The organism is Streptomyces sp. CNT360, from assembly GCF_000424785.1.
Genome location: NZ_AUKO01000003.1, coordinates 169,520 through 630,892, shown reverse-complemented (window position 1 = coordinate 630,892; position 461,373 = coordinate 169,520). Strand labels below are relative to the sequence as shown.

Sequence of the window (461,373 nt, the reverse complement as noted above, 5' to 3'; positions counted from 1 at the left end):
AGGTGCTGCTGCTGGAGGCGGACCTGCGCACGCCCTCCCTCATCGAGCGGCTCCAGCAGGCGGACGGGGTCCAGCCCGGGTGGGCCCGCGCCCCGGGGTACGGCACCATCGGCTGGCCCGCGGGGCACCGCATCCCCATCGACGCGGGGGAGTCGGGCGTCTTCGACCTGGTGCCAGGCCACCGGGTCAGCAAGGTTCCGCGCGCGCTCACCTCCGCAGCCGTCACCCAGCTGATCGGCCACGCCGACGAGAGCGACGCGGTGCTGATCGTGCTCGCCCCGGCGGTGCTCTCCTACGCGGACGCCATCGCGCTGATCGACCGCGTCGACTGCGTCTTGCTGGTCTGCGACCCGCGCGAGGTGCGGCGCGACGACCTGGCCCGGGTCCGCGAACTGGTCGCCGGTGCGGGCGGGTCCGTCCTGGGCGCGCTCCTCCACGCGGAGGGGGCCGGGACCTCCGACGCGCGCGGAGGTGCGGTGCCGCCACCCGCGCCGCCGCCCCCGCGCAGGGCGTACGCGGGCCCTGCCGCACGCGAGTTCACCCGGGAGGGCGTGGCCCTGCGCGTGACGGACCGGTGACGGCCGTGGCCGTCGCCTGGGCGGGACCCGGCGGGAGCAGGCCCCGCGGCAGCGGGTGAGCCCGCGGCCCGGTCCGGCGCGGAACGCGTCGGACGCCCGAACATCCGGTACCCGCACCGCCGTCGCGTGCGCCGTAGCCGACCAGGGGGTGGCGGCACTCACCAACGTCGCCGTGCTCGTGGTCGCGGCCCGCCAGTCGACGGTGGCAGCCTTCGCCACGTTCTCCCTCGTCTACACCGTCTTCACCGTCGTGCTCGGCCTGACCTCCGCGTACGTGGGGCAGGCACTGGTGCTGGAGAAGGGCGGATCGGCGGCGGTCGCCCGGGCGTGCCGCTCGGCCGTGGCCTTCACCGCGGCGGCCTCGGCGACGGTGGGGCTGCCCGCGGCCGCCGTGCTGGGCGCGGTGGACGCCGGCGCGACGGCGACCGCGCTGGCGGCCCTCGCGCTCGTGCTGCCGCTCGTGCTGATCCACGAGACGACCCGCTACGCCTTCTCGGTGCTGCGCCACCCCCACCACGCGCTCGGCGTGGACGCGGTCCGCGCCGCCGGGGTGCTCACGGCGCTGGCCCTCCAGCCGCACGGCGCCGGTGCCCACCGGCTGCTGCTCGTCTGGGGCCTGGCCACGCTGCCCGCCCTCGCCCTGGCCCTCCGGCTGCTGCACAGGCACACCCGGGGCGCCGGCCAGGAGCCGGCCCGCTACCTGCGCCGGGGGCACCTCGGGCGCAGGTTCGCCGTGGAGTTCGGGGTCGGCAACGCGGGTACCCAGCTCGCCGTCGTCGGGCTCGGCCTGCTGGCCGACCCCCTCGCGGTGGGCGCGCTGCGCGGCGCCACCACCCTCTACGGCCCCATGAACGTGCTGTTCAACGCCGTCACCGGGTTCGGGCCGCCGCTGCTCACCCGGGCCGGTGGTGAACGCCGCGCGGCCCGCGCGGCGTTCACCGGCGGGGGAGTGCTGGCGGCGGTCGCGGCCGCGTGGACGACCGTGCTGGTCGTGCTGCCCGACGCGTGGGGCCGCGCCCTGCTGGGCGGCACCTGGCGGGCCGCCGCGCACCTGCTGCCCGCCACCGGGAGCCAGTACGCGGCGATGGCGCTGGGCACCTGCGGGCTGCTGGCCCTGCGGGTGCTGCGCCCGCGCACCACGCTGCCGATCCAGCTCGTCTTCTCCCTCGCCTCCGTCGGCTGCATGCTGGGCGGGTACGCGCTGGGCGGGGTGCTGGGCGCCGCCTGGGGGCTGTGCGCGGGCTCGGCGGCGAAGGGCGCGGCGAGCTGGCTGCGGACGGCAGGGGTGCTGTGGACGGCCCGGCCGCGGGCGGAGGCGGCCGAGACGGTCAGCGGTCCGGGCCGGGCCGCCGCCGACGGTCCGGGCGCACCGTCGTGACCAGCAGCACGCACAGCGCGGCGATCGCCACCCGCCCCATGCCCTGGAGCAGCGACCCGCGCAGCAGGATGAAGCTGTAGCCGGCGACGAGCGGCACCACGACGGCCGCGACACTGCCGGGGCCCGCCCGGCTGCCGGGCGGGCCCGCCGCTGCCGTACGAGCGCTCTCCTCGCCGGTCCGCCGCGCGTACCGCCGGTCCGCCCGCGAGGCGCCGTACCCCACGGCGGCGAAGCCGAGTGCCATGCCGAACGGGCCGAAGTCCAGCCAGAGTTCCGCCCACAGGGGGGAGGACAGGTTCGGGTACGGCATGCCCATCCAGGTGCCGACGCGGGTGCCCGGGTCGTGCGGTTTGCCCGTCCACACCGAGCGCGGTACGAAGAACAGCGCCGTGCCCGCGAGTTGCCGCCCGTAGCTGTGGCCGGCGCCCGCCTCGACGTAGGTGACCGTGTTGGCGAACATGCCCACCTGGTCGTAGTCCTTCGTCGTCAGCGGCTCCAACAGCGAGTCGGTCGCGGGCCGGGGCCGGTCGGTGCCCTCCTCGTAGCGGAACCGGTCCGCGAAGGGGAAGACGACCAGCGCGACCGCCACCCCGGTGGCCAGCGCGGCCCGGTACATCACCGGGCTGCGCGGGAACGCGGTGAACAGCAGCGAGAACAGTACGGTCAGGAACCAGTAACGCGGGTTGGCCACCGGGTTGTTGACGACCACGTTGAGCGCCAGCATCGCCAGCCACGCCACCGGCACCGGCGGACGGCGGCGCGCCGCGGGCGAGACCACCAGCCAGCGGGTGAGGAAGAGCAGCGCCAGCAGGGCCGGTACGGTGCCGAAGCCGCGCAGCAGTGCCGAGCCCGCCTGCGAGGCCGCCTCGGCGCCCGCGCCGCTGCCCAGCCCCTCGCTGACCTCCTGTCTGCTGGTGAAGAAGGCGGCCGGGCCCCCGAGTTCGACGACGAGCAGCCCGCTGCCGGCCAGCGCCAGCCCGCACAGCGCGTGCAGCCGCCGCGCCGACACCCGCGCGGCGGGGCTGCGGCGCTCCTGCATGCGGCTGCGCAGCGGGGGCCGGTGGCGGGCCAGCAGCGCGCCCACGTCGAAGGCGACGATGCCCGCCAGGACGAGCGCCGAGGCCGAAGCGGTGTCGGCGCGCGGGCCGACCACCGGTGTGGGGGTGCTCTCCAGCACGGTCTGAGCCAGCGGTGCGATGCCCATCGCGATGTAGACGAACAGCCAGAAGGCGCCCTGGATGAGGCGGCGGTGCGCCGTGAGCACCATGGCGGCCAGCCGGGTACCGGCGTACGAGCAGGTCGCCGTCTGGAGCCAGTAGGCCGCGTCGTGCGCGCCGGGGCCCGGCCGGGTGGCGACCGCGGCAGGCAGCACCGCCACGAGCGCGGCCACCAGCGGAATCGCCAGCGCCCGGGACAGGACGGCACGGGGCGCCACCGCGCCCGCCGCGTCCTGCCTCAGTACGTCCGCCACCAGACCCCCCACCGGAAAAGGGAAAAGGGGGGACCAAAGCCCGCAAAGCGGTTACTGTCTCCCTCGACGCCCAGGGAGGGGACACCAGTGAAGGCGCTGCATGTGGTGACGTTGCACACGCCCACCCACGATTTCGGAGGACCCACACGGGTCGCCCTCAACCTGTGCCGCGGACTGCGCTCGAAGGGAGAGCAGGCCGCCCTGGTCGCGCTGGGGGACGGCTTCGCCGGGGCGCTGCCACGCACCGTGGACGGGGTGCCGGCCCGCCTGTTCCCGGCCCGGCACGTGCTGCCCCGCTTCGAGGTCAGCGGCATCACCTCGGCCGGTCTGCTCACCGCCGCCCCCCGCCTCCTCGCCTCCGCGGACGTGGTGCACGTCCACCTGATGCGCGACCTGGTCACCCTCCCCGTGGCGATGATGGCGGCCCGGATGGGCCGTCCGCTGGTGCTCCAGACGCACGGCATGATCGACCCCACCGACAAGCCGGTGGCCAAAGCAGTGGACGTGCTGGGGCTGAGGTGGGTGCTGCGCCGGGCGGACGCGGTACTCCATCTGACGCCGACCGAGCGGGAGTTGACCGAGGCGGTGGTGGCACCCGCGCCGATGGGCCCGGCATTCCGGCTGGTCAACGGGGTGGCGCCGCAGCCGATGCGCGAGCCGCGGCCCGCCGGGCGGCCCCCGACGGTGCTGTACTGCGCGCGGGTGCAGGAGGGCAAGCGCCCGCAGGACTTCGTGGCGGCGATGCCGACGGTGCTGGCCGCGCACCCCGACGCCCGCTTCGTCCTCGCCGGGCCCGACACGGGCGCACTGGCACACGGCATGCTCGCGCTCGCCCGCTCCCTGGGCGTCGGCCACGCCCTGGAGTACGTCGGCGCCCTGGAGCACCCCCAGGTCATGGAGCGGCTGCGGGCCGCCGACGTGTACGTCCTGCCCTCCGTCAAGGACGCCTTCTCCGTCTCGGTGCTGGAGGCGCTGTCGGTGGGGCTGCCCGTCGTCGTCACCCGCACCAGCGGGCTCGCGCCGGACGTGGCGGCCGCCGGTGCGGGACGGCTGGTCGACAGCGCGCCCGACGGGCCGGACAGCCGCGCCAACGGCGCCCGGGTGGGGCGTGCCGTGCTGGATCTGCTGGACCCCGTGGCAGGCGCGGCAGCCTCACAGGCGGCGTGGCGGCTGGCGCGGGAACGCTTCACCCTCGACGCGGTGGTGGAGACCCTGCGCGGGGTGTACGCCGCGACGTGCGAGCGGGTCAGTGCCCTCCCCTCCCGCTCGCGCCGTCCCGGCTGTCGCGGGACGGCGCCGACTCCCGTGCCTTGAGCCCGATCTGCCACCGGTAGAAGCTCAACGCGAGCGCGTGGTCGAGCCCGGCACGGCCGTCCAGGAAGCCCCGCCGGTAGAGGTAGGCGTAGGCGAAGGAGACCAGCGGCTTGAGCGGCGCCCGGTGGAAGAGCTGCCCCTGCCGGGTCTTGGCCCGGCGGATCTGCTCGCGGACCTGGGGGTGCTGCTCCAGCCACGCCTCCCAGTCCGAGTAGCGGTTGTGCCGCTCGAACCAGGTGCGCACCGGGTCCAGGTCCCGGTGTTCGAGGGGACCTGCGAGGCGGACCACCGGGTCGGCCAGCGGCTGGTAGTGGCCCTCCTGCTCGCCCATGCCGGGGGCCTTGAGGTCGTCGGGTTCGGGGAAGCGGCAGCGGGTGCGGTCCAGCAGCACCCGTTTGACGACGGTGTACCCGTGCCGCAGCCGCCGCCCCGCGAACCAGTACCCCAGCGGGACATCGAAGGCGGCGGGCCGCACCGTGCGGCCGGGCGGCGGGGAGAAGATGTGCCGTATCTCGGCGAGCAGCGCGGGGCTGGGGCTCTCGTCCCCGTCGAGGAAGAGCACCCAGTCCGTCTCGGGGTGGACGTGCTCCAGGCACCACTGCTTCTTCTTGGGGTAGGCGCCGTCCCAGGTGTAGGGCACCACCTCCGCGCCCTCGGCCTCGGCGAGGGCGCGGGTGCCGTCGGCGCTGTCCGAGTCGACCACCACGACGTGCGCGAAGTGGCCGATCACGGACCGCACGGTCCCGGTGATGTTCTCGGCCTCGTCCTTGGTGGGTATCACGACGACGATGGGCAACTTCTCCACGAGGGGTCCTCCCTTCACCGGGTCACTTCTTGCCCGCCGCCTTCAGCAGCGGGGCGAACTCCGGGCACAGATGCGCGATCGCGGGCCCGGCCTGGTCGATCTCGCCCGCCTTCAGGGCACTGACCGCGTCCTTCTGGCTGACCTCGGCCGTCGAACGGATCCGCGCGCAGGCGGTCTCGCCGGCCTCCAGGACCGCGGCGGGTTCCATGCCCTCCGGCACCCGGCGCACCAGGTAGTCCTTCTCCTTCTTGGTGAAGGAGCCGGTCGCGGGCTTCAGCCGGGCCCGCGGCACCGTGGGCGGCCGGGAGCCCGCGCTGGGGTCCCCTTCGTCGAACTCGCCGTTCCCGGTGTCCTTCCTGTCCCCGCGCGCGTTGGGGGCGCTTGCTCCGGCGTGGGGCGGGCGGGCGTGGTCGGCGCCCTTGCCGTCCCCGTGGGAGGCGCCGCCGCCACCGCATCCGGCCGTCAGCGCCAGGGCGGCCGCCACCAGGGCGGCCGCCGGGGCACCGGCCGTGCGCCGGGCGCTCACGGCTTCCGGTAGGTCAGCGTGAGCTTGGGACCGGTGCCCCCGGACTCGCGGGCCCACAGCCACAGGCTGTCGGTGCCCGGACTGGTGAGCGCCAGGTCGAGGCTGCCGCCCGCCGCGTCGCCGACCGTGTCGGCGTCCAGGGTGACGTCGTAGTCGGTGCGGGTGCTCGCCGCGCTCTTCAGGGTGCCCAGCGGCGTCTTGCCGAGGGACGGCCGCTCGGCGTAGGTCACCTCCTTCTCCGACCAGGCGCCGGTGACCGGGCGGACGTCCACCGCATCGGCGGTGGCCGCGTTCGGGTCGCTGCTGGTGGTGAGGGTCAGCGTGGCCTCCTCCAGCGCCATTCCGCGGGGCGCGGACGGCACGTCGAAGCGCACATAGCTCTCGTACGGCGACGAGCCGCGCACCGCGAGCTGCTGGTGCGTGCCGTACGTGGCGTGCTGGGCCGAGCCGTTGACGTACGCGTCGGCCGTCGCCTCCCGCTCCACGGTCGTCTCCGTCGCCGTGCCCGGCGTCGTCACCGTGGCGGCCTCGGAGCGGGCGCTGGTGTTGGCGTCGTCCGCGTCGCTGGCGGTGATCCGGTAGGAGTAGTCGGTGCCGGGCTTGGCGGTGGTGTCGGTGAAGCTGACCGTGGGCCGGTCCCAGAACGTGGAGTTGGCACGCACGGTGCCCACCGGCTTCTCGGCGCCGTTGCGGTGGACGCGGTAGGTCAGTGTCCGGTCGTCCAGGTCGGTGCTGGCCGGCCAGCTCACCCGCACGCCCTTGGTGGTGTTGGCGGCCTTCACCCCGTCGGGCACGGTCGGCGCCCGCGTGTCGGCGCCGTTGGAGAAGCGCACCAGCCCCTGCTGCGGCTTGTTGCCGTCACTGGTGATGCGGGAGAACGCCCCGCCCACCCACATGTAGTCCGTGCCGCCGCCGGAGGAGACGACCATGGCCCGCGGCCCCACCTGCTCCACGTTCAGCGGTCCGTCGTCGGTGTCCGGGAACCAGGACAGCAGCGGCGTCGGGTCGTCCACCGACTCGGCCAGCAGGTGCTGACGCTCGTGCAGCTCGGGGAACTGGCCCATGCTCGCGCAGTTGTGCGCGTGCGAACTGCTGTAGAGGACGCCCTGGTAGACGGCCAGGTCCTGGGTGGCGCCCAGGCAGGTGTCGCGCCAGCGCTGCTCGAAGTCGTCCAGGTCCAGGGCGATGCGGCCGTCGAAGACACCGGTGCCGGTGCCCTCGTTGCCGGTGTAGATGCCGGTCTCGTCCACGTACAGGCCCTTGACCACGCTGTTGCGCGGCACGAAGCGGTCCGGGTAGCCCTTCCTGAGCGCCCCGGAGGTCGCGTCCACGACGGCCAGCGCGTGCGAGTCCGCGTCGCGTACCCGCTCGAAGTCGCCGCCGAGCACCACGCTCTTCCCGTCCGGGGTGACCTCCACGGCCCGGCCCGTCTTGTCCGCGTCCGCCTTCCACGCCTTCAGCTCGCCGTCGGTGCCGACCGCCGCGAACTTGGCGCGCTTCTCGCCCTCCACCGTGGTGAAGTCGCCACCCAGGTAGACGGTGTCGTCGGTGGCGGCCAGCGCGTGCACGGGTGCCGAGACGCTCAGGCTGAAACCGGTCCTGACCTTGCAGGACGGGATGTCGATCGCGGCGACGCGGCTGACGTGGGTGCCGTTGACGGCGGCGAAGTTGCCGCCCGCGTACAGCGTCTTGCCGTCGGGGGAGACCGTCAGCGCCCGCACCGTGGCCGTGCCTGTGCCCACCGTGAAGTCGAGGGCGCAGTCGGTCGGCTTGCCGGTCGCCGCGTCGAACGCCGCGAAGTTGACGGCCTTGCGTTCGCTCGTGCCGGGCTCGGCGCCCGGCGGGCGGATCGCCGAGAAGGTGCCTCCGGCGAAGACGGTGCCGTGCGACTGGGCCATCGCCCACACGACGCCGTTGGTCTGCCACGTCGGTAAGTCGTCCGCCGTCATCGCCACCGGCTCGGTCAGCGCCGCCGCCCGGTGTGCGCCCTGCCCGGTGAGGGCGGGCAGCACCGCCGCGGCGGCCGCCGTCGCGAGCACGGCCGCGCCCACCGCCACCTTGTGCCGGGTCCTGAGAATTCCGGTTGCTCTCACTGTGCTCTCCACATGCTCGGTGCGCACCGATCGCTGTGCCGGTGCGGATTGCTGTGTGCCGTCGCGGTCCCGGCCCCGGGCGCTCACCGGCGGTCGACGCGCACCGCCTCGCCCGACAACTCGGCCTCCAGCGCCCAGATGTCGGCCTCGACCATGATGCGTGCCAGTTCGGCCCACATCACGCGCGGTTTCCAGCCGAGCTGCTCCTCGGCCCTGGCGGCGTCACCGATCAGCGCGTCCACCTCGCTGGGCCGCTCGTAGGCGGGGTCGAAGCGCACGTGCCGGTGCCAGTCGAGCCCCCCGGCGCGGAACGCCTCCTCCAGGAAGGCCCGCACGGTGGTGGCGCTCCCGGTCGCCACGACGTAGTCGGACGGTGCGTCGGCCTGGAGCATCAGCCACATGGCCTCGACGTACTCGGGCGCGTAGCCCCAGTCCCGCACCGCGTCCAGGTTGCCGAGGTACAGGTGTCTCTGTAATCCGGCGCGGATCCGGGCGACGGCCCGGGTGATCTTGCGGGTCACGAACGTCTCGCCCCGGCGCGGGGACTCGTGGTTGAACAGGATGCCGTTGACGGCGTACAGCCCGTACGCCTCGCGGTAGTTGACCGTCGACCAGTAGCTGAAGACCTTCGCGCAGCCGTAGGGGCTGCGCGGGTGGAAGGGCGTGACCTCGTTCTGCGGGGGAGGGGCGGCGCCGAACATCTCCGAGGAGGAGGCCTGGTAGATGCGGGTGTCGATGCCGCTGGCCCGGATCGCCTCCAGCAGCCGCAGCGTCCCCATGCCGGTGACGTCGCCGGTGTAGAGGGGCGAGTCGAAGGAGACGCGGACGTGGGACTGGGCGCCCAGGTTGTAGACCTCGTCGGGGCGCAGGTCGCGCAGCAGGTTGACGAGGGCGACCCCGTCACCGAGGTCCGCGTGGTGCAGGACGAGGGAGCGGCCCTCGTCGTGCGGGTCCTCGTAGAGATGGTCGATGCGGCCGGTGTTGAAGGACGAGGACCGGCGGACCAGGCCGTGCACCGTGTAGCCCTTCTCCAGCAGCAGCTCGGTCAGATACGAGCCGTCCTGGCCGGTGATGCCGGTGATCAGTGCAGACTTGGCCATGCGATGCCGCCCCGAGTCGTGGTGGTGGAAGGGAAGCCGGCCGCGCTCCCGGCCGCCCCCCGAGGCGACGGTTCCACGCCCCGAGGGAGTTCGGTGCTCTTTACCGGAGATCTGCCCATAGGGGTACGGCAACTGGAACAATCCGGCACCATGACGCCGACGCCACCGCCGCACACCCCTGCCGGGCCCCCGTCCGCCGGGCCGGCACCCGCCGGCACCGCCTCGCTGCTGCCGCCCCGCGCCCGGGTGGCCGTCGCCGGGCACCGCGGCCTGGTCGGCTCCGCTCTCGTCCGGGAGCTGACCGCCGAGGGGTACGAGGTGCTCACCCGCGACCGCGCCGACCTCGACCTGCGCGACGGGCCCCGCACCGCACGCTGGCTGCGTGACGTACGCCCCGACGCGCTGGTGCTGGCGGCCGCCAAGGTCGGCGGCATCATGGCCAACACGACACAGCCCGTGCCGTTCCTGGAGGACAACCTGCGCATCCAGCTCAGCGTCCTCACCGGCGCCCACGCCGCGGGCGTACCCCGGCTGCTGTTCCTGGGGTCCTCCTGCATCTACCCCAAGCACGCCGCTCAGCCGATCACCGAGGACGCCCTGCTCACCGGCGCCCTGGAGCCGACCAACGAACCGTACGCGCTGGCCAAGATCGCGGGCATCGCCCAGGTACGCGCCTACCGCGAGCAGTACGGCGCCGCCTGGATCTGCGCCATGCCGACCAACCTCTACGGCCCCGGCGACAACTTCGACCTGGAGACCTCCCATGTGCTGCCCGCCCTCCTCCGCCGCTTCCACGAGGCGGAACGGGACGGGGCCGAGGAGGTCGTGCTGTGGGGCAGCGGCACCCCGCGCCGGGAGTTCCTGCACGTCGACGACCTGGCGCGGGCCTGTCTCCTGCTGCTGCGCGCGTACGACGGGGCCGCACCGGTCAACGTCGGCTGCGGCGAGGACCTGACCGTCGCCGCGCTCGCGGAAACGGTACGCGACGTCGTCGGCTACGGCGGGCGCATCACCTGGGACACCGGCCGCCCGGACGGCACCCCGCGCAAACTGCTGGACGTCGGCACGCTGTTCGGCCTCGGCTTCCGGCCGCGCGTCCCGCTGCGGGAGGGCATCCGCGCGACGTACGCATGGTGGCTGGCGTCGGGCGCGGGGGCGGGTGCGACGTGCTCCGGGGCAGGCGTCCCCGAGCGGGGAGCCGGACGGGCGGCGGGTGCGTAACGTTCTGCCCGGTCGGGGGTCCATTCAGTATGCGCCCCTTCCGTCCACCACGGCCCGCACCGTGCGGGCCAGCAGATCCAGGTCCGTCGTCAGCGACCAGTTGTCCGCGTACCGCAGATCCAGCGCCAGGCTCTCGTCCCACGACAGGTCGGAGCGCCCGCTCACCTGCCACGGTCCGGTCAGCCCGGGTTTCACGGTCAGCCGCCGCAGCGCCGTCCTCCCGTAGGCCGCCACCTCCTCGGGCAGCGGCGGCCGCGGGCCCACCAGCGACATCTGACCGCGGAGCACGTTCACCAACTGCGGCAGCTCGTCCAGCGAGGTGCGCCGCAGCCAACGGCCGAGGCGGGTGATGCGCGGATCGGCCCGCAGCTTGAACAGGGGGCCGTCCCCCTCGTTGGCGGCGGCAAGCTGCGGCCGCAGCCGTTCGGCGTCCGCCGTCATGGAGCGGAACTTCCACATGGTGAACGGGGCGCCGCGGTGTCCGATCCGGGTCTGCCGGTACAGCGCGGGCCCCGGGGAGTCGAACCGCACCGCCAGAGCCACCAGGCCGAACACGGGTGCCAGCAGGAGGAGTCCGAGCGCGGCGCCCACCCGGTCGAGCACGGCCTTGAGGGCGAGCTGCGGGCCGCGGCGTACCGGTGCTTCGACGTGCAGCAGATGGAGCCCGGCGGCCGTGGAGGGCCGCACCCGGCGCTGCGCCACCTCGGCCAGCCCGGAGGCGATCACCAGCGGCAGCCCGGCATCCTGGACCGCCCACGTCAGCGTCCGCAGCCGCTCGCCGCACAGCAGCGTGCCGGGCACCACGAGCACCGTCTCGGCGCGGTGCAGTCGCGCCGCCGCGAGGACGGCGCCGCCGTCGGCGCCGCCGTCCGGACCGCCGGCGCCCGGACCGGCCTCCAACTGCCCGGCCTCGGGCACCCCGCTGCGGGGCGCCGCCCCGCCGACGGGTACGGCGCCGATGACGACGTACGGATGGTCCGTGCGGCCGGCGAGCTGCTCCACCACGCGGTCCACGGCCCCGCCCTCGCCGACCACCAGCGCCCGTCGTACGGCGTGCGCCTGCCTGCGCTGGGCCGTCAGGTGGCGGTGCGTCACCGACCGGCAGAACGCGGTGAGCAGCGGCGCGGGCGTCAGTGCCAGCAGCGCCACCGGCGGCGGCGAACTCTCGCCCGTCACCACACGGACGACGGCGAGCACCCCCACCAGCGTGAGCCAGTCGTGGACCGTCGCCAGCAGCCCCCGTGTCTCGCCCAGCCACCGCTGTCCGTACCGCTGATGCGCGGCCAGCACTCCGCACCAGACCAGACAGACGGTCACGCCGGCGACGGCGGTGTGCGGCTGCCCCGCCTGGCGGAAGAGCAGCACCACGGGCAGCCCGGCTCCCACGGCGTCGGTGGCCAGCGCCACGGGCCGGTACCAGCCGGACTTTACGCGGGTGCCCCCTCCGTCTCCGGGCGTGTGACCGGATGCGTCACCGGGTACGCGCGGTGCCGTGGCTGCCACGGCGTCCCACCGCGCCGGAGCGGCCCCGGCCGCTCTGCCGGACTCCGGCTCGGCCGGCCCCTCCGCCTCGGACACAGACACAGAGTCGCGCCGCATGAACCCCCCAGGTACACGGAAACCCCACACAGCGCACAGAACCACCATGTCCGTGGAAACGCGCCGACAATCACCCGACCCTAAGTCATATGAGTACGCTGCGTGGCCATATGCTCACCAAATCGCCAGAAGTGCGGAGACTGCGGTGGGGGTTGTCGCACGCTGCGCGTATATTCCGGGTGATTCGCCGGAGTGATCCCCACCGGTCGTCGCAGCCGTGTGCGGTGCCGTGGGCCCGGTCCCACGCTCGCGGGCTCGTGCCCGGCGCTCGTGCGGGCTTGACCTTGACGCTGACGGCAGGGTTCGACGATGCGGTCCCATGAACGAGAACACCGCCGCCGCGCCCCGTACCGTCGTCGTCACCGGGGCCGGCACCGGCATCGGCCGCGCCACCGCCCGCGCCTTCGCCGCCCGGGGCGCCCACGTCGTCGCCGTCGGGCGACGGGCACAGCCGCTGCACGAGACGGCCGACGTACCCGGCCCCGGCACCATCACCCCGCATCCCGCCGACATCACAGGCCCCGAGACGCCCGGCTCCGTCGTGGCGGCGGCGCTGGAGGCCACCGGACGGCTCGACGTCCTGGTCAACAACGCGGGCATCGTCAGCGGCGAGAGCCTGGGCCACTACACCCCCCCGAGGATCGACGCCCAACTCGCCACCAACCTCACCGCACCCGTCCTGCTGACCCAGGCCGCGCTGCCCGCCCTGCGCAAGGCCCCGGCGTCCGGCGTGATCGTCAACGTCAGCACCGCCGTCGGGCAGCGCGCCTGGCCAGGCAACTCCCTCTACGCCGCGTCCAAGAGCGCCCTCGATCTGCTCGCCCGCAGCTGGGCGGTGGATCTGGCGCCGCACGGCATCCGCGTCGTGGCCGTGGCACCCGGCGCGATCGACACCCCCATCGGCGAGCACCGGGGGCTCACCGCTGAGCAGCAGGCGGCCGTCCGGGAGTGGCAGCTCGCCCACACCCCGTTGGGCCGTGTGGGCCGACCGGAGGAGGTGGCCGCGGCCATCGTCCACCTCGCCGCCCCGGGGGCCGCGTTCGTCACCGGCGTCGTACTCCCCGTGGACGGCGGCGCGGCGGTGGCGTGACGCACGTGATACCTCTGTCCTCCGCAGGGCAGCAACGGAAGGGAGCCGCACCGTGCGGATCGGTGAACTGGCGCGGCGTACGGGTACCACGGCGCGGGCGCTGCGCCACTACGAGCAGGCGGGCCTGCTCAGTTCGCAGCGCGCTTCCAACGGGTACCGCGTCTACGAGCCGGCCGCCGAGGTGCGCGTCCGCAACATCCGCCACCTCCTCGACGCCGGGCTCACCCTGGAGGACGTCGGCTTCTTCGCCGCCTGCCTGGACGGCGACGTCGGCTCCGCCCCGCCCTCCGCCCAGGGTCTGCGTATCGCCGAGGAACGGCTCGCCGTCCTGGAGGCCCGCATCGCCGCCCAGACCGAGGCCCGCGACCGCCTGCGCACCGCACTGCGGAACGCCGCGGGGACATCGCGGGGTACGGGGTCTGCGCGGAGCACAGGGACCCCGCGGAGCACAGGGACCCCGCGGAGCACCGGGGCTGCGCGGAGCACGGGGACCCCGCGGAGCACGGGGACCCCGCGGAGCACGGGGACTCAGCGGGGCGCGGTGGCGGTGTGGCCGGTGGTCTGCGAGGGGTAGCGCGAGCGGGCCCTGGCACCGTCCACGGGCGTGTCCCGCCACAGCCCGCCGGCAGCACGCCGAGGGGGCCCGGCGCGCTGCCGGGCCCCCTCGGTCGCCCCCCGAAGACCGCCCACCGCCACCGGCGGGGCGGCCCCGACTCACCCCTTCACGCAGATGACCTGCTTCAGCTTGGCGACGACCTCCACCAGGTCGCGCTGCTGATCGATGACGCGCTCGATCGGCTTGTAGGCGCCGGGGATCTCGTCCACGACCCCCGCGTCCTTGCGGCACTCCACCCCCTTCGTCTGGTCCGCCAGATCCCGCGCGGAGTAGCGCTGCTTGGCGGCGGTCCGGCTCATGCGCCGACCCGCGCCGTGCGAGGCGGAGTTGAAGGAGGCGGCGTTGCCCAGCCCCTTGACGATGTAGGAGCCGGTGCCCATCGAACCCGGGATGATCCCGTACTCGCCCCCGCCCGCGCGGATCGCGCCCTTGCGGGTCACCAGCAGGTCCATCCCGTCGTAGCGTTCCTCGGCCACGTAGTTGTGGTGGCAGGAGATCGTCTCGTCGAAGACGGGCTTGGCCTTCTTCAGCTCCTTGCGCACCACGGCCTTGAGCAGCCCCATCATCAGCGCACGGTTGTACTTGGCGTACTCCTGCGCCCAGAACAGGTCGTGCCGGTAGGCGGCCATCTGCGGGGTGTCCGCGACGAAGACCGCCAGGTCCCGGTCGACCAGGCCCTGGTTGTGCGGCAGCTTCTGCGCCTGGCCGATGTGGAAGTCCGCGAGCTCCTTGCCGATGTTGCGGGACCCGGAGTGCAGCATCAGCCACACCTGGTCCTCGGTGTCCAAGCACACCTCGATGAAGTGGTTGCCCCCGCCGAGGGTTCCCATCTGCTTGGTGGCGCGCTCCTGCCGGAACCGTACGGACTCCGCGACGCCGCCGAAGCGCGCCCAGAAGTCGTCCCAGCCCGCGGTCGGCAGCCCGTGGACGTCACCCGGCTCCACCGGCTCGTCGTGCATCCCCCGCCCCACCGGCACGGCCTGCTCGATCCGCGAGCGGAGCCGTGTCAGGTCGCCGGGCAGGTCGTTCGCGGTCAGGGAGGTACGCACGGCCGACATCCCGCATCCGATGTCCACGCCCACCGCCGCCGGACAGACGGCACCGTGCATCGCGATGACGGAGCCGACGGTGGCGCCCTTGCCGTAGTGCACGTCCGGCATCACGGCCAGCCCCTTGATCCAGGGCAGGGTCGCCACGTTCTGGAGCTGGCGCAGCGCCGCGTCCTCCACGGTCGACGGATCCGCCCACATCCGGATCGGTACCCGCGCCCCGGGCATCTCGACGTGACTCATGGTGGTCCAACTCCCCCGGAAAAACTGTCGTCTGACGCTCGGCACGGTGTCGCTGCGAACGAGCGCACACACCGGCGAGCACAGCGGGCGCCGCCCTGCTCGTGCCGCGCTCCGCCCCCTCATTGTGCGTTGCGGTGCGCCCGCGGCGGCAAAGGGTTTTCCCGGCAGCGCGGTGCGCGTACGACGGACCGGGGCCCCGGCGCGGTGGCTGCGGAACCGTTGCACCGCGCGGGGTGTCTCCCTAAGTTGAGACGGATCTTGTCGGTGTTCCGGGAGCAACGGGGGAGACAGCAGTGGCATTCGAGGAGTGGGAACAGGCCAAGGCCAACGCCGCGGGTGACGGCGCCCACCTGCGGCTGGCCGGGTACCCGGCGGCGGACCACCCGGGCCCGCACGACGGCAAGACGCAACTGGTGGTCCACGACGACGAACTGGGCCGTCTCGGCAACATGGCCTACGAGCTGCGGCACCAGCTCGGCATCGACGGCAAGCACGCCCGCAAGGCCTCGTACGAGGCAGCCGGTTCGCTGGCGCACGACGGCTTCGACATGGGCACCGCGCTCAGCGAGGTCTGCGACTCCTGGGACACCAAGCTCAAGACGCTCTCCGACGCCTGCGGTCAGATCTCCAACCACCTCGACTACTCGCGTGCGGCGCACGCCGAGGACGAGGACCACATCAAGAGCCAGATGTCGTCGATCGCGGCGATCGACGCGTACCTGAAGACCGACAAGCGGGGGTGACGGATGGGCGACGTCGAGATGCCGACGGTGCAGGAACTGCGGGACCTGCGGATGGGCAAACTGAACACCGCGATCACCGACTGGACCGAGACGGTCGAACGGCTCCACACCCTCGCCACCGGCGGCGGCAAGGGCGGCGGCGGCAAAGGGGGCGGCGGGGGCGGGAAAGGCGCCGGAGTGACCGCCACCGGGCTGGCCAAGGCCGCGGCCGGTGCCGAGTGGAGCGGCAAGAACGCGATGGTCACCCAGGCGTTCGTCTCCAAGACCGCCACCCAGTTCACCGAGATGCACGCCGAGGCCCAGGACATCCTCGGCATCCTCAAGAGCGCCCGCAAGGCCTTCAAGCAGCATCAGGAGGACCTGGAGGCCGTCGTCCTCGACGTGGCCAAGGACAACATCTACGTCAACGACAACGGCACGGTGAAGGGCGAGGTGCCCTCCGGTGCCGCCGCGGGCGACGCGGAGATCAAGCCCCCCACCGAAGCCGAGCTCGCCGCGGCCCGCAAGCGTGTCAAGCGGGTGCTGTGGGAGGCCGGGGAGAGCAACCGCATCGCCGCCCGCGAGCTGCGCGCCATCGCCAAGCGCAAGCACGACTTCTCCGGCGCCGCCGCCGACACCCTCGAAAAGGCCGACCGGCGCCAGGGCAAGGCCGACGCCGAGCGCTGGGTCAAGCGCTTCAAGGACGACGATGTCAAGGTGTGGGAGCTCGGCGAGAAGGAGCTGGCGAAGTTCAACGAGACGCTCCGCGACCAGCGGGACAACCCCGCCTTCACCGAGAACTTCGCCACCGGCATGGGCGCCGAGGGCACGCTCCAGTTCTGGCGCGACCTGGCCGACCCCGGCCACGGTGCCACTCCCAAGGGCGCTCGCGCCGAGCTGCTCGACCACATCCAGGGCAACCTGAGCATGAGCCTGGCCAACGCCAGCCGGGTGGACAGTCCGGCCATGGCCCAGTGGGAGAACGACGTCATCCACGCCGGCACCAAGCAGTTCGGTCACGAGGGGCTCCCGCCCGGGGCGAACCGGTACGGCTTCCAGGTCATGAGCACCCTGATGGGCAAGGGCAAGTTCGACGACGGCTTCCTGCGCAAGTACGGCGACGCCGTCTACGAGTTCGAGCGCGGCAAGCGGGACGCCGCCGGAGCGTGGGGCCTGATGGGCCAGGGCGTCGACCTCGATCCCGGCGACAAGTCGACCGGTGCCGACCCGATGACCGGCTACCTCAAGGCGCTCAGCCACAACCCCGACGAGGCGACGCACGTCTTCAACGACCCGGAGAAGGCCGACTACTTCCTCAAGGACAAGGACCACGGTGGCCGCGTCTGGTTCGACGAGGAGAGGCCCGACAGCAACGGCGCCGACGACGGCGTCACGCTGCCCTCCCGCGATGCCCTCGGCGCAGCCCTGTTCGCCGCGGGCAGCGGCATGGACCCGGACGACCCGGCGGCCGAGTACGTCAAGCACACCCAGGCGCACAACGACGTGCTGGACGGTGCCCTGGAGCGGCTGGCCGGCCAGAAGGACGACATGCCGGCCGAGGTCCGCGACGACATGGCCAAACTCCTGGGCAACCACGGCAAGGACGCCCACATGACCATGGGCGGTTCGCCGGACGAGGAGCAGGTCCTCAACCGCAAGGACCTTCTGGAGGTCTCCAAGCAGATCTCCCGCGACCCGCAGAGCTACCAGATACTCAACGAGTCCATGAACGCGGCCATACTTCAGGACATCCACACGCCGGAACCGGTCGACCCCGACACCCGCAAGCGCCATCCCGAGGACGATCTGGATCGCGCGGGCCGCACGGTGGGCTTCCTGGAGGAGGCCCGGTACCAGGCGATCGGCGACAAGAAGGCCGAGGACCTCAAGGCGGCGGGATGGGGCCCCAAGGGCACCGGCGGTTACCTGGCCACCGCGACCGCGACGTCCTTCCTGCCCATGGGGAGCGGTCATGTGGCCAATGCGGCATTCGGCCTGAGCAAGCACTTCGTCGAGGACGAGAACGCCCGTATCGAGCAAGGAGCGATGGAGGAGAACCAGGCGGTTTCCGAGGGGCAGCGCAACCGGTTGGTCGCACTCAAGAACGAGTGGATGGACGTCTACTCCGAGCACGCGGCGAACAACGACGGCTACTCGGGTAGGCACGGAGCGTGGAACGTGATCGACAACGCGGCGAACAACGGCAAGGACAACGCGAGGGACGAGTGGGGGAAGCAGTGAGTACGGGTCGCGGTCGGGGGGCGGTGACGTTGCTCGCCCTGGTGCCTGTCGCCTTCCTCATGACCGGCTGCGGCGGCAAGGACTACGCCGTGCCGGACCGGATCTGCGGCGTGTCCATGTCCGGGGACGTGGTCGAGCCGCTGCTGCCGGACGGTGACGACATCCAGCAGGAGCGGGACCGCCAGCCGTTCAAGGACCGTCACTTCGTGAAGTGTCACGTCACCGTGGACGGCAAGCCGGCACTGGCGGTGTCCGCCACGGAGGCGCGGGGGCTGCCCGGCCTGAAGCTGGGGAAGGACAACCCGGAGTGGAACGACGGGCTGAAGGAGGTCAAGGACCCGCCCTTCTCGGGCTGGGCCACGGTCAGCGACAACAAGGTCAGGGCCTTCACCAGGTGTGAGCACGGCGTCGCCGACTCGCTCGCGTTCGAGTTGATCTTCCAGACGGACAATCCGGAGGACCTGCAGGACCGCCGTAAGGCGGGTGTGCGCTTCATCAAGGAGTTCGTGCCCGGCGAGAAGAAGAAGGAGGGCTGCACCGCGAAGTGAGCGGTGCGGCCCTCCGGGGTGGGGGGAGTGGGTCAGGCGCTGAGGCGGAAGTGGGTGCCCAGGTCGCGCAGGACAGCGATGTTCAGCGCGAAGGCGCGCCTGCACTCGTCGACGATGCGCTGCTTCTCCAACTCGTCGCAGGGCAGCGCGTCCAGCAGTGCGCGGTATGCACGCTTGAAGGCGGCCGGGTTGGAGATGGCGTCGAAGACGTAGAAGCGGACGCCGTCGCCCTTGCGGGCGAAGCCCCACCTCTTCTCCGCGGTGTCGCGGATGACCTGCCCGCCGGAGAGGTCACCGAGGTAGCGGGTGTAGTGGTGGGCGACGTAGCCGCCGGGCCACGCGTGGGCGACCTGCGCGATGCGGTCGGCGTAGGCGGCGGTGGTCGGCAGCGGGGTCACCGTCTCGCGCCAGTCGGGGTCGGCGGCGTGCAGATGGGAGAGGTCGGCTTCCAGCGCGGGCATCCGCAGGAGTCCGCCGTGGAGGAAGGGGCCGGCCACCGGGTCGTCGGCGAGGGCGTCGGCGGCGTCCTCCAGCGCGCGGTAGACGAACCAGAGCTGCTCGGTGTACCGGGTGTAGGCCGCCACGCCGAGCCGCCCGTCGAGCATCTCGCTCATGAAGGCGGAGTTGGCCTCGGCGTGCTGGGCCTGGGTGGCGGTGCGCAGGCGTGCGGAGAAGGCCGTCGGGGACGGGGCGGGCGAGGCGGCGAAGGGCACGGCTGGCTCCCGGGTGGACGACGGTGGCGTACAGGTCCGACAGGGAGTGATCCTGCTACTTAGGCTTACCTAAGTCAAGCAGTTGCCGACGCCCTGTCGGAAAACCCGTACCCCGCCGAGGCCCTACGGAAGCGTCAGGATCTCCACTCCGGTTTCCGTCACGACCAGGGTGTGCTCGAACTGCGCGGTGCGTTTGCGGTCCTTGGTGACGACCGTCCAGCCGTCCTCCCACATGTCCCACTCGTGGGTGCCCAGCGTCAGCATCGGCTCGATGGTGAAGGTCATGCCCGGGCGCATGACCGTCGTCGCGCGGGGGTCGTCGTAGTGCGGGACGATCAGCCCGGAGTGGAAGGAGGTGTTGATGCCGTGACCGGTGAAGTCGCGGACGACGCCGTAGCCGAACCGCTTGGCGTACGACTCGATGACGCGGCCGATGACGTTGAGCTGCCGGCCCGGCTTGACGGCCTTGATGGCGCGGCTCAGCGACTCACGGGTGCGCTCCACCAGCAGCCGCGACTCCTCGTCCACCTCCCCGCACAGGTAGGTGGCGTTGTTGTCGCCGTGGACGCCGCCGATGTACGCCGTGACGTCCAGGTTCACGATGTCGCCGTCGCGCAGCACGGTGGAGTCGGGGATGCCGTGGCAGATCACCTCGTTGACGGAGGTGCACAGCGACTTGGGGAAGGAACGGTAGCCCAGCGTGGAGGGGTAGGCACCGTGGTCGGTCATGTACTGGTGCGCCACCTCGTCCAGCTTGTCGGTGGTGACGCCGGGGGCGATGTGCCGGGCGGCCTCCTCCATGGCGCGGGCGGCGATCCGGCCGGCGACGCGCATCTTCTCCAGCGTCTCGGCGTCCTGCACCTCGGGCCCCTCGTAGGGGGTGGGCGCGGGCTTGCCGACGTACTCGGGGCGGGGGATCGACGCGGGCACGCTGCGGGGCGGAGAGAGGGTGCCGGGTTCGAGGAGTGACTGGCCAGACATGTCCGCGAGTCTAATCGGGCCTGTCCACCCGGTCGGGGCCCTCTCGTGCGCGAGGATGGAGTCATGGCTCTGTTCAAGAGGAAGACGGTCGGCAGGCCCGGCGAGTGGTTCTTCAACGTGGAGACCGGCACGGTCGAGGAGGGTCCCCAGTCGCCGGGCAAGAACCGGATGGGTCCCTACGCCAGCCGTGCGGAGGCCGAGCAGGCGCTGGAGCGGGCGCGGGAGCGCACCTCGGAGTGGGAGAGCGACCCGCGCTGGCGTGACCGGGGCCCGGACGCGGGCGCCGGTCCGGGCGGCGGCTGATCCCCGGGCTCCGGGCCTCAGCCGCCGCCCGGGGTGCCGGGCGACGGCTGATCCCCGGGATGCGGACCGTCGGGCACCTCATGCCGTGTCCGGTCCGAGCACCGGCGTCTCCCCTTCCCGGGCAACCTTTTCCTCCGGGGCCGTCCCCCGTTCCTCCGGATCGGTCTCCAAGGGTGCCTCCCGGGCCGTCCGTACGGCGCGGGCGTGGGCGCTGGTGCGGGCGTCGTAGGCCAGCAGCTTCGGCAGCGCGGCGGCGAGCAGCGCCACGCCGGCCACGCAGGCCAGCCCGCCCGACCACACCGAGGTCCGTACGGAGGTGAGGGAGGCCACGGCGCCCGAGCGGACCTGGCCCAGTTGCGGCCCGGCGGAGAAGGAGAGCAGTTCGATCTTGGCGAGCCTGCCGCGCAGCTCGTCGGGAACGCTCTGGTTCCACATGGTGGTGCGGAAGAGTCCGCTGACCATGTCGAAGGCGCCGGAGAGCGTCAGGAACAGCAGCACCAGCCACACGTTCCGCACCAGTCCCGCCACTGTCATGGCGGCGCCCCAGCCCGCTGCGGCCAGCGCCACCGCGAGCCCGTGCCGGTGGACCCGTGCCGCCCATCTGCTGGTCGCGCCGACCAGCAGCGAGCCGAACGGCAGCGCCGCGTACATCAACCCGAGCGCCCATGCGGCGTCCAACTGGTCGGCCAGGAAGGGGAAGAGCGCGAGGGGGAAGGCGAACAGCATCGCGACGACATCCACCAGGTAGGTCCCCAGCAGTTCCTTGCGGCTCCACGCGTAGCGGGCGCCCTCCCCGATGCCGCGCAGCGAGGGTGCGACGGCGTCGTGCCCGGGCGGCGCGGGCGCCAGCCGGAGTCCCAGCACGAACGAGAGGGCGAAGGTGGCCAGGTCGAGCGCGTACGCCGGTTGCAGGCCCGCGGTGGCGATCAGGAGGCCGGCGAGCGCGGGCCCGGCCACCCCGCCGAGCTGCCGGCGCAGCGAGTTGAGCGCGGCGGCGGCGCTCAACTGGGAGTGGGCGACGATCCGCGGTACGAGCGCGTCCAGGGCAGGCCGCTGGAGGCCGGTCAGCGCGCTGGACAGCGCGGCCGCCGCGTACAGCGGCCACACCATCGGATGCGGCAGCAGGCTGTTGGGCAGCAGGCCGAGGGTGACCAGTCCGAGCGCCGCCTCACTGGTGAGGATCAGCGTGCGCTTGTCGAGGGCGTCGGCGAGCGCGCCGCCGTACAGTCCGAACACGAGCAGCGGCACCAGCTCGACCGCGCCCAGCGCACCCACCGCCGGCGCGGAGTCCGTCAGCTCCTTGAGCTGGAGCGGCAGGGCGACGAACGTGAGGAAGCTGCCGAAGCTCGTGACGAGGCCCGCTGTCCACAGTGTGCGGAAGTCTCGTGACGAGCGCCACGGGGTCAGGTCCGGAAGCACGGGGCGGCATCCTTCTCGCCGCGGCCCGGGGCGGCAACTGCTTTTCGCCGAGTTGCGAGGCCGGTCGGCTCGTCAACTCATCGCCCAACTTGTCGTGTCAAGAGGCGTGATGGTTCGGTATGGGTGATTTGGGCCGGTTTCTGGGACCTTCGTGGCCGGAATCACACGGGCCCCTCGCGCCGCACGCCGTCATCCGTGGAAAGAGCGCCAAATCCCCGGCGGCCAGGGCCCCTTCGGGAAAAAGTCCCGGCGCGGCGATTTCACGCTGAGAAAATGATCCACAGCGCAGCGTCGAAGAATTCGTTGATCAAATACTAGGCTTTTTAGTAATTCCCCTTCCTCGCCTTGTCCCGAACGAATTCGCTGTGTTTCCGTGTCCTCGCTTCCGACACCCACGGCCGTCGGGAGATCCACTACCGGGACGCCGAATCCTGCCGCCCGGGCCAGTGGAATGCAGACCAGACACCGACCATTCGGCAGGAGCGGGGGACCCAGGTAAGTGCCGTGCCGCACATCGCGGTCCGGCTCGGGGTGAAGCCGTATCACCACGCCGTTCAGCGCGGGGATATGGCCGGGCAACTCCAGCCCGAACCCGACAGCTCACCTCGTAGGCGTCAGGAGAGGATTCCCCCATGTTCCGTGACCTTCAGGGCCGCGCGCGTAATCCGTTCAATTCCCGTCGCCTTTCCCGTATTTCTCTGGTGATCGCAGCCGGCGGTGCCGGAATCGCCGCTCCGCTGCTCACCGCGGGCAGCGCGCACGCTGCCCCGGCCCCCGCCGCGGCGCACGCGAAGGCGCCTGCCGCTGTCCACCAGGAGAAGCAGGAGAAGAGCGAGCGGAAGGCCGACGACTCGAAGTCGTACACCGTCGAGAGCGGCGACACCCTGTACCGCATCGCCACCGACCACGATGTCGACGGCGGCTGGAAGGCCGTCTACCACGCCAACCGGAAGGCCGTCGGCGGCGACGCGAACCTGATCCTGCCGGGTCAGAAGCTGACCCTGCCCTCCGGCTCCGCCGAGGCGCCCGAGGGCGCCAAGGAGGACCAGGGGAACCAGGGGGGCCAGGGCGAGAAGCCGCAGGAAGCCGGCCAGACCTCCGTCGAGCGCTCCGGTGGAGTGCAGACCACCCAGTCGGACAACCTGGACGGCTGGATCAACGAGGCGCTGGGTGTGATGAAGGAGCACGGCATCCCCGGCAGCTACGAGGGCATCCACCGCAACATCATGCGGGAGTCCGGTGGTGACCCGGACATCTCCAACGACTGGGACGTCAACGCCCAGAACGGCACGCCCTCGATCGGTCTGCTCCAGGTCATCCAGCCGACCTTCGACTCCTTCCACGTCGCGGGTACCGCGAACGACCTGCGCGACCCGGTCGCCAACATCGTGGCCGCCTGCAACTACGCGGCCGACCAGTACGGCTCCATCGACAACGTCAACGGCCCGTACTGATCCTTGAAGCCCCGGCTGCCCGCCACCTTCCCCCCGGGGGTGGCGGGCAGCCGGCGTGTGCGGGGCCCGGCGCTCATTCCTCGGCGCCCACCGCCTCGGCCGCCGGCGGATCGAACCGCACCTGTATCCGCCGTCCCTCCCCGGCCTCCGGCCCCCAGTCGAGCGTGACGACGTCCTCCGCGACCCGGACCTCGGGGGCCGGGGCACGGGATGCGCCGTCGCCCAGCGAGGCGAGGGCCACGCACAGCTGAGCGTCACCCCCGTGCACCTCGCCCACCTTGCCCGCCTTGCCCACCTGACCCACCTGGCCCACCAGCGCCGGCACCCGCACCCAGCGCGTGCACGCCGTGCCGTACGGGGCCCGCAGCGGCTCCACCTTTGTGAGGGCGTGCGCCGGTTCCAGCACCGAGCCCGTCGCCTCGTCGGCCGCCCAGCCCGTCAGCCGCACCGTCGTACCGGGCGGGGCGCCCAGCACCCGGTGCACCCGCACCTCCCAGGCGCCGCGTACCACGGTGACGCTCTCCACCCGCAGTCCGGGCGGGCGCGGTACGCCCGCGGGGAAGACGGGGCTGTGCCAGGAGGCCGCCCAGCCCCAGCCGCCGTCGGGCGCCGATCCGGCACCGAGCGGGTGGATGCGCCGTCGGGTGCTCCACGCTCCCGGCCGGGAGGGCAGCCGCAGAGCCAGGTGGTTGTCGGGCGGGTTGCCGCGAGCGGTCGGCCCGGTACGGGTGGAGTACGCGAACCGCGCGTACAGCGGGTCCTCGTCCTCGTGCGCCTCGCCCTGGTGCGCGTGGACGCCGTCGCTGCCGTGGTTGTGCAGCCGCACGAGCCCGTCTTTACCGGTCGTCTGCAGGAGGAAGCCCGGTGCGGCCACCGCCAGGGCGCGGTCGGGGCCCTCGCTCGGTGCGGCCTCCTCCGGTGCGGTCCACAGCGGATCGCCGGGCGGTACGAGCAGCGCGAGGAGACCTTTCGACGCCCAGTACGGGGAGGCCGGTCCCGAGTAGCGCTGGACCGTGGGCTCGTGCGGGCCGTACCAGCCGCGGGTGAGCAGGCCGTCCGCATCGAGCGCGCCCCGGTCCAGGAAGTGGCGCAGCGTGCCGCTCAGCAGGCGGCGGGAGACCCCGGGGGACAGCGGCGTGTGCCCGGTCAGTGCGCCGAGACCGACGGCGGCACCCGCGGCGAAGCGGTACGTCAGGGAGCGGCCGAAGTGGAGCGGGGCTCCGTCGCCGCCGAACGACAGCGCGAAGCTCGAAAGATGTGCGTGCAGCCGCGGCCCGTACCGCGCCGTCAGTGCGGTGTCCTGGGCGAGCCGGGCGTGCAGCAGCGGGTAGAGGTGCAGGGCCCAGCCGTTGTAGTGGTCGAAGGCGCGCCCGTCCCCGTCCGCGTACCAGCCCTCGCCCCGCCACCAGCTCTCCAGCAGCCTCAGCCCGCGCTCGATCGCCGCCGCCGTCTCCGCGTCACCGCGCCCGGCGGCCTGGAGGAACCCGGCCACCGAGAGCGGGAAGAGGTACCAGTTGTTGGGCGCCGGGGTGTGCCGCAGGGCGCCGCGCAGCCAGGCCTCGGCCCGGTCCTGGTCCGCAGGCGCCAGCAGGTCCCACAGCCACGGCTTGGTCAGCCGCAGCGCCAGCGCCACCGAGGCCGCCTCCACCATCGGCTGCCCGGCGACCGTGTGGTCCAGGATCTGCGGCCACGACTCGGCGTCGTCGCGGCCCGGGGTACGGGTGCCGGCCCGCAGCCCGTCCGCGTACCGCTCCATCAGGTGCTCCGGGTCCGCGCCCTCGGCGCCCGCGACACGGAACGCGGCGGCCAGGAACGTGCGGGCGTACCCCTCCAGACCGTCCGAGCGCGGTCCGGAGACCGAGGGCCGCCCCGGCAGGTCCAGCAGCGCGCCCCGCGGGGTGGCCCACCGCCAGGCGGCCCGCAGCAGAAGGTCGGCCACCGCTTCCCAGTGGGTGCGGGTGTACCCGGTGTACGGGCTCAGCGTGCGGTCCTCCGCGGGCAACCGCAGCAACTCCGCCCCGTGCGGCCCCGTCACGCCAGCAGCTCCTTCCGCTCGGGCGGTACCGCGTGCGCGAAGCCCTCGCCCGCCGCCCAGCGGTGCACCTCGGAGACGGTCAGCTCGGCCAGCCGGTCCAGCTCGTTGCCCTGCGAGCCCGCCAGGTGCGGGGTGAGCAGCACGTTGTCGCAGTCCCACAGCGGATGGCCGGCGGGCAGCACCTCGGGCTCGGTGACGTCCAGCACCGCACCGAGGCGCCCCGCCAGCGCCTCGTCGGTCAGGGCCTGCTGATCGACGACCGCGCCCCGCGCCGTGTTGACGAGGGTGGCTCCGTCCCGCAGCAGGCCCAGCAGTTCGCGGCTCACCAGGCCCCGGGTCTCCGGCAGCAGGGGCGTGTGCACGCTCACCACGTCGGACGCGGCGAACAGCTCGGGCAGCTCCGTCCAGGCCGCGCCCAGCGCGGCGGCCTCCGCCTCGGTGACGTACGGGTCGTGCAGCAGCACCCGCAGGTCGTAGGGGCGCAGCAGCTCGATGACGCGGCGCCCGATGAGGGAGGCGCTCAGGATGCCGACGGTGCGCCGGTGGTTTCCCAGCGTCGGGTCGGGGAAGAGCCACTCCTCGCGCGTCCGCTGCTTGCGGTAGGCGCGGGCGGTGGGCAGGACACGCTTGTTCGCCAGCAGGATCATGGCCAGCGTGTACTCGGCCACCGGTGCCGCGTTGGCCGCCGCGGCCGAGGAGACCTCGATGCCGCGGTCCCAGCACTCCTCGGTGAGGTGGCCCTTGACGCTGCCCGCCGTGTGGGCGACGGCGCGCAGCCGCGGGGCGTGGGCGAGGACCGCGCCGTCCAGGGGAGGGCAGCCCCAGCCGGTGATCAGGAGCTCCGTCGTCGCGAGAGTTCGCCTGGCCGCCGCCGTGGTGAAGTCCGTCAGGAGGGCCGGTGCCAGGTCGACGGCCTCGGCGAGGCGGCGCCTGGCGGCGGGTTTGAGGACGGCGTCCGCCGCCTTCTTGTCCATGGCGAGGGCGGCTTGAGGTGTGGGCTCGGGCATGGGGCTCCTGGCGTCGGATCGGTGGGTGCTGCGGTGCGGGCGCTCCGCTCGTCTCACGTCAGCCTGCCCGCCTCATTTCACGCTGCCCGCCGTCAGGCCGGACTTCCAGTAGCGCTGAAGGAGGACGAACGCCGCGATCAGCGGCAGCACCGCCAGGAGGGAGCCGGAGATGACGACGGGGTAGTAGTCCGGGGTCACCACGGCCGAGCTGTTCCAGATGTAGAGCCCGAGGCTGACCGGGAACAGCTTCTGGTCGGAGAGCATCACCATGGGCAGGAAGAAGTTGTTCCAGATCGCGGTGAGCTGGAAGAGGAAGACGGTCACCAGCCCCGGCCCGAGCATCCGCAGGGCCACCCGGAAGTAGGAGGCCAGCTCTCCCGCGCCGTCCACCCGGGCGGCCTCCAGCACCTCGTCGGGTACGTACGCCTGGCTGAAGATCCGTCCCAGGTACACGCCGAAGGGGTTGAACAGGACGGGGACGAACACCGACCAGAAGGTGTTGACCATCCCCACCTTCGACGCCATCAGGTAGAGCGGGAGCGCCAGCACGGCGGGCGGCACCATCACGCCGGCCAGCACCAGGGAGAACAGCTTCTCCTTTCCGCGGAAGCGGTACTTGTCGAAGGCGTAGCCGCAGGCGGTGCTCACCATCGTCCCCACGGCGGCACCCACCACCGCGTACAGCAGGCTGTTGACGTACCAGCGGCCGTAGATGCCGTCCTCCATGGCGAAGAGCGCCGAGAGGTTGTCGGCGAGGGAGAAGTCGCCCAGCGAGAGCAGGTCGCTGCGGAAGAGCGCGTCGCGGTTCTTGGTGGCGGCCAGCAGCAGCCACAGCACGGGCAGCAGCGTGTAGAGGACGGACAGCCACACGACGGTGTTGACCGCGGCCCGGCCCAGCAGCCGTGGCCGGGCCGGCGCCGAGGGGGCGTTCGCGTGCGGGCCGCGCGGTGCGCGCCGCGTACGGGGCGGGCGCAGGGACGCCAGGACGCTCATCGGGAACCCTCCTCGACCGGGTCGCCCGCGCGGCCCGTACGGTTGCTCCACCGGCTCAGCCCGTAGGACAGGGCGACGGTGACGGCGAGCAGCACCACCGAAGCGGCGGCGGCCAGGCCGTAGTTGTTGCGCGTGAAGGCGGCGTCGTAGATGTACATGTTCGGCGTGTAGCGGCCGCCGACCACCGGGGTGGCCCTGCTGAGCAGCATCGGCTCGGTGAACAGCTGGAGCGACCAGATGAGCGTGAACATCACGACCATCACGCCGGCGCTGCGCACCAGCGGCACCTTGATGCGCAGCGCCGTGCGGACCGGTCCCGCGCCGTCCACCAGTGCCGCCTCGGTCAGCTCGCGCGGCACGGCCTGCAGCGCGGCGTAGAAGATGACGACGTTGTAGCCGAGGTTGCTCCACAGCGCGATGTTCACGATGGACGGCAGCACGGTGTCCACGCCGAGCAGGTCGACGTGGACGTCCGCCGCGCCGAGTGCCTCGACGACGGGGCTGAGCCCCGGCGTGTACAGGTACAGCCAGATGACGGCCGCGATGATGCCGGGCACCGCGTGCGGCAGGAACAGCGACAACTGCGCGGTACGCCGCAGCCTGGCCGCGCCCGAGTCGAGCAGCAGGGCCAGCACGAGCGCCAGCAGCACCATCAGCGGGATGTAGACGAGGCAGTACAGGGCCGTGGTGCCCAGGCCCGCCAGGAAGGTGGGGTCGCTCAGTACCGCGAGGTAGTTGCGCAGCCCGGCGAAGACGGTGCGCTCGGGACCGAAGCCGAGGCCGGGCTGGTCGTCGCTGAAGAAGCTCAGATAGACGACGCCGCCCACCGGGACGAGGAAGACCAGCACCAGCAGCACGAAGAACGGTGTCATCAGCGCTGCACAGGCCCCCAGCGCGCGCCGCCGTGCCGTGCCCCGCCCCCGCGCGCCGGTACGGGAGGACGGCGCCGGGTTCGGCTGTGTCGCCTGCAAAGGTGTCGCCCCCGCCGGGCCCGGGGCCGGGGCGGCGGGGCGCGTGCCGCCCGCGACCAGGTCGTCGGCCTGCCCTGCCGGTGTCGGCGAGGTGCTCATCGCGATCCCTCCCGCGCGGACAGGCCCAGGGACGTCAGGTCCGGCATCGTCGAGCGCTGCCCCTCCTGCAGGGCGCCGAGAACGGTGCCGTGCCCGTCACCGGCGCGGGCCAGCCCGGTCTGCACGGTCTCCAGGGTGGCCGTCATCCGCGGCCCCCAGGTCCAGCGCGGCGAGATGTGGGCGGCCTCGCGCCGGAAGAGGGTGTAGATGTCCTGGCCGGCGAAGAAGTCGGTGTCCATCGCCTTGCGGGCCACGGGCACCAGGCCGGTGGCGGCCGGGTACTGGCTGCTGATCCCGCTGGAGAGCCGCGCCTTGAGCGCGGCGGCGCTGGAGACCTGCCACTCGATGAAGTCCATGGCCTCCTTCGGGTGCGTGCTGTCCTTGGTGACGGCGAACGTGGAGCCGCCGAGCACGCCCGTGCTCGGACGGCCGGGGTCCCACCGGGGGAGCGGGGCGACACCCCATTTCCCCTTCTGGCCGGGCTGGGCCGCCATCATGCCGCCCGCGTCCCAGGCGGCGGTCACCTTGCCGAAGACCTTGCTCTGGCCGACCTGCGCGGTCCCGGCCTGGGTGTCGACAGGGTTGAGGAACACCAGGTCCTGGTCGATCAGCTTCTGCCAGTACGCCGCCACCTTGCGGGTCGGCCGGTCCGTCATGGAGACGGTCCAGGTCCTGTGGCGGGTGTCGAACCAGCGCCCGCCCGCCTGCCAGGCGAGCCCGGCCAGATGGTGGCCGCCGTCGGTGGGGAAGGTGGCGATCCGCGCACCGGGAGCGGCGCGCTGGACCTTGCGGGCCGCTTCCTCGAACTGGGCCCAGGTGCGGGGCACCTCGATGTCGTACTTGCCGAACAGGTCCCGGCGGTAGAGGAAGACCATCGGCTCCACGTCCGAGGGCACGCTGAACGTGCGGCCTTCGAACGTGGTCAGGGCCAGCGCCTGGGGCAGCAGCTTCTTGCGCAACCGCTCGCTGACCAGAGGCGTGAGGTCGCGGGCCACGCCGTCGATGGCGAACCCGGGCACCTGCGGGTACTCGATCGTCGCCACGTCGGGCGCGTTGCCCGCGCGGGCGGCGTTGCTCAGCTTCGCGTATCCGCCCTGCTGGCCGGAGGGCACCTGTTCGAAGTCGACGTGGATGCGGTCCTGGCTCTTGTTGTAGGCGTCCACGACCTCCTGGCTGCCGCGCAGCGCCGACCAGAACGTGAGGTGGACCGGCCCGTCGCCGCGTGCCGCCACGGCCGTGGCGCCGGAGCCGCCGGAGCAGGCGGCGGTCAGCAGCAGCGGCAGCGCGGCGCACACGGCCAGCGCGGCACGGGCGATGCGGAGGGTCCGGGCGGGGCGAGTGGTACGGGTGGTGCGGGAGCTTGCGGAGAGCCGGTCGGAGCGTCGGCCAAGCACGGTGGGTGCCTCCTTCGCGGGAGGAGGGGGAACACCGGCATCCTGATCGCTCGAACGAATGAGGTCAATGGATCGATCAGGAGAAACTGAAACAGTCAAACGATCGAGTGGAGAGGGGAGTTGGCCCCCCGACCGGGTGCGCCGGGCGGGGTCAGCCCGCCGGCGCCTCCACCGCCGAGCCCCGCACCTTCAACCGGGGCAGCAGCTCGATCCGGCGCACCGCCTCGGGCGCCGCCGTGCGCGGCCGCTCCAGCCTGCGCAACAGCAACTCCGCCGCTGCCCGGCCGATCTCCTCCTTCGGCGGCGCGACCGCCGTCAGAGGCGGACTGCCCAACGCCGCCACCACGTCGTCGTAGGCCACCACCGAACAGTCCTCGGGCACCCGCACGCCGCCCTCGCGCAACTGCTGCACCAGCATCAGCGCGTCCACGTCCGCGTGCAGCACCGCCGCGGTCGCCCGGTGTGCGCGCAGCACGGCCCGCAGATCCACCAGGGAGGCCGCCTCGCCGTCCAGCCCCGGCTGCCGCGTCGGGTCGGGCGCCGACCCCGCGGCCGACCCCGCCGTCAGCACGACCGCCCACTCCTCCACCTCCGGCCGCCCGGCGGCGATCTGCGCGAACGCGGCCCGCAGCGACCGCGCCGTGGGGCTGTCGTCGCGGGCCGCCAGCACGATGCGCCGGTGCCCGAGCGAGATCAGGTGGTCGAGCGCGAGATGGGCGCCGTACCCGTGGTCGCTGCACACCGAGTCGTGCGCGTGCAGCGGGGAGCCCGGCCCCGGACGGCGCTCCATCAGCACGGCAGGCACGGACAGTTCGGCCAGCCACCCCTCGTCCAGCGTGGCCGCCTCCGCGGTGCGCCAGCGCGGTGCGACCAGCAGCCCGCGGGCCCCCTGCCGCACCGCCTGCTCGGCCATCGACCGCTCGGCGCCGGGGTGGTGCCGCGCGATGTGCAGGGCCATCCGGACCCCGGCCGCCTCCAGTGCCGCGCGGGCGCCGCGTACCGCCTCGAACAGGTAGGCGTGGTGCTCCGGGACGATCAGCCCCACGGCCGGTGCGTCGGCGTCCACCACCGGCTCCGCGCCCCCTTCCGGTACCGGGGAGGGGGACCGTGCCACCCCGTGGCCGCGCTTCAACAGGCCCCGGCGGGCCAGCTCCTCGACGTCGCGCCGCAGGGTGACCACGGAGACGTCCAACTCCTGCGCCAGCGCGGTGACCCGTACCTCGCCCCGTGCCCGTACCGCATCGAGTACCCGCTCCCGCCTGGCGGCGGCCCCCTCCCGCACGGCGCATCCTTTCGTTTGACCGTTTCTGGCTACGATACGGTCAACGCTGGCGCCGTACCAGCTCGGCGAACGGTCCCGCCGCCTCGGCGAGCAGCGCCCCGGGCGGACCCTCCTGCACCACGCGGCCCTCGGACATCACCAGCACCCGGTCGGCGTCCATCACCGTGGAGAGCCGGTGGGCGATCACCACCCGGGTGGCCCGCAGCGCGCGGGTGGACTCGGTCACCACCCGCTGGGTCTCGTTGTCCAGCGCGCTGGTCGCCTCGTCGAAGAAGAGGATCCGCGGGCGCCGCACCAGCGCCTGCGCGATCATCAGGCGCTGCCGCTGGCCGCCGGAGACGGTGCCGCCACCGTCGGACAGGACGGTGTGCAAGCCCATCGGCATCGCCTTGATGTCGTCGGCCACCCCGGCCATCCGGGCCGCCTCCCACACCTCCTCCAGCGGGAAGGTCTCCGCACCGCAGATGCACTCCAGCACCGACCCGGCGTGCGGCTGGGCGTGCTGGAGCACGACCCCGCACTGGCGGCGCACCGCCGCCCGGTCCAGCGCCGCCAGGTCCTGCCTGTCGTAGCGCACCTCGCCCGAGGTGGGCTGCTCGAAGCCGATCAGCAGCCGCAGCAGCGTCGACTTGCCGCAGCCGCTGGCGCCGACGATCGCCACGAACTCCCCGGGCCGCACCGAGAAGGAGACCCCGTCCAGCACCAGCGGCCCGTCCTCGGTGTAGCGGAAGGACACCTGGCGGGCCTCCAGCGCGCCGGTGAGGGTGCCGGGCCGCACACTGCCGCCGCCGACCTCCGGCAGCTCTTGGAGCACCGGCTCCAACTGCTCGTACATCGGCAGCGTGGCGGCGGCCGAGACCAGGGAGTTGGTCAACTGGGTGACCGAGGTGAGCATCATCGTCATGGCGGTGGTGAAGGTGAGGAACCCGCTCGGCGACAGCGCACCACGGGCCGGGCCCGCCAGCAGCACGAACAGCAGCAGCATCGCCAGCGGCAGGTACACCGCGTTGACGACGGTGCTCAGATTGCGGACCCGGCCCACCCGGCGCTGGAGCTCACGGCTGCGCGCGAAGCGGGTGGCCCAGGCCGCGTACGCGAACGACTCGGCCGCCGCCACCCGCAGCTTCGGCAGCCCGCGCAGCGTCTGGAACGCCTGGTTGTTGAGCTTGTTGTTCAGCCGCACCAACTGCCGCTGCCACCGCAGCTGCCACGCTCCCAGCGCCGCGAACACCGCCGCGACGAGTGCCAGCACGCCCAGCGCGGCCAGCGCCAGCGGCACGCTGTAGACCAGCAGCAGCACCAGGTTGACGCCCGCCACCGTGCCCGACTGCACCACCACCGAGCTGATCCCCGACAGCACCCGGCGGATGGCGCTGACCCCCAGCGCCGCGCTGGCCAGCTCCCCGGTGGAGCGCTCCGCGAAGAACCGGGTCGGCAGTCTCAGCAGCCGGTCCCACACGGCGGGCTGCAGCGTCGCCTCGATCCGCCCCTCCAGCCGCAGCAGCGCCGTGTTCTGCACCAGCATGAACGCCGCGGCCACGGCGCTGGTGCCCACGATCGCCGCCGCGGCCTGCGCGATGAGCCCCTTCTCCGCGTGCGGCACGTACACACCGAGCACCTGACCGGTCGCCACCGGTACCAGCGCGCCCAGACCCACGGCCACCAGGCCGCACAGGATCAGGGCGAGCAGGTCGCCGCGGGCGCCGTGCAGCGCGAAGCCCAGCAGACTGCGGGCGGACAGCGGCTGTTCGGGCAGCGGGCGGTAGAGCATCACGGCGCGCGGTGCCAGCGTGGCAGCGCTGTCCTTGCCGATCCGCCACCGGCTGCCGCTGCCCGGCTGCACCGCCTCGTACCGGCCGCGCCGCCACAGCAGCGCCACCGGGGCGCCGCTGGCCGCCCGGTACCCGATCAGCGGGCCGGCGTTCTCCTTCCACCAGGCGCCCGTCAGCTTCACCGGGCGGGTGCGCACCCCGGAGGCCTGGGCGAGCTGATCGACCGGGTCGGTCCGCTCGTCGGGCCGCAGGCCGTCGGCGGCCGGGTCCGCGCCGATCCCCGCGGCCTCGGCGACGGCCCGGTAGACGGCGACCGCGGCATCGTCTCCACCGGCCGCCCCACCGGCCCCGCCACGCCGGGCCCCGTCCGCGGAGCCCCGCGAGGGGGCGCTGCCCAGCGACGCGAGAAGCGCCTGGTCGGCCTCCTCGCCCGCGGCCTCACCCGCCTCGATACCGGCGGCCGCGCGGTCCTGGTGGACGCGCTCCAGCTGCTCGATCCACCGGTCGAGCGTGAACAGCAGCCGGGCCAGCTGGTCGACCATGTGCTGCCAGGTCGGCCCGTCGATCAGGAAGGCGGACGCGTCGGGTCCGTAGCGCACGCTGCCGGGCGCCAGCGGCATCCACAGGATGTCCTCGTCGGTGCCCGGTCCGCCGACAGGCGCGGTCCCGGCCGGATCCTCGTGCCCGGCGGGCCCGGGTGCGTGTCCGGGCGCCCCGTCCAGCGGCGCCTCGGACAGCACCCGCAGGCCCCGCCCGACACCACGGGCGAACGCGTCCTCCAGTGGGCCGAGCACCTGCTGTCCGGTCCAGGGGCCCCAGGCGGCGGCCCACTGGTCGGCGTACCCGTCGTGGACGAGCTCCTGCAGCGGTATCCGGCGCAGCACCCCGCCGCGCACCGGCCGCCCGACCAGGGTGTGCCGCGGCCCATGCACCGGGCCGAGCAGCAGCGCGCCCGCCTCCACCCGGCCCAGGAAGTGCCAGTGTCCCGACTGCTGGACGTCCACCGCGAACACGTCGGTCGCACCCTCGGCCACCAGCCACAGCACGTGCGGCCCCTCCAGCGCCATGGCGCTTCCGGGCGTGTGCGTCACGGGCTCGCCGAGCCCGCCGAAGTGGGCGAGCACCACGTCGGCACCCGCGGCACCGGCCGCTCCCCGGGCCGCCGGACCGGCCGCGGTGTCGGTCGGTCGTGCGTATGTCACCTGGGCACCTCGGATGTCCTTCGGCTCTCAGTGTTCCTTGACGAGTTCCGCGTACGGGCCCTGGGCGGCCAGCAACTCCTCGTGGCGGCCGCGCTCCACGACGGCACCCCGCTCCAGGACCACGATCTCGTCGCTGTCCCGCACGGTGCTCAGCCGGTGGGCGATCAGCACGCAGGCGCAGCCGCGACGGCGCAGATTGTCGATGATGACGGCCTCCGTCTCGGCGTCCAGGGCGCTGGTCACCTCGTCGAGCACCAGCACGCTGGGGCGGCGCACCAGGGCGCGGGCGATCTCCAGGCGCTGCCGCTGGCCTCCGGAGAAGTTGCGGCCGTCCTGTTCGACCCGGCTGTGGATGCCGCCGGGCCGCCGCGTGACGTCCTCGTACAGCACCGCGTCCCGCAGCGCCGCCTCGACCGCCTCGTCGGGGATCGAGGGGTCCCACAGCGCCACGTTGTCGCGCACGGTGCCCTCGAAGAGGAACACGTCCTGGTCGACGAAGGAGACCGAGGCCGCCAGCGACCCTCGCGGCAGGTCCTCCAGCCGCTGCCCGTCGATGCGGATGACGCCCTCCCACGGTGCGTACAGCCCCGCCAGCAGCCGCGAGACGGTGGACTTGCCGCTGCCGGAGCCGCCCACCAGGGCGAGCTGCCGGCCCGGCCCGACTGCCAGCGACAAGCCCGTCAGCAGCGGTTTGTCCAGCGGGTTGTAGCCGAAGGTGACGTTGTCGAGCGTCACGTGCCCGGCCAGCCGCCGGGTGTCGGCGGCCGGTTCACGACGTGTGTGGAGGGGGTCGGCCGGGAAGGTCTCGACATCCTTGAGCCGGGCCACGTCGGCGGCGAAGTCCTGGATCCGGCCCGCCACCGCGTTCAGCCGGGTGAGGGGCGCGGTGAAGCTGGTGACCAGCGACTGGAACGCCACCAGCAGCCCCGCCGTGAGGGCGCCGTCCACCGCGCGCATGCCGCCGAGCAGCAGGATGACCGCGCTGTTGAGGGCGGCCAGGGTGGGCGCCACGACGGCCAGCGCGGCGCTGGGCACCCCCAGCCGCTGCTGCACGTCCAAGGTGGTGGCGTGCTGACCGGCCCAGCGGCGGAAGTGGCCGGCCTCCCCGCCGGTCGCCTTCATCGTCTCGATGAGCTGGAGGCCGCTGTAGGAGGTGTTGGTGAGCTTGGCGCGGTCGGCGCGCAGCTTCTGCGTGCCCGTCGCGCGCAGCCGGATCACCACCCGCATGGCGACCACGTTCAGCAGGGCCATGCCCACCCCGACCAGCGTCAGTTGCGGGTCGTACGTCCACAGCAGCACCGCGTACGCGACGACGACCACCGCGTCCACGCCCGCCGCCGCCAGGTCCCGGGCCAGCGTCTCGGCCACCGTGTCGTTGGACTGGAGGCGCTGCACCAGGTCGGCGGGGCTGCGCTGGGCGAAGAACGTCACCGGCAGCCGCAGCAGGTGGCGCAGGAAGCGGGCGCTGCTCAGCGTCGAGGAGATCAGCCGGGCGCGCAGCAGATTGCTCTGCTGGAGCGCCGTGAGCACCGCCGTGAGCACCACGGCCGCGCCCATCGTCGCGAACAGCACGCGCAGCAGCGTCTCCTGCGCCCCGAAGACGAAGGTGTCGATGTAGGTGCGGCTCAGCGCCGGTACCGCAGCCCCGACGACCACGAGCAGGAAGCTGGCCACCAGCGCCGCCAGCATCGCGCCCGTGGTGCCGCGCAGCCGCGCCGGTACGGCACCGGCCACGCCCGGCTTGCGGCCGCCCTTCGTGAACTCCTCGCCCGGCGCGAAGGTGAGCACCACCCCCGTGAACGAGGTGTCGAACTCCTCCATCGGCACGAACCGGCGGCCGCGAGCCGGATCGTTGACGTACACGCCGCGCCGGCCGAACCGCCGGCCCGTCCCGTCGAAGACGACGTAGTGGTTGAACTCCCAGAACAGGATCGCCGGCGCCTGCACCCGGGCCAGCGCGTCGGGTTCCATCTGCATGCCCCGGGCCGTCAGCCCGTACCCGCGCGCCGCCTTCAGCAGGCTGCTGGCCCGCGAGCCGTCCCGCGAGACCCCGCAGGCGATCCGTAGCTCCTCCAGCGGCACATGGCGCCCGTAGTGGCCCAGCACCATGGCCAGCGCCGCCGCACCGCACTCGACGGCCTCCATCTGGAGCACCGTGGGGGTGCGCACGCTCCGGCGTGCCGGCTGCCGGGGGGCGGGGCCGGCCCGGTGCCGCCGGTCGGGCGGCGTGGCGGCTCGCCGCGTCACGGCAGCAGCCAGTCGACGGGCCGCTGCTCGGCGAGGTGGACGGCGCCGCTGACGGAGGTGCTCGTCTCCAGCGGGAACGGCGGTCCGCCCGCGCGGGACCAGGCGTACCCCGACCTGGTGGCCGACGACCGGTGCAGCCGCACCTGGACGGCGAGCGGCTCGCCGTGCCGGGTGAGGCGCGCGGCCGTCTCCTCGTCCCCGAGGAAGCCGCCGATCTGCTGCCGTGAGCGGGGGGAGCGTCCCACGGCTGCGACGGTGCCGCCCACCGTGCCGAACCTGTCCGCCGGGACCGAGCCGACGGTCAGCTCCACCCGGGCACCGGCCGTGACGCCGGCGGCCTTGTCCGGGGGCAGGTAGAGGAGGGCGACGAGCGGGTCGCGGTCGCTCTTGATCCGTTCCACCCGCGCCACGTCGGCCCCGGTGGTCACCACCGAGCCGATCTCCGCGTCCAGCGCGGTGACCCGTCCCCGCGCCACCGCGCGCACCTGGCGTACCCCGTGGTCCGAGCGCACGCTCACCACGGGCGTGCCGTCCTCGACCGTCTCGCCCTCCTTCGTGTGAACGGCCGTCACCTGTCCCGCATAGGGGCTCTGCAGCAGGAAGCTGCCCTCCGCATGCGTGAGCACGCCGGGCGCGGTCAGCTTGGCGGACACCGTGCCCGTGACGGCCCAGACGCCGCCCGCCGCCACGACGACGAGCGTGACGAGCAGAACGAGCAGTCCCTGTGGGCGCGCGAAACGCACCGGAACGTCGAGCTCTTCCGGCGACTGCACCTTCGCGAGCGCCTTTTGCCGGAACTCCACGTCACATTTCCTTCACTGTTTTTCCGCGGTTGTCCAGCGGTTGTCCACCGGTGCGGCGACAACGGCGCAAGACGGTGACACATAAGCCCCGGAACGGAGTCCGGGGCTTATGGTCCGCACCCGCGCTACCGGAATAGTGAGCGGTTCCGGTAGCGCGTGGGGAAAGGTGTCAGGCGATGACACCTTTTTCGCCTTTCTCACCTTTCCCCTGGTTTCGTTGCTGTCCTTGCCGGGCGGGCCGCCCGGTCGTTCAGGACTGGGCGCCGAGCTGCACGCCGACGGCGGGCAGGCCGTCCGTGCCGACGCCGCCCACGGTGTTGCCGACCAGGCCCTCGACGCCGTTCAGCGTCGCGCCGGCCTCGTTCGCAACCTCGTTGACGATGCCGCCGGAGACGGCGTCCAGCTCGGTGTCGGTAAGCTCGGCGGTCTCGATGTGGTGACGCATGAATGCGTTTCCCTTCATTGCTTCCGGATTATGAGGGGGAATCACCCCAGGCGGCGTGAAAAGCCGATCGGGGCGCTCATCAGTCGAGCCGGAACACGCCTGGAAAACCGGGCACATTGCACAACCGGTACGAGCGCTTCCGCCCGACTGCCCGAAGAGCAGAACACGCCACCGCGGCTGCCCGCCACTTGAGGGCCGAGCCGTCTCAACATCTCCACATGGTGCACTCCATGTCGAAAACCCGGCACACCCCTTTCGCTTTCTCCCGCACCGGTTTCCCGGCGCCCGGACGGGCTGGAGCGTGCCCTCCGGCCGGGCGCGGCCCCTTCCCCGGACGCGGTCCTGCCTCCGGACGTGGCCTCTTCCCTGGGTGCGGTCCTGCCTCCGGACGCGGCCTCTTTCCCGGGCGCGGTCCTGCCCCCCCCGGACGCGGTCCCTTCCCCGGACCGGTCCCCGGTTCGCCGCGGTTACTCTCGCCCTATGCGTTCAGCCCAGCGGAGCACCGCCCAGCCACGTGCCGGACGGCGGCGCGCCGGCCAGCAGATCACCACCCGCAACGCGCGCTTCCAGCAGTGGCAGGCGCTGCTGGCCAACCGCACCAAGCGGCAGCGCAGCGGGGAGTTCCTCGTCCAGGGCGTCCGCCCCCTCACGCTCGCGGTCGAGCACGGCTGGCCGGTCACCACCCTGCTGTACGCGGCGGAGCGCCGCCTGTCCGACTGGGCGCGCTCCCTGCTCGACGCCGAGGACGTGCCCGGCGAACGCATCGCCATGGCCCCCGAGTTGCTGGGGGAGCTGAGCGAACGCGAGGACGAGACCGCCGAACTGGTCGCCGTGGTGCGGATGCCCGACGACGACCTGGCCCGGATCCCGGTGGGCCCCGGCTTCCTCGGTGTCCTGTTCGACCGGCCCACCAGCCCCGGCAACCTGGGCACCCTGCTGCGCTCCGCCGACGCGTTCGGCGCCGACGGACTGATCGTCACCGGCCACGCCGCCGACGTCTACGACCCGAAGTCGGTCCGCGCCTCCACCGGCTCCCTCTTCTCCCTGCCCGCCGTCCGTGTGCCCTCCCCGCGGGACGTCGACGTCTGGCTGACCCGTCACGGCATCACCGTGGTGGGCACCGACGAACACGGCGAGGCCCTCCTCTTCGACACCGACCTGACGGGCCCCACCCTTCTGCTGGTCGGCAACGAGACCACCGGACTGAGCACCGCCTGGCGCGACCGCTGCCACCGCACCGTCCGCATCCCCATGCACGGCGCCGCCAGCTCCCTGAACGCCGCCAACGCCGCCACCGCCGTCCTCTACGAGGCAGCCCGCCAACGACACCGCCACCCGGGGGCCGGAACCAGGCCGGTGCCGACTGTTGACGCACCGTGATGACGCCGCAGTAAGGTGCCCTATGTCATCGAGAGTGTCTGCGTGATCACAGTGTGCTGCGGAACATGGCGCGCTGACAAGGCACGCTGACCGCAGGGGGGAAGGCATGTCCTTCGAGGAAGACTGGGCTCGCGCGAGCGAAGCCGCACAGTTACGACTCGCCTCGGCGCACGGACCCGACCAGAAGGGAGCAGGTGCTCCCGACCTGTCGGTGAAGCCTACGGAAAAAGCGAGTGCTGCAGAATTCATCAGAGAAGATCTCGGCCCCGCAGCGCTCTCCGAGGGCGACAAGGCGACGGTGGCCTCCACGAGCGTCTTCGGCAGCAGCAACACGGACCCGGGCGCGCTCCGCGGCTGGGACACCCGGAAGGGACTCGACTTCTGCCTGGAGCGGTGGGGCGAGAGTTGGAAGAAGGTCGCGGACCGGCTCCGCGGTGAGATGAACGCCATCCACGGCACGAAGGCCGCCTTCGAAGTCTCGGAGCACGATCGGGTCCGCAGTCTCAACAGGGCTCTCGAGCCGGTCCACGGTAGCGGGCTCAACGACCTGTGAAGGCTGGTGCGTCATGGAGCTGACCTACCACGACGTCATCACCGCCGACCTGTCCGCTCTGACGGAGACTGCCAAGAACTGGCGTATTCTGCGGGACCGTTGCGACGTATTTCTCGACGCATACCGGGGGAACGTTCGAAAGAAGCTGACCGGGTGGGCCGGGGAGTCCGCGGAAGCGTTCTGGAAATCTTCGAAGACCACGCTCCACGAGTTCGCTGCGGCGAAGAAGCAGGCGGCGAAGATCGCAGACCTTCTGGACGATTGCCACGGGCGACTCACCGAAGCCCGGGATCAGCTGAAGAAGGTACGCGACCAGGCCGTCCACGAGGGTGGCATGAAAGTCGACGAGTACGGAAAGTGCAACCTCGACACGAGCAAGATGACGGCTGAGGAAGCACAGAGCGCTCTTCGGGACCCCGGCCGTATGGATGAGGAAGCACGCTGGAACCGGCGCATTCAAGCCGCGGTGCGGCACGTCGATGACGTCGACTACGAGAACATGCTCGCTCTGAAAGCCGCCGCCACCGATCAGGATGGCAAGGGAGAATCCGGCGGTTTCAACAGCCAGGCCGTAGGAGACGTGGAAAAGTACGCCGGACGACGGGCTGCTCATCTCGTCGAGCGTCTCGACTCCTTGAAGAAGCGCGGCGGATTGGACCCGCGGGAACTGCACGAACTTCAGATCCTCCTTCGAGCGGACGCCGACGACAAGCAGTTCAGCCGCACCATGCTCAACTCTCTTGGTCCTGACGGGCTTGTCGACGGTACGAACCAGTTGAATGCCTTGGCTTACCGTGTGGACAAGGACAACCAGCACTTGTACCTGGGGCTGGAGAAGTCGCTGGCTACCTCACTGGCGACGGCTACCGATGTTCCGGTCTTCCGAGACGGAAACGGAAACAAGATCGCACTGAACTCTCCCGAATACGGCAAGAGGTACACGGGGTGGCTGCACAGCAAGGACGGGAAGTTCTACTCCGGCTGGCGTAAGGATATGCGCGAGGCGGGTTCCAAGGAGTGGACATACAGGTTGCGGGAGGCCGCCGGCGTCGGTGACAGTTCTTATCAAGGTCGCGGTTATCAAAGCCTCGTCACTCTGATGCGACATGGTGACGGATATGCCCCTCAGATGCTGTACGACCTGGGAGACGATATTCGAGCGGCCGAGGAAAAGGATCCCGACATCTGGGACCAAGAAGGCTTCGGGAAGAAGGGGTCCGGAAGCGGTAACCTCCCCGACATGAGGAGTGACTCCTTCGAGAACGACCCTTACGACGGCCTCCTCCGGATCATGTCCAAAGATCCGCACGTTGCTGCCGGATATCTGGACCCCGCTTCCGATGCGGACCCGACAGACGGCAAGGTCGAGAAGAACGACCGCATGGAGTATCTGGTCAAGGACCGAGACTGGAAGATAGTCGACACCAACGTCTACGACTCAGGTGACCGGCTCGACAAGGACGCACGCGTAGGGTTCGAAGCAGCCCTGAAGGCAGGAGCTACGGGGCGACTTCCCGATGCGGTTGTCACGAGTGAAGTACCGAAGCACTCGGCGGCCAACGCCGGTGTCATGGAAGAAGCGGTACGCGTGTTCGGCGGACCTCCAGGCAAGGGCGAGCTCTCTCCCATGGCCAAAGGGGAGGACTTCCACGGCTTCCGGCGCACTCTCGCCGAGATGATCGCCGACTATCCCGGTGACGTCCAGCGGGAGACATACGGCGACAACAAGCTTCCGGTCAGGGGGCATGCGGCCAACTTCGATACAGGGGCTCTTCATGAGTACCTGAACCAGGTAGGTCGGGATCCCTATGGATACGGAGTGGTGAAGACGTCTCAAGAGACGTACACCCTTGAGCACCTGCATGATGTGATCAACAACATGCCACGGGAGGCGGACCCCAGCGATGCGCGTGGCGCTGTCGGTGATGCGGTCGCCGCCGGTGCCTATGTCAACGGAGCGCTCAGCGAGGCAAAGGCTGATGCGCTCTACGACGAAGAGGTCGCAAAGGCCAGCGATTTCAACCAGAGGGCCGATGAAGCGAACAAATGGGTGAACCGCTTCGTCGGGCTGGGCACGGGAACGATCAGTGGTACCGGGATGCCGGGTGGCGATGCTTTTGTGACCACCCCCGTGGGGTGGGCGCAGGAGGATGTCAACACCGCGATCATGGAGCAGATCAAAAAGGACCTTCCAAAGGAGGCGGCTGAGGCCGAGAGTGCAGGCAGGTATGTATTCACGGAGACTCAGGGCAGAGTGCGGGACTTCTACCGAGACTGGGCTGAAAGTTTAGGCCGGGAAAACGGTTTGAGCCAAGAGGTCATCGACGAGATGGCTGCCGGCGCGCGGATGGATGCTGTCAGGAGTTTCCAGGACGGGGCAGGCGTCTCACGTCCCCACGCCAGTGGCGTGCCGGCGGGGTAGGAGGTTGACGTGTCGAGGGGCGTCAGTAGCCGTAGTCGGTGCATCAGTATCGCAATAATGCTGGGCTTACTGCTTGTGTCATGCAGTGATGGGCCGGAAAGAGAGTACTCGATACCGACATCTCTCTGCGGGCTGACCGTCCCGAAGGAAAATTACGCGATACTGTTCGGGGCCGGGAGTCAGGTGAAGAGAGAGGACGAGCGGGAAAAATTGGGGAGCTCAAGGATCGCCCTGCAAGGCTGCACCTACTTCGTCGACGGTGAACCTACCGTGAGCGTCTCGGGGGATTGGGCGAAGAGGGGCGATCGAGTCGAGCCTTCCACGCCCTCCGAGGTCATCGAGACGCACGCGGGTGGGCGAGCGGCGAAGAAGTTCCCGGGAAGCTATGAGGTAGCTACCTGGTCGGCGGGCGCGGTAGGTGCGTTGGACTGCCCGAAACGCGAGGGCGGTGCAGACAGTTCCTTCACCAGGTATCTCCTCGACATCTACGCCAACGCGACCCCGCTCAACGACGAACCCGACCGTGCGCACGAGACGTTCGGCAAGCTCGCTCAAGACGTGATGGCCGTGGTGGCGAAGAAGTTGCCGTGTGAGCCGCGGTGAGGCCGACGGTGCCCTCCTGCGGCCGGTCCAGTGCACCGCCGTGAAGGTGATCACCTTCACGGCGGTGGGCGGGGGTGCGGGGGAGGGGCAGGTGGCAGGATGCGAGGCATGACTGACGTCGCATCTGACAGCACCGCCGCCGGCAACACCGCTCCGAGGAAGGACCCGTGGGAGCTGCCCGACGTGTCCGGGATGACCGTCGGGGTGCTCGGCGGGACGGGGGACCAGGGGCGGGGGCTGGCCTACCGGCTGGCCCGGGGCGGGATGTCCGTGCTTGTCGGCTCGCGGGCGGCGGAGCGGGCGCAGCAGGCGGCGGAGGAGATCGGACACGGTGTCGAGGGCGTGGACAACGCCGAGTGCGCGCGCCGCAGCGACATCGTGATCGTCGCCGTTCCGTGGGAGGGGCACGCCAAGACGATCGAGGCGCTGCGTGCGGAGTTGCACGGCAAGCTCGTGGTGGACTGCGTCAACCCGCTGGGCTTCGACAAGAAGGGCGCCTACGCGCTGGTGCCGGAGGAGGGGAGCGCTGCCGAGCAGGCCGCGGCGCTGCTGCCCGACTCGCGGGTCACCGCCGCCTTCCACCACCTGTCCGCGGTGCTGCTCTCCGACCCGCAGGTCGAGGAGATCGAGACGGACGTGATGGTGCTGGGGGAGAAGCGCGCCGACTGCGAGATCGTGCAGGCGCTGGCCGGACGCATCCCCGGCATGCGTGGCGTGTTCGCGGGGCGGCTGCGCAACGCCCACCAGGTGGAGTCGCTGGTGGCCAACCTGATCTGCGTCAACCGCCGCTACAAGGCGCACGCCGGTGTCCGCCTGACCGACATCTGACCGGCATCGGGGGGGGGGGGGGGGACGGCGGGAACAGGTTCGAGTACGGGTGCGCGGGGACGGGCGGGTGGGTGAGCGCAGGATTCCCGGGGGCGGGCTGACGGTCGCGGCCGTGGTGGCGGCCGTGCTCGCCGTCTTCTCCGGGTACGGCGGCCACGGCGACGCCGCCGGGGGCGGGCGCGAGGCCCGGGCGAGGAGCGACGGGCGCGGCGCGGTCGGCGCCGGAGGCGCGCAGGGGGCCCGCACCGCGCGCGCCGAGCTGAGCCTGGAGACCCTCCGCAAGGCCGCCGCCGCACCGACCGGCACGCGCACCTCGGAGGCTCCCGGCACGCGGTCCGGCGCCTCGGATCAGGAGAGTCCCGACCGCACGGGCGGCTCCCCCGCACGCAGCGCTCCGCCCACGCACAGCGACCCGCCCGCACGGAGCGGCTCCCGCTCGCAGGGCGGCGCCGCCGCGCAGGCCGCTTGCCCCCTCCCGTACGACCTGCCCGCCGCGCTGCGGGCGGCCGGTGCGGGCGGGCGCCGTGTTCAGCGGGTCACCGTGGACGCGGAACTGCCGGAAGAGCCGGAAGAGCCGGAAGAGGGGACCGGCGGTGCGGGCGGACCGGGCGGGGCCGACACGCCGCTGGCCCGGGCCGACGGTGCGCTTCTCGACTGCGGCTACCGCATCCGGGGCTCCGGTACCGGCGTCCAGCGCATCCGCGTGTTCACCGTCGGCGTCGCACAGGGTGACGCCGTCACCGTGCTGCTGCCGCAGATCCAGCACGACGCCCGGATGGGCGCCTCCGCGCTGCGCCGGTACGCGAGCGGGGCCCGCAAGTCCGCGCCCGGCAGCGCGCCGCTCCTGGCACCCGGCGGGAGCGTGGCCACCGTGCGGCTGCCCGCGCACGGGGACGGGGATCTCGCTCTCGTCGTCACCGTGGGCGAGGGCGGTGCGCGGCTGTCCGGCCGCCAGGTCGGCGCCGTGACGCGCGAGCTGGCCGAGCAGGTATCGGTTCCGTAGCCGGTGGGCACCCGGGCGCGGCCGGACATGCGGCCCGCTCGTAGCCCGCCGATGATGGGGGGGAGCGGTGACCGGCCACAGGGGCGCGCGCACGTCGCCAGGAGGCAACCGAATGGGACAGGACCCGGCGGCCGCCGGACGGACGGGGGCAGGCAACCGGCAGGAGGGGCCCGGGGCACGCGGGGAACATGGGGAGCGTGGGGCCCACGGGGAGAACCCCGACTACACGCCCGACCCACGCCGCTGGAAGGCCCTGTCGGTGTGCCTCCTCGTCGGCTTCATGTCCCTGCTGGACGTCTCCATCGTGAACGTCGCGCTCCCCGCCATCGAGCAGGGGCTGGGCGCATCGGAGTCCGCGCTCTCCTGGGTGGTCTCGGGCTACGCCCTCACCTTCGGACTGGTCCTGGTGCCCTCCGGGCGCGTCGGTGACGCGCTGGGCCGCCGCACCGCCTTCCTCGGCGGGCTGACGCTGTTCACCGTCGCCTCCATGGCCTGCGGGCTCGCGCAGGGCGCCGGGTGGCTGGTCGTCGCCCGCCTGGTGCAGGGCGTCGGCGGCGGACTGCTGATGCCGCAGATCTCCGGCATGATCCAGCAGTTGTTCCGCGGGGCGGAGCGCGGCAGGGCGTTCGGGATGCTCGGGTCCACCATCGGTGTGTCCACGGCCGCCGGCCCGCTGCTGGGCGGGCTGCTCATCCAGGCCTTCGGCGCCGACGAGGGGTGGCGCTGGGTCTTCTTCGTGAACCTGCCCATCGGAGTGGTCGCCTTCCTGCTCGCCCTGCGGCTGGTGCCCCGCGCGTGTGCGGAGCGCGACACCGAGCACCGCGAGAGCCTCGATCCGGTGGGCGTGCTCGTGCTGGGTGCGGGGGTGCTCGCCGTCATGCTGCCGCTGGTCCAGGAGAGGCAGTGGCAGGGTCAGGCCAAGTGGCTGCTGGAGCCGCTCGGCGCCCTGCTGGTCGCGGCCTTCGTGTGGTGGGAGCGGGCCTATCAGCGGCGCGGCAGGGCGCCGCTGGTGGACCTGCGGCTCTTCCGTGAGCGCTCCTACTCGCTGGGCGCGCTGCTGGGGCTGCTCTACTTCGCCGGGTTCACGACGATCTTCTTCATCTTCACCCTCTTCCTGCAGAACGGGATGCGGTACAGCGCCCTGCAGGCGGGCCTGACGCTGACGCCCTTCGCCGTCGGTTCGGCGATCTCCGCCGCCGTCGGAGGCCGCTACATCACCCGCGTCGGGCGGCCCCTGATCGCCGCCGGCCTGGGGTTCGTCGTCGTCGGGCTGGCGGGTGCGGGCTGGGCCGTGCACGAGGTGCAGGACAGCGCGGTCGGCTGGGCGCTGGTCGCGCCGATGCTGTGCGCCGGGTTCGGGTCCGGGCTGGTGATCTCGCCCAACCAGACTCTCGCCCTCCAGTCGGTCCCCGTCGCCCAGGGCGGGGCCGCGGGCGGTGTGATCCAGACCGGCCAGCGGATCGGCTCCGCGGCGGGGATCGCCGCCGTCGGTGCCGTCTTCTTCGCCGGGCTGGCGAGCAGCCACGACTGGGCGACCGCCCTTGACCGCGGGCTGCTGGCGGCGCTGGGCTTCGTCGCGGCGGCGTTGGTGGTGGCCCTGGCGGACGTGGCGTACGGGCGTCGGACCGCCCGGCGGCGGCCCAGCAGTCAGGGGTGAGGGACAATGACGGGTGCACCCCCTCTCGCATTGGAGCCGGAACCGTGTCAGCCCCCGCCAGCCGAGCCCCCAGGGGACTCGCCCTCTACGCGACCGTCATCTGCGTCCTGGCCGTCGTCGCGGCCGTGGTCTCCTTCGCGCACGGAAGCTGGCTCGGCGTCGTGTGGGTCCTGCTGGCCGGTCTGACCTCCAACATGGCCTGGTACTACCACCGGCGCCGCCGCGCGTGAGGTGACCGCGGTCCTCTCCGTGGCCGCCCCCGTGCTCTACGGCAGCAGTACGTTCTGGGGCTCCCCCTGCCAGAAGCGGAAGTACTCCTGGCCCAGGTAGGTCTCCAACTCGGAGACGCCGAGCCACCGCAGGATGGCTTCGATGATGTCCCAGAAGACGGTGTTGACCTGCGGGATCCACAGACAGCCGAAGACGATCAGCAGCCCGAACGGCGCGAAGGGCTCCGCCTGCCGCCGGGCCCGCGGCGAGAGCCACGGCTCGATCACGCCGTACCCGTCCAGACCGGGCACCGGCAGGAGGTTCAGCAGCGCGGCCGTCACCTGGAGCAGTGCCAGGAAGGCGAGGGCGCAGCGGAAGGCGATGGGCACGTCGTGCATGCCGTGCAGCCAGAACGGTGCGGTCAGCACGGCGGCGAACAGCACGTTGGTGAGCGGCCCCGACGCCGAGATGAGGCTGTGCTTCCAGCGCCCCGGGATCCGCCCCCGCTCGATGTAGACGGCTCCGCCCGGGAGCCCGATGCCGCCGAGGATCACGAAGACGACGGGCAGCACGATGCTCAGCAGGGCGTGCGTGTAACGCAGCGGGTTGAGCGTCAGATAGCCCTTCGCCCCGACGGAGACGTCCCCGGCGCCGAGCGCGGACCGTGCGTGTGCGTACTCGTGCAGGCACAGCGAGACGATCCATCCGGCGACGACGAAGAAGAAGACGGCGACGCCCGTCACGTCCGCCCAGCCGTACCAGACGGCCCAGCCGGAAACCGCCATGATCGCGACGATTCCGAGGAAGACCGGGCTGATCCGGTGGTGGTCCGGGTGCGAGGATGCGCTGGTCATGGGCCATGACGGTACCGGCAGCGGACGCGGCCCGCGAACCCCGCGTACGACGGGGCGCGCGGGCCGCGCCCCGTCGTCCCTGGCCGGGGGCCACCCCCGCGGTCCCACCCCGGTGGGCGGCGCCCTCCTGTACGGGAACCCCCGGCGTACCGGGGCTCCTGTTCGTACTCGTGCGCTCCCTCCCTCCCGCGAGGGAGACCAGGGCGACGCGCGAGATGAGCAGCAGCGCGGCGGAGGCCATACCGAGGACCGGCACCAGGAGGGAGAAGGGGGCGACGGCCGAGGCGTCGTACCGGCGCAGCAGGACGCCCCAGGCGCCGAAGCCGAAGAGGGCGGCGGCCCAGGCCACGAAGGCGAGGGCGGATGGCCCCGCCCCGTCGAGCGAGCGCAGGGCGGCCAGGTCGGCGGCGGACCCTCGAAGCAGCAGCGAGAGCACGATCAGCGGCAGCGGCGGGACGAGGCGCTGATGCTCGTCCGCACGGCCGCCGAGATGCTCGGCCCCGCCGAGCGGGCCGAGGTGATGCTGGGGGAGCGCGAGGGGTGCCCCGCGGGCAGGCTGCGGCTGGCGGCCTTCCCCGGCGGGGCACGGGCGCTGATGCCCGGTGTCCTGGCCTGGCTCGCTGCCGACGATCCGGACCTCGACCTGCGGATGACGGAGATCGACCCGCACCTGTCGGTCGGCCTGGACGCCCGCGGCGGATTCGATCTGGCGCTCGCCCACGGCTGGGACGTGGCGCCGACCCCCGCCCCCCCTGCGTTCCGTGTCGCCCTGCGCTTCGTGTCGCCTTGCGTTCCGCGTCGCTCTGCGCTTCGTGTCGCCCCGCGTTCCGCGTCGCCCCGCGTTCCGCGTCGCCCCGCGCGCCCTGCGGGAGGCGACGGGCAGCCAGACGCTGCCGTCACCCACCACGGGGGACCGTGAGGGGTGTCGGCTCCCCGCAGGGGTGACCGCGGGCGCATGAACCGGGTACGGGCCCTCTGGGCGGTGCACCGTCTGCCCCGACACGGGCGCGGGGCCCGCGCAGTGGTCTGCGCTCGGGCACCTGCCCTGTAGCGCGCCGAGCACGGCGCGGCAGGTCGGGCAGGAGTCATCCGCGACGACCGCGCAGGTGTCACCGCGACGATGGAGCGCCGCCCGTCTCCGAGACACCCCACCGGGCGTGCGCACCGGCCCCGGGGCGATACCGGTTCGGGCCACAGGGCGTTGTCCCGCCGACACCGGCACCGACACCGACGTGGGGCTTGATGACCCGCCCGCGGCGGGCGGCACCGTGCGGGAGTCGCGTCAGCGGGAGCGGGCCCGGCGCGTCCGGGAGCGGTTGGCCTTGCGGACGGCGTCCAGCAGTTCGCTCTTCGACATCCTGGACCGGCCCTCCACGCCGAGGCGTTGGGCCACGTCGTACAGATGCTGCTTGGGCGCCCCCTCGTCGACGCCCTCGCCGCTGCGTCCGCCGCGCCCGCGGGGACGGGCGGACTGCGGGTCGGAGGGCCCCTTGCGTCCTCCCTCCTTCCGCTCCCAGTGGTCACCGACCTTCTCGTGCGTGTGCTTCAGCGCGCCGTACGCCGTCTGGTGGGCGCGGCGGCCCTCGCCGTACTCCTTGACGGCCGAGTCGTGCGCCTCGGACCAGGTGCGCCGGGCGCTGACCGGGGAACGCCGGAGCGTCGACGGCAGTTCCTCACGAGCGGGCATCTGGAACACCTCCACCGGTGTACGCCTTGCCGCGGGCCGGTGGCCCGTGTGCTTCCCGGGGCCGAGTGCCCCGGCGTCATGTCATGAAACATCCCGAATGTGCAGGCCGGGCCGTCGGGCGTGTGCCCCGCCCCGGGCGGTTGCCACCGGCGACCCTGGGCCGCCGTACACCCGGTGGCAGTATGTGGGAGTGCGTTACTTCTACCGCCTTCTGGGCGCCACGCAGGTTCTCCGCGGGGACGGCACGGCCGTGCCGGTGGGCGGAGCGCGGCTGCGTGCCCTGCTGACCGCGCTCGCCCTGGCGGGAGGCGGCACCGTACGCACCGGTGAACTGGCCGCCGCCGTGTGGACCGAGGGCGAGGGCGTGCCCGCCGACGAGACCGCTGCCGTCCAGGCGCTGGTCGGGCGGCTGCGCAGGTCACTGGGGCGGGACGCGGTCGACTCCGTGCAGGGCGGCTACCGGCTGGCCGCGGCCCGCGACGACATCGACCTCTTCCGCTTCGAGCGCCTGGCCGGCGAGGGAGCCGCGGCGCTCGCGGACGGCGATCCGGCCAAGGCCGCGGAGCTGCTCGACGACGCCCTCGCGCTGTACCGCGGGCCCGCGCTGGCCGACCTGCCCGACGGGGGCGGGGGCGCGGCCGTGCGTGCGGCGGACCGTGAGGTGGCTGCCCGGCGGGACCGCGCGCGGGCCGCACTCGCCCTCGGCCAGGCCGAGACCGTGCTGCCAGGGGTACGCGAACTTGCTGCCGAGCACCCCTTCGACGAGCCCCTCCAGGCCCTGCTGCTGCGGGTCCTGCGCGCCACGGGCCGCACCGCGGAGGCGCTGGCGGCGTACGAGACCGTCCGCGCCCTGCTCGCCGACCGGCTCGGCGTCGACCCCGGTGCCGAACTCCGCGCCCTGCACGCCGAACTGCTCGCCGCCGACCCCCCGGACCCGCCCACCCTCCCGCACGCGGCCGCGGCCCCGGCCTCCGCCCACCCTCCGGGCACCACCCGGGAAGGCGATGCGGCTCCCGCCCGCCGGGCGGGGGCCGCATCGCGCAGCGTGGGCAATCTGCGGGCCCGCCTCACCTCCTTCGTCGGCCGGGAGGAGGAGATCCGCAGCATCGGTCAGGAGCTCGACGGCGCACGGCTGGTGACGCTGACCGGGCCCGGCGGTGCGGGGAAGACGCGGCTGTCGCTGGAGGCCGCCGCCCGGGCGGACGCCGGAGGGCGGGACGCGGAGTGGGTGGACGGCGTATGGGTGGCCGAACTGGCCGCCGTGCGGGGCAGGACGGGGGCGGGCGAGATCGCCGAGGCCGTCCTGACGTCCCTGGGGGGCCGTGGAACCGTGCTGACCGGTTCCACGGCGGAGGGGCTGCACGCGGCCACCGACCGTACCGCCGCCGACCCTCTCGCCCAGCTCGCCGAGCACTGCGCGGCCCGCCGCATGCTGCTGGTCCTGGACAACTGCGAGCACGTCATCGACGCGGCCGCGCAGACGGTCGAGACGCTCCTGGTGGAGTGCCCCGGGGTCACCGTGCTGGCGACCAGCCGGGAACCGCTGGGTGTGCCTGGGGAGTCGGTGCGCCCCGTCGAACCGCTGCCCGACCCGGTCGCGCTCAGGCTGCTGGCCGACCGCGGCGCTGCTGCGCGTCCCGGCTTCCGTACGGAGGAGGACCCGGAGGCGTGCGCGGAGATCTGCCGCCGGCTCGACGGGCTGCCGCTGGCGATCGAGTTGGCCGCGGCCCGGCTGCGGTCGCTCACCCCCGGCCAGCTCGCCCGCCGGCTCGACCACCGCTTCCGCCTGCTGACCAGCGGCAGCCGCACGGTGCTGCCCCGGCAGCAGACCCTGCGCGCGGTCGTCGACTGGTCGTGGGAGCTGCTGACGGAACCCGAACGCGCCGTGCTGCGGCGCCTGTCGGTGTTCGCGGGCGGCTGCGAGCTGGAACAGGCCGAGGAGGTGTGCGCCCGGGACGGCGAGCCCGTGGGGGAGCCGTACCCCGCCGGAGCGTCTGTCGGCGGCGGAAGGGCACCGACGGAAGCGTTTGGGGCCGGGGACGACGTGGCCGCCGTGTTGAGTTCCCTTGTCGACAAGTCGCTGATAGTGGCCGAGCCCGGTGCCGGCAAGGACGCCGGGATGCGCTACCGGCTGCTGGAGACCGTCGCCGAGTACGCCGGCGAGAAACTGGCCGCCGTGCCGGGCGAGCGGCAGCGCGCCGAGCGGCGTCACCTGGTCGCCTACCGCGAACTGGCCCGCACCGCAGACCCGTTGCTGCGCGGGCCACGGCAGGTGGTCTGGCTCGACCGGCTGGAGGGCGAGCACGACAACATCCGGACGGCACTGCGCCGGGCCGTCGCCGCCGGTGACGAGCACGAGGTGCTGTGCCTGGTCCTGTCCATGGGCTGGTTCTGGCAGTTGCGGGGCCACCGCAGCGACGCCCGTACCTGGTCGGACGCGGCGCTGGAGCTGGGCCCCGACCCGTTCGCCGACCCGCTGCGGCCGGTGCCGCCGCTGTACGAGTCGTGCACGCAGGCGCCGCCGCCGATGCGCGAGGAGGTGCTGTGGGAGGCCAGGCGGGGGGTGCGGCTGATGGCACTGGCGGGCGCCGAGAACGACGTCGAGAACCTGCTGAGTCCGCAGCGCCAGGCCGAGCTGCGCAACGTCACGCGGGCCTACACCCCCGGGATGCCCCAGGTCTGCCGTGTCCCCGGGTGCATGTGGCTGTTCGCGTGGGTGATGCGCGGGCAGTTCGACGGGCTCCAGGAGCTGACCGACGCCCACGTCCAGGGCTGCCGCGAGCTGGGGTACGAGTGGGAGCTGGCCTTCGCGCTCCAGCTCCGCTCCAAGCTCACCAACGACCGCCCCGCCGCCTGGGACCAGTCCGGGGAGGACGCGGACGAGAGCCTGGAGATCTTCCGCAGGGTCGGCGACGCGTGGGGCGAGGCCGAGGCGCTCTCCGGCCGGGCGGAGGCACTGACCGCGCGGGGTGAGTACGCGCAGGCGGCGGCCGACTGTCGGCTGGCCATCGAGCGCGCCGAACAGCTCGGCGCGCACAGCCAGGTGCCGCAGTTCACGTCGCGGCTCGGTGCGGTCCTGGTGGAGCTGGAGGACCCGCATGCGGTGGCCGAGGGGGACCGGCTGCTGCGCCAGGCCTACGAGGAGTCGGAGCACACGGGGGGCGACGGCCCGAACTTCGCGGCCGTCCAACTGGCCATCCATCTCGGCCGCAGCGGCGATCCGGCGGCGGGCCGGGAGCTGCTGAAGCCGCTGGAGGCGGAGTTCGCAGACAAGGTGCCGCAGATGTTCGCCGGCATGGTGCAGGGCCTCGTGGCCTGGACGTACGTGCTGGAGGGCCGTTTCCAGGAGGCTCTGGAGAAGGTGCGGACGTCCATCGGCAGGACCCGGGACGTGATGACGGACGCCATCGCCCCGCAGCTGACGCTCAGCCAGCTGCTGACCGGCGCCCGGGCGCTGGCGGTGCTCGATCGCGCGCAGGCGGCGGGCGCACTCGTGGGTACCTACGACACCCACGTCGAGCTGCCCGAGGGGCATCTGCTGCCGTCGGTCGAACGCGAGTCGCGGGAGGCCGCCGAGCAGGCGGTGCGGCAGGTGCTGTCCGAGGAGGACTACGCCCGCGCGTACGCCCGGGGCGGCAGCCTCACTCTCGACGAGGCCACCGCCCTGGTGCAGGACGCCTGACGCGGCTGCCGCCGTGACCAGGCACGCACCCTCACACCTTCTTGCGGAACTTGGCGATGGCGAACGGCGCCGTGACCAGCGTCAGGCCGATCGACCAGACGAGCGTCCACAGCACGGGCGAGGCCACCCCGCCCTGGCCGAGCATCAGCCCGCGAGCGGCATCCGCGAGGTGGGTCAGCGGATTGACCTTCGTGAAGGCCTCAAGCCAGCCCGGCATGGTGTCCGTCGACACGAAGATCGACGAGCCGAACTGCATCGGCATGAGCACCAGGAACGACAGCCCCTGGACGGCCTGCGCGGTCTCCATCGACAGTCCCAGCAGGATGAAGATCCACAGCAGGGATGCGCCGAACAGTGCGGTGAGCGCGACGGCGCCCAGCAGGCCGAGCCAGTGCCCGCCCGCGTCGAAACCGCACAGGAAGCCGACGATCAGCAGCACCCCCACGGCCACCAGCAGGCGGCCGATCTCGACCACGCACTTGGCTATCAGCACGGAGGAGCGGGCGATGGGCATGGACCGGAAGCGGTCCATCACGCCCTTGCGGAAGTCCTCGTTGATGCCGGTGCCCACCGCCATCGCGATGGACATGCCCATCATCCCCATCATGCCCGGGATCAGGTACTGCACGTAGGCGTGGCGGCTGTTGCCGCCGCCTCCGCCGATCGCCCCGCCGAAGACGTAGACGAACAGCAGCGTGAAGACGATGGGCATCAGCAGGGCGTCCATCATGGACTCGGGGTCCTGCTTGATCTGCAGGGCGTTGCGGCGCACCAGTGCGCCGATGTGCCGCAGGTTGGCCCGCAGCCCGATGCGGCCCTCGCGGGCTCCGGGCTGCTGCTCGGGTGCCGGGCCGGAGCCCGTGGGGTCCACGGACGGTCCGGGCCCGGTCCGTGGCGAGGTGACGGTGGTGGTGCTCACGCTGCGGCCTCCTCGGGCGTCGTCGCCTCGTCCTGGTGGGTGGCGGTGCGGCCCGTCAGGGCCAGGAACACCTCGTCCAGGCTGGGCAGGTGGGTGGAGATGTCGGCGATCGCGAAGCCGCGCTCGCCCAGCAGCCCGACCACGGCGGTCAGCTGCTCGTCGCTGACGAGGGGCAGGTGCAGCACGCCCGCGCCGGGGTGGGCGCTCGCCCCGCCGACGCCGTCGAGGCCCGCCTGGGCGAGCGCGCCGGCCATCCGCGCCAGCTCGCCCGGGTCGGCCGGACGGATCTGCAGGGTGCGGCCGCCCACCTTCGCCTTCAGCTCGGGCACCCGGCCCTCGGCGATGACCCGGCCGCGGTCGATGACGGTCAGCTCGCGGGCGAGCTGCTCGGCCTCCTCCATGTACTGCGTCGTGAGCAGGACCGTGTTGCCCTCCGCCACGATGTTCTGCACCTCGGCCCACACCTCGTTGCGGGTGCGCGGGTCCAGCCCGGTGGTCGGCTCGTCCAGATACAGCACCTTGGGGCGGCCGATCATCGAGGCCGCCAGGTCGAGCCTGCGCCGCATCCCCCCGCTGTACTTGGCGGCGGGGCGGCGGGCCGCCTCCGTGAGGGAGAACCGCTCCAGCAGCTCGTCCGCGCGCCGGCGTGCCCGGGCGCGGGGCAGGTCGAGCAGGCGCCCGATCATGTACAGGTTCTCCCGGCCGGACAGCTTCTCGTCGACCGAGGCGTACTGCCCGGTCAGGCCGATCGTGCGGCGCAGACTGCGGGGCTGGCGCACCACGTCGAAGCCGGCGACCGTCGCCGTGCCCGCGTCGGGCAGCAGGAGGGTCGACAGGATCCGCACGAGCGTCGTCTTGCCCGCGCCGTTGGGCCCGAGCACGCCCATCACGGTGCCCTCGCGCACGTCGAGGTCGATGCCGTCGACGGCCTTCGTCTCCCCGAAGCGTTTGACCAGTCCGCGGACCTCGACCGCGTTCGTCCTCTTCTTCTGCGTCATGCCCTCAACGTGCCACCCCCCACCGACAGGCCACCGACAACCTGGCGACAGGCCACCGACAGCCGTGGCCCGCCCTCCGCGGGCAGCCGGAGGGCGGGCAGGGCGGGTGCGGCTCTCCCGTACCGCCGCGGGTCACTCGAAGGAGTGCTCCGGGGCGGGGAAGGTGCCCGCGACGACGTCCTCCGCGTAGGCCCGGGCGGCGTCGGTGAGGGCGCCGCGCAGGTCGGCGTACTGCTTCACGAAGCGGGGCAGCTTGCCGGGGGTGAGCCCGGCCATGTCGGTCCACACCAGTACCTGGGCGTCGCAGTCGCCGCCGGCACCGATGCCGACGGTCGGTACGTGCAGCGTCCTGGTGACCTCCGCGGCGAGCGGCGCGGGCACCATTTCCAGCACGACGGCGAAGGCTCCCGCGTCCTGGACGGCCTTCGCGTCGCGCAGGAGCTGGTCGGCGGCTTCCTCGCCGCGCCCCTGGACGCGGTAGCCCATGGCGTGCACGGACTGCGGGGTCAGCCCTATGTGCGCCATGACGGGGATGCCGGACCGTACGAGAAGGCCGATCTGCTCGGCGGACCGCTCGCCGCCCTCCAGTTTCACGGCTCCGGCCCCGGCGTCCTTGACCAGCCGTGTGGCGCTGCGCAGCGCCTGCACCTCGCCCTCCTGGTACGAGCCGAAGGGGAGGTCGGCGACGACGAGGGCACGGCCGGTGCCGCGGACGACGGCGGCCGTCAGCGTCGCCATCTGGTCGAGGGTGACGGGCACGGTCGACTCGTAGCCGAGGTGGCAGTTGCCGGCCGAGTCGCCGACCAGCAGGACGGGGATGCCGGCCTCGTCGAGGACGGAGGCGGTCATCGCGTCGTAGGCGGTGAGCATGGGCCACCTCTCGCCTCGCTCCTTGGCGAGTGCGAGGTCGCGCACGGTCACACGGCGGTTGCGGGTTCCCCCATAGAGCGTCTGTGGCATGGCTCGGGCTCCAAATTGTCGTCTCGAAGCGCCCTGACGGCGTCTCCGGATCTCGGTCCATGCTGGCACGCACCTCCGGGGCCCCGGTAGGGGGCGGGGCGGCGTGCGGAGCGCCCGCGGGCGAGCGCGGAGCGTGCGGGTTGTGTCACAGTCGGGAAACCGGTCCCTACCTGCCGGAACCCGGCGCCCCGTCCCCCTCGTCCTCTCAGCGGATTCCCCGACTCCGCCGAGCCGGACTGCGGTGCGGTGCAGCGGACTTCGGGGCGGGTGGGAAACCGCAGCGTTCACCTGGACAAGAACCGGTATCGCTTATCGTTCATCGGGCACCAGCACAGGCAAGTGAGGACGGCGGATGGCGCGCGTGCACACGTCGGAGGCCACGTACAGCGACGACGGCGGCTCCAGGGCGGGGTTCTTCTCCCGGTCCGGGCGGTCCGGCGGCCGTAGGGGCCGCATGCTCTCCGGCTGGTCCGGGCCCGCGAAGTGGCGGCGCGGGTGGGTGCTGGCGGCGCTCGCCATCCTTCTCGCGCTCGCCTTCTCCCTGCACTCCGAGGTCCCCAACTCCCTCGGCAACCTCGGCTCCTTGTGGGAGACGTTCCTGCCCTGGGGCGGGCTGGGGATCGTGCTGCTCCTCCTCCTGGGCGTGCTGCGCCGCTCGGCCACCTCGCTGATCGCGCTGTTGCTGCCCGTGTCGCTGTGGCTGAACCTGTTCGGCGGGGTCTTCAGCGACAAGACCAGCGACGCCGGGGGGGACCTGACGGTCGTCACCCACAATGTCAACGCGGGCAACCCCGACCCCTCGGGCACGGCGGCGAAGCTGGCCCGCTCGGGCGCCGATGTGATCGCGCTGGAGGAGGTCTCCCAGTCGCAGGCGGCCGCCTACCGTACGGGTCTGGACAAGTCGCACCCCCACCACAAGCTGACGGGCACGGTCGGCATCTGGAGCAGGTACCCCCTCACCGGCGTCCGGCCCGTGGACATCAAGATGGGCTGGCCCCGGGCGATGCGGGCCACGGTCGAGACGCCCAAGGGCGAGGTGGCCGTCTATGCGGCGCACCTGCCGTCGGTGCGCGTGCAGTCCGGTGAGGGCTTCACGGCCGGGCAGCGGGACGGGAGCGCGGCGGCGCTGGGCAGGGCCATCTCGCACGACCCGGCGGGCAAGGTGATCCTCCTCGGTGATCTGAACGGCACGATGAACGACCGGGCGCTGTCTCCCATCACCGCGCAGATGCGCTCCGCGCAGGGCGCGGCGGGCAGCGGGTTCGGGTTCAGCTGGCCGGCCTCGTTCCCGATGGCGCGGATCGACCAGATCATGGTCAAGGGCGCCGATCCGGTCTCGGCGTGGGCCCTGTCCCCGACGGGCAGCGATCACCTGCCGATCGCGGCCAAGATCAATATCACGGAGTGAGGCCGCCCCGTCGCGCTCCGCGAGGAACCTCGCGGGGTGACGGGGCCTTCGCCTGTCTGTAACGCCGCGTTTTGCGCCGTGGAACATCTGGCTGCGAGACTTTGTTCTCCGGCAGAACAATCACGTCATGCCCGGCGGCAGCGCCGCCGCCGATCCGTTCCGTTTCCGCGAAACGCTCCGCGAAAGGTTCCTTCCGCATGCCTCTGGCTCTGCTCGCACTCGCCGTGGGCGCCTTCGGGATCGGCACCACCGAGTTCGTGATGATGGGCCTGCTGCCGAACGTCGCCCACGATCTCGGCACGTCCGTACCGACCGCGGGGTACCTGGTCTCCGCGTACGCGCTCGGCGTCGTCCTCGGGGCCCCGCTGCTCACCGCCGTCGGCGCCCGTGTGCCGCGCAAGACGATGCTGCTGTTGCTGATGGGCCTGTTCACCGTCGGCAACCTCGCCTCGGCCCTCGCGCCCGGGTTCGGCACCCTGCTCGCGGGGCGCGTACTGGCCGGTCTGCCGCACGGCGCCTTCTTCGGCGTCGGCGCTGTCGTCGCCGCGCGCCTGGTACGGGAGGGCCGCGCGGCCCGCGCCGTCGCCACGATGTTCCTGGGGCTGACCGTCGCCAACATCGTCGGTGTGCCCGGCGGCACCGCGCTCGGCCAGCAGCTCGGCTGGCGCGCCACCTTCGTGGTCGTCACCCTCATCGGCCTGCTCGCGATGGTCTCCCTCGCGCTGCTGGTGCCGCGCCTGCCCCTGGAGCACCAGGGCGGCGTCAAGCACGAGCTGCGCGCCCTGGGCAACCGGCAGGTGGTGCTCGGGCTGCTGACCGCCGTCTTCGGCTTCGGCGGCGTCTTCGCCGTCTACAGCTATCTGGCCTCGATGATGACCGAGGTCACAGGGCTGGCCGAGTCCTCGGTGACCTGGGTGCTGGCCCTCTTCGGGATCGGCATGACACTGGGCACGCTGGTCGCGGGCCCGCTGACCGACCGTGCCCCGCGCCGCACCCTGTACACGGCGCTGGGCCTGCTGGCCGTGATCATGGTGGTCTTCCACTTCGCGGCGCCCGTCAAGTGGGCCGCACTGCTCCTGGTGGGGCTGCTGGGTGCCGTCGGCTTCCTGATCACCACACCGGTGCAGATGCTGGTGATGCGGGCCGCCTCCGACGCGCCGACGCTCGCCTCGGCCTCCAACCACTCCGCGTTCAACATGGCCAACGCCGGGGGCGCCTGGCTCGGTGGCGTCGTCATCGCCGCCGGCTGGGGCTGGATGTCCCCGACCCTGGTCGGCGCGGTCCTCGCCCTGGCGGGCCTGGCCATCGCCGTCACGGCCGGGGTGACCGCGCGCGGCGACTCCCGGGTGGTGGCCCACTCGGGCGAGCTCGCGCTGGAGGAGGCCCGCTCCGCCCGGTAGCGGAACCCGGCCACGACAGTTCCCCGCACCCCTGTGGGGCGCGGGGAACTGCGCGCTGCGGTCACGGCGCACCCTCGGCCGGCGGGGCCGGGCAAGGCATCCAGCCGGGAGGGGCGGCCGGGTGCTTCAGCCCTCCCGCCACTTGTTGGTGATCGGCAGGCGGCGGTCCTTGCCGAAGCCCTTGGGCGAGATCTTGGTGCCCGGCGGGTACTGGCGCCGCTTGTACTCCGCGCGGTCGGTCATCCGCAGCACGCGGCGGACGGTCTCGGCGTCGAAGCCCGCCGCGACGATGTCCGCGGCCCCCTCGTCGCCGTCCACGTACCGCTTCAGGACGCGGTCGAGGATGTCGTAGTCGGGCAGCGAGTCCGTGTCGACCTGGCCGGGGGCCAGCTCGGCGCTCGGCGGCTTGCTGATGGAGCGCTCGGGGATGGGCGGGGTGTGGCCGCGCTCCCGCGCCGCACGGTTGCGCCACTTCGCGAGGCGGAAGATGTTCGTCTTGTAGACGTCCTTGATGGGGCCGTAGGCGCCCACCGAGTCCCCGTACAGCGTCGAGTAGCCGACCGCGAGCTCCGACTTGTTGCCCGGCGCCAGCACGATGTGGCCCTCCTGGTTGGACAGCGCCATCAGCAGGGTGCCCCGCAGCCGCGACTGGAGGTTCTCCTCGGCGACGCCGGTCAGCTCCAGGGAGCCCATGTACGCGGCGAACATCGGCTCGATCTCGACCGTGCGGTAGTTCAGGCCGGTGCGCTCGGCCAGCTCGGCGGCGTCCTCCTTGGAGTGGTCCGAGGAGTAGCGCGAGGGCATCGAGACGCCGTACACGTTGGCGGCGCCGACCGCGTCGCAGGCGATCGCCGCGGTCAGCGCGGAGTCGATGCCGCCGGACAGGCCGATCAGCACGGACCGGAAGCCGTTCTTGGCCGCGTAGGCGCGCAGTCCCACGACGAGGGCGGTGTAGATCTCCTCGTCGTCCTCCAGGCGTGGCGCCTCGCTGCCGGTGACCTCCGGCTCGTAGGCAGGCAGCGGGTCGGCGCTCAGCACGCGGTGCTCGACGCGCAGCCCGTCGTCCACCACACCCGCGGGCGGGGTGGCGGTCGCTGCGGGCAGCTCCAGGTCGAGGACGACGCAGCCCTGCTCGAACTGGGGGGCCCGCGCGAGCACGCGGCCCTCCGCGTCGACCACGATCGAGTCACCGTCGAAGACCAGCTCGTCCTGGCCGCCGATCTCGGCGAGGTAGGCCGTGGTGCAGCCCGCCTCCTGGGCGCGCTTGCGGACCAGTTCCAGGCGGGTGTCGTCCTTGTCGCGCTCGTACGGCGAGGCGTTGACGGACAGCAGCAGCCCGGCGCCCACGCTGCGCGCCGCGGGCACCCGGCCGCCCTCCTGCCACAGGTCCTCGCAGATGGCCAGGGCGACGTCGACGCCGTGCACGCGGATGACGGGCAGGGTGTCGCCCGGCACGAAGTAGCGGAACTCGTCGAAGACCCCGTAGTTGGGCAGATGGTGCTTGGCGAAGGTGAGCTGGACCTCGCCGCGGTGCAGGACGGCCGCCGCGTTCTGCGGGGCGCCGGCCGGCTGCCCGTAGCGGGGCTGCGCCTGCTCGCAGCGGTCGAGGTAGCCGACGACGACGGGTACCTCGCCCAGCCCCTCGTCGGCCAGGCGCCGCGCCAGGTCCCGCACTGCGGTGCGGGACGCCTCGACGAACGACCGGCGCAGCGCCAGGTCCTCGACCGGGTAGCCGGTGAGCATCATCTCGGGGAAGGCGATCAGGTGGGCGCCCTGCTCGACGGAGTGCCGGGTCCACTGGAGGACGGCTGCGGCGTTGCCCTCCAGATCGCCGACGGTGGAGTCGATCTGATTCAGCGCGAGACGTAGTTGAGCCACGCCGCCGAGTGTAATCGTCGGCCTGACGTTTACGGGCGGGCCCCGCACCGCTGCCTGCGGTCCGGGGCCCGCCCAACGGGTCACTTACGGTAGCCGAGCACGGTCATCATGCCCGCTTCCCCGTGGTAGACGTTGTGGCAGTGGACCATCCACAGGCCCGGGTTGTCGGCGTCGAAGTCCGCCTCCAGCGTCTTTCCTGGCAGCACGACCGCCGTGTCCTTGCGCGGGCCGCCGCCGGGCAGGGCGAACGTGTGGCCGTGCAGGTGCATGGGGTGCCACATGTCGGTGGCGTTGACGAAACGCAGCCTGACGCGCTCACCCTCGGCGACCGGGTAGCGCGGCTGGGGCGTGTACTTCTTGCCGTTGACGGCCCAGTCGTACTTCGCCATGGACCCCGTCAGCTTCAGCGTGACCGTACGATCCGGCTTCCGGGCCGCCAGGCGGTGCGACTCCGGTGCCTTCAACTTCTCCGCCGTCAGCAGCTTGCCGTCCAGCTCCCGGGGGCGGGCCGTGGCCGAGGGGGCGGAGCCCCCGCCGGTGCGCAACAGGGCGCGGGCGCTCGCGTCCTTGCCCTCGGCCAGGGCCGTGAGCGGGAAGACCCCGTCCCTGGCGGTGACGAGCACGTCGTAGCGCTCGCCCATCCCCAGCAGCAGCGCGTCGGCGGTGGCGTGCTCGACCGGGTAGCCGTCGGTGTGGGTGAGCGTCATCCGGTGCCCGCCCAGCGCCACACGGAAGGCGGTGTCGCCGCCCGCGTTGACGAAGCGGATCCGGATGCGGTCGCCGGGCCTCGCCCGGAAGCTGTCCGGGGCGTGCGGGGTGCGGCCGTTGACGAGGTGGTGCGGGTACTTCACATCCCCCGCGTCGCCGCCCAGCAGCTCGCTGGTGGCCCCCATCAGCATCCGCGAGGGCCCTTTCCTCTTCGCGGGCCGTGCCCCGCCCATGCCGTGCATACCGTGGCCGCCGCCCTCGCTCTTGCCGTGGTCCATGCCGTGGTCCATGCCCTGGGAGAGCTCGGCCAGGACGGCGTCCGGCGTGGAGCCCTCGATGCCGTCGACCCAGTCGTCGAGGACGACCACCCACTCCTTGTCGTACTCCAGCGGCTCCTTCGGGTCCTGGACGATCAGTGGCGCGTACAGGCCGCGGTCCTGCTGGACGCCCGAGTGCGGATGGAACCAGTACGTGCCCGGGTGGGGCACCGCGAAGCGGTAGGTGAACTCGGCGCCCGGCTTGATCTCCCGCTGGGTGAGCGCGGGCACGCCGTCCATGTCGTTGCGCAGGGCGAGTCCGTGCCAGTGCAGGGAGGTCGCCTGCGGGAGGTGGTTGGCGAGGGTCAGCGCGAGGGTGTCTCCCGCGGTGACCCGCACCTCCTTGCCGGGCGCCCGGTCGCCGTACGCCCAGGAGGGGGCGGTGGTGCCGTCGCCCAGGTCCAGGCGGGTGCGCACCGCGGTGAGCCGCACCTTCTCGGTGCGGCCCGTGCTGTTCTTGAGCCGCTCGGCCTCCGCGGCGCGGACCTCGGGGCCGTCGGGCTCCACATAGCTGCCGCCGGGTCCGCCGTGGCTCTTGTCGTGGGTGCTGTCCGCTTCGGAACAGGCCGCCAGCAGGCCGCCGGTGGCGAGGGCCGCGCCGGTGCCGAGCACGGTGCGGCGGGTGGGGAGGGAACGCATGGGTGTACCTCACTGTGGTGTCTCCTGATGCCGTACCGGGGCACGCACGCGCTCCCGCCACGGCGGAACGGGGACAACTGAGGCGCGGAGACCTGCGGCTTCCCTCCGGATCGCCTTCCGGCTTCCGGACCGACTGCCGGGCGGGGTGTGCGTGCGGGCCCTGTCAGGTCCGCAGGATCGACAACTGCGCGAGGCGCAACGCTGTCCGGGGTGGCGGCAGGGGCCACAGCGACCGCAGCAGCCGGGCACGGTCCGCGGCGGCGCGGGGCGCCGTACGGGTACGCAGCACCCGCAGTACCAGGGCGCCCAGCAGGGCGGCGGCGGTCCACACGCCCAGGACGGCCAGACACATGGACGTCGGGTCCATGCCCGTGCCGTGTCCGTGGTGGGAGCTGTGCCGCGCGTCGTGGTGGGGGCCGTGGACCTGGGCGCCCGGCGACGGGACCGGCGCGGCAACCGCACTCGCTCCCGTTCCGTGCGTGGCCGGGCCCCCGATCGAGTGCGCTGCGGGGGCCCTGTGTGCGGCCCCCGGACCGGCGGAGGCGGGCATGGGGTGCCCGGCCGCTGCCCGCTCGGGCGGCGTCGGGTGGCCGAGCGTGTGCATGGTGACGAGGCCCAGCAGCAGTGCGGCGAGCAGCAGGGCACGGGCGCACCAGGTGGTGCGGTCCCGGCGCGGGCGCTGCTTCGTCGGCATGGACCCACCCTAGTGGTATGCCCGGGAGGGGTATGCGAAGGGTGGGAGTGGTCCGGTTTTCGCAGGGTTCCTGTGTGTGTGGCGAGGGGCTGGCGGGGTTCGGTCATTGACGTGAACTCGCCACCGCGCTGAGGATGCCCAGCATGTTGGAGGCCCTGGATCTCGACCCCGTCCAGCAGCAGGTCTACGAGGCGCTGGTGGACGGTGCCGTGACCGTCGGCGAGTTGCGCGCCGCCGCGGGGCTCAGTGCCGCCCGCGTCCGCGCGGCGCTCACCTCGCTGGAGAAGCTCAACCTGGTGGGACGGTTCGCGGCGGACCGGGCGCAGGGGGAGGCGCGCTACCTTCCGGTGGCGCCCGAGATCGCCTTCGAGTCGCTGCTGCTGGCCCGCGAGGAGGAGATCCACCGTACGCGCCGTCACATCCAGCACCTGGCGGCGCGGTTCCGGGCCAACGCGGTGGGCCGCGACCCCCTGGACCTGGTGGAGATCGTCACCGGGAGGGTGGCCGTCATCCGCCAGGTCGACCAGTTGCAGCGCAGCGCCCGCAGCCAGATACGGGGCATCGACCGGCCGCCGTACGCCAACAGCGATCCGGACCGCCTCGACCCGAAGACCGGCATGATGCCGGTGCAGGCGCAGATGCTGCGCCGCGGGGTCGGCTACCGGGTCATCTACGACACGGACGGGCTGGCCGCCTCGCACCGGTTCGACGGCGACATCGGCGCGGCCGCCCAACTGGGGGAGGACGCCCGGGTGATGGCGGATACGCCGACGAAGATGCTGATCGCCGACGACCGCATCGCGCTGATCCCGCTGCGCGCCGCCCCGCACGAGCTGGCCAGCAGCGTCGTCGTCCACCCCTCCGGGCTGCTGGAGGTGCTGTGCGAGTTCTTCGAGGTGCTGTGGGGGAGGGCGCTGCCCATCTCGGAGTACCTCTCCGGCCGCCGGCCGGGCAGCCCCGACGGGCCCAGCCACCAGGAGGCCAGGCTGCTGGCGCTGCTGACGACGGGCATGACGGACCAGGTGATGGCACGTCAACTGGGGGTCAGCTACCGCACGTTCCAGCGGCGGCTGCACGGGCTGATGGAACGCCTGGGCGCGACCACCCGTTTCCAGCTCGGCATGCGGGCGGCGAGCCTGGGCTGGGTCTCGCAGACGCCTGCGGGTCCCGGGTCAAGGGAGCCGTGACCGATCCGCGAAGAATGCGGCGGCGTACGGCAATTGAGTGTTCGAGGGGTCGCACGGACCACTCTTGTCCTGCCCGCGACGAACGACCTAGCGTGCCGAACGCGCACCCCACAGGCGCACCCCCCACACGAGGAGGAACCCTCCCCATGGCAGTGACGCGCAACAAGGTTGCTCTCGGCATATCGGCGGCGGTCGCGGCCGCCGCCATCGGTACCGTCACGGCGCTCCCCGCCAGCGCGGCCCCGGAGGCGCACGCCACCGGTACGGTCGTGGGCGCCCAGTCGGCCCATGCCGTCAAGGGCAGCTACATCGTCACGATGAAGAAGTCCGCGGTCAGCACCAAGTCCGAGGCGGCGCAGGGCAAGACGGTCATCGCCGACCACGGCGGCTCGGTCCGCAAGACCTTCACCAAGGCCCTCAACGGCTACTCGGCGAAGATGTCCGCGAGCGAGGCCAAGGAGCTGGCGGCCGACCCGGCCGTCGACAAGGTCTTCGCCAACCAGAAGCACAGCATCAGCGCCGAGCAGGCCGACCCGCCCTCGTGGGGTCTGGACCGCATCGACACCCCTGAGCTGAAGCTCGACAAGAAGTACACCTACCCGGACAGCGCCGGTGAGGGCGTGAACGCCTACATCATCGACACGGGCGTGCGCACCACGCACAAGGACTTCGGGGACCGTGCCAAGAGCGGCTACGACGCGGTCGACGGCGACGACGACGCCACCGACGGCAACGGCCACGGCACCCACGTCGCCAGCACGGTCGCGGGCGAGGCCCACGGCGTCGCCAAGAAGGCGAACGTGGTCGCCGTCCGCGTGCTGGACGAGAACGGCTCGGGCACCACCGAGCAGGTCGTCGACGGCATCGACTGGGTGACCAAGAACGCCAAGGCGCCCTCCGTCGCCAACATGTCCCTGGGCGGCGGGGTCGACGAGGCCCTCGACACGGCGGTCAAGAACTCCATCAAGGCGGGTGTCACCTTCGCCGTGGCCGCCGGCAACGAGTCCTCGGACGCGGGAGACAGCTCGCCCGCCCGCGTGCCGGAGGCCGTGACCGTCGGCGCGACCGACAACAAGGACGCCCAGGCCGACTTCTCCAACTACGGCAAGTCCGTCGACCTGTACGCCCCCGGTGTCGACATCACCGGCGCCTGGAACACCGGTGACGACGCCACCGACACCATCTCCGGCACCTCCATGGCCTCCCCGCACGTGGCGGGCGCCGCGGCCGTCTACCTCGCCGGCCACAAGGACGCCAAGCCCGACGCGGTCTCCAAGGCGCTGACGGACGGTGCCAGCAAGGACGTCGTCGGCAACCCGGGCGAGGGCTCGCCCAACCTGCTGCTGAACATCGTCGAGTGACGAGATGAACGCCGTCGTCTGACGGTGTTCGCGCGGTATCCCCCCACCTTCCGCGGCCCGGTGTGCCCCACACACACCGGGCCGTGGTCGTGCGCGGACGGCGCCCACCGCCCCCGGCACCGCGCCGGGAGCGCCCCGTAGCCGGGTCGAATCCGGGGGTGGTCGCTCCCGTCGGCGGTGGCGTGCTCGTCGAGACGGCGGGCCGGCGCGCGCACCAGGTCGCGCAGTGCGACGGGTCGTTCGATGACGAACGGGCGGTCCACGGCGGCGAGTACAGCCGGGCTCCACCCCAGCCGCTCGGCGTTCAGCCGGACCTCGACCCACCAGGCCCCGGCGCCGTCCTCCCGGGCGCCATCGTCCGCCTCTTCTGGCGCTGCGGAGGCCGCGGACCCGGCCTTGGCCGGGAACGGGACCGAGGTGGCGAGCCCGGCGGGCAGATGGCGGCGGAGGTGCGCGACGTCGGCGCGGATGCGCAGGACCACCTCGTGGGCCCAGGGCGTGCGCGCGATGCCGTCCAGCACGGTGGCCACCGGGTCGAGACCCGCCGCGATCTCGAACGAGCCGGACTGCACGGACAGGGCGGTGATCCGGTCCAGCCGGAAGGTGCGTACCTCGCCGTCCCCGGCGGCCCCGTCCGCGGCGGTCGGATACCAGCGCCCGGAATGCGCCACGAGGCCGTAAGGCGGCACCGTGCGGTCGCTGACGCGGCACCTGCGGTCGCCGTAGGTGAGTGCCACGGGGTGCTGGTGGCGCGCGGCTGCGACGAGTGCGAGCAGCACGTCCGCTTCCGGAGGGGCGGCCGCGGGAGGCGGTCCGGTGAAACCGACGGCCTCCAGCAGCGCCTCCAGCCGCTGGGCCAGGCGGCCCGGCAGAACGCGGCGCAGTTTCGCCGCGGCGCTCTCACCCGCCGCCACGTCCCTGGCGGACAGCCCGGTCCTGCGGCCCGCCAGGAGACCCAGCAGAACAGCGAGGGACTCCTCCCTCGGCGAACATCAGCGGCGGCAGCCGGTAGCCGGGCGCGAGCCGGTAGCCGCCGTGGCGGCCGCGCACCGGTGCTGCGGCGGAAGAAGCGCTGAGGCCGTGGAGGCCCGGGGCCTCACTCGAACGTGGGCTCTCCCGCCCGGGTCGGAACGGCGTCCAGTGCGGCGAGTGTCGCCTCATCGAGGGTGAGCGCGCCCGCGGCGACGTTCGCCTCCAGGTGTGCGGCGTCGGCCGTCCCGGGAATGAGCAGCACGTTCGGCGCGTGGTGGAGGAGCCAGGCCAGCCCGATCTGCGAGGGGGTGGCGCCCAGGGACTCCGCAGCGGCGCGGACAGCGGGCTCGTCGGTCGCCTTGGGCATGCCGGGGAACGCGCTGCCGAGCGGGAAGTACGGCACCCAGGCGATGTTCTCGTCGAGGCAGACCCTGAGCATCTCCTCGTCGCCGCGGGACACGAGGCTGTAGCTGTTCTGCACGCACACGGGGCCGACCGGGAGCGCCCGGCGCAACTCGTCGGGGCCGACGTTGCTGACCCCGAGCTTGTCGATCTTGCCCTCGTCGCGCAGGGCGGTCAGCACGGCGAGCTGGTCGTCGATGTCGACGAGCTGCTCGCCCTCGGCGCGCAGCCCCGGACCGGTCTCTGCGCGGCGCAGGTTGACCACGGGAAGCTGCTCCAGGCGGAGGGCGGCGAGGTTGGCCTCCACCTCGGCCCGCAGCTCCTCGGGCCGCTGCGCCAGCCGCAGCGGGAAGCGGCCGCCGGGGTCGGAGGTGGCGCCGACCTTGGTGACGACGAGGACGCCGTCCTCGGGGCGGATCGCCTCGCGGACGAGGTCGTTGACGAAGCCGTCGCCGTAGAACTGGGCGGTGTCGACGTGGTCCACGCCGAGCTCGACCGCGCGGCGCAGGATCGCCAGAGCCGAGGCGCGGTCGCCATGCAGGCGTTCGAGCTGCATGGCGCCGTAGCCGACGCGGGAGACGGTACGGCCGGCGAGTCGGCCCGGCCCTCCCGCGCGGGGGGCGCCGGTGGCCGTGGTGTCGGGAGAAGGGGTGGAGGAGGCCGTCATGGGGTCCCGTTCTCGTGAGACGATGGGATAAGCGGAGGATCCTCCGCTCTGTCGACTGTAGCATTACCGGAGGGCCCTCCGTTTTGACCACGTCCGAGCCGCCGCCCCGCGGTGCCGCCGACCCGCCCGGCCCCGGCCGCCCCGCCCGCGCCGACGCGCGGCGGAACCGCGAAAAGCTCCTCACCGCGGCGCGCACCGCGTTCGCCGCCGCCGAGGGTGCCGTCCCGCTCGAAGCCGTCGCCCGCGAGGCCGGCGTCGGCATCGGCACGCTCTACCGACACTTCCCGACCCGCGAAGCGCTCGTCGAAGCGGTCTACGCCGCCGAGCTGGACGAGGTCGTCACCGCCGTCCCCGCCCTGCTCGCCGAGCTGCCGCCCGAGGCTGCACTGCGCGCCTGGCTCGACCGCTACGCGGGGTTCGTGGCGGCCAAACGCGGCCTGCTCGACACCCTGCGGGCGGGCTGGGCCTCGGGCAGCATCGCCACCCCCGACACGCGGGGGCGCCTCACCGCCGCCGTCGCCACCGTCCTGGAGGCCGGGGCGCGGACGGGCTCCCTGCGCGGTGACGTCGACCCGGACGACGTCCTCACCCTGCTGCTCGGCCTCTTCCACTCCACCGCCGCCACCGGCGGCGCCCCGCGCCGGATCGGCCCCCTGCTCGACCTCATCGTCGACGCGCTCCGCCCCCGCCCCGGCGGCTGAGCCTGTGGCCGTCCGGCCCGGGACGCGGCGCAGTTGGTCGCCGTAGCGGTACACGACGATGGGCGGGTCCCCCTCGTCCAGCATGAGGCGGTGGATGAACGGGGCAGGCCCCGTCACCTGGATGATCGTCCCCGTCTTCCCGGTCTTCCTGTCCTGGGCGACCTCACCCACGGCCCACACCTCACAGCCCCCGCAGGTGCCGGCGCCCCTCGGCGGGTGCCTCCGGCGCGTGGTTGCGGCGCAGGTGTGCGCCGAAGAGGGCTTCGAGGCCCGCCCGGGGCCGCGGGTCGCCCGCCGCGCGGTTGATCATCGTGCGGTACCACGCGCAGTCCTCGCAGGGGCGTGCCGCGCCCCCGCCTTCCGGTTGCTCCATCGTTCCCACCCGGTGGTCGAGTTGGTGACTCCCTGTGGTGAGGACAACACGTAGAGGGCTACGATGAAGCGGTATGAGCACCTTTCCTCATGGAGGGGCGGCCGAACGTGCGTACTACTGACGGAAGTTGGTGCAGGTCCTCATGGGTGGGGTAGGCAAGCGGCCAACAGGTATGAGTATCCCGCCAAGTCTCGGGGAGGACGTCCGCCGGGTGAGGCGGGCTCGCGGTATCTCCCAGACCGCATTCGCCACGGCCACCGGCTACACCCAGAGCTATGTGAGCAGGGTCGAGTCGGGGGAGTTCATGCCTTCGGTGAAGTTCGCCGAGGCGTGTGACCGCACGTTCGGCACGGGTGACTTGTTCGTCCGGCAACTCCGCCGCGTGGTCGAAGGGGAGTACCCGGCGTGGTTCGCCCCGTACATCGACGCGGAGCGCGCCGCGACTGCGGTCCGAGACTTCTCCACCATTTTCATCATGGGCCTGTTGCAGACCGAGGCATACGCGCGGGTATCGCTGAGCGGCGGGCGCCCCAATGTGTCGCCGCGAGACATCGACGCGAAGGTGGCCAGTCGCATGCGGCGCCGGGAGATCCTTGAGAGGCCCGATCCGCCCGGCGTGTGGGTGGTGTTGAGCGAAGCGTGCCTACGGGCCTCAGTCGGGTCGGCCCGAGTGATGGCGGAACAGATGAAGCACCTCGCAGAGCAGGCGCGACGGCACAAGACGCTCACGGTGCAGGTGTTGCCATACTCGGCGACAGAGGCTGGTATCGGTACTCCGTACGTCCTGCTGGACATCCCCGGCAGCAGGCCGTGTGTCTTCGTCGAGGGTCCCCAGGGTGGGCAGCCGTACGACGGCCCTGAAACTGTCGCCAGTTCCGCCCGCCTTTACGATCACATCCGGGCTAGTTCGTTGAGTCCGCGTGAATCAGTGGCCTTCATCAGCGCCGTAAAGGACGAGCATGAGCGAAACGCAGTGGACCAAGAGCAGCTACAGCGACCAGCAAGGAGGCAACTGCGTCGAGTGGGCCCCGGGGCTCGTGTCCGACGTGAGGGTCGTCCCGGTGCGGGACAGTAAGGACACCGGCCTGGCCGCGTTGGCGTTTTCGCCTGCCGCGTGGGCAGCCTTCGTGGAGGACGTGAAGCGCGACGCGTGCTGACTTCTGTACGCCGATGGCGGGGAGGCTCCATGAGCGCAACCTGGGTCAGGTCCACCTACAGCGACAGCCAAGGAGGCCAGTGCGTCGAGTGGGTCCCGGGGCTTCTGTCCGGCGACGGGACCGTCCCCGTGCGTGACAGCAAGGACATCAGCCGGGTGCCGTTGGCATTCTCGCCGTCTGCCTGGACAGCCTTCGTTGAGGGCGTTAAGCGCGACAAGCGCTGAATCCCGCCCCCCGGGTGACGAGGAGGGCACTGTGACCGCGACGTGGACCAAGTCCAGCTACAGCGACAAACAAGGCGGCAACTGCGTCGAGTGGGCCCCGGGTCTCATGTCAGGCGGGGCCGACATCCCGGTTCGTGACAGCAAGGACACCAGCCGGGCGCCGCTCACGTTCTCGGTCGCCGCGTGGACCGCGTTCGTCGACGGGGTGAAGCGGGCCGTCCGCTGAGCCACAGCGGCCCCGGAGGCACCAGCCTCCGGGGCCGCCGCACGGTCACCCGCCCCGGGCCGGGGTGCCCCGGGCCCGGGCCGTTCAGTCCTCCTCCACCCGCAGCGCCGCGAGCTGCTGTGCGAAGGGGACGACCTCCTCCGCCTCGGGGCCGGGCTCCTGCGTCGCCCGGGGAGCGACCAGTCCCGCCAGTTCACCGCCCGCTCGGGCGACCCGGCGGGGCAGCGAGGGGGTGAGTCCGTCGTCGGCGGCGGCCCAGTCGTCGGTCGCCGCGTAGACGGCGGTCGGCACCGTCACCGCGCGCAGGTAGGAGAAGAGCGGCCGCATGGCGTGCTCCAGCACCAGGGAGTGGCGCGGGGTGCCGCCCGTCGCCCCGAGCAGGACGGGCTTGCCCGTGAGCGCGTCGTTGTCGAGCACGTCGAAGAACGACTTGAACAGGCCGCTGTAGGACGCGGAGAAGACGGGCGTGACGGCGATCAGCCCGTCCGCCTCCGTCACCCGCTCGCTCGCCTCCCGCAGCGCCGCGCCGGCGAAGCCGGTGGTGAAGTTGTGGGCGATCTCGGTGGCCACGTCCCGCAGTTCGACCGTCGTAATCTCCACCTCCCGCTCCTGGTCCTCCAGGGCGACGCGGGCCGCCTCGGCCAGCCGGTCGGCCAGCAGCCGGGTGGAGGACGGTTCGCCCAGCCCGGCCGAGACGACGGCCAGTTTCACGGGCCTCATACGGCGGCTCCCTCCTGCTCGGCGTCGCGTGCGGCGACGCGGGCGGCGTGGGTGGGGGCGTCCGCCGTGCCCGCGGGGCGCCCGGCGGCCATCTCCTTGCGCAGCACCGGCACGACCTCCTCGCCCAGCATGTCCAACTGCTCCAGCACGGTCTTCAGCGGCAGCCCCGCGTGGTCCATCAGGAACAACTGCCGCTGGTAGTCGCCGAAGGACTCGCGGAAGGTCAGCGTCTTGTCGATGACCTCCTGCGGGCTGCCGACGGTCAGCGGCGTCTGGTCGGTGAACTCCTCCAGGCTGGGGCCGTGTCCGTAGACGGGTGCGTTGTCGAAGTAGGGCCGGAACTCCCTCACCGCGTCCTGCGAGTTCCTCCGCATGAAGACCTGCCCGCCGAGGCCGACGTACGCCTGCTCACGCGTGCCGTGCCCGTAGTGCTCGAAGCGGTCACGGTAGAGGGTGATCAGACGCTTGAAGTGGTCCTTGGGCCAGAAGATGTTGTTGGCGAAGAAGCCGTCACCGTAGTAGGCCGCCTGCTCGGCGATCTCCGGGCTGCGGATGGAGCCGTGCCACACGAACGGCGGGACACCGTCCAGCGGGCGCGGGGTGGAGGTGAAGCCCTGGAGGGGCGTACGGAAGCGGCCCTGCCAGTCGACGACGTCCTCCGTCCACAGGCGGCGCAGCAGCGCGTAGTTCTCGATGGCCAGCGGGATGCCCTGGCGGATGTCCTGGCCGAACCACGGGTAGACCGGCCCGGTGTTGCCGCGGCCCATCATCACGTCGACCCGGCCCTCGGCGACGTGCTGGAGCATCGCGAAGTCCTCCGCGATCTTCACCGGGTCGTTGGTGGTGATCAGCGTCGTGGAGGTGGACAGGATCAGCCGCTCGGTGCGGGCGGCGATCCAGCCGAGCATCGTCGTCGGGGAGGACGGGACGAACGGCGGGTTGTGGTGCTCGCCGGTGGCGAAGACGTCGAGCCCGACCTCCTCCGCCTTCTGCGCGAGGGTGAGCATCGCCGTGATCCGCTCGTGCTCGGTCGGCGTCCTCCCGGTCGTCGGGTCGGGGGTCACGTCGCCGACGGTGAAGATCCCGAACTGGATGGGGGTGGTGGCCGTCATGGTGCTCGCCGTCCTCGTGCGCTCGTCGATGAAGTAGTTGACCGTTGAACTACATCCTCGTCAATGCTCTCGGACCAGTGTGCATTCCCCGCGCCGGAGGGGCCTCGCTGACCAGTGACAACGCGCTGGCCAGCGGGCGTCGCGCGGTCAGGCGGCCGTCCCCGGGGCCAGCATGCGGGCCGGGTTGTCGTGGGTCAGGCGGGCGATCGACGCGCGATCCAGCCCCCGGTCGGCCAGCATCTCGCCGAACACGGTGGGCACGAAGGTGAACCCGTTGCCACCGTGCTGGGTCCACATCTGCTTCAGAAACAGATCGTGGCTGAGCAGAAGCTGCCCCGCGTGCCCGCGCCGGGCGAGCCGCGCGACCGCCTCGGCCGTCTGGGGCGCCGACGGGGCGGCCCCTTCCCCGGGGAAGGCGACCTCCATGCCGATCATGTCGAACTCCAGCCACACCCCGCGTGCCGCCACCGCATCCTGGTAGGCGGCGTCGTGCCCGGAGGGATCCATATGGGCCAGCACGACCCGGCCGGGTGCCACCCCGACCTCGTCCAGCACCAGGTCGAGCACCTCGTGCGCCCGGCGCTGCCAGCCCGGCAGGTGCAGCATCAGCGGGATGTGCGGCCGGTCCAGCTGAGCCAGCGCGGCCGCCCGCACCGAGGCGCGCTCCGCCTCGGTGAACGCGGGGGAGACCCCGATCTCCCCGATGATGCCGGGCCGTACCGCGTGCGGGCCGATGCCGTGGTCCAGCTCCGCGACGATCCGCGCCGCCTGCTCCTCGACCGCGGCGCCGATCCGCTCGCCCTCGAACCGCTCCAGATAGGCCCCGCACCCCATCACGACATGGACGCCACTGCGCTCGGCCGCCTGCCGCAACAGCTCCGGACTCCGTCCGATCGCCGCACTGGAGGTGACATCGACCAGGGTCCCGCCGCCGCAGTCACGGAAGGTGTCGATCTCCCGCACCACGTCGGCCAGCGGCTTGGCGGCGACGTTGTCGCGGTTGCAGTACGGGTCGTGCCGCAGCGCCCAGGCCACCGAGGCGCTCACCGGCCGCTCGGGCAGTTCCTCGGTGAAGCCGTAGGAGGGCGGATTCCGCACCCCGGACAGGTCGTTGAACAGGTGCTCGTGCGGCAGGACGAGCCCGAGCCGGTCGGCGGGGACCGGCCCCAGGACCGTCTGGACGGCCGGCCCGTACGGGGTCTGCGAGGCTGTGCCCGCGGAAGTGGTCATGACTGCTCCGCACCGTTCGTCTCGCGCGGGCCACGGGAGGGGATCATCGCGATCCCCGCGGCGACGAGCGCCAGCACCGTACCGCCGATGGTCACCAGGTGGATTCCCTCCCCCAGGGACGGGCTGATGGCACCGAGGATCAGGGAGCCCAGGAGCTGGCCCGCCACCGAGGAGAGTCCGAGGAGGAGCAGCCCGAGACCGCGCACGAGCAGCGCCATGAAGGCGATCGACAGCAGCCCGAGGGCGCCGCCGGTGTACATCCACCAGGTCTCCGGCAGCGCGAAGTGGCCGGATCCTGTCCCCAGCCGGATCAGGTAGCCGATCAGCAGCACCGTGAAGCCGACGAGGAAGTTGAAGCCGATCGAGACCAGCACGGAGCCGCTGGAGCGGGCGACGGCCGCGTTGCCCGCGGGCTGCCAGCCGGCCAGCAGCCCGGCGGCGAACGGCAGCACGGCCATGACGACCGCGCCGGGCACGTGCAGGGCGGGGGAGATGGCCAGGGTGGTGGCGGCCACGGCGAGCACGGCGCCCAGCAGCCGGGGCGCCGAGACGGGCTGCTTGACCTCGGAGGTGACACCGAAACGGTCGCAGATCACGCCGGAGATGACCATGCCGCAGATCAGGGAGATCTGGAAGACGGCCACCCCGAGAGCGCCGACGGCGATCCCCTCGGACAGCACCACGGCGCCGCCGCACAGGCCCGCCAGGTAGTTCCACCAGCCGATCTGACCGCTGCGGATCAGCCGGGGCAGGGCCAGGGCCTGGCGGCGGGTGGTGGGCCGGGCGAAGACGAGGACGGCCATCAGGATCAGACCGCTGCCGAAGGAGATGACGGCGGCGCCGTTGCCGTCGTCGATCTCCTTGCCGAGGGCGCCGTTGACGGTGGACTGGAGCGGGCTGAGGGTGCCCGCCAGCACGGTCGCGACCACGAGGAGCGCGGTGGTCGCGCTGCGGGGCGTGCGCTGCCGGGGTTCGGGGGCCACGGCGGGGGCCGGGGCCGGGGGAGTCAGGTGGGTCATCGTGTCGCCGCCCTTTCGCGCTGCGTTCTGGAAGGGGACCCGGGGATGTCGGACCGGACCGGCCGGAAGCTGGGGCGACCCGCCGGATGGTGGTGACGGCGCTCGCTCAGGGGGCCGCGCCGAGCAGGGCGGCGCTGCCGGGCGGCGCGTCCGCCGATGCGGTGCGGAAGCTCTCCCCGGCCGCGGTGGTGGCCCCGGCCGGGCCGGTGCGGGCCGGGGTGCCGGTGCGGGCTGCGAGGTGGACGGCCCGCCGGGCGCCGCGGGGCAGGACCGCGCTGCCGTCGGCCTCCGGGGCGACGAGGTCCCCTTCCGGGACCAGCGTACGGCTCCGCCGGGCAGTGACCGCCGACGCCGCGACCGCCTCTCCGCCGTCGGGTGCGCTCGCCTCTCCGTTACGGAGCGTGCTCGTCGCTGCGTTACGGGGCGGCCGTGCGCTGCTCAGCCGCGCCCTCTTGAGGCTGCCCACCACCGCGCTCCCTGGAGGTGCCACGGGGGGTCACTCCGCGCTTCCCGCGAGCCAGCTGACGGCCTGGTGGAACAGCCGCCGGTAGCCCGCCCACTCGACGAACTCGGTGGGGGCCCAGTGCGGGGAGATGTCGGAGGCGAAGGCGAGCGTGCGCCCCGCGCCCTCGTCCCGTACGGCCAGCAGCGGGCGGGACTCGACGGTGGCCAGCACCTGCGCGTCCGGCTTGGCGGTCAGCTTCTGGTAGCCGAGCAGGAGGGGCCAGGTGGTGTCGAGCCCGGCGGTGACGGGGTGGGCCTCGCCGGACAGCTCGCCGGTGACCCCTTCAGGGCACTCCACGCGGTCGTCGTAGGGGAGGATCGAGACGGGCAGCACCGCCTCGACGGGGGTGTCGTGGTAGTTGGCCTTGGCCTGGAAGCCCTGGAAGCTCAGGTAGCCCCCGGCCATCGCCAGCCCGCCGCCCCGGCCCACCCACTCGGCGAGCAGCTTGAGGCGGTTGGGGAAGGGGCGCCCCTGCGCGAACACCTGCGGAGGCAGCAGCAGGGAGTTGGCGCCGATGTCGGAGAGGATCACGACGTCGTAGGCGGCGAGCTTCTCCAGCGTCTCGGGGAAGTCGGTCGCCACCGCGTGCGAGGGCAGGTGCGTGACCTGGTGCCCCTCGGCCTCCAGCGCCTCGATGAGCGGGGTGGCGCCGATTTCGAGCTGGGCGTGGGGAAAGGCGTCGTAGCCCTTGAAGTCGGTCGAGGCATTGATCCAGGACTCGCCTGCGAGGAGGACGCTGGCCATGCTTGTCTCCTAGGTGTTGCGCAAAATTTGTGCCGTATTGCTCGTTGTTGCGCAACGTTAAGACTGCCGTTGTGCAGAGTCAATGGGTGTAGGAAGAAAGACACTCGGTACACTCTGGAGTCACATGCGCACACCGGCGAAGAGGAGGAGAGCGTGACCCTGGCCCGTGTTGCGCAACACGCGCACGTCTCGGCGTCCACGGTGTCCCGGTATCTGCGCGGGCAACTGAAGGTGAACCCCGAGACCGCCGGACGCATCGACGCCGCGGTCCGCGACCTGGGATACGAGGCACCGCCCGCCGCGGCCCCGGCGCCCGCACAGGCCCCCGCCCCCGCCGAGAGCCCCGTCATCGCGCTGATCGTGCCCGACCTCGTCAACCCGTTCTTCGCCGAGCTGGCCGAGGAGATCGCCGCCACGGCCGCCGCCGGCGGGATCTCGCTCGTCGTCGGGGTCACCGGCCGGCAGTCCCGCCGCGAGGCCGGACTGAGCGAACTCGTCGCACGCACCGACGCGGTGGACGGCATGATCTACGTCGGCATCCACCGCCGGAACCCCCGGCTCGTCAAGGCCATCAGCGGCGGACTGCCCGTCGTCGTCCTGGACGAGGAGATCGCCGACACCTCGCAGGCCGACGCCATCTCCGTGGACAACTACGGCGGCGCCTACCAGGCCACCGCCTACCTCGCCCAGCTCGGACACCGCCGCATCGCGCACGTCGCGGGCCCGCCGGAGCTGTCCACCAGCCGCGACCGGCTGCGCGGCTTCCGCGACGCGATGGCGCACGCGGACCTGCCCGTGGACGAGTCCCTCGTCCTGCACGGCCCCTACACCGAGCAGTTCGGCGCCAGCACCTTCCCGTACCTGACCGGAGCCGCGGAACCGCCCACCGCCGTCTTCGCGGGCAGCGACATCGTCGCCGTCGGCATGCTCTCGGCCGCCGAACTGCACGGGCTGCGCATCCCCGAGGACCTGTCCGTCGTCGGCTGCGACGGAATCCGCGTCGGCGAGTGGCTGCGGCCCAAGCTCACCACCCTCCAGCAGCCCGTCGCCGACCTCGCCCGCTCCGCGCTCGACCTCGTCCAGGCCAGGGTCGAGAACCGGGCCGGGGAGCGCGTCACCCGCGTCTTCCCGCTGCACCTGGTCATCCGCGGCTCGGCCACGGCGCCCGGCGCCTGACGGCCGCCCCGCCGCGGCACCCGCCCCCGTACCGACAAGGGAGCCCCGCATGCCCGACATCCGGCCGTCCCACCCGTCCCCTCCCGTGGCCGCACCCTCCGCCGACCCGCCCCGTGACCCGCTCGCACTCGCCCGGCGCCTGATCACCCTGGACACCCGGGGCGGCAACGAGAAGCCCGCCGCGACCCTGCTCGCCACACTGCTGGACGACGCGGGCTTCGCCGTGCGCCTCGACGAACCGGATCCTGGCCGGGCCAACCTCGTCGCCCGGTACGGAGCGGGCACCCCGCTCACCCTGACCGGGCACCTGGACACGGTGCCCGCCGACCCCGCCGGCTGGTCCTTCGACCCGCTCAGCGGCCAGGTGCACGGCGACCGGCTGCGGGGCCGGGGCAGCAGCGACATGAAGGCCGGGGTCGCCGCCCTCGTCTGCGCCGCCCTCGACCACGTGGCCGAGGGCGGAACAGCGCAGGAGGCCGGGAGCGCCCGGGGCGCCGCGCTCCAGCTCGTGTTCACCTTCGGTGAGGAGACCGGCTGCGAGGGGGCACGGCACCTGACAGACCTGGCGCCCAGCCCCGCGTTGCTGGTGGCCGAACCCACCGGCAACCGGCTCGTCCTCGGGCACAAGGGCGCCTTGTGGCTGCGGCTCACCGCGCAGGGGCGCAGCGCCCACGGCTCCCGGCCGGAACTCGGCGAGAACGCGCTGGTGGCGCTCGCCGCCACCGCGGCCCGTCTGCACACGCACGACGCCTGGCCCGTCAGCCCCACGCACGGCCCGGTCACCGTCAACCCCGGCGCCTTCCGCGCCGGAGTGCAGCCCAACCTCGTGCCCGACCACGCGGAACTCGACCTCGACATCCGCACCGTCCCCGGCTTCGGCACCGAGGACGCGCTCGCGAAGGTCGGCGCGCTCGCCGCACCCGGCACCCGCATCGAACGTCTCCTCGACCTGCCCAGCATCGCCACCGACCCGGCCGGCCCGCTCGTCGGACGGCTCGCCGCCGCGCTGCACGCCACGGCCGCAGAAGCGTCCGGTGCCGACGGTCAGGACCCGCGTATGCCGGCGGCGGACTACGCCACCTACTTCACCGACGCGTCCGTGCTCGCCGGAAAGCTCGGCTCACCGGCGGTACTCCTGCACGGTCCTGGCGACCCCGAACAGGCACACACCACCGACGAGACCTGCTCGGTGGACAAGCTCCACGCGGCGACCGACGCCTACCGCCGACTGCTCGCCACCTGGCGCGCGGACCCCGCCGCCTGACCCTCTCCGGCGCGAGGACGGCCCGGACGCGACGCGGCGGCGGCCCGGGACGCCGGTGTCTGGTGCAATGGGCGTGGGACACCGTCAACACATGCGCAACCCGCGGGAAACCGTCCGGCGGGACGCTGGGTGTCACCGACGCAACCTCGGCCACACGGACCGGGGAGGCTGACCGGACCAGCGAGGATGGGTGATTGCCGATGGACAAGCAGCAGGAGTTCGTGCTCCGCACGCTGGAGGAGCGGGACATCCGGTTCGTCCGCCTCTGGTTCACCGACGTCCTGGGCTTCCTGAAATCGGTCGCGGTCGCGCCCGCCGAGCTTGAGCAGGCGTTCGACGAGGGGATGGGCTTCGACGGCTCGGCCATCGAGGGCTTCGCCCGCGTGTACGAGTCCGACATGATCGCCAAGCCCGACCCCGGCACCTTCCAGATACTGCCCTGGCGCGCCGAGGCCCCCGGCACCGCCCGCATGTTCTGCGACATCCTCATGCCGGACGGCTCCCCCTCCTACGCCGACCCGCGCTACGTCCTCAAGCGGGCCCTCGCCAAGGCCTCCGACCTCGGCTTCACCTTCTACACACACCCCGAGATCGAGTTCTACCTGCTCAAGGAGAAGCCCGTCGACGGCACCCGGCCCGTGCCCGCCGACTCCTCCGGCTACTTCGACCACACCCCCCAGGCCGTCGGCATGGACTTCCGCCGCCAGGCCATCACCATGCTGGAGTCCATGGGCATCTCCGTGGAGTTCTCCCACCACGAGGGCGCCCCCGGACAGCAGGAGATCGACCTGCGCTACGCCGACGCGCTGTCCACGGCCGACAACATCATGACGTTCCGCCTGGTCATGAAGCAGGTCGCACTGGAGCAGGGCGTCCAGGCCACCTTCATGCCCAAGCCCTTCTCCGAGCACCCCGGCTCCGGCATGCACACCCACCTGTCGCTGTTCGAGGGCGACCGCAACGCCTTCTACGAGTCCGGCTCCGAATACCAGCTCTCCAAGGTCGGCCGCTCCTTCATCGCCGGGCTCCTCCACCACGCGGGGGAGATCTCCGCCGTCACCAACCAGTGGGTCAACTCCTACAAGCGGATCTGGGGCGGGGCGAACCGCACCGCGGGTGAGGGCGGGGAATCGCCCTCCTACATCTGCTGGGGCCACAACAACCGCTCCGCGCTGGTGCGGGTGCCCATGTACAAGCCCGGCAAGACGGGGTCGACCCGCGTCGAGATGCGGTCGCTGGACTCCGGGGCCAACCCCTACCTCGCCTACGCGGTGCTGCTCGCCGCCGGGCTCAAGGGGATCGAGGAGGGGTACGAGCTCCCTGCGGGGGCCGACGACGACGTGTGGGCGCTGTCCGATGCGGAGCGCAGGGCGATGGGGATCGAGCCGTTGCCGCAGAACCTCGGTGAGGCGATCAGTCTCATGGAGCGGTCCGAGCTGGTCGCTCAGACCTTGGGGGAGCACGTGTTCGACTTCTTCCTGCGGAACAAGAAGCAGGAGTGGGAGGAGTACCGGAGCGAGGTCACCGCTTTCGAGCTCCGCAAATCGTTGCCGGTACTGTGAGCTCCCACCCTGCGAGCCCTCCAACGGCTGGAGCCTCGGCTTCTGTGGTCCCCGTTCTTGGGACTCCGGTCCCGGGCCCCCTTCCGCAATGCATACAGCCATTGACAAGGAGTCCGCTCTCACCAGGGCCGGGTCCCTGGACCGTCCGGCCCTTCCGCGCGGGTCGGAACGCCGATACATGGCCGCGCGAAAGCCGCCGGACGTACCGGGGTGGTCTGCCCCCAGGGCGTTCCCGCGAAGTGAACGAGCTGTGGCTCTTGCGGAAGGGGGCTCCTAGGGGTGGGGGCCCCGGACGGAGTCTGGGGGAGGAGCCGCCCCAACGCCCGTCCGGCGAGGACAAGGGGGTTCGGGGGCGCAGCCCCGAGAATGGGGTAGCAGGGGCTGAGGCATCAGCCTTGGGTGTGTGAGGGGCCGACAAGGGCCGAGGCATCACGCAATGGTGAGGACGACAAGGAGTGAGCGTGACACAAGGGGGCCGTCGGCATACGCCCTACACCCGATTGCTGCGCCGCGGCTTCATCGACCCGGAGGCCGCAACCCGCCTCCTGGACAGCCCCCAGTTGTCCAGAGTCCGCGACGACGCCCTCTTCCTCGACGCCCTGGGCGCCACCGCCGACCCGGACCTGGCCCTCCTGGGCCTCCTCCGCCTCGTCGAGTCCCTCGCATCCCACGAGGCGGACCCCCAGGTCCTCCTCGACACGCTGCTGTCCGCCAAACCCCTGCGCGACCGCCTCCTGGGCGTCCTCGGCGCCTCGGACGCCCTCGCCGACCACCTGGCAAGCCACCCCAGGGACTGGGAGGCGCTCGCCACCTACGAGAGTGCCGACCTTCACCCGGGGGTGGAGGAGTTCGAGGCGGCCCTGCGCGGCGTGGAGGACCCCGACGCGCTGCGTGTCGGCTACCGCAGGGCCCTGCTGTCGATCGCCGCCCGCGACGTGTGCGGCTCCAGCGACGTGGCGCAGACCGCGGCGGAGCTCGCCGGCCTGGCCACCGCGACGCTCCGCCGGGCCCTCGCACTGGCCGAGGAGGCCGCCCCACAGGACGCGGCCGCCTGCCGACTGGCCGTCGTCGGCATGGGCAAGGCGGGCGGCAACGAGCTGAACTACGTCTCCGACGTGGACGTCATCTTCGTGGCGGAGCCGGTGTACGCCACCGCGGAGGGCGCCCCGGAGGACGAGGCGGAGGCTCTCAGGGCGGCCACCCGGCTGGCCTCGCACATGATGCGGATCTGCTCGGACACCACAGCCGAGGGCACGATCTGGCCGGTGGACGCCAACCTGCGCCCCGAGGGCCGCAACGGCCCCCTCGTGCGCACGCTCAGCAGCCATCTGGCGTACTACCAGCGCTGGGCGAAGACCTGGGAGTTCCAGGCCCTGCTCAAGGCCCGTCCGATGGCGGGCGACGCGCTGCTCGGCTACGAGTACGTGGACGCCGTCACGCCCCTGGTGTGGCAGGCCGCGGAGCGGGACAACTTCGTCACCGACGTGCAGCAGATGCGCCGCCGCGTGGTGGCCAGCATCCCGGCCGCGCAGGTGGACCGGGAGCTGAAGCTGGGCCCGGGAGGGCTGCGGGACGTGGAGTTCGCCGTGCAGCTGCTCCAGTTGGTGCACGGCCGCAGCGACACGACGCTGCGCAGCCCCACCACCCTGGAGGCGCTCGACGCGCTGGCCGCGGGCGGCTACGTGGGGCGCCAGGACGCGGCGGCGCTGGACGCGGCCTACCGCTTCCTGCGCACCATGGAACACCGCATCCAGCTCCACCAGATGCGCCGTACCCATCTGATGCCCGAGTCGGAGGCCGACCAGCGGCGGCTGGGCCGTTCCCTGGGGTACCGCAGCGAGCCCGTCGCCGAGCTGCACAAGGCCTGGCGGCGGCACGCCTCGGCGGTGCGGCGGCTGCATGAGAAGCTGTTCTACCGCCCACTGCTGGACGCCGTGGCGCAGCTGGAGGCCGGCCAGGAGCGGCTGTCGGCGCGGGCCGCGCAGCAGCGGCTGGAGGCGCTCGGGTACGCCGACCCCGCCTCGGCGCTGCGCCACCTGGAGGCGCTGGCCTCGGGGGTCAGCCGCAAGGCCGCGATCCAGCGCACCCTGCTGCCGGTGCTGCTGGGCTGGTTCGCGGACTCCGCCGACCCGGACGCGGGCCTCCTCGGTTTCCGCAAGGTGTCCGACGCGCTGGGCAAGTCGCCGTGGTACCTGCGGCTGCTGCGCGACGAGGGCGCCGCCGCCGAGAACCTGGCCCGCGTCCTGTCGGCGGGCCGCTTCGCGCCCGACCTGCTGCTGCGGGCGCCGGAGGCCGTGGCGCTGCTCGGTGACGAGAACGGGCTGCGGCCGCGCTCCGCCGGTGCCCTCACCCAGGAGACGCTGGCCGCCGTGGGCCGCGCGGACGGCGCCGAGGCAGCCGTCGCGGCGGCGCGGGGCGTCCGCCGCCGGGAGCTGTTCCGTACCGCCGCCGGGGACCTGATCGGGGCGTACGGCACCGAGGGTGTGGCCCAGCAGGAGCCCGGCGCGGCCCTAGACCGGGTCGGCGACGCCCTCACCGACCTCAACGCGGCCACCCTGGCGGGCGCTTTGCGCGCGGCGGTGCGCGAGCAGTGGGGCGAGGAGCTGCCGGCCCGTTTCGCCGTCATCGGCGTCGGCCGCTTCGGCGGCCACGAGATGGGCTACGGCTCGGACGCCGACGTGCTGTTCGTGCACGAGCCGCGCGAAGGGGTGAGCGAGCACGAGGCCGGCAAGGCGGCCTTCGCCGTCGCCACCGAGATGCGGCGGCTCCTCCAGCTGCCCACCACCGACCCGCCGCTGGTGATGGACGCCGACCTGCGCCCCGAGGGCAGGTCCGGCGCCCTGGCCCGCTCGCTGAGCTCGTACGCCGCCTACTACGAACGCTGGTCGGTGGTGTGGGAGAGCCAGGCCCTGCTGCGGGCCGAGTTCATCGCCGGCGACGAGAACCTGGGGAGGCGGTTCACGGAGCTGATCGACCCGCTGCGGTATCCGGCCGGCGGACCCGGTGACGACGCCGTACGGGAGATCCGCCGGCTCAAGGCCCGGATGGAGAGCGAGCGGCTGCCCCGCGGCGCCGACCCGACGACCCACGCCAAGCTGGGGCGGGGCGGGTTGACGGACGTCGAGTGGACGGTGCAGCTCACCCAGCTGCGGCACGGCGCCGAGATCCCCGGGCTGCGCACCACGCGGACGCGCGCAGCCCTCGCCGCCGCCCGCGAGGCCGGGCTCATCGGTGCGGACGACGCCGACGTGCTGGACGAGGCATGGGTGCTGGCCTCCCGGGTGCGCAACGCCGTCATGCTGGTGCGCGGCCGGCCCGGGGACACCTTCCCCTCCGAGTCGCGCGAGCTGGCCGCGGTGGGCCGGTACCTGGGCTACGAGCCCGGCCACGTGGGGGAGATGCTGGACGACTACCGCAGGGTGACGCGGCGGGCCCGCGCCGTCGTCGACCGCCTCTTCTACGACGCGGAGTAGCCGCGGAGCAGCCGCCCCCGGCTCCCGTCAGGCCGGGGCGGCGGCCAGGCGTGGCAGCCGGTAGGAGACGCGGCCGTACCACGTGCAGGAGACGAGGAATCCGAGGCCCAGGCACAGCAGTCCGCCCACCGCGTCGAGCCAGAAGTGGTTGGCGGTGCTCACGATGACCAGCAGCGTCGTCGCCGGGTAGAGCGCCCCGAGCACCTTGGCCCACAGGGGCCGGGCCAGCATGGCGACGGTGATGCCGCACCAGACGGACCACCCTATGTGCATGGAGGGCATGGCCGCGTACTGGTTGGACATCTGGGCCAGGTTGCCGGACGCCATGGAGCCCCAGGTCTGGTGCACCTGCACGGTGTCGATGAAGTGCCCGCCGCCCATCAGCCGCGGGGGCGCCAGGGGGAAGAGGTAGTAGCCGAGGAGGGCGGTGCCGGTGGTGACGAACAGCACCAGCCGCGTCGCGGCGTACCGCCCCGGATGGGCGCGGTAGAGCCAGACGAGCACGCCGATGGTCACCACGAAGTGCAACGTGGCGTAGTAGTAGTTCATCGACACGATCAGCCACGTCACCCCGCCTATGGCGTGGTTGACGGACGACTCGACGGCGATGCCGAGCGCGTGCTCGGTGCGCCAGACCCAGTCCGCGTTCCGCAGCGCCTCGGTGCGCTGCTCGGGCACGGCGTTGCGGATCAGGGAGTAGACCCAGTAGCTGACCGCGATGAGCGCGATCTCGAACCACAGCCGGGGATGCCGGGCGGAACGCCACTTCGCCAGGGCGCCTCTGCCGGGGCGGGCGTCCTCGCTCGCGCCGGCGCGCGCAGGGGTGCGTTCCGCCTCGGCCGCGGTGGTCTCGTGCCGGGTGTCGTCTTCGGTCCTCGTGGTCGGTACCCCCATGAGGCGACAGTCTGCCAGACAGGGGCCCTGGGCCGATCATCCTGCGGTCGGGTTCCGGCAGGCAGGCGTCGTCCCCGCGGGGGAGACCGGAGGACGGCGGCACCCAGGGGCGGTACCTAGGGGCGGGGGCGGGACGCGGTCGAGCCGCGTACCACCAGCTCGGGCAGGAAGACGAACTCGCTGTGCGGCGCGGGTGTCCCCGCGATCTCCTCCAGCAGGGTGCGCACGGCCGCCTGCCCCATCGCGGTCACCGGCTGCCGGATCGTCGTCAGCGGCGGGTCGGTGAAGGCGATGAGAGGGGAGTCGTCGAAGCCGATGACCGAGACGTCCTCGGGGACGGCGTGGCCGTGCTGCCGGGCCGCGCGGATCGCGCCGAGCGCCATCATGTCGCTGGCGCACACCACGGCGGTGCACTCGCGTGCCAGCAGCTCCGCCGCCGCGGCCTGACCGCCTTCCAGGGTGTAGAGGGAGTGCTGGATCAGCGCGGCCGGGTCCGCGTCGAGGTGCTCGCGGACCGCCTGGCTGAAGCCCTCGACCTTGCGCTGGACGGGGACGAAGCGCTCCGGCCCGAGGGCGAGGCCGATGCGCCGGTGGCCGAGCGAGACCAGGTGGCTGACCGCCAGCCGCATCGCGGCCCGGTCGTCGGGGGAGACGAACGGTGCCCGTACCCGCGCGGAGAACCCGTTGACGAGGACGAACGGCACGCCCCGGCCGCGCAGCCGCTCGTACCGCCCGGTGTCGGCGGTGGTGTCGGCGTGCAGCCCGGAGACGAAGATGATCCCGGACACCCCCCGGTCCACCAGCATCTCCGTCAGCTCGTCCTCCGTGGAGCCGCCGGGCGTCTGGGTGGCCAGCACCGGGGTGTAGCCCTGCCGGGTGAGACCCTGCGCGATGACCTGTGCGAAAGCCGGAAATATCGGGTTCTCCAGCTCGGGCGTGATCAGCCCCACCAGGCCCTCGCTGCGGCGGCGCAGCTTGACGGGGCGCTCGTAGCCGAGCACGTCGAGCGCGGCCAGGACGGATTCGCGGGTGGCCGCCGCGACGCCCGGTTTGCCGTTGAGCACCCGGCTGACCGTGGCTTCGCTGACCCCCGCCTGCGCTGCGATGTCAGCTAGCCGTGCGGTCACAGGACCGGACCTTACCGGGAGTGCCTCACGCTGCCCACCAGGTGCAGGAATTCGCCGGCATCCGCACCTGCCCCGGGCCCGCCCCGGCCTCCATCGAGTCCCGCGACTCCTCGGGAACCGAGCACAGCAGCAGTTGGCCGGGCGCGGCCGTCTCCACCGGCTCCGCGCGGGTGTTGAGGACGCACACCAGTCCGGGCCGGGCCAGCGCGAGCACCCCGTCGGGGGCGGCCAGCCACTCCATCGCGGTGTCCCCGAGGCCGGGCAGCAGACGGCGCAGCCGCAGCGCGGTGCGGTAGAGCTCCAGCGTGGAGAGCGGATCGCCGGTCTGCGCCCGCACGCTCAGCGCCCGCCACTCGTCCGGCTGCGGCAGCCAACTGCCGCCGGGCCCGAAACCGAAGGAGGGGCCTTCGGTGCTCCACGGCATCGGCACCCGGCAGCCGTCCCGCATGCCTTCCTGCCCGTCGGTGACCGCGCCTGGGACGTTGCGCGAGAAGGCCGGATCCTGGCGCACCTCGTCCGGCAGGTTCCGCACCTCCGGCAGGCCCAGTTCCTCGCCCTGGTAGAGGTAGGCGGAGCCGGGGAGGGCGAGCATCAGCAGCGCGGCGGCGCGCGCCTGCGCCAGCGAGCCCAGCCGGCTGCGGTGGCGTACGACGTCGTGGTTGGAGAGCACCCAGGTCGTCGGGGCGCCCACGGTGGTGGACGCCGCCATCGACTCCTCGATCACCCTGCGCAGTTCCCCCGCGTCCCACCCGGCCTGCAGGAAGTGGAAGTTGAAGGCCTGATGGCACTCGTCCGGCCGTACGTACCGGGCCAGGCGCTCCGCGGTCGGTGCCCAGGCCTCGGCGACGCAGATCCGGTCCGGACCGTAGGACTCCAGCAGGCGCCGCCAGGCGCGGTGGATCTCGTGGACGCCGTCCTGGTCGAAGAACGGCAGCACCCGTGTGCCGATCATGCGGGCCTGCTCGCCCGTGCCGATGCCGGGCAGCCCCTCGGCCTTGACCATGCCGTGTGCCACGTCGATACGGAAACCGTCCACCCCCATGTCCAGCCAGAAGCGCAGCACGGAGTCCAACTCCTCGTGGACGCGCGGATTGCGCCAGTCGAGGTCCGGCTGCTCGGGCGCGAACAGGTGGAGGTACCACAGCCCCGCCTCGCCGGGCACCGGGCTCCAGGCGGGGCCGCCGAAGACGGACTCCCAGTCGTTGGGCGGCTGTTCACCGGCCTCGCCGCTGCCCGGTACGAAGTGGTAGCAGGCCCGGGCCTCGGCGTCTCCCGCCAGCGCCCGGCGGAACCAGGGGTGCTGCTCGGAGGTGTGGTTGGGCACCACGTCGAGCAGGACGCGCAGGCCGAGCGCGTGGGCCTCGGACACCAGCATCCGGGCGTCGTCCAGGGTGCCGAAGCGCGGGTCGACCGCACGGTAGTCCGCCACGTCGTAGCCGCCGTCCGCCTGCGGCGAGGAGTAGAACGGCGTCAGCCACACCGCGTCCACACCCAGCCGCGCCAGGTACGGCAACCGCTGCCGCACGCCCGGCAGATCGCCCACTCCGTCACCGTCGCTGTCGGCGAACGAACGGACGTAGATCTGGTAGATGACGGCGTCGCGCCACCAGCCCTGGGGGCGGGTGTGGGGGCGGTGCGCGTGCGCCGGGCCGGAGTCGACAGCGTGCTGGGTCACAGTTCTTCCCGTTCAGGCGTGCGGCGAGCCGGTGTCAAGGGTGACAACGCGGGCGGTGCCCAGGGGTTACGTGAACCGCAGGCTCCCCTTCGCCTTGCAGAAATATTTCGCAAGGTCTTTCGCCGTCCTCGCGCCACTGTTACGTTCCTCCGCAGCCGAGCGCCGCTCACGGCGCACGCGTCGACCTTGCGGAGGGATCTGACATGCGGCGTGGCACGGGCGTCACCGCGCTGATAGCGGGATTGGCTCTTGCGGCAACAGCTTGCGGCGGGGATCCGGACGGTGACAGCTCCTCCAGCGGCAGGATCGAGGGCACCGTCACCTTCTGGGACACCTCCAACGAGGGCGAGAAGGCCGCCTACAAGAAGATCGCCGAGGACTTCGAGAAGCAGCACCCGAAGGTGGACGTCAAGTACGTGCACGTCAACTTCGGTGACGCCAACCAGAAGTTCAAGAACGCCGCCGGCGGCAACTCCGGTGCCCCCGACGTGATGCGGACCGAGGTCGCCTGGGTCGCGGACTTCGCCCACCTCGGCTACCTCGCCCCGTTGGACGGCACCCCGGCACTGCGGAACAGGTCCGACTACCTCAAGACCGCTTTCGGCTCCACCAGGTTCGAGGGCAGAACCTACGCCGTCCCGCAGGTCACCGACACCCTCGGCCTCTTCTGCAACAAGCGTCTGCTGAAGAAGGCCGGCGTCCAGGTGCCCACCTCCTTCGCGGAGCTGAAGAAGAATGCCAAGAAGATCAAGAAGAGGACGGGGGCCACCGCGCTCTACCTACGGGGCGACGACCCCTACTGGTTCTTGCCCTACCTCTACGGCGAGGGCGGCGACCTGCTCGACCCCGCCCGCAAAAAGGTCACCGTCGACGACGAACCCGGCGTCCGCGCCTTCGCCGCCATGAAGGACCTCGTCGACTCCGGCGCGGCGGTCACCGACTCCAGCGACGGCCAGGAGAACGGCATGAAGGCCTTCCAGGACGGCAAGGCCGCCATGATCGTCGACGGCCCCTGGGACATCGCCCTGGCCCGCCAGGGCAAGGAGTTCGACGGCCCCCGGCGCAAGAATCTCGGCGTCGCCCCCGTTCCCGCCGGCAGCAAGGCCCAGGGCTCGCCTCAGGGCGGCTGGAACCTCTCCGTCTACGCGGGCAGCAAACACCTCCGCGCCGCCCAGGAGTTCGCCGCCTACATGAGCAGCCCCCAGGTCCAGTCCCGCACCACCAAGGAGCTGTCGCTCCTGCCGACCCGCAAGTCCGTGTACGCCCAACCGGCTGTCCGCGACAACGAGATGGTCACCTTCTTCCGCCCCGCCGTCGACAAAGCGGTGCAACGCCCCTGGATCGCCGAAGGCAACTCCCTCTTCGAACCGATCCGCATAGGCGTCGACGGCGTCCTCACCGGCCACAAATCCCCCCGGACCGCCGCCCACAACACCGGCAACGCATTCCGCAAGCTCCTCAAGAACTACAACTGACCAGCCACGCCTTCCTGCGCTCTCACAGCCGCGCGAGAGCCACCGGACGTGCCGAGACCCTGATCCTTCAGGGCGTTCCCGCGAACTGAACGAGCCGTGGCTCTTGCGGAAGGGGGCCCCGGAGGTGGGGCCCCGAACGAAGTCCGGAGGAGGAGCCCCCGGCGAAGTGAGGGCCTACAGGGACGGAGCCTCAGCATGGAGAAGCAAAGGTCCACAGAATGAAACGCCTCGTCGCCCTGTCGGCAAGACACTGGTACGCCTGGGCCATGGTCACCCCGGTGACCCTGGTCATCGCCGTCATCATCGGCTACCCCCTCACCCGAGGCATCTACCTCTCCCTCACCGACGCCGACGAGGCCAACGTCGCCCGCACCATCGGCGTCAACCACATCCCGGCCACCTACCACTTCACCGGCCTCGCCACCTACCGCGCCATTCTCACCGACAGCGTCTTCTGGGACCGCCTCGGCTGGACCACGGTCTGGACCACCGCCTGCGTCGGCCTCACCTTCGCCCTGGGCCTGACCCTGGCCGTGATGCTCAACCGCCAGGTGCGCGGCCGCACGTTCTACCGGGTGGCGATGATCGTCCCCTGGGGCATCCCCGCCTTCGTGTCCGTCTTCGCCTGGAAGATGCTCTTCAACGAGAAGAACGGCCTTTTCAACAAGGTCCTGACCGGCGGCGGCATCGACGCCGTGCCCTGGCTCGGCGACCCCACCTGGGCGAAGGCCGCCGTCGTCGCGGTGAACGTATGGCTGGGCGTCCCCTTCATGATCGTCGCGATGCTGGGGGCGCTCCAGGGGATACCCGGCGAGCTGTACGAGGCGGCCCAGATGGACGGCGCGGGCCCCTGGCAGCGGTTCCGCGCCATCACCCTGCCGGGAGTCCGCGCGGTCAGCAGCACGGTGGTCCTGCTCAGCACCATCTGGACGTTCAACATGTTCCCCGTGATCTTCCTGCTCACCAAGGGCGGGCCGGAGGACTCCACGGAGATCCTGGTGACGTACGCCTTCCGGCTGTCGTTCGTCAACAGCCCCCGCGACTTCGCCACCTCGGCAGCGTGGGGCGTACTCATCCTGCTGCTGCTCTCGCTGTTCACAGTGGTCTACCGGCGGGCGCTGCGCCGCCAGGGGGAGGCATGGTGACGTCCTCGACGCGTACCCCGATCAGCAAGCTGGAACGCACCCCGAACCGTCAGGCGGAACACACCCCGGACCGGCGGACGAAACGCACCCGTACCCGAGAAGGGGAACGCACCCGGCGACGGACACCCCTCGCCTCCGCCGGCCTGCACACCGGCCTCGTCCTGGGAACCCTCTGCGCCCTGTTCCCTCCGCTGTGGCTGCTGGTCACCTCCTTCAAGCCGACGACCGCCGCCTTCTCCACCTCGCTCGTCGAGCACTTCACCGTCGCCAACTACCGCCACGTCGTGGCCGACACCGCCTTCCTGACGTGGCTGGGCAACTCGCTGACCGTGGTCGTCGGCACGACCGTCGTGGGGGTGCTCATCGCAGCCGGCACGGGGTACGCCCTCAGCAGGTTCCGGTTCCCGGGGATGCGTCCGCTGATGTGGACCCTGCTCCTCACGCAGATGTTCCCGATGGCCGTGCTGATCGTGCCGCTGTACAACACGCTGGCCGGGCTGGGCCTGCTCAACCAGCCGCTCGGCCTGATCCTCACGTATCTGACCGTGGCCGTGCCGTTCTGCGCCTGGATGATGAAGGGCTTCTTCGACACGATCCCCGTCGACATCGACGAGTCGGGGCGGGTGGACGGGCTCTCCCCGCTGGGCACCTTCTGGCGGCTGATCCTGCCGCTGGCCAGGCCCGGACTCGCCGTCACCGGCTTCTACACCTTCGTGACCGCGTGGGCGGAGGTCGCCTACGCCACCGCGTTCATGACCGGTGAGGAGAACCTGACGCTGGCCGGCGGACTCCAGACGTTCGTCAACCGGTACGGCTCCGACTGGGGCTCGCTGACCGCCGCCGCCGTGATCGTCGCCGTCCCGGCCGGGCTGGTTTTCGGCTTCGCGCAGCGCCACCTGGTGTCCGGCCTGACAGCCGGCGCGACGAAAGCCTGAGCCGCCCTCCCCGCCGCCGCAACGCCCCTCCCGCCGTCGCGGCGGAGCAACGATTGGGATCGCATGAACCAGCACGACAGCGTGCCCGCCGCCGAGCCGGCGTCCGTCCACGAGACCGCCACCCGACCCGCCCGGTGGTGGCGGGACGCGGTGATCTACCAGGTGTACCCGCGCTCCTTCGCCGACGGCGACGGCGACGGCATGGGCGACCTGAAGGGCATCCGGGCACGCCTGCCGCACCTCGCAGGGCTGGGCGTGGACGCCGTGTGGCTGAGCCCCTTCTACGCCTCGCCGCAGGCGGACGCCGGGTACGACGTGGCCGACTACCGGGCGATCGACCCGATGTTCGGGACACTGTCCGATGCGGAGGAGCTCATCCGGGACGCCCACGCCCTCGGCCTGCGCGTCATCATCGATGTCGTCCCCAACCACTCCTCCGACCAGCACACCTGGTTCCGGCGGGCGCTGGCCGGCGACCGGGCCGCACGCGCGCGCTACCACTTCGCACCCGGCAAGGGACGGCGCGGCGAGCAGCCGCCCAACGACTGGGAGTCCGTCTTCGGCGGGCCCGCCTGGAGCCCGGTGCCCGGCGAGGACGGACTGTGGTACCTGCACCTGTTCGCCCCCGAACAGCCCGACTTCAACTGGGACAGCCCCGCCGTGCGCGACGAGTTCCGTTCCGTGCTGCGCTTCTGGCTGGACAAGGGCGTCGACGGCTTCCGCATCGATGTGGCACACGGCCTGGTCAAGGCCGCGGGGCTGCCCGACATGGGCAGCAGTGGCCAACTGCGCCTGCTGGGTACGGCCGAGCTGCCCTTCTTCGACCAGGACGGTGTCCACGAGATCTACCGCTCGTGGCGCGCCGTGCTGGACGAGTACCCCGGCGAGCGCGTCGGCGTCGCCGAGGCGTGGACGCCCACCGCCGCGCGCACGGCGCTGTACGTACGCGAGGACGAACTGCACCAGGCCTTCAACTTCCACTACCTCGACACGGGTTGGGACGCGGCAGCGCTGCGCACCGTCATCGACGCCTCCCTCTCCTCGCTCGGCGCCGTCGGCGCACCGGCTACCTGGGTGCTCTCCAACCACGACGTCGTACGCCACCGCACCCGGTTGGGCGGCGGCCACGCGCGGGGGCGGGCCGCCTCGCTGCTGATGCTGGCGCTGCCCGGCTCCGCGTACGTCTACCAAGGTGAGGAACTGGGGCTGCCCGAGGTCACCGAACTGCCTGACGAAGCGCGCCAGGACCCGTCGTTCTTCCGCGCCCACGGGCAGGACGGGCTGCGCGACGGCTGCCGCGTCCCCCTCCCGTGGGGCGAGGAGGAGACCGCCGGAGGCGGCAGCAGCTACGGCTTCGGCAGCGGCGGGAGCTGGCTGCCGCAGCCGCCCGGCTGGGGCGCACTGTCGGTGGCCGCACAGTCCGGCGACCCCTCCTCCACGCTGGAGCTGTACCGCACCGCACTGCGGTTGCGCCGTGAGAGGCCCGAACTGGGCGACGGTGCGCCGCTGGAGTGGCTGCCCGCACCCGAGGGTGTGCTGGCCTTCCGGCGCGGCGCGTTCGTGTGCGCGGCCAACACCCGCGCCGAGCCCGCCCGGCTCGACCTCCCCACCGGGCACCTCCTGCTGGCCAGCGGCCCGCTGCCGGACCCGGCACTGGGGGCGCCCGCCCCGGCGTCGGCAGGCGGCGCACCGGCGCCCGGTACGGCGGTGCTGCCCGGCGACACCACCGCCTGGTGGGTCCGCGGATGAGCACGCCGCCGCCCATCGTCCGCCGGCTGCCGCGTGACGGCCGTCGCCGCCGTACTCGCGCCACCGGCACCGAGGGCGGGCCGGGGTCAGGGGCGGCTCTCCGGCTCGTCCGCGGGGAGGAGCCCCGCCTCGTGGGCGAGGATCGCGGCCTGGACGCGGTTCCGCATGCCGAGGCGGGCGAGTATCTGGCTGACGTACGCCTTCACGGTGCCCTCGACCACGTGCAGCCGGGAGGCGATGTCGGCGTTCGACAGGCCCGCGCCGACCAGTCCCAGCACCTCGCGCTCGCGCGGGGTCAGGGCCGCGGCGCGCTCCCGCGCGTCCGTACGGCGGCGCAGCCTGCCCGTGTCCAGGTGCGCGATGACACGGCGCGCCACGGTGGGGGAGAGGTACGCCCCGCCCTCGTGGACGGCCCGGACGCCTGCCAGCAGGTCCTGCGGGTCACCGGACTTGAGGACGAACCCGGCGACGCCGGAACCGAGCGCGGTGGCGATGTACTCGTCCTCGCCGAAGGTGGTCAGCATCATCACCGCGCTCGACGGGCAGGTACGGCGCACCTCCGCGGCGGCGCTCAACCCGTCCAGCCTCGGCATCCGGATGTCGAGCAGGCACACGTCGGGCAGATGCCGCTGTGCCAGGTCGACGGCTTCGCGGCCGTCGCCCGCCTCGGCGACCACCTCCAGATCCACGGCCGACGTCAGGACGGCCCGTACCCCGGCCCGGATCATGGCCTCGTCGTCCGCCAGCAGCACCCGGATCATCGCCACCGTCCCCCGCTCTCTCCCCTGTGCGGGCCACGCCAGCGGGTCAGGGCGGCCCGGCGGTCCGCGGGCGCCCGTCGGGCGGCGCGTCCTGCTTGCTGTCCACCCGCGTCAGGGGGCCGTCCACGTGCAGCAGGGAGCCGTCCGGACGCCGTCCGGACAGCCGAGCCGAGTGCTCACGGCCCGGCACGCGAGCCGTCAGGGTGCGGCCCGCCTGGTCGGTGGGCCCGTACGCCAGGTCCGCCCCGCGCGCCCGCAGGCGGGTGACGTCCGCGTCGGCCGCCGCCAGCACGAACCAGTGCCCCTGCGGGGACCTCCACCGCAGCCCGGCGAGCACCTGCGGGGCGCGCGGGCCGCACGCCGGGCTGTCCCGGGTGCGGGAGGCGACGGTACTGCCGCGTCCGGGAGCACCCGGTGGCCGCCGGAAGAGGACCGTCACCCGGGCGCCGGTGCCGCGCCACGTCTCGGCCCTGGTGCACACCCACGCGGCCTCCCCGCCCCCTTCGGGAAGCTGCTGGCGGGCGAACTCCCAGGAGTTGACGGACTGCACCCCGGTGTCCAGCACCGCCGGGAGCCGGCAGACCGTGCGGGCCAGCCGACGGCGGGCCGCGGTGTCCGTGGCCGGCTCCTGCCGCCTGCCGTCGGTCAGTTGGGCCACGGTCGGCTCGCCCAGGTCCGCGTAGAGCCGCACCTCTTCGGCGACGCCCCCGCGGCCGGCCAGCGCCAGCCCCGGCCAGTCCCGGCAGTGCCGCGGCTGGGTGACGGGCAGCGTCACCGGCTCGGTGACCCCCGCCGCGTCCCGGGACAGCGGACGGCCCTCGCGGTCGCCAGGGTCGCGGAGGTCCACCTCGGCGGCCTCGGCGATCCACGGCGCCGTCAGGTAGCGCACCTGGTTCTCCCCGCGGGCGACGGCCAGCGCACCGAACGCCCCGGGCTTCCCGCCCGCGGCCCGTGCCAGTTCCAGCGACACCCCGTTCCGCGCCGCGCGTGAGCCGTCACCGGGGTGCAGGGGCTCGGTGTAGCGGGCCACCCGCAGCCCGTCGTAGAGCACCACCACCGCCGTACCGTCCAGCCGGTCCGCGTACAGCAGGTGGGGCGGTCCCGGCGGGGGGCCGTCGGGGGTTCCGGGGGTCGTGGTGACCCGTACGTCGGTGCGCGGCCTGGCCCAGGTGACCAGGGCCCGGCGCAGCAACGATTCGTCGCCGGTCAGGGAACCGCGGGCCGGCCACGCCTCCAGGTCCGGCCGCGAGGCGTGCCGCCAGGCGTCCGGGTCCACGCGGATCAAGGTGTCCGGGTCGAGGGCGCGTTCGGTGTCCGTACCGCGCAGCAGCGGGGCGTGGGTGGCCGCGTCCGGCCCCCAGGTGTCGCCCGGCATGCCGAGCAGCCCGCAGCAGGCCAGCGCCGCACCCAGCGCGGCGGCCGCTGCCCGGCGGCGCCGCCGCCTGCGCACCACCGTGCGGGCATGCGGGGCCGCCTCGCACACCGCACACGCGGGGGCGGGCGGTGACCCGTCTCCCGCACCCGACGGGGGCGCGGTCTGCTGCGGGGTGCGGGCGGCGGGCTGCGTGCGGGGTTCCGCCTGCCGGCCGAGGACGGGCCCGGCCCCCTCCGCCCGGGTGACGGTCTCGGCCGCGGCCAGCGCCGCCTCCGGGTCCCGTACCCGGGCGGCGCCCAGCAGGTGGCGGATGTCCGGATCGGCCAGCCCTTCCAGATGCCGGAGCGCGTACGCCGCGCGGGCGGGGGCGTCGGCCCGCGCGGGGGAGCCCGGCCGGCGCGGCCACCACCGCCGCTCCAGCGCCGCCCGCACCACGCGCAACCTCAGCCATACGTACGCCGGGTCCTCGTCCCGCATCCCCGTCAGCGGCAGCCGCGCGGTGGAGGTGCACCGGCGCGGCAACGCGGCCCGCGTCACCTCGTGCGCCACCCGCGCCCGGCCCGGCCCTGCGCCCAACAGCCCGTACGCGAGCCGCACCAGCCGCGGGTAGTGCCGTAGCAGGGCGCTCTCAGCCTGCTCGACATCCAGCGTCGCGGGCCGTCCACTCACAACCCCTGAACGAGACATCGCACCGCGGGGTCACCGCACACCACCGACCCGAGTGGCGCCGGCCCGCGCGGGTCCGGGATCTCAACCGGCCGGGGTGGCCGGGACCTCCAGGGTCACCATGGTGGGGCCGCCGGCCGGGCTGCTGACGGCGAGCACGCCGTCGAACTGGGCGAGCCGCCGCTGCACGCCCGCCAGTCCGGAGCCCGCCTCCGGTGCGGCGCCGCCCTTGCCGTCGTCGGTGACGGTGACCCGGATGGCGCCGTCGCCGGGCGCGTCCCCGGCGTACAGCACGTCCAGCCAGACGTGCGCGGCGTCGGCGTGCTTGGCGGTGTTGGTCAGCACCTCGCTGACCGCGAAGTAGACCGCCGTCTCGACGGGTTCACCGAAGCGGCCCGGCAACTCGATGTCGGCCTCCACCGGCACCGGCATCCGCAGCGAGAGCGCCCGCAGCGCGTCCGGCAGACCGCGTTCGGCGAGGACGGGCGGATGGATGCCCCGTACCAGGTCGCGCAGTTCCGTGAGCGCCTCGGCGCTGTTCTGCCGGGCCTGGGCGATCATCTCCTTGGCCTTGGCGGGGTCCCGTTCGACCAGGGCTTCGATGGTGCCCAGACTCATGCCCATGGCGACGAGCCGGGCCTGGGCACCGTCGTGCAGGTCGCGTTCGATGCGGCGCAGCTCGGCCGCCGAGGAGTCCACCGCGTCGTGCCGGGTCTCGTACAGCTCCTCGACCCGCTGGGCGAGCAGCATCTCGCGGGTGGGCTCCAGCATCCGCGCGGTGAGCTGGTGGTTGAGCGGCAGCAGCGGGGGCAGCAGGGCGGTGACGAACCCGGCGGTCATGTCGGCGGGCAGCCAGGCGATGTCCCGCCACGTGGCCGGGTCCTTCAGCAGGTGGACGCACTGTTCCACCTGGCCGACGATGCCGTTGCCCCGCTTCCGCGGCCGGGGCCGATACGGCTCGGGCACCTCGTAGCCGCCCCAGCGGCGGGCGAGCTGCCGCCGCTGGTTCGCATACCGGCGCAGCGCGTGCTGGACGGGCGGGAAGGCGACGGCTCCCACACCGATCGGCAGCAGCGCGACGGAGACGACGGACAGCACGAACAGCAGGATGGACACCGGGAGGGTGACGACCGCGAGCGCGGGCCCCCGCACCAGCGCCAGCATCAGCTCGTGCGTCTGCACCGCGGCCCGCGGTCGCTCCTCGGTCACGTCCTGTCCCCTCCCCGTCCCGCACCCCCGCCGGACGGGCTGCTAGCTGTCCTTGGACTTCCTTGCGGTGCTCTTCCCGTCCGTCCAGTCCGCGAACTCGACCAGCCCGCGGGCCGTGCCGCCGCCGTTGGTGGCCGTCATGAACACCCCGGCGTCCTGTCTGCCTGACGCGCCGGGCACCTCGACGGTTGAGACGGTACGCCAGCTCCTGCCGTCGTCGGTGGACAGCTCCCCCGTGAAGGAGCTGCCGGACCGGGACAGCCGCAGCGTGACGGGGGCCGCCACACCGGTGACCTGCCGGTAGGTGTCGAGGGTGCCGTCGCCGTCGCTGTCGTAGGAGAGCACGACGCCGCTGGCCGGGGTGGCGGCCAGGTTGAGGAAGCCGCCGGAGGCCGCATCCGAGAGGTGGTTGCGGACGACGAGACCGGCCCGCGCCCACGGCCCGGTGTGCTCCTGGGTGACGACCTTCAAGGTCACCGTCCCGCCGTCCTCCAGCGCCCCGGGACGGTACAGGGCCCCGAACTCGGCGGTGCCCTTCCACAGGTCCGCGCCGGCGCCGTCGATCGCCCACCGTCCGTTCAGGTGCCCGAAAACGGCGTCGTTCGTGGTGACGGTGCGCACGTCGTGGGGCAGCGGCCCGGCGCGGTAGACGCGACCCGCCTGGCTGGTGGTCACCCGCTCCTGCCCCGCCGGGCCGGAGAGCACCTCCACCTTGAAGTCCTGCCCGTCGAGCGGGCGGGTCAGCGCCCGGGCCGTCTGCGTGGGTACCCGCCAGTGGACGGTGGCCCGGCCGCCGGGCTCGACCGCCCGGTGCGAGGTCGGGTCCTGCGCCTCGGCGCCGTCCAGGCCGTGCAGGGCCAGATCGACGGCGCCGGTGGAGGAGAGCCCGTTCTCGTTGCGGTACTCCGCGCGCACCGTGCCGGTCCTGCCCGGCGGGACGGCGCGCGGTTCGGCGATCACCTTCAGGGACGCCTGGTACGGCGCCTTGGCGAGGACGTCACGCACGCGGACCGCGGTGGTGTACGGGTCGGTGGCGGCCCGCGTCGGGTAGTCGTTCGTCTGCCGCGTCCAGGGCTCCTCCTGCGCGTACCAGTCGAACTCCTTCGGGGCGCGGTTCTGCTCCAGCGCGTCCTGCAGATCGTCGAGGAAGGCCTTCCACTGGGGCAGGTGGAAGTCGCGGATGAGGCCGTGCCAGTCGCGGTTGGCGTAGTTGGCCAGGTGGCCGCCGTCGGCCGTGGGGCGGTCCGCCCAGGTGGTGACCAGTACCCGGGCCGTACGCTCCAGGTCGGTGCGCTCCTGCGCGGAGCTGCCCGAGGCGCGGGCCGCGGTCAGCCACGGGCCCAGCAGGAACGCGGGGTGTCCGCCGGACATGTCGTCGGACAGCTCCATCAGCTTCAGCCACAGCGCGGCCAGCTTCTTGAAGGTGGCCGCGTCCTTCTTCTGGTAGGCGTCCTCCAACTGCGGGATCAGCGTCCAGGAGCGGTTGGCCAGCACCTGGCGGCCCACGTCGGTCAGGTCGTAGCGGTAGGCGTCGCTGCCGCGCAGCTTCTCCGCCACGCCCAGCAGCCCCTCGAACGCGCCGTCGAAGGCGGGCAGGTCGAACGCGGGCGTGTGGGTGGCGTAGTAGGCGCCCGAGCGGGCCGAGAGGCTGGGCCGGGCGGCGAAGACGCTGTCGTGCGGGCGCCCGTCGGTGCTGCTGATCCGGTACGCCGTCTCGCGCAGCGCCGTCATCGCCGCGGTCGCCTTGTCGTCCGCACCGCCGTAGCGCAGCTTCGCGTAGTCGGTGAACCAGGTGCCGCGGTCCACCGCCTTCTCGCGCCACGCCAGCTCGCTGAACAGCTCCAGCGCCGCCGCGTCCCGCCCCGCGGCCTCCGGCATGTAGCAGACCCCGGACAGCTTGCTGCCCGCCTTGTCCCGCCAGGCGGTGAAGCGTTCGGTCCACATGTGGGTCTTGGCGCCGATGGTGGTGCGGCCGCCGAAGTTGTCGATGCAGCCGAACGCGTACGGCACCCCGCCCCAGTCCTTCTCCCGGTCGGTGACCTTGTCCAGGTCCGAGAGGCCGTCGACGATGAGCATCTTGTCCTTGGCGGCGAGCCCCTCCAGCAGGTCCTTGCGCGGGTTCTCCTGCCAGCCGAGAATCACCCAGGTGGCGCCGGGCCGCGCGGTGTGCAGGGCCTTCTCCACGGCGCGCGCCGCCTCCGGCACGGGCACGTTCCCCGGGTCGCCGCCCTCGTGCAGCAGGTCCATCTTGAAGTGGTCCGCCGCGCCGAACAGTTCCTCCTGGTGGCGGTAGAAGGCGGCGGCCACCTTGGCGAAGAGGGCGGTACGCGGGTCCAGCCACGGCGGCCGGTCCAGCCCGCTCCACTTGCCCTGCGGGACGGTGCGGGCCTCCTTGTTGCGCTTGGCGAAGTCGGCGGGAACGGTGCCGAAGTAGCCGGGCAGCACCGGCTTCATGCCCAGCTCGCGCATCCGTGCCACGATCCGCTTGCCCAGGTCGGTGCGGGCGGCCAGCAGCTCGGTGCTGACGGGCCCGCCGTACCCGGCCATGTTCTGCAGCAGCCACCACGGCTGGTGAGTGGGCGCCGGGATCCAGGCGCGGGCGTCGGCGTCGCTGTAGCCGAAGTCCTTCAGCGTGCGGTGGTAGACGGCCTCCTGCCCCGCGGTGACCAGCACCTCGTTGAAGCCGTGCAGGGCCAGTACGTCCAAGAAGTGCTCCCAGTCGCTCCAGTCGGCGTAGGGGGCGGTGTAGCCGTCGTGGGTGTCGTTGAGGGCGAACCGGTTGCTGACGGTGGCCTTCTGCGCGTGCTGGGCGCGCGGCGCGGGCAGTGTCTTCGGCAGCTCCAGGTTGCTGCCCGACCAGGAGATGTGGGCGTCGCAGCTGTACTTGAGGTACCAGTGCAGGCCCGTGAGCATGGCCACCGGGCCGGTGCCTGCGACCTTGATCTGCCCCGCGGAGCCGGTCACCTCGAACCGCTCGGCCCCGGTGATCTCCTGGAAGGTGACCTGCCCCGCGTGCCGGGGCAGCAGCCGCTGGAGCGCCTGCCGGGCCGTGTCGGAGGCCGGGGCCGCGGGGGCTGCCGGGGCGGGTGCGCCCTGCCGTCCTGCCGTCCTGTCCGCCGCCATGGCGGGGATGTACCCGCCTGACAGGGCCAGACCCGCGCCGAGCGCTCCCGTCGTGCCGAGCACGGCGCGTCTGTCGAGGGAGGTGCGGGCGCGGGCCTTCGGTACCGGCACGGGCCGACCGGAGTGGTTGTCGTATCTTCCGTGTGCGTCGCTGCCGTGCTCGTCGTCGATCGGCTCGTGCATGGGGTGCCTCCACCTGACGGATGTCCTGCCGGATGTCCTGACGGATCTGCCGTATGTGACCAAAGACACGTACGGGGAGGCACGGTAACGAAGCGGTCAGCCTCGGTCGAGGTAGGCGAGCACGGCGAGTACACGCCGGTTGTCGTCGTCGGAGGGCGGCAGGCCCAGCTTTCCGAAGATGTTGGAGGTGTGCTTGGCGACCGCCCGCTCGGTGACGAAGAGCTGTGCCGCGATGGCCGCGTTCGACCTGCCCTGTGCCATCAGCTCCATCACCTCCTTCTCCCGGGCCGTCAGGTTCCCCATCGGCGCGTCCTGCGAGCGCCGCGTCAGCAACTGCTGGATGACCTGCGGGTCCATCGCCGTGCCGCCCGCCGAGACCCGCCGCACCGCGTCGATGAACTGATCGGCGTCGAAGACCCGGTCCTTGAGCAGATAGCCGACCCCGCCGTTCCCGTCGGCCAGCAGTTCGCTCGCGTACAGCTGCTCCACGTGCTGCGAGAGCACCAGCACCGGCAGCCCCGGTCGCTTGCGGCGCGCCTCCAGCGCGCACTGGAGCCCCTCGTCGGTGAACGACGGCGGCAGCCGTACGTCGACCACGGCCACGTCCGGCTCCACCTCCAGCAGCGCCCGGCTCAGCTCCGGGCCGTTGTCGACCGCCGCCGCGATCTCGAAGTCGAACGCTTCCAGCATGCGGACCAGCCCGTCGCGGAGCAGGAAGAGGTCCTCGGCGATCACGACACGCACGAAAAAGGCTCCAAATTCGTCGGGCGGCCGGGGCGGTGCGCGGTGCGGCCCCGTCGGCCGGTGGGGCCGCAGGCCGGCAGGCCGGCGGCGCCCGTGGGCCGGTACGGGCTATGAATCTACCGGCCCCGCGGCCCGCATGGCGGCGGCAACGGCATCCAGCCGCCCTGTCCCGTGCGCGACGGCGAGCCCGTCCATGGCGTCCCGCACGTGGACGAGCTCGCCCGCCCGCACGCGCAGCGTCAGGACACCGGGAAAGCGGAACGGGCGGCCCTCGGGCGCGATCGTCCCGGCCACCGTCTGTTCGACCACGAGCACCTCGGGGTCCGCGCTCGGGTGCACGACGAGGTCGCGGATCTCCTCGGGCCGCGCCGCACTGTCGTCCCACGCCGCGTGGTGGTTCGCCCGCACGGCCTCCCGCCCGGTCAGGCGGGCGGGCATCCCCGGGAAGGTGAACGGGAACTCGTGCACGGCGTCGGCCGCGTACAGGCCGGCCAGGGCGTCGGCGTCCCTGTCGAGCATCGCCCGGTGGTAGAGCGCCAGCACCTCGCGGGGGCCGCGGGCCCCGGCCCTGCCGTCCCGGTGCTGGATCAGGTCCCAGCGGTTGCCGTACGGGTCGCGGAAGACGGCCACCGTGCCGTACGGCTCCTCGCGGCGCGGCTCCTCGAAGGGGACCCCGGCGGCGGTGAGCCGGGCGTGCTCGGCGGCGAAGTCGTCGGTCCGCAGGAAGAAACCCACCCGCCCACCGGTCTGGTCCCCGACCCGCTCCCGCTGGGCACCGTTCGCCGCCCTGGCGAGCAGCAGTCCGGTGCCGCCCGCCGTGGGCTCGACGGCCACCCAGCGCTTCCGGGCGTCGAGCGGGGTGTCCGCGCGGGTACGGAAGCCGAGCACTCCGGTGCAGAAGGCGAGGGCGTCGTCGTAGTCGTCGACGACGAGGGTGACCGGACCGAGGGCGTTCATGCGCTGCTGCCTCACGAAAGGGGGCTCCCACCCCGACGGGGCGGGAGCCCGGTCGGACGGAGTGGTGGATCAGCCGGCGGTGTCGCGTATCCAGTCGCCGTGCTCGGCGACGCTCGGGTAGATGTCCGGGGTCGAGGCGCAGTCGCCGACGGACCGGCTGGTGACACCGGCCAACTGCCGGCGCCCCTGCACCTCGACGAGGGCGGGGGCACCGGAGTCGCCTCCGCACGTCCCGGTGTCACCGCCCGGGTTGTCGGTGCAGAAGTCGCCGTCGTGGATGCCCCAGGCGTCCCCGTCCGTCTCGTTCGAGGCGCACTCGGGTGCGTCCTTGGACAGCACCGGCAGGTCCACCTCGCGGTGTTCGACCGGCAGTTGAGAGGGGTCGTTGCCCGTCGGCTTCGTGTAGCCCCAGCCGGTGGCCCGGACGGTGTCCCCGTCCGACGGTGTCTTCGAGGCGAGCGGCGCCGGCTTCTTGGAGACCTTGGAGGCGAGCTGGATCAGGGCGAGGTCGTCGGCGCTGCCGCGGTCCTCGGACCATGTGTAGCCCGGGTGCACGAGGAACTTCTTCACCTTGGCGACCTCGCCGCCCTTGGTGCGGTCCAGCGAGCCGACCCGCACGTGGTACTGCGTCGGGTCGTTGACCTTGCTCCCGGTGACGCAGTGCGCCGCCGTCAGGACCCGGTCCGCGGCGATCAGGGTGCCCCCGCAGTAGTGGCCGTCCGGGTCGTCGTCGCGCTGCTTCTGCAGGGAGACGATGAAGGAGTAGTCGGTGGTCGACTCGTGACCACCGATGATCTTCGTCTGGTGCCCGTCGCCCGCGGAGATGCCCGTGGCCCGGGCCGTGCAGGCGGCCGTGCCCGCCGCGGCGATCCCCAGGGAGAGCGCCGGGACGAACGCGGTACGCGCGGCCCTGGCCACCGTCCTGCGGGGCTTCGGGCGCTGCTTGCTGGCTGGGATGAGCGTGTCCTTTCCCATGTGGTCCGCTCTCGTCCCGCCGCCGGGGAAAGGGCCGCGGGTGTGTGCTCTCGAAGGTCCGGCCGGCGGCACCGACCTCCCGCCGGAACCGGCACACGGCGGTCGCCGGGTGCCTGCGTCACCGTCGAGGAGCCGCCGGGCCCGGGCAGCCGCCGCTGCCCGGACGCCGGCGACGTGCTGTGCCGGCCCTCGCCGCGCGGCGCTCAGGCGCGCGCGTGCGGGGCTGCGGCATGCGGGGCGTGTGATGCCGGGCGCGCCCGGCGCTCCGGACAGGGTGTCCGGAGCGCGGCAGGCGGGCCCCCTGGTGCCGGGCGGCCGGTCGGTGGGACGGGAACCGGTGCGCTGCGGCACGCGGCCGCGGCGACGAGGGGCGGTTTTCGGGCAGCATCGGCCCGACCCGCCTCACCAGATGACACAAAACTCTCCCCGTTGTCTGTGGCCCACCCATCACACACTGCCCAAGTGCCCCGTGTCCAGGCGCTTCTGCTGCCGTAAGGAATCGGCATCGCGAGCCGTGCCCACGGGGGCAGGCCCGGCACGGGCGCGGCTCGGGTAAGGTGCGGCAACCGGCGCGAGAGGTCGCCCGGACGACGCGGAGACAGGGAGGTGAGACGCATTTCCGCCGTGACAGGCAAGGCGCTCTCGCCCCACCCCGGGCGGCTCCTCACCCGGTGAGGGGCCACAGTGGTGGCAGCGGGAGCGCTCCGGACCGGAAAGGGCTCCCATGAACCACCCGCACTCCACCCCCGACCACCCCCACACCGCTTCCCCCCGCCCGGACACCGCTCCCGGCCGGCCCCTCGCGGGGACCGATCTGGTGGCGCGGCTGCGCGCCGCAGGATGCGTCTTCGCCGAGGAGGAGGCCCGCCTGCTGGGCGAGACCGCACGCGATGCGGCCGAGCTGGCGGCCATGACGGCCCGCCGCACCGCCGGGCACCCCCTCGAACACGTACTGGGCTGGGCCGAGTTCGCCGGCCTGCGGATCGCCGTCGGACCGGGCGTCTTCGTACCCCGGCGCCGCACCGAGTTCCTCGTACGCCGCGCCGTCGACGCCGTCCGCGACCGGCCGGCACCCCTCGTGGTCGATCTGTGCTGCGGCACCGGAGCGGTGGGAGCCGCCCTCCTCGCCGCGCTGGGCGGGCGGGCCGAACTCCACGCGGCGGACCTCGACCCCGCCGCCGTCCGGTGCGCCCGCCGCAACCTCACCCGGACCGGCGCCCACGTGTACGAGGGCGACCTGTTCGCGGCGCTCCCCGTAGCGCTGCGCGGGCGGGTGGATGTCCTGGCGGCGAACGTCCCCTACGTACCCACCGGCGACCTGGCGCTCCTCCCGCCCGAAGCCCGCGACCACGAGCCCCGCCCCGCCCTGGACGGCGGACCCGACGGGCTCGGCCTCCTGCGACGCGTCGCCGCCGAGGCCCGCTCCTGGCTCGCCCCGCGCGGAACACTCCTCACCGAGACCAGCGCCCGGCAGTCCGAGCCGGCCGCCGCGATCCTGGCGTCATCCGGCCTCACCGCCACCGTCGCGACCGACGAGGACCTGGGCGCCACCGTCGTCTCGGCGCGCCGGCCGTGACCCGCACGGGCGGGGGCGGCGCCGTCACGGGGCCTGTCGGGCACGGCCCGGCAGCAGCTCCTGGGCCTGGTGCAGCACCCCCGTGACCGTCTCCCCGAACGGGGCCCCGCAGGGGTGGGGCACGCCCGTGCGGACCGACTCCAGCAGGGCGTCGACCGCCCGCCCGAACGAGACGGCCGGCTGCTCGTCGCGGAGCGGCAGGACGGCCACGCCGTCGGCGCCACGCACCTCGGCGGTGACCCCCGCGGCGGCGGGGGCCACCGAGTGGCTGAGCGTGCACGTGCTGGAGGCCCCGGAGGCATGGCGCAGCACCAGGTGCACCGTGTCACCCACCCCGCCGGGCGTCGCCGTGACCGTCTCGACGGGGCCGAGCAGCGGCAGCAGGACGGACAGCGCATGCGGCCCGACGTCCCACAGGGCGCCCTTCTCCCGCCGCCACGGCGAGGCGGTGTAGGGCGAGTCGGCGCCGCCGAAGACGGGGGAGAGCCAGTCGGCCCGCCCGACCTGCCAGCCGCCGTCACCGGGCCCGGGATGCGGGGCGTCCTCGCCCCGCACCCGCTCGGCCAGCCACTCACCCGTGGTCGCGCAGAAGTGCAGCGTGAAGAAGACGACGCAGCCGACACCGCTGTGCTGCACCGCCTCGGTCACCCGGCGGGCCGCATCGGGGGTGGTGGCGACTGGCTTGTCGAGCAGCAGGTGGCAATGGGCGTCGGCGGCGCGTACGGCCAGCGGCGCCTGTACGTCGGGCGGCAGGGCGACGGCCACGGCGTCGCAGTCGGCGAACAGGGCGTCGACGTCCGCGTAGGGCGTGGTGCCGAGCTGCTGGGCGAGGGCACCGGTGGGTTCCGGGCGGCGCCCCCACACGCCGACCAGCTCCACGCCGGGGTGCGCGGCCAGAGCCGGTCCGTGGGTGCGGCCCGCCCAGGGCCCGGTGCCGAGGAGTCCGAACTTCATGTCCCGCAGCGTAGGAGAGCACGGGCACCGCAGGGGAGCGGGGCGGCGGTGTGCCCGGCACGTGCGGGGACCGCACCGGGCTGTGCCGGGTCCGTACGGGGGATCACCGCGTTGCCCCATCAGTGCTGATTATCGCCCCGGACGTGGGCACCGACGGTGCGTCCCGTGGCTGCCGCGGCCGCCCCGCGTCATCGTGACGCCCGGTCAGGACCGAGCGAGGGAGACGGGCGCCATGGCGGAGCTGTTCATCGACGGGGAGTGGCGGCAGGCCGCGGCCGGCGGCCGGCGGGAGGTGGTCAACCCGTTCGACGCTTCGGTGATCACCACGGTCGACGAGGCGGACGAGTCCGACGTCGACCTGGCGGTGCGGGCCGCCAAGCGGGCCTTCGAGCGGGCGGACTGGGCCGGCGCCCCCACCCGGGACCGCGCCGATGTGCTGCACCGCGTCCACGACCTGCTGCTGCGCGACCAGGAGGAGATCGCCCGTACCGAGACCCTCGACACCGGCAAGACACTCGCCGAGGCCCGCATCGACATCGAGGACGTCGCGAACGCCTTCCGCTACTTCGCGGAGCTGGCCGGCAAGGACGGCGGCCGGGTCGTGGACGTGGGGCCCGACGTGCTCAGCCGCGTCGTGTACCAGCCGGTCGGCGTGTGCGCGCTGATCGCGCCGTGGAACTACCCCCTGCTCCAGGCGTCCTGGAAGGTGGCACCGGCGTTGGCCGCGGGCAACACCTTCGTCCTCAAGCCGAGCGAGACGACGCCGCTGTCGACGGTGGCGATGGTCCGCCTCATCGCCGAGGCGGGCGCCCCGCCCGGGGTGGCCAACCTGGTGCTGGGCTCCGGGGCGGGCGTCGGCGCCGCCATGACGGCGCACCCGGAGGTCGACATGGTCTCCTTCACCGGCGGGCTGGCCACCGGGCGCCGGATCATGGAGAGCGTGGCGCCCGGGGTGAAGAACCTGGCGCTGGAGCTGGGCGGCAAGAACCCCAACGTGGTCTTCGCGGACGCCGACTTCGACGCGGCCCTCGACTACGCCCTGGACGCCGCGTTCCTGCACTCCGGGCAGGTGTGCTCGGCAGGGTCGCGGCTGATCGTGCAGGACAGCCTCCACGACCGGTTCGTGGCGGAGCTCGGCGCCCGGGCGAGCGCCATCCGGCTGGGCAACGGGCTGGAGCCGATGACCGAGTCCGGGCCGCTCAGCTCCGCGGAGCACCGCGAGAAGGTGGAGCGCTACCTGGAGATCGCCCGCGAGGAGGGCGCCCGGCTCGTGACGGGCGGCCGCCGCCCGGACGACCCCGCACTGGCGGACGGCTTCTTCCTGCTGCCGACCGTCTTCGCCGACTGCGACCGCTCGATGCGCGTCGTCCAGGAGGAGGTGTTCGGTCCCGTCGTCACCGTCGAGCGGTTCCGCACCGAGGACGAGGCCGTCGAACTGGCCAACGACACCCGCTACGGGCTGGCCGGCGGCGTGTGGACCAGCGACGCGAGCCGCGCCCAGCGGGTGGCGAACCGGCTGCGGCACGGCACGGTCTGGATCAACGACTTCCACCCGTACGTGCCGCAGGCCGAATGGGGCGGCTTCGGCCGCTCCGGCATCGGCCGCGAGCTGGGGCCCACCGGGCTGCGCGAGTACCAGGAGGCCAAGCACGTCTACCAGAACCTGAAACCGGCCCCCTCCGGCTGGTTCAAGGGCTGAGCGGCGAAGGCCGAGGAGAACCGCATGAGCGAGAGCGGATACGACTACGTCATCGTCGGCGGCGGCACCGCGGGGTGCGTGCTGGCGGACCGGCTGACCGAGGACCCCGACTGCCGGGTGTGCGTGATCGAGGGCGGGCCCAGCGACGTGGGCGACGAGAACGTGCTGCAACTGCGCAACTGGATCAACCTGCTGGAGACCGACTACGACTACCGCTACACCACGACCGAACAGCCCCGCGGCAACTCGCACATCGTCCACTCCCGGGCCCGCGTCCTGGGCGGCTGCTCCTCGCACAACACCCTCATCAGCTTCCTGCCCTTCCCCGAGGACCTGGACGAGTGGGTGGCCAAGGGCTGCGCGGGCTGGGACCCGGTCACGATCCTGCCCTACCGGCACCGGCTGAAGAACACCATCGTGCCCGTGGGCGAGGCCGACCGGAACCCGATCGCCCGCGACTTCGTCACCGCCGCCGCAGAGGCCCTGCACGTGCCCGTCGTCGAGGACTTCAACCGCGCCCCCTTCCCCGACGGCGCCGGCTTCTTCTCCCTCGCCTACGACCCGGCCACGGGCAGGCGCTCCTCCGCCTCGGTGGCCTACCTCCACCCCGTCATGGACCGCCCCAACCTGACGCTGCAACTCGAAACCTGGGCGTACAGGCTGGAGCGGGACGCGGCCGGGCGGCTCACCCGGGTCGCCGTACGGTACGCCGACGGCACCACAGGGACGATCACGGCCGACCGTGAACTGCTGCTGTGCGCCGGAGCGGTGGACACCCCGCGGCTGCTGCTGCTGTCCGGCGTCGGCCCCGCCGACGAGCTGCGCGCGCTGGGCATCGAGCCGCTGGCCGACCTGCCGGGCGTGGGGGAGAACCTGCTCGACCACCCCGAGACGGTGATCGTGTGGGAGACGAAGGAGCCGCTGCCGCCCAACTCCGCGATGGACTCCGACGCCGGGCTGTTCGTCCGCCGGGACACCGCCCAGCCCCGGCCCGACCTGATGTGGCACTTCTACCAGGTGCCGTTCACCGTCAACACCGCCCGCCTCGGCCACCCCACGCCCCCGCACGGCGTGTGCATGACCCCGAACGTGCCGCGCGCCCGCTCCACCGGCAGGATGTGGCTGCACAGCGCCGACCCCGCCAAGCACCCCGCCCTCGACTTCCGCTACTTCACCGACCCCGAGGGGCACGACGAGGCCACCCTCGTCGACGGGCTCCGCATGGCCCGCGAGGTGGCGAACACGACGCCCCTGCGCGACTGGCTGGCCCGCGAGACCGCGCCCGGCCTCGACCTCGTCACCGACGAGGAGCTGTCGGAGTACGGGCGGCGCGCCGCGCACACCGTCTACCATCCGGCGGGCACCTGCCGGATGGGCGCCGCCGACGACCCGGCGGCCGTGGTCGACCCGGAACTGCGGCTGCGCGGCCAGGAAGGCGTCCGCATCGTCGACGCCTCCGTCTTCCCGACGATGCCCACCGTCAACCCGATGGTGACCGTCCTGCTCGCCGCCGAGCGCGCCGCCGACCTGCTCACCGGGCGCCCGGGCCCGCTGCCGGACGGGACCGAACGCTGATGGCGGGCACCGCCGCCGTCCCCGGCGCCGGGGACGGCGGCCGGCACGGGGGGCACAGGGGACGGGTGGGGCACGGGGAGCACGGGGGCCACGGGGAACACGGCACGGAGTTCCGCAAGGACATGGGGCCGTGGGCCAACTTCGCCCTCGGCTTCACCTACCTCTCACCCGTGGTGAGCACCTACACCCTCTTCGGCTCCGCGCTGGCCGACGGCGGGCCGCCGATGATCTGGGCGTTCCTGCTCGCGGGCTGCGGCCAGTTCCTGGTCGCCCTCGTCTTCGGGGAGATCGTCGCGCAGTTCCCCATCGCGGGCGGCGTCTACCCGTGGGCGCGCCGGCTGTGGGGCATGCGCTGGGCCTGGATGACCGGCTGGGTCTACATGTGGGCGCTGCTGGTGACCATCACCAGCGTGGCGTACGGCGCCGGCCCCTACGTCGCCATCCTCTTCGGCTTCGACTCCACCGTGCACACCACGGTCGTCTGCACCGTCCTGTTGATCGTCGTCGCCGCCCTCATCAACTTCGCCGGGACCCGGGCCCTCTCGCTCGCCGCCGTCATCGGCTTCAGCGCCGAACTGGTCGGCGCCCTCATCGTCGGCATCTACCTGCTGTCGACCCACCGCATGCACGGCGTCGGCGTCGTCCTCGACACCTACGACACCCAGGGCGACGGCTCCTACGTACCGGTCTTCCTGGCCGCCGCCATCATCGGCTTCTACCAGTACTACGGCTTCGAGGCGTGCGGCGACACCGCCGAGGAGGTCGCCCACCCCGGCAAGGTCATCCCCAAGGCGATGCGCCGCACCATCTATGTGGGCGGCGCCGCGGCCACCTTCACCTGCGGCTCGCTGCTGCTGTCGGTCACCGACTACAACGCGGTGATCTCCGGCAAGGACACCGACCCGGTGGTCAACCTGCTCTTCGACGCGCTCGGCGAGGTCGGGGCGCGGCTGGTGATGGCCGTCGTCCTCATCTCCTTCCTCTCCTGCACCGTCAGCCTCCAGGCCGCCGCCGGGCGCCTCATCTACTCCTACGCCCGCGACCGCATGATCGTCGGCCACCGGCTGCTGCGCCGCTTCTCCCACAAGCGGGCCGTCCCCGAGGTGGCGCTGCTGGTGGCCGCCGTCGTCCCCGCCCTGATCGCCTTCGGCTCGCTGATCTCCGCCGACGCCCTCACCAAGATCGTCTCGTTCGCGATCCTGGGCATCTACGGAGCCTTCCAGATGGTCGTCCTCGCCGCGCTGCGGGCCCGCCTCAAGGGCTGGCAGGCCACCGGCGAGTTCACGCTCGGCCGCTGGGGAGTGCTGGTCAACAGCGCGGCCCTGGCCTACGGCATCTTCGCCATCGTCAACATCTGCTGGGCCCGCACCCCCGAGGAACCCTGGTACTCCAACTACATCGTGCTGCTGTGCGGCGGCATCGTGCTGGGCACCGGAGCGCTGTACATGTTCACCACCCACCACTACGGACGCGGTGACGCCCCCTCCGGCGATGCGGTACCCGCGAGGGCCGGCGCGGCACACGGCACGCGCTGACCGCGCGGCAGCGGTGCGCGCCGACCCCCCCGTCAGCCGGCGCGCACCGCCTCACCGCGGTGGCGCCCCGCCCCGCCGCCGGGCACGCGGGGCGCCACCGTGGCGCCTCACCCCACGCGCTGCGGGGCGGAGGCGTCGCCCGGGGCCGGGGGAGCGGCCGCCGTCGGCGTCGCGGTGCCGTGTCCTTCCAGGCCCCCCGCATCCACCAGTCCCTCCGCATCCTCCGCACCGCCGTGGTCCACACGCGGCAGCCATCCCAGCCACCGCGGCAGGTACCAGTTCCGCTCGCCCAGCAGCATCATCACCGCGGGCAGCAGGACCATGCGCACCAGCGTGGCGTCCAGCAGCACGGCGACCGCCAGCCCCACGCCCATCTGCTTCATGTCCTGCATGGACAGCGTCGCGAACACGGCGAAGACGGCGATCATGATGACGGCCGCACCCGTCACTGCCGGGGCCGTGGCCCGCACGCCCTCACGGATGGCCTCCCGGGTGCCGGCGCCCCGGTCCCTGGCCTCACGGATCCGGGAGACCACGAAGACGTGGTAGTCCATCGACAGGCCGAACAGCACCACCAGCACGAACAGCGGCATCCACGACTCGATGGCCCCCACGGCCTCGGTGCCGAACAGGCCGTCCCCCCAGCCGTGCTGGAAGACCGCCGTCATCACCCCGTACGCGGCGCCGACCGAGAGCAGGTTCAGCACGATCGAGGCCAGCGCGACGGGCAGCGAGCGGAAGCAGACGAGCATCAGCAGGAAGGTGACGGCCGTGATGAAGACGAACACCGGCACGATGCCGTCCCCGAGCTGGTCGTTGAAGTCCGTGGAGTCGGCTAGCTCCCCGGTGACGTACACCTGGCCGTGCGCGGCGACCGGCTCCAGCAGGTCGGGCACGAGCTGTTCGCGCAGGGTGTGCAGGGCGGCGAGCGAGGCGTCGTCGGTCCCGTTCCCGGCCAGTGGTACGTCGACGACGGCCACCTCGGAGCCCGCGTGCACCTGTGTCCGCACGCCCTTGCCGAAGTGGGTGCCGTCCTGGCGCAGGGCGGCACGGAAGTGTGCCAGCGCGTCCCGGGTGGTCCCGGAGCGCACGTCCTCGGCCTTGAGGACGACACGCGCCGGGGAGGGACCGCCGGGGAAGGTCTCACTGATCCTCTCGGCGCTGACCCGCAGTTCGGCGTCCTGCGCCATCTGCTTCTCCAGGGGCAGCTGCTCGGTCTTCATGCCGAGCGCGGGCGCCGCCAGCGCGAGCATCACCACGGCGGCGGCGACGGCGAACAGCCCGGGTGCCGCCAGCACGGGGCGCAGCAGGGTCCCACTGATCCGCCCGCCGGCTCCGCGGCGGGCGGCAGCAGCCCGCCGGCCGGCGCGGCCGTTGCGCCTGCCCAGCGGGCGCAGCCTGCCCTTCTCCACCCGGTCGCCCAGCCACGACAGCAGGGCGGGCAGGATCGTCACAGAGCCGAGCATCGCGATGAACACCACCAGGATCGTGGCCACCGCGAACCCCTTGAACAGCAGCAGCCCCGACAGGAACATCCCCGCCATCGCCACCATCACCGTCAGGCCCGAGACCAGGACGGCGCGTCCGCTGGTGGCGGCGGCGATCCGCAAAGCGGTCTCGGCGTCCCGCCCCGCGGCCCGCTCGTCGCGCTCCCTGCGCAGGTAGAACAGGCAGTAGTCGACGCCGACGGCGAGCCCCATCAGCAGCATCACCGAGTTGGTCTGCTCGTCGATGTGCAACTGGCTGGAGGCCAGCGCGAGGATGCCGTTCGCAGCCAGGAACGCGGTGACGGCGAGCGCGACCGGCAGCAGCGCAGCCACCAGCGCACCGAACGCCACCAGCAGGATGCCCAGGGCCAGCGGCACGGCCGTCCACTCGGCCTTGGCGAAGTCGTCACCGAGGATCTCGTCCAGCCACTTGCCTGCGCTGGCCTCGCCGTACTGGTGGATCTCGACGCCCTCGTCGCGGTGCGCGACGCGCACCTTCTCGACCGCGTCCAGGACCTCGGTGACCGGCTTCACGTCCGTCGAGTCCGCATCGCCCCGCATGTGGAAGCCGATCAGCGCGGCCCTGCCGTCCTCGGAAGGCAGCGGATCCTGAACGTCCTTCACCCGGCCGGTGCCCTCGACCGCCCGTACGACGTCCGCCGCGGCCGTCCGCCAGCCGCCCTTCCCACGGCCGGTGACCATCACCGACTCGGCAGGCGGCTCCTCGACCCCGGCGTCCTGGAGGATCGCGGTCGCGCGTGCGGAGTCCCTGACGGACATCTCGGCGCCGGTGGGTTCGGTCAGTCCGGCCATTCCACCGAGCGTCGCGGTGAGCACCACGAACAGCAGCCAGCCGATCACCGCCGTCTTCCGGTGCCGCGTGCTCCATCCGCCGAGCCGCGCGGCAGGGCCCGGGCGCCGCCCGCGGGAGGGGCGTGCCCGGTGGGGCGCGGAGGGCGTGGAGGGCGGGGAGGGCGGGGAAGCGGGCGCAGGAGGGAGGCTGCCGGTGGGCGGTGCTCCGGTGGGCGGGCCGGTCGGTGAGCCGGTCGTCGGTCTGGTCACAAGGTCCCCGTTCCTGGTCTCGGACGTACCTGGGTCGAGCGGGAACGACGCTAGAAGCGGCGGCCCGGGCCACCCAGCCGCCGAACCCCCCTGACCGGGGAGGCAAAAGGAGAACCGGAAGGTGGGGCTAGGTCCACCCCCAGGACGGGCGTTCGGACGAGTGCGCAGCAGGGGCCGTCGCGCGCAGACTTGTCACCGTGTCCGGAAGGCGGGCACCCAGCAGCGCCGGGGACACGGAGCCGGGCGGGCGGTGGCCGAGGAGAAGAGGACGGGCATGGCACGGCAGGACGGTACGGAGCGGGTGGGGGCGCCGGAGCCCGCCGGAAGGCGGCGGGGCCGTACGGCGTCCGCACTGCTCGCCACCGCGCGTGGTTTGTCGCTGATGTTCCTCTCCCTCGGTCTCTCCCTCACCCTGTTCGTCGTGACGCTGCTGTCGGTCGTCCTGCTGCTGCTGGGCCTCGGCTTCTTCACCACCCCCTGGGTCCTGCACGCCGTACGGATCCACGCCAACCAGCGCCGCGCCCTGGCCGCCGACTGGGCGGGGCTGCGCATCCTGGACCCCTACCGGCCGCTGCCGCCCGGGCCCGGAGGCATCACCGGGCACGTGGCGCGCACGGTGGAGATGCTCAAGGATCCGGCCACCTGGCGGGACTTCACCTGGCTGATCTGCGACGCCGTGGCGGGCTTCGTGCTCGCCCTGCTGCCGGTGGCGCTGATCGGCTGGGGCCTGGAGGGCTGGGTGCTGCCGGCCGGCCTGTGGCACGCGGTCGCCGGCGGCTACTGGTACGGCTTCATCCACATCGAGACCTTCGGCGACGCGGTCGGTGCCGCAGCACTCGGCACCCTCGCGCTGCTGATCGCCCGCTACGCCAACCCGTACCTGATCACGGCCCACTTCCAGCTCGCCCGCGCCCTGCTCGCCCCCACCCACGGCGCCCAGCTCGCCCAGCGCGTCGAGCGGCTGTACGAGACCCGGCACGACGCCGTCGACACCTCGGCCGCCGAGCTGCGCCGCATCGAACGCGACCTGCACGACGGCGCCCAGGCCCGCCTGGTGTCCATGGGCATGAGCCTCGGAGCCGTCGAAGCCCTCGTCGAACACGACCCCGCCAAGGCCAAGCACCTCCTGGCCCAGGCCCGCCAGACGTCCGCCGAGGCGCTGACCGAACTGCGCGACCTGGTCCGCGGCATCCACCCGCCCGTCCTGGCCGAACGGGGCCTGGGCGACGCCACCAAGGCCCTCGCCCTGCGCATGCAGGTGCCCGTCGAGGTCGACATCGAGCTGCCCGGACGTTTCGCCGAACCGGTCGAGTCCGCCGCCTACTTCGCGGTGAGCGAGATCCTCACCAACGCGGTCAAGCACGCGGACGCCGACCACATCTGGATCGATGTGCACCACAGCGACGCCGACGGCGGCATGCTGCGCATCGCCGTCACCGACGACGGGCGGGGCGGCGCCGACCTCACCCGCGGCTCCGGCATCGCGGGCATCGAACGCCGCCTGGGCCAGTTCGACGGCGTCCTGGCCCTCAGCAGTCCGGTGGGCGGCCCCACCATGGTCACCATGGAGATCCCCTGCCGGCCCCTGACCCACAGGTGAACCGGCGGGGACGGTTCACACCAGCGCCGAGACCTTGTCCCGGTACTGCCGCACCGCAGCCGCGTCCCGGTACGGCTCCAGCCGCCGCTCGAAGTCCCGTACGTACTCGTGCGCCCGCACCGAGCGCATCTCCGCCGCCTGGTGGGCCGCCTCCGCCGCGAGCTGGCAGGCCTGCTCGATCTCGCCCAGCCCCAGCCGCGCCGTGGCCAGCACCACCCGGCAGAAGAGCCGGCTGCGGGCGAACCCGGCTCCCCGCAACTGCAAGGAGCGCTCGGCGTGCTGGGCGGCGGCCCGGTACTGCTGGAGGTCCCGGTGGCAGTGGCCGGACTCGTCGGCCAACTGCGCGTCGTCGAAGAACCGCGCCCAGCCGGGCACGTCCTCGCCCGGCCGCGCGACCTCCAGGGCACGCTCGGCGCGGGCCAGCGACGCGGTGCAGGCCCGCACCTCGCCCAGCACCCCGTGCCCCCGCGCCTCCGCCGCGTGCAGCAGTGCCTGGACGGCGGGCGGCACCGAGGTGCCCACCCCCTGCTGGGCGACCCGCGCGAGCTGCACCGCCTCCCGGCCGTGCCCCAGGTAGACGGCCTGCCGGCTCATCGTCACCAGCACGTACGCCCCGAAAGCACGGTCACCGGCGGCCTGGGTCAGCCGCAGCGCCTGCACGAAGTAGCGCTGGGCCAGCCCGTGCGCGGCGATGTCGTAGGACGTCCAGCCCGCCAGCCGGGTCAGGTCGGCGGCGGCCGCGAACAGCCGTCTGCCGAGCTGCTCGCCGTAGACGCCGCGCAGCATCGGCTCCGCCTCGTGCTCCAGATACCGCACCAGGGCCTGCCGCGCGTGGCCGCCGCCGTAGGCGTGGTCCAGGGCGCGGAAGAGCTCGCACACCGAACGCAGCGCCGCCACGTCGCCGCCCGAGACCCGCTGCCCCGGGCCACGCTCGACCCGGTCCAGCCGGGCGGCGGTCAGGGCGGGGGGCCGCGTCGCCAGCCCGGTGCCGCCGGCCCGCGACTGGGCGGGCAGCCGCAGGCCGCCGCCGTGCACCGCGCCGACCACGGGCCCGCGCCCGGCACCCGCACCGGGGGGCACACCGCGTCCCGGCCCCGCCCCCGGCCCGCGGGCGGGACCCGTGCCGGCCCCGGGAGGCCCCGCACCGGCCGAGCCGGCGGGGAGGGCATGGCCGGGGACGCTTCCGCCGGGCCCGGGATGCGGCGCTCCGTCCGGTTCGGGGCCGCGGGCCACCCGCTCGTCGGCCCGGCCGATCAGCCAGTCCCGGCTCGGCACCACGAGCCCGGCCGGGGTGAAGGCGATCTTGCGGAGTTCGGCGTGGCTGCCCGAGTCCTTGCGCCACAGCCCGCTGACGATGTCCACCGCCTCGGCGGGTGTCGCGGCGAACTCCAGCCCGGCGTAGACGGGCGCGCAGGCGTCCAGGCCCAGGTCCTGCGCCGTCAGCCGCCGCCCCAGCCGCCGGGTGAAGACCTCGGCGATCAGGGCAGGCGTCGTCCCCCTCGGCTGTTGACCGCGCAGCCAGCGGGTGACCGATGTCTTGTCGTAACGCAGGTCGAGACCGTGTTCGAGGCCGAGCTGGTCGACGCGCCTGGCCAGGCCCGCGTTGGAGAAGCCCGCCTCCGCGATCAGTGCGGCGAGCTGGCGGTTCGGGATGCGCTGCTGGGATGGCTGGGTGGCGTCGGTGACCGACTCCCCAGGTCGTTCCATCGTCATCGGCTTCACGGTCTCCTGCCCTCACGGCTTGTGTCAGACGCCGGGGCGCCCTGCTGGAACGGCGCGAATGTAACGGTCCCTCGTACATCGTTCGCCGCCTTCGTCACGTATTCATCCGTACGTGTGAGTAGGTGACCACCTGCGAGGACGGGCGAGGACGGCCGTAGAGTGGCGGTGGGCGCGAGCGCGGAGCGGCGCGCCGCCGCGGGCGGCGGAATCCGCCACCGCGGGCGGCGAGCGGGCATTCCGCGGGCTGACGAAGGAGAGAGGCATGGGAGAACCCCGGCTGGAGGGCCCGGCGGACGGCGAACTGCGCTTCGTCCACCTGGGCTTCGGCGGCAACGCCGTCGACTACATGGACGCCTGGCAGGAACAGAAGCGGGTGCATGCCGCGCGGTTCGCCGACGAGATCCCCGACACCTGTCTGATGCTGGAGCACCCCCCCGTCTACACCGCCGGGCGGCGCACCGAGGACAGCGAGCGGCCGCTCGACGGCACCCCCGTCGTCGACGTCGACCGCGGCGGCAAGATCACCTGGCACGGCCCCGGCCAGCTCGTCGGCTACCCGATCCTGAAGCTGCCCCGCCCCGTGGACGTCGTCGCACACGTGCGCCGCCTGGAGGAGGCCATGATCCGTGTGTGTGCCGAGCTCGGCGTCGAGACCACCCGCGTCGAGGGGCGCAGCGGGGTGTGGGTGCTGGGTGACGACATCGCCAGGGCCGACCGTCCCGGCGCCGGGACGGCCTCCGGTGGGGGCCTCTCCCTCGACTTCGACCCGCGGCTCGGCCAGGCGGACCCGGAGGGGTACGACCCACGCCTGATGGGGCCCGAGTACGCGCCCTCCAACGCCGGCCAGCGCCGCGAGGACCGCAAGATGGCGCAGATCGGCATCCGGGTCGCCAAGGGCGTGACCATGCACGGCTTCTCGTTCAACTGCAACCCGGACACGACCGGTTTCGACCAGATCATCCCCTGCGGCATCCGGGACGCGGGCGTCACCTCGCTCTCGCAGGAGGTGGGCAGGAATGTTCCCGTCTCCGAGGTGCTTCCCCTGATGGAGAAGCACCTGCGCGAGGTACTGGAGTCCTCGGCGCCCCTGCCCCGCGCGGTCTGATCCTCCCGTCACGGACCGGAGCCTTGCGGGGTCCCGGCCCGTTCGGAAGCCCACGACCGCAGGCGTAGCCTGTTACCCGCCGCTGAATCGAAAGTACGTAGGGAGCCGGACGTGTCCGCTGTCGCACCCGACGGTCGCAAGATGCTCCGCCTGGAGGTCCGCAACAGCCAGACCCCCATCGAGCGCAAGCCCGAGTGGATCAAGACCCGGGCGAAAATGGGCCCCGAGTACAACGCCCTCCAGAACCTGGTCAAGAGCGAGGGCCTGCACACGGTCTGCCAGGAGGCGGGCTGTCCCAACATCTTCGAGTGCTGGGAGGACCGCGAGGCGACCTTCCTCATCGGCGGCGAGCAGTGCACCCGCCGCTGCGACTTCTGCCAGATCGACACCGGCAAGCCCGCCGAGCTCGACCGCGACGAGCCCCGCCGCGTCGCCGAGTCCGTGCGCACGATGGAGCTGCGGTACGCCACCATCACCGGCGTCGCCCGCGACGACCTCGACGACGGCGGCGCCTGGCTCTACGCCGAGACCGTGCGCCAGATCCACGACCTGATGCCCGGCACCGGCGTCGAGCTGCTGATCCCCGACTTCAACGCCGAGCCCGACCAGCTCGCCGAGGTCTTCTCCTCCCGGCCCGAGGTGCTGGCCCACAACGTCGAGACGGTGCCCCGGATCTTCAAGCGGATCCGCCCCGGCTTCCGCTACGAGCGCTCGCTGGAGGTCCTCACCCGCGCCCGCGAGGACGGCCTCGTGGTCAAGTCCAACCTGATCCTCGGCCTCGGCGAGACCCGCGAGGAGATCAGCGAGGCCCTGCGCGACCTGCACGAGGCCGGCTGCGAACTGATCACCATCACCCAGTACCTGCGCCCCACCCCCCGCCACCACCCCGTCGAGCGCTGGGTCAAGCCGCAGGAGTTCGTCGAGCTCAAGGACGAGGCCGACGAGATCGGCTACGCCGGCGTCATGTCGGGCCCGTTGGTGCGCTCCTCGTACCGCGCCGGGCGCCTCTACCAGCAGGCGATCGAGGCCCGCCGGGCGGACGAGTCCTCCGCGGCCTGACCCGGCGCCTGCCCGAGGGTCCGCGGGGTGGTGGCCGCTCCCCGGAGGAGCGCGGCGGCTCGGCTCCCGCGGCGCGGGACCGAAGGGGCGGCTGAGGTTCGTGCGACGGGAGCGGTGAGGCACGGGAAGCCGCAACGTGACCTTCGCCGCACAGCGTTGTCCGGGCTTTGACCCGCCGGTCATCGGCTGGTAACACCGATGCGTGACGCTGGAACCACGCAGCGCGCACAGTCCGACGGAACCGGTCCGAACGGCAGCGCTCCGGACGGTACCGACCCGGTCGGGCACTGCTCCGAACGGCACCGCTCCGGACGGCACTGCTCCCGAGGGGAACAGCCCGAACGGGAGGCGGCCCGACGGGGACGGCTCGGACGGGACTGCCGGGCGCGCGCGACTTCTCGACGCTGGATGACTGACGGAGGGCACAGTGCGGACCACTCAGTGGGCACTGGAAGGTCTGGAACACATCCTTTTCGGCCGCGGCCACCAGGTGGCGCGCCGCAACGCGTGGACGGCGGTTCTGGAGGACCGCCGCCGGGCCCGCGCCCGGCACGAGGCGGAGGCCCTGCTGAACCGGGCCCCCGTGCCCGGACCGGCGCGCGGGGCCTCCGTACCCGTGCCCACATCGGCGTCCCCCGGCTCCCGGCGCTGACCTCACCACTCCCCGGAGAGCCGACCTCGCCGGTCTCCCGGCCCGGCCCCACCGCGTAAACTTCACCGCATGGCGAGGAAGGACAACACCGAGAACCCTGGGCGGCTCAAACAGATCGCTCAGACGTACAAGATGACCCGGCGCGTGGACCGGAAGATCGGTTGGATCCTGGCCGGCGTGGGGCTCGTCACCTTCGGTGTACTCCTCGCGATCGGCTTCCTGATCGGTCACCCGGTCTACGCGGGCATCGTGGGCGTGCTCCTGGGCCTGCTCGCGTGCGCGATCGTCTTCGGACGCCGCGCCGAGCGGGCCGCGTTCGGGCAGATGGAGGGCCAGCCGGGGGCCGCGGCCGCCGTCCTGGAGAACATCGGCCGCGGCTGGCAGGTCACCCCTGCCGTGGCGATGAACCGCAACCAGGACATCGTGCACCGCGCAGTCGGCAAGGCCGGCATCGTCCTGGTCGGCGAGGGCAACCCGAACCGGCTGCGGGGCCTGCTGGCCTCCGAGAAGAAGAAGATGAACCGCGTCGTCGGCGACGTCCCGGTCCACACGATGGTCGTCGGCGAGGGCGAGGACCAGGTCGAGCTGAAGAAGCTCCGCGTCAAGATGATGAAGCTGCCGCGGACGCTGCAGGGGCAGCAGGTCACCCAGATCAACGACCGGCTCCGCGCGCTGGGCGATCTCATGAGCAACATGCCGATCCCCAAGGGCCCGATGCCCAAGGGGATGAAACTGCCGAAGGGCCCGCAGGGCCGCTGATCCGACCGCCTGCCGGACAACCCCCTGGGGCCGGAGAAGCCCCCTCGGAGGGCGGGGCCGCACACGAACGCGGCCCCGCCCTCCGTCGTCTCGTCGTGGACCTCCCGGCCCGCCGTACGGGCTGCGCCTGCGCCGTCGACGGCATCGGGACGGCGGTTTCGGGGGGCGGCAGCCTGCAACGGCGTACCCGGCGTACCCGGCGTACCCGGCGTACCCGGCGTACCCGGCGTACCCGGCGTACCCGGCGTACCCGGCGTACCCGGCGTACCCGGCGTACCCGGTGGGTACCCGGCGATGTCTGGTGTCTCAGTCGCGTAGGCGCCCGTTACCCACCGGTCGCCCGCCTGCTTGTCGATGGCCCGCCGGGTCGTCCGCCCGCCGGTTCAGTCGTGTACCTGGACGGACCCCGAGAGCCGGTCGTGAAGACCTCGGCTGTCGCGGTCCCAGATGAGCGCGGGAACGGCGAGACCGAGCAGGACCGTGCGCACCACGGTGCGCCACACCGGCAGCTTCCCGAGCCCGTCGAGAGCCACGACGCGCAGCCCCAGCAGCCGCTTGCCCGGCGTGCAGCCGACCGTACCGACCGTCAGCACGCTCATGACGACGAAGACGACCAGCGCCCAGTTGTTGGTGCCCGCCAGCTCGCGGTCCGCCAGCAGCGCGAAGGCGATCAGCGCGGAGAGCGCCCAGTCGATGAAGAGGGCACCGATCCGGCGTCCGACCGGCGCGATGGAACCCGGCCCCTCCGCGGGCAGTCCGAGCCGTTTGCCGCGGTGACCGAAATCGGCCCCCATGTCCTGAGCCGCGGCGCGCGGTCCTGACAGCCACGACCCGATTGCGTCCCTGTTGTCCACCCGACAACGGTATCGCGCAGGTTTCCGGCCGTCGGCGGCCGGGCGTCTGCGCTTACCTGAGAGTGGGCGTCTCCGCCCTGCCGCGGCCGGACGCTCCGGTCGCCGACGGCCGGGCCGCACCGCTGAACGTGACGGCCGGACTCCGCATGGTGAGGGGTCGAGGGGGCTACCCGGCGATTAACATCGGCGAAACAGATGAGTCATGCTGGAGAAATGGCCCCTGCCTAGGGTCGGTGCCAGGCGCTCGGCCACCGTGCCGTACCGCCGGAGCCGGAGCAAGCCCGTCCCGACGCGGCGGGACTAGGAGGATGGATGTTCCAGAACGCCGACGAGGCCAAGAAGTACATCGCGGACAACGACATCAAGTTCATCGATGTCCGGTTCTGCGACCTGCCCGGCGTCATGCAGCACTTCGCCGTGCCGGCCGAGACCTTCGACCCGTCCGAGAGCCTGATGTTCGACGGCTCGTCGATCCGCGGTTTCCAGGCGATCCACGAGTCCGACATGGCGCTGGTCCCGGACCTGTCCACCGCGCGTCTCGACCCGTTCCGCTCCGAGAAGCACCTCAACATCAACTTCTTCATCCACGATCCGATCACCGGCGAGCAGTACAGCCGTGACCCCCGGAACGTGGCGAAGAAGGCCGAGGCCTACCTCGCCTCCTCCGGCATCGCCGACACCGCCTTCTTCGGCCCCGAGGCCGAGTTCTACGTCTTCGACGACGTCCGCTTCGAGACCAAGGCGAACGCCGGCTACTACCACATCGACTCCGAGGCGGGCGCCTGGAACACCGGCGCCGTCGAGACCGGCGGCAACCGCGGCTACAAGGTCCGCTACAAGGGCGGCTACTTCCCGGCCCCGCCGGTCGACCACTTCGCCGACCTGCGCGCCGAGATCTCCCTGGAACTGACCAGGGCGGGCCTGCAGGTCGAGCGCCAGCACCACGAGGTGGGCACCGCGGGCCAGGCGGAGATCAACTACAAGTTCAACACGCTGCTGGCCGCGGCCGACGACCTGATGCTGTTCAAGTACATCGTCAAGAACACGGCCTGGCGCAACGGCAAGACCGCCACCTTCATGCCCAAGCCGATCTTCGGCGACAACGGTTCCGGCATGCACGTCCACCAGTCCCTGTGGACCGGCGGCGAGCCCCTCTTCTACGACGAGCAGGGCTACGCGGGCCTCTCGGACACCGCCCGCTACTACATCGGCGGCATCCTGCGCCACGCCCCCTCCCTGTTGGCCTTCACCAACCCGACGGTGAACTCCTACCACCGCCTGGTCCCCGGCTTCGAGGCCCCGGTCAACCTGGTCTACTCGCAGCGCAACCGCTCCGCGGCGATGCGGATCCCGATCACGGGCTCCAACCCGAAGGCCAAGCGCGTCGAGTTCCGCGCCCCCGACCCGTCCTCCAACCCGTACCTGGCCTTCTCGGCCCTCCTCCTCGCGGGCCTGGACGGCATCAAGAACAAGATCGAGCCGGCCGAGCCGATCGACAAGGACCTCTACGAACTCGCCCCGGACGAGCACGCGGACGTCCCCCAGGTCCCCACCTCCCTCCCGGCCGTCCTCGACGCCCTGGAAGCCGACAACGAATACCTCCAGGCCGGCGGCGTCTTCACCTCCGACCTCATCGAGACCTGGATCGACTACAAGCGCACCAACGAAATCGCCCCCATGCAACTGCGCCCCCACCCGCACGAGTTCGAGCTGTACTTCGACATTTAAAGTGCGGGCCGGGCCTATCTGGGCCGGAGCCTAGGAAACCTGCCGTGACCAGCGGAAACAGTCTTCGCTGCTTCCCATCGCTCCCGGCTCGTTCCCACCCTCGTGCGCACCGGCTGTACACCGAGACCCCGAATCGCTGATGCTGCGTCGGCTCTGCCGGCGAGGGCCGCCGTCCCGACTCCTGGGACGGCGGCCCTCGTTGCTCTTGCGCCGGGCCCGCCCGGCTGTGCGGGGCGAGCAGAACGGGTGGCGCAGAGAAGGCACTCGGTCCCGGCAGGCGGCCCCAAGCGCTGGAGCGGTGCGGCCTTTCGCCGCGTCCAGTTGCAGGGTGCGCGGGCTCAGCGGGCCGGGCATGTGGAGAGCGAGGGACGTGCCGGGTGATGACACGGGCCAGAGTTATCCACGCTGTTCGTCTGTCTCGTACAGCCTCCAAGCCGGCCATCGAACGGCTTCGACCTCACCGTCCGCACTGCCCAGCTCCCGCGCCTGCATGGCCCGGTAGGACTGCTCGGGAGCCTTTCCTTCAGTGGTGAGGCGTAGGCTTCCGTGCCGGTCGGCGGCGAAGGCTCGGCAGTATTTCAGCCCCTGCCAGTGCTCAGCCAGTCCTCTGCCTCGTCCCTGCCGGGCCAGGGTCGTAGCGCGCGCGAACGTGGCGAGCAGATCCCACGGAGTTGTCTGCAGAGGGCTATGCTCAGCTCGGGGTAATTGACGCAGGTCCGGCTTGCGGGGACCGTGGCCCTCGTTCGCGGTCTTCTTCTTTGCTCGCTCGCGGTCGACGGCAGCGGCTGCCTTCTCCACTCCGGCGAAGAGCTCGGGCGATGAGTTCACCTGCACAGTCAGAAGGTCACCGAGTCGCCTGATCACGTCGAAGGCTGTGGAGTCCATGCCACGGGACGGTAAGAACCGCGGATATCGACGACAAGAATACGTTTCCGGCCATGGCGGCGCGGAGGCGCATCTCGAAGCCGCGTGGCGATCTGTGTGGCCCGGCGAGGTGACAACTCCCTCGCCCTAGACGACCGGCTGCCCCGCCGTGGCCGGGCAAGAGTTTGGCGGGGGTCAGTCGGTGCGATCTGCCCGTGCCAGGTGGGCTGTGTGCCCTTCACCAGCCCAATGCGCTCTTGAGGCGGACCACACCGGCGAAGCCGTCCGCGGCGGACCACTGGATCGTCCTGGACGACGGCCAGTTCGTCGGCCGGGGCACCCGTGACGAGGCCGCCCCTCGGTGACGTCCCCACACCCACCGCTGCCCCGATCGCGGGGTAGCGAGGTACTACAGTGCTCCTGCTCTGTACATCACATCATGTCGCGCGGTGGGTAGCTCGGGTGGAGCATAGCCTCGTATGCGTGATGTGTACGACTTGGGGGGTTTCGTGTACGAGATGGTCAAGGGCTCGAATGTCGCTCTGTCGACCCTGAGCGCGCACCTGGATTCGGTGATCGTCGGCTTGAGGTGGGTCAGCCCGACCGGGGACGGCGACGCAGACGTGTCGGTCCTGTTGGTGGACGCGGACGGCAAGGTGCGCCGGGACAGTGATTTCTACTTCTACAACAACCCGGTGGCCGCGGACGGGAGTGTGCGGCTCCTCGGCAAGACGCCGACGGAGAACGGTGACGAGGACCGGATCAGCTTCGATCTGACTGCCGTCCCACCGGAGGTCGACCGGATCGTGGTGGCGGCGAGCCGGTACGGCGGGACCGGCTTGGGGGACCTGGAGGAGCTGAAGGTCACGCTGGCCGACGGGGGAGGGGAGTGCCTCCTCGGATTCGCCGTCGACGACGCCGCCGCGGTCAGCGCGATCATCTTCGGTGAGCTGTACCGGCGCGGAGAGGAGTGGAAGTTCCGCGCTGTCGGTCAGGGGTACGAGTCCGGACTGGCCGGCCTGGCCGCGGACTTCGGTGTCGACGTCGAGGACGACGCGGGTGCGGACGAGGCGCTGGACGACGCGGACTCCGGCGACGAAGCCCACGTTTCGGCGGCGACTCCGGCGGTGGAGTCGGTCCCGACGACGCCGGTCCCCGTCCCGGCTCCCCGGCTCCCCGACGACGTTCCGAGGACGGTCGGCGCCGCGGGGGCGAACGGCGCCCCGGGGGCGGACGACGTACCGAGGGCGCGGGCCGCACGGCCTCGTACTGCGAAGAAGCGCGTCACCATGCCCAAGGTGGTCAGGAAGACGCTGGCGGAGAACGAGTCCTGGGCCGGGGCCAGGCTCGTTCCGGTCTCCGCGCTCAAGAGCGATCGGGACCGGGAGGTGCGTGCCACCTCGGTGCTGCTGTCGGTCATGGCACAGGTGCCGGAGTTCGGCAGGAGACTCCTGGCGGGGTTCGGGGCGCCTGCGGGCCGGATGGAGACGTTCACAGAGGTCACGCTCCCGCATGGTGACACCCCGCGGCGCCCTGACGGCGTGATACGCGTCGAGCGGGCCGGCAAGTTGTGGACGGCACTGGTCGAGACGAAGACCAACGGAAGTGCTCTCCGTGCCGAGCAGGTGCAGGCGTACATGGACATCGCCGCACGGCGCGGGTACGAGGCTGTGATCACGCTGTCCAACGACGTCGCGTTGGAGGGCAGCCCGCTCGTCGACGTCAAGATCGACGGTCGACGGAAACACAAGGTGGCACTCTGGCACCTGTCGTGGGCGGAGGTCGCCTACCAGGCACAGGTGCTGATCCGGCACGAGGGCGTCGGGGACAGAACGCACGCCTGGCTGCTCCAGGAACTGCTCCACTATCTCCAGCACGAGAACTCGGGCTGCCACGGCTTTCAGAACATGGGGCCCGGCTGGGTGCCCGTGCGCAACGGGATCAACGACGAAACGCTGTGCAACGGCGATCCTCGCGCCCTGGACGTGGTCGAGAGCTGGGAACGGCTCGTGCGTCAGCTCTGCCTCAGCCTCGGTGGCGAACTCGGGCAGAAGGTGTTGCCCGTCCGGCGCGCCAAGCGGGGAGCGGATCCGAAGGCGCGCCGGAACCGTATGGCCGAACAGCTCTGCCTGGAAGGGAGGTTGCAGGCCGAGCTGCGTATCGAGGGCGCGCCCGGGATCCTGGCGATCGGCGCCGACCTGCGTACCGGCAAGCTCCGCACCTCCATCGAGATCCCGGCACCGGCGAAGGGGTATCCCCTGAGCTGGGCGAAACGCCTCGTCCGTCGGCTGTCCGAGGCGCCCGCGGACCTCCATGTGGAAACCTTGGTCGAGGGAGTGAACGGGGGACCGAGAGGCACACTGGAGCGGTTGCGCCCGGAGCCGGCGGACATGCTGCCGAAGAATGCCGACGCGGCCATCACCGGTTTCCGTCTCTCCCTCTTCAAAGGCATGGGAAGCGGTCGCGGGAACGCCGAGTCCGGCTTCATCCGCAGCGTCGACGACGCCGTCCACCGCTTCTACACGACGGTGGTGGTCCACCTGGACCGGCCGCCGTTGCGGAGAGCGCCGGCGAAGGAAGCTGCCGGCGCTCGATGAGGCTGCCCCGGGCGGGTGCACGGCGCGATGCTGCACGTGTCACTGCCCGAGGCCCACGGGGCTGAAAGGGGCGCCGTTTCATCGCCGGGAGATGCCGTCCGGGGAGGGTTGGTCGGCTGTCATGCGTGCTGTCTTCCCGGGCAGCGGGCCCACGTTCAGCTCGGCGGCGGCCTTGCCGACCACCTGCCGGGCGTGCCGCAGACCGATCCGGACCATGGTGTCGTGCAGCTCCGCCAGGTCGGCGGCGGGTCCGGGCGCGGTTCCGGCCCGGGCGGGCGCGCGACTTGACGGCGGCGAGCCGGGACAGCGCCGTGCCCCGCAGCTCGTCCATCCGGGAGAACCCGCCGAGTGCCTGGGCGCAGGTGTCCCGGGCCTCGGCGTACCGGCCGGCGCGGCAGTGAACGTTGCCGCGCCTCTTGTGGTTGCAGGCCAGGGCGCTCGACCAGTGCATGCGACGTCAGTCGACTTCGGTCTCGGACAGCAGCGTCAGGACCTGCTCGGTGTCGCCGTCGCGCACGGACAACACGTCGGCGATGCCGTGCAGTGCCCAGCCCCGCCCTCGCCGGTCGTCGGCCGCTTCGGCGGTGCGGGCGGCCTCGTCGAAGAGGGCCCGAGCGGTGCCGTACGAGCGGTGTTGCGGTGCGTCTGCGCATCCCCTCCGGCGCCCACACCGTGTGCCGTGCCTCTCCGCGGCTGCGGGCCTCGGCGGGGAGCGCGGCGCGTGGAGTGCGCCGACGGCTCCGTAGTCGCCCCGGGCCCGGTCGGTCTCCGCCGGTCCGGGGAGAGCGCGCGTAGCCGCGGGCCATCAAGTCGTCACCGTAGTCGCCCGGTTCGGCCGCGTGGTCCGGTAGCCGGTAGACCAGGAACGGGCAGCGCGCCGTGACCGCCCGTTCGTACCTCGACGAAAGCCCCGGCGCCTGGACGAGGGACCCCCGCGGACGGCGAAGGGCCGCGGCGACGCGCGGCCCCGCTCCGATGTGCGCCGGATCAGATGTTGCCGGAGTAGACCCAGGCCATCTGGCTCATGTAGTCGCCGTAGTACCAGTGGTGGCCGGACTTGCTGGTGCCGCGGCAGTACACGTAGAAGGGGTCGCCCTTGGACAGCTTGTTCCGCTGCGAGTAGGAGGTACCCGGACCGCTGCGGATCACGGTGTGGTTCTTCGTGATGTGGTCCTGGTGGTTCTTGACGTTGTGATTGCAGGCGGAGCTGCCGACGGCTGCCGCGTCGGTCGCCGTCACCAGTGTGCCGCTGAGGGCCAGCGCGGCGGCGGACGCCGCCACGGCAAGCGTCCGCCGGAGGCGGGAGTTGCGCATATCGATCCCCGAGTTTGTTGTGGTCGATGAAACCTCCGCATGCTTGCAGCGCGTACGGGGGTGGTCAACCGGGACGCGGGCGAGCTGCACGCCGCCCCGGCCCCGCGCCTCAGCATGAGTTCCTCAGCCCCCTCAGCCCCCTCAGCCCCACCAGCCGTGCGCGGTCGCGGGCAGCCGGGCGCGTGCGGCTGCGCGGTGCCTGGTGCTCGTACGGATACCGGCTTCCGGTCGGAGGCCCGGCGGTCGGAGGCCCGGCCGGGAGGGCGGGTGCCTGTGCGGATGCGGGCGTGCAGCGGGCGGGTGGGTGCGCGGACGCATCGGCCCGGCTGGGCGGTTGGTGCGGAAGGCCGAGTACCACCTGCCTGCCAGGCGCCGCAGCAGTCGCTTGTCCGGGCCGGCCACCGGGTCAATTTGATCGATCAAACATGCGGCGGGTTAGCATATGAGCACCCTCTAGCTCGAAAGTGAAGACCTGTGACTGTCAACGAGGACGCGTTCACCAACTGGAAGCACCGCGAGGAGATCGCGGAGTCGATGATCCCCATCATCGGAAAGCTGCACCGCGAGCGGGACGTCACCGTGCTGCTGCACAGCCGCTCCCTGGTGAACAAGTCGGTGATCAGCATCCTCAAGACCCACCGGTTCGCCCGGCAGATCGCGGGCGCGGAGCTCTCGGTCACCGAGACGCTGCCGTTCCTGCAGGCGCTCACCACGCTGGACCTGGGGCCGTCCCAGATCGACCTCGGCATGCTCGCCGCCACCTACCGTTCCGACGACCGCGGGCTGTCGGTCGATGAGTTCACCGCGGAGGCCGTCGCCGGGGCCACGGGGGAGAACAAGATCGACCGGGGTGCTTCGCGGGACGTCGTCCTCTACGGTTTCGGCCGCATCGGACGGCTGATCGCCCGCCTGCTGATCGAGAAGGCCGGTTCCGGCAACGGTCTGCGGCTGCGTGCCGTCGTCGTCCGCAAGGGCGCCGGGCAGGACCTCGTCAAGCGGGCCTCACTGCTGCGTCGGGACTCCATCCACGGCCAGTTCCAGGGCACCATCACGGTCGACGAGGACGCGGGTACGATCGTCGCCAACGGCAACGCGATCAAGGTGATCTACTCCGACGACCCGACGACGGTGGACTACACGGAGTACGGCATCAAGGACGCCGTTTTGATCGACAACACCGGCAGGTGGCGGGACCGTGAGGGGCTCTCCAAGCACCTGCGTCCCGGTATCGACAAGGTCGTCCTGACCGCTCCGGGCAAGGGCGACGTCCCCAACATCGTGCACGGCGTCAACCACGACGACCTCAAGCCTGACGAGCAGATCATCTCGTGCGCGTCCTGCACCACCAACGCGATCGTCCCGCCGCTCAAGGCGATGGCGGACGAGTTCGGGGTGCTGCGCGGCCACGTGGAGACCGTCCACTCGTTCACCAACGACCAGAACCTGCTGGACAATTACCACAAGTCGGACCGGCGTGGCCGCTCCGCACCGCTCAACATGGTCATCACCGAGACGGGCGCCGCCTCGGCCGTGGCCAAGGCGCTGCCCGACCTCGGGGCGAAGATCACCGGCAGTTCGATCCGCGTGCCCGTGCCGGACGTCTCGATCGCCATCCTCAACCTGCAGCTCGCCCGCGAGACCGACCGCAAGGAAGTCCTCGACCACCTGCGCGAGGTGTCGCTGACCTCGCCGCTCAAGCGGCAGATCGACTTCACCAGCGCCCCCGACGCGGTCTCCAACGACTTCATCGGCTCGCGCCACGCCTCCATCGTCGACGCCGGCGCCACGAAGGCCGACGGCGACAACGCCATCCTCTACCTGTGGTACGACAACGAGTTCGGCTACTCCTGCCAGGTCGTCCGCGTCGTCCAGTACGTCTCCGGTGCCGAGTACCCGACGTATCCGGTCCCGGTGGAGCCGGTGACCGACCCGGCGAACTGACCGGGTCCGCACGCCGACGCGCGGGATCCCGCCTCGTGCGCGGGAGGGCCACCGCGAACGGTCCGGCTCCCGTCTCCTCCGGACTCGCGGTCTCGGTGGCGGCGGCACCGGTCGCGGCGCCGACCGTGGCGGGCGAGCCGTGCCGGTGCCGACGCCGCCCGGCCACCCGGTTCTTCGGTGGCCTTTCCATACTGAGGTCCGTGGGTTCGTCCGCGGCTCCGCGTTCGGCGCTTCGTCGGCCTCAACCGTCTGGCGGCGGGTGGTCGGGGAGGCGCAGCGGTCGGCACGGGAAGAGGACGCCGCCCCGCGGCGGACATCGCGGGGATCGTCGGTGCATGTGAGGTTTCCCCATCCGACGGGGAGGCACCCCTCACAGCCGAGGCCCCCGAGCGGGACGGGCGGGAGTTGCACCTGACGCCGCCTGCCCGTGCGGGCAGCGTCAGGGCGGGCCTCCGCTTCACCACCTCCAGGAGGAAGAGCGAGGGCGAGCGTCTCGGTGCACTGGCCAAACGACTCGGTCTCCAGGGCGTCGTCCGCAGAGCCAGGCGGCTCGGAGGCGCACGGGAAGTCGGGGCCTTGACGCCGCTTCCGGCGGAAGGTGGGCGATGACGGGGCATGGACGGCGCCGCCTGGAGGACGGACCCGTCCGTCACGTTCGAGTCCGCCAGGGAAGGCGTGGCGGGCCTCACCTCGTTCGGTGCGCTGGTCGAAGGGCTGATGGAACTCAGCTGTGACATGCGAGGGCCCGCCAAGGACATCGCGTCCGCGATGAAGCAGTTGGGGCAGGCGGTGGGCCGGGTCGAGCGTTGGGAGGAGCGGGCCCGGGCCCTGATGTAGTGGCACGGCCGGGCCCGGGGGTGGTGCAGCCCGCGGTCCCGGCCGTCTGTCGGCTGTATCCGTTCGAGGGCGCGGGGCAGTTCCCCGGTCGCGTGCACGGCGGGGCCCGGGCAGGGGTACGGATCCGTCAGCCGCACGCCGCGTGCGGCCTCTGGAGGGGGAGGGCGGACATGCTGTCCGACGAGGTGTGGCGAGATGTGACGGCGCAGGGACGGGTTCAGCGCTACCGCGCACGTGAGCGGATGCTTCGGCAGGGGGAGCCCGGGGCATGCTTGCTCGCGCTGACCGACGGTCTGACCAAGGTCGTGCGCCGGGAGAACGACGGGGCCACCACCTGGCTGGCGTTCCGGGGGCCGGGTGAGCTGCTGGGCGAGATGTCGGTTTTCGACGGCACCGTGCGCACCGCGGACGTGTACGCGCTGACGCCGTGCACCACGGTGAAACTGGAAGCCGGCCGATTCCGCCGCTACGTCGAACAACGCGGCCTGGTCATGCCGTTGATGCAGCAGACGTTGCAGCGGATGCGGGAGTCGGACCAGCACCGTGCCGAGCTGCTGACTCTTCCGGTGATCGTCCGGCTGGCCCGCTCGCTGTTCCGGCTGGCGGAGCTGGGAGACCGCAGCAGACCGGCCACGCAGCTCAGGCTCACCGGACTGACCCAGGAGGAGATCGCCCAGGCCATCGGCGTCACCCGCAACTGCGCACTGCGCGGACTGCGTGAATTACGGAGGGCGGGCGTGTTGGAGACCGCGCGCCGAGTAGTCGTGATCACCGACCCGGAGGCGCTCCGGGACTGGGCGGCCTTCGATCAGTATTCAGTGATGTGAGGTGAGCCACCGGCGGAGTGCACCGCGGTGTGCATTCCGGTCGTGCGCCCTCGGAGAAGCTCGATGCAGTCGCCTCGCGGCGCACCACATCGGACGCCTCCGACCGAGGGAGTTCTCATGCCCGCATCCATGCCGCAGCCCCACTCCGAAAGCCGCGCACTGCCGCCCTACCGAGGCCTCTTCGCGGTCGACGCGAAGGACTTCACGGGGCTGCCCGCGGTACAGCACGGCCCCGTGAGCCAGTTGATCCCCGAACTCGTCGATCACGCGCTCGGACAGGCGGGGCTCGCCGAGTTGAGGGAGGGCAAGAGGTTCCCCGCCAACACGGGGGACGGCATCGTGTTCGGCTTCGATCCCGAGAAGTTGCCCTTCCTCATCTGGCCTCTCCTGCCGGTGCTCGACGAGGTGTTGGCCACGTACAACCAGCAGACCGTCGGGCCGCGCATCCGGCTGCGGGCGAGTGTGCACGTCGGACCGCTGCCGGATGCCGGCGACCCGGGGGACGGGAACGGCACGCCGCGCAACGACACGCACCGGCTGCTGGACTCCCGGCCGGTCAAGGCGGTCCTCGCCGCCGCCAGCCCGGAGACCACCCACCTGGCCGCGGTGCTCTCCAGCAGGGTCTGGGAGGACGTGGTGCTGGCCGGTTACACCGGCTTGCACCCCGATCGCTGTATCGAGGTACCGGCCACGGTGGAAGGCAAGAACTTCACGCAACAGGCGTGGCTCTTCGTGCCGACGCCCTCCGGCAACCTGCTGGAGTCCGGCATTCTCCCGGCGGCCCGGCCCGCTGAAACCGCTGAGGCCGCACCTCGGGACAGCGGAAGCCCCGGCGACGGCGCGCGCTACAGCGGCAACACCCAGCACGTCACCGAGGGCGCTGCCCTCATGGGGGACGTCGGCGGCGACTTCACCTACACCGGAGGCGCCAGCTACCGTGCGGCCAACCAGCACTGGGGTGAGGGAGACAACGTCTCGGGTGACAAGCACACCGGCGGCAAGGGCCGGGCATGAGTACCGAACAGGGCACCGTGCACCGGGGGTTCGCAGAACCACACCTGCGCACCGAGGCGCCGGTGCCTGGCCTGTCGCCCGGTGCCTCGTACGACAGCAACCGGCAGCGGGTGGGCCGCGGAGTCGCGGTCATGAGCGTCGGCGGAGATCTCAACGTCTTCCCAGGATCCGACCCGTCCGACGAGGCGGTGACAGAGCGCGTCCTGCCGCCCCGGTTCCGGGAGGGGCCCTACCCCGCCCAGGAGATCGCCAAGAAGCTCCGCGGTTTCGTCGCACCACCGGTGTTCGGCAGGTGCCTGAAGATCCTGAAAGGCACGGGCCAGGACGGAGGAAGTGTGCTGCTGCTGCGCGGTGGCGGGGGCGACGGAGCCACCACAACGGCCCTCGCGCTGCTGCGGCACCGGCACGGCGAGGACGGCGTGACCGGGTTGGACACGGACGAAGATCCGGCCAACTGGACGCCGATGGCTGCACGTGGGTACCTGCTACGGAATCTTTCGCAGACCGCGGCCGACAAACTGACCGAGGTGTCCCTCACCTCGCTCGCCGGCCGTCTTGCGGCAAGCAGGTCCTGCCTCGTCGTCACGGTGGGCGACGACGTCGAACTGGCCAGGGACACGGGCCCGTGGCAGGTGGAGCACGAACCGCCGCTCGCCCGCGAGGTCGCGCAGGAGCACCTGCTGGCAGCGGCGCGTGCGGGAAATCTGACCGCGGCGGAGCGGGACCAGGCACTGGGACAGTTGCGCACACCCGCCGTTCGGGCACACCTGGACACCGGTCTGCTGCCCCCGGCCGCCGCCGATGTGGCGGAGGCGCTGCGGGAGGCCGTGGTCTCGGGCAGGCAGGTGGACGACGTGCTCGGCAGTCTGCGGCACGGTGACGACAAGTCCGCGGATGACGCCCTGCGCGAAGCGCGTCACAGCGCCGACAGCCTCGCTCTGCTCGCGGCCGTCTCCCTGCTGGAGCGGCAGGACCGCACCGTCGTGGCGCTGTTCGCCACCAGGGTACGTAGTCTGCTCACCGAGCGGACCGGGCAGGAGGAGGAGCACAAGAGGGACCTGCTCGGTACCTCGTTCGAGCAGCGGCTGAAGCGCATCGGAGCCGGCACGTTGCCGCCCCGTTTCGTCTCCGCGCCCTGGCGCCGTTACCGGATGCAGCCCGTGGCCTTCCACAGCAGGCACCGGGCGACCGCGGTGCTCAGGCGGCTGTGCCTGGAGTACGAGGGTTTCACCGATGTGCTGGGGCAGGGTCTGCACGCTCTGCCGTATCACTCGGGTGTCGACCTGGCCGCCGGAGCAGCACTGGGCCGGGTACTCACGCACGCGACCGGGCCCGGTGCCCTGCGCCCACTGTGGACGTTCGCTCAGGCCGAGCAGCGCTGGAAGCGGCGTCTGGCAGCGTATGCGATCGGCGAGGTCGGCCAGCACGTCGAACTGGCCGGAGCCACGCACGATCACCTGCGCCAGTGGAGCAGGCAGCGCGACGTCAACATCAAGTGCACTGTCGCCGAAGTGTGCGCGGGCAGTTACGGACTCGCCCGGCCCACCGCGTCGCTCACGCTGCTGGACAACGTGCTCTCGGGAGAGGGCGACGGCGCGCAGTTGGAGCCCCGTCTGCGCAACGCGGTCACCTTCGCTCTCGGCGTGCTGCTCACCGAGGACGCCAACGTGCCGTCGGTTCTGGACCGACTGGTCGGCTGGCTGGAGATGCCGGTCGGGAGCCTGGGACACGCGTACGCCGTGCAAGCGGTGGAGGCACTGTGCCGGGAGTCCTTCCCGGGGCCGCGCCAAACAGGTGTGCGCCGGATCGGCCTGGCCCAGGTGCTGGGCGAGCACTCTTCGCAAGCCATGGCCCTGGTGGCGCTCGGCCTCGACGACCCCGGGACCCATGCGGCGATGGCAGAGGGACTGTCGGCCGTCGAGCGTGACCCCGTGCAGCGGCGCCGCGCCTCCTTCGAGTCCTTTCTCCGCGCGTTGCCTGCCGTCGCGAACGGCAACCGGGGCATCACACGCTTTCTCCTCACCCGCTACCGGCACAGCACACTGCCGACGCCAGAAGGGACGCTTTCATGAGCGCGTCGCTGTTCGAGACGACGTCGTCTCCGCTCCTCGGCCTGATGCGCGCACGTTGGTTCCCCAGGGAGGACCGTGTGCTGGTGTTCCTCGCGGAGGACCGCCCGGACTGTGTCGAGCCCACTCGTGGCGACGACACGTGGGGGTACCCGCGTCCCTCGTGGAGCGAGGTGCGCGAGGGGGGCTTCTCCCATGTCTGCTGGGTCTCGCTCACCGAGCGGGTGTGCTGGGTGGATCTGCACCAGCCGGCCGGCGCGGCCGCGTGGTCGCCGTTCTCCCGCCGTGTCGGGTGGCGTGTCTGCGACCCGGTCGCCGTCGTACGCAACCGTGTCGTCGAAGCCGGCGTGCCCCGCCTCGTCGCCACTCATGTGCGCGACCACGTTCCCGACCCCGGACCGCGCCATCTGCACAAGCAGCCTCCGCCGCCCTGCGGCACCGTGCCGGTGAGCGCGCACGGTGCCGGACAGATGCTGCCGGAGGGAATCGGCTACGTGTTCCTGGAAGCCTCACCCGGGGAGGAAACCGGTCCGGTCGGCGCCGGTGCCCCGGAGCCACCTGCGGCCTGGGGCGAGGCGCACCGGGAGATGTACCACTTCTACCGGGAGGTGGTCGCGGGCGGACCGGCGGGGCTGGCGGCGCTGTGGCTGCTGCACCAGCCGGAACAGGCCCGGGAGGTCCTCGACTGGACGGTCGGCCATCCACAGCTCCTGAGCGGAGCGGGGGAGGGCCCGGCGCCTGGCGGGATGCCCGACGAGGACAGCTGGGAGACGACGCTGGCGCGGACACTCCGGGGGCTGAGCGGGGAGGAGCGCGGCTTCCTCGGTGTCCGGATCGCTGAGGTGCTGAGCAGCATGGGAGTGCCGCAGGGGGACGAGGTGCTGGAGAGGATCGGGGCGGCCACGGCGCCGGGCCGCTGAGCGGACCGGCGTGCCGTTGCGGTGTCCGGGGTGCACCGTCTGCACGGAGTGAACAACCGGACGCAGCCGGTGGGCGGGGGTGGCGGGCGGCATGCGGGGCCGTTGGGTGCCCGCGGGCCGGGGCGCTGTCCTGTCGGCGGGGAGAAGGAGATATCTTGATATCGAGACGATGTAAACGCGAGACGCGCAGACGCGAAGCGGAGTAGCGGTGACTGACTCGACCATCATCTATACGCACACTGACGAGGCCCCGGCCCTGGCGACCTATTCCTTCCTGCCCGTGGTCGAGGCCTACGCCTCGACGGCCGGCGTCGCCGTCGAGACCCGCGACATCTCCCTGGCCGGCCGGATCATCGCGAGTTTCCCCGAGCGCCTGGCGGAGAACCAGCGCGTCGAGGACGCCCTCGCGCGGCTGGGTGAGCTGGCCAGGACGCCCGAGGCCAACATCATCAAGCTGCCGAACATCTCGGCGTCCATCCCGCAGCTCAAGGCGGCCGTCGCCGAGCTCCAGGAGCAGGGCTACGCGCTGCCGGACTACCCGGACGACCCGAAGACCGACGAGGAACGCGAGATCCGCGCCCGGTACGACAAGGTCAAGGGCAGCGCCGTCAACCCGGTGCTGCGCGAGGGCAACTCCGACCGCCGTGCCCCGGCCTCCGTCAAGAACTACGCGAAGGCACACCCGCACCGCATGGGCGAGTGGAAGGCCACCTCGAAGACGAACGTCGCCCACATGGACGGCGACGACTTCCGCGCCACCGAGAAGTCCGTGGTGCTGGCCGAGGACGGCGACCTGCGCATCGAGCTGGTCGGCGACGACGGCTCGACGACGGTGCTGCGCGAGTCGGTACCGGTCAAGGCCGGCGAGGTCGTGGACGCCTCCGTGCTGCGCGTCGCCGCTCTGCGGGAGTTCCTCACGGCGCAGGTCGCGCGGGCCAAGGCCGAGAACGTGCTGTTCTCGGTGCACCTGAAGGCGACGATGATGAAGGTCTCCGACCCGATCATCTTCGGCCACGTGGTGCGGTCCTTCTTCCCGCAGACGTTCGCCTCCTACGGCGACAAGCTGGCCGCCGCAGGGCTGAGCCCGAACGACGGTCTCGGCGGCATCTTCAAGGGCCTGGAGTCGCTGCCGGAGGGCGAGGCGATCAGGACGTCCTTCGACGCCGAGCTGGCCCAGGGCCCGGACCTGGCGATGGTCGACTCGCACCGGGGCATCACCAACCTGCACGTGCCCAGCGACGTCATCGTGGACGCCTCCATGCCCGCGATGATCCGCTCCTCGGGCCACATGTGGAACAAGGACGACCAGGAGCAGGACGCCCTCGCCGTCATCCCCGACAGCAGCTACGCGGGCATCTACCAGGCCGTCATCGACGACTGCAAGGCCAACGGTGCCTTCGACCCGGCCACCATGGGCTCGGTCCCCAACGTCGGCCTGATGGCGCAGAAGGCCGAGGAGTACGGCAGCCACGACAAGACGTTCGAAATCCCGGTGACCGGCACCGTCCGCGTGCACAACGGGGACGGCGAACTGGTGCTGGAGCAGGCCGTCGGCGAGGGCGACATCTTCCGGATGTGCCAGACCAAGGACGTGCCGATCCAGGACTGGGTGAAGCTGGCCGTCACCCGCGCCCGCGCCACCGGCGACCCGGCGGTCTTCTGGCTGGACGAGACCCGCGCCCACGACAAGAACCTCATCGCGAAGGTCCGCGAGTACCTGCCGCTGCACGACACCGAGGGTCTGCGGATCGAGATCATGTCTCCGGCGGAGGCGATGACGTTCTCCCTGGAGCGCATCCGCCGCGGTGAGAACACGATCTCCGTCACCGGCAACGTGCTGCGCGACTACCTGACCGACCTGTTCCCGATCCTGGAGCTGGGCACCAGCGCCAAGATGCTGTCGGTCGTGCCGCTGATCAACGGCGGCGGGCTCTTCGAGACGGGCGCCGGCGGCTCGGCGCCCAAGCACGTGCAGCAGCTCGTCAACGAGAACTACCTGCGCTGGGACAGCCTGGGCGAGTTCCTGGCGCTGGCCGTCAGCTTCGAGCACCTGGCGCAGAAGACGGGCAACGCGCGCGCCCAGATCCTCGCGGACACCCTCGACCGGGCCACGGGCACGTTCCTGAACGAGAACAAGTCCCCGACCCGGCGCGTGGGCGGCATCGACAACCGCGGCAGCCACTTCTATCTGGCCCTGTACTGGGCGCAGGAGCTGGCCGGGCAGACCGAGGACGCGCAGCTCGCCGAGGCGTTCGCCGAGCTGGCCAAGACGCTGACGGAGCAGGAGCAGACGATCGTCGACGAGCTGGCGGCCGTCCAGGGCTCGCCCGCCGACATCGGCGGCTACTACCGGCCCTCCACCGAGAAGGTGTCGGCGGTGATGCGCCCCTCGAAGACCTTCAACGAGGCGCTCGCCACGCTGGGCTGACGCCGAGCACGGAGCACACCGTGCGAGGGGCCCCGGGAACGGACACCGTTCCCGGGGCCCCTGCCCGTCCCGTGCCTTCGCGCCTCTTCCCCTCCCGCCGGGCTCACGTCCTGCGCCAGCGCGCCACCGCGAAGGAGAAGAGCCCGAACAGTGCCAGCCCCACCGCGACGGCGACCAGCAGCCACGGGCCCGCAGGGGTGCGGGTCAAGGAGCGCAGGGTGTCGTCCATGCCCTTGGCCGCCTTCGGCTCGTACGCGAGCGCGGCCCGCACCAGGAAGCCGCCGGCCGCGGCGAACACCAGGCCGCGGGCCACGCCGCCACCGACACCCGTCGCATCGACGAACCGGCGCTGGCGGCGGGACATCTCGCCCGTCTTCAACTGGGTGTGGTAGGTACGCAACAGCGCCCGTACGGCCATGACGACCCCGGCGACGACGACGCCCGCGCCCACCGTGCCCACCAGCCACTGCCCGGCGGGCAGGCCGAGTGCCCTGGCCGTCACGTCCTGCGACTGCTTGTCGGAGGCGCCGCTTCCGCTGCCCTTGTCACCGTCGGCGAACGCCAGTACCGAGTACGCGACGAACCCGTAGAAGACGCCCCGGGCCGCCGACAGCAGCCGCTTGCGCGCCGTGTGTCCGTCCGGCTCGGTGACGCCCCACACCGCTTCCGCCAACCGCCACAGCGCCATTCCGGCCAGCGCCAGCCCCAGCGCCCACAGCACGAGCGAGCCGAACGGCTTGCCCGCCACCTCCCGCAGCGCACCGCCCCGGTCCGCCTGGCCGCCTCCGCCCTTCTCGCCGGTACCGTCCGCCACGGCGACCTGGAGCGCCAGCAGTCCGACGAGCAGGTAGATGACACCCCGCCCGACGAACCCGGCCCGCGCCGCCCCACCCAGTACGGGCCGCGCAGTGGCCCTGGCCCGCACCACGGCGGCCTTACGGCCGCGTCTTCCACCCCCGGGAACCGATATGTCCACGGCGCCCTCCTCCTCCCGCTCCGGAGAGGAGGAGGGTGCCCCGGCCGGACCGGGATACACGCGATCAGCGGGCAGATGTCCTGTTCATGTCGGATTGCATATGGTGCCCTGGGAAATGGTGACCGGGGCGGCGACTGCGGCGGGGGCGACTGCGGCGAGGACGGCGACCGACAGGAGGGCGGTGACGAGGGTCGCCGCGGCGGAGTGCTTCACGTGCCAACTTTCGTTCGTGCAAGGTAAGTTGTCGTGCTCAGATCGAGCTCGGACAGCTTAGGGAACAGACGGACGATGATCAATTGTGCGGGCTGTTCACTGCGAACGCCCGCGCAGGTCACGGCGCCTGTGGTATCAGACCTCTCCCGGGCGTTCCGCGGCCCGTCGGGCCCTGCCCAGCAGTTCCTCGATCCTGGTCACCTCGTCCGCGGTACGGCTCCGCCTGGCCGAGGCGAGGGCGGCCAGCAGGTGGTCCACGGCCAACGAGGCCCGGCCACGGGAGAGTTCCACCTCGCCGGTGAGCCGCAGCGCCTGTGCCTCCTCGTCGACGGCGCCGATCTCCCGGGCGAGTGCCACCGACCGGCGGGCGTGTTCGAGAGCCGCGTCCCGGTTGCCGGCCGCGAAGTGGGCACGGCCGAGCCCGCCCAGCGCGGCGGCCTCGTTCTTCCTGTCGCCGAGGGCGCGGAAGGCGCGGAAGGCGAAGCCGTACTTGTCGGCGCTCTCTTCCGGCTCTCCCAGGCCGATCAGGATTTCTGCGATGTTCGCCTGCGTGATGGCGACGTCGGCCCGGCTGCCGGTGCGCTCGGCGATGTGCAGCGCTTCCTGGTAGGCCTGGCGTGCGGCGTCGGTGTCACCGTTGCTCCGGTACAGATCCCCGAGGTTGTTGAGCGTTTTACCGAAGTTTCTGGTGTCACCGACGGCACGGAAGCCGACCAGCGCTTCCTGGAAGTTGCGGAGCGCGGCGTCGTGTTCGCCGAGGTAGAGCTGGGTGATCCCGATGTTGTTGCGGCACCTGGCCTCCGTCAACGGGTCCCCGAGGGGAGCGCACAGCCGCAGGGACTCGGTGTGGAAACGCAGCGCGATCCGGTGCTCGCCCATGTGCCAGTGGAGGACTCCGAGGACACGCAGCGCCTCGCTCACGGTGGCGGCGTCGTCCTCCTGCCGGGCCAGTTCCAGCGCCGCGCGCCCTGCTTCCTCGGCCGCTACGTAACCCGCGGTGCGGGAGAGGGCCGCGCTCAGATCCAGCAGCGACCGGCACAGCGCGTGCCGGTTCCCGGCGCTCTCCCAGTGCTGGGCCGCGTGCTGGTGCATCGGTACCGCCTCCGCCCAGTGGGCCTCGGCGTCCAGATACCCGGCCAGGCCGTCGGCGAGCAGTGCGGCACGCTCGGGCATGCCGTGGGTGCGGGCGTGCTGGTGGGTGGCCAGCAGATTGTCCAGTTCGAGGGTGAACCAACGGCGGGCGCCTTCGGGCGTGTCCGTGCCGGCAGGCGGTGGCGGGACCTCGGGCCCGGAGGCGCTCTCCACCGTGCCGGGGGACGGCGCGCGCGTTGCCGCGTCCTCGGTGGCGGGAGGCGCCTGCGGCGGGTACGGACCAGGCGCGGGCCGCAGGAGTGCGGCGCAGTGCGCCGCGGTGTGGACGTAGAAGTCGGCCAGCCGCCGGACGGCCCGGCCGTGCGTGTCACCGTCGTCCTCGCCGTGGTGTCGTTCCGGGACGTCCTCCAGCGGCGTCGCGCACAGTGTGCGGGCGTACTCGCCGAGCAGGTCGTGGTAGCGGAAGCGGTGCGGTGTCGGCTCCTGCACGAGATGGCCCGTCAGCAGGCTCTCCAGTATGCGTTCGGTCTCCGCCAGCGGGCGCCCGAGCAGCACGGCGGCCGCGTGCGGGCCGAAGTCGGGGCCGGTGTGCAGGCTGAGACGGCAGAAGGCGGACCGTTGCTCGGGCGGGAGCGTCTGGTACGACATGGCGAACGCGCCGGCGATCTCCCGGTAACCGTCGCGTATCTCGACGAGTCTGAGCGGAGCGTGCTCCAGGCGCGCGCTCAGTTCCCGCAACGTCCAGGAGGGGTGGGCGGCGAGTCGGCCGGCGGTGAGCTCGATGGCGAGCGGCAGGTATCCGCACTGCTGCACGATCCCGGCCAGCTCCTCCCGCTCGGCGGCTTCGCCGGTCAGGTCGCCGCGCTCCGGGGCGCCGGCGCGCGTCAGCGTCCGGAAGAGGTCGACGGCATCCTCCTCCGGCAGCACGTCGAGGGGGAGCGAGCGGGCCACGGCTGCCAGCCCCACCATCCTGGAGCGGCTGGTGATCAGGGTCAGCGACGGTGGGGCGTCCGGCAGCAGCGGGCGGACCTGTTCCGGTCCTGCGGCGTCGTCCAGGACCACCAGCGTGCGGTTCTCCGTCAGATGCTGCCGCCACATGGCCGAGCGCGCGTCGAGGTCTGTCGGTACCTGTTCGGCCGCGACGCCGGCCAGGCGCAGCAGGGCCCCCAGGGCTGTCTGCGCACTCATCGGGCGGCCGGACGCGGTGTGGGCCCGGAGATTGAGGTAGAGGCGTCCTCCGGGGAAGAGCTCCCGCAGTTCGTGGGCGGCGTGGAGGGCCAGGCAGGTCTTTCCGACCCCGGCCATGCCGGAGAGGGACTCGACCACGATGGCCGGGCTGCGCTGCGGATCCGAGAGCGCGGCGGAGCGCAGCCTGTGCATCTCCCTGTGGCGTCCCACCAGGGGGACGTGACGCGGCAGGTTGTCGGTCGCGGCCGTGGTCGCGGACTGCGGGGTGTCGTCCTTGACTCCGGGACGGGCCAGTTCGGCGACCGGTGCCCGGCCCAGTATCCGCTGATGCAGCCCGGCGAGCTCCTCGCCGATGTCGGCCCCGTGTTCTTCGCGGAGGACCTGGCGGCTGCGCCGGTAGGCGCTCAACGCGTCGGTGTGCCGGCCACTGCCGTAACAGGCGATCATGAACTGGCCGACAAGGGTCTCGTCCGTGGGGTGCTGTTCGACGAGCGCGGCCGCCTCGCTCGCGACCTTCGCGTACCGCCCCAGGCGCAGTTCCACGGCGAAGCGGAAGGTGGTGCAGCCGCGGTGCTGGGCCTCCATCGCCGTGCGCCGGGAGGCGGCCCAGGCGCCGGGCAGGCCCGCCAGCGGTGTGCCCCGCCACAGGGCTTCCGCTTCGTGGAGCCGGGCCAGGGCGGCGGAGTCGTCCCCGCTTCCCGCGAGTTGGTCGGCTCGGGAGACGAGGCGGTGGAACAGGTGCCAGTCGATCAGATCGGGGTCGGCCTCCAGGACGTAGGTGTGGGCGCGCTGGACGATCGCCAGGTGTGCCTGCGGCCCGAGGGAGCGCAGGGTCCGGCGAAGGCGGGAGATGTAGACGTGCACGTTCTCGCGCGGGTTCCGTGGTGGATAGTCCTCCCACAGCCGGTGCACGAGAGCGTCCAGGGAGACCGGGCGCCCGAGGTCGGCCGCCAAGGAGGCCAGCACGAGGCGTGCCTTGTCGGAGCGGAGGCGGGGCGGCTGTTCCTGACCGGACAGCTCGACCGGGCCGAGCAGGTGGATCATCACCAGCGTTTCCTCTCGCCGGCCCCATGGGGGGCAGTGAGCATGACACCACCAAATGCGCCGGCACCAGTGCGTACCGAACTGTTGGCCTGATCGGTGTGACGGGGCGCACCGGGTGGCCGGCGCTCCGCCCCTCGTCCTGTGCCGTCCGAGGTGGGGCGTTGTCACCGAGGCGCGGCGCTCAGTAGGTTCGGGCCGGTGAAGTTTGGCCGAACGGATGCGAGGGGCGCCGAGCATGCTCACCTTGACTGCGGTCGCCGAGAACCCGCGTGTCCTGACCCGGCGCCTGGACCTGGCTGACGGTCCCGGCCTCGTCCTCCGCCCGCTCGTGCATGCCGACGCGGATCGTCTGGCCGCCTTCCTCGAAGGGCTGTCCGCCGCATCGAGGCGCCTGAGCACCTTCGAGGGGTACGACCTCGCGTGCGCCCGGGAGCTGTGCGAGGCGATCGCCCGTCACGACAAGCTCCGGCTGGTGCTCGACGAGGTGCCGTCCAAAAAGATCGTCGGACTGCTGGAGATCAGCCTCCAGCTTCACCCCTCCGACATCGCCCGCTATCGCGAGGCGGGTATCCGTCTTCAGCCGACGGACTGCCGTTTCGGCCCGACCCTGGCCGACGACTACCAGGGCAGGGGCGTGGGGACGCAGGTCTTCCCTCTCGTCGTGGACGTCGCACGGCGCTTCGGCAAGAAGAGGATCATCCTGTGGGGCGGTGTGCGCGCCGACAATCCGCGCGCCATCCGCTACTACGAGAAGCACGGCTTCCGGACCGTCGGCTCCTTCACCGACGCCGACGGCGCGCGGGCCCTCGACATGCTCCTCGACCTCCCTGCGCCACGGGGCCGGTGACGGGTTCAGGTCCCGGTGGCACGCATGCGACACCCACGGCGGGAGGCGCCCTTCCCGGGCGGGACGCCGGGCGCCCGTCCGGCGCTCGCTTCACGAACGCCGCCGCCCTGCTGCCCGGCGACGGTGGGCCTTCTGGCGGCAGGCCGGTCCGCAGTAGCGCGCCGGCCGGCCGGTGGTGGCGGGCTCCAGGGGACGGTCGCAGACGACGCAGCGGTCCGTTTCGTTACGGGGGGACTCCGCGGACCCTATTTCGTTACGGGTTTCGTTCCGCGGGGCCGGGGTGACGGGAAGCGTCTTCGTGTCCGGGCGGGCACGCAGGCCGTCGCACAGCACCGACGTCAGCAGCCCGGGAACAGCGCCCGCCGGAGCGGGCCCGGCCGTGCCACGCTGCTGCTCCATCGCCGCGCACCCGACCAGCAGGGCCCGCACGTCGTCGGCCGTGACGTCCGCCCGCACGGCGCCTGCCTGCTGTGCGCGGCTCAGCAGCACCCCCAACGCCTCGGTGAACCCCCGCCGCTCCGCCGCCGACTCCGCCCCCTCGGGTGCTCCGTGGAGGAACGCGTCGCACAACGCACGGTTGACGGCGGCCACTTCCACCACGCGGGCCAGAAAGGCGAAGAAGGCGGGGCCCGGGTCCGGTGAGGCCGCCAGCTCCCGTGCCTCGGCCGCCTGGTCCGCGGCGCTCTGTGCGACGACCGCGGCGAACAGGTCCCGCTTGGAGGGGAAGTGGCGGTAGACGGTGCCCGCGCCGACGCCCGCCCGGCGCGCGATCTCCCCCAGCGGCACCGCCATTCCCTCGTCCGCGAACGCCTCCCGTGCCGCCGTGAGGACCCGCGCCCGGTTCCTCACCGCGTCCGCGCGGACCGCGTGCGCGGTCGCCTCTTCCGGCGTACCCGCCGCCTCCGCCATCGGGTGCACCCTCCTCGTCTCGGTCCGGCCGATGCCCCGCCCTGCCGGCGCGGGTCCGCTTCCCGGTTGACAACCGGGTCGCGGGTTCCGCTAAGTTAACCGGGCTGATCATCCCGTTTCGTGTTTCCGAGTGTATCCGGAAGGGACCTCGTCATGCCCACGTTCCCGCCCCGCACCGTTCTCGTCACCGGCGCCACCGGACAACAGGGGGGCGCCACCGCCGCGCGTCTCCTCGCCGACGGCTGGCGTGTCCGCGCCCTCACCCGCAACGTCTCCGGCCCCTCGGCCCGCGCCCTCGCCGAGGCCGGCGCCGACCTCGTGACGGGCGACCTCGACGACCCGGCCTCGCTCCGCGCGGCGGCCGACGGTGTGGACGGCGTCTTCAGTGTGCAGCCCACTCCCGGCATGCCGGAGGTCTCCGCCGACTACACCGCCGAGGACGAGATACGCCGGGGCCGCAACGTCGCCGACGCGGCTGCCGATGCCGGAGCCGGCCACCTCGTCTTCGCCTCCGCCTTCGGCGCCGACCACCCCGACCAGCCCCTCGCCACTCTCGCCGCCAAGCGCCGCATCGAGGAACACATCGAAGAACTCGGCATCTCGGCCACCTTCCTGCGCCCCGCCTCCTTCATGGAAAACCTCCTCCACCCGCTCTGGGGCCTGCGCGACGGCGCCCTGGTGACCCCCTACCTGCCCGAGACCCGCCAGCAGTTCATCGCCCTGGAGGACATCGCCGCCTTCGCCGCCTTCGCCTTCACCGACCCCGACCAGTGGCGCGGCCGGGCCCTCGACCTCGCCGGAGACACCCTCACCCCTGTCGAGACGGCCTCCGCCCTCAGCCGCGCCGTCGGCCGCGACATCCCCTACGTCCCCGTCCCGCTCGAAGCGGTCCGCGCCCACAGCGAGGAGGCCGCGCGCGGCATCGAGTCCCTCAACGAGGGCCGCTACGCACTCGTCGACACCGGCGCACTCCGCGAGCTCCACCCCGGGCTGCTCACCTTCGGCGGCTGGCTCGACCGGACCGGCGCCGCACGCGTCCGAGCCCTCCTGTCCTGACCGTGCGGCGCCCGACCCGTCACCGGGAGACCACCGGCCACCGGGAAGGGCGCCGCCCGCCACTGGAGCGCGTCGGCCGACCGGCAGAAGGCTCAGGACCGCCGGAAGTCACCACCGCCGTAACCCCCCGAACTGTTGGCCTAATCCCGCATGCCGTGCGGCTCGTCGAGCAAGCGACCGGCGGGTAAAGGCATACCAGGACCGGTACGGTACGGGCCATGTCCTATGCCATTGGCATATGCAGGGCGCCTAGCGGGGGAGCGGTGGATGGGTACGGGGAACGACGGGACGCCGCGGCGGAACGTCATCGACGGCCAGGCGGTGCTGAGCGGACTGACCGTGCAGGCGGACCAGGTGCACGGCGGGGTCCACGCCCACCTGCCCGCCGCCACCCGGCCCGTGCCTCGTCAACTGCCGCCGGTCTCCCGCCTGTTCACGGACCGCGAGGCCGACATCGAGGCGATGGAGGAGTTACGTTCCCGGTACGCCGACGCCGGACCCGGGCTGGTCGTGGTCACCGGTCCCGCCGGGGTGGGCAAGACGACGCTGGCGGCGCGCTGGCTGGGACACCTGACGGGCGCGTACCCGGACGGCCAGTTCTACGCCGACCTGAGAGGGCACACCGCGGCGAGTGCCGCCTCACCGGCGGAGGTCCTGGACCAGTTCCTCCGCGCACTCGGAGCGCCCACCACCGCGGGACTGGCGGAGAAGACCGCGATGTGGCGGTCGGTGACGGCGGACCTGCGGGTGGCCGTTCTGCTGGACAACGCCTTCACCGCAGCCCAGGTGCGACCCCTGCTGCCCAGCGGCCCCGGAAGTCTGACCGCCGTCACCTGCCGGCACCGGCTGACCGGACTGGGAACGGACGGCGCCGACTTCCACGAGCTGGGCCTGCTCCCGCGCGCGGCCGCCACCGAACTGCTCCGACGCGGTATCGGGCAGGAACGTGTCAGCAGGGACACCGCGGCAGCAGCACGTGTCGTGAAGCTGTGCGCCGGCCTGCCGCTGGCCCTCTGCCTCGTCTCCGCCCGCCTGGCGGCCCGGCCCGCCCAATCGGTCGGAGCCCTCGCGGAAGCACTGGCGGGCGACAGGGGACGCCTTGCCGCTCTGGAGGTGGAGGGGGAACGGGCGGTGCGCGGAGTGCTGGACGAGTCCTGTGCGGCGCTGAGCGCGTCCAGCGCCGCGCTCTACCGATGCCTCGGAGTGCTGCCCGTGCTCGCCTTCGACGCACAGGTGGCCGCCGCGGCCGGTCACCTTCCGAAGGCCGAGGCGGCGGTCCGGCTGGAGGCGCTGGTGGAGGCCAACCTGCTGGAGGACCGCGGTGGCGGGGGCTACCGCTTCCACGACCTGGTGCGTCTGCACGCGTACGAGCGTGCGTGCGAGAGGGACGAGCCGGCCGTGCGGGAGGCGGCCGTCCGCCGTGTCTTCGACGCCCGGCTGGCGACGGTCGCGGCGGCCGAACGCCTGCTGGCCCCGGCCCGTCGGCCGCTGGCGCGCGGCCGGGCGGTCCCCGGGGAACTGACCGTCGACTTCGAGGACCCGCCCGCCGCGCTGGCCTGGCTGGAGACGTGGCGGCTCGATCTGATGCGGCTGGTGCACGAGGCAGCGGACCGGGGCTGGCACGACGCCGCTTGGCAGCTGGTGGACGCCATGTGGCCGCTGTTCCTGCGGCTGCGCCACCACGACGACTGGATCGAGGCGCACCGCATCGGACTGGCCGCGGCCCGCCGGGCGGGAGACGCGGTCGCCGAACGCCAGATGCTCACCTCCGGAGCCGCCGGGCTGAGCAGCGCGGGACAGCTGGAGGAGGCGGCGGAGTGGTACCGGCTCGCACGGGACGCGGCCCACGCGTCCGGTGCCCGACGGCCGTACGGCCAGGCCCTGTTGGGTCTGGGCGCCTGCATGTACGAGGCGGGGCGCGGCGGCGAGGGCGTGCCGTATCTGCGGGAGGCCATCGAGGTGTGGGAGGACATCGGGTATCTGCGGGGCGCGGCCCTCGCCCGGATCGTCCTCGGCGAGATCGCGCTGGCACAGGGCGACGCCGCTACCGCGGTGGCACGGTTCGCCACCGCGCACGCGACGCTGGTCACCGTCGACGACCCCCACGACGAGGCCCGGGCGCTCGCCTTCCTCGGCTTCGCCCACGCCGGGGCCGGCGAGCCGGGGCGTGGTGTGGCCGAACTGCACCAGGCACTCGCCGTCTTCACGGCGGCCGGTTCGGCCCACTGGAGGGGACGCACGCTGGAGATGCTCGGCCTCGTCGCCGAGGCCGAGGGGGACACCGGGACCGCCGGCCGCCGTTACGAGGAGGCGGCCGGCATCTGGCGAGCCATCAGCCCGCGCGACGCGGAGCGGGCACACCGCCGGCTGAGCGCGGTCCGTGGCGAGCCGGGCGGGCCGGAGGCTGCCGGCCCGGGCGGCAGTGCCACGGAACGGGAGCCGTCCTGACGACCTGCGCGCCGCCCCGCGGGCCCTGCCGGCCGGGTGGACACGCGGCGTCCCACACCGTGGTCCAGCCGTACAGACAGAAGGCGAGCAGGGGCCCGTTCACCTCCGGGGCGCCGTGCGACGGCTCTCCGACGCCGAACGACAGCGTCCCCTCCCGTGAGAGGCCGGCCCACCATCCGGCGCGGGTCGTGGGCACGGCGGCGAACGCGCAACCGGGATACCGCGCCAGGAGGCGGCTCAGCAGCCCGGCGGCAGCGGTCCAGGGCCTGGGCCGGTGACCGTGGAGCACGTCCGCGCAGTCCAGCAGCGCGGTGCGGGGGCAGGCGTCCATGTCGAGGGCGAGATACCGCTCCTCGCGCACCCTTGTGCAGCTCTGCCCCCTGTGGTGCCCGCCCACCGGCACCACGCGGGCGGTGACGAAGGCGTCGGGTGCCGTACGCGCCGACACCAGCACGGTATGCAGGACGGGAGCACTGCCGGGGGTGGGCTCGTTGCGCACGAGCAGGGTCGCGCCCTGCTCAGGGCGGTGTCCGGACGTGCCCGTCGCGGTGCGGCCCCTCATGCGGGGGTCTCCGTTCCCTCGCCCGAGGTCTCGCCGAGCAGCGGCCCGGGGAGCGGGAGCGGGCGCGTCTCGGCGGGGTACGCCGGCTGCCCGAGCCCCAGGTGCCGGTACATCAAAGCCCGCATGTTGCGGCTGAAGCGGCCCGGCTGCGAGGTGATGCGGCGGGTGATCGGCGCGTAGTCCTCGGCCCTGTACTCCTCGGTGGCGTAGGCGAGTTGCTCCACCAAGGGGCGGGAGGGGGTGAGGGCGGGGGCCACGCGGGCCAGGGCGGCGGCCGGGGAGCGCGGGTTGATCTCCTCCTCCGGGGTCGCGGCCAGCAGCACCGGCGCCCCCGTCAACGTCGCGTACAGCGTGGCGGATCCGTGGTCCCCGATGATCCAGTCCGCACTCAGCACGAAGGGCCGCCAGTCCGCGTGCGGCGGGACGAGCCGGACGCCTGCCGCGCGGCCCGCGGCGAGCCAGGAGCGCACCTGCCACGGCCCGTGCCCCGACCAGACGTTCGTGTGGATGAGTACGGCGATGTGGATACCGGCCCGGTGCGCCTGCTCCGCGAGCCACGGCAGCAGCGCCTCGAACCGGGTGAAGAACGAGCGCGGCCCCCACGTGGTCGTCAGCGCCAGCAGCCGACGGCCCTCCCCGAGGCCGAGCGCCGCCCGGTAGCGGCCGCGGGCAGGCAGGCTGGCCACCATGCGGTCGCGCACCGGGTCACCGGCCACGACCGCCCGTGACGCCGCGGCGGGGAACGTACGGGCCAGTTCCCGCGCGTCCGCGTGGTGGGCGAGAACGACAGCGGCGGGGAGCCGTCCCCGGCCGGGAGCCAGATCGCTGCGCCGCAGTCCAGGGACCTGCGTTCCGGCAGCCCCCACCATCCGCTTGAGGAAGTTCGCACCGTGCGGGACGGTGATCACCGGGGCGCGCACCTCCTCCATGCCGCGCGGCCCGGCGGCCAGGGCGAGGTCGAAACGCATGCGCACCGCCTTGTGCCACGGCACGACGGCGCTGCCCAGGCTGCGGAGGAACTCCTTCACCCCGTCCCGAAAGGCGTGGGGCGGTGCCGTGAACAGCACCTGGACGCGGAAGTCGCCGCCCAGGAGCGGAAAGATGTCGAGCAGCCGCCGTCCGTAGACAACGGTGTGCACGACGACCAGCACGGTCTTGCGGTCCGTCATGGTGAGCCACTGGCGGACCGCACCGCCGTGGTCCTGCGGTGCCCCGGCGGGGCCGTCCAGGTCCGGGTCGGCTCCTGCGCGTCCCCGTCCGGACGATTCTTCGAAGGCAGTCAAAGTGGGATACCCCCGTCTCCGCGACGATTCTGCTTGCTTCGCGAAGAAGGGGCTGCCCGACCTGACTGGCGAAAAGCTTGCACGTTCCTTGCACCGGCCTTGCCACGTCGGCAAGGGGCGTGCCGGACCCGCCCGCGTCGAGGAACCGCGCGCGCCCACCGTAAGCGCAGGTGCAATTGCAGTCTGCCATGGAGTGGTTCGGGCAGCAGTGGCTTTCCGCTTCCTTTACCTCGGCGCGGGGCGGGCCGCGCTCCGCTCCGGAAGGAGGGAGGGGCTCAGCAGGCGCAGGAGATGCCGCCCGCCGGGGCCGTCAGCGGGTCGGCGGGGCGGCGGGCCGGGCCGTCGGCGCCCTCGACGGGGAAGCCCTCGCGTATCCAGTACTCGATGCCGCCGAGCATCTCCCTTACCTGGTGGCCGAGTCGGGCCAGGGCGAGGGCGGCGCGGGTGGCGCCGTTGCAGCCGGGGCCCCAGCAGTAGGTGACGACGGGGACGGCGGGGTCGAGCAGGGAGGCGGCGCGGGACGGGATCTCGGCGGTCGGCAGGTGGAGCGCGCCGGGGATGCGGGCCTGGTGCCAGCCTTCCGGGGCCCGCGAGTCGATCAGGACGAAGCCGGGTTCACCGGACTCCAGCGCCGCATGGACGTCGGAGACGTCGGTCTGGAAGGCGAGCCGCGCGGTGAAGAAGGCGACGGCGTCCGTGGCGCCCGTGAACAGGGAGGATGCTGTGGTCATGGCGTCAACGCTAGGGTCACCGCTTGCCGGTGGGAACCGACGATCCACGGCGTTCGCCTACCTGTGCAGGGATTTCCGTGGTAGTTCTCGGGAATGACCGAGGATTCCTTCGACGAGACCGACATACGCATCCTCCGTGCGCTCCAGGAAGACGGCAGAGCCAGTTACGCGCGGCTCGCCCGCACCGTCTCCCTGTCCGCGAGCGCCGTGACCGAGCGGGTGCGACGGCTGGAGGAGAGCGGGGTGATCGCCGGGTACTCCGCCGTCGTCGACCCCGCACGACTGGGCTACTCGGTACTGGCGTTCGTCCGGCTGCGCTATCCGAACGGCAACTACCGACCCTTCCACGACCTGTTGGACACGACCCCGGAGATCACCGAGGCGCACCATGTGACCGGTGACGACTGTTTCGTGCTGAAGGTGCTGGCCCGCTCCATGCGCCACCTGGAGGCGACCACCGGCCGTATCGCCGCGCTCGGGTCGGTCACCACCAGCGTCGTCTACTCCAGCCCGCTGGCGAGCCGCCCGCCGACGGCACCCGGCGGGACGGACGACTGGGCGCCGGGCGGCCGGGAGCGCACATGACCCTGGGGGCCCGGCGGATGAGGCCCCGTCAGCAGTCGCAGCAGTCGCACCCGTTACAGCAATCGCAGCAGTCGCAGTTGTCGCAGCAGCCCTTGCGCTTCTTGCGGGACCACGGGCCCTCGTACTCCGAGGCGCAGCAGAGCCGGCAGGTGCAGCACAGGCCGACGAAGGCGGCGCAGCCTGCGAGGAAACCGCGCGGTGGCTTGCGACCGGGGCGCCCTCCCGGGTCACCCGCGCCGCTGGAGCCGTCCGGACCGCTGCCCCACCCGTCGCCGCCGCCCCACCCGCCGCCGCCCCACCCGTCACCCCCGCAGCCGGGCGGGACCTCGCCACCGCCGCCCGCGTACGGGTGCTGCCGACCGTTGAGACCCTGCGGCGCCTGCCCGTAGGGGGCCTGGCCGTGGGGCGGTCGAGCGTAGGGGTCCGGCCCGTAGGGGGCCCCGCCGTACGGGTTCCGGCCGTACGGGTCCTGCGGGTGAGGGGGCGGCCCGGAGGGGTTCGGCCCGTAGGGGCCGGGGGGCGGGGCGCCCTGCTGGTGCGCGCCCGAGGCCGGTCCGGTGTGGGCGCAGCGGGTGGTGCCGAACGCCCGGTCCACCGCCCGCGGCAGCTCGTGCACCAGCAGCACATGGGCCAGCTCGGCGTCGGCGAAGTCCACGTCGCGCAGCGCCAGTCGGATGCCGTGCAGCGCGTCGTCGCACAGCCGCCGCGCCTCGGGCAGGTCCGCTCCGGTGGCGGTCAGGGGGTTCCAGGCGCCCTCCGCGGCGTCCTGCTCGCGGTCCTCGACGGCGTCCAGCAGGTGGGCGAGACGCCCGAACAGGCGCCCGGCCTCGGCGAGCGGCGCGGCGTTGTGCGGCTTGTCCGCCAGCGTCGCGGTGTGGGCGAACGCCGCCGCGGTGGCCGTCTCGGTCGGCTCGGTCACCGTCGTCAGCGGGGTACCGGCCCCCGCGGCGCGCTCCACGGCGGTCTGCCGGTCCACGGCGTCCACCAGGACCGCCGTGTCGAAGCCCAGCGTCGTGCCGGTCCGGGCACCGGCCCGGTCCCAGGTGGCAGCGAGGCGGCGGGCCGCGGCGGCCACGGGGCGGCGCCGCAGCACCCCGTTCCGGTCGGCGATGTGGTCGCGTACCTTCGCCGAGGCCAGGACCAGCGAGACCGAGGCGGCCAGCCGTGCCCCCTCGCCCCGTGCGACGGAGGCCGTGCGCATCCCGCGCAGCGGGCAGGGGCCCGCGGTGCGGCGTGCCGTGTGGGCGTGGCCGGTCTGCGCGTCGGTGAGGACGGAGACGAGCAGCCCGTCGTAGTTGGTCACCACCCGGGCGAGCTGGCCGTGGTCGCTCCGCAGCGCGAGGCACAGCCCGCACAGGTGCGCCATCCACTCGGCCCTGAGCCCTTCGGACAGGCGGTGCTGACATGGCCTGACTATTCCGAACACGTGGATCCCCCGTCGCCGGCGCCACCGGAGCCCGTGGGCGTCGCCGGAGTCCGCCGGTACTGAACGTATGTCTGCCGCACCGCCGGACAGGGCGGCGATCGTGATCGTACCCAGCCGCCCGGCGGCGCCGTCCAGTCCGCTCCCGCCGTCACCGGCCGTGCGGCGCCCACGCCCTGTGCAGCCGGGACCTTCACCGCCGCCCCGTACGCACGGGTCGGCAGGGCGGGTGCAGGAGGGTCACGGAAAACTCCGCGACCCGCGTGCACCCGCCCTGCTACGGTCCCTCGCATGCAGCGCGCCCTTTGCCGTGCCGGTGCCCCCGCGGGCGCCCGCATCGCCCTGACGACGACGCCGGAGCAGGCCCCGGCGCGCTGAGTGACGTTCTCAACCGAGCCCCGGGCCGAGCACCCGGGGCTTCGTCGTGCGGACGGACACGTACGGACACGGCACCGGGGACCCGGCCCACGGAACCCCAAGGAGCCTCCATGGCCACCGCCCGGCACGACCACCGCCGCCTCGGCCGCGAACTGGCCCTCTTCGGCACCGACCCGCTCATCGGCGCGGGACTGCCGTACTGGCTGCCCGACGGGGCGGCCCTGCGGCACGCGGTGGAGGAGTACGTCAGGGAGGCGGAGCGGCGGGCCGGGTACCGGCACGTGTACTCGCCCGTGCTCGGCAAACGCGAACTGTACGAACAGTCCGGCCACTGGGAGCACTACGCCGGCGACATGTTCCCGCCGATGGTGCTGGGCGACGGCGAGCAGCTGGTGCTGCGGCCCAGCCTGTGCCCGCACCACGCCGTCGTCTACCGCTCCCGCGCCCACAGCTACCGTGAGCTGCCGCTGCGGATGGCGGAGCTCGGCGGCATGTACCGCGCCGAACTGTCCGGGGTGCTGGGCGGCCTCACCCGGGTGCGGGCGATCCAGCTCAACGACGCCCACATCTTCTGCACCCTCGACCAGGTGGCCGGTGAGGCGTCCGCCGCGCTGGAGATGATCCGCGCCGCCTACCGGGCGCTGGGCATCGAGGCCGCCCGCTACCGGCTCTCCCTCCCCGGCCCCGGCGGCAAGTACGTGAGGGCGCCGGAGAAGTGGCGGCGGGCCACCGCGCTGCTGACCGACGTCCTGGAGCGGTCCGGGGTGCCGTACGAATCCGCCGAGGGCGAGGCCGCCTTCTACGGGCCGAAGATCGACGTGCAGGTCACCGACGCGGCGGGCCGGGAGGCGACCCTCTCCACCGTCCAGGTCGACCTCCACCAGCCCGAGCGGTTCGGCCTGCACTACGTCGGCGCGGACGGCGCCAGGCACCGTCCGGTCATGGTGCACCGTGCCGTCATCGGCAGCGTCGAGCGGGCCGTCGCCCAGCTTGTCGAGGTGCACGGCGGCGCTTTCCCGGCCTGGCTGGCGCCCCTCCAAGTCGTCGGCCTGCCGGTGTCACAGGCGCAGGTCCCCCAGGCCGAGGCGTTCGTGCGGCGCTGCCTCGAAGGCGGCCTGCGCGCCGAGCTGGCAGGCCCGGCCGACGGCAGCCTGGGCGCCCGCATCCGGGCGGCACGCCTGGTGCCGTACCAGGCGGTGCTCGGGTCCCGGGAGGTCGCCGACGGCACCGTCGCCCTACGGCTGCGCGACGGCCGCCGCCCCGCGCCGCTGCCGGGCGGGGAGGCTCTGGCGCGCATCGCCGCCCTGGTCGGTGCCCACAGCACCGCGCTGTGGGACCGGCCCGGGGCGGCGGAGTCCGCGGGAGGGGACCGGTGACGGCGACGTGGGGTCTTCCCATCGAGGGGGGCTTCGAGGCCGGGGCCGCCGAGCATGTGACGGCGCAGCCGCCGGGACACTTCCACGGCATCCGGCGGGAGGCGCCGCCGTCGTCGCCCACGGCGGAGCGCTACGCGGACGGAGTACCGGCGAAGCCCGCACGGCCGGGGCGTACCGCTCTGCCGTGAGAGCGGTCAGCGGGCTGCGTAGGCCCGGAGCCGCTCCGCGCGGGGTGTCAGGCAGCAGCTCGCGCAGCGGACCGCCTCGGCGCTGGTGTAGTAGAGGCAGCAGGTGCGGCGGAGGTAGTGGAGGCGCCGGGTGCCGTCGGCACGGGTGACCTCGGCCAGCTCGCCGAGGCGGGCGAGTCCGGGGAAGGGGCGGGTGAAGTCCGACCAGAGGGCGGCGAGTTCGGCGGCCGGCCGGGCGGTCGCCGAACTCAGCGCCGTCGCGCAGCCGTGCGCCACGCCGCCGTACGCCTGCCGCAGCCCGGCCCGGGTGGCCCGGTGCAGCGTCCGGGCGAACGGCAGCAGATGGCTGTGCAGCACCGCCTCGTGGAGCGCGGGCAAGGTGGCGGCCCGCTCCCCGGCCGGGGCCGCGAGCAGCCGCGGCTCGCGCAGCCGCACGCCCGCGATGCCGTGGGTTCCGGGCCGTACCAGCACGTTGTGCGGCCGTACGTCCCACACGCTGCCGTCCCGCACCCAGGCCAGCATCGCCGCGGCCGTCACGCGGCCCGCGTAGACGGCGACGAGGGTGAGGGCGGCCGCGTGGGGGGTGCGGTGGCCGCTGCCGCGCGCCTCGGCGTCCAGCAGCAGCCGCGTCGCGTCGCTGCCCGGCTCCAGCAGCCGGTCGGCGGGCAGCCACGTTCCCGCCCGGACCTCGGCCGCGGGCGGCTCTCCCGGCAGCATGTGGTAGCGCGGGCCGTAGGCGGAGGCCAGGTCGGTCAGGGTGGTCAGCGCCGTCAACGCGTCGACGGTACCGGCTCGTGGACGCGGGCCGGCCCGGTCGCCGGTTCGGGCGGCGGCTCGGAGGCGGGCCCGGTGGGGGTGGTCATCGGGGGGCGCCCTTCCGGCCGGGTGGCAGGTAGACGACGGTGGGCGCGCCGGTTGCGGGGTGGACGCTCACCTCGGCCCGTACCCCGTAGACGTCGGCCAGCATCGGCGCCGTGAGCACGTCGTGCGGGGTGCCCGCCGCCACCACGCGTCCGCCCTGGAGCACGCAGAGGCGGTCGCAGAAGTAGCCGGCGAGGTTGAGGTCGTGCAGGGCGAGCAGGCCGGTGGCGGGCAGCCCTCGCACCAGGGCGAGCAGCTCCCACTGGTAGCGCACGTCCAGGTGGTTGGTCGGTTCGTCCAGCACGAGCAGGGCGGGGTCCTGGACCAGCGCGCGGGCCACCAGGACACGCTGGCGCTCTCCGCCGGACAGCTCGTCGAAGGGCCGGTCGGCCAGTTCGGCGGCGCCGGTACGTTCCAGCGCGGCCCCTACCCGGTCGGCGTCGTGCGCGGTCTCGCCCTCCCAGAACCGCTTGTGCGGGGCGCGGCCCATCGCCGCCACCTGCCGCGCGGTGAGCCCGAAACCGCCGCCCGCGTCCTGCGGTACGGCCGCCACCCGGCGGGCCCGCGCCTTGGCGCCCAGCGCCGCCGTGTCGTCGCCGTCGAGCAGGATGCGGCCGTGGTCGGGGTGCAGGACGCCGTAGACGCAGCGCAGCAGGGTCGTCTTGCCGCTGCCGTTGGGCCCCACGACGCCGACGGTCTCGCCGGGCCGGGCCTCCAGTGCGACGCCGTCGAGCAGGAGGCTGCCCGAGCCGGCCCGGTAGGAGACGTCCTCCACCCGCAGCGCGCAGGCGTCGCTCATCCCGCCACCGCCCCCGCCCCGTCGCGGTAAGAGCGCCGCAGCAGCCACAGGAAGAAGGGGCCGCCGGTCAGCGCCGTCAGTACGCCGACGGGTATCTCCTGCGGGGCGGCCAGGGTGCGGGCCGCCAGGTCGGCCAGGACCAGGAAGGCGGCCCCGCCCAGTGCGGCGACCGGCAGCAGCACCCGGTGAGCGGCGCCGACGACCATGCGGGCGGCGTGCGGCACCATCAGGCCGACGAACCCGATGGAGCCGCTCACCGTCACCAGCACCGCCGTCACCAGCGAGGCCAGCACGAACGTGGCGGCGCGGAAGCGGCCGACGGCCAGGCCGAGCACGGTGGCGCCCTCCTCACCGGCCAGCAGCAGGTCCAGCGGCCGGGCCAGCGACAGCAGCAGCACCAGCCCGGCCCCCAGGACCAGCGCGGGCAGCAGCAGGCTGGACCAGCGGGCCTGGCCGAGCCCGCCCAGGGTCCAGAACAGGACGGCCCGCATGTGTTCGCTCTCCGAAGAGGTCACCAGCACCAGGCTCGTCAGCGCGGAGAGCACGTACTGCACGGCCACCCCGGCCAGTACCAGCCGTCCGGTGGTCATCGTCCCGCCGCGCCGGGCCATCGTGTAGACGACGAGCAGCGCCACCATCGCCCCGGCGAACGCGCCCAGCGACATCGAGGCGGCGCCGATCCCGAGGACGACGACCAGTGCGGCGCCCGTCGAGGCGCCCGAGGAGATGCCCAGCAGGTACGGGTCGGCCACCGGGTTGCGCACCAGCGCCTGCAGCACCGTGCCGACCAGCGCAAGTCCGGCGCCCACGACGGCGGCCAGCAGTACCCGCGGCAGCCGCACCTCCCAGACGATGGTGGTGAGGGGCCCCGGCCCCGACCGGCCGGTCACCGCCCCGAGCACCTCGCCGACGGGAATCCGGGCGGAGCCCAGTGCCAGCCCGGCGACGGCGCCGGCCAGCAGCACGGCGGTCAGCGCCGCGCACACCAGCGTGCCGCGCAGCGCGGCGGTGCGCGGCGCGGGCCTACTCACCCCTGTGCTCCGGGTGCAGTTGCCGCGCCAGGTCGTCCACCGCGTCCGGCACGCGCGGGCCCAGCACCGCCGAGGAGAGCGGCAGCACCGCGAACCGGCGGTGCTTGACCGCCGGGACGTCCGCGAGCGCCGGATCGCGCAGCAGCCGCTTCTTCTTCTGGGCGACCGTCGTCCCGCCGTAGTCGTAGACCACCACGGCCTCGGGCCTGCGCTGGACGACCTTCTCCCAGGAGACGTCCGCGAACGGCTTGTCGACGTCCGCGAAGACGTTGCGGGCGCCCGCCCGGCGCAGGATCTCGTTGCCGATACCGGCGCCGCCCGCCGTGAACGCCGAGCTCTCGCCGCTGTCGTAGACGAAGACGGGGGTCCTGGCCGTGCCCTTGAGGCGCCGCGCGGTGGCGGCCAGCCGCCGGTCCTGCTTCTCGATGAGCTCCTCGCCGCGCTGCGGCACCCCGAAGGTGCGGGCCACCTGGCGGATCTCCTTGTGGAGGGTTGCGACGTCGGCGTGCTTGGTGCAGGACTCCAGGTCGAGGCGGGTGGGTACGCCGCTGTCCGCCAGCGCCGCCCGGTCGCGGCCCTCCGTCTTGTCGAAGGCGCTGGCGTAACCGCCGTAGACGAAGTCGGGGTTCGCGGCCAGCAGCCCCTCCTTGGAGGGGTACCGCTTCGCCAGCACCTCGACGCTTCGGTACGCCTTCGCGTAGCGGGGGAGGATTTCGTCGTCGAGGTAGGCGGTGCCGGCCATCCGGTCCTGGAGGCCGAGCGCCAGCATGATCTCGGTGACGTGCTGGTTCATGGTCACGGCCCGCTTCGGCGGCGCCGTGATCCGCGTGGTCACCCCGCAGTTGGTGACGGTGTAGGGGAACCCCGCGGGGGAGTCGCCGTGGGCACCGTCGCGGCTGTGGCCGCCGCTCTGGCAGGCCGCCACGGGTATCAGCAGCAGCGCGGCGAGCAGTGCGTGTGCGGCGCGCCCCGCCCTGCCCGTACCGGGCCGGCTCATGGCGGTCCCACGGCGCTTTGGGCGCATGGCCAGTGTCCTTCTCCGTCGTGAGGCCCAGTCGCGGAGCCCGGCGTACCGCCGCGTCCGGTCGTCCGGAACGCGGGTGCCAGCAGGTCTTCGGGCTCGGGACTGCCGGAGTGTGCGCCTTCCCGGGGACCGTGCCCCAGTGGCCTCGTGCACACCCCAGTCCCACACCGCTGCGCGTCAGCTCCGGATTCGCACCGGATTCCCTGACCCGTTCAAGGGTTTGACTGGCGGCTGCAACGTACCACGTGGGGCACGGAGCGGAGAAAGGGGGAGAAGTGACAAAAGGGACCCCGGGGCTTTACCCGGCCCCGGGGTCCTAGGTGCCGTTCGTTCGCACGTCCGTAGCGGTTCAGAGGCGGATCGTTCGGCGATGTCCTCGCGTGGAGCCACTCCACCACGGCCGCACGTGGAACGGCCGGCCGGACTCGAACCGGCGTCTCGAGGTCGTCACCGCCCCGGTTGCCGGACGATGAACGGCGATGCTGAGCGTGGAGCGAGAGGTTGAGACTGACCGGCGGCCTGCTTTCGGGCAGGCGCACCGGGGGTTCACACATCAGCTTCTGCTTCAGCTTTGCGCTCCTGGCGCACCCCGTGCGAAGGCCGTCGAAGCCCTCACCCGGGGGGTCTGTGACTGTTTCAGTTGTACGGGCGGGCGGCAGCCCGCCGGGGTCCGCTCGCGCTCGGGCGAACGCAGGTGAACCCCGGCGAACTCAAGCGAACAGGTAGCCGAAGACGGCGTCACCGACGCGCTGGTCGGTCACCTGTGTCCCGTTGGCCTCCTCGCGGGCGAACTTCACCGCCGCGGAGAGCTTGTCCAGCCGCTCCAGCAGCTCGTTGACCCGCCGCGCGGGCAGGGCGCCGGAGTACTTGACCGTCGTCCAGTAGCCGATGGGTACGTCCTCGTAGTAGACCTCGACCTGCGCCGGGTGCTTCTCGGTGGCCTCCGCCTTCACATGGTTGCGCGGCACCTTCTTGGTGCGGACCGTGCGCACCTGCTCGGTCTTCCACCAGTCCGTGGACGGGTCACGCTCCCAGGCCTCCGCGCCGTCCAGCACCGGCAGCCTGCGCAGGAACGAGCCCAGTTCACCGAGCTGCTTCTCCAGGAACAGCAGGTAGGAGACCGGCACCTCGGCCAGCACCGTGCGGCCGTCGACGACGATGTCCGCACGGGCCGTCAGGTTCGCCCAGTCCTTCGTCGCCGTCACATCGAACAGCCGGGAGAGGATCTTCGCTGTTTCCTTCAGCACATCCTCGGCCTTGACCTGAACCCGGGTCGACTCCGGCGGAAGCTGCTCGCCCTCTTCGTCCTTGGGCTGGTACGTACGCGAGATACCGGCCAGCATCTGCGGCTTTCCCAGCCCGTGCTGCGCCTGTGCCAGGTCCTGGGCCACCTTGGACCGGACGCCCTTCTCGACCGCGATGATCTGATTCAGCTTCGCCACGACCGCGAACCTAGCAGTCCGGCAGTGGCGCGCTCCAGGGAATTTGTTCGACAGTTTCGTCACGGGCGGGCCCGACCGGCGTCCCACGTCCGGGTGAAAAAGGATGGTCATCGCTCCGCCCCGGGTAGGCCAAGTCCGCCACTTGAAGGACGAGTTGGGGGACCGGACGTTGTCGCAACCCTTCGAACTGCCCGATTTCTACGTGCCGTACCCGGCGCGCCTCAACCCGCACGTCGAGGCGGCGCGGACCCATTCGCGCGCGTGGGCGCGGGAGCAGGGCATGCTGGAGGGCTCGGGGATCTGGGACACCGCGGACCTGGACGCGCACGACTACGCGCTGCTGTGCGCCTACACGCACCCCGACGCGAGCGCCGACGACCTGGCGCTGGTCACCGACTGGTACGTGTGGGTCTTCTTCTTCGACGACCACTTCCTGGAGATGTTCAAGCGGACCCAGGACCGCCCCGGCGGCAAGGCCTACCTGGACCGGTTGCCGCTGTTCATGCCGCTGGACGACGCCACCGGCACGCCCGAGCCGGTCAACCCCGTCGAGGCGGGCCTGGCCGACCTGTGGGCCCGCACCGTGCCGTCCATGTCGCGGGAGTGGCGCGCCCGGTTCGCGGTCAGCACCGAGAATCTGCTCAACCAGTCGCTGTGGGAGCTGTCCAACATCGACATCGGCCGGGTCCCGAACCCGGTGGAGTACATCGAGATGCGCCGCAAGGTCGGCGGGGCGCCCTGGTCGGCCGGGCTCGTGGAGTTCGCCGCGCACGCCGAGGTGCCCGCAGCCGTCGCCGGCTCCCGCCCGCTGTGCGTGCTGCGCGACACCTTCTCCGACGCGGTCCACCTGCGCAACGACCTCTTCTCCTACGAGCGTGAGATCGGCGAGGAGGGCGAACTGTCCAACGGCGTGCTCGTTCTGGAGACGTTCCTGGAGTGCACCACGCAGGAGTCCGCGGAGGCCGTCAACGACCTTCTGACCTCACGCCTCCACCAGTTCGAGCACACCGCGCTGACGGAACTGCCCGCCCTGTGCGCCGAGAAGGGCCTGGACCTGGCGGCGCAGGCCGACATCACCGCCTACGTCAAGGGGCTCCAGGACTGGCAGTCGGGCGGCCACGAGTGGCACATGCGCTCCAGCCGCTACATGAACCGCGGAGGCACGGCCGCCTCCGCCCCCGCCCGGTTGCCGTTCACCCCCGAGGGGCTGGGCACCTCCGCGGTGGACGTCCTCGGCAGCGTCGCCCGGACCGCCCCGCAGCGTGCCCGCTCCTTCTCCCACCTCCCGCACGAGCGCACCGGCCCCTCCGTACTGCCGGACTTCGAGATGCCTTTCACGGCGAAGCTCAGCCCCCACTTGGACGGCGCCAGGGAGCGTGTCGTCACCTGGGCCCACGCCACGGGCCTGCTGGAGCTGCAGCCGGACGTGCCCGGCGGGCGGGTGTGGGACGAGGAACTGATCCGCGACTACGACCTCCCGCTGTGCGCCGCCGGCATCCACCCCGACGCCGGCCCCGAGGAACTCGACCTGTCCTCCGCATGGCTGGCCTGGGGCACCTGGGGCGACGACTACTACCCGCTGCGCTTCGGCCGTCCCCGCGATCTGGCGGGCGCCCGCGCGTGCACCGAGCGGCTGTCGCTGTTCATGCCCCTGGGGGGCGAGCCGGTGCCGCCTCCGGCCGGGGCGCTGGAGCTGTCGCTGGCCGATCTGTGGGAGCGGACCGCGGGCCCGATGACCGTAGCCAAGCGCCGCCGCTTCCGCACGGCCATCGAGAGCATGGCGCAGAGCTGGCTGTGGGAGCTCGACAACCAGGCGGCCAACCGCATCCCCGACCCGGTCGACTACGTCGAGATGCGGCGCCGGACCTTCGGCTCCGACCTCACGATGAGCCTGTGCCGACTGGCCCACCCCGACACCGTCCCGGAGGAGATCTACCGCAGCGGTCCCCTGCAGTCGCTGGAGAACGCCGCCGCCGACTACGCCTGCCTGCTCAACGACGTCTTCTCCTACCAGAAGGAGATCGAGTTCGAGGGGGAGATCCACAACGGGGTGCTCGTGGTGCGCAACTTCTTCGACTGCGACTACCCGGCGGCGCTGCGCATCGTGAACGACCTGATGACCTCCCGCATGCGGCAGTTCCAGCACGTGGCCGCGCACGAGTTCCCCGTGCTCTACGAGGACTTCGCCCTGGACGAGGCCGGGCGCGCCGCACTGGACGGATACGTGCGGGAACTGGAGAACTGGATGTCGGGCATCCTCGTATGGCACCGCGGCTGCCGCCGCTACACCGAGGCCGACCTGCTGCGGCACCACGCACCGGACCGGCAGTTCGGCGGCCCCACCGGACTGGGCACCTCCGCGGCCCGCCTCGCCCTCCGGTAGCCGCCTGGCAGGGGCGGTGGCCGAAGGCCCCGCCGCGCGAGGGGTGCGGCGTGCGAGGGCTGAGGGCCGCCGCGCCGTGCTCGCGGCCCGGACCGTACGAGGGCTCCGCGCCCCTGCGGGCTACGTCGTCGTGGTGGTCTCCGGCGTGTCCGCGGAGCCATCCGTGCCTGCGGCGTCCGCAGCCGCGTCCGCGGGCGGCGCCTCCGCCGAACTCGCCACCCGCGTACCGGGCCCGGGGCCGGAGCGGGAGACGGCGACGCCGGTCGGACACAACAGGCCGCCCGCGAGGGTCAGTCGGCCGGGGACCTCGTCCAGGAGGAGCCAGGACACCAGCACGACGAGAACCGGGACGACGTACGTCGTGGCGCCCTCCTGCCCGCGGTGGTCCGGGAGAGGGTGAAGGCCCAGGTGCTGAACGCCAGGGCGGTCGGGAAGAGGCCCAGGTAGAGCACGTTCAGGGACCTCGGCAGCGGCGCCTCGCCCACCGCCGGGACCAACTGGCCGCTGAACGGCAGGCACGCGGCGAAGCCGATCAGGCAGCCGAAGGCGGTGACCTGGAGCGGCGAGGCGTGCCGCAGCGCGGGCTACTGGCTCACCACGCCGATGGCGTAGGTGGCGGCGGCCAGCAGGCACAGCGCCACCCCCGGTGGAGAGGAGCCGCCGCCCTGGGAGACGGACAGGCCGACGACGGCGGCGCCCGCGAAGGAGACCGCGAGGTCGGCCATCAGCCGGGAGGGGAAGCCCTCCTTGAGCAGCCACCCGCCCAGCAGCGCCACCAGGAGGGGGCCGACGTCGACGACCAGGGCACCCGTCCCGGCATCGACCCGCTGCTCCCCCCGGTTGAGCGCCACCGTGCAGCCGTGTAGCCGCCGGACCAGAGAACTCCCGAGACGGCGATGCCGGGCCAGGCGGCCTTGGGCGGCAGCCCCTCCCGCCGGATCAGCAGCGCCGCGCACAGCCCGAGGACTCCCGCACCGAGCCGCCCCATGGCCAGGGCGCCGGGCGGGTAGTGTTCCCCCGCGCTCCGCACGGAGACGAACGCCGAGGCCCACAGCACCACCGTGACAGCCGCCGCAGCCAGCGCCGCGGCCTCGGTCCCCGGCTTTCTGCCCTCATCCGCCGGCTCTCTCTGTGCCTCGCCCGGTCCTGCCCCGGCCCCGCGAAGGGACGCGTGTGACAGGGCGCCGTAAGGCGCCTTTGCTGCTGACGGCCAGCGGTCTTCCGACGACGCGTTCGGTCCCCGCCCGGACGGGGACCGAACGCCGCGCCGTTACGGCAGCAGTGAGCGGATCAGACGGCAGGTGACCGGCGACGGCGGGTGCACGCCGATGCGGGCGGCCGTCGCGTGGATGGCGTGGTCACAGGCCTGCTCGGCGGTGTACACGCCCGTGTCGAGCAGGGCTGTGGCGATGCGCATCGCCTTGAGTTGCCGGTTGTGCGCCTCGTACCACGCGCGCGGACGGCCGGCCGGCAGCGGCTTCTTCGGCAGGACGGGCAGCGTGGACATGGCCGGCAGGTGCGGCTGCTGGTGCCGCGCGCGGGCAGCGGGACGGGTGTGTGAGCGTGCGGTACGGGCACGGACAGCGGTCATCGACGGCTCCTCCCCAACGGCGGTGCGCTTCGGTGGATCTGCTTCGATTCTACCCGCCCCCACTGACAGAACTCGCTGGTCACTGTGGAGGTCTGGATCTGTGTTCGATTATGCGGCGACCTCTGCCAGGGGCCCGCGGACCGGCGCGGGCGGCAGTCCGAAGTCCCGCAGGATCTGCTGCGTGGCCCGCTCCGCGGAGCAGACCGCCCCCCGCGCCGAGCTGGTGTCCCGGTGCTCCCCGCACACGTACAGCCCCGACAGCACCCGTACCGGCCGGCGCGGGTCGTGCGGCGCCGGCATCGCCGGGACCGCGTCGGGATCGTGGTACGCCGTCAGCAGTTCCCAGCGGTCCGTGGAGGTGCCGTGCACCGCGCCCAGTTGGGCCCGCGACGCCTTGTCCAGCGCCGCCGGCGGCTCCGCCGCCCGCTCGCCCAGCACCACCGACGTCACCAGTGCACGGCCCGGCTCGGCGCGTGCGGGGTCCACGGCCGAGGCCACCCAGGTGTGGCTGACGGGGCCGCGCTCGGTACCGTACCGTCCGGCGCACACGGTGAAGGACGGCGCCGCCGGGTCCGCGGCGGCGGGCGGCAGGTGTTCGTCCACGGCGTGGTGCAGCACCGTCACCGGATGGAAGTCCGGCACCCGCAGCCCCGGAAGGAGCTGCGCCGCGGCGCGGGCACCCGTGGCCACCAGCGCCGCGCCGCACGCGTACGTGCCGTGCTCCGCGGTGTGTACGGCGTGCGTGCTCACCGACGTGACGCGCACCCCCGTGCGGACCGTGCCCGGCGGCAGTCCGTCCGCCAGCGCTTCGCAGACGGTGCCCTGCCCGCCCGCCGGTACGCCCAGGCCACTGCGGGCGAAGCCGCGCAGCGTCAGGTCGGCGACCCGGCTGGAGGTCGTCAGCTCCGGGTCCGACAGCAGCGCCGTGAGCAGGGGACGCACCAGCGACTCTGCCGTACGCGACGGCAGCCCGCGCACCGACAGGGCCTGTACGGCGGGCAGTTCGGGCCGTGTCAGCAGGGCCTGCGGCGGCACCGCGGCGAACCGCGCCAGCGCGCCGCGCAGGCGCGCCAGCCCGAACGCGTCGGACATGTCGGCGCGGCTGCGCGCGCCGGTGAGCGCACGCGCCGTGGACAGTGCGCCCCGCGTGCCCCTTGCGCCCTTCGTGCGCCGGTCGGCACAGGGGAACCGGCTGCCCGTACCGGCCGCCCCCTCCCGGACATCGAACGGCGCGGTCCAGCCCGGACCGCCGGGGCCGTTGTCGCGGCCCGCACGGTCGCTGTCGGCGTGGTTGCTGTCCGCGCGGTCGGCGGCACGCGGCGCGGTGCGGGCCGCGACACGGTGCGTGCGGCCCTCCTCGCAGTGCAGCAGCGCGCCCGGCGCGAACGGGCGCAGCGTCAGCGTGTCCAGCGCGGGCAGGTGGGCCAGGGCCTCCCCGTCGCGGTCGAGGCCGAGGATTCCGGGCGCCCGGTCGAGGCGGAACCCGTCCACCTCCTCCGTCCGCAACTGTCCGCCCACCCGGGGCGCCGCCTCCAGGACGGCGACGCGCAGCCCCGCGTCGGTCAGCCGGTGCGCCGCAGCCAGCCCGGCCAGGCCGGCGCCCACGACCACGACGTCGACGGTCTGTTCCGGTCCGACGGCATCCGCTCCCTCGCCACCACCCGTGCCTGCGCGGTTCGTCTGTGCGCTGCTGATCGGCACTGTTCCTCCCGACGTCGACGGCGTGCGGGTCCGGTTGCTCATTCCCTGATGCCCCGGCGTGCGCCGCTCATACCCGTGTTCGATGGTTGGTGTGTGACCGGCGTGCGCGGTACGTCGCGCGGGGGGCGCCCAGAGGCATACCCGACGGCGCTCCGTTACGGGAGCCGGTGGTCAACGTCCCTCGGCCGCCCAGCCGTTGAGGCCGCCGACAGGAGGTGGCCCGGCGCCGTCCACGGCCGTCCGGCCAAGGTCCTTGACCATCGACCGACCGAACTGATGCGCTGCTTGTCGCCGCGCCGGGCACGCCCGCGTGGTGCCATGGGCGTCGGCCGGCCGCGGCAGCCCGCCGCCCGGCAGCGAGAAACAGGAGCCGCAGATGAGCGACGAGCACCCTGCCGACTTCGCCGGCAAGGTCGGCCCCGCGCGCGAGCCCACCGCCGCCGGGGTGTGGAACTACTGGCTCGGGGGCAAGGACCACTGGCTGGTGGAACAGACCGCCGGGGACGCCGTGCGGCGCGCCTACCCGCAGATCGGCGCCTACGCCCGCAACTCCCGCGCCTTCCTGCTGCGGGCCGTGCGCCGGGCGGCCACCGCGTACGGGATCTCCCAGTTCCTCGACGTGGGCGCCGGGCTGCCGGCCGAGCACAACACCCACGAGGTGGCGCAGCACCACGCGCCCGGCGCCCGCACGGTCTACCTCGACATCGATCCGCGCGTCGTACGCCACCAGGACGCGCTGACCGGTTCGGGTCGCGGCCTGGTGGCCTGCGCCGAGGCCGACATGCGCGACACCGAGGCGGTGCTGGCGGCGGCGGGGGAGCACCTGGACCTGTCCCGGCCCGTCGGGGTGATCTTCAGCGACTGCCTGGGGCACGTCCACGACTTCGACGAGGCGCTGGGCATCGTGCACCGGCTGTGCGCACGCATGCCCTCCGACAGCGTGCTGCTGCTCTCGCACTCCACCTCCAGCAGCGACAGCCAGTACCCCCGCGTCCGCTACACCGCGCGCTCTCCCGAACAGATCGCGCGCTTCTTCGAGGGGACCGAACTGCTGGAGCCGGGCCTGGTGTCCGTCCAGGACTGGTGGCCCGACGCCGATACGCCCCGCGACGACGAGCTGCACGAGTCGACGTACGCGGCCGCGGCCCGTATCCCCTGAAAGCCCCCTACAGCGCGGCCCGTACGGCGTCCGTGACGTCGGGGAAGGCGAAGGAGAACCCGGCGTCCAGCAGCCGCCGGGGCAGCACACGCTGGCTGGAGAGCACGTCCGAGGCGAACTCCCCGAGGACGGCGCGCAGGACGGGCGCGGGCACCGTGAAAGGGGTGGGGCGGTGCAGCACGCGCCCCATGACGGCGGTCACCTCGCGGTTGGTGGCCGGCTCGGGGGCCGTCAGGTTCACCGGGCCTGCCAACTCCGGGCTCTCCAGCAGGAACCGCAGCGCCGCCACGTGGTCGTGCAGGGCGATGTGGCTCCAGTACTGGCGGCCGTCGCCCAGCTTGCCGCCGAGGCCCGCGCGGAAGAGGGGGAAGAGCCGTCCCCATGCGCCGCCGCCGCGGGCCACCACCAGCCCCGTGCGGGCGAAGACGGTGCGGAGGCCCGCGTCCCTCGCGGGCCGGGCCGCTGCCTCCCACTCCTGGCACAGGTCGGCGAGGAAGCCTTCGCCGAGGCCGGCCGTCTCGTCGACGGCGCGGTCCCCGGTGTCGCCGTAGTAGCCGACGGCGGTGCCGATCAGCAGGGTGTGGGGCGGGCTCTCCAGGGCGGCGAGACCGCTCGCGAGGGTCCTGGTGCCCAGCACCCTGCTGTCGCGCAGCTCGCGCTTGTACCGTGCGGTCCAGCGGTGGTCGGCGACCCCGGCCCCCGCGAGGTGGACGACGGCCTCGCAGCCGAGGAGCCCCGCGGTGTCGAGCCGGCCGCCCTTCGGGTCCCAGGTGACCTCGTCGGCGGCCGCGGCGGGCCGCCGCACGAGCCGCAGCACCTCGTGCCCCTCGGCGCGCAGGGAGCGGGTGAGTGCCGTGCCGATGAGACCGGTCGAGCCGGTGACCGCGATGCGCATGCGCCCATCCTGACGCATCCGCCGCACCGCGGCCCGGCGGCCGGACCCCGCCTGTCCCGACGACGGTGAACGCCGTCCGCGTGGGCCGGGGGCCGTCGTCGGGCACCGGGCACCAGGGTCCGGGCCCGGGTCACTCCGCGCGGAAGCGGGCCCACACCCTCGGCAGGCGTTCGGCCAGCGCGGTCGGGTTCTCCAGGTCGAGGGGGACGCCGTCGGGATCGGCCGGGGCCTCGGGCAGCCCGAGGTCGGGCAGGACGGTGCCGGTCAACTGCTCGTACGCCTCGTCGGCCGCGAAGCCCAGTTCCTCACCGTCGCCGTCCAGCTCCTCGTCGAATTCGCCCAGCAGGTCGGCGAGCGTGTCCGCGTCGTGTGCCGCCCCCTCGAAGACCTCCCGGCCCTGGCCGATCAGCCAGCAGCGGAACGCGTCGAACACGTCGTCGCTCGCCCCGTCCAGCAGGATCCAGGCGGCGGCCCACAGGTCCCACTGGCAGGCGCGGTTGTAGCGCGACTCGAAGTGGCGGGCGAAGTAGGTCACGGCCTCGGGGTCGAGCTGCGTGAGCCGCTCGACGATCAGGTCCGCCTGCTCCTCGGGGTCGCCGTCGGCCTCCTGGCGTGTGGAGTCGATCAGCTCCCAGAACTCCGTCTCGTCCATCACGCCCTCAGCATCCAACCTGTACGCCCCGCGCGCACCCGGACTGCTCCAGATGCGGCTGTCTCGTTATCCGCCGAGGTGCCGTCTGCGATACCCGTCACGCCTTGTCCGGTATCGCTGTCAGCGTGGGCGCCCTGCACACGGTACGGCGCTCCCGGACGGAACGGGCGCCCTGTACGTACGGCACCGCATCCGCAGCAAGAAGGAAAAGGAGGAACACGTGCACGAGACGAGCGAGGGCCCCGGCCCGCTGGCCGGCAAGGTCGCCCTGGTGGCGGGGGCGACCCGGGGAGCGGGGCGGGCCATGGCCGTGGAGCTGTGCCGCGCCGGGGCCACCGTCTACGCGACCGGACGGACCACCCGCGCGCGGGTCAGCGAGGTGGGCCGGGCGGGCGAGACCATCGAGGGGACCGCCGGGCTGGCGACCGAGGCGGGCCGCGAGGGCGGTGGGAGCGCCACCGGTGTCGCCGTCGACCACCTGGAGCCCGCACAGGTACGCGACCTGGTGGCCCGCATCGACGAGGAGCAGGGCAGGCTCGACATTCTCGTCAACGACCTGTGGGGCGGCGACCACCTCGTCGGCTTCGGCAGGAAACTGTGGGAGCACGACCTGGCCGCCGGGCTCCGCACCCTGCGGCTCGGCATCGACAGCCACCTGGTCACCAGCGCCTGCGCCCTTCCGCTGCTGATCCGGCGACCGGGCGGGCTGCTCATCGAGGTGACCGACGGCACCGAGGAGTTCAACCGGCGCTACCGGGAGCCCCTCTTCTACGACCTGGCCAAGGCGGCGCCGCTGAGGATGGCCCGCGCGCTGGCCGAGGAGACCGAGGAGTACGGCACCACCGTCGTGTGCCTCACTCCGGGCTGGCTGCGCTCCGAGGCGATGCTGGACACCTACTTCGGGGTGACCGAGGAGACCTGGCGTGACGGCTGCGCCACCGACCCGCACTTCGCCATCTCCGAGACCCCCGTCTTCACCGGCCGCGCCGTGGCGGCCCTCGCCGCCGATCCGCACGTGGCGCGCTGGAACGGGCAGTCCCTCTCCAGCGGCGGCCTGGCCCGGGTCTACGGTTTCACCGATGTGGACGGCTCCGCTCCCGACGCCTGGCGCTACCTCGTCGAGGTGCAGTCCGCGGGCAAGGCGGCGGACGTGACCGGCTACCGCTGACCGGCGTCGGTCCCGTCCGCGTAGAGCGCCGCCGTCCGCCGTGCCGCCTGCGCGAACCGGGCGCGCAGCGACAGCGGTGCCAGCAGCTCGCACTCCGGGCCGAGCGTGAGGAGCTGGCTGTAGCCGACCTCCTCGCTCTCCACCCGCAGCGTGACCGTCGTCCCTCCCTCGGCGTCCCGCACCCCGGCGGCCAGCGCCTCGTCGGCGGCGGCCCGGTCGGTGACGTACCGCAGCCGCCGGGCACCCGCCTCGGTGAGCCGCAGCGTCACCTCCAGGCGGAGCAGGGACCGTGCGAACGCCGCCGCCGTGTCCGCCCAGAACGCGGCCAGGTCGAAGGAGGTGTCGCGCTCGAACCGCTCGTCCCGTACGGCGACCTCGGTGAACCGGTCGACGCGGTACACCCTTCGGTGGCCCTCGCCCGGTGCGGGCCCCTCGGCGTCCCGCACCGGGTGCCCCGGGTCGGCCCGCACCCGGGCCACCAGATACCACTGGCCCGCCTTCAGCACCAGACCGTAGGGCTCCAGCTCCCGCTCCACCTCACCGCCGCCCCGCTCCTCCCTGCGGCGGTAGCGGACGGCGGCCCGCCGGTCCGACCAGACGGCGTCGGCCAGCGCCGGGAGCAGCGGGGGAGTCCCGGGCGCCTGCCACCAGCCGGGCGCGTCCAGGTGGAAGCGCTGCGCCGTCCCCTCGTGGACGTCCCGCAGCGCGGGGTCGAGGGCTGCCGAGACCTTCAGCCGCGCCGCCGAGGCGGCGTCGTCCAGTCCCAGGTCCCGCAGCGCCGAGGGCACCCCCGACAGGAACAGGGCCTCCGCCTCGCTGCGGCCCATCCCGGTCAGCCGCGTCCGGTACCCGCCCACCAGCCGGTACCCGCCCGCGCGGCCCCGGTCCGCGTACACCGGCACGCCCGCCTCGGACAGGGCGAGCACATCCCGGGAGACCGTACGCTCGGAGACCTCCAGCTCCGCGGCGAGTTCCCCGGCGGTCATCTCTCGCCGCGCCTGGAGCAGCAGCACCATCCTGATCAGCCGTGCCGCCCGCATCCCGCACACCCTCCCGGCCGGCGGTCGTCACCCGGCCTTCCCTCGTACCGTACGGGCCGCCCCCGTGCCCGCCGGAGCGCGAGAGCGCCGGGCGGGCCCGCATCGGCCCGCCCGGCGCTCCGGCTGCTCCGGGCCCCGGGGCCCGCCCCGGGGACGGAAGAGGTTACGCCAGCCCGTACTTCTCCGCGGCCCTGCGGACGTCCTCGGCCTTGACCTCGCCGCGGCGGGCGAGCCGGGTCAGGGCGGCGACGACCACCGACTGCGGGTCCACCCCGAAGTGGCGGCGGGCCGCGTCGCGGGTGTCGGACAGCCCGAACCCGTCGGTGCCCAGCGAGGACCAGTCCTGCTCCACCCACTGGCTGATCTGGTCGGGCACGGCGCGCATCCAGTCGCTGACGGCGAGCACCGGACCCGGCGCGCCCTCCAGCGTCCGCGTCACGTACGGGACCCGCTCCTCGCCGTGCAGGATCGCCGCGTCGCACTCCAGCGCTTCCCGGCGCAGCTCGCTCCAGGACGGCGCCGACCACACGTCGGCGGCCACACCCCACTCCTCGGCCAGGATCCGCTGGGCCTCGACGGTCCAGTGGATCGCCGTGCCGGAGGCCAGCAACTGGATCCGGGGCGCGTCGGACGGCGCCGGCGCGGTGCCCTCCACGGCGGAGGCGTCGCGGAACTTGTACAGGCCCTTGACGATCTGCTCCTCGGTGACGCCCTCCGGTACGGCGGGCTGCACCTTCGGCTCGTTGTAGACCGTCAGGTAGTAGAAGACGTCCTCCTGCTCGTCGGCCTCCGGCCCGTACATCCGGCGCAGACCGTCCTTGACGACGACGGCGACCTCGTAGGCGAACGCCGGGTCGTAGATCATCGCGGCCGGGTTGGTGGAGGCCAGCAGCGGCGAGTGGCCGTCGGCGTGCTGGAGGCCCTCACCGGTCATCGTGGTGCGGCCGGCCGTCGCGCCGATCACGAAACCGCGGCCGAGCTGGTCGGCGAGCGCCCAGAACTGGTCGCCGGTGCGCTGGAAGCCGAACATCGAGTAGAAGATGTAAAACGGGATCATCGGCTCGCCGTGCGTCGCGTACGACGTGGCGGCGGCGGTGAAGTCGGCCAGCGAGCCGGCCTCGGTGATGCCCTCGTTCAGGATCTGGCCGCTGACCGCCTCCTTGTAGTACAGGAGCTGGTCGCGGTCGACCGGGTCGTAGGTCTGGCCCTTGGGCGAGTACAGGCCCGCGGACGGGAACAGCGACTCCATTCCGAAGGTGCGGGCCTCGTCGGGGACGATCGGGACCCAGCGCCTGCCGGTCTCCTTCTCCCGCATCAGGTCCTTGACCAGCCGGACGAACGCCATCGTGGTGGCGATCTCCTGGGAGCCGGAGCCCTTCTTCAGCGCCTCGAACGGCTTGTCGGCCGGCGCGGGCAGACCCACAGGACGCACCGTGCGCGCCGGGGCCAGACCGTCCAGCGCCCGGCGCCGCTCGTGCAGGTAGGCGACCTCCGGGGAGTCCTGGCCCGGGTGGCTGTAGGGCACCAGCTCCGCGGCGTCGATGGCCGCGTCCTCGATGGGAAGCTCCAGCAGGTCCCGCATGCCGCGGAACTCGTCCTTGGTGAGCTTCTTCATCTGGTGGTTGGCGTTGCGGGACTCGAAGCCCGGGCCCAGCGACCAGCCCTTGACCGTCTGCGCCAGGATCACCGTCGGCGCACCCTTGTGCTCGACGGCCGCCCGGTAGGCCGCGAAGACCTTGCGGGGCTCGTGGCCGCCGCGGGAGCGGTGGAAACACTCGATGATCTGCTCGTCCGTGAGCTGCGCGGCGATCTGCCCCAGCGCCTCGGAGGCGCCGAAGAAGTGCTCCCTGATGTAGGCCGCGTCGCGGGTGGCGTACGTCTGGAACTGGGCGTCCGGCACCTCGCGCAGCCGGCGGGCCAGCGCCCCCTGCGTGTCCAGTCGGAAGAGCTGGTCCCAGGCCGAACCCCACAGCACCTTGACGACGTTCCAGCCGGCGCCGCGGAACTGGGCCTCCAGCTCCTGCACGATCTTGAAGTTGGGGCGGACCGGGCCGTCGAGCCGCTGCAGGTTGCAGTTGATGACGAAGGTGAGGTTGTCCAGCCCCTCGCGGGACGCCAGCGCGAGGGCCGCCGTGGACTCCGGCTCGTCCATCTCGCCGTCACCCAGGAAGGCCCACACGTGCGAGGCGGAGGTGTCCTTGATGCCGCGGTGCTCCAGGTAGCGGTTGAACCGCGCCTGGTAGATCGCCGAGATCGGGCCCAGGCCCATGGAGACGGTCGGGAACTCCCACAGCCACGGCAGGCGCCGCGGGTGCGGGTAGGAGGGCAGCCCCTCGCCCGCGGCCTCACGGCGGAAGTGGTCCAGGTGCTCCTCGGTCAGCCGGCCGTCGAGGAAGGCGCGGGCGTAGACGCCGGGGGAGGCGTGGCCCTGGACGTAGATCTGGTCGCCGCTCCCGTCACCGTCCTTGCCCTTGAAGAAGTACTGGAAGCCGATCTCGTACAGCCAGGCCGCGGAGGCGAAGGTGGCGATGTGCCCCCCGAGCCCGTCCTTGCTGCCGCGGGTGACCATCGCGGCGGCGTTCCACCGGTTCCAGGCGGTGATCCGCTGGTCCAGCGCCTCGTCGCCCGGGTAGGCCGGCTCGGCGTCGGTCGGGATCGTGTTGACGTACGGGCTCTCCAACAGCTCCGGCACGTCCAGGCCGGTGCCGTGGGCGTGCTCGACGGTGCGCTGCACCAGGTACGAGGCGCGGTCCGCGCCGGCGTGCTCGGTCACCGCGTCCAGGGACTCGCGCCATTCGGCGGTCTCCTGCGGGTCCTGGTCCGGGAGCTGGTCGAGCTCGCTCGGAGTGTTGTGTACGGCGTCGGGCATGGTGGCCACCTTCCGGACGTGTAGGCCCCTCCAAACGGGGTCGGGAGGGCGGTTGAGCGGGTGGGTGCGACAACCCTGGGGGCAGGACAGGGGGCACCCAATGGAGGGACTCTACGCCCGTGATCGATGATCGATCAAAGGATCCGAGGGTAAAAACCGCCCGCGACCCGAAATTGGCATTCCGTGCCCCGAAAAAAGGCACCGAATGCCAGGCCCCCGAGCCCTACGCCGGCCCCCCCACGCACCCGCACCCGGCCACCGGCACCCTCCCACAACGGCGGGCTCCCGACCCCCCCGGGAGCGAGGCGCCCGAAGGGGCGCGGGGAACTGCGCGCCCAGCCCCCATGCACCCGCACCGGGCCACCGGCACCCTCCCGCAACGGCGGGCTCCTGACCCCCCGGGAGCGAGGCGCCCGAAGGGGCGCGGGGAACTGCGCGCCCAGCCCCCACGCACCCGCACCGGGCCACGCACCACCCCGCAACGGCGGACTCCCTGCCCCCGGGACCGCGGCGCCCGGAGGGGCGCGCCCAGCCCCCACGCACCCGCACCCGGCCACCGGCACCCTCCCGCAACGGCGGACTCCCTGCCCCCGGGCCGAGGCCCCCGGAGGGGCGCGCCGAGCCCCCACGTACCCGCACTCGGCCACCGGCACCCTCCCGCAACGGCTGACTCCAAGGGCCGAGGGGCCGAACAGCTCACCCGCAGCGGAACTCACCCGCGGGGTGCCGGAGCACACCCCAGCACGTGCTCCTTCACCAGCGGACCGATGCCCGCATCGCACCGCTCGATCGCGGCGAGGACCGCCTCGTGCTCCTCGGCATACGACTGCTGCACCGTGCCCAGCCAGCGGATCGACAGCGCCGTCCACACCTCGATACCCAGCCCCTCCCAGGTGTGCAGCAGCACACTGTTGCCCGCCGCCCGCACCAGCTCCCGGTGGAAGGCCACCGTGTGCCGCACCTGTGCCTCCCCGTCCCCGCACCGGTCCGCCTCGTACAGCGCCGCCACGTGCGGGCGCAGCGCGGAGACGTCCCCCGCCAGGCGGGGCACCGCCAACTCCGCGGCGATCTGCTCCAGACCGGCGCGCACCGGATAGATCTCCTCCAGGTCCGCCGGCGACAGCTCCCGCACCCGGGCGCCCTTGTTCTGCGCCGACTCGATGAGCCGCAACGCCTCCAGCTCGCGCAGCGCCTCCCGCACCGGCGTCTGGCTGACCTCCAGCTCCACCGCGATCCGCCGCTCCACGATCCGCTCGCCCGGCTTCCAGCGCCCGCTGACGATCCCCTCGACGATGTGCTCCCGGATCTGCTCACGCAGCGACTGCACGACCGGCGGCGTCATAAAGATGCTCCTCGCAACGAGGGGGTGGGGCCCCTAGACGATACGGGGTAGGACGGCACGCGGTGCCACTGCGGTCCGTGAGGTCCTGGTCACCCATTTATCGGCAGAGGACGCGCAGGCGTCCCGTCCTCGCATGACGGCTTCGCAGGCTGAGCACACCGATGCCCCCGCCACGCGTGGCGGGGGCATCGGTGTCAGGTGAACGCAGGGGCTCTTACAGACCCAGTTCGCCTTCGAACTCGCCGGCTTCGAGGCGCGCCTTGACGTCGGCCAGGTAGCGGGCGGCGTCGGCACCGTCGACGAGCTGGTGGTCGTAGGAGAGGGTCAGGTAGACCATGTCGCGGATGGCGATGGTCTCGCCCAGCTCCGGGTGGTCGATGACCATCGGGCGACGGACCGTCGCCCCGATGCCCAGCTCTGCGACCTGCGGGTAGTTCACGATGATGGTGTCGAAGAGCGCACCCCGCGACCCGGTGTTGCTGATCGTGAACGTGCCGCCGGACATGTCGTCCGGGCCCAGGCCGCCCTCGCGGACCTTCTTGGCCAGCTCGGCGGTCTTGCGGGCGATGCCCGCCAGGTTGAGGTTGCCGGCCTCCTTGATGACCGGAACCATCAGCCCCTTCTCGGAGTCCACCGCGATGCCGATGTTCTCGACGTCGTGGTAGGTGATGGTGCCGTCGTCGTTGAGGCGTGCGTTGACGGCCGGGTGGGCCTTGAGCGCCTCGGCGGCCGCCTGCACGAAGAACGGCATCGGGGAGAGCTTGACGCCTTCCCGGGCGGCGAAGGACTCCTTCGCCGCTCCCCGCAGCTTCATGATGCGGGTGACGTCGACCTCGACGACCGTGGAGAGCTGCGCCTGGTTGTGCAGCGCCTTCATCATGTTGTCGGCGATGACCTTGCGGATGCGCGGCATCTTCACGGTCTGGCCGCGCAGCGGGGACGCCTCCAGCCGGGGCGACTTCGGTGCGGCCGAGGCCGCCGCCGGTGCCGCCGGGGCCTGGGCCTGCTGTGCCTGCTGTGCCTTCTGCGCGTCGGCCGCCTCGATGACGTCCTGCTTGCGGATGCGGCCGCCGACGCCGGTGCCGCGCACCGCGGAGAGGTCCACGCCCTGCTCGGCCGCCAGCTTGCGCACCAGCGGCGTCACGTAGGCGCCGTCGTTGTCCGGCGCGGGCGCCGGGGCCGGGGCGGCCGGGGCCTGCGCCGGGGCGGCGGGCTGAGCAGGCGCCGGCTGGGCCTCGGCAGGCTCCGGAGGCGTCTGCGGGGCCGCGGGCTGCGCCGGGGCTGCGGGGGCCTGCGGGGCTTCCTGCGCCGGCTGGGCCGGTGCCGACTCGGCGGGCTTGCCCGGGGCCGACGGCGCCGGAGCGGCGGCGGGAGCGGCACCGGCCGCACCGATGACGGCCAGCTTGGCGCCGACCTCCGCCGTCTCGTCCTCGCCGACGGTGATCTCCAGCAGGGTGCCGGAGGTCGGGGCGGGGATCTCGGTGTCGACCTTGTCGGTGGAGACTTCGAGCAGCGGCTCGTCGGCCTCGACCTCGTCACCGACCTGCTTGAGCCAGCGGGTGACGGTGCCCTCGGTGACGGACTCGCCCAGCGCGGGCAGCGTCACGTCGGTGCCCTCGGCGGAGCCGGAGGAGCTGCCGGAGGAGGGGGCCGCGGCGGGCTCGGGCTGGGCCGGAGCCTGGGCGGGCTCCTCCTGGGCCGGGGCGGGGGCCTCGGCCTGCGCGGGCTCGGCAGCGGGCTGCTCGGCGGCAGCGGGGGCGCCGGAGCCGTCGTCGATGACGGCCAGCTCGGCGCCGACCTCCACCGTCTCGTCCTCGGCGACCTTGATGGAGGACAGGGTGCCGGAGGCCGGGGCGGGGATCTCGGTGTCGACCTTGTCGGTGGAGACTTCGAGCAGCGGCTCGTCGGCCTCGATGTGCTCACCCTCGGCCTTCAGCCAGCGGGTGACGGTGCCCTCGGTCACGCTCTCGCCGAGCGCCGGCAGGGTTACGGAAACCGCCATGGTTTCGGTTGCTCCTTACGAACTGTGCGGATGGGTCGCGCCCTGAGTGACTGCTCGGCGGTCAGTCGTGGGAGTGCAGCGGCTTGCCGGCCAGCGCCAGGTGCGCCTCGCCGAGCGCCTCGGTCTGCGTCGGGTGGGCGTGGATGAGCTGCGCCACCTCGGCAGGCAGCGCCTCCCAGTTGTAGATGAGCTGGGCCTCGGCCACCTGCTCACCCATGCGGTCACCGACCATGTGGACGCCGACCACGGCGCCGTCGCGGACCTGGACGAGCTTGACCTCACCGGACGTCTTGAGGATCTTGCTCTTGCCGTTGCCCGCGAGGTTGTACTTGAGGGTGACGACCTTGTCCGCGCCGTACCGCTCCTTGGCCTGCTCCTCGGTGAGGCCCACGGAGGCCACCTCCGGGTTGCAGTAGGTCACCCGCGGGACACCGGCGTAGTCGACCGGCACCGGGTTGAGACCGGCCAGCCGCTCCGCGACCATGATGCCCTCGGCGAAGCCGACGTGCGCGAGCTGGAGCGTCGGGATGAGGTCACCGACGGCGGAGACGGTGGGCACGCTGGTGCGGCAGTACTCGTCGACCGTGACGAAGCCGCGGTCCATGGCGACCCCGGCCTCCTCGTAGCCCAGGCCCTCGGAGACCGGGCCGCGGCCGATGGCGACCAGCAGCACCTCGGCCTCGAACTCCTTGCCGTCGGCCAGTGTGACCTTGACGCCGTCGTTCGTGTACTCGGCCTTGTCGAAGAAGGTGCCGAGGCTGAACTTGATGCCGCGCTTGCGGAAGGCGCGCTCCAGCAGCTTGGAGCTGTTCTCGTCCTCGATGGGCACCAGGTGCTTGAGGCCCTCGACGACGGTGACGTCCGCGCCGAAGGACTTCCACACCGAGGCGAACTCGACGCCGATGACGCCGCCGCCCAGGATGATCGCGGACTTCGGCACCCGGTCCATGACCAGCGCGTCGTCGGAGCTGATGACGCGGTCGTGGTCGATGGTCAGACCGGGGAGGGTCTTGGGCACCGAGCCGGTCGCCAGCAGGATGTGGCGGCCCTCGTAGCGCCGGCCGTTCACGTCCACGGACGTGGGCGAGGACAGCTTGCCCTCGCCCTCCACGTACGTCACCTTGCGGGACGCGACGAGTCCCTGGAGGCCCTTGTAGAGGCCCGAGATCACGCCGTCCTTGTACTTGTGGACGCCGGCCATGTCGATGCCCTCGTACGAGGTCTTGACACCGAACTCGGCGCTCTCGCGGGACTGGTCCGCCACCTCGCCGGCGTGCAGCAGTGCCTTGGTGGGGATGCAGCCGCGGTGCAGGCAGGTGCCGCCGAGCTTGTCCTTCTCGATCAGGGCGACATCCAGACCGAGCTGAGCGGCGCGAAGGGCAGCGGCATAACCGCCGCTACCGCCTCCGAGGATCACTAGGTCGAAAACGGTGCTGGCGTCGTTCGCCACGTCACGTCCTCCATGCATGGGTACGCCGTAGCCGGTCTCCTGTGACCGGGCGGCTTCAGGTTCGGCCGCTTTGTCTGCTCGGCCCTGTCGAGGCTTCTGTCAAGCCGTGCGGGGCCCTGTCCTGCCGGTCACCCATCTTCGCACTTGTTGACGGAAACCGGGACGCGGGGCCGGTACCCGAGCGTAGGGCCCCGCGCGCCGGGGGCGAGCGGGGCCCGTTCTGCGTACTTCATCCGTTTTGTCCGTGCGTGCCGGCGGCCTCAGCCGAGGTCGCCGTCGGCCGCGCGCTCGGCCAGCCTGACCAGCGTGCGCACCGCCGACCCCGTGCCGCCCTTGGGGGTGTAGCCGAACGGCGCCGACTCGTTGAACGCCGGGCCCGCGATGTCCAGGTGTGCCCAGGGGGTCCCGTCGGGGACGAACTCCTTCAGGAAGACACCGGCCAGCAGCCCGCCGCCCATGCGGTCACCCACGTTGGCGAGGTCGGCGACCGGCGAGTCGATGCCCCTGCGCAGGTGGGCGGGCATCGGCATCGGCCAGGCGTCCTCACCCGCCTCGCCGGCGGTCTCGTGCACGGCCGTGCGGAACGCGTCGTCGTTGGCCATGATTCCGAACGTACGGGCACCCAGCGCCACCACCATCGCGCCGGTCAGCGTCGCCACGTCCACGATCGCGTCCGGCTTCTCCTCGCCGGCCCGCGTCAGCGCGTCCGCCAGCACCAGCCGGCCCTCCGCGTCGGTGTTGAGGACCTCCACCGTCTTGCCGCTGTACATGGTCAGCACGTCACCCGGACGAGTGGCCGAGCCCGAGGGCATGTTCTCGGCCAGCGCCAGCCAGCCGGTCACATTCGCCCGCAGCCCCAGCCGCGCCGCCGCCACCACCGTCGAGAAGACGGCCGCGGCACCGCTCATGTCGCACTTCATCGTCTCGTTGTGACCGGCCGGCTTCAGCGAGATGCCGCCCGAGTCGTAGGTGATGCCCTTGCCGACCAGCGCCAGCGACGTCTTCGCCTTCGGGTGCGACCACGCCACCCGGACCAGCCGCGGCGGCTGCGCCGACCCGTTGCCGACCCCCAGGATGCCGCCGTAGCCGCCCTTGGCCAGCGCCTTCTCGTCCAGCACCTCCAGGCTGAGGCCGTACTCCTTGGCCGCCGCGCGGGCCTCGGCGGCGAACCCCTTGGGGTCCAGACCGTTGGCCGGGATGTTGATCAGGTCCCGCGCGCGGTGCACCTCCTGCGCGACCACAGCGGCACGCTCGACGGCCGCCTTGTGCGCCTTGTCGCGCGGCTTGGCGCCCAGCAGCGCCACCTCCGCCGGCGGGGCGCTGCGGGCCTCCTTCTTCTTCTGCTCGTCCTTGCCCTTGTAGGCGGTGAAGGAGTACGCGCCCAGCAGCGCACCCTCCCCGACCGCCCCGACCGCCTCCGCGTCAGCGACCGGCAGTGCGAAAGCGGCCTTCCTGGTACCCGCCAGGGCGCGCGCCGCCGCACCCGCCGCGCGGCGCAGCACCTCGGTGTCGTACGGCTCGCTCCTGTCCGCCGCCGCACCGAGGCCGACAGCCACCACCAGCGGGGCCTTCACCCCGCTCGCCGGCGCCGGGAGCTTGGTGATCTCGCCCTCGCTGCCGCTCGCGCCGAGCGTCTCCAGCGTCGCGGCGAGCTTGCCGCCGTACGCCTTGTCCACGGCCTCCGCACCGGGAGCCAGGACGAGCGGCGCCTTCTTGTCGGCCTTGTCGGCCTTGTCGGCCTTTCCGGCCTTGTCGGCCTTGCCGTGGGAATCGCTTGTGGCGACTCCGACGACGACGGCGTCCGCGCGCAGTGTCGCCGCGGACGAGGAGCTGAGAGTCAGTGCAGACACGTGGGAAAGACCTTCTTCCTTGACAGGGCGCGGAGCGCGAAGGCGTCTCCGGCTCAGGACGCTTCGGGCATCGTATGCCCGTTTCCTGCCCGCTCACCGGGCGCCGCCACATCCGTGCGGACCGTGCGGCGGGCGGCCGTTCACCAGCCCGCCACCATTAGCGCGCAGGTCGCGGCCACTTCGGCCAGCGCACCGAAGACGTCCCCCGTCACACCGCCGAACCGCCGCACGCAGTGCCGCAGCAGCAACTCCGCGGCTCCCAGGCCCAGTACGGCACCGACCGCGAACGAGGCGAGGTGCCCCGCGAGACCCGCTGCGACGGACACCGCCACCACCAGCGCGGCCACCCCCCACGCCGTGCCCCGCGGGACCGTTCCGGCCACCACGGCGCCCAAACCCTCGGGGCGGGCGGCCGGCACCCCCTCCCGGGCGGCGAGGGTCAGCGCTCCCCGGCCCACCAGCGCCGAGACCGCCACGGCGGCGGTGCCGAGCGCCCACCCCTGCCCGTACAACTGCGCCACGGCGGCGGCCTGTCCGAGCAGGACGAGGACGAGCGTCACCACCCCGAACGGGCCGATGTCCGACTTCTTCATGACCCGCAGCGCCTCGTCGGCGGGCTTGGCGCTGCCCAGTCCGTCGGCGACGTCGGCGAGACCGTCCAGATGCAGGGCGCGGGTCAGCACGGCGGGGACCGCCACGGTGGCGACGGCGGCCACCGCTGCGGAGGCGCCGCACAGCAGGAGTGCGGCGCCGACCGCGGCGGCGGCGAGGCCCACCACGAGCCCCGCCAGCGGCGCGTACGTCATGCCCAGCCGGGCGGCGGACCTGTCCCAGCGGGGCACCTCGACGGGGAGGACCGTCAAGGTGCCGAGTGCGAAACGTATGCCGTCGGCGGGCGTGGCGGAGCGGTCCATGACCAGCACGTTACCCGCGCAGAACGGGCGCCACCCGTGGCCCGGCGGACCACCGGCCCCGGGGCAGGCGCCGCCCGGGGCGGGGCGCCTGCGGGGTCAGGTGGCGTCGAAGGTGTTGTCGTCCTGGGGGACGTCCCCGGAGGCGGGGTCCTGGAGGGGGAGCTCCGCTGCCAAGGCTGCCGCTGCCCTCACCAGCGGCAGCGCCAGCAGGGCGCCGGTGCCGCCGCCGAGGGCGACCCCCTGTTCCAGCAGGGGCTCCGCGGCGAGCCGGTCGAGCGCCTTGGTCTGGGCGGGCTCGCTCCCCGCGTGCCCGGCGAGCCACCAGTCGGGCGCGCGGAAGGCCACCCGCTGTCCGACCAGCGCGCAGGCGGCGGAGACGACACCGTCGAGGACGACGGGGGTGTGCCGCACCGCGGACTGGAGAAGGAAGCCGGTCATGGCCGTCAGGTCGGCGCCGCCGACGGTGGCGAGCAGGGCGAGCTGGTCGCCCAGCACGGGCCGTGCCCTGCGCAGCCCGTCCCGGATGGCCGCGCACTTGCGCATCCAGGTCAGGTCGTCGATGCGGCCGCCGCCGCGGCCCGTCACGACGGACGCGTCGGTGCCGCACAGCGCGGCGATCAGGGTGCCGGCCGCGGTGGTGCCGCCGACGCTGAGGTCGCCGAGGACGACCAGATCGGTGCCCGCGTCGGCCTCCTCGTCGGCGAGGGCCGCACCGGCCCGGAACGCCTCCTCCGCCTCCTGCTCGGTGAGCGTGTCCTCGATGTCGAGGCGGCCGCCGGAGCGGCGGACCCGGTGCCGGGTGACCTCGGCGGGCAGGTCGCCCGGGTCGCAGTCCAGCGCCATGTCGACGATGCGCACCGGCACTTCGAAGCGGCGGGCGAGCACGGCCGCGGGGGAGGCGCCGGCCAGCGTCTCGCGCACCAGCTCGTGCGCGGTTCCGGCCTTGCGCGCGGAGACGCCGAGTTCGGCGACGCCGTGGTCGCCGGCGAAGATCACCAGTCGTGGGTTGGCCACCGGCCGTACGGGGACCTGGTTCTGCGCGGAGCTGAGCCATTCCCCCACATCGTCGAGGCGTCCGAGCGCCTGCGGGGGCAGTCCGGTGCGCGTCCGGCGTTCCTCGGCCTCTCGCCGCAGCGCGCCGTGCGGCCGCTCGATGAGGTCGGAGAAGTCGTCAAGGTCCAGGCTGCTGCGCTCGCTCATGGTGGGGGAGCGTACGTGAGTGACCCGCGCGCTTCACCCCTGGCTTCGGCTGCGTCCCGCACGTCGCGGGCGTCCCGTACGTCGGGGCACCCGCGGTTCACGGGGCGCCCCGTGCGGCGGGACCACCCCGGCCCGGGGCCGGCCGCGGCCGACTCCGTACCGCTCACCGCAGGGGCAGGGCGACGCCCGCCACGGTCAGCACCACGTGCTCGCACTCGTCGGCGAACCGCGCGTTCAGGCGGCCGAGTTCGTCGCGGAAGCGGCGCCCCGCCGGGGTGGCGGGCACCACCCCGGAGCCGACCTCGTTGCTGACCGCCACGATCCGCCGGGGCGTGGCCCGTACCGCGGCGACCAGCGCGGCCACCCGCTCGGCGAGCGCGGTGGCACCGCCGCGGGCCCACAGGGTGTCGTCCCAGGCCTCGATCTCGTCCATCGTGCGGGTCAGCCACAGCGACAGGCAGTCGATCAGCAGCGGCGGCCCGTCGCTCTCCAGCAGCGGGACGAGGTCGCAGGTCTCCTCGGTGCGCCAGGAGGCGGGCCGCCGCTCGCGGTGCTCGGCGACCCGGGCGCCCCAGTCGGGGTCGTCGGCGCGGGTGCCGCCGGTGGCGACGTAGACCACGCCGGGGAAGGCCGCGAGGCGCTGTTCGGCCTCCACCGACTTGCCGGACCGGGCACCGCCCAGCACCAGGGTGCGGCGCGGGATCTCGGGCACGTCCAGCGTGCTGTCGTACGCGCCGACGGCCAGCGTCGTACCGTCCGGTACGGCCCGCGCCCCCACCGCCGCCACCCGCCGGTGCAGCTCGGGACCGGGCGGTACGCCGTGCCCGATGTGGACGGCCAGGACGTCGGTGGCCGCACCGACGGTGCCGCTCTCCCGCAGCCTGGCCAGCGCGTCGGGCCGGCCCAGCACGTCCAGCAGCACCATGTCGCACGGCCCGCCGTGCTCGCCCCGGCCGCTCGGTTCGCCCGTACCGGGCCCGCCGGGGCCGGCCGGTGCGGCGCCCGGCGGCAGGTAGAGCACCTGCCGCCCGTCCGGCCCCGTCACCAGGTAGCCGGTGCCGGGCGCGTCCAGCGCCAGGGCCCGCACCCGGTGCCCGCTGATCAAAGCCAGCTCCTGGCGCTCGGGCACCCGCACGGGCGAGGGCAGCCCGGCGGGCACCTCCAGCGCGGGCCCGTCGTGCGGGTGGGAGAGCAGCACCTGCCGTACGCCGCTGAGCGTCTGTCCGGCGCGGGCGGCCGCGAAGGCGGGCCCCGGGGTGAGGTCGAGCAGCAGCGTGCCGTCCACCAGCAGCGAGGTCGCGGCGCGGGCCCGGGTGCCGGTCGCGGCGGCGCAGCGCGCGCAGGGGCAGCCGGGCCGGGGGAGGCCGACGGAGGAGCCGGTGCCGAGCAGAGTCAGTTCCACCCTCCGATCGTCTCCCGGCCTGCCGCCGGACGCGCACGGGGGACTACGCTTCCGGGAGCAACTGCCGATCTGACGGAGGCATCGATGGCGTGGACGTGGCGGTTCGAGAAGGCGGACGGCGCGCAGACGGAACCGGCGGTCGAGCCCGAGGAGTTCCCCACCCAGTCGGATGCCGAGTCGTGGATCGGCGAGGTGTGGCGGGAGCTGCTGGAGGGCGGCACCGATCAGGTGACCCTCCAGGAGGACGGCAGCACGGTGTACGGCCCGATGAGCCTGCACGCCGCCGTGGGCGAGGAGAGCGAGCCCGCCGCCCCGGACGCCGACGGAGAGTGACGGGCCGCCGACCTTACGCAACCGCCCGGGGCCGGGCGTGCCCCCTCAACTCCGGTGCCACCTTCGCTCCTTGGCGCGCGCCCGTCCGGCGAACCACTACCCTCGGTGCCCATGGACGTACGTGGTGCGGTGTACGTGGCCCTGCGGGGCCCGGCCGATAAGAGGGAGCAGACACTGGACTCGCTGAAGAAGGCGGGGATCTTCGCCGAGCGGTCGGTACGCGGCCCCGAGGTCATCGAGGCCTTCTTCTACGGCGGCGACGAGCGCCCCAGCCCCCGCTTCATGGACGCCTGCGCGTCCCACGTGGGCAAGGCGCTCATCGGGACGGACTTCGCGGTGGAGGAGACCGGCACCATCTCCAGCCAGGCCGCTGCCCGCCGGCTCGCCTACAACCGGCGTACGGGGGAGTGGCTGGGCGCCTTCATCGACACCGACGCCCCTGCCGAGGCCCGCGCCGAGACCCTGGCGCACCTGGCCCATGAGCAGGGCATCGACCTGGCCGACATAGAGCTCCGCGACCCGCCGGAGACCCAGCTGCCGACGGCCTAGCGCCCTCACAGCCGAAGGGGTACGCGCTCAGGGCGCGTACCCCTTCTCGAACGGCCTCAGCCGCGTACCCCGAACAGGTGCAGCGACGCGGCCACGCCTCGGTACGGGTCCGTCCGGCAGGCGCGTTCCTCCACGTCCAGAGCCTGGGCCGGTGTCTCGCCGGTCTCCGGGAACAGCCCGCCCGCGGTGAAGACACCCACCCCGTACCAGCTTTCCCTCGGCACCCCGATCCGGGCGAGGAACGAGGTCAGCACGGGAAGCTGCAGGACGCGGTCGCCCTCGGCCGGCTCCGCCGTCAGCGCCGCCCTGGCGGCCCGCCAGTCCCCCGTCAGCCCCGGCCGCATCGCGCGGGCCGTCACGTTCGGGATCACCAGCGACAGCAGGCCGCCGCCGTCCAGCACCCGGGCGAGCCCGGCCAGCGTGCTGTCCGGGTCCTTCGCACCGTCGAGCACGTCGTGGCAGAGCACCACGTCGAAGGTGCCGGGCAGGAAGTGCGCCCCCGTGTCCTGGCCGCTGCCGGCCAGCGCACGGGTCCGCGCCCGTATCCCCTCCGGCTCCGCCGCCAGCGCCGCGGTGAAGGCCGCGAGCCGCTCGGGGTCGGGCTCCAGCCCCGTCACCTGGTGTCCGCCGCGGGCCAGCCGCAGCGCCTGCGCGCCGTCACCCAGCCCGACGTCCAGCACCCGCAGCCGGCGCCCCACCTCGAAGTGCGTCGCGATCCGCTCCTCGAGCTGCCGGGCGACCAGCTCCTGCCGGATCAGGGCTTCTCGCCGCGTGCGACCTGCGGCTTCGGCAGGCGCATCCGGCGCATCTGGAGGGTCCGCATCAGCGCGTAGGCGATGGCGCCCCGGTGGTTGTCGTCCGGGTAGCGCTCGCGGATCTTCTTCTTCAGCCGCATGGAGATGCCGATCGAGTCGATGACGATCAGCAGGATCACCAGGAGCCACAGGAAGAGCGAGATGTTCTTCAGCTGCAACGAGGGCAGCATCTGGAGGACCAGGATGATCACGGCCAGCGGCAGGAAGAACTCCGCCACGCTGAAGCGCGCGTCCACGAAGTCGCGGGCCAGCCGCCGCACCCGGCCCCGGTCCCGGGCGGGCAGATAGCGCTCGTCACCCCCGGCGAGGGCCTCACGCTGCTTGGCCATGTCGGCCCTGCGGGCCTCGCGCTGGCGCTTGGCGGCGTCCTTGCGGTTCACCGGCCCTGAGGACATGCTGCGGCGCGGCCCGCGCGCCTCGTTGCGCTTGGGAGTGGGGCGGCCCTTGGGTGCCTGCGGGTCGCGGGGCTGAGGGGGCTCGGCGTGACCCGTCTGGGGTTTCACGGCCTGCCCGTCTTTCGAACGGCTACGGAACACACCTCAAGAGTACGGTGTGGGTGGGAGTGGGCCCCAGCCCCTGGGGTGAGGCAGCGGCAGCAGCGGCCTCACCACCGAGAAACGCCTACTCCCTGCGCCGGAGGCAAGACGCTGCTGATCGTCCTCACGGAGGAGCACATCGGCGCCCGAACGGTGCGGTAATGGAAGAGGGCCCCGTACTCTGGGGTCCAGTAGATGTGCCGAGGGCTTGAGTCCGTTACGAAGGGGGCGCGCGAGGCCCATGAGCGGTGTCATGAAGCGTATGGGGATGATCTTCCGCGCGAAGGCCAACAAGGCCCTGGACCGGGCCGAGGACCCGCGCGAGACGCTCGATTACTCGTACCAGAAGCAGTTGGAACTGCTGCAGAAGGTGCGCAGGGGCGTCGCCGATGTCGCGACCTCCCGCAAGCGCCTCGAGTTGCAGATGACCCAGTTGCAGGGGCAGTCCTCGAAGCTGGAGGAGCAGGGCAAGAAGGCCCTCGCCCTCGGCCGTGAGGACCTGGCCAGGGAGGCGCTGTCCCGCAAGGCGGCCCTTCAGCAGCAGGTCACCGACCTGGAGGGGCAGCACCAGACCCTCCAGGGCGAGGAGGAGAAGCTGACGCTGGCCGCGCAGCGCCTCCAGGCGAAGGTGGACGCGTTCCGCACCAAGAAGGAGACGATCAAGGCCACCTACACGGCAGCCCAGGCCCAGACCCGGATCGGGGAGGCCTTCTCCGGCATCTCCGAGGAGATGGGCGACGTCGGCATGGCCATCCAGCGGGCCGAGGACAAGACGGCCCAGCTCCAGGCCCGCTCCGGCGCCATCGACGAGCTGCTGGCCTCCGGGGCCCTGGACGACCCGTCCGGCACGGCCAAGGACGACATCACCGCCGAGCTCGACCGCCTCTCGGGCGGCAGCGACGTGGAGCTGGAGCTCCAGCGGATGAAGGCCGAGCTCTCGGGCGGCAGCGGTGACGAACGGCAGGCCATCGAGGGTGGTCAGGGCCAGGACCGGTCGCAGGGGGGACAGGCGAGCAACGCCCAGCAGCAGGACACGCCCCGGTTCCACAAGGAGTGAGCCGGGCGTGAGCGGCATCCCCCGCAGCCCGAGGAGGAGAGCGACATGATCGTGCGGATCATGGGCGAAGGCCAGGTCAAGCTGGACGACAGCCACATCGTCCAGCTCAACAAGCTGGACGACGAGCTGTTGAAGGAGATGGAAACCGGCGACGAGGCGGGCTTCCGCCGCACTCTCGGCGCCCTCCTGGACGCCGTGCGCAGGCTGGGCAGCCCGCTGCCGGACGACGCTCTGGAGCCCTCCGAGCTGATCCTGCCCGCGCCGGAGGCGAGCCTGGAGGAGGTGCGGGAGATGCTGGGCGACGACGGACTCATCCCCGGCTGACTCCGCCGCCCTTCCCCTTCCCGCACCGCCTCGCCGCCGCACACCGCTGACTCTGCCCTCGTTCCCACCGCCCCTACGAAGAACTCCGGAGGAGCACCGACGCTCCGGACGGACAGACCGGGAGAGCCGGGCCACGGTGTCTGCTGTGTCACTGCGCGAGATCCGCGAGCGCCTGCGCGCACACCCCTACGCGGTCGACGCCCTCGTCGCCGCGGGCGCGTGCGTCTGCATTTTGCTGGGCTCTGTCATCGAGCCGCACGGCCCGGACGGGCGGCCCAGCTTCGCCGAACGTGACATCACGGTGCCGACGGCGCTGCTGGCCGTGCTCAGCTGCACGGTGCTGGCACTGCGCCGCCGCGCTCCGGTGCCGGTGCTGCTGCTCACCGGGCTGATCTCCGTCGTGGCCCTGATCGCCGGCAACCCCGGATCGGACGCCGGATCCGACCGGCAGGCCTCGCTCGTGATGGCCCCGGTCATCGCCCTGTACACGGTCAGCAACACCACCGACCGCCGTACGAGCTGGCGGGCGGGCGCCCTCACCGTCGGGGCACTCACCGCTGCGGCGATGATCTTCGGGGCCCGGCCCTGGTACGCGCAGGAGAACCTCGGGATCTTCGCCTGGACGGCGCTGGCCGCCGCCGTCGGAGAAGCCGTCCGCAACCGGCGGGCCTTCGTCGCCGCCATCCGGGAGCGCGCCGAGCGCGCCGAGCGCACCCGCGAGGAGGAGGCCCGCCGCCGCGTGGCGGAGGAGCGCATGCGCATCGCCCGGGAGCTGCACGACGTGGTCGCCCACCACATCGCACTCGTGAACGTCCAGGCCGGGGTCGCCTCGCACGTCATGGACCTGCGGCCCGACCAGGCCAAGCAGGCCCTCGCCCACGTACGGGACGCCAGCCGGCACGCGCTGGCGGAGCTCCAGACCACCGTCGGGCTGCTGCGCCAGTCCGGGGAGAGCACCGCCCCGACCGAGCCGGCACCCGGCCTGGAGGTGCTGGAGGACCTGGTGGACGGCTTCCGGCACGCGGGGCTGTCCGTCTCCCTCACGGCACCGGCGCTCGGCCAGGGCGCCGCCCCGCTGTCCTCGGCGGTGGATCTGACGGCCTACCGGGTCGTCCAGGAGGCGCTCACCAACGTGCACAAGCATGCGGGCGGCGGCGCCCGTGCGCAGGTGCGCATCCGGCGGGACGGGGATGCGCTGGACATCGCCGTCACCGACGACGGCGGCCCCCGGGACGGCACCTTGGAGGACGGCGCGCCCGGAGACGCCGGCACCGCGGATGCTGCCCCCGAGGGGGAGAGCGGCGGGCACGGCCTGGTCGGGATGCGGGAGCGGGCTGCCGCGCTCGGCGGCACATGCGAGACCGGGCCGCTGCCCGACGGCGGCTTCCGGGTCCACGTACGGTTGCCGCTCAGGACGCCGGTGCCCCGCAAGGAGACCCCCGCATGATCCGAGTCGTACTCGCCGACGACCAGGCCCTGTTGCGCAGTGCCTTCCGGGTGCTGGTCGACTCCGAGCCCGACATGGAGGTCGTCGGCGAGGCGGCCGACGGGGACGAGGCGGTGGCCGTGGTCCGCGAACAGGGCGCCGACGTGGTGCTGATGGACATCCGGATGCCCGGCACCGACGGGCTGGCCGCCACCCGCGCTCTCAGCACCGACCCGGATCTGACCGATGTGCACGTCGTCATCCTCACCACCTTCGAGGTGGACGAGTACGTCGTCGGGGCGCTGCGCGCCGGTGCCTGCGGATTCCTCGGCAAGGGGGCCGAGCCGGGGGAACTGCTGGCCGCCATCCGCACGGCAGCCGCCGGCGAGGCCCTGCTGTCGCCCGTGGCGACCAAAGGGCTGATCGCGAAGTTCCTCGCCCAGAGCGCCGCCCCGCACGCGGACGACCGCACCGGGGAGGACGGTGAGCCGGCGCGGCTGGCGGCGCTGACCGCACGCGAACGCGAGGTGCTGTCCCGGGTGGCGGCCGGGCTGTCCAACGACGAGATAGCCGCCCGCCTCGACGTCAGCCCGCTCACCATCAAGACCCACGTCAACCGCACCATGGCCAAGCTGGGGGCCCGCGACCGCGCCCAACTGGTCGTGGCGGCCTACGAGACGGGGCTGGTGCGGCCCTGCGGTGGAGAAGGAGGCCGCTGACGTACTCCGGGCGGAGTACGCGGGCGGCGGCAGAAGGGGACCTGCGGGGGACACCTGGGCGCCGAACGTGGGTGAAGGTATAGGCGGTACAGGTGTCTGCCGGCAGGGCGGCAGCACCAGCTCCACCCCTTCCCGAGAGAGAGACCCGGCAACCATGTCCTGGCTGTCCCGCCTCAGCCTCGTCCAACGTGGGCTGATAGGTCTGATGGCGCTCGTCGCCGTCGTCTTCGGCGCCATCGCCGTTCCGCAGCTCAAACAGCAGCTGCTGCCCTCCATCGACCTGCCCATGGTCTCGGTCATCGCGCCGTACCAGGGCGCATCTCCCGACGTGGTGGAGCAACAGGTCGTCGAACCCCTGGAGGAGAACATCCAGGGCGTCGACGGTGTCACCGGCGTCAACTCCACCGCCAGCGAGGGCTCCGCCGTCGTCATGGCGCAGTTCGACTACGGCGACGGCTCCGAGCAGACCGTCGCCGACGTGCAGCAGGCCGTCAACCGGGCCCGGTCCGAGCTGCCCGACGGCGTCGACCCGCAGGTCGTCTCCGGCGGCACCGACGACATCCCGACCGTGGTGCTCGCCGCCTCCGCCGAGGGCAGGGACCAGCAGGCCCTCGCCGACGCGCTGGACACCTCCGTGGTGCCGGTGCTCAAGGACATCGACGGCGTCAGCCAGGTCACCGTCGACGGGGTGCAGGACCTCCAGGTCGCCGTCACCCCGGACACCAGGAAGCTGGCCGCGGCCGGGCTGAGCCCCGCCGACCTGTCCAAGGCCCTCCAGGCGGGCGGTGCCTCGCTGCCCGCGGGCTCCTTCGACGAGGGCGGCAAGAGCAGAACCGTCCAGGTCGGTGACGGCTTCACCTCCCTCAAGGAGATCAAGGACCTGGCCGTCCCGGGCAAGGGCGGGCGGGGGCCGGTCACCGTCGGCGACGTCGCCACCGTCCAGGAGAGCCCCGAGAAGGCCACCTCGCTGACCCGCACCAACGGTCAGCGCAGCCTCTCCGTCTCCGTCACCATGAACAACGACGGCAGCGCAGTGGACATCTCCGACGCCGTCAAGGACAAGCTGCCGCAGCTTCGCGACGACCTCGGCAAGGGCGCCGAACTGACCGTCGTGTCCGACCAGGGCCCGCAGGTCTCCGACTCGATCAGCTCGCTGACCACCGAGGGCATGCTCGGCCTGGTCTTCGCCGTCGTCGTCATCCTCGTCTTCCTGCTGTCGCTGCGCTCCACGCTGGTCACCGCGGTCTCCATCCCGCTGTCGGTGGTGCTGACGCTGATCGTGCTGTGGACGCAGGACCTGTCGCTCAACATGCTGACGCTGGGCGCCCTGACCATCGCCATCGGCCGCGTGGTGGACGACTCCATCGTCGTCCTGGAGAACATCAAACGGCACCTGGCGTACGGCAAGGAACGCACCACCGCCATCCTCGACGCCGTCCAGGAGGTCGCCGGGGCGATCACCTCCTCCACGCTGACGACCGTGGCGGTCTTCCTGCCGATGGCGTTCGTCGGCGGCATGGTCGGCGCCCTCTTCGGCGGCTTCTCCCTCACCATCACCGTCGCGTTGCTCGCCTCGCTGCTGGTGTCGCTGACGGTCGTGCCCGTCCTGTCCTACTGGTTCCTGCGGGCCCCCAAGGCGCTGCGCGGGCTCGACCCGGCCGAACAGCGCCGCAAGTCGGAGGAGAAGGAGTCGCACAGCCCGCTGCAGAAGCTGTACGTGCCGGTCCTCCGCTTCGCCACGCGCCGCCGGCTCACCAGCCTGCTGATCGCCGTCGTCGTCCTCGTCGCCACCTTCGGCATGGCCCCGCTCCTGAAGACCAACTTCTTCGACCAGGGCGAGACCCAGCAGCTCTCCATCAAGCAGGAGCTGCCGCCCGGCAGCAGCCTGGACGCCGCCGACACCCAGGCCAAGAGGGTCGAGAAGGTGCTCTCCGGCGTCGACGGCGTCGAGGACTACCAGGTCACCGTCGGCTCCGCGGGGCTGATGGCCGCCTTCGGCGGCGGCACCGGCGCCAACCAGGCCTCCTACCAGGTCAAGCTGAAGGAGTCCGCGGACAGCGCGAAGGTCGAGAAGGCCGTCCACGACGGGCTCGACAAGCTCGGCCCCGCCATCGGGGACACCACCGTCGGGGCCGACGACGGCTTCGGCGGCCAGGACCTGAGCGTCGTCGTCAAGGCCGGCGACCAGGACGTGCTCAAGAAGGCCTCCGAGCAGGTGCGCGCCAAGGTCGCGAAGCTGGACGACGTCACCGACGTCCAGTCCGACCTCGCCCAGTCCGTACCCCGCATCTCCGTCAAGGCCAAACCGGCCGCCGCGAAGTACGGGCTGAACGACGCCGCGCTCGGGCAGGCCGTCACCCAGGCCGTGACCGGCACCAAGTCCGGCACCGCCGTGCTCGACGACACCGAACGCGACGTGGTGGTCCGCTCCCCGCAGCCCGCCGAGACCGTCGCCCAGCTCAAGAAGCTGCCGCTCGGCAAGGCCACCCTCGGGCAGGTCGCCGACGTCCGCACCGTCGACGGGCCCGTCCAGATGACCCGCATCGACGGTGCCCGCGCTGCGACGATCACGGCCAAGCCGACCGGGGAGAACACCGGCGCGGTCGGCACCGCGCTCCAGTCCGAGATCGACTCCCTGGACCTGCCCAAGGGCGCGACCGCGGAGATCGGCGGGCTCTCCCAGGACCAGGACGAGGCCTTCACCTCGCTCGGGCTGGCCATGCTGGCGGCCATCGCCGTGGTCTTCCTGCTGCTGGTGGCGACCTTCCGGTCGCTGATCCAGCCGCTGATCCTGCTGGTGTCCATCCCGTTCGCCGCCACCGGGGCCCTCGGCCTGCTGGTGCTGACCGGTACCCCGATGGGGGTCCCGGCGATGATCGGCATGCTGATGCTGATCGGGATCGTCGTCACCAACGCCATCGTGCTGATCGATCTGATCAACCAGTACCGGCGGCAGGGGTACGGCGTCATCGACGCCGTCGTCGAGGGGGGCCGGCACCGGTTGCGGCCCATCCTGATGACGGCCCTCGCCACCATCTGTGCGCTGACGCCGATGGCGCTCGCCGTCACCGGTGACGGCGGGTTCATCTCGCAGCCGTTGGCCGTGGTGGTGATCGGTGGGCTGATCACCTCCACCCTCCTCACCCTTCTGCTGGTGCCCACCCTGTACGCCATGGTGGAGCTCCGTAAGGAACGGCGTGCTGCGAAGAAGGCCGCCAAGCGAGGCGGTCCGCCGGGCGGTGGGGAGTCCCCTGCGAGCCGCGAGTCCCCACTCGTGGAGACCTCCGCCTCCTCCTGACCGCTTCCCGTCCACCACGGTGCCCCTGTCATGACTCCCACTCATGGCGGGGGCGCCCGCGCTTTTGCTTCCCCTTGTCCACTGCTCGGGGCCCCGGCCCCGATGACCTCTCATTCTCGGGGCTCCGCCCCAACCCCTTCGTCCCCGCCGGACGGGCGTCGGCGCGGCTCCTCCCCAACGGCTGCAAGGGGCTAGAGGAAGGCGCCGGAGGGGATGTAGGGGGCCGGGGGGCGCATACCCCGGAAACAGACGAAGGCCTCGGAGCGGAGCTCCAGACCGGCTCGGAGCCCCACGTCGACAGCCCACTGCTGCTCCGCGGTGACGTCGTGCACCTCCACGACAACCCCCTCGTCCACCCCGAGCAACGCCGCGCTCAGCACCCGCGTGGCCAGCCGCCGCGACGTCGCACCGAGCAAGGCGACCTTGCCGTCGTCACCGATGTAGCAGTACCCGCTCCCGGCCAGGTCGTCCGCGACGACAAGCCGATGGTGCCGCATCAGATACGCGTGGTCGGGCCCGTGCGCCCCACCTCGCAGCCGCCGGTCGACGGAGTCGAGCATGTCCTGGTCCCGCGACGACCCTGCCACGGCCGCACCGTCGAGCGCCCCCAACCTGTCGCGGTCGACGACCCCGCGCATCCGGACCGTGGGGTGCAGCTCGAACCCGGCCTGCCGGTAGACCCGCGCGGCGGCGGGGTGCCGCGAACAGCAGATGATTCCGCGCAGGCACCCGCGCCCGTACTCCAGCGCGCGCTGGAGCAGGGCACGTCCCACGCCCTTGCCCTGGGTTCCGGGCAGGACGACGAGCAGGGCGAGCCCCCAGGTGCCCTCGCGGATGTGGGACTGTGCCGCTCCGACGGCCTGCCCGGCCTCGTCCTCGGCGATCCAGCTTCCCGCGGGGTCGTGCCGCGCGATGTGCCGGATCTTCTCGCGGCTCCGGCCCGCCCGCGCGGCCGACGGCGACGGCCCGGGGGTGTCTCCCTTCAGCGCGTGGGAGGCCCCGAACGCCGCCTCGCTCAGCTTCCGTACGGTTTCTGCGTCTTCTTCGGTGTCCCGGACGGGTCGCAGCAGCATGCGCCGCAGGCTACCGGTGTGCTCCTAGGGGAGCGCCAGCATCCGTTCCAGCGCCAGCTTGGCGTACTTCTCGGTCCGGGCGTCGACCTGGATGCGGTTGACGACGGTCCCCTCAACCAGGGATTCGAGGGCCCACACGAGGTGGGGGAGGTCGATGCGGTTCATGGTGGAGCAGAAGCAGACGGTGCGGTCGAGGAAGACGATCTCCTTGCCGCCCGCCGAGGCGGCGCCGAAGCGGTCGGCCAGCCGCCGCACGAGGTTGAGTTCGGTGCCGACCGCCCACCTGGAACCGGCCGGAGCCTCCTCCAGGGCCCGGATGATGTGCTCGGTGGAGCCCACCTGGTCGGCCGCGGCGACGACCTCGTGCCGGCACTCGGGGTGGACGAGCACGTTGACGCCGGGTATGCGCGCGCGGACGTCCTCGACGGAGTCGAGCGAGAAGCGGCCGTGCACGGAGCAGTGGCCGCGCCACAGGATCATCTTCGCGTCGCGGAGCTGCCCGGGGGGCAGGCCGCCGCCCGGCTTGTGCGGGTTGTAGACGACGCAGTCGTCCAGGGACATGCCCATGTCGCGGACGGCGGTGTTGCGGCCGAGGTGCTGATCGGGCAGGAACAGCACCTTCTCGCCCTGCTGGAACGCCCAGTCCAGGGCGCGCCGGGCGTTGGAGGAGGTGCAGATGGTGCCGCCGTGCCGGCCGGTGAAGGCCTTGATGTCGGCGGAGGAGTTCATGTAGGCGACGGGCACCGTCGCCGCGGCGACACCGGCCTCGGTCAGGACGTCCCAGCATTCGGCGACCTGCTCGGCGGTGGCCATGTCGGCCATGGAGCAGCCGGCGGCCAGGTCGGGCAGCACGACCTGCTGGGCGTCGGAGGTGAGGATGTCGGCGGACTCGGCCATGAAGTGCACGCCGCAGAAGACGATGTACTCCGCCTCGGGGCGGGCCGCGGCCTCCCGGGCCAGCTTGAAGGAGTCGCCGGTGACGTCGGCGAACTCGATCACCTCGTCGCGCTGGTAGTGGTGTCCGAGGACGAAGACGCGGTCGCCGAGCTTCTCCTTCGCGGCGCGTGCCCGGGCCACCAGGTCCGGGTCGGAGGGGGCGGGGAGGTCGCCGGGGCATTCGACCCCGCGTTCGCTCCTGGGGTCGGCCTCGCGGCCGAGCAGCAGCAGCGCGAGCGCGCTCGGCTGCACGTCCAGCGGCTGGGTGGCACTCACAGGACCAGCCCTTTCTGTCGGCTCTGTCGGTGTTCTGATCGTCCTGGGCCACCCGACAGCCGGGACGAACCGGCTTTTCGTCTAAGTGACGTTATCTATCATAGCGGCTTCACGTCACTTTGACGATGCCGATCGCGTCGATGTGACGCATTCCCGATCGCTTCGGCGGTGTGCGAGCATGAAGTGACCACTCCTGGAATGAATCCGGGATGCCGTCGGTTGAGCCGACGGTAAGAGAGCAGTCCGTACAACCCGGGAGAGAAGCAGATGTCCGTTTCGGACGAGACCGCTGTAAGCGAGGGCATCATCCTGTCCGACGCCGCCGCCGCGAAGGTCAAGAGCCTGCTGGAGCAGGAGGGCCGCGACGACCTGGCGTTGCGCGTCGCCGTCCAGCCGGGTGGCTGCTCGGGCCTGCGGTACCAGCTCTTCTTCGACGAGCGTTCGCTCGACGGCGACGTGGTCAAGGACTTCGGTGGCGTCAAGGTCGTCACCGACCGGATGAGCGCCCCCTACCTCGGTGGCGCCTCCATCGACTTCGTCGACACCATCGAGAAGCAGGGCTTCACGATCGACAACCCGAACGCCACCGGCTCCTGCGCCTGCGGCGACTCCTTCAACTGATCCGGGCGGCCGCACCCGGCGTGCGGCGCCTCCGGGCATGACAAGGGCGGCGGACTCCCCCCACCAGGAGTCCGCCGCCCTTGTCGGTTCCGGACGGCTTCCGCTCCACCGGCAGCCGGCGGCCGGCCGCCGGTGGTGCTCTGCGGACTAGCCGGACGTGCTAGCCGGACGTGTGCTCCGCCGACCGGTCGGACGCCTTGTGCGGCAGCTTCTCGCCGTCCCGGGCGTCCACGACCGTACGGTCACCGAGCTTCTTGTCGAGCTTCACCTCGACGGTCTGCCGCTTGGCGATCTTCACGCAGACGTTCTTGCCCTTCTTCTTCTCGGCGTCGAGCTTGACCTTCACCGAGGAGCCGGACTCGTCGGCCGTCGCCTTGTAGGTGTGGCACACCCCGCCCCAGAAGCGGAGCTTGAGCGTGCGCCCGTCCTCCGCGTACGACTCGATCGCCTGGGCGGAACCCGTGCCGTGCCCCGCGCCGGTGTCGCCCTTGCCGTGTTCCTTGCCCTGGCCCTCGCCGGGCTTCGAGGGCTGGTGCCCGGAGGTCTTCGCGGGCTTCAGATAGCGGGGGTCCACCGCGGGGTGGGTGACCTCCATGTCGCCGCCGTGGCCCGGCCGCTGCACCTCGTACAGCCACGCCGGGACGAGCAGCGGCTCCCCGTGCGAGCGCTCCAGCGACAGGCCGAAGGTGGCGTCACCGACACCGGCCGGCTCGTCCTTCCCCCCGCTCGTGGTGGTGCGGGAGCCGCCGCGCGACTGGCTGGCCTTGTTCAGCTGGTCCAGCGTCGCGGTGGCACTCATCACCGGGTACGCCTCGCCCTTGCGGGTCTGGTTGAAGCTGCCCTGCGCCCGGGTGACCGCGCCCTTGCCGTCCACCACGAAGGTGCTGTCCCAGCCGTGTGTGGGCAGCCCGTCGACCTTGGGGGAGGCGGTCACCGTGCGGGTCCCGCCGACGGGCGAGGTGGCCTTCAGGCCGGCGTCCTTCATGCCGAGTGCGCGCAGGGCGGGACGTACGGCGTCCTTCGCCTTCTTCTCGGAGAGCGGCTTGCCGTCCGGATCGGGCTGCGCCTCGGGGGAGGCGTCGGCGTCCAGCGGCACGGTGGTGCCGTTCTGGTACGTCCAGGCGCCGCCGTCCTTGCCGCGCTCGGCGGTGAGCCTGGGGCCCTTGTCCCGGTCGCTGCCGCCCGCCCGCCAGCGGCCGTCGTCGGCGGTGACGGTGCCCTTGATCTCCAGCGCCTCGGCCAGCTTCGTCGCCTGCGCCTTGCTCACCTCGTGGCCGGTGCGGCGGACGGCGGCCGAGTCGGGGCCACCCGGCAGCTTGCCCTCGGCGCGGTAGCCGTGCGGGCCCATGGGCTCGCCGGGTGCGATGCCCTTGTCGTCGTGTGCGGAGGCGGCGGTGCCGTCCAGTGCCAGCTTGGGCGGGTTGCCGCCGGCTGCCGCGCCGTCCGAGTCGTCCGTGCTGTCGGAAAAGGCGGTGGACGCCCAGTACGCACCGCCCCCGCCGGCCAGCAGGACCGCGGCGGCCACGGAGACGACTGCGGCCTGCCGTCGCCTGCTCCGGCGTGCCGGCCGGTCCTCGGTCCTGGGGGACTGGTCTGTACTCACCGAAAACTCCTTTGACTCCGCGTCCCTGAGACTCCGCTCAGGCCGTTCCCCCTCATGCGGGGGACGTGAGTGGGACGGGACGGGGGAGCGGACGGTTCCCCGCCGACGGGCCCGCTGCACGCTCGACGTACCGGCGAAGGGTCCGAAAGGATGTGCTATGAGGTGATTGTGTCCTGTTCGACTCGGCGGGTCCAGCGGGTAGCGTTGCTGGCGCCTTTCCTCCGTGCGCTGGGCGTACGGAGGTACCCGATGTCTCTCAGGAGCAGAATTCGTCGTGCGTATCGCAGTCTGCGGCTCCATCGCAAACGACCACCTGATGACCTTCCCGGGGCGCTTCTCCGACCAACTGGTCGCCGACCAGTTGCACACGGTCTCGCTCTCCTTCCTCGTCGACCGACTGGAGATCCGCCGGGGCGGTGTCGGCGCCAACATCGCCTTCGGCATGGGCCAGCTGGGGGCCCGGCCGGTCCTTGTCGGCGCCGCGGGGGAGGACTTCGAGGAGTACCGCGCCTGGCTGGAACGCCACGGCGTGGACACCGAGTCCGTCCGCATCTCCGAGGTGGCCCACACGGCGCGCTTCGTGTGCACCACCGACCAGGACAACAACCAGATCGGCTCGTTCTACACCGGCGCCATGAGCGAGGCCCGGCACATCGAACTGAAGCACGTGGCCGACCGGGTGGGCCGCCTCGACCTCGCCCTGATCGGAGCCGACGATCCCGAGGGCATGATCCGGCACACCGAGGAGTGCCGCACCCGGGGCATCCCCTTCGCCGCCGACTACTCGCAGCAGATCGCCCGCATGGACGGCGAGGGCATCCGGCAGCTGACCGAGGGCGCCACCTACCTGTTCTCGAACGAGTACGAGAAGGAGCTCATCGAGACCAAGACCGGCTGGAGCGACGAGGAGGTCCTCCAGAAGGTCGGCACCCGCGTGACCACGCTCGGGAAGAGGGGCGCCCGCATCGACCGGGCCGGCCAGGACCCCGTCGTCGTCGGCGTCGCGGAGGAACGGGAGAAGGCCGACCCCACCGGCGTCGGCGACGCCTTCCGCGCGGGCTTCCTGTCCGGCCTGAGCTGGGGCGTCGGCCTGGAGCGCGCCGCGCAGGTCGGATGCATGCTGGCCACGCTCGTGGTGGAGACGGTCGGCACGCAGGAGTACGAGCTGCAGCGCGCCCACTTCATGGAGCGCTTCACCAAGGCCTACGGCCACGACGCCGCCACCGAGGTCCAGGCCCACCTGGTCTGACGGCCGGCACCACCCGGTCAGGACGCCACCGTGCCGCAAGGACCGGCACCACCGGGGCCGAGGCCCCGGGCGACGGCCCCCGTCAGGAGGAGGGGGCCGTCCGCCGTACCCGGAAGGTGTCGCCCTCGCCGCCCTCGTAGGCGTGCCCGGTCATCTCGCACCATGCGGGGATGTCCAGGCGGGCGGCCGCGTCGTCGGCGAGCACCCGTACCACGCCGCCCACCGGCACCCCGCCGATGACCTTCGCGAGCTCGATCACGGGCAGCGGGCACAGCTTGCCCCGCGCATCGACGGTGACCTCCCCCGCGGAGTCCGCGGCCAGGGCGGGATCCTCGTGTGGGGGCCCTCCCGCGAGCCGGCCGCGCACCTGCGCCACGACGCCGGGCAGCACCTCCAGGAACCGCTCCACCTCCTCCTCGCCCGTGCCCGGCGGCAGCGAGACGCGTACGTTGCCCTCCGAGAGCACCCCCATGGCCCGCAGCACGTGGCTCGGCGTCAGGGTGCCGGAGCTGCACGAGGAGCCGGAGGAGACGGAGAACCCGGCGGTGTCGAGCGCGTGCAGCAGCGCTTCCCCGTCCACGTACAGGCAGGAGAACGTCACCAGGTGCGGCAGCCGCAGGTGCGGGTCGCCGACGATCTCCACCTCGGGCACCAGCGCGGGCACCCGGGCCCTGATCCGGTCGACGAGGGCCCGCAGCCGGACGGCCTCGGCCTCCGCCGCGGCGTGCACGGCCCGCAGCGAGGCAGCCGCGGCGACGACGGCGGGGATGTTCTCGAAGCCGGGGGCGCGTCCGGCCTCGCGCGGATCGGCCGGCCCCGCCGGCGCGAACCGCACGCCCTTCCGCACGACCAGCAGGCCGACCCCCGCGGGCCCGCCCCACTTGTGCGCGCTCCCCGTCAGCAGCGACCAGTCGCCCGGCACCGGCCCCCAGGGCAGGGACTGTGCGGCGTCCACCAGCAGGGGCACGCCCGAGCCCGCGCACAGGGCGGCGGCCTGAGCCACCGGCTGGACGGTGCCCACCTCGTGGTTGGCGGACTGCAGGCAGGCCAGCGCACACTCCGCGCCGAGCGCCTCCCCCCACTCCTGTGCGTCCACCTGTCCCGTACGCTCCACGCCGACCTGGCGCACGGTGCCGCCGGTCCGCTCGTGGGCCTCGGCTGCGTGCAGGACGGCGGAGTGCTCGACGGCGGAGACGACCAACTCGCGGCCCACCCGCCGCCGCCCGGCGAGTGCGCCCGCGATCCCGGAGTGCAGCGCCTGGGTGCCGGAAGCGGTGAAGTGCAGCTCGTCGGGGCGGCATCCGACCGCCTCGGCGGCGCTCTGCCGCGCCGCGTCCAGCAGGAGCCGCGCACGCCGCCCCTCGCGGTGCAGCCGCGCCGGATCGGCCCAGCCCTCCTCCAGCGACGCCAGCAACGCCTGCCGGGCGACGGGGTGCAGCGGGAGCGAGGAGGCGGCATCGAAGAAGGACACATCCGCACGCTACCGTCACCGCCTCCGGCCGGTTCACCGCGCGAACCGCCCCGTCGCCGCGCGGCGTACGCGGTGCGGAAAGCTTGCCGAAAGCACCCGGAAGGTCACGGCGTTCCCCCGCGTTCCCCCGCCCGCGGCACCGTCCGCAGGGCCGTCCGGGGGACCGTCCCAGGGGCTGTCCGCGCGGGTGCTCCGCGGGGCGGCGAACCGTCAGTTCCGCAGTGCTCAGGCGGTGTCCCACCCCATCGGGGTGGTACGCGGCGCGTTACGCCCCCTCCCCGCGCGGGCCCAAATGGCGTCGGCTAGGGTTTGGTCCGCATAAACATCCAAACCCCTGCCCGCGCTGGGCCGGCGCCCGACCACGTAAGAGGGCCGCGCCCGACCGCGACGCGGGCGAGACTCTCGGGAAGGCGCTACGTGAGTCCCAACGGCTCCGACCTCCCCCACGGCCGCAGGGCGGCCGCGGGTGGCACCCCCACATCGCGGCGCCCGATGCGGCGGAAGCTGCTGCAGGCGCTGACCGCGGGCTTGGTCCTGGCGACCGCGACCGGTTGCACATCCAAAGACTTCCCCCGCCTCGGAATGCCCACCCCGGTCACCGAGGAGGGGCCGCGGGTGCTCTCCCTGTGGCAGGGCTCCTGGGCGGCCGCGCTCGCCGTGGGCGTGCTGGTGTGGGGTCTGATCATCTGGAGCGTCGTCTTCCACCGGCGCTCGCGTTCCAAGGTGGAGATCCCCGCCCAGACGCGGTACAACATGCCCATCGAGGCGCTGTACACCGTGGTCCCCATCATCATCGTCGCGGTGCTCTTCTACTTCACCGCGCGGGACGAGACAAAGCTGATGGCGACCTCGAAGAAGCCCGACCACGTCGTCAACGTCGTGGGATACCAGTGGAGCTGGGGCTTCAACTACGTCGAGGACGTGGACGGCGACCCCAAGACGGACGTCACCACCAAGGACAGCCTCCACAAGGAGCTCAGCGCCATCCCGGACCGGATGACCAAGGGCTTCCCCAAGGGCGCCGAAGGTGTCTACGAGGCCGGCACCCCGGGGGAGCGCAACCCGCAGAACGACAACCCGGGCCCGACCCTGTGGCTGCCCAAGGGCGAGAAGGTCCAGTTCATCCTGACCTCCCGTGACGTCATCCACGACTTCTGGGTCCTGCCGTTCCTGATGAAGCAGGACGTCATCCCGGGCCATGTCAACCGCTTCGAGGTGACCCCCAAGAAGGAGGGCACCTACCGGGGCAAGTGCGCCGAGCTGTGCGGCGTCGACCACTCCCGGATGCTCTTCAACGTGAAGATCGTCTCCCCGGAGCGCTACCAGAAGCACCTGGAGGATCTGGCGAAGAAGGGCCAGACCGGCTACATCCCGGCGGGCACCGCCACCACGGGCGGCGCCAAGAATGCGGAGACGAATAACCCGTGAGCATCCTCAACGAACCCCAGGGTGCCGCTGCCGCGACGGCCGAGGCGGCATCGCCGACGCGCCGTAAGCGACCCGGCAACGTCGTGGTCTCGTGGCTGACGACCACGGACCACAAGACGATCGGCAGCCTCTACCTGATCACGTCGTTCGTCTTCTTCATCATCGGCGGCGTCATGGCGCTGCTCATGCGCGCCGAGCTCGCCCGGCCGGGCATGCAGGTCCTGTCGAACGAACAGTTCAACCAGGCGTTCACCATGCATGGCACTGTCATGCTGCTGATGTTCGCCACCCCGCTGTTCAGCGGTTTCGCCAACTGGATCATGCCGCTCCAGATCGGCTCGCCCGATGTGGCCTTCCCGCGGCTGAACATGTTCGCCTACTGGCTCTACCTGTTCGGCTCGGTCATCGCCGTGGGCGGCTTCCTCACCCCGCAGGGCGCCGCCGACTTCGGCTGGTTCGCCTACTCGCCGCTGTCCGACGCGGTCCGCTCGCCGGGCGTCGGCGCCGACATGTGGATCATGGGTCTGGCGCTGTCGGGCTTCGGCACGATCCTCGGCTCGGTCAACTTCATCACCACGATCATCTGCATGCGCGCACCCGGCATGACGATGTTCCGCATGCCGATCTTCACCTGGAACGTGCTGCTGACCGGTCTGCTGGTGCTGCTGGCCTTCCCGGTGCTGGCCGCCGCGCTGTTCGCCCTGGAGGCGGACCGAAAATTCGGGGCACATGTGTTCGATGCCGCGAACGGCGGAGCACTGCTCTGGCAACACCTGTTCTGGTTCTTCGGCCATCCAGAGGTGTACATCATCGCGCTGCCGTTCTTCGGCATCGTCTCCGAGGTCATCCCGGTCTTCAGCCGCAAGCCGATGTTCGGCTACATCGGCCTGATCGGCGCCACCATCGCCATCGCGGGCCTGTCCGTGACGGTCTGGGCGCACCACATGTACGTGACGGGCGGCGTCCTTCTGCCGTTCTTCTCCTTCATGACCTTCCTGATCGCGGTACCCACCGGCGTGAAGTTCTTCAACTGGATCGGCACCATGTGGAAGGGCTCGCTGTCCTTCGAGACGCCGATGCTGTGGACGATCGGCTTCCTGATCACCTTCACCTTCGGCGGTCTGACCGGCGTCATCCTCGCCTCGCCGCCGATGGACTTCCACGTCTCGGACTCGTACTTCGTCGTCGCGCACTTCCACTACGTCGTCTTCGGCACCGTGGTCTTCGCGATGTTCGCCGGGTTCCACTTCTGGTGGCCGAAGTTCACCGGCAAGATGCTGGACGAGCGGCTCGGCAAGATCACCTTCTGGACGCTGTTCATCGGCTTCCACGGCACCTTCCTCGTGCAGCACTGGCTGGGCGCCGAGGGCATGCCGCGCCGGTACGCCGACTACCTGAACGCCGACGGGTTCACCGCGCTGAACACCATCTCCACCATCAGCTCGTTCCTGCTGGGCATGTCGATGCTGCCGTTCTTCTACAACGTGTGGAAGACGCACAAGTACGGCAAGAAGATCGAGGTCGACGACCCGTGGGGCTACGGCCGCTCGCTCGAATGGGCGACGAGCTGCCCGCCTCCGCGGCACAACTTCCTCACCCTGCCCCGCATCCGTTCCGAATCCCCGGCGTTCGACCTGCACCACCCGGAGATCGCCGCTCTCGACGAGCTGGAGAACGTCGACCGGGACGAGAAGGCGCTCGCCGGCAGCAAGGAGGCCGGGAAGTGAAGATCCAGGGCAAGCTGTTCCTGTGGCTGGCGGTCTTCCTGCTGGCGGTCGCCATCACCTACGGGCTCTGGTCGAAGGAGCCGGTGGGCACCGTCGCCCTCTTCCTGGCCTTCGGCCTGTCGATCATGGTCGGCTACTACCTGGCGTTCACCGCGCGCCGGGTGGACACCGGAGCGCAGGACCGTCCGGATGCCGATGTCGCGGACGACGCCGGCGAGGTGGGCTTCTTCAGCCCGTGGAGCTGGCAGCCGCTGGCGCTCGGGCTCGGCGGAGCCTTCGCCTTCCTGGGCGTGGCCCTCGGCTGGTGGCTGGTGTACTTCTCCGCGCCGCTGCTGCTGATCGGCCTCTTCGGCTGGGTGTTCGAGTACTACCACGGGCAGAACCGCACCCAGTGAGGGCCGGCCGCCACCCCGTGGCGGCCCCACCCGCACGCCGCACCCGCACCACGGCGACAACCGAACAGCAACCGAACAGCAAGGATCGGCCCCCCGACACTCCGGGGGGCCGACCCGTTCGTACGCATCCAGCGCGCCCGAATTGACGATTATTCATATTTTGGCCCTATGAGTCACAGGCCGCGTACTGCGATATCCCGAGGGGTCCTGACCCCCGCAACACTGACCCGAACCAAGCGCCGGACGGTCAAGAGCTGCGTCCTGCTGCTGGCCCCCCTCTCCATAGGACTCGCTGCCTGTGGCACCGGGGACAGCAGCGACGACCCGCTCGCCTCCGCTCCCTACGACGCCACCGACTCCGTCTCCGTCAGCGCCGCCGCGGACAGCAGCGATGTCGACCCGGCCAAGCCGCTGAAGGTCACCGCCGAGAACGGCGACACCCTCACCGACGTCTTCGCCACCGACGCCTCGGGGCGGGTGGTGGCGGGCGAGCTGTCCGCCGACGGCAAGGAATGGCACAGCACCGGCTCGCTGGCGGCCGGCGCCCGCTACACCGTCCAGGTCGGCACGGAGAACCAGGACGGCGCCCCCGGACGGCGCTCGCTCCGCTTCGCCACCAAGGGCGCCTCCGCCAAGCGCCTCGACGTGAAGCTGGGGCCGGACAGCGGCAACTACGGCGTCGGTATGCCACTGACGGCCGAGCTGAGCCAGCCCGTGAAGAACCCCGCGCAGCGCGAGCTGGTCGAGCGCGCGCTCAAGGTCGACTCGCAGCCCCATGTGGAGGGCGCCTGGCACTGGGTGGACAGCAAGGAGCTCCATTACCGCCCCAGCTCCTACTGGCCTGCGCACGCCAGCATCACGCTCAGCTCTTCACTCAAAGGGCTGAAGGTGCGCGACGGCCTCTACGGGGGAGCGGCGAAGTCCGTCCGGATCAACACCGGCGACAGCATCGTCGCGGTCGCGGACGCCGACTCGCTGGAGATGACGGTCACCAAGAACGGCCGGAAGATCCGCACCATACCCATCACCACCGGCAAGTCGGGCTACGAGACCCGCAACGGCGTCAAGGTGATCCTCACCAAGGAGCCGTTCGTCCGGATGACCAGCGCCAGCATCGGGGCCGGTGACTTCTACGACCTCGGTGTCCACTGGGCCACCCGGCTCACCGACAGCGGGGAGTACGTCCACGGCGCCCCCTGGTCGGTCGGCTCGCAGGGCGTCTCCAACACCAGCCACGGCTGCACCGGCATGAGCAGCGCCAACGCCAAGTGGTTCTTCGAGACCGTGCACCGGGGCGACGTCGTGCGGCACATCAACACCGCAGGCGACACCATGGCGCCCTTCGGCAACGGCATCGGCGACTGGAACATGAGCTGGAAGAAGTGGCAGGCCGGCAGCGCCGTGCACAACGACAGACACGAGGGCAGCGGCCAGGCGGACGCGGCACCGCTGCGCCCCCAGGTGTGACCCGCCACAGGGCGGCGGCCACCGGGCGCCGCCCGTGGCCGCACGACACCGCGCCCGCCTCCCCGGCAGGGGAGGCGGGCGCGAGGGGTGCTGTGGGACTCTCTCGCGGCCCCGCGGCTCAGGCCTGGGCCAGTGCCGCCCCGGTGTCCGCGCGTCCGCGCAACAGGCCCGCCAGCGACTCGGCCAGCGCCACCGGGTCCACCGGATGCGAGACGGTGGCCTCGGCCCGGCTCCAGGTCGCCAGCCAGGCGTCCTGCGGCCGTCCGATCAGCAGCAGCACGGGCGGGCAGTCGTAGATCTCGTCCTTGATCTGGCGGCACACGCCCATACCGCCGGCCGGTGCCGTCTCCCCGTCCAGCACGCAGGCGTCCACCTGCCGCTCCTCCAGGGCCTCCAGGAGGGCGGGCAGGGTCGCGCACTCCAGGTAGCGGACCTCCGGCGCATCGGGCGCGGGCCTGCGGCCTGCCGCGAGCCGCACCTGTTCGCGGGTGATGGCGTTGTCGCTGTAGACCAGCACCGTGGCGGTCGGCTGCATTGTTCCTCCGCGTCGCTGTTCGTCCGGGTCGTACGCCCGGGTCGTGCGTCCGTATCGGGTGCACCGCTGGGCTCGGATGCTACTCCCTCCGACGCACCGTCAACACCGGTCGGCACAGCTCGATACCGGTCCGTACGAGGGGCGCGCCGCTCCCGTCGTCGCTGGGCAGGGCGGGCACGGGCGCCGCTGACACACCGAACGGGACCCCCGAAGTGAGGCCGGGATAAGCGACCGACATAATGTCGGTCGTGGCGACAGCAACAGCAGTAGAAACCGGGCACGCGCACCCATCGGTCAACCGGCCGAACCTCACCAGCGTCGGGACCATCATCTGGCTGAGTTCCGAGCTGATGTTCTTCGCGGCCCTCTTCGCGATGTACTTCACCCTCCGGTCGGTGACCGGCGCCGATTACTGGAAGGAACACGCTTCCGAGCTGAACCTTCCGTTCTCGGCGACGAACACCACGATCCTGGTGCTCTCCTCGCTCACCTGTCAGCTCGGCGTGTTCGCTGCCGAGCGCGGTGACGTCAAGAAGCTCCGGGCGTGGTTCATCGTCACCTTCATCATGGGTGCGATCTTTATCGGCGGCCAGGTCTTCGAGTACACGGAGCTGGTCAAGGAGGGCACCTCGCTCTCCTCGAGTCCGTACGGATCCGTGTTCTACCTGACCACCGGCTTCCACGGGATGCACGTGACGGGCGGCCTCATCGCCTTCCTGTTCGTCCTGGGGCGCACGTACGCGGCCAGGCGGTTCACACACCACCAGGCCACCGCCGCCATCGTCGTGTCCTACTACTGGCACTTCGTCGATGTTGTCTGGATCGGCCTCTTCGCCACGATCTACCTGATCCGGTGACCGTGTGGGCGCGGCACCGCTGCGCGCCGTACCGCCCAGGCGGCTCACGGTCATGACGGACCAGATGCAGTACGGACAGACACGCATCGACGAGAAGATCCTGACACCGGGGTAATCCGTGAAAAAGCTCTCCGCACGACGGCGCCATCCGCTGGCGGCGCTCGTCGTCCTACTCTTCGCGCTGGCGGCCACCGGGGGGCTGTACACCGCGTTCGCTCCCGCGGGTGAGGCCAAGGCCGACAAGCCGGAGTCGAGTAAGTCCCTCGCCATCCAGGAGGGCAAGAAGCTCTTCGCCACCGGTTGCGCAAGCTGCCACGGAACGGGCGGTCAGGGGACCAGCGACGGTCCCAGCCTGGTCGGTGTCGGGGCCGCGGCGGTGGACTTCCAGGTCGGCACCGGCCGCATGCCGGCCCAGCAGCCCGGCGCCCAGGTGCCGAAGAAGAAGAACATCTACAGCCAGGACGAGATCAACCAGCTCGCCGCGTACGTCGCCTCGCTGGGGTCGGGCCCGAGCCAGCCCACCAAGGACGCGTACGACCCGTCCGGTGCCGATGTCGCCAAGGGCGGGGATCTCTTCCGTACGAACTGCTCGCAGTGCCACAACTTCACCGGTGAGGGCGGTGCCCTCACCCACGGCAAGTTCGCGCCCGACCTCGGGGACGTCGATCCCAAGCACATCTACGAGGCCATGCAGACCGGGCCGCAGAACATGCCGTCCTTCACCGACGGCGCGCTTCCCGAGAAGGACAAGCGCGACATCGTCGCCTACGTGAAGGAGGTCAACAGCGACAAGTCCGAGAGCCCGGGTGGGTTCAAGCTCGGTGGCTTCGGCCCCGTCAGCGAGGGCCTGTTCGCCTGGATCTTCGGCCTCGGCGTGCTGGTGGCGGTCGCCGCCTGGGTCGCCGCTCGGACTGCAAAGGCCAAGAAGTCATGAGTAGCGAGACTGGACCGGACAAGAACGAGAACGTGTCAGACGAGAACCTGCCGGAAGAGCAGGACCACGGTCACGGCGCGGTGGCCCGCAAGGACGACCCGTTCGCCGACCCGGGCCTGCCGCCCCACGAGCACCGCATCCAGGACATCGACGAGCAGGCGGCCAAGCGCTCCGAGCGCACCGTCGCCTTCCTCTTCACCCTGTCGATGCTGGCCACGGTCGGCTTCATCGCCTCGTTCGTGGCCTTCCCGATCGACAAGATCATCTACGTCTGGCCGCTCGGGCACGTCGGTGCGCTGAACCTGTCGCTCGGTCTCACCCTGGGCGTGGCCCTCTTCTGCATCGGCGCGGGCGCGGTCCACTGGGCCCGCACCCTGATGTCCGACGAGGAGATGGTCGACGAGCGGCACGCCATCGCGGCGGAGCCCGAGGTGCGCGAGAAGGTCATCTCGGACTTCAAGCAGGGCGCCAAGGAGTCGGCCCTCGGCCGGCGGAAGCTGATCCGCAACACGATGTTCGGCGCGGTGGCCCTGGTGCCGCTCTCCGGCGTCGTCCTGCTGCGCGACCTGGGCCCGATGCCCGGGGACAAGCTGCGGCACACCGTGTGGTCCAAGGGCAAGCTGCTCGTCAACGAGAACACCGACGAGCCGCTGCGTCCGGAGGACATCGCCGTCGGTTCGCTCACCTTCGCCCGTCCGGAGGGCCTGGACCACGACGACGAGGACTTCCAGACCCAGATCGCCAAGGCGGCCCTGATGCTCGTCCGGCTGGAGCCGAACGACATCAAGGACAAGCGGGAACTGGACTGGTCGCACGAGGGGATCGTCGCGTTCTCGAAGATCTGCACGCACGTGGGCTGCCCGGTCAGCCTCTACGAGCAGCAGACCCACCACGTCCTGTGCCCGTGCCACCAGTCGACGTTCGACCTGGCCGACGGTGCGCGCGTGCTCTTCGGGCCCGCCGGCCACGCGCTGCCGCAGCTCAACATCAGCGTCAACAAGGACGGCTACCTCGAAGCGCAGGGCGACTTCGATGAGCCCGTCGGTCCGGCCTTCTGGGAGCGCGGATGAGTACTGCAACCGAGGCCCGGGGCAGCGCCGCTGCCGAGGGCAAGAAGAAGGCACCCGCGGGGGAGCGGGTCGCCGACTGGGCCGACGGGCGGCTGGGGATCTACAGCCTCGCCAAGGCCAACATGCGCAAGATCTTCCCGGACCACTGGTCCTTCATGCTGGGTGAGGTCGCGCTCTACAGCTTCATCATCATCATCCTCACGGGTGTGTACCTGACGCTGTTCTTCCACCCGTCGATGACCGAGGTGGAGTACCACGGCCCCTACACCCCGATGAACGGTGTCCGGATGTCGGAGGCGTTCGCCTCGACGCTGGACATCAGCTTCGACGTCCGCGGCGGTCTGCTCGTGCGGCAGATCCACCACTGGGCGGCGCTGATCTTCCTCGGTGCGATGTTCGTGCACATGATGCGCGTCTTCTTCACCGGGGCGTTCCGCAAGCCGCGCGAGGTCAACTGGGTCTTCGGGTTCCTGCTCTTCGTCCTGGGCATGTTCACCGGCTTCACCGGCTACTCGCTCCCGGACGACCTGCTGTCCGGCACCGGTGTCCGCTTCATGGAGGGCGCCATCCTGTCCGTGCCGATCGTCGGCACGTACCTGGCGATGTTCCTGTTCGGCGGGGAGTTCCCGGGGGACGACTTCGTCGCGCGGTTCTACTCGATCCACATCCTGCTGCTGCCGGGCATCATGCTCGGGCTGCTGGTGGCGCACCTGATCCTGGTCTTCTACCACAAGCACACGCAGTTCGCGGGGCCCGGCCGCAAGAACACCAACGTGGTCGGCATGCCGCTGCTGCCGGTGTACATGGCCAAGGCGGGTGGCTTCTTCTTCCTGGTCTTCGGCGTCATCGCGGCCGTCGCGGCGCTGTTCACCATCAACCCGATCTGGGCGCTGGGCCCCTACCGGGCCGACCAGGTGTCCACCAACGCGCAGCCCGACTGGTACATGGGCTTCTCCGAGGGCCTGATCCGTGTGATGCCGGGCTGGGAGATCAACCTGTGGGGGCACACGCTGGTGCTCGGCGTGGCCATCCCGCTGGTGGTCGTCTTCCCGCTGGTGCTCGTCGTGATCGCGATGTACCCGTTCATCGAGTCCTGGGTCACCAAGGACAAGCGGGAGCACCACATCGCGGACCGGCCGCGCAACGCGCCGTCCCGCACCGGGTTCGGTGCCGCGTGGATCACCTGGTACTTCGTGCTCCTCGTCGGTGGCGGCAACGACCTGTGGGCGACGCACTTCAACCTGTCGATCAACGCGATCACCTGGTTCGTGCGGGTGGCGTTCTTCGTCCTGCCGGTCCTGGTGTTCTTCGTGACGCGGCGCATCTGTCTGGGGCTGCAGCGCAAGGACCGCGAGACGGTGCTGCACGGAAGGGAGACGGGCACCATCAAGCGTCTTCCGCACGGCGAGTTCGTGGAGGTCCACGAGCCGCTGTCCCAGGAGGCACTGCACTCGCTCACCGCGCACGACCAGTACCAGCCGGTGGAACTCGGCCCGGCCACCGACGAGAACGGCGTCCGGCGCAAGATCACCCGTGGCCAGAAGCTGCGGGCCCGCCTCTCGAAGGGCTACTTCGGCGAGTCCGGGCAGATCCCCAAGCCCACGCAGGAGGAGTACCGGGAGATCGAAAGCAGCCACGGTCACCACTGACCGGGCCGGGCGCGGCGGGTGACCGCGCGGAGGTGTCCGCCACAGCGGAAGGGGTTCACGGGTGCGTCCCGTGGGCCCCTTCCGCGTGTGTGCGGCCGGATAAGGTGGCCGGACACCATTGCGTCGGTCTATAGCCAGGATGTGGTTCCCATGAGCGCTGCTGTCCCCGCCGGAGGCGACACCGTGGCGGCGCGCACCTGGCCCGACGTGCTGAGCGCGCTGCTGGCCGGGCAGGACCTGAGCGAGGACGCCACGGCCTGGGCGATGGACCGCATCATGCGCGGCGAGGCCACCGACGCGCAGATCGCGGGGTTCGCCGTCGCGCTGCGGGCCAAGGGCGAGACGGTCGCGGAGATCTCGGGACTGGTCCGGGCCATGTACGCGCACGCGCGCACCATCGAGGTGCCGGGCCCCACCGTCGACATCGTCGGTACCGGAGGGGACCGCGCCAAGACGGTGAACATCTCCACCATGTCGGCGATCGTCGTGGCCGGGGCCGGGGTGCAGGTCGTCAAGCACGGCAACCGCGCCTCCTCCAGCGCCAGCGGGGCCTCCGACGTGCTGGAGAAGCTCGGTGTCGACCTGGAGCTGAGCCCCGAGAGAGTGGTGGAGGTGGCTGCGGAGGCGGGCATCACCTTCTGCTTCGCGATCCGTTTCCACCCCGCGCTGCGGCACGTGGGCACCGCCCGCAAGGAGCTGGGGGTCGCCACCCCGTTCAACTTCCTGGGCCCGCTGACCAATCCGGCCCGGGTGCGGGCGCAGGCCACCGGCGTGGCCGACGCGCGGATGGCCCCCATCATCGCCGGTGTGCTGGCCGCGCGCGGCTCCTCCGCGCTGGTCTTCCGCGGGGACGACGGGCTGGACGAGCTGACCACCACCGCCACGTCCACCGTGTGGACGGTGCGGGACGGCACGGTCCGCGAGGAGAGCTTCGACCCCCGCGAGGTCGGCATCGAGCTGGTCCCCGTCGAGGCGCTGCGGGGGGCGGATGCCGCCTACAACGCGGATGTGGCCCGCCGGCTGCTGGAGGGCGAGCAGGGCCCCGTACGGGATGCGGTGCTGCTGAACTCCGCGGCGGCCTTCACCGCGCTCGCGCCCACCGACGCGCCGCTGGTGGAGCAGATCGCCGCCGGGATGCGTCGGGCCGCCGAGTCCATCGACTCGGGTTCCGCCAGGGCGGCGCTGGAGCGGTGGGTGGAGGCCAGCCACCGCCGGTGAGGTCCCGCCGCCGCACCCGTCCTCCAGGCGGCGGGTGCGGCGCCGTCCGTGCGTGCGGTGCCGCCGTCCGGGTCGGCTGCCCCGGGGCGGCTCGATCGCACCGGGTGCCTCACTGCTGTGCGGCGGCCTCCAACCCGGCGATCTCCAGCTTCTTCATCCCGAGCATGGCCCGGGTGACGGCTTCGGCCTGCTGCGGGCTGCCCGAGCTGAGCAGCTCGAACAGCTTGCGGGGCACGATCTGCCAGGACAGCCCGTACTTGTCCTTGAGCCAGCCGCACTGGACCTCCTGGCCGCCGTGTGCGGTCAGCTTCTCCCAAAGCGTGTCCACCTCTTCCTGCGTGTCGCAGTCCACCTGGAGCGAGATCGCCTCCGTGAAGGAGAACTCCGGGCCGCCGTTGAGCGCCACGAACTCCACTCCGGCCAGCTCGAAGGCGACGGTCATCACCGTGCCCGGGGTCCCGGGGCCCGTCTCGGAGTAGCGGGTGACCTGAAGGACCCGGGAGCCGGGGAAGAGGGAGACGTAGAACTGCGCCGCCTCCTCGGCCTCCGTGTCGTACCAGAGGAACGTCCTGATCTTCTGCGGCTGTGGCATGGTCCCGGCCTCCTGGTGTGGGGATACGGCGTGGTACGGCGCCTCTTCAGTAGAGACCGCCTCCGCCCGCCGCGCTCATCGCTCGCCCGGGGAGTCCTGCTGCTCCACCCCACCGGCCCTCGCCGCCGGCGGCCCGGCCGCTCGGTGCCGGAGGGCGCCTGCCTTCCCGAGGCGCCGGGGCGATGTGCGGCCGGTGACGGCGTGGCCGTAGCCTCGTGGCTCCCCGGAGCGGAGGAGATGATGTGAGCGCAGGCTGGATCACCCGGTGGGAACCCGAGGAGCCCAGCTTCTGGGCCCGGGAGGGGCGCCGTGTGGCACGGCGGAATCTGTGGCTGTCGGTGTTCGCCGAGCACATCGGGTTCGCGGTGTGGAGCCTGTGGTCGGTGCTGGTGCTCTTCCTCACGCCGCAGGAAGGTTTCGCGTTGTCGCCGGACGACAAGTTCCTGCTGGTCTCGGTCGTTTCGCTGGTGGGCGCCGCGCTACGGCTGCCCTACGGGTTCGCGGTCACCCGGTACGGCGGCCGGACCTGGACGGTGTGCTCGGCGCTGGCGCTGCTGGTGCCGGTGGTGTCGGCGGCCGTGCTGGTGCGCGACCCCGGCACCCCGCTGTGGGCGCTGCTGGTGTGTGCGGCCGTCTCGGGGCTGGGCGGCGGCAACTTCGCCTCGTCCATGGTCAACATCAACCGGTTCTTCCCCGAGCGGGAGAAGGGCTGGGCGCTCGGCCTCAACGCGGGGGGCGGGAACCTCGGCGTCGCCACGGTGCAGTTGCTCGGGCTGCTGGTGCTGGCGACCGCCGGGGCCACGCGTGCGCAGGTGCTGCCGCTGCTGTTCGTCCCGGCGCTGCTGCTGGCTGCCGCGCTGGCCCACCGGTACATGGACAACCTCGCCACGGAGCGCACCGACCACGGTGCCTACCGTGCGGCGGTGCGCGACCGGCACTGCTGGACCGTCTCGCTGCTGTACGTCGGCACGTTCGGCTCCTTCATCGGCTTCGGGTTCGCCTTCGGACTGGTGCTGCAGAACGACTTCGACAAGAGCCCGGTGCAGGCTGCCGCGCTCACCTTCCTCGGCCCGCTGCTGGGATCGCTCACCCGTCCGCTCGGCGGGCGGCTGGCCGACCGGTACGGCGGGGCACGTGTCACCGCGTGGACGTTCCTGGCCCTCGCGGTGGGTACCGGCGGGGCGTTGGCGGCCTCGGCGGGCGGGTCGTACGCGCTGTTCGTCGCCGACTTCGTCGTGCTGTTCGTGCTGACCGGCGTGGGCAACGGGTCCACCTACAAGATGATTCCCGCGATCTACGCGGCCCGCGCGGCCGACGCGGTCGAGTCGGGCAGCGATCCGGGGGAGGAGCGGGCGCGCAGCCGCCGGATGTCCGGGGCCGTCATCGCCGTCTCCGGCGCCGTGGGTGCACTGGGCGGTGTCGCCATCAACCTGGCCTTCCGCGAGTCGTACCGGACAGCGGGCGACGCCCGCCCCGCCCTGGTGGCCTTCCTCGCCTTCTACGGACTGTGTCTCGCGGTGACCTGGGCGGCGTACGTGCGGCGCCCCACCGGGAGGCGTACCGCACCCGGCGACGGTGCCCCGCCCCTCGCCGAACCGGTCGCCTACGAACCGGCCTCCGAGGTGGGGGAGGTACCGCGGTGAGCGCGGGGACCGGTACCGCCACCCACTGTCCTTACTGTGCGCTCCAGTGCGCCATGACCCTCACCCCGAGCGGCCCCTCCGGCGAGCTGTCCGTCTCCCCGCGTGACTTCCCCACCAACCGGGGCGGTCTGTGCCAGAAGGGCTGGACGTCGGCGGCCCTGCTGACCTCGCCCGAGCGGCTGACCCGTCCGCTGGTGCGGGACGGCAAGGGCGCCCCGCTGCGGGAGACCTCCTGGGAGGAGGCGCTGAGCCTGGTGGCGCGGCGGTTCGCCGAGCTGCGCGCCGCCCGGGGCCCGGACGCGGTGGCCGTCTTCGGCAGCGGCGGGCTGACCAACGAGAAGGCGTACGCGCTCGGCAAGTTCGCCCGCGTCGCGCTGGGCACCTCGCAGATCGACTACAACGGCAGGTTCTGCATGTCCTCGGCCGCCGCGGCCGGCAGCCGGGCCTTCGGCCTCGACCGGGGGCTGCCCTTCCCCGTCACCGACCTGGACGCCTCCGAGACCGTGCTGCTCGCCGGCGCCAACCCCGCAGAGACCATGCCCCCACTCATGGGACACCTCGACCCCGGCCGCCTGATCGTCGTCGACCCGCGGCGGACGGCCACCGCCGAGGCTGCGCTCGCCGCCGGGGGTCTCCACCTGCAACCCACGCCGGGCACCGACCTGGCACTCGCCCTGGGAGTGCTGCACGCCGCGCTGGTGGACGGCCACCTCGACACCGCCCAGCGCGTCGCCTACCGGCGTGAGCGCACCGCCGGCTGGGAGGACGTACGGCGCAGTGCCGCGCGCTGGTGGCCGGAGCGCACCGAGCGGCTGACCGGCGTGCCCGCCGCGGACCTGCACCGTGCGGCAGCGCTGCTGGCCGGCGCCCGCCGCGCCCATGTCCTCACCGGCCGCGGCGTGGAACAGCACAGCACCGGCGTCGACACCGTCACCGCCTGGATCGACCTGGCCCTCGCGCTCGGACTGCCCGGCACCCCCGGATCCGGGTACGGCTGCCTGACCGGCCAGGGCAACGGCCAGGGAGGGCGCGAGATGGGCCAGAAGGCGGACCAACTGCCCGGCTACCGACGCCTCGACGACCCGGCGGCCCGCGCCCGTCTGGCCCGGGTGTGGGGCGTACCGGCCGACACGCTGCCCGGGCCCGGGCGCAGCGCGTGGGAGCTCCTGGACGCGCTCGGCACTCCGGACGGTCCGGCGGCGCTGCTGGTGATGGGCGCCAACCCCGCCGTCTCCGCGCCCCGCTCCCGCCGCGTGGCCGCCCGCCTGGGCGCACTGGACCTGCTGGTGGTCGCCGACTTCGTCCGCTCCGAGACGGCCGAACTGGCCGACGTCGTCCTCCCGGTGACCATGTGGGCCGAGGAGGACGGGACCCTCACCAACCTGGAGGGCCGCGTCCTGCGCCGCCGCGCCGCCCAGCCCCCGCCCCGCGGAGTCCGCACCGACCTCGACGTGCTGCGTGAACTCGCCGGGCGGCTGGGGCGCCCCGCGGCGGAGTTCCCCGCCGACCCCGGCGTGGTCTTCGCAGAGCTGCGCCGCGCCACGGACGGCGGCCCCGCGGACTACTCCGGCGTCGACCCGGAGACGCTGGAGGCAGGGGAGGGGGTGTACTGGCCGGCACCGCGGACCGGCCGCGAGCCCGCCGGCGGCAGTCCCCGCACGGCCCCGGCGGGCTCCGGGACGCCCCGGCTCTTCCTCGACCGGTTCGCCCACCCCGACGGGCGGGCCCGGTTCCTGCCCGTCGAGCATCGGGGCGCCGCCGAACTTCCGGACGAGGCTTACCCGTTGTACGCGACGACCGGGCGGCTGCTCCAGCACTACCAGTCCGGCGCCCAGACCCGGCGGACACCTGAGCTGGCGGCGGCCGTGCCCGGCCCGTACGTCGAGGTGCACCCCGACACCGCGCACCGGGCCGGGCTCGACGACGGGGCCCACGCCCGTGTCGTCTCCCGGCGGGGGGCCGTCGTCGCCCAGGTGCGCCATGCGTCCGGCATGCGGACCGACACCGTGTTCCTGCCGTTCCACTTCCCCGGGGAGGGAGCGGCGAACGCGCTGACCAACCCCGCGCTGGATCCGATCAGCCGGATGCCGGAGTTCAAGGTGTGCGCCGTACGGCTGGAGCGGGCCGGGGACGGGTCCGCGCGTGCGGGCGACACCGGGTGGGAGGAGACCGCGTGAGCCGCCGGGACACGCATGTCGTCGTGGTCGGCAACGGGATGGTCGGGGCACGGCTGCGGGAGGAGATCCTGCGCCGCGACCCGGAGGGCCGACGCGTGCGGCTGACCGTGCTGGGTGCCGAACGGACCGGCGGCTACAACCGGGTGCTGCTGCCGCGGCTGCTCGCCGGGTCTCTGACCGGGACGGATCTCGCCCCGGACGCCTCGGCCGACCGGACTGGTGAGACGGGCACCGTCGTCACCGAGGTCGACCGCGCCGCCCGCACCGTCACCACCGCAGACGGCCGGCAACTCGCCTACGACAAGCTGGTGCTGGCCACCGGAGCCCGGGCCGTCGTGCCCCCGCTTCCGGGCCTGCACGGCAGGAGCGGCGCCCTCGCCCCGGGGGTCTGCACCCTGCGCACCCTCGCAGACGCGCGCCGGTTGCAGCGGCTGGCCGACCGTGCCCGGACCCGCGAGGGGCAGATCGTCGTGCTGGGCGGCGGGGTCCTGGGCCTGGAAGCCGCACGGGCCCTCGTCGCACGCGGTGTCGAGGTGACGGTCGTCCACCCCGAGCCGTACCCGATGGGCCGCCAGCTCGATCCGTCCGGTGGGCGGACGCTCAGCCGCGCGGTGCACCGCGTCGGTGTCGCGCTCCGGCTGGAAACCGCGGCGGTGCGCTGGGAGCCGGGGGAGGGGCTGCACCTGTCCGACGGAAGCCTGCTGAAGGCGGACGGGCTGCTGCTGTGCACGGGAGCCCGCCCCGAGACCGCGCTGGCCCGTGCGTGCGGGCTGGCGGCCGGCCCGGGCGGCATCGCCGTCGACGAGACCCTCACCACCGCCGACCCCGGTGTCCACGCGCTGGGTGACTGTGCCGACGCCGCCCCCGGCCTGCTCCAGCCCGGCTGGGAGCAGGCGGCCGTCCTCGCCGCCCGGCTCACCGGCGACGACCCGCACGCCCGCTACCTGGGCAGCCCGCGCGTGACCCGGTTGAAGGCTGCCGGTATCGAACTGACCTGCCTGGGCGACCCGTTCGTGGAGGACGGACTCGTACCGGGGCAGGCGGCCCAGGACGGCGGCCCCGAAGTCCTCCGGCTGGAGGACCCGGCACGCGAGCGCTACGCCAAGCTGGTGCTGCACGGCGACCGGGTGACCGGCGCCATCCTGCTCGGCTTCCCCGATGCCGCCGCCGGACTCGTCCAGCTGTACGACAGGGGCGCACCCGCCCCCTCCGACCGGCTGGCTCTCCTGCTGAGCCGCGCACTGCCGCCCGAAGTCGGGGACAGCCCCGAAGCCCTGTCCGAGCAGGCACTGGTGTGCCGCTGCAACAGCGTCACCAAGGCCGCGCTGCGCACCGCCTGGCACGGGGGCGCCCGCTGCGCGCCCGACCTGGCCGCCGCCACCCGCGCCACCACCGGCTGCGGGAGTTGCCGCACCGCGGTGGAGAAGCTCGCCGCCTGGCTCGCCGAGGTCGGCCCGGCCACCGGGCGGTCTCCCTCCGGTGTGCCGTCGAGGTGAGTCCGCCGCCGAGAGCCGACCGCGCCGCACGTCGCAGGAGGGGTCCACAGAGGACTGCCGACCGGCCGGGTGCGCAGCCGTCCCGCGATGATGGGACCATCGCGGTCCGTCCCTCCGTACAGCCCCCGTGAAAGGAGACGCCGTGCCGGCAACCCCACCGTCGCCGGAGCGCACCGGCCCGGCGGCGGTGCCGCCGCTGGCCGGGTTCACCGTCGCGGTGACGGCCGCCCGCCGTGCCGAGGAACTGGGTGCCCTGCTCCAGCGGCGCGGCGCCGACGTCGTCCACGCCCCCGCGCTGCGCATCGTCCCCCTCGCCGACGACGAGGAACTCCGCGCCGCCACCCGGCAGGTGCTCGCCCACCCGCCCGACGTCGTCGTCGCCACCACCGGCATCGGCTTCCGCCGCTGGCTGGAGGCGGCCGGGAGTCAGGGCGACGGCGAGGCCCTCCGCCGGGTGCTCGCCGCCGGGGAGCTGCTCGCCCGTGGGCCCAAGGCCTGCGGAGCGATCCGCGCCGCCGGGCTGCGCGAGGTCTTCTCGCCCGCCTCCGAGTCGTCGGACGCCATCCTCGAACACCTGCTGGCACGCAGCGACGTGGCCGGGCTCCGGATCGCCGTCCAGCTCCACGGGGAGCCCCTGCGCGACTTCCTGGCCACGCTGCGGGGCGCGGGCGCCGAGGTCGTCCCGGTGCCCGTCTACCGGTCGACAGGCCCGCTCGACCCCGCGCCCCTCGACCGGCTGATCGCCCGGCTGGCCGACGGGAGGGCGGGCGGCGTCGACGCGGTCACCTTCACCAGCGCACCGGCCGTCACCGGGCTGTACTCCCGCGCCGAGGAGCACGGCACCGGCGACGCGCTGACCCGCGCGCTGCGGGAGAGGGTGCACGCCGCCTGCGTCGGGCCGACCACCGCCGCGCCGCTGCTCGCCCGGGGCGTCCCCGCCTACTGGCCCGACCGCTTCCGTACCGTCGCCCTCGTCCGGCAGGTGTCCGAGCGGCTGCCCGGCGCGGCCCCGCAGTTCACCGCCGCCGGGCACACCGTTCAGGTGCGGGGCAGTGCCGCCGTCGTGGACGGCGCGCTGCGGCCCGTCGGGCCCGGCCCCGTGGCCGTGCTGCGTGAGCTCGCCCGGCACCCCGGGCAGGTCCTGGCCGGTGCCGACCTGCTGCCTGCGCTGCCGGGCAGGGGCGCCGACGAGCACGCCGTCGAGGATGCCGTCGCCGAACTGGGTAGCGCCCTGGGCACGCCCGGCATCGTCCGGACGGTCACCGGGCGCGGTTACCGCCTCGCCCCCGGAACCGTCGGCTGACCGCTGTCCCACGGGGCAGCGTCCGCATGATGGACGCACCCGTGCGCGCCGCGAACGGGCTGTGGCATACTCCCTCGCAGGTCACGAGCGACAGCGACAAAGGCCCCGGCCCGCTGTCCGGCAACCCTCCGTCCGTGGCGGGGTGCCCCGGGTGATGACCAGGCCGTAGGACAGCAAGGTCTGCGGCAAGCGCGGATCCCTCTCCGCCAGGGGTCCTGGTCTTCGAGGGAGTCTTCCGTGAGCAAGCGAATGCGCTAGGGCCGTACCTCCAGGCCCCGCCCTTCCCGCCCTTCCCTTTCCTTCCCCTGGTGTGCCGCGCCCGTCCGGCGCCGCCAGGTGTCACCTCCGCCCATGGGAGCTCCGCCATGCCGTTCGACGCCACCTTTGCACCGTTTTCCTATGATTCCTGTGATTCCTCTGGTTCCTCTGTTTTCCCTGGCTCTTCTGGTTCCTCCCGTTCCGTGGACGGTCAGCCGCAGGAGGGGGCCGGCGCGCCCCTGCCCGTCCTCGGCCGTGACGTCCGTGTCCCCCTGGTCACCGGCGGCGAGGTGACCTACGCGGCGCTCGACTACGCGGCCAGTGCCCCCGCGCTGCAACGGGTGTGGGACGAGGTGGCCGCGTACGCGCCGTACTACGGCAGTGTCCACCGGGGCGCCGGGTACCTCTCACAGCTCTCGACGGAGCTGTTCGAGCGCAGCCGGCAAACGGTCGCCGAGTTCGTCGGCTGCCGGGAGGGCGACCAGGTCGTCTTCACCCGGGCCACGACCGACTCCCTCAACCTGCTCGCGTCCGTACTCCCCGCCGGCACGCGGGTGTTCGTCTTCGAGACCGAGCACCACGCCTCCCTCCTCCCGTGGCGCGACCACGAGGTGACCTACCTGGACGCGCCGCGCTCGCCCGAAGCGGCCGTCGCCACCCTGGAGGCGGCGCTGCACGGGGCGCCCGCAGGGCCCAAGCTGGTGTGCGTGACCGGGGCGTCCAACGTGACCGGCGAGGTCTGGCCCGTCCGCGAACTGGCCCGGTCCGCGCACCGGCACGGCGCCCGGCTCGTGCTCGACGCCGCACAGCTGGCCCCGCACCGCCCGGTCAGCCTGGCCGAACTGGAGGCGGACTGGGTGGCGTTCTCCGGACACAAGCTGTACGCGCCCTTCGGCGCCGGGGTGCTGGCGGGTCGCGCGGACTGGCTCCAGGGCGCGGAACCGTACCTGGCGGGCGGCGGTGCGAGCCGCAGTGTCGCGCGCGGCGCGGACGGCGGCGTGGAGGTGGAGTGGCACACCACCGCCGCCCGCCACGAGGCCGGTTCGCCGAACGTCATCGGCGCCTACGCCCTCGCCTCGGCCTGCCGCGCCCTGTCCGAGGCCGGGTTCGACCAGGTGGTCGCCCGCGAGGAGGAGTTGCTGGGCCGCCTGCGCGCGGGGCTGGCCGAGGTCCCGGAAGTGACGGTCCTCTCCCTCTTCGGTGACGGCGCCGACCAGGTCGGGGTGGTCTCCTTCGTGGTGGAGGGCTGGAACAGCTCGCACTTCGCGGCCGCGCTGTCCGCGGAGTACGGCATCGGTGTCCGCGACGGGCTCTTCTGTGCGCACCCGCTGCTGCGGACCCTGCTCGGCCAGGAGGGCGACACCCCCGGTGAGTGCGGGGCGCCGGAGGCCGCGCCGGGAGAGCAGCGCTCGCTCAACGCGGTGCGGGTCAGCTTCGGGGCGGGGACCCCGGACGAGCACGTGGAGCGGTTCGTGACCGCCGTCCGCCGCCTGGTGCGGGACGGTGCCCGCTGGAACTACCGTACGCAGGACGGCCGTTGCGTCCCGGAGCCGTCCGGCGACCGGGCCGCGGAGCGCGCCGGACACTGAGCGGCGGGCCGGGACGGGCAGGAGTGCCGACAAGCGGTCCGGCGGAGCTGTCGTCTTGTGGTCATCGGCCGGCACCGCGCGCCGCGCCGAGGCGCTCCAGCCCCCACGCCGCCAGCGCGGCGGCGGCAAGCCCCGTGCCCAGCAGGCAGACCCCGCTCCAGCCCGCGCACGCCCACACCACGGTGGTCAGCGCGGATCCGGAGGCGCCGCCGACGAAGAAAGCGGTCATGAACACCGAGTTGAGCCGGTTGCGGGCGTCGGGACGCAGCCGGTACAGCACCGTCTGACTGCTGTTGAGCACGGCCTGCTGCCCGGCGTTCAGCACGACGATGCCCAGGCCCAGCCAGAGCAGGGAGCGCTCGCCGCCCAGCATCGCCAGCCACCCGACGCCGAGCGCCAGGATGCCGGACGCCGTCACGTGCTGGGCCCAGCCGCGGTCGTTGAGCTTCCCCGCGAAGGTCGTGGTGGCCACGCCGATCACGCCGAGGAGTCCCACCAGCCCGATCCTTCCCTCCGACCAGTGGTAGGGCGGGCCCGCCAGCAGGAAGGTCACGGCGGTGATCGTTCCGCTGTACGAGGCGAAGGAGAGTGCGCTGATCACCGAGCGCTTCCGCAGGAGAGGGACCTCACGCAGCAGCGCGAGGGAGGAGCGCAGCAGGGCCGGGTAGGACAGGCGGGCCGGCGAGGCGACGCGGGGCAGGAAGCGGTGCAGGGCCACGGCCATCACGGCGACGGGGACCGCGCTGACCCAGTACACCGTGCGCCACCCGCCGAGCGTGGCCAGTGCGCCCGAGACGGTCCGGGCGAGCAGCCCGCCCAGCAGGATGCCGGACATCACCGTGGCGACCGCCTGTCCCCGCCGCTCGTCCGGGACGAGGGCGGAGGCGTAGCCGACGACGACCTGCGCGCCGACCGCCGTCAGCGCCACCGCGACCGTACCGGTCAGCAGCAGGGCCCCGTTGGGCGCGGCGGCCGTCAGCGCGAGGAACAGCGCGGTCGCGCCGAGCAGGCCGACCGCCAGCTTGCGCCGGTCGAGCACGTCGCCGAGCGGGACGATCAGCAGCAGGCCCAGCGCGTAACCGGCCTGCGAGGCCGTCACGATGAAGCCCGCGAGGGTGGCACCGACGTGCAGATCGCGGGTGATCAGGTCCAGGAGCGGCTGGGCGAAGTAGTTGCCTGCGCAGGACAGTCCGGTGGCGACGGCCATCAGGACCAGCAGCCCCCGGCGCGGAGCCGGCGGTGGGGCGACGCTACGCGGTGCGGCGGGGGAGGGAGCGGCTGCGGGGACGGCCCGCGGTGCGGTGTCGGTCATGCCGGTCAGCCTGCGGGCGCCGCCGTCGATGAGTCCAACACATCCTTGTCATACGAGCGATCGCGCAACGAGATGGCTCGGCTCTACAGTCGCGTACATGGAACTCCAGCAGCTCCGCTACGTCGTGGCCGTCGCCGAGTCCGGCGGCTTCACCCGGGCCGCCGAACGGTGCCATGTCGTCCAGTCCGCGCTCAGCCACCAGATCGCCAAGCTGGAGAGGGAGTTGGGCACCAGGCTGTTCGACCGCACCAGCAGACGCGTGGAGCTCACCCCCGCGGGCGAGGCCTTCCTGCCCGCCGCCCGCCAGTCGCTGGAGGCCGCCGAACGCGCCGCGGCCGAGGTCGCCGCCGCCACCGGCGAGATCCGCGGCACCCTCGCCCTCGGCGCGATCAGCACCATCGCCTCCGTCGACCTGCCGAGGATGATGAGCGACTACCACGTGCGCTACCCGCAGGTTCGTATCCTCCTCACGACGAGCCGCAGCGAACTGCTGGCCGAACAGGTGCGGCGCGGCACGCTCGACCTCGCCTTCCTCGGGGTGACCCCGGGGTTCCGCACCCAGGACGTGTGTTCGCGCGTCCTGGTGCGGGACCGGCACGTCGTCGTGGTCGCCCCCGGCCACCCGCTGGAACGGGAGGGCGCCGCGGGACCCTTGGAGCTCGCCCGCCTCGCCGAGGAGGTCTTCGTCGACTTCGCCGCCGGCAGCCACGCGCGGGCGCAGACCGAGGAGACCTTCGCCGCGGCCGGACTCCGGCGCGACGTCGCCTTCGAGGTCTCCCACTGGGAGTTCCTGGCCGCCCTGGTGCGCACCGGCATGGCCGTCGCCATGCTCCCCTCGGCCTTCGTCTCCCAGCTCTCCGGCCTCCGCGTCCTGCCTGTCCGCGACGGCCCGCAGCGTGAGGAACGCCTGGTCTGGAGCGCCACCCGGCTCACCCCGGCCGGCGCCGCGTTCCTGCGGGAGCTGGGGGAGGACCCGACGCCCCCCGGCCACCACCCGGGGCCGCTGTCCCCGCACGCAGGTGCGCCTCAACCGCCGCCCAGCACCCGCCGCAGATAGGCGTCGAGACCGGGAGCCACCCACCTACGCGAGTCGCTCTCGTGCTCCCACACGAACACGTCCTCGTCCCGCTGCGGCTGTCGCACGAACGCGAACCGGTCACCGCCGCCGTCGTCGCCGAAGAGGAGCAGCGGTGTGAAGGGCATGCAGAGCGCGGCGAAGTCGGGGCAGGCGCGGAAGGAGGCGTTGTCGGCGGCGATCCGTGCGGCGTCCCACACCACGTCGGTGCCGTCCTCGTCCTGAACCCCGTCGCACTCCCGCAACAGGTCCCGCAGCGGCGCCGGCAGCGGCTGCCCGAGCGCGCGTGCGCTCCCGGCGAGGGACTCCTCGGTGGCCGGCGCCGCCACCCGCGCCTCCGGACGGAGCCGGCGGATCTCCGCACGCCACCGGGAAGGCGGGGAGAGGTCGGGTGCCCGGGACGGGGACACGTCAGGCACCCGGATGGAACTCGTGCACGACCTCGATCAGCCCGACGAGGTGCGCGTTGAACTCCGCCAGTTCCTCGGCCGGTACCCACAGCTCCAGGATCGTCCTCCCGCCCGCCTGCTGGACGGGATACCGGGCGAGGAAGGCGCTCTCGACCTCGAAGCGGGTCACGTACCCGGCCCCGTCGTGCTTGACGTTCCAGTCGCGGGCGATGCGGACGGCGTAGTCCTCGTCGAGCACGGGGTAGAAGATCGGCTGCTCCGGCAGCCGCGGCGGCCAGGCCCGCCACCCCGACTCCTTCACCAGCTCCAGCTCTTTCGGCCCGGTGGGCCGCCACAGGGTGGTCGTCGCGCTCGTCGCGCCGCTCTCCGCCGTACTCATCCCGGCACGCTACCGGCAAGCCGGAAGCCGCGTGCGGGCGCCGGGTGCCGGACGCCTGTGCCTGCGGACCTACGAGTCCAGGCCGATGGCGAAGGCCGTCTCCAGGTCGTGCTGGGAGTAGGTGCGGAAGGCGATGTGGGTCTCGGTGGACTGGACGCCGGGGACCTTGCTGATCCGGCCGGGGATGATGTCGGCGAGGTCGTCGTGGTCGGCGACGCGGACCATGGCGATCAGGTCGTGGGCACCGGTGACGGAGTAGACCTCGCTGACGCCGTCGATGGCGGCGATCTGCTCGGCGATCTCGGGGATGCGCTCGGTGCTCGTCCGGATGAGGACGATCGAAGTGATCACGTCTGGGTCTCTCCCTCGCGTACCGGGGTTGGCCCGGTCACTCTAGCCCGGCGGTATCCCAGCCACGCGAGGAGGAAGCCCAGGGTGAAACCGACGACGTGGGCCAGGTACGCGATGCCCGGACCGTCGCCGTCCTGGCGGGCCGCCAGCCACTGGAGGGTCAGCCAGAACAGCAGCACCACCCAGGCGGGGAAGCGCAGCGGCAGGAAGAAGAGGAACGGGAAGACACTGGTGACCTTGGCGCGCGGGTGGAGATAGAGGAAGGCACCCAGCACGGCGGAGATCGCCCCCGAGGCGCCGACCAGCGTCTCGGGCGAGTCCGGGTGCGCCATCGCGTAGCAGAACATCGCGGCGTAGCCGGTGCCCAGGTAGAAGAGCGTGAAGCGGGCCGCCCCCATCCGCTGCTCGACCGCGCCGCCGAAGACGAACAGGAAGAGCAGGTTCCCCAGCAGGTGGAGCCAGTTGCCGTGCAGGAACAGCGCGGTCAGCGGAGTCAGCAGCGGGCGCCCGAAGCCGCCGTCCAGCAGTGTGCGGGGCACCACGCCCCACCGGTCGAGCCAGGCCGCCCTCACCTCCTCCAGGGTCCGCCCCGTACCGTAGGAGGGGAGGAGCCCGCAGGCCGGGCCGAGTACGAAGACGAGGCAGCAGCAGCCGATCAGGGCGTACGTCGCCGGCGGGCGTGCTCTCCCGCCGCGGCGCCGGGGCGCGGCGGCGGCGCGATCGGTGCCGTCCATGACGGGATCATGACGGCTGCGTTGCGGGGCATGCTCCTCGACACACGCACAGGCACGCGGACGGCCCCCAGGCCGTAGGGTTGGCCGCACGTGACCCCGACCTCAAGAAGCGAGGACTCGACACGATGGCGGTCCCCACGCCCACGGCAGACACCCGCTGGCGCTGCACCCTGTGCGGCAACCTGACCCGGTTCGATGTGACCCGGTCCAGCAAGGTGGTGGAGTACGTCCATCTGGACCTGGCCGGAGCGCCGACGGTGGAGGAGCGTGAGGTCCTCAGTGAGAACATCGAGTCCGTGCGGTGCAGGTGGTGCAACGCCGCGGACCAGATCGAACTGGTGGACCGGCCCAGCACTGAGGTATAGGGGCTCGGACAGACACAGGAGCTCTGCGGAACAGGGCTTGAGACGGCAGGTGTGACCGGTGGCGGAACGGACGGGCGGCGAGCCTCGGCAGCCGGAGAACGCTGTCGGCCCGGGGCCCCACCACGGGGGTCCGGCGCCGACAGCGGCCGGCGGGCAGCCACCTGCCGCGAACGGCCCCTCGCACGGTGCCGCACCCGACCACGGATCCGCCTCCGACAGGCCGGCGCCCGACGAGAGCCGCACCCCGGGCGAGACGGCCCGTGACGGCGGGGCCGCCGCGGATGGCGCGGTATCCGACGCCGGGGCCGCCACGGGCGTCACCGAGTCCCGGGGCGGGAGCGCTTCAGGTGATGCGGAGCCCGCTGCCGGGGGTCTCCCAGGCGACGCGGGGCCCCGCGGTGGAGACGCCGCGGGGGGCGCGGCGTCCGACGGCGCGGTGCCAGGGGACGGGAGAACCGGCGAGGTGACGCCCGACGCGGCGGAGCCCGCGGACGGAGTCTCCGGCCGGGCGCCGTCCGGGGGCGGGGAGGCCCAGGACGGGGAGTCCGAGGGACTGGAGCGGCCGTTGCCGGAGAAGGTGCGCCGGCGCGTCGTCGTCTTCACCGACGACGCGCTGGGCGGACTGACCGTCGCCGAACTGCCGCCCCCGCTGCGGCAGTACGCCCGGTTCACCCCGCAGCGCCGGGCGAAGTTCGGCGGCAACGCCATGGCGGCCGCGCTGGAGACGGACGCCGTCTTCCGGCAGCGCATCGCCGCCAGGCTCCGCGAGCGGCTGCCCGAGTTGGCGGGCGCGCTGGAGGAAGGGGCACCGCCCCCGGCCGCCGACCCGGTCGACGTGGCAGCGGCCGGCTACATCCTGCGGCCGCCCGGCTGGGCGAAACTCGTCGCCGCGGCGGGCGAGGAGGCCCAGCGGGCACAGGCCGAACGGGCCGGCGAGGAGACCCAGCGCGAGCTGGTCTCCCTGCGCGAGGAACTGTCCCAGGCCCGGAGCGCGCTGCGCGACGAGGCGGAGCGCGGCCGCCGCGAGACGGAGGCGCTCCGCAAGGAACTGGACGGCGCCCACCGCCGGCTCCGCAGCGCCCAGGCCGACGTGCGCCGCGGGGAGGCCGCCGTGCGCAAGCTCCAGGCGGAGCTGGAGGCGGCGCGGTCCTCCGCGAGCGCGGACAAGACCGCCTCGGACAGCGAGGTACGGCGGCTCAAGGCGCGGCTCGCGGAGACGGAGTCCGCACTGGAGGCCGGGCGCCGGGCGGCGCGCGAGGGCCGCAGCGTCGAGGACATGCGGGTCAGGCTGCTGCTGGACACGGTGCTCGACGCCGCGCAGGGCCTCCGTCGCGAGCTGGCGCTGCCGCCGTCCGAGACCCGCCCCGCCGACACCGTCGACGCGGTGGAGCCGGGCCGGATGTCGCCCAAGGACGTGGCGGCCAGGGCGCTGTCGGCGACGGACCCGGCGCTGCTGGACCAACTGCTGGCGCTGCCCCAGGCACACCTGGTGGTGGACGGCTACAACGTCACCAAGTCCGGCTATCCCGCGATGCCGCTGGACAAGCAGCGGCTGCGGCTGCTGGGCGGGTTGGCCGGGCTGGCGGCCCAGTCGAACGCGGAGGTCACCTGCGTGTTCGACGGCGCGGAGCTCGCGGCCCCGGTGCTGCTGGCGCCGCCGCGCGGGGTCAGGGTGCTCTTCTCGAAGCCGGGCCAGACCGCGGACGAGCTGATCCGCCGTCTGGTGCGGGCCGAACCACCGGGACGCCCGGTGGTGGTGGTCTCCAGCGACCGCGAGGTGGCGGACGGTTGTGCCGCGGCCGGCGCCCGCCCCGTCGCGGCGACCCTTCTCCTCAAACGGCTCGCCCGGACCTAGCGCCGGAAGGGCCGGAAGTCCCGGAAGGGGAGCCGGGGGCGGGCGCCCGAACAGGTCCGCGGTGAGGGCCGGTTCGGGCCGGGATGGGTGAGGGGGGGTGCACCCTGTCACGTGTGCGCAGCGTGAGGTACCGCTCGCCGAGAGTGGATCCCGGGTAAAGAATGCGGTCGCGAGTCGCCTTTTTTCTGGAGGGATTTGCTCCGATCACTACGCGTGGCTAATCTCTGGCTCGAACCTCCGCTCGGGTGATCACCTATCCGGGGTGACAGCGGGGGACCGCCTCGTTCCGCCCACGCTCGGACGGCCGCCTCGGTGCGCGCCGCCCCGACGACGGCGGAGCCGGAGATGACCGACCGGCAGGCGGCTGAGAGGAAGAAGGAGCTCGCCCACGTGGCGTCCCACCGTCGTCCCAAGCAGCCCAGCCGCGCACGCGTCAGTGTCTTCACCATGACCGCTGCCGCGGCCGTCGCCCTCACCTCCCAGGCGGCCCACGCCGACCCGCAGACCTCCAAGAAGAGCGTCAAGGAGAAGGTCGACAAGCTCTACGAGGACGCCGAGGCGGCCACCGAGAAGTACAACGGCGCCAAGGAGAAGCAGTCCAAGCTCTCCACGGAGGTCGAGAACCTCCAGGACAGCGTCGCGCGCGGCCAGGGCGACCTCAACAAGATGCGGGACCAGCTCGGTTCGGTGGCCACCGCGCAGTACCGTACGGGCGGGATCGACCCCTCGGTGCAGCTCTTCCTCTCGTCCGACCCGGACACGTACCTGGACAAGGCCTCGGCCATGGACCAGTTGAGCACCAAGCAGACCAGTGCGCTCAAGAAGATCCAGGCCAAGCAGCGCAGCCTCGCGCAGCAGCGCAAGGAGGCGTCCGGCAAGCTGAAGGACCTCTCCTCCACCCGTACGGCGCTCGGCAAGAAGAAGAAGGAGATCCAGGGCAAGCTCTCCGAGGCCCAGACGCTCCTCAACTCGCTGACCGCCAAGGAGAAGGCGAAGCTGGCCGAGAAGCAGCAGCGCGCCAACCGCGCCGCGGGTGAGCGCGCCGACCTCGGCGACGCGAAGCCCGGTTCGGGGCGTGCGGCCGCCGCGCTGGCCGCCGCCAAGGGCAAGATCGGCAGCCCGTACGTGTGGGGTGCCACAGGGCCGAGCTCCTTCGACTGCTCGGGGCTGACCTCCTGGGCCTACCAGCAGGCGGGTGTCTCGATCCCCCGCACCTCGGAGGCGCAGGCGAACGCGGGCACCCGGATCTCCAGCCAGGGCGCGCTCAAGCCGGGCGATCTGGTTCTCTTCTACGGCGACCTGCACCACATCGGTCTCTACGCCGGCAACGGACAGGTGCTGCACGCGCCCAAGCCGGGCGCGTCGGTACGGTTCGAGGCGATGGGCAACATGCCCTTCCAGTTCGGTGTCCGGGTGGGCTGACGCCCGGCCGATCAACAGCCAGTGCGATGACCGCTAAACGTCCCTCGTCCGGGTGAAGCCCTACGGCCCCTCGTGACCCGGGTACCTGCCCGGTGACCTGCGTGATCGGCGGGTGTCACGCCCCGGGGCAGGGCTGACGGACGGTGATCGGTCCTTTGCTGCCTGTGAGGGCGCGGCTACATTCTGCGGGCGCATGTCGCCTAGCGGAAGGAACGCGTCCTCCAGTGGCTTCCCACCGGTCCCCTCGCCGTACCTCGCTGCCCGCGCAGGGCTGGACCGCGCGGGTCACCGTGCTGTCCGCCGCCGCGGGCGCGGCAGTCGCGCTCACCTCCGCCCCGCCCGTCGGTGCCGAGCCCGGCGGCGGCCAGCCGTCCGTCAAGAGCGTCAACTCCCGCATCGACGACCTCTACGAGCAGGCGGAGGTCGCCACGGAGAAGTACAACGGGGTCGCAGAGCGGGCCGACACCCTCCGCAAGCAGGTCTCCGACGCGCAGGACGCCGTCGCCCGGGGCCAGGAGAAGGTCAACCGCCTGCGCGACTCGCTCGGCGGGCTGGCCGGCGCCCAGTACCGCTCCGGGGGCATCGACCCCACGCTGACGCTGATGTTCACCGAGGACCCCGAGCGCTACCTCGACAAGGCCGCCACCCTCGACCGCATCGGCAACCGCCAGACGCTCCGGCTGCACCACCTCAAGTCGGCCCAGCGCAGCCTCAAGCAGCAGCGCACCGAGGCGGCCGGCAAGGTCGAACAGCTCACCGGGCTCCAGGAGTCGCTGGGGCGGCAGAAGAAGAGCGTCCAGAAGAAGCTCGCCGCCGCCAAGCGGCTCCTTGGCGAGCTCACCGCCCAGCAGCGGGCCGAGCGGGACCGCGCCTCCCGCGGCGGCCAGGACGGACGGAGCGGCTCCCACGGACAGCCCGGCGGCGGCAAGCCCTCCTCGGGGCGGGCGGCTGCGGCCGTCGCCGCCGCGCAGTCCGCCGTCGGCCGCCCCTACGTCTGGGGTGCGGCCGGGCCGAGCGCGTTCGACTGCTCCGGGCTGACGCAGTGGGCCTACAAACAGGCGGGCACCTCGATCCCGCGCACCTCGCAGGCGCAGCGGTCGGCGGGCCGGCAGGTGCCGCTCAGCCAGGCGCGCCCCGGCGACCTGGTCGTCTACCGGGACGACGCCAGCCATGTGGCGATGTACATGGGCAACGGCCGGGTGGTGCACGCACCGCACCCGGGCGCCCCGGTGCGCTACGACCCCGTCGGCATGATGCCGGTCTCGTCCGTCACCCGCCCCTGACCCCCGGTTCGGATCGCGGCTCAAGGTCCGCGCCGGACCGCTCGGTGACGCCACCCGTACCCTCGATGGAGTGAACGACAGGCGACGGGAACCCCGCCCCGGGAGGCCCCTGGGCGGGGGCGCCCGCTACGGGGCGGTCCCGTACCGGAGGCGCCGGCGCCGCAGCCCGCGAGGGCTCGCCCTGTTGCTCGCGCTCTGTGCCTGCGCCTGGCCCCTGTCCGCCTGCGACGCCGGGGACGACGGCAACGACCGTGCCCCCTTCCAGGCGGCCCTCGACCGGCAGGCCGCCGCGCTCCGCCACGGCGACCGGCAGGCCTACCTGGCGGGCCTCGACCCGCGCGCCGACCGCTACCGCGACCGGCAGCGCCAGGTCTTCGACAACCTGCGCAGGCTGCCGCTGGGCGCGTTCGGCTACCGGGTGGTGTCCGTGACGCGCCACGGCGACGAGGCGCGGGTCGACGCCCGGCTGCGGTACCGCCTCACGGGCTACGACCGCGTCGCTACCACGGACCCGGAGCGGCTGCGCTTCGTGAGGCGGAACGGCGACTGGCGGCCGGCGGGCGAGGTCTCCGGCAGCGCCACCCAACTGTGGGAGCAGGGCGCGCTGACCGTCGTGCGGGGCGAGCACAGCCTGGTGCTGGGTGTCGGCCGCGAACGGGAGGGACTACGGGAGCTGGCTCGCGCCGCCGACCGCGCGGTGCCCGCCGTCGCCCGGCAGTGGCCCGACGGCTGGTCCCGCAGGACGGTGCTGGAGGCGCCGTCCTCGGTGGGGGCGATGGCCCGGCTGCTCAGGTCATCCGCCTCGTCCTACGACGGGATCGCCGCCGTCACCACGGGCGAGGGCGGCAGCGAGGGGCGCGAGCACACCGCGCCCGCGGACCGCATCGTCGTCAATCCGCGTGCCTACGGGGTGCTCAGCGAGCAGGGGCGGCAGGTGGTCCTCACCCACGAGACCACCCATGTGGCCACCCGGCGGCAGACCACCCCCGCGACACCGATGTGGCTGTCCGAGGGCATCGCCGACTGGGAGGGTTACCGCGCCGCGAAGCTGCCGTCCCGCCAGGCGGCGCCCGAGCTCGCCCGCGCGGTGGCCGGCGGACACGCGGGCCGCGGCGCGGGCTCGCCGCTGGGAGCGCTGCCCGACGACCGCGACTTCCGCTTCGACAACGACCCCACCCGGCTCGCCCTTGCCTACGAGGGCGGGTGGCTGGCCTGCCGGATGGTGGCCGGGACGTGGGGCGCGGACAAGCTGGTCGAGCTGTACGCGCGTGCGGGCCGCGCGCACGACGGCCGGCGGCCCGACACGGACGCGGCCCTGCGCTCCGTCCTCGGCGTCAGCCGGGCCGAGTTCACCGACCGGTGGCGGGACTATGCGACCGCCCAGCTCGCGAACCGGCCTCCCGCGCACTGAACGGCGCGATCCCGTGCGGGGCACGGCCGTGCGGGGCCGCCTCGTGCGGAGCACCTTCGTACCGGATGCCCTGGTGCGGGGCGCCTTCGGAGGGGATGCCTGCGTGCGGAGCGCCTTCGTCCTGAGCCGCCTCGGCCCCGGCGGCCGCAGGCCGGGCGTCCTGGTGCGGGGGGCGCATGGCGGGCACGGTGCTGTCCTGGCCGGTTCCCCCGGGCGGCGCTTCGGTCACCGTCGACCGCCACAACTGCACGCACGCGATCACCGCCGCGGCGACCAGCAGGGCGTTGCGGGCGGCCAGCGCCACGCTGCCCCAGCCACCGCCGGTAACGACGTCGGTGAACCGGACGGGGAACTCCACCTGCGTCAGGCCGGTCGCCACCAGCACCAGCCAGGAGGGCAGTGCCCGGCGGCCCGCGCGCAGGGTGAGGCAGACGGCGGCCAGCCCGACGAGCCAGATCAGGTACTGCGGGGAGAGCACCCGGCTGGTGACGACGAACACCAGCACGGCCGCCAGCGCCGCGTCCGCCATGGTGCCCGGCGACCAGGTGCGCGCCCGCAGCCGCCACAGCAGCAGCCAGCCGAAGCAGGCCCCGGTCGCCACCATGGCCGCGTCGGTCACCAGCCACACCCCGGACCCGACGAACTCCATCGAGCCGTACCGCAGCACGATCTGACCGTCCCACCCGAAGAAGTACCGGGCCGCGTGCAGCGCCAGGGAGCCGACCGACTCGACCTCGGTGCCCCGGCCGCGCTGCCCGGTGAGGAAGTCCAGCGAGCCCGGCATGGTGGCGGCGAACCCGGCCGCGAGCAGCAGTGCCGTGGCCGGCGCGGTGAGCCACGCGGCGCGGGTGGCCCGGCCGCGCGGGGCGCCGAGCAGCAGCAGCGCAGGCCACACCTTCACCATGGCACCCAGCCCGGCCAGCATCCCGGCCCAGCGGGGGCGGCGGGCGGCGGCGAGCAGCGCGGCCACGGCCAGTGCGGTCACCATCAGGTCGTAGCGCGCGTAGGCCGTGGGCCCCAGCAGCGGTACTCCGGCCACCCACGCCCACACCCCGGCGCGCCGCCGCCCGCCCCTCGTGCCGGGCTGCGGACGGGCGCGGGAGCCGCGTCGCCGTACGGCGTACAGCAGCATCCCGAGGACGGCCGCGTCGGCCACGCAGGCCAGCACGAAGAACGCGGAGGCGTAGCTCAGTCCACCGGCTGCCGGACCGGTCAGCAGCCCGGGGGCGAGGATGACGAGGGCGGCACCGGGCGGGTACTGCCACGCCACGTCACCGGACGGGAACGCCCCGGCGGACAGATGCGCGTACCAGCCGTGGTAGATCGCCGACACGTCGGTCGTGATGTCCATGCCGCCGGGCACGGTGAAGACCTTGAAGACGTACAGCAGCAGTACCGCACGCGTGCCCGCCCAGACCAGCGAAGGCGCCACCACGCCACCCCGTCGCGTCCTCGCCTCGCTGCGCATCGTGCCCTTTCCCTCACCGTGCCCGGCCGCCGGGCCCCTTCCCAGCCGCCGGTCCTGCGCCTGCCGTGTCCGCACTGGTGCGCGGTACTGTCAGCGGCGATGCACAAGACCCTGATCGTCACCAACGACTTCCCGCCCCGCCCGGGCGGCATCCAGGCGTTCCTGCACAGCATGGCGCTGCGCCTCGACCCGGAGCGGGTCGTCGTCTACGCCTCGACCTGGAAGCGGAGCCGGGAGGGCGTGGCGGCCACCGCGGCGTTCGACGCGGAGCAGCCGTTCACCGTGGTGCGGGACCGCACGACGATGCTGCTGCCCACTCCGCGCGTCACCAAGCGTGCCGTCTCGCTGCTCCAAGAGCACGGATGCCGTTCCGTCTGGTTCGGCGCCGCGGCGCCGCTCGGGCTGACGGCCCCGGCCCTGCGCCGGGCCGGGGCGGAGCGGATCGTGGCGACGACACACGGGCACGAGGCCGGCTGGGCGCAACTGCCCGCGGCGCGTGGCCTGCTGCGGCGCATCGGGGAGGAGACCGACACCCTCACCTACCTCGGCGAGTACACCCGCAGCCGGATCGCGGCCGCCCTCACCCCGCGGGCGGCCGCCCGGATGGTGCAGTTGCCGCCCGGGGTGGACGAGAAGACCTTCCACCCCGACTCGGGCGGTGCGTCCGTCCGGGCCCGGCTCGGGCTGAGCGACCGCCCCGTGGTCGTGTGCGTCTCACGGCTGGTGCCGCGCAAGGGGCAGGACACCCTCATCGAGGCCATGCCCCGGGTGCTGGCCGCCGTCCCCGACGCCGTGCTGCTCGTCGTCGGCGGCGGCCCCTACCGCGCGGACCTGGAGAAGCTCGCCGCAGCCCGCGGCCTCACCGGCGCCGTCCGCTTCACCGGCCCCGTCGCCTGGGAGGAACTGCCCGCCCACTACGGGGCCGGTGACGTGTTCGCCATGCCCTGCCGCACCCGGCGCGGCGGCCTGGACGTCGAGGGCCTCGGCATCGTCTACCTGGAGGCCTCCGCCACCGGCCTGCCCGTGCTGGCCGGGGACTCCGGCGGGGCGCCCGACGCGGTGCTCGACGGCGAGACCGGCTGGGTCGTCCCCGGCGCAGCCCCCCAGGAGACCGCCGACCGGCTGGTCACGCTGCTGCGCGACCCCGAGCTGCGCGCCCGCATGGGAGAGCGCGGACGGCAGTGGGTCGAGGAGCGGTGGCGCTGGGACCTGCTCGCCCAGCACCTACGCGACCTGCTCTGACTCCCCACTCCCGGCCCGCACCGCCGAACACGGCCCCCCACCTGCGGCGGGCGCCGTCGGTCCGCGATCCTGGTCCGCCGCGGGTGTCACGGGGTCGAGTACGGCCGGTTGCAGGGCCGTCAGCTCCGCCGGGTCCGCGACGACGTCGTAGGCCGCGATCCGTCCGCCCTCGACGCGGAAGGTGAGGGCCAGGCGCAGCCTGCCGCCCGGGGCCACCACCGCGCCCACGGCGCCGCCCACCAGTGCGGTCTGCGCGTACCGTGCGCGTCCGCCCCACAGCAGCGTGCCGCCTGCCACGGCGTCCGCGCCGCGCACCAGGGCCGCCGCCCCCTCGGGCAGCGCGGCGGGATCGGCGCGCCGCACCACGTCGGGCGCCAGCACGCGCAGCAGCTCCGCCAGGTCGCCGCTGCGGGCCGCGGCCAGGAACGCCTCCACCGCTTCGCGCTGCTGAGCCAGCTCCGCGGCCGGCAGCCGGGGCGTGCCCCGCACCCGGGCGCGGGCCCGGCTGGCGAGCTTCTTGGCGGCCACCGTGTTCCGTCCGACCAGGGGCGCGATCTCCTCGAAGGGGACGGCGAACAGGTCGTGCAGCACGAAGGCGACCCGCTCCTCGGGCCCCAGCGTCTCCAGCACGACGAGCAGCGCCCTGCCGACCGACTCGGCCCGCAGCGCCTCCTCCTCGGGCCCCTCCGCCTCCGCGTCCCGCGCGGTTTCGGGGATCTGCCGCCCCGCCGGGTCCTCGGGCCGCGCAGCCCGCGCCCGCAGCATGTCCAGGCAGACCCGGGACAGCACCGTCCGCAGCCAGGCGGTCAGGTTCTCGACGGCACCGGCGTCGGTGCGGCTCAGCTTCAGCCACGTCTCCTGCACGGCGTCCTCGGCCTCGCCGGGCGAGCCCAGCATCCGGTAGGCCACGGCCCGCAGAGGGCCCCGGCGCTCCTCGAAGCGGGCGGCCAGTTGGTCCAGCGCGTCCATCGGTCACCTTTCTCCCGCGCGGTCCGTCACCCCTCTCGACGTCCCGCACACCGGAGAAGTGACAAGGAGAGACCAGCCATGACCGAGCCGGCAGCCTTCCCCACCCTGCTGCACGTGGACTCCAGCGTGAGTGCGGCCCGCGATTCCGTCACCCGGCAGCTCACCGGCCGGTTCGCCGCCGTGTGGCGCGAGCGGCTGGGGGAGCGCGGACACCGCCACCGCGATCTGGCGGCCGACCCGGTGCCGCAGGTGACGGCGGCCTACGCCCGGTTGGGGTACCGGGCCGAGCGGCACGGCACCGTTCCGCCGGCCCGGGTCGCCGCGCTGTGCGAGGACGCCGAGGAGGAGCGCGAGTGGGACCGTACCCGGCCGCTCGTGGAGGAGGTGCTGGCGGCCGGAGTGCTGCTGCTGGGCGTGCCCATGTACAACCTGACGGTGCCCGCGACGCTGAAGGCGTGGATCGACCGGATCAACTTCCCCGGCGCCCTCACCGACCCCGCGACCGGCGCCGCTGCGCTGCGGGAAAAGCAGGTCGTGCTCGTCACCGCGCACGGCGGCGGTTACGGTCCCGGATCGCCGAAGGAGGGTCTCGACTTCCTCACCCCGTACCTGCGCGGCTACCTCACCGACCGCGGCCTGCCCGAGGACCGGCTGCACGTGGTCACCGCCGAGCTGACGCGGGCCGGGGACCTCCCGCAGCCGGCCCCCCTGCGGCCGCTGTCCTCCGCTTCGGCGGCGCAGGCACGGGCGGCGGTCGGCGCACTGGCGGACCGGCTGACCGCCGGGGCGGCGCCCTACCCGGCGTAGATGGCCTCGATCTCGTCGGCGAAGTCCTTGGCCACCACGCCCCGCTTCAGCTTCAGGGACGGGGTGACGTGCCCCGACTCCTCGGTGAACTGCTCGCGCAGCACCCGGAACCTGCGGACCGACTCGGCCTTGGAGACGGCCTTGTTGCCCTCGTCCACGGCGGTCTGGAGCTCGGCCAGCAGCTCGGGGTCGGTGAGCAGCTCCTCGTGCCCGAGCTGCTGCTTGCCGTGCTCGGCGGCCCAGCGGGGCAGGAACTCCTCGTCCACGGTCAGCAGCGCGCCGACGAAGGGGCGTCCGTCACCGACGACCATGCACTCGGCGACGAGCGCGTGGCCGCGGATGCGGTCCTCGATGACGGCGGGGGCGACGTTCTTGCCGCCCGCGGTCACCAGGATCTCCTTCTTCCGCCCGGTGATGGACAGATAGCCGTCCACATCCAGGGTGCCCAGGTCGCCGGTGTGGAACCAGCCGTCGGTCAGAGCCTCCTTGCTGGCCTGCGCGTTGTTCCAGTAGCCGGTGAACAGGTGCTCGCCGTGCAGCAGCACCTCCCCGTCGTCGGCGATGCGGATGACGGAGCCGGGCAGCGGCTGACCCACGGTGCCGACCTTGGGGCGGTCGTAGGGGTTGAAGGCGGTGGCCGCGCAGGACTCGGTCAGCCCGTAGCCCTCCAGCACGGTGAAGCCGACACCGCGGAAGAAGTGGCCGAGCCGCTCGCCCAGCGGGGCGCCGCCGGAGATGGCGTGGGTGGCGCGGCCGCCGAGGACGGCACGCAGCCGGCTGTAGACCAGCTTGTCGAAGACCTTGCGCTGCAACCGGAGTGCGAGGGAGGGGCCGGCCGGGTCGTCGAGGGCACGGCTGTAGGCGCCGGCGACCTCGGCCGCCTTGTCGAAGATCTTTCCCTTGCCCCCGGCGACGGCCTGGGCCCGCGCGGAGTTGAAGACCTTCTCGAAGACGCGGGGCACGCCCAGCACCATCGTGGGGCGGAAGGCGCCGAGTTCGTCGGTGAGGGTCGTCAGGTCGGAGACGTGGCCGAGCTTGATCGGTGCCATCACCGCGGCGACCTGCACCAGTCGGCCGAAGACGTGCGCGACCGGCAGGAACAGCAGCACCGAGCCCTCGCCGGGCTGGAACATCGGGCGCAGCCGCTCGACGACGTTGCCGCACTCGGCGAAGAAACTGCGGTGGGTGAGCACGCAGCCCTTGGGGCGCCCGGTGGTGCCGGAGGTGTAGACGATGGTGGCCGGGGAGTCGGCGTCGGCGACGGAACCGCGCTCCTCCACCGTCTCGTCGGCGACCGAGGCGCCGAGCGCGGCCAGCCGGCCGACGGCGCCCTCCTCCTCGCCCGGCGCTGGCTCGATCTGCCACACCTCGCGCAGCGCGGGCAGCCGGTCGCGCACGGACTCGACGGCCGCCGTGTGGGCCTCGGTCTCCACCAGGCAGGCCACGGCCCCGGAGTCGCCGAGGATCCAGGAGATCTGCTCGGGGGAGCTGGTCTCGTAGACGGGAACGGTGACGCCGCCCGCGCTCCAGACGGCGAAGTCCAGCAGCGTCCACTCGTAGCGGGTGCGCGACATCAGGCCGACCCGGTCGCCGGGCTCCACGCCCGCGGCGATCAGCCCCTTGGCGGCCCGGTGCACCTCGGTCAGGAAGTCGGCGGCGGTCAGGTCCTCCCAGCGGCCGTCCCGCTTGCGCCCGATGACGGGCAGGTCGGGGTGGCGAGCCGCGTTCCGGCGGATGAGGTCCGTCAGGTTCCCCTCGGCGGGAACTTCGTAGAGGGCCGGAAGGCTGTACTCGCGCAAGACTGCTGCTCCTCGTCGGCGCGCCAACTCGCGAGGCCGCGGGCTCGGCCTCCATTGGCTCGGCTTCCGGTACCCCGGCGGTTGCGCCGCGTTCCCGGAAGAATGACGGCCCGGACGTTACCCATCGGTACGGGGGCAGGGGTAGAGGGTGACGCGGAGATGTCTTGTGCGTCACAGGTGAAGTTGGCCGGATTTACGGACATGCAGCCTAGTCGAGGCGTTCGGGGACAGGGAAGCCGCGAGGGCGGAGAAGGGGAGAGGGCCCCAAGAGCGGGCGTACGGCGCTTTTCGGCCACGAGGCGGTGCGGACGCCGGTGCGCCGGCGCCCAGGGCCGCACCCTCGCCGGGGGCGGGACCGCGACCTAGGGTGGCGGCATGCGAGTCCACGTAGTCAGCGACGTACACGGCAACAGCGAGGACCTCGCGAAGGCGGGCGAGGGCGCGGACGCGCTGGTCTGCCTGGGAGACCTGATCCTCTTCCTCGACTACGCCGACCACTCGCGCGGCATCTTCCCCGACCTGTTCGGCGTCGAGAACGCGGATCGCATCGTCGCCCTGCGCACCGAGCGACGCTTCGAGGAGGCCCGCGCCCTCTCCCGCGACCTGTGGCAGGGCCTGGACCGCGACGCCACCATGGAGGCGGCCGTCCGCAAGCAGTACGCCGAACTGTTCGCGGCCTTCCCCACCCCTACGTACGCCACTTACGGAAACGTCGACGTGCCGCCCTTGTGGCCGGAGTACGCGGGCGGGGGCGTCCACGTCCTCGACGGGGAGACGGCCCTCATCGGCGGGTGGCGCTTCGGCTTCGTCGGCGGCGGACTGCGCACCCCCATGGCCACCCCGTACGAGATCGACGACGAGACGTACGCGGCGAAGATCGCGGCGCTCGGCGAGGTCGACGTCCTGTGCACCCACATTCCGCCCGAGGTGCCCGACCTGTGCTACGACGTCGTCGCCCGCCGCTTCGAGCGCGGCAGCCCCCAGCTCCTGGAGGCCCTGCACACGCTGCGCCCCCGCTACCACCTCTTCGGCCACGTCCACCAGCCGCTGTCCTCGCGGATGCGCATCGGGGCGACCGAGTGCGTCAACGTCGGCCACTTCAACGCGACCGGCACCCCCTGGGTGCTCGACTGGTGAGGCGGAGCCGGAACAGGCGGCGGCCGGGCCCCCGGTGACCCGCGCGGCGCCGGGTCCCCGGGGCGCGCGGTAGCCTTCCACAGCAGACGCTCCCCGCGCCACGGCGCGGCAGGCGGGACACGGGTACTTCGGAGGGCCATGGCGATGGCGGAACACACCAGCTCGAGCATCACCGTTGACGCGGCCCCCGCGGCCGTGATGGATGTGATCTCCGACTTCCCCCGCTATCCGGAATGGACCGGCGAGGTGAAGGAGGCCGAGGTCCTCGGCCGGGACGGGCAGGGCCGCGCCGAGCAGGTGCGCCTGCTGCTGGACGCCGGAGCCATCAAGGACGAGCACACCCTCGCTTACGAGTGGATCGGTGCCGACGAGGTCCGCTGGTCCCTGGTCAGGTCCCAGATGCTCCGCTCGCTCGACGGCGTCTACCGCCTCGCACCGCTGGCCGGCGGCGCGCGCACCGAGGTCACCTACCAGCTCACCGTCGACGTCAAGATCCCCATGCTGGGCATGATCAAGCGGAAGGCCGAGAAGGTCATCATCGACCGCGCGCTGGCCGGGCTGAAGAAGCGGGTGGAGTCGGGCGGCGCCCAGGCCCCGTCCGAGGGGACCGACGACGGGTCCGGCAGCACCGGAGCCGGGGCGCCGAAGGACGGCAACTGACCGCCGACCGCCCGCAGACCGTCCTGGTCACCGGTGCGGGCGGCACGGGACGCACCACGGTCGCCGCCGCCACGGCCTGTGCCGCCGCAGCGCAAGGGCACCGCACCCTGCTGCTGAGCGCCGAGCCGGCGCGCCGCCTCGCCGCGCTGCTGGGCACCGGCACCGCGGACGGAGGCCCGGGAACCGGCGGGACCGGGACCACGGGCGGCACCGGAGGCACCGGCGAGGGGGCGGCGCCCGCACCCGACCCGGCAGCGCCCTTCGCCCCCGTGGCCGGGGCCCCCGGGCTGTGGCTGGGACACATCGACCCCGGCGCGGAGTTCCGCAGGCAGGCCGTCGCCCTGCAACAGCGCGGCAGCACCGTGCTGGACCTGCTCGGCGCGGTGCCGCTGGACGAGGACGAGCTGACCGAACTCCCCGGTGCGGGCACCTTCGCGCTGCTGCGCACCCTGCACACCGCGCACCGCACCGACACGCTGCCCGCCGGGGCCGAGGACGGCTGGGACATCGTCGTCGCCGACCTGCCGCCCACCCCCGAAGGGCTCAACCTGCTCGCGCTGCCCGAGCAGTTGCGCCGCTACCTGCGCCGACTGCTGCCCGCCGAACGGCAGACGGCCCGCGCGCTGCGGCCCGTGCTGGCCCAGCTCGCCGGCGCCCCCATGCCCGCGCAGTGGCTGTACGAGACCTCCCGGCGCTGGTCGGACGAGCTCGCCGCGGTCCAGGAGATCGTCGAATCCCCGGCCACGGTCGTCCGGCTGGTCACCGAGCCGGGGCCGCTGGCGGCCGAGTCGCTGCGCACCGCGGGGGCCGGACTGCGGTTGCACGGGCTCGTCCTGGAGTCCGTCGTCGCCAACCGGCTGCTGCCGACCGGCTCTTCGGACGCGTGGCTGGCCGGGCTGGCCGGTCGGCAGCAGATTGCGCTCAAGGCGCTGCGTGAGACGTGCGCCGCCGAGTCCGTGCCGCTGTGCGAACTGCCGCACCTGGGCCGGGACCCGTGCGGCCCCGAGGACCTGACGCAGCTTGCCGCCGCCGCGCGCACCGCCCACGCCGCCGGTCCGCCCGACGACGGCGCCCCGGGCGAGGGCCTGGAGCCGGCCGGGAGGGAGGAGGCCGGAGCGGACACCGCCGTCGCCTACGGCTGGATCGAGGACCGGACCGCCGCCGACGGCAGGCTCGTCTGGCACCTGCCGCTGCCCGGCGCCGCCCGCGACGAGCTCGAACTGGTACGCCGCGGCGACGAGCTGACCGTCGGCGTCGGCCCCTACCGACGTGTTCTCGCCCTCCCCTCGGCGCTGCGCCGCTGCCGGGTCACCGGCGCGGGCCTCACCGGCGGGGTGCTCGGCGTCCGCTTCACCCCCGACCCGGCGCTGTGGCCGCAGCAGGACCGCCCGTCGGGGCCTCCCGGCTGACCCGGCCAGGGCACCCCCGTTCGGGTACCGTCGAACGTGTAAAGGCCAGCGACACCTTCGCCCACCCTTCGCCCGTAGGAGCCCGCCATGAGCGATGACGCCGAGCGCCACGACGCCCCGGACCGCGACGCCTGGGCCGCCGCGTGCGAGGAGGACCTCAAGGCCGAGCAGGCCCGCCACCGTGCGCAGTACGGGCCGCCGCCCACCAGCGCGGCCGAGGAGCTGCGCAAGCTGGCCGACGCCGTCACCGAGAAGGTCGCCGAGATCGGCAAGCCCTTCGTGGGGGCCGCCGGGTCCGCGGCCGCCCAGGGAATGGCCCGGCAACTGTTCGCGCAGGCCAAGGCGACGCTGGAGCCCGTCGTCGAGCGCAACCCGAAGCTGTTCGACCACCTCGCCGCCGCGGGCGGTGAGCTGCTGGAGGCCTACCGCTCCGTCGTTGCGGAGTCCGAGCGCCGCTGGAGCGCCCCGCGGGACGCCAACGCCGCCGACCCGGCCGCCGGCGCGGAGCGGGTCGAGCGGATCGACGCCGAGGAGGCGGCCGACCTGTCCAGCGCGGCCGACCGGGACGGCCGGGTCGTCGACGAGCAGCGCATCGCCCTCGACAAGGACGAGACCACCCTCGACAAGGACGCCGCCTCCGGCACCGCGGGGACCCCCGACGACGAGCAGCCCGGAGCGCACCCCGGGGACGGCGCCGGGCCGGACGACGGCCAGGCACCGCACGGCGACCGCTGACCCCTCGACAGGCCGCACGGTGCCCTGCGCACAAGGGCCCTCCGGTACGGTTTACGGCGGCGGGGATCAGATCGGACGACCGAGGGACACATGGGACTCACAATCGGGGTCGACATCGGCGGTACCAAGATCGCGGCCGGCGTTGTCGACGAGGAAGGCACGATCCTTGAGACCAGCAAGGTGCCCACGCCCGACACCCCCGAAGCCGTGATCGACGCCATCGCGGACGCCGTACGGCAGGCCAGCGCGGAGTACCGGGTGGAGGCCGTCGGCATCGGCGCCCCCGGGTACGTGGACGACAAGCGCGCCACCGTGCTGTTCACCCCCAACCTGAGCTGGCGGCACGAGCCGCTCAAGGACAAGGTCGAACAGCGCATCGACCTGCCCGTGGTGATCGAGAACGACGCCAACGCCGCCGCCTGGGGCGAGTACAAGTTCGGCGTGGGCACCGGGCACGAGGACGTCGTCTGCATCACCATCGGCACCGGCCTGGGCGGCGGCACCATCATCGGCGGCAGGCTGCACCGCGGCCGGTACGGCGTGGCCTCGGAGTTCGGCCACATCCGGATGGTGCCCGACGGCCTGCTGTGCGGCTGCGGCAACCAGGGCTGCTGGGAGCAGTACGCCTCCGGGCGAGCCCTGCTCCGCTACGCCCAGCAGCGCGCCACCGCCACCCCCGACAACGCTGCCGTCCTGCTCGGCCTCGGCGACGGCACCACCGAGGGCATCCAGGGCCGGCACATCAGCGAGGCGGCCCGCCAGGGGGACCCGGTGGCCGTCGACTCCTTCCGGGAGCTCGCGCGCTGGGCCGGCGCGGGCCTCGCCGACCTCGCCTCCCTCTTCGACCCGGGCGCCTTCATCGTCGGCGGAGGTGTCTCCGACGAGGGCGAGCTGGTGCTCGACCCGATCCGCAAGTCCTACCGCCGCTGGCTGGTCGGCAGCCGCTGGCGGCCGCACGCCGAGGTGCTGGCCGCCCAACTCGGCAACAAGGCGGGCCTGGTGGGCGTCGCGGACCTCGCCCGCCAGGGCTGAGGAGACCGGCCGCAGATGGCGGAGGGAACGCGGAACCCGGCCGTGCCGCAGGCGTCGGCGGCCGGGTTGCCGTCCTCGCACACGGAGCCGGACGGCTCGGTGGTCGTCCGGCTGCTCAGCTACAACATCCGGTCGCTGCGGGACGACCGGGAGGCCCTCGTGCGGGTGGTGCGGGCCTGCGCCCCCGACATCGTCTGCGTCCAGGAGGCGCCGCGCTTCTTCCGGTGGCGCAAGTACGCGGCCTGGCTGGCGCACCGCACCGACCTCACCTATGTGACGGGCGGTGCGACCGCGGCGGGGCCGATGATCCTCGCCTCGCTGCGGGCCCACGTCGAACACACCGAGGACGTGCTGCTGCCCCGCACGCCGGGGCTGCACCAGCGTGGCCTGGCCATCGCACGGCTGCGCTTTCGGCCCGCCCCCGGCCACGCCCCGGAGGCGGCCCCCGTCCGGCTCGGCGTCGTCAGCTTCCATCTCGGCCTCCAGGCCGCCGAGCGCCGGGAGCAGGCCCGTACGCTGCGGGAGCGCGTTGCCGCGCTGGGCGAGGACACCTGCGGGGCGGTCGCCGCCGGTGACGTCAACGAGCGTGCGGGCGGCCGCACTTTCCACCTGCTCGGGCAGGGGCTGCGCGACGCGTGGGACGTGGCGCCGTGGGGCGGCGAGCACACCTCCACACCCCGCGACCCGGTCCAGCGCATCGACGCCGTGTTCGCGACCGAGGGCGTCGAGATCCTCGGCGCCGGCGTCCCCGCCGGGCTGCCCGGTGTGGCCGCCGGTGACCTGGTGGCCGCCACCGATCACCTGCCGGTGCTGGCAGCCCTGCGGATCCCGGCACGGGGCTGAGCCCGCCCGGCCGGGCGGGCCCTGACGGGCGTACCCGCGTACCCGCAGGCGTGCCTGTGCGGTGTGCGGGGGCACGCACCAGGGGCTTCTGCACCACGGCTACACCACGGCGCCGCGCCCCGGGTCGTCCCCGTCCTCGTCGTCACGGCCGTCGCGCAGCCGGGTCAGCAAGGTGGCGAAGCCGCCGAGGAAGCCGCCCACGCCCAGCGTCACGATCCACCACGTCAGGTCGATCTGGAGGAGGATGCTGCCGAGCAGCAGCAGCGGACCGCCCACCGCGGCCAGCCAGGCGAACTTGGTGGCCGTGTCCGTCTCGGGAAGCGGCGGCGGCTCGGGCGGCACGAAGTGGTCCTCGTCCTCGTCCTCGGCGGCCTCCCAGTCGCGTGGGCCCGTCCCCGCGGCGTAGACGGTGAAGCTGCGCGTTGGCGGCTCCGCGTCCGGCGCGGCGGGCCGGGGCCTGGTGAGGGTGTCGCTCTCGTCGGTGCCGGACTCGGGCGCCGGGGCCGGGCCCGCACCGTGCTCCGGTTCCCCCTCCGGCTCCGGGTCGGTGGGCTCGTCCCCGTACGCGGCGACGATCGCCGCCCAGGCGGCCTCTTCCTCGGGCGGGAGGGAGGAGCCGTCCTTGCGCGGCTCCTGGGGCTCCTGCGGCTCCTGGGGCTCGCCCTCCTCCGGCTCACGCCCCGGCACGGGCCCCCGCTCCCCGCTCCGCCGGGACGGACGCCGTGGGGGCGAGCCGGTCGATGAAGCCTCGCGTGTCGGCGAAGACGAACTCCGCGTCGTGGTCGAGCGTGGCGACGTGGAAGCTGTGCTCCAGCACGGCCTCGGTCACGTCGGTGGAGGAGACGCGGGCCAGGACCAGCGCCGAGTCGGAGGGCGGCACCACGTGGTCCGTGCGGCTGTGCAGGAGCAGCAGCGGCTGGGTGACCCGCGGCAGATCGTGCTGGACGACGCGGTGGAACGCGCGCAGGGAGTAGGCGGCGCGTGTCGGCACCCGGCGGTAGCCCAGTTCGTGCCGGCCCGGCTTGGCGATGTCGTCGGTGATGCCGGGCACCGACCGCAGCAGGAACCGGCCGGCCGGCACCGCGTACCCCTGCACCCGGGGGAAGGTCACCGACGGGTTGACGACGACGACTCCGCGCACCGCTTCCCCGTGCTCCGCGGCCAGCCGCAGGGCCAGGGCGCCGCCCATGGACAGCCCGCACACGAACACCGTCTCGCAGCGGTCGCGCAGCAGCCGCAGTTCGCGGTCCACCGTCGCGTACCAGTCCTCCCAGCCGGTCATCGCCAGGTCCTCCCAGCGGGTGCCGTGGCCGGGCAGCAGCGGCAGCGAGACGGTCAGACCGCTGTCCGCCAGGTCCTCGGCCCAGGGGCGCAAGGACTGCGGCGACCCGGTGAAGCCGTGACAGAGCAGCACGCCGGTCGAGGATCCGTCGCGACGGTACGGCTCGGCTCCGGGGAGGATGGGCGGCACGGTGGGGCCTCCAGAGGCTCAGCGGGACGCGGAGGGCGTGCTGCCACCCTAATTCGTCACCGGGGACGACGGCAGTGTCCGAAGCGGCCACGGACCCGCCGGGCCGGAGGCGCTCCGGGGCTGCCGCGCGGACGCACACGCCGCGACCGCGGCGGGATAGGGTCGGTGAGGTCCCACGAAGGAGGTCGAGGTTGTTCTACGGGGCGATGAAGCTGTCGGTGGGCAGCGCGCTGAAGCTCACCTTCCGGCCCTGGGTGGAGGGTCTGGAGAACGTGCCTGCCGAGGGTCCTGCGATCCTGGCGAGCAACCACCTCTCCTTCTCCGACTCCTTCTTCCTGCCGGCCGTCCTCGACCGCAAGGTCACCTTCATCGCGAAGGCCGAGTACTTCACCTCGCCCGGCCTCAAGGGGAAGCTGACCGCGGCCTTCTTCAAGGGCGTCGGCCAGCTTCCGGTGGACCGCTCCGGGGTGCGGGGCGCGGGAGAGGCCGCCATCCGCAGCGGGCTGGAAGTGCTGGAGCGCGGCGAGCTGTTCGGCATCTACCCGGAGGGCACCCGCTCGCCGGACGGCCGCCTCTACCGGGGCAAGCCCGGCGGTCTGGCCCGGGTCGCGCTGCGCTCGGGCGCGCCCGTGATCCCGGTCGCGATGATCGACACCGAGAAGATCCAGCCGCCCGGTCAGGCCGTGCCCAAGCTGATGCGCCCCGGCATCCGGATCGGCACCCCGCTCGACTTCAGCCGCTACCACGGCATGGACCAGGACCGGTTCATCCAACGTGCCGTCACCGACGAGGTCATGTACGCCATCCTGAAGCTGTCCGGACAGGAGTACGTGGACATCTACGCGACGGCCGCCAAACGCCGGATCGCCGAGGCCGCCAAGGCGGCGAAGGCCGCACGGGAGGCCGAGAAGGGCGCGCGGGACGGCGAGAAAGCCGCGGGAAAGCCGGACGGCGACGGCGGTACGGGGGACGACGGCGGCACGGGAAACGACGGCAGTACCGGTGACAGGGCCGCCTGACCCGCGGTGACCGGGCTCCGGGGGACCGCCCGGCAGGGCGGCGAGGGGGGGAACATGTCCGTGCAGACGATGTCCGTCGAACAGCCGCTGTGGCGGGCCCTGAGCGGCTACCGCATCCTGGGCGCCGTCTACGCCGTCGGCGTCTTCGCCTTCAGCTACCGCGAGTACAGCATCCCGGTGCCCGGTCTGCTCTACCTGCTGGCGCTCGTGTGCTGGACGTTCGCCACGCTCCGCAACGTCAGCGCGGCCCAGCGGTGCACGCTGCGCTTCCTCGTCACCGACCTCGCCCTCGGCCTCGCCGGCATCCTGCTGTCCCCGGTGGTGGACGGCCACGGCCAGGTGGGCCCGACCCTGCCGTCCATCTGGGTCGCCGGGCCGGTCCTCGCCTTCGCGCTCAAGGGCGGCTGGCGCTGGGCCGCGGTCGTCTCGGTGCTCGTGGGCGCGGCCAACATCGTCGAGCGCGGCATGATCACCCGTACCACCTTCCACAACGTGCTGCTCGTCTGCGTCGCGAGCGTGGCCATCGGCTACGTCGTCGAGGTGGCCCGGGCCAGCGAACGCACCCTGGCGCGGGCCCTCCAGATCGAGGCGGCGACCCGGGAGCGCGAGCGGCTGGCCCGGGACATCCACGACAGCGTGCTGCAGGTACTGGCCATGGTGCAGCGCCGCGGCACCGCGCTCGGCGGTGAGGCGGCCGAACTCGGCCGGATGGCAGGCGAACAGGAGGTCGCCCTGCGCGCCCTGGTCGCCAGCGGCGTGGTCCCCCGCACGCCCCCGGAACCGCCGGCGTCTGCGGACCCCTCGCCGACGGGCGGCCCGAGCCCGGACGCCGGGCAGGAGCCGGGCCAGGGCCCGGCTTTCCGCTCCGATCCGGACCTCAGCTCGCATCCGACGCCCGGCCGGTCACCGGACGCCGATCGGGGTGCACCGCCGGACGCGGAGCCGGCCCGACCCCCCCAGTCGTCCTCGGACTCGCCCTCTTCCACGGGGCCGTGGACGGACGGGACGGTCCCGGGGGGTGCGACCGCTGACGGGGCGACGGCGGCAGCCGTCGCCGCTCCGGAGGCCCGTGACCCGGCGCCCTCCGGCACACGGGAAGACCCTCCGCGGACCGGCGCCGCACCCGAGGAGGGCGGTTCCGCGACCGACGGGGCCGTCCCCGGCGGTGCTGTCGGGTCCTCCCGGCGGCGTGCCCGGCCCGGGGAGCGCCGGGGCGCCCGTGCCGCGGGGCGGCGGGGGGACCGCGCGCGGCCGTCCGCCGAGGAAGCCGCGCCCTGCGATGTGCGGGCGCTGCTCTCGGCGTACGCGACCTCGCACGTCTCGTTCGCCGAGCCGGGGGCGCCGGTGCTGTTGGAGGCGCGGGCGGCCACCGAGCTGACCGCCGCCGTCGGTGCGGCGTTGGACAATGTGCGCAGGCACGCGGGGGACGGGTCGGGCCGGCGCCCCCAGGCCTGGATCCTGTTGGAGGACGAGCCGGAGGCGGTGGTGGTGACCGTGCGGGACGACGGTCCCGGCATCCCGCCCGGGCGACTGGCGGCCGCGGAGGCCGAGGGCCGGATGGGGGTCTCGCTGTCCATCCGGGGCCGGCTGCGCGAACTGGGCGGCACGGCCGAGCTGGTGTCGGTGCCCGGACAGGGCACGGAAGTGGAGATGAGGGTGCCCAGGTATGACGACTGACGACGGGGCGGGGCCGGTGCGGGTGATGGTCGTCGACGACCACCCGATGTGGCGGGAGGCCGTGGCGCGGGATCTGGCGGAGGCCGGGTTCGAGGTCGTCGCCACGGCGGGCGATGCCGAGCAGGCGGTCCGGCGTGCGCGGGCCACCTCGCCCGACGTACTGGTGCTGGATCTGAACCTGCCGGACAAGCCGGGCGTCGAGGTCTGCCGCGAGCTGGTGGGCCCGGCCTCGAAGCTGCGGGTGCTGGTGCTCTCGGCGAGCGGGGAGCACGCGGACGTGCTGGAGGCCGTCAAGTCGGGGGCGACCGGCTATCTGGTCAAGTCGGCCGGTCCCGAGGAGCTGTTGGAGGCGGTGCGCCGCACGGCGCTGGGCGATCCGGTCTTCACGCCGGGGCTGGCCGGGCTGGTGCTGGGGGAGTACCGGCGGCTGGCGTCCGATCCGCAGCCGGCCGCCGCGGACGGTCCCGACGTGCCCAAGCTGACCGAGCGCGAGACGGAGGTGCTGCGGCTGGTCGCCAAGGGGCTCAGCTACAAGCAGATCGCCGAACGGCTCGTCATCTCGCACCGCACGGTGCAGAACCACGTCCAGAACACGCTCGGCAAGCTGCAACTGCACAACCGGGTCGAGCTGGTGCGGTACGCGATCGAGCGCGGCCTGGACGACTGACCGCCGGGCAGCTCCTGGTCCAGGCTCCGGCCAGGTCCCCCGGCGCGGCGCGACGGGCCGCACGCCTGTCCTTCGTACGGGTGACAGCCCGTCGGCCGCGAGCCCGCACGGCCCGCGCAATCCCGCGAAAACCCGCGAAAACCGCCGTTCGCCGCATCCCGTGTGACGTGGATCACCGCTAGCGTGACGGGTGTTGCACGTTGCGCACAGCCGTGTGCGCAGCGCAGCCCCAGGCGGGGTCCATGCGGAGAAGGGAGATCCCATGCGGGTCGGAGTGCTCACCGGTGGCGGCGACTGCCCCGGTCTCAACGCGGTCATGCGTGCCGTCGTCCGTAAGGGAGTCCAGCGATACGGCTACGACTTCACCGGCTTCCGCGACGGCTGGCGCGGCCCCCTCGAAGGGGAGACGGTGCGGCTCGACATCCCCGCGGTGCGCGGCATGCTGCCCCGCGGCGGCACCATCCTCGGCTCCTCGCGCACCAACCCCCTCAAGGAGGCGGACGGAGTCCGCCGCATCAAGGAGAACCTCGCCAAGTACGAGGTCGACGCCCTCGTCGCGATCGGCGGCGAGGACACGCTCGGTGTCGCGGCCCGGCTCACCGACGAGTACGGCATCCGCTGCGTCGGGGTCCCCAAGACGATCGACAACGATCTGTCGGCCACGGACTACACGTTCGGCTTCAACACGGCCGTCACCGTCGCCACCGAGGCCATCGACCGGCTGCACACCACCGCCGAGTCCCACATGCGGGTGCTGGTCGTGGAGGTGATGGGCCGGCACGCCGGCTGGATCGCCCTGCACTCGGGTCTCGCGGGCGGCGCCAACTGCATCCTCATTCCCGAGCAGCGGTTCGACGTCGAGGAGGTCTGCGGTTGGGTGACCTCCCGCTTCCAGGCCAGCTACGCGCCGATCGTCGTCGTCGCCGAGGGAGCGATGCCCAAGGACGGCCAGATGGTGCTCAAGGACGACACCACCGACTCCTTCGGGCACGTACGGCTCTCCGGCGTCGGCGAGTGGCTGGCCAAGGAGATCGAGTCCCGCACGGGGAAGGAGGCCCGCACCACGGTCCTCGGCCACGTCCAGCGCGGCGGCACCCCCACCGCCTACGACCGCTGGCTGGCCACCCGCTTCGGGCTGCACGCCATCGACGCCGTACGGCACGAGGCGTGGGGCAGCATGGTCGCCCTGCGCGGCACGGACATCGTCCGGGTGCCGCTGACGAAGGCCACGGAGAAGCTGAAGACGGTCGACCCGGCGCTCTACGAGGAGGCGGGGGTCTTCTTCGGCTGAGGTCACGCCGCTGAGGAGAGGCCCGCTGATGAGAAGCTGAGGGCTGCCATGAACGCACCTTCGGCCGAAGCCCTCTCCGCGCTGCTCCTCGCCGCCACCCTCGTCTGGGCGGTGGTCCGCCCACCCCGCTGGCCGGAGGCCGTCGTCGCGGTCCCGGCGGCGGTGGTGGTGACCGCGACAGGTGCGGTCGGCCTCGACCACGTCAGGGACGAGGCCGCCCGGCTGGGGCCCGTCATCGCCTTCCTGGCGGCGGTCCTGGTGCTGTCCGAACTCTGCGCGGACGAGGGACTCTTCCACGCCTGCGGGACGTGGATGGCCCGCATGGCGGCCCGTGCGGACCCCCGCGACCGTCCGCGGCGCCTGCTGCTGGCGGTCTTCGTGACCGCCTCCCTCACCACGGCGGTGCTGAGCCTCGACACCACGGTGGTTCTGCTCACTCCGGTCGTCTTCGCGACGGCGGCCCGCCTCGGCGTCCGCGCGAGACCGCACGTCTACGCCTGCACCCATCTGTCGAACAGCGCCTCCCTGCTGCTGCCCGTCTCGAACCTGACGAACCTGCTCGCACTCGCCGCCACGGGGCTGACCTTCGCCCGGTTCGCGGGGCTGATGGTGCTGCCGTGGCTGGTGGCGATCGCGGTCGAGTACGCCGTCTTCCGCCGGTTCTTCGCGGCCGACCTGGTGAGCCGGGACGGCGACGGGGGACGTGGTCCGGATGAGGAGAACGGTGCCTCCGGTGCCTCCGGTGCCTCCGGCGGGCCCGAGCGGCCCGAGGTCCCGCTCTTCCCGCTCGTCACCGTGGCATGCACCCTCGCGGGCTTCCTCCTCACCTCCGCCTTCGGGGTCGAACCCGCCTGGGCCGCGGCGGCGGGAGCGCTCGTCCTCGGCGTCCGGGCGCTGCGCCGGGGGCACGCCACGCCGCGCCGCCTCGTCAGGGCCGCCGGGGTGCCGTTCCTGGCGTTCGTGCTGGCGCTGGCCGTCGTCGTCCGCGCGGTGGTCGACAACGGGCTCGCAGACTGGCTGGGCCACCTGGTGCCGGACGGTGCCGGGCTGCCCCAACTGCTGGCCGTCGCCGGGCTGGCGGCCCTGCTCGCGAACGTCATCAACAACCTGCCGGCCGTGCTGGTGCTGCTGCCGTTGACCGCGCCCGGCGGCGCCGGACCGGTGCTGGCCGTGCTGCTCGGCGTCAACATCGGCCCCAACCTGAGCTACGCCGGTTCGCTGGCCACTCTGCTGTGGCGGCAGACCCTGCACCAGCACGCGCACCCGGTGAGGCTGCGCGAGTTCACCCGCCTCGGCGCCCTCACGGTGGTGCCCGCCCTGGCGCTGTCGGTGCTCGCCCTGTGGGGCTCCCTCCGGGTACTGGGCTGACCCCCGCCCCTGTCCCGACCCCCGCCCTCACTCGTGGAGCCGGGCAGCCGCTCCCGTGTCCGTCGGCTGGTGGAGGAGGGCCGTGAGCAGCCGGGCGACCACGCCGGGCCCGTCCAGCGTCAGCACCGACTCGGGGTGGAACTGCACCCCCGCGAAGCCGGGCCCGCGCAGGGCGTGGACCTCGCCGCTCGCGCTGTCGCGGCTCACCTCGATGCCGTGCAGGGCGAGTTCGGCGGCGGCCTCCTCGTCGCAGCGGGCGGTGTAGGAGTTGTAGAAGCCGACCGTCTCGTCCCGCCCGAACAGGTCGACCGTCTCCTGGGCGCCCTGGTGGGGTCGCTCCTTGCGGACGAGGTCCAGGCCGAGTGCGGCGGCGAGCAGCTCGTGCCCGAGGCAGACGCCGAACAGCGGTTGCCGCCGGGCGCGCACCAGATCGGTGACCAGGCCGCGCAGCAGCGCCATCTTCGGGTCGGCTCTCCCGCGCGGGTCGCCCGGCCCGGGGCCCAGCACCACGGGGCCCGCGTGGCCGAGCGCGGCCGCGTGCAGCCCTGGCTCGTCGAAGTGCCGCACCCGCACGCCGTACCCCGTCGCGCGCAGCAGATGGGCCAGCATCGAGGTGAAGGTGTCCTCACCGTCCACGACCAGCACCTCGGCCGCGTTCCCTGACACCGGCGGGGCGACCCGCATCCGCAGCCAGAACGGGGCGAGACCGGCGCGGCGTTCCTCCAGGGCGGCCTGGACGCGGGGGTCGTCGGCCAGCTTGGGGAGCGGTCCGCGGGCGGCGCGGGCGGAGGCCTCCACCGCACCCAGCGCCGTCAGCACGCCGGCCGCCTTGGCATGGGTCTCGGCGACCTCGCTCGCCGGGTCCGAGGCGCGCACCAGGGTCGCCCCCACCGAGACGCGCAACCGCCCGGTGCGCGCGTCGATGTCGGCGGTACGGATGAGAATGGGGGAGTCCAGGGTGGGGGCGCCGCCGCCGTCGCGCCCGATCAGCGCCAGGGCCCCCGCGTAGTAGCCCCGCCCGGTCGGCTCGTACCGCTCGATGACGCGGCAGGCGTTCTGCACGGGGGAGCCGGTGACCGTCGCCGCGAACATCGTCTCGCGCAGCACCTCGCGGACATCCAGGGTGCTGCGGCCGCGCAGTTCGTACTCGGTGTGTGCCAGGTGCGCCATCTCCTTCAGCCGCGGGCCGACGACGACCCCTCCCTCGTCGCCGACGGTGCACATCATCTTCAGCTCCTCGTCGACCACCATGGACAGCTCCTCGCTCTCCTTGCGGTCGGCCAGGAACTCCAGCAGCCCCGCGGCGTCCGGGCCCTGTGTGGGGTAGCGGTAGGTGCCGCTGATGGGGTTCATCACGACCGTCCCGCCGCGCATCCGTACGTGTACCTCGGGGCTGGCGCCGACCAGGACCCTTCCCCGCCCGCGGACTCCGCCGCGCTCCGCTCCGGTGGGAGGTGCCCCCGCCCGGGTGTGCACGACGTATGTCCAGTAGGCGCCCTGCTCACCGCGGAGCAGTTGTGCGAAGAGGGCCAGCGCGTCGGCGCGTGAGAAGCCGGGCAGGGTGGCCTCGTAGTCGCGGCGGACGACGAAGTTGGCGCCCTCGCCGGTGGCGATCTCGTCGGTGACGATCCGGCGGACGATCTGCTCGTACGCGGCGTCCCCCACGTCGAATGCGCCCCCCTCGACCCGCACCCGGTGTCCCGGCAGCGCGGCGAGGATGTCGGCCAGCGGCAGCGTGTGCTGCTCGTCGGGCAGCAGGACCGACAGCGGTGTGCCGTCGTCCCGTACGTCGAAGCCGCGCTCCCTGATCTGCCGGAACGGTACGAGCGCCAGCGCACCGGCCTCGCCCTGTCCGGTGACGGGGATGTCGGCGAGCCGCTCCACCTCCCGCACGGGGCCGGTCAGTACCTCGACGACGTCGCCGTCCCGTCCTGGCGTGCGGCGCCGCAACAGGGCGAAGGGCGGGGCGTCGTCACTGGTCAGACGGGCGATGAGGGCGGTGGGCGAGGGGCTGGTGACGGAGTGCATGCGGGTCCCTTCTCCATGGACGGGGACGGCCGCTGACACAACAAAGGCCGCCCCTGGGGCGGCCTGTCGCGGTGTCGGGTGCGCTGAGTGTGCTCAGTGCGTACGCGCGTCGTGGCGGGCCGCCGTGCGGGCGGGCCACCACCAGTTCATGGTCGAGTGCGCGTGCATGAGGGACACCCTAGCCCACGCCTCGCCTTCGTCCGGGTGCCGCCGCCACCGAGGAGCGAGATCGCGGTCTCGTATGCCGGGCAGCGGGACGGGTACCGCGCGGGACCCCGTAATCTTGGCTGCGTGACTGTGAACGCCAACCCCGACGCCGGTGCCCGCACCTGGCGAGACCTGCCCGCAGCACAGCAGCCCGACTGGCCGGACCACCAGGCTCTGCGCGACGCCCTCGCCGAGCTCGAGTCCTATCCGCCGCTCGTCTTCGCCGGCGAGTGCGACCAGTTGCGGGAGCGGCTGGGGGCGGTCGCGCGCGGCGAGGCGTTCCTGCTTCAGGGCGGCGACTGCGCGGAGGCGTTCGACCAGGTCAGCGCGGAGCACATCCGCAACAAGCTCAAGACGCTCCTGCAGATGGGAGCCGTCCTCACCTACGCGGGTGCCGTTCCCGTGGTGAAGGTCGGGCGGATCGCGGGCCAGTACAGCAAGCCCCGCTCCAAGCCGACCGAGACCCGCGACGGGGTCACCCTGCCCACCTACCGCGGCGACTCGGTCAACGGCTTCGAGTTCACCGAGGAGGCCCGCAGGCCCGACCCGGAGCGGCTCAAGCGGATGTACCACGCCTCCTCGGCGACGCTGAACCTGGTACGGGCCTTCACCACCGGCGGCTACGCCGACCTGCGCCAGGTGCACGCCTGGAACCAGGACTTCGTCAAGACCTCGCCCTCCGGGCAGCGCTACGAGGCGCTGGCACGGGAGATCGACCAGGCGCTGAAGTTCATGCGGGCCTGCGGCACCGACCCGGAGGAGCTGCGCACCGTCGAGTTCTTCTCCTCGCACGAGGCACTGCTGCTCGACTACGAGTCGGCGCTCACCCGCGTCGACTCGCGCAGCGGCAACCTTTACGACACCTCCGGCCACATGGTCTGGATCGGTGAGCGCACCCGCCAGTTGGACGGCGCGCACGTCGAGTTCGCCTCCCGGGTGCGCAACCCGCTCGGGGTGAAGCTCGGTCCGACGACCACCTCCGAGGAGGCGCTCGCCCTGATCGAGCGGCTCGACCCGGACCGCGAGCCGGGACGGCTGACCTTCATCACGCGGATGGGGGCCGACAAGATCCGCGACCGGCTGCCGGAACTGGTGGAGAAGGTCACGGCCTCCGGAGCACCGGTCGCCTGGGTGTGCGACCCGATGCACGGCAACACCTTCGAGGCGGCCAGCGGTCACAAGACCCGCCGCTTCGACGACGTGCTGGACGAGGTCAAGGGCTTCTTCGAGGTCCACAAGGGCCTGGGCACCCACCCCGGCGGCATCCACATGGAGCTGACCGGCGACGACGTCACCGAGTGCGTGGGCGGCGGCGACGAGATCTTCGTCGACGACCTCCACCAGCGCTACGAGACGGCCTGCGACCCGCGGCTGAACCGCAGCCAGTCCCTCGACCTGGCGTTTCTGGTGGCGGAGATGTACCGCGACCAGTGAGCCCGGTGTGTGCTCGGGGCCTGCGTCACGGAGTGTGACGCGGGCCCCGAGCGCGTATGTGGACACCTTCAGGCGGGTAAGGTTAGGTTAACCTCAGAAAGGCTGACCGGACCGGCGTTGGAGGTGACCCGCGTGTACGTCTGCTCGTGCTTCGGCATCACCGAGGAGCAGGTGCGTGAGCACGCGTCGGCCGGGGCGTGCACCCCGCGCCAGATCGCCTCCGCGAGCAAGGCGGGCACGGACTGCGGGTCCTGCGTTCGCCGGATCCAGGGCATCCTCGGCCGCGGAGCCTGCCCCCGCAGGAGCGCGCTGGAGCGCGGCGAGCCGGCGCTGGTGCCCGAGGCCCCGTCGGTGCCGGCCGGTGCCGGCGCCGCGGCCGAGCCGGTGCAGCCACCCGCCCCGGCGGCCCTGCCGAGTGCCGTGCCCGTGCCGGAGCCGGTGCCCGCCGTCGCCCAGGCGGCCGCCTGACCGCTGCCGGCCCGCGCGCGACGAACCGGCCGCTACGCAGGGATCACCTGCGGTCTCAGGTCTCGTCCGGGGACTTCTGCTCGATCTGCTGCGCGATGTAGAGCGGTTCGCCGAGCTTCTCGACCAGCTCCAGCTGGGTGTCGAGGTAGTCGATGTGGTGCTCCTCGTCGGCGAGGATGTCCTCGAAGATGTTGGCCGAGGTGACGTCTCCCTTGGACCGCATCACATCGATGCCGCGGCGCAGCCGGTCGATCGCCTCCACCTCGACCTGCCGGTCGGCCCTGAACATCTCGGTGACCGTCTGCCCGACCCGCACATGGAAGAGCCGCTGGTAGTTCGGCAGACCTTCGAGGAAGAGGATGCGGTCGGTGAGCCGTTCCGCGTGCCGCATCTCGTCGAACGACTCGGAGCGGGTGTACTCGGCGAGCTTCGTCCAGCCGTTGTGGTCCTGCATCTTGGCGTGCAGGAAGTACTGGTTGATCGCCGTCAGCTCGGCGGTCAGCTGCTCGTTCAGGAACTCGATGACCTCGGGGTCGCCCTGCATGGTGGCGGGCTCCTTCCAGGGTGGACGCGTGAGCGGGTCGATCGCGCGCGCAACGGCGGCGCGCAATCGCGCATCCTGTCACCACCCACCGGATCGGTCCAGTAAGTGCAGGCTTACCGAATTTGCCCCGGTTTGCGAGTGGAAGGGGGTGTCCAGGTGATCCTCGCGCACCGCCTCGGGGGGTGGTCAAGACCACGACCCGAGGTCTGTCACCATGGAGGCATGGGTGAGCCGCCGAGCCATGAGGGGGAGCAGCAGGGGCTTCCGCCCGGTCAGCGGCTCCAGCGCGGATGGCCGGTCACCCACTACGGACCCGTCCCCAAGTTCAAGCCCGAACGCTGGGAGTTCCGGGTCTTCGGGGCCACCGCGGACGGCGACAAGCACTGCTGGGGCCACGAGCAGTTCACCGCACTGCCCTACGAGACCGTCGTCGCCGACCTGCACTGCGTCGCGAAATTCAGCATGCTGGGCGCCGAGTGGGGCGGCATCCGCGCCCGTACGGTACTCGATCTCGCGCCGCCCGCGCCCGGCGTCACCCATGTGATGGTCTGGGCCGAGTACGGGTTCAGCTCGAATCTTCGGCTCGCGGACTTCGCATCCGAGAACGCCGTCTTCGCCACTCATCGGGCGGGCGAGCTGCTGACCGCCGAGCACGGTTTCCCCGTCCGGCTGGTCATTCCGCACCTGTACGCGTGGAAAGGCCCCAAGTGGGTGCGCGGCATCGAGTACATGACGGCGGACCGGCGCGGTTTCTGGGAAGAGCGCGGCTACCACAACATCGGTGACCCCTGGCGGGAGCAGCGCTACTCCTACCAGGAGGAGCCGGGGGACGGGCCGGAGCTGTAGGCCCGCGGGGCGGGCAGCCCGCCCGTCGGCGCCCCGCAGCCGGTCAGTGGTACCGGTGGGCCACCGCGTGGCCCTTGCCCCTGCCGATCAGCCAGTGGTTGACCGGGGTGGTGATCAGGAAAGCGATCACGAAGGACAGCGCGAGGGAGCCCCAGAACAGCCACTGCGAGAGCGTGGCGTCCAGGGCGCCCGGCACCAGCAGCACCACGCCGTTGTCGACCAGCTCCATCACCAGGATCGAGACGGTGTCCGCGGCCAGCGCGACCTTGAAGGCCGACCGGAGGTCCAGGCCGGCCCGCACCACCGCGGACATCGTCAGGCTGTAACCGAAGACGAACGCCAGCGCGATCGCCAGCGCCATGGTGGGGGCGTTGTGCCAGGCCAGGGCGGTGCCGACGGCCATGCCGACGATCTCACCGAGTGCGCACCCCGTCAGGCAGTGCAGAGTGGCCCGTGCGGCGGTGGTCCAGCGGCCCGGGGAGTGCGCGGGGTCGTGTCCTGACATGGTCGCCACCTCGCCGTCGGCCGGGCGGTACGTCTCGTGCATACAGCACAGCGCACGATATACCCCTTGTACTCCCTGTACTCTCTATACCCCCGCCCCGTACTACGCGATGTGCGGTCACGCGTCCCGGAGCTTCTTCAGCTGCGCCACGTCCGCCGCGTGCTCGGTGCCCTTCTTGTCGCTGGGGGTCTCCACCACCAGCGGAACACCGTCCGTCAGCGGATGCGCCAGCAGCCTTGCGAAGGGTTCGAGCCCGATGTGTCCGGCACCGATGCCCGCGTGCCGGTCCTTGTGCGCGCCGGCCACGTCCTTGGAGTCGTTCGCGTGGATCAGCTTCAGCCGGCCCTGGCCCGTTGCCGCCACCAGCTCCGTCAGGGTCGCGTCCACCCCGCCCGGCGCCGTCAGATCGTGCCCCGCGGCGAAGATGTGGCAGGTGTCCAGGCAGACGCCGAGCCGGGGATGGTGCTCCAGCGCCTCGAAGTACGCCGCCAGCTCGTGTGCCTGCGAGCAGAGCGAGGCGCCCTGGCCGGCAGTCGGCTCCAGCAGCAGGTCGGGGTACCTCTGGCCGGAGTCCGCCGAGGAACCGTCCTCGCTCGCCAGCTCGTCCAGCAGCGGCATCATCAACTCCCGCGCCTGCGCCAGCGCCACGGCCCGCTCCCGTCCGCCGGTCGCCGCGCCGGTGTGCACCACGACGCCCCGAGCGCCGATCGCCCGTCCGCGCCGCAGGGAATGCCGCAGCGAGAACACCGACTTACGGGCCGTCTCCTCGGTGTGCGAACCGAAATTGATCAGGTAAGGGGCGTGGACGAAGGCGGGAAGTTCGTACCGGGCGCACGCGGCACGGAATGCGGCGTCCTGTTCCGGATTTCCCTCCGGAGTCGCCCAGCCGCGGGGATTCGCCACGAACACCTGAAGTGCCTCGGCCTCGATGGTGGTGGCATAAGGAATACCAGTGGCAGCCAGGCCCCCGGCGACGGGGACATGGCTGCCAATGGGGTTGCGCGTGCGCGGTGTTTCGATCGTGGTCACACCACTCAGTATGCCGAGTTCACGTTGTCCATCGAACCGTAGCGGTCCGCCGCGTAGTTGCAGGCGGCCACGATGTTCGCCACCGGGTCGTACTGGTCCCGGGGGGTGCCGGCGACGTGGTACGCGTCGAACGTCGGCTTGATCACCTGGAGCAGGCCCTTGGACGGCACACCGTTCTGGGCGTTGACGTCCCAGCCGTTGATGGCACGCGGGTCACCGCCGGACTCGCGGATGATGTTGCGGTGGATGCCCTCGTAGGAGCCGGGGATGTCGTGCTTGGCCATGATGGACCTGGCCTCACGGATCCAGCCGTCCAGGTTGTTGGGGTACGAGGGCTTGGCGGCACGCTGCTTCGAGCGGTTCGCCGCCTCCTTGCCGGCGCGCTCCTTCTTCGCCTGCGCCTCGGCCCGCTTGTGCGCCGCGGCCTGGTGGGAGCGCTGCCTGGCGTCCTTGCGTATCGCGTCGGCCGCCTCGTCGGTGGTGGTGAAGCTCTTGGCCGTGGTGCTGGCGTCCTTGACGCTCGCCGCCTTCGTCGCGCCCCGCGGGACGTCGATCAGGGTGTGCTGCGCGGCGGCGATGTCCTTGCCCTGCTCGGGCAGGACCGAGGAGTGGGAGCTGAACGCCACGTTCTCGGCGTTCACCTTCTTGGCCGCCGTGGCCTGGCTCGCGTCACCGTGCGCGGCGGTCCCGGGGAGCACCGTCAGGGACAGGGCGGCGACACCCGCGGCGCCGATGCCGGCGGCCGAGATCTTCTTCGCGCGGGGGGTGAGGTTGCCGGGACTGAGGCTGGAGATGCTGGGCATGAGAAGGAGCGGACCTTTCATCGCTAGGCGTCGTCGCAGAGGCGGGAGAGCCGGGGAAACGCGCCGAGTTCTGTTTCGGCGCCGTGCGACAGCCGCAATTGTTAGAGGGCCCGAAACGGGAAATCAACGATGTGACGTACTACCGGAATTCGTTGATGGTGCCCTGCGATGCAAAGGTTTTCTTCACCATTCCAGGTCGGCCGGGGATTCCTTTTTCCTGCCCCGATTCGTAGGTGACGTGCGTCCTATGGGCCGGCTCACATCGGGGCGTGCTTCGCATCACGGGCGGTAAGCACGCATGCGCTGCGTGGCATTACTTTTCAGGTGTGAAAAGTAATGGCGGTCATGTCGGACTCGCCCGCGAATGCGGCCGGAGCGCAAGGGTCCGCGCACGCGCGACGGCCCCCGGCGATGCCGGGGGCCGTCGATACGGTGGCGCCAACAGCGCAGGCGCCGCTCAGCGCAGCCAGATGGTGACCTCGGAGCCCCGCGGAGCCTTCTGCCCCGCGTCCGGGGACTGATTGAAGACGGTGTCGCCGAAGAAGACGCGGCGCACCGTCACCTCGAAGCCCGCCTGCTCCAGCTTCGCCTTCGCCTCGTCCTCGCTGCTGCCCTCCACGTCCGGCACCTCCACCATGTCCGGACCCTTGGAGACCGTCAGCGTCACCGTGTCGCCCTTCGCCAGGGGGGAGCCGTCGGTGGGGGACTGGCGGGCGATGGTCCCCTTCTCGTGCTCGGAGTGGACGCGCTCGTCGGCGATCTTCACCTTCAGCCCGGCGTCCTTCAGCTCCTCCTCCGCGTCGCCGCGTGCGTCACCCACCACGTCGGGCACCTCGATGGGTGCCCCCTTGGACACGGTGAGCCCGACCGCGGCACCCGGCCTCCGCTTGTCGCCCGGCTTCGGATCGGTGGAGACCACCGAACCCTGCGCCGTCTCCTCGTCGAACCGCCGCTTGATCAGCCCCGTCTCCAGCTCCGCGTCCTTCAGCTTGCGGCGGGCATCGCTCAGCGGGGTGCCCTTGAGGTCCGGCACCTGCACCACGTCGGGCCCCCGCGAGACCGTCAGCGTGACCGAACCCGACTTGCGGACCCGGTCACCCGGTTCCGGGTCGGTCGCGATGACGCGGCCCCGCTTCACCCGCCGGCTGTAGTCCCGCTCCACCGTGACGTCGAGCCCGGCGTCCGACAGGGCCTTGGTCGCCTCCGACTGCGTCTGGTCCAGCACCGCGGGGGTCCGGGTGAACTGGCCCGAGTTGATGTACCAGACCCCTGTCCCCACCAGCAGCACCAGCAGCACGCCCAGCGCCACCAGTACCCAGCGCGGTTGCAGCGCCCGGTTCCGGCGGCCGCCCGGAGCGCCGCCCTCCCCTTCCGGCGGCCCTGGGGGCGGGCCGGCCGTGGGCCCCGGCGGGACCGGAGGGGCGGCCGACAGCACGGCCGTATGCTCCAGCGGGTCCTCCTCCGCCGGCTCGGTGGCCGCCGGGCGCGGGATCACCGACGTCTCGGCCTCCGAGGGGCCGACCGGCGCGGCGAGCGCCACACCCTGCGAGACCTCCTCCGCAGGCGCCACCGCGACGAGCTGCTCGCCGCCGTCCTTGGCCTGCGGCGGCACCGCGTCCAGCTCCTCGTCGGACAGTCCCGCCCGGGAGGCGCGGACCTCCGCCAGCAGCGCCACCGCGTCCGCCGGGCGGTCCTCGGGGTTGCGTGCCGTCGCCCGCGCGACCAGCTTGTCCAGCGCCGCCGCCATCCCCGGCACCGCCGCCGACGGAAGTGGCATGTCCCGGTTCAGGTGCTGGTAGAGCACCTGCGCGGGAGAGGCCCCCGAGTGCGGCTTGGAGCCCGTCAGCATCTCGTAGAGCATCACACCGCACGCGTACAGGTCGGTGCGCGGCGTCGCCGTACCGTCCTCGATCTGCTCCGGCGCCAGGTACGAGACGGTGCCCAGGATCGAGTCCGTCGTCGCGGACGTCTGGCTGTCCACCGCCCGCACCAGGCCGAAGTCGGCGACCTTCACCCGGCCGTCGTCCCCTATCAGGACGTTCTCCGGCTTCACGTCCCGGTGCACCAGGCCCGCCCGGTGCGCGGCGCCCAGCGCCGCCAGGACCGGCTCCGCGATGTCGAGCGCGGCACGCGGGGGCAGCGCCCCCATGTCCCGCAGAACGTCACGGAGCGTGCAGCCCTCGACGTACTCCATCGCCAGGTACACGTACGTGCCGTCCGTGCCCTGGTCGAACACCCCCACCACGTTGGTGTGCGCCAGCCGGGCGGCCGACTTCGCCTCCCTGATGAAGCGGGTGACGAACGTGTCGTCCGCGGAGAGGGAGGTGTGCATCACCTTCAGGGCCAGCACGCGGTCGAGGCGGGTGTCCACGGCGCGGTACACCGTCGCCATACCGCCGACGGCAACTCGGGCGTCGATGCGGTACCGGCCATCGAGAACCTGACCGACCAGGGGGTCCTTGAGGGTGGTGTCCATTGCGCAGAGTGTACGAGGCCGCTGCACCGCCCATCCCCTGTGGTTACGGCTTCGCCCCGTACTGCGGCCGAACGGTGACACGGCTCCCGCGACCGGAGCCTCCGCCCCCTGCGACCCCCTCCCCACGGCTCTCTCCACAGCGGGGCGTACCGGCCCCCTCACCCCCTTCACGACCCGCGGGCGGCGCCCCGGCATTTCGCACCTTCTGCCTGTTCAGGGCGGTGAAGAGCAACCGTAGCGGCGTCTTCCGCAAGCGAACCGACACCGGTGTTGATCTCGCCGTCCGGGCCCGACCAGCATGCGGGGATCCACGCCGAGCGAGCCGCGCCCAACCGGCTGCGCCTGCTCCGGTCCAACAGCACGACGGGGGTCACCGTGAGTTCCGAGAACTCCGCTGGACGCATCGATACCGACCGGGCGGGCGCCGGTGGCCTAAGCGGTGACGCACAGGGCGAAGGCCGAGCGGCAGGCCGAGGCGGCACCGCCTCGCCGGGTCCGCTGCACACACGGGTGGTTCCGCTCCCGCAGGAGCGGAACGCCGCTCAGGGCGCTCCGGGTCTGCTCCGGGACGGGGCCGCCCGTCCCGGTGCCCGGTTCTGCTCCGTGGTGCTGCGGCTCTCCCGCGGCTTCGACGAGGCGGCACGGGGGGAATCGTGGGTTTGAGTTTCCACGACGTGATGACAGCCGACCTGTCGCAACTGGCGGACGTCTCCGACGCCTGGCGGACGATGGGCGACCGTTTCGGCGAGCTGAAAGGCCACTACGAGAAGCACGTCAAAGGCGCTCTGGCCAACGGCAATTGGCTGGGCATGTCCTTTCACGCGCACCAGCAGCACGCCGAGAACTCGGCATTCGAGTTCGGTGCGGCCAAGAAGGAAGCGCACGCCCTGGCCGAGCTGCTCGACCAGGCCCATACGGAAATGCGCCGCCTGCAGAAGGCGGTGCAGGACCTGGTCGCGGACGCCGAAGAGCAGGACTACAAGGTCGACAGCTCAGGCAAGGTCTCCTACGTCGGTTTCGACGAGCTCCCCGAGCAGGAGAAGCGAGCCCTCGCACACGATCCGGCCCATCCCGGTCTGCTGCGCGACGCCGAGGACAAGGCGCACGGGTGGGCCAAGAAGATCGACGACGCGGTGCGGGCCGTGGACGAGGCGGACCAGTCCGTCAGGCGGGCGTTGCTGCGCGCGACGACCGACACGAGTCTGGACGGGACCGGCTACGGCGGCTTCAACGCCCATCCCGAGACCGACCTGGAAAAGGCCGGGCGGCCGGAACCCGTCCACCACAGGTGGCACGGATGGACCGCACACGGCAAGGCCGTCGCGAACGGGCCGAAGCTCGGCGAATCCACCACGGGCGTCCGTTACGGCAAGCAAGGCATGCACAAGAAGTACTTCGACCTGGCTCACGCGACGGCACAGGGATCGGTGACCAAGGATTCGACGACGCTGTCCGGCATCGCCGACGCCTCCGTGGGTGCCAGGGGCACCAGCAGTTGGCGTTTGTCCAACGAAGGCGTGAACGGCAGCATGGAAGCGTCCGCGGGAATACGTGCGCTGACCGAAGGAAGAGCCGAAGCCGGGCACTTCGCCACGTACGGCCGGGCGGACGCATTCGCCGGTGCCTCGGCCGAGGGCAAGGTGAAAGCCGGTAAGAACGGTGCCTCCGCCGGCGTGGAGGCCTTCGCCGGAGCGAAAGCAAGTGCGGCCGGCGGTGTGGAGGCCGGTGGCATCGGTGCCGGTGCGAAGGGCGAAGGCTGGGCCGGAGCCGGTGTGCAGGCCAAAGCAGGTGTCGAGAGGCAGGGCGGCAAGTTCGTCCTCACGGCGAAGGCCGGTGCGGCTCTGGGGCTCGGGGCGGAAGGGAGCTTCGAATTCACCGTCGACCCGAAGAAGGTGGAGGACACCGCGCACGACGCTGCCCAGACGTTGAGCCACGGGGTCGATACGGCCAAGCGCGTCGCCGCACCGCTCAAGGACGGCGTCAGCCACCTGTGGTGAGGTGCTGCGACTGGAATGCGCCCGGAAAGGAGAACCCGAAGGATGCCCACGACCCTTCCGGTCCCGCTCGAATTCGAACTCCCGGCGGGCTGGCAACCGGCTCCGCCGGACCGGGCCGGGGCCCCCGACGTGGCCTTCGTCGCCCTGTTCCACCAGCCGGACCCGGCATCCGGGTTCGACGCGAACATCACTGTGGACGGCGCCTACCGTCCGGACGCGGCGACGCTGGAAGAGATCGCCGACGAGTCGGTGCGGCGTATGCAGGAGATCGCCGAGGGGGTGGCGGTGACCGACCGCAATGAGATGGGCTCCGCCCAGGCGCCCGGCCTGACCCAGAAACTGTCCTTCCGCGCGGTGACCGAGGGACACCGTCGCGAACTGGTGCAGAGCCAGGTGTACCTGGCCGTCCGGGACCTCGACGACCCCGCACGGCGTGCAGTCGTCAGGCTGGCCCTGACCGCGGCAGCGGCCCAGCACGACGCCGTCCTCGGTGACTTCCAGCAGTTCGTACGCACGGTCCGCCCGGCGACGGGGACGGCGTGACCCGCACCGCTGCCGCCCCCGCCCCGGACAGGTGACGGGGACGCCGCCGGCCCGGGACCAGGGTCACCGCAGCTGAGCCCTCAGTCGACGAAGGCGGGGCGTTCGGGATCCAGCGAGGGGACTCCCGCCACGGGGGAGGACGCCTCGGCGAAGTGGCGCCGCGGAATGCGCCCCGCACGGAAGGCAAGGCGCCCCGCCTCGACAGCGTGCCGCATCCCCTCCGCCATCACAGCGGGCTCCTGGGCCCGTGTCACGGCGGAGGCCAGCATCACCGCGGAGCATCCCAGCTCCATGGCGAGAGCCGCATCGGACGCGGTACCGGCGCCGGCGTCCAGCACCACCGGTACGCCGGCCCGCTCGGTGATGAGCGAGAAGTTGTGCGGGTTGCGAATGCCGAGCCCGGACCCGATGGGGGAGCCGAGCGGCATGACGGCGGCGCACCCGACGTCCTCCAGCTTCCGCGCGAGCACGGGGTCGTCGTTGGTGTAGGGCAGCACGGTGAACCCGTCGTCCACCAGGGTCTCCGCGGCGTCGAGCAGCTCGACGGGGTCCGGCAGCAGGGTGCGTTCGTCGGCGATGACCTCCAGCTTCACCCAGCTCGTCCCCAGCGCTTCGCGCGCCAGCCGCGCGGTGAGCACGGCCTCTCCGGCGGTGTAGCACCCGGCGGTGTTGGGCAGCACCCGGATCCCGTGCTTGTCGAGCACGGACAGCACGGACCCGCTCACGGACGGGTCGAGGCGCCGCATGGCGACGGTCGTCAGCTCGGTGCCGGAGGCGAGCAGGGACCGCTCCAGCACGTCGAGGCTGGGGGCGCCGCCGGTGCCCATGACCAGCCGCGAGGTGAAGGTGGTGTCGCCTATGGTCAGCGGATCGTCGGCCATCGCCTGCTCAGCCTCCCTGGACTGCGGTGAGTACTTCGACGCGGTCCCCCTCGGCGAGCGGGGTGGCGGCCCAGCGGCTGCGGGGGACGACGTCCTCGTTGAGCGCCGCGGCCACCCCGGAGGGAGCGGTGGTGAGGGTGGTCACCAGTTGGTCGAGGGCGAGCCCCTCCGCGACCCGGCGCGGCTCGCCGTTGACGGAGACGGTCACCTCACGGGTGGCGGAGTCGGTGGAAGAGGCGGCGGAGTCGGTGGGAGAACTCATGCGGTCTGCTCCTCGGCGGGTTCGGGGACGGGGGGCGCGGCGAAGCGGTCCGGCGTGAAGGGCCGGGCAGGCTGCGGCAGGGTGCCGCCGGCCAGCAGCTCGGCCATCACCTCGCCGGTGACGGGCGTGAGCAGCACCCCGTTGCGGTGGTGGCCGGTGGCCAGGTGGAGTCCGGGCACGGCGGTGGGGCCGAGCAGGGGCGCGTTGTCGGGGGAGCCGGGCCGCAGCCCGGCGCGGGTCTCGACCAGCGGCAGCTCCGTGACGCCGGGCACCAGTTCGTGCGCGTCGCGCAGCAGCTCGTACACCCCGCCGGCGGTGACCGTGGTGTCCCAGCCGAGCTCCTCGCTGGTGGCGCCGACGACGAGTTCGCCGTTCTCCCGGGGCACCAGGTAGAGGGCCCCGCCGCGGACGACGGCGCGCACGGTCCGGGACAGGAACGCGCCCAGCCCCCCGACGGCGGGCGGCATCCGCAGCCGGAGCACCTGCCCCTTGACGGGCCGTACCGGCACGGGGACCTCCTCGGGCACCCCCGCGAGCCGGCCGCTGCGGGAACCGAGCGCCAGCACGGTCTGCCCGGCGGTGTGCTCCTCGCCGTCGTCGGTGACGGCGCCCACCGCCCGGCCCCCCGCGACCACGAGCCGGACCGCGGTGGCCCGGTGGAGGACGACACCCGCGCGCTCGCAGGCCCGCAGCAGGGCCGCGGTCAGGCGGCGCGGGTCGATCTGGTGGTCGCCGTCGACGCGTACGCCGCCCCGCACGGAAGGCGCGAGCATCGGTTCGAGCCGGCGGCACTCGCGCCCTGTCAGCCACTGGGACGTCAGCCCGCACCGCTGCTGGAGGGCGTGCAGCTCGCGCAGGTGGGAGCGGTCGTCGGCGTCCAGCGCGACGGCGAGGGTGCCGCAGGCCCGGTAGCCGACGTCCAGCCCGGAGGCGTCCTCCAGCTCGGCGACGAACGCCGGGTAGCGGTCGACGGAGGCGAGGTTGAGGTCGAGGAGCGTCTCCTCGCCGTAGTGCAGCTCGGTGACGGCGGCGAGCATGCCGGCCGCGACCCGCGCCGCACCGCCGCCCGGACCGGGGTCGAGCACGGTGACGCGCAGCCCGCGCGCCGCCGCGCGCCAGGCGGTCACCAGACCGATGAGGCCGCCGCCGAGGACGAGGACGTCGGGGTGGCCCGAGTGCGTGTCGCGCATGGGGGTGTTGCTGCTCCCTTCGCCGGAATGACCCGGATCAGGTTCGGACGGTCGGAGGCCGCAGCAGCCTCCCTCTCAGCCCGGTGCGTCCGGGCTCCCGCGTGTGCTGGCGTACCTCACCAGCCTACTGCGGTGCCCGCACGGGAGTAAGGGCCGCCCGCCGGCCGGGAATCCGCCCCCGGCGTGGCCCGTGGCCGGCGGCCACCCGTTGCCGTGGCTCGGTCCGGCGCCCGGTCGCAGGTCCCGCCCTGCGACCGAGGGCGGCCCGGCGCACGCGGCATACAGTGAGCCCGTGAGTGACAGCCGAGAGCAGCAGCGGGTCGTGATCGTGGGCGCGGGGATGGCGGGCGTACAGACCGCCGTGCACCTGCGCGAACAGGGCTGGCCCGGTCCGGTACGGCTGATCGGGGCCGAGCCGCACGCCCCGTACGACCGGCCGCCGCTGTCGAAGGCCGTGCTGCTGGGCACGGGCGAGGAGGCGGAGGTGCCGCTCTTCGACGTCGACTTCGCGGGGCTGGACGTCGAACTGGAACTGGGCCGGACCGTCACCGGTCTGGACGCCGCCGCGCAGTTGCTCGTCACCGACGCGGGCCCGGTCCACTACGACCGGCTCGTCCTGGCGACCGGCGCCGCACCGGTCGCGCTGCCCGGCAGCGAGGGCGTGCCCGGGGTGCACCTGCTGCGCACCCTGGACGACGCCCGGCGGCTGCGCCCGGTCCTCGCCGAGCGGGGCCGGATCGTGGTGGTGGGCGCGGGCTGGATCGGTGCGGAGTTCGCCACGGCGGCACGGGAGCGCGGCTGCGAGGTCACCGTCGTGGAGGCCGCCGGTACGCCGCTGCCCGGCGCTCTGCCCGCCGAGGTCTCGGAGCCGATGCGGGCCTGGTACGCGGAGTCCGGGGTGACGCTGCGCACGGGTGCGGCCGTCTCGGGGGTGGAGCGTGGCGCGGTGCTGCTGGCCGACGGTGAGCGGCTGACGGCCGACGCGGTCCTCGTCGGCATCGGTGCCCGCCCGGCCACCGGCTGGCTGCGCGGTTCGGGCATCGAGACCGGACCCGACGGTGCGGTGGCCGCCGACGCCCGGCTGCGGACCTCCCTGCCCGGCGTCTACGCCGTGGGGGACTGCGCCTCCTTCCCGTCGGCCCGCTACGGCGAGCGGCTGCTGGTCCACCACTGGGACAACGCGCTCCAGGGACCGCGCACGGTCGCCGCCAACCTGCTGGCCGAGAGGCACGCCGACAGTGCGGCCGACACCGTCGACTACGACCCGGTGCCCTACTTCTGGTCGGAACAGTTCGGCCGTTTCGTGCAGTACGCCGGCCACCACGGGGAGGGCGACGAGTTGGTGTGGCGCGGCGACCCGGACGGCGCCGCGTGGAGCGTGTGCTGGCTGCGCGGGGAGCGGATCGCGGCGCTGCTGGCGGTCGGCCGTCCGCGCGATCTCGCCCAGGGACGCAAGCTGATCCAGCAGGGCACGGCCGTGGATCCTGCCGTGGTGGCCGACGCGGCCGTCGCCCTGAAGAAGGCGGCGCGGTAGTGACCGTCACTCCTGGATGGCAGGCTGGGAACCGTGACCGAGATTGACGCAAAGATCGATGCGCTCGTGCCCGCCTGGCTCACCCTGCCCGAGGTGGCCGAGAAGCTCGATGTCGAAGTGACCCGGGTGAGGCAGTTCGTGAAGGAGGGCCAGCTCCTCGCGGTCCGGCGGGAGGCCGAGTCGGGGAACAGGGTGCTTCAGGTGCCCGCCGCCTTCGTCGGCGAGGGCCGGATCGTGAAGGGCCTGTCCGGCACGATCACGCTGCTCAAGGACGACGGGTTCAGCGACGAGGAGATGCTGGAGTGGCTGTTCACCGAGGACGAGTCGCTGCCCGGCTCCCCGGTGACGGCCCTGCGCGAGAACCGGGGCACGGAGGTCAAGCGCCGCGCCCAGGCCCTGGCCGTATGACCGCCTGACCCGGGGCCCGGCCCGATCCGGCCCGGTCCGGTTCGGCAGTGGAGCCCGCCCGGCCCGGTCCGCTCCGGAGGCGTTCGGTTCGACCGGATCGTCCGTGCGGGGCCCGGTCCGGTCCGGCGGGGTCCCGGCCCGGGCCCGCAGCCCGGAAAAGCCGGGCCCCGCACGCACACTCGTGGCGCCCCGTACGCCACGCACCGCACCATCGGGTGAGCGCACGCATACACGATGCGTGCGCACGTACCACCGCACATCCACCGGGTGCGCGGGCCGGTCGTGGCCCGCGCACCCCCTCCTGGGGGAAAGAGAACCGCCATGTCCCGCACCACGCCCGCCGCCGCGCAGCGGCTCCGCGCGCGGCTCGCCGACGCCCGGCTGTACCTGTGCACCGACGCCCGCAAGGAGCAGGGCGACCTGCCCGAGTTCCTGGACGCGGTGCTGGCCGGCGGCGTCGACATCGTCCAGCTCCGCGACAAGGACATGGAGGCCGCCGAGGAACTGGACCACCTCGCCGTCTTCGCCGAGGCCGCCCGCCGGCACGGCAAGCTGCTGGCCGTCAACGACCGTGCGGACGTGGCCCACGCCGCCGGCTCCGACGTGCTGCACCTGGGCCAGGGCGATCTGCCGGTGCCCGCGGCCCGGGCACTGCTCGGCGACGAGGTGCTGATCGGCCGCTCCACGCACGCCGCCGCCGAGGCCGACGCCGCCCTCGCGGAGCCCGGCGTCGACTACTTCTGCACCGGCCCGTGCTGGCCGACGCCCACGAAGCCGGGCCGTCCCGCACCGGGGCTGGATCTGGTCCGTCACACCGCGTCCCGTACGGCGGCCGATCCGGCGGCGCGGCCGTGGTTCGCGATCGGCGGAATCGACGCCGGGAACCTCGACCAGGTGCTGGAGGCGGGGGCCCGCAGGGTCGTCGTCGTGCGTGCGCTCACCCGGGCGGACGATCCGCACGCGGCGGCGGCCGCCTTCGCACGCCGACTGCGGGAAGGGGCCGGAAGCGACGTTCCGGACCCGGTGCGATAACACGGAGTGGTGTCGGTGTCCACAGCGTGGACATCGGCCATCCGGTAATCGGACAGAACCGCCTTTACCGTCTCTTCGCCGGGCCGCTTCGCAGGCCAGGCCGTTAGCCTGCATGCATGGCCATCGGTATCTCAGCTCCCAGGACAGACCGTCCGCCGACCGTGGGTGAGAAGCTCGCCGGCGGAGAGCAGTCCTTCTCCTTCGAGTTCTTCGCGCCGAAGACAGCGAAGGGCGAACGGACGCTGTGGGACGCGCTGCGCCGGATCGAGGCGGTCTCCCCGACCTTCGTCTCGGTCACCTACGGCGCCGGCGGCTCCTCGCGCGAGGGCACCGTCCGCAACACCGAACGTATCGCCAACGAGACCACGCTGACCCCCGTCGCCCACCTCACCGCGGTGAACCACTCGCGGGCCGAACTGCGCAACGTGATCGGGCAGTACGCCGACGCCGGCATCCGCAACGTGCTGGCGCTGCGCGGCGACCCGCCCGGCGACCCGCTGGGGGAGTGGGTCAAGCACCCGGAGGGGATCAGCTACGCCGCCGAACTCGTCGAGCTGATCAAGGAGTCCGGTGACTTCTGCGTCGGCGTCGCCGCGTTCCCCGAGATGCACCCGCGCTCCCGCGACTGGGACACGGACATCAAGCACTTCGTGAACAAGTGCAAGGCCGGGGCCGACTACGCGATCACGCAGATGTTCTTCCGGGCCGAGGACTACCTGCGGCTGCGCGACCGGGCGGTCGCGGCCGGCTGCCCGACGCCGATCATCCCCGAGATCATGCCCGTCACCAACGTCAAGCAGATCGAGCGGTTCGCGCAGTTGAGCAACGCCACCCTGCCCGACGGGATGGTGGAGCGCATCCGGGCGGTCGAGGACGATCCGGCGGCGGTACGCTCTGTCGGAATCGAGTACGCCACAGACTTGTGTGCGAGGCTGATGGCCGAGGGCGTCCCGGGGCTGCACTTCATCACGCTCAACCACTCCACGGCGACGCTGGAAATCCACCGGAATCTGGGCCTTCGCGAGAGGTCCTGAGACTGCGTACGGGCCGCGGGCGCGGCCGGGGAGCGGGAAGAGGGGCGTAGATGGGCTGGACGGTCCTCTATATCGCGTTCGGCGTGGTGGCGCTGTGGCTGCTGGGCGAGGTCCTGTTCCAGTACAAGGCTCCGCTGCGCTGGCGGGCGCTGGCCTTCGGCGGCTTCCTCGGCGTCGTGGTCGGGACCGCCGTGCTGCCCTCCGTCATCGTGATCGGCCTGGGCATCGCGGCCTTCGCCGTCGGCCAGACCTTCGTCACGCTCTCCGTCCGCAGCGGGTTCACCCAGGGCTGGTCCCTCGGCGGCGGCCCCGGCTCCAGCCGGCGCCGCCGCGGCCCGGACGCCGCCGCCTCGACGCCCTCCCTGGAGGTCTCGGACATGGAGGCGCACAGCCCCGGCGCCTCTCCGCTGCCCGATTCCGGGGGCCCGAGCACCGCGCCGATCCCGGTCGCGGTCCCCGAACCGGTCGACGACTACGGGCAGGCGGGGTACGGCCACACCCCCGCAGGGCAGGACGGCACCACCGGCTACGAGGAGTACGCGAGCCACGAGGGCTACCCGGGCCACGAGGGTTACCCGGGCCACGAGGACTACGCGGGGCACGGAGGTCTCCCCGGGTATGCCGAGGAGACCCGGTACGGGGACCACGCCGGGTACGACGTCCCGGTCGGGTACGACGGCCACGCCGGGTACGGCGGCTACGAGGAGGAGCCCTCGGTCTTCGGGCAGGCGCCCGGCGAGGCACCGGCGTACGCCTACGGCGGGCAGACCGACCAGCCGTACCCGGGCTGGGGCGAGTACGCGGGCTCCGACGGGTACGGGGCCACCGGCTGGGAAGGCGCGGACCACACGGGCGGCACCGGATATCCGGCCCAGCCCGAACCCGCCCCTTACCTGCAGCAGCACAGCTACCAGGACACGAGCGACCCGTACGGGGACTACGGCTACGGCTACCCGGCCGCGCCGCAACCCGAGCAGCAGCCCTACTTCCCGGACGTGCCCCAGACGCCGCCCGACGGCGCCTGGGTCCCCCAGCAGCGGGACGGCAACCCGCCGCTCCCCGCCGAGGCCCCCGCCCCCTACGGCAACGACTACGGCGGGTACGGCGGGTATGGCGGGTATGGCGGGTACGGCGAATACGGCGAATACGGCGAAAACGAGGACGCGGACCGCTACGACCCCTACCAGCAGGGCCCGCAGGGCTACTACGGCGGTGGCCGGCACTGACGCGCTGAGGACGCCGCACGGCGCCCTGCTGGCGTGCCGGTGATCAGACCGAGCCGCGCCAGTCCGGATCCTGGACCAGGCCCGCCGCCATCGCCCCCGTCATCCCGGCGGCGGGCAGCCCGCCGCCCGGGTGGGACCAGCCGCCCACCGTGAACAGCCCTGCCGCCGCCTGCTGGTTGGCGGGATGCAGGAAGGCGCCGCCCGCACCCGGCAGCGCGGGCGCGGGCACCCGGCCGCCCGGCGCACCGGTCTCCGCCTCGTTGTCTGCCGGGGTCCGCACCTCGTGCCACAGCAGCCGCTCACCCAGTCCCAGCCCCGCCTCGTCGGCCGCCGCCAGCAGCTCCTCGGCGAGCCGCTCCGCCTCCGGACGCCCGGGCAGCGAACCCGGCGGTACCGGAAGGCTGAGGACCGCCGTCTCGTGTGCGTCGTCCGGCCGCAGCGCGGGATCGTCCGGGCGCAGCACGGTCAGCGGCCTGCCGGGTGCCTGGGCGCGGTGCACCAGCGTGCGGTGCGGGGTCCCCTCGGGGCGGGCGCCGCGCAGGGCCAGCAGCACCGTCAGCCGTGCCGTGCCCGCTCCCGTGTCCTGCGGCCCGCCCGGCGCCGCGGGGCCGCCGCCCGCGACGACCAGGTCCGCGTCGACGGCGGTGCCGTCGGCCAGCTCCAGCCCGGCCGCCCGGCCGTCCTTCTCCCGTACGGCGGCGACCCCGGAGCCGAAGCAGAACCTCACGCCCCGCTCGCGGCACCTGTCGTGCAGCGCGTCGGCCAGGGCGCGCATGCCGCCGCCGCGCACGTACCAGGTGCCGAACGCGTCCTCGACATAGGCCAGTACGGCGGCGGACGCCGGAGCCTTCGCCGGGTCGAGGCCGTACGCCCACGCCGCGGCGCACAGCATCGCGGCGAGCCGTGGATCGTGCAGCTCGTCCTCGGCCACCTCGGCGAGGGTGGGGCCGGACGCGCCGCCCCGGCGCGCGAGGAGGGGCAGGCGCAGCAGGCGCCGCCTGCCGGGCACGGGGTAGGCGCCGTCCCGTTCCAGGAGGTGCCGCGAGGCGGGCTCCTCGCGCAGCGGTTCCTCCAGCAGCGGGCGCCGCACCGTCTCCCACGCCTGACGCGCCCGGGTCAGCATGTCCGCCCAGCGCGCGCCCGCGCCCGCGCCCAGCGCGTCGTCCAGCGCGGCGATCACCTTGCCCCGCGAGGCGTTCGGCAGCGCAGCGGCGCTGCCGTCGGCGAAGACGTGCCGCGCGGTGACCGGTACCCGCACCAGGTCGACCCGGTCCTCCAGCGGCTCGCGGCCGGTCTTGACGAACAGGTCCCGGTAGACGGCCGGCAGGTGCAGCAGCCCGGGACCGGTGTCGAAGGCGAACCCGCCGCGGGCGTACCGCCGCACGGCGCCGCCGTGGGTGTCGCCCCGCTCGTACACCGTCACCTGGTGCCCGGCGACGGCCAGCCGTGCCGCCGCCGCCATCGCGCCCATCCCCGCGCCGACCACCGCGATCCGTCCCATGACCAGCGACTCTACCGTCCGCGGGGGCCCGTACTCAGGGCTGGGTACGGGTACTCAGGCGCGGTTCTGAGTAGCAGCGCCGATGGGGCCGCGGTGGCGCCGGCGGCAGAGTGAGGGCCACGGGAGGGCGGGGGTACCGGACCGCTGACACGGGGCCGCGGAACGGCGCAGTCGCCCTCCCCGAAGCGCCCCGCGCGGGTGGCGGGCACTCACGAGCGGTGGGCGTGCCCGGCGTGCCCGGCGTGCCCGGTGATGCGGCCCTGGAGCAGCAGGGAGAGCGCCCCGTGGACGTCCTCCAGCGACCGCTCGGGCTGGAACGCCTTCCAGTCGAGCGCGGCGACCAGCACCATGCCCACCAGCGCGGCGGCGGTGAGCGGGATGTCGATCTCCTCGCTGAGCTCGCCCTCGGCGACCCCGGCCCGCAGCACTTCTTCCACCACGGCGACGGCCTTGCGCCGCACCATCAGCAGGGTCTCGTTCCAGGCGCGCCCGGTGCGCCACAGCTCGGCGACGTAGAGCTGGGTGAAGGCGGGGTAGTGGTCGATGAACACCAGCCCCGCGCGGACCATCGCGTCGAGCGCGTCCACCCGGCTGCCGCCCCGCCCGGCGGTCTCCTCGGCCGCCTGCCGCAGATCGGCGGTCAGCAGCTCCACCCCGTGCCGCAGCAGCTCCTCGAACAGCTCGGTCTTGCTGGCGAAGTTGTAGTAGACCGTGCCCTTGGCGACCCCGGCCCGTTCGGCGATCTCCTCCACGGTGGTGGAGGAGAACCCCTGCTCGGCGATGAGGGTCACCGCCGCCTGGAAGAGCTTGTCCCGGGTGGCGTTGCGGCTGCGTGGGCTGGTGGTACGGGCACTCGTCATGCGGTCATTCTCCTCCGCGGCCCGCCCGCGCCCCGTCCGCCCGGCGCCCGGGTACCGCCTCACAGCGAGATCTCCGGGCGGAGCCGGTCCAGCGTCCACACCTGCTTGCGGCGCGCGGTGAAGGCCGTCCACGCGAGCGCGCCCACCGCGAACGCGAGCAGCACCAGGCACGCTCGCCACACCGGCCACAGCTGCCCGCCGGTGATCAGATGGCGGAGCCCGTCCACCACATAACTCATCGGCAGGAAGGGGTGGAGCGCGTTGAAGAAGCCGGGGCTGGTCTGGATCGGGTACGTACCGCCCGCGGAGGTCAGCTGGAGCATCAGCATCGCCAGGACGAGGATGCGCCCCGCGGGCCCGAAGCGGGCGTTGAGGAACTGGACGATCGCGGTGAAGCAGGCCGCCACCAGCAGCAGGAAGCCCACCGTGGCCGCACCGCGCGCCATCTGGAGCCCCAGCGCCCAGTGCAGGACGCTCATCAGGGCGGCCACCTGCGCCACACCGATCGCGGCCACCGGCAGCCAGCCTGCCAGCGCGATGCGCCAGCCGGGCGCCCCGGCCGCCAGCGCGCGCTTGTTGAGCGGCTGGAGCAGCATGTACGCGACCATCGCGCCGACCCACAGGGACAGCGGAATGAAGTACGGCGCGAAACCGGTGCCGTAGTTGGGCGCCGCGTGCGCCTTGTGCGAGGCCAGGTCGACCGGGTCGGCCATGACGCCGGTCCGCGCGTCGCGTTCCTTCTTGTCCAGGTCCGGTATCTGCTTGACGCCGTCGTGCAGCCCTCCGGCCAGCTTCCCGGAGCCGTCCGCCAGCTTGAACAGGCCCCCGTCGAGGGTGGCGGCCCCGTCGGACAGCTTGCCGAGTCCGGTGTCGAGCGCGGCGGCCCCGTTCTTGGCGGTACCGAGCCCCGTCTGGAGCGTGTGCGCCCCCGAAGAGACCGCGTGGGCGCCCTTGTTGAGCTTGTTGATCTGCCGTACGGCCGCGTTCACGTCCTGCTTGAGGTGCGGGGCGCGGTCGGCCAGGGCGGTGGCGGCCTTGTCGAGGTCGTCGAGGTGGTCGCCGAGCGCGTTGAGATTCTTCTCGTTCTTGACGTACCCGTCGACCTTCGCGGCGACCACGGCGGACCGCTCGGCTGCGTCGACGGCCTTCTTCAACTGCGGGCAGGAGTCCGCGGTGAGGTCGCTGCCGCCGCCGTGCCCGGCCCCCTGGGAGGGGCTCGGCGACGGATCGGCCGACCGGCCGGCGGACGGCTCGCGCGACGGGCCGTCGGCGGATCCACCGCCGGGCCCGTGGGTGGTCGGGGTGCCGCCGCCGGAGGGGGTGGGCGTGGTCGGTGTCGCCGGGACACCGGTGCCCTTGCCGCACCGGTTCTCGTACAGCGTCGAGAGGGCGTCGGCCGCCTCGCGCGAGTCGGTCCTGGCGCGCTGGGCCGCCCCGGGCAGCTTGCCGAGGTTCTTCTTGAGGGTCTTGCTCGTCTGGGCGACCCCGCGGGCGGCCTTGCCGATGTCGCCGCTGTGCTCGTCCAGGAACGGCCGTACCGTACCGGCGGCTCCGTTCACCTTGTCGGCCAGCTTCTGGGTGCCCCCGGCGACCTGGCCCGCGCCCGAGGCGAGCGTGCCGGCGCCCTCGTGCAGCGTGGCGGTGCCGCTCTTGAGGCTGCCGCTGCCGCTCTCGGCGTCCCCGAGCCCGCCCTTGAGCCTGCCCGCGCCCTTCTTCGCCTTGCCGATGCCGTCGCCGAGGTCGTCCGCACCCTCGGCCGCCTCGGCGGTCTTGCCGTGCAGCGTGGAGAACGAGACGTAGATCTTGTCGTAGAAGCCGCGCGAGACCTTGCTGGAGGCGCCGGCCCGCACCTCGGAGAAGACGGTGCGGGAGATCTGCCCGACGATGTAGTTGTTCGCGTCGTCCGTGCGGACCTTGAGCGCGCCCGTCTCGGGGGAGTCGCCTGAGCTGGAGGAGACCCGCTTGCTGAAGTCCTCCGGCACGGTCAGCGAGAGGTAGTACCGCCCGTCCTCGACGCCCTTGCGCGCGTCCTCGGCGCTGGTCTCGTGCCAGTCGAACGAGTCGCTGTCGTGCAGGCCCGCGACGATGTCGTCGCCCGCGGTGATCTTCTCACCCTTGGCGGTGGCACCCTGGTCCTCGTTCACCAGCGCGACCGGGATCTTGTCCAGGCGGTCGTAGGGGTCCCAGAAGGACCACAGGTACAGCGCGCCGTACAGCAGCGGCAGCAGCAGCATCGCGGCCATCGCCGCGCGCGGCAGCCGTCCCCTGCCGAACCGCTTCAGCTCAAGCGCGGCCAGCCTCGGCGATCGCATCCGCCGCCCCCTCCTTGTCCGTGTCCGTCTCCTGGCCGGCCGCTTCGCCGCCGCTTTCCTGCGCGGGGACGTCCCCGCCGTTCCCGGCCTCGTCCTCGTCGTCCCCGTCGTCCCCGTCGTCCCCGCCGTCTCCGGCCTCGTCGCGGGACTCGCCGCCGTCGCCGGGGCCGTCCGCGTCGGTCCGCCGTCTTCGGCCGGCGGTACGGGCCCGCTGCGCCGCCGCCCCGCGCGGGGTACGGGTGCGGACCACCACGGCGCCCTCGCCCGGCGGTTCGCTGCACACCGCGAGGACCGTGATCCCCGTGTCCGCCACCGCGCGCAGCAGCGCCCACGCCGCCTCGCGTTCGCTCCCGGACAGCTTGAGGTCCACGTCGTCGACGGCCAGCAGCCTCGGCCCGCCCAGCAGGGCGAGCGCCACCGACAGCCTCAGCTCCTCCAGTCGCTCCAGGTCCCGTACGGCCGTACGGCCGCCTTTGGGCAGCGCGTCCAGGTCGAGGCCCGCGGTGGCCAGCGCCTGGGCGAGCTCCGCCCGGCTCGCGGCGGCGCGCTCCCGGCGCCGTTGCAGCAGCGCGCGCAGCGGGCTGCCGAACCGGCGCCGCAGCAGGACGCGTTCGCGCAGCTGCTCGGTGACGGTCAGCGCCGGGTCCAGATCGTTCACGCCGGGCACCGGGCCGAGCGCGCTGATCCGCCGAACGGCCGCCATCCGCCGCGGCAGCGGGTGCCCCGCCACCTCGGCGTGCCCGCGCCCTGCTTTCATCCGGCCGGTGAGAGCGAGCAGCAGACAGGTGCGCCCCGAACCGGACGGGCCCGTCACGGCGATCAGCGATCCCGCCCCGGCGGTGCAGCCGACCCCGTCGAAGACGGGGCCGCGCGGTCCGTCGAGCCCGAAGTCGGCCGCCGAGACGGCGGCTCCCCGCACCTGTGCCACGGCACCCTCCCGCTGTCCGCCGCGACTCCCGGCGCGGCATCCACTCTTTGAACTGACCGGTCAGTTCAAGTATGCCGCAGTCGGTGCCCGGCGGGCCGGCCGGCCCCTGTGCCTCCTCGTCTGTGCGGTGTTTGCGCAGGTCAGCGCGGATTGTCAGTGGCATGCGCCACGATGTGCACATACGACCGGTTCCGTGAACCGGCTTCGACCGACGGGAGGTTGATTCACGTGATGCGACCTTCTCGGGGAGCACGCCCCGTGCCCCCGCAGCCGACCACGCCCTCCACCCGACACCGCGCCCCGGCCGACCGCCCCGGGTCCGCCGACGACATCCACCCGGTGCTCCGCCGGTCCACCGCCCCGCCCGCCGCACTGGACCTGCTCGCCCAGGCGCAGCACGGGCTCGACGAGGCGGCCGTGCTGGAGACCGCCAACGAGCGCTACGCCACCGCGCACCTCGCCGCGCTGCGCACGGCCGCCGCGGTGCTCGCCGTGCGCGGCCGCCCCGAGCTGGAGACTGCCCGTGCGCGGGGTCCGGGGCGCCGCCCGCGGCGCCCCGCGATCCGCAGCGCCTGGGAGGTGCTGCCCGAGGTCGCGCCGGAACTGGCCGAGTGGAGCGCCCTGTTCGCCTCCGGCGCCGCACGGCGCGCCCGGGCGGAGGCGGGGATCGCCGGTGCGGCCGACTGGGACGACGCCGACGAGCTCGTCCACCACGCGGGCATGTTCCTGCGTCTGGTCGAACGCATGCTCGTTTCGCAGCCCGCGCTGCCCCAGCCGCGCATCGCGCCCGCTGACGAGCAACTCGACCGCCCCCGCCGTGCCGGCTGAGGATCCGCCCCGCCCGGGGCCCGCCGGAGGAAGGGCAGGAGGGCGAGGCAATAGGGTGGGGTCCGCCCGTCACTGAGCCGAGGAGCAACCCCATGTCCCGCCCGAGCGCAACCCTCCGTACAGCCGTGGTCTGGGACGTGTTGCAAGGTGCCCTGGACCAGCGCGCCACGCTGTCGGACCGCGCCGAGCTGGACGTGCTCGACACCGGCGGCGGCACCGGCAACTTCGCGGTGCCCGTCGCCCGCCTCGGACACCGGGTCACCGTCGTCGACCCGAGCCCCAACGCGCTGTTCGCCCTGGAGCGCCGCGCCGCGGAGGCCGGCGTCGCCGAGCGGGTACGCGGAGTGCAGGGCGACGTCGGCGGACTCTTCGACGTCGCCGAGCGCGGCGGCTACGACGTCGTGCTCTGCCACGGTGTCCTGGAGTACGTGGACGACCCGGCCGAGGGCCTGCGCAACACCGTCGCCGCCCTGCGGCCCGCGGGCGGCACCCTCAGCGTGCTGGCGTCGGGCCTCGGCGGCGCCGTCCTGGCCCGCGCGCTGGCCGGGCACTTCACGGAGGCCCGGCACGCCCTCACCTCGCCCGGCGGCCGCTGGGGCGAGAGCGACCCGATGCCGCGCCGCTTCACCCCCGAACAGCTCTCGGCGCTGGTCACCAGCACCGGGCTGGAGGTCATCTCCGCACACGGGGTGCGCGTCTTCGCCGATCTGGTGCCCGGTGCCCTGGTGGACACCGAGCCGGACGCGCTGGAGGCGCTCGCCAGGCTGGAGGCCACGGCGGCGGAGCTGCCCGACTTCCAGTCGGTCGCCAGCCAGCTCCACGTCCTGGCCGAGGTCCCGCCGCGGCCGACGCCGGGCGCCCCGCGCTGAGCATCCCGGTGAGGCCCCCGTAGCGCCCTGCCGCCCCACCGCGGGGCGGCCCGCACTCGCTGCCGCCGGAACCGGTGGGGCGGATGCCCGCAGAGCAGGGAGGGCTCCTTCTTCGAGCACCCGATCCGCGGCTACCCGCCGTATGATCGGGGTACACCGTTCGGCATGGCGGAAAGGTGGCGCGGGAATGTACGGAACACACCCGGGGCACCCCGATCCGTCATGTCGGGTGTGGTGGGAGGAATTGGCGTAGGGGCGGGTTTCACGGGGGCGATTCCCTGCCTATCCTTGAAGAGCCGCATCCGGTCGCCCCCGCGACCGACGAGTAGGAGGACTCCGTGCCGCTCTCTGAGCACGAGCAGCGGATGCTCGAGCAGATGGAGCGAGCGCTGTACGCCGAAGATCCCAAGTTCGCGACAGCGCTCGAGGGAAGTGAGCTGCGCCGGTACACCCGCAAGCGGGTCTACCAGGCCGTGGCCGGCTTTCTGGTGGGTATCGCGCTCCTCATGGCCGGAATGGTCGCCCAGCAGATCTGGATCAGCGTCGTCGGCTTCCTCGTCATGCTCGGTTGTGCCGTTCTCGCCGTCACCAGTTGGCGGAAGGCTCCCAAGCAGGGGGAGGCCCAGAGCGGGGGACAGTCCGCGCAGGGGTCCGCGCGCGGGCAGCAGCCACGGAGCCGCAAGTCGGTGATGAACCGCATCGAGGAGCGCTGGCAGCGCCGCCGCGACGAGGGGCAGCACTGAGCGCCGGGCAGGTCCTCCGCCCGGTCGCACCGCTGCACAGCTCGCATACCTGTGGGCGGTGACGCAAGCCCTCGCTCCCTCTTCGCCGGTTCACCCGCTCCCGGGCCCTGCGGGGCCCGTCCCTGTCGAGTCCTCCTGCACGTCACGTCGGCTGCGGCCGAGCACCGACCCGCCCGGACGTCCCGGGCTCAGCGGCCGAGCGGCGTACCGACCGGGTGGTACGTGATGCGAGCAGCGATCGGCAGGGCTGAGCCATGGTCAGGGGAGGACCCGAAGCCAGGGCAGGAGGCCAGAAGCGAGGCGGAGGCAGGGGCACAAGCCGCGGGGGAGCAAGCAGGACCAGGGACAGGCTCAGGCCGGAGGCGGAGCGCCCGCAGCCCGCGGGTCCGCAGGGAGGCGGCACGGTCGCGGACCGCCGACAGCAGGCGGGCCGTGGACGGCGGCAGCAGCAGCGCGCGGATCCGCAGGGTGCGCGGGGCGGCGGTGCGGAGGCCGGCGCGAACGGTGCGGACCTCCTCGGCCAGCCCCGGGGTCCCGCGGGGCGCCGGCGCGTACAGCACCTGCTCCACCGCGGTCGCCACCCGGTGTGCCGCCTCGGCCTCGGCGGGCTGCAGCCGCCCGATCCGGGACAGCCGCGCGGCGGTGTTCCGCGGGGTCACCGCGTCCTGCGGGACGACACCGTAGTCCCAGCCGGTGTCGATCATCTCCCGCCAGGCGTCCAGGACGCCGGCCGTCACGGCGGCGGGGTCGCCCGTCGGCCGGGGTCGCAACCGTCGGCTGCGTCTGCGTACGCGCAGCAGCATCGGCACCGCCAGCAGCGCCGGCACCACCAGAGCCGCGGCACCGATTCCCGCGACGGTGCCCGCGGGCGCGCCTCCGTGCGGGGTGCCGTGGTCCGACGGGGGCGCGGCCAGGCCGCATTCGGGGTCGGCCTGCTTCTCGTGCGCGGTGCAGCGGTCCGGTTGCGAGGGGTTGGTCGAGGGCTGATCCTCGCCGTTCCGGTCCGGAAGCTGTTCGCTGGGGTTCTGGTCGACGTCAGGGTTGTCGGGCTGCGCGTAGGACGGGGTGGTGCCGCGGGTCGGGGTCGGCTCGAAACGGGTCCAGCCCACGCCCTCGAAGTACAGCTCGGGCCAGGCGTGGGCGTCCTGGAGGCCGACCTCCATCTTTCCGTCGCCCCGCGCCGTACCGGGGGTGAAGCCGACGGCGACCCGCGCGGGGATGCCGAGAGTGCGGGCCATGGACGCCATCGCGAAGGAGAAGTGGATGCAGAAGCCCTCCTTCTGCTCCAGGAAGTTGGCGATGGCCGCGCTGCCGCTTCCGGCCCGTACCTCCGTGTCGTACGAGAAGCCGCCGTCTTCCGCGAACCAGTCCTGGAGCTCGACCGCCCGGTCGTAGTCGTCCTCCGCGCCGCGGGTGACCTTGAGCGCGGTCCTGTGCACCACGTCGGGCAGCGAGTCGGGGACGGCGGTGTACTCGCGCCGCAGGGCGGCCGGCGGCTCGGGCGCGTCACGGAGCTGCTCGGCCGTCGGCCGTACCTGGAGGCTGTCGACCTGGTAGCGCAGGTTGCGGGTGGTCTGCCCGTCGTAGCCGACCAGGGTGCGTCCCTCGGGCTCGAAGCGCCACTTGCCCGGGACCCGTGTCCGGTCGGCGGGGAACGGCATGGGCAGCCAGTCCTGCGCATACCACTTGCTCGCCTTGACAGCGGTCCGGACCTTCTGGGTACGCACACCCTGGGAGAGGCCCCGCGGGGTGGGCATGTGCTCGGGCACCTCGCCGATGCGCCGCTCGGAGGGCTTCCACGCGGAGCCGTCGAACTTGTCCAGAGCGACGATCCGCATGTACAGGTCCTGCGTCTGTTCGCTGTTGGTCGAGTAGACCAGCGCCGTGCGGTTCTGCGGCTGGTTGAGGCTGTCCTGGAGAGCGACCAGCGGGTTGACGGCGGAGACGGTGCCGTTGCCCTCGCTGCCCGTTGTGCCGCCGCCGTCGCGTGCCGCCTCCAGCAGGCCGCCGCTGAGCGAAGGCAGCGCGGCGGGAACCACGAGGGAGAGCCCCAGCGCCAGCACGCCGATCCTGCGCCCCGTCCGTACCGGGGCCACCGGCCCGCCGGGGCGCTGCGGGGAGGAACCGGGCCGTGACCGGTCCGCGAACAGGCGGCCCCACTGCGACAGCCGCTCCCGCCCTTCCGCGAGGAGAAGCAGCAGGTATCCGGCGGCGGCGGCCAGGAACCACAGCCAGCGGGCGCCGCCCTGGGAGAGCCCGGCGGCCACCGAGTACAGCGCCAGCAGAGGCAGCCCGGCGGGGGCCGCGCTGCGGTAGGTGACCGCCACCATGTCCACGCACAGCCCGACGACGAGGACGCCGCCGACCAGCATCAGCCGGATACCGTCCGTCACCGGTGCGGGGATCGCGTACTGGCCCACGTCCTGGGTGCCTTGCGTGAGCAGCTCCGCGAACCGCACGAAGACCTGCGGCGTCGGCAGGAAGCCGCCCAGCGCGGAGGAGCGGGCGCACAGCGCGGTGAGCAGCACCAGGGAGACGACGCACTGCACCAGTACGGTCACCGGCCCGGCCAGCGGCACCCGGCGGGTCGCGGCGCCCACCCCGCTCTGGACGGCGACCAGGAGCGCGGCCTGGAGCAGCCACGTCGCCGGGTCCACCAGCGGCAGCAGCGCGCAGGCCGCGGCCAGGGTCGCCACCGCGGCACAGACCGCCAACCGGCCCCGTCCGCTCATCGTTTCCGCCCCCTCAACTGTCGCCTCGCCCGCACGGCCGCTCCGTGGCCCGCGCCGTCGCCGCATCGCCGGGCCGGGTGGTGCGGCCGGCTGCTCCCGCCCCGCCCGTCACGCCGGCCCCTCCCCGCTCACGTTCCCGCTCACGCCGTGCGGACGGCCCGCCTCCTGCCACAGCGCCGCAAGCTCCGTACCCGGACCGCCCCTCAGGGCCGTCCAGCCCGCCTCGTGCAGCACCTGCAGGGGGACAGCCGTCCCCGCCGTGGAGTGGGGGCCGGGCGGGGCCACTCCGGGGGCCGGGCCGTCGGCCTGGTCGGGCGGGCTCGACAGGAACGCGACGGCCCGGCCGCTGCGCTGCCGCAACCTGCCCACTGTGACGGCTGCCTCCTCGTCCAGGGCGCCGAGGAACGCGACCAGCAGCCCTTCGCCGCCCGCCGTACCGCCGCCGGTGCCGCGCAGCACGTCGTAGGCGCCGGAGAGGCCGCTTTCCTCGGAGTGCGTGACCACCGCCAGGGTGTCCAGGAGCAGCCCCGCCGTGTCGGAGGCGTCGGAGAGGAATCCGCCGCTGTCCGGACCCGGTGCCACCGCGCCGGTGTCGGTCAGCAGCCGCACCGACCAGCCGCGCTCCAGCATGTGCACGCACAGCGAGGCGGCGCCGGCCACCGCCCACTCGAACGGGGAGTCGGGCCCGGCGCCCGCGAAGGCGGCGCGGCGGGTGTCCAGCAGCACCGTGCAGCGGGCCTGCTGCGGCTGCTCCTCGCGGCGCACCATCAACTCCCCGTAGCGCGCCGTGGAGCGCCAGTGCACGCGCCGCAGGTCGTCGCCGCGCCGGTAACCGCGCGGGATCACGTCGTCGTCGCCCGCCAGCGCGAGGGAACGCTGCCGCCCCTCGCCGTAGCCGCCGCTGCCGCCCGTGAGCTTCACCGGCGGCAGCGCCGCCACCGGCGGCACGACCGTGAGGGTGTCGAACGTGCTGAAGGAGCGCGTCAGTTCGCACATCCCGAACGGGTCGGTCAGCCGCAGTTGGAGCGGCCCCAGCGGGTAGCGCCCCCGCATGTCCGAGCGCACCCGGTAGGAGACCTCGCGCCGCCCGCCCGGCTCCACCCGGTCCAGCACGAAACGGGGCCGCGGGCCGAGCACGTAGGGGACCCGGTCCTGGAGCATCAGCACACCGGTGGGCAGCCGGGAGACGTTGTCGACACGCAGGTGCACCCGCGTCTCCGTGCGGGCCGCCACCCGCGAGGGCGAGAGCCTGCGGTACCCGGCGACGCGGTAGCGGGTGCGGTGCAGCACCAGGACGCACACCAGCGGCAGCACCGCCAGCAGGACCCCGACCCGCAGCAGTTCCTCCTGCCCCAGCGCGTACGCGCACAGGGCGGCCGCCAGACCCGCCGCCAGGAACGACCGGCCGCGCGTCGTCAGCCCCGCCAACGCCTTCCGCAACGCCCCCCGCTGCTCCTCCCGCTGCTCGCTCCGGCCGCCCGGGTCCGGGCCCGTAGAGCCGTACCGGTCGGCCCGGTCGCTGCCCGCGCCACCGTAGCCGCCCGCCCCGTCGTGGGGGCCCGCGCCCTCCTGCCGTCCGGTGCCGCCCGGTGCCGCCCCGGCGCCCGGGCCCGGAGGTGGCGGACCGGGGGAGGAGGCGGGTGGCCGGTGGCCCATCAGTAGCCCCGGGGCGGGGCCTGGTTGCCGGCCTGCGGGCGTCCGGGCTGCGGTCGTTCGAAGCCTCCGGTGGCCATCCCCGGTGCGGCCCCCGCGCCGCCCGAGGGCCCGAGCCCGGGGCCGGGGCCGGTGGCCGGCACCGGTACCCGCTGCACGATCTCGGCCACCACCTGCTCCGCGGTACGCCGGTTCAACTGCGCCTGTGCGGTGGGCAGCAGGCGGTGCGCCAGCACCGGTACGGCCAGCGCCTGCACGTCGTCGGGGAGCGCGAACTCGCGTGCGGCCAGCGCGGCCGCCGCCTTCGAGGCCCGCAGCAGATGCAGCGTGGCGCGCGGTGAGGCGCCCAGCCGCAGGTCCGGATGGGAGCGGGTGGCGGACACCAGCTCGACCGCGTACCGGCGTACCGCGTCCGAGACGTGCACCCCGCGCACCGTCTCGATCAGCTTGACGATGTCGTGCGCGTGCGCGACGGGCTGCAGATCCTCCAGCGGCGAGGCGCTGCCGTGCACGTCGAGCATCTCCAGCTCGGCGGACGGGCTGGGGTAGCCGATGGAGACACGCGCCATGAACCGGTCGCGCTGCGCCTCGGGCAGCGGGTAGGTGCCCTCCATCTCCACCGGGTTCTGGGTGGCGACGACCATGAACGGCTCGGGCAGTTCGTAGGTCTGCCCGTCTATGGTGACCTGCCGCTCCTCCATCGACTCCAGCAGCGCCGACTGCGTCTTGGGAGAGGCCCGGTTGATCTCGTCGCCGATGACGAACTGGGCGAAGACGGCGCCGGGCTTGAACTCGAAGTCCCGGCGCTGCTGGTCGTAGACGCTGACGCCGGTGATGTCGGAGGGCAGCAGATCGGGCGTGAACTGGATGCGGCGCACCGAGCAGTCCACGGACCGGGCCAGCGCCTTGGCGAGCATGGTCTTGCCGACGCCCGGCACGTCCTCGATCAGCAGGTGCCCCTCGGCCAGCAGCACCGTCAGCGAGAGCCGGACGATCTCGGGTTTCCCCTCGATCACCGACTCGACACAGCGGCGTACCTCCCCCGCTGTGGCGCTCAGATCGCTCAGGTTCGCCCGCTCGTCATAGGTCGTCACCGGCCCTCCTCGGCCCCGTCCCCGCTCGTACCACCCGCCGCGCACGCCTCACGCGTCCGCTCCATCGGGCCCTGCCTCGTGCGCTGTTGCTCTCATTCTTCACGGCGACCAGGCCTTCCGTCACTCTTCCGGGGCAACCGTGCGGGCGGCCCGCGGATCCCGGGGCCGCACCAGGCGCCCGGGCAGCGCCCCCGGGGACCTGGGCAGGCCGCCCGCGGCGCGGGCCCGTCAGGCCGGGGCGACCTCGCGCAGCGACCCGGTGGTCACGTCGAAGACGAACCCGCGCACGTCGTCCCGGTGCGGCAGGAACGGCGAGGTACGCACGCGCTCGATCGACTGGCGCACGTCCTGGTCCAGGTCCTTGAAGGACTCGACGGCCCAGGAGGGGCGCTGCCCCACTTCCTGTTCCAGCTCGTGCCGGAAGTCCTCGGTCAGCCCGAGCAGGCCGCAACCGGTGTGGTGGATGAGCACCACGGAGCGGGTGCCCAGCGCCCGCTGGCTGATGGTGAGGGAGCGGATGGTGTCGTCGGTGACGACGCCGCCGGCGTTGCGGATGGTGTGGCAGTCGCCCAGCCGCAGGCCGAGCGCGGCGTGCAGGTCCAGCCGCGCGTCCATGCAGGCGACGACTGCGACCCGGCGCACCGGACGCGCGTCCATGCCGGGATCGGTGAACCCCTTCGCATACGCCTGGTTCGCTGCGACGAGCTCGTCGGTCGTGGAGAGGGCGGGCTCGGACTGCGGGGCTGATATCGACATGTGTACGACGGTAGCCCGCCCCGGCCCAGGCGGCCTGCCCGGACCCGGTGAAGGGGGAGCGAGGCACCCGGTTGTGAGGTAGTACACAGCCGGGCCGGCCTCACCCGTCCGGCGGGAGGACGTCCGCAGATCGTGTGTCAGCCGCTGTCGGGACGCGCCTGGTCCCGTAGTTGACCGCGGGAACGAGTGGACTAAAGTGACGCGAAGTGGGAGGCAAGAACGCTCCCCGAAGGACCCCGAATCCCCTCGCGTGCGCGGGCGCGCACGTGCGGCTCGGCCTCCTCCCGCTCCCGGCCTCCGGCGCCCGACGGCGCGGGCGGCCACTCCCCTTCGAGCGGGCGGGGACCAAGGAGCATGTGCACGGTGCCCGCCAGATCTGAGAGGGCACAGTGACCACCAACGAGCGGCCCGCGGGCGAACTGCACGATCCCGTGATGCTCCGGCGCACGCTGGATCTGCTCGCACCCGCGCTGGCCGAACCCGGTGCGACCGTCGTCGACTGCACCCTGGGCCTCGGCGGCCACAGCGAGGCCCTGCTGGCCACCTTCCCCTCCGCCCGGCTGATCGGCCTGGACCGGGACACCGCCGCGCTCGAACTGGCGGGCGAGCGTCTGGCTCCCTACGCCGACCGGGCGACGCTGGTGCACGCCGTCTACGACGAGCTGCCCGCCGTGCTGGAGCGGCTCGACGTCCCCCGCGTCCAGGGCGTCCTCTTCGACCTGGGCGTCTCCTCCCTCCAGCTCGACGAGGCCGACCGGGGCTTCGCCTACGCGCAGGACGCGCCGCTGGACATGCGGATGGACCAGACGAAGGGACTGAGCGCCGCCGAGGTCCTCAACACCTACGCGCCGGGCGACCTGGTGCGGATCCTGCGCGCGTACGGGGAGGAGAAGCAGGCCCGGCGCATCGTGGAGGCCGTCGTACGGGAGCGCGAGAAGCAACCGTTCACGCGCAGCGGCCGGCTGGTCGAGGTGATCCGCGAGTCCCTGCCGCAGGCGGCCAAGCGCACCGGCGGCAACCCGGCCAAGCGCACCTTCCAGGCGCTGCGCATCGAGGTGAACGGGGAGCTGGCCGTGCTGGAGCGGGCGCTGCCCGCGGCGCTGGAGGCGGTCTCGGTCGGCGGCCGGATGGTCGTGCTGGCCTACCACTCGCTGGAGGACCGGCTGGTCAAACAGCTGTTCGCCACCGGTTCGCGCAACTCCGCGCCGCCCGGACTGCCGGTGGTGCCCGAGCAGTACCAGCCGCGGCTGAGTCCGCTGACCCGCGGCGCCGAACAGCCCACCGACGAGGAGATCGCCCGGAACCGCCGGGCCGCCCCCGCCAGACTGCGGGCCGTCCAGCGCATCAGGGAGGCCGCATGACCGCACAGCAACGCCTCGCACGCCTGGCCCACCTTGTGCCCGCGGGCCACGCACGCGCGGCCCGCGCCCCGTTCGTACTGCTCGTCGTCCTGCTGCTGGGCGGCGGACTGCTCGCCCTGCTGCTGCTGAACGCCTCCCTCAACAACGGTTCCTTCGAGCTGACCAAGCTGGAGAAGGAGACCGAGGAGCTGACGGACCAGCAGCAGGGCCTCCAGCAGGAGGTGGACGGCTACTCGGCCCCCGACCGGCTGGAGGAGCGCGCCCGCGAGCTGGGCCTCGTCCCCGGCGGCAACCCGGTCTTCCTCCGGCCCGACGGCTCCGTGCTCGGCACCCCCGGCACCGGTGAGGGCCCCACAACAGGTCCCGGCAGCGGGCAGGTGGACCCGTGAGCCCGCGCGACCGGGGCGGCGACGGCGACCGCGAGCAGGCCCCCGGCGCCCGGCGCACCCCGCGCCGGGTCCCCCGCCCGGCCCGCCCGTACCCCGCCCGCACCTCCGGCTCCGCCGCCGGTGCGGGCGCCGGCGGCACCGGCAGGAAGAGCGCGGGCGCCGCAGGGAGCGCGGGTACCGGCAAGGGCGCCGGCTCCGCGAGGGGGACAGGTTCCGCCAGAGGTGCGAGTTCCGCGAGGGGTGCGCGGCCGGCGCCGCAGCGGCGTGCCGCGCGCACCGGCGGTGCCCGGCCGCCGCAGGGCGGCGGTGCCCGGCCGCCGCAGGGCGGCGGTGCCCGGCCGCCGCAGGGCGGCGGGTCGCGGCTGCTGCGGCTGGCGAACCCGCGTCCGCGCCTGCGGCTGGTGGCGGTCGCGCTGACGCTCGTCATGCTGGCCTTCACCGCGCGGCTGCTCCAGGTGCAGGCGGTGGACGCCGGAGCGTACGCCCAGAAGGCGGCCGTGAACCGCTACATCACCGTTCCCCTGGCGGCCGAGCGCGGCACCATCTCGGCGCGGAACGGGGCCTCGCTGGCGACCACGGTGGACGCCTACGACATCACCGCGGACCCCTACCTGTTCTCGCCGAAACAGACGAAGACCGACGACGCGCCCGAGCAGGCCGCCGAGATCCTGGCACCCTTGCTGGACAAGGAGCCCGCCGAGCTGGCGAAAAAGCTCTCCAAGCCGGACACCCGCTACGTGCTGCTGGCCCGTCAGCAGTCCCCGCAGACCTGGCGGAAGATCAAGAAGCTGAAGCAGCAGCTCGCCGCCGAGGAGGCGCGGGCCGCCAAGGGGAAGCAGCCGAACGTACTGGCCGGTGTCTACCAGGAGAAGCACGCCAAGCGCGTCTACCCCAACAAGGAGCTGGCCGCCGGCGTCCTCGGCTTCGTCAACGCGGAGGGCAAGGGCGGCGCAGGCGTCGAGGCGATGCTCGACCGCAGACTCGCCGGCGACAACGGCAAGGTCACCTACGCCCAGTCGGGTGGCCACCAGGTCCCCACCGCGGGCGTCCGCGAGCAGGAGCCCCGCCCGGGGTCCGACGTGGAGCTCACCCTGGACCGGGACATCCAGTGGGCGGCCCAGGAGGCGATCCGCGACCAGGTGGCCGACTCGCACGCGGACAGCGGCTACGTCATCGTCCAGGACACCCGGACGGGCCAGCTTTTGGGCATGGCCGGCGCGCCGGTGTTCGACCCGAACGACATCGGCAGCGCCCGGGTGGACTCCTTCGGCAACCCCGCCCTGCAGGACGCGTACGAGCCCGGGTCCACCAGCAAGGTGATGTCGATGGCCGCCGTGCTGGAGGAGGGCAAGGCCACCCCGGGTACCGCGGTCACCGTCCCCAACCGGCTCAAGCGCGCCGACCGCTCCTTCGCCGACGACGTCGACCACCCCACCTGGCACCTGACCCTCAACGGCGTCCTGGCCAAGTCCAGCAACATCGGCACCATCCTGGCCACCGAACAGCTCGGCAGGAGCCGCAAGCAGGCCAACAAGGTCCTCTACGACTACCTGCGCAAGTTCGGCATCGGCCGCCCCACCGGGCTCGGCTTCCCCGGCGAGACCGACGGCCTGCTGGAGAAGCCGCAGAACTGGAGCGCCTCCCAGCAGTACACGATCCCCTTCGGCCAGGGCCTGTCCCTCAACGCCGTGCAGGCAGCGTCCATCTACTCGACCATCGCCAACGGCGGGAAGCGGACCGAACCGACCCTGGTCCGCGGCACGACGGGCTCCGACGGGCGCTACCGGCCCGCCGGGAAGCCGAAGACGCGCCGGGTCGTCAGCGAGAAGACCGCACGCACGCTCTCCAGGATGCTGGAGTCCGTCGTCTCCGACATGGAGGGCACCGGCACCACGGCCAAGATCCCCGGCTACCGCGTCGCGGGGAAGACCGGTACGGCCAACCGGGTGGATCCCAAGACCGGCCGCTACCACGGCTACACCTCCTCCTTCGCCGGGTTCGCCCCCGCCGACAAGCCCCGCATCACCGTCTACTGCGCCGTCCAGAACCCGAAGAAGGGCAGCTACTTCGGCAGCGACGTGTGCGGTCCCGTCTACAAGAAGGTCATGAAGTTCTCCCTCAAGAGCCTCCAGATCCCGCCGACCGGGGCCAAAGCCGCGCGCCTGCCCGTGTCCGCGAAGAAGGACGGGGACGGCTGAGCCATGCGCCACGTGACAACGATCACTGAGAGCGGGTGCAACCCCCAGGCGGACCCGGCTCCGCCGCGCCCCTCGCTTCGCGGCACGGCCGCCGCGCCCGGTACGCTCACCGCCGTGCCACAAGCTGATCAGACCTCCCCCGAGTCCTACCCCGGGCCGCCCCGCCCCGCGCGGGTCACGCCCGTGCCGCTCGCGGAGCTGGCCCGACTGCTGGACGCCGCCGACGGTTCCGCCGCCCTGGTGACCGGCGCGACGAGCGCGGACGCGTCCGCCACCGGCATCACCCACGACTCGCGCGCCGTGCGTCCCGGTGACGTCTACGCCGCGCTGCCCGGCGCCCGGCTGCACGGCGCCGACTTCGTGGAGCAGGCCCAGCGCCTGGGTGCCGTCGCCGTGCTCACCGACCCGAGCGGCACCGAGCGCGCCGAGGCCACCGGGCTCCCGGTGCTGACCGTGCCGGACCCACGGGGCCGGATGGGAGGGCTGGCGGCCACCATCTACGGCACGCCCGGCGAGGACCTCCTCCAGATCGGCATCACCGGCACCTCCGGCAAGACGACCACGGCCTACCTGGTGGACGGGGGGCTGCGGAAAGCCGTCGAGAAGGGCGATCCAGGGCTGTCGCGCGCGACGGGTGCGGCGAACGGCGGGCTGACGGGCCTGATCGGCACCGTCGAGTCACGGATCGGCGACGAGCGCCTCAAGTCCGAGCGCACCACTCCGGAGGCCACCGACCTGCAGGCGCTGTTCGCAGTGATGCGCGAGCGCGGCGTGGACGCGGTGGCGATGGAGGTCTCCAGCCACGCGCTGGTGCTCGGCCGGGTGGACGGCTGCGTGTTCGATGTGGCGGTGTTCAACAATCTCAGCCGTGAACACCTCGACTTCCACCCCGACATGGAGGACTACTTCCAGGCCAAGCGGCAGCTGTTCACCCCGGAGCGTTCGCGGGCCGCGGTGGTCAACTTCGACGACGAGTACGGCTTCCGGCTGCTGACCGAGCTGACGGCGGAGGGCCGCCCGGTCACCTCCTTCTCCGCCGAGGGCCACCCCGACGCCGACTGGCGGGCCGAGGACGTGGTGGTCGGCCCGTTCGGCTCGACGTTCACGGCGGTGGGACCTGCCGGGGAGAAGGTGCCGGCCGGCGCCCCGCTCGCCGGCCCGTTCAACGTCTCCAACGCACTCGCCGCGCTGACCGCGCTGGTCACCGCCGGGGTCGACCCGGCCACGGCAGCCGAGGGCATCGGTGCGGTGCCGGGCGTTCCCGGTCGGCTCCAGCGGGTGGACGCGGACCAGGACTACCTGGCCATCGTCGACTACGCCCACAAGCCGGACGCCGTCGAGTCCGTGCTCTACGCCGTCCGCAAGGTCACCGACGGGGCCGTGCACGCGGTCCTCGGCTGCGGTGGCGACCGCGACCCGCACAAGCGCCCCGCCATGGGCGCGGCCCTCGCACGGCTGTCCGACACGGCCGTGCTCACCTCCGACAACCCCCGCTCCGAGGACCCGCTGGCGATCCTCGCCGCCATGCTCGGCGGCGCCGCAGAGGTGCCCGCCCACGAGCGCGGAACCGTGCTGCTGGAGGAGGACCGGGCCGCCGCCATCCGTGCCGCCGTCGCCCGTGCCGAGCCCGGTGACACCGTCCTCGTCCTGGGCAAGGGCCACGAGCAGGGCCAGAACATCGCCGGCGTGGTACGGCCCTTCGACGACGTGGAGGTGCTGGCCCAGGCCGTCCGCGAGCGGGCCGCCGAGCGCGTCGTGGCCGCTCCCCGCGCCACCGGCTCCGCCATCGACCGCCACGAGAACGAACCGTCCCCATCCCCCGAGACCCACCGGACAGACGACCAGAACCGATGATCCCCCTCTCCCTCGCTCAGATCGCCGCCCTCACCGGCGGACGGCAGCACGACATAACGGACCCGGAGGCGCGGATCACCGGGCCCGTGGTGATCGACTCCCGTCAGGTGGGCCCCGGCGCGCTGTTCGCGGCGTTCGCCGGCGAGCGTGCCGACGGGCACGACTTCGCCGCGCCGGCCGTCGACGCCGGTGCCGTCGCCGCGCTCACCACCCGCCCCGTCGGCGCTCCCGCGATCGTCGTCGACGACGTCACCCGCGCGCTGGGTGCCCTGGCCCGGCACACCGTCCGCGCCCTCGGCACCCAGGTCGTGGCGCTGACCGGCTCCAGCGGCAAGACCAGCACCAAGGACCTGATCGCCCAGCTGCTGACGCGGCTGGGCCCGACGGTGTGGCCGGAGGGCTCGCAGAACAACGAGATCGGGCTGCCCCTGACGGCCCTGCGCGCCGACGAGTCCACCCGGCACCTGGTGCTGGAGATGGGCGCCCGCGGCATCGGCCACATCCGCTACCTCACCGAGCTGACCCCGCCGCGCATCGGCGTCGTCCTCAACGTCGGCACCGCGCACCTGGGCGAGTTCGGCGGCCGCGAGCAGATCGCGCAGGCCAAGGGCGAGCTGGTGGAGAACCTGCCCGCCGCCGACGAGGGGGGCGTGGCGGTGCTCAACGCCGACGACCCGTACGTGCGTGCGATGGCGGCGCGCACCGAGGCCCGGCTGCTGTTCTTCGGCGAGTCGGCAGAAGCGGACGTACGGGCCGAAAACGTGCGGCTGAGCGAGCGCGGTACCCCTGCTTTCACTCTTCACACACCTACCGGGTGCGGTGACGTGACCATGCGCCTGTACGGTGAGCACCACGTGTCGAACGCGCTTGCCGCGGCGGCCGTCGCCCACCAACTGGGCATGCCCGCCGGGGACATCGCAGATGCGCTCTGCTCGGCGAGCACGCTCTCCCGGTGGCGGATGGAGGTCACCGAACGCGCCGACGGCGTCACGGTCGTCAACGACGCCTACAACGCCAACCCCGACTCCATGCGGGCCGCGCTCCGTGCGCTCACCGCCATGGGCCAGGCGGCGAAGGGCCGGGGGGGCCGGACCTGGGCGGTGCTGGGCGAGATGGCCGAACTCGGTGACGACGCGCTCGCCGAGCACGACGCGATCGGACGGCTCGCCGTCCGGCTCAACGTCAGCAAGCTCGTGGCAGTCGGAGGCCGGGAGGCCGCCTGGCTCGACATGGGTGCCAAGAACGAGGGTTCGTGGGGTGAGGAGTCGGTGCACGTGTCCGGCACTGAGGCGGCCGTCGACCTGTTGCGTGAAGAACTGCGCGCGGGGGATGTCGTACTGGTGAAGGCCTCCCGGTCGGTGGGTCTGGAGAAGGTGGCGGCAGCCCTCCTGGAGGGCGAGGCCGGTCCGGCGCACGAGGCCGGAGGCGCCGCCCGATGAGGCAGATCCTTATCTCCGGGGTCATCGGACTCTTCCTGTCCCTGGTCGGAACCCCGCTGCTGATCAAGCTGCTCGCCTCGCGCGGCTACGGCCAGTTCATCCGCGACGACGGCCCGCAGAACCACCACAGCAAGCGCGGTACCCCCACCATGGGCGGCATCGCCTTCATCCTGGCGACGCTGCTCGCCTACGTGCTGACGAAGCTGGTCACCGGCGAACCGCCGTCCTTCTCGGGCGTGCTGGTGCTCTTCCTGTTCGCGGGCATGGGCCTGGTCGGCTTCCTCGACGACTACATCAAGATCGTCAAGCAGCGCAGCCTCGGCCTGCGGGCCAAGGCCAAGATGGCCGGACAGCTCATCGTCGGCGTGGCCTTCGCCCTGCTGGCGCTCAGCTTCGAGGACGCCCGCCAGCTCACCCCCGCCTCCACCAAGCTCTCCTTCACCCAGGACTTCGGCTGGGCCCTGCCGCCCGTGCTGTTCGTGGTGTGGGCGCTGTTCATGATCCTGGCGATGTCCAACGGCGTGAACCTCACCGACGGCCTCGACGGCCTGGCCACCGGTGCCTCGGTGATGGTCTTCGGTGCCTACGTGTTCATCTGCGTGTGGGAGTACCAGGAGTCCTGCGCCAACCGCGCCACCGCGGGGGCGAGCTGCTACGAGGTCAGAGACCCGCTCGACCTGGCGATCGTCGCGGCGGCGCTGATGGGCGCCTGCTTCGGCTTCCTGTGGTGGAACACCTCACCGGCCAAGATCTTCATGGGTGACACCGGTTCCCTCGCCCTGGGCGGTGCACTGGCCGGCCTGGCCATCTGCTCGCGCACCGAGCTGCTGCTGGCCGTCCTCGGCGGTCTCTTCGTGCTCATCACCATGTCCGTCGTCATCCAGGTCGGCTCCTTCCGGCTGACCGGGAAGCGCGTGTTCAAGATGGCGCCGCTCCAGCACCACTTCGAGCTCAAGGGGTGGTCCGAGGTCCTTGTGGTGGTCCGGTTCTGGATCATCCAGGGCATGTGCGCCATCGTCGGCGTCGGCATCTTCTACGCGGGCTGGGCGGCGACCAAGTGACCTGGGGGAGCGGCGGTGAGCAGGTGCCCTCGCCCGGCACCTCCCCGAGTGCCCACCCGGGCGCGGCGGACCTGAGGACGCCGGCCGAGGAACTGTCCGGGGCGCACGTCGTCGTCGCCGGGCTCGGCGTCAGCGGCATGCCCGCCGCCAAGGTGCTGCGCCGGCTCGGCGCCCGCGTCACGGCCGTCAACGGCGGCGACGGCGAGGGGCCGCGCCGTCAGGCCGCCGAGCTGGAGGCCCTCGGGGTCACCGTCCGGCTCGGCGACGACCGCACCCTCCCCCAGGACACCGACCTGGTCGTCACCACCCCCGGCTTCAAGCCCACCAGCCCGCTCTTCCTGGCGGCGGCCGGGGCGCGGGTGCCGGTGTGGGGCGACGTGGAGCTCGCCTGGCGGCTGCGCGGCCCCGACAGCCCGCCCTGGCTCGCGGTCACCGGAACCAACGGCAAGACCACCACCGTCCAGATGCTCGCCGCCATCCTGCGCGCCGCCGGGCTGCGCACGGCCGCGGTCGGCAACATCGGCGTCTCCCTCATCGACGCGGTGCTGGGCGAGGAGCCCTACGACGGGCTGGACGTGCTCGCCGTCGAGCTGTCCAGCTACCAGCTCCACTGGGCCCCCAGCCTGCGCCCGCACTCCGCCGCCGTCCTCAACCTGGCGCCCGACCACCTGGACTGGCACGGTTCCATGGAGGCGTACGCCGCCGCCAAGGGCCGCATCTACGAGGGCAACCAGGTCGCCTGCGTCTACAACGCCGACGACGCGCCCGGGGCCAGGCCCCGCACCGAGGACCTGGTGCGCGAGGCCGACGTGGTCGAGGGCGCCCGCGCCGTCGGCTTCACCCTGGGCACCCCGGCCCCCTCCCAACTCGGAGTGGTGGAGGGCGTACTGGTCGACCGGGCGTTCGTGGACAACCGGCAGCAGCAGGCGCAGGAGCTGGCCGAGGTCACCGACGTCGACCCCCCGGCGCCGCACAACATCGCCAACGCGCTCGCCGCCGCGGCCCTCGCGCGCGCCTACGGCGTTCCGCCCGCGGCCGTCCGCGACGGGCTGCGGGCCTTCGCTCCGGACGCGCACCGCATCACCCACGTCGCGGACGTGGCCTCGGTGGCCTACGTCGACGACTCCAAGGCCACCAACACCCATGCCACCGAGGCCTCGCTGGCGGCCTACGAGTCGATCGTGTGGATCGCGGGCGGGCTCGCCAAGGGAGCGACCTTCGACGAGCTGGTGGCCGCCTCGGCGCGGCGGCTGCGCGGTGTCGTGCTCATCGGTGCCGACCGGCAACTGATCGCGGAAGCCCTGGCGCGACACGCACCCGATGTGCCGGTCACCGAGGTGGCCCGCACGGACACTGGGGCGATGGTCCAGGCCGTCCGTGCGGCGACGGCGCTGGCGCGGCCGGGGGATACCGTACTGCTGGCCCCCGCGTGCGCGTCGATGGACATGTTCGTCAACTACAACGCGCGCGGTGACGCGTTCGCCGAGGCGGTCCGCGCACTCGCCGCCGCAGGCCACAGCGAGCAGTAACCCCGCGGCCCGCCTGCCCAGGGCGCGGGTGAGACGGAGGGGACACGGATGACGGCGCGATCCGCCAAACCGCCCACACCCCGGCGCGCGACCACCCGTCCCGCGCCGTCACGTGAGCCCGGACGCTCCTCTGCCGCCCGGGGCACCTCGGCGCCCCAGCGGCTGTACCTGCGCGCCAAACAGGCCTGGGACCGGCCGCTGACGGCCTACTACCTGATCGTCGGCGGCAGCGTGCTCATCATCGTCCTCGGACTGGTGATGGTCTTCTCCGCCTCCCAGATCCAGGCCCTCCAGTCCGGTCTCGCCTCCACCTACTACTTCCGCAAACAGCTGATGGCGGCCGTACTCGGCGGCGTGCTCCTGCTGGTCGCCTCCCGGATGCCGCTGAGGCTGCACCGGGCGCTGGCCTATCCGCTGCTGATCGGCTCCGTCTTCCTGATGTGCCTCGTCCAGGTACCCGGAATCGGCCAGACCGTCAACGGCAACCGCAACTGGATCTATCTCGGCGGCCCCTTCCAGCTCCAGCCCAGCGAGTTCGCCAAACTGGCGCTCATCCTGTGGGGCGCCGACCTGCTCGCGCGCAAGGGTGAGAAGAAGATGCTCACCCAGTGGAAACACCTGCTGGTACCACTGGTGCCCGTCGCGCTGCTGCTGCTCGCCCTCATCATGCTCGGCGGCGACATGGGCACCGCTCTCATCCTCGGCGCCGTCCTGTTCGGGCTGCTGTGGCTGGCGGGGGCGCCCACGAGGCTGTTCGCCGGGGTGCTGGCGGCGGCGGCCACCGCCGGGGCGCTCCTGATCCTGACGAACCCGAACCGGATGTCCCGCCTCGGGTGCATCGGCGCCACCGATCCCGGGACCGACGACCAGTGCTGGCAGGCCGTGCACGGCATCTACGCCCTGGCCTCGGGCGGCTGGTTCGGTTCCGGACTCGGTGCAAGTGTGGAAAAATGGGGCCAACTCCCCGAACCGCATACCGACTTCATCTTCGCCGTGACAGGGGAGGAACTCGGACTGGCGGGGACGCTGTCGGTACTCGCTCTGTTCGCGGCTCTAGGCTATGCGGGTATCCGCGTGGCCGGACGCACGGAGGAACCCTTCGTGAGGTATGCCGCGGGAGGCGTGACAACGTGGATCATCGCCCAGGCGGTGATCAACGTCGGCGCGGTGCTCGGCCTGCTGCCGATCGCCGGCGTACCCCTCCCGCTGTTCTCCTACGGTGGGTCCGCCCTGCTGCCGGCGATGTTCGCCGTCGGACTGCTGGTCGCTTTCGCGCGCAGCGACCCGGCGGCACGGGCGGCGCTGGCCGCGCGGCAGCCCGCCCTGCGGCAGCGCACGCCCCGGGGAGGACTGGCAGGGGTGCTGCGTCCGGGGACCACCTCCGGCCGGAGGAGAGAGAGAAGACGATGAGACGGCGCGCCGGCAGGCCGCCGTCCGGAGAGCGGTGAAACAGCGTGCACGTCGTACTCGCCGGTGGGGGGACCGCCGGCCACATCGAGCCCGCGCTCGCCCTCGCGGATGCCCTGCGCAGGCAGGACCCGACCGTGGGGGTTACGGCCCTCGGTACGGAGCGCGGACTGGAGACCCGGCTCGTGCCCGAGCGCGGCTACGCGCTCGAACTGATCCCGGCGGTTCCGCTGCCGCGCAAACCCACGCCCGAGCTGATCACCGTGCCCGGCCGGCTGCGCGGCACCATCAAGGCCGCCGAGCAGATCCTGGAGCGCACCAAGGCCGACTGCGTCGTCGGCTTCGGCGGGTACGTCGCGCTTCCCGGCTACCTGGCGGCCAAGCGGGCCGGGGTGCCCATCGTCGTGCACGAGGCCAACGCCCGCCCCGGGCTCGCCAACAAGATCGGCTCCCGGTACGCGCACGGCGTCGCCGTCTCCACGCCGGACAGCAAGCTGCGCAACGCCCGGTACGTCGGCATCCCGCTGCGCCGCTCCATCGCGACGCTCAACCGGGCCGCCGTCCGGGCGGAGGCCCGCGCGCTGTTCGGACTCTCGCCCAACCTGCCCACGCTGCTGGTCACCGGTGGCTCGCAGGGTGCGCGGCGGCTCAACGAGGTCGTCCAGCAGGTCGTCCCGCACCTGCAGCGTGCGGGCGTCCAGATCCTGCACGCGGTCGGCCCGAAGAACGAGCTCCCCCACGTGGAGCAGATGCCCGGAATGCCGCCCTATGTGCCGGTACCGTATGTGGACCGGATGGACCTCGCGTACGCCGCGGCCGACATGATGCTCTGCCGCGCGGGCGCGATGACCGTGGCGGAACTCTCGGCCGTCGGGCTCCCCGCCGCCTACGTGCCGCTGCCCATCGGCAACGGCGAACAGCGGCTGAACGCCCAGCCGGTCGTCAAGGCGGGCGGCGGACTCCTCGTCGACGACGCGGAACTGACGCCGGAGTGGATCCAGGGCAACGTGCTCCCGGTCCTCACCGACCCGCAGCGGCTCACCGCGATGTCGCGCGCGGCCGCCGAGTTCGGCCGTCCGGACGCCGACGAACTCCTCGTCGGCATGGTCCACGAGGCGATCGCCGCCGGCCGCCAGGGCTGATACCGGCCCACCACCCAGGCGCGGCGGCCCGCCGACCGTCAACGCAGAAAGCAGGGTTCCGGCGTGGTGAGAGCTTCCAGAACCGGGAAGGCCGCAAAGGCTGCGGGGGGCGGCGGCTCGGCGGGAGCCGCCGCCCCCACCGGACGGACCGGTCCCGCGGATGCCGCCGGGCCGACCGGCGGCGCCGGGCCCGCCGGGGCTGCGGGGCGTGCCGGGTCCGCCGGCGGGCGCAACGGTGCCGAACGTGCCGGTGCCGACGGTGCCAGGGGCGCCGGTAGGGCCGGTGGTGCCCGTGGCGGTCCGGGTGGGAGGGCGGTGGCCGAGGAGGGAACCGTCCGAGGGGGCAGGAGAGGTGGCGTTGTGGGCTCCGGAGCGGCCCCGCCTCGCAGCCGCCCGCAGTACGGCACCGGCCGCTCCGGACAAGAAGCCGTCCGCCCCGCGCCGGGAGGCCGGATGCGCCCCGGCTCCGGACCCTCCGGTTCTGGTTCCGGATCAGGTTTTGGGCGCGGGCCCACGGGTGGGGGCGGCGGGGACGAGCCGGGCTCCCGGCGCGAGGGCTTGCGCGCGCACCTGCCGCGCCGTCGCGCACTCCTCCTCGTTCTCGCGCTCGCCATGACGCTCGTCGGGTTCGGCAGTTGGGTGCTCTACGGCTCGCCGTGGCTGCGGGTCGAGAACGTCTCGGTCACCGGCACCCGGGTGCTGAGCCACGCGGACGTCACCCGCGCTGCCGCGGTACCCCTCGGCGATCCGCTCGTCGGCGTCGACAAGAGCGCGGTACAGCACCGCGTACGTGCCGCGCTGCCGCGGGTACGTGACGTCGTGGCCGAGCGTTCCTGGCCGCACGGCATCTCCCTCACCGTGACCGAAAGGCGGCCCGCACTCGCGGCGGAGAGCGCGGGGAAGTACGTCGAAGTGGACGCGCGAGGGGTGCGATTCGCCACAGTGGGCAAGCAGCCGAAAGGAGTTCCGCTTCTCGTGCTGGAACCCCGGAAGCGCGCCTCCGAGCGGTACTTCTCCGCGACACGGCTCCGGCAGCAGGCCGCACGGGTGGCCGCTTCACTTCCCCCGGATGTCCACCGCGCCACCCGTCTTGTGCGGGTCCGTTCATACGACGACATCACCGTGGAACTGACCGGCGACCGTACCGTGCGATGGGGAAGCGCCGAACGCGGCAAAGCGAAGGCGACCGCGCTGACCGCTCTGCTGAAAGCCGCCGAAGACGCCACCCACTTCGACGTCACCGCCCCCAGCGCCCCGGCCGCGTCGGACAGTTAGCCGCCCCCGCGGGGACCGGTCGAGACGGGGTGCCACAACCTCCGTACCGCCAGCCGGGGTCGGCGAACGGCTGGTCTCGGCCCTTACGTGGCCACGTCGGTTGACCGACGGCGCCCCGCATGATCAGTCTGAACCACACACCGGTCGGCGACCGTGTCAGTTGACTGACGTAGCCGCTGGTGAGCACCCTGGATGGCTACCGCAAGGCCTGATCACATAGGGTGAAAAGAAAAACGGGAGGTTCGGCGTGTTCGTTGAACACCCAGCACTTGTCGACTTAGTGTCCGTTGCGAAGAGTCCAAGTAGGACAGGCACTGGTAACCCTAAACTTCACACTTAGGGTTCGGGTCGGCGTTCGGACCGCCCCACAGGGATACGTAACTCGAGGCGAGAGGCCTTCGACGTGGCAGCACCGCAGAACTACCTCGCAGTCATCAAGGTCGTCGGTATTGGCGGCGGTGGCGTGAATGCCATCAACCGGATGATCGAGGTCGGTCTCAAGGGCGTCGAGTTCATCGCGATCAACACTGACGCGCAAGCCCTGTTGATGAGCGACGCCGACGTCAAGCTCGATGTGGGTCGTGAGCTGACCCGCGGCCTCGGCGCCGGCGCCAACCCGGACGTGGGCCGCAAGGCGGCCGAGGACCACCGCGAGGAGATCGAGGAGGTCCTCAAGGGGGCCGACATGGTCTTCGTGACCGCGGGCGAGGGCGGCGGCACCGGCACCGGTGGCGCCCCCGTCGTGGCGAACATCGCCCGCTCGCTGGGGGCTCTGACCATCGGCGTGGTCACCCGCCCGTTCACCTTCGAGGGCCGCCGCCGGGCCAACCAGGCGGAGGACGGCATCGCGGGGCTGCGCGACGAGGTCGACACCCTGATCGTCATTCCCAACGACCGGCTGCTGTCCATCTCGGACCGTCAGGTCAGCGTGCTGGACGCGTTCAAGTCGGCGGACCAGGTGCTGCTCTCGGGTGTCCAGGGCATCACGGACCTCATCACCACCCCGGGCCTCATCAACCTCGACTTCGCCGATGTGAAGTCGGTGATGTCCGAGGCCGGGTCGGCACTGATGGGGATCGGCTCGGCACGCGGGGACGACCGTGCGGTGGCCGCGGCGGAGATGGCGATCTCCTCCCCGCTGCTGGAAGCCTCCATCGACGGGGCCCGCGGAGTGCTGCTGTCCATCTCGGGCGGCTCGGACCTGGGCCTGTTCGAGATCAACGAGGCCGCCCAGTTGGTGAGCGAGGCCGCCCACCCCGAGGCGAACATCATCTTCGGTGCCGTCATCGACGACGCGCTCGGCGACGAGGTGCGGGTCACCGTCATCGCCGCCGGGTTCGACGGCGGGCAGCCGCCCTCCAAGAAGGGGGAGAAGGCGCTCGGTTCGTCGAGCGGTTCCGCGTCCTCGTCCGGGTACAAGGACGAGAGCGCCTCCTCGGCGCCGTCGGGCAGCGACGCCGAACAGGAGCGTCCCACCTTCGCCGGGCTCGGGTCGGTGACCCAGCGTGATGACGAGGACATTCCCCCGCGCCGGGAGCCGTCGCCGGTGGGTGAGGTGCCGCCGCCTCCGCCCACCACCCCGCAGGTGCCGCCGGCCCGTCCGTACCACGACAGCCAGGCCGAAGAGCTGGACGTGCCGGACTTCTTGAAGTGATGCGGGACTGACGTGATAGCCGGGCACGAAACGGTCAGCGGCGCGCACTTCGCCTTCACCGACAGGTGGGGCGGGGTGAGCGCCGCTCCGTATGAGGAGCTGAATCTCGGCGGTGCGGTCGGCGACGACCCGCATGCGGTACGGGCCAACCGGGAGCGGACCGCGCGGGCGCTCGGGCTGTCGCCCGACGAGGTGGTCTGGATGCATCAGGTGCACGGGCGCGACGTCGCGGCCGTCGACGCACCGTTCGGTGCGGACGCGCCTCCGCTCGACGGGGTGGTGACGGCGCGCCGGGGGCTCGCGCTCGCGGTGCTCACCGCCGACTGCACTCCGGTGCTGCTGGCCGACCCGGTCGCCGGGGTGGCGGGCGCGGCGCATGCGGGGCGGCCCGGGGTGCTGGCCGGTGTGGCCCAGGCGACGGTCGCGGCGATGGTCGAACTCGGCGCCGCACCGGAGCGCATCCTCGCGCGCAGCGGTCCCGCGGTGTGCGGCCGCTGCTACGAGGTGCCCGAGGAGATGCGCGCCGAGGTCGCGGCCGCCGTTCCGGAGGCGCACGCGACGACCCGGTGGGGGACGCCCGCCGTGGACATGGCCGCCGGAGTGCGGGCCCAGCTCGCCCGAGCGGGTGTCACAAGATGGGAACAGTCGTCCGTCTGCACCCTGGAATCGGGTGATCACTTCTCGTATCGGCGGGACAAGAAGACGGGGCGGCTTGCGAGTTATGTCTGGATCGAGGCGAGCTGAGCAGTGACGGCAGAGATGTCCCCCATGTCCTCGGGGGCGGCCGGGGAGGCGCGCAAGGCCGGGCTGGCCGCCAACCTCGCCCGGGTGGAGGAGCGCATCGAGCGGGCCTGCGCCACGGCGGGGCGCGCGCGTGGTGACGTCACTCTCGTCGTCGTCACCAAGACCTACCCCGCCTCGGACGTCCGCCTGCTGGCCGAGTTGGGGGTCCGTGACGTGGCGGAGAACCGTGACCAGGAGGCGGCGCCCAAGGCCGCCGCATGTGCGGACGCCGACCTGAGCTGGCACTTCGTCGGTCAGCTCCAGACGAACAAGGCCCGCTCGGTGGCGGGTTATGCCGACCGCGTGCACTCGGTCGACCGCGTCCGGCTGGTCACCGCCCTCGCGAACGCGGCGGTGCGCGCGGAACGCGAGATCGGATGCCTTGTGCAGGTCGCCCTCGACGCGGAGTCGGGCTCGGTCGGCGAACGGGGCGGCGTGGCACCCGATGGTGTGACGGAACTCGCGGACGCGGTGGCGGCGGCCCAAGGACTGCGGCTCGACGGAGTGATGACCGTCGCCCCGTTGACCGGTCCGCTGGCCGGCCGCCCGCTGGAGGCCTTCGAGCAGTTGCGGGAAATCTCAACGGGCCTGCGGGCGGCGCACCCTGCTGCGACGATGGTTTCGGCAGGGATGAGTGCGGACCTGGACGAGGCCGTGCTGGCCGGGGCGACACATGTGCGCGTCGGGAGCGCGGTACTCGGTCAGCGCCCCCCGCTCCGGTAACGTCACCAAGCGAGTTGGGCCACAGCAGAATATATGGTCATTTCCGCCGGAAAAGGCCGGTCGGAGAGACTGCGTGGATCATTTCAGGGCCACCGGTGACGGGGGCCGCGTCGATGGAGTCGATCCACCACAGAGCGGAGGACGCAGAGAATGGCCGGCGCGATGCGCAAGATGGCGGTCTACCTCGGCCTCGTGGAGGACGATGGGTACGACGGCCGGGGGTTCGACCCCGACGACGAGTTCGAGCCCGAGCCCGAACCCGAACGGGACCGTCGACGGTACGAGTCGGAAGAGTCACATCATTCCCTCCAGAAGACCGAACCGGACGAACCGGTACGGGTCGTTCACCCCCCGGCGCAACGGGAGCGGGAGCAGGAGCCAACTGCGGCAGTTGCGGCCGAAAGTGGACGAGCGGGGAGAATCGCCCCGGTGTCATCCATCACACCTGAACGTCAGAACGTCGAGAAGAGTGCCCCGGTGATCATGCCCAAGGTCGTGTCCGAACGAGAGCCGTACCGGATCACCACGTTGCATCCCCGGACCTACAACGAAGCCCGTACCATCGGGGAACACTTCCGTGAGGGCACTCCGGTGATCATGAATCTGACGGAGATGGACGACACCGACGCGAAGCGACTTGTCGACTTTGCCGCCGGTCTGGTCTTCGGTCTGCACGGCAGTATCGAGCGAGTGACGCAGAAGGTGTTCCTGCTGTCTCCTGCTAACGTCGATGTCACGGCGGAGGACAAGGCCCGCATCGCGGAGGGCGGGTTCTTCAACCAGAGCTGAGACAAGGCAGAATCCAGAACGGGCCGGCAAGGCCGCACGAAGCACCCCCAGGGGAGAGGGACGCGCAGATGAGAACCGCTTTGGACGTGGTCCAAATCGTGCTGTGGGTCTTCCTGCTCGTGTTGATCTTCCGGCTGGTGATGGACTACGTCTTCCAGTTCGCCCGCTCATGGCAACCCGGCAAGGCGATGGTGGTCGTTCTGGAGGCCACCTACACTGTCACCGATCCGCCACTCAAGCTTCTGCGGCGGTTCATTCCACCGCTGCGCTTCGGGGGCGTGGCGCTCGACCTGTCCTTCTTCGTGCTCATGATCATCGTCTACACCCTGATCACCGTCTTGGGTTGGGTGTGAACGAGCGAATGGTCTTGCCGGTATGCCGACGACTTACGTTGAGGTGAAGAAATGCCCCTGAGCCCCGAGGACGTGCGGAACAAGCAGTTCACGACCGTCCGTCTGCGGGAAGGCTATGACGAGGACGAGGTCGATGCCTTCCTCGATGAGGTCGAAGCCGAACTGACCCGACTGCTGCGTGAGAACGAGGACCTGCGCGCCAAGCTGGCAGCCGCCACACGCGCGGCGGCGCAGAACCAGCAACAGGGCGGTATGCGAAAGCCCCCTGAACCCCAGGACAGGCAGCAGCAGCAAGGCGGGGCGCCTGTGCCCGCCGCCATATCCGGACCGCAGCCCGTCCCGCCCCAGCAGCAGGGCATGGGCGGTCCGCCGCAGCTTCCCGGCGGCCAGGCGCAGCTCCCCGCAGGCCCTGGCGGCCCCGGTGGCCCGGGCGGTCCCGGCGGCCCGGGTCCGCAGGGTGGCCCGATGGGTCCCGGTGGCCCCGGCCCGCAGCAGGGCGGACCGGGCGGACCGATGGGACCCGGAGGCCCGCAGGGCGGCCCGCAGCTGCCCGGCCAGAACAACGACAGCGCCGCGCGTGTGCTGTCGCTGGCGCAGCAGACCGCCGACCAGGCGATCGCGGAGGCCCGTTCCGAGGCCAACAAGATCGTCGGCGAGGCGCGCAGCCGCGCCGAGGGGCTGGAGCGGGACGCACGGGCCAAGGCCGACGCGCTGGAGCGGGACGCGCAGGAGAAGCACCGCGTGGCGATGGGCTCGCTGGAGTCCGCGCGCGCCACGCTGGAGCGCAAGGTCGAGGATCTGCGCGGCTTCGAGCGCGAGTACCGCACGCGGCTGAAGTCGTACCTGGAGAGCCAGCTGCGTCAGTTGGAGAACCAGGCCGACGACTCGCTGGCGCCCCCGCGGACGCCTGCGGCCGCATCGCTGCCCGCGCCGTCGCCCTCCATGGCACCGGCCGGTGCCGGTGCCCCCGCGGGTGCCGGCGGCCACCAGCCGATGGGTGCCAACGGGCACTCCATGGGCGGCCACGGTGGCCCGGGTGGCGGTTCACCCCACACCCAGGGCGGTGCCGGTCAGTCGTACGGCGGTCAGCAGCAGATGTCGCCCGCGATGACGCAGCCGATGGCGCCGGTCCGCCCGCAGGGCGGCCCCCAGCCCGCGCAGGCTCCCTCGCCGATGCGGGGCTTCCTCATCGACGAGGACGACAACTGACGCGCTGAGCACCTGGCGAAACGGCCCGGGCCCGAGAGCACCTCGCTCTCGGGCCCGGGCCGTTTCCGTCCCCTGTTGCTCTCCCCGGGGGCCCGGGGAGAGGAACAGCGGTGAGCCGCTTACGCCTTGCGGAGGCGGAAGGCGAGAGACAGGGCCTCGTCCTCGAAGGTGGGCCCCTCCAGCTCCGTGGGGTCGCCCTGGGCGAACTCGTTCGCCAGGACCTCCTCCGCGATGAGGAAGGTGTGCTCGGCCAGGGCCCGGGAGACGTCCTCGTCGGCGGACTGCCACCGCAGTTCGATGCGGTCGGCCACGTCGAGCCCGGAGTTCTTGCGGGCCTCCTGGATGAGCCGGATGGCGTCCCGGGCCAGCCCCGTGCGCCGCAGCTCCGGCGAGATCTCCAGGTCGAGTGCGACGGTGGCGCCCGTGTCGGAGGCCACGGACCAGCCCTCACGGGGGGTCTCGGTGATGATGACCTCGTCCGGGCTCAGCGCGACGGTCTCACCCGCCACCTCGACCGTGGCGGTGCCCTCCCGCAGCGCCACCGACAGGGCGGCGGCGTCCGCCGCGGCGATGGCCTGGGCGACGGTCTGGGTGTCCTTGCCGAAGCGGCGGCCCAGCGCACGGAAGTTGGCCTTGGCGCTGGTGTCGACGAGGGAGCCGCCGACCTCCGAGAGGGAGGCCAGCTCCTCGACGTTGAGCTCCTCGGTGATCTGGTTGCGCATCTCCGGCGACAGCGTCTCGAACCCCTGCGCGGCGATGAGGGCGCGGGAGAGCGGCTGGCGGGTCTTGACGCCGGACTCGGCGCGCGAGGCGCGGCCCAGCTCGACCAGTCGGCGGACCAGCAGCATGTCCTGGGACAGCTCCGGGTCGATGCGGGTCAGGTCGGCCTGCGGCCAGGCCGACAGGTGCACCGAGTCGGGCGCGCCGGGCGTGACGGGGACGATCAGGTCCTGCCACACCCGTTCGGTGATGAACGGGGTGATCGGCGCCATCAGCTGGGTGACCGTCTCCACGACCTCGTGCAGGGTGCGCAGCGCGGCCGGGTCGCCCTGCCAGAAGCGGCGGCGGGAGCGGCGTACGTACCAGTTGGACAGGTCGTCGACGAAGGTGGACAGCAGCTTGCCGGCGCGCTGGGTGTCGTAGCCGTCCATGGCGAGCGTCACCTGGTCGACCAGGGCGTGCAACTCGCTGAGCAGCCAGCGGTCCAGCAGCGGACGCTGATCCGGGGCCGGGTCGGTCTCGGAGGGGGCCCAGCCGGTGGTGCGCGCGTACAGGGCCTGGAAGGCGACGGTGTTCCAGTAGGTCAGCAGCGTCTTGCGGACGACCTCCTGGATGGTGCCGTGGCCGACCCGGCGGGCGGCCCAGGGGGAGCCGCCGGCGGCCATGAACCAGCGCACCGCGTCGGCGCCGTGCTGGTCCATGAGCGGGATGGGCTCGAGGATGTTGCCCAGGTGCTTGGACATCTTGCGGCCGTCCTCGGCGAGGATGTGGCCGAGGCAGACGACGTTCTCGTAGGACGACTTGTCGAACACGAGGGTGCCGACGGCCATCAGCGTGTAGAACCAGCCGCGGGTCTGGTCGATGGCCTCCGAGATGAACTGCGCCGGGTAGCGCTTCTCGAACAGCTCCTTGTTCTTGTACGGGTATCCCCACTGGGCGAAGGGCATCGAGCCGGAGTCGTACCAGGCGTCGATGACCTCCGGCACGCGGGTGGCCTGCCGGCCGCAGCCCTCGGTGGGGCAGGCGAAGGTGGCCTCGTCGATGAAGGGGCGGTGCGGGTCGAGCCCCGACTGGTCGGTGCCCGACAGCTCGCTCAGCTCGGCCAGTGAACCGACGCAGGTGAAGTGGCCCTCCTCGCAGCGCCAGACCGGCAGCGGGGTGCCCCAGTAGCGGTTGCGGGAGAGCGCCCAGTCCACGTTGTTGTCCAGCCAGTCGCCGAAGCGGCCGTGCTTGACCGCGTCGGGGTACCAGTTGGTCGCCTCGTTCTCCCGCAGGAGGGCTTCCTTGATCTGGGTCGTGCGGATGTACCAGGACGGCTGGGGGTAGTAGATGAGGGCCGTGTGGCAGCGCCAGCAGTGGGGGTAGCTGTGCTCGTAGGCGACGTGGCGGAACAGGATGCCGCGCGCATCCATGTCCGCGACCAGCGCCTCGTCGGCCTTCTTGAAGAACTGGCCGCCGACCAGGTCCAGCTCCGGGTCGAAGGTGCCGTCGGCGCGGACGGGCACGACCGGCTCGATGCCGTTGGCCCGCGCGACCCGGAAGTCGTCCTCACCGAAGGGCGCCAGGTGCACCATGCCGGTGCCGTCCTCGGTGCTGACGTAGGTGTCGTTGACGACGAAGTGCGCATCGGGGATGTCCACCAGGTCGAACGGGCGCCGGTAGCGCCAGCCGTTCATCTCGCGCCCGGTGTAGCGCTCGCCGGTGATGTGCCAGCCCTCGCCCAGCGCGGAGTCCAGCAGCGGCTCGGCGACGAGGATCTTGTCGGTGCCGTCGGAGGCCACGACGTAGGTGACGTCCGGGTGGGTGGCGACCGCCAGGTTGGACACCAGCGTCCACGGGGTCGTCGTCCACACCATCAGCGAGGCCTCGCCGGCCAGCGGGCCGGAGGTCAGCGGCATGAGGACGTAGACGGAGGGGTCCACGACCGTCTCGTAGCCCTGCGCCAGCTCGTGGTCGGACAGGCCCGTGCCGCAGCGCGGACACCAGGGGGCGACGCGGTGGTCCTGCACCAGCAGGCCCTTGGCGAAGATCTGCTTGAGCGACCACCACACCGACTCGATGTACTCGGGGTTCATCGTGCGGTAGGCGTCGTCCATGTCGACCCAGTAGCCCATCCGGGTCGTCAGCTCGGCGAAGGCGTCGGTGTGCCGGGTGACCGACTCGCGGCACCTGGCGTTGAACGCGGCGATGCCGTAGTTCTCGATGTCCTGCTTGCCGTTGAAGCCCAGCTCCTTCTCCACGGCCAGCTCGACGGGCAGCCCGTGGCAGTCCCAGCCGGCCTTGCGGGCCACGTGGTAGCCGCGCATGGTGCGGAAGCGGGGGAAGACGTCCTTGAAGACGCGGGCCTCGATGTGGTGCGCGCCGGGCATGCCGTTCGCCGTCGGCGGGCCCTCGTAGAAGACCCACTCGGGGCGGCCCTCGGACATCTCGAGGCTGCGCGCGAACACCTTGCTCTCACGCCAGAAGTCGAGCACGGCGCGTTCCAGCGCGGGCAGGTCGACCTGGGCGGGCACCTGGTTGTACTGCATCGTCGGGTCTTCTTCCTCCGGCGGACATCCAGAAGGCGGGGTGCGCCTTCACTACCGTCGGAGGGACGAGCTCGCCTGCCGGTGCGGCTGCGGACCCGCGGTACCACCCTCCTTGGCGACGGGCCGTCCGACGGCCCTCCGCCCCCTCATTGGGACAGCGCTGCCGGTTCTACTCGCCCCCCACGCGGCCGTGCGGCCGAGCGTGGGGCTTTCTTCCGGCGGCTCCGGGGTGATCTTCACGCCGCGCTCGCCTCCGGGCTCCCACCGTCCCCGGATCGCTCTGGGCTGCCTACGGGCGCTACTCGTCCCCTTCATCGCCTCTCGCCGTCCCCCAGTGTACGGGGAGTCACGCGGGGCGGCGGAGCGGTTTTCGAGCGGCCGGGCGGGGCACAACGGATGCAGACCGGCGTGCCCCGTTGCCGTGTGCTTGTAGTCGATTTATCGTTCCGGTCACGTTTCGCGAGCAAGATCACAAAATCTGAAGGGGCCGCGGTCATGGTGGCGGAGGAGAACGCCGCGAAGAAGGCGGCGAAGAAGACGGGGGCGAAGAAGGCCACCGGCGAGGCCGCGGCTGCCGAACAGGTTTCCGGTGAGGAGGCACCGGCCGGGAAGCGGGCCGCCAAGAAGACGGCTAAGAAGGCGGGAGCCAAGAAGGCGTCGGCGAAGAAGGCACCGGCGAAGAAGGCTCCGGCGAGAAGGGCCGCGGCGCGGACGGCCGCGGGGGAACAGACCGCGGCACCCGAGGCCGCGGCGGACCAGACAGCGGCCGACGCGGCCGCGGACCGGCAGGAGGGCGCCGAGGAGGCGTCCGCCGGGCAGACCGCGCAGAAGACGACGGGAGCAGGGACGGTGGCTGCGAAGAAGACTCCGGCGGCGGCACAGGCCGAGGCGGTGCCCTCGGCGCGCAACGCGACGGGCCCCGTGGCCTCCGGCGAACTGCCGGTCCGCCCGGACGAGGACCCCTGGTCCCCCGAAGAGGTCGAGGAGGCGCGCTCCGGGCTGCGGGAGGAGGTGGTGCGGCTCAAGGAGGAGCTGGCCTCCTCCGACGAGGCGCTCAGCGGTCTGCTGCGCGACTCCGGCAACGGCGCGGGCGACGACGACGCCGACACCGGGACCAAGAACATCACCCGCGAGCACGAGATGGCGCTGGCCGCCAACGCCCGCGAGATGCTCTACCAGACCGAGCAGGCACTGGAGCGGCTGGATGCCGGCACCTACGGGCTGTGCGAGAACTGCGGCAGGCCGATCGGGAAGGCCCGGATGCAGGCGTTCCCCCGGGCGATGCTGTGCGTGGAGTGCAAGCAGAAGCAGGAGCGCCGCTGACCGCCGGTGACCCGCGTCGCAGGTGCGTGCCGTACCCTCAAGGCGTGACTGAGGTGGACCGGACCGGCGAGAGCCCCGACGACGGCGCGGCGGGTGTGGCCGAGAGTGACGAACCACAGCCCGCGGAGGGAGAGGCCCCCGCGCCCGACCGGGGACGGCGCCGGGTCCCGGTGCTGTTGTCGGTGGCGGCGTTCGCCCTCGTGCTGGACCTGGTCAGCAAGCTCGTCGTGGTGGCCGCCCTGGAGGGCCACGCGCCGGTCGAGGTGCTCGGCTCCTGGCTCCAGCTCAACGTCATCCGCAACCCCGGAGCCGCCTGGGGCATCGGCGAGGCACTGACGATCGTGCTGACCGCCATCGCGGTGGCGGTCGTCGTGGTGATCGCCCGGATCGCCCGCAAGCTCTACAGCACCCCGTGGGCCATCGCGCTGGGGCTCCTGCTGGGTGGCGCCTGCGGCAACCTGGTGGACCGCATCTTCCGCACCCCGGGGGTCTTTCAAGGGGCCGTCGTCGACTTCATCGCGCCCAAGCACTTCGCGGTCTTCAACCTCGCCGACTCGGCCATCGTGTGCGGCGGCATCCTGATCGTGCTGCTCTCCTTCCGCGGCCTGGACCCGGACGGCACCGTCCACCGGGACTGACCGGGCGGCTCCGGGCCGTACCGGCGGGCCCCTGGGAGGCCGCTGCCGGCCTCAGCGGGTCCGGTCGGGTACGTGGACCCGTATCCGGTAGCCGTCGTCCGTGGCCCCGGTGACCGCTATGCGTATGCCGCCGCGGAAGGTGTGGCTCTCGCCAGGGGTGAAGGGAGCGTCCGACATCTCCGCCAGTTCCGCGGGCAGTTGGTCGGTGCAGGCCTCGCCGCCGCCGCTGCGGGGGCGGGAGTCGACGATCCGGACGGGCCCCTCGCCGGTGGGCGTGCGGGAGTCGACGGTGTAGAGGAGCACGCCCTCCGCGCAGATGTCCCGGTCCAGGCCTGCGCGGGTGCGGGTCTCGGCGACGATGGCGCTGTGGCTGCCGGTGCGGATCACCGCGATGCCCGCGTCCTGGCTGCTGACGGGGGAGAGGGCGTGCTCGGTGGTGCCGGGGGAGGTGACGCAGTTGACGCGGGAGCGGTCGAGCCAGCCGAACTTCCACTTGTGCCAGCCGAGCAGATCGGAGATCCCCGCCATGCTCATCGTGTCCCAGCCGCCGGCGTACTCGACCGAGGCGTTCCGGGCCACGTTGTAGAGGTCGGGCAGCCCGTAGAGGTGGTTGGCCTCGTGGACGAAGTTGCCGCGCTGCCACAGGGCCGAGTCGGATCTCCGGCCGAAGATGAGTGCGGCCCCGTGCACCCGGGTGCCGCCCGCCGCCAGCCCGTCGAAGGTGTGGGCCTGCGAGACGGTGGGCGGGGCGGGCACGTTGCTGTCGGCGACGACGAAGACCAGGTCGGCGTCGTCCACCTCCGTGCCCTGGCTCCGGGCGGCCTCCAGAGCGTCCTGGACGTAGCCGCGCATCCGGTGGGTGGGGATGCCGCGGGTGATCCCGTAGGAGGACCACGGCCGCGGCATGCGTATCCAGTCGGCGCTGGGGGTGACCTGGAGGCGGTACTTCCCGAAGGAGGCCCGGTCCAGGAAACGGTCGCCGTAGCCGGAGAAGAAGCGGGCGCGCCGGGCGGGCGGGGTGGTGGCGGGGTGGTCGCTGAAGTCGACCATCAGCATCAGTGCCCGCTTGTGTCCCTGCGGGTGCACGTAGCCGCCGCCGAGCGGGCCCTCGTCCGTGCCGCTGCCGGCCTCTATCGCGCACGGTCCCGCGATGCCCGGGGCAGCCGCCGCCGGCACCGGGGACAGGGTCAGGCAGGCGGTGGCCAGGGCGGTGGCCAGGGCCGGTGCGGAGTGCCGTGCGCGCGTGCGCGGCCTGGCCGGCCCGGTGCTGCGCGGTGTGGTCGGACGGGTCCTGCGCGGCGTCATCGGCACATCCCTCCGCAGTCGCTCGCCGGCCCCGAGGCGTAGTCACACCGTCGGTCGGCTGGCGGGGGGCCGCACCCCCGGGTGGGCCGCGCGGGTGAGGGGAGTCGGGTGCGGCCGTGCGGGCCGTACGGGTGCGTCCGGCATACTCGATCAGGTGAGCACGCTTCCTGAGACCCGCACCCTGCCCGTACCCGACGGCCTGGAGGGCGAACGCGTCGATGCCGCGCTCGCCAGGATGTTCGGCTTCTCCCGGACCAAGGCGGCGGAGCTGGCCGCGGGCGGGAAGGTGCTGCTGGACGGGGCTCCGGCGGGCAAGTCGGACCGGGTGCAGGGCGGGGTGTGGCTGGAGGTCGAGATGCCCGGGCAGCCGCAGCCGGTGCAGGTGGTCGCCGAGCCCGTCGAGGGCATGGAGATCGTGCACGACGACGACGACATCGTGGTGATCGTCAAACCGGTCGGCGTCGCCGCGCATCCGAGCCCCGGCTGGAGCGGGCCGACCGTCATCGGCGGGCTGGCCGCCGCCGGGTACACCATCGCCACCTCGGGCGCCGCCGAGCGCCAGGGGATCGTGCACCGGCTGGACGTGGGCACCTCGGGGCTGATGGTCGTCGCCAAGTCGGAGCGGGCCTACACGCTGCTCAAGCGCCAGTTCAAGGAGCGCACCGTCGACAAGCGCTACCACGCGCTCGTCCAGGGGCACCCCGACCCGCTCAGCGGCACCGTCGACGCGCCCATCGGCCGCCACCCGCAGCACGACTACAAGTGGGCGGTCACCTCCGACGGCAAGCCCTCGGTCACCCACTACGACCTCATCGAGGCGTTCCGCGCCGCCAGCCTGCTGGACATCAAGCTGGAGACGGGCCGTACCCACCAGATCCGGGTGCACATGTCCGCGCACCGTCATCCGTGCGTCGGCGACCTCACCTACGGGGCCGATCCGACGCTGGCCAAGCGGCTGCGGCTGGAGCGGCAGTGGCTGCACGCCGTCAGCCTGGGTTTCGAACATCCGGGCGACGGCCGCCGGGTCCAGTACGCGAGTGACTACCCGGTGGATCTCAAGGCAGCGCTGGACCGTGTGCGGGCGGAGAGTTCCTGATCCATGGACCAGCTCGCCCTCTTCTTCGCCCTGCTGCTCGCCGCCGTCGTCATGGTCCCGCTGGGGGACAAGCTCAACCTGCCCTCGCCGGTGCTGATGACGATCTTCGGCGGGGTGCTGGCGGTCATCCCCTCCATCCCGAACGTCTCGCTGCCGCCCGAGTACATCCTGCCGCTGGTGCTGCCGCCACTGATCTACGCGGCGGCGCAGCGCACCTCCTGGCGCCAGTTCGCGGCGAACAAGAGACCGATCTTTCTGATGGCGGTCGCGCTGGTGTTCGTGACCACCGCCGCGGTCGCCGCCGTCGCCAACGCCCTTGTGCCCGGACTCGGCATCGCGGGCGCCGTCGCGCTCGGCGCGCTGGTCGCCCCGCCCGACCCGGTCGCCGCCACCGCCGTCGCCGGCAACGTGGGCCTGCCGCGCCGGCTCGTCTCCGCACTGGAGGGCGAGGGCCTCTTCAACGACGTGACGGCGATCACCCTCTACCACGTCGCCATCGCGGCCGCCGTGACCGGCTCCTTCTCGCTGCCCGTCGCCGCCGGTGAGCTCGTGCTCTCCGGAGTGGTCGCCGTCGCCGTCGGGCTGGGGCTGGGCTGGGTCGCCAACAAGCTCATGAGCTATCTCGGTGACGCCACGCTGCAGACCGGGCTGACGCTGCTGGTGCCCTTCGCCTCCTACGTGCTTGCCGAGGAACTGATGGGGTCGGGGGTGCTGGCCGTGCTGACGACGGCGCTCTACCTGGCCTCCGGGCACGCCGTCGACGCGGACGACGTGCAGGGCCGGCTGGCCGGGCAGACGTTCTGGCAGATCGTGGACACCCTGGTCACCGGCGTCGCCTTCGGACTGATTGGGCTGGAGCTGCACACCATCTTCGGCACCGTCCAGGACGAGTGGCGGCAACTGCTGCCCGCGGCGGGAGCCGTCGTCGGCGTCGTCGTCGTCCTGCGGCTGCTGTGGCTGCTGCCCACCGCGTGGCTGGCCCAGCGGCTGCACAAGCACAAGGACCTGGACGAGGACATCCCCCGCAACTGGCGTGAAACCGTCGTCGTGTGGTGGTCCGGGATGCGCGGGGTGGCCTCCGTCGCGCTGGCGCTGGCCGTCCCGCTGAGCCTGGAGCCGGACGCCGGAGGCGGGGCCTTCCCGGGCCGCGAGGGCATCATCTTCATCGCCTTCGCCGTGGTCCTGGTCACCCTCGTCTTCCAGGGGCTGACCCTGCCCTGGCTGGTCAGGCGGTTGAACGTGCAGGCCGACAGCGCCGCCGAGCACGAGGTGGAGCGGCAGCTCGCGCTGCGGGTCTCCAAGGCGGCCCGCAGGCGCCTGCGGGAGATCGAGGAGGTCGAGGACCTGCCCGAGGAGGTCTCCGAGGCGCTGGCGCGGCGCGTGTGGGACATGGGCGCGCGCATCTCGCCGGACATCGTGGACGACGAGCGCCGGGCCGCCCACCGCAAGCGCGTGGCCCGGCTGCAGAAGATGCGGCGGCTCCAGGGCGAGCTGCTCTCGGCCGCCCGCCACGAGGTGATCGCCGCCCGGGGCGAGGCCGGCGTGGACCCCGAAGTGGTGGACCGGATCCTGCACCAGCTCGACCTGCGCAGCTTCCGCGGCGTGTGACGCCCCCCCCCGTGGGCGCTCTCCCAGGCCCGCCGCCTGTGACGGCCCCTGATGGACGCGGAGCCCGGCCCCCCACGGGGAACCGGGCTCCGTACGCGCCGTGCGGGGCGGCTACAGCGCCTTCTCCGGCTGCTGCTCGGTGAGCCTGATCCCGGGCAGGGCCTGCGGGTGCTTGTCGCGCATCCATGCCAGCAGGTCCTCACGGACCGAGCAGCGCAGCGTCCACAGGTCGCCCGAGGACCGCGCGGTCACGGCCACCCGCACCTCGATCGTGGAGGGCGTGGTGTCGGTGACGACCAGGCTCCAGCTCCGGCCGTCCCACTCGTCGCTGGCACGGATCAGCTCCTCCGCCCTGGCCCGCAGTTCGGTGACGGGCGCCGCGTGGTCGAGCTGGAGGTAGACGGTGCCGGTCATCTGCGGGCCGCCGCGCGACCAGTTCTCGAACGGCTTGCTGGTGAAGTAGGAGACGGGCATGGTGATGCGGCGCTCGTCCCAGGTGAGGATCACCAGGTAGGAGACGGTGATCTCCTCGACCGTCCCCATCTCGCCGTCGACCACGACCTCGTCCCCGATCCGCACCATGTCGCCGAAGGCGATCGACAGCCCGGCGAACAGGTTGCCCAGCGTGGACTGGGCGGCGACACCGGCGACGATGCCCAGCACACCGGCCGAGGCCAGCATCGAGGTCCCGAACGTCTTCATGCCGGGGAACTGGAGCAGCACCGCGGCCACCGCGATCACCGTCACCACCGCGGTGATCAGCCGCCGGATCAGCGTGAGCTGGGTGCGCACCCGCCGGCCGCGCGCCGGGTCGTGCGTGGCCCCGGCGTACCGGGCGGCGATCGTCTCGGTTATCGCGGCGACGATCCGCAGGATGAGCCAGGCCGAGGCGGCGATCAGGATGATCGTCAACCACAGGTCGACGCCCTCTCTGTGGTCCTTGGCCAGGTGGGTGGCGTCGAAGAAGCCGCTCACCAGCGCGACGAAGATCACTGCCTGGAACGGCACCCGGCCACTGCGCAGCAACCCCCACATGGGTGTCTCGGGGTGCCGGGTGTCGAGGTGTATCAGCAGGCGGTCGACGGCCCAGGCGAGCACGTACGAGAGCACGACGGCGCCACCGAAGACGATGACGGGCCTCAGCACGTTCTCCATGGTCGCCTTTCTCCTAGGGGACCCCGCGGACTTCACGCCGGGGGCGACAGCCGTGTGTGTACGGCCGTCCAGGGGCCACCGACGACCGTACCTGGCACCATGTGGAGCAACCGGCTCCAGGGAGTGCACCGGGGCTCTTTGTGAAGGAAGTGACATCACGTGGCACCCGTATCGATCGTCCTCTTCCACTCCGTGTGCGGTCTCACCGCGGACGTGCACGCGGCGGCCGACCGGATCCGCGCGGCGGGGCACGAGGTGATCACCCCCGACCTGTTCGAGGGGCGGACGGCCGCCTCGGTCGAGGAGGGGATGCGGATGCGTGAGCAGGAGGACAGCCCCGACCATGACGCGTTGCTGCGGCGGGCCGTCGCCGCCACGGCACCGCACTCGGAGAAGGGGCTGGTGTACGCGGGGTTCTCCCTGGGCGGTTCGCTCGCGCAGACGCTCGCCCTGGCCGACGAGCGGACGCGCGGCCTCCTGCTGTTCTCCGGCACCTCCGACATCCCCGAGGACGCTCACGTGGACGAGCTCCCCGTCCAGCTCCACGTCGGCGACCCGGACGCCTTCGAACCGCACGACTGGCTGACCGCCTGGTACCTGCGCATGCAGCGGGCCGGTGCCGATGTCGAGGTCCACCGCTACCCGGGCGCCGGCCACCTCTACACGCACAAGCTGCTGGACGACTACGACGCCGAGGCGACGGAGGCCACCTGGCGGACCGCCCTGGGCTTTCTGGAGACGCTCTCCTGACCGGTCTCCCGGCGCGGCGCACCCGCGACCGCGCGCACCCGTCCGGGGCGCACGGCTGCCTCACGGGCTGCGGCCACCGGTGAGCAACGGCGACGGGGGCGGGCCGCACCGGGTGTGCGGCCCGCCCCCGTCGCCGATGCGCGAGCGCCCCCGCGAACCTGCCGCGGGGGCCTTGCGGGTTACTTCTTCTCGTCCTTGGCGCCCGACTTCAGGTCCACGCCCATGTCCTTGAGCTTGCCCGGCAGGTCCTGCGGCTGCACCTGCTCACCGTCGATCTTGATGGTGGGGGTGCTCGTGACCTCGGCGCCGTTGAAGCTGGCGATCATGTCCTTGGCCCACTTCGAGTACTTCTTGGACGTGACCGCCTTCTCGAACTTCTTGTTGTCCTTCAGGGCCGGGACCGCGTCCGAGACCTTCAGCAGGTACTTGTTGTCGGCGAACTTGTCGTCCTGCTCCTCGGGGTGCCACTTCTTCGAGTAGAGCTCGCGCTTGTACTGGGTGAAGGCGTCGGTGCTCACGGCCTTGGCCGCCCCCAGCGCACGGGCGGCGTTCCGGGAGCCGGAGCCGTGCATGTTGTCGTCGATGATCGCGCCGAGGTGGACGCGCAGCTTGTACTTGCCCTGGTCGGCTCCCTTCTGGAGCTGGTCGCCTGCGGCCTGTTCGAGGCTGGCGCACGCCGGACACCGCAGATCCTCGTAGACGTCGATGGTCTTGTCGGCCTTGGCGCCGGCGGTGGTGACGGCCATGCCGTCGTCGTCGGAGTCCTTGGAGTTCAGCTTGGCGATGCCGATGCCGATACCGGCCACCACGACCAGCACCCCGACCACCGTGAGGGCGACGAGCAACTGCCGCCGCGTGCGCTCCTTCTTGGCCTGCTTCTCCCGTTCGACCCGCAGCCGCTCGCGGGCCGCACGCTTGGCTTCGGGGCTGTTGCGCTTGCTCATGACTGTGTGTCTCTTCTCCGTCGTTCCGTACGCGCGTGAAATCCGGCCGTGCTCAGGCCGCCGGGGCGGCGGTGAGCGCGGGCGGGCCGCGACGGTGCACGGAGTGCGTCAGCAGGGGTAGCGCGCGGGGAGCGGAGGCAGCACGCCGACGGGGCGGCCGGACCGGGCCGGTGCCGCCGGCGGCGGTGTGGCAGACGGCCACGGCGTACCGCAGCGGGCGGAAGGCGGTGGCCGCAACCGCGCGCAGCAGCCGGGCGAGGGCGGCCTCACCGCGCCGCAGCCACAGCGCGGCCAGCAGGCCCACGCACACGTGCGCGGCCAGCAGCAGCCAGGGCAGGGCCGGGCCTGGGATGCCGTGCACGCCCAGCGGGTAGGCGCCGGTGTCGGTGCCGCGCACGGCCATCCGCGCCAGCGGCGTACCGACGTTGCCGCCGCCGCACAGCAGGTCCACGCCCACGGAGCGCAGCGGTCCCGTCACCGGGCCGCCGGCCTGCCCGTAACAGGCGTGCTGTCCGGTGGTGAAGACGGTGTCGGCCGCCAGCTCCAGCGGGACCAGCAGCGCGGCGATCCGCCCGAAACCGCGCTCCCGCCCGGCGAACGCGAAGGCCAGGGCGAAGACGGGCGCGCACACCGTCAGCAGGGGGACCAGCGGAACGGGGGAGCCGGACAGCAGCACATGGGCGCCGCAGGACAGCGTCACGCACAGGGCTGTGAAGAGCCCCGCCCGTGCTGCCCGTATGCCTACCGCTCCCATGGTGACCGAGTGTGCCACGGGGAAGCGTAAGCGGTCCCTAAAGGTGCGCAACTCCGCTGCCGACGGCCCGCCAGGGGCCCGGGACGTCGACGGCTGTCCGCAACGTCCCGGGGCTTTCGGCTCCGGTCGCGAAGGCGGCGGCTCAGACGCCGCTGATCCGGCCGTTGCGGAAGAGGTCGACGAAGATCTGGTGGTCGCGGCGGGCCGTGGCGCCGTAGCTGTGCGCGAAGTCCACGAGCATCTCCCGGAACCCCTCCTCGTCCGCCGCGATCGCCTCGTCGATGGCCTGTTCGGTGGAGAACGGCACCAGGCTGTGCCCGCTCTCCGCCTCGTCGGCCGCCGCGTGCATCGTGGCCGTCGCCCGGGCGAGGTCGGCGGTGACCTGGGCGATCTCCTCCGGGTCCGACAGCTCCGACCAGTCCAGATCCACCGCGTACGGCGAGACCTCGGCCACCAACTGGCCCGTCCCGTCCAGCTCGGTCCAGCCGAGCCACGGGTCGGCGTGTGCCTGGAGGGCGCGCTGCGAGATCACCGTGCGGTGGCCCTCGTGCCGGAAGTAGTCGCGCACCGCCTGGTCGGTGATGTGCCGCGAGACCGCCGGGGTCTGCGCCTGCTTCATGTAGATGACCAGGTCGTTCTCCAGCGCGTCGCTGTGGCCCTCCAGCAGGATGTTGTACGAGGGCAGGCCCGCGCTGCCGATACCGATGCCCCGCCGCCCCACCACGTCCTTGACCCGGTGCGCGCCGTGCCGCTCGCGGCCCTCGTGGCGGGGCAGCGTCTCCAGGTACCCCTCGAACGCCTCCAGGACGGTCCCGCGGGTCGCCTCGTCCAGCGCGATGGAGCCGCCGCCCGCGGTGAAGCGGCGCTCCCAGCCGCGGATCTCGGTCATGGTGCCCAGCAGCCCGAACCGGGTGTTGGCGCGGGCGGCCCGCAGTGCGCCCAGCACGGGGCCGCGTGCCGTGTCCAGCGTGAGGGCGGGCGGCTCGCTCTCGGAGGAGCCGGCGAGCAGGGCGCGGATGCGGTCGCGGTAGGCGTCGGCGTAGGTCCGCACCAGCGAGGTGATCTGCTCGTCGCTGAGCGCCTTGCTGTAGCCCAGCAGCGCGACCGAGGCCGCGAACCGCTTGAGGTCCCAGGTGAAGGGGCCCACGTACGCCTCGTCGAAGTCGTTGACGTTGAACAGCAGGCGGCCCTGGGCGTTCATGTAGGTGCCGAAGTTCTCCGCGTGCAGGTCGCCGTGTATCCACACCCGGCTGGTGCGCTCGTCGAGGAAGTCGGGGAAGGCGCGGGAGTCGGGGACGGTCCCGCGGGCCTGCGGGCCGGTTGCGTACGGGCCGCCGGACGCGGTCAGGTCGTGGTAGAAGAGGCAGGCCGTGCCCCGGTAGAAGGCGAACGCGGAGGCGGCCATCTTGCGGAACTTCGTCTGGAAGGCCGCGGGGTCGGCGGCGAGGAGGTCGCCGAAGGCGGCGTCGAAGACCTCCAGAATCGTCTCGCCGCGCTCTGCTGCCTGGCCTGCCTGGGTCATGGGTGCGCTCCGTCGTGGGGTCGGTGATCCGCTGTACGCCGTGGTACGCCGTGCGCCTCAACCTACGCCTGCGCCGCCGGGTGTCCGGGTGGACACCCAAGACGGGAGGGCCGGGTGGTTCTCGGCGGGCTGTCGGTGGTGGGCCGTAGACTTCGTGGCCGCCCCTGAAGATCCGCGCCCGGAGGTGGCCTTCGCCGTGAGTGAGCAGCCCTTCACGCATCTGCACGTGCACACGCAGTACTCGCTCCTGGACGGCGCGGCCCGCCTCAAGGACATGTTCGCTGCCTGCAACGAGATGGGCATGTCGCACATCGCGATGACCGACCACGGCAATCTGCACGGGGCCTACGACTTCTTCCACTCCGCAAAGGACGCCGGGGTCACGCCGATCATCGGCATCGAGGCCTACCTGGCTCCCGACCACCGCAGGAACGCCCGCCCGGTCAAGTGGGGCACCCCCCACCAGAAGCGGGACGACGTCTCCGGCAACGGCGCCTACACCCACATGACGATGTGGGCGCGGAACGCGACGGGTCTGCACAACCTCTTCCGCGCCCAGTCCCGCGCCAGCCTGGAGGGCTTCTTCCGCAAGCCCCGGATGGACCGCGAGCTGCTGGCCGAGTACGCCGACGGGCTGCTGGCGACCACCGGCTGCCCCTCGGGAGAGGTGAGCACCAAGATCCGGCTCGGCATGGAGGACGAGGCCCTCAAGGCCGCCGGGGAGTATCAGGACATCTTCGGCAAGGAGAACTTCTTCGTCGAGCTGATGGACCACGGCATCGACATCGACAAGCGTGCCCGCGACGGTCTGGAGCGCATCGCCAAGAAGATCGACGCCCCCTTCATCGTCACCAACGACTCGCACTACACCTACGAGCGCGAGTCGGCGGCGCACGACACCCTGCTGTGCATCCAGACGGGCAGCAACCTCTCCGACCCGGACCGCTTCAGCTTCGACGGCGCCGGCTACTACCTCAAGTCCGCCGACGAGATGTACGGCATCGACTCCTCGGACGCCTGGCAGTCCGGCTGCCGCAACACCCAGCTCCTGGTCGCCGAGCGCATCGAGACCGAGGGCATGTTCGAGCCGAAGAACCTGATGCCGAAGTTCGACGTGCCCGAGGGGTACGACGAGATCTCCTGGTTCAAGGAGGAGGTGCGGCGCGGCATGGGCCGCCGCTATCCGGACGGCGTCCCGCAGGACCGCCAGGAGCTGGCGGACTACGAGATGAAGGTCATCATCGACATGGGCTTCCCGGGGTACTTCCTCGTGGTCGCCGACTTCATCAACTGGGCCAAGGACAACGGCATCGCGGTCGGCCCGGGCCGCGGATCGGCGGCGGGCTCGATCGTCTCGTACGCCATGGGCATCACCGACCTCGACCCGGTCACCCACGGGCTGATCTTCGAGCGGTTCCTCAACCCCGAGCGCATCACCATGCCCGACGTCGACATCGACTTCGACGAGCGCCGGCGCGGTGACGTCATCCGGTACGTGACGGAGAAGTACGGCGCCGACAAGGTCGCCATGATCGGCACCTACGGCACCATCAAGGCGAAGGCCGCCATCAAGGACGCCTCCCGCGTGCTCGGTTACCCGTACGCGATGGGCGACCGGATCACCAAGGCGATGCCCGCCGACGTGCTCGGCAAGGGCATCCCGCTGTCCGGCATCACCGACCCCAACCACCCCCGCTACAGCGAGGCGGGCGAGGTGCGGGCGATGTACGAGAACGAGCCGGACGTCAAGAAGGTCATCGACTCGGCCATGGGCATCGAGGGCCTGGTGCGCCAGATGGGCATGCACGCGGCGGGCGTGATCATGTCCAGCGAGCCGGTCATCGACCACGCGCCCATCTTCTCCCCGAAGAACGACGGCACGGTCGTCACCCAGTGGGACTACCCCAGTTGCGAGTCGCTGGGCCTGCTGAAGATGGACTTCCTGGGGCTGCGCAACCTCACCATCATGGACGACGCGGTCAAGATGATCCGCAAGAACAAGGACGTCGACCTCAAGCTGCTCGACCTGCCGCTGGACGACCCGAAGACGTTCGAGCTGCTGTGCCGCGGCGACACGCTGGGCGTCTTCCAGTTCGACGGCGGCCCGATGCGCTCCCTGCTGCGCATGATGAAGCCCGACCACTTCGAGGACATCTCCGCCGTCTCCGCGCTGTACCGCCCGGGCCCGATGGGCATGAACAGCCACATCAACTACGCCCTGCGCAAGAACGGCCAGCAGGAGGTCACCCCGATCCACCCGGAGCTCGAGGAACCCCTCAAGGAGGTCCTCGACATCACCCACGGCCTGATCGTCTACCAGGAGCAGGTGCAGAAGGCCGCCCAGGTGCTCGCCGGCTACTCGCTGGGCCAGGCCGACCTGCTCCGCCGTGCCATGGGCAAGAAGAAGAAGGAGGTTCTCGACAAGGAGTTCGTGAACTTCCAGAAGGGCATGCGGGACAACGGCTACTCCGACGGCGCCATCCAGGCCGTCTGGGACGTGCTGGTGCCCTTCGCCGGCTACGCCTTCAACAAGGCCCACTCCTCCGCCTACGGCCTGGTCACCTACTGGACGGCCTACCTGAAGGCCAACTACCCGGCGGAGTACATGTCGGCGCTGCTCACCTCGGTGCGGGACGACAAGGACAAGTCCGCGGTCTATCTCAACGAGTGCCGCAAGATGGGCATCAAGGTGCTGCCGCCGAACGTGAACGAGTCGGAGGCCAACTTCACCTCGCAGGACGACTCCACCATCGTCTTCGGCCTGACCGCCGTGCGCAACGTGGGTCAGAACGTCGTCGACTCGATCGTCAAGTGCCGCAAGGCCAAGGGCAAGTACAGCTCGTTCCCCGACTTCCTGGACAAGGTCGAGGCCGTCGTCTGCAACAAGCGCACCGTCGAGTCCCTGATCAAGGCCGGCGCCTTCGACGAGATGGGGCACAGCCGCAAGGGGCTCACCGCGCAGTTCGAGCCGATGATCGACAACGTGGTGCAGGTCAAGCGGAAGGAGGCCGAGGGGCAGTTCGACCTCTTCGGCGACCTCGGCGGCGACGCCGCGGACTCCGGACCGGGCTTCGGCCTCGACGTGCAGTTCACCGAGGAGGAGTGGGACAAGACCTACCTGCTCGCCCAGGAGCGCGAGATGCTCGGCCTGTACGTCTCCGACCACCCGCTCTTCGGGCTCGAACACGTCCTCAACGACAAGGCGGACGCCGCCATCGCCCAGCTCACCGGCGGCGACTACTCCGACGGCTCCATCGTCACCATCGGCGGCATCATCTCCGGGCTCCAGCGGAAGATGACCAAGCAGGGCAACGCCTGGGCCATCGCCACCGTGGAGGACCTGGCCGGCTCCATCGACTGCATGTTCTTCCCCGCCACCTACCAGTTGGTGTCGACGCAGCTGGTGGAGGACACCATCGTGTTCGTCAAGGGCCGCCTCGACAAGCGGGAGGACGTGCCGCGGCTGGTCGCCATGGAACTCCAGGTCCCCGACCTCAGCGAGGCGTCCGTGTCCGCGCCGGTCACCATCACGATCCCGACCGTCAAGGTGACCCCGCCGCTGGTGGAGAAGCTCGGGTACGTGCTCACCCAGCACCGGGGCGCCAGCGAGGTGCGGGTCCGCCTGCAAGGGGCGCGCAAGACGACGGTCCTGCGCCTGGACCGGCACCGGGTGACGCCCGACCCCGCCCTGTTCGGTGACCTCAAGGAGCTGCTGGGCCCCTCCTGCCTGGCGGGGTGAGAGTCGCGCTCAGTTGTGGCCGAAGCGCCGTTGCCTCCCCTTGCGGGAGCCGTTCTCCGAGGTGGCCCGCTCGGTGGCGGCGGCGCGCTCGCGCTCCTGCTGCTGCTCGTCGGCCGTGCGGTTCTGACGCCGGGGCTGTTGGCGGTTCTTGTTCTTGGCCATGCTGTGCCTCCACGGGCTCCGGCCGGCGTTCGCCCCGCCGGAGTGCGCGGAGCCCTCGTCCTCAGCGTCACATGCCGGTACAAGTGCCGCATGTCGGGCAGTCGGCGCCACGCCGACGATCGAGGTCCGGCTGATAACCCCGGTACGGTCGGGCAGACTCGAAACAGACCCGAAGGACATGGGGATCGGCCAGCACGCGAAGGCACGGCCAGCACGCGAAGGCAGGGCCTCGGCTGTAGGTCATGACCGAGAGTGGGTGGAACGTCGTGGATCGCTGCGTCGTCCTGGTGGACGCCGGTTACCTGCTGGGTGCCGCCGCCAGCCTGCTGGCCGGAGAGCCGACCCGTTCCCGGATCAGCGTCGACCACACCGGGTTGGCCCAGTCGCTGCGCAGGCAGGCCGAGGCGGACACCCAGTGCTCCCTGCTGCGGATCTACTGGTTCGACGGGGCGCCCGACCGTGTGCCCCAGCCCGAGCACCGCAGGCTGCGGGTCATGCCGCGCGTGACCGTACGCCTGGGCGCCCTCACCCGCAGCGACGGGCGGTGGGCGCAGAAGGGCGTGGACGCCGCCATGCACGCCGAGCTGACGGAGCTGGCCCGCAACCGCGCCTGCTCCGACATCGTGCTCGTCACCGGCGACGGCGATCTGCTGCCCGGCCTGATGTCCGCGAAGGAGCACGGCGTGGCCGTCCATCTGTGGGCGGTCCAGGCGGCGGACGGGGACTACAACCAGTCCGAGGACCTGGTGGCCGAGGCGGACGAGCGGCGGGTCCTGGACCGCAGTTGGATCACACCGGTGGTCCGCGCCAAGGAACTGTCGGGACCCTGCGCACCGCAGCCCGTGCCCCGCCCGGAGATCGCCGCCATTCTGGCCGCGCCCCTGCCGGAGACCGCCAAGAACGGCGACGGCACCGACGCCCGCGACGCCACCGTGCCCCCGCGCCCTGCCGGCCCCTCCGCGCAGCAGGCGGGGCCGGTCGCAGCCCCGAAGGAGGCCGCCGCGCCCGAGCAGCCGGAGGCGGATCCCGCCGGCGCACAGCCGGCGCCCGGCGGCCAGGCGGCGCACCGTACCGAGGGGGTGCCCACGCCCAAGGACCTGGCGGATCTGGGCCGGCACGGGTCCTCCCCTGGGGTGGTGCCGGGACCGCCGGGGGCGACGCTGCGCTGGTCCTCGGACCGCGGCTGGGTGGAGCGGCCCAACGCGGCGGACTCGCCGGAGACGGCGGCGCTGCCGATGCTGGCCCAGCTGACCACCGCCGAGCAGCGCTGGGCGGACCGTGAGGAGGACATCACCGCCGTCAGCGGCGACCCGTACGAGGTCGGCCAGGTGTTCGCCCGGCGATGGATGGAGCGGCTGAACGACGAGGTCCACCTGGGCCGGCTCTCCGGGGAGTACCCGCGCATCCCGCACCGGATCGACGGCGAACTGCTCCGCTACGCCGCCCGCTTCGGCCTGCTGGCGCACAAGGACGACCAGATCGACGAGCACGACCGCTACGCGATCCGTGCCGGCTTCTGGCGCGAGGTGGACGCCCGCACCTCCGCCCCGGCCGAGCACACCCCGGCCACCGGCGACTGACCACGTCAACCGGTGGTTCCCGCCCCCCACCCGGCGACGGGCAGGCCCGGAACGGAGCGGCGGAACCCGGACGCGTACCCTCATAGGTCGTGAGAACGGGCACTCGGCAGGCGGTGGACAGCTCGGTGGCAGGCGCGAGGACGCGTACGCGGACGGGCACCCCTGCTGCGCCTGCCGTGCGGGTCGAGGACCTGGCCAAGACGTACCCGGCGGTGCGGGCCCGCCGCGGCACCCCGGCGGTGTCGGCCGTGCGGGCCACCGACGGTGTCAGTCTCCAGGTGCGGCAGGGCGAGATCTTCGGACTGCTGGGTCCCAACGGCGCCGGCAAGTCCACCCTCGTGCGGCAGCTCACCGGGCTGCTGCGCCCCGATGCGGGGCGCATCGAGGTGCTGGGCCACGATCTGGTCCGCCACCCCGAGCGGGCCGCGCGACTGCTGGCCTACCTGGGGCAGCAGTCCACCGCGCTGGACGAGCTGACCGTCTCCCTCGCTGCCGAGACCACCGCACGGCTGCGCGGGATGAGTCCGGCGCCTGCCCGGGCCGCCCGTGACGCGGTACTGGCCGAGTTGGGCCTGGAGGAGCTCGCGGGCCGGGCGCTGAAGAAGCTCTCCGGCGGACAGCGGCGGCTGGCCTGCGTGGCGGCCGCGCTGGTGGGGGACCGGCCACTGCTCGTACTGGACGAGCCGACCACCGGCATGGACCCGCACGCCCGGCGCGCGGTGTGGGCGGCCGTCGACCGCCGCCGTGCCGAGGGCGGTACGACGGTGCTGCTGGTGACCCACAACGTGATCGAGGCGGAGACGGTGCTCGACCGCGTCGCGGTGCTGGACGGGGGGCGCGTCATCGCCTGCGACACGCCTGGCGGACTCAAGGCGACGGTCGGCGACGAGGTGCGGGTGGAGCTGGTGTGGCGCGAGCGTGCCCCCGTGGAGCTGTCCGACGTCGCCGCGCTCGCCGCCCACGCCACCGTCTCCGGACGCCGCTGGACCCTCCGTCTGCCCCCCGAGCGTGCCCGGGAGGCGGTCGCCCTGGTCACCGGCGGCCCGGCCTTCTCCGCCCTGGACGACTTCCGGCTGGCCACCCCCAGCCTGGAGGACGTGTACGTGGCACTCGGCGGCAACGCCTCCGGGGCCGGCGGCGCCGAGGGGCTGGTGAAGTCGTGACGGCGGCGGCCGGCCCGGTGCTGACATTGTGCGGTGCGGCGGCGCCCCGTGGCACGGTGAGGGGGACCCGCGGTACAGCGCTGGTGACCCGCGGCACAGCAGTGCGGCACACGACGGACCGGCCCGCGGTGCCGGAGGCCAGGAGCGAGCTGGGATGAGGACGACGGCGACCACGGCACACACCCGCGGGGCACCGGAGCTCGCGAGCGCCCACCCCGGCCCCGGGCCGCACGCCGCGGGGGCGGACCCCGTCGACTCCGCGGCGGGGGCAGCCGCCGCCGGGCCCGCACCGCTGGCGCCGGGCGCCAGGCTGTGGCCCGCGCTGGTGGCCGTCTACCGGGCGCAGCTCTCGCGGGCGCGGGTGGCCCGCATCCCGCTGCTGTTCGTGGCGACGTTCCAGTCGCTGGGCATCATGGTGCTGATGCGCGGCGTGGTGGACGGCGGCGCGCAGGCGCGGGCCGTGGTGGCCGGGTCCAGCGTCCTGGTCGTCGCCTTCGTGGCGCTCAACCTGCTCGCCCAGTACTTCGGGACCCTCCGCGCCGACGGCGGGCTCGACCACTACGCGACGCTGCCGGTGCCGGCGGCCTCGGTGGTGCTGGGCGCGGCGGCGGCGTACGCCTCGTTCACAGTGCCGGGGGTGGCGGTGACCGCCGTGGTGGGCAGCCTGCTCTATCAGTTGCCGCTGGGCGGGCTGTGGGTGCTGCTGGCCGTGGTGCCGCTGGCCGGGGCGGCCCTGGCCGGGCTCGGCGCCGCGCTCGGACTGCTCGCGCCGCGCCCGGAACTGGCCACGCTCGCAGGGCAGTTGGGGATGTCGGGGGCGCTGCTGCTGGGCGTGCTGCCGGGCAGCGGCCTGCCGCTGGTGGTGCGGTGGGCGCGGGACCTGCTGCCGTCGACGTACGGCGTGGAGGCCTTCGCACGCACCTTCCAGCCGCACCCCGACTGGGCCGGTGTCGCCGGGGACCTGGGCGTGTGCGCCGCCGTGGGCGTGCTGTCCCTCGCCCTCGCCACCCGCGCCTACCGCTGGGCCGCCACCCGCTGACCCCCTCCCGGCCCCTCCCGGCCCCTCCCGGCCCCTCCCGGCCCCTCCCGGCGCGCGCGGCCAGGGGCGGGGCCGCCCCTGCCGCGCGGGCCTGGCACGATGGCTCCGTGACCGTACCGACGCCCTCCGAGCACGACCCCGACTCCGCGCGCGCCGGCTCCGCGCCCGCCGACCCCGCGGCGCCGCCGCCCCCGCCCGCACCGGGCCCCGGCACCGGCTACGGCGGTGAGGGCGGGCCCCTGGTGCGGCGCGAGCTCCGGGATGCCGCCGTGTGCGCGGTGGTGGTCGTCGTCGCCGGGCTGGCGATGGGGCTGCTGTGGCTGTGGCTGGCCCCGCGCGTGCCCCTGTACAACAACGGCGAGGTCGTGCTGTTCAAGGACCCGGAGGGTGAGGAGGCCATCGGCGCCGAGGGCGTCTTCGCGCTGCTCGGGCTGGCGTTCGGGGTGCTGACGGGCCTGGTCGGCTTCCTGCTGCGCAGGCGCGGCGGCGTCGGCCTCGTCGTCGGGCTCGCGTTCGGCGGGCTGCTGGGCTCCGTACTGGCCTGGCGGGTCGGCGTGTGGTTCGGGCCCGAGACCGATCTGCCCGCGGCGGCCCGGGCCGCCGGCAAGGGCGCCACCTTCGACGCCCCCCTGGAGCTGCACGCCTACGGGGTGCTGCTGGCCTGGCCCGTCGCGGCCATGCTCTGCCACCTGCTGGCCACCGCCTTCTTCGGTCCCCGCGACGAGAGCACCGAGACCGCCCGGCCCGCCGCCCCCGCGCAGTGGTGAGCAGGCGCCGGGCGCCTCATGGGCGGGCGATCGGGGCCGGCACGGCGCCGGTGAGCCGTGCCAGATCCTGCGGGGCCAGCTCGATCTCCAGGCCGCGGCGGCCCGCCGATACGCAGACGGTCGGGTACCGCCCGGCCGAGGCGTCCAGCACCGTGGGCAACCGCTTGCGCTGCCCCAGCGGGGAGATGCCACCGCGGACGTAACCGGTCGCGCGTTCGGCAGCCGCCGGGTCCGCCATGACGGCCCGCTTGCCGCCGAGTGCCGAGGCCAGCGCCTTGAGGTCCAGCGAGCCCGACACCGGCACGACGGCCACCGCCAGGGCGCCGTCGACCTCGGCCACCAGCGTCTTGAAGACCCGCTCGGCGTCCACTCCGAGGGCTTCGGCGGCCTCCTGCCCGTACGAGGCAGCCGCCGGGTCGTGCGCGTAGGCGTGGGTCTCGAAGGTGATCCCCGCCTCGGTGGCCGCCGCGACGGCCGGCGTCGCCGGCCCCTGCCGCCTGCTCTTCTTCGCCACGTGCTCTGCGCCCCCGGCGGTGTCAGTTCTGGCTGGTCGGGTTCCGGGTCAGGTCCGCCGCCGGCAGGGACGGCAGTTTGCCGATGACGGCGGTCTCCCTGCGCAGCAGTTTGAGCTCGTCGGCGAGCCGGGTCGCCGTGTCCGGGGCCTGGAGGAGCCGCTGCTTGGCGGGCGTGTCCAGCACGGTGGCGGCCGCGACGAGGTAGGAGACCACCGACGGGTCGTCGGGCAGATCCTGCTCGGCACCGGCGGCCAGGGTGCGCTCGCGGGCGCTGGCCAACTGCTTCTGGTAGCTGCGGAAGGCGCGCAGGACGCCGGAGGCCAGGGCGCCCGCCTCGTCGCCCTCCTCCTCCGGCAACTCCTCGACCTGACCGGTCAGGTACGGCCCCGAGGCGTCCACCGACAGCAGCTTGAAGCGGGTGGTGCCGGTGGCCAGCACCTCGTACCCGCCGGTGTCGGCGCGGGGATCGGACTCGGTGGCGGCCTCCTCGTCCGCGTCGGCGTCCGCGGGGGTGCCCGTGCCGGACACGCGTTCGCGGATCGTCGAGGCGTCGGCGACGCAGCCCACCGTGTAGAACGACTTGATCGGGTCGGGCCCGAAGCCGGCGGTCGGGTCGGCACCCTGCGGCGGCGCCGCATCGGGCATGCCGACGTCCGCCGGTGCGACCTCGCGGCCGTCCCGGATGGCGACGACGCCGAAGCGGCGCGGCGTGTCCTCGGGCAGCGCGAGGAGGTCACGCATCAGCGCGCGGTACCGCGGCTCGAAGATGTTCAGCGGCAGCACCAGGCCCGGGAACAGCACCGAGTTGAGGGGAAAGAGCGGAAGCGCGGTTGTCACAACGGGTAAGCCTAAAGCCTCCGGCGGCCGATGGGGGCCCTGGTGCGCCGCGCGGCCCTGCACAGGCCCCCGCCACCCCGGCGGCGCCCCGTGACAGGGCGGCTACTGGCGGCGCAGCAGCCGCGTGGCGCCCGCCGCCACCGTCGTGGCCAGCACCCAGCCCGCCAGGATCAGCACCGCGGCGACCCACTGGTAGCCGCCCACCGGGTCCCACGCCGTGTCCTGCCCGAAGGAGATGACGGGCAGCAGCAGATCGAGCGCGTACAGCGCGGCGTTCCAGTGCGGCGCCTCGTCCCCCTTGAGGGCGGGCGGCCGGTGCGCCTCGAACAGCATGGCGCCGGTCAGCCACAGCAGGGCCATCCACAGCGCCGCCTGCGCCGGGCGGTAGCCGTAGGCCACCGTCCAGTCCTGGAGGACCCCCCACAGCTTGCCGGGCAGCGGCAGCGTCTCGCGGCGGCGGCGTTGCTTGGCCAGCAGCACGATCCGCGCGTTGGTGTCCTCACCGCTGTTGCGGTACATCGCCGCGAGCTGCTCGTACGGTTCCGGGGCGTACTCCGCGGTGGCGGCGTTGATCCACTGGAGGCGCTCGCGGACGTTGAAGTGGCCCTCTTTCGGGATGGCGTGCTGGTAGGTGAAGCCCGCCATCCACAGCCGGTGGTCCTGCGGCCAGCTGGAGGCGCGGTCCATCAGCTTCTCCACACCCGCCCCCGACAGCACCACCAGGCCGCGCTCGGGAAGCTGCGGGGTGAAGGTCAGCTCGGGCGTGCTGATGCGCCGCAGCGACAGCTCCTGGTCCCGCTGCATCTCCAGCCTGGCGTTCTCGATCACCAGGGAGGAGCCGAACCGCCCGTCGTCCAGCACCATGCCGCCGGTGCACTCGAAGTGCCGGGTGCGCTGGGCGCCCCGGCCCGTCCGCACGAAGCCGGGATCGAGCGGGCGGGTGCCGGTCTGGGCGGCGAAGGCGTAGCGGGTGCCCGTGGGCGGGGTGGCCCCGTACAGCTGCGCCGTGTTGCCGCGGCCGGCGTCGGCGAAGCTGGCCACCTGCTCGACGGTCATCTGCGGGGCGTACAGGGCGACCCGGCCGCGCGGGTTGCGCAGCGCGGAGCCGAACATGTGCAGGGAGCTGCCGACGGTGGCGCCGCGCAGGCTGACCTGCCCGTCGGTGATCAGCAGGCTGGCCTGGAGCTCCTGGGAGACGGTGACGCCGTCGGCGGCGACGGCGCGGGTGCGGCGGCCGCTGCCGATGGTGGCCTCGTTCAGCAGCAGGTCGGTGCCGATGGTGGCGTCGGTCAGCTTGACGCCCTCCGGGATGCTGCACCGGGGCAGATGCAGGTCACCCTCCGTCGTCAGCCGCGCCGCGTCGAACCGGGGCAGGTAGCAGTCGACGAAGCGCACCGTGTGGACCCGGGCCTCCGGCATCCGCACCTCGTCCTCGAAACGGCAGTGCCGCAGCTCGAAGTACGGTTCCACGACGCCGCCCGACAGGTCCAGGCAGCCGGTGACGTGCGCCCCGATCAGATGGAGGGAGGCCACCCGGCCCAGCAGCGGCGGCGGCCCGTGGAGCAGCAGCAGAGCGATCACCCGGGCCCGCACGGTGCGTTCGGGGCCCCAGGGGTGGTCGCCGTTGGGGTCGTCCAGTTCCGGTTCGCCGCAGCGCAGGTCGTGCTCGGTACCGTTGCGGAAGGCCTGCCACAGCCCCCACTCCGCGGTCGTCAACCGCAGCCCCGACGGCGGCTCGCCGGAGTCCGCTGGCTCGCTCACGTCTTCCCCCTCACTCACCGTGGTCACATCATCGGATGCGGTGGTCGTACCGCTCCCTTTCCCGCTCTGTGACGGGATGAACGCGCGAGGCGACGCGCGTCGGGTGAAACGGAATGTGACCTGTATCAGCCTCTGATACGGACGACAGGTGCCTGCCGCGGGTCTGAGAGACTTGAGAGTGTGATCTCCCGAATCGATCTGCGTGGTTCCTCGGCCGCCGCCCCCGGTGCGGGCCCGGCGACCGGAACCATCGACCGTGACCTGCTGCCCCGTGCCGAGCTCGACGTCGAGACCGCCCTGCACAAGGTGCGGCCCATCTGCGACGACGTACGGCATCGTGGCGCGGCGGCGGTGATCGAGTACACGGAGAAGTTCGACGGCGTCCGCCTGGAGCGGCTCCGGGTACCTGCCGAGGCGCTGGCCGAGGCCCTTCAGGAGCTGGATCCGGCCGTCCGCGCGGCGCTGGAGGAGTCCATCCGCCGCGCCCGCATCGTCCACCGCGACCAGCGGCGTACGGACTCCACCGTGCAGGTCGTCCCCGGCGGCACCGTCACCGAACGGTGGGTGCCGGTCGAGCGCGTGGGCCTGTACGTGCCCGGCGGCCGTGCCGTCTACCCGTCGTCCGTGGTGATGAACGTGGTGCCCGCGCAGGAGGCCGGCGTCGGCTCGCTGGCCGTCGCCTCGCCCGCCCAGAAGGAGTTCGGCGGGCTGCCGCACCCCACCATCCTGGCCGCCTGCGCGCTGCTGGGCGTGGAGGAGGTGTACGCGACGGGCGGTGCCCAGGCCGTGGCCATGTTCGCCTACGGCACCGAGGAGTGCGCCCCCGTCCAACTGGTCACCGGCCCCGGCAACATCTACGTGGCCGCCGCCAAGCGGCTGCTCAAGGGCGTCATCGGCATCGACTCCGAGGCCGGCCCCACCGAGATCGCCATCCTTGCCGACGACACGGCCGAGCCCGCCCACGTCGCCGCCGACCTGATCAGCCAGGCCGAGCACGATGTGGTGGCAGCCGCCGTGCTCGTCACCCCCTCCGAGGCGCTGGCCGAGGCCGTGGAGGCCGAGCTGAAGACCCAGGTCCCGGCCACCCGGCACAGCGAGCGGATCACCGAGGCGCTGGCCGGGCGGCAGTCGGGCATCGTCCTGGTGGACTCCCTCGACCACGGTCTCGCCGTCGTCGACGCCTACGCCGCCGAGCACCTGGAGATCCAGACCGCCGACGCCGCGGCCCGCGCGGCCCGGGTGGTCAACGCCGGTGCGGTCTTCGTCGGCCCGTGGGCGCCCGTCTCGCTGGGCGACTACGCCGCCGGCTCCAACCACGTCCTGCCCACCGGCGGCTGCGCCTGCCACTCCTCGGGCCTGTCGGTCCAGTCCTTCCTGCGCGGAATCCACGTCGTGGACTACTCCCGGGACGCGCTGGCGGAGATCACGCCGCACGTCGTCGCGCTGGCGGAGGCCGAGGACCTGCCCGCGCACGGTGCGGCCCTCAAGGCACGGTTCGAGTGGAAGGTCCCGAAGATCTCGTGAGCTCCGTTTCCGGTGTCGACGCCCTGCCCATCCGCGACGAGCTGCGCGGCAAGTCCGCCTACGGTGCGCCCCAGCTCGACGTGCCCGTACGGCTGAACACCAACGAGAACCCCTACCCGCTCCCCGACGAGCTGGTCGCCCGCATCGCCGAGCGCGTCACCGAGGCCGCCCGCGAGCTGAACCGCTACCCCGACCGGGACGCGGTCGAGCTGCGCACCCGGCTCGCCGAGTACCTCTCGCGCACGGCGGGTCACCCCGTCGCGCGGGAACAGGTGTGGGCGGCCAACGGCTCCAACGAGGTGCTCCAGCAGCTCCTCCAGGCGTTCGGCGGTCCGGGCAGGGTCGCGCTGGGCTTCGAGCCGTCGTACTCGATGCACGCGCTGATCTCCCGGGGCACCGGCACCGGCTGGATCTCCGGGCCGCGCAACGACGACTTCACCATCGACACCGAGGCCGCCGTCGCCGCCATCGCCGCGCACCGGCCCGACGTGGTGTTCATCTGCTCGCCCAACAACCCGACCGGCACCGCCGTCGACGAGGAGACGGTGCTCGCGCTGTACGAGGCGGCCCAGGCGGCCCGGCCCGAGCACGGGGCGCTGGTGGTGGTGGACGAGGCCTACGGCGAGTTCTCGCACCACCCCTCGCTGCTGCCGCTGATCGCGGGCCGCCCCACGCTGGTGCTCTCGCGCACCATGTCCAAGGCGTTCGGCGCCGCGGGCCTGCGGCTCGGCTACCTCGCCGGCGACCCGGCCGTGGTGGACGCGGTGCAACTGGTACGGCTGCCGTACCACTTGTCGGCCGTCACCCAGGCCACGGCGCTGGCGGCGTTGGAGCACACCGACACCCTGCTCGGCTACGTCGAGCAGTTGAAGAGCGAACGCGACCGACTGGTGCGTGAACTGCGGGCCGCGGGGCTGGCGGTCACCGAGTCGGACGCCAACTTCGTGCAGTTCGGCCGCTTCGACGGGGCGGCCGGCTCCCACGCGGTGTGGGAGGCGCTGCTGGCGCACGGCGTGCTGGTCCGGGACAACGGGGTGCCCGGCTGGCTGCGGGTCTCGGCGGGGACGCCGGAGGAGAACGACGCCTTCCTCGACGCGGTGCGAGCCGTGACGAAGGAGCTGAAGGAGAAGAGCGAGGCATGACGCGCAAGGGCCGCGTGGAGCGCACCACCAAGGAGACGTCCGTCGTCGTCGAGATCGACCTCGACGGCACCGGCAAGGTCGATGTCTCCACGGGGGTCGGCTTCTACGACCACATGCTCGACCAGCTCGGCCGCCACGGCCTGTTCGACCTGACGGTCAAGACCGACGGCGACCTGCACATCGACAGCCACCACACCATCGAGGACACCTCGCTGGCCCTGGGTGCCGCCTTCAAGCAGGCGCTCGGCGACAAGCGCGGCATCGTACGGTTCGCCGACGCCTCGGTGCCGCTGGACGAGTCGCTCGCCCAGGTGACCGTCGACCTGTCGGGCCGCCCCTACCTGGTGCACACCGAGCCCGAGGGCATCGCCCCGATGATCGGCAGCTACGACACGACGATGACCCGGCACATCCTGGAGTCCTTCGTCGCCCAGGCGCAGGTCGCGCTGCACGTCCACGTCCCCTACGGGCGCAACGCGCACCACATCGTCGAGTGCCAGTTCAAGGCGCTGGCCCGCGCCCTGCGCTACGCCAGCGAGATCGACCCGCGGCAGACGGGGATCCCCTCGACGAAGGGGGCGCTGTGAGCGACGCGTGCGCGGCTGCCGGGTGGCGCCTGGGTACGAGGGCCGCGGGGTGCCGCGCGGGCGGGGAAGCGAACGGAGAAGGGGCGCTGTGACAGGGCTCGCTGCGCTTCTCATCTTCGTCGGGCTCTTCCTGGCGGGTGGGGCGATCTCCTTCTGGAAGCAGAAGCTGCCCAAGGGCGTGGTCGGACTGCTCGCCGGGGCGTCCGTCCTCGCGCTGCTCGCCGGAATCCTGCGACTGGACTGGTGGTCGTGATGAGTGATCCGAAGAACGTGGTGGTCTTCGACTACGGTTTCGGCAACGTGCGCTCCGCCGAGCGCGCGGTGGAGCGGGCCGGTGCCCGGGTCGAGATCACCCGTGACTACGACAAGGCCATGAACGCCGACGGCCTTCTGGTGCCCGGCGTCGGCGCGTTCGCCGCCTGCATGGAGGGGCTGCGCGAGGCGCGTGGCCACTGGGTCATCGGGCGGCGGCTGGCCGGCGCCCGGCCCGTGCTGGGGATCTGCGTCGGCATGCAGATCCTCTTCTCCCGCGGCATCGAGCACGGCGAGGAGGCGGAGGGCATGGACGAGTGGCCCGGCACGGTCGGCCCGCTGGCCACCGATGCCGAGCACCCCGTGCCGCACATGGGCTGGAACACCGTGACCGCCCCCGCCGACTCCCGGCTGTTCGCGGGCCTGCCGGCCGACGAGCGGTACTACTTCGTGCACTCCTACGCCGTGCACGACTGGGAGCTGGAGACGGCCAACCCTGCCCTCAAGCCGCCGCGGGTGAGCTGGACGAGCCACGGCAGCCGGTTCGTCTCCGCCGTGGAGAACGGGCCGCTGTGGGCCACCCAGTTCCACCCCGAGAAGTCCGGCGACGCCGGAGCCCAGTTGCTGCGCAACTGGATCGAAGCCCTGTGAACAGGCTGACGCCCCCCTCCGTCAGCCCCGAGAGCCCCGAGAGCGAGAGCGCCGTGAGCAACCGGCTTGAGCTTCTGCCCGCCGTCGACGTCCGGGACGGTCAGGCCGTCCGCCTCGTGCACGGCGAGTCCGGTTCCGAGACCTCCTACGGTGACCCGCTGGAGGCCGCTTTGGCCTGGCAGCGGTCCGGTGCCGAGTGGCTCCACCTGGTCGACCTGGACGCCGCGTTCGGCACCGGCGACAACCGCAGGCAGATCACCGAGGTCGCCCGCGCGATGGACATCCACGTCGAGCTGTCCGGCGGCATCCGTGACGACGCCTCCCTGCAGGCGGCGCTGGCCACCGGCTGCCGCCGCGTCAACCTGGGCACCGCCGCGCTGGAGAGCCCCGAGTGGGTCGCCAAGGTCATCGCCGAGCACGGCGACCGGATCGCCGTCGGCCTCGACGTGCGGGGCACCACGCTGCGCGGCCGCGGCTGGACCCGCGACGGCGGCGACCTCTACGAGACGCTGGCCCGCCTGGACGCCGAGGGGTGCGCCCGGTACGTCGTCACCGACATCGCCAAGGACGGCACCCTCAAGGGCCCGAACCTGCAGCTGCTGCGGAACGTGTGCGCCCGTACCGACCGGCCCGTCGTCGCCAGCGGTGGCGTGTCCTGCCTCGACGATCTGCGGGGGCTGGCCGGTCTGGTGCCGGAAGGTGTCGAGGGCGCCATCGTGGGAAAGGCGCTCTACGCCAAGGCGTTCACCCTGGAAGAGGCGTTGGAGGCGGTCGCCCGATGACCGGAATACACCGTGTGGCCTCCGGAGGCCCCTGGGAGGAGCGTTTCGGGTACTCCCGCGCCGTGCAACTGCCGGACGGGCTGGTGCTGGTGTCGGGCTGCACCTCGGTGGTCGACGGGGTGATCGCCGAGGGCGGCCCCTACGAACAGACCATCAACGCCTTCACCGTGGCCCTCGAAGCGCTCAAGAGTCTGGGCCTGGGCGCCGCCGACGTGGTGCGGACCCGCATGTACCTCACGCACTCGCGCGACGTGGACGAGGCCGGGCGCGCCCACAAGGAGCTGTTCGGCGAGGTCCGCCCCGCCGCCTCGATGCTCATCGTCTCCGGCTTCGTCGACCCGAGCCTCGTGGTCGAGGTGGAGGTGGAGGCGTACCGGGCGCAGCCCGACCCCGCAGCAGAAGGAGCACCCCAGGCATGAGCCTCGCCGTCCGAGTCATCCCCTGTCTGGACGTGGACGCCGGACGGGTCGTCAAGGGCGTCAACTTCCAGAACCTGCGCGACGCCGGCGATCCCGTGGAGATGGCCAAGGTCTACGACGCGGAGGGCGCCGACGAGTTGACCTTCCTGGACATCACCGCCTCCTCGGCCGCCCGCGAGACCACCTACGAGGTGGTACGGCGCACCGCCGAGCAGGTCTTCATCCCGCTGACTGTCGGCGGTGGTGTCCGCACCCCCGAGGACGTGGACAAGCTGCTGCGGGCCGGCGCCGACAAGGTGGGCGTCAACACCGCGGCCATCGCCCGCCCGGAGCTCATCCGCGAGATCGCCGAACGGTTCGGGCGGCAGGTGCTGGTGCTCTCCGTCGACGCGCGGCGCCGCGCCGAGGGCACCGGGTTCGAGGTCACCACCCACGGCGGGCGGCGCGGTACCGGCCTCGACGCCGTCGAGTGGGCGCACCGCGCAGCCGAGCTGGGCGCCGGCGAGATCCTGCTCAACTCCATGGACGCCGACGGCACCAAGGACGGCTACGACACGGAGATGATCTCCGCGGTCCGCAAGCACGTCACCGTTCCCGTCATCGCCTCCGGCGGTGCCGGGCGCCTCGGCCACTTCCCGCCCGCCGTCGGTGCGGGCGCCGACGCCGTACTGGCCGCCTCCGTCTTCCACTTCGGCGATCTGCGCATCGGCGAGGTGAAGCAGACGCTGCGCGGGGCGGGCTGCCCGGTGCGCTGAGGGTCCCGCTGCGAGCGGCCCGTGAGGCGACGTTCAGCGGGATGACGGGTCCAGGTGACCCCGCTCGGTCACGGGGCGATCGGCGCGGTGCTCCACCGGGACGTCCTGGCGGGGACGGCCAGGCAGGGCGCCGTCGGCACCGCTCCCGCGGTCCGTACCGCTCGCGCCATCCAGGAGACCGGCACCGTCCTTGCCGTCGGCCTCGTTCTCGCCGTTGGCCCCGTCGGCCCCGTTGGCCCCGTCGGCCCCGTCGGCCCCGTCGGCCCCGTCGGCCCCGTCCGTGCGGTCCGCGTCGTTCGAGTCCGCCGTACCGCTCGCGTCGTCCGCGCTGCCGGCGTCGCCCGTGCCGCGGCGTCGGCCCAGGAGGGTGGTGCCCAGCGCCACCAGGCCGACGGCCAGGGCTTTGGCGAGGCCGAAGAGGATTCCCAGGTGGTCGCCGGGCTGCCACGGGCCGAGGAAGAGGAGCAGCGCGCCGACGGAGCCGAGCGTGACGAGGACGGCGCCGCCGACCGGTCCCGTGCCCGGCCACCATGCGGTCCCCTCCAGCCCTTCGGTGGGCTCCGGCTCCCGGCCGGGCTGCTGGGGCCTGGCCTGCTCCTCGGTCGTCACAAGGTTCCCTTCTTCCCGGGGCCGGTACCGGCCCCGGGCGGCCGTTTGGTGGCGACGACCAGTCGGCAGCGCGGGGAGCCGTCTTCCCGCCTGCCCAGCGCGGGCAGTGCCCGCAGTGCGACGTCGAAACCCGCCTCGTCCAGGTCGCGGCGTACGGCGGCCAGCGGCCAGGTGCGGTAGTACATGACGAAACGCGGCCGCCACAAGGCGTTGCGGACGCGCATCGCCGCGTCGAAGCCGAGGAGCGACCAGTAGTCCGCCGTCCCCGGGCGCGGCGGGGCGGCGAGCGGGAACGCGAACGTGCCGCCGTCGCGGAGGACTTGGCGCACCTGGCCGAACAGATGCGGCCGCTGGGCGGGCAGGAAGTGGCCGAAGGCACCGAAGCTGACGGCCAGGTCGAAGGTCCTGGAGCGGAACGGCAGCGCGTGCGCCTCGCCCCGCACCCAGTGCGGGCCCGGCTCGGTCGCCCACCGGAACCGGGCCTCCGCGAGCATGCCCGCGCTGAAGTCGACGCCCGCGGTGCGCCCGCCGCACACCTGGCGGAGCACCCGGGTGCCGGCGCCGGTGCCGCAGCACAGGTCCAGCCCGTCGCCGAACGGTCCCTCGGCGGCGAGAACTTCGGCCGTGGCGTCCAGGACCGCTGCGGGGGTGCGGTAGGACGTGTGGTCGAACTTGGGCGCCAGCAGGTCGTAGCCGTGCTGGACCGAGGAGAGGGCCTGGCGGGCCAGTTCGGCAAGGGTGGGGTGCGAGGGATCACTCATCGTGCCCCGAGTGTAGGTGCCTCACTTCTTCGCGGCGGCCCGCAGGTACTCCTTGTTCATCGCGGCGATGGAGGGCATGGGGATGCCCTTGGGACAGGCAGTGGCGCACTCGCCGGCCAGCGTGCAGCCGCCGAAGCCCTCGGCATCCATCTGCCCGACCATGCCCAGTACCCGGCTCTCCCGCTCCGGCGCGCCCTGCGGCAGCACGTTCAGATGGTTCACCTTGGCGGAGGTGAACAGCATGGCGGAGCCGTTGGGGCAGGCGGCCACGCACGCGCCGCAGCCGATGCACTCGGCGTGCGCGAAGGCCGCGTCGGCGGCGGGTTTGGGCACCGCTGTGGCGTGTGCCTCGGGGGCTGATCCGGTGGGCGCCGTGATGTAGCCGCCCGCGCCGACGACCCGGTCGAAGGCGGAGCGGTCGACGACGAGGTCCCTGACGACGGGGAACGCGGCGGCCCGCCAGGGTTCGATGTCGACGGTGTCGCCGTCCGAGAAGTGCCGCATGTGCAGTTGGCAGGTGGTGGTGCGCTCCGGTCCGTGTGCCCGGCCGTCGATGACCATGCCGCAGGCGCCGCAGATGCCCTCGCGGCAGTCGTGGTCGAAGGCGACCGGCTCCTCGCCGCGTTCGGTCAGGGTCTCGTTGAGCGTGTCGAGCATCTCCAGGAACGACATGTCGGGGGAGATGTCCTCCACCTCGTAGGTGACCATCTTGCCGGGCGCCTCGGCGCCGGGCTGCCGCCAGATCCGCAGGGTCAGGTTCACGTGTAGCTCCGCTGGGTGGGGTGGACGTAGGCGAAGTGGAGGGGCTCCGGGTGCAGTACGGGGGATCGGCCGACGCCGGTGAACTCCCAGGCGGCGACGTAACCGAACTCCTCGTCCTTGCGGGCGGCCTCGCCGTCCGGGGTGCGGGACTCCTCGCGGAAGTGGCCGCCGCAGGACTCGGTGCGGTGCAGCGCGTCCAGGCACATGAGTTCGGCCAGCTCCAGGTGGTCGGCGATCCGGTTGGCCTTCTCCAGCGACTGGTTGAGGGCCTCGCCCGACCCGGGCACCCTGACCCGCTGCCAGAACTCGGCGCGCAGTTCGGGGATGCGCTCCAGCGCCTTGCGCAGCCCTTCCTCGGTGCGGGACATGCCGCAGTGGTCCCACAGCAGGGCGCCCAGTTCGCGGTGGAAGGATTCGGGGGTGCGGTCGCCGTTGTTGGACAGCAGCGCGTAGAGCCGGTCGGTGACCGTGCGGGTCGCCTCGTGGACGGCCGGGTGGTGCTCGCCGATGTCCTCGCGGTCGTCGTGCGGGTGGCGGGCGAGGTAGTCGCCCAGCGTGGCCGGGAGGACGAAGTAGCCGTCGGCCAGGCCCTGCATCAGCGCGGAGGCGCCGAGCCGGTTGGCGCCGTGGTCGGAGAAGTTGGCCTCCCCGACGGCGAACAGCCCGGGGACCGTCGTCATCAGGTCGTAGTCGACCCACAGCCCGCCCATCGTGTAGTGGATGGCCGGGTAGATGCGCATGGGCCGCGTCCAGGGGTCCTCCGCGGTGATCCGCGCGTACATCTCGAAGAGGTTGCCGTACCTCTCCTCGACGGCTGCCCGGCCCAGCCGGGCGAGGGCGTCCGCGAAGTCGAGGTAGACCCCCTGCCCGCCCGGTCCTACGCCGCGCCCCTCGTCGCAGACGTTCTTCGCGGCGCGGGAGGCGATGTCGCGGGGCACCAGGTTGCCGAAGGAGGGGTAGAGCCGCTCCAGGTAGTAGTCCCGCTCGTCCTCGGGGATGTCCTGCGGGGCACGTGCGTCGCCGGGCACCTTCGGCACCCAGATGCGGCCGTCGTTGCGGAGCGACTCGCTCATCAGCGTCAGCTTCGACTGGTGGTCCCCGGAGCGCGGGATGCAGGTGGGGTGGATCTGGGTGAAGCAGGGGTTGGCGAAGTAGGCGCCCCTGCGGTGGGCCCGCCAGATCGCTGTCGCGTTGGAGTTCTTGGCGTTGGTGGACAGGTGGAAGACGTTGCCGTAGCCGCCGGTCGCCAGCACCACGGCGTCCGCGACGTAGGTGTCGATGCGGCCGGTGAGCAGGTCGCGGGCGACGATGCCGCGGGCCCGCCCGTCGACGACCAGCAGGTCCAGCATCTCGGTGCGCGGGTGCATCTCCACCGTGCCGGCGGCGATCTGCCGGGAGAGCGCCTGGTAGGCGCCGAGCAGCAGTTGCTGTCCGGTCTGGCCGCGGGCGTAGAAGGTGCGGGAGACCTGCACGCCTCCGAAGGAGCGGGTGTCCAGCAGCCCGCCGTACTCGCGGGCGAACGGCACCCCCTGGGCGACGCACTGGTCGATGATCGCGGTGGAGATCTCCGCGAGCCGGTGCACGTTCGACTCGCGGGAGCGGAAGTCGCCGCCCTTGACCGTGTCGTAGAAGAGGCGGTGCACGGAGTCGCCGTCGTTGCGGTAGTTCTTCGCCGCGTTGATGCCGCCCTGCGCAGCGACCGAGTGCGCCCGGCGCGGGGAGTCCTGGTAGCAGAACTGCACCACGTGGTAGCCGGCCTCGGCCAGCGTGGCCCCCGCCGAGCCGCCCGCCAGCCCCGTGCCGACGACGATGACGGTGTGCCTGCGCCGGTTGGCCGGGTTGACCAGCTTCGCCTCGAAGCGGCGCCGCGTCCACCGCTGTTCGACCGGCCCGTCCGGTGCCTTGGTGTCGGCGATCGCCTCGCCGGTGCGGTACCGCGTGTACGCGTGGGGAGAGCTCATCAGTGCACCAGTCCCGTCATGACGCCGAGGGGTACGGAGAGGAAGCCGGCGGTGAGGGCCACGGCGAGCACGGTGGAGCCGCCCTTGCACAGCTTCGCGAGCCCGGGTCGGGTCACCCCCAGGGTCTGCGCCGCGCTCCAGAAGCCGTGCCGCACGTGCAGCCCGACGGCGAGCATGGCGACGCAGTAGATGACGTCGGTGTACCAGGTGCGGAACCCGGCGACGATGTTCTCGTAGGGGTGCCCCGCCTGGCCGCGCGGGTTCACGGTGCCGGTCGTCAGATCCAGCAGGTGCCAGACGAGGAACAGCGCCAAAATGATCCCGCCCCAGCGCATGGTGCGGGTCGCGTAGCTGGTCCGGTGGCGCCGGTGCCGGTAGCCGACGGAGCGGGCCGCGAGGTCGCGCCGGCTGAGCTGGTAGGCGCTGACGCCGTGCGCCACGACGGCGGCCACCAGGACCGCCCGCACGATCCACAGGAACCACTCGTGGTGCAGGGCGGGCTCGCCGATGGTGCGCAGCCAGTGGGCGTAGCCGTTCATGTCCGTGGGCCCGAAGAAGACCTTCAGGTTAGCGAGCATGTGGACGACCAGATAGCCGAGCATGAGCAGCCCGCTGACCGCCATGACCGCCTTCTTGCCGATCGTCGAGCCCCACAGGGTCCGCAGGGTGCCCCGCCGTGGCCCGCCCGGCGGTGCTCCGGAGGCCCGCGACGCGGGGGCCTGCGGGGTGGGGGAGGGGGGAGTGCGCGTTGCCGTCGCCATGGCCCTGAAGGTAAGGACGGTCCCGGGCATCAGTCCAAGACATGGTTCGGCTCCACTCGATAGGCAGCGGCTATGCCGATTCCGTAGGCTGTCCGTATGCAGCTCCAGCAGCTCCGCTACTTCGTTGCCGTCGCCGACACCCGCCACTTCACCCGCGCCGCCCAGCGCGAGCACGTCGCCCAGCCCTCCCTCTCCCAGCAGATCCGCTCCCTGGAGCGGGAGCTGGGGGCCGAGCTCTTCCACCGGGCGCGCGGCCACATCTCCCTCACCGACGCGGGGCAGGCCCTGCTGCCGCTCGCCCGCAGGGTGCTGGCCGACACCGAGACGGCCCGCCGCGAGGTGCAGGAGGTCGCCCGGCTGCGGCGCGGCCGGGTCCGTCTCGGGGCCACTCCCAGCCTGTGCGCGAGCATCGTCCCCGACGTGCTGCGGGTCTTCCACGACCGGTATCCGGGGGTGGAGCTGGTCGTCCACGAGGACGGTTCACAGGACCTGGTGCGGGTGCTGGCCGAGGGCGAGCTCGACCTCGCACTGATCATCACCCCGCTCGCCGGGCAGGGCCCGGTCCTGCGCACCGCCGAGCTGCTGCGCGAGGAACTGGTCGTGGTCTCGCCGCCGGACGAGCCGGCGCCGGTGCGCCGCGCGCGCATCCGGGTCGAGGATCTGCGCGAGAGGCCGATGGCGATGTTCCGGCGCGGCTACGACCTGCGGGAGCTGACGGTCGCCGCCTGCCGTGACGCCGGATTCGAGCCCGTCTTCGGCGTGGAGGGTGGCGAGATGGACGCCGTCCTCGGCTTCGTGCGGGCCGGGCTGGGGCTGGCCGTGGTGCCCCGCATGGTCGCGGACCGCTCGGGGCTGCGGGTCACCCGCTTCGCGCCGCCGGGGCTGCAGCGCACCATCTCCCTGGCTCACCGGGGCGACGTCTCGCCGACCCGTGCGGCCCGCGAACTCCAGGGCATCCTCGCCGAACGGCTGGCGACATCGGCGCGTTGAGGACATAGGTTGGCGTCGTACGACGGGGACACGGGTTGCCGGGGACGGCACGGACGACGGCGGGAGCAGAACCATGGCGGAGGAGGCCGGCAAGGCGGAGCGGGCGGACCGGATCGACACGACGGTGCCGCACTCGGCGCGGATCTGGGACTACTGGACCGGCGGCAAGGACTGCTACGAGGTCGACCGCGAGGCGGGCGAGCGGATCCGCGCCGTCTTCCCCGACATCGTCACGCTCGCCCGCGTGGGCCGGCACTTCATCGGGCGCTCGGTGCGCTACCTGGTCGAGGAGGCGGGCATCCGCCAGTTCCTCGACATCGGTACGGGGCTGCCGACCGTGGACAACACCCACGAGGTCGCCCAGCGGGTCGCCCCCGAGGCCCGCATCGTCTACGTCGACAACGACCCGCTGGTCCTCGCCCACGCCCACGCCCTCCTCACCAGCAGCCCCGAGGGCGCCACCGACTACATCGAGGCCGATGTCACGGACCCGGAGACGATCCTGCGCGAGGCCTCCCGTACCCTCGACCTCGACCGGCCGGTCGCCGTGATGCTGATGGGCATCCTGGCGCACGTGGCCGACTACGAGGAGGCCCGCTCGATCGTGCGGCGGCTGATGGCGGCGCTGCCCTCCGGCAGTTACCTCGCCGTCCGCGACGGCACCGACACCGACCCGCGCTACGTGAAGGGCCTGCGCGGCTACAACCGCAGCGGTGCCGTTCCGTACCACCCGCGCAGCCCCGAGCAGGTGGCCGGCTTCCTGGACGGCCTGGAGGTGGTGGAGCCCGGCGTCGTCTCCTGCCCGCTGTGGCGGCCCGAGGCAGCGGGGATGGCTCCCCCCGAGCCCTCCCCCCTCTACGGCGGGCTCGGACGGAAGCCGTAGCACCGGCGCGGTCAGCCGCGCGTTCCCGCTCCCGTCGCCGCCGCGACGAGCCGGCTGCTCATCGGCGACGGGTCGGCGCCCAGCTCGACCGGGCTGAACGTCCATACCAACTGCCGTTGCCGGTCGCGGGTGGCGAACATGCCCGTGGCGTAGCCGTACTGTTCACCGGTCTTGCCCCAGAAGGTGATCCCGTTCACCGTGGCGGTCTGCAGGCCGGCGCCGTAGCGGGCCGGGCTGCCGTCGAGCATCCGCACGTGCGGCAGCGTGCACATCCGCCGCAGCTGCCGCTCGGGCAGCAGTGCGCCACCGAACAGCGCGGTCAGGAAGCGGTACAGGTCGCCGGTGCTGGTCACGATTTCGCCGTCCGCCCAGGAGCTGGACATGTCGAACTCGGTGACGTCCCTTCGTGAGCCGTCGCTCATCAGCAGGCAGCCGTGCACGTGCGGACCGTGGATGTGCCGGTCGTCGCCGTGCGCGGAGGGGAACGAGGTGTGCCCCAGCCGCAGCGGGCGCAGCACACGGTCGCGGATCACGAGACCGTACGGCCGCCCGGTGATCCGCTCGATCACCAGCGCCGCCAGCACGTAGTTGACCCCCCGGTACTCCTGGGCGGTGCCCGGCGCGAACTTCAGCGGGCCGCCGGTGACCGTGGCCACGATCTGCCGCGGGCTCCACCGGTCGAACCGGTGGCGTACGACGGCCTCCGGGGTGGTCGGCTCCGGCATCCCGACGTGGTCGGGCAGTCCGCTGGTGTGGGTGAGCAGGTGCGCCATGGTGAGGGCACCGAACCGTTCGGGCAGCAGGCCGGGCAGGTGGCGGCGGACCGGATCGGTGAGCTGCAGCCGCCCCTCGTCGACGAGTTGCAGCAGCACCGTCGCCACGAATGCCTTGGTCACGCTGCCGGCGCGGACCTTGTCGTTCGGCCCGACGGGCCGCCCGGTGGCCGGGTCCGCCACCCCCGAGGTGCCGTACCACCCTCCGGCGGGCCCGCCGACCCGCACCTGCGCACCGCTCGCCCGCGGGTGTGCCAGGTCGTCGACGGCCGACCGCAGTGCCGCGCCGTCGGGCGGCGGCAGCGTCGCGTCCCGGCCGGTGGCAGGCGCGGTACCGGCGGCGCGCGCCGCCGGAACCGGGCCGACGGCGGCCGCCGCGGCGCTCACGGTGGCCGAGGTGAGCAGACCGCGGCGGGAGAGCCGGCGACGAGGAGGGCGCCCCGGGGCGCCGGACACAAAAGCCATACCGGCACTCTCGCGGGCCGCGTCCCTCGGGCCCATCCGGGACCACCCCGAACCGTCCCCGGCATCGCTGCGGCCGGGCCTCGGGGTGGGGCCGGGGGTCTCCCCTACATGCCCAGCTTCGCCTGGCGCAGCCGGTCGATGGCCTCCTGCTCGCCGTCCAGCTCGACATCGGCGTGCTCCTGGCGCCCGAAGGCGAACAGCAACAGTTCCGAGGGGGCGCCGACGGCGGTGACGACGGGGGTACCGCGGTGGGCGACGGCCGTCTGCCCGTCGGGGCGCCGCAGCACGAGGCCCACGGGGGACTTGCGGCCGTACATCCGGGCCCCGGTCTCCAGCCGGCGCCACAGCGCGTCCTCGAAGACGGCGTCGAGCTCGCGCGGGGTCCAGTCGGGCCCGGCGCGGCGGACGTCCTCGGCGTGCACGAAGAACTCCACCGTGTTGGCCGCCTCGTCCACCTGCTTGAGGGCGAACGGGGAGATCCGCGGCGGCCCGGTCCGGATCAGCTGGATCAGTTCCTCGTACGGCTTGGCGGCGAACTCGGCCTGGACGCGTTCGAGTCGGGCCGCGAGCGGCTTGATCAGCAGGCCGCCCGCCGCGTCGGTGCGGCGCTCCCGTACGACGACGTGCGCCGCCAGGTCCCGGGTCCGCCAGCCCTCGCACAGGGTGGGGGCCTCGGGGCCGTGCGTCTCCAACAGGTCCGCGAGGAGCAGGCGTTCTCGCTTGGCATGGGTCGACATGTCCGCCAGGGTACGGCCGAGCAGCGGTGCGTGGGCGGTTGTGAGCGGGGTGTGTTCGCCGGGTGCCGCACGGTGTCCGGTGCCGCCGCGCGGAGCGTACGGGACAATGGAGGCATGTCCCAGGAGACGTCGCTCGACCCCGCCATCGCCGCCCGCCTCAAGCGCACCGCGGACGGACTCGTGCCCGCCATCGCCCAGCAGTACGACACCGGTGAGGTGCTGATGCTCGGATGGATGGACGACGAGGCGCTGCACCGCACGCTGACGACCGGCCGCGCCACCTACTGGAGCCGCAGCCGGCAGGAGTACTGGGTCAAGGGAGACACCTCCGGACACGTCCAGCGGGTCAGGTCCGTGGCCCTGGACTGCGACGCGGACACCGTGCTGGTGCGGGTCGACCAGACCGGCGCCGCTTGCCACACCGGGGCCCGAACCTGCTTCGACGCGGACGTACTGCTGCCCGCCCAGTAGGGTGAGGGCCCATGACGGCGCCCGACCTCGAAACGTTCCGCAGGCTCGCCGAGGACCGCCGGGTCATTCCCGTGACCCGGCGCGTGCTGGCCGACGGTGACACTCCCATCGCCCTGTACCGCAAACTGGCCGCGGAGCGCCCCGGCACCTTCCTGCTGGAGTCCGCGGAGAACGGCCGCACCTGGTCCCGCTACTCCTTCGTCGGGGTCCGCAGCGACGCCACCCTCACCGTGCGGGACGGGCAGGCGCACTGGCAGGGCAACCCGCCGGTCGGCGTGCCCGCCGACGGCGACCCGCTCGCCGCGCTGCGGGCCACAGTGGAGGCCCTGCACACCCCGCGCGACCTGCACGAGAGCGGGGACCTGCCGCCCTTCACCGGCGGCATGGTCGGCTACCTCGGATACGACATCGTGCAGCGGCTGGAGAAGGTCGGCCGCCACCCCGGCACCGTCGACGATCTCGGGTTGCCGGAGCTGACGATGCTCCTCACCTCCGACCTCGCGGTCCTCGACCACCGCGACGGCACGGTGCTCCTGATCGCCAACGCGATCAACCACAACGACCTCGACACCGGCGTCGACGAGGCGCACGCCGACGCCGTGCGCCGGCTGGACGCGATGGCCGCCGACCTCGCCCGCCCCGCACCGGTCGCCCCCGTCTCCCTCCCGCCGTCCGAACTCCCCGACACCGACGCCAGGTCGGGCGGCGCCACCTACCAGGGCTGGGTGGCGGACATCAAGGAGCGCATCCGCGGCGGCGAGGCCTTCCAGGTGGTGCCCTCCCAGCGGTTCGAGACCCGCTGCACCGCGAGCGCGCTGGACGTCTACCGGGTGCTGCGGGCCACCAACCCGAGCCCGTACATGTACCTGCTGCGCTTCGAGGGCTTCGACATCGTCGGCTCCAGCCCCGAGGCGCTGGTCAAGGTCGAGGACGGCCGCGCCATGATGCACCCCATCGCGGGCACCCGGCCCCGCGGCGCCACCCCGGGCGAGGACACGGCGCTGGCCGACGAGCTGCTCGCCGACCCCAAGGAGCGGGCCGAGCACCTGATGCTGGTGGACCTGGGCCGCAACGACCTCGGGCGGGTGTGCGAGCCGGGCAGCGTCGAGGTCGTCGACTTCATGTCGATCGAGCGCTACAGCCACGTCATGCACATCGTCTCGACCGTCACCGGGCAACTCGCCGCGGACCGCACCGCGTTCGACGCGCTCACCGCCTGCTTCCCGGCCGGGACGCTGTCCGGGGCCCCCAAGCCGCGCGCACTGCAGATCATCGAGGAGCTGGAGCCCACCAGGCGCGGGGTCTACGGCGGCTGCGTCGGCTACCTCGACTTCGCGGGCGACTCCGACACCGCCATCGCCATCCGCACCGCCCTGCTGCGCGACGGCACCGCCTACGTCCAGGCGGGCGCCGGCGTCGTCGCCGACTCCGATCCGACGGCCGAGGACACCGAGTGCGCCAACAAGGCCTCCGCGGTGCTGAGGGCGGTCCGGACGGCGGAGCGGCTCGGAGGTAGCGTGGAGGGGTGACTTCTCCCTCCCCCGACCCGGACGCCGGTGCCACACGCCCGCGCGCTCCCCGCGTCGCACTCGCGGTGGCGCTGCTGGGCGGCGCGGTGGGCGCCGCGCTCGCCCTGGTCTCCGCGGGCCAGACCTGGAGCCGGTCCAGCGCCGCGTTCGCGCAGGGCACGGTGCCCGTCAGCGCCGAGGGCGGCGACGTCACGGGCCTGCCCAGCGCGCTGGCGCTGGTGGGCCTGGCCGCGCTCGTCGCCGTCTTCGCCGTACGCCGCCTCGGGCGCTACCTCGTCGCCGGGCTGCTCACCGTCTGCGGCGCCGCCGTCGTGGCCGCCGCCGTGCTGGGCGCCGACGACACCGGGGCGCTGACCGAGCAGGCGGCCCGGACGAGCGGACTGACGGACAGCGCGATCGGTGCCGTCGAGGTCACCGCCTGGCCCTACGTGTCGGCCGCGGGCGGTGCGCTGCTGCTGATCGCCGGGCTGCTGGCCCTGCGCTACGGGAAGGCCTGGCCCTCGATGTCCGGCAGCGCCCGCTACGAGCGTGTTCCGCTGCGCCGGCGCGCCACCCGCCCGCAGCGGGTCGACCCCGACCGGCCGGAGGACCTGTGGAAGGCCCTGGACCGCGGCGAGGACCCCTCCACCCACGGCCTGGCCTGACCCCCGCGCCGCCGTGCGCTGCCCGGACGGGCGACCCCCGTGCCCCGCGTCCGGCGGGGAAGGGGGAGAATGGGAGCCGAACGGGCCGGGTGGCCCTCTTCATGTTGTGACACAAGGAGTATTCATGGCGCACGGCCACGGACACACCCCGGCCGCCTGGACCGGCGTGCTCATCGCCTTCGTCGGTTTCTGCGTGAGCTCGGTCTTCACGGTGACGGCACAGCCCGCCGGAGTGATCGCCGGGCTGGTCCTCCTCCTGCTGAGCGCCGTGGTGGGCGGCATCATGAGCGCGATGGGGCTCGGCCAGTCCAGGTCGAAGGGCATGACCGCCGAGCAGGCCCGCGCCCACAAGCTGGCGCACGAGGAGGCGCACGGCACCCCGCAGCACGGGGGCACCCGCGCCAAGGCGCACTCCTGAACGACCGGCAGCACGCCGGGACCGAGCGGCACCGCCCGACCGGCGCGGTGCCGCGGCTGGCCGCGCCCCTCGGCTCCCTGGCCGCGGTGGGCGCGGCCTTCGCCTACGTGGCCGCCGTCGACCCCAACCGGCCGGGCCACTACCCGGCCTGCCCCTTCCTCGCCGTCACAGGGCTGTACTGCCCGGCCTGCGGCGGGCTGCGCAGCGCCCACGCCGTCGCGCACGGCGACCTGCCGGCCGCGCTGGGCGCCAATGCGGCCGCCGTCGTGCTCTTCGCCGTCCTCGCGCTGGGGTGGCTGTACTGGACGGCCCGTGCGGTGCGGGCCCGCCCCTTCGCCCTTCCGGTGCGGCCACGGGTCTGGCACGCCTGGGCCGCGGGCCTCCTCCTGGCGGCCTTCACGATTGTCCGGAACACGCCCCTGGGCACCGCGCTCGTCCCCTGACCTGTTCTGACTCTCGGTGACGCTTTCCGATCGGAACGCTTACGGGGGCGGACGGGGCCCCGCGTTTTGTCCGCTATGTGGAATCACGGTCAACCGGATGCGGGACCTCCGTCCGCCGCCGGATACCATCGCAGTGCCCCACCTGACCACCCTCGCTCCCGCGCGAGGGCCCGGCAGCCACCCGAACCCAGCCAGCAAAGGAGGCCGCTCGGTGAGTGTGCTCGACGAGATCATCGAAGGCGTGCGTGAGGACCTCGCCGAGCGGCAGGCGCGCGTCAGCCTCGACGAACTCAAGGAGCGCGCGGCCCGGGCGCCCCAGGCCAAGGACGGGCTCGCCGCCCTCAAGGGCGACAGCGTGCGGGTGATCTGCGAGGTCAAGCGCTCCAGCCCCTCCAAGGGCGCGCTCGCCGCCATCGCCGACCCGGCCGGGCTGGCCGCCGACTACGAGGCGGGCGGCGCCGCCCTCATCTCCGTCCTCACCGAGCGCCGCCGCTTCGGCGGCTCGCTGGCCGACCTGGAGGCCGTCCGCGCCAGGGTGGACATCCCCGTGCTGCGCAAGGACTTCATCTTCTCCTCCTACCAGCTGTGGGAGGCCCGTGCGCACGGCGCCGACGTCGTCCTGCTGATCGTCGCTGCGCTCGAACAGGAGGCCCTGGTCTCGCTGATCGAGCGCGCCGAGTCCATCGGGCTCACCCCGCTGGTCGAGGTGCACGACGAGGAGGAGACCGAGCGGGCGCTGGCGGCCGGGGCCAAGATCGTCGGCGTGAACGCGCGGAACCTCAAGACGCTGGAGGTCGACCGGGGCAACTTCACCCGCATCGCCCCGGAGATCCCCGACCACGTCGTCAAGGTCGCCGAGTCCGGCGTGCGCGGCCCGCACGACCTGATCGCCTACGCCAACGAGGGGGCCGATGCCGTCCTGGTGGGCGAGTCACTGGTGACGGGCAAGGACCCGCAGACCGCCGTCTCCGACCTTGTCGCCGCCGGCGCCCACCCCGCCCTCCGCCACGGGAGGGCCTGAGCTCGTGTCCGTCGCCGTCTCGCTGTGTTCCCTCGCGCTGGCGCGCGGGTGCCGTCCGCGCGGGTGCCGGGCGCCCGCACGGCGCGTGCGGGGGCGTTCGGTGCGGTACCACATCGGCTGCGAGCCCGGTGTGATCCGTGGCCGGCGATGGCGCTGAGCCCCTCCCGACCTCACCCTTCCCGACAACGGGGGCTCCGCCCCCGGCCCTCGAACGCCGGAGGAACCTCCTGGCCGCAAGGCGCGGGCGGCTGTTGCCCGCCCGCACCGGGCCCGGTCCAGGCCGCCTGGCGTCCCGCGGACGAGCGAGGCCGCCTCGGCGGCCTGGGGCGAAGCCTCCAGGAAACGGGAAGCGTCCGCCGGACGCAGTCCGCGGCAGGGACGGGAGCGGCATCCCAGCGTCAGCCCGTACGCACATCCACACGAGAGGGTCGGCATGCCATCCGACTACTTCATCCCTGACCCGGAGGGTCTCAGCCCGAACGGCACCGGCTACTTCGGCGCCTTCGGCGGCAAGTTCATCCCCGAGGCCCTCGTCGCGGCCGTCGACGAGGTGGCCGCCGAGTACGAGAAGGCGAAGGCGGACCCGGCCTTCGCCGCCGAGCTCGACGAACTGCTCGTCGACTACACGGGCCGCCCCAGCGCGCTCACCGAGGTCAAGCGCTTCGCCGAACACGCGGGCGGCGCCCGGGTGTTCCTCAAGCGTGAGGACCTCAACCACACCGGCTCCCACAAGATCAACAACGTGCTGGGGCAGGCCCTGCTGACCAAGCGCATGGGCAAGCCCCGCGTCATCGCCGAGACGGGTGCGGGCCAGCACGGCGTGGCCACCGCCACCGCGTGCGCCCTCTTCGGGCTCGAATGCACCATCTACATGGGCGAGATCGACACCGAGCGGCAGGCGTTGAACGTCGCCCGGATGCGGATGCTCGGCGCCGAGGTCGTGCCGGTCACCTCGGGCAGCCGCACGCTCAAGGACGCCATCAACGAGGCGTTCCGCGACTGGGTCGCCAACGTGGACCGCACCCATTACCTGTTCGGCACCGTCGCGGGCCCGCACCCTTTTCCGCAGATCGTCCGCGACTTCCACCGCGTCATCGGCGTCGAGGCGCGCCGCCAGATCGTGGAGCGCACCGGGCGGCTGCCGGACGCCGTGGCGGCCTGCGTGGGCGGCGGCTCCAACGCGATCGGCCTCTTCCACGCGTTCCTCGCGGACACCGACGTGCGGATCGTCGGCTTCGAGGCGGCAGGACACGGGGTGGACTCCGGCGAGCACGCCGCCACCCTGACGGCGGGCGAGCCGGGCATCCTGCACGGTTCGCGCTCCTACGTGCTGCAGGACGACGAAGGACAGATCACCGAGCCGTACTCGATCTCGGCCGGGCTGGACTACCCGGGCATCGGCCCCGAGCACGCCTTCCTCAAGGACAGCGGGCGCGGCGAGTACCGGCCGGTCACCGACGAGCAGGCGATGCGCGCGCTGCGGCTGCTCTCGGAGACCGAGGGCATCATCCCGGCCATCGAGAGCGCCCACGCGCTCGCCGGCGCGCTCGACCTGGGCCGGGAGCTGGGCCCCGAGGGCGTCGTGCTGGTGAACCTCTCGGGCCGCGGCGACAAGGACATGGACACGGCCGCGCGCTACTTCGGCCTGTACGACGGCACGGACGGGGAACAGGGGGGCCAGGCGTGAGCGGCGGAGACGACCTGCGTGCCGAGAGCGGCGCGAGCAGCGACAGCGGCGGACACGGCGACACCGCCGGGCACGGCGTACGCGGCGGGAACCTCGCGCTGCTGCAGCAGACGCTGGCGCGGGCCAAGGCGGAGAACCGGGCCGCGCTCGTCGGCTACCTGCCGGCCGGCTTCCCGACCGTCGACGGCGGTATCGCGGCCTGCACGGCGCTGCTGGAGAGCGGCTGCGACGTGGTCGAGGTCGGGCTGCCGCACAGCGACCCGGTCATGGACGGGCCCGTCATCCAGACCGCCGACACCATCGCCCTGCGCGGTGGGGTGCGGATCGCGGACGTCATCCGCACCGTCCGCGAGGCCCACGCCGCCACCGGGAAACCGGTGCTGGTGATGACCTACTGGAACCCCGTCGACCGGTACGGCGCCGAGCGCTTCGCCGAGGAGCTTGCGGCGGCAGGGGGCGCCGGATGCATCCTGCCCGACCTGCCCGTCGAGGAGTCCGAGGGATGGCGCAAGGCCGCCGAGCGGGCCGGTCTCGCGACGGTGTTCGTGGTCGCGCCGAGCAGCCGCGAGGAGCGGCTCGCCCGGATCACCGCCGCGGGCAGCGGCTTCGTCTACGCCGCGTCCCTGATGGGCGTCACCGGCACCCGGGAGTCCGTCGGCACCGAGGCGCGCGAGCTGGTCGAGCGGGTCCGTTCGGGCACCGAGCTGCCCGTGTGCGTGGGGCTCGGCGTCTCCAACCCGGAGCAGGCCGCGGAGGTCGCCGCCTTCGCGGACGGGGTGATCGTCGGGTCGGCGTTCGTCAAGCGTCTGCTCGCCGCGGACGATCTCGACGCCGGGCTCGCCGGCGTCCGGGAGCTGGCCGCGGACCTGGCCCGGGGCGTCCACCGGACGTGACGGCCAGGACCTGGCAGCGGGCCCTTCTTTCGGGTGACAACCGGGAGGGGGGCCCTCTCGTTGGCCGGGGGTGAGCCAGAACAAGACGTCGGCCCGTGAGCGGTTGCGGGCCGAGCAGCAGCGGCACAAGGCGTCCGAGAAGCGGCGCCGCTCCCTCAAGGCCGGCGCGGCGGTACTCGGGGTGCTGGTCGTCGCCACCGGTATCGGCGCGACCGTCGCCAGCCGGAGCGGGGACGGGAAGGACAGCGAGTCGGCGAAGCCGATCACCGTCGGTGAGCACGCCGCCCCGGCGAAGCTGTCCGTGTACGAGGACTTCCGCTGTCCGGCGTGCGGCCAGTTCGAGAACACCTACCGGGGCACGATCCGGAGCCTGGAGAAGGCCGGCAAGCTCAAGGCCGAGTACCACCTGGTCACCCTCATCGACACGAACATGGGCGGCAGCGGCTCCCGGAAGGCGGCCAACGCGGCGGCCTGCGCCAAGGACGAGGGCAGGTTCACCGCCTTCCACGACACGCTCTACCGCAACCAGCCCGCCGAGCAGGACGACGCGTTCGGCAGCACCAGGCAGTTGCTGCGGCTGGCCAAGAAGGTCCGGGGGCTGGTGTCCCCGTCGTTCGAGGAGTGCGTGACCTCGGGTCGGCACGACGCCTGGGTCAAGCGCTCCAGCGACAGCTTCCGCGCCTCCGACCACCAGGGCACCCCGACGATCCTGCTGGACGGCAAGAACATCTACGCCGACCAGTCCGACCCGCTGACCCCGCAGAAGCTGAAGAAGATGGTGGAGCAGAAGGGGTGACCCCGGTGGGGCGGAGCGGTCGAACCAGGCGTTATCCAGCCGTTGTGCGGGCTGATTGCCCGGTGCGGCGCCGGGCACGGTAGCGTCGGGTGCGCCATGGAGACCCTTGCCTTTATCCCCAGTCCCTCGGCCGGCGAGATCCATCTCGGGCCGATCCCGCTGCGCGGCTACGCGCTCTGCATCATCCTCGGCGTCTTCGTCGCGGTCTGGCTCGGCGGGCGCCGGTGGGTCGCTCGGGGCGGGCGGCCCGGCACGGTGGCGGACATCGCCGTGTGGGCGGTGCCGTTCGGGCTGGTCGGCGGCCGGCTCTACCACGTCGTCACCGACTACCAGCTCTACTTCGGTGAGGGCCGCAACCCGGTGGACGCCCTCCGCATCTGGGACGGCGGCCTCGGCATCTGGGGCGCCATCGCGCTGGGCGCGCTGGGGGCGTGGATCGGCTGCCGCCGCCGCGGTATCCCGCTGCCCGCCTACGCGGACGCCGTGGCGCCCGGCATCGCGCTGGCGCAGGCGCTGGGCCGCTGGGGCAACTGGTTCAACCAGGAGCTGTTCGGGCGGCCGACCGACCTTCCGTGGGCGCTGAAGATCGACCCGGCGCACCGCCCGGTCGACACCCCGGACATGGCGACCTACCACCCGACGTTCCTGTACGAGTCGCTGTGGTGCGTCGGCGTGGCGCTGCTGGTCATCTGGGCGGACCGGCGCTTCAAGCTGGGGCACGGACGGGCGTTCGGGCTGTATGTCGCGGCGTACACGGTGGGGCGCTTCTGGACCGAGTACATGCGGGTGGACGACGCCCACCACGTGCTCGGCATGCGCCTGAACAACTGGACGGCGCTCCTGGTCTTCCTCGCCGCGGCGGTCTTCATCGCCCTCTCGGCGAAGAAGCGGCCCGGCCGGGAGGAGGCCGTCGAGCCGCACGCGGGCGAGGACGGCCCCGGCCCGGACGACGAAGCCCGGGCGGCGGACACCGACGACGGCCCCTCCACCGGGCAGCCCGACGCGTCCACCGGGACCGGCGCGAGCACGTCCACAGCGTCCGGACCCGAGGTGTCCGGGCCCGAGGCCTCCGGCCCGGGTGCCGCAGAGGCGGACGCCTCGAAGTCGGGTACCTCCGAGACGGACGCTTCGAAGTCGGGCACTTCCGAGACGGACGCCTCCGAGGCCGGTGCCTCCGAGGCGGGCGCGTCGAAGTCGGGCGCAGCCCGGGCCGACACCTCCAAGGCGGGTGCCTCCGGGGCGGACGCTTCCTAGGCCGGTACTCCGGGCGGACGCCTTCCGCGCGGCAGGCGGCAAGCAGGCTGCCTGTCCGAATTGCATGGTTATGTATGTAATTCTCTGTGCGTGCTGTGGTTGATCGTCGTCCACTTCGTCCTCGCGTGCGGCGCCGGGCCCCTGGTGCGGCGGCTCGGGCCGCGCGCGTTCTGGGCGCTCGCGGCGGCACCCGCGAGCGGCGCGGTGTGGGCCGCGGTGCACTACGGCGACGTCGCCGACGGCGGAACGCTGGAAGAGCACACCGACTGGATCCCCTCCCTGGGCATCGGCATCGCCCTGCGCTGCGACGCGCTCGCCCTGGAGATGGTGCTGGTCGCCGGGGGCATCGGCGCTTTGGTGATGGTGTACTGCGCCGGCTACTTCGCGCCCCGCGAACCCCGGCTCGGCACCTTCGCGGCCTCCCTCACCGCGTTCGCCGGCGCCATGCTCGGACTGGTCCTGGCCGACGACCTGATCGTCCTGTACGTGCTGTGGGAACTCACCACGGTCTTCTCCTTCCTGCTCATCGGCCACGACTCCGAACGCCGCACCGACCGGCGCGCCGCCCTCCAGGCTCTGCTGGTCACCACGCTGGGCGGGTTGGTGATGCTGGTCGGGTTCCTGATGCTCGGCCAGGCGGCGGGAACCTACCGGATCTCCCAGTTGCTCGCCCGCCCTCCGGACGGCGGCGCCCTGGTCTCCGGCGCGCTGGTGCTGGTGCTGGTGGGGGCGCTGTCGAAGTCCGCTGTGTGGCCGTTCAGCTTCTGGCTGCCCGGTGCGATGGCCGCCCCCACCCCCGTGTCCGCGTACCTGCACGCGGCCGCCATGGTCAAGGCCGGGGTCTACCTGATCGCCCGGCTCTCGCCCGGCTTCGCCGACGTGGCGCCCTGGCGGGTGCTGGTCCTCGCCCTCGGCGGCGTCACCATGCTGATCGGCGGGTGGCGGGCCCTGCGCGAGACCGACCTGAAGCGGCTGCTGGCCTTCGGCACCGTCAGCCAGCTCGGCTTCCTCACCCTGCTCGTCGGCGAGGGCAGCCGGAACGTGGAGCTGGCCGGTGTCTCGATGATCCTGGCGCACGCGCTGTTCAAGGCGCCGCTCTTCCTCGTCGTCGGGGCCATCGACCACCACACCGGGTCCCGCGACCTCGACCGCCTCTCCGGGCTGGGCCGGGCTTTGCCGGGGCTGTGCGCCGTCGCCGTGCTGGCCGGGCTGTCGATGGCCGCGCTGCCGCCGCTGCTCGGGTTCGCCGCGAAGGAGGCGGCGGTCTCCGCGCTGCTGGGCGGCGGCGCCGTCCGGGCCTGGACGCTGGCCGCCGTCGTCGCCGGGTCGGCACTGACCACCGCGTACACCCTCCGCTTCCTGTGGGGCGCCTTCGCCGTCAAGGGCGGCTCCCCGCCGTTGCAGCCGGTCACCGTTCCCAAGGGCACCAGGACGTCGGTGCCGCTGCTGGGCCCGCCCCTGGTGTGCGCCGTCGCCGGGCTGGTGCTGGGGCCCGCGGCGGCCTGGATCGATCCGCTGCTGGGCCGGTACGCCGACGCCCTCCCGGACGAGGGCGCCCCCTACCACCTGGCGCTGTGGCACGGGCTGGGCCCGGCGCTGGGACTCTCCGCCCTCTCCTGGGTGCTGGGGGTGGGGCTCTTCCTGGCCCGGCGCCCCCTGGCCACCCTGGGCGACCGGCTCTCCCAGGTCGACGGCGACCAGGTCTTCGCCCGCTCCCTGTGGGGGCTGGAGCGGCTCTCCCTCCAGGTCACCGGCGCTGTGCAGCGCGGCTCGCTCCCCGTCTACCTGGGTACCGTCCTCGTCGTCCTGCTCGGCTTCGAGAGTGCCGGGCTGGTGGCCGGCGGGCCGTGGATCCCGTCCGGTGAGGTGCGCTGGTTCGACTCGTTCCCGCAGCTCGTCGTCGCGGTCGGCGTCTCCTGCGTGGCCGTGCTGTGCGTGCTGGCGCGGCAGCGTCTGAAGGCGGCGGTCCTCGCCGGCGTCACCGGGTACGGCGCGGGACTGCTGTACGTGCTGCACGGTGCGCCCGATCTGGCGCTGACCCAGTTCGCCGTCGAGACCGTCTCGCTGACCGTCTTCGTGCTCGTGCTGCGCCGGCTGCCGGCCCGTTTCCCCGACGGCAGCCGCACCTGGCGGGTGCGGCGCGGCGTCCAGCTCGTCGTCTCGCTCGCCGCCGGTGCGCTGGTCGCCGGGCTCGTCGACCTCTCGCTGGCCGCCCGCAAGGAGCAGCCCGCCGGGCCCTCCCTGCTCACCGCCACCGCGCAGGAGGACGTCAAGAACGTCGTCGCCACCACCCTGGTCGACCTGCGCGCCTGGGACACCATGGGCGAGTCCGCGGTGCTCGCCGTCGCCGCGGTCGGCGTCACCAGCCTCGTCTACCTGCGCCGCCGCGCACGGGTGCCCGTCGCCCAGCCGGTGCCCGGTTCCGAGGAACCCGGGTCCCTGACCGCCCGCACCGCGCCGGTGGCCGGACCGGGTGCGCCCGCCGGTGCCCCGCTGCGCACTCCCGGCTCGGCGAGCGTCTCCCTGGACCAGGCGAGCGGGGCCGCAGCCGCCTCCGGCGCGGAACGACCCCCGGCCGGCCGCTGGGACGCCTGGAAGCAGCCGGTCAGGATCGGTACCCGCCCCTCGCGCGGCTCGCCCGTCGCGCCCCGCCGCACCTGGCTGGCGGCCAGCTCCACCCTCGCCCCCGAGGGGCGCTCGGTGATGTTCGAGGTGGTGGCCCGGCTGGTCTTCCACCCCATCCTGGTGCTCTCCCTCTACCTGCTCTTCTCCGCCGAGAACCTGCCCGGTGGCGGCTTCACCGCGGGTCTCGTCGCCGGGCTGGCGCTGGCCGTGCGGTACCTGGCGGGCGGGCGCCTGGAGCTGGCGGCCGGGGCGCCCGTGGACCCGGGCTTCCTGCTGGGACTGGGACTGCTCATCCTCACCGGCACCGGACTCGCGGGGCTGTGGCTGAGCGGCAGCGTGCTGGCGGCGGGCAAGGTCACGGGCGCCCTGTGGCTGACGGGGCACTTCCACGCGGCCAGCCCCGTGCTGTTCGACACCGGGGTCTACCTGCTCGTCCTCGGCGTCGTCCTGGACGTGCTGCGCAGCCTCGGTTCGGAGATCGACCGCCGGATGGAGCGCGAGCGCGCCCGCCGCCGACGGCGCAACGGGGGGCGCGACGCGTCCCGCGCGGCCGGACAGGAGGGCCGGTCATGACGGGCACGCTCGCCCTGGTGTGCTGCGGCGGCGTGCTGTTCGCCTCCGGTACGGCGCTGCTGCTGGCCCGCCCGCTGACCCGCATCCTGCTGGGCACCGTACTGATCGGCAACGGCGTCAACATCCTCATCCTGGCGACGTCGGGGCCCGCGGGGAGGGCGGCGCTGCTCTACCCCGGCTCCGACCCGGACCTGATGGCCGACCCGCTGCCGCAGGCGTTCATCCTCACCGCCATCGTCATCACCCTGGCTCTCACCGCGTTCCTGGTGACGATGGCCTACCGCTCCTGGCAGCACTCCGGCAACGACGACGTGCCCGACGACATCGAGGACATCCGCGTCGTACGCCGCGCCACCTACGCGGAGGAGCGCGAGCGGCTGCGCGCCGCCTACCGCAAGCGCCGTCACGAGTACCGCGCGCTCGCCCACGACGAGGAGGAGCGCCAGGCCCGCGAACACAGCGCCTACCAGCAACTGGGCACCGCCCGTGACCGCTACCGGGCGTTGCGTCGGCGCGCCCGCGCCGACGCCCGCGTCTTCCGCGCCCGTCAGGCGCGCGCCGAACAGACGCCGGAGGAGATCGGAGGGGAGGACGACCCGTGGCAGACCATTTTGGGCGCCGACCGGTGAGCGCCGGACGGCGCGCCGCGCCCGGCGGGACCGGCGTGGGGAGCGTGCGGTGAGCGGCGGCGGAGGGCCGAGCGGTGCGGCGGCGGTGATGTCGGCGCTGGTGCCGCTGCCGGTGATCCTGCCGCTGGCCGCGGCGGGGCTGAAGCTGGCGATCGGGGCGCGGCTGGAGCGGGTGCAGCGGTTCATCAGCGCCGGTGTGCTGGCCGCGGTGCTGGTCGTCTCGCTGGTGCTGCTGGTGGCCGCCGACCGGCACGGGCCGCAGGTGATGTTCGCCGGCGGGTGGACGCCTCCGGTGGGGATCGTGCTGGTCGCCGACCGGCTCTCCGCGCTGATGCTGGTGATCTCCTCCTCGGTGACGCTGTGCGTGCTCGTCTACTCCGTCGGGCAGGGCATGGCCGACAACGACGAGGTCACCCCGCTGTCGGTCTTCCACCCGTCCTACCTGGTGATGGTCGCCGGGGTATCGGACACGTTCCTGGCGGGCGACCTGTTCAACCTGTACGTCGGCTTTGAACTGATGCTGACCGCCAGCTACGTGCTGATGACCATCGGAGGGACCCTGCCGCGGATCCGCGCGGGCGCCACGTACGCGATCGTCTCCCTGCTGTCGTCGATGCTCTTCCTGGCGGCGGTCGCCATGGTCTACGCCGCCACCGGTACGGTCACCATGGCGCAACTCCCCGCACGGCTGGACGCCTTGGACGACCGCGTGGGCCTGCTGCTGCAGATCGCGCTGCTGGGGGTGTTCGCCATCAAGGCCGCCGTCTTCCCGATGGCCGCCTGGCTGCCCGACTCCTATCCCACGGCGCCCGCCCCGGTGACGGCCGTCTTCGCCGGGCTGCTGACCAAGGTCGGCATCTACGCCATGCTCCGCACCCAGACCCTGCTCTTCCCCGGCCACCGCATCGGGGACGTGCTGATGGTGCTGGCGCTGCTCTCGCTGCTCGTCGGCATCCTCGGCGCCGTCGCCCAGACGGACCTCAAGCGGCTGCTGTCCTTCACCCTCGTCAGCCACATGGGATACATGGTCTTCGGGATCGGTCTGGCCACCCACGGCGGCATCTCCGGCGCCGTCTTCTACGTCGCCCACCACATCACCGTGCAGACCACGCTCTTCCTCGTCGCCGGGCTCATCGAACGCCGCAGCGGCACCACCGACCTGCAGAGCCTCGGCGGGCTGGCGAAGCTGTCCCCGCTGCTGGCCGTCATGTTCTTCGTCCCTGCCGTGAACCTGGCCGGCATCCCGCCGCTCTCCGGCTTCCTCGGCAAGGTCGGGCTGCTGCGTGCCGGGGTGCACGACGGCTCGGCCCTCGCCTACCTGCTGGTCGCCGGCGGCACGGCCACCAGCCTGCTCACCCTCTACGCGCTCACCAAGGCCTGGAACCTCGCCTTCTGGCGCGCGGCCACCCCGCAGATGTGCGCCGCCGGGACGGTGCTGGAGCACACCGAGTCCGACAGCGACGACCAGGCGGGCGGGGCGGACGAGATGGACGGGGCGGACGAGGAGGACGAGGCGGACGAGGAGGAGGCCGCCATGAGGCACCACACGTCCCGCACGTATCCCCACGCCGGTGGGCTGTTCCGCTGGGACCTCACACCGGGGCGGCGGCGGGGCACGGCCACGTTCGGCGGCCAGCAGATCACCACCAGCGCCACCCTCCCCGCCAGCATGACCGCCGCCACCGTGGCCCTGGTGCTCGTCGGAGCAGCCTTCACCGTCCTGGCGGGGCCGCTGTTCTCCCTGACCGACCGCGCGGCCGACGAACTCCTCGCGCGGACCCCTTACGTGGAGGCGGTGACCCGGCGATGACGTCCCCGCACCGGCTGCCCGAGGCCAGCAGGCTGCGCGCCACCCAGTGGCCGATGCTGCTCGGCCTCACCCTGCTGTGGATGCTGCTGTGGGGGACGTTGACGGTGGCCAACGCCGTCACGGGCGTGCTCGTCGCCCTTCTGGTGGTGCTGGTCTTCCCGCTGCCGCCCGTCGAGAAGCAGGCCCGTCTCCACCCGCTCGGCATCGCACGGTTCACCGTCCGCTTCGCCCTGGACATGGTGGTCTCCAGCTGGCGGATCAACCGCTATCTGCTCGCCCCCGGCCGGCCGCGCTGCGCGGTGCTGGGGGTGCACATGCGCTGCCCCGGGGACCTGATGATGACGGCCACCGCCGTGGCCGTCACCGCCGTGCCCGGCAGCACCGTGCTGGAGGTCGACCGCCGCTCCGGCGTCCTCTACCTGCACGTCCTGGGGGCCGAACAGGAGGAGGCGCAGGACCGCGCCCGGCGGGACGCGCTGCGCCTGGAGACCCGCGTCGTGCGCGCCTTCGGTACCCGCGCCGACATCGACGCGATCCGCGCCTGGGAGGACACCCAGGAGCTGTTCGGGCGGCAGCCGTGAGCGCGGCCGCCCAGGAGGCGACGGCGACGACGATCGCGGCGCTGCTGCTGGCCGCCGGGGTGATGGTCACGCTGCGGCTGGTCCTGGGGCCCTCCACCCTCGACCGCGCCGTCGCCCTCGATGCGCTGGTCGCCGTCGTCATGGCCGGTATCGGGCTGCAGACGGCCGTCCGCGGCAACGCCTTCTACCTGCCGGTGCTGCTGGTCCTCTCCTTCCTCGGCTTCACCGGCTCGGTCGGCGTCGCCCGCTTCATGGCGCTGCGCGACGAGGCCGGCACCGGTGACGTGGACGAGAGCCAGGACACCGGCGAGGAAGGCGGCGGCGAGGAGGCCGCAGGAGCCGACGGCGGCCTGCCCGAGGGGCCCGGCGGCGCCCCGTCCGCCGCCGACGCCTCCGACGGAGGGGGCGGCGAGGCGGGCGGAGCGGGGGACGGCGGAGGGGAGACGCGATGACCTGGTCCGCGGTGGCCGACGTGGCCGGCGCCGTCTGCATGCTGGCGGGCGGCGTGCTGTGCCTGCTGGCCGGCATCGGGCTGCTGCGCCTGCCCGACGTCCTCACCCGGATGCACGCGGCCACCAAACCGCAGTCGTTCGGCCTGCTGCTCGTCCTGCTGGGCTCGGGCCTGTGGCTGCGCAGCCTCGTCGACCTGGGCATCCTGCTGCTCGTCGGCCTCTTCCAGCTGGCGACCTCACCGGTGGCCGCGCACATGGTCGGCCGCGCCGCCTACCGGACGGGCCGCCTGGACCGGGCGGACATCGTCCGGGACGAGCTGGCGGAGGCGCTGCAGGCTGCCGCCGCCGAGGCAGACCGGGAAAACCCCAGGTCAGCGGGGTAAGTTCGGCCTTCCTTGCTGGCAGACAGGGGGTGGGCCCGCCTACGCTTCCCGTCGTAGGCACCCCTCGCTACGGCGCTCCGCCGCCGCGGCGTCACCACGCACCGAAGGAGCCGTACCGGCCATGTCCGAAGCCGGAGTCCCGGACCCGACGCACGTCGCGCACCGCGACAACCACACCCACCGCGACGTCAACGGGGGCTGGCTGCGGCCCGCCGTCTTCGGGGCGATGGACGGGCTGGTCTCCAACCTCGGTCTGATGACCGGTGTGGCGGGCAGCTCCGCGGCGGCCCAGACCATCGTCATCTCCGGTCTCGCCGGGCTGGCCGCCGGTGCCTTCTCGATGGCGGCGGGCGAGTACACCTCCGTCGCCTCCCAGCGCGAACTCGTCCAGGCCGAACTGGAGGTCGAGCGGCGGGAGCTGCGACGCAGCCCCCGCGAGGAGGTCAAGGAACTCGCCGCCCTCTACGAGGCCCGCGGCGTCGACCACGGCCTCGCCCTCCAGGTCGCCGAGCAGCTCCACCGGGACCCCGAGCAGGCGCTGGAGATACACGCCAGGGAGGAGCTCGGCGTCGACCCCGCCGACCTGCCCTCGCCGACCGTCGCCGCCGTCTCCTCGTTCCTGGCCTTCTCCCTCGGTGCCGTCGTCCCGGTACTGCCCTACCTCGTCGGCGCCACCGCGCTGTGGCCCGCCGTCGTGCTCGCCCTCGTCGGCCTGTTCGTCTGCGGTGCCGTCGTCGCCCGCGTCACCGCCCGCCCCTGGTGGTTCAGCGGACTGCGCCAGCTCGCCCTCGGCGCCGCCGCCGCGGGGGTCACCTACGGGCTGGGCAAGCTGTTCGGCGTCGCGGTGGGATGACGCCGGCAGCGTGCGCGGAGACGGGGTTCCGCCCGCGACCGCGTCGTGTGCCGTTTCCTGTCGTGTCCGGCACCCGTCGCCGGGGCCACCGTTTTGTCGCGCGCGCCCCCTGTCAGTGGTGGCCGGAACGCCGGGCCAGTGCCAGAGTGCGGTGTGCTCCGGCGACGACCGCCGCGTCCACGAACCGCCCGTCCGCCAGGGCGAGGGCGCCCGCCTCGTCCCGTGCGGCCGCCACCACCTCCTCCGCGGCGGCGATCTCCGCCGCGGACGGCCGGTAGGCGGCCTCGATCACGGGGAGCTGCCGCGGGTGGATCGCGGTGCGGCCCAGGAAGCCCAGTGCCCGCCCCTGTGCGCAGTCGTCGGCGAGGCCCTCGACGTCGCGGATGTCCGGGTAGACGGACTGGGGCGGCGGCAGCAGCCCCGCCGCCCGTGCCGCGACGACGGTCCGCCCTCGCGCGTAGTCGAGCCCGGCGGCGGTGACACCGAGGTCGGCCCGCAGGTCGGCCTCGCCCAGGGCGATGCCCCGCACCGCGCCGTGCCCCGCGGCGATCTCGTACGCGCGCTCGATCCCCAGCGCGGACTCCAACAGGGCGTACAGCGGCGGGGTGCCCGCGTCGCCGCCCGCCCAGCCGGCCACCCGCCCCAGCTCCTCGGCGCCGGTCACCTTGGGCAGCCGCAGCCCGCCCAGACCCGGCAGCGGGGCCAGGGCGCGCACGTCGCCCTCGGCCCACGGCCCGTCCAGCGCGTTGACCCGCACATGGACGGGCACCGGCCCCGGCGGACCCGGCGCCAGCAGCTCCGCGGTCGCCGCCCGCGCGTAGGCCTTCCGCTCCGGCGCGACCGCGTCCTCCAGGTCCACCAGCACCACATCGGCCCCCGAGCGCAGCGCCTTGCCGACCACCTCGGGCCGGTCGCCGGGCACGTACAACCAGGTCAGGAACGGCGGGGAGACGGCCGAGGGGGCGGGGCCGACCGCGGTCGGGGCGACGGCGTTCACCGCACCACACCTCCCTCCCGCAGCTCGGCGAGCTCCGCGTCGCTCAGCCCGAGACCGCCGGCGCCGAGCACCGCGTCGGTGTCGGCGGCGTGCGGCCGCCCGGCCCACCGGATGGCGCCCGGGGTGCCGGAGAGCCGGAAGAGCACGTTCTGCATCTTCACCGTCCCCAGCTCCTCGTCGGCGACCTCGGTGATCGAGTCGAGGGCCCGGTACTGCGGATCGGTCATCACGTCCCGCACGTCGTAGATCGGGGCGACCGCGGCCTGGGCCTCCTCGAAGGCGCGCACGACCTCGTCGCGGTCGTGCCGGGCTATCCAGCCGCCGACCGCCTCGTCGAGTTCGGCGGCGTGCTCGGCCCGCCCCGCGCCCGTCGCGAACCACGGCTCGTCGAGGAACTCGGGACGGCCCACCAGCCGCAGCACCCGCTCGGCGACGGACTGTGCGGAGGTCGAGACGGCCACCCAACGGCCGTCCGCCGTGCGGTAGGTGTTGCGCGGCGCGTTGTTGGCCGACCGGTTGCCGGTCCGGGGCTGGACGTAGCCGAGCTGGTCGTACCAGAGCGGCTGCGGGCCCAGCACGGTGAGCATCGGCTCGATGATGGCCATGTCCACCACCTGCCCCCGGCCGGTACGGTCCCGCCCGGCCAGCGCCGTCATCACCGCGAAGGCGGTGGACAGCGCGGCGATCGAGTCGGCCAGCCCGAACGGCGGCAGCGTCGGCGGCCCGTCGGGCTCCCCTGTGACGGCGGCGAAACCGCTCATCGCCTCGGCCAGGGTGCCGAAACCGGGCCGGTGCGCGTACGGGCCGCTCTGCCCGAAGCCCGTCACCCGCGCCAGCACGAGCCGCGGGTTGACCGCCGACAGCTCCTCCCAGCCCAGCCCCCACCGCTCCAGCGTGCCGGGGCGGAAGTTCTCCACGACGACGTCCGCTTCGGCCGCGAGCCGCAGCAGCACGCCCTGGCCCCCGGGGGTGGACAGGTCGATCGCGACGGTCTTCTTGTTGCGGCCCAGCAGTTTCCACCACAGGCCGACCCCGTCCTTGCTGGGGCCGTGCCCCCGCGACGGGTCGGGCTTGCGCGGATGTTCCACCTTGACGACCTCGGCACCGAAGTCGCCGAGCATCGTGGCGGCGAGCGGACCGGCGAAGAGCGTGGCCAGGTCGAGCACGCGCAGGCCGCGCAGCGGGGGTTGGGTCGTCGCGGACGGCTCATGCATGGCGCGGTTCCTCCTGGGACGTCGAGCGCGCGGACGGGGCGGGACGTGGGGAAGGTGAGGGAGCCCCGGGGCGGGCGAGCGCGTGGGTGCGGGCGGCCAGTTCGTCGAAGCCGACACCGTCCAGGCCCGCCACGCTCGTGGCCAGGCGGTTCTTCAGCGGGGCCGTCCAGCGGGCGGGCAGCGCCTGTGGCGATCCGGCGAGCAGACCTGTCAGCGACCCGGCGGTGGCACCGTTGGAGTCGGTGTCCCAGCCGCCGGAGACCACCCGGCACACGGCACCGGTGAAGTCGCCCGCAGCGTGGGTCAGTGCGGCGGCGAGCAGCGCCGCGTTGGGCAGCACGTGGACCCAGTGGTGCTCTCCGTAGGCGGCGTGCAGCCCGTCCACCACCGCCTCGAAGCCGGCCAGGGAGGTGTCCGGCGCCTCGCGGGCCGCGGCGATGCCGGTCCGGACGGCTGTCGCGTACCGCGAGGCGGGCGGGACGACGGACAGCCCCGTCTCCAGGCACTCCTCGACCGTCGTTCCCTCCGGGCCGCCCGCCGCGTGGGCGAGCGCGGCGGCGACGAACATCGCGCCGTACACGCCGTTGGCGGTGTGGGTCAGCGCGGCGTCGCGCCATGCGGCCTCGGCGGCGGCCGCCGGATCGGCCGGGTGCGTCCAGCCGTGTACGTCGGCGCGGATCTGGGCGCCGATCCACTCCCGGAACGGGTTGCGGTACGACCCGGTCCGCGGCGGCTCGATGCCGGCCAGCAGGTTGCGGTAGGCGACCCGTTCGGCCGTGAAGGTGCGGCCCGCGGGCAGCTCGTCCAGCCACACCCGGGCGACGTCGGCGGTGGTGAAGCCGTGTCCGTACCGCTCCAGCACCAGCAGTCCGAGCAGCGGATAGTTGAGGTCGTCGTCCTCGGGTGCCCCGTCGATGTTCTCGGCGAGCGAGGTCGCCGCCGAGCGGCGGTTCCACGGGTGGGCCGCCGCGAGCTGCGGGTCCACGCCCTGTGCGGTGAACCAGGTGGTCAGCGGCCAGTTGCCGGTGGCACGGGCGAGCGCCCTGATGCCCTCCAGCGTCACCTTCTCCACCGGCTTGCCCAGCACGCAGCCGGCGGCCCGGCCCGACCACGCGGCGTGCAGCCGCTCCTGAAGCCGCGGCAGGCCCGTCAGGTCTGTCCGCTTCTCCTGCGGTCCGGCCGGCCAGTCGGGGCAGGCGGCCCGGATCCCGGGCAGGTCGGTCGGCTCGTACGCGGCGGAGGGGCACGGCAGCGCCGCCAGTTCGTCGAGCAACTCCACTGCCGACGCCCGCAGTCCGCCGGATGCGGGCCGGGCAGACGCCCCGGCCCGGTCGGGTGCCGGGTGCCCGCCGGCCTCGCGCCAGCGCCGCGCCACCGCCGAGGCGTCCCGTCCGTCCTCGGCGGCCTGCCGCAGTTCGTGCCCGACCAGATCCTCGGGCTGCACCCAGGTGAGCCGCAGCGCGGCGGCGTCCGCGGGCGTCACCGGTCGCCCGCCAGGGCCGCGAACGCCGCCTCGTGGGCGCGCCGCCGCTCCACGTCCCGGGCGAAGACGTCCCGCGCGACCGCCGCCAGCGACAGCGCGGGCCCCCGCAGGTCCAGCTTGCTGGCGGCCGCGACCTGTTCGCTCCACTCGGCCGGGACCGCCGCCTCGCCGTGCAGGGCGCCGGCCAGGGCGCCGCTCATGGAGGCGATGGAGTCGCAGTCCCGCCCGTAGTTGACCGAGCCCAGGACGGTCGCGCGGTAGTCGCCACCGCCGACCAGCAGCATGCCCAGCGCGACGGGCAGTTCCTCGATGGCGTGCAGCCGGGACGGGCGGCGGGCGCCCAGCGAGGGGCTGCGGTAGTCGGGTCCTACGGTGTCGAACGGGGCGACGGCCTCCCGCAGCGGGGTCAGCGCGGCCTCCCAGCCGGTGCAGCGGGCGGCTGTCTCGCACACCGCCTCGATCGCCGCGCGGGTGCCGTCCTTGGCGAGCCGCAGCGCCTCGGTGACGACCGTCCGGGGTGTGGCCCCCGGGCGGAACGCCGCCGCGACGGCGGCGGCGAACACCCCGGCGGCCTCCCGACCGTAGGAGGACTGGTGGGGGGCGGCCACATCGAGGGCCTCCGCGTAGGCGGCGTCCGGGTTGCCCGCGTTGACTGCGCCGACCGGCGCCATGTACATCGCGGCACCGCAGTTGACGATGTTGCCGCTGCCTGCCTCGCGCGGGTCCACGTGCCCGTAGTGCAGGCGGGCGACCAGCCACTTCTCGGCCAGGAAGATCCGCTGCAACAGGAGGGCCTCCGCCTCCAGTTCGGGTATCCAGCGGGGCTCACCGATCAGGTCGGGCACCAGGTGGTCGGCCACGGCGTACGCGTCGAGGTGGTCGCGGACCTTCTCGTAGACGCGGACCAGGGCGTGGGTCATCAACGTGTCGTCGGTGACGTGCCCGTCGCCCTTGTGGTACGGCGCGATGGGCCGGGCGGTGCGCCACGCGTCCTTGTGGAACGGTTCGACGATGCCGCTCACGCGCCCGCCGTGCCGCTCGGCGATGGCCGCGGGGGACCAGCCCTCGACGGGGCCGCCCAGCGCGTCACCGACGGCCGCACCGACGAGGCAGCCCACGGTCCGGTCGTTCAGCGAGGGCGCATTCGGCGCATTCAGCGCATTCAGTGTGGGGGCGTCGGTGCGCGGGGAGGGGGTGCTCATGACGGGTGGGGTCCTTCCGAGGCGTGGGCCGGACGGTCGGTGAGGGGCAGGGGCGAGGCCGGGTACGCCGCCGGATGGTGCGCGGCCAGGCGGCGCGCCGTCTCCACCAGGTCGGCTCCGGCGAACTGGGGAAGCGCGCAGCCGGACAGCGTGCGGCAGCTCCGCCGCCAGGAGTCGGGCAGCGCGCGGGCACCGCCGAGCGCGCCCGCGAGCGCCCCGGTCAGCGCGGGCGCCGAGTCGGCGACCCGGGAGAGGCAGGCCGCGGCCGGTACCGCCTCGCTCAGCACGCCGCGCGCGGCGGTCGCCACGGCCAGCGCGACCGGCACGGTCTCCGCGGCGGCGATGCCGTAGCTGTAGACGTGGTCGACGATCTCGTGCTCCAGCACCGGCACCAGGGCGAAGGCGCTGCCCGGTCCGCCGGCGCTCTGCGCGAGGGCGGCCTGCGCCAGGCGGACGGCGGCCAGCGTGTTGCGGCGGATCTCGGTGCCCTCCGGGAGCTGGTCGAGGGCTGCCTCGACGCTGGCGCCGGTGCCGCCGCCGGCCAGGGCGACCGCCACGGCGGCGGCCATCGCGCGTGCCCCGTGCACGCCGTCGTCGTCCTGGGTGTAGCGGGCGTCGAACTCGGCCAGGCGTGCGGCGGCTGCCGGGTCCCCCGGGTGGACGACGGCCAGCACGGCGGCGCGGCCGCAGGCGGCGTCGTCGAAGTAGTGCGGGTTGTCGTGGCCGGTGGCCGGCGGCCGCAGCCCGGCAGCGAGATTGCCCAGCCCGGCCCGTACCGAGATCCGGGCGCGCAGCGGGATCTGCGCCGACTCGATCTCCTCGGCGCGCTCGGCCGCCGCCGCCACCTCGTCGGCCAGCGCGTTCCACGAGAGCGTCAGTGCGGCACGCACCCGCTGATCGGCCGTCAGGTCGCTGTGCACAGCCGCGCTCCCGGCGTCGGCGGACAGCACGGCGTACGCGGTGAAGGCGGCCCACTCGGCGTCGTCGGACGGGCCCAGCCGCAGCGGTTCGGGCGGCTGGTTCAAGGCGATGGGCACCGGCAGGGTCGTGGTGGCGTTCTGTTCGGCGAACGTGTCGAGTTCCCGGGTGAGCCGCCGGGTCCAGTCCGGCATCCGGGCGGCGCGGTGCCGCCCCGACGGCCAGCCGGCGGCGTCGCCCGCGGCCAGCCCCAGCAGCAGGCCCTCGATCCGGGCCGGGTCCTCCGCCGGCCTTCCGGCGGCACGGGGAGTGGTGACGGTGCAGCTCATGAGGCATCCCGTGCCGTGCCGGCGGGGGCGAGCAGGTCGGCGACCTCGCGGACGTGCCGCCCTGCCATGGCGGGCAGGCAACTGCCGCGCACCGGGCGGATCGCGGTGGACCACCGGTCGGGGATCGCCTGCTCGCCGCGGAGCGCCCCGGCCAGGGCGCCGGCGACGGCCGCCGTGGTGTCGGCGTCGCGGCCCATGTTGACGGCGGTGAGCACCGCGTGGGCGAAGTCCCCGCGCGCGGCCGTGAACGCGCCGAACGCCAGCCCGATCGCCTCCGGCGCCAGGTCCGTCCACGGGTAGCCGCCGATGACCACCGACGAGCGCACCGCCCGCTCGACGCTCAGCCGGGTGGCGTCGGGCCGCAGCGGGGCGCGGCGCGCCGCGGAGACGGCGCGTTGCAGCGAGCGCGAGGTCCAGGAGTTCTCCGGGATCACCGACAGCGCGGCCTGTACGACGACGCCCGGGCTGTCGCCCACCATGGCGGCGGCGACCCCGGCGGCGACCGCGCGCCCGCCGTAGATGCCCTCGCCCTCGTGGCTGACGGTGCCGTCGATGGCCACCAGCCGTGCCGCCTCGGCCGGCCGCCCCGCGGCGAACACCCCGAACGGCGCGGCCCGCATCGCCAGCCCGTCGCTCCAGGCGTGCCGGTGCTGCGCGGAGATGGGGGCCGCCAGCCCCCGGCGCAGGTTCTCCAGCGTGCCGCGCTCGCTGAAGCCCGCGCCCCGGAAGGAGCCCGCCTCGCCCCCGTCGAGGTCGGCGATCCACCGGTGCCAGGCGGCCTCCACGTGTTCGACGGTCAGTGCGCTGCCGTGCTCGGCCAGCAGCAACCCGGAGAAGAGGGCGTACTCGGTGTCGTCCGTGCCGGCCACCTCGTCGCTGACGAAGCCCTCGATACGGCCCCAGCGTTCGCGGATCTGCGAGGGCTTCATGTTCTCGGCGGGCGCTCCCAGCGCGTCGCCCACGGCGAGCCCGACCATGGCGCCCCGGGCACGGTCGGCGGGGGAGGGGGAGAGAGCGGCGGGTGCGGGGGAGGAGGGGGAGGCGAGGGGCGAGGAGGAGGAAGGGGCGGGCAGGGATCGTACGGACGGTGCTGCGGCCGAGACCTCGGCGCTCATGTGGTGCTCTTTCTGTGCGTGCCCTGGTGTTGCTGTGCGTTCCTTAGCGCTGGTAGCGGTCGAGGATCAGATTTCCGTCGTCGACCAGGGCGTCGCGCAGCGCGCCCAGGTCGGTGTCGGCTCGGTAGTAGCGCTGGAAGGCGGGCGTGGCGATCTTGTCGGACCACTCCGCGTAGCCCCTCACGCCCAGCGTCGGTGACGGCCGCAGCGTGCGGGCGATCTGCGCGCCGGCGCGCCAGCCGTCCTCCCGCCGGTTGATCAGGGGGTCCTCCAGCGCCTTCTTCGAGGTCGGCAGCAGCCAGTCGCCCTCGGCGAGAACGGCCTGGTGCGCGGGGCTGGTCAGGTAGGCGACGAACGCGGCGGCGGCCTTCTTGTGCGGGCTCTCCTGCGCCACCGAGAAGGTCTGCGGGACGACGCCCTGGGTCTCGCCGCCGGGGCCCTTCCCGCGCGGCAGCGGCAGCACGCTCCACTCGAACCCCTTCGGCGCCTGCTGCTGGACCTGCTGGCGGAAGGAGAAGTTGAGCGGCACCATCGCGTAGCGCCCGGCGAACAGGCCGGGAAGCGTGTCGGAGCCCGCCATGCCCAGCCCGCTGCGCGGTGCCGTGCGGTCCTCGGTGACCTGGCGGCGGACGAGTTCGCTGACCGCCGCGTCGCGCTTGTCGAACCGGACGCTGTTCCTGACCCCGTCACCGGTCCCCTCGTGGGTGAAGACCCGGCCGCCGGTGGACAGCGCCAGGTTCACCGACTGCTTGACCGGCTCCTTCATCGGCCAGACGGTGCCGTACCGCTCGGGCCTGCCGTTGCCGTCCTTGTCGCGGGTCAGCTTGCGGGCCGCCCTGTCGAACTCGTCCCAGGTCCAGGGGTGCCGGGCCGTCGGTATGCGGACCCCGGAGTGCTCCAGGAGCTTCCGGTTCGCGACGATCACCTTGGGCTCCTGGGAGAACGGCACGCCGTAGACGCGGCCGCCGTTCATCGTCACCGAGTCCCAGGCCTGCTGCGGGATGGCCTTGCGTGTTGTCTCGGGCAGGTAAGGGCGCAGGTCGGCGAGGTAGCCGCCGTAGGCGAAGTCGGTCAGGTCGCTGGCGTCGTCGTGGATGATGTCGGGCGCCTCGCCGCCCTCGAAGGAGGTCAGCAACTGGTCGTGCACGCTGTCCCAGGAGCCTTGCACGTAGCGGACCTTGACCTTCTGGTGGGTGCGGTTCCAGCGGGCGACCAGCTTCTTGTTGGCGGCGACGGACTCCTTCTGCCAGGCCAGGCTGTAGTAGTCGAGCGTGACCGTGCCCTTCTCGCCCCCGCCGCCCGCGCAGGAGGCCAGCAGGGTGCAGGCCAGCAGCCCGGCGGTCAGCCCGGTCAGGCCCCGGGTGGACATGGCGCGCCGCATCAGCCCTTCACCGCCCCGGTCAGCATGCCGGCGGTCAGCTTCCGCTGCAGGAGGGCGAAGAACAGCAGGCTCGGGATGGTGGCCAGCACCGAGGCGGCCGCCAGCGGGCCCAGGTCGGCGACGCCCTCGGCGCCGAGGAAGCGGGTGAGGATCACGGACATCGTCTGGTTCTCCGGGGACTTGAGCAGCACGAGGGCGAAGAAGAACTCGTTCCAGGCGGTGACGAAGGAGAACATCAGCGTCGCCACCAGGCCGGGCGCCAGCAGCGGCAGTACGACGCTGCGCAGGGTGCGGGCGCGGCTCGCCCCGTCCACCGCCGCGGCCTCCTCCAGCGTGACGGGCACCGCCCGGACGTATCCCTGGAGCATCCACAGGGAGAACGGCAGGTTCCACACGACGTAGACGATGATCAGCCCGCCGAGGGAGTCGACCAGGTGCAGGTTCTTCAGCACGAGGAACAGCGGGATGATCACCAGCACGAACGGGAACATCTGGCTGACCAGCACCCAGCCGTTGGCGGCCGTGCTCACCCGGGAGCGGTACCGCGCCAGTGCGTAGGCGGCGGGGACGGCCAGCGTCACGGAGACGAGGGTGGCGCCGCCCGCCACGATCAGGCTGTTGAGCGCCGAGCGGGCCAGCGGCTGCGCCTCGAACGCGGTGCGGAAGTTGTCCAGGGTGGGATGCCGGGGCAGCCACGTCGGGTCGATGCTGCCCAGCTCCTGCGGGGACTTGAAGGAGGTGGAGACCAGCCACACCAGCGGGAAGGCGAGGAAGACCAGGTAGCACAGCAGCGCGGCGTACTGCCCGGTGCGGCCGGCCAGGCCGCGGGCCTGCCGCACCCGCGCGAGCCGGTCACGGGCCGGGGACACGGTCGGGGCGCTCATGCGGCTTCCTCCTTCAGGCGCTTGCGCAGGAACACCGTGAGGAACACGGCGACGACGGCGACCATCACGACCCCCATCGCGGCGGCGTAGCCGAACTGGCCGTACTGGAAGGCCTCCTCGTACGCGAAGAGCATCGGGAGCCGCGTCTGCCCGCCGGGCCCGCCCTGGGTGAGCACGTAGACCAGGCCGAAGGAGTTGAAGTTCCAGATGAAGTTGAGCGCGGTGATGGCGACGGCCACCGGCTTGAGCGCGGGCCAGGTCACCGAGGCGAACCGGCGCCAGACCCCGGCGCCGTCCAGCAGCGAGGCCTCCCGCAGCTCCGGGGCCACGTTCTGCAGCCCGGCCAGCAGCACCACCGTGGTCTGCGGCATGCCCGCCCACACGCCGACGAGAATGACCGCGGGCAGCGCGAGGGAGAGGTTCGTCAGCCAGTCGATGTTCTCGGCGTGCGCACCGAGCAGCCCGAGCTGCCGCAGTGTCTTGTTGAGGACGCCCGCGTCCTGGTGGTAGACGAGCCGCCACATGATGCCGACGACGACCTCCGGCATCGCCCAGGGCACCAGCGCCAGCGTGCGGGCCAGCCAGCGGAACCGCAGGTTCTGGTCGAGCAGCAGTGCCAGCCCCAGCGCCAGCAGCAGTTGCAGTGCGGTGACGGCCACCGCCCACACCAGGCCGATGCGGAACGACTCCCAGAACAGTGCATCCAGCCGCAGGTCGGCGAAGTTGGTGACGCCGATGAAGTCGGTGTGCACCGTCCGCCCGAACTGGGCGTCGGTGAACGCGAGCGAGACGGCGTACAGCAGCGGCCCCGCGCTCAGCACCAGGATCGGCAGCAGCGCGGGCAGCAGCAGGAACCAGGTGCCGCGGTCCAGGCCCAGCATCCGCTTGCGGGCGGCGGGCGTACGCGGGGGCGGGGTGCCCCGCCCGTCACGGTCGCCGCTCCGGCTCCCGCGGGGTGCGGGGGCCGTGGGCGCCGTCTCGTTGCCCAGGGAGGCGGTACTCATGGCCGTCCGCCTCTCGCGCCGGTGGTCCCGGCTTCCGGGACCACCGGCGCGGCCGGCGGACCCGGCGGCGTCGAGGAGGCCGGGGGATTCGAGACATCGGCGGGTGCCGGGGGCCCCGGCGCGACCGCGGGGACCGACGGGTCGGAGGAGGCGCGGACGACCAGCCGGGGCGAGGTCGTGACCCGGCGCGCCGCCCCGGGGCCGTCCGCTTCGGCGCCGTCGTCGGCCCGGTCCGTGTCCGTCAGCCGTTCCAGCAGCATGCGCGCCGCCGTTCTGCCGCGCTCCTCGGAACCGAGGTCCACGCTGGTCAGGGGCGGCCAGCAGGCGCGCGCGAGCTCGCTGTCGTCCATGCCTGCGACGGCCAGGTCCTCGGGGATGCGCAGGCCGCGTTCGTGCGCGGCCTGCGCCGCGCCGAGGGCCAGCTGGTCGTTGGCGCAGAACACGGCATCGGGGGCCGCACCCGCCTCCAGCAGGTCGTGCAGCGCCTCCCGCCCGGCGGCGAGCCCGAAGGAGGTGGCGCGCTCCAGCGCCGGGTCGGGCACGACGCCGCTCTCGGCGAGCGCCTTGAGGTAGCCCTGGCGCCGGTTGTGGCCCGGCACCGTGTCGACGGGCCCGTTGACGAAGGCGATGCGCCGCCTGCCGCTCTCTGCGAGGTGGGTGACGGCGAGCCGGGCGCCCCGTACGGAGTCGGCCTGGACGGCGTCCACCGGCACCCGCCCCGGCAGCGACCCGATGACCACGACCGGGCCCGCCGCTGCCGTCAGGACCTCGACGTGTTCGGGCGTGATGCGGATGGGGCAGAGGATCAGCCCGTCGCTGGTGCGGTCCCCGAGGCTGCGGACGACGGCGAGTTCCTCCTCGATCACCGCGTCGGTCGAGTGCAGCAGCAGCCGGTACCCCGCCGCCCTGGTCACCGCCTGGATCTGGCGGACCATCGCCACGTACACGGGGTTGCCGATGTCCTGCATCGCGAAGGTGAGCTGCTTGGTGCGCCCGCCCTTGAGGGACTGCGCCACCGCGTTGGGCACGTAGCCGAGTTCGGCCGCGGCCCGCTCGACCCGCCGTACGGTCTCGGGGCGTGCTCCTACACCGTTGAGGACCCGGGAGACCGAGGCGATCGAGACGCCCGCGCGCTCCGCGATCGACACGACGGTCGGTGGTCCGCCGTCTGACATCACTCTCGCCCCTTCGCCGACGCGGCCGGGGTGCGGCCACGGATGTGGCTGTAAACCTTTACAGCGGGTGAAAACGTTTACAGATGGTGGGCCCGCCTCCGGTGCCTGTCAAGGGTTCGGTCATGGGGACCGGCGCAGGGAAGTGCGGGGATGCGAGGGGGAACGGGGGGATCCGGGGAGCGGGCGCAAGGGGAGTGTGCCGATGGCGTGACGCCGAGAGGGTGCCGGATGCGTGAGCGGGGAAGTGGTGCACGTCACAGCGTTCGAGGGGGCGCTCGGGGCATGATCCGCGTGTTACCCGGCGGTTTCGTCTTCCGGTGCGCCGGGCAGTAGTCAGTAACGCCGCCGGCAACGAGGCCGGCGTCCACCCGATGTCACGCAGAGCCGCGTGCGTCGGTGTCTCCCGCGGCCGGTGTGCCGAGGGGGAACCTCCTTCTTCCGGGGCCACCCGCCCCGACCCCCGTGCAGGCCCCACAGGGCCGAGGTGCGCCGCCCCGCGTGGGTGAGCGAGGCGCCCATGTCCGCATTGCGAGACGTGCTTTCCACTTTTCGGGAAGTCGGCGACCCTGTAACCTGCACGAAAATTTTCTGCCACATGAGGGCCAACGTCGTCCCTCGGTACGTACCACTGCCACGAGACGACGGGAGCTGCCGATGCGTGCTGCGCCGACAGCGGATTGGGCCGCCCACCGCCCTGCCAAGCAGGGCATGTACGACCCCCGATACGAGCACGACGCCTGCGGTGTCGGCTTCGTGGCGACCCTGTCGGGCGAGGCCGACCACACCCTGGTCGACCAGGCGCTGACCGTACTGCGCAACCTGGAGCACCGGGGAGCCACGGGCTCGGACCCGGACACCGGCGACGGCGCCGGCATCCTCCTCCAGATCCCCGACGTCTTCCTCCGCGAGAGCGTGCCCTTCACCCTGCCCGAGCAGGGCTGCTACGCCGTGGGCATCGCCTTCCTCCCGCACGAGGAGGCGGACCCCGAGGCCACCTCGGCAGCCGTCTCGCACATCGAGACGCTGGCGTCCGAGGAAGGGCTCACCGTGCTCGGCTGGCGCGACGTGCCCGTCGCACCCGAGCTGCTGGGCCCCGGCGCCCGCGCCACCATGCCGACCTTCCGCCAGCTGTTCGTCGCCGGGGGGCCCGGGGAGCCGCGCGAGGGCATCGCGCTGGACCGGCTCGCATTCGTGCTGCGCAAGCGCGCCGAGCGCGAGGCCGGGGTGTACTTCCCCTCCCTGTCCGCCCGCACCCTGGTCTACAAGGGCATGCTGACGACCGGGCAGCTCGAACCGTTCTTCCCCGACCTGTCGGACCGCCGCTTCGCCACCGCCATCGCGCTGGTGCACTCCCGGTTCTCCACCAACACCTTCCCGAGCTGGCCGCTGGCCCACCCCTACCGGTTCGTCGCCCACAACGGCGAGATCAACACCGTGCAGGGCAACCGCAACTGGATGCGGGCCCGCGAGTCCCAGCTCGCCTCGGAGCTGTTCGGCTCCGGCCGGCACAGCGGCCCGGACCACGAGACGCTGGAGCGGATCTTCCCGATCAACACCCCCGGCGCCTCCGACTCGGCCACCTTCGACGAGGTGCTGGAGCTGCTGCACCTGGGCGGCCGTTCGCTGCCGCACTCGGTGCTGATGATGGTGCCCGAGGCCTGGGAGTCGGCCGAGTCGCAGGACTCCATGGACCCCGCCCGCAGGGCGTTCTACCAGTACCACTCCACGATGATGGAGCCCTGGGACGGTCCCGCCTGCGTCACCTTCACCGACGGCACCCAGGTCGGTGCCGTTCTCGACCGCAACGGGCTGCGCCCCGGCCGCTACTGGGTCACCGACGAAGGGCTCGTCGTCCTCGCCTCCGAGGTCGGCGTCCTGGACATCGCCCCCGACCGCATCGTGCGCAAGGGCCGCCTCCAGCCCGGCCGGATGTTCCTGGTGGACACCGCCGAGCACCGCATCGTCGAGGACGACGAGATCAAGGCCCGGCTCGCCGCCGAGCACCCCTACCAGGAGTGGCTGGACGCGGGCCTCATCGACCTCGCGGAGCTGCCCGAGCGCGAGCACGTGGTGCACACCCACGCCTCGGTCACCCGCCGCCAGCAGACCTTCGGCTACACCGAGGAGGAGCTGCGGGTCCTGCTCGCCCCGATGGCCCGCGCCGGCGCCGAACCGATCGGCTCCATGGGCACCGACTCGCCCATCGCCGCGCTCTCCAAGCGGCCGCGGCTGATCTTCGACTACTTCACCCAACTGTTCGCGCAGGTCACCAACCCACCGCTGGACGCCATCCGCGAGGAACTGGTCACCTCGCTGCACTCGCCGCTGGGCGCGCAGGGCAACCTGCTGGAGCCGACCGCGGCCTCCTGCCGCAGCGTCACCCTGCCGTTCCCCGTGATCGACAACGACGAGCTGGCCAAGCTCATCCACATCAACGCCGACGGCGACATGCCGGGCTTCAAGTCCGCCACGCTCTCCGGGCTCTACAAAGTCGCCGAAGGAGGGGACGGCCTCGCGGCCCGGATCGAGCAGATCTGTGTGGAGGCCGACGCGGCGATCGAGTCGGGGGCCCGGCTCATCGTCCTGTCCGACCGGCACTCCGACGCGGAGCAGGCGCCGATCCCGTCGCTGCTGCTCACCTCCGCGGTGCACCACCACCTCATCCGCACCAAGCAGCGCACCCAGGTGGGGCTGCTGGTCGAGGCCGGTGACGTCCGCGAGGTCCACCACGTGGCGCTGCTGATCGGCTACGGCGCCGCCGCCGTCAACCCCTACCTGGCCATGGAGTCGGTCGAGGACCTGGTGCGGGCCGGCACCTTCCTGCCCGGCGCGGAGGAGCTCGCGCCCGAGCAGGCCATCCGCAACCTGATCTACGCGCTGGGCAAGGGCGTGCTGAAGGTGATGTCCAAGATGGGCATCTCCACCGTCGCCTCCTACCGCGGCGCCCAGGTCTTCGAGGCCGTCGGCCTCGACGAGGCGTTCGTCGACCGCTACTTCCACGGCACCACCACCAAGATCGGCGGCGCCGGCCTCGACGTCGTCGCCCAGGAGGTCGCGGCCAGGCACGCCAAGGCCTACCCCGCCTCCGGCATCGCCCCCGCGCACCGCGCCCTCGACATCGGCGGCGAGTACCAGTGGCGCCGCGAGGGCGAACCGCATCTGTTCGACCCGGACACGGTCTTCCGCCTCCAGCACTCCACCCGGCAGCGCCGCTACGACATCTTCAAGCAGTACACCCAGCGCGTGGACGAGCAGTCCGAGCGGCTGATGACACTGCGCGGCCTCTTCGCCTTCCAGGGCGAGCGCTCCCCCGTCCCGATCGAGGAGGTCGAGCCGGCGAGCGAGATCGTCAAGCGGTTCTCCACCGGCGCCATGTCCTACGGCTCCATCTCCCGCGAGGCGCACGAGACGCTGGCCATCGCCATGAACCAGCTCGGCGGCAAGTCCAACACCGGCGAGGGCGGCGAGGACCCCGAGCGGCTCTACGACCCGGCGCGGCGCTCCGCCATCAAGCAGGTGGCCTCCGGCCGGTTCGGCGTCACCAGCGAGTACCTCGTCAACGCCGACGACATCCAGATCAAGATGGCCCAGGGCGCCAAGCCCGGCGAGGGCGGCCAGCTGCCCGGCCACAAGGTCTACCCGTGGGTGGCCAGGACCCGGCACTCCACGCCCGGCGTCGGCCTCATCTCGCCGCCCCCGCACCACGACATCTACTCCATCGAGGACCTCGCCCAGCTCATCCACGACCTGAAGAACGCCAACCCGGCAGCCCGCATCCACGTGAAGCTGGTCTCCGAGGTCGGCGTCGGCACGGTCGCGGCGGGCGTCTCCAAGGCCCACGCGGACGTCGTCCTGGTCTCCGGGCACGACGGCGGCACCGGCGCCTCCCCGCTGACGTCCCTCAAGCACGCGGGCGGCCCCTGGGAGCTCGGGCTGGCCGAGACGCAGCAGACGCTGCTGCTTAACGGCTTGCGTGACCGGATCGTCGTGCAGACCGACGGCCAGCTCAAGACGGGGCGCGACGTGGTGATCGCCGCCCTGCTGGGCGCCGAGGAGTTCGGCTTCGCCACCGCTCCGCTGGTCGTCTCCGGCTGCGTCATGATGCGCGTCTGCCACCTGGACACCTGTCCCGTCGGCATCGCCACCCAGAATCCGACGCTGCGCGAGCGCTACAGCGGCAAGGCCGAGCACGTCGTCAACTTCTTCGAGTTCATCGCCGAGGAGGTCCGCGAACTCCTGGCCGAACTGGGCTTCCGGTCGCTGGACGAGGCCATCGGGCACACCGAACTGCTCGACACCTCCCGCGCCGTGAACCACTGGAAGGCCCAGGGCATGGACCTGGCGCCGCTGCTGCACCTCCCCGAACTGCCCGCAGGAGCCGTCCGCCACCAGGCCGTCGAGCAGGACCACGGCCTGGAGAAGGCGTTGGACAACCAACTGATCAAGCTGGCCGCCGACGCGCTGGAGGCCGACACCGCCGAGCACGCGCAGCCGGTCCGCGCCCAGGTCGCGATCCGCAACACCAACCGGACCGTCGGCACCATGCTCGGGCACGAGGTCACCAAGAAGTTCGGCGGCGCCGGCCTGCCCGACGACACCGTCGACATCACCTTCACCGGCTCGGCCGGGCAGTCCTTCGGCGCCTTCGTACCCCGTGGCATCACCCTCCGACTGGAGGGCGACGCCAACGACTACGTCGGCAAGGGCCTCTCCGGCGGCCGGGTCGTCGTCCGCCCGGAGAGGGGCGCCGACCACCTGGCCGAGTACTCCACCATCGCGGGCAACACCCTCGCCTACGGCGCCACCGGAGGGGAGATCTTCCTCCGCGGCCGGGTCGGCGAGCGCTTCTGCGTCCGCAACTCCGGCGCCCTGGTCGTCTCCGAAGGCGTCGGCGACCACGGCTGCGAGTACATGACCGGGGGCTCGGCCGTCGTCCTGGGCTCCACCGGACGCAACTTCGGCGCCGGCATGTCCGGCGGCGCCGCCTACGTCGTCGACCTCGACCTGGCCAACGTCAACGCCGGACTGCGCGGAGCCGTCGAGGACCTGACCGACGAGGACACCGCGTGGCTGCACGACGTCGTGCGCCGCCACCAGGAGGAGACCGGCTCCACCGTGGCCGCCCGGCTCCTCGCCGACTGGGACGGGCCGCAGGGCGCGGCCGGGCGCTTCCGCAAGGTCCTCCCCGCCACGTACAAGGCCGTGCTCGCCGCCAAGGACGCCGCCGAGCGAGCGGGACTCTCCGAGACGGAGACCCACGAGAAGATGATGGAGGCGGCGACCAATGGCTGACCCCAAGGGCTTTCTGACCACCGACCGCGAGGTCGCCAGGTCCCGCCCCGTCGAGGAGCGGGTCAAGGACTGGAACGAGGTCTACGTCCCCGGCTCCCTGCTGCCCATCGTCGGCAAGCAGGCCGGACGCTGCATGGACTGCGGCATCCCCTTCTGCCACAACGGCTGTCCGCTGGGCAACCTCATCCCCGAGTGGAACGACTACGCCTACCGCGGTGACTGGGCGGCCGCCTCCGAACGGCTGCACGCCACCAACAACTTCCCCGAGTTCACCGGGCGGCTGTGCCCCGCCCCGTGCGAGTCGGCGTGCGTGCTGGGCATCAACCAGCCGCCGGTCACCATCAAGAACGTCGAGGTCTCCATCGTCGACAAGGCGTGGGACAACGGTGACATCACCCCGCAGCCGCCCGAGCGGCTCAGCGGCAAGACCGTCGCCGTCATCGGCTCGGGCCCCTCCGGCCTGGCCGCAGCCCAGCAGCTCACCCGCGCGGGCCACACCGTCGTGGTCTACGAGCGGGCCGACCGCCTCGGCGGGCTGCTGCGGTACGGCATCCCCGAGTTCAAGATGGAGAAGCGGCACATCAACCGCCGCATCGAGCAGATGCGCGCGGAGGGCACCAAGTTCCGCACCGGCATCGAGATCGGCCGCGACCTCGACGCGAAGAAGCTGCGCAAGCGGTACGACGCCGTGGTGGTGGCCGCCGGCGCCACCACGGCCCGCGACCTGCCGGTGCCGGGACGCGAACTGAACGGCATCCACCAGGCGATGGAGTACCTGCCGCTGTCCAACAAGGTGCAGGAGGGCGACTACGGCACCTCGCCGATCTCCGCCGAGGGCAAGCACGTCGTCGTCATCGGCGGCGGCGACACCGGCGCCGACTGCGTCGGCACCGCGCACCGGCAGGGCGCCGCCTCCGTCACCCAACTGGAGATCATGCCCAGGCCGGGCGAGGAACGGGACACCGCCCGCCAGCCCTGGCCGACCTTCCCCATGCTCTACAAGGTGACCTCCGCCCACGAGGAGGGCGGCGAGCGGGTCTACTCCGTCAACACCACCCACTTCGAGGGCTCCGCCCCCGAAGAGGGACAGGAAGCCGGGAACGTCCAGTGGCTCCACCTGGTGGAGATCGAGATGGTGGACGGCAAGCTGGAGCCCAAGCCCGGCACCGAGCGCCGGATCCCCGCCCAACTGGTCACCCTCGCCATGGGCTTCACCGGCGTCGACCGGGAGAACGGCCTCGTCGAGCAGTTCGGGGTGGACCTCGACGCCCGCGGCAACATCGCCCGGGACGACTCCTACGAGACCAACGTGCCCGGCGTGTACGTCGCCGGGGACGCCGGGCGCGGCCAGTCCCTCATCGTGTGGGCCATCGCCGAGGGCCGCTCCGCCGCGAAGGCCGTCGACCGCCGGCTGACCGGTGCCCGCAGCACCCTGCACGCCCCGATCCGCCCCACCGACCGGCCGCTCACCGTCTGAGCCGCCCTCCCGAAGAACCTCCGTACAAGGACGTACGGGCGCCGCGGCGCCTGCCGAGTCCCCGACCGGGTTTACGGCAGGCGCCGCACGTGCGCCCGCACCGGCACGACGCCCCCGCGCGGCCCCTTCCGCCCCCGCGCCTGTCTTCACGTCCCCGCGCGCCCTTTCCGGCCCCCTTGCTCCGGCAGTAGCCTGCCGTCGGCCCCGGCCGACAGGGACGGGGACGACAGAGCGGGAGGGCACATGCGCGTGCGATACGGGGCTCGGCGGCGGCGGAACATCGGCTGGACCCTCGCCGCCACGGCGACGGCCCTGGCCACCGTCTCACTCACCGGGGGAGGGACCGCGGCAGCGGCCCGTACCGCGCCCGCAGCCGCACCCGCCTCCGTCCAGGTCATGACCTGGAACACGTGCGCCAACTCCGCGCCCCGCAAGGACGACAAGGGCCAGGCACTGTGCGCCAACGGACGGCAGACCGGCAAGGTCGCCGCCGGTATCCGCTGGCACATGCAGCAGCACGACGGCCTCGACGCGGTGCTCCTCCAGGAGATCTGCTACGCCGACGTCGAGAAACTCCGCACCCTCGACGGCATGGCGGGCTGGCGCTTCGGCTTCTCCGGCATCCTCGACCGCGGCTCCGGCTCCGGCAAGGGCGACAGCATCGTCAAGCGCCAGTGCGCGGGCGGCCGCGGCCAGTTCGGCGTCGCCGTCGGAGTCAGGTCGACCGCCCCGACCTTCCACCGCTACCACTACGCCACCAAGAACGTGCCCAACGCCCGCGACGCCTGGGGCCACTGGAACGTCCACCAGGCCGCCGTCTGCGCCGACGCGCTCGGCACCCGCTTCTGCGGCACCCACCTCACCCCGTGGAAGGGCGGCCACTCCGGCTGGTCCGAGAAGCAGGCCTCGGAGTTCCTCACCTCCCAGTACGGGCAGGCCGAGGAGCTCGCCGGCTACGGCAGGAACAGCTCCCGCGTCGTCCTCGGCGGCGACCTGAACGCGGCCCCCACCCAGAGCTCGGGCCTCACCGGACCGATGCTCGACCCCCTCTACGCCGACTACAAGGAATGCAGCCAGGACGCGGCCGGCGGCGCCCGCACCGGCAAGGGCACCTACCAGCGGCAGAACGGCACCCGGGGCGGCAAACTCGACTACCTGTTCACCAACCCCTCGGCGGCCGCCTCCTGCTACGTGACCGACCAGCACGTGACCCTCTCCGACCACGTGCCGGTCACCGCCACGGTCACCTTCTGAGCGGCCGCCGCCCGCACGCCCTGCGCGGGCTCAGTCCCGCACGATGGACTGGATCTCCTTGACCGTGACGTCGTGCGTGGTGCTGAACTCCCCGGCCGGCAGGCCGGCGCCGCTGCCGTCCGAGCCCTTCCAGGAGATCTCCCACGTGAGGGTCGCCTTCAACGGATAGGAGCCGTTCTTCGCGGAGGCACGCAGGTAGCGCACCCCGCACGGCGGGGTCTCGTCCTTCTTCCCCGCGGAGTACGGCTCCCCGAGCTTGCACTTCCCCGACGCCGGATACGTCTTGGCGTCCTCGGTACCGGGATCGAGCGTGAGGGAGACGGGCTCGGCCGTCGTCGTGGCCGAGATGTGCGGGTTGTCCAGTGAGGCCGTCACGCTCACCGACCTGAACTTCTTCTTGTCCGCCCACACCCAGGTGTCGAGGTTGACCGTCTGCTTGTCCTCGGGGTTCGTGGAGATCTCGGTGCGGGGGATGGGGAGCCGCTCGTAGGCGTACTCCGCCAGCACCTTCGGACTCACCGCGAGCGGCACGTCCTCGGGGGTCTTGCCCTTGTCGACCCAATAAGCGTGTTGGCCGCACTTGTCGGCCTCCGGATCGTCGGCACGGTCGGGATTCTTCACCCCCTCCCAGAACATGCCCTCGCCCTGCTTGTCCATGTTGTAGTTCTTGTACTTGTCGGTCTGGTAGTAGTTCTCGTAGAGCCCGACCACCTGATTGGCTATCGCGTCCGCGGCCTTGTGGTTGCTCTCGGAGAGATCGTCGAAGATCAAGCCGGTCTTCTTCTTTTTCTTCTTCGGCTTCTCAGGCTTGGCGCCCTCGATCTTCTTCCTGAGCTCCTTCGGGGACGTCTTCGGCTCGTACCAGCACGCCGGCGGTTCCCAGTTGGAGTTCTGCGGGGTGAGTTTGACGGTGTCCCCGCGCCCACCGCCGCCTGCGCCGCTGACCTGCACGCGGGACACTTCCGAGACGAGGTCGGTCTTGTCCGTCGAACCGGTCGCCTTGTTGGTGCCCGATCCCTTCGGGCCCGCATGGGCGAAACCCGACCCGGCGATGAGCAGCCCAGTAGCCATCACGACGACTGAGCCTCTGCGCATCAGTCCATGCATTTCTTGGCCTTCGCTGTCTCGGAACCCGACGTTGCCTGCCACACCCCGTCCTTGTTTCGCTCCAGACGAAGTCGGCTGAAGATGTAGTTCAAGTCGCCCCCGTTGTTCGGTTCCAGCTTGCCCGTCTTGAGATCCTTGTTCTTCGCCTTGCTCTCGTCGGTGCAGAAGCTGACCTGCGCGACGGTGTCACTCTGCAACTCGACGTGCTGGTCGTAGTAGCGCGTGACACCGGCCCAGCTCTGATTCTCCTTGATGGTTTCGAGGACGTACTTGTCCGAAGCCATCAAGGACTCGCCCTTGGCGTACTTCTTCACCAGGTCGGTGTCCTTCCGGGTGGTGATCACCCGGTCGATCGAGTTGATCCGCCGCTGGTTGTCCGCCAGGACCGCCTTCTTCTTCGGGTCACCTGTCCCGGCGTCCTCGAAGACGTTCTTGGCGTCCTTCGCCAACTTGATCTCGGAAGGCTCGGCCCTGGACGGGCCGGAGCTCTTTTTCGGGGCGGCGCTGGACTTCGACGGCCCGCCGTCGCCCGCGCCCTTGATCTCGCCCTTCGAGTCGCTGTCACCGCCCCCGCACGCGCCCAACAGCAGGGCCGCGGTGACGGCTCCTGCGGTCCACATCGCTGTGCTCGCCTGCTTGTTCATATGCAACGAATCTCTCAGCTCTCTGCCCGCAGTTCGATCTCTCGAAAGTTACTACAGGGGAAGAGAGGGCCGACAGTCGATAGCCGGGCCTTACTCCGGTTCCCCCACCTGGGTCAGTCCGTGATCGTTCAACCGCTGTTGCACGTCCTGCAGCAGAACACGCAGCAGCCCCGCCAGTTGGTTCTGCTGCTCGGCGGTGAGGCCGGTCAGCAGGTCGGCCTCGCGGGTGAGGACCTGGTCGACGGTGGACTCGACCAACGTGTGCCCCTCCGCCGTGAGTTCGACCAGGACGGAGCGGCGGCGGGCCGCGCCGGGACGCCGGGTGACCAGGCCCTCGCGTTCGGCGCGGGCCACCCGCTGGGAGATGGCACCGGCCGTGATCATGGAGCGTTCGGCGAGCTCGCGCGTGGTGAGCGCGTACGGCTCGCCCGCGCGCCGCAACATGCTGAGCAGGTCGAGAGTGGCGGTGTCGACCCCGGCGCGGGCCAGCACCCGGCGGCGGTCGTCACCGAAGAGCTTGGCCAGCCGCCACAGCGGGGTGACGACGCCGATGGAGGAGACGGGGGTGCCGGGCCGTTCGCGCTGCCAGGCGGCGGCGATGGCTTCGACGGGGTCGGACGCGGGGTCGGGGTTCTCGCTTGCCACGGGGCCTCCTCCGGGTTACGTTCAGGTCTAAATTTAGAACTGAACGATTCTCTGGAGGACACTCTATGGCACGGGGCATCCTGGTCACCGGTGGCGCGACCGGCATCGGCTTCGCCGTCGCCCAACGCTTCGCGCAGGACGGGGAGTCGGTCGTCGTCACCGGCCGGCGGCGGGCGCCGCTGGAGGCGGCGGCCGACCGGATCGGGGCGCGGGCGGTGGTGTGCGACCACACCCACCCCGAGGCGGTCACCCGACTGCTCGACGCGCTGCCGGACCGGCTCGACGTCCTGGTCAACAACGCGGGCGGCAACACCGACCTGGTGGCAAAGGACGACGAGGGGCTCGGCGCGCTGGAGGTCTTCGCGCGGGACTTCCGCGCCAACCTGGACGCCAACCTGCTCGGCGTGGCGCTGACGACCCGAGCGGTCGAGGGCCGGATCGCACCAGGCGGAGCGATCATCAGCATCGGCTCCATCGCGGCCGACAAGGGCGTCGGTGCGTACGCGGCGGCCAAGGCCGGGCTGGCCTCCTGGAATCTGGGCCTGGCCCAGCAGGTGGGCCCACGGGACATCACGGCGAACGTCGTCGCTCCGGGCTACATCGCCGACACCGAGTTCTTCAAGGGCAAGCTCACCACCGAGCGCCGGGACCACCTGATCAACTCCACCGCGCTGGGCCGCCCCGGCACACCCGGCGACATCGCGGGCGCCGTCGCCTTCCTGGCTTCCGACGCGGCCCGCGACATCACGGCGCAGGTCCTCAACGTCAACGGCGGCGAACGCGGCACCCGCTGACCCGCCGGCGATGACGTCGGACCGCAGGTGTGGTCGGTGGTGCTCGACGGACGTACCCCGGGCCGGGTTCCCGCCGCGTTCGGCGGCACCCTTCCCGGCCTGGGGCCCTGGCGCCCCACCCGCCGCGGCGGCCGGTGTCCGGCTGGGACAGCCGGTACGGGTGCGCAGGAGCCACCGCGGTGAGAGGTCAGGGGGTCAGGGGCGGAGGAGGCCCTGGGTGAGGGCGGCTTCCCTGACCTCCTCGTACAGCGCCGTCAGCGTGGGGCTCCCGCTCACGCGCGGGAGCTGGAGCTGGTCGAGGGCGGCGGCGTCGGCGTCCACGTCGGCCCAGCCCTGTCCGGTGAGCAGACGCATCAGCGCGGGGTTGAGCCGGTCGGCGCCCCGTACCAGGCGCGCCTCGGGCGTGGCGGCCTCCTCGTACTCCCGCCACAGGGCGAGCAGTTCCGGGCCGAGCGGGGCGGGGAGTGCGCCGAAGCGGTCCTGGGCCGCCGCCTCCTCGGTGCGGGCCTTCCGGTCGAGGGCGTCGTCGCCTGCCTCGGCCGTGTGCCAGGCCGACGGGTCACCGGCGTCGATCTCCACCAGGTCGTGCATCAGGCACAGCTTCAGCATCCGCTCCAGGCTCAGCGGAAGCCCGCTCTCCCGTTCGAACTCGGTGTGCAGCGTCCAGCACACCATCGCCAGGTGCCAGGAGTGCTCGGCCACGGACTCGCGCCGCTCGGCGGTGGCGTGGTTGTGCCGCTCCACCTCGCGCAGGCGGGCGGTGTGGGCGACGAAGTCGAAGAGGGTGCGGACATCAGGTTCGTTGCTCATGACAGGCCGCACCCTAGCGGGCGGGGGCCGCGCGGCAGAGGCGCCGGGAGCCGCCGGAAAGGAGTCGACCGGGGTGTCCTGCGGGGCTAGGGTGCCGGGCGTGTCCAGTCCCGAGGCCTCCAGACGGTAGCCACCGGCCGCCCGGTGGCTGCTCCGCGACGTTCCGCCCCGTGCAGGGCCCTCCGGACGGAGGCCCTGCACGCAGGCTGCTTCCACGACGACTGCCGCGTGACGACTTCTGCGCGGTGACCGCTGTGCGGTGACCGCCGTCGTGCGGTCGGTTGTGCGTATGCGTCGAGCGCCCTGCCCGGGTTGCCGTGTTCCGGATCCTTCCGCGGCAGTCGTGTGCTCCACCGCGGCCCCGCGACCGGACGGACGGCCCCTTTCCGGGGGCACCGCCCCGGCCGGCCCGGTGTCGCGCGCCTGCCGCTGTCCTCCATTCACGGGATTGCGGAGTTTCGCATGCCATTTGTGCTGTACGTCCTCGCGTCGGCGGTGTTCGCGCAGGGGACCTCGGAGTTCATGCTGTCCGGGCTCCTTCCGGACCTCGCCGCCGACCTGGGGGTGACCGTGTCCTCGGCCGGGCTGCTGACCTCGGCGTTCGCTGCGGGGATGGTCGTCGGGGCCCCGCTGATGGCGGTGGTCGGCCGCCGCTGGGACCGGCGTCGGGCGCTGCTCGGCTTCCTGTCCGCCTTTCTGCTGGTGCACGTGGTCGGGGCGGTGACCAGCAGCTTCGCCGTGCTGCTGGGCACACGCGTCGTCGGTGCGTTCGCCAACGCCGGATTCCTCGCCGTCGCCCTGACGACGGCCGCCGCGCTGGTCGGGCCCGACGCCAAGGGCCGTGCCACCTCAGTGCTGCTGAGCGGGGTCACCCTCGCCTGTGTGGCCGGGGTGCCCGCGGGCGCGCTGCTGGGGCAGGTGTGGGGGTGGCGGTCCGCGTTCTGGGCCGTGGCCGTGGTCTCCGTACCCGCGCTGGTGGCGCTTCTGCGCTCCGTACCGGGCGCCGCCGCCGACAGCGTGGCGCCGAGCGTCGGTGTCCGTGGCGAACTGGCCGCCCTGCGCAGGCCCCGGCCGCTGCTGACCCTGCTGCCGGCCGCCCTCGTCAACGGCGCCACCTTCTGCTCGTTCACCTACCTCGCTCCGCTGGCCACCGAGGTCACCGGGTTCGGCACCGCCTGGGTGCCGCTGCTGCTGGCCCTCTTCGGCCTCGGCTCGTTCCTGGGCGTGACCCTGGCCGGCCGCCTGGCGGACACCCGCCCGGTGCGGGCGTCGGCAGCGGGCGGGGTACTGCTGGGCGCGGGCTGGGTGCTGTACGCACTCGTGGCGGCGCACCCGGTCGCGGCCGTCGTGCTGGTGCTCGTCCAGGGAGCCCTCTCCTTCGGCGTGGGAACCCTCCTGATCGCGCAGGTGCTGTACGCGGCGGCCGGGGCTCCCACCCTCGCGGGCGGTTTCGCCACCGCGGCGCTCAACGTGGGCGCCGCGGTGGGCCCGTGGGCGGGCGGCGCCGCAATCGCCGCCGGCCACGGCTACCGCGGCCCGCTGTGGGTCAGCACCCTGCTGGTGACCCTGGCCCTGGCGACGGGCGGCACGGCGTGGCGTGCGACGGTACGACGTACCCGTACCCGTACCCGTGCGTCGGCCCGTGCGCGTACCGGGACCGGCGACGGCGACTCGGCCGCTCCTCCTGGGTGACGGACCGACCAGGTGAAGGTCGCCGGAGCGTCCACGGGCCGGGCCTATCCGGAGATCTGCTGTGGCACGTTCCAGGGGTTGTCGTCGCGCAGCGGTGGGGGCAGCAGGTCCTGTGGGCAGGACTGGTAGGCGACCGGGCGCAGGAAGCGTTCGAGGGCGGCCGTGCCCACCGAGGTGGTGGCGGGGGTGGTGGCGGCCGGGTAGGGGCCGCCGTGCTGCATCGCGGGGGTCACACAGACCCCGGTGGGCCACTGGTTCCACAGCAGTCGCCCGGCGCGGGAGGTCAGCGCCCCCGCCAGAGCGCCGAGTTCTCCCGTCTCGGACGGTTCCGCGTGCAGGCTCGCCGTCAACTGGCCCGGCAGCGCGGCGACAGCCTCGGCGAGGGGCTCGATGTCCTCGTACGTGACCACCAGACCGAGCGGCCCGAAGCACTCCTCGGTGAGGGCCGGGCCCGCCGCGGTGAACGCCGCGAGTCCGTCGTGAGCAGCCGCGGACCCGGTGCGCCCGCCTCTTCGGGCGCGTCGGGCCATACGAGGGTCCGCACCCCGGGCTGCGCGGCGAGCCGTCGCGCCGCGGCCGTGTACCCGTCGGCGATCCACCGGCCCAGCATCGGCGCCCCGCGGACCTCGCTGAGCCGCGCGGCGATGTCCGTGACCAGACAGGTGGCGGAGGGGACGAACAGGAGCCCCGGATTGGTGCAGAACTGTCCCGCGCCCTGGGTGAGGGAGCCGACGTACCCTTCGGCGATCTCCGTGCCCCGCGCCGCGGCGGCCTGCGGGGTGACGACCACCGGGTTGACGCTGCCGAGTTCGCCGTAGAAGGGGATCGGCACCTCGCGTTCGGCGGCGATCCGGGCCAGCGCCAGGCCGCCGCGCTGCGAGCCGGTGAACGCGGCGGCAGCCAGCGCGGGATGGCGCAGCGCCGCAACGCCCGCCTCCTCGCCCTCGATCAGGGCGAACATGCCCGTGGGCGCGTCGGCCTCGCGCAGGGCGCGGTGGACGGTATCGGCCGTACGCCGCGCGAGTGCGGGGTGACCGGGGTGGGCCTTGACGACGACGGGGCAGCCGGCGGCCCACGCGGAGGCGGTGTCGCCGCCCGCGACGCTGAAGGCGAAGGGGAAGTTGCTCGCGGCGAAGACGAGGACGGGGCCGAGTGCCGTGCGGCAGCGCCGCAGGTCGGGCCGGGGGCCGGTGGGCCAGCGGGGGTCGGGCCTGTCCAGGCGCGCGTCGTGGAGGGTACCGGTGCGCACCTCGTCGGCCAGCAGCCGCAGTTGGAAGGTGGTGCGGCTCAGCTCGCCCTCCAGCCTGGCCGTGCCCAGCGACGTCTCCGCGTCGGCGGTCGCGACCAGTGCGGCGCGCTCGGCCTCCAGCGCGTCGGCGACGGCCACCAGCGCGCCGGCCCGCACGGTGGGGGAGGCGGCGGCGCAGTGCGGGGCGGCAGCGGCGGCGGCGCGGACCGCCTCATGGACCTGCGGGATACTCGTGGGGCTCATGGTGCGGGGGTTTCCTTGTCGTTGCCGGGGGGCGGGGGATCCGCGGGCCGGTGCTCCGCGGGCCGGTGCTCCGCGGAGTTGCGGTAGCCGAAGACGCCGTAGACGACCATGCCGAGGGCCATCCAGCCGGCGAACCGCAGCCAGGTGACCGGGTCGAGGTGGGCTATCAGCCAGCAGGAGAAGGCCACGCCGACGGCCGGTACGAGGGGGACCAGCGGGGTGCGGAAGGCGCGGGGCAGCTCGGGGCGGGTGCGGCGCAGCACCATAACGGCGACGGCCACGACGACGAACGCCACCAGGATGCCGATGTTGGTCAGGTCCGCGGCCTCCCGGATGGGCAGGAAGCCCGCGATCAGCGCCGAGCCGATGCCGACCGGCCAGATCACCCGCGTGGGCACGTGGCGGCGCGGATGGTTGCGGGCGAAGGCGCGGGGCAGCAGCCCGTCCCGGCTCATGGAGTACCACACGCGGGTGACGGCCAGCATGTTGGCGAACGCGGAGGTCGTCACGCCGATCACCGCGCCGACCGCGACGACCAGCCCCGCAGTGCCCAGTCCCACCGACTCCAGGGCGCTGGAGAACGGGCTGGCGGTGTCGATGTGCCGGTAGTCCTGCATGCCCAGCAGGACGACGCAGACCAGCAGGTAGACGACGGCGGCGATGGCGAGCGAGACCACGATGGCTTTCGGCAGCAGCCGTTTGGCCTCGGCGCTCTCCTCGGCGGCGGCGCTCATCGCGTCGTACCCGTAGACGGCGAAGAACGCGGTGGCCGCGCCGGTGAACGCGCCGCCGATGCCGAAGGGCATGAACGGCGAGAAGTTGCCGGCCGACATGTGGAAGGCGCCCGCGGCCACCACCAGCGCGACGATGCCCAGCTTCACCACGACCAGCACCGTCTCGAACCGCGCGGCCTCCTTGGTGCCGCGGGAGAGGACGAAGGCCAGCAGGAGGCACAGCAGCGCCGCGAACACGTCCACCCTGTGCCCGGAGCCGGTGCCGGGAGCGCCCAGCATCCAGTGCGGCAGGTCGACGCCGATCCGCTCCAGGATGTAGGAGAAGTAGCCGGAGACGGCGATGGCCACCACCGCGACGATCGCCGTGTACTCCAGCAGCAGGTCCCAGCCGATCGCCCAGCCGATCACCTCGCCGAGCGCCGCGTAGGAGTAGGTGTAGGCGGAGCCCGCCTTCGGGATCATGCCCGCGAACTCGGCGTAGCACAGCGCCGCGGCGCCGCTGGCCACGATCGCGATGAGGAAGGAGAGCATCACCGCGGGGCCCGCGTCGTCGTGGGCCACCACCCCGGCCAGCGAGAAGACACCGGCACCGACGAGTCCGCCCAGGCTGAGGGCGACGAGCTGCCACAGGCCCATGGTCCGCTTCAGCCCGCCCCGCGTCTCCTCCTCGGAGGAGTCGACGGGCTTGAGGCGGAAGATCCCGGCGCGGCCGAACAGCCCGGCGTGCGCGGGGGGCGGGGAGGAGCGCGGTGGTCTTGCGGGGGTCGTACGGGACATGAGGGGACCTCCGGTCCGCCGGCGGCCTGCGGCGCGCGGCCGCCCGGCCGCGGCCTACAGGACGAAGCCGTGGGGGAACGGGTCGCGCGGGTCCAGCAGGTAGTCGGCCATGCCGGTGATCCACGCCCGCCCCGAGAACTCGGGTACCACCCCGGGCACACCGCCGACCTCGACGGTCCGAAGCAGCTGTCCCACGAAGCGGGTTCCGATGAAGGACTCGTTGACGAACTCGGTACGCAGCGGCAGCAGTCCGCGCGCGTGGAGCTGCGCCATCCGCGCCGAGGTCCCCGTTCCGCAGGGGGAGCGGTCGAACCAGCCCGGGTGGATGGCCATCGCGTTGCGCGAGTGGCGGCCGGTCGACCCGGGGGCGAGGAACTGCACGTGCTTGCAGCCGCTGATGGCCGCGTCCACCGGGTGTGCGGGGCGGTTCTGCTCGTTGACGGCGCGCATGATGGACAGCCCGGCCGCCAGGATGTCGTCCTTGCGGGAGCGGTCGAACGGCAGGCCGATCCGGTCGAGTTCGACGAGGGCGTAGAAGTTGCCGCCGTACGCCATGTCGTAGCCGACCTCGCCCAGTCCTGGAACGGTGACGGAGGCGTCCAGCTCCAGCGCGAAGGCGTCCACGTTCCGCAGCGTGACCTTCTCGGCCACCCCGTCGCGCACCGCGACCCGCGCCTCGACCAGCCCCGCAGGGGTGTCCAGCCGCACCAGCGTCTCCGGCTCGGTCACCGCCACCATGCCGGTCTCCACCAGTACGGTCGCCACCCCGACGGTGCCGTGCCCGCACATCGGCAAGAAGCCGCTCACCTCGATGTAGACCACGCCCCAGTCCGCGTCCGGGCGGGTGGGCGGCTGCAGCAGGGCGCCGCTCATCGCCGGGTGCCCGCGCGGCTCGTCCACCAGGAAGCGGCGCAGCTCGTCCAGGTGCTGCACGGCGTACCGGCGGCGCTCGGCCATCGTCGCGCCCGGGATCGGCGGCACCCCTCCGGTGACCACCCGGGTGGGCATGCCCTCGGTGTGCGAGTCGACGGCGCTGAGGGTGCGGACCGAGCGCATCAGGCGGCCGTCCGCTCGTCGAGGGCGGCGATCGCCCGCGCCATGTCGGCCTCCACCCGGGCGCGCAGGCCGTCGGGCAGCGGTCCGCGCGGCGGCCGGCAGGGGCCGCCGAACCGGCCGACCTGCTCCATGCCCAGCTTGATCGCCTGGACGAACTCGGTGCGCGAGTCCCAGCGGAAGGCGGCCACCAGCGGCTCGTACAGGGCCCGGGCCTCGGCGAGCCGCCCGGCGGTCGCCAGCTCGAAGAGGCGGGCGGACTCGGCGGGGAAGACGTTGGGGAACCCGGCGAACCAGCCGCTCGCGCCCATGAGCAGGCTCTCCAGCACGACGTCGTCGGCGCCGCTGATCACCTCCAGGCCGGTGCCCGCGGTCCGCTCCTTGATCTCCAGTACCCGGCGCACGTCACCGGAGAACTCCTTGACGGCCACCACGCCGTCGATCTGTGCGATCTCCGCGACCAGGTCGGGGGTCAGGTCCACCTTGGTGTCGATCGGGTTGTTGTAGACCATCACGGGCAGCCCCACGGAAGCCACCGCCTCGAAGTGGGCCAGGACCTCCACCCGGTTGGCGCGGTACATCGTCGGCGGCAGGCACAGCACGCCGTCGGCGCCGTCCTGTGCGGCCACCTCCGTCCAGTGCCGCGCCTGGTGCGAGCCGACACCGTGCACGCCGACCACCACGGTGCCCGCGTCGCCCACCGCCTCGATCGCGGTACGGGCCACCGTGCGGCGCTCCTGGTCCGTGAGCGACGAGTACTCGCCCAGCGACCCGTTGGGCCCCACGCCGTGGCAGCCGCGCTCCACCAGCCAGCGGCAGTGCTCGGCGTACCGGTCGTAGTCGACCGCCAGCCCGGCCGGTGCCGTGGCCTCCTCCCGGTACGGCAGGGCCGTGGCCACCACGACACCGCCCAGACCGCGGGCCGACTGCGTGCTCTGGTTCATCAGTGCTTCTCCTCTTCGGGACGGGGGAGGGGAACGGGGGAGGCGGCCAGTTCGCCCAGCCGGATCGGCTGGGCGACCGGCCTGCGGTGGGTGGCGGCCGCCTCGGCCGGGGACGTGCCGGCCTCCCCGGCGCCCAGGCGGGCGCGGAGTGCGGCGACGGTGGGGCCGCAGATCCGGCCCTGGCAGGGACCGAGACCGGCGCGGGTGGCGAGCTTGGAAACGCGTGGGTCGGCACCCGCGGGTGAGCGCAGCGCGGCGCACAGCGTGCCGTAGTCGGTCTCCTCGCAGCGGCACACCACGGTCTCCGGCCGCAGCCAGCCGGGCCATGCCGCGCCGACGGGGTGGGCACGGGCGAGCCGCGCGGCGAACGCCCGCCCCGCGTCCCGGCTTTGCCGCAGCACCCGCAGCGCAGGGGCCGAGGGGGCACCCCCGGCGGCCGTCCACCCGGCGACGGAGCCCTCCGCCCGCGCCGCCGGAGCGCCGGCGACACCGGTGATCTCCCCGGCGGCGAACACGCCCGGCACACTGGTGCGCTGCACCTCGTCGACCCGTACGTACGCCCCAGCCGCTCCGGGATCCCCGCCCGCCGCGGCGGGCGGAGCCTCCTCCAGGGCGCAGCCCGCCGCCAGCGGCAGTTCGAGCTGGGGGCTGAAACCGTGGCTGACGCACACCGCGTCCACGCAGAGCACGCGCCCGGTTCCGGGCACCACCGACCAGTCGGGCCGCAGCCGCGCCGTGACGACCTCCTCCACCCGGCCGTCCCCGCGCGCCTCGACCACCGCACGTCCCGTTTGGTACGGCACCCGGTGGCGGGCCAGCGCCGCGGTGTACGCGGCCAGTTCGGCGGCCTTGCCCCACTGTGCGGCAAGCTGCCAGGGGCGGCGGCCCCAGCCCCGGACGACCGTGGCGGCGGGGTTGGCCTCCAGGACGGCCGCCACGTGTGAGCCGGCCTCCAGCAGCGAGGCGGCCACCGGGAGGAGGAAGGGGCCGGCGCCCGCGACGGCCACCCGGTCGCCGACGGCCACCCGCTCGCCCTTGGCCAGCGCCTGTGCTGCCCCGGCCGTGTAGACGCCGGGCAACTGCCAGCCGGGGAAGGGCAGCACCCGGTCGTGGGCGCCGACGGCCAGGACCAGCGCGTCCGCGTCCAGCGTGCTCCGGGCGCGCCCCGTACCGTCCACCGGGCCCGGGCCCACCAGGTGCACCCGCGGCGGCCCCTCACCTGCGGCCTCCCGCTGCTCCAGCGCCCACACCGAGGTCCGGGGCAGCCACCGGCAGCGCGGATGGCTCAGCACCCGGCGGCGGCGCAGCTGATACGCGCGCCACCCGTGCTGGAGGCGGCCGGGGCGCTCGGCGCGGTAGTCCGCGGGCACCGTGCGGTGGTACTGCCCGCCGGGTTCCTCCGCCGCGTCGACCAGCGTCACCCGCGCGCCGGCGGCGAGCGCCGCGTACGCCGCCGAGAGCCCGGCGGGTCCCGCGCCGACGATCGCGACGTGCGGGGGCGTCGTCCTGTTCACCGTTCCTCCCCGTGGGCGGTTCCGGTCTGCTGCCCGGCCTCGGATCGTCCGGTCCGTCCGGTCGGCCGGGCGCGGGAGGAGGTGGTGACCTCGTCGCCGTCGGCGGCCCGGCGGCGGCAGGCGCGCACATCCGGCTCGTCGTTGACGGTCACCAGGCAGTCGAAGCAGACGCCGATGCCGCAGAAGACGCCGCGCGGCGCCCCGGAGGGACCCTGCCGCCAGGCCCGGCGGCCGGCCGCCAGCAGCACCCCGGCCACGCTCTGTCCGGCGATGCCGGTGACCGGTTCGCCGTCGACGGTGATGTGCAGCGGCCGTTCCCGGCGGCCGACGGCGTCCTGCGCGGCGGGTACGCGTCGCGCGCTCATGACCTCTCCTCCCGCGAGTCCTCGGGTGCGTGTCGGCGTGTGCCGCACTGATGCGCGCCGTGCTGTCGCTCGCCGTGCTGGACGTCTCGCTGCCGGCTGACGTCGCTGACAGTGGTGCCTTGCCGCCCGCGGTCCGACGCGGGGCCGAGGACGGCGGGACGGTCCACCCGGAAGGCGTCGGCGTCCATCGGGGCGGGCCCGCCGAGGAGCAGGTGGCGCAGCAGCCGGGCCGTGCCCACCGACAGCCCGATACCGGCCCCTTCGTGCCCGGTCGCGTGCCACAGGCCCGGCAGCCGCGGATCGGCGCCGATGACCGGGAGGTGGTCGGGCACGTACGGCCGGAAGCCGCCGTACGCCCGCATCACCGGCACTCCGGCCAGCGCGGGGAAGAGCCGCAGCGCCTTGGCGGCGACGGCCGAGAGCACCTCGGGCCGCAGCCGGTCGTCGAAGCCGACCCGGCGCCGTGACGAGCCGATCAGTACGCTGCCGGCCCGGGTGGACTCGACCACCGCGGAGGTGCGGAGCTCCTCCTCGCTGCTGCCGACGGCCCCGACGTAGTCGGCGTCGTAGACCTTGTGGAAGACGGTGGGCGGCAGCGGCGTCGTCACCAGGACGTCGCCGCGCCGGGGTTCGACGGCGATCGGCGCACCGAGGCGGGCGGCCAGCGCGCCGGCCCAGGGTCCGGCGGCGTTGACGAACACGTCGGCCTCCAGAAGCCCGCGGGTGGTGCGGACTCCGGTGAGCCGGCCACCGCGTACGGCACCGGAGCGCACCTCTTCGCCGCAGCGCAGCGCCGCCCCCGCAGCGAGGGCATCACTCAGCAGCGCGGTGGCCGCACCGGCGGGCTGGACCTGGGCGTCCTCGGGGTAGTGGACGGCGGCGGTGTGCTCGCGCGTGACGAACGGCTCGGCCTCCAGCAGCGCGTCGGTCTCCAGCGGCCGGGCCTGCACGCCTGCCGCGCGCTGCTCAGCGGCGAACCTGGCGAGTCCGTCGGCCCCGGCACGCGTCGTCGCGACGACGATGCCGCCTTTGGGATCCCACTCGGCGGTGGCGGCGGCGCGGCGGCCCGCGGCGGAGCCCGCAGCGATCCCGTCGAGCACCTGCGGCCACAACTGCCGCGAGAGGCAGGCGAGTTCGAGTTCGGGTCCCGGGCCCTTGTCGGAGACCAGCACGTTGCCCTCGCCGTGCGAGGTGGTCGCCGAGGCGGGGCCGCCCCGGTCGACGACGGTCACCGCCAGCCCGGCGCGGGCGAGTTCGCGGGCGCAGGCCGCGCCGACGATCCCCGCACCGAGCACCACGGCGCGCGTTCCGTACATCGAACCCCCTCGTTCGGTAAAGCGAACGAGAAGGACCGTAAGCCCGCGCGGCGGAGACCGTCAACGGGTGGGACAGGCGGCGCGCTCACCGCTCCCCGCAGGGCACTCCCTCGCCGGCGGAGTACGGCGCCTGAGCATGCAGCCGCTGGTCGGCGCGGTACTGCAGAAGCAGGACGGAGCGCACCGTCTCCGCCAAGGCCGTGTAGCTGTGCGGGAGCGTGGCGTCGAAGCCGACGTAGTCGCCGGGGCCCAGCTCCACCTCGCGGCCCTCCACCCGCACCCCGAGCCGGCCGGCCTGCACGATGGTGTGCTCGACGCCCACATGGCCCAGCGAGTCCCGCCGCTCACCGGCCCGCACCTGCTGGTCGTACACCTCGAAGACGCCCTCGCCCGACTCGATCCGCTGCAGCGGCCGCAGATCCACGCCCTCGCCGCTGAGCACCTCCACCTCGCTCGCCCTCACCACCCGCAGGCCCAGCGGGGGGCGGGTGTCCAGCAGGTCGGAGATGGGGACCTCCAGCACCCGGGAGAGGCTGAAGACCGTCTCGATGGTCGGGTTGCCGGTGCCCGACTCCAGCTGGGAGAGCGTCGCCTTGCCGATCTTCGAGCGCCGCGACAGCTCGGAGATCGACAGTCCCCGCTGGGCCCGGGCCCGTTTCAGGTTGAGCGCCAGCATGCCCCGGACCGACTCGGTGGTCCCCTCAGGACCGCTCACGGCCCCTCCCTTCCCGGTGCGCGCCCCTGGTCCTACCGTTCGGTATAAGGAACGCTTGGATGGCGTACCGCGCCATTATCGCCATTGTCCCGAACGGGCGGCGGGGGAGGAGGCGTCGGAAGGGGGTCAGCGCTCGACGAGTGCGATCTCCGTGGCCTTGACGCCGGTGAACACCTCGGTGCCGTCCGCCAGGCCGAGTTCGGCCACCGCGTCCGCGGTCACCTCGGCCACCAGATCCGGATGTCCCACGCAGGTGACCAGCACCCGCATCCGGCTGCCGACCGCCGTGATCTCGCGGACCGTCCCCACCCAGACATTGCGCGGACTGCCCTGCGGGCGTACGCGGTGCAGGGAGACGGCCTCCGGGGCGACGACCGCCAGCACGGCGGCGCCCTCCGTCACCGGGTCGGCGACCACCAGGGTGCCGCCCTCGTCGAGAGCTAGCGTGCCGTCCCCGGCCGCCGTGCCCGGCAGCGCGTTGCGGCCCAGCATCCGCGCCACCCACGGCGAGCGGGGGTGCCGGGTCACCTCGGCCGGGGGAGCGTCCTGCAGGGCCCGGCCGTCCTCCAGGACCAGCACCCGGTCGGCCAGCGACACGGCCTCCACCGGGTCGTGGGTGACCAGCAGGCAGACGCCGCCGAAGTGCCGCAGATGGCCACGCAGGGTGTGCCGCACATGGGCGCGCGTCGTCTGGTCGAGGGCCGCCAGCGGCTCGTCCAGCAGCAGCAGCCTGGGCCGGGCCGCCAGCGCGCGGGCCAGCGCCACCCGCCCGGCCTGGCCGCCCGACAACTGCGCGGGCCGGCGGTGTGCCAGGTGCCCGACGCCCAGCCGCTCCAGCCACGACCCGGCCAGCCGGCGCGCCTCCGCGCGGCGTACGCCCTGGGCGCGCAGCCCGTAGGCGGTGTTGGCCAGCGCGCTCAGGTGCGGGAAGAGCGCACCGTCCTGCGGCACCCACGCGACGCCCCGCCGGTGCGGGGGCAGCGTGCCCACCTCCGCGCCGCCGAGGGCCAGTCGGGCGCGGGCGCGCGGGGTCAGTCCGAGCAGCGCGCGCAACAGCGTCGTCTTGCCCGCTCCGTTGGGGCCGACGACGGCCACGGTGGTGCCGGGCTCCGCGTCGAGCGCGAGCTCGGTGAAGCCGGTGACCTGGATGTGCAGATCCCACTGCGGGCCCGGCCCCGGGGCGGAATCCGGAGCGGACTGCGGACCGGTGTGCGAGCCGGGCGCCCCGTGGCCGGCCCTGCCCTCGGCCCCGTCCGCGTCCGCCGCAGCTCCCGTTCCCCCTCCCGCATCCGGTTCCGCCACCGCCTGGGTTCCGGCGCGCGGGACACCCGTCGCGCGTCCCCCGCCACCGCCGGTCCACCGTCCGCGCAGCCCGAAGAGCACGGCCATGGCGATGACCAGCAGCAGCAGCGACACCGAGGTGGCCGCCTCCGGCTGGTCCTGGAGCAGCAGATACACCTGGAGCGGCAGCGTCTGCGTCGTGCCCGGCAGGTTGCCCGCGAACGTGATCGTCGCCCCGAACTCGCCCAGCGCCCGCGCCCAGGTGAGCGCGGCCCCCGCGGCCAGCCCGGGGGCCACCAGCGGCAGCGTCACGGTCAGGAACACCCGCACCGGGGAGGCCCCCAGCGAGGCAGCCGTCTCCTCGTAGGCGGGCCGCAGTCCGGCGAGCGTGCCCTCCAGACTGATCACCAGGAACGGCATCGACACGAACGTCGCCGCCACCACGGCACCCGAGGTGTGGAAGGGCAGGACGATCCCGAAGGTGTTCTCCAGCCACGGCCCCAGCAGCCCGCGCCGCCCGAAGCCCAGCAGCAGCGCCACGCCCCCCACTGTCGGGGGCAGCACCATCGGCAGCAGCACGAGGGACCGCACCAGCGCCTTGCCGGGGAAGTCGACCCGGGCCAGCAGCCAGGCCAGCGGTACCCCCAGCACCAGGGAGAGCGCCAGGGCACCGCAGGAGACCAGCAGCGAGAGCTTCACCGCCTCGGTGACGCCCTCGCTGCCCAGGTGTGTTCCCAGCTCCCCCCACTCCGTCCGCGCCAGGATGCCGAGCAGCGGCAGCAGCAGGAACCCGACGGCGAGCAGCGCGGGCAGGCCCAGCGCGAGCGGCGTGCGGGTCCGGGTGCGTACGCGGGTGCGCGAGCGCAGGACGGAGCGGGCGCCCGGCGTGGCGCGGTCGGGGGTAGGGGCGCGGGTCACGGCTTCTGGAAGCCCGCCTCACGCAGCAGCTTCTGCGCCTTCGCGGACCGGAGCCACTTGACGAAGGCCGCGGCCTCCTTCTTGTGCTTCGACTCCTTGAGGGTGGCTGCCGGGTACGAGGCGATGGCGTTCTGGTCGTCGGGGATGTCGATGGCGTCCACCTTCTTGGGCGCCGTGGCGGCGTCCGTCCGGTAGACGACGCCGGCGTCGGCCTCGCCCAGCTCCACCTTGCTCAGAACCTGGCGGACGTTGGTCTCCTTCGAGACCGGCTGGACCTTCAGCTTCTGCTTGTCCAGCACCTGCTTGCTGTACTGCCCGACGGGCACCTCGGGCGCGGCCAGCACGACCTTCAGCTTGCTGTCGGTGAGGTCCTTGAGGCTTTGGACCTTCTTCGGGTTGCCTTCACCGGTGGTGATCACGAGCCGGTTCTTCGCGATGACGGTCGGCTCCGAGGTCTCGCCCTGGAGACTGTCCATGGTCCTGGTGTCGGCGGTGACCAGCGCGTCGGCCGGTGCGCCCTGCTTGACCTGGGCGGCCAGTTCCTGCGAGCCCGCGAAGGAGAAGTTGACCTTCGTGTCCGGGTGTTCCTCCTCGTAGGCCTTGCCGGCGGCCTTGAAGACGTCCGTGAGGGAGGAGGCGCCGAGCACGGTCAGCTCGGTCTTTCCGCCCTTGCCGGCCTTGTCGTCACCCCCGCCGCAGGCGGCGAGCGGGACGAGCACGGCGACGGTGGCGAGCGCCGCGAGGGCGCGGCGGGGAGTCAGGGGGTGTACAGACATGGCGACAGGAACTCCTGGTCGGAGGGGACGGATGGACGGGCGGAGCGGTGTGGGGGAGGGGGACCCGGGAGGGACGGCGGCGCGGACGACACGGGCGGCGCCGGAGGGCCCGCCAGTGCGCGGGGCGCCGGGCACCGGCGGGGTGCCAACGGCGCGTGGGGCGCCGATGGAGTGCGGCCCTTCGGGGGGGGCGTCGGCCTCTCAGAGGACACCGGCCCTTCAGGGGGTGTCGATGTGCACGCTGGTCGACTTGACGCGAGCAGTGGCCTGCATGCCGACCTCCAGCCCCAGTTCCTCCACGGCCTCGCGGGTCAGCAGGGAGACCAGCCGGTGCGGGCCCGCCTGGATCTCGACCTGCGCCGCCACGTCGCCGACCGTGACGGCCGTGACGATGCCGGGGAAGGCGTTGCGTGCCGACGTGTAGGGGAGCTCCTCGTCGTCGTTGGCCTGCTGGCCGAGTGCGACGGAGAAGGCGGCCAGGTCCCGCCCGTCGATGAGACGGCGCCCGCTCTCGTCGCGGTGCGTGGCGACCCGGCCCGCGTCCGCCCAGCGCCGCGCCGTGTCCGGGCTGACGCCGAGCAGCCGGGCTGCCTGGCCGATGGTGTACGACTGCATGTGCGCCAACGTATGGTCCCGAGGCTCGCACGTGCAACGTGTCCAGCATTTTCCTATAGCATCTGCCAGCCTTTCTCGGAGGAAGGCCCAACCGAGGCGCTGCCGTTGTCCCGCTCCCCGGACACCGCCCGGCTTCTGCCAGCTGCCGCCGTACCCGCCCGGACCCCGCATCCGTCGGTGGCCGATCAAGAGCGGTACCGCACCTTTCGCCTGGCATCTACCATGCTCGACACCGAACATGGCTGGCAGATGCGGCGCGCGTGTCGCTGCCGGCGCGCACCAAGGAGCAGCACCGTATGCACGTCGACGACCTCCTCCAGCTCGACGCCCTCGACCTCACCCTCGTCTGGGGCGACGAGAAGCTGCTCGCCCGTGAGATCACCGGCGTCACGGCCACCGACCTGGAGGACCCGCAGCGCTTCGTACGCCCCGGCGAGGTGGTGCTGACCGGTCTGGTGTGGTGGCGCAGCCACGCCCCGGAGCGGGCCGAACGGTTCCTCACCGCGCTGGCCGCGACCGACGCCTGCGCCCTCCTCGCCGGCGAGGAGACCCACGGGGAGGTGCCCGCACCCGTGGTCGCGGCCTGTCGTGCCCACCGCATACCGCTCCTCGCCGTGTCTCCCCGCACCACCTTCCGTGCCGTCACCGACGCCATATACCTGCGCCGTTGGAGGGAGTTGAGCCGCGGCCCCGGCGACCACGCCCATGCGCTGCCCGAGAGCGTCCGCACCGCACTCGACCACCTGCTGGGCGCCGGTGCCGGCCCCCGCACTCTGCTCGACCGTGCCTTCGCCCACCTCGGCTCACCGCCCTGCCACCTGCTCACCCCCACCGGACGCACCGTCGCCACGACCGCGGGCACCTGCCCGCTGCCGGCCGCCGCGGCGGCCGAGGCGCTCGCCGTCACCTCCCGCGGAGTACGGCTGCCGGTCGAGCCTTCGGGTTCCCCCCTGGCCGGGTGGCACCTCTATGTCCCGGACGAGGGCGCGGTACCGCCCCGCGTCCTGCGCGAGACCGCCGACGTCCTCGCCCGCTGCCTGCACCACGGCGCCGACGCCGAGTCCACCGCCCGGCAGGCCGGTGACGCCCTCGCCGAGCTGCTGTGCGCCGCCCCGCGTCCCGGCGCCGACACGCCCGACGAGACCGCCCTGCGCTCCGCCCTGAGCGCCTGCGGCATGCCGGAGGCGGGACCGTACGAGGTGCTGGCCGTGGACGCGGGCGGTGACCCCGAGGCGGCGGCCGACGCCCTGACCGAGGCGCTGCTGCACCCGCCGGCCCCCGCGCCGTCCCCCGGCCGCCCCACCGGGCCGTTCGCGGTGGGGCGCACCCGTACCGGCGCGGCGGTGGCGGTCGCCGCAGCGCAGGGCGAGGCGGGCGCGCCGTCCGACCGGGTGGCCGCGGTGTGGCCGCTCCTGTTGGCCTGCCGGGGCGGCCAACCACTGCACGGGGGTGCCGGCGCCCTGGCGGCGGGACCTGCGGAGCTGGCCGGGGCCTACCGGCAGGCGCGGTACGCCCTCGACGCGGCCCGCCACCGTCCGCCGGGCAGCCCCTCGCTGGTCACCGTGGCCGATCTGGGCACCGTCGACCTGCTGATCGCGGGGCTGCCCGAGGAGGTGCGGGCCGCCTACCGCACCAACGCGCTGGGCCCCCTCCTGACGCAGGACACCGCCTCGCACCGCACGCTGCTGGAGACCCTCGACGCCTTCTTCACCCACCACTGCTCGTGGGCCCGCACGGCCGAGGCCCTGCACCTGCACGTCAACACGGTGCACTACCGCATCCGCCGCGTGGAGACCCTCACCGGACGCGACCTGTCCCGCACGGACCACCGGCTCGACCTCTACGCGGCGTTGCGCTGCTTCGGCAGGTGAGCCCGCTTCCCGCAGGGCGGTGACCGGCGCGAGGCGGACACGTGTCTGCCGGCGACGGGGCCGGCGGCCTAGACTCGACGCACGGACCCACACGGCACGGACCATCCACGGCACGAACCACCCCCACGGCACGGGCGACCCACCGTGCGGGCGAGGAGAGGCGAGGACACGGCGTGAGTGAACGCAGCGGCCCCGAGGGCGCCGGGGCGCCGGCCACCGACATCGCGCACAACGCCAGGGTGTGGAACTACTGGCTGGGCGGCACGGACCACTACCCCGTGGACCGGCAGGTCGGCGACCACATCACGACCATGTACCCGAGCATCCGCGAGGTGGCCCGCGCCGACCGCGCCTTCCTCGGCCGCGCCGTACGGTACCTGGCCTCGGAGGCCGGCATCCGGCAGTTCCTCGACGTCGGCACCGGGCTGCCCACCGGCGAGAACACCCACCAGGTCGCCCAGCGGGTCGCCCCCTCCGCGCGGATCGTCTACGTGGACAACGACCCCACCGTCCTCGCCCACGCCCGCGCCCTGCTCAGCAGCTCCCCCGAGGGCGCCACCGACTACATCGACGCCGACGCCCACCACCCGCAGGCCATCATCGACGCCGCCGCCGACACCCTCGACTTCGTCGAACCGGTGGCCGTCATGATGCTGGGCGTCCTCAACTTCGTCGCCGACACCGACGAGGCGGTCCGGATTGTGCAGACGCTCACGCACGCCGTCCCCTCCGGCAGCTACCTGGTACTCACCCACCCCACACTGGAACTGGGCGGCTCGGCCAACGAGGAAGCCATGCACTTCTGGAACGCGCACGCCACCCCGCCGATCACCGCGCGGGGCCGCACCGAGGTGGCCCGCTTCCTCGACGGGCTGGAACTGCTCGCGCCGGGCGTCGTCTCCTGCTCCCGCTGGCGGCCCGGCCACGCCGCCGACGACGAGAAGACGGTCGCCCAGTTCGGTGCCATGGCCCGTAAGCCCTGACCGGCGCATCCTGTCGCCGCCGGGCCGGTTAGCGTGGACGGGTGAGCGAGAGCAAGGCCGAAGGGCGTACGGAGCGGCTGAAGGCCGACTGCGCGCAGTGTGCCGGACTGTGCTGTGCGGCGCTGCCCTTCACCAGGTCGGCGGACTTCCCGATGGACAAGCCCGCCGGGCAGCGGTGCGGCAACCTGACCGCCCGGCACCGCTGCTCGATCCACACGGAACTGCGGGAGCGCGGCTTCACCGGATGCTCCGTCTTCGACTGCTTCGGAGCCGGACAGCGGGTGACGGCGCGCGACGGTGCCGCCCACGGACCGCAGCTCTTCGCCGTCTTCCGCGTGACGCGGCAACTGCACGAACTGCTGTGGCTGCTCACCGAGGCCGGGACGGCCGCCGGGTGCACGGAGACCGCCGCCCTGGTCGCGGAGCTGGACGCGCTGATCGACGGCGACACCGACACGCTGCTCGCCACCGACGTGGAGGGCTGGCGGGAGCGGGTGGGACCCGTCCTGGAACGGGTCAGCGAACGGGTACGGCGCGGGCTCGGCGGCCGTGACCTGCGGCGTGCCGATCTGATGGGCGCACGGATGCGAGGCGCGCAGCTACGTGGAGCCGGACTGCGGGGTGCGCTGCTGATCGCCGCCGATCTGCGGGAGGCGGACCTGCGCCAGGCGGACCTCCTCGGCGCGGACCTGCGGAACACGGATCTGCGGGGCGCCGACCTGTCGGGCGCGCTCTTCCTGACCCAGCCACAGGTGAACGCAGCACTCGGAGACTCCGCCACCGCCATCCCCGACGCCCTCACCCGCCCCGCCCATTGGCCGGAGGAGCCCACCGCCGACCGGAGCGATGACGCCGACGGCAAGAGCCGGGGCGACGCCACGGGCAGAAGCAGCAACGGCAGGACCGGCAACGGCAGAAGCGGCGGCCGTGGCAGAAGCGTCGGCGGTCGCAGGAGCGGCGGCGGTCGCACCGGTGGCGGGAAGGGCAGGCGCGGGGGCGGCGCCACGGCGCGCTGACCCGCGAGCGGGTGACGTGACCCGTGGGAGCCCGCCGTCGCGGCGCGGGCCGGGGACTGCTCGCCGACGTACGACGCTCCCCGGAGGGGCTGAGTCCACGCCGACGCCACGCCGCCCGCCTGCCGGAGCTTCCGCTGCGGTGGTTCTCGCCGCCGGCCGTCTGCCGGTTCACCGGCATGACACCGTTCGCGCCCTTCGCGGTGCACCAGGCGAACGAGTTGGCCGCGGACCGGTTCGAGGCGGTCAGGCGGTACTGCGAGCGCTCCACCCCCGGCCCTGACCGGTGGCCCGCTCCGGGTGAACGAACCGGCGCACAACCGCCGTTCATATGAAGAACACGGGTTTCTTGTTCGGCCGTGGCAAAGCGGGGAAGTTCCCTTTCGAAAGGTGATTGCGAGGACCGCGAGAACCGCGAGAACGCTGTCGCCGTGAAAGGGGGCGGAATTGCCGCAGCACTCGTCTCCACCGCACTCGCACTTGCTGTACCTGCCGCACTCGCCGTCCGCGCTCGTCGCACGCCTCCGCGACGTCGGCTCACGCGGCCGTTGTGCTCTGTCGGCGGGGCGCACGGGTTTCGTGACCGGCCTGACCGCCGCGCGGCGCGCGATGCGCAGGGCCGGTGAGATGCCGGACGACGCGCCGTGGGTGCAGCTCAATCTCGCACCTGAGCGAGGCGCTCACGGCCGAGCACGCTGTTATGCGGAACTCGCCGCGCTCGCCGACGAATTCCTCCGGGAATCCCACGTGCACAATTTCTTCTTCATGCACAAGCCGCCGGGAATCCGCGCCCGCTTCCAAGCCGTGGAATGCAGTACCGGAAAGGCACGCGGGACCGGCCCCGAACTCGGCCCCGGTCCCGGGCCCCGTTCCGGGCAGGTGCCCGCAGACCGGTCAGGAGCGGCCCCCGGAGCCCGCCCCGACGCCGGCACTTCAACCGGGCCCGGCGCGGGGGCCGGTGACCGCTCCAACGCGGGTCACGCGGGTGACGGGTACGAAGGGGACGGCCCGGAGGGGGCCGGTGAGCTGCGGGCCGTTCTCGTGGGCCGCCTCGCGCAGAGCGAGGGGCTGCGGCGGCCGCCGGTGTGCACGGTCTACGAACCCGAGGACTACCTCTTCGGGGGCCCGGCCTCGATGCGGTACGTGCACGAGCTGTTCACCCTCGACTCCCTCGCCTGGCTCGACCACCATCTGCACCACCCCGACACCGGTACGGGCCCGGCCGGCTGGCGGCTCTCCCTGATCCTGCTGCGGGAGCTGTTCGACGGGCTCGGGATCGTCGGCTGGGAGCACCGCGGTGTGTGGGAGGCGGTCGGCCGCGAGACGGGGCGCCGTCTGGGCGGCGTGGCCGCGGGCATCGACCCGGCCGCCCGCGAGCGGGCGGCAGCCGGCATCGTCGCGTACTGGCGCACACCCCGCCAAGAGGCGCTGGGCGCCTTCCCCGCGGAGCGGCGGGCAGCCGTGGCCCGGCACGCGGAGGCCGTTCACGAGGCAGCCGCCCGTTGGCGTGACGGCTACTTCGAGGCAGGCCGGGCCACCGTGGGCCCGCGTACGGCAGCGGCCTACTTCACCGTCTTCCACTGGAACCGCGGCCTGATGTCCCTGGCCCGCCAGAGCCTTCTGACGGATGCGCTGGCCCAGGAGGGGAGGGGCGCACATGCCGCCGCGCCGACAGCACGCTGACGCCGCGACGCGGCACCGCGCCACCGCGGGCACCGTGCACCCTCCCAGGGAGGGGGCCGCCCCCGAACCACTCGCGGCCGCTGCCCTGTTGCGTCTCGCCGGTGTCCCCGCCGCGCTGTGGGCGAGCGCCGGGAACCCCGCACTGTTCGCGCGGGCCGACGCCCTGGCCGACGGGCGGGCGCGGCACGCCGCACGGGCCCGCGCGCTGGGCGTACGGCTCGGCGAGGAGGTCGTCCCCGACACGCGGCTGGGGACGGCGGACCGGCGTGCCGTGCTGGCGCTGCGGCGGCGGCTGCACGCGGGGGACGTGCTGTTCCCCGTCGGCGACCGCGGCGCGTCCGGCGCTCGCCCGGACCCCATCCTGGGCGAGCGCCTCATCGCGCCGTGGCCCGCGCTCGCGGGGGAGTTGCGTCTGCTGCGCCAGGACGCCGAGGCCCTGGCCGCCGACGAGTCGGCCTTCGTCCACGAGGTCGCCGCCGAACGGGAGCGGACGAGCACGCTGCTGCTGCACACCGCCCTCGCGGAACCAGCGCTGCGCGGCTTCCTCGCGGGGGCCGCACCCCGCGTCGTGCCCGACCTGGAACGCCGCGCCGCGGCGGGCGAACCGTGGGACGGCAGGCGGCAGCGCAAGGGCGTCGGCTATCTGTGGCGTGCGCTGTCCCGCACAGCCGCGAAGACCACCCCGCGTGACTGGGCCGGTCAGTTGGCGGTGCTGCCCTCCACCGGGCCCGGCGGCACGGAGGGACCGGCCCTCGTGCTCGACCCGGAGACGGGACACGCGCCGGTGGCCGGGGCCCCGTGGGGGCTGGAGCTGGTCGCGGCGCGCAGGACGGAGAACGTGCACCTGCTGTGGTCCCGGCTCCGCGACCTCGACCTGACCGACGCCGCCCCGCACCTGCTCCTCGCCCCGGCGCCGCTGCACCATGCCACGGGCGAACCCGGCACGGGAGACCGGCACTTCTGCGTCGTGGACCCCGACCCCGGCGGGGGCGGACGGCTGCGGACCCTGGCGCTGCGCCGCACCCCGGCCCTGGAGGCCGTCATGCGCCTCCTCGCCGCCACGCCCCGCACCCTCGGCGCCCTGGAGGCCGCCCTGGGACCTGAGTCCTCCCACCCGGCCCTGCGCACCTTCCTCGCCCACCTGCACACGCTCGGGGTGCTCCAGGTCTGCGTAGCCCCGCGAGCCGCCCGCCTGCCCTGGACCGCCCGGCCCCCCGGCCTCCCGGTCCCCCTGGGCGGCACACCCCCGGGCGAGGACGGCAGCGGGGACGGTGACACGAAGGGGGACGGCGGCGCGCAGCAGGGATCCTTCCTGGACTCCTACCGTGCCGCCGCGCGCCCCGCTGACGCGTCCGCGGACTGCCGCCCCCGCCTTGCGCGTTCCGCCGCGCAGGCGGTCGCCGACGGGCTGGGGCTCGCACGGCGGGTCGGCGAGCTGTGCGAGGCCAACCGGCGGCACGGCGAGCGGTGGCAGGCGACGCCGGAGGCGGCTGCCCTCGGGGCCGAACCCCTCTCCGTGGCGCGGCTCGTGGCGGCCCACGCGGACGACCCCTCGCGTGGCCCGCAGCCCCGCGCGGCCCGCACCTGCTGGGAGCCCGCGCACACACCCGGGTCGGAGTACGCCCGGCTGCTGGCGTACCTCGGTGCGCGCCTGGAGCGGGAGCAGGTCGATCTGGACGGGCCGCTGCTGGACGCTTTGGGTGCGCCGCCGGTGCCCGAGGTGCTGGAGGCCTGGCCCGTCGACTGCCTGGTGCGGCCGCTGGCCGCCGGCCGCTCTCCGCGAGGGCGCCCCGGTGACGGCGCGGGCCGTACCGGGCCGGTGGCGGTGCTGGAGTCCGCGTCGCCGGCCGGCGTGCTGGACGCCCGCTTCGCCGAGGCGCTGGGGGAGCTGTACGGCGCTGACGCCGCGGTCGGATACCCCGACACGGCCCGGTACCGGGACTTCCTCGCCGCTTTCGAACGGCGCACCGGGCTCCGCTTCCTGGAGGTGCTCGTCCCGCCGCTGACCGAGGCGGCTGCCAACGCGGTCCGCCGCCCCGTGGCCACCGGCTGGTGCACGGGCGACCCCGACACGCCGCTGTACTACGGGCGGTGCCCCGAACCGGGGGCCGAGCGGGGGCCCACTGCGCTGCCGCCGGTCCGGCACCTGCCTCTGGACCGGGTGACTTTGCGCGTCCTCGACGGCACCCTGGTCGCGGAGGCCGACGGCGTCCGCGTCCTGCCGGTGCACCACGCCACCCGCACCCCGGCCCCGCCCTACGACCGGCTGCTGCCCCTGCTGAGCGGGGCGGGGCACCCGGCGACGCGGCGGATGGTGCGGCTCGACGGGCTGGCGGGCGCCTTTCCCGAGGCGCGGCGGGTGCCCCGGCTGACGGTCGGCGGGCTGCTCGTCGTCAGTCCCGCGCAGTGGCGGCTGCCACGCACCGCCCTGTGGCGGACGGCGGACAGCGAGCCCGCGAAGGTGACGGCGCTGGCCGCGCTGCGCCGCTCCCACGGGCTGCCCCGGTTCGGCTACCTGCGTGCGCACCCCGCCGGCAAGCCGCTCCCCGTGGACCTGGCCGCGCTGCCCGTGCTCCAGGCGGTCGAGCGGCTCTGCCAGGCCGAACCCGGCACGGACCTGGTCTTCGAAGAGGCACTGCCCGCGCCCGACGCCCTCCCGGGTCCCGCCGGTTCCCCGGGCAGGGCGGCCCAGGTGCTGCTGCGCCTGCCCCGCGACCGTACGGCCGAGCAGCTCGCCCAGCGCGCCCACGCCGCCTGGCGCGGCGCCCACAGCCTCCCCGGTACCCCGCCGCTCTCCAACGGTGGCGGGACGCCGGGGCGGACACCACATCCGCAGTGAAAGAGAGAAGGAGACGCTCATGCCCGCGACGATCGAAGCACCCGAGGTCGACCTCGACAGCCTCATCGACGAGCTCGACACCCGGATCAGCTCGACGACGGAGCTGCCGGACGCCCGGATGGACACCGGCGGCTGCAGCGGCCTGTGCACGGTCCTCGTCTGCACCGTCATCGTCTGCTGACCCCTCCCCGAGAGGGATCCTCCACGGCGAGCGAGTCGTCCGGCGCCCTGACCGCCGGGCGGCTCGCTCGCCCCTCCCGGCAATGCCCGGTGACTGCTTCCCCGAAGGGGGTAGGACATGTCCCAGCAAGCTCTCACCCACGAGGCCGCGGCCCGGGCGCTGGCCCAGCGGCTGGCGGTCGCCGTCCTCGACGACTGGGCCGACCGGGCCGGACGGGCGGCAGCCCGGCGCCCCGGCGGCCTTGCGGCGCGGTCCACCGGCGCCGGCCCGCCCGCGGCCGACCATCCCGGCGACCCCGGCATCCCGGTCCTCGCCCACAGCGTGGCGTCCGGGGGCGACAGGCGGGCCGCGGCGGTCGCGGCCCGGGCCGCCGCTGTGTGGGCCCGCGGTGCCGGGCGGGGCCCGGGACATCGGGGGCTGTACGACGGCGGGCTCGCCGGGACCCTCGTCGGGCTGCGGCACTGCGCCGCGCTGCACCCGGCGCTGCACCCGGTCGCCGACCGGCTGCGGGACCGGCTGCTCGACCACCCCGCCCGCCCTCCCGCCGACGGCGCGGTGCGGCCCGGGGCGAGAGGGCGGCGCATGGACGTGCACGAGCGGTACGGGGCCGTCACCTTTCCCGACTACGACCTGATCCTCGGTCCCTCCGGTGTCCTCCTCGCGCTGACCGCCGACGGTCACGGGCCGTCGGGCACGCCCGAGGAGGCCGAGCACGGCGCGGGCGCGCGGGCGGCGTACGCGGCCCGTGCCCTGCGGCTCGCCGCCCTGTGCGACAGCCCCGGGCTGCCCGGGCTGCGCACCTCCTACTGCGGGCACCCGCTGCTGGGCTGGCTGCACGGGCGGATCAACACCGGTATGGGACACGGTGTCGCGGGCGTCACGGCCGCACTGAGCGCCGCCGTGCGGGAGTTGGGCCCGCGGCCGGAGCTGACGGCCGCGCTCGGGCACACCACCCGCTGGCTGATGCGGGAGTCCTTCGACGACGCACGGGACATCCGCACCTGGGCGGGGTGCGGACTGGAGGGCGCGGCCCGCCCACCGGGGGCGCACGCCCGCCAGGCGTGGTGCTACGGCACGCCCGGCGTCGCCTGGGCACTGTGGGACGCGGCCGACACGCTCGGCGATCCGGTGGGTGCCGCCTGGGCGGCGGCGGCCTTCCGGACGCTGGTGGACGGGTACCACGAGGGCTTCCACCTCTTCGGGGACCACCCGGGCGACCGGCTCGGGCTCTGCCACGGGGCGGCCGGGGTGCTGGCGGTCGCCGACGCGGTGAGCCGGCACGGCCGGGTGCCCGCCGCCGCGGAGCTCCGGGAGCGGATGCTGGCCCACTTCCTGGCGCACGAGCAGGAGTTGACGGCGCTCGCCGAGGAGCGGTGCGGGCTGCTGGGCGGCGCGAGCGGTGCCTTGGCCGCCGTCCTCACCGCGACGGGCGGCGACCGTACCTGGCTGCCCTGCCTCGGACTCCGCTGAGCGGTCCCCCCGGCGGCAGGGGCTGTCACCGGCGCGGACAACAGGTGCGTGTACGTTGCATCTATGAGCCGTTCCGGGCGACGCCCTCTCTCATGGGATCTGCCTGTGCCCGAGGTGGCGCGGCGGCAGCCGGTGCGCTTCGGATACGAAGTGCTGCGCGGCATCGCACAGGTGGACTTCATGCCGAACGCCGCATGCGGCCTCCTCTTCGTGGCCGCGCTGTTCGCCGCCGGGTGGGCCTACGGCCTTGCCGCACTGCTCGGCACCGTCCTGGGAACGGCCACTGCCTACGCGCTCGGCGTCGACCGGGACCGCACAGCTCAGGGCCTGGAGGGCTTCAACGGCTGCCTGGTGGCAGTGGCGTTCGCGGTCTTCCTCGGCCCCGGGTACGCCTCGACCTGGCTGATGGCGGCCGGGGGCGCGCTGGTGTCCGCGGTGCTCACCACCGCGTTGGCCAACCTGCTGCGCCCGTGGTCGCTGCCGACGTTCACGCTGCCGTTCTGTCTGGTGGCCAGCGTGGTGACGGTGGCGGCGCCCGGCTTCCGGCGGGTGTGGCACGCGGGGTCCTCCCTCTCGGCGCTGCCCCGCCCGGCGTCCGGTGACGCCTCGTTGGGGCTCGGGGACGCGGCACACGCCTTCTTCGCCAACGTCGGCCAGATCTTCCTGATGCCGCAGTGGTACGTGGGGCTGCTCTTCCTCGCCGGGATCTTCGTCGCCGACTGGTTCGCCGGGCTGACCGCCTGCCTGGGCAGCGCCGTCGGCACCGCGACCGCCTGGGCGTTGGGCGCACCCGCCGCGGACGTCGGCGCCGGGCTGCTGGGCTACAACGCGGTGCTGGTCGCGATGGCGCTGGGGGCCGTCTTCCTCCGGCGCGGGGCGGCCGCCGTGGGCTACGCGGCGGTGGGGGCGGTGGTCTCCACCGTGCTGACCGTCGCCGTCACCTCGTTCTTCGCCCCCTTCGGCGGGCACACCCTCACCTGGCCGTACATCCTGACGACCCTCTTCTTCCTGCTGGCCGTCCCCTCCTTCCCCCGCCTGCGCCGCACATGAGGTGCCGTCCCTGCCCGCGACACCGGCCCTCCCGCCCCCGGCCCGTGCCCCGGTTCCAGCGGCCGGTCAGGCGTTCCCGCGCCGCCGGGTGCGGCCCCGACGGCCGCCGCCGCGACCACCTGGTCCTGCCGCACCATGCCGGTGCTCCTGAAGACGCGCTGCCACTCCCGGTCCACCACGTGCTGTCCCCGGACCGCCTCGGCCGGCGGCACCAGTGACGCGCCCTCCCGCGCGGGCAGCACGAGGTCGCCCGCCTCCCGGAGCGCGGTCGCCACGTCCTCAGCTTCCACCGTGGCGTTCCGGACGGTGCGGGTGCCCGGTTCACGGGCGTCGGGGCTGTGGGAGCCCGGGCGGCGACCGGCAGGGCCGGGCCCCGTGCCGGGTTGCGGCGGTGCCGCGCGCCTGGGGGAGGAGCTGCGCGCAGGAATTGCGGGCGTGCCGCATGTCCGGTGGGTCGAGCCCCCGCTGGGCCGCAGTCGTGCCGCACGCACAGGGGCCGACGAGCTCCGCGCCGGGCTGCGGAGGTACCGCACGTCCGGTCGCGGACGAGCTCCGCGTCGGGTCGGGGGGGCGCCCGCCCGGTGTCCGGGCGGGGAGTACCGCACCCGGCTGCGGGCGTGCCGGGTCCCGGCTCGGGGCGAGCCCCCACCGGCGCGCGTGCCGCACGTGCGGCTCCGGACGGGACCGCACCGGGGCGTGCCCCGCCCGGTTCCGGAGGGCCCCGTAAGGCGGGAGCCGGGCCGGTGGTGCACTCGGCTGGTGGGTCACCTGCCGTCGTCCGGCCCCCTGGGGGCATGTCCGCGGGGCAGGCGGGGAAGACGGCGCCCGAGCCACCAGGAAGAAAGCAGGTGTTCGCCATGCCCGAGGCCATCGCCTTCGCCGCCTACGGAGGTCCCGACGTCCTTCAGCCCACCGACATCGACATCCCCGAGCCGGATCCCGCCCAGGTACGTGTCGCGGTGCGCGCCGCGGGGGTCAATCCGCTGGACTGGAAGATCCGCAGCGGTGCCATGGCAGCCGCCGTGCCCGTCGCGCTGCCGCACATCCCGGGCCTGGAGTTCGCGGGGACCGTCGAGGAGACGGGTGACGGTGTCAGCGGGCTGGCGGTGGGGGACGAGGTCTTCGGCCGGGCGCCGCAGGCCTACGCGTCGCTGCTGCTCGCCGACGCGAGCGAACTGCGCCTGCGGCCCGACGACCTGGATGTCCACCGGGCCGCCGGACTGCCCGTCGCCGCGGAGGCCGCCCACCGCGCCCTGGAGGAGCTGGGCGTCACGGCGGGGGAGACCGTGCTCGTCCATGGGGCGGGCGGTGCCGTGGGCGCGCTGGCCTCGCAGTTCGCCGTCGCACGCGGCGCCCGGGTCGTCGGTACGGCGGCCGGACGGGCGCACGAGCGGCTGTCGCGGCTGGGTGCCGTGCCCGTGGAGTACGGGGCCGGTTGGGCGGACCGCGTACGCGCCGTGGCACCGGACGGGGTCGCCGCCGTGCTGGACGCGGCCGGGGCGGATGTGCTGGCGGAGTCGGTACAGCTGGCGGGCGGCCCCGCGCGGGTGCTGACGCTGGCCGACCCGCGGGCCGAGGAGCACGGGGTGCGCTTCTCCTCGGGCGGCTCCGGCGCCGACCGTACGGGTGCGGCGCTCGACGAGGCCCTCGCCCTGCACCGGCGTGGGGCGCTCGACCTGCCGCTGCACGAGCCGGTCCCGCTCGCGGAGGCGGCGCGGGCCCACCGTGCGGGGGAGGCGGGCGGTCTGGACGGCAAGCTGGTGCTGACGGTGGGCTGAGAGAGCGTCTCGTACGGTACCGCTCAGCGAAACGTTTCGGTTTCGCTGAGCGGTACCGTAAGCTTGCCAGCGGTACGAAACCGTTTCGTACCGCTGGCGAGTCGCAGGAGGTGCGAGGATGACGTCCGTGGCATCGACCCGGCGCAGCAGAATCACCCCCGAGCGCGAGGCGGAGCTCTACGCAGCCGTGCTGGACCAGCTGCGTGAGGTGGGCTACGACGCGCTCACCATGGATGCCGTCGCCACCCGTACGCACTCCAGCAAGGCCACTCTCTACCGGCAGTGGGGCAGCAAGGCCGAGCTCGTCGCGCGGGCCCTCCGGCACGGGAAGCCCGGGGCGTCGTGCCTGGTCGTCGACACCGGCACCCTGCGCGGGGATCTGCTGGAGACCACCGTGCGGGCCTTCGACGACAGCCGGATCGCCCAGGACGCCGCGCTGATGCGCGGTGTGGGCCGCGCCGCCCACGACAACCCCGACCTGCTGAAGGCGCTGCGCCAACTGCTCATCGAACCCAGCGTCGCCGACCTGCGCATGCTGCTGGACCGGGCCGTGGAACGGGGCGAGATCCGGGCGGACAACCCCGCTCTCGACCTCCTGCCGCACATGTTCCTCGGTGCGCTGGTGAGCGGCGAGCTGATCGACGGCCGGCCGGTGACCCAGAAGTTCCTCATCGACTACCTCGACGCCGTGATGCTGCCCGCACTCCGCGCCTGAGTCGAACGCCTTCGCCCCCACCGGCCCCACCGACTCTTCCTCCTCGGTCCTCCCTCGGGCCCCGTGCGCCCAGCGATGCGCGTACCGCGGTGCCCCAGGTGCCCCTCACCACAACAGGAGTTCCACCCGTGGCAACCTTCCTCTCCCGTCTGGGGCGGCTCGCCTTCCGGCGGCGCGGCATCGTCGCGCTGCTGTGGGTGGCGTTGCTCGCGATAGCCGGAGCGGGCGCCGCCAGTGCGCCGCCCGCTGCCTCGACCTCGTTCTCGATCCCGGGCACCGAGGCGCAGCACGCCTTCGACCTGCTCGACCAGCGCTTCCCCGGCGCCAACGCCGACGGCGCCACCGCACGCGTCGTCTTCGAGGCACCGCACGGTGAGAAGATCACCGACCCGGAGCACAAGGCCGACGTGCAGCACGCCGTCGCCGACCTGAAGTCCGGCTCCGACCAGGTGGCCGGGGTCGTCGACCCGTTCGCCGGAAAGGCCGTCAGCAAGGACGGCGGGACGGCCTACATCTCCGTCAACTACAAGGTCAGTTCGATGGAGCTGACCGACGACACCCGCGACGCGCTGGAGAAGACGGGCGAGAAGGCGCGGGACAGCGGCATGACGGTGGAGATCGGCGGTGACGCGCTGAGCACCATCCCGACGACGGGCGCCGGCGAGGTCATCGGCGTGGTGGTCGCCGCCGTCGTCCTGGTCGTCACCTTCGGTTCGCTGGTCGCCGCGGGGCTGCCGCTGCTGACCGCGCTCATCGGCGTCGGCATCGGCGTCTCCACCATCACCGCGCTCGCCAGCGCGATGGACCTGGGCTCCACCACCTCGATCCTGGCCATGATGATCGGCCTGGCGGTCGGTATCGACTACGCGCTGTTCGTCGTCTCCCGCTACCGGGCCGAACTCGCCGAGGGCCGCGAGCGGGAGGAGGCCGCCGGGCGGGCCGTGGGAACGGCGGGCTCCGCGGTGGTCTTCGCCGGGCTGACCGTCGTCATCGCACTGGTCGGGCTGGCCGTCGTCAACATTCCGATGCTCACCAAGATGGGCGTCGCCGCGGCCGGTACCGTCGCCATCGCCGTGCTGGTCGCCCTCACCCTGATCCCCGCGCTGCTGGGCTTCGCCGGCAGGCGGATCGTCGGCCGCAAGGCACGCAAGGCGGGCCGGGCGGGGGAGCCGGTCCAGGGCGGCGCACCCGGCACGGACGCGGAGCCGCAGCAGTCCGCGACCCCGGCGAAGGAGCCGGCGGGCACCCGCTGGGCGCGGTTCGTCCAGCGGCGGCCGGTCGCCGTGCTGCTGGCCGGCGTGGTGGGTCTGGGCGTGGTCGCCCTGCCGGCCACCTCCCTCGAACTCGGCCTGCCCGACGACGGGTCGAAGCCGACGGACACCACCCAGCGCAAGGCCTACGACCTGCTGTCGGACGGCTTCGGCCCCGGCTTCAACGGCCCGCTGATGACCGTCGTGGACGCCCGGGGCAGCGACGACCCGAAGGCCGCCGTCGACCACACCGTGCGGGAGCTCTCCCGGCTGGACGGCATCACCACCCTGGCGAAGCCGCAGTTCAACAAGGCAGGCGACACGGCGATGGTCACCGTCGTGCCCGACTCGCACCCGTCCTCCACGCAGACCCAGGACCTGGTGCACGACATCCGCGACACCGGCGCCGAACTCGGCCCCAAGACGGGCGCCGACGTCCTGGTCACCGGGTCGACCGCGATGAACATCGACGTGTCGCAGAAGCTCAACGACGCCCTGCTGCCGTACCTGGCGCTCGTCGTGGGACTGGCGTTCCTGCTGCTGATGGTGGTCTTCCGCTCCGTGCTCGTGCCGCTGAAGGCCGCGCTGGGCTTCCTGCTGTCCGTCGTCGCCGCGCTCGGCGCCGTGGTCGCGGTCTTCCAGTGGGGCTGGCTCGGCGGGCTGTTCGGCGTGGAGCAGACCGGCCCGGTCATGTCGATGATGCCCATCTTCATGGTGGGCGTGGTCTTCGGTCTCGCGATGGACTACGAGGTCTTCCTGGTGACCCGGATGCGGGAGGCCTACGCCCACGGGGAGTCGCCACGGGAGGCCGTGGTGACCGGGTTCCGGCACGGCGCACGGGTCGTCACCGCGGCAGCCGTCATCATGATCGCCGTCTTCTCCGGGTTCATCGGCTCCAGCGACTCCATGGTGAAGATGATCGGATTCGGCCTCGCCGTCGCCGTCTTCTTCGACGCCTTCGTCGTCCGCATGGCTCTGGTGCCCGCGGTCCTCTACCTGCTGGACCGGCGCGCCTGGTGGCTGCCCCGTTGGCTGGCGAGGATCCTGCCCACCGTCGACGTCGAGGGTGACAGGCTGCGCGCTCACGAGGCCGGCGGTGCCACCCGCGAGGAGGCCGGTGACGGCGCCGGCGCTGCCGCACTGCCCGGCCCGAGCGGCGCACCGGTCCAGGACGACGGGACGGAGCCGGCCGCCAGGCGGTGAACGGAGCGCGTTGCGCGGCGCGGCCCACGGGGGGCGGAATCAGGGCGGAGCCGCCCGATTCCGCCCCCGGGTGCGCCGGGCGGGAAATGATGGCCCCATGGATGTGGCCGTGCTCGTTCTCCGGTACGTCGAAGCCGTCGTCTGGCCGGTGGTGACGCTCGTGGTGGCCTGGTGCCTGCGCGGATACCTGCGGGAGGCGTTCGGGCGGATGACGCGGATCGAAACCCCGGCGGGCGCGATCGAGTTCGAGGCGGAGGCGCGGCATGTGCGCGAGCGCGCCGAGGAGATGGGGCAGCCACCCCCGATCCCGTACGGCCAGGTCCTGCCGCGCCCCGGCCCCTACGGGAGGGTGCCGCCCGCCGGCCCCTACGGGAGGGTGCCGGAGTCGCGTCCGGCGGCGGAGCCGAGTCGGCAGGCCCCGACCCCCTATCCCGCCGACACCTGCCCCGCACCGCCCCGGCAGACTTCGCCGCCGTACCCGGCCTCGCCCCCTTACCCGCGCCCGTTCCCCGATGGTCCGGCTCCCGCCGGTACCGGTCCCGGCATGCCGGCTCCGGACGGCCCCGGCCCGCAAGGCCCGGCCCCCGGCGGCCCGGTCGCCCAGGATGCGGACTCCGGCCCGTGGGGGGCGCCGCCGGGGGATGCGGGCCCCGCCGCGCCCGCCCCCCGCGCCGCCGAGGCGGAGTTCCGTGATTCCTGGGAGGTCGTCGAGGCCTCGCCGCTCGGGGCGCTGGTGTCGGCCTGGGCCACGCTGACCGCGGCGCTGGACGCGGAGCTGCCTCCGCTGCCGCAGGCGGCACCCGCTGCGTGGGCCGGGTGCCGGGCGTCCGGACTGCTGCCGCGGCTGCGGTCGGCCGGTGCGTCGGCGGCACTCGTCACCGTCTACGAGCAGCTGCGCAGGCTGCGGGGCGTGGCGGTCGACGACGGGGCTCCCGTCAGTACGAGCGCCGCACGGCACTTCGTCACCAGCTGCGAGCGCATCCTCGCCCAAGTGCGGGGACAGCGGCCGTAGCGGCCGCAGGGAACGGCGGCCAGGGGCGTGCGCCTGCGCCGTGAGCGCACACACTAGACGAGTCGTTCCGAATGCTGACGGTGTGTCCGGGAACGTGGCCGGGGCGTGCAAGATCGTTGTGTGACGAACGACCTGGACGCCCTGTTGATGGCACTGTAGGTGAAGATCGACGACGGGATCGGGGGTACCCGATGGCTTGGCCGACTGCCGCGGCTGACGGATTCCGCGCTGGTCACCCTTGCCGTTGCGCTGGCTCTGCCGGGCTTCTCCTCGGAGTCGCGCTGGCTGCGGTTCGTGGACTCCCGGCTGGGAGCGATGTTTCCGTACGTACCCAGGCAGCCGGGGTGGAACAAGCGGCTGAGGGCCGCCTTGCCGCTGGTCAAGAAGGCGATAAGGATACTGGCCGCCGATAGGGACTTCTGGTTCGGCAACCACTGGATCATCGACTCCACGCCGGTGGAGTGCGGCCGCTCACGTCCGACGGTGAAGCGGTCGGACATGGCCGACTGGCCGGATTCGGGTACTGCGCCTCGCACTCCCGGTTCTTCTGGGGTCTGGCCTGTACCTGGTGTGCGCGCCGACTGGAATGCCCATGCTGTGGGCACTGGCGAACCCGAAGACGGACGAGCGGGAAGTGCTGTCCGCGATGCTGGAGCGCGAGCCGCACCTGGCCACGGACCGTCCAAGCCTGCTGGTGATCGCGGACGAGGGCTTCGCCTCCATGGAGTTGGAGGCCGACCTGGCCCTGCGGGGCGCGCAGTTGCTGCGTCCTTCGTTCAAGCGCGAGAAGAAGCGCAAGGGCGAGGGTCTCCTGAAGCCGGTGCGGCAACTGATCGAGTCGGTCAACGACACCCTCAAAGGCCAGCTCGTCCTGGAACAGCACGGCGGCCGGACCTTCGAAGGTGTCGCCGTCCGCATCGCCCAGCGCATCCTCGCGATGACTGCCGCGATCTGGCACAACCACAAGACCGGCCAGCCCGTCACACGATCCCTGATCGCTTACGACCACTGATCACATCGGAATGACTCGTCTAAGGTGTGCGCGTCGATCCGCTCCGTCGTACGCAGGGGGACCCGTGAGCACCACACCCGAGATACCCGTCACCGCAGCGGCAACGGCGAGCGGCGGGAGCGGCAAGCGGCGGAGGCTGCGCTCCTCGACCGTGGTGCTCGGCAGCATGGGGGCCCTGGCGGTGGCGCTGTCCGGCTACACCTCGGAACCCGACAAGCGCTGCGTGGATCCCGACAGCTACGACGCCGTGCGCGGCTACCGTGTGCTGCCGCCGTCCCGGTGCGAGACCGGCGGCACCGGGACGGCGGCCCGCCCCGCGAGCTTCCCTGCCGCGGCGGCCGGTGCTCGCGAGGGGCGGCAGGCCGAAGGGGCGGACAGCGCCTGGTACTTCGGCGGCCACGCGCGTGAGGGCCACGCCGGGGGCGGCACCTTCGTCCACACCGCCGCCGTCGAGCGGGCCGGCTTCGGCTGCGACGACGATGACGACGGCTACGGCAGCGGAGGCGGGTACGGCGGCTGAGCCGCGCGAGGGCTCACGACGAGAGACAGCCATGGAACGCCACACCCTCACACCTCGTCCGGGCTGGCAGCAGACCGTCGAGGAACAGGGCTGCATCTACCCGTTGACGCGCTACCCCGACGGTTCGCTGCGCCCCTACTGGGACGAGAGCGCCTACTACTCCTTCACCCTCCCCGAGGTCGAGGCCCTCGAAGAGGTCGTGGAGGAGCTGCACGAGATGTGCCTGCGGGCCGCCGCGTTCATCGTGCGGGAGAACCGCTTCGCGGACCTGGGCCTCACCGACCCCGCCCTGGTCGACCGGGTCGCCGAGGCCTGGCGGCGGCGCGACGAGGTGCCCAGCCTCTACGGCAGGTTCGACCTGCGCCACGACGGACGGGGCGGCCCCGCGAAGCTCCTGGAGTACAACGCGGACACCCCCACGTCGCTGGTGGAGGCGGCCTCTGCACAGTGGTTCTGGATGGAGGAGCGCTTCCCCGGCGCCGACCAGTGGAACTCGCTGCACGAGCGGCTCGTCGAGGTGTGGAAGAAGCAGGCGGCGCTGCTGCCGCCGGGCGCGCCCGTGCACTTCGCCCACTCGGCCCGCGACGAGCTGGGCGAGGACCTGATGACCGTCGCCTACCTCCAGGAGACCGCCGAGCAGGCCGGCCTGGAGACCGTCGCGATCCCGGTGGAGGAGATCGGCTGGGACCGGCTCTCGGGCCGGTTCGTCGACCAGCGGCTGAAGTTCGTCCGCGCCTGCTTCAAGCTCTACCCGTGGGAGTGGCTGGCCTCCGACCGGTTCGGCCGGCACGTGCTGGAGACCCTCGACAACGGGGGCGGCACGGGCACCACCCTGTGGATCGAGCCCGCATGGAAGATGCTGCTGTCCAACAAGGCGCTGCTGGCGATCCTGTGGGAGCTGTTCCCCGGGCACCCCAACCTGGTGCCCGCCTACCTGGACGGGCCACGGGAGCTGGCGGACACGACCGGCTGGGCCGCCAAGCCGCTGCTCGGCCGCGAGGGCGCCGGTGTCACCCTGCACGAGCCCGGCACCGCGCCGTCGGTGCGGGACGAGCCGTGCTGCTACCAGGCGCTGTGCCCGCTGCCCGAGTTCGACGGCAACCGCACGGTGCTCGGCACCTGGGTCGTCGACGGCGAGGCCGCAGGGCTGGGCATCCGGGAGTCGGCTGGGCCGGTCACCGACGAGTACGCGCGTTTCGTGCCCCACCTCATCCGCTGACGGGGCACCGCCCGCGCGGTCGGTCCCTCAGCCGGCGAGGCGGGCGGGGAAGCCGCCGGTGGCGATCGGGCCCCAGCGGCGCGGGGTCACCCGGATCAGCGACTTGCCCTGCTTGTGCATGGCCGCGCGGTACTCGTCCCAGTCCGGGTGCTCCCCCGAGACCGCCCGGAAGTACTCGACCAGCGGCTCCAGGGCCTCGGGCATGTCCAGCACCTCGGCCTCGCCGTCGACCTGCACCCACGGACCGTTCCACTCGTCCGACAGCACCAGGACGCTCACCTCGGCGGAGCGCCGGGCGTTGTGCGTCTTGGCGCGGTCCGGGTACGTCGAGACGACGATCCGTCCCGCGGGGTCCACGCCGCAGGTGAGCGGCGACGCCTGCGGCGCACCGTCCGCGCGCCGCGTCAGCAGGATCGCCCGGTGTCGGGGGCGTACGAACTCCAGCAGTGCGTCGAGGTCGACCCGCGTGGTGGTGGCAACGGAAGGACTCATACTCCGAACCTACGCCATGCGGACTCCGGGTGCGGCGTACCGTACGGCCTCGGACGGCCGCGCCGGCGCTCAGGTGTCACACGCCCACACGGCGCCGCACAGGGCACACCGTGCCCGTACCCGGCCGCGTACCGGCACCCGCAGCCGCACCCGGCAGGTGGGGCAGGGGAAGGAGACCCGCGGCCCCGCCTCCCCGCCGGTCTCGAAGACGTACCCGGCGCCGGAGGCGGAGCCGCCGGATGCGCCCGCCCCGGCCGTCCGCGCCAGCGCGTGCCGCTTCTCGCGTACGTAGCGCCGCCGCTCCCACCAAGGCGCTGCCGCCAACGGAGGTACCGCCTCCTCGCGTGCGGCGGTCTCGCGCCCGCGCACATACGCCTCGTACGCCTGTGGGCTGGTGAACCAGACGGCGGGATCCTCGTCGAACAGCCGGGCGCGCTTGGCCAGTACGTAGCCGAACTCCTCCGGGGTGAGGTAGCCGAGCTTCTGCGAGGTGAGGGAGTCCTGGCGGAAGGCGTCCAGCAGCAGCCACCCGGCGCCGAGGTAGGTGGTGGCGGTGTCGGTGAGGATCTCGTTGGCACCGGTGCCGGGGAAGGCGAGGCCCAGCCGGTGCAGCCACACGTGGGTGACCTCGTGGGCCAGGGCGGCGCCGATGTCGCGGCGGTGCTGCTTGAAGCGGCTGTTGAGCTCCACGAAGTACTCCGGCCCGGCTGTCAGCTCGACGTTCGCGGCGTGCGCCATGTCGCGGAAGGCGACGATGACGCGCGCCTCGGGCAGCCGCAGGTGCCGCACCATGACACCGGCGATGCGCTGCACCCCGGGATAGAGGTCGTCCGCGTCGGCGAAGGCGACGTCACCGGGGGCGACGCTCGGGTCGAAGCCGCGCACACCGTCCGTGGACAGCCGCCGGTGGAGTGCCGTGATCGCCTCGCGCACCGTCTCCAGGTGCGGAAAGCCCCGCTCCACAGGGTCGGCCGCCGAACCACCCATCCCAGCACCCCCAGCGCGTGGCCTCCGGTCACGATAACGCGAGCGGCGCGCCGCCGGCCGGGCCCCGGGCCGGCTCCTGTTCCGTCCAGATCGTCTTGCCGCGGTCGCCGTAGCGGCTGCCCCAGCGGTGGGCGAGCTGGGCGACGAGGAACAGGCCCCGGCCGCCCTCGTCGGTGGTCAGGGCGCGGCGCAGCCTGGGCTGGGTGTTGCTGGGGTCGGTGACCTCGCACACCAGGACGTGGTCGCGGATCAGGCGCAGCCCCACGGGCCCGCCCGCGTAGCGGATGGCGTTGGTGACCAGCTCGCTGACGATCAGCTCGGTGGTGAACGACTCCTCCACCAGCCCCCAGGCCGCCAGTTGGGCGCTCACGTCCTCGCGGGCCGCCTGGACGGCGGCCGGATCGGCAGGGTACTCCCACGAGGCGGTGTCGCTCTCGGGCACGGCACGGGTGCGGGCGAGCAGGACGGTCACGTCGTCGTCGGGGTGTTCCGCGCTGGGGTGCCGGCGGATCAGCTCGGCGCTGATGTGGTCGAGAGGGGCGGGGCCGGTCGGGCGGTGGCCGCGGGAGGAGCTGCACAGCTGCTCCAGGTCCTCCCGCAGCCGGACCATGCCCGCCTCCGGATCGTGGCCGACCAGCCCGTCGGTGTACAGGGCGAGCACACTGCCCGGCGGCAGCCGCACGCTGGTCACCTCGAACGGGTTGTCGCCCACGCCCAGCAGCGGACCCGGCGTCAGCTCCAGGAAGCTCACGGTGCCGTCGGGCAGCACCAGCGCGGGCGGCGGGTGCCCCGCACTGGCCAGCTTGCACTCCTGGCTGACCGGGTCGTACACGGCGAACAGACAGGAGGCGCCCACGCTGTCGGGCTGGTCGGCCTCCGCCTTCATCCGCTGCACGAGGTCGTCCAGACAGGTCAGCAGCTCCTCCGGGGGCAGGTCGAGATCCGCGAGGGTCTGCACGGCGGTACGCGCCCGGGCCATGGTCGTCGTCGCCTGCAGACCGTGCCCGATGACGTCACCGACGACGAGCGCGATCCGCAGCGACGAGAGCGGCAGCGCGTCGAACCAGTCGCCGCCCACGCTCGCGCTGCCGCTGGCCGGCAGGTAGGACCCGGCGGTCTCCGCCGCGGAGCTCTCGGTGGACGCCGGCGGAAGAAGGCTGCGCTGCAGCACGAGCGCGGTGCGGTGCTCGCGCGTGTACCGGAAGGCGTTGTCCAGCGCCCCGGCCGTGCGGTGGCACATGTCCTGGACGAACCGCACGTCCTCGTACTCGAACGGCCGCGGGTCCCGGGTACGGAACACCTGCACGTAGCCGAAGAGGCGGCCGCCGTGGTACAGCGGGCAGCCGACCGAGTCGCGCAGCCCCTCGGGCACCAGGCGGGCGATCAGCTCGGGGTCGTGGCCCAGGATGCGCCGCGCCGCGTCCGAGCCCGCCACCAGTGCCTCCCCTACGACCATGCCCGCGACCTCCGGGACCTCCGGCGTCACCGGCACCGCCTCGCCCACCTGCACCAGCGGCTCGGGCCACTGCCCGTCCGCGGCCTTCACCGCGACCCGGCGGGCCGCCGCGGCCTCCTGCCCCGGGTAGCCGAGCGGCGGATCGCGGCCCTGCAGTACGGCGTCGGGGAAGTCGACACAGGCCAGGTCGCCGAGGTCGGGGACCAGTACCTCGGCCAGATCGCGGGCGCTGTGCACCACGTCGAGCGAGGAACCCAGGTTGAAGGCGCGCTCGTAGGCCTGGCCGAGGCGGCGCCGGGCGCGCTGCCGCCGGGTCACCTCCCGCGCCGTGACCAGGACGCCGAGGGGGTCTCCGAGCGGGCCCTCCAGCCGCAGGCACGTCAGGTGGAGGGCGAGCTCGGAGCCGGGCGGCCCCATGCTGTACTCCGCCGCGGCGACCACGGTCCCGGTCTCGGCGACCTGCGCCATGGCCTCCCGGGCGACGCCGTCCCCCTCGGCGCTGGGCAGCCTCAGCAGCCAGTCGTCCTCCGCCCCCTCCGGCCGCAGCTCCTCGAAGGCGGCGTTGGCCCGCACCGGGCGCAGGTCCATGTCGAACTGGGCCACCGGAGCCCGGTCCTGCTCCAGCAGGGCGCGGGCCACCACGGGGCCGGACGGCAGACCGCTGGCGGGCTCCGCGGACACGGCGACCACCAGCGTCCCGGGTGCCCCGTCCGCCGTCAGCAGCCGGACGTCCGCGGTGACCAGCCGTCCCGAGCTGTGGCGCAGCCGCATCCGCCGCGGCCGGCCCTCCCACGGGGCGTCCGCGGCCCCGCCCTCCCGGTTGCCGCCGCTGCCCCGGGACGGCCGTGGTGGCGCCGGGGCGCCCCCGGGAGCGACCAGGTCCCGCCCGGGTTTCCCGAGCACCTCGGCACCCCGCCGGCCCAGCAGCTCACCGGCGGCCCTGGACCACCAGGACACCCGTCCGTCCTCGTCCAGCAGCGCGGCAGCCACCCCGTCGAAGCAGTCGGAGCCAGCGAGGCCGCGACTGTCGTCCAGGGAGTCCTGGGCGGGAGGCTCCACGTCCCTCCTTCGCGGTCGGCCGGGCGCGGGCAGTCGAACACCGGGAACACCGGGCACACCGGGCACACCGGGGAACGCCGAGGAAAGCGTCTCCCAGCAGCATGCACCCCCGCGGGCCGCCCGGCACCTCCAGCCCTTCCCGGGCAGCCGTCGGTCCCCGCCCGGGTACGCGCCCGGAGGGGGCGGCGGCTGCAGAGCGCCGGTGGCGAAGGGGGTCAGTAGCGGATGCAGGCCGAGCGCAGATCGGTGGAGAAGTCCCACACGTCCGGCGAGCACTGCGGGGCGCCGAGCTGGGAGGCTTTCGCCCCCATGTGCGGCAGGTGCGCGTAGCGCTCCACCGCCTCCTGGCGGTCGGCGACCACCTCGGTCCCGTCGAGGGCGCGCAGCGCCTCGGCGACGGCCGCACGGTCGGCGCCCTGCGGCAGGTGGACGCTGGCGAAGGAGCCCAGCGCGCCGTGGTGCACCGTGCACGGGTCGGTGATCGGCAGGATCACCCGCACCCCCTCGGCGTCGGCGTCCGGCCCAGCGCGCGGCGCACCTTCTCCTCGACGTAGACGATGCGCGGGGTGCCGTCGGCATCGGTCTTCGCGCTCATGCCGTGGTCGGCGGTCAGGGCGACGACCGCGCCCAGTTCGCCGAGTCGGGCGGCGTAGTGGTCGATCATCTCGTAGGAGGCGTCGGCCGTCTCGGTGCCCGGCGCGTGCTGGTGCTGGATGTGGTCCGTCAACGGCAGGTACATCAGGTCGGCACCGCGACAGCGGCTTGCCGACCAGATCGAGGACGCCGCTGATGCCGTTGGCCTCCTCGGTGGCCTCGTCGGCTTCTGGGCGGAGAAGCAGACGCCGCGCCGCCGGGGCGCCTCGAACCGTGCGGAGCCGTCGAGGGCGGGCCCGCCCTCGACCAGCCCGGCACCCAGCAGCCTGCGCAGCTTGTCCTTGGCGGTCACCACCACGTCCAGCGCAGCGTCGTTCGCCGCCGCGAAGAGGGTGGGGGCGCGCAGGAACCGCTTGTCGTTCATCAGCACCTCCTCACCGGTCCCGGTGTCGATGAGGTAGTTGCCGCTGATGCCGTGCAGCCGCGGCGGGTGCCCCGTGGCGATGGAGACGTTGTTCGGGTTGGTCAGGGCAGGCATGGCGCAGTCGCGGGCCAGGAGGTGCCGCCGTTCGCCAGGACCTTGCTCAGCCACGGCATCCGGCCCGCCGCGGCGGCCAGCAGGTGGTAGTCCGGTTCGCTGCCGTCGATGCAGATGACGACGGGGCTGCCCGGCATCGTGTACGACCGGTCGTTGACCGTGAAGGTCCGAGGTGTCACGCGGGGCTCCTCGTGTTGTTCCGGCGAGCGGCTGGGTCACAGGACGTTTCCCGGGACGCTTTCCGAGACGTCACGAGCCTGTCCCCGGGCCGCGCCGCCAGGAACCCCCGTTTTGGTTATCACGCTCATAGCCCCAGGTCAGGGCGGGCGCGCCCGGTCGTCCGCGGCCCGTCCTGCCGCGCCCTCGGAGTGGCAGGACGGGCCGGAAATCCAACAACCCCCCGCGCTTGTCCATGGGCAAGCCCGTACGGCCTCGCCAAAGGTGGGGCCGCGAAGGCCGGTGGCGGAAGCGAGTGGAGGACGAGACCATGACGAGCTCACGAGAGGGTGCGGGCGTCACCCGCAGGTCGGTGATGGCGGCCGGCACGGTGGCGGGGGCCGGCACCGTGCTCGGCGCCCCCGGGGTCGCCACCGGGCAGGCGTACGCGGACGCGAAGGCGCCCCGCGCGACGCACACCCTGCGCACCCCCGAGCTGGAGGTGACCGTCGACGCGGCCTTCCCCCGCATCGTCGGCTACACCGACCGGGAGACCCGCGCCACGCTGCACGCCCAGCCCGACCCCGTCGGCACCCTGGTGGTCGACGGTGTCGAGCACACCCCGAAGGCCGTCGGCAGACCGGGCGGCGACAGCCGCATCACCTACACCCTCACGCTGGGCAGCGGCACCGAACTCACCGTCCGGATCGAGGCGGAGGGCCGGCAGGTCCACTGGCGCGTCACCCGCATCCGGGAGGCGTCCGGCGGCGCCGTGGGCACCCTGCAACTGCCCGGTCTGGCCTTCCTGTCGGTGCGCTCCGACCAGCGTCCCGCTCCCGCCTTGTACGCGGCCCGCGTCGAGTTGGACAAGGACAGCAGCGGCGACACCCTCGTCGAGCTGACCGACCGGAGTGACACCGACGCCGAGCCGGTGGGCTGCGCGTACGCCGTCGTGGCCACGGGGGAGCTCGCCGCGGCGATCGAGACGAACACCGTTTGGGACAAGCCGTCCGAGACCAAGGGCGCCGAGTGGGACAACGGGCGGCTGTGGCGGCAGACGGTGGCGGTGGGCGACGCCCGCTGCGCCCGGCTCACCTGCGGCCAGTGGACCTACCGTGCCGCCACCGCGAAGCCGGACCAGACCGAGCCGCTGCCGTGGGTGACGGTCGTCGTCACCCGCGACCGCAACGGGGACGGGAAGGCCGACTGGCAGGACGCGGCCGTCGCGATGCGCGACATCATGGTCGAGCCGCGCGGCGCCGACGAGCAGCACCTGCGGGTCGTGCCGCACATCCCGTTCAACTTCGCCAGCCAGGCAACCAACCCGTTCCTGACCACCCTCGACCAGGTCAAGCGCATCCACCTGGCCACCGACGGGCTGCGCCAGTTCGCCCTGCTGAAGGGCTACCAGTCCGAGGGGCACGACTCGGCGCACCCCGACTACGCGGGCAACTACAACGAGCGCGCGGGCGGCCTCGCCGACCTCAACACGCTGCTGCGCAAGGGAAGGAGCTGGAACGCGGACTTCGCGGTGCACATCAACGTCACCGAGTCCTACCCGGTCGCGCACGCCTTCAGCGACAAGCTCGTCGACAAGAGCGACGAACAGTGGGACTGGCTCGACCAGTCCTACCGCATCGACCAGCGCCGCGACCTGGTCTCCGGCGACATCGTCAGGCGCCTGAAGAACCTGCGTGAGGACACCGACAAGGGACTGACCTCCCTCTACATCGACGTCTTCCGCGAGTCCGGATGGACCTCGGACCGGCTCCAGGCCGCCTTCCGCGCACAGGGCTGGAACGTGGCCACCGAGTGGGGGCACGGCTTCGAACGCTCCGCGCTGTGGTCGCACTGGGCGACCGAGACCGACTACGGAGCCGACAGCTCGCGCGGCATCAACTCCCGCCTCATCCGCTTCGTACGCAACCACCAGAAGGACGTCTTCGCCGACAAGTGGCCCACCCTGCTGGGCGCGGCCCGTATGGGCAACTACGAGGGCTGGCGCGGCAAGACCGACTGGCACGACTTCTACGAGCTGATCTGGACGCACAGCCTGCCCGCCAAGTACCTCCAGGCCAGGCCCATCAGCACCTGGACCGAGCACGAGATCACCTTCGAGGGCGGCGGGCACGCCGGGGCCACCTCCGTCACCGACACCGACGGCAGGCGCCGCATCACCACCGACGGCCGGCGGGTCTACGACGACGGGGCCTACCTGCTGCCGTGGGAGCCGCGCAGGGCGACCGACCCGGCGAAGCTGTACCACTACAACCCCGCGGGCGGCCGCACCACCTGGGAGCTGCCCAGCGGCTGGCGGCGCACCCGCACGGTGTACGCCTACCCGCTCGGCGCCCAGGGCCGCGGCAAGCCGGTCGAGGTCGCCGTCTCGGGCGGCCGGGTCACCCTTGCCGCCGAGGCCGGACAGCCCTACGTCGTGTACGGCAGGCTCGCACCGGCGCAGCCCGACCCGCACTGGGGCGAGGGCACCCCGCTGGCCGACCCGGGTTTCCACTCGGCGGGGCTGGCGGACTGGACCGTCGAGGGAGCAGCGAGCGTCGAGGTCAGCCGACTGGGCGACCCCGAGCTCGTGCTGGCCGCGGGGGACGCCGTCTCTGTCGCCCAACGGCTCCGCCGGCTGAAGGCGGGCACCTACGCCGCGTCCGTGCAGGTGCAGGTCGGCTCCGAGGCGGGGGACAGGCGCCGCGCCGCGCTCAGCGTGCGTACCGCCGACGGCGTCACCGCGGAGAACTGGACCGAGACCTCCACCGCCACCAACCAGGTCGCGTCCGACCTCAAGCAGGGCACCCGCTTCCAGCGGATGACGACCTGGTTCACGGTGCCCGAAGGCGGCGGCCCGGTCACGCTCGCCCTCACGGCGGGGAAGGGCGAGGTGCCGGTCCGCTTCGACCACGTCCGCGTCGTGCCCGGCACCCCCGCGCGGCGCCGCGGCGCCCTCGTGCACGAGGACTTCGAGCACGTGCCGCAGGGCTGGGGCCCGTTCGTCAAGGGCGACGCGGGCGGCGCCACCGACCCGCGCACCCATATCGCCCAGCGGCACGCGCCGTACACCCAGCGCGGCTGGAACGGCAAGGAGATCGACGACGTGATCGACGGCGGCCAGTCCCTCAAGTCCCGTGGCGAGAACACCGGCGTGGTCTACCGCACCGTCGAGCACACCGTCCGCTTCGAGCCGGGGAAGACCTACCGCGTCTCCTTCCGGTACGAGAACGAGAAGGCCGGGCAGTACGCGTGGGTCACCGCGGTGGACTCCCCGAAGGCCAAGGAGCTGACGCGCCGGCCGCTGCCCGCCGCCACCCGGCCGACCTCCCACAGCTACGAGTTCACCGCGCCGAAGGACGGTCAGGCGTGGGTCGGTCTGCGCAAGGTGGGCGACGACGGCAAGGCCGAGTTCGCCCTCGACGCCTTCACCGTCACCGAGGTGACCGACTGAGGGATGAGTCCTCGACCGGTTCCGCGCCGCGGGCTTCCGACCGGTGACCGGCCCGGGGCGATCACCGTACGCTGCTCCCTGACCGAGTGAGGGGAGCGCGTGCGGTGGCCGAGCACCGGTACCAGTCCTGGATGCGGTACTTCACCCCCGGGCCCGTGCACCACCGCCTCGGCCTGGTCTGCCTCGGGGTCGGCATGCAGCACGGGGCGCTGCCCCCGGTCGGTCCCCGCACTCTCGACCACCACGTGGCCGTCGTCGTCAGCGCCGGGCGCGGCTGGTGCGAGGACACCCAGGGCCACCGGCACGAGGTGGTGGGGCCGGCGCTGCTGTGGATCACCCCCGGGATACCGCACCACTTCGGCGCCGACCCGGTGGAGGGCTGGGACGAGAGCTTCGTCGACTTCACCGGCTCCGCCGTCACCGCCTACACCGAGCTGGGCTGCATCCAGCCGGACCGCCCCCTCGTCCCGCTCACCGACGCGGGCCCGGCCCGTGCCGCCGTCGCCCGGGTCGCCCGCGCGGCCCGCCCCGGCAACCCGCTGCTGGAGATCGAGGCGGCCGCTGCCGTCCACGAACTCCTCGTCGCGCTGCGCCGCGCCCGTGCCGACACCACCGCCGACGGCGCCCCCGTCCTCGAAGCCCTGGCCCGCGACGCGTTCCTGCCGCTCTCGGTGGCCGAGCACGCCGCCCGGCACGGGATGACCGCCGCCGAACTGCGGACCGCCGTCCGCCGCAGCGCCGGGTGCAGCCCCAAGGACTACCTGCTGGGCATCCGGCTGGGCCGGGCCAAGGAACTGCTGGCCGGCACCGATCTGCCCGTCTCCACCGTCGCCCGCCGCGTCGGCTACGACGATCCGGCGTACTTCTCCCGCCTGTTCACCCGGCGGGTGGGCACGCCTCCGGTGCAGTTCCGCGCCACCCAGTCCCGCACCGTCCCCGGTGGTTACGCCTCCAGCATCCCGGACCCGGACCACCCGCCGATGCTGCCGACGTACCGCTGAGACCCACCGCCGCCGACGGGCCGTCGGCCGGCCGGTGAGGCGGGGCGGGTCAGACCGTGGCGGAGACCGGAGCCCGGCGGGCGACGTCCACCAGGAACCGGTCGGTGATCTTCAGGCTGGGGGAGACGGCCAGCGTGAGGGTCGAGACGCTCATGAACGGGTTGAGGTGGAGCCAGCCCCACTCCTCCAGCGCGGTACGGACCGACCGCGCCGCGGCGGCGACCTCGGCGGGCGCCGCGCCGGACATCACCCCGCCCACCGGCAGGGGCAGCCGCGCCGCGACCGCGCTGTCGCCGCGCACCACGCTCACCCCGCCGTCGTCGGCCACGACCTGCGCGGCAGCCGCCGCCATCGCCGGGCGGGAGGTGCCCACCGTGAGCAGGTTGTGGCTGTCGTGCGCGTACGTGGTGGCCACCGCACCCGGTGCCAGGTCCGGGCCGAGCAGCGGAGCGAAGACCGTGCCCGCACGCCCGTAGCGGTTGTGCACCCGCACCAGCGCCGTGCGGCCCTCCCACCGCACCTCGCCGTCCACGACCGGCAGTTCGACCTGCTCGGCCTCGGTGTAGGTGTCCTTCGGGTTGGTCCGCAGGGCGCGGAAGGTGTGCTGCCCGTCGGGCAGGTCGACCCGCCAGCGGAAGTCCTCCGCGGTGGGCGCGGCAACCCGCACGCTGCCCGCCAGCGCGCCGCCGCCCCCCGCGGGCCGGCCCTCGCCGGGCTGCGGCGCGGGAACGCCGTCGCGTGCCACCACGCGCCCGCCCGCCAGCACCACCGCCGGGTCGAAGTCCTCCAGCGGGCCGCGCAGCAGTACCAGGTCGGCGCGCTTGCCCGGCGCCACCACCCCCCGGTCAGGCAGCCGCAGCCGCTGCGCCGGCGTCCAGGTCATCGCCCGCAGCGCCGCCAGGGCGGGCAGCCCGGCCCGTACCGCCGTCCGGCCGATGTGGTCCAGGTGCCCGGTGTGCACGATGTGGTCGGCGGCCAGGTCGTCCGTCACCAGGCACAGCGGCGGCAGTTGGGGCAGCGCCAGCAGCGCCTCCACCACCTCGGGCAGCAGGCACTTCTCCTGGAGCATCATCAGCATGCCCAGCCGGGCCTTCTCCAGGAGCACCTCGGTGCGGTTCTTGGTGTGGTCGGAGTCGATGCCCTGCGCCATGTAGGTGCTCAGCTCGGCCCCGCTGAGGTTGGGGCAGTGCCCGTCCAGCAGTGCGTCCGCCTCGCGGGCCGCCCCGACGATCGCGCGCATCCGCTCCTCGCCGCCGACCACCGCGCGGTAGTCCATCACCTCGCCGAGTGCGATCACACCGGGCCAGGCGAGCATCTCTGCGACGTCCCCGGCGCCCAGGTCGGCCCCCGCGTGCTCCAGCCCGCGGACGGCCGGCACGCAGGAGGGCACGCCCCACAACTGCGTCTGTGCGGTGGTGCGGCCCTCCTCGATCATCCACCGCATGGCCTGCGCGCCCGCGACGTTGACGATCTCGTGCGGGTCGGCGAGCACCGTGGTGGTGCCGCGGGCCAGAGTGAGGGAGGCGAACGTGCTGGGCGTCAGGAACGAGCTCTCGATGTGCATGTGGGCGTCCACGAAACCGGGCACCACCAGCAGCCCGGTGGCGTCCAGATGGGCGCGGGCCTCGGCGGCGGTGCCGGGCGGCACCACCCCGGTGACCGTCTCGCCGGTCACCAGGACGTCCGCGGCGAACTCCTCGCCGGTGAACGTCGAGACGACGGTGCCGCCGCTGATCCGCAGATCGTGCGGGGCGCCCCCGTCAGCGGGGGAGGGGTGCTGCGGGCTGTGCTGGGTCATGGTGGTGTGCGTCCTTCCGGTGTGCGCCCAGGTCCCTAGGGGACCAGCGTGAAGAAGTAGTAGCCGAGCGGGATCATCACGACCCACAGCCCCCACGGGACCTCCCGCACGCGGCCCGCCGCCGTCTTCACCAGGACGTGCGCGGCCAGCCCGACGGCGATGCCGGTGCCGAAGTTCCCGAAGAAGACGGTGGTGGCGACCAGCAGGGCGGCGGGCAGCGCGGTCGTCGGCTCGGAGAAGTCCACGTTGCGCAGGGACTTGAGCATGGTCAGCCCGATGTACATCAGCACCGGGGCGGTCGCCGCCGAGGGGATCAGCGTGGCGAACGGGGTGACCAGCAGCAGGGCGGCGAACCCGCCCGCGGCCACCACCGAGGACAGCCCTGTCCGCCCGCCGCTGTCCGCGCCCGCCGAGGACTCCAGGTACGCGGTCATGCTCGGTGCGCCCAGGCCCGCACCGCCGACGACGGCGGCGGAGTCGACGTAGAAGGGGCGCCGCATACGGGGCAGGTTGCCGTCTGCGTCGAGCAGCCCGGCACGCCCCGAGACGGCCAGCAGGGTGCCCGTCATCGAGAAGAACTCCGAGACGAAGAAGGCGAAGATGTAGGGGAAGTACTCGGGCTTGAGCGCGCCGAGCACATCGACGTGGAAGACGACGGCCGAGGGGTTGTCGGGCGCGCCGAAGAGGTGGTCGGGCACCTCGGTGACGCCGGCGGGGACGCCGGCGAGGGTCACCGCCGCCATGGTGATCAGGAACGCACCCGGCACCTTGCGCGAGGAGAGCGCGGTGAGCAGCACCAGTCCGCCGAGCGCGAGCAGCGCCGGGGCCTGGGACAGGTCGCCCAGGGCCAGGCTGTCGCTGTCCGGCTTCGCGACGACCAGGCCGCTGTCGCGGAAGCCGAGCAGGGCGATGTAGAGGCCCAGCCCCGCGCTGATCGCGTGCTTCAGGTCGAGCGGCATCAGGCGGGTGAGCAGGTCCCGGATGCCGAAGACGGTCAGCAGCCCGAAGGCCACCCCCGACCACAGCACCATGCCCAGCGCCGCGTCCCAGGGCACGTGGTTCTGTCCCACCAGGGTCACCGCGACCAGGGCGACCCCGCCGAGGCCCGGCGCGAGGACGAACGGCAGGTTGGCGGCCAGCCCCATGCCGAGCGTGGCCAGCACCACGGCCAGCAGGACCGCCGTGGTCACCGGCCCGTGCGGCATCCCGGCCTTGGCGAGCTGGCCGGGGATCACGACGGCGGCGTAGGCGGTGGCCACGAACATCGACAGCCCCGCCAGCACTTCGGTGCGCGGGGTGCTGCCCCGTTCCCGGATCCGGAACCAGCGCTCCCACCGCGCCTCGCCGGCCGATCCGTCCTCGCCGGTCGACTGCGGCTCGGCGGGCTCCTGCGCCCCGGTGGGCGGCGCCGCAGGCCCGGTTGCGGTGCCGGTGGAAGGCTCGGCGGCGGGGCCGGTACGGGTGGCGCTGCCGGCGGGTGGTGCGGCGCCGGCCGGCGGGGGCGTCTCGTCGGTGGGGGACATCGCTACCTCGGCGGGTGGGAGAGGGCCGCGGGCGGCGGCGGAGAGGGCGTGCGGAACAGGTGGGAGAGGTCGGTGGTGCGGGGTCGGTACCTTCTCGCTGCAACCGGTTCATGCAACCGGTTGCAGCGAATGGCCGCAGCTAGGATGACACGGACCGGCCCGGACGGGAAGGCACCGCCCTCCGGCAGCCGGAGGACCCCGGCGCGGGCCGGGAGTCGGAGCGGAGCGGCGAAGGGGGAGGCGAGCGTGCCCACACTCGCGGACGTGGCCAAGGAGGCGGGCGTCTCCAAGGCCACCGCTTCACGTGCGATGGCGCGGCCCGAGATGGTCGCCGCCCCCACCAGGGAACGGGTACGAGCCGCCGCCGCACGCCTGGGCTTCCAGGCCAACCGCGCCGCCCGCGCCCTGACCACCGGGCGCACCGGCATGTTCGGCCTCATCGTCCCCACGCTGGCCAACCCGTTCTTCTCCCCGCTCGTCCTCGGCGCCCAGCAGGCCGCCGAGGAGACCGACAGCCATCTGCTGCTCGGGGTCTCCGAGTACGACGCCGAGCGCGAGGCGGCGCTCGCCCGGCGGCTCGGCGAACAGGCCGACGGCCTGGTCATGGTGGCCCCGGTCGGCAGCGACGCCGCACTCCGCGCCCAGGCCAGGGGACTCCCCCTGGTGCTGGTCGACCGCCGGGTGGGCAGACTGCCCTCGGTCGTCCTGGACACCGCCTCCGGTACCGCCGCCCTGGTGCGCCACCTCGCCGGACTGGGCCACCGCGAGATCGCCCACCTGTCCGGGCCGCCCGGCTCCTGGGCGGACGCCGCCCGTCGTACCGCCGCAGGGGACGAGGCCGCCCGGCACGGCGCGCGCCTGCGGACGCTGGGCCCGCTGCCCCCCACCTACGACTCCGGCGTGGCCGCCGCCGCCGACCTGCCCCGCCGCGTCACGGCCGTCGTCGCCTACAACAGCTTCCTCGCACTCGGTCTGCTGCACGGCCTCACCGCCCGCGGGCTGCGTGTTCCCGGCGACCTGAGCATCGCCGCCGCCGACGACCTCACCGCGCTGGGCGCCACCGACCCGCAGGTGACCGCGCTGGAGGTGCCGGTCGCCGAGGCAGGGGCGCTCGCCGTCTCCCGGCTGCTGGACGGCGCCGGGAGACGGCGCACGGCCACCACCGCGCTGCCCACCCGCCTGCGCCTCCGCAGCTCGACGGCCCCGCCCCCGGACTGACGCCGCCCTGCCGTCCGCCTCGCCCGACGGCCCGTGCGGGCGGGCTCTCACCGCGCCTTGGGGAAGGCGGACCGCAGCGCGGAGCCGCGCGTGACGCACGCGCCCCCGACGACGGGCAGCATGCACACCGTCTGCGCCACGGCGTACCAGAGCGGGCAGACGCCCGGGATCAGATCGACGCCGACGATCGCGACAGGCATGATCACGGCGAGGGTGCTCAGACGCTCGAACGCCCGCCGCGAGCCCCGGAAGGCGGCGAGGGCCATCCGGTGGAGCAGCACGGCGACCACGGGCAGCAGCACCCCCCGCACCCACATGAACGTGTTCACCGTGTGGCCGGTGCCCGCCACCGCCACGACCGCCACCAGGGCGGCGGCGCCGAGTACGCCGTACGCCGTGATGCCGGTCCGCACCGCGGTGAGGGCCCGTTGTGCGCGCGGATCGTCGAGAAGTGCGGACCCTGGTGTGGCCTGCCCGTTGGTTCCTGTCCTCGTTTCCATGCCCACCGACGCTAGGAAGCGCCCTGTCGGCCCGGTATCCGTCTGGGCGCACAGGTGGGTGGGGGTAGCCCCACTCCCCGGCCGGACAGGGCGGCGGCGGGCGGTACGCGGTGCACAGTGGGAGTACCGGACGGGGAGCGAGGGACAAGACGTGGAACAGCGGGGTTCGTTGCCGGCACGGGTCGGCGTCGGGTTCGTGCGGGCGTGCGCCGTGGTGGCCGTCACCATGCCCGTCCCGGCCGGGTGGGCCGCCGCCGTGGCGCTCGGCATCCGCTGGGGAGCGGACAACCCGTGGTCGTGGGTGGCGCCCCTGGTGCTGGTGGGCGTGGGCACCGTCGCCCTGGCCCGCCCGGTCTGCCGCACGGTCCGCTTCCTGGTCGCGAGATGGAGCGGCACCGTCGTGCCCGCCGGGTACCGGCAGGCCGAGCCCGTGGTGCGGATGTCCACCGGCTACTGGTGGAACGGCTACTCCTACGAGCGCACCCGCGCGGACGCCCTGAAGGACCAGAGGTGGCGGATCCGGTGGGGCGATCCGGCCACCTGGCGCGAGGTGCGGTTCGTCGGCATCGTGCCGCTCACCGCCGGCCTGGCCGCCGCCCTCCCGCCTGCCGGGTCGGCCGTGGCCTTCCTCGGACTCGCCGGGGTCCGGCCCGCTGCGCGCCTCCCCGGAGCACTCCTCGGGGTGCTCGGCCTGGCCGTGGCCGTCGCCTTCGCCCCGTACGCCTGGCGGCTGCTCGTGCCGGTGACCGTCCGCTTCCTGCGCCCGCCACCCGCGAGGGCGCTGGCCGACCGGGTCGAGGAGCTGACCGGGCAGCGCGCGGACGTGACGGTCGCCCAGGCGGCCGAGATCCGCCGGATCGAACGGGACCTGCACGACGGGGCGCAGGCCCGCCTGGTGGGGCTGGGGCTCTCCCTGGCGACCGCCGAGATGCTGCTGGAGACCGACCCGGAACAGGCCAGGGCCCTCATGCGGGACGCACGGGCGGGTGCCACCGCCTCGCTGGCCGAACTCCGCGAACTGGTCCGGGGGATCAGCCCGCCGGTGCTCACCGAACGGGGCCTCGCCGACGCCGTCCGCGCCCTCGCCCTGGACGCCCCCCTCGACGTGACCGTCGAAGCCCCCGGCACCCCGCTGCGCCTGGACGCGCCGATCGAGTCCGCCGTCTACTTCGGCGTCGCCGAACTGCTGACCAACGCAGTCAAGCACGCCCACGCCTCCCGTGCCCGCCTCACCCTCACGCGGGATGCCACCGGCCTCGTCGCCGAGGTCGAGGACGACGGCCGGGGCGGGGCCGAGGTGCGGGCCGGCGGCGGACTCGCGGGCCTGCGCCGCCGCCTCGCGGTCTTCGACGGCACCCTGGAGATCACCAGTCGGCCGGGCGGCCCGACCCGTGCCAGGATGACGGTGCCATGCGCATCGTCGTAGCCGAAGACCTCTACCTCCTGCGTGCCGGGATGGTCCGCCTGATCGAGGCGTGCGGGCACCAGGTGGTGGCGACGGCCGCCACCGGGCCCGAGACGCTCGACGCGCTCCTCACGTGGCGCCCCGACGTGTCCGTCATCGACGTCCGCATGCCGCCGGGCCAGTCCGACGAGGGGCTGCGGGCGGCCCTGGCGGCCCGCGCCGAGGTGCCCGGACTGCCGGTCCTCATCCTCTCCCAGCACGTCGAACAGCTCTATGCGCGGGAGTTGCTGGCCGACGGCTCTGGCGGCGTCGGCTACCTGCTCAAGGAGAGCGTGTTCGACGCCGACCAGTTCTTCGGCGCCCTCGAACGCGTCGCGGGCGGCGGCACGGCCATGGACCCGGCGGTCATCGCCAAGCTGCTCGCCGGCACCCCCGCCCGCGGACCGGCCCGGCTCACCGAGCGCGAGCACTCCGTGCTGGAGCTCATGGCGGAGGGGCTGTCCAACCAGGCCATCGGGCGTCGCCTCTTCCTCAGCGAGAGCGCGGTGAGCAAGTACACCACCTCGCTGTTCGGCAAGCTCGGCATCGCCGCCGACGACGACACCAACCGCCGCGTCCGCGCCGTCCTCACCTACCTGAACACCTGCTAGCGGCCCGCGGCGAGGCGCGCGAGGCGGTCCCTCAGCCGTGCGGGGCGCCGGCACCGGGGCGCTCGGCTGCGAGCAGGGCGGTCAGCGGGTCGTCGGCAGGCAGCAGGGCGGCGACCTCGGCGGCGGTGGGGCAGGTGGCCGGGCCCCGGCGGGTCACGGCGACGGACGCCGCCACGTTGGCCCCGCGCGCCGCGTCCCGCGGTCCTGCGCCGCGGCCCAGCAGCGCGAGGAAGGCGCCGACATGGGCGTCCCCCGCACCGTTGCTGTCGACGGCTTCCACGGGCCGGCCCGGGACGTGGACGGTGCCGCCGTCACCGGCAGCCAGCCAGCAGCCGTCCGCGTCCCCGCGCACCACGACCCCGGCGCCCGGTCGCAGCCGGTCCGCCAGCTCCCCGGCGGCGGCCGCCCCGTCGGACAGGCCGCACAGCAGCCGGGCCTCCCGCCGGTTGCAGCTCAGCCAGTCCGTACGGGAGAGCACGCGGGCCAGCCGGTCCGGCTCGATGTCCGCGACGAGCGGCCCCGGATCCAGGCACAGGGTGACACCTGCCGGAAGGGCGGCGGCGCACTCGGTGAGCCGGTCGGCCGACCCCGAGTAGGCCAGCCCGTACCCGGAGAGCTGCACCACGTCGCCCGGGCGCGGCTGCGCGGCCAGCTCCCTCGCCCCAGCGGCGCCCACCTGTCCCTCGGCACCCGTCGTGGTGACGAAGGTGCGCTCGCCGTCCGCGTCGACCAGGGCCACGCAGTACCCGGTGTCGCAGTCGGTGCGCGGCGGCAGCAGCACCTCGACGCCCTCGGCGGCGAGGGCCGCGCGCACCAGATCGCCGAACGGCCCGGTGCCGTGCCCGCCCCCGTACACGGCGGGCAGCCCCATCCGGCGGGCCGCCGCCAGCACGTTGAAGCCGCCGCCGGCGGTCTGCGCGGCGTGCGAGGCGAGAACGTCGCCGCCCCGCTCGGGCAGGTGCGGTACGCGCAGCACCATGTCGACGATCACGCTGCCGGCCAGAATCAGCTTCGCCGTCATCGGCCCGCTCCTTCCTCGGTGGCCGCGCGGGGCGCCGGCTTGGTGGCCGTGGAGGTCCCGTCGCCCTTTCCGCGGGCTGCGGGCACGTCCGGCTCCCGCTCGGCATCGGCCTCCCGTGCGCTCCGTGCCGCCTCCGCGCTCACCGCACGGTCCAGCGGGTGCAGCAGGCTGTAGACCACGGCCGCCACCACGAAGGTCACCACCCAGCCGAGCCCGTTGGTACCCAGCCAGCTGTGCGACCAGGGCCCGGAGAACCACACGTCGGTGTCGCTGGTCTTCGCCTCGGTCAGCAGCAGCCCCGTCACGATCGCCACCGCCCAGGCCGCACACGCCGACCAGGCGAACCCGCCGTCGTACCAGTAGCGGCCCGCACGGCCCGGCGCCATCAGCGCGTCCGCGTCGTAGGAGCGGCGGCGCAGCATGTCGACGGCGAAGACGCCGACCCACGCGGTGATGGGCACCGCCAGCAGCGTCAGGAAGGTGGTGAAGGGGCCGTAGAAGTCGCCCGCGACCAGCATGAAGTAGATGCCGCCCGCGAAGGTGAGCACGATGTCCAGGCCGACGGCGACCGTGCGCCTGGCGCGTACGCCGAGCGTGACGAGGGTCAGCCCCGCCGAGTACACCGACAGGTGGTTGGACAGCAGCAGCCCGCCGAACGCGGCGATCAGGTACGGCACCGACATCCACGACGGCAGCATCCCGTCGATGGCGGCCACCGGATCGGACGCGGCAGCCAGCGAGGGGTCACCGGCCGACAGCAGCGAACCCAGCGAGATCAGCAGCACCAGGGGGATGCCCGCGCCCCACGCGGAGGCCAGCACGAGCCTGCCGCCCGGCAACCCGCGCGGCAGGTAACGGGCGTAGTCGGCACCGGCGTTGGCCCAGCCGATACCGGTGCCGGCGGCGATCACGCCGACACCCGCGACGACCGCGCTCAGCGGCGCGGCGGGCGCGGCCGCGACCTTCGTCCAGTCGACGGTCGCCACCAGGAACCCCATCACCAGCAGGTTCAGCAGCCCGAACACATAGGTGGCCCACCTGTTGATCCACATGATGGTGGCGTGCCCCAGGCCGCTGATCAGCAGCGTGCAGGTGATGAAGACCAGCAGGCACACCACGGTGAGCACCGTGTTGTGCGGGGCGCCGAAGACGATGCCCAGCAGGGAGAGCAGCGCGTAGGCGGCGGTGGTCGTGTTGACCGTCTCCCAGCCGACCCGGCTCAGCCAGGTCACCAGCGTGGGCCCGGTGTTGCCGCGCCGCCCGAAGACCGCACGCGACAGCGTCAGGGCGGGCGCCCCGCCCCGCTTCCCCGCGATGCTCAACGCGCCCACCAGCGCGAACGAGCCGAACGCGCCGATCACGGCCACGAGGACCGCCTGCCAGATGTTCAGCCCACGGAACGCGACCAGCGTCGCACCGAGCGGCAGCCCCAGCAGCGAGATGTTCGCCGCGAACCAGGTCCAGAACATCTGGCCCGCGTGACCGTGCCGTTCGGCGTCCGGCACCGGCTCGATGCCGCGCGTCTCCACGGTGCCGACCAGCTCACTCCTCTTCGAGTCAGCCATGGCCCGACCTCCTTGTCCGGCGAGAGGCGGGGAGCTGGGCTCCCCGCGTGGCTGAGGAGCGCACTCCTCGGAACGTGCGGCCCGCGAGGGCGGCCGCACCTGGTGACGGACCGGCCAGGACCCGGCCCCTCGGACCCGCCACCGCACGGCAGAGCCCCGGGCCGCCCGCGCCGGGCACACGGGGAAGGCACCCCGCCCTGATCCGCTCAGGACCGGCCTGCGCCTTCCTGGTGCGCAGCGGGGTGGTGTGCTGCGGATTGGCATGTGCCGCCCTGGTGCGCTGCGGGGTGGTGTGTACCGCCTTGGTGTGGTGCGGGGTGGCGCGTCCGTGCCCGACGTGGTGCGGGGTGGCGCGTCCGTGCCTGGTGTGCTGCGGGGTGGCGCAACCGCCCCCGGCGTGCTGCGGGTCGGTGCTCCCGTGCCTGGTGTGCTGCGGGTCGACGTGCGGCTCTCCGGCGTGCTGCGGATCGGTGCTTCCGGCCCTGGCGTGCCGCGGATCGGCGCTCTCGGCCTCGGTGTGCTGCGGGGTGGCGCAACCGACCCCGGCATGCTGCGGATCGGTGCTCCCGTGCCTGGTGTGCTGCGGGTCGACGTGCGGCTCTCCGGCGTGCTGCGGATCGGTGCTTCCGGCCCTGGCGTGCCGCGGATCGGCGCTCTCGGCCCTGGTGTGCTGCGGGTCGACTTGCGGCCCCCCGGCGTGCTGCGGTCCGCCGTGTCCCGGGCCGCCCTCGACCGGCCTGGTCTCCCTCGTCGGCCCGGTCCTCCCGCCCGGTCGGCATCGCCCGCCGGGCCCCGTCCGCCCGGCGGGCCCCGTCCGCCCGGCGGGCTCCGCGACGGCCCGGGGCGCGCGGCGGGGTGGGTGGGGACGGCCGCGGACGGTGGCCGGTGCCGCGCGGCGGGGCCTCATTCCGTGCCGCATTCCGTGCCGCGCAGGGCGAGCAGGCGGGAGGCCAGCGGCTCCAGGTGGAGGCCGTTGACCGTCCGCAGCGTGTCCACGGCGTGGGCCGGCAGCCCCCTCAGGCCGGCCACGGCACCGGCGACGGCGCCGACCAGGGCGCCGATCGTGTCGCAGTCGCCGCCGAGGTTGGCGGCCAGCAGGCAGGCCCGCCACGGGTCGTCCCCGGCCAGGGTGAGGACGGCGAAGGCCGCCGGCACCGACTCCTGGCTGGCGACGCTCGTGCCGATCAGCTCGCTGATCACCGTCACGGCCCTGCCCTCGGGCAGCCCGGCCACCGTGCGCCGGGCCCAGCGGATGCGGGCCGCGATGTCGGCGCCCGCCACCCAGTGCCCGCGCCCGGCGCCCGCCTGCGCGGCGCTCTCGGCCCTGTCCATGGCCTCCGGCAGCGAGGCCCCGTCCACGGCGCTGCTCACCGCGGCGGCCACGGCAGCGGCCCCGGCGATGCCGATCGTGGTGTCGTGGGTGACCTGGCAGGACTCCACGACCCGGTCGAGGAAGGCCGCCTGGGACCGGAGGGGCGTGGCCACGCCGACGGGGGTGACGCGCATGGCGGCCCCGTTGGTCGTCCCGGACCTGCCCGCCTCGGCGACGGGCACGCCGCGGGTGACCGCGTCCAGCGCCGCCTTGGTCGAGGGCCCCAGCAGGTCCAGCGAACCCTTCGCCTTCATGCCCGCCTCCCACTCCAGCAGGGCGCGGGCGAACTTCTCGGGGTCGATGTGGCCGCCGCCGTCGGTCAGGAGGTCGCCCACGACGAGGGCCTGCTCGGTGTCGTCGGTGACGCTCCCGGCGGGCAGCCCGGCCGCCACCGGGTTGTCGGGCGGTCCCGCCTCGAAGCCGGTGACCTCACCGAAGCGGGCGGCGATGGCGGGGCGGGACATGATCTGGGTGGGCATGCCGAGCGCGTCGCCCAGGGCCAGCCCGTAGAGGGCGCCCAGCGCGCGGTCGGTGGTGGGAGGGTGCGGGTCGTGCATGGGGCCGCTGTCCTTGTCGGTCGTGCTGTGCTGTGCCGGTGGCCGTCGGGCCGCTGGCCGTCGGTGGCCGCCTGCCGTGTCAGGATGCGTCGCCGAAGCTGGTGCGCAGTTCGAAGCGGGCGGGATCCAGCAGGCTGACCACGTGTTCGAGGACCGCCCCGGTGGGGGAGCGCCCGATGCGGGTGACGCGCAGGAACGAGGTGCCCGGCGGTCGCCGCAGTTGCTCCGCGTCCGCCGCGTCCAGCGGTACGGCGGTGGCGCGCTGTTCCCCGGAGGCCACCATGAGACCGGCCGCGGCGAGCGTGGCGGTCAGTGACCCGTCGAGCAGGCCGGTACGCGGAACGTCCGCCAGCCCCGGGTACAGCGGCACACGGCTGCGTTCGAGGGAGACGCGGGATCCGTCCAGGGCCCGCATCCGGTCGACGGCCAGGAAGCGCTCGTCCTCCAGGGCGAGCGCGTCCCGCAGGGCCCGGTCGTGCACCAGTTCCAGCCGCAGCACCGTCGTCTGCGGGCGTACGCCGCCCTGTTCCCGCAACGACTGTTTCCAGCCGTGCCGGTTGTCCAAAGGCGCCCCGTCGAAGCTGACGAAGGAGCCGATGCCGGGGTGGGTGCGCACCAGTCCTTCCTCGGCGAGGGAGCGCAGGGCGGCGCGCACGGTCGAGCGGCTCACCGAGAACCGCTCGGTCAGTGCGTGTTCGCCCGGCAGCCTGCTCCCGTCGGGCAGGGAGCCGCCCCGGATCTCCCGGCTCAGGATGCGGGCCACCCGGTGGTGCTTGCGTGCCTGTTCGGACATGTCCGCACCGTACGCATACCTGTCTGCACCTGTCTGTTCCGTGGGTCACACCGGTCGCCACGCCACGGAGGGCGGTGCGGGTACGGGTACCGGGGCGCGGCGCGGGCGGGTGGCGCCGGTTAAGCTCGGTCGATGAGCAGCAGCGAGATCGAGCAGGCCGGGGCGTCCGTGCGGGCGGAGCTGGGCGCGTTGCGGGACAGCATCGACAACATCGACGCGGCCGTGGTGCACATGCTGGCGGAGCGGTTCAAGTGCACCCAGCGTGTCGGCCGGCTCAAGGCGGACCACGACCTGCCCCCGGCCGATCCGGCCCGTGAGGCCCGGCAGATCGAGCGGCTCCGTGCCCTCGCCAAGGACGCCAAGCTCGACCCGGCCTTCGCCGAGAAGTTGCTGAACTTCATCATCGCCGAGGTCATCCGCCACCACGAGCAGATCGCCGACGGCGTCCCGTTGGGCGAGGCCGGCGACACCGTCGGGGCGGACTGAGCCCGCGCGGGCCCCGTCAGTAGCTCGGCTCGGCGGGCGGAGCGAACAGCCCGGTGCGGGTGAGCGCCATCACCCCGAGAGCGACGAGCCCGACCCAGAGCAGGATGATCAGGAAGCGCCCCGTCGGGTTCTGCCAGTTGAGGACGTGGCGGTTCTGATGGAAGCCCTTCCGGGGATTGCGCTTGAACAGCGGCTCGTTCGGATCCATGCACCGGACCCTACGCCGGACGGGGCGTGCGGGGCCGGGCGTCACCGGTGCAGGCTGCTCGTCGGCGGCGCGGTCCACCTCGGGGCAGTGGGCCGCCTCTTGGCGGCGGCCCGCATCCCGGCAGGAAGCCGCCCCTCAGCAGTCCTCCTCGCCGAGGCGGTGCACCCGCACCAGGTTGGTGGAGCCGGGCACACTCGGCGGCGAACCTGCGGTGATGATGACCAGGTCACCGCGGTCGCAGTGGCCCAGCTTCAGCAGCATCTCGTCGACCTGGTCGACCATCTCGTCCGTGGTCTGCACCGTCGGCCCGAGGAAGCTGCGCACGCCCCAGGTGAGGTTGAGCTGCGCACGGGTCGCCTGGTCGGGCGTGAAGGCCAGCACCGGGATGGGGGAGCGGTAGCGGGCCAGCCGCCGGACCGTGTCGCCGGACTGGGTGAAGGCCACCAGGAACTTGGCTCCCAGGAAGTCGCCCATCTCCGCGGCGGCACGGGCCACCGCACCGCCCTGGGTACGCGGCTTGCTGGACTCGGTCAGCGGCGGCAGCCCCTTGGCGAGCATCTCCTCCTCCGCCGCCTCCACGATCCGGCCCATCGTGTGCACCGTCTCCGTCGGGTACTTGCCCACGCTGGTCTCACCCGAGAGCATCACCGCGTCCGTGCCGTCCATCACGGCGTTGGCCACGTCCGAGGCCTCGGCGCGCGTCGGGCGGGAGGCGTCGATCATCGAGTCCAGCATCTGCGTCGCCACGATCACCGGCTTGGCGTTGCGGCGGCACAGCTTGACGGCGCGCTTCTGCACCAACGGCACCTGCTCCAGCGGCATTTCCACGCCCAGATCCCCGCGCGCCACCATGATGCCGTCGAACGCGTCGACGATCGACTCCAGGTTGGCCACTGCCTGCGGCTTCTCCACCTTGGCCAGGACGGGCAGCCACCGGCCCTCCTCCGCCATGACGCGGTGCACGTCCTTGATGTCGTGCCCGCTGCGCACGAAGGACAGCGCGATCATGTCGGCGCCGGTGCGCAGCGCCCAGCGCAGATCCGCCACGTCCTTCTCGGACAGCGCGGGCACCGAGACGGCGACACCGGGCAGGTTGAGGCCCTTGTGGTCGGAGACCGTGCCGCCCTCGACGACCAGGGTGTGGACGACCGCGCCCTCCACGCGGGTGACCTCCAGGGTGACCCGGCCGTCGTCCACCAGGATCCGCTCCCCGGCGGTCACATCGGCAGCCAGCCCCTCGTACGTCGTCCCGCACCGGGAGCGGTCGCCCTCGACGTCCTCGACGGTGATGGCGAATTCGTCGCCCCGTTCAAGGAGTACAGGCCCTTCGCGGAAACGGCCCAGCCGAATCTTCGGGCCTTGAAGGTCGGCGAGTACGCCGACATTCCGCTGCGTGTCCTCGGACGCGGCGCGGACCCGGTGGTAACGCTCCTCGTGCTCGGCGTGCGTGCCGTGACTCATGTTGAACCGGGCGACGTCCATACCGGCCTCGACGAGCGTCTTGATCTGCTCGTACGAGTCGGTCGACGGTCCCAAAGTGCTGACGATCTTTGCTCGGCGCATACCTCGACCTTACGAGTTACCCGCGCGTACACGACCGTCGCCCGGCAATTGTCCAACCCGCCTTTACCGAAAGGACATTGATTCCCGAGGACAACTCATAAAGTGGGCGCCCGCTCGCTCTGATGAGCGCCCCCTTTCGTCACTCTTTCCCCCTCCGTCTCCTCAACCGAGACGCGGCGCACTCATCACGAAACGCGCGTTCACCTGTGCGTGCACCGTCTGCCGCTGCGGCTCCAGGTCGAGCTCCGGCGGCGGCCCGGCCGGACCCCCGTACCCGCGCATCACACCGCCCGGCGCGGCCGGCATCGGCGGCGGCGCCGCGTTCTCCGCGCCCAGATCGGCCAGCTCCACCAGCGCCACCAGCCCGGCACCCAACGCCTCCGCGTACTCCCGGGCCCGCGTCACGGCCTCCCGCACCGCCTGCTGCCGCGCCTCACGATGCGCCGGCGACTCCCGCCACAGCCCCCACCAGGGACCCCGCACCTGCGTCAGCTCCAGATCACCCAGGCGCGAGGTCAGCTCCCCCAGCGCCGTGAAGTCGGTGACCGTCGCGTTCAGCCGCACCCGCCCCGTATAGGCGTGCACCCGCTCCCGGCGCGACTTGTCGCTCATCTCCGGCTGCACACTGAACGTGCCCGTCGACAGCTTCTCCACCGCCTCGCCGTAACTCCTGATCAACTCCAGAGCCGCCGAGTTGCGCCGCGTCAGGTCCTCCAGCGCGGCCCGCCGGTCCGTGCCCCGCGCCGAGACCGTCACATCGATCCGCGCGTACTCCGGGTCGAACTCCAAGCTCGCCTCCCCGCGCACCGCCACCCGCGGCGCCTCCGGCGTGCCGTAGGGGAGGGCCCCCGCAGCGGGGTCGGAACCGGGGTCCTGCCCGGCACCGTGGGCAGGAGAAGGCGGCGGAGAGGGCAGCGGGGGAGTACCGGGTATCTCAGTCATACGCTCACTGTGGCAGACCGCCGCCCCGGCGCCGGAACCCCCGAACCGCCCCCGTGCAGTCCGAACGTCGTGAATGCCGTACGCCGCGGCAGCGGATAGCACTCCCGCCCCGTCACCGCGTTGAGGATCACCGCACTGCGATGCGCGGCCAACCCCAGATCCGGGGCGCCCACCCCGTGCGTGTGCCGCTCCGCGTTCTGCACGAACACCGAACCGGTCACCGCCGGATCCAGCACCAGCCGGAACTCCTCGTCCACCAACGGCCGCCCCGCCCCGTCCCGCCGCAGACACCCCTCCAGGGCCGCCAGCAGCCCCTCCGACGAGCGCTCCGCATACCCCGTCGCCAGCACCACCGCATCCGTCGTCAGACCCGCCCGCGCTCCCTGCTCGGCATGGTCCAGCAGCAGCCGCAACCGCCCCGAATCCAGCCGCTCCGCCCCGCAGACAGACACCCCCGGAGTGAGCACCGCGTCCGGCCAGCCCCCCTCCGCGGACAGCGCCCGGTGATACAGCTCCTCGTGCACCGCCGCCAGCGTCTCCGCGTCCACCGCCTTGTGCAACTGCCACTGGCGCGGCAACAACCCGTCCCGGACGCGCTCCGGAAGACCGTGGAAGTACCGGGTGTAGTCCGGAGTGAAGTGCTCCAGCCCCAGCTTGCTGTACTCCATCGGCGCGAACGCCGCACTCCGCGTCAGCCAGTGCAGCCCCTCCCGGCCCGCCGGACGCCGACGCAGCAGATCCAGAAAGACCTCCGCACCCGACTGCCCCGAACCGACCACCGTCACATGCCCGGCTGCCGACAACTCCTGACGGTGCGCCAGGTAGTCGGCCGAATGACAGACCCGCACCGACGGGGAAGAGGCCAGCGGCCGCAACACCTCCGGCACATACGGCGCCGTACCGATACCCAGCACCAAGTGGCGCGCGTACGACCTGCCCAGCGCCTCCGCCTCACCCCGCGCATCCAGCCGCGTGAAGTCGACCTCGAACAGCTCCCGCCCCGCGTTCCAGCGCACCGCATCCACCTGATGCCCGAAGTGCAGCCCGGGAACGCCCTCGCTCACCCACCGGCAGTACGCGTCGTACTCCGCCCGCTCGATGTGGAACCGCTCCGCGAAGTAGAACGGGAACAACCGCTCCCGCTCCCGCAGGAACCGCAGGAACGACCACTCGCTCGCCGGGTCCGCCAACGTCACCAGATCCGCCAGGAACGGCACCTGAAGCGTCGCCCCCTCGATCAACAGGCCCGGATGCCAGCGGAAGGAGGACCGCTGCTCGAAGAAGGCCGCCCGCAGACCCGGCACCCCCTGCCCCAGCGCCGCCAACGACAGATTGAACGGGCCGATGCCCACCCCCGCCACATCCAGCGGCTCCTCCGCGTTCGCGACCCGCATGCGCGCAGCCTCCCTCTCCGCCTCCTCGACGTTCCTCACGCGCCCGCCCCCTTCCGCACAGCGCCCGCACACGCGTCCCCCGAGGGCTCCTCCACGGCCTCCTGCACGGCCTCCTCCACCAGCTTCAACAGCACCTCAAGATCACTCGGCCGCACCAGCGGATTGAGCAGCGTCACCTTCCACCACAACCGCCCGCCCAGCGACGCACGGCCCAGCACCGCCTGGCCCCGCTCCAGCAACCGCCTGCGCACCCCCGCCACCAACGCGTCGTCCCCGCCGACCGGGCGGAAGACCACCGTGGAGACCGACGGCCGCGCGAACAACTCGAACCGCCCCCCGCGCGCCACCACCCGGTCCGCCAGCTCCTCCGCCGCCGCACACGTCCGCTCCACCAGACGCGCCATCCCCGCACGCCCCAACGCCCGCCACGTCACCGCCACCTTCAGCACGTCCGGCCGCCGCGTCGTACGCAGCGAACGCCCCAGCAGATCCGGCAGCCCCGCCTCCGTGTCGTCGTCCGCGTTCAGATAGTCGGCGCAGTGCTCCAGCGGGCGCAGCGCCGCCCCGTGCGGAACGGCCAGGAACCCCGCCGCCACCGGCTGCCAACCCAGCTTGTGCAGATCGAACGTCACACTGTCCGCCTGCTCCACACCCGCCAGCCGCCCCCGCAACCGGCCACTGAACAACAGCGGCCCGCCGTACGCCGCATCCACGTGCAGCCGCGCACCATGACGCCGCGCCACCGCAGCCAGTTCCGCCGTCGGATCGAGCGCCCCGGTATCCGTCGTCCCCGCCGTCGCCACCACCACAGCCGACTCCCCCTCCAGCCCCCGCAGCGCCACCTCCAGCGCCGCGGGCTCCAGCACCCCGCGCGGCGTCGGCACCACCAGGGGCGGCACCATCCCCAGCAGCCACGCCGAACGGTGCACACTGTGGTGCGCGTTCGCCCCGCACACCACCCGCACCTGCCCGCCGGCCGCCCTGGCCGCCTCCCGCGCCAGCAGCAGACCCACCTGGTTCGCCTCCGTACCCCCGGTGGTCACCAGCGCATCCGCCGCCCCGGCACCGCCACCGGCCGCACCCGGAAACACCAGCCCCGCCAACTCGCGGCACACCAAGGCCTCCAGCTCCGAAGCCGCCGGCGCCTGATCCCACGAGTCCATCGACGGATTCAGCGCACTGGCCGCCACATCCGCCGCCACCGCCACCGCCAGCGGCGGACAGTGCAGATGCGCCGCACACAGCGGATCCGCCGGATCCGCCGCCCCCGCCGCCACCACCCCCACCAGCACGTCCAACGCCTCCCGCGCCGCACCGGCACCCCCGCCCTCAGCAGGCAGCACCGCCCCCGCCGCCGCCCGCACCCGCGCGGCCACCTCCTGCGGACCACCCCGCGGCAACGGGCCGCCCCGCTCCACCGCACCCCGCTCCAACGCGGCCAGCACCGCCTCCACCAAAGGGCGGAGCGCCGCAGAACCCGCGGCTCCCCCCGCCAGCAGACCCCCCTCACCGACACCGCCCGGCTCACCACCGGGGGCATCGTCGTGCAGGCCATCGACGGTGAACACAGACATACGGGCTTCCTCGGTACACGGCGGCCGGCGAACCCACCGGCGGACGACACTTGGTTAGGCGGGCCTAACCTACGTGCCGCGCAGCGCCGCACCCCCCGATCGAGCTGCCACTTCCCCCGAAGGTGGTAGCCGCACCCCCGGCACCCACCCGCCCACCGCCCGAACCGGCCCCTCACCCCACAGCCGCACGCACCCCCAACGCCCGCCGCAGATCATCCAACTGATCCTCCAGCCGACGACGCAACGCCGGAACCGGCTCCCGCCCGGTCAGACACTCCTCACCCCGCGCCAACGTCTCCTCGTCCACGAACGCCCAAGGAAACGCGTACCGGCCCGCCGCCTCCGCCCACGCCGTACCCCGCTGCGCCGCCACCGCCGGCACCTCCGCGAAATACCGCTCCGGAAACCCCGCCAGCAACTCCCGCTGCTCCACCTGCCAGAAACCCTGCGCCGTCGCCGTGAACACATAGTTCGACAACGCATCCGCAGGACCGAACATCGCCTCCCAGGCCGCCTCCTTCGCCGACGCACTCGGCAACGCCGCCCGACACCGCGCCGCCGCCTCCGCACCCCGCGCACTCACGTCCGCCGCCCGCGCCTCCTCGATGTCCGCGACCTCCACCCCACCCAGCACCGCAAGCCGCAGCAACAACCGCCAGCGCAGCTCCGCATCCAGCAGCGGACCCCCACCAGACACCTCACCCGCCGCACGCCACGCCGACAACTCCTCCGGCGACGTCGCACAGTCGATGAAACACCGCGCCGCCGTCAACCGCAGCCCCGCCGGCTCCGCACCACCCGCACCCCGCCCGGCCAGCAACTCCGCACACACCTCCGACAACAACCCCAGCGCCTCCGCACGCTCCTCACCCACCAGAAAACGATCCGCCGCCTGCCCCCTCGCGAACGCCAACACTCCCTGCACCACCGCACCGTCCGTCTCCGCCGGCAGATGCGCCCGCACCGTACGCACATACTCCAGCGGCCCCAACTCCCCGTCCCGCACCATGTCCCGCGCCGCGTTCCACACCACCGCACGCGACAACTGCCCCGGCACCCCCGACAGAGCCGCACGCACCGTGCCCCACGACACCGGATCGAGCCGCACCTTCGCATACGACCAGTCCAGATCGTTGACCAGCACCAGATCCGGACGCGGCCCCTCCAACGTCACCGTCAACCGGCCCCCACCCGCCGGCACGTCCCGCTCCAACCGCTCCCGCAACACCACCTGCGACGCATCCGCCGGAGCCCTGTCGTACAACCCCACCGCCAACCGGTGCGGACGCGACCCACGGTGCTCCACATCCACATACCAGCACCGGTCCTCCGACTCACCCACCCGCGGCACCAGCGTGTCCACACCCGTCGTCCGCAACCACGCCTCCGCCCACCCCCGCACATCCCGCTCGGAGGCACGCGCCAACGAATCCAGGAAATCCGACAGCGTCGCATTGCCGAACCGATGCCGCGCGAAATGGTCGTTGATCCCCGCCAAGAACGCCTTCTCACCCAGCCACACCACCAACTGGCGCAGCGCCGACGCTCCCTTCGCATACGAGATCCCGTCGAAATTGCTCCGCGCCGACGCCGTGTCCGGCACCCCCTCCGGATCCGGCGCCACCGGATGCGTCGACGGCCGCTCGTCCGCGTCGTACCCCCAGCTCTTCCGCGCCACCGCGAAATCCGTCCACGTATCCGTGAACCGCGTCGCCTCACTCAGCACCTGATAGCCCATGTACTCCGCGAACGACTCGTTCAACCAGATGTCGTCCCACCAGCGCAGCGTCACCAGATCCCCGAACCACATGTGCGCCATCTCGTGCGCGATCACCATCCCGCGCGTCTGCCGCTCCGTCTCCGTCACCGCCGAACGGTGGATGAACTCGTCCCGGAACGTCACCAGCCCCGGATTCTCCATCGCCCCCGCATTGAACTCCGGCACGAACGCCTGATCGTAGGAGTCGAACGGATACGGCTCGTCGAAGATCTCGTGATACCGGTCGAAACAGCGCCGCGTGACCTCCAGCAGCTCCGCCGCGTCCGCCTCCAGATGCGGCCCCAACGACCTGCGTACATGCAGACCGAACGGCAACCCCGCATGCTCCGTGCGCACCGAATGGAACGGCCCCGCCGCCACCGCCATCAGATACGTACTGATCGGCGGCGTCGCCGCGCACTCCCAGCGCCCGGCCTCACCACTACGGGACGCCACCCCGTTCCCCAGCACCGTCCACCCCTCCGGCGCCGTCACCGACACCACGAACCGCGCCTTGAGATCCGGCTGGTCGAAACAGGCGAACACCAGCGGCGCATCCGCCATGCAGCACATCGTGTAGACGTAGGAGCAGCCGTCCTCCGGATCCGTGAACCGGTGCATGCCCTCACCCAGCTTCGAGTACGGCATCAGCGCCTCGACACGCAACTCGTGCTCCCCCGCTGCCAGCCCCCGCAACGGCAGCCGCCCTGCACGCAGCTCGGCCGGATCCAGCGCACGCCCGTCGAGCTCGGCCGCCACCAGCTCCCGCGGCCGCACCTCCACGAACGTGTCCGCCCCCGCCGCACCCGCCTCCCGCACGACGAACCGCACCACCGTCGTGGACCCGAACACCTCCTCCCCCCGCGTCAGATCCAGCTCCACCCCGTACTGCTCGACCCGGAGCAGCCGGGCCCTGCTCTCCGCTTCCGCACGCGTCAACACGACCATGCGCGCCATAGTGCCCCAGCCGCGCCCCGTGGGCACCAGGGCGTCATCACTTGCGTCGGTACCCGCGCCGCGCCGTACCCGCGCTCAGTACTTCGGCCCGATGTGCGCATCCATGAGCGCAACGGAGTCCCGACGGGCGACGGAGACGGTGCGTCCGCCTTTGACGTGCGGGGTGCTGGTCCATGAGACGCCGAGGTCGTCCAGCGTCCGGACGTAGAGCCGCAGGATGTCGGGGGAGAGGTTCGTAAAGAAGTAGCGCGGATACTCGTACCGCCTCGGCTGCCCGGCGACCATGCGCCTGGTCCAGTTGGTGATGCGGCAACCGTCGGAGTGGACGAGCCCGCGTATCAGCTCCCAGGGGAACCTGTCGACGATCTCCTGTTGCCACTCCGCCAGGAGGATGGGGCGCTCATGCTTCTTGCCGGGGCCGTGCTGGGGGAAGAGACACGGCCAGTGCCGGGAACAGGCGGTCACATCGACACAGCCCTGGCGCTGCACGCGGAAGACGTTGTTCCCGGGGCGTACGCGGCGCATGGCGTGCGTACAGGCGTCGATCAGGCCCGGCCACGCGTCCGCGCAGGCGATGCGCAGCGTGTGGGTGCGGGCGAGCTCACTGATGCAGCCGTCGCCGAGGTAGAGCCCCAACAGATAGCTGTAGGCGGCGAGGTCCGGTGGCAGGCCGGGCGGGGAGGAGCACCGCACGCAGGCGGTGGCGCACCGGGGCTTCGGGTGGAGCCGCTGCTGCCAGTGACGCAGGCACCACCGGGAGACACCGGTCTGCCTGCTCACGGAGTTGAGGCTGCGCCCCTGGGCCACGAGGGCGAGGGCACGCTTCCTGGTTTCGAGGTCGTACACGCGAGCAGGATCTGTCCGCCCGTTCGAGTTCGGGGCGGAAACAGGACGTCGCTACCTCGATGGGGTGAAGTCAGGCGCTGCCGCTTGACGCCTTCGTATTGAAGGTGAGGTGCCCCGGGTCGGACTCGAACCGACACTGTATGGGTTTTGAATCCATTGCCTGCTGCCAATTGGGCTACCGGGGCCAGCGGATTCGAAGGCTGGCGCCTACCCGCTGTGCCCACACTTTACAGGACCTGGGTAGGCTCGTGTCTCCCACCTGTGCGGAAACGAGGAGCCCAGTGAGCGCCGCGGACGTCCCCGAGTCTGAGAGTGTCCCCCGTGACGACCAGCAGCAGCCCGGTGAGCCGGCGGCGGCTGCCGAGACGAGCGGCAGCGCGCATGTGCCTCCGGCGACGCGGCGGGTCGTGATCGCGGAGGACGAGGCCCTGATCCGGATGGATCTCAAGGAGATGCTGGAGGAGGAGGGCTACACCGTCGTCGGCGAGGCCGGCGACGGCTCGCGGGCCGTGGAGCTGGCCCGCGAGCACCGGCCCGACCTGTGCATCCTGGATGTGAAGATGCCGGTGCTGGACGGCATCTCCGCGGCCGAGAGGATCGCCGAGGAGAGCATCGCACCGGTGCTGATGCTGACCGCGTTCTCCCAGCGGGAGCTGGTGGAGCGGGCCCGGGACGCGGGCGCCATGGCGTATCTGGTGAAGCCGTTCAGCAAGAGCGACGTGGTTCCGGCCATCGAGATGGCCGTCTCGCGGTTCACGGAGATGCGGGAGCTGGAGAAGGAGGTCGCCGACCTGGCCCAGCGGCTGGAGACCCGCAAGCTGGTGGACCGGGCGAAGAGCGTGTTGCAGACGCAGTACGGCTTGACGGAGCCGGCCGCGTTCCGCTGGATCCAGAAGACGTCGATGGACCGCAGGCTGTCGATGCAGCAGGTGGCCGAGGCGGTCATCGAGGACGGCGAGGAGCGCCGCAAGCAGCAGGGGCAGTAGCGCGGCGGGAGCCGTGACGAAGGGGAGACGAGAGGGACGAGCGGGAGGGGCCGCCCACGCGTGGGCGGCCCCTCCCGCTCGTCCCTCTCGCCGGCTCTCAGTCCTCGCCGAGGTACGCCTTGCGTACGGATTCGTCGTGCAACAGCTGCTCCCCGGTGCCGGAGAGGGTGATGGTGCCGATCTCCATGACGTGGCCCTGGTCGGCGAGGGAGAGCGCGGCCTGGGCGTTCTGTTCGACGAGCAGGATGGTGGTGCCGGCGGCCTTCAGCTCGCCGATGGTGGACATGATCTTCTGCATCATGATCGGTGAGAGTCCCATGGAGGGCTCGTCGAGCATGAGCAGCTTGGGGCGGGACATCAGGGCGCGGCCCATGGCGAGCATCTGTTGTTCGCCGCCTGAGAGGGTGCCGGCGGCTTGGCGGCGGCGTTCTCCGAGGATGGGGAAGCGTTCGTAGACGCTGTTGATGTCGCGGGTGATGCCGTCGGTGTCCTTGCGGAGGAAGGCGCCGAGCTGGAGGTTCTCCTCGATGCCGAGGCGGGGGAAGATGCGTCGGCCTTCGGGGGAGTGGGCGAGTCCCATGGAGACGATCTTGTGGGCGCCGACTCCGTCGAGCATCTGTCCGTCGAAGGTGATCTTGCCTGCGAGGGGTTTGAGGAGTCCGGAGAGGGTGCGCAGGGTGGTGGTCTTGCCGGCGCCGTTGGTGCCGATGAGGGTGACGACCTCGCCGGCTTCGACGGAGAAGGAGATGCCTTTGACGGCCTCGATCTTTCCGTAGGCGACGCGCAGGTCCTCGACTTCGAGCAGGGCCATCAGTCCGCCTTCCCTTCCGGGGCGTCGCCGGGCTGGACCGCCTGCGCCGACTGGTCCGCCTGCGTCGACTGGTCCGTCTGTGCCGACTGGTCTGCCTGTGCCGGGCGGCCGGCGGGTGCTGCCTCCGCCGTGGCCACGGCGCCCGCCGCTGCCTCGGCCGTATGGCCTTCCGCTTCCTCCGCTGCCCGGACCTCGGCTGCCTCCGCTTCGCCGGGTTCGCCTTCGAAGGGGGTGCCGAGGTAGGCGGCGATGACGCGTTCGTCGTTCTGGACGACGTCGGGGGTGCCCTCGACGAGTTTCTCGCCCTGGACGAGGACGGCGACCCGGTCGCAGAGGTTGAAGATGAAGCGCATGTCGTGCTCGATTACGAGGACGGCGGTGCCCTGTTCGCGGATGGCGAGGACGAGTTCGCGGGTGGCGGTGGTTTCGCCGGCGGTCATGCCGGCGGTGGGCTCGTCCAGGAGCAGCAGGCCGGGTTCGCTGGCCAGGGCGCGGGCGATCTCCAGCTTGCGCTGTTCGCCGTAGGGGAGGTTGCGGGCGAGGTGGTCGCGTTTGTCGGCGAGGCCGGTGAAGGCGAGCAGTTCCATGGCGCGGTCCTCGGAGTGGCGTTCCGCGCGCCGGAAGCGGGGCCCGCGCAGGAGGGCGGAGAAGAGCCCTTCGTGGGTGCGGGTGTGGCGTCCGACGAGGACGTTCTCCAGGACGGTCATGTTGGCGAAGAGGCGGATGTTCTGGAAGGTCCGGGCGATGCCTGCCTGGGTGACGAGGTGGGAGCGGTGGGGCAGGACGGCGCCCTTGTAGCTGACGGTTCCCTCGGTGGGGATGTAGAGGCCGGTGAGGCAGTTGAAGAAGGTGGTCTTGCCGGCGCCGTTGGGGCCGATGAGGCCGACGATCTGCCCGGCGCGGACGGTGAGGTCCACGCCGCGTACGGCGGTCAGTCCGCCGAAGCGCATGGTGACGCCGGAGGCGTCGAGGACGGTGCCGCCCATGTCGTGGGGCGCGGGGTTGTCGGCCGGTGCGGTGGTGGGTGTCGTCATGGGGTCCTCACGCCTCCGTCTTGCCGGTGCCGGGGAGGCCGGGGCTGGTCTGTGCGGGGATGCCGGGGGCTTCGGGGCCGTCGGGGATGTCGAGTTGTCCGGTTTCGCGGAATTCCAGTTGCTTGCGGCGGTCGGCGATGAGGCCTTCGGGCCGGAAGCGCATCAGCAGGACGAGGGCGATGCCGAAGAGGAGGAGCTGGTAGTCGGCCATGAACTGGAGCTTGGCCGGGATGAGGTAGAGGAGGGCGGCGCCGATGAGGGGTCCGCTGACGGTGCCCATGCCGCCGAGGATGACGGCGATGAGCAGGAAGGCGGAGTTGGGTGGCGCGGTGTGGACGAATTTGTAGGACTCGGGGTTGACGGAGAACTCGACGTGGGCGAGGACGGTGCCGGCCATGCCGGCGAGGGTGGCGCCGAGGGCGAAGGCCAGGAGTTTGAGCCGGAAGGCGTTGACCCCCATGGCGCGGGCTGCGGTCTCGTCCTCGCGGATGGCGATCCAGGCACGGCCGATGCGGGAGTTGTCGGAGCGTCGGAAGACGGTGACGACGAGGGCGGTGAACAGCAGCATCAGCAGGTAGTAGTTGGCGAAGCGGCCGAGTTCGAAGCCGAGCACGGTGTGGGGTTCGCCGAGATTGAAGCCGAAGAGTTCCAGGTCGGGGATGTTGGGGATGCCGTTGGGACCGTTGGTGACGTTGGGGCCGGAGTCGCCGTCGAGGTTCTGTACGGAGATGCGGAAGATCTCTCCGAAGCCGAGGGTGACGATGGCGAGGTAGTCGCCGTGCAGGCGGAGCGAGGGGAAGCCGATGACGAGGCCGAAGACGAGGGCGACGGCGGCGCCGATGAGGACGGCGGCCCAGAAGGGTACGTGGAGGCCGAGGGAGGAGGTCTCGGCTCCGGAGACGAGGGCGGCGGTGTAGGCGCCGACGCCGAGGAAGGCGACGTATCCGAGGTCGAGGATGCCGGCGAGGCCGACGACCATGTTGAGGCCGAGCGCGACGGTGGCGAAGATCAGCACGCTGACGGCGATGTTGGTGTAGGCCTCGTTGCTCTGGGTGAGGGGGAAGAGCAGCGCGGCGACGAAGGTGGCGGCGAGGGTGACGCCGCGGTGCCGGGCGGTCAGCGCGGTCAGCCGCCGGAGGAGCCCGGCCCGGTGGAGGGCGGGGAAGGCGAAGGCGGCGACGATCAGGAAGCCGATGAACGGGGGGCCGCCGTCGGCCTCGATGCCGTAGGCGAAGACGTAGAGCCCCACGGCGCACGAGAGGCAGATGACAAGGAGTTCGGCCCAGTCGGGCAGGGGGGCGGGCCGCCCGGGGGCGGGGGCTTCGAGGGCGTGCCGGAGGCGCCCTCGGGGTCCGGTCCCGCGGGCGCCGGGGTCGGGTTCGGGGGGCAGGTCGGCGGGGAGGGCGAGGGCGCCGACGAGGGAGAGGAGGGTGGCGGCGACGCCGAGCCACATGCCGGGTTCGAGGTTGACGAGGCCGCCGAGTTCGACGGCGATGGCCGCTGCGGTGTACCAGGTGACGCCGAGGCCGGCGAGGCTCATCAGCAGGACGGCGCTGTGTTTGCCGCCGGGTGTCAGCCAGCGCAGTCCGCGGGTGCCGGCGGAGGCGAGGAGGAGGGCGGCGGTCAGTACGGCGGTGACGAGGGTGAGGAGCTGGAGCCCGGCGGGGTAGAGGGTGAAGGTGAGGTCGCCGGGGAATTCGGCGGTCCAGGTCCAGGGGAGCATGGTGGCCACGAAGCTGAGGACCGCTCCTCCGCCGACGAGGATCCGGCCGTTCCTGCGGCTGGTGCGCGGGTCGGCGCCGAGGGGGAGGGGCGGGCCGGCTGCGAGGGGAGGCGGGGTGGTGGTGGCCGCTTCGGTGCTGGTGTGGGTGTGGTGTGTGGTCATGGGTATCACGCCCGATCCGCGAGGCGCTCGCCGAGGATGCCCTGGGGTCGTAGGAGGAGGACGAGGATGAGCAGGACGAACGCCCACACGTCCTTCCAGGAGCCGCCGCCGAACTGTTCGAGTCCGGGGATGTCGCCGATGTAGGCGGTGGCCAGGGCTTCGGCGACGCCGAGGACGAGGCCGCCGACCATGGCGCCGTATATGTTGCCGATGCCGCCGAGGACGGCGGCGGTGAAGGCCTTGAGGCCGGCGATGAAGCCCATCCGGAAGTTGACCTCGCCGGTCTTGAAGCCCTGGGCGATGGCGGCGACGGCGGCGAACGCGGCGCCGATGGCGAAGGCCATGACGATGATGCGGTCGGTGTTGATGCCCATGAGTTTGGCGGTGTCCGGGTCCTGCGAGGTGGCCTGCATGGCGCGTCCGGTGCGGGTCTTGGCGACGAACAGCCCGAGAACGAGCATGCACACGGGTGCGGAGACGAAGATGAACAGGTCCTCGCGGGAGAGGGTGACGACGCCCAGGTCGATGTCGCCGCCGCCGATCTGCGGGAAGGGGCGGGCCTTCTTGGCGTTCGGGTAGAAGGCCCAGACGGCTTGCTGGAGGGCGAGGGAGAGGCCGATCGCGGTGATCAGCGGGGCGAGTCGCGGGCCGCCGCGCAGCGGCCGGTAGGCGAAGCGTTCGGCTCCGACAGCGACGAGCACGGCGCACACGACGCCGAGCAGGATCATCAGGGGAAGGGCGACGGCGAGGCCCGTTCCGTCGGGCAGCCACAGGTAGGCGGTCAGCGCGCCGAAGCCGCCGATCATGAATATCTCGCCGTGGGCGAAGTTGATGAGCTGGACGATGCCGTAGACCATCGTGTACCCGATCGCGATGAGGCCGTACAACGCGCCGAGTGCGAGTCCGTTCGCCAACTGATCCGGCAGATCGTGCACCGGGGCTCCTTGGGTGTGTCAGATACGGCCGCGCGGGGGCGCCGTGGGAGACGCCCCCGCGCGGCTGCGGTTCGTCGAAGGGCGGGGCGGGGCGGTCAGCTCTGCTTGAAGGTGCCGGTCCGCACGGGCTTGTGCTTGCCGCTCTTGACCTCGTAGACGGAGAGCTGCTTGTTGGTGGTGTCGCCGTACTTGTCGAAGGAGACCTGGCCGGTGACGCCGTCGAAGGTGACGTCCTGCATGGCTTCGGTGACCTGCTTGCGGGTCTCGTCCATGCTGTCGGGCAGCTTGCCGTCGTTCTTCTTCACCACGGCCTTGACGGCCAGGATGACGGCCCTGGTGCTGTCGTAGGCGTAGCCGCCGTAGGCCTCGTAGGGCAGCTTGTAGCCGGCCTTCTTGTAGTTCTTCATGAACGTCTTGGCCGTGTCGAGGCTCTCCAGCGGTGCGCCGACGGAGGTGGCCAGGTCGCCTTCGACGTTCTTCTTGCCGAGCTTGATGTACTCCTCGCTGTAGAGGGCGTCGCCGCCCACCACCAGCGCCTTGGAGCCGGCCTTGCTGATCTGGGCGCTCAGCGGGGCGCCGGCCGGGTACTCGCCGCCGTAGTAGACGAAGTCGGCCTTGGACTTGGCGACCTTGGTGGCGACGGCGGAGAAGTCGCGGTCGTCGGGGTTGATGTGGTCGGTGCCCACGACCTTGCCGCCGAGCTTCTTGAACTCGTCGGTGAAGGTGCCCGCCAGACCGGCCCCGTAGGTCTTCTTGTCGTCGATGATGTACGCCTTGGTGAACTTGCGCTTGTCGAACAGGTATTGGGCGGCGTACGGGCCCTGCACGGCGTCGGTGGCACAGGTGCGGAAGTAGGTGTCGAAGAGCCGCTTCTTCTGCCCCTTCTGCCAGTTGGCGCCCTGGGTGAGCTCGGGGGCGGTGTTGGCGGGGGAGACCTGCACCATGTGCGCGTTGCCGAAGATCTTCTGCATGGACTGGCCGACGTGCGAGTTGAGGGGCCCGACGGCGCCGGCGACGGTGTCGTCCCCGACGAACTTGGTGGCGTTCTGCTGGCCGGTGCCGGCCTGACCCTGGTCGTCCAGCGCCTGGATCTTGAAGGTGACGCCGTCGGCCTCGTTGTTCTTGTTGGCCGTCTTGACGGCCAGGTCGCTGGAGTTCTTGATGCCCTGCCCCAGTGCGGACAGATCGCCGGTCAGCGGGGCGTCGAGGCCGATGACGACGGTGGTCTTGTCCCCACTGCCGCCGCCGCTCTTGTCGTCGCGCGAGCCGCACGCGGAGAGGGTCAGAGCTCCCACTGTGACGGTGGTGGTGAGTATGAGCAAGGAACGGTGACGCACGATCAGTCCTTTCCCCGAGGCGCGGCCCTCGCGGCATGAGTGCGTGAGCGGCCGTGTGCGCGCCGGGCCGTACGGGAAGTACAGATCGGTGCTGTGTCATGCACGCCCGGCGGCGCGGTGACTGGCGGTGACTCTAAGGCGATGTCGTGAAGACGGGCAGAGGTGCCGTCGAGGATGTGACTTTCTTGTTATCACCGTCATGGAACCGGCAGGGCGGTACATGATCTTCCGTCAACCAGCCCTGTGTGACGGCGACATGACGGACACGTTGCGCCGCCCGAAGCCGCAGTTGGGTCGCAAGGTCACCGATCATGGCCCGCAGCCGGGTCCGCATACCGTACGGAGGGCGCGGGCGGGCACCCGCGCGAAGCGGCGTCCGGGGAGGGGCTGAGAACGTGCGACACGTGCGCGTTACACAACGTGACGGCCAGGACGCGGGGCCGCGCACCGGTGGGAAGGATGTGACAGGAGGGAGTCCGGGCGGCACCCACCACCCGTACCGTCCGCCCCTGCCGCACCGGCACCGTCACGCCCCGGCGCGCGGGACCGACGGCGCCGACGAGCGGCAGGCCGTCACGCCTGGGCGTCGCGCAGCAGGCAGGTCAGGCGCGCGGTGCACACCCGGCGCCCCTCCTCGTCGGTGACGACGACCTCGTAGCTGGTCATCGTCCGCCCCCGGTGCACCGGGGTGGCCACGCCGGTCACCACGCCGGAGCGCGGGCCGCGGTGGTGCGTGCAGTTCAGGTCGACTCCCACGGCCGCCTTGCCGGGGCCGCCGTGCAGCATCGCGCCGACCGACCCCAGCGTCTCCGCGAGCACCGCGGAGGCGCCGCCGTGCAGCAGCCCGTACGGCTGGGTGTTGCCCTCGACGGGGAGGGTGCCGACGACCCGCTCGGGGCAGGCCTCCAGGATGCGCAGGCCCATCCGCTCGCCCAGTGCCCCGGCGGAGAACAGCGCCTGCAGGTCGAGCCCCGAGGCCTGCCACTGGTCCAGGACTTCCTGGGGGAACTCGGTGGTGGTCCGCTCACCCATTGCCTCGCCGCTCCGATCACGCGTCGCTGTGCCGTCCGGCCGGGCGACGGCCGGACGGCATCGAGCTTATGCCCGTGCGGCGCTCAGTCGGCCGCGGCGGGAGTGAGCCTGATCACGATCGACTTGCTGGCCGGGGTGTTGCTGGTGTCCGCCGTGGCGTCGAGCGGCACCAGCACGTTGGTCTCCGGGTAGTAGGCGGCCGCGCAGCCGGGTGCCGTCGGGTAGTGGACGACACGGAAGCCGCGCGCCACCCGCTCCCGCCCGTCGTCCCACTCGCTGGTCAGGTCGGCGTACGCCCCGTCGGCGAGCCCGCACGCCGCGGCGTCCTCGGGGCGGACGAGCACGACCCGGCGGCCGTTCTTGATGCCCCGGTAGCGGTCGTCGAGCCCGTAGACGGTGGTGTTGTACTGGTCGTGGGAGCGCAGCGTCTGGAGCAGCAGCCGCCCTTCGGGCACCCGGGGGAAGGTGACGGGGGCCGCGGTGAAGTTGGCCTTGCCGGTGTCCGTGGGGAACCGCCGCTCGTCGCGCGGGGCGTGCGGCAGCGCGAACCCGCCGGGGCGGGCCACCTTTGCGTTGAAGTCCTCGAAGCCGGGCACCACGCGGCCGATCCGGTCGCGGACGAGCGCGTAGTCGCCCTCGAATTCCTCCCACGGGGTGGTGGAGCCCTCGCCCAGCACCGCCCGGGCCAGCCGCGCGACGATCGCCGGCTCGGACAGCAGGTTCTCGCTCGCGGGCGCCAGCCTGCCGCGCGAGGCGTGCACCATGCCCATGGAGTCCTCGACGGTGACGAACTGGTCACCGCTTCGCTGGGTGTCCCGCTCGGTGCGGCCCAGGGTGGGCAGGATCAGCGCCCGCGCGCCGGTCACACAGTGCGACCTGTTGAGTTTCGTGGAGACGTGCACCGTCAGCCGTGCCCGCCGCATCGCCGCCTCGGTCACCTCGGTGTCGGGCGAGGCCGACACGAAGTTGCCGCCCATCGCGAAGAACACCTTCGCCTGACCGTCGCGCAGCGCGCGGATGGCCCGTACCACGTCGTACCCGTGCTCGCGGGGCGGTGCGAACCCGAACTCCTTCTCCAGAGCGTCCAGGAACTCGGGCGCGGGCCGCTCGAAGATGCCCATGGTGCGGTCGCCCTGCACGTTGCTGTGGCCGCGCACCGGGCAGACACCCGCGCCGGGGCGCCCGATGTTGCCGCGCAGCAGCAGGAAGTTGACCACCTCGCGGATGGTGGGCACCGCGTGCTTGTGCTGGGTGAGCCCCATCGCCCAGCACACCACGGTGCGACGCGAGGCGAGCACCATCTCCAGCGCCCGCTCGATCTCGGCCCGCTCCAGCCCGGTCGCCGCCAGGGTCTCCTCCCAGTCGGTGGCGCGGGCGGCCTCGGCGAACTCCTCGAAGCCGTGCGTGTAGGTGTCGACGAACTCCTGGTCGACGGCGCCCTCCCGCTCCAGGATCAGGCGGTTCAGCGCCCGGAAGAGTGCCTGGTCGCCGCCGAGGCGGACCTGGAGGAACAGGTCGGTCAGCGGGGTGCCGCCCGCGGCCAGCCCCTTGGGGGTCTGCGGGTTCTTGAACCGCTCCAGGCCGGCCTCGGGCAGCGGATTGACCGTGAGGATCTTCGCGCCGCCCTCCTTGGCCTTCTCCAGCGCGGAGAGCATCCGCGGATGGTTGGTGCCCGGATTCTGCCCGGCCACGATGATCAGGTCCGCCTGGTACAGGTCCTCCAGGAGCACGCTGCCCTTGCCGACGCCGAGGGTCTCGGTCAGCGCCGAGCCGGACGACTCGTGGCACATGTTGGAGCAGTCCGGCAGGTTGTTGGTACCGAACTCGCGGGCGAAGAGCTGGTACAGGAACGCGGCCTCGTTGCTGGTGCGCCCCGAGGTGTAGAAGACGGCCTCGTCGGGGGAGGCCAGGCCCGTCAGCTCCTCGGCGATCAGCTCGAAGGCCCGGGTCCAACTGACCGGCTCGTACCGCTCACCGCCCTCGGGCAGCAGCATCGGCTCGGTCAGCCGGCCCTGCTGCCCCAGCCAGTATCCGGAGCGCCCGGCCAGGTCGGCGACCGGGTGCGCGGCGAAGAACTCCCGGGTGACCCGGCGGGTGGTCGCCTCCTCCGCCACGGCCTTGGCGCCGTTCTCGCAGAACTCCGCCGTGTGCCGCTTGTCACCTTCCGGCCACGCACAGCCAGGACAGTCGAACCCGTTCTTCTGGTTGACACGCAACAGCGTCAGCGCCGTCCGCCGCACCCCCATCTGCTGCTGCGCCATCCGCAGCGAGTGCGCTACGGCCGGCACCCCGGCTGCGGCGTGCGAGGGAGCCCCTACCTGGGGCGCGTCCTGAACCGGATCTTCACTGGGAGCCTTACGCGTCATGACACCTGATGGTGCCACCGTCCCCGGGCCGGCAGCCACACACCGGCGTGCCCGCGATTGTCACTGCCGCATGCGAGGATCGGTCCCGTGGCTAAGACGGCATCGAAGACGGCACCGAAGGCAACCCCCGAGCGCAGCGGCGAGGCACGGCCCCGCCTGATGCTCATGGACGGGCACTCCCTGGCCTACCGCGCGTTCTACGCGCTGCCCGCGGAGAACTTCAACACGACCACGGGCCAGCCCACCAACGCGATCTACGGCTTCACCTCGATGCTGGCGAACACGTTGCGTGATGAGGAGCCCACCCACTTCGCCGTCGCCTTCGACGTCTCCCGCAAGACCTGGCGCTCGGCGGAGTTCTCCGAGTACAAGGCGAACCGCTCCAAGAGTCCCGACGAGTTCAAGGGCCAGGTCGAGCTGATCGGCGAGCTGCTCGACGCCATGCAGGTCCGCCGCTACGCCGTCGACGGCTACGAGGCGGACGACGTGATCGCCACGCTCGCCACCCAGGCCGAGGCCGAGGGCTTCACCGTCTCCATCGTCACCGGGGACCGCGACACCTTCCAGCTCGTCAGCGACAACGTCACGGTGCTCTACCCCACCAAGGGCGTCTCCGAGCTGACCCGCTACACCCCCGAGAAGGTGGCCGAGAAGTACGGCCTCTCCCCGCAGCAGTACCCGGACTTCGCGGCGCTGCGCGGCGACCCCTCCGACAACCTGCCGGGCATCCCCGGCGTCGGCGAGAAGACGGCCACCAAGTGGATCACCCAGTTCGGCTCCCTCGCCGAGCTGGCCGAGCGGGCGGACGAGGTCAAGGGCAAGGCGGGCGACAACCTCCGCTCCCACCTGGAGTCCGTGCTGCTCAACCGCCGGCTGACCGAGCTGGTCCGCGACGTCCCCCTGCCGGACGGCCCCGCGGACCTGACCCGCACCCCCTACGACCGGGACGGGCTGGCCGTCATCCTGGACACGCTGGAGTTCCGCCACCAGAACTTCCGCGACCGCCTCTTCGCCGCCGACCCGGGCGCGGCCGCGCAGGAGGAGGAGCCCGTCTCCGCGGACGGCATCGAGGTGGACGGCACCGTGGTGCAGGCCGGCACCCTCGCGCCCTGGCTGGAACAGCACGGCGCGGTCACGCTCGGTGTCTCCACCGTCGACGTGTGGAAGCAGGGCAGCGGCAGTGTGAGCGAGATCGCGCTGGCCACCGGCTCCGGGCCCGCCGTCTGGTTCGACCCCGCGCAGTTGACCGAGGGCGACGAGCAGGCGTTCGCCGCCTGGCTGGCCGACGCGGGCAGCCAGAAGGTGATGCACGACGCCAAGGCGCTGATGCGGGTCTTCGCGGAGCACGGCTGGTCCGTGGCCGGGGTGTGGACGGACACCGCGCTGGCCGCCTACCTCGACAAGCCGGGCCGCCGCTCCTTCGCCCTGGACGCCCTCTCGGTGGAGTATCTGGGCCGCGAGCTGGGGCCCACGGCCGAGTCCGACGGCCAGCTCGCGCTCGGGGTGGACGAGCAGGCCGAGGCCGAGGCCCTGATGGTCAAGGCCCGCACGGTGCTGGACCTGGGCGTGGCCTTCGAGGTCAGGCTGGACCAGGTGGGCGCCGCCGAGATGCTTCGCGAGCTGGAGCTGCCGACCTCCGAGGTGCTGGCCCGGATGGAGCGGGCGGGCATCGCCGCGGACCGCGCGTGGCTGCAGGGACTGGAGCAGCAGTTCGCGGACGCGGTGCAGCAGGCGGTCGGCGAGGCGCACGCCTCGGTGGGCCACGAGTTCAACCTGGGCTCGCCCAAGCAGCTCCAGGAGGTCCTCTTCGGTGAACTGGGGCTGCCCAAGACGAAGAAGACCAAGACGGGCTACACCACGGACGCGGACGCGCTGGCCTGGCTGGCGGCCCAGACCGAGCACGAACTGCCCGTGGTCATGCTGCGCTACCGCGAGCAGCAGAAGCTGCGCACCACGGTGGAGGGGCTGATCAAGACCATCGCCCCCGACGGCCGCATCCACACCACCTTCAACCAGACGGTGGCCGCCACCGGCCGGCTCTCCTCCACGGACCCGAACCTGCAGAACATCCCGGTGCGCACCGACG

The 461,373-nt window shown here is 72.9% G+C and carries 379 protein-coding genes, 1 tRNA gene, 9 pseudogenes and 4 riboswitches (2 of these 393 only partly in view); of the genes and pseudogenes, 202 read left to right on the top strand and 187 right to left on the bottom strand.

Annotation, left to right across the window (positions count from 1 at the left end):
• Positions 1-578 carry the 3' portion of an LPS biosynthesis protein gene (locus H297_RS0110110; RefSeq protein ID WP_027736944.1) on the top strand. 1,105 nt of this gene lie to the left of the window's left edge, so 578 of the gene's 1,683 nt are visible here — the last part of the coding sequence; the start codon falls outside the window, past its left edge; its stop codon occupies positions 576-578.
• Between the two features lie 148 nt (positions 579-726).
• Positions 727-1,956 carry an MATE family efflux transporter gene (locus H297_RS35615; RefSeq protein ID WP_486589469.1) on the top strand — a complete coding sequence of 410 codons (1,230 nt, stop codon included), beginning with the start codon at positions 727-729 and terminating at the stop codon, positions 1,954-1,956.
• Here the strand turns inward: H297_RS35615 and H297_RS0110100 are convergent.
• The gene (locus H297_RS0110100; RefSeq protein WP_486589468.1) at positions 1,907-3,427 is read right to left on the bottom strand and encodes a hypothetical protein; all 1,521 of its coding nucleotides are present in this window, start codon (positions 3,425-3,427) and stop codon (positions 1,907-1,909) included. The two genes, H297_RS35615 and H297_RS0110100, sit on opposite strands and share 50 nt — an antisense overlap.
• 87 nt (positions 3,428-3,514) lie before the next feature.
• Here H297_RS0110100 and H297_RS35610 point away from each other — a divergent pair, with 87 nt between their 5' ends.
• Entirely contained in the window at positions 3,515-4,741 is a 1,227-nt protein-coding gene (locus H297_RS35610; protein WP_051351698.1) for a glycosyltransferase, read from the top strand.
• On the opposite strand, the gene H297_RS0110090 is transcribed toward H297_RS35610, so the two are convergent.
• From H297_RS0110090 to gmd, 4 genes are all read right to left on the bottom strand, one after another.
• A complete protein-coding gene (locus H297_RS0110090) occupies positions 4,674-5,546 on the bottom strand; it encodes a glycosyltransferase family 2 protein (protein ID WP_027736942.1) in 873 nt (290 codons plus the stop codon). The two genes, H297_RS35610 and H297_RS0110090, sit on opposite strands and share 68 nt — an antisense overlap.
• Before the next feature lie 22 nt (positions 5,547-5,568).
• On the bottom strand, positions 5,569-6,072 hold the full coding sequence (locus H297_RS0110085; RefSeq protein ID WP_027736941.1) for a hypothetical protein: 504 nt from the start codon (positions 6,070-6,072) through the stop codon (positions 5,569-5,571).
• Complete coding sequence (locus tag H297_RS0110080; RefSeq protein ID WP_486589467.1) at positions 6,069-8,165, bottom strand: CBM96 family carbohydrate-binding protein; 2,097 nt, start codon at positions 8,163-8,165, stop codon at positions 6,069-6,071. Before H297_RS0110080 ends, H297_RS0110085 begins: the two co-directional genes overlap by 4 nt.
• Before the next feature lie 83 nt (positions 8,166-8,248).
• Complete coding sequence (gene gmd, locus H297_RS0110075) at positions 8,249-9,265, bottom strand: GDP-mannose 4,6-dehydratase (protein ID WP_027736939.1); 1,017 nt, start codon at positions 9,263-9,265, stop codon at positions 8,249-8,251.
• Between the two features lie 150 nt (positions 9,266-9,415).
• Between gmd and H297_RS35605 the strand changes: the two genes are divergently transcribed.
• A complete protein-coding gene (locus tag H297_RS35605) occupies positions 9,416-10,486 on the top strand; it encodes a GDP-L-fucose synthase family protein (protein ID WP_051351697.1) in 1,071 nt (356 codons plus the stop codon).
• 24 nt (positions 10,487-10,510) lie between these two features.
• On the opposite strand, the gene H297_RS0110065 is transcribed toward H297_RS35605, so the two are convergent.
• Entirely contained in the window at positions 10,511-11,893 is a 1,383-nt protein-coding gene (locus H297_RS0110065; protein WP_027736938.1) for a sugar transferase, read from the bottom strand.
• Positions 11,894-12,404: 511 nt separating this feature from the next.
• On the opposite strand from H297_RS0110065, the gene H297_RS0110060 reads away from it, so the two are divergent.
• Positions 12,405-13,175, top strand: a complete 771-nt coding sequence (locus tag H297_RS0110060) for an SDR family oxidoreductase (protein ID WP_027736937.1) — start codon at positions 12,405-12,407, stop codon at positions 13,173-13,175.
• Positions 13,176-13,227: 52 nt separating this feature from the next.
• Positions 13,228-13,575: pseudogene (locus H297_RS44135) on the top strand (MerR family transcriptional regulator); the annotation flags it as partial.
• Between the two features lie 314 nt (positions 13,576-13,889).
• Here H297_RS44135 and H297_RS0110050 read toward each other — a convergent pair.
• Positions 13,890-15,083, bottom strand: a complete 1,194-nt coding sequence (locus tag H297_RS0110050) for an RtcB family protein (RefSeq protein ID WP_027736936.1) — start codon at positions 15,081-15,083, stop codon at positions 13,890-13,892.
• A gap of 293 nt (positions 15,084-15,376) precedes the next feature.
• On the opposite strand from H297_RS0110050, the gene H297_RS0110045 reads away from it, so the two are divergent.
• Genes H297_RS0110045 through H297_RS0110035 form a run of 3 tightly spaced genes read left to right on the top strand, consistent with a single transcriptional unit; the run spans position 15,377 to position 18,594 of the window.
• The gene (locus H297_RS0110045; protein WP_027736935.1) at positions 15,377-15,826 is read left to right on the top strand and encodes a hypothetical protein; all 450 of its coding nucleotides are present in this window, start codon (positions 15,377-15,379) and stop codon (positions 15,824-15,826) included.
• Between the two features lie 3 nt (positions 15,827-15,829).
• Positions 15,830-18,046 carry a hypothetical protein gene (locus H297_RS35595; protein ID WP_051351696.1) on the top strand — a complete coding sequence of 739 codons (2,217 nt, stop codon included), beginning with the start codon at positions 15,830-15,832 and terminating at the stop codon, positions 18,044-18,046.
• Positions 18,047-18,069: 23 nt separating this feature from the next.
• Positions 18,070-18,594, top strand: a complete 525-nt coding sequence (locus H297_RS0110035) for a hypothetical protein (protein ID WP_027736934.1) — start codon at positions 18,070-18,072, stop codon at positions 18,592-18,594.
• Between the two features lie 32 nt (positions 18,595-18,626).
• Here the strand turns inward: H297_RS0110035 and H297_RS0110030 are convergent, their stop codons facing one another.
• Complete coding sequence (locus tag H297_RS0110030; RefSeq protein WP_027736933.1) at positions 18,627-19,307, bottom strand: biliverdin-producing heme oxygenase; 681 nt, start codon at positions 19,305-19,307, stop codon at positions 18,627-18,629.
• Positions 19,308-19,430: 123 nt separating this feature from the next.
• Complete coding sequence (map, locus tag H297_RS0110025; RefSeq protein ID WP_027736932.1) at positions 19,431-20,288, bottom strand: type I methionyl aminopeptidase; 858 nt, start codon at positions 20,286-20,288, stop codon at positions 19,431-19,433.
• 63 nt (positions 20,289-20,351) lie between these two features.
• Here map and H297_RS0110020 point away from each other — a divergent pair, with 63 nt between their 5' ends.
• Entirely contained in the window at positions 20,352-20,591 is a 240-nt protein-coding gene (locus H297_RS0110020) for a hypothetical protein (protein WP_027736931.1), read from the top strand.
• A gap of 78 nt (positions 20,592-20,669) precedes the next feature.
• Here H297_RS0110020 and H297_RS35590 read toward each other — a convergent pair whose 3' ends face one another.
• Complete coding sequence (locus H297_RS35590) at positions 20,670-22,010, bottom strand: MFS transporter (RefSeq protein ID WP_078513876.1); 1,341 nt, start codon at positions 22,008-22,010, stop codon at positions 20,670-20,672.
• Between the two features lie 453 nt (positions 22,011-22,463).
• A riboswitch (cyclic di-AMP (ydaO/yuaA leader) is annotated at positions 22,464-22,638 on the top strand.
• A 4-nt stretch (positions 22,639-22,642) separates the two neighbouring features.
• Here H297_RS35590 and H297_RS0110010 point away from each other — a divergent pair.
• On the top strand, positions 22,643-23,464 hold the full coding sequence (locus tag H297_RS0110010; protein ID WP_027736930.1) for a LysM peptidoglycan-binding domain-containing protein: 822 nt from the start codon (positions 22,643-22,645) through the stop codon (positions 23,462-23,464).
• A gap of 73 nt (positions 23,465-23,537) precedes the next feature.
• Here the strand turns inward: H297_RS0110010 and H297_RS0110005 are convergent, their stop codons facing one another.
• The 10 genes from H297_RS0110005 to H297_RS35585 form a co-directional block, all read right to left on the bottom strand.
• Entirely contained in the window at positions 23,538-25,499 is a 1,962-nt protein-coding gene (locus H297_RS0110005) for a DUF2264 domain-containing protein (RefSeq protein WP_027736929.1), read from the bottom strand.
• Positions 25,496-26,506 carry a hydroxyacid dehydrogenase gene (locus tag H297_RS0110000; RefSeq protein WP_027736928.1) on the bottom strand — a complete coding sequence of 337 codons (1,011 nt, stop codon included), beginning with the start codon at positions 26,504-26,506 and terminating at the stop codon, positions 25,496-25,498. Before H297_RS0110000 ends, H297_RS0110005 begins: the two co-directional genes overlap by 4 nt.
• A 72-nt stretch (positions 26,507-26,578) precedes the next feature.
• Positions 26,579-27,499, bottom strand: a complete 921-nt coding sequence (locus tag H297_RS0109995; protein ID WP_078513875.1) for a carbohydrate ABC transporter permease — start codon at positions 27,497-27,499, stop codon at positions 26,579-26,581.
• A complete protein-coding gene (locus H297_RS0109990; RefSeq protein ID WP_078513874.1) occupies positions 27,496-28,569 on the bottom strand; it encodes a carbohydrate ABC transporter permease in 1,074 nt (357 codons plus the stop codon). Before H297_RS0109990 ends, H297_RS0109995 begins: the two co-directional genes overlap by 4 nt.
• Positions 28,566-29,963 (bottom strand): ABC transporter substrate-binding protein, encoded by a 1,398-nt coding sequence (locus tag H297_RS0109985; RefSeq protein ID WP_106959591.1) that lies wholly within the window; start codon positions 29,961-29,963, stop codon positions 28,566-28,568. Before H297_RS0109985 ends, H297_RS0109990 begins: the two co-directional genes overlap by 4 nt.
• A 151-nt stretch (positions 29,964-30,114) precedes the next feature.
• A complete protein-coding gene (locus H297_RS0109980; protein ID WP_027736924.1) occupies positions 30,115-31,245 on the bottom strand; it encodes a substrate-binding domain-containing protein in 1,131 nt (376 codons plus the stop codon).
• Between the two features lie 40 nt (positions 31,246-31,285).
• Complete coding sequence (locus H297_RS0109975; RefSeq protein ID WP_037793438.1) at positions 31,286-34,219, bottom strand: NHLP bacteriocin export ABC transporter permease/ATPase subunit; 2,934 nt, start codon at positions 34,217-34,219, stop codon at positions 31,286-31,288.
• A gap of 27 nt (positions 34,220-34,246) precedes the next feature.
• Positions 34,247-36,364: an NHLP family bacteriocin export ABC transporter peptidase/permease/ATPase subunit gene (locus H297_RS0109970; protein ID WP_486589466.1), complete on the bottom strand. Its 2,118-nt coding sequence runs from the start codon at positions 36,362-36,364 to the stop codon at positions 34,247-34,249.
• A 98-nt stretch (positions 36,365-36,462) separates the two neighbouring features.
• Positions 36,463-37,269, bottom strand: a complete 807-nt coding sequence (locus tag H297_RS0109965; protein WP_027736921.1) for a biotin/lipoyl-containing protein — start codon at positions 37,267-37,269, stop codon at positions 36,463-36,465.
• A 250-nt stretch (positions 37,270-37,519) separates the two neighbouring features.
• Complete coding sequence (locus tag H297_RS35585; protein WP_037793435.1) at positions 37,520-37,732, bottom strand: hypothetical protein; 213 nt, start codon at positions 37,730-37,732, stop codon at positions 37,520-37,522.
• Positions 37,733-38,194: 462 nt separating this feature from the next.
• Between H297_RS35585 and H297_RS0109955 the strand changes: the two genes are divergently transcribed.
• The 8 genes from H297_RS0109955 (at position 38,195) to H297_RS0109915 (ending at position 46,390) form a co-directional block, all read left to right on the top strand.
• Entirely contained in the window at positions 38,195-39,094 is a 900-nt protein-coding gene (locus tag H297_RS0109955) for a TrmH family RNA methyltransferase (RefSeq protein WP_051351694.1), read from the top strand.
• 106 nt (positions 39,095-39,200) lie between these two features.
• Positions 39,201-39,647: a hypothetical protein gene (locus H297_RS43200; protein ID WP_158693665.1), complete on the top strand. Its 447-nt coding sequence runs from the start codon at positions 39,201-39,203 to the stop codon at positions 39,645-39,647.
• A 13-nt stretch (positions 39,648-39,660) separates the two neighbouring features.
• A complete protein-coding gene (locus H297_RS0109945; RefSeq protein ID WP_027736918.1) occupies positions 39,661-42,069 on the top strand; it encodes a DUF6571 family protein in 2,409 nt (802 codons plus the stop codon).
• A gap of 57 nt (positions 42,070-42,126) precedes the next feature.
• Entirely contained in the window at positions 42,127-42,672 is a 546-nt protein-coding gene (locus tag H297_RS0109940) for a hypothetical protein (RefSeq protein WP_158693664.1), read from the top strand.
• 108 nt (positions 42,673-42,780) lie between these two features.
• Positions 42,781-43,500 carry an NADPH-dependent F420 reductase gene (gene npdG / locus H297_RS0109930; RefSeq protein WP_027736916.1) on the top strand — a complete coding sequence of 240 codons (720 nt, stop codon included), beginning with the start codon at positions 42,781-42,783 and terminating at the stop codon, positions 43,498-43,500.
• Positions 43,501-43,567: 67 nt separating this feature from the next.
• Positions 43,568-44,503 carry a hypothetical protein gene (locus H297_RS0109925; RefSeq protein ID WP_037793432.1) on the top strand — a complete coding sequence of 312 codons (936 nt, stop codon included), beginning with the start codon at positions 43,568-43,570 and terminating at the stop codon, positions 44,501-44,503.
• Between the two features lie 112 nt (positions 44,504-44,615).
• Positions 44,616-46,160, top strand: coding sequence for an MFS transporter (locus H297_RS35580; protein ID WP_037793429.1), 1,545 nt, complete (start codon positions 44,616-44,618; stop codon positions 46,158-46,160).
• Between the two features lie 44 nt (positions 46,161-46,204).
• Complete coding sequence (locus H297_RS0109915; protein ID WP_027736914.1) at positions 46,205-46,390, top strand: hypothetical protein; 186 nt, start codon at positions 46,205-46,207, stop codon at positions 46,388-46,390.
• A 36-nt stretch (positions 46,391-46,426) separates the two neighbouring features.
• On the opposite strand, the gene H297_RS0109910 is transcribed toward H297_RS0109915, so the two are convergent.
• Complete coding sequence (locus tag H297_RS0109910; protein ID WP_027736913.1) at positions 46,427-47,224, bottom strand: site-2 protease family protein; 798 nt, start codon at positions 47,222-47,224, stop codon at positions 46,427-46,429.
• Between H297_RS0109910 and H297_RS44130 the strand changes: the two genes are divergently transcribed.
• The gene (locus H297_RS44130; RefSeq protein ID WP_486589465.1) at positions 47,223-48,143 is read left to right on the top strand and encodes a type 2 periplasmic-binding domain-containing protein; all 921 of its coding nucleotides are present in this window, start codon (positions 47,223-47,225) and stop codon (positions 48,141-48,143) included. The two genes, H297_RS0109910 and H297_RS44130, sit on opposite strands and share 2 nt — an antisense overlap.
• A 363-nt stretch (positions 48,144-48,506) precedes the next feature.
• Here the strand turns inward: H297_RS44130 and H297_RS0109895 are convergent, their stop codons facing one another.
• A complete protein-coding gene (locus H297_RS0109895; protein WP_027736910.1) occupies positions 48,507-48,911 on the bottom strand; it encodes a ChaB family protein in 405 nt (134 codons plus the stop codon).
• A gap of 184 nt (positions 48,912-49,095) precedes the next feature.
• Between H297_RS0109895 and H297_RS0109890 the strand changes: the two genes are divergently transcribed.
• Positions 49,096-52,593, top strand: a complete 3,498-nt coding sequence (locus H297_RS0109890) for an AfsR/SARP family transcriptional regulator (RefSeq protein ID WP_027736909.1) — start codon at positions 49,096-49,098, stop codon at positions 52,591-52,593.
• Between the two features lie 31 nt (positions 52,594-52,624).
• On the opposite strand, the gene H297_RS0109885 is transcribed toward H297_RS0109890, so the two are convergent.
• The 3 genes from H297_RS0109885 to panB all read right to left on the bottom strand — a co-directional run bounded on the left by H297_RS0109885 (position 52,625) and on the right by panB (position 55,470).
• Positions 52,625-53,512 carry an ABC transporter permease gene (locus H297_RS0109885; RefSeq protein ID WP_027736908.1) on the bottom strand — a complete coding sequence of 296 codons (888 nt, stop codon included), beginning with the start codon at positions 53,510-53,512 and terminating at the stop codon, positions 52,625-52,627.
• Positions 53,509-54,510: an ATP-binding cassette domain-containing protein gene (locus H297_RS0109880; RefSeq protein ID WP_027736907.1), complete on the bottom strand. Its 1,002-nt coding sequence runs from the start codon at positions 54,508-54,510 to the stop codon at positions 53,509-53,511. Before H297_RS0109880 ends, H297_RS0109885 begins: the two co-directional genes overlap by 4 nt.
• Positions 54,511-54,642: 132 nt before the next feature.
• A complete protein-coding gene (gene panB / locus H297_RS0109875) occupies positions 54,643-55,470 on the bottom strand; it encodes a 3-methyl-2-oxobutanoate hydroxymethyltransferase (RefSeq protein ID WP_051351693.1) in 828 nt (275 codons plus the stop codon).
• Positions 55,471-55,924: 454 nt separating this feature from the next.
• Between panB and H297_RS0109870 the strand changes: the two genes are divergently transcribed.
• Together H297_RS0109870 and H297_RS0109865 are read left to right on the top strand one after the other, a co-directional pair.
• Positions 55,925-56,878 carry an endonuclease/exonuclease/phosphatase family protein gene (locus H297_RS0109870; RefSeq protein WP_064744806.1) on the top strand — a complete coding sequence of 318 codons (954 nt, stop codon included), beginning with the start codon at positions 55,925-55,927 and terminating at the stop codon, positions 56,876-56,878.
• A 197-nt stretch (positions 56,879-57,075) separates the two neighbouring features.
• A complete protein-coding gene (locus H297_RS0109865; RefSeq protein ID WP_027736904.1) occupies positions 57,076-58,278 on the top strand; it encodes an MFS transporter in 1,203 nt (400 codons plus the stop codon).
• Positions 58,279-58,404: 126 nt separating this feature from the next.
• On the opposite strand, the gene H297_RS0109860 is transcribed toward H297_RS0109865, so the two are convergent.
• From H297_RS0109860 to H297_RS0109850, 3 genes are all read right to left on the bottom strand, one after another.
• On the bottom strand, positions 58,405-60,156 hold the full coding sequence (locus tag H297_RS0109860) for an NAD+ synthase (protein WP_027736903.1): 1,752 nt from the start codon (positions 60,154-60,156) through the stop codon (positions 58,405-58,407).
• 80 nt (positions 60,157-60,236) lie between these two features.
• A complete protein-coding gene (locus tag H297_RS0109855; protein WP_027736902.1) occupies positions 60,237-61,820 on the bottom strand; it encodes a multicopper oxidase family protein in 1,584 nt (527 codons plus the stop codon).
• A 163-nt stretch (positions 61,821-61,983) separates the two neighbouring features.
• Positions 61,984-62,514 carry a hypothetical protein gene (locus H297_RS0109850; RefSeq protein ID WP_051351692.1) on the bottom strand — a complete coding sequence of 177 codons (531 nt, stop codon included), beginning with the start codon at positions 62,512-62,514 and terminating at the stop codon, positions 61,984-61,986.
• 143 nt (positions 62,515-62,657) lie between these two features.
• Here H297_RS0109850 and H297_RS0109845 point away from each other — a divergent pair, with 143 nt between their 5' ends.
• Both H297_RS0109845 and H297_RS0109840 read left to right on the top strand, forming a co-directional pair.
• The gene (locus tag H297_RS0109845; RefSeq protein WP_027736900.1) at positions 62,658-63,701 is read left to right on the top strand and encodes a DprA-like winged helix domain-containing protein; all 1,044 of its coding nucleotides are present in this window, start codon (positions 62,658-62,660) and stop codon (positions 63,699-63,701) included.
• A 146-nt stretch (positions 63,702-63,847) separates the two neighbouring features.
• A complete protein-coding gene (locus H297_RS0109840; protein ID WP_027736899.1) occupies positions 63,848-65,062 on the top strand; it encodes a S8 family peptidase in 1,215 nt (404 codons plus the stop codon).
• A 632-nt stretch (positions 65,063-65,694) separates the two neighbouring features.
• On the opposite strand, the pseudogene H297_RS44125 reads toward H297_RS0109840, so the two are convergent.
• Together H297_RS44125 and H297_RS0109830 are read right to left on the bottom strand one after the other, a co-directional pair.
• Positions 65,695-65,799 (bottom strand): annotated as a pseudogene (locus H297_RS44125) (WYL domain-containing protein); the annotation flags it as partial.
• A gap of 359 nt (positions 65,800-66,158) precedes the next feature.
• Positions 66,159-67,103 carry an aldo/keto reductase gene (locus tag H297_RS0109830; RefSeq protein ID WP_027736898.1) on the bottom strand — a complete coding sequence of 315 codons (945 nt, stop codon included), beginning with the start codon at positions 67,101-67,103 and terminating at the stop codon, positions 66,159-66,161.
• 83 nt (positions 67,104-67,186) lie between these two features.
• On the opposite strand from H297_RS0109830, the gene H297_RS35565 reads away from it, so the two are divergent.
• Complete coding sequence (locus tag H297_RS35565; protein ID WP_037793425.1) at positions 67,187-67,804, top strand: TetR/AcrR family transcriptional regulator; 618 nt, start codon at positions 67,187-67,189, stop codon at positions 67,802-67,804.
• A gap of 181 nt (positions 67,805-67,985) precedes the next feature.
• On the opposite strand, the gene H297_RS0109820 is transcribed toward H297_RS35565, so the two are convergent.
• Positions 67,986-68,177, bottom strand: a complete 192-nt coding sequence (locus H297_RS0109820; protein WP_027736897.1) for a hypothetical protein — start codon at positions 68,175-68,177, stop codon at positions 67,986-67,988.
• Positions 68,178-68,319: 142 nt separating this feature from the next.
• Here H297_RS0109820 and H297_RS0109815 point away from each other — a divergent pair.
• The 4 genes and pseudogenes from H297_RS0109815 to H297_RS0109805 all read left to right on the top strand — a co-directional run.
• A pseudogene (locus H297_RS0109815) lies at positions 68,320-69,108 on the top strand (helix-turn-helix domain-containing protein); the annotation flags it as partial.
• Positions 69,109-69,136: 28 nt separating this feature from the next.
• Positions 69,137-69,334 carry a DUF397 domain-containing protein gene (locus H297_RS44120; RefSeq protein WP_486589464.1) on the top strand — a complete coding sequence of 66 codons (198 nt, stop codon included), beginning with the start codon at positions 69,137-69,139 and terminating at the stop codon, positions 69,332-69,334.
• A gap of 29 nt (positions 69,335-69,363) precedes the next feature.
• Positions 69,364-69,558, top strand: a complete 195-nt coding sequence (locus H297_RS0109810) for a DUF397 domain-containing protein (RefSeq protein ID WP_027736895.1) — start codon at positions 69,364-69,366, stop codon at positions 69,556-69,558.
• Between the two features lie 31 nt (positions 69,559-69,589).
• Positions 69,590-69,784 (top strand): DUF397 domain-containing protein, encoded by a 195-nt coding sequence (locus H297_RS0109805; RefSeq protein WP_027736894.1) that lies wholly within the window; start codon positions 69,590-69,592, stop codon positions 69,782-69,784.
• An 84-nt stretch (positions 69,785-69,868) separates the two neighbouring features.
• Here H297_RS0109805 and H297_RS0109800 read toward each other — a convergent pair whose 3' ends face one another.
• The 6 genes from H297_RS0109800 to H297_RS0109775 form a co-directional block, all read right to left on the bottom strand.
• Positions 69,869-70,504: an FMN reductase gene (locus H297_RS0109800; protein WP_027736893.1), complete on the bottom strand. Its 636-nt coding sequence runs from the start codon at positions 70,502-70,504 to the stop codon at positions 69,869-69,871.
• Positions 70,501-71,598, bottom strand: a complete 1,098-nt coding sequence (locus H297_RS0109795) for an LLM class flavin-dependent oxidoreductase (protein ID WP_027736892.1) — start codon at positions 71,596-71,598, stop codon at positions 70,501-70,503. Before H297_RS0109795 ends, H297_RS0109800 begins: the two co-directional genes overlap by 4 nt.
• Before the next feature lie 165 nt (positions 71,599-71,763).
• The gene (locus H297_RS0109790) at positions 71,764-72,846 is read right to left on the bottom strand and encodes a phosphotriesterase family protein (RefSeq protein WP_037793420.1); all 1,083 of its coding nucleotides are present in this window, start codon (positions 72,844-72,846) and stop codon (positions 71,764-71,766) included.
• Positions 72,843-73,865 carry a DMT family transporter gene (locus H297_RS35560; RefSeq protein WP_078513871.1) on the bottom strand — a complete coding sequence of 341 codons (1,023 nt, stop codon included), beginning with the start codon at positions 73,863-73,865 and terminating at the stop codon, positions 72,843-72,845. The genes H297_RS0109790 and H297_RS35560 overlap by 4 nt, the downstream gene beginning before the upstream one ends.
• Positions 73,866-73,971: 106 nt before the next feature.
• Complete coding sequence (locus H297_RS0109780; protein WP_027736890.1) at positions 73,972-74,331, bottom strand: hypothetical protein; 360 nt, start codon at positions 74,329-74,331, stop codon at positions 73,972-73,974.
• A gap of 30 nt (positions 74,332-74,361) precedes the next feature.
• Positions 74,362-75,114 (bottom strand): glutamine amidotransferase, encoded by a 753-nt coding sequence (locus tag H297_RS0109775; RefSeq protein WP_027736889.1) that lies wholly within the window; start codon positions 75,112-75,114, stop codon positions 74,362-74,364.
• A 153-nt stretch (positions 75,115-75,267) separates the two neighbouring features.
• Between H297_RS0109775 and H297_RS0109770 the strand changes: the two genes are divergently transcribed.
• From H297_RS0109770 to H297_RS0109755, 4 genes are all read left to right on the top strand, one after another.
• A complete protein-coding gene (locus tag H297_RS0109770) occupies positions 75,268-76,290 on the top strand; it encodes a LacI family DNA-binding transcriptional regulator (RefSeq protein WP_027736888.1) in 1,023 nt (340 codons plus the stop codon).
• Positions 76,291-76,339: 49 nt separating this feature from the next.
• Positions 76,340-77,554: a M20 family metallopeptidase gene (locus tag H297_RS0109765; protein ID WP_078513870.1), complete on the top strand. Its 1,215-nt coding sequence runs from the start codon at positions 76,340-76,342 to the stop codon at positions 77,552-77,554.
• Positions 77,555-77,754: 200 nt separating this feature from the next.
• Complete coding sequence (gene glnA, locus H297_RS0109760; RefSeq protein ID WP_027736886.1) at positions 77,755-79,116, top strand: type I glutamate--ammonia ligase; 1,362 nt, start codon at positions 77,755-77,757, stop codon at positions 79,114-79,116.
• A gap of 461 nt (positions 79,117-79,577) precedes the next feature.
• The gene (locus H297_RS0109755) at positions 79,578-82,589 is read left to right on the top strand and encodes a bifunctional [glutamine synthetase] adenylyltransferase/[glutamine synthetase]-adenylyl-L-tyrosine phosphorylase (protein WP_027736885.1); all 3,012 of its coding nucleotides are present in this window, start codon (positions 79,578-79,580) and stop codon (positions 82,587-82,589) included.
• Positions 82,590-82,616: 27 nt separating this feature from the next.
• On the opposite strand, the gene H297_RS0109750 is transcribed toward H297_RS0109755, so the two are convergent.
• The 3 genes from H297_RS0109750 to H297_RS0109740 form a co-directional block, all read right to left on the bottom strand.
• Entirely contained in the window at positions 82,617-83,483 is an 867-nt protein-coding gene (locus tag H297_RS0109750) for a phosphatase PAP2 family protein (RefSeq protein WP_027736884.1), read from the bottom strand.
• Positions 83,484-83,599: 116 nt separating this feature from the next.
• A complete protein-coding gene (locus H297_RS0109745) occupies positions 83,600-84,610 on the bottom strand; it encodes a LacI family DNA-binding transcriptional regulator (protein ID WP_027736883.1) in 1,011 nt (336 codons plus the stop codon).
• A 25-nt stretch (positions 84,611-84,635) separates the two neighbouring features.
• Positions 84,636-86,285 (bottom strand): glycoside hydrolase family 13 protein, encoded by a 1,650-nt coding sequence (locus H297_RS0109740; RefSeq protein WP_027736882.1) that lies wholly within the window; start codon positions 86,283-86,285, stop codon positions 84,636-84,638.
• 203 nt (positions 86,286-86,488) lie between these two features.
• Between H297_RS0109740 and H297_RS0109735 the strand changes: the two genes are divergently transcribed.
• The 4 genes from H297_RS0109735 (at position 86,489) to H297_RS0109720 (ending at position 91,589) form a co-directional block, all read left to right on the top strand.
• Positions 86,489-87,760: an extracellular solute-binding protein gene (locus H297_RS0109735; RefSeq protein WP_027736881.1), complete on the top strand. Its 1,272-nt coding sequence runs from the start codon at positions 86,489-86,491 to the stop codon at positions 87,758-87,760.
• A gap of 218 nt (positions 87,761-87,978) precedes the next feature.
• Positions 87,979-88,905: a carbohydrate ABC transporter permease gene (locus H297_RS0109730; RefSeq protein WP_027736880.1), complete on the top strand. Its 927-nt coding sequence runs from the start codon at positions 87,979-87,981 to the stop codon at positions 88,903-88,905.
• Positions 88,899-89,840 (top strand): carbohydrate ABC transporter permease, encoded by a 942-nt coding sequence (locus H297_RS0109725; protein ID WP_037793418.1) that lies wholly within the window; start codon positions 88,899-88,901, stop codon positions 89,838-89,840. The genes H297_RS0109730 and H297_RS0109725 overlap by 7 nt, the downstream gene beginning before the upstream one ends.
• 63 nt (positions 89,841-89,903) lie before the next feature.
• Positions 89,904-91,589: a glycoside hydrolase family 13 protein gene (locus H297_RS0109720; protein WP_027736878.1), complete on the top strand. Its 1,686-nt coding sequence runs from the start codon at positions 89,904-89,906 to the stop codon at positions 91,587-91,589.
• Between the two features lie 86 nt (positions 91,590-91,675).
• Here the strand turns inward: H297_RS0109720 and H297_RS0109715 are convergent, their stop codons facing one another.
• The 8 genes and pseudogenes from H297_RS0109715 to H297_RS0109680 form a co-directional block, all read right to left on the bottom strand.
• Entirely contained in the window at positions 91,676-92,350 is a 675-nt protein-coding gene (locus H297_RS0109715; protein WP_027736877.1) for a response regulator transcription factor, read from the bottom strand.
• 46 nt (positions 92,351-92,396) lie between these two features.
• The gene (locus H297_RS35555) at positions 92,397-94,394 is read right to left on the bottom strand and encodes a hypothetical protein (protein WP_064744803.1); all 1,998 of its coding nucleotides are present in this window, start codon (positions 94,392-94,394) and stop codon (positions 92,397-92,399) included.
• A gap of 81 nt (positions 94,395-94,475) precedes the next feature.
• On the bottom strand, positions 94,476-95,600 hold the full coding sequence (locus H297_RS0109705) for a histidine kinase (RefSeq protein ID WP_027736876.1): 1,125 nt from the start codon (positions 95,598-95,600) through the stop codon (positions 94,476-94,478).
• Positions 95,601-95,642: 42 nt separating this feature from the next.
• Positions 95,643-98,906 carry an alpha-N-acetylglucosaminidase gene (locus H297_RS0109700; RefSeq protein WP_078513868.1) on the bottom strand — a complete coding sequence of 1,088 codons (3,264 nt, stop codon included), beginning with the start codon at positions 98,904-98,906 and terminating at the stop codon, positions 95,643-95,645.
• 96 nt (positions 98,907-99,002) lie between these two features.
• A complete protein-coding gene (locus tag H297_RS0109695) occupies positions 99,003-99,650 on the bottom strand; it encodes a response regulator transcription factor (RefSeq protein WP_027736874.1) in 648 nt (215 codons plus the stop codon).
• 108 nt (positions 99,651-99,758) lie between these two features.
• Positions 99,759-100,169: a nuclear transport factor 2 family protein gene (locus tag H297_RS43680; RefSeq protein WP_199787177.1), complete on the bottom strand. Its 411-nt coding sequence runs from the start codon at positions 100,167-100,169 to the stop codon at positions 99,759-99,761.
• A gap of 63 nt (positions 100,170-100,232) precedes the next feature.
• Positions 100,233-100,607, bottom strand: a pseudogene (locus tag H297_RS43675) (VOC family protein); the annotation flags it as partial.
• A gap of 69 nt (positions 100,608-100,676) precedes the next feature.
• Positions 100,677-101,582, bottom strand: a complete 906-nt coding sequence (locus H297_RS0109680) for a serine protease (RefSeq protein ID WP_027736873.1) — start codon at positions 101,580-101,582, stop codon at positions 100,677-100,679.
• Positions 101,583-102,306: 724 nt separating this feature from the next.
• On the opposite strand from H297_RS0109680, the gene H297_RS0109675 reads away from it, so the two are divergent.
• On the top strand, positions 102,307-103,158 hold the full coding sequence (locus tag H297_RS0109675; RefSeq protein ID WP_027736872.1) for a putative protein N(5)-glutamine methyltransferase: 852 nt from the start codon (positions 102,307-102,309) through the stop codon (positions 103,156-103,158).
• 24 nt (positions 103,159-103,182) lie between these two features.
• Here the strand turns inward: H297_RS0109675 and H297_RS0109670 are convergent, their stop codons facing one another.
• Positions 103,183-104,112: a Gfo/Idh/MocA family protein gene (locus tag H297_RS0109670; protein WP_027736871.1), complete on the bottom strand. Its 930-nt coding sequence runs from the start codon at positions 104,110-104,112 to the stop codon at positions 103,183-103,185.
• Positions 104,113-104,344: 232 nt separating this feature from the next.
• Between H297_RS0109670 and H297_RS0109665 the strand changes: the two genes are divergently transcribed.
• Genes H297_RS0109665 through H297_RS0109655 form a run of 3 tightly spaced genes read left to right on the top strand, consistent with a single transcriptional unit; the run spans position 104,345 to position 108,921 of the window.
• Complete coding sequence (locus tag H297_RS0109665) at positions 104,345-105,811, top strand: aldehyde dehydrogenase family protein (protein ID WP_027736870.1); 1,467 nt, start codon at positions 104,345-104,347, stop codon at positions 105,809-105,811.
• A gap of 24 nt (positions 105,812-105,835) precedes the next feature.
• Positions 105,836-107,386 carry a GMC oxidoreductase gene (locus H297_RS0109660; RefSeq protein ID WP_027736869.1) on the top strand — a complete coding sequence of 517 codons (1,551 nt, stop codon included), beginning with the start codon at positions 105,836-105,838 and terminating at the stop codon, positions 107,384-107,386.
• Positions 107,386-108,921, top strand: coding sequence for an APC family permease (locus H297_RS0109655; RefSeq protein WP_486589463.1), 1,536 nt, complete (start codon positions 107,386-107,388; stop codon positions 108,919-108,921). Before H297_RS0109660 ends, H297_RS0109655 begins: the two co-directional genes overlap by 1 nt.
• A 107-nt stretch (positions 108,922-109,028) precedes the next feature.
• Here H297_RS0109655 and H297_RS35540 read toward each other — a convergent pair whose 3' ends face one another.
• The gene (locus H297_RS35540; RefSeq protein WP_078513898.1) at positions 109,029-111,221 is read right to left on the bottom strand and encodes an MMPL family transporter; all 2,193 of its coding nucleotides are present in this window, start codon (positions 111,219-111,221) and stop codon (positions 109,029-109,031) included.
• Between the two features lie 523 nt (positions 111,222-111,744).
• On the opposite strand from H297_RS35540, the gene H297_RS0109645 reads away from it, so the two are divergent.
• Positions 111,745-113,070, top strand: a complete 1,326-nt coding sequence (locus H297_RS0109645) for a sensor domain-containing protein (RefSeq protein WP_051351722.1) — start codon at positions 111,745-111,747, stop codon at positions 113,068-113,070.
• A gap of 15 nt (positions 113,071-113,085) precedes the next feature.
• Here the strand turns inward: H297_RS0109645 and H297_RS0109640 are convergent, their stop codons facing one another.
• Positions 113,086-114,783, bottom strand: a complete 1,698-nt coding sequence (locus tag H297_RS0109640) for an NsdA family TPR-like regulatory protein (RefSeq protein ID WP_037793417.1) — start codon at positions 114,781-114,783, stop codon at positions 113,086-113,088.
• 271 nt (positions 114,784-115,054) lie between these two features.
• On the opposite strand from H297_RS0109640, the gene lipB reads away from it, so the two are divergent.
• From lipB to H297_RS0109620, 4 genes are all read left to right on the top strand, one after another.
• On the top strand, positions 115,055-115,897 hold the full coding sequence (gene lipB, locus H297_RS0109635) for a lipoyl(octanoyl) transferase LipB (RefSeq protein WP_037793416.1): 843 nt from the start codon (positions 115,055-115,057) through the stop codon (positions 115,895-115,897).
• Between the two features lie 111 nt (positions 115,898-116,008).
• The gene (gene lipA, locus H297_RS0109630; RefSeq protein ID WP_027736864.1) at positions 116,009-116,956 is read left to right on the top strand and encodes a lipoyl synthase; all 948 of its coding nucleotides are present in this window, start codon (positions 116,009-116,011) and stop codon (positions 116,954-116,956) included.
• 427 nt (positions 116,957-117,383) lie between these two features.
• A complete protein-coding gene (locus H297_RS35535; protein WP_037793414.1) occupies positions 117,384-117,608 on the top strand; it encodes a hypothetical protein in 225 nt (74 codons plus the stop codon).
• 69 nt (positions 117,609-117,677) lie between these two features.
• Positions 117,678-118,367, top strand: a complete 690-nt coding sequence (locus H297_RS0109620) for a DUF4191 domain-containing protein (protein WP_027736863.1) — start codon at positions 117,678-117,680, stop codon at positions 118,365-118,367.
• 383 nt (positions 118,368-118,750) lie between these two features.
• Here H297_RS0109620 and H297_RS0109615 read toward each other — a convergent pair whose 3' ends face one another.
• Positions 118,751-119,221, bottom strand: a complete 471-nt coding sequence (locus tag H297_RS0109615) for an RDD family protein (RefSeq protein WP_078513866.1) — start codon at positions 119,219-119,221, stop codon at positions 118,751-118,753.
• Between the two features lie 312 nt (positions 119,222-119,533).
• Here H297_RS0109615 and glnA (H297_RS0109610) point away from each other — a divergent pair, with 312 nt between their 5' ends.
• On the top strand, positions 119,534-120,949 hold the full coding sequence (glnA, locus tag H297_RS0109610) for a type I glutamate--ammonia ligase (protein WP_027736861.1): 1,416 nt from the start codon (positions 119,534-119,536) through the stop codon (positions 120,947-120,949).
• Positions 120,950-121,345: 396 nt separating this feature from the next.
• Here the strand turns inward: glnA (H297_RS0109610) and H297_RS43195 are convergent, their stop codons facing one another.
• Positions 121,346-121,834, bottom strand: a complete 489-nt coding sequence (locus tag H297_RS43195; RefSeq protein WP_158693662.1) for a hypothetical protein — start codon at positions 121,832-121,834, stop codon at positions 121,346-121,348.
• A 497-nt stretch (positions 121,835-122,331) separates the two neighbouring features.
• Between H297_RS43195 and H297_RS0109605 the strand changes: the two genes are divergently transcribed.
• The gene (locus H297_RS0109605) at positions 122,332-124,410 is read left to right on the top strand and encodes a TerD family protein (protein WP_199787175.1); all 2,079 of its coding nucleotides are present in this window, start codon (positions 122,332-122,334) and stop codon (positions 124,408-124,410) included.
• 78 nt (positions 124,411-124,488) lie between these two features.
• Here H297_RS0109605 and H297_RS44115 read toward each other — a convergent pair.
• Both H297_RS44115 and H297_RS40215 read right to left on the bottom strand, forming a co-directional pair.
• Positions 124,489-125,273, bottom strand: a pseudogene (locus H297_RS44115) (tetratricopeptide repeat protein); the annotation flags it as partial.
• 124 nt (positions 125,274-125,397) lie between these two features.
• Complete coding sequence (locus H297_RS40215) at positions 125,398-125,724, bottom strand: hypothetical protein (RefSeq protein ID WP_051351691.1); 327 nt, start codon at positions 125,722-125,724, stop codon at positions 125,398-125,400.
• A gap of 474 nt (positions 125,725-126,198) precedes the next feature.
• Here H297_RS40215 and H297_RS0109590 point away from each other — a divergent pair, with 474 nt between their 5' ends.
• The 7 genes from H297_RS0109590 (at position 126,199) to H297_RS0109560 (ending at position 135,760) form a co-directional block, all read left to right on the top strand.
• Complete coding sequence (locus H297_RS0109590; RefSeq protein ID WP_027736859.1) at positions 126,199-127,665, top strand: glyceraldehyde-3-phosphate dehydrogenase; 1,467 nt, start codon at positions 126,199-126,201, stop codon at positions 127,663-127,665.
• A 615-nt stretch (positions 127,666-128,280) separates the two neighbouring features.
• The gene (locus H297_RS0109585) at positions 128,281-128,502 is read left to right on the top strand and encodes a hypothetical protein (RefSeq protein ID WP_027736858.1); all 222 of its coding nucleotides are present in this window, start codon (positions 128,281-128,283) and stop codon (positions 128,500-128,502) included.
• Positions 128,503-128,672: 170 nt separating this feature from the next.
• Positions 128,673-129,329, top strand: a complete 657-nt coding sequence (locus tag H297_RS0109580) for a Crp/Fnr family transcriptional regulator (RefSeq protein ID WP_037793635.1) — start codon at positions 128,673-128,675, stop codon at positions 129,327-129,329.
• A gap of 117 nt (positions 129,330-129,446) precedes the next feature.
• Positions 129,447-130,343 carry a hypothetical protein gene (locus H297_RS0109575; protein ID WP_486589462.1) on the top strand — a complete coding sequence of 299 codons (897 nt, stop codon included), beginning with the start codon at positions 129,447-129,449 and terminating at the stop codon, positions 130,341-130,343.
• Complete coding sequence (locus H297_RS35520) at positions 130,340-132,415, top strand: hypothetical protein (RefSeq protein ID WP_051351690.1); 2,076 nt, start codon at positions 130,340-130,342, stop codon at positions 132,413-132,415. Before H297_RS0109575 ends, H297_RS35520 begins: the two co-directional genes overlap by 4 nt.
• Positions 132,412-133,332, top strand: coding sequence for a hypothetical protein (locus H297_RS0109565; protein ID WP_037793410.1), 921 nt, complete (start codon positions 132,412-132,414; stop codon positions 133,330-133,332). Before H297_RS35520 ends, H297_RS0109565 begins: the two co-directional genes overlap by 4 nt.
• Before the next feature lie 208 nt (positions 133,333-133,540).
• On the top strand, positions 133,541-135,760 hold the full coding sequence (locus H297_RS0109560; RefSeq protein ID WP_027736854.1) for an NADP-dependent isocitrate dehydrogenase: 2,220 nt from the start codon (positions 133,541-133,543) through the stop codon (positions 135,758-135,760).
• Positions 135,761-135,863: 103 nt separating this feature from the next.
• Here the strand turns inward: H297_RS0109560 and H297_RS0109555 are convergent, their stop codons facing one another.
• The 3 genes from H297_RS0109555 to H297_RS35515 form a co-directional block, all read right to left on the bottom strand.
• Positions 135,864-136,736, bottom strand: a complete 873-nt coding sequence (locus H297_RS0109555) for a DUF1206 domain-containing protein (protein ID WP_078513897.1) — start codon at positions 136,734-136,736, stop codon at positions 135,864-135,866.
• A gap of 84 nt (positions 136,737-136,820) precedes the next feature.
• On the bottom strand, positions 136,821-136,949 hold the full coding sequence (locus H297_RS44110; protein WP_486589461.1) for a hypothetical protein: 129 nt from the start codon (positions 136,947-136,949) through the stop codon (positions 136,821-136,823).
• Positions 136,950-137,084: 135 nt separating this feature from the next.
• Complete coding sequence (locus H297_RS35515) at positions 137,085-140,273, bottom strand: BTAD domain-containing putative transcriptional regulator (RefSeq protein ID WP_037793409.1); 3,189 nt, start codon at positions 140,271-140,273, stop codon at positions 137,085-137,087.
• A gap of 235 nt (positions 140,274-140,508) precedes the next feature.
• Here H297_RS35515 and H297_RS0109540 point away from each other — a divergent pair, with 235 nt between their 5' ends.
• Positions 140,509-141,120 carry a GNAT family N-acetyltransferase gene (locus H297_RS0109540; RefSeq protein WP_027736852.1) on the top strand — a complete coding sequence of 204 codons (612 nt, stop codon included), beginning with the start codon at positions 140,509-140,511 and terminating at the stop codon, positions 141,118-141,120.
• 90 nt (positions 141,121-141,210) lie between these two features.
• On the opposite strand, the gene H297_RS0109535 is transcribed toward H297_RS0109540, so the two are convergent.
• A complete protein-coding gene (locus H297_RS0109535; protein WP_064744801.1) occupies positions 141,211-142,029 on the bottom strand; it encodes a TetR/AcrR family transcriptional regulator in 819 nt (272 codons plus the stop codon).
• Between the two features lie 153 nt (positions 142,030-142,182).
• On the opposite strand from H297_RS0109535, the gene H297_RS0109530 reads away from it, so the two are divergent.
• Positions 142,183-143,085 (top strand): NmrA/HSCARG family protein, encoded by a 903-nt coding sequence (locus H297_RS0109530; RefSeq protein WP_027736850.1) that lies wholly within the window; start codon positions 142,183-142,185, stop codon positions 143,083-143,085.
• 267 nt (positions 143,086-143,352) lie between these two features.
• The gene (locus H297_RS35510; RefSeq protein WP_064744800.1) at positions 143,353-145,533 is read left to right on the top strand and encodes an AAA family ATPase; all 2,181 of its coding nucleotides are present in this window, start codon (positions 143,353-143,355) and stop codon (positions 145,531-145,533) included.
• Here H297_RS35510 and H297_RS43185 read toward each other — a convergent pair.
• The 3 genes from H297_RS43185 to H297_RS0109510 form a co-directional block, all read right to left on the bottom strand.
• Entirely contained in the window at positions 145,418-146,095 is a 678-nt protein-coding gene (locus H297_RS43185) for a hypothetical protein (RefSeq protein WP_027736849.1), read from the bottom strand. The two genes, H297_RS35510 and H297_RS43185, sit on opposite strands and share 116 nt — an antisense overlap.
• Positions 146,092-147,378 carry a hypothetical protein gene (locus H297_RS35505; RefSeq protein WP_486589460.1) on the bottom strand — a complete coding sequence of 429 codons (1,287 nt, stop codon included), beginning with the start codon at positions 147,376-147,378 and terminating at the stop codon, positions 146,092-146,094. Before H297_RS35505 ends, H297_RS43185 begins: the two co-directional genes overlap by 4 nt.
• 275 nt (positions 147,379-147,653) lie before the next feature.
• Entirely contained in the window at positions 147,654-148,109 is a 456-nt protein-coding gene (locus H297_RS0109510; RefSeq protein ID WP_051351689.1) for a rhodanese-like domain-containing protein, read from the bottom strand.
• Positions 148,110-148,202: 93 nt separating this feature from the next.
• On the opposite strand from H297_RS0109510, the gene H297_RS35500 reads away from it, so the two are divergent.
• The gene (locus H297_RS35500; RefSeq protein ID WP_051351688.1) at positions 148,203-148,694 is read left to right on the top strand and encodes an Lrp/AsnC family transcriptional regulator; all 492 of its coding nucleotides are present in this window, start codon (positions 148,203-148,205) and stop codon (positions 148,692-148,694) included.
• 28 nt (positions 148,695-148,722) lie between these two features.
• Here the strand turns inward: H297_RS35500 and H297_RS0109500 are convergent, their stop codons facing one another.
• Positions 148,723-150,120: a DUF5685 family protein gene (locus H297_RS0109500; RefSeq protein ID WP_027736847.1), complete on the bottom strand. Its 1,398-nt coding sequence runs from the start codon at positions 150,118-150,120 to the stop codon at positions 148,723-148,725.
• 485 nt (positions 150,121-150,605) lie between these two features.
• Here H297_RS0109500 and thrS point away from each other — a divergent pair, with 485 nt between their 5' ends.
• Both thrS and H297_RS0109490 read left to right on the top strand, forming a co-directional pair.
• A complete protein-coding gene (gene thrS / locus H297_RS0109495; RefSeq protein WP_027736846.1) occupies positions 150,606-151,871 on the top strand; it encodes a threonine--tRNA ligase in 1,266 nt (421 codons plus the stop codon).
• Entirely contained in the window at positions 151,868-152,059 is a 192-nt protein-coding gene (locus tag H297_RS0109490) for a hypothetical protein (RefSeq protein ID WP_027736845.1), read from the top strand. Before thrS ends, H297_RS0109490 begins: the two co-directional genes overlap by 4 nt.
• A 6-nt stretch (positions 152,060-152,065) precedes the next feature.
• Here H297_RS0109490 and H297_RS35495 read toward each other — a convergent pair whose 3' ends face one another.
• From H297_RS35495 to H297_RS0109465, 5 genes are all read right to left on the bottom strand, one after another.
• Entirely contained in the window at positions 152,066-152,833 is a 768-nt protein-coding gene (locus tag H297_RS35495) for a (2Fe-2S)-binding protein (RefSeq protein ID WP_051351687.1), read from the bottom strand.
• A gap of 85 nt (positions 152,834-152,918) precedes the next feature.
• On the bottom strand, positions 152,919-153,719 hold the full coding sequence (locus tag H297_RS0109480; protein ID WP_027736844.1) for an ABC transporter ATP-binding protein: 801 nt from the start codon (positions 153,717-153,719) through the stop codon (positions 152,919-152,921).
• Complete coding sequence (locus H297_RS0109475; RefSeq protein ID WP_027736843.1) at positions 153,716-154,750, bottom strand: iron ABC transporter permease; 1,035 nt, start codon at positions 154,748-154,750, stop codon at positions 153,716-153,718. Before H297_RS0109475 ends, H297_RS0109480 begins: the two co-directional genes overlap by 4 nt.
• Positions 154,743-155,747 (bottom strand): ABC transporter substrate-binding protein, encoded by a 1,005-nt coding sequence (locus tag H297_RS0109470; RefSeq protein ID WP_027736842.1) that lies wholly within the window; start codon positions 155,745-155,747, stop codon positions 154,743-154,745. The genes H297_RS0109475 and H297_RS0109470 overlap by 8 nt, the downstream gene beginning before the upstream one ends.
• A 91-nt stretch (positions 155,748-155,838) precedes the next feature.
• A riboswitch (cobalamin riboswitch) is annotated at positions 155,839-156,018 on the bottom strand.
• Positions 156,019-156,484: 466 nt separating this feature from the next.
• Complete coding sequence (locus H297_RS0109465; protein WP_027736841.1) at positions 156,485-157,216, bottom strand: DUF7873 family protein; 732 nt, start codon at positions 157,214-157,216, stop codon at positions 156,485-156,487.
• 169 nt (positions 157,217-157,385) lie between these two features.
• Between H297_RS0109465 and H297_RS0109460 the strand changes: the two genes are divergently transcribed.
• The gene (locus H297_RS0109460) at positions 157,386-159,599 is read left to right on the top strand and encodes a terpene synthase family protein (RefSeq protein ID WP_027736840.1); all 2,214 of its coding nucleotides are present in this window, start codon (positions 157,386-157,388) and stop codon (positions 159,597-159,599) included.
• A gap of 120 nt (positions 159,600-159,719) precedes the next feature.
• Here the strand turns inward: H297_RS0109460 and H297_RS35490 are convergent.
• The 3 genes and pseudogenes from H297_RS35490 to H297_RS0109440 all read right to left on the bottom strand — a co-directional run bounded on the left by H297_RS35490 (position 159,720) and on the right by H297_RS0109440 (position 162,891).
• Positions 159,720-160,680 (bottom strand): annotated as a pseudogene (locus H297_RS35490) (DMT family transporter).
• Between the two features lie 189 nt (positions 160,681-160,869).
• Entirely contained in the window at positions 160,870-161,190 is a 321-nt protein-coding gene (locus H297_RS0109445; RefSeq protein WP_486589459.1) for a hypothetical protein, read from the bottom strand.
• Between the two features lie 108 nt (positions 161,191-161,298).
• Positions 161,299-162,891, bottom strand: a complete 1,593-nt coding sequence (locus tag H297_RS0109440; RefSeq protein ID WP_027736836.1) for an FAD-dependent oxidoreductase — start codon at positions 162,889-162,891, stop codon at positions 161,299-161,301.
• Positions 162,892-163,267: 376 nt separating this feature from the next.
• Between H297_RS0109440 and H297_RS0109435 the strand changes: the two genes are divergently transcribed.
• A complete protein-coding gene (locus H297_RS0109435; protein ID WP_027736835.1) occupies positions 163,268-164,050 on the top strand; it encodes an SAM-dependent methyltransferase in 783 nt (260 codons plus the stop codon).
• A 7-nt stretch (positions 164,051-164,057) separates the two neighbouring features.
• Here H297_RS0109435 and H297_RS0109430 read toward each other — a convergent pair whose 3' ends face one another.
• Together H297_RS0109430 and H297_RS0109425 are read right to left on the bottom strand one after the other, a co-directional pair.
• Positions 164,058-164,945 carry a TIGR01777 family oxidoreductase gene (locus tag H297_RS0109430; RefSeq protein WP_027736834.1) on the bottom strand — a complete coding sequence of 296 codons (888 nt, stop codon included), beginning with the start codon at positions 164,943-164,945 and terminating at the stop codon, positions 164,058-164,060.
• A gap of 130 nt (positions 164,946-165,075) precedes the next feature.
• On the bottom strand, positions 165,076-165,597 hold the full coding sequence (locus H297_RS0109425) for a DUF4240 domain-containing protein (RefSeq protein WP_199787174.1): 522 nt from the start codon (positions 165,595-165,597) through the stop codon (positions 165,076-165,078).
• Between the two features lie 220 nt (positions 165,598-165,817).
• On the opposite strand from H297_RS0109425, the gene H297_RS0109420 reads away from it, so the two are divergent.
• Positions 165,818-166,765, top strand: coding sequence for an SDR family oxidoreductase (locus tag H297_RS0109420; protein WP_027736832.1), 948 nt, complete (start codon positions 165,818-165,820; stop codon positions 166,763-166,765).
• On the opposite strand, the gene H297_RS0109415 is transcribed toward H297_RS0109420, so the two are convergent.
• The 9 genes from H297_RS0109415 to H297_RS0109375 form a co-directional block, all read right to left on the bottom strand.
• A complete protein-coding gene (locus H297_RS0109415) occupies positions 166,756-167,805 on the bottom strand; it encodes a WYL domain-containing protein (RefSeq protein WP_027736831.1) in 1,050 nt (349 codons plus the stop codon). The genes H297_RS0109420 and H297_RS0109415 overlap by 10 nt on opposite strands.
• Before the next feature lie 163 nt (positions 167,806-167,968).
• Positions 167,969-170,674 carry a pyruvate dehydrogenase (acetyl-transferring), homodimeric type gene (gene aceE / locus H297_RS0109410; RefSeq protein WP_027736830.1) on the bottom strand — a complete coding sequence of 902 codons (2,706 nt, stop codon included), beginning with the start codon at positions 170,672-170,674 and terminating at the stop codon, positions 167,969-167,971.
• Positions 170,675-171,386: 712 nt separating this feature from the next.
• A complete protein-coding gene (locus tag H297_RS0109405) occupies positions 171,387-172,016 on the bottom strand; it encodes a GntR family transcriptional regulator (RefSeq protein WP_027736829.1) in 630 nt (209 codons plus the stop codon).
• A gap of 214 nt (positions 172,017-172,230) precedes the next feature.
• A complete protein-coding gene (gene sucB / locus H297_RS0109400; protein ID WP_027736828.1) occupies positions 172,231-174,018 on the bottom strand; it encodes a 2-oxoglutarate dehydrogenase, E2 component, dihydrolipoamide succinyltransferase in 1,788 nt (595 codons plus the stop codon).
• A gap of 61 nt (positions 174,019-174,079) precedes the next feature.
• Positions 174,080-175,468, bottom strand: coding sequence for a dihydrolipoyl dehydrogenase (gene lpdA / locus H297_RS0109395; RefSeq protein WP_027736827.1), 1,389 nt, complete (start codon positions 175,466-175,468; stop codon positions 174,080-174,082).
• Between the two features lie 260 nt (positions 175,469-175,728).
• Positions 175,729-177,318 (bottom strand): leucyl aminopeptidase, encoded by a 1,590-nt coding sequence (locus tag H297_RS0109390; protein WP_027736826.1) that lies wholly within the window; start codon positions 177,316-177,318, stop codon positions 175,729-175,731.
• 140 nt (positions 177,319-177,458) lie between these two features.
• Positions 177,459-178,232, bottom strand: coding sequence for an adenosylcobinamide-GDP ribazoletransferase (locus H297_RS0109385; RefSeq protein WP_027736825.1), 774 nt, complete (start codon positions 178,230-178,232; stop codon positions 177,459-177,461).
• Between the two features lie 96 nt (positions 178,233-178,328).
• A complete protein-coding gene (locus tag H297_RS0109380) occupies positions 178,329-179,432 on the bottom strand; it encodes a nicotinate-nucleotide--dimethylbenzimidazole phosphoribosyltransferase (RefSeq protein ID WP_027736824.1) in 1,104 nt (367 codons plus the stop codon).
• A gap of 163 nt (positions 179,433-179,595) precedes the next feature.
• Positions 179,596-180,834: a bifunctional adenosylcobinamide kinase/adenosylcobinamide-phosphate guanylyltransferase gene (locus H297_RS0109375; protein WP_027736823.1), complete on the bottom strand. Its 1,239-nt coding sequence runs from the start codon at positions 180,832-180,834 to the stop codon at positions 179,596-179,598.
• 84 nt (positions 180,835-180,918) lie between these two features.
• Between H297_RS0109375 and H297_RS0109370 the strand changes: the two genes are divergently transcribed.
• Both H297_RS0109370 and H297_RS0109365 read left to right on the top strand, forming a co-directional pair.
• Positions 180,919-181,167, top strand: a complete 249-nt coding sequence (locus H297_RS0109370; RefSeq protein WP_037793406.1) for a hypothetical protein — start codon at positions 180,919-180,921, stop codon at positions 181,165-181,167.
• Between the two features lie 111 nt (positions 181,168-181,278).
• Entirely contained in the window at positions 181,279-181,716 is a 438-nt protein-coding gene (locus H297_RS0109365; RefSeq protein WP_027736822.1) for a hypothetical protein, read from the top strand.
• Positions 181,717-181,772: 56 nt separating this feature from the next.
• On the opposite strand, the gene H297_RS0109360 is transcribed toward H297_RS0109365, so the two are convergent.
• Entirely contained in the window at positions 181,773-182,474 is a 702-nt protein-coding gene (locus H297_RS0109360; RefSeq protein ID WP_078513896.1) for a class I SAM-dependent methyltransferase, read from the bottom strand.
• Entirely contained in the window at positions 182,471-183,034 is a 564-nt protein-coding gene (locus H297_RS0109355; protein ID WP_027736820.1) for a DUF3043 domain-containing protein, read from the bottom strand. The genes H297_RS0109360 and H297_RS0109355 overlap by 4 nt, the downstream gene beginning before the upstream one ends.
• Before the next feature lie 274 nt (positions 183,035-183,308).
• Between H297_RS0109355 and H297_RS0109350 the strand changes: the two genes are divergently transcribed.
• The 5 genes from H297_RS0109350 to H297_RS0109330 all read left to right on the top strand — a co-directional run bounded on the left by H297_RS0109350 (position 183,309) and on the right by H297_RS0109330 (position 189,891).
• Positions 183,309-184,124, top strand: a complete 816-nt coding sequence (locus tag H297_RS0109350) for a PspA/IM30 family protein (RefSeq protein WP_037793403.1) — start codon at positions 183,309-183,311, stop codon at positions 184,122-184,124.
• 45 nt (positions 184,125-184,169) lie between these two features.
• A complete protein-coding gene (pspAA, locus tag H297_RS0109345; RefSeq protein WP_027736818.1) occupies positions 184,170-184,448 on the top strand; it encodes a PspA-associated protein PspAA in 279 nt (92 codons plus the stop codon).
• A 136-nt stretch (positions 184,449-184,584) separates the two neighbouring features.
• Entirely contained in the window at positions 184,585-185,895 is a 1,311-nt protein-coding gene (locus tag H297_RS0109340; RefSeq protein WP_027736817.1) for a histidine kinase, read from the top strand.
• Complete coding sequence (locus tag H297_RS0109335; protein ID WP_027736816.1) at positions 185,892-186,593, top strand: response regulator transcription factor; 702 nt, start codon at positions 185,892-185,894, stop codon at positions 186,591-186,593. Before H297_RS0109340 ends, H297_RS0109335 begins: the two co-directional genes overlap by 4 nt.
• A gap of 154 nt (positions 186,594-186,747) precedes the next feature.
• The gene (locus H297_RS0109330) at positions 186,748-189,891 is read left to right on the top strand and encodes an efflux RND transporter permease subunit (protein WP_027736815.1); all 3,144 of its coding nucleotides are present in this window, start codon (positions 186,748-186,750) and stop codon (positions 189,889-189,891) included.
• A 191-nt stretch (positions 189,892-190,082) separates the two neighbouring features.
• On the opposite strand, the gene H297_RS0109325 is transcribed toward H297_RS0109330, so the two are convergent.
• Both H297_RS0109325 and nadA read right to left on the bottom strand, forming a co-directional pair.
• Positions 190,083-190,964 (bottom strand): GNAT family N-acetyltransferase, encoded by an 882-nt coding sequence (locus tag H297_RS0109325; RefSeq protein ID WP_027736814.1) that lies wholly within the window; start codon positions 190,962-190,964, stop codon positions 190,083-190,085.
• A 24-nt stretch (positions 190,965-190,988) separates the two neighbouring features.
• Complete coding sequence (gene nadA / locus H297_RS0109320) at positions 190,989-192,176, bottom strand: quinolinate synthase NadA (RefSeq protein WP_027736813.1); 1,188 nt, start codon at positions 192,174-192,176, stop codon at positions 190,989-190,991.
• 267 nt (positions 192,177-192,443) lie between these two features.
• Here nadA and H297_RS0109315 point away from each other — a divergent pair, with 267 nt between their 5' ends.
• Positions 192,444-192,797, top strand: a complete 354-nt coding sequence (locus H297_RS0109315; RefSeq protein WP_019357422.1) for a HesB/IscA family protein — start codon at positions 192,444-192,446, stop codon at positions 192,795-192,797.
• A gap of 160 nt (positions 192,798-192,957) precedes the next feature.
• Here H297_RS0109315 and H297_RS35485 read toward each other — a convergent pair whose 3' ends face one another.
• Positions 192,958-194,400, bottom strand: a complete 1,443-nt coding sequence (locus H297_RS35485) for a hypothetical protein (RefSeq protein WP_051351685.1) — start codon at positions 194,398-194,400, stop codon at positions 192,958-192,960.
• A gap of 274 nt (positions 194,401-194,674) precedes the next feature.
• On the opposite strand from H297_RS35485, the gene H297_RS0109305 reads away from it, so the two are divergent.
• Positions 194,675-195,649 (top strand): carbohydrate kinase family protein, encoded by a 975-nt coding sequence (locus H297_RS0109305; RefSeq protein WP_027736812.1) that lies wholly within the window; start codon positions 194,675-194,677, stop codon positions 195,647-195,649.
• Between the two features lie 82 nt (positions 195,650-195,731).
• On the opposite strand, the gene H297_RS0109300 is transcribed toward H297_RS0109305, so the two are convergent.
• Positions 195,732-197,120 carry a cysteine desulfurase/sulfurtransferase TusA family protein gene (locus tag H297_RS0109300; RefSeq protein WP_027736811.1) on the bottom strand — a complete coding sequence of 463 codons (1,389 nt, stop codon included), beginning with the start codon at positions 197,118-197,120 and terminating at the stop codon, positions 195,732-195,734.
• 417 nt (positions 197,121-197,537) lie between these two features.
• On the opposite strand from H297_RS0109300, the gene ctaC reads away from it, so the two are divergent.
• The 4 genes from ctaC to H297_RS0109280 all read left to right on the top strand — a co-directional run bounded on the left by ctaC (position 197,538) and on the right by H297_RS0109280 (position 202,137).
• Positions 197,538-198,548 (top strand): aa3-type cytochrome oxidase subunit II, encoded by a 1,011-nt coding sequence (gene ctaC, locus H297_RS35480; RefSeq protein ID WP_486589458.1) that lies wholly within the window; start codon positions 197,538-197,540, stop codon positions 198,546-198,548.
• Complete coding sequence (gene ctaD, locus H297_RS0109290) at positions 198,545-200,275, top strand: aa3-type cytochrome oxidase subunit I (RefSeq protein ID WP_027736810.1); 1,731 nt, start codon at positions 198,545-198,547, stop codon at positions 200,273-200,275. Before ctaC ends, ctaD begins: the two co-directional genes overlap by 4 nt.
• The gene (locus tag H297_RS0109285) at positions 200,272-200,670 is read left to right on the top strand and encodes a cytochrome c oxidase subunit 4 (protein WP_027736809.1); all 399 of its coding nucleotides are present in this window, start codon (positions 200,272-200,274) and stop codon (positions 200,668-200,670) included. The genes ctaD and H297_RS0109285 overlap by 4 nt, the downstream gene beginning before the upstream one ends.
• A 168-nt stretch (positions 200,671-200,838) precedes the next feature.
• Positions 200,839-202,137: an Ig-like domain-containing protein gene (locus H297_RS0109280; protein ID WP_027736808.1), complete on the top strand. Its 1,299-nt coding sequence runs from the start codon at positions 200,839-200,841 to the stop codon at positions 202,135-202,137.
• A 118-nt stretch (positions 202,138-202,255) separates the two neighbouring features.
• On the opposite strand, the gene H297_RS0109275 is transcribed toward H297_RS0109280, so the two are convergent.
• Complete coding sequence (locus H297_RS0109275) at positions 202,256-202,672, bottom strand: hypothetical protein (protein WP_027736807.1); 417 nt, start codon at positions 202,670-202,672, stop codon at positions 202,256-202,258.
• A 239-nt stretch (positions 202,673-202,911) separates the two neighbouring features.
• Here H297_RS0109275 and ctaE point away from each other — a divergent pair, with 239 nt between their 5' ends.
• From ctaE to trpD, 5 genes are all read left to right on the top strand, one after another.
• Positions 202,912-203,529: an aa3-type cytochrome oxidase subunit III gene (gene ctaE / locus H297_RS0109270; protein WP_027736806.1), complete on the top strand. Its 618-nt coding sequence runs from the start codon at positions 202,912-202,914 to the stop codon at positions 203,527-203,529.
• Positions 203,530-203,647: 118 nt separating this feature from the next.
• Positions 203,648-204,463, top strand: a complete 816-nt coding sequence (gene qcrC, locus H297_RS0109260) for a cytochrome bc1 complex diheme cytochrome c subunit (protein WP_027736805.1) — start codon at positions 203,648-203,650, stop codon at positions 204,461-204,463.
• A complete protein-coding gene (gene qcrA, locus H297_RS0109255; protein WP_027736804.1) occupies positions 204,460-205,533 on the top strand; it encodes a cytochrome bc1 complex Rieske iron-sulfur subunit in 1,074 nt (357 codons plus the stop codon). The genes qcrC and qcrA overlap by 4 nt, the downstream gene beginning before the upstream one ends.
• Positions 205,530-207,182, top strand: a complete 1,653-nt coding sequence (qcrB, locus tag H297_RS0109250) for a cytochrome bc1 complex cytochrome b subunit (RefSeq protein WP_027736803.1) — start codon at positions 205,530-205,532, stop codon at positions 207,180-207,182. Before qcrA ends, qcrB begins: the two co-directional genes overlap by 4 nt.
• A gap of 150 nt (positions 207,183-207,332) precedes the next feature.
• Positions 207,333-208,400, top strand: coding sequence for an anthranilate phosphoribosyltransferase (trpD, locus tag H297_RS0109245; RefSeq protein ID WP_027736802.1), 1,068 nt, complete (start codon positions 207,333-207,335; stop codon positions 208,398-208,400).
• A 109-nt stretch (positions 208,401-208,509) separates the two neighbouring features.
• Here trpD and H297_RS0109240 read toward each other — a convergent pair whose 3' ends face one another.
• Positions 208,510-208,992, bottom strand: a complete 483-nt coding sequence (locus H297_RS0109240) for a VOC family protein (protein WP_027736801.1) — start codon at positions 208,990-208,992, stop codon at positions 208,510-208,512.
• A gap of 242 nt (positions 208,993-209,234) precedes the next feature.
• On the opposite strand from H297_RS0109240, the gene H297_RS0109235 reads away from it, so the two are divergent.
• The 5 genes from H297_RS0109235 (at position 209,235) to H297_RS0109215 (ending at position 217,458) form a co-directional block, all read left to right on the top strand.
• On the top strand, positions 209,235-210,635 hold the full coding sequence (locus H297_RS0109235) for an MFS transporter (RefSeq protein WP_027736800.1): 1,401 nt from the start codon (positions 209,235-209,237) through the stop codon (positions 210,633-210,635).
• Between the two features lie 53 nt (positions 210,636-210,688).
• Positions 210,689-212,812, top strand: coding sequence for a molybdopterin oxidoreductase family protein (locus tag H297_RS35475; protein WP_051351683.1), 2,124 nt, complete (start codon positions 210,689-210,691; stop codon positions 212,810-212,812).
• Positions 212,809-214,308: an FAD-dependent oxidoreductase gene (locus H297_RS0109225; protein WP_027736799.1), complete on the top strand. Its 1,500-nt coding sequence runs from the start codon at positions 212,809-212,811 to the stop codon at positions 214,306-214,308. The genes H297_RS35475 and H297_RS0109225 overlap by 4 nt, the downstream gene beginning before the upstream one ends.
• Before the next feature lie 142 nt (positions 214,309-214,450).
• Positions 214,451-215,611, top strand: coding sequence for a uroporphyrinogen-III synthase (locus H297_RS0109220; RefSeq protein WP_027736798.1), 1,161 nt, complete (start codon positions 214,451-214,453; stop codon positions 215,609-215,611).
• Positions 215,612-215,690: 79 nt separating this feature from the next.
• A riboswitch (SAM riboswitch) is annotated at positions 215,691-215,809 on the top strand.
• 167 nt (positions 215,810-215,976) lie between these two features.
• The gene (locus H297_RS0109215) at positions 215,977-217,458 is read left to right on the top strand and encodes an aminotransferase class V-fold PLP-dependent enzyme (protein WP_486589457.1); all 1,482 of its coding nucleotides are present in this window, start codon (positions 215,977-215,979) and stop codon (positions 217,456-217,458) included.
• Between the two features lie 61 nt (positions 217,459-217,519).
• On the opposite strand, the gene H297_RS35470 is transcribed toward H297_RS0109215, so the two are convergent.
• On the bottom strand, positions 217,520-218,770 hold the full coding sequence (locus tag H297_RS35470; protein WP_051351682.1) for an MFS transporter: 1,251 nt from the start codon (positions 218,768-218,770) through the stop codon (positions 217,520-217,522).
• 97 nt (positions 218,771-218,867) lie between these two features.
• Here H297_RS35470 and H297_RS35465 point away from each other — a divergent pair, with 97 nt between their 5' ends.
• Positions 218,868-219,827 (top strand): LysR substrate-binding domain-containing protein, encoded by a 960-nt coding sequence (locus H297_RS35465; RefSeq protein ID WP_051351681.1) that lies wholly within the window; start codon positions 218,868-218,870, stop codon positions 219,825-219,827.
• Here the strand turns inward: H297_RS35465 and H297_RS0109200 are convergent.
• The 4 genes from H297_RS0109200 to H297_RS0109185 form a co-directional block, all read right to left on the bottom strand.
• Entirely contained in the window at positions 219,797-220,255 is a 459-nt protein-coding gene (locus tag H297_RS0109200; protein WP_106959588.1) for an SMI1/KNR4 family protein, read from the bottom strand. The two genes, H297_RS35465 and H297_RS0109200, sit on opposite strands and share 31 nt — an antisense overlap.
• Position 220,256: 1 nt before the next feature.
• Positions 220,257-220,634, bottom strand: coding sequence for a hypothetical protein (locus H297_RS0109195; RefSeq protein ID WP_027736795.1), 378 nt, complete (start codon positions 220,632-220,634; stop codon positions 220,257-220,259).
• A gap of 69 nt (positions 220,635-220,703) precedes the next feature.
• Positions 220,704-220,985 carry an Lrp/AsnC ligand binding domain-containing protein gene (locus H297_RS0109190; protein WP_027736794.1) on the bottom strand — a complete coding sequence of 94 codons (282 nt, stop codon included), beginning with the start codon at positions 220,983-220,985 and terminating at the stop codon, positions 220,704-220,706.
• Entirely contained in the window at positions 220,982-221,719 is a 738-nt protein-coding gene (locus H297_RS0109185) for a rhomboid family intramembrane serine protease (protein ID WP_027736793.1), read from the bottom strand. Before H297_RS0109185 ends, H297_RS0109190 begins: the two co-directional genes overlap by 4 nt.
• A gap of 125 nt (positions 221,720-221,844) precedes the next feature.
• Here H297_RS0109185 and H297_RS0109180 point away from each other — a divergent pair, with 125 nt between their 5' ends.
• The 5 genes from H297_RS0109180 (at position 221,845) to H297_RS0109160 (ending at position 228,055) form a co-directional block, all read left to right on the top strand.
• The gene (locus H297_RS0109180; protein ID WP_027736792.1) at positions 221,845-222,084 is read left to right on the top strand and encodes a hypothetical protein; all 240 of its coding nucleotides are present in this window, start codon (positions 221,845-221,847) and stop codon (positions 222,082-222,084) included.
• A gap of 463 nt (positions 222,085-222,547) precedes the next feature.
• Entirely contained in the window at positions 222,548-223,939 is a 1,392-nt protein-coding gene (locus H297_RS0109175; RefSeq protein ID WP_486589456.1) for an NYN domain-containing protein, read from the top strand.
• Positions 223,940-224,329: 390 nt separating this feature from the next.
• A complete protein-coding gene (locus H297_RS0109170; protein WP_027736790.1) occupies positions 224,330-225,361 on the top strand; it encodes an NlpC/P60 family protein in 1,032 nt (343 codons plus the stop codon).
• A 224-nt stretch (positions 225,362-225,585) separates the two neighbouring features.
• Positions 225,586-226,644 (top strand): C40 family peptidase, encoded by a 1,059-nt coding sequence (locus tag H297_RS0109165; RefSeq protein ID WP_027736789.1) that lies wholly within the window; start codon positions 225,586-225,588, stop codon positions 226,642-226,644.
• Between the two features lie 70 nt (positions 226,645-226,714).
• Positions 226,715-228,055 carry a hypothetical protein gene (locus H297_RS0109160; protein ID WP_486589455.1) on the top strand — a complete coding sequence of 447 codons (1,341 nt, stop codon included), beginning with the start codon at positions 226,715-226,717 and terminating at the stop codon, positions 228,053-228,055.
• Here H297_RS0109160 and H297_RS35460 read toward each other — a convergent pair.
• Complete coding sequence (locus H297_RS35460) at positions 227,994-229,523, bottom strand: glycosyltransferase 87 family protein (protein ID WP_106959587.1); 1,530 nt, start codon at positions 229,521-229,523, stop codon at positions 227,994-227,996. The two genes, H297_RS0109160 and H297_RS35460, sit on opposite strands and share 62 nt — an antisense overlap.
• 99 nt (positions 229,524-229,622) lie before the next feature.
• Here H297_RS35460 and H297_RS0109150 point away from each other — a divergent pair, with 99 nt between their 5' ends.
• Positions 229,623-230,765: a glycosyltransferase family 4 protein gene (locus H297_RS0109150; RefSeq protein ID WP_027736787.1), complete on the top strand. Its 1,143-nt coding sequence runs from the start codon at positions 229,623-229,625 to the stop codon at positions 230,763-230,765.
• Here H297_RS0109150 and H297_RS35455 read toward each other — a convergent pair.
• A complete protein-coding gene (locus tag H297_RS35455) occupies positions 230,748-231,734 on the bottom strand; it encodes a sigma-70 family RNA polymerase sigma factor (RefSeq protein WP_064744799.1) in 987 nt (328 codons plus the stop codon). The two genes, H297_RS0109150 and H297_RS35455, sit on opposite strands and share 18 nt — an antisense overlap.
• Positions 231,735-231,812: 78 nt before the next feature.
• Between H297_RS35455 and H297_RS35450 the strand changes: the two genes are divergently transcribed.
• Positions 231,813-232,541, top strand: a complete 729-nt coding sequence (locus H297_RS35450) for an NAD(P)H-dependent oxidoreductase (RefSeq protein WP_051351680.1) — start codon at positions 231,813-231,815, stop codon at positions 232,539-232,541.
• Here H297_RS35450 and H297_RS0109135 read toward each other — a convergent pair.
• A complete protein-coding gene (locus tag H297_RS0109135) occupies positions 232,529-234,340 on the bottom strand; it encodes a long-chain fatty acid--CoA ligase (protein WP_027736786.1) in 1,812 nt (603 codons plus the stop codon). The genes H297_RS35450 and H297_RS0109135 overlap by 13 nt on opposite strands.
• Positions 234,341-234,715: 375 nt before the next feature.
• Between H297_RS0109135 and H297_RS0109130 the strand changes: the two genes are divergently transcribed.
• From H297_RS0109130 to H297_RS0109105, 6 genes are all read left to right on the top strand, one after another.
• Positions 234,716-235,477, top strand: a complete 762-nt coding sequence (locus H297_RS0109130; RefSeq protein ID WP_027736785.1) for a metallophosphoesterase — start codon at positions 234,716-234,718, stop codon at positions 235,475-235,477.
• Positions 235,478-235,621: 144 nt separating this feature from the next.
• Complete coding sequence (locus tag H297_RS0109125; RefSeq protein WP_027736784.1) at positions 235,622-236,137, top strand: SRPBCC family protein; 516 nt, start codon at positions 235,622-235,624, stop codon at positions 236,135-236,137.
• A gap of 23 nt (positions 236,138-236,160) precedes the next feature.
• Entirely contained in the window at positions 236,161-237,546 is a 1,386-nt protein-coding gene (locus H297_RS35445; RefSeq protein ID WP_051351716.1) for an ArsA-related P-loop ATPase, read from the top strand.
• Between the two features lie 87 nt (positions 237,547-237,633).
• A complete protein-coding gene (locus H297_RS0109115; RefSeq protein WP_027736783.1) occupies positions 237,634-238,281 on the top strand; it encodes a DUF5304 domain-containing protein in 648 nt (215 codons plus the stop codon).
• Positions 238,282-238,371: 90 nt separating this feature from the next.
• Positions 238,372-239,313 (top strand): ROK family glucokinase, encoded by a 942-nt coding sequence (locus tag H297_RS0109110; protein ID WP_027736782.1) that lies wholly within the window; start codon positions 238,372-238,374, stop codon positions 239,311-239,313.
• A gap of 15 nt (positions 239,314-239,328) precedes the next feature.
• Positions 239,329-240,156 carry an endonuclease/exonuclease/phosphatase family protein gene (locus H297_RS0109105; protein ID WP_051351679.1) on the top strand — a complete coding sequence of 276 codons (828 nt, stop codon included), beginning with the start codon at positions 239,329-239,331 and terminating at the stop codon, positions 240,154-240,156.
• 99 nt (positions 240,157-240,255) lie between these two features.
• Here H297_RS0109105 and H297_RS0109100 read toward each other — a convergent pair whose 3' ends face one another.
• Together H297_RS0109100 and H297_RS35440 are read right to left on the bottom strand one after the other, a co-directional pair.
• Positions 240,256-240,843 carry a hypothetical protein gene (locus H297_RS0109100; protein WP_027736780.1) on the bottom strand — a complete coding sequence of 196 codons (588 nt, stop codon included), beginning with the start codon at positions 240,841-240,843 and terminating at the stop codon, positions 240,256-240,258.
• Positions 240,830-241,627, bottom strand: coding sequence for an alpha/beta fold hydrolase (locus H297_RS35440; protein ID WP_037793394.1), 798 nt, complete (start codon positions 241,625-241,627; stop codon positions 240,830-240,832). The genes H297_RS0109100 and H297_RS35440 overlap by 14 nt, the downstream gene beginning before the upstream one ends.
• Before the next feature lie 191 nt (positions 241,628-241,818).
• On the opposite strand from H297_RS35440, the gene H297_RS0109090 reads away from it, so the two are divergent.
• From H297_RS0109090 to H297_RS0109070, 5 genes are all read left to right on the top strand, one after another.
• Entirely contained in the window at positions 241,819-242,646 is an 828-nt protein-coding gene (locus H297_RS0109090) for a lysophospholipid acyltransferase family protein (RefSeq protein WP_027736779.1), read from the top strand.
• Between the two features lie 54 nt (positions 242,647-242,700).
• Entirely contained in the window at positions 242,701-244,323 is a 1,623-nt protein-coding gene (locus tag H297_RS44105) for a DUF5931 domain-containing protein (RefSeq protein ID WP_486589454.1), read from the top strand.
• The gene (locus tag H297_RS0109080) at positions 244,313-244,990 is read left to right on the top strand and encodes a response regulator transcription factor (protein WP_027736778.1); all 678 of its coding nucleotides are present in this window, start codon (positions 244,313-244,315) and stop codon (positions 244,988-244,990) included. Before H297_RS44105 ends, H297_RS0109080 begins: the two co-directional genes overlap by 11 nt.
• Positions 244,991-245,252: 262 nt before the next feature.
• A complete protein-coding gene (locus tag H297_RS0109075) occupies positions 245,253-246,281 on the top strand; it encodes a 6-phosphofructokinase (RefSeq protein WP_027736777.1) in 1,029 nt (342 codons plus the stop codon).
• 48 nt (positions 246,282-246,329) lie between these two features.
• Positions 246,330-247,649: an SLC13 family permease gene (locus tag H297_RS0109070; protein WP_051351678.1), complete on the top strand. Its 1,320-nt coding sequence runs from the start codon at positions 246,330-246,332 to the stop codon at positions 247,647-247,649.
• Between the two features lie 27 nt (positions 247,650-247,676).
• On the opposite strand, the gene H297_RS35425 is transcribed toward H297_RS0109070, so the two are convergent.
• A complete protein-coding gene (locus tag H297_RS35425; RefSeq protein ID WP_051351677.1) occupies positions 247,677-249,677 on the bottom strand; it encodes an anthranilate synthase family protein in 2,001 nt (666 codons plus the stop codon).
• A gap of 291 nt (positions 249,678-249,968) precedes the next feature.
• Between H297_RS35425 and H297_RS0109060 the strand changes: the two genes are divergently transcribed.
• Together H297_RS0109060 and H297_RS0109055 are read left to right on the top strand one after the other, a co-directional pair.
• The gene (locus H297_RS0109060) at positions 249,969-251,318 is read left to right on the top strand and encodes a class II 3-deoxy-7-phosphoheptulonate synthase (protein ID WP_027736775.1); all 1,350 of its coding nucleotides are present in this window, start codon (positions 249,969-249,971) and stop codon (positions 251,316-251,318) included.
• A 132-nt stretch (positions 251,319-251,450) separates the two neighbouring features.
• Positions 251,451-251,786 carry a (2Fe-2S)-binding protein gene (locus H297_RS0109055; protein ID WP_027736774.1) on the top strand — a complete coding sequence of 112 codons (336 nt, stop codon included), beginning with the start codon at positions 251,451-251,453 and terminating at the stop codon, positions 251,784-251,786.
• Between the two features lie 55 nt (positions 251,787-251,841).
• Here the strand turns inward: H297_RS0109055 and bfr are convergent, their stop codons facing one another.
• A complete protein-coding gene (bfr, locus tag H297_RS0109050) occupies positions 251,842-252,330 on the bottom strand; it encodes a bacterioferritin (RefSeq protein ID WP_027736773.1) in 489 nt (162 codons plus the stop codon).
• Positions 252,331-252,552: 222 nt separating this feature from the next.
• Between bfr and H297_RS0109045 the strand changes: the two genes are divergently transcribed.
• A complete protein-coding gene (locus H297_RS0109045) occupies positions 252,553-253,176 on the top strand; it encodes a sulfite oxidase-like oxidoreductase (RefSeq protein ID WP_027736772.1) in 624 nt (207 codons plus the stop codon).
• A 43-nt stretch (positions 253,177-253,219) separates the two neighbouring features.
• On the opposite strand, the gene H297_RS0109040 is transcribed toward H297_RS0109045, so the two are convergent.
• The 4 genes from H297_RS0109040 to pknB all read right to left on the bottom strand — a co-directional run bounded on the left by H297_RS0109040 (position 253,220) and on the right by pknB (position 257,989).
• Complete coding sequence (locus H297_RS0109040) at positions 253,220-253,681, bottom strand: DUF4396 domain-containing protein (protein ID WP_037793582.1); 462 nt, start codon at positions 253,679-253,681, stop codon at positions 253,220-253,222.
• Positions 253,682-253,798: 117 nt separating this feature from the next.
• Positions 253,799-254,710: a deoxyribonuclease IV gene (locus H297_RS0109035; protein ID WP_027736770.1), complete on the bottom strand. Its 912-nt coding sequence runs from the start codon at positions 254,708-254,710 to the stop codon at positions 253,799-253,801.
• 5 nt (positions 254,711-254,715) lie between these two features.
• Positions 254,716-255,513 (bottom strand): transglycosylase SLT domain-containing protein, encoded by a 798-nt coding sequence (locus tag H297_RS0109030; RefSeq protein WP_027736769.1) that lies wholly within the window; start codon positions 255,511-255,513, stop codon positions 254,716-254,718.
• A gap of 457 nt (positions 255,514-255,970) precedes the next feature.
• On the bottom strand, positions 255,971-257,989 hold the full coding sequence (gene pknB / locus H297_RS0109025) for a Stk1 family PASTA domain-containing Ser/Thr kinase (RefSeq protein WP_027736768.1): 2,019 nt from the start codon (positions 257,987-257,989) through the stop codon (positions 255,971-255,973).
• Positions 257,990-258,642: 653 nt separating this feature from the next.
• Here pknB and H297_RS0109015 point away from each other — a divergent pair.
• Both H297_RS0109015 and H297_RS0109010 read left to right on the top strand, forming a co-directional pair.
• The gene (locus tag H297_RS0109015) at positions 258,643-259,986 is read left to right on the top strand and encodes a hypothetical protein (RefSeq protein ID WP_027736766.1); all 1,344 of its coding nucleotides are present in this window, start codon (positions 258,643-258,645) and stop codon (positions 259,984-259,986) included.
• 42 nt (positions 259,987-260,028) lie between these two features.
• Positions 260,029-260,529 (top strand): hypothetical protein, encoded by a 501-nt coding sequence (locus H297_RS0109010; protein ID WP_027736765.1) that lies wholly within the window; start codon positions 260,029-260,031, stop codon positions 260,527-260,529.
• Positions 260,530-260,609: 80 nt separating this feature from the next.
• Here H297_RS0109010 and H297_RS0109005 read toward each other — a convergent pair whose 3' ends face one another.
• Genes H297_RS0109005 through thiO form a run of 3 tightly spaced genes read right to left on the bottom strand, consistent with a single transcriptional unit; the run spans position 260,610 to position 262,862 of the window.
• Positions 260,610-261,410: a thiazole synthase gene (locus tag H297_RS0109005; RefSeq protein WP_027736764.1), complete on the bottom strand. Its 801-nt coding sequence runs from the start codon at positions 261,408-261,410 to the stop codon at positions 260,610-260,612.
• 7 nt (positions 261,411-261,417) lie between these two features.
• Positions 261,418-261,618 carry a sulfur carrier protein ThiS gene (gene thiS / locus H297_RS0109000; RefSeq protein WP_027736763.1) on the bottom strand — a complete coding sequence of 67 codons (201 nt, stop codon included), beginning with the start codon at positions 261,616-261,618 and terminating at the stop codon, positions 261,418-261,420.
• Between the two features lie 50 nt (positions 261,619-261,668).
• Positions 261,669-262,862 (bottom strand): glycine oxidase ThiO, encoded by a 1,194-nt coding sequence (gene thiO, locus H297_RS0108995; RefSeq protein WP_027736762.1) that lies wholly within the window; start codon positions 262,860-262,862, stop codon positions 261,669-261,671.
• 13 nt (positions 262,863-262,875) lie between these two features.
• Positions 262,876-262,964, bottom strand: a riboswitch (TPP riboswitch).
• A gap of 190 nt (positions 262,965-263,154) precedes the next feature.
• Here thiO and H297_RS0108990 point away from each other — a divergent pair.
• The 5 genes from H297_RS0108990 (at position 263,155) to H297_RS35420 (ending at position 268,096) form a co-directional block, all read left to right on the top strand.
• On the top strand, positions 263,155-264,396 hold the full coding sequence (locus H297_RS0108990) for an FAD-dependent oxidoreductase (RefSeq protein WP_027736761.1): 1,242 nt from the start codon (positions 263,155-263,157) through the stop codon (positions 264,394-264,396).
• Between the two features lie 33 nt (positions 264,397-264,429).
• Complete coding sequence (locus H297_RS0108985; RefSeq protein WP_027736760.1) at positions 264,430-264,804, top strand: Rv2175c family DNA-binding protein; 375 nt, start codon at positions 264,430-264,432, stop codon at positions 264,802-264,804.
• Positions 264,805-265,125: 321 nt separating this feature from the next.
• A complete protein-coding gene (gene thiE, locus H297_RS0108980; protein ID WP_027736759.1) occupies positions 265,126-265,836 on the top strand; it encodes a thiamine phosphate synthase in 711 nt (236 codons plus the stop codon).
• A 116-nt stretch (positions 265,837-265,952) separates the two neighbouring features.
• On the top strand, positions 265,953-266,870 hold the full coding sequence (gene metF, locus H297_RS0108975) for a methylenetetrahydrofolate reductase [NAD(P)H] (RefSeq protein WP_027736758.1): 918 nt from the start codon (positions 265,953-265,955) through the stop codon (positions 266,868-266,870).
• A gap of 50 nt (positions 266,871-266,920) precedes the next feature.
• Entirely contained in the window at positions 266,921-268,096 is a 1,176-nt protein-coding gene (locus H297_RS35420; protein ID WP_051351676.1) for a hypothetical protein, read from the top strand.
• A 43-nt stretch (positions 268,097-268,139) separates the two neighbouring features.
• Here H297_RS35420 and H297_RS0108965 read toward each other — a convergent pair whose 3' ends face one another.
• From H297_RS0108965 to H297_RS0108950, 4 genes are all read right to left on the bottom strand, one after another.
• Complete coding sequence (locus tag H297_RS0108965) at positions 268,140-269,597, bottom strand: phytoene desaturase family protein (protein ID WP_027736757.1); 1,458 nt, start codon at positions 269,595-269,597, stop codon at positions 268,140-268,142.
• 209 nt (positions 269,598-269,806) lie between these two features.
• Positions 269,807-270,457 carry a TetR/AcrR family transcriptional regulator gene (locus H297_RS35415; protein ID WP_037793387.1) on the bottom strand — a complete coding sequence of 217 codons (651 nt, stop codon included), beginning with the start codon at positions 270,455-270,457 and terminating at the stop codon, positions 269,807-269,809.
• A gap of 59 nt (positions 270,458-270,516) precedes the next feature.
• Entirely contained in the window at positions 270,517-272,769 is a 2,253-nt protein-coding gene (locus H297_RS0108955; protein ID WP_027736756.1) for a YhgE/Pip domain-containing protein, read from the bottom strand.
• Positions 272,741-273,697, bottom strand: coding sequence for an ATP-binding cassette domain-containing protein (locus H297_RS0108950; RefSeq protein WP_027736755.1), 957 nt, complete (start codon positions 273,695-273,697; stop codon positions 272,741-272,743). The genes H297_RS0108955 and H297_RS0108950 overlap by 29 nt, the downstream gene beginning before the upstream one ends.
• Before the next feature lie 258 nt (positions 273,698-273,955).
• Between H297_RS0108950 and H297_RS35410 the strand changes: the two genes are divergently transcribed.
• The 3 genes from H297_RS35410 to H297_RS0108935 all read left to right on the top strand — a co-directional run bounded on the left by H297_RS35410 (position 273,956) and on the right by H297_RS0108935 (position 276,137).
• Positions 273,956-274,525, top strand: coding sequence for an SAV_6107 family HEPN domain-containing protein (locus H297_RS35410; protein WP_037793385.1), 570 nt, complete (start codon positions 273,956-273,958; stop codon positions 274,523-274,525).
• A gap of 92 nt (positions 274,526-274,617) precedes the next feature.
• A complete protein-coding gene (locus H297_RS0108940) occupies positions 274,618-275,394 on the top strand; it encodes a methyltransferase (protein WP_027736754.1) in 777 nt (258 codons plus the stop codon).
• Positions 275,395-275,732: 338 nt separating this feature from the next.
• The gene (locus tag H297_RS0108935) at positions 275,733-276,137 is read left to right on the top strand and encodes a DUF3040 domain-containing protein (RefSeq protein WP_027736753.1); all 405 of its coding nucleotides are present in this window, start codon (positions 275,733-275,735) and stop codon (positions 276,135-276,137) included.
• A 188-nt stretch (positions 276,138-276,325) separates the two neighbouring features.
• On the opposite strand, the gene H297_RS35405 is transcribed toward H297_RS0108935, so the two are convergent.
• From H297_RS35405 to H297_RS0108915, 4 genes are all read right to left on the bottom strand, one after another.
• On the bottom strand, positions 276,326-278,869 hold the full coding sequence (locus tag H297_RS35405; protein WP_078513861.1) for a transglutaminase TgpA family protein: 2,544 nt from the start codon (positions 278,867-278,869) through the stop codon (positions 276,326-276,328).
• 108 nt (positions 278,870-278,977) lie between these two features.
• Positions 278,978-280,525 (bottom strand): DUF58 domain-containing protein, encoded by a 1,548-nt coding sequence (locus H297_RS35400; RefSeq protein ID WP_486589453.1) that lies wholly within the window; start codon positions 280,523-280,525, stop codon positions 278,978-278,980.
• A complete protein-coding gene (locus tag H297_RS35395) occupies positions 280,525-281,616 on the bottom strand; it encodes an AAA family ATPase (protein ID WP_037793382.1) in 1,092 nt (363 codons plus the stop codon). The genes H297_RS35400 and H297_RS35395 overlap by 1 nt, the downstream gene beginning before the upstream one ends.
• 228 nt (positions 281,617-281,844) lie before the next feature.
• Positions 281,845-282,372 carry a beta-class carbonic anhydrase gene (locus H297_RS0108915; protein WP_027736752.1) on the bottom strand — a complete coding sequence of 176 codons (528 nt, stop codon included), beginning with the start codon at positions 282,370-282,372 and terminating at the stop codon, positions 281,845-281,847.
• A gap of 434 nt (positions 282,373-282,806) precedes the next feature.
• Between H297_RS0108915 and rsmH the strand changes: the two genes are divergently transcribed.
• From rsmH to H297_RS0108830, 16 genes and pseudogenes are all read left to right on the top strand, one after another.
• Positions 282,807-283,733, top strand: a complete 927-nt coding sequence (gene rsmH, locus H297_RS0108910; RefSeq protein WP_037793574.1) for a 16S rRNA (cytosine(1402)-N(4))-methyltransferase RsmH — start codon at positions 282,807-282,809, stop codon at positions 283,731-283,733.
• A complete protein-coding gene (ftsL, locus tag H297_RS35390; protein ID WP_037793571.1) occupies positions 283,730-284,122 on the top strand; it encodes a cell division protein FtsL in 393 nt (130 codons plus the stop codon). Before rsmH ends, ftsL begins: the two co-directional genes overlap by 4 nt.
• Positions 284,119-286,320: a peptidoglycan D,D-transpeptidase FtsI family protein gene (locus H297_RS35385; protein WP_037793381.1), complete on the top strand. Its 2,202-nt coding sequence runs from the start codon at positions 284,119-284,121 to the stop codon at positions 286,318-286,320. The genes ftsL and H297_RS35385 overlap by 4 nt, the downstream gene beginning before the upstream one ends.
• A 12-nt stretch (positions 286,321-286,332) precedes the next feature.
• Complete coding sequence (locus H297_RS0108895) at positions 286,333-288,174, top strand: UDP-N-acetylmuramoyl-L-alanyl-D-glutamate--2,6-diaminopimelate ligase (protein ID WP_051351715.1); 1,842 nt, start codon at positions 286,333-286,335, stop codon at positions 288,172-288,174.
• Positions 288,171-289,613, top strand: a complete 1,443-nt coding sequence (locus H297_RS0108890; RefSeq protein ID WP_027736749.1) for a UDP-N-acetylmuramoyl-tripeptide--D-alanyl-D-alanine ligase — start codon at positions 288,171-288,173, stop codon at positions 289,611-289,613. The genes H297_RS0108895 and H297_RS0108890 overlap by 4 nt, the downstream gene beginning before the upstream one ends.
• The gene (mraY, locus tag H297_RS0108885) at positions 289,610-290,674 is read left to right on the top strand and encodes a phospho-N-acetylmuramoyl-pentapeptide-transferase (RefSeq protein ID WP_027736748.1); all 1,065 of its coding nucleotides are present in this window, start codon (positions 289,610-289,612) and stop codon (positions 290,672-290,674) included. Before H297_RS0108890 ends, mraY begins: the two co-directional genes overlap by 4 nt.
• A gap of 71 nt (positions 290,675-290,745) precedes the next feature.
• The gene (murD, locus tag H297_RS0108880; protein WP_027736747.1) at positions 290,746-292,203 is read left to right on the top strand and encodes a UDP-N-acetylmuramoyl-L-alanine--D-glutamate ligase; all 1,458 of its coding nucleotides are present in this window, start codon (positions 290,746-290,748) and stop codon (positions 292,201-292,203) included.
• Between the two features lie 48 nt (positions 292,204-292,251).
• Positions 292,252-293,651: pseudogene (ftsW, locus tag H297_RS35380) on the top strand (putative lipid II flippase FtsW).
• Between the two features lie 6 nt (positions 293,652-293,657).
• Entirely contained in the window at positions 293,658-294,752 is a 1,095-nt protein-coding gene (gene murG, locus H297_RS0108870) for an undecaprenyldiphospho-muramoylpentapeptide beta-N-acetylglucosaminyltransferase (RefSeq protein WP_027736746.1), read from the top strand.
• A 453-nt stretch (positions 294,753-295,205) separates the two neighbouring features.
• On the top strand, positions 295,206-296,027 hold the full coding sequence (locus H297_RS0108860; protein WP_027736745.1) for a cell division protein FtsQ/DivIB: 822 nt from the start codon (positions 295,206-295,208) through the stop codon (positions 296,025-296,027).
• A gap of 403 nt (positions 296,028-296,430) precedes the next feature.
• The gene (ftsZ, locus tag H297_RS0108855; protein ID WP_027736744.1) at positions 296,431-297,681 is read left to right on the top strand and encodes a cell division protein FtsZ; all 1,251 of its coding nucleotides are present in this window, start codon (positions 296,431-296,433) and stop codon (positions 297,679-297,681) included.
• A gap of 12 nt (positions 297,682-297,693) precedes the next feature.
• Positions 297,694-298,425, top strand: coding sequence for a peptidoglycan editing factor PgeF (pgeF, locus tag H297_RS0108850; RefSeq protein WP_027736743.1), 732 nt, complete (start codon positions 297,694-297,696; stop codon positions 298,423-298,425).
• 15 nt (positions 298,426-298,440) lie between these two features.
• A complete protein-coding gene (locus tag H297_RS0108845; RefSeq protein ID WP_037793377.1) occupies positions 298,441-299,187 on the top strand; it encodes a YggS family pyridoxal phosphate-dependent enzyme in 747 nt (248 codons plus the stop codon).
• Between the two features lie 150 nt (positions 299,188-299,337).
• The gene (locus H297_RS0108840; protein ID WP_027736741.1) at positions 299,338-299,976 is read left to right on the top strand and encodes a cell division protein SepF; all 639 of its coding nucleotides are present in this window, start codon (positions 299,338-299,340) and stop codon (positions 299,974-299,976) included.
• Between the two features lie 68 nt (positions 299,977-300,044).
• Positions 300,045-300,329: a YggT family protein gene (locus H297_RS0108835; RefSeq protein WP_027736740.1), complete on the top strand. Its 285-nt coding sequence runs from the start codon at positions 300,045-300,047 to the stop codon at positions 300,327-300,329.
• A 51-nt stretch (positions 300,330-300,380) separates the two neighbouring features.
• The gene (locus tag H297_RS0108830; protein WP_027736739.1) at positions 300,381-301,538 is read left to right on the top strand and encodes a DivIVA domain-containing protein; all 1,158 of its coding nucleotides are present in this window, start codon (positions 300,381-300,383) and stop codon (positions 301,536-301,538) included.
• A gap of 119 nt (positions 301,539-301,657) precedes the next feature.
• On the opposite strand, the gene ileS is transcribed toward H297_RS0108830, so the two are convergent.
• The gene (ileS, locus tag H297_RS0108825) at positions 301,658-304,786 is read right to left on the bottom strand and encodes an isoleucine--tRNA ligase (RefSeq protein ID WP_027736738.1); all 3,129 of its coding nucleotides are present in this window, start codon (positions 304,784-304,786) and stop codon (positions 301,658-301,660) included.
• A gap of 495 nt (positions 304,787-305,281) precedes the next feature.
• Between ileS and H297_RS0108820 the strand changes: the two genes are divergently transcribed.
• Both H297_RS0108820 and lspA read left to right on the top strand, forming a co-directional pair.
• Entirely contained in the window at positions 305,282-306,109 is an 828-nt protein-coding gene (locus H297_RS0108820; protein WP_027736737.1) for a TraR/DksA family transcriptional regulator, read from the top strand.
• 44 nt (positions 306,110-306,153) lie between these two features.
• Complete coding sequence (lspA, locus tag H297_RS0108815; RefSeq protein ID WP_027736736.1) at positions 306,154-306,747, top strand: signal peptidase II; 594 nt, start codon at positions 306,154-306,156, stop codon at positions 306,745-306,747.
• A gap of 51 nt (positions 306,748-306,798) precedes the next feature.
• Here the strand turns inward: lspA and H297_RS0108810 are convergent, their stop codons facing one another.
• The gene (locus H297_RS0108810) at positions 306,799-308,052 is read right to left on the bottom strand and encodes a metallopeptidase domain-containing protein (protein ID WP_027736735.1); all 1,254 of its coding nucleotides are present in this window, start codon (positions 308,050-308,052) and stop codon (positions 306,799-306,801) included.
• Between the two features lie 154 nt (positions 308,053-308,206).
• On the opposite strand from H297_RS0108810, the gene H297_RS0108805 reads away from it, so the two are divergent.
• Together H297_RS0108805 and H297_RS0108800 are read left to right on the top strand one after the other, a co-directional pair.
• Positions 308,207-309,148: an RluA family pseudouridine synthase gene (locus H297_RS0108805; protein ID WP_027736734.1), complete on the top strand. Its 942-nt coding sequence runs from the start codon at positions 308,207-308,209 to the stop codon at positions 309,146-309,148.
• A 3-nt stretch (positions 309,149-309,151) separates the two neighbouring features.
• On the top strand, positions 309,152-310,756 hold the full coding sequence (locus H297_RS0108800; RefSeq protein WP_027736733.1) for a Na+/H+ antiporter: 1,605 nt from the start codon (positions 309,152-309,154) through the stop codon (positions 310,754-310,756).
• A gap of 111 nt (positions 310,757-310,867) precedes the next feature.
• Here H297_RS0108800 and H297_RS0108795 read toward each other — a convergent pair whose 3' ends face one another.
• Entirely contained in the window at positions 310,868-311,911 is a 1,044-nt protein-coding gene (locus H297_RS0108795; protein ID WP_027736732.1) for a mechanosensitive ion channel family protein, read from the bottom strand.
• Between the two features lie 159 nt (positions 311,912-312,070).
• Here H297_RS0108795 and H297_RS0108790 point away from each other — a divergent pair, with 159 nt between their 5' ends.
• Complete coding sequence (locus H297_RS0108790) at positions 312,071-312,661, top strand: dienelactone hydrolase family protein (protein WP_027736731.1); 591 nt, start codon at positions 312,071-312,073, stop codon at positions 312,659-312,661.
• Between the two features lie 179 nt (positions 312,662-312,840).
• Here the strand turns inward: H297_RS0108790 and H297_RS0108785 are convergent, their stop codons facing one another.
• The 3 genes from H297_RS0108785 to H297_RS0108775 all read right to left on the bottom strand — a co-directional run bounded on the left by H297_RS0108785 (position 312,841) and on the right by H297_RS0108775 (position 315,881).
• Positions 312,841-313,605, bottom strand: a complete 765-nt coding sequence (locus tag H297_RS0108785) for a thioredoxin domain-containing protein (protein ID WP_027736730.1) — start codon at positions 313,603-313,605, stop codon at positions 312,841-312,843.
• A 52-nt stretch (positions 313,606-313,657) separates the two neighbouring features.
• On the bottom strand, positions 313,658-314,359 hold the full coding sequence (locus tag H297_RS0108780; RefSeq protein ID WP_027736729.1) for a hypothetical protein: 702 nt from the start codon (positions 314,357-314,359) through the stop codon (positions 313,658-313,660).
• Between the two features lie 142 nt (positions 314,360-314,501).
• Complete coding sequence (locus tag H297_RS0108775; protein ID WP_027736728.1) at positions 314,502-315,881, bottom strand: DUF2252 domain-containing protein; 1,380 nt, start codon at positions 315,879-315,881, stop codon at positions 314,502-314,504.
• A gap of 196 nt (positions 315,882-316,077) precedes the next feature.
• On the opposite strand from H297_RS0108775, the gene dnaE reads away from it, so the two are divergent.
• Positions 316,078-319,620, top strand: coding sequence for a DNA polymerase III subunit alpha (dnaE, locus tag H297_RS0108770; RefSeq protein ID WP_027736727.1), 3,543 nt, complete (start codon positions 316,078-316,080; stop codon positions 319,618-319,620).
• A gap of 9 nt (positions 319,621-319,629) precedes the next feature.
• On the opposite strand, the gene H297_RS43670 is transcribed toward dnaE, so the two are convergent.
• A complete protein-coding gene (locus tag H297_RS43670; protein WP_199787168.1) occupies positions 319,630-319,782 on the bottom strand; it encodes a hypothetical protein in 153 nt (50 codons plus the stop codon).
• A gap of 266 nt (positions 319,783-320,048) precedes the next feature.
• Here H297_RS43670 and H297_RS0108760 point away from each other — a divergent pair, with 266 nt between their 5' ends.
• The 4 genes from H297_RS0108760 (at position 320,049) to H297_RS35370 (ending at position 324,331) form a co-directional block, all read left to right on the top strand.
• Complete coding sequence (locus H297_RS0108760; RefSeq protein WP_027736726.1) at positions 320,049-321,362, top strand: NYN domain-containing protein; 1,314 nt, start codon at positions 320,049-320,051, stop codon at positions 321,360-321,362.
• Positions 321,363-321,487: 125 nt separating this feature from the next.
• Positions 321,488-322,525, top strand: coding sequence for an ABC transporter ATP-binding protein (locus H297_RS0108755; RefSeq protein ID WP_027736725.1), 1,038 nt, complete (start codon positions 321,488-321,490; stop codon positions 322,523-322,525).
• A gap of 154 nt (positions 322,526-322,679) precedes the next feature.
• A complete protein-coding gene (locus H297_RS35375; RefSeq protein WP_064744798.1) occupies positions 322,680-323,564 on the top strand; it encodes an ABC transporter permease in 885 nt (294 codons plus the stop codon).
• A 107-nt stretch (positions 323,565-323,671) separates the two neighbouring features.
• Complete coding sequence (locus tag H297_RS35370) at positions 323,672-324,331, top strand: hypothetical protein (protein ID WP_037793371.1); 660 nt, start codon at positions 323,672-323,674, stop codon at positions 324,329-324,331.
• Between the two features lie 16 nt (positions 324,332-324,347).
• On the opposite strand, the gene ybaK is transcribed toward H297_RS35370, so the two are convergent.
• The 3 genes from ybaK to H297_RS0108730 all read right to left on the bottom strand — a co-directional run bounded on the left by ybaK (position 324,348) and on the right by H297_RS0108730 (position 327,444).
• Entirely contained in the window at positions 324,348-324,845 is a 498-nt protein-coding gene (gene ybaK, locus H297_RS0108740; protein ID WP_027736723.1) for a Cys-tRNA(Pro) deacylase, read from the bottom strand.
• Positions 324,846-324,867: 22 nt separating this feature from the next.
• Positions 324,868-325,683, bottom strand: a complete 816-nt coding sequence (locus H297_RS0108735) for an LON peptidase substrate-binding domain-containing protein (RefSeq protein ID WP_027736722.1) — start codon at positions 325,681-325,683, stop codon at positions 324,868-324,870.
• A gap of 102 nt (positions 325,684-325,785) precedes the next feature.
• On the bottom strand, positions 325,786-327,444 hold the full coding sequence (locus H297_RS0108730) for a hypothetical protein (protein ID WP_027736721.1): 1,659 nt from the start codon (positions 327,442-327,444) through the stop codon (positions 325,786-325,788).
• A gap of 180 nt (positions 327,445-327,624) precedes the next feature.
• On the opposite strand from H297_RS0108730, the gene hisD reads away from it, so the two are divergent.
• The 8 genes from hisD (at position 327,625) to hisF (ending at position 333,556) form a co-directional block, all read left to right on the top strand.
• Positions 327,625-328,968 (top strand): histidinol dehydrogenase, encoded by a 1,344-nt coding sequence (gene hisD, locus H297_RS0108725; RefSeq protein ID WP_027736720.1) that lies wholly within the window; start codon positions 327,625-327,627, stop codon positions 328,966-328,968.
• A complete protein-coding gene (locus H297_RS0108720) occupies positions 328,965-330,110 on the top strand; it encodes a histidinol-phosphate transaminase (RefSeq protein ID WP_027736719.1) in 1,146 nt (381 codons plus the stop codon). Before hisD ends, H297_RS0108720 begins: the two co-directional genes overlap by 4 nt.
• Positions 330,107-330,697, top strand: a complete 591-nt coding sequence (gene hisB, locus H297_RS0108715; protein WP_027736718.1) for an imidazoleglycerol-phosphate dehydratase HisB — start codon at positions 330,107-330,109, stop codon at positions 330,695-330,697. Before H297_RS0108720 ends, hisB begins: the two co-directional genes overlap by 4 nt.
• A gap of 88 nt (positions 330,698-330,785) precedes the next feature.
• The gene (locus tag H297_RS43665; protein ID WP_027736717.1) at positions 330,786-330,950 is read left to right on the top strand and encodes a hypothetical protein; all 165 of its coding nucleotides are present in this window, start codon (positions 330,786-330,788) and stop codon (positions 330,948-330,950) included.
• A complete protein-coding gene (gene hisH, locus H297_RS0108705; RefSeq protein ID WP_027736716.1) occupies positions 330,950-331,600 on the top strand; it encodes an imidazole glycerol phosphate synthase subunit HisH in 651 nt (216 codons plus the stop codon). The genes H297_RS43665 and hisH overlap by 1 nt, the downstream gene beginning before the upstream one ends.
• 53 nt (positions 331,601-331,653) lie before the next feature.
• Positions 331,654-332,382 (top strand): bifunctional 1-(5-phosphoribosyl)-5-((5-phosphoribosylamino)methylideneamino)imidazole-4-carboxamide isomerase/phosphoribosylanthranilate isomerase PriA, encoded by a 729-nt coding sequence (gene priA, locus H297_RS0108700; protein ID WP_027736715.1) that lies wholly within the window; start codon positions 331,654-331,656, stop codon positions 332,380-332,382.
• Positions 332,379-332,801, top strand: a complete 423-nt coding sequence (locus tag H297_RS0108695; RefSeq protein ID WP_027736714.1) for a RidA family protein — start codon at positions 332,379-332,381, stop codon at positions 332,799-332,801. The genes priA and H297_RS0108695 overlap by 4 nt, the downstream gene beginning before the upstream one ends.
• Positions 332,798-333,556, top strand: a complete 759-nt coding sequence (gene hisF / locus H297_RS0108690; RefSeq protein ID WP_027736713.1) for an imidazole glycerol phosphate synthase subunit HisF — start codon at positions 332,798-332,800, stop codon at positions 333,554-333,556. Before H297_RS0108695 ends, hisF begins: the two co-directional genes overlap by 4 nt.
• Before the next feature lie 33 nt (positions 333,557-333,589).
• Here the strand turns inward: hisF and H297_RS43660 are convergent, their stop codons facing one another.
• From H297_RS43660 to H297_RS0108665, 5 genes are read right to left on the bottom strand one after another with little or no spacing between them, the layout of a single operon-like run.
• Positions 333,590-334,165 carry a hypothetical protein gene (locus tag H297_RS43660; protein WP_051351674.1) on the bottom strand — a complete coding sequence of 192 codons (576 nt, stop codon included), beginning with the start codon at positions 334,163-334,165 and terminating at the stop codon, positions 333,590-333,592.
• Positions 334,162-334,926, bottom strand: coding sequence for a class I SAM-dependent methyltransferase (locus H297_RS35360; protein ID WP_051351673.1), 765 nt, complete (start codon positions 334,924-334,926; stop codon positions 334,162-334,164). The genes H297_RS43660 and H297_RS35360 overlap by 4 nt, the downstream gene beginning before the upstream one ends.
• 21 nt (positions 334,927-334,947) lie before the next feature.
• Positions 334,948-335,688 carry a succinate dehydrogenase/fumarate reductase iron-sulfur subunit gene (locus H297_RS0108675; RefSeq protein ID WP_027736712.1) on the bottom strand — a complete coding sequence of 247 codons (741 nt, stop codon included), beginning with the start codon at positions 335,686-335,688 and terminating at the stop codon, positions 334,948-334,950.
• A complete protein-coding gene (locus H297_RS0108670; RefSeq protein ID WP_027736711.1) occupies positions 335,685-337,649 on the bottom strand; it encodes a fumarate reductase/succinate dehydrogenase flavoprotein subunit in 1,965 nt (654 codons plus the stop codon). The genes H297_RS0108675 and H297_RS0108670 overlap by 4 nt, the downstream gene beginning before the upstream one ends.
• Complete coding sequence (locus H297_RS0108665) at positions 337,649-338,410, bottom strand: succinate dehydrogenase (RefSeq protein ID WP_027736710.1); 762 nt, start codon at positions 338,408-338,410, stop codon at positions 337,649-337,651. The genes H297_RS0108670 and H297_RS0108665 overlap by 1 nt, the downstream gene beginning before the upstream one ends.
• Positions 338,411-338,506: 96 nt before the next feature.
• Between H297_RS0108665 and H297_RS0108660 the strand changes: the two genes are divergently transcribed.
• On the top strand, positions 338,507-339,400 hold the full coding sequence (locus H297_RS0108660; RefSeq protein ID WP_027736709.1) for a LysR substrate-binding domain-containing protein: 894 nt from the start codon (positions 338,507-338,509) through the stop codon (positions 339,398-339,400).
• Positions 339,401-339,473: 73 nt separating this feature from the next.
• The gene (locus tag H297_RS0108655; protein ID WP_027736708.1) at positions 339,474-340,283 is read left to right on the top strand and encodes an SAM-dependent methyltransferase; all 810 of its coding nucleotides are present in this window, start codon (positions 339,474-339,476) and stop codon (positions 340,281-340,283) included.
• An 11-nt stretch (positions 340,284-340,294) separates the two neighbouring features.
• Here H297_RS0108655 and H297_RS0108650 read toward each other — a convergent pair whose 3' ends face one another.
• Complete coding sequence (locus H297_RS0108650) at positions 340,295-341,521, bottom strand: serine hydrolase domain-containing protein (RefSeq protein ID WP_027736707.1); 1,227 nt, start codon at positions 341,519-341,521, stop codon at positions 340,295-340,297.
• A gap of 104 nt (positions 341,522-341,625) precedes the next feature.
• Entirely contained in the window at positions 341,626-342,258 is a 633-nt protein-coding gene (locus H297_RS0108645; RefSeq protein WP_027736706.1) for a TIGR03085 family metal-binding protein, read from the bottom strand.
• 114 nt (positions 342,259-342,372) lie between these two features.
• Between H297_RS0108645 and hisI the strand changes: the two genes are divergently transcribed.
• The 18 genes from hisI (at position 342,373) to H297_RS0108560 (ending at position 359,320) form a co-directional block, all read left to right on the top strand.
• Positions 342,373-342,729 carry a phosphoribosyl-AMP cyclohydrolase gene (gene hisI / locus H297_RS0108640; protein ID WP_027736705.1) on the top strand — a complete coding sequence of 119 codons (357 nt, stop codon included), beginning with the start codon at positions 342,373-342,375 and terminating at the stop codon, positions 342,727-342,729.
• Positions 342,730-342,740: 11 nt separating this feature from the next.
• A complete protein-coding gene (locus H297_RS0108635) occupies positions 342,741-344,258 on the top strand; it encodes an anthranilate synthase component I (protein ID WP_027736704.1) in 1,518 nt (505 codons plus the stop codon).
• Positions 344,255-344,902: a TIGR02234 family membrane protein gene (locus H297_RS35355; RefSeq protein WP_037793368.1), complete on the top strand. Its 648-nt coding sequence runs from the start codon at positions 344,255-344,257 to the stop codon at positions 344,900-344,902. Before H297_RS0108635 ends, H297_RS35355 begins: the two co-directional genes overlap by 4 nt.
• Before the next feature lie 124 nt (positions 344,903-345,026).
• Positions 345,027-345,320 carry an HGxxPAAW family protein gene (locus tag H297_RS43655; RefSeq protein WP_051351672.1) on the top strand — a complete coding sequence of 98 codons (294 nt, stop codon included), beginning with the start codon at positions 345,027-345,029 and terminating at the stop codon, positions 345,318-345,320.
• A 47-nt stretch (positions 345,321-345,367) separates the two neighbouring features.
• Positions 345,368-345,763 (top strand): DUF2752 domain-containing protein, encoded by a 396-nt coding sequence (locus H297_RS43650; protein ID WP_027736703.1) that lies wholly within the window; start codon positions 345,368-345,370, stop codon positions 345,761-345,763.
• A 211-nt stretch (positions 345,764-345,974) separates the two neighbouring features.
• Positions 345,975-346,784: an indole-3-glycerol phosphate synthase TrpC gene (gene trpC, locus H297_RS0108615; RefSeq protein WP_027736702.1), complete on the top strand. Its 810-nt coding sequence runs from the start codon at positions 345,975-345,977 to the stop codon at positions 346,782-346,784.
• A 4-nt stretch (positions 346,785-346,788) separates the two neighbouring features.
• Positions 346,789-346,941: a tryptophan biosynthesis modulator TrpM gene (trpM, locus tag H297_RS44100; RefSeq protein WP_433105546.1), complete on the top strand. Its 153-nt coding sequence runs from the start codon at positions 346,789-346,791 to the stop codon at positions 346,939-346,941.
• 276 nt (positions 346,942-347,217) lie between these two features.
• Entirely contained in the window at positions 347,218-348,471 is a 1,254-nt protein-coding gene (trpB, locus tag H297_RS0108610; RefSeq protein WP_027736701.1) for a tryptophan synthase subunit beta, read from the top strand.
• Positions 348,472-348,569: 98 nt separating this feature from the next.
• The gene (gene trpA, locus H297_RS0108605; protein WP_027736700.1) at positions 348,570-349,364 is read left to right on the top strand and encodes a tryptophan synthase subunit alpha; all 795 of its coding nucleotides are present in this window, start codon (positions 348,570-348,572) and stop codon (positions 349,362-349,364) included.
• A gap of 70 nt (positions 349,365-349,434) precedes the next feature.
• Positions 349,435-350,160, top strand: coding sequence for a thioredoxin domain-containing protein (locus H297_RS0108600; protein ID WP_027736699.1), 726 nt, complete (start codon positions 349,435-349,437; stop codon positions 350,158-350,160).
• 96 nt (positions 350,161-350,256) lie between these two features.
• Entirely contained in the window at positions 350,257-351,414 is a 1,158-nt protein-coding gene (gene lgt, locus H297_RS35345) for a prolipoprotein diacylglyceryl transferase (protein ID WP_078513856.1), read from the top strand.
• A 90-nt stretch (positions 351,415-351,504) separates the two neighbouring features.
• On the top strand, positions 351,505-354,612 hold the full coding sequence (locus tag H297_RS35340) for a Na+/H+ antiporter subunit A (RefSeq protein ID WP_078513855.1): 3,108 nt from the start codon (positions 351,505-351,507) through the stop codon (positions 354,610-354,612).
• A complete protein-coding gene (locus H297_RS0108585) occupies positions 354,609-355,241 on the top strand; it encodes a Na(+)/H(+) antiporter subunit C (RefSeq protein ID WP_027736698.1) in 633 nt (210 codons plus the stop codon). The genes H297_RS35340 and H297_RS0108585 overlap by 4 nt, the downstream gene beginning before the upstream one ends.
• An 88-nt stretch (positions 355,242-355,329) precedes the next feature.
• The gene (locus H297_RS0108580) at positions 355,330-357,051 is read left to right on the top strand and encodes a Na+/H+ antiporter subunit D (RefSeq protein WP_027736697.1); all 1,722 of its coding nucleotides are present in this window, start codon (positions 355,330-355,332) and stop codon (positions 357,049-357,051) included.
• Complete coding sequence (locus tag H297_RS0108575) at positions 357,048-357,632, top strand: Na+/H+ antiporter subunit E (RefSeq protein ID WP_027736696.1); 585 nt, start codon at positions 357,048-357,050, stop codon at positions 357,630-357,632. Before H297_RS0108580 ends, H297_RS0108575 begins: the two co-directional genes overlap by 4 nt.
• A complete protein-coding gene (locus tag H297_RS44095; RefSeq protein ID WP_486589452.1) occupies positions 357,629-358,084 on the top strand; it encodes an MrpF/PhaF family protein in 456 nt (151 codons plus the stop codon). The genes H297_RS0108575 and H297_RS44095 overlap by 4 nt, the downstream gene beginning before the upstream one ends.
• A complete protein-coding gene (gene mnhG / locus H297_RS0108565) occupies positions 358,081-358,467 on the top strand; it encodes a monovalent cation/H(+) antiporter subunit G (RefSeq protein ID WP_027736695.1) in 387 nt (128 codons plus the stop codon). Before H297_RS44095 ends, mnhG begins: the two co-directional genes overlap by 4 nt.
• Positions 358,468-358,588: 121 nt before the next feature.
• Entirely contained in the window at positions 358,589-359,320 is a 732-nt protein-coding gene (locus tag H297_RS0108560; protein ID WP_027736694.1) for a VIT1/CCC1 transporter family protein, read from the top strand.
• A 112-nt stretch (positions 359,321-359,432) separates the two neighbouring features.
• Here H297_RS0108560 and H297_RS0108555 read toward each other — a convergent pair whose 3' ends face one another.
• From H297_RS0108555 to H297_RS35320, 10 genes are all read right to left on the bottom strand, one after another.
• Complete coding sequence (locus tag H297_RS0108555) at positions 359,433-360,317, bottom strand: HpcH/HpaI aldolase/citrate lyase family protein (RefSeq protein ID WP_051351671.1); 885 nt, start codon at positions 360,315-360,317, stop codon at positions 359,433-359,435.
• Positions 360,314-361,531 carry a CoA transferase gene (locus H297_RS0108550; RefSeq protein ID WP_027736692.1) on the bottom strand — a complete coding sequence of 406 codons (1,218 nt, stop codon included), beginning with the start codon at positions 361,529-361,531 and terminating at the stop codon, positions 360,314-360,316. Before H297_RS0108550 ends, H297_RS0108555 begins: the two co-directional genes overlap by 4 nt.
• The gene (locus H297_RS35330; RefSeq protein WP_078513854.1) at positions 361,524-363,014 is read right to left on the bottom strand and encodes an ADP-ribosylglycohydrolase family protein; all 1,491 of its coding nucleotides are present in this window, start codon (positions 363,012-363,014) and stop codon (positions 361,524-361,526) included. Before H297_RS35330 ends, H297_RS0108550 begins: the two co-directional genes overlap by 8 nt.
• Complete coding sequence (locus tag H297_RS0108540) at positions 363,011-364,216, bottom strand: ADP-ribosylglycohydrolase family protein (RefSeq protein ID WP_037793366.1); 1,206 nt, start codon at positions 364,214-364,216, stop codon at positions 363,011-363,013. Before H297_RS0108540 ends, H297_RS35330 begins: the two co-directional genes overlap by 4 nt.
• Positions 364,213-365,463, bottom strand: coding sequence for an ADP-ribosylglycohydrolase family protein (locus H297_RS35325; RefSeq protein WP_051351670.1), 1,251 nt, complete (start codon positions 365,461-365,463; stop codon positions 364,213-364,215). The genes H297_RS0108540 and H297_RS35325 overlap by 4 nt, the downstream gene beginning before the upstream one ends.
• Positions 365,460-366,440, bottom strand: coding sequence for an ADP-ribosylglycohydrolase family protein (locus H297_RS0108530; RefSeq protein WP_486589472.1), 981 nt, complete (start codon positions 366,438-366,440; stop codon positions 365,460-365,462). The genes H297_RS35325 and H297_RS0108530 overlap by 4 nt, the downstream gene beginning before the upstream one ends.
• 181 nt (positions 366,441-366,621) lie before the next feature.
• Positions 366,622-367,947: an extracellular solute-binding protein gene (locus tag H297_RS0108525; protein WP_027736689.1), complete on the bottom strand. Its 1,326-nt coding sequence runs from the start codon at positions 367,945-367,947 to the stop codon at positions 366,622-366,624.
• A gap of 11 nt (positions 367,948-367,958) precedes the next feature.
• Positions 367,959-368,843: a carbohydrate ABC transporter permease gene (locus tag H297_RS0108520; protein ID WP_064744797.1), complete on the bottom strand. Its 885-nt coding sequence runs from the start codon at positions 368,841-368,843 to the stop codon at positions 367,959-367,961.
• Complete coding sequence (locus H297_RS0108515) at positions 368,840-369,724, bottom strand: carbohydrate ABC transporter permease (protein ID WP_051351712.1); 885 nt, start codon at positions 369,722-369,724, stop codon at positions 368,840-368,842. The genes H297_RS0108520 and H297_RS0108515 overlap by 4 nt, the downstream gene beginning before the upstream one ends.
• A gap of 119 nt (positions 369,725-369,843) precedes the next feature.
• Complete coding sequence (locus H297_RS35320; RefSeq protein ID WP_078513853.1) at positions 369,844-371,022, bottom strand: LacI family DNA-binding transcriptional regulator; 1,179 nt, start codon at positions 371,020-371,022, stop codon at positions 369,844-369,846.
• 708 nt (positions 371,023-371,730) lie between these two features.
• Between H297_RS35320 and gltB the strand changes: the two genes are divergently transcribed.
• The 3 genes from gltB to H297_RS0108495 all read left to right on the top strand — a co-directional run bounded on the left by gltB (position 371,731) and on the right by H297_RS0108495 (position 379,045).
• Entirely contained in the window at positions 371,731-376,314 is a 4,584-nt protein-coding gene (gene gltB, locus H297_RS0108505) for a glutamate synthase large subunit (RefSeq protein WP_027736686.1), read from the top strand.
• The gene (locus H297_RS0108500; RefSeq protein WP_027736685.1) at positions 376,307-377,791 is read left to right on the top strand and encodes a glutamate synthase subunit beta; all 1,485 of its coding nucleotides are present in this window, start codon (positions 376,307-376,309) and stop codon (positions 377,789-377,791) included. The genes gltB and H297_RS0108500 overlap by 8 nt, the downstream gene beginning before the upstream one ends.
• 243 nt (positions 377,792-378,034) lie before the next feature.
• Positions 378,035-379,045 carry an endonuclease/exonuclease/phosphatase family protein gene (locus H297_RS0108495; RefSeq protein ID WP_027736684.1) on the top strand — a complete coding sequence of 337 codons (1,011 nt, stop codon included), beginning with the start codon at positions 378,035-378,037 and terminating at the stop codon, positions 379,043-379,045.
• A 30-nt stretch (positions 379,046-379,075) separates the two neighbouring features.
• On the opposite strand, the gene H297_RS0108490 is transcribed toward H297_RS0108495, so the two are convergent.
• The 3 genes from H297_RS0108490 to H297_RS0108480 form a co-directional block, all read right to left on the bottom strand.
• Positions 379,076-380,116: a hypothetical protein gene (locus H297_RS0108490; protein ID WP_486589451.1), complete on the bottom strand. Its 1,041-nt coding sequence runs from the start codon at positions 380,114-380,116 to the stop codon at positions 379,076-379,078.
• Positions 380,117-380,139: 23 nt separating this feature from the next.
• Entirely contained in the window at positions 380,140-380,796 is a 657-nt protein-coding gene (locus H297_RS0108485; protein WP_027736682.1) for a hypothetical protein, read from the bottom strand.
• A 90-nt stretch (positions 380,797-380,886) separates the two neighbouring features.
• Positions 380,887-381,441 (bottom strand): MarR family transcriptional regulator, encoded by a 555-nt coding sequence (locus tag H297_RS0108480; protein WP_027736681.1) that lies wholly within the window; start codon positions 381,439-381,441, stop codon positions 380,887-380,889.
• Positions 381,442-381,506: 65 nt separating this feature from the next.
• On the opposite strand from H297_RS0108480, the gene H297_RS0108475 reads away from it, so the two are divergent.
• Complete coding sequence (locus H297_RS0108475; RefSeq protein WP_027736680.1) at positions 381,507-382,235, top strand: SDR family oxidoreductase; 729 nt, start codon at positions 381,507-381,509, stop codon at positions 382,233-382,235.
• A gap of 195 nt (positions 382,236-382,430) precedes the next feature.
• On the opposite strand, the gene H297_RS0108470 is transcribed toward H297_RS0108475, so the two are convergent.
• Positions 382,431-383,045 carry an HD domain-containing protein gene (locus tag H297_RS0108470; protein WP_051351668.1) on the bottom strand — a complete coding sequence of 205 codons (615 nt, stop codon included), beginning with the start codon at positions 383,043-383,045 and terminating at the stop codon, positions 382,431-382,433.
• A 462-nt stretch (positions 383,046-383,507) separates the two neighbouring features.
• On the opposite strand from H297_RS0108470, the gene H297_RS0108465 reads away from it, so the two are divergent.
• On the top strand, positions 383,508-384,737 hold the full coding sequence (locus H297_RS0108465) for a Cmx/CmrA family chloramphenicol efflux MFS transporter (RefSeq protein ID WP_027736678.1): 1,230 nt from the start codon (positions 383,508-383,510) through the stop codon (positions 384,735-384,737).
• Between the two features lie 44 nt (positions 384,738-384,781).
• Here the strand turns inward: H297_RS0108465 and H297_RS35315 are convergent.
• From H297_RS35315 to H297_RS0108410, 11 genes and pseudogenes are all read right to left on the bottom strand, one after another.
• Positions 384,782-386,229: pseudogene (locus H297_RS35315) on the bottom strand (aldehyde dehydrogenase (NADP(+))).
• Positions 386,226-387,740: an amino acid permease gene (locus H297_RS35310; protein WP_078513852.1), complete on the bottom strand. Its 1,515-nt coding sequence runs from the start codon at positions 387,738-387,740 to the stop codon at positions 386,226-386,228. Before H297_RS35310 ends, H297_RS35315 begins: the two are co-directional and overlap by 4 nt.
• A gap of 54 nt (positions 387,741-387,794) precedes the next feature.
• A complete protein-coding gene (locus H297_RS0108450) occupies positions 387,795-388,796 on the bottom strand; it encodes a proline racemase family protein (RefSeq protein WP_027736677.1) in 1,002 nt (333 codons plus the stop codon).
• The gene (locus H297_RS0108445) at positions 388,796-389,737 is read right to left on the bottom strand and encodes a dihydrodipicolinate synthase family protein (protein ID WP_027736676.1); all 942 of its coding nucleotides are present in this window, start codon (positions 389,735-389,737) and stop codon (positions 388,796-388,798) included. Before H297_RS0108445 ends, H297_RS0108450 begins: the two co-directional genes overlap by 1 nt.
• Entirely contained in the window at positions 389,737-391,251 is a 1,515-nt protein-coding gene (locus tag H297_RS0108440; RefSeq protein WP_027736675.1) for an FAD-dependent oxidoreductase, read from the bottom strand. Before H297_RS0108440 ends, H297_RS0108445 begins: the two co-directional genes overlap by 1 nt.
• Positions 391,248-391,616, bottom strand: coding sequence for a (2Fe-2S)-binding protein (locus H297_RS35305; protein ID WP_078513851.1), 369 nt, complete (start codon positions 391,614-391,616; stop codon positions 391,248-391,250). The genes H297_RS0108440 and H297_RS35305 overlap by 4 nt, the downstream gene beginning before the upstream one ends.
• Positions 391,613-392,932 carry an FAD-dependent oxidoreductase gene (locus H297_RS35300; protein WP_078513850.1) on the bottom strand — a complete coding sequence of 440 codons (1,320 nt, stop codon included), beginning with the start codon at positions 392,930-392,932 and terminating at the stop codon, positions 391,613-391,615. The genes H297_RS35305 and H297_RS35300 overlap by 4 nt, the downstream gene beginning before the upstream one ends.
• 85 nt (positions 392,933-393,017) lie before the next feature.
• Positions 393,018-393,647: an XRE family transcriptional regulator gene (locus tag H297_RS0108425; RefSeq protein WP_027736674.1), complete on the bottom strand. Its 630-nt coding sequence runs from the start codon at positions 393,645-393,647 to the stop codon at positions 393,018-393,020.
• Between the two features lie 126 nt (positions 393,648-393,773).
• Positions 393,774-395,795, bottom strand: coding sequence for an ABC transporter permease (locus tag H297_RS0108420; protein ID WP_027736673.1), 2,022 nt, complete (start codon positions 395,793-395,795; stop codon positions 393,774-393,776).
• Between the two features lie 47 nt (positions 395,796-395,842).
• A complete protein-coding gene (gene modA, locus H297_RS0108415; RefSeq protein WP_027736672.1) occupies positions 395,843-396,622 on the bottom strand; it encodes a molybdate ABC transporter substrate-binding protein in 780 nt (259 codons plus the stop codon).
• 219 nt (positions 396,623-396,841) lie between these two features.
• Complete coding sequence (locus H297_RS0108410) at positions 396,842-397,237, bottom strand: helix-turn-helix transcriptional regulator (RefSeq protein WP_027736671.1); 396 nt, start codon at positions 397,235-397,237, stop codon at positions 396,842-396,844.
• Between the two features lie 296 nt (positions 397,238-397,533).
• Here H297_RS0108410 and H297_RS0108405 point away from each other — a divergent pair, with 296 nt between their 5' ends.
• The 15 genes and pseudogenes from H297_RS0108405 to H297_RS0108325 all read left to right on the top strand — a co-directional run bounded on the left by H297_RS0108405 (position 397,534) and on the right by H297_RS0108325 (position 417,036).
• Entirely contained in the window at positions 397,534-399,108 is a 1,575-nt protein-coding gene (locus H297_RS0108405; RefSeq protein WP_027736670.1) for a PucR family transcriptional regulator, read from the top strand.
• A gap of 173 nt (positions 399,109-399,281) precedes the next feature.
• The gene (locus H297_RS0108400; RefSeq protein ID WP_027736669.1) at positions 399,282-400,091 is read left to right on the top strand and encodes an SAM-dependent methyltransferase; all 810 of its coding nucleotides are present in this window, start codon (positions 399,282-399,284) and stop codon (positions 400,089-400,091) included.
• 41 nt (positions 400,092-400,132) lie between these two features.
• The gene (locus H297_RS35295; RefSeq protein WP_486589450.1) at positions 400,133-401,107 is read left to right on the top strand and encodes a pentapeptide repeat-containing protein; all 975 of its coding nucleotides are present in this window, start codon (positions 400,133-400,135) and stop codon (positions 401,105-401,107) included.
• 576 nt (positions 401,108-401,683) lie between these two features.
• The gene (locus H297_RS42655; protein WP_486589449.1) at positions 401,684-402,787 is read left to right on the top strand and encodes a thiopeptide-type bacteriocin biosynthesis protein; all 1,104 of its coding nucleotides are present in this window, start codon (positions 401,684-401,686) and stop codon (positions 402,785-402,787) included.
• Positions 402,762-405,626 (top strand): lantibiotic dehydratase, encoded by a 2,865-nt coding sequence (locus H297_RS35285; protein WP_051351667.1) that lies wholly within the window; start codon positions 402,762-402,764, stop codon positions 405,624-405,626. The genes H297_RS42655 and H297_RS35285 overlap by 26 nt, the downstream gene beginning before the upstream one ends.
• Positions 405,627-405,645: 19 nt before the next feature.
• A complete protein-coding gene (locus H297_RS43645) occupies positions 405,646-405,807 on the top strand; it encodes a hypothetical protein (protein WP_199787167.1) in 162 nt (53 codons plus the stop codon).
• Positions 405,808-405,924: 117 nt separating this feature from the next.
• Positions 405,925-407,277: a lanthionine synthetase LanC family protein gene (locus H297_RS35280; protein ID WP_051351666.1), complete on the top strand. Its 1,353-nt coding sequence runs from the start codon at positions 405,925-405,927 to the stop codon at positions 407,275-407,277.
• Between the two features lie 63 nt (positions 407,278-407,340).
• Positions 407,341-408,327 carry an urea transporter gene (locus H297_RS0108365; protein WP_064744796.1) on the top strand — a complete coding sequence of 329 codons (987 nt, stop codon included), beginning with the start codon at positions 407,341-407,343 and terminating at the stop codon, positions 408,325-408,327.
• Positions 408,328-409,184: 857 nt separating this feature from the next.
• A complete protein-coding gene (locus H297_RS0108360; protein ID WP_027736665.1) occupies positions 409,185-410,105 on the top strand; it encodes an NADP-dependent oxidoreductase in 921 nt (306 codons plus the stop codon).
• Between the two features lie 118 nt (positions 410,106-410,223).
• Entirely contained in the window at positions 410,224-410,820 is a 597-nt protein-coding gene (locus H297_RS0108355) for a TetR/AcrR family transcriptional regulator (RefSeq protein ID WP_027736664.1), read from the top strand.
• A 128-nt stretch (positions 410,821-410,948) separates the two neighbouring features.
• Entirely contained in the window at positions 410,949-413,273 is a 2,325-nt protein-coding gene (locus H297_RS35275) for an MMPL family transporter (protein WP_078513847.1), read from the top strand.
• A 97-nt stretch (positions 413,274-413,370) separates the two neighbouring features.
• The gene (locus tag H297_RS40195) at positions 413,371-414,285 is read left to right on the top strand and encodes a hypothetical protein (protein WP_051351664.1); all 915 of its coding nucleotides are present in this window, start codon (positions 413,371-413,373) and stop codon (positions 414,283-414,285) included.
• 159 nt (positions 414,286-414,444) lie between these two features.
• Positions 414,445-415,297: pseudogene (locus H297_RS35265) on the top strand (IS982 family transposase).
• Positions 415,298-415,361: 64 nt separating this feature from the next.
• Positions 415,362-415,817, top strand: coding sequence for a hypothetical protein (locus tag H297_RS0108330; RefSeq protein WP_027736662.1), 456 nt, complete (start codon positions 415,362-415,364; stop codon positions 415,815-415,817).
• A 31-nt stretch (positions 415,818-415,848) separates the two neighbouring features.
• Positions 415,849-417,036 carry a glutathionylspermidine synthase family protein gene (locus H297_RS0108325; protein ID WP_027736661.1) on the top strand — a complete coding sequence of 396 codons (1,188 nt, stop codon included), beginning with the start codon at positions 415,849-415,851 and terminating at the stop codon, positions 417,034-417,036.
• Between the two features lie 27 nt (positions 417,037-417,063).
• On the opposite strand, the gene H297_RS0108320 is transcribed toward H297_RS0108325, so the two are convergent.
• The 6 genes from H297_RS0108320 to H297_RS42640 all read right to left on the bottom strand — a co-directional run bounded on the left by H297_RS0108320 (position 417,064) and on the right by H297_RS42640 (position 422,341).
• The gene (locus H297_RS0108320) at positions 417,064-417,528 is read right to left on the bottom strand and encodes a PPOX class F420-dependent oxidoreductase (RefSeq protein ID WP_027736660.1); all 465 of its coding nucleotides are present in this window, start codon (positions 417,526-417,528) and stop codon (positions 417,064-417,066) included.
• Between the two features lie 69 nt (positions 417,529-417,597).
• Positions 417,598-418,515 carry a hypothetical protein gene (locus tag H297_RS0108315; protein WP_027736659.1) on the bottom strand — a complete coding sequence of 306 codons (918 nt, stop codon included), beginning with the start codon at positions 418,513-418,515 and terminating at the stop codon, positions 417,598-417,600.
• A 28-nt stretch (positions 418,516-418,543) separates the two neighbouring features.
• Complete coding sequence (locus H297_RS35260) at positions 418,544-421,030, bottom strand: SpoIIE family protein phosphatase (protein WP_051351663.1); 2,487 nt, start codon at positions 421,028-421,030, stop codon at positions 418,544-418,546.
• 215 nt (positions 421,031-421,245) lie between these two features.
• On the bottom strand, positions 421,246-421,524 hold the full coding sequence (locus H297_RS44090; RefSeq protein WP_158693659.1) for a hypothetical protein: 279 nt from the start codon (positions 421,522-421,524) through the stop codon (positions 421,246-421,248).
• Entirely contained in the window at positions 421,521-422,162 is a 642-nt protein-coding gene (locus H297_RS42645; RefSeq protein WP_051351661.1) for an alkaline phosphatase family protein, read from the bottom strand. The genes H297_RS44090 and H297_RS42645 overlap by 4 nt, the downstream gene beginning before the upstream one ends.
• Positions 422,150-422,341 (bottom strand): hypothetical protein, encoded by a 192-nt coding sequence (locus tag H297_RS42640; protein WP_051351660.1) that lies wholly within the window; start codon positions 422,339-422,341, stop codon positions 422,150-422,152. The genes H297_RS42645 and H297_RS42640 overlap by 13 nt, the downstream gene beginning before the upstream one ends.
• 308 nt (positions 422,342-422,649) lie before the next feature.
• Between H297_RS42640 and H297_RS0108300 the strand changes: the two genes are divergently transcribed.
• Both H297_RS0108300 and H297_RS0108295 read left to right on the top strand, forming a co-directional pair.
• Positions 422,650-425,769: an endo-alpha-N-acetylgalactosaminidase family protein gene (locus H297_RS0108300; protein WP_027736658.1), complete on the top strand. Its 3,120-nt coding sequence runs from the start codon at positions 422,650-422,652 to the stop codon at positions 425,767-425,769.
• 131 nt (positions 425,770-425,900) lie between these two features.
• Positions 425,901-426,770, top strand: coding sequence for a helix-turn-helix domain-containing protein (locus H297_RS0108295; RefSeq protein ID WP_037793514.1), 870 nt, complete (start codon positions 425,901-425,903; stop codon positions 426,768-426,770).
• Positions 426,771-426,819: 49 nt separating this feature from the next.
• Here the strand turns inward: H297_RS0108295 and H297_RS0108290 are convergent, their stop codons facing one another.
• Together H297_RS0108290 and H297_RS35250 are read right to left on the bottom strand one after the other, a co-directional pair.
• A complete protein-coding gene (locus H297_RS0108290) occupies positions 426,820-428,568 on the bottom strand; it encodes an adenine deaminase C-terminal domain-containing protein (protein ID WP_051351659.1) in 1,749 nt (582 codons plus the stop codon).
• 35 nt (positions 428,569-428,603) lie between these two features.
• Positions 428,604-430,091 (bottom strand): NCS2 family permease, encoded by a 1,488-nt coding sequence (locus H297_RS35250; protein ID WP_486589448.1) that lies wholly within the window; start codon positions 430,089-430,091, stop codon positions 428,604-428,606.
• Between the two features lie 246 nt (positions 430,092-430,337).
• Here H297_RS35250 and H297_RS0108280 point away from each other — a divergent pair, with 246 nt between their 5' ends.
• The gene (locus tag H297_RS0108280) at positions 430,338-431,309 is read left to right on the top strand and encodes a LacI family DNA-binding transcriptional regulator (RefSeq protein ID WP_027736655.1); all 972 of its coding nucleotides are present in this window, start codon (positions 430,338-430,340) and stop codon (positions 431,307-431,309) included.
• A gap of 47 nt (positions 431,310-431,356) precedes the next feature.
• Here the strand turns inward: H297_RS0108280 and H297_RS0108275 are convergent, their stop codons facing one another.
• Complete coding sequence (locus H297_RS0108275) at positions 431,357-431,809, bottom strand: hypothetical protein (protein WP_037793510.1); 453 nt, start codon at positions 431,807-431,809, stop codon at positions 431,357-431,359.
• A 151-nt stretch (positions 431,810-431,960) separates the two neighbouring features.
• Between H297_RS0108275 and H297_RS0108270 the strand changes: the two genes are divergently transcribed.
• Together H297_RS0108270 and H297_RS0108265 are read left to right on the top strand one after the other, a co-directional pair.
• Positions 431,961-433,235, top strand: a complete 1,275-nt coding sequence (locus H297_RS0108270) for a sensor histidine kinase (protein WP_027736653.1) — start codon at positions 431,961-431,963, stop codon at positions 433,233-433,235.
• A complete protein-coding gene (locus H297_RS0108265) occupies positions 433,220-433,864 on the top strand; it encodes a response regulator transcription factor (RefSeq protein ID WP_027736652.1) in 645 nt (214 codons plus the stop codon). Before H297_RS0108270 ends, H297_RS0108265 begins: the two co-directional genes overlap by 16 nt.
• 31 nt (positions 433,865-433,895) lie before the next feature.
• Here H297_RS0108265 and H297_RS35245 read toward each other — a convergent pair whose 3' ends face one another.
• The 4 genes from H297_RS35245 to H297_RS0108245 form a co-directional block, all read right to left on the bottom strand.
• Positions 433,896-434,885 (bottom strand): PfkB family carbohydrate kinase, encoded by a 990-nt coding sequence (locus tag H297_RS35245; protein WP_051351658.1) that lies wholly within the window; start codon positions 434,883-434,885, stop codon positions 433,896-433,898.
• The gene (locus H297_RS35240; RefSeq protein ID WP_486589447.1) at positions 434,882-436,450 is read right to left on the bottom strand and encodes a purine-cytosine permease family protein; all 1,569 of its coding nucleotides are present in this window, start codon (positions 436,448-436,450) and stop codon (positions 434,882-434,884) included. Before H297_RS35240 ends, H297_RS35245 begins: the two co-directional genes overlap by 4 nt.
• A 903-nt stretch (positions 436,451-437,353) precedes the next feature.
• Positions 437,354-438,379 (bottom strand): ADP-ribosylglycohydrolase family protein, encoded by a 1,026-nt coding sequence (locus H297_RS0108250; protein ID WP_027736651.1) that lies wholly within the window; start codon positions 438,377-438,379, stop codon positions 437,354-437,356.
• A gap of 79 nt (positions 438,380-438,458) precedes the next feature.
• Positions 438,459-439,172, bottom strand: a complete 714-nt coding sequence (locus H297_RS0108245) for a GntR family transcriptional regulator (RefSeq protein ID WP_027736650.1) — start codon at positions 439,170-439,172, stop codon at positions 438,459-438,461.
• A gap of 132 nt (positions 439,173-439,304) precedes the next feature.
• On the opposite strand from H297_RS0108245, the gene H297_RS0108240 reads away from it, so the two are divergent.
• A complete protein-coding gene (locus H297_RS0108240) occupies positions 439,305-439,658 on the top strand; it encodes a chorismate mutase (RefSeq protein WP_027736649.1) in 354 nt (117 codons plus the stop codon).
• Positions 439,659-439,674: 16 nt separating this feature from the next.
• Here H297_RS0108240 and H297_RS0108235 read toward each other — a convergent pair whose 3' ends face one another.
• From H297_RS0108235 to H297_RS0108200, 8 genes are all read right to left on the bottom strand, one after another.
• A complete protein-coding gene (locus H297_RS0108235) occupies positions 439,675-439,866 on the bottom strand; it encodes a hypothetical protein (protein ID WP_027736648.1) in 192 nt (63 codons plus the stop codon).
• Between the two features lie 135 nt (positions 439,867-440,001).
• On the bottom strand, positions 440,002-441,429 hold the full coding sequence (gene pyk, locus H297_RS0108230) for a pyruvate kinase (protein WP_027736647.1): 1,428 nt from the start codon (positions 441,427-441,429) through the stop codon (positions 440,002-440,004).
• 162 nt (positions 441,430-441,591) lie between these two features.
• Complete coding sequence (locus tag H297_RS35235; protein ID WP_078513846.1) at positions 441,592-442,371, bottom strand: SIMPL domain-containing protein; 780 nt, start codon at positions 442,369-442,371, stop codon at positions 441,592-441,594.
• Positions 442,368-443,765: a SidA/IucD/PvdA family monooxygenase gene (locus H297_RS0108220; protein ID WP_027736646.1), complete on the bottom strand. Its 1,398-nt coding sequence runs from the start codon at positions 443,763-443,765 to the stop codon at positions 442,368-442,370. Before H297_RS0108220 ends, H297_RS35235 begins: the two co-directional genes overlap by 4 nt.
• Positions 443,766-443,800: 35 nt before the next feature.
• The gene (locus tag H297_RS35230; protein ID WP_078513845.1) at positions 443,801-445,339 is read right to left on the bottom strand and encodes an aminotransferase class V-fold PLP-dependent enzyme; all 1,539 of its coding nucleotides are present in this window, start codon (positions 445,337-445,339) and stop codon (positions 443,801-443,803) included.
• 172 nt (positions 445,340-445,511) lie between these two features.
• Positions 445,512-448,046 carry an aminopeptidase N gene (gene pepN / locus H297_RS0108210; RefSeq protein WP_027736645.1) on the bottom strand — a complete coding sequence of 845 codons (2,535 nt, stop codon included), beginning with the start codon at positions 448,044-448,046 and terminating at the stop codon, positions 445,512-445,514.
• A gap of 84 nt (positions 448,047-448,130) precedes the next feature.
• On the bottom strand, positions 448,131-448,901 hold the full coding sequence (locus H297_RS0108205; RefSeq protein WP_027736644.1) for a helix-turn-helix domain-containing protein: 771 nt from the start codon (positions 448,899-448,901) through the stop codon (positions 448,131-448,133).
• Positions 448,902-449,011: 110 nt separating this feature from the next.
• Positions 449,012-449,086: transfer RNA gene (locus H297_RS0108200), tRNA-Leu, on the bottom strand.
• Between the two features lie 96 nt (positions 449,087-449,182).
• Here H297_RS0108200 and H297_RS0108195 point away from each other — a divergent pair.
• Complete coding sequence (locus H297_RS0108195; RefSeq protein ID WP_027736643.1) at positions 449,183-449,887, top strand: response regulator; 705 nt, start codon at positions 449,183-449,185, stop codon at positions 449,885-449,887.
• Positions 449,888-449,984: 97 nt separating this feature from the next.
• On the opposite strand, the gene H297_RS0108190 is transcribed toward H297_RS0108195, so the two are convergent.
• The 7 genes from H297_RS0108190 to H297_RS0108160 form a co-directional block, all read right to left on the bottom strand.
• Entirely contained in the window at positions 449,985-450,701 is a 717-nt protein-coding gene (locus tag H297_RS0108190) for an ABC transporter ATP-binding protein (RefSeq protein WP_027736642.1), read from the bottom strand.
• Positions 450,698-451,732 carry an ABC transporter ATP-binding protein gene (locus tag H297_RS35225; RefSeq protein WP_078513844.1) on the bottom strand — a complete coding sequence of 345 codons (1,035 nt, stop codon included), beginning with the start codon at positions 451,730-451,732 and terminating at the stop codon, positions 450,698-450,700. Before H297_RS35225 ends, H297_RS0108190 begins: the two co-directional genes overlap by 4 nt.
• Before the next feature lie 7 nt (positions 451,733-451,739).
• The gene (locus tag H297_RS35220; RefSeq protein WP_078513843.1) at positions 451,740-453,617 is read right to left on the bottom strand and encodes a branched-chain amino acid ABC transporter permease; all 1,878 of its coding nucleotides are present in this window, start codon (positions 453,615-453,617) and stop codon (positions 451,740-451,742) included.
• 5 nt (positions 453,618-453,622) lie between these two features.
• Positions 453,623-454,552, bottom strand: a complete 930-nt coding sequence (locus tag H297_RS0108175) for a branched-chain amino acid ABC transporter permease (RefSeq protein ID WP_027736641.1) — start codon at positions 454,550-454,552, stop codon at positions 453,623-453,625.
• Between the two features lie 95 nt (positions 454,553-454,647).
• Entirely contained in the window at positions 454,648-455,889 is a 1,242-nt protein-coding gene (locus H297_RS0108170; RefSeq protein WP_027736640.1) for a branched-chain amino acid ABC transporter substrate-binding protein, read from the bottom strand.
• 573 nt (positions 455,890-456,462) lie between these two features.
• Entirely contained in the window at positions 456,463-456,921 is a 459-nt protein-coding gene (locus H297_RS0108165; protein ID WP_027736639.1) for a hotdog fold thioesterase, read from the bottom strand.
• A gap of 83 nt (positions 456,922-457,004) precedes the next feature.
• Positions 457,005-459,287 (bottom strand): FdhF/YdeP family oxidoreductase, encoded by a 2,283-nt coding sequence (locus H297_RS0108160; RefSeq protein ID WP_027736638.1) that lies wholly within the window; start codon positions 459,285-459,287, stop codon positions 457,005-457,007.
• Positions 459,288-459,446: 159 nt separating this feature from the next.
• Here H297_RS0108160 and polA point away from each other — a divergent pair, with 159 nt between their 5' ends.
• Positions 459,447-461,373 carry the 5' portion of a DNA polymerase I gene (gene polA / locus H297_RS0108155; RefSeq protein WP_486589471.1) on the top strand. It continues 740 nt past the right edge of the window, so the window shows 1,927 of its 2,667 coding nt (coding positions 1-1,927); the start codon lies at positions 459,447-459,449; its stop codon lies beyond the right edge, outside the window.

Bases quoted from the DNA above. Each gene is read 5' to 3' on its own strand.
- H297_RS35420 (WP_051351676.1), top strand. From the start codon at position 266,921: ATGGGCTGGACGGTCCTCTATATCGCGTTCGGCGTGGTGGCGCTGTGG.
- H297_RS43670 (WP_199787168.1), bottom strand. From the start codon at position 319,782: ATGGCCAAGAACAAGAACCGCCAACAGCCCCGGCGTCAGAACCGCACG.
- H297_RS0108810 (WP_027736735.1), bottom strand. From the start codon at position 308,052: ATGACGCCGCGCAGGACCCGTCCGACCACACCGCGCAGCACCGGGCCG.
- H297_RS0109670 (WP_027736871.1), bottom strand. From the start codon at position 104,112: ATGAAGTTCGGACTCCTCGGCACCGGGCCCTGGGCGGGCCGCACCCAC.
- pspAA (WP_027736818.1), top strand. From the start codon at position 184,170: ATGATCGTGCGGATCATGGGCGAAGGCCAGGTCAAGCTGGACGACAGC.
- H297_RS0108695 (WP_027736714.1), top strand. From the start codon at position 332,379: ATGACCGGAATACACCGTGTGGCCTCCGGAGGCCCCTGGGAGGAGCGT.
- H297_RS0108240 (WP_027736649.1), top strand. From the start codon at position 439,305: ATGAGCAGCAGCGAGATCGAGCAGGCCGGGGCGTCCGTGCGGGCGGAG.
- H297_RS0109280 (WP_027736808.1), top strand. From the start codon at position 200,839: ATGAGTCACAGGCCGCGTACTGCGATATCCCGAGGGGTCCTGACCCCC.
- H297_RS0109405 (WP_027736829.1), bottom strand. From the start codon at position 172,016: ATGACGCCGCCGGTCGTGCAGTCGCTGCGTGAGCAGATCCGGGAGCAC.
- H297_RS35230 (WP_078513845.1), bottom strand. From the start codon at position 445,339: ATGTCTGTGTTCACCGTCGATGGCCTGCACGACGATGCCCCCGGTGGT.
- H297_RS43680 (WP_199787177.1), bottom strand. From the start codon at position 100,169: ATGCTCGACAGGGACGCCGACGCCCTGGCCGGCCTGTACGCGGCCGAC.
- H297_RS0108365 (WP_064744796.1), top strand. From the start codon at position 407,341: ATGAGCCGTTCCGGGCGACGCCCTCTCTCATGGGATCTGCCTGTGCCC.
- H297_RS0109845 (WP_027736900.1), top strand. From the start codon at position 62,658: ATGTTGGAGGCCCTGGATCTCGACCCCGTCCAGCAGCAGGTCTACGAG.
- H297_RS35425 (WP_051351677.1), bottom strand. From the start codon at position 249,677: ATGCACTCCGTCACCAGCCCCTCGCCCACCGCCCTCATCGCCCGTCTG.
- H297_RS35320 (WP_078513853.1), bottom strand. From the start codon at position 371,022: ATGTCAGACGGCGGACCACCGACCGTCGTGTCGATCGCGGAGCGCGCG.
- H297_RS0108965 (WP_027736757.1), bottom strand. From the start codon at position 269,597: ATGGGACGGATCGCGGTGGTCGGCGCGGGGATGGGCGCGATGGCGGCG.
- sucB (WP_027736828.1), bottom strand. From the start codon at position 174,018: ATGGCGGTTTCCGTAACCCTGCCGGCGCTCGGCGAGAGCGTGACCGAG.
- H297_RS0108820 (WP_027736737.1), top strand. From the start codon at position 305,282: ATGGTGGCGGAGGAGAACGCCGCGAAGAAGGCGGCGAAGAAGACGGGG.
- H297_RS0109185 (WP_027736793.1), bottom strand. From the start codon at position 221,719: ATGGACGGCACCGATCGCGCCGCCGCCGCGCCCCGGCGCCGCGGCGGG.
- H297_RS0110000 (WP_027736928.1), bottom strand. From the start codon at position 26,506: ATGCCCGAGCCCACACCTCAAGCCGCCCTCGCCATGGACAAGAAGGCG.
- thrS (WP_027736846.1), top strand. From the start codon at position 150,606: ATGGCCACCGCCCGGCACGACCACCGCCGCCTCGGCCGCGAACTGGCC.
- H297_RS0108520 (WP_064744797.1), bottom strand. From the start codon at position 368,843: ATGAGCGCCCCGACCGTGTCCCCGGCCCGTGACCGGCTCGCGCGGGTG.
- H297_RS0108835 (WP_027736740.1), top strand. From the start codon at position 300,045: ATGAGAACCGCTTTGGACGTGGTCCAAATCGTGCTGTGGGTCTTCCTG.
- H297_RS40195 (WP_051351664.1), top strand. From the start codon at position 413,371: ATGGATGTGGCCGTGCTCGTTCTCCGGTACGTCGAAGCCGTCGTCTGG.
- mraY (WP_027736748.1), top strand. From the start codon at position 289,610: ATGAGGCAGATCCTTATCTCCGGGGTCATCGGACTCTTCCTGTCCCTG.
- H297_RS0109680 (WP_027736873.1), bottom strand. From the start codon at position 101,582: ATGGGAAAGGACACGCTCATCCCAGCCAGCAAGCAGCGCCCGAAGCCC.
- H297_RS0108525 (WP_027736689.1), bottom strand. From the start codon at position 367,947: ATGTCCACCCGGGGCCTGACCGGGCTGACCGCCGGGCTGCTGGCCTGC.
- H297_RS43195 (WP_158693662.1), bottom strand. From the start codon at position 121,834: ATGGACTCCACAGCCTTCGACGTGATCAGGCGACTCGGTGACCTTCTG.
- H297_RS0108785 (WP_027736730.1), bottom strand. From the start codon at position 313,605: ATGAGCAAGCGCAACAGCCCCGAAGCCAAGCGTGCGGCCCGCGAGCGG.
- H297_RS35460 (WP_106959587.1), bottom strand. From the start codon at position 229,523: ATGCGCAGCGAGGCGAGGACGCGACGGGGTGGCGTGGTGGCGCCTTCG.
- H297_RS0109350 (WP_037793403.1), top strand. From the start codon at position 183,309: ATGAGCGGTGTCATGAAGCGTATGGGGATGATCTTCCGCGCGAAGGCC.
- H297_RS0109430 (WP_027736834.1), bottom strand. From the start codon at position 164,945: ATGCGCATCGCGGTCACCGGCTCGACCGGTCTCATCGGCACGGCACTC.
- npdG (WP_027736916.1), top strand. From the start codon at position 42,781: ATGACTGACGTCGCATCTGACAGCACCGCCGCCGGCAACACCGCTCCG.
- H297_RS0108890 (WP_027736749.1), top strand. From the start codon at position 288,171: ATGATCCCCCTCTCCCTCGCTCAGATCGCCGCCCTCACCGGCGGACGG.
- qcrA (WP_027736804.1), top strand. From the start codon at position 204,460: ATGAGTAGCGAGACTGGACCGGACAAGAACGAGAACGTGTCAGACGAG.
- H297_RS0108915 (WP_027736752.1), bottom strand. From the start codon at position 282,372: ATGTCGATATCAGCCCCGCAGTCCGAGCCCGCCCTCTCCACGACCGAC.
- pyk (WP_027736647.1), bottom strand. From the start codon at position 441,429: ATGCGCCGAGCAAAGATCGTCAGCACTTTGGGACCGTCGACCGACTCG.
- glnA (WP_027736886.1), top strand. From the start codon at position 77,755: ATGGACAAGCAGCAGGAGTTCGTGCTCCGCACGCTGGAGGAGCGGGAC.
- H297_RS0109335 (WP_027736816.1), top strand. From the start codon at position 185,892: ATGATCCGAGTCGTACTCGCCGACGACCAGGCCCTGTTGCGCAGTGCC.
- qcrB (WP_027736803.1), top strand. From the start codon at position 205,530: ATGAGTACTGCAACCGAGGCCCGGGGCAGCGCCGCTGCCGAGGGCAAG.
- H297_RS0109765 (WP_078513870.1), top strand. From the start codon at position 76,340: ATGCCCGACATCCGGCCGTCCCACCCGTCCCCTCCCGTGGCCGCACCC.
- trpB (WP_027736701.1), top strand. From the start codon at position 347,218: ATGCCATCCGACTACTTCATCCCTGACCCGGAGGGTCTCAGCCCGAAC.
- H297_RS0108550 (WP_027736692.1), bottom strand. From the start codon at position 361,531: ATGCATGAGCCGTCCGCGACGACCCAACCCCCGCTGCGCGGCCTGCGC.
- H297_RS0109075 (WP_027736777.1), top strand. From the start codon at position 245,253: ATGCGGGTCGGAGTGCTCACCGGTGGCGGCGACTGCCCCGGTCTCAAC.
- H297_RS0110060 (WP_027736937.1), top strand. From the start codon at position 12,405: ATGAACGAGAACACCGCCGCCGCGCCCCGTACCGTCGTCGTCACCGGG.
- H297_RS0108955 (WP_027736756.1), bottom strand. From the start codon at position 272,769: ATGCGATCGCCGAGGCTGGCCGCGCTTGAGCTGAAGCGGTTCGGCAGG.
- H297_RS35450 (WP_051351680.1), top strand. From the start codon at position 231,813: ATGACCGAGCCGGCAGCCTTCCCCACCCTGCTGCACGTGGACTCCAGC.
- H297_RS44130 (WP_486589465.1), top strand. From the start codon at position 47,223: ATGGGCCATGACGGTACCGGCAGCGGACGCGGCCCGCGAACCCCGCGT.
- bfr (WP_027736773.1), bottom strand. From the start codon at position 252,330: ATGCAGGGCGACCCCGAGGTCATCGAGTTCCTGAACGAGCAGCTGACC.
- H297_RS0108515 (WP_051351712.1), bottom strand. From the start codon at position 369,724: ATGCTGGGCCTGGACCGCGGCACCTGGTTCCTGCTGCTGCCCGCGCTG.
- H297_RS35510 (WP_064744800.1), top strand. From the start codon at position 143,353: ATGGGTACGGGGAACGACGGGACGCCGCGGCGGAACGTCATCGACGGC.
- H297_RS0109775 (WP_027736889.1), bottom strand. From the start codon at position 75,114: ATGGCCAGCGTCCTCCTCGCAGGCGAGTCCTGGATCAATGCCTCGACC.
- H297_RS0109940 (WP_158693664.1), top strand. From the start codon at position 42,127: ATGCTGGGCTTACTGCTTGTGTCATGCAGTGATGGGCCGGAAAGAGAG.
- H297_RS35375 (WP_064744798.1), top strand. From the start codon at position 322,680: ATGAGGACGACGGCGACCACGGCACACACCCGCGGGGCACCGGAGCTC.
- H297_RS0108465 (WP_027736678.1), top strand. From the start codon at position 383,508: ATGCCATTTGTGCTGTACGTCCTCGCGTCGGCGGTGTTCGCGCAGGGG.
- H297_RS0108845 (WP_037793377.1), top strand. From the start codon at position 298,441: ATGTCCCCCATGTCCTCGGGGGCGGCCGGGGAGGCGCGCAAGGCCGGG.
- H297_RS0108830 (WP_027736739.1), top strand. From the start codon at position 300,381: ATGCCCCTGAGCCCCGAGGACGTGCGGAACAAGCAGTTCACGACCGTC.
- H297_RS35360 (WP_051351673.1), bottom strand. From the start codon at position 334,926: ATGAGTGATCCCTCGCACCCCACCCTTGCCGAACTGGCCCGCCAGGCC.
- H297_RS0108645 (WP_027736706.1), bottom strand. From the start codon at position 342,258: ATGTCGACCCATGCCAAGCGAGAACGCCTGCTCCTCGCGGACCTGTTG.
- H297_RS44105 (WP_486589454.1), top strand. From the start codon at position 242,701: ATGTCCGTGCAGACGATGTCCGTCGAACAGCCGCTGTGGCGGGCCCTG.
- H297_RS0110010 (WP_027736930.1), top strand. From the start codon at position 22,643: ATGTTCCGTGACCTTCAGGGCCGCGCGCGTAATCCGTTCAATTCCCGT.
- H297_RS35595 (WP_051351696.1), top strand. From the start codon at position 15,830: ATGGGCGACGTCGAGATGCCGACGGTGCAGGAACTGCGGGACCTGCGG.
- H297_RS0109240 (WP_027736801.1), bottom strand. From the start codon at position 208,992: ATGCCACAGCCGCAGAAGATCAGGACGTTCCTCTGGTACGACACGGAG.
- H297_RS0109040 (WP_037793582.1), bottom strand. From the start codon at position 253,681: ATGTCAGGACACGACCCCGCGCACTCCCCGGGCCGCTGGACCACCGCC.
- H297_RS42645 (WP_051351661.1), bottom strand. From the start codon at position 422,162: ATGCCTGCCCTGACCAACCCGAACAACGTCTCCATCGCCACGGGGCAC.
- H297_RS35415 (WP_037793387.1), bottom strand. From the start codon at position 270,457: ATGACGAGTGCCCGTACCACCAGCCCACGCAGCCGCAACGCCACCCGG.
- H297_RS0109510 (WP_051351689.1), bottom strand. From the start codon at position 148,109: ATGACCACAGCATCCTCCCTGTTCACGGGCGCCACGGACGCCGTCGCC.
- modA (WP_027736672.1), bottom strand. From the start codon at position 396,622: ATGTCTGTACACCCCCTGACTCCCCGCCGCGCCCTCGCGGCGCTCGCC.
- H297_RS0108475 (WP_027736680.1), top strand. From the start codon at position 381,507: ATGGCACGGGGCATCCTGGTCACCGGTGGCGCGACCGGCATCGGCTTC.
- H297_RS0109945 (WP_027736918.1), top strand. From the start codon at position 39,661: ATGGAGCTGACCTACCACGACGTCATCACCGCCGACCTGTCCGCTCTG.
- H297_RS0109620 (WP_027736863.1), top strand. From the start codon at position 117,678: ATGGCGAGGAAGGACAACACCGAGAACCCTGGGCGGCTCAAACAGATC.
- H297_RS0109750 (WP_027736884.1), bottom strand. From the start codon at position 83,483: ATGGGGGTACCGACCACGAGGACCGAAGACGACACCCGGCACGAGACC.
- H297_RS0109715 (WP_027736877.1), bottom strand. From the start codon at position 92,350: ATGATCCGGGTGCTGCTGGCGGACGACGAGGCCATGATCCGGGCCGGG.
- H297_RS35285 (WP_051351667.1), top strand. From the start codon at position 402,762: ATGCCGCCGCGCCGACAGCACGCTGACGCCGCGACGCGGCACCGCGCC.
- H297_RS0109330 (WP_027736815.1), top strand. From the start codon at position 186,748: ATGTCCTGGCTGTCCCGCCTCAGCCTCGTCCAACGTGGGCTGATAGGT.
- H297_RS35520 (WP_051351690.1), top strand. From the start codon at position 130,340: ATGAGTACCGAACAGGGCACCGTGCACCGGGGGTTCGCAGAACCACAC.
- H297_RS35400 (WP_486589453.1), bottom strand. From the start codon at position 280,525: ATGGGCCACCGGCCACCCGCCTCCTCCCCCGGTCCGCCACCTCCGGGC.
- H297_RS0109365 (WP_027736822.1), top strand. From the start codon at position 181,279: ATGGACGTACGTGGTGCGGTGTACGTGGCCCTGCGGGGCCCGGCCGAT.
- H297_RS0109470 (WP_027736842.1), bottom strand. From the start codon at position 155,747: ATGAGCCGGCCCGGTACGGGCAGGGCGGGGCGCGCCGCACACGCACTG.
- H297_RS35465 (WP_051351681.1), top strand. From the start codon at position 218,868: ATGGAACTCCAGCAGCTCCGCTACGTCGTGGCCGTCGCCGAGTCCGGC.
- glnA (WP_027736861.1), top strand. From the start codon at position 119,534: ATGTTCCAGAACGCCGACGAGGCCAAGAAGTACATCGCGGACAACGAC.
- H297_RS0109315 (WP_019357422.1), top strand. From the start codon at position 192,444: ATGTCCGTTTCGGACGAGACCGCTGTAAGCGAGGGCATCATCCTGTCC.
- H297_RS35540 (WP_078513898.1), bottom strand. From the start codon at position 111,221: ATGGCCGGACTGACCGAACCCACCGGCGCCGAGATGTCCGTCAGGGAC.
- H297_RS35605 (WP_051351697.1), top strand. From the start codon at position 9,416: ATGACGCCGACGCCACCGCCGCACACCCCTGCCGGGCCCCCGTCCGCC.
- H297_RS0108410 (WP_027736671.1), bottom strand. From the start codon at position 397,237: ATGCAGTCGTACACCATCGGCCAGGCAGCCCGGCTGCTCGGCGTCAGC.
- H297_RS35235 (WP_078513846.1), bottom strand. From the start codon at position 442,371: ATGACTGAGATACCCGGTACTCCCCCGCTGCCCTCTCCGCCGCCTTCT.
- H297_RS0108560 (WP_027736694.1), top strand. From the start codon at position 358,589: ATGTCCGAAGCCGGAGTCCCGGACCCGACGCACGTCGCGCACCGCGAC.
- H297_RS0109735 (WP_027736881.1), top strand. From the start codon at position 86,489: ATGCGGCGTGGCACGGGCGTCACCGCGCTGATAGCGGGATTGGCTCTT.
- H297_RS0109850 (WP_051351692.1), bottom strand. From the start codon at position 62,514: ATGCCGACGAAGCAGCGCCCGCGCCGGGACCGCACCACCTGGTGCGCC.
- H297_RS35580 (WP_037793429.1), top strand. From the start codon at position 44,616: ATGGGACAGGACCCGGCGGCCGCCGGACGGACGGGGGCAGGCAACCGG.
- H297_RS0109895 (WP_027736910.1), bottom strand. From the start codon at position 48,911: ATGCCCGCTCGTGAGGAACTGCCGTCGACGCTCCGGCGTTCCCCGGTC.
- H297_RS0109800 (WP_027736893.1), bottom strand. From the start codon at position 70,504: ATGAGGCCCGTGAAACTGGCCGTCGTCTCGGCCGGGCTGGGCGAACCG.
- thiE (WP_027736759.1), top strand. From the start codon at position 265,126: ATGTCCCGCACCACGCCCGCCGCCGCGCAGCGGCTCCGCGCGCGGCTC.
- H297_RS0108540 (WP_037793366.1), bottom strand. From the start codon at position 364,216: ATGAGCACCCCCTCCCCGCGCACCGACGCCCCCACACTGAATGCGCTG.
- H297_RS0108795 (WP_027736732.1), bottom strand. From the start codon at position 311,911: ATGGAGAACGTGCTGAGGCCCGTCATCGTCTTCGGTGGCGCCGTCGTG.
- H297_RS0109180 (WP_027736792.1), top strand. From the start codon at position 221,845: ATGGCGGTCCCCACGCCCACGGCAGACACCCGCTGGCGCTGCACCCTG.
- H297_RS0108250 (WP_027736651.1), bottom strand. From the start codon at position 438,379: ATGCACGACCCGCACCCTCCCACCACCGACCGCGCGCTGGGCGCCCTC.
- H297_RS0108800 (WP_027736733.1), top strand. From the start codon at position 309,152: ATGGACCAGCTCGCCCTCTTCTTCGCCCTGCTGCTCGCCGCCGTCGTC.
- H297_RS0109640 (WP_037793417.1), bottom strand. From the start codon at position 114,783: ATGACGATGGAACGACCTGGGGAGTCGGTCACCGACGCCACCCAGCCA.
- H297_RS43645 (WP_199787167.1), top strand. From the start codon at position 405,646: ATGCCCGCGACGATCGAAGCACCCGAGGTCGACCTCGACAGCCTCATC.
- H297_RS0109150 (WP_027736787.1), top strand. From the start codon at position 229,623: ATGCACAAGACCCTGATCGTCACCAACGACTTCCCGCCCCGCCCGGGC.
- mnhG (WP_027736695.1), top strand. From the start codon at position 358,081: ATGACCTGGTCCGCGGTGGCCGACGTGGCCGGCGCCGTCTGCATGCTG.
- H297_RS0108635 (WP_027736704.1), top strand. From the start codon at position 342,741: ATGACGGCGCCCGACCTCGAAACGTTCCGCAGGCTCGCCGAGGACCGC.
- hisH (WP_027736716.1), top strand. From the start codon at position 330,950: ATGAGTGATCCGAAGAACGTGGTGGTCTTCGACTACGGTTTCGGCAAC.
- H297_RS0109970 (WP_486589466.1), bottom strand. From the start codon at position 36,364: ATGGAGGCCGTCGAGTGCGGTGCGGCGGCGCTGGCCATGGTGCTGGGC.
- lipB (WP_037793416.1), top strand. From the start codon at position 115,055: ATGGGAGAACCCCGGCTGGAGGGCCCGGCGGACGGCGAACTGCGCTTC.
- H297_RS0109575 (WP_486589462.1), top strand. From the start codon at position 129,447: ATGCCCGCATCCATGCCGCAGCCCCACTCCGAAAGCCGCGCACTGCCG.
- H297_RS0109215 (WP_486589457.1), top strand. From the start codon at position 215,977: ATGCCGTTCGACGCCACCTTTGCACCGTTTTCCTATGATTCCTGTGAT.
- H297_RS0109080 (WP_027736778.1), top strand. From the start codon at position 244,313: ATGACGACTGACGACGGGGCGGGGCCGGTGCGGGTGATGGTCGTCGAC.
- H297_RS0108470 (WP_051351668.1), bottom strand. From the start codon at position 383,045: ATGAGCAACGAACCTGATGTCCGCACCCTCTTCGACTTCGTCGCCCAC.
- H297_RS0109655 (WP_486589463.1), top strand. From the start codon at position 107,386: ATGGCGGGCACCGCCGCCGTCCCCGGCGCCGGGGACGGCGGCCGGCAC.
- H297_RS0108405 (WP_027736670.1), top strand. From the start codon at position 397,534: ATGCACGTCGACGACCTCCTCCAGCTCGACGCCCTCGACCTCACCCTC.
- H297_RS35585 (WP_037793435.1), bottom strand. From the start codon at position 37,732: ATGAAGGGAAACGCATTCATGCGTCACCACATCGAGACCGCCGAGCTT.
- H297_RS0108840 (WP_027736741.1), top strand. From the start codon at position 299,338: ATGGCCGGCGCGATGCGCAAGATGGCGGTCTACCTCGGCCTCGTGGAG.
- trpD (WP_027736802.1), top strand. From the start codon at position 207,333: ATGAGCGCTGCTGTCCCCGCCGGAGGCGACACCGTGGCGGCGCGCACC.
- H297_RS0109530 (WP_027736850.1), top strand. From the start codon at position 142,183: ATGCCCACGTTCCCGCCCCGCACCGTTCTCGTCACCGGCGCCACCGGA.
- H297_RS0109385 (WP_027736825.1), bottom strand. From the start codon at position 178,232: ATGGACCGCTCCGCCACGCCCGCCGACGGCATACGTTTCGCACTCGGC.
- H297_RS0108650 (WP_027736707.1), bottom strand. From the start codon at position 341,521: ATGGCTTTTGTGTCCGGCGCCCCGGGGCGCCCTCCTCGTCGCCGGCTC.
- H297_RS35310 (WP_078513852.1), bottom strand. From the start codon at position 387,740: ATGTCCCGTACGACCCCCGCAAGACCACCGCGCTCCTCCCCGCCCCCC.
- H297_RS0109415 (WP_027736831.1), bottom strand. From the start codon at position 167,805: ATGCGGGCGGCACGGCTGATCAGGATGGTGCTGCTGCTCCAGGCGCGG.
- hisB (WP_027736718.1), top strand. From the start codon at position 330,107: ATGACGCGCAAGGGCCGCGTGGAGCGCACCACCAAGGAGACGTCCGTC.
- H297_RS35300 (WP_078513850.1), bottom strand. From the start codon at position 392,932: ATGTACGGAACGCGCGCCGTGGTGCTCGGTGCGGGGATCGTCGGCGCG.
- H297_RS35500 (WP_051351688.1), top strand. From the start codon at position 148,203: ATGACCGAGGATTCCTTCGACGAGACCGACATACGCATCCTCCGTGCG.
- H297_RS0109380 (WP_027736824.1), bottom strand. From the start codon at position 179,432: ATGAGCGAGCGCAGCAGCCTGGACCTTGACGACTTCTCCGACCTCATC.
- H297_RS0109585 (WP_027736858.1), top strand. From the start codon at position 128,281: ATGGACGGCGCCGCCTGGAGGACGGACCCGTCCGTCACGTTCGAGTCC.
- H297_RS0109605 (WP_199787175.1), top strand. From the start codon at position 122,332: ATGGTCAAGGGCTCGAATGTCGCTCTGTCGACCCTGAGCGCGCACCTG.
- H297_RS0109105 (WP_051351679.1), top strand. From the start codon at position 239,329: ATGGCGGAGGGAACGCGGAACCCGGCCGTGCCGCAGGCGTCGGCGGCC.
- H297_RS0109720 (WP_027736878.1), top strand. From the start codon at position 89,904: ATGAACCAGCACGACAGCGTGCCCGCCGCCGAGCCGGCGTCCGTCCAC.
- H297_RS0109480 (WP_027736844.1), bottom strand. From the start codon at position 153,719: ATGAGCGACGCCTGCGCGCTGCGGGTGGAGGACGTCTCCTACCGGGCC.
- H297_RS0109125 (WP_027736784.1), top strand. From the start codon at position 235,622: ATGGCGGAACACACCAGCTCGAGCATCACCGTTGACGCGGCCCCCGCG.
- H297_RS0108315 (WP_027736659.1), bottom strand. From the start codon at position 418,515: ATGGGTGGTTCGGCGGCCGACCCTGTGGAGCGGGGCTTTCCGCACCTG.
- H297_RS0109840 (WP_027736899.1), top strand. From the start codon at position 63,848: ATGGCAGTGACGCGCAACAAGGTTGCTCTCGGCATATCGGCGGCGGTC.
- H297_RS0108585 (WP_027736698.1), top strand. From the start codon at position 354,609: ATGACGGGCACGCTCGCCCTGGTGTGCTGCGGCGGCGTGCTGTTCGCC.
- H297_RS0109535 (WP_064744801.1), bottom strand. From the start codon at position 142,029: ATGGCGGAGGCGGCGGGTACGCCGGAAGAGGCGACCGCGCACGCGGTC.
- H297_RS0108300 (WP_027736658.1), top strand. From the start codon at position 422,650: ATGACGAGCTCACGAGAGGGTGCGGGCGTCACCCGCAGGTCGGTGATG.
- H297_RS0109870 (WP_064744806.1), top strand. From the start codon at position 55,925: ATGCTCTCCGGCTGGTCCGGGCCCGCGAAGTGGCGGCGCGGGTGGGTG.
- H297_RS0109995 (WP_078513875.1), bottom strand. From the start codon at position 27,499: ATGAGCGTCCTGGCGTCCCTGCGCCCGCCCCGTACGCGGCGCGCACCG.
- H297_RS0109540 (WP_027736852.1), top strand. From the start codon at position 140,509: ATGCTCACCTTGACTGCGGTCGCCGAGAACCCGCGTGTCCTGACCCGG.
- H297_RS0109955 (WP_051351694.1), top strand. From the start codon at position 38,195: ATGCGTTCAGCCCAGCGGAGCACCGCCCAGCCACGTGCCGGACGGCGG.
- H297_RS0108665 (WP_027736710.1), bottom strand. From the start codon at position 338,410: ATGGCGACGGCAACGCGCACTCCCCCCTCCCCCACCCCGCAGGCCCCC.
- H297_RS0109990 (WP_078513874.1), bottom strand. From the start codon at position 28,569: ATGAGCACCTCGCCGACACCGGCAGGGCAGGCCGACGACCTGGTCGCG.
- aceE (WP_027736830.1), bottom strand. From the start codon at position 170,674: ATGCCCGACGCCGTACACAACACTCCGAGCGAGCTCGACCAGCTCCCG.
- H297_RS0108860 (WP_027736745.1), top strand. From the start codon at position 295,206: ATGCGCCCCGGCTCCGGACCCTCCGGTTCTGGTTCCGGATCAGGTTTT.
- H297_RS0109855 (WP_027736902.1), bottom strand. From the start codon at position 61,820: ATGCGTTCCCTCCCCACCCGCCGCACCGTGCTCGGCACCGGCGCGGCC.
- H297_RS35240 (WP_486589447.1), bottom strand. From the start codon at position 436,450: ATGGCTGACTCGAAGAGGAGTGAGCTGGTCGGCACCGTGGAGACGCGC.
- H297_RS35305 (WP_078513851.1), bottom strand. From the start codon at position 391,616: ATGAGCGCGCGACGCGTACCCGCCGCGCAGGACGCCGTCGGCCGCCGG.
- H297_RS0109110 (WP_027736782.1), top strand. From the start codon at position 238,372: ATGGGACTCACAATCGGGGTCGACATCGGCGGTACCAAGATCGCGGCC.
- H297_RS0109195 (WP_027736795.1), bottom strand. From the start codon at position 220,634: ATGAGTACGGCGGAGAGCGGCGCGACGAGCGCGACGACCACCCTGTGG.
- H297_RS0108275 (WP_037793510.1), bottom strand. From the start codon at position 431,809: ATGGAAACGAGGACAGGAACCAACGGGCAGGCCACACCAGGGTCCGCA.
- H297_RS35515 (WP_037793409.1), bottom strand. From the start codon at position 140,273: ATGATCCACCTGCTCGGCCCGGTCGAGCTGTCCGGTCAGGAACAGCCG.
- ctaE (WP_027736806.1), top strand. From the start codon at position 202,912: ATGTCGGTCGTGGCGACAGCAACAGCAGTAGAAACCGGGCACGCGCAC.
- H297_RS35560 (WP_078513871.1), bottom strand. From the start codon at position 73,865: ATGACCCACCTGACTCCCCCGGCCCCGGCCCCCGCCGTGGCCCCCGAA.
- lgt (WP_078513856.1), top strand. From the start codon at position 350,257: ATGGAGACCCTTGCCTTTATCCCCAGTCCCTCGGCCGGCGAGATCCAT.
- H297_RS35245 (WP_051351658.1), bottom strand. From the start codon at position 434,885: ATGACGGCGAAGCTGATTCTGGCCGGCAGCGTGATCGTCGACATGGTG.
- H297_RS0108530 (WP_486589472.1), bottom strand. From the start codon at position 366,440: ATGGTCGGGCTCGCCGTGGGCGACGCGCTGGGAGCGCCCGCCGAGAAC.
- H297_RS0109665 (WP_027736870.1), top strand. From the start codon at position 104,345: ATGGCGGAGCTGTTCATCGACGGGGAGTGGCGGCAGGCCGCGGCCGGC.
- H297_RS35455 (WP_064744799.1), bottom strand. From the start codon at position 231,734: ATGGACGCGCTGGACCAACTGGCCGCCCGCTTCGAGGAGCGCCGGGGC.
- H297_RS0108355 (WP_027736664.1), top strand. From the start codon at position 410,224: ATGACGTCCGTGGCATCGACCCGGCGCAGCAGAATCACCCCCGAGCGC.
- H297_RS35470 (WP_051351682.1), bottom strand. From the start codon at position 218,770: ATGACCGACACCGCACCGCGGGCCGTCCCCGCAGCCGCTCCCTCCCCC.
- gltB (WP_027736686.1), top strand. From the start codon at position 371,731: ATGTACGACCCCCGATACGAGCACGACGCCTGCGGTGTCGGCTTCGTG.
- H297_RS35475 (WP_051351683.1), top strand. From the start codon at position 210,689: ATGACCCTCACCCCGAGCGGCCCCTCCGGCGAGCTGTCCGTCTCCCCG.
- H297_RS0109645 (WP_051351722.1), top strand. From the start codon at position 111,745: ATGGCACGGCAGGACGGTACGGAGCGGGTGGGGGCGCCGGAGCCCGCC.
- H297_RS0108235 (WP_027736648.1), bottom strand. From the start codon at position 439,866: ATGGATCCGAACGAGCCGCTGTTCAAGCGCAATCCCCGGAAGGGCTTC.
- pepN (WP_027736645.1), bottom strand. From the start codon at position 448,046: ATGGTCGTGTTGACGCGTGCGGAAGCGGAGAGCAGGGCCCGGCTGCTC.
- H297_RS0109070 (WP_051351678.1), top strand. From the start codon at position 246,330: ATGAACGCACCTTCGGCCGAAGCCCTCTCCGCGCTGCTCCTCGCCGCC.
- H297_RS0108160 (WP_027736638.1), bottom strand. From the start codon at position 459,287: ATGACGCGTAAGGCTCCCAGTGAAGATCCGGTTCAGGACGCGCCCCAG.
- H297_RS0108495 (WP_027736684.1), top strand. From the start codon at position 378,035: ATGCGCGTGCGATACGGGGCTCGGCGGCGGCGGAACATCGGCTGGACC.
- H297_RS0109725 (WP_037793418.1), top strand. From the start codon at position 88,899: ATGGTGACGTCCTCGACGCGTACCCCGATCAGCAAGCTGGAACGCACC.
- H297_RS0109830 (WP_027736898.1), bottom strand. From the start codon at position 67,103: ATGACGGCCTCCTCCACCCCTTCTCCCGACACCACGGCCACCGGCGCC.
- H297_RS40215 (WP_051351691.1), bottom strand. From the start codon at position 125,724: ATGCGCAACTCCCGCCTCCGGCGGACGCTTGCCGTGGCGGCGTCCGCC.
- H297_RS0109010 (WP_027736765.1), top strand. From the start codon at position 260,029: ATGCCCACGACCCTTCCGGTCCCGCTCGAATTCGAACTCCCGGCGGGC.
- H297_RS0109580 (WP_037793635.1), top strand. From the start codon at position 128,673: ATGCTGTCCGACGAGGTGTGGCGAGATGTGACGGCGCAGGGACGGGTT.
- H297_RS0108295 (WP_037793514.1), top strand. From the start codon at position 425,901: ATGCGGTACTTCACCCCCGGGCCCGTGCACCACCGCCTCGGCCTGGTC.
- H297_RS0108450 (WP_027736677.1), bottom strand. From the start codon at position 388,796: ATGCGCTCGGTCCGCACCCTCAGCGCCGTCGACTCGCACACCGAGGGC.
- H297_RS0108325 (WP_027736661.1), top strand. From the start codon at position 415,849: ATGGAACGCCACACCCTCACACCTCGTCCGGGCTGGCAGCAGACCGTC.
- H297_RS0108660 (WP_027736709.1), top strand. From the start codon at position 338,507: ATGCAGCTCCAGCAGCTCCGCTACTTCGTTGCCGTCGCCGACACCCGC.
- H297_RS0109865 (WP_027736904.1), top strand. From the start codon at position 57,076: ATGCCTCTGGCTCTGCTCGCACTCGCCGTGGGCGCCTTCGGGATCGGC.
- metF (WP_027736758.1), top strand. From the start codon at position 265,953: ATGGCCATCGGTATCTCAGCTCCCAGGACAGACCGTCCGCCGACCGTG.
- H297_RS0109370 (WP_037793406.1), top strand. From the start codon at position 180,919: ATGGCGTGGACGTGGCGGTTCGAGAAGGCGGACGGCGCGCAGACGGAA.
- H297_RS0108290 (WP_051351659.1), bottom strand. From the start codon at position 428,568: ATGACCCAGCACAGCCCGCAGCACCCCTCCCCCGCTGACGGGGGCGCC.
- H297_RS0108320 (WP_027736660.1), bottom strand. From the start codon at position 417,528: ATGAGTCCTTCCGTTGCCACCACCACGCGGGTCGACCTCGACGCACTG.
- H297_RS35405 (WP_078513861.1), bottom strand. From the start codon at position 278,869: ATGAGCGGACGGGGCCGGTTGGCGGTCTGTGCCGCGGTGGCGACCCTG.
- H297_RS43185 (WP_027736849.1), bottom strand. From the start codon at position 146,095: ATGAGGGGCCGCACCGCGACGGGCACGTCCGGACACCGCCCTGAGCAG.
- H297_RS0109910 (WP_027736913.1), bottom strand. From the start codon at position 47,224: ATGACCAGCGCATCCTCGCACCCGGACCACCACCGGATCAGCCCGGTC.
- H297_RS0108165 (WP_027736639.1), bottom strand. From the start codon at position 456,921: ATGGGTGAGCGGACCACCACCGAGTTCCCCCAGGAAGTCCTGGACCAG.
- pknB (WP_027736768.1), bottom strand. From the start codon at position 257,989: ATGGACACCACCCTCAAGGACCCCCTGGTCGGTCAGGTTCTCGATGGC.
- H297_RS0109820 (WP_027736897.1), bottom strand. From the start codon at position 68,177: ATGGAGCAACCGGAAGGCGGGGGCGCGGCACGCCCCTGCGAGGACTGC.
- thiO (WP_027736762.1), bottom strand. From the start codon at position 262,862: ATGCGCGACACGCACTCGGGCCACCCCGACGTCCTCGTCCTCGGCGGC.
- H297_RS0108265 (WP_027736652.1), top strand. From the start codon at position 433,220: ATGCGCATCGTCGTAGCCGAAGACCTCTACCTCCTGCGTGCCGGGATG.
- H297_RS0108575 (WP_027736696.1), top strand. From the start codon at position 357,048: ATGACGTCCCCGCACCGGCTGCCCGAGGCCAGCAGGCTGCGCGCCACC.
- panB (WP_051351693.1), bottom strand. From the start codon at position 55,470: ATGCCACAGACGCTCTATGGGGGAACCCGCAACCGCCGTGTGACCGTG.
- H297_RS0108940 (WP_027736754.1), top strand. From the start codon at position 274,618: ATGTCCCGCCCGAGCGCAACCCTCCGTACAGCCGTGGTCTGGGACGTG.
- H297_RS0109880 (WP_027736907.1), bottom strand. From the start codon at position 54,510: ATGACGCAGAAGAAGAGGACGAACGCGGTCGAGGTCCGCGGACTGGTC.
- H297_RS0109325 (WP_027736814.1), bottom strand. From the start codon at position 190,964: ATGCTGCTGCGACCCGTCCGGGACACCGAAGAAGACGCAGAAACCGTA.
- H297_RS35280 (WP_051351666.1), top strand. From the start codon at position 405,925: ATGTCCCAGCAAGCTCTCACCCACGAGGCCGCGGCCCGGGCGCTGGCC.
- H297_RS0109005 (WP_027736764.1), bottom strand. From the start codon at position 261,410: ATGGCCGACGATCCGCTGACCATAGGCGACACCACCTTCACCTCGCGG.
- H297_RS0110050 (WP_027736936.1), bottom strand. From the start codon at position 15,083: ATGAGTCACGTCGAGATGCCCGGGGCGCGGGTACCGATCCGGATGTGG.
- H297_RS0108485 (WP_027736682.1), bottom strand. From the start codon at position 380,796: ATGAACAAGCAGGCGAGCACAGCGATGTGGACCGCAGGAGCCGTCACC.
- H297_RS0108220 (WP_027736646.1), bottom strand. From the start codon at position 443,765: ATGCGGGTCGCGAACGCGGAGGAGCCGCTGGATGTGGCGGGGGTGGGC.
- H297_RS0109790 (WP_037793420.1), bottom strand. From the start codon at position 72,846: ATGACCACTTCCGCGGGCACAGCCTCGCAGACCCCGTACGGGCCGGCC.
- H297_RS44120 (WP_486589464.1), top strand. From the start codon at position 69,137: ATGAGCGAAACGCAGTGGACCAAGAGCAGCTACAGCGACCAGCAAGGA.
- H297_RS0108655 (WP_027736708.1), top strand. From the start codon at position 339,474: ATGGCGGAGGAGGCCGGCAAGGCGGAGCGGGCGGACCGGATCGACACG.
- H297_RS0108245 (WP_027736650.1), bottom strand. From the start codon at position 439,172: ATGTCCGAACAGGCACGCAAGCACCACCGGGTGGCCCGCATCCTGAGC.
- H297_RS43200 (WP_158693665.1), top strand. From the start codon at position 39,201: ATGTCCTTCGAGGAAGACTGGGCTCGCGCGAGCGAAGCCGCACAGTTA.
- ileS (WP_027736738.1), bottom strand. From the start codon at position 304,786: ATGCAGTACAACCAGGTGCCCGCCCAGGTCGACCTGCCCGCGCTGGAA.
- H297_RS0109275 (WP_027736807.1), bottom strand. From the start codon at position 202,672: ATGCAGCCGACCGCCACGGTGCTGGTCTACAGCGACAACGCCATCACC.
- H297_RS0109030 (WP_027736769.1), bottom strand. From the start codon at position 255,513: ATGCCCAGCATCTCCAGCCTCAGTCCCGGCAACCTCACCCCCCGCGCG.
- H297_RS0108445 (WP_027736676.1), bottom strand. From the start codon at position 389,737: ATGAACCAGAGCACGCAGTCGGCCCGCGGTCTGGGCGGTGTCGTGGTG.
- hisI (WP_027736705.1), top strand. From the start codon at position 342,373: ATGTCCCAGGAGACGTCGCTCGACCCCGCCATCGCCGCCCGCCTCAAG.
- H297_RS0109565 (WP_037793410.1), top strand. From the start codon at position 132,412: ATGAGCGCGTCGCTGTTCGAGACGACGTCGTCTCCGCTCCTCGGCCTG.
- rsmH (WP_037793574.1), top strand. From the start codon at position 282,807: ATGCTCCGGCGCACGCTGGATCTGCTCGCACCCGCGCTGGCCGAACCC.
- H297_RS0109675 (WP_027736872.1), top strand. From the start codon at position 102,307: ATGAACCACCCGCACTCCACCCCCGACCACCCCCACACCGCTTCCCCC.
- H297_RS35220 (WP_078513843.1), bottom strand. From the start codon at position 453,617: ATGACCACACACCACACCCACACCAGCACCGAAGCGGCCACCACCACC.
- H297_RS35225 (WP_078513844.1), bottom strand. From the start codon at position 451,732: ATGACGACACCCACCACCGCACCGGCCGACAACCCCGCGCCCCACGAC.
- H297_RS0110020 (WP_027736931.1), top strand. From the start codon at position 20,352: ATGGCTCTGTTCAAGAGGAAGACGGTCGGCAGGCCCGGCGAGTGGTTC.
- H297_RS0109700 (WP_078513868.1), bottom strand. From the start codon at position 98,906: ATGCACGAGCCGATCGACGACGAGCACGGCAGCGACGCACACGGAAGA.
- H297_RS0109730 (WP_027736880.1), top strand. From the start codon at position 87,979: ATGAAACGCCTCGTCGCCCTGTCGGCAAGACACTGGTACGCCTGGGCC.
- H297_RS0109045 (WP_027736772.1), top strand. From the start codon at position 252,553: ATGGGTGAGCCGCCGAGCCATGAGGGGGAGCAGCAGGGGCTTCCGCCC.
- H297_RS0109445 (WP_486589459.1), bottom strand. From the start codon at position 161,190: ATGACCGCTGTCCGTGCCCGTACCGCACGCTCACACACCCGTCCCGCT.
- H297_RS0109115 (WP_027736783.1), top strand. From the start codon at position 237,634: ATGAGCGATGACGCCGAGCGCCACGACGCCCCGGACCGCGACGCCTGG.
- H297_RS0108580 (WP_027736697.1), top strand. From the start codon at position 355,330: ATGTCGGCGCTGGTGCCGCTGCCGGTGATCCTGCCGCTGGCCGCGGCG.
- H297_RS0109660 (WP_027736869.1), top strand. From the start codon at position 105,836: ATGAGCGAGAGCGGATACGACTACGTCATCGTCGGCGGCGGCACCGCG.
- H297_RS0108490 (WP_486589451.1), bottom strand. From the start codon at position 380,116: ATGGCTACTGGGCTGCTCATCGCCGGGTCGGGTTTCGCCCATGCGGGC.
- H297_RS0109810 (WP_027736895.1), top strand. From the start codon at position 69,364: ATGAGCGCAACCTGGGTCAGGTCCACCTACAGCGACAGCCAAGGAGGC.
- hisF (WP_027736713.1), top strand. From the start codon at position 332,798: ATGAGCCTCGCCGTCCGAGTCATCCCCTGTCTGGACGTGGACGCCGGA.
- H297_RS0108360 (WP_027736665.1), top strand. From the start codon at position 409,185: ATGCCCGAGGCCATCGCCTTCGCCGCCTACGGAGGTCCCGACGTCCTT.
- H297_RS0109435 (WP_027736835.1), top strand. From the start codon at position 163,268: ATGAGCGACGAGCACCCTGCCGACTTCGCCGGCAAGGTCGGCCCCGCG.
- H297_RS43655 (WP_051351672.1), top strand. From the start codon at position 345,027: ATGGCGCACGGCCACGGACACACCCCGGCCGCCTGGACCGGCGTGCTC.
- H297_RS0108500 (WP_027736685.1), top strand. From the start codon at position 376,307: ATGGCTGACCCCAAGGGCTTTCTGACCACCGACCGCGAGGTCGCCAGG.
- map (WP_027736932.1), bottom strand. From the start codon at position 20,288: ATGTCTGGCCAGTCACTCCTCGAACCCGGCACCCTCTCTCCGCCCCGC.
- H297_RS35325 (WP_051351670.1), bottom strand. From the start codon at position 365,463: ATGAGCTGCACCGTCACCACTCCCCGTGCCGCCGGAAGGCCGGCGGAG.
- ftsL (WP_037793571.1), top strand. From the start codon at position 283,730: ATGACCGCACAGCAACGCCTCGCACGCCTGGCCCACCTTGTGCCCGCG.
- H297_RS0108670 (WP_027736711.1), bottom strand. From the start codon at position 337,649: ATGAGCTCTCCCCACGCGTACACGCGGTACCGCACCGGCGAGGCGATC.
- H297_RS0108775 (WP_027736728.1), bottom strand. From the start codon at position 315,881: ATGACCCAGGCAGGCCAGGCAGCAGAGCGCGGCGAGACGATTCTGGAG.
- H297_RS0109425 (WP_199787174.1), bottom strand. From the start codon at position 165,597: ATGGACGAGACGGAGTTCTGGGAGCTGATCGACTCCACACGCCAGGAG.
- H297_RS0108780 (WP_027736729.1), bottom strand. From the start codon at position 314,359: ATGGGAGCGGTAGGCATACGGGCAGCACGGGCGGGGCTCTTCACAGCC.
- gmd (WP_027736939.1), bottom strand. From the start codon at position 9,265: ATGGCCAAGTCTGCACTGATCACCGGCATCACCGGCCAGGACGGCTCG.
- H297_RS35250 (WP_486589448.1), bottom strand. From the start codon at position 430,091: ATGTCCCCCACCGACGAGACGCCCCCGCCGGCCGGCGCCGCACCACCC.
- H297_RS0109130 (WP_027736785.1), top strand. From the start codon at position 234,716: ATGCGAGTCCACGTAGTCAGCGACGTACACGGCAACAGCGAGGACCTC.